422 protein-coding genes, 3 tRNA genes and 1 other RNA gene (2 of these 426 only partly in view) are annotated in these 461,373 nt (G+C 57.2%); 195 read left to right on the top strand and 231 right to left on the bottom strand.

Features of this window, described 5'->3' with window-relative positions:
* The 7 genes from alaS to smpB all read right to left on the bottom strand — a co-directional run.
* Window positions 1-1,472, bottom strand: partial view of an alanine--tRNA ligase gene (gene alaS / locus FGU71_RS11235; RefSeq protein WP_142788649.1) — the 5' portion only. Its footprint begins 1,186 nt before the window's first position; only the first 1,472 of its 2,658 coding nucleotides appear in the window; its start codon is at window positions 1,470-1,472; its stop codon lies beyond the left edge, outside the window.
* 200 nt (window positions 1,473-1,672) lie between these two features.
* Window positions 1,673-2,737 (bottom strand): recombinase RecA, encoded by a 1,065-nt coding sequence (gene recA, locus FGU71_RS11230; RefSeq protein WP_142788648.1) that lies wholly within the window; start codon window positions 2,735-2,737, stop codon window positions 1,673-1,675.
* 134 nt (window positions 2,738-2,871) lie between these two features.
* Window positions 2,872-4,530, bottom strand: a complete 1,659-nt coding sequence (locus FGU71_RS11225; protein ID WP_185960279.1) for a DUF4139 domain-containing protein — start codon at window positions 4,528-4,530, stop codon at window positions 2,872-2,874.
* Window positions 4,531-4,540: 10 nt separating this feature from the next.
* Window positions 4,541-6,046, bottom strand: coding sequence for a DUF4139 domain-containing protein (locus FGU71_RS14130; RefSeq protein ID WP_234035729.1), 1,506 nt, complete (start codon window positions 6,044-6,046; stop codon window positions 4,541-4,543).
* A gap of 104 nt (window positions 6,047-6,150) precedes the next feature.
* Entirely contained in the window at window positions 6,151-8,568 is a 2,418-nt protein-coding gene (locus FGU71_RS11215; protein ID WP_142788646.1) for a response regulator, read from the bottom strand.
* Between the two features lie 127 nt (window positions 8,569-8,695).
* Window positions 8,696-9,211, bottom strand: coding sequence for a DUF2062 domain-containing protein (locus tag FGU71_RS11210; RefSeq protein WP_234035728.1), 516 nt, complete (start codon window positions 9,209-9,211; stop codon window positions 8,696-8,698).
* 227 nt (window positions 9,212-9,438) lie between these two features.
* A complete protein-coding gene (smpB, locus tag FGU71_RS11205; protein ID WP_142788644.1) occupies window positions 9,439-9,921 on the bottom strand; it encodes an SsrA-binding protein SmpB in 483 nt (160 codons plus the stop codon).
* 133 nt (window positions 9,922-10,054) lie between these two features.
* Between smpB and FGU71_RS11200 the strand changes: the two genes are divergently transcribed.
* A complete protein-coding gene (locus FGU71_RS11200; RefSeq protein WP_142788643.1) occupies window positions 10,055-11,125 on the top strand; it encodes a succinylglutamate desuccinylase/aspartoacylase family protein in 1,071 nt (356 codons plus the stop codon).
* Here the strand turns inward: FGU71_RS11200 and dapA are convergent.
* Window positions 11,122-12,003, bottom strand: coding sequence for a 4-hydroxy-tetrahydrodipicolinate synthase (dapA, locus tag FGU71_RS11195; RefSeq protein ID WP_142788642.1), 882 nt, complete (start codon window positions 12,001-12,003; stop codon window positions 11,122-11,124). The genes FGU71_RS11200 and dapA overlap by 4 nt on opposite strands.
* Before the next feature lie 98 nt (window positions 12,004-12,101).
* Between dapA and FGU71_RS11190 the strand changes: the two genes are divergently transcribed.
* The 10 genes from FGU71_RS11190 to FGU71_RS11145 all read left to right on the top strand — a co-directional run bounded on the left by FGU71_RS11190 (window position 12,102) and on the right by FGU71_RS11145 (window position 20,440).
* Window positions 12,102-14,066: a lytic transglycosylase domain-containing protein gene (locus tag FGU71_RS11190; RefSeq protein ID WP_325053179.1), complete on the top strand. Its 1,965-nt coding sequence runs from the start codon at window positions 12,102-12,104 to the stop codon at window positions 14,064-14,066.
* Window positions 14,067-14,075: 9 nt separating this feature from the next.
* Window positions 14,076-14,558 carry a transcription elongation factor GreB gene (gene greB, locus FGU71_RS11185; protein ID WP_142788641.1) on the top strand — a complete coding sequence of 161 codons (483 nt, stop codon included), beginning with the start codon at window positions 14,076-14,078 and terminating at the stop codon, window positions 14,556-14,558.
* Window positions 14,551-15,021: a hypothetical protein gene (locus FGU71_RS11180; protein ID WP_234035726.1), complete on the top strand. Its 471-nt coding sequence runs from the start codon at window positions 14,551-14,553 to the stop codon at window positions 15,019-15,021. The genes greB and FGU71_RS11180 overlap by 8 nt, the downstream gene beginning before the upstream one ends.
* Window positions 15,022-15,066: 45 nt before the next feature.
* A complete protein-coding gene (gene rlmN, locus FGU71_RS11175) occupies window positions 15,067-16,311 on the top strand; it encodes a 23S rRNA (adenine(2503)-C(2))-methyltransferase RlmN (RefSeq protein WP_142788640.1) in 1,245 nt (414 codons plus the stop codon).
* The gene (locus FGU71_RS11170) at window positions 16,308-16,901 is read left to right on the top strand and encodes a class I SAM-dependent methyltransferase (RefSeq protein WP_142788639.1); all 594 of its coding nucleotides are present in this window, start codon (window positions 16,308-16,310) and stop codon (window positions 16,899-16,901) included. Before rlmN ends, FGU71_RS11170 begins: the two co-directional genes overlap by 4 nt.
* On the top strand, window positions 16,898-17,548 hold the full coding sequence (locus FGU71_RS11165; RefSeq protein WP_142788638.1) for an MOSC domain-containing protein: 651 nt from the start codon (window positions 16,898-16,900) through the stop codon (window positions 17,546-17,548). Before FGU71_RS11170 ends, FGU71_RS11165 begins: the two co-directional genes overlap by 4 nt.
* 241 nt (window positions 17,549-17,789) lie before the next feature.
* Window positions 17,790-18,131, top strand: coding sequence for a glycine zipper 2TM domain-containing protein (locus FGU71_RS11160; protein WP_407644412.1), 342 nt, complete (start codon window positions 17,790-17,792; stop codon window positions 18,129-18,131).
* A 110-nt stretch (window positions 18,132-18,241) separates the two neighbouring features.
* The gene (locus tag FGU71_RS11155; RefSeq protein WP_142788637.1) at window positions 18,242-19,021 is read left to right on the top strand and encodes an SDR family oxidoreductase; all 780 of its coding nucleotides are present in this window, start codon (window positions 18,242-18,244) and stop codon (window positions 19,019-19,021) included.
* Window positions 19,018-19,698: a cytochrome b/b6 domain-containing protein gene (locus FGU71_RS11150; protein ID WP_142788636.1), complete on the top strand. Its 681-nt coding sequence runs from the start codon at window positions 19,018-19,020 to the stop codon at window positions 19,696-19,698. The genes FGU71_RS11155 and FGU71_RS11150 overlap by 4 nt, the downstream gene beginning before the upstream one ends.
* On the top strand, window positions 19,691-20,440 hold the full coding sequence (locus FGU71_RS11145; protein WP_142788635.1) for a molybdopterin-dependent oxidoreductase: 750 nt from the start codon (window positions 19,691-19,693) through the stop codon (window positions 20,438-20,440). Before FGU71_RS11150 ends, FGU71_RS11145 begins: the two co-directional genes overlap by 8 nt.
* On the opposite strand, the gene FGU71_RS11140 is transcribed toward FGU71_RS11145, so the two are convergent.
* Window positions 20,441-20,881, bottom strand: a complete 441-nt coding sequence (locus FGU71_RS11140; RefSeq protein WP_142788634.1) for a DUF1801 domain-containing protein — start codon at window positions 20,879-20,881, stop codon at window positions 20,441-20,443.
* 85 nt (window positions 20,882-20,966) lie between these two features.
* On the opposite strand from FGU71_RS11140, the gene FGU71_RS11135 reads away from it, so the two are divergent.
* From FGU71_RS11135 to FGU71_RS11125, 3 genes are all read left to right on the top strand, one after another.
* Window positions 20,967-22,214 (top strand): SAM-dependent methyltransferase, encoded by a 1,248-nt coding sequence (locus FGU71_RS11135; protein WP_142788633.1) that lies wholly within the window; start codon window positions 20,967-20,969, stop codon window positions 22,212-22,214.
* A 42-nt stretch (window positions 22,215-22,256) separates the two neighbouring features.
* The gene (locus FGU71_RS11130; protein WP_142788632.1) at window positions 22,257-23,471 is read left to right on the top strand and encodes an argininosuccinate synthase; all 1,215 of its coding nucleotides are present in this window, start codon (window positions 22,257-22,259) and stop codon (window positions 23,469-23,471) included.
* Between the two features lie 864 nt (window positions 23,472-24,335).
* Window positions 24,336-24,896 (top strand): septal ring lytic transglycosylase RlpA family protein, encoded by a 561-nt coding sequence (locus FGU71_RS11125; RefSeq protein ID WP_142788631.1) that lies wholly within the window; start codon window positions 24,336-24,338, stop codon window positions 24,894-24,896.
* A gap of 651 nt (window positions 24,897-25,547) precedes the next feature.
* Here FGU71_RS11125 and FGU71_RS11120 read toward each other — a convergent pair.
* The 4 genes from FGU71_RS11120 to uvrA form a co-directional block, all read right to left on the bottom strand.
* Window positions 25,548-25,733 (bottom strand): hypothetical protein, encoded by a 186-nt coding sequence (locus FGU71_RS11120; RefSeq protein WP_142788630.1) that lies wholly within the window; start codon window positions 25,731-25,733, stop codon window positions 25,548-25,550.
* Between the two features lie 183 nt (window positions 25,734-25,916).
* Entirely contained in the window at window positions 25,917-27,278 is a 1,362-nt protein-coding gene (locus tag FGU71_RS11115; protein ID WP_142788629.1) for an ATP-binding protein, read from the bottom strand.
* A 325-nt stretch (window positions 27,279-27,603) separates the two neighbouring features.
* On the bottom strand, window positions 27,604-27,801 hold the full coding sequence (locus tag FGU71_RS11110) for a CpXC domain-containing protein (protein ID WP_142788628.1): 198 nt from the start codon (window positions 27,799-27,801) through the stop codon (window positions 27,604-27,606).
* Between the two features lie 35 nt (window positions 27,802-27,836).
* On the bottom strand, window positions 27,837-30,731 hold the full coding sequence (gene uvrA / locus FGU71_RS11105) for an excinuclease ABC subunit UvrA (protein WP_142788627.1): 2,895 nt from the start codon (window positions 30,729-30,731) through the stop codon (window positions 27,837-27,839).
* A 515-nt stretch (window positions 30,732-31,246) separates the two neighbouring features.
* On the opposite strand from uvrA, the gene FGU71_RS11100 reads away from it, so the two are divergent.
* Window positions 31,247-32,995: a hypothetical protein gene (locus tag FGU71_RS11100; RefSeq protein ID WP_142788626.1), complete on the top strand. Its 1,749-nt coding sequence runs from the start codon at window positions 31,247-31,249 to the stop codon at window positions 32,993-32,995.
* 92 nt (window positions 32,996-33,087) lie between these two features.
* On the opposite strand, the gene FGU71_RS11095 is transcribed toward FGU71_RS11100, so the two are convergent.
* Genes FGU71_RS11095 through FGU71_RS11085 form a run of 3 tightly spaced genes read right to left on the bottom strand, consistent with a single transcriptional unit; the run spans window position 33,088 to window position 35,662 of the window.
* Entirely contained in the window at window positions 33,088-33,825 is a 738-nt protein-coding gene (locus FGU71_RS11095; RefSeq protein WP_142789107.1) for an ABC transporter ATP-binding protein, read from the bottom strand.
* Complete coding sequence (locus FGU71_RS11090; RefSeq protein ID WP_142788625.1) at window positions 33,822-34,802, bottom strand: FecCD family ABC transporter permease; 981 nt, start codon at window positions 34,800-34,802, stop codon at window positions 33,822-33,824. Before FGU71_RS11090 ends, FGU71_RS11095 begins: the two co-directional genes overlap by 4 nt.
* Window positions 34,799-35,662 carry an ABC transporter substrate-binding protein gene (locus FGU71_RS11085; protein ID WP_234035724.1) on the bottom strand — a complete coding sequence of 288 codons (864 nt, stop codon included), beginning with the start codon at window positions 35,660-35,662 and terminating at the stop codon, window positions 34,799-34,801. The genes FGU71_RS11090 and FGU71_RS11085 overlap by 4 nt, the downstream gene beginning before the upstream one ends.
* 298 nt (window positions 35,663-35,960) lie before the next feature.
* Here FGU71_RS11085 and FGU71_RS11080 point away from each other — a divergent pair, with 298 nt between their 5' ends.
* The 14 genes from FGU71_RS11080 (at window position 35,961) to FGU71_RS11015 (ending at window position 52,955) form a co-directional block, all read left to right on the top strand.
* Window positions 35,961-37,010 (top strand): cell wall hydrolase, encoded by a 1,050-nt coding sequence (locus FGU71_RS11080; protein WP_234035723.1) that lies wholly within the window; start codon window positions 35,961-35,963, stop codon window positions 37,008-37,010.
* A gap of 190 nt (window positions 37,011-37,200) precedes the next feature.
* Window positions 37,201-37,545, top strand: a complete 345-nt coding sequence (locus FGU71_RS11075; RefSeq protein ID WP_142788624.1) for a hypothetical protein — start codon at window positions 37,201-37,203, stop codon at window positions 37,543-37,545.
* A gap of 94 nt (window positions 37,546-37,639) precedes the next feature.
* Window positions 37,640-39,601 (top strand): putative bifunctional diguanylate cyclase/phosphodiesterase, encoded by a 1,962-nt coding sequence (locus FGU71_RS11070; RefSeq protein ID WP_185960278.1) that lies wholly within the window; start codon window positions 37,640-37,642, stop codon window positions 39,599-39,601.
* A 290-nt stretch (window positions 39,602-39,891) separates the two neighbouring features.
* Complete coding sequence (gene mdh, locus FGU71_RS11065; RefSeq protein ID WP_142788623.1) at window positions 39,892-40,854, top strand: malate dehydrogenase; 963 nt, start codon at window positions 39,892-39,894, stop codon at window positions 40,852-40,854.
* On the top strand, window positions 40,854-41,519 hold the full coding sequence (locus FGU71_RS11060; RefSeq protein ID WP_142788622.1) for a hypothetical protein: 666 nt from the start codon (window positions 40,854-40,856) through the stop codon (window positions 41,517-41,519). The genes mdh and FGU71_RS11060 overlap by 1 nt, the downstream gene beginning before the upstream one ends.
* Before the next feature lie 33 nt (window positions 41,520-41,552).
* On the top strand, window positions 41,553-42,011 hold the full coding sequence (locus FGU71_RS11055; protein WP_142788621.1) for a hypothetical protein: 459 nt from the start codon (window positions 41,553-41,555) through the stop codon (window positions 42,009-42,011).
* A gap of 35 nt (window positions 42,012-42,046) precedes the next feature.
* Window positions 42,047-42,937 (top strand): succinate--CoA ligase subunit alpha, encoded by an 891-nt coding sequence (gene sucD, locus FGU71_RS11050; RefSeq protein WP_142788620.1) that lies wholly within the window; start codon window positions 42,047-42,049, stop codon window positions 42,935-42,937.
* 62 nt (window positions 42,938-42,999) lie between these two features.
* On the top strand, window positions 43,000-45,813 hold the full coding sequence (locus FGU71_RS11045; protein ID WP_142788619.1) for a 2-oxoglutarate dehydrogenase E1 component: 2,814 nt from the start codon (window positions 43,000-43,002) through the stop codon (window positions 45,811-45,813).
* Between the two features lie 45 nt (window positions 45,814-45,858).
* On the top strand, window positions 45,859-47,097 hold the full coding sequence (gene odhB, locus FGU71_RS11040) for a 2-oxoglutarate dehydrogenase complex dihydrolipoyllysine-residue succinyltransferase (protein ID WP_142788618.1): 1,239 nt from the start codon (window positions 45,859-45,861) through the stop codon (window positions 47,095-47,097).
* Between the two features lie 65 nt (window positions 47,098-47,162).
* Complete coding sequence (gene lpdA, locus FGU71_RS11035) at window positions 47,163-48,575, top strand: dihydrolipoyl dehydrogenase (RefSeq protein WP_142788617.1); 1,413 nt, start codon at window positions 47,163-47,165, stop codon at window positions 48,573-48,575.
* Between the two features lie 94 nt (window positions 48,576-48,669).
* Window positions 48,670-50,169, top strand: coding sequence for a DUF4403 family protein (locus tag FGU71_RS11030; RefSeq protein ID WP_142788616.1), 1,500 nt, complete (start codon window positions 48,670-48,672; stop codon window positions 50,167-50,169).
* Window positions 50,138-51,577, top strand: a complete 1,440-nt coding sequence (locus tag FGU71_RS11025; protein WP_234035722.1) for an amidase family protein — start codon at window positions 50,138-50,140, stop codon at window positions 51,575-51,577. The genes FGU71_RS11030 and FGU71_RS11025 overlap by 32 nt, the downstream gene beginning before the upstream one ends.
* Before the next feature lie 5 nt (window positions 51,578-51,582).
* Window positions 51,583-52,272, top strand: coding sequence for a PepSY domain-containing protein (locus FGU71_RS11020; protein ID WP_142788615.1), 690 nt, complete (start codon window positions 51,583-51,585; stop codon window positions 52,270-52,272).
* Window positions 52,269-52,955, top strand: coding sequence for a trimeric intracellular cation channel family protein (locus FGU71_RS11015; RefSeq protein WP_142788614.1), 687 nt, complete (start codon window positions 52,269-52,271; stop codon window positions 52,953-52,955). Before FGU71_RS11020 ends, FGU71_RS11015 begins: the two co-directional genes overlap by 4 nt.
* Here FGU71_RS11015 and FGU71_RS11010 read toward each other — a convergent pair.
* From FGU71_RS11010 to rpsL, 34 genes are all read right to left on the bottom strand, one after another.
* Window positions 52,952-53,743, bottom strand: coding sequence for a hypothetical protein (locus tag FGU71_RS11010; RefSeq protein ID WP_234035721.1), 792 nt, complete (start codon window positions 53,741-53,743; stop codon window positions 52,952-52,954). The two genes, FGU71_RS11015 and FGU71_RS11010, sit on opposite strands and share 4 nt — an antisense overlap.
* A gap of 160 nt (window positions 53,744-53,903) precedes the next feature.
* Window positions 53,904-54,440 (bottom strand): hypothetical protein, encoded by a 537-nt coding sequence (locus FGU71_RS11005; RefSeq protein ID WP_142788613.1) that lies wholly within the window; start codon window positions 54,438-54,440, stop codon window positions 53,904-53,906.
* 365 nt (window positions 54,441-54,805) lie between these two features.
* The gene (rplQ, locus tag FGU71_RS11000; RefSeq protein WP_142788612.1) at window positions 54,806-55,258 is read right to left on the bottom strand and encodes a 50S ribosomal protein L17; all 453 of its coding nucleotides are present in this window, start codon (window positions 55,256-55,258) and stop codon (window positions 54,806-54,808) included.
* A 95-nt stretch (window positions 55,259-55,353) separates the two neighbouring features.
* Entirely contained in the window at window positions 55,354-56,409 is a 1,056-nt protein-coding gene (locus tag FGU71_RS10995; protein ID WP_142788611.1) for a DNA-directed RNA polymerase subunit alpha, read from the bottom strand.
* A 120-nt stretch (window positions 56,410-56,529) separates the two neighbouring features.
* Window positions 56,530-56,919 (bottom strand): 30S ribosomal protein S11, encoded by a 390-nt coding sequence (gene rpsK / locus FGU71_RS10990; RefSeq protein ID WP_142788610.1) that lies wholly within the window; start codon window positions 56,917-56,919, stop codon window positions 56,530-56,532.
* Window positions 56,920-56,974: 55 nt separating this feature from the next.
* Window positions 56,975-57,343, bottom strand: a complete 369-nt coding sequence (rpsM, locus tag FGU71_RS10985; RefSeq protein WP_142788609.1) for a 30S ribosomal protein S13 — start codon at window positions 57,341-57,343, stop codon at window positions 56,975-56,977.
* 354 nt (window positions 57,344-57,697) lie between these two features.
* Window positions 57,698-58,441 (bottom strand): SRPBCC family protein, encoded by a 744-nt coding sequence (locus tag FGU71_RS10980; RefSeq protein WP_142788608.1) that lies wholly within the window; start codon window positions 58,439-58,441, stop codon window positions 57,698-57,700.
* Between the two features lie 89 nt (window positions 58,442-58,530).
* Complete coding sequence (locus tag FGU71_RS10975) at window positions 58,531-59,175, bottom strand: adenylate kinase (protein WP_142788607.1); 645 nt, start codon at window positions 59,173-59,175, stop codon at window positions 58,531-58,533.
* Window positions 59,176-59,243: 68 nt separating this feature from the next.
* On the bottom strand, window positions 59,244-60,608 hold the full coding sequence (gene secY, locus FGU71_RS10970; protein WP_142788606.1) for a preprotein translocase subunit SecY: 1,365 nt from the start codon (window positions 60,606-60,608) through the stop codon (window positions 59,244-59,246).
* Between the two features lie 194 nt (window positions 60,609-60,802).
* On the bottom strand, window positions 60,803-61,327 hold the full coding sequence (rplO, locus tag FGU71_RS10965) for a 50S ribosomal protein L15 (RefSeq protein ID WP_142788605.1): 525 nt from the start codon (window positions 61,325-61,327) through the stop codon (window positions 60,803-60,805).
* A gap of 642 nt (window positions 61,328-61,969) precedes the next feature.
* Entirely contained in the window at window positions 61,970-62,155 is a 186-nt protein-coding gene (gene rpmD, locus FGU71_RS10960) for a 50S ribosomal protein L30 (RefSeq protein WP_142788604.1), read from the bottom strand.
* Window positions 62,156-62,160: 5 nt separating this feature from the next.
* Entirely contained in the window at window positions 62,161-62,961 is an 801-nt protein-coding gene (rpsE, locus tag FGU71_RS10955; RefSeq protein WP_142788603.1) for a 30S ribosomal protein S5, read from the bottom strand.
* Window positions 62,961-63,305: a 50S ribosomal protein L18 gene (rplR, locus tag FGU71_RS10950; protein ID WP_142788602.1), complete on the bottom strand. Its 345-nt coding sequence runs from the start codon at window positions 63,303-63,305 to the stop codon at window positions 62,961-62,963. Before rplR ends, rpsE begins: the two co-directional genes overlap by 1 nt.
* A gap of 1 nt (window position 63,306) precedes the next feature.
* The gene (gene rplF / locus FGU71_RS10945) at window positions 63,307-63,840 is read right to left on the bottom strand and encodes a 50S ribosomal protein L6 (protein ID WP_142788601.1); all 534 of its coding nucleotides are present in this window, start codon (window positions 63,838-63,840) and stop codon (window positions 63,307-63,309) included.
* On the bottom strand, window positions 63,840-64,235 hold the full coding sequence (rpsH, locus tag FGU71_RS10940) for a 30S ribosomal protein S8 (protein ID WP_142788600.1): 396 nt from the start codon (window positions 64,233-64,235) through the stop codon (window positions 63,840-63,842). The genes rplF and rpsH overlap by 1 nt, the downstream gene beginning before the upstream one ends.
* Before the next feature lie 11 nt (window positions 64,236-64,246).
* Window positions 64,247-64,552, bottom strand: coding sequence for a 30S ribosomal protein S14 (rpsN, locus tag FGU71_RS10935; protein WP_142788599.1), 306 nt, complete (start codon window positions 64,550-64,552; stop codon window positions 64,247-64,249).
* Window positions 64,553-64,595: 43 nt separating this feature from the next.
* Window positions 64,596-65,177: a 50S ribosomal protein L5 gene (gene rplE, locus FGU71_RS10930; protein WP_142788598.1), complete on the bottom strand. Its 582-nt coding sequence runs from the start codon at window positions 65,175-65,177 to the stop codon at window positions 64,596-64,598.
* On the bottom strand, window positions 65,170-65,490 hold the full coding sequence (rplX, locus tag FGU71_RS10925) for a 50S ribosomal protein L24 (RefSeq protein ID WP_142788597.1): 321 nt from the start codon (window positions 65,488-65,490) through the stop codon (window positions 65,170-65,172). Before rplX ends, rplE begins: the two co-directional genes overlap by 8 nt.
* A 2-nt stretch (window positions 65,491-65,492) precedes the next feature.
* Window positions 65,493-65,861, bottom strand: coding sequence for a 50S ribosomal protein L14 (gene rplN, locus FGU71_RS10920; RefSeq protein WP_142788596.1), 369 nt, complete (start codon window positions 65,859-65,861; stop codon window positions 65,493-65,495).
* A gap of 54 nt (window positions 65,862-65,915) precedes the next feature.
* Entirely contained in the window at window positions 65,916-66,206 is a 291-nt protein-coding gene (gene rpsQ / locus FGU71_RS10915) for a 30S ribosomal protein S17 (RefSeq protein WP_142788595.1), read from the bottom strand.
* Window positions 66,207-66,216: 10 nt separating this feature from the next.
* Complete coding sequence (gene rpmC, locus FGU71_RS10910; protein ID WP_142788594.1) at window positions 66,217-66,429, bottom strand: 50S ribosomal protein L29; 213 nt, start codon at window positions 66,427-66,429, stop codon at window positions 66,217-66,219.
* Window positions 66,429-66,863 (bottom strand): 50S ribosomal protein L16, encoded by a 435-nt coding sequence (gene rplP / locus FGU71_RS10905; protein WP_142788593.1) that lies wholly within the window; start codon window positions 66,861-66,863, stop codon window positions 66,429-66,431. Before rplP ends, rpmC begins: the two co-directional genes overlap by 1 nt.
* A 21-nt stretch (window positions 66,864-66,884) precedes the next feature.
* Window positions 66,885-67,580, bottom strand: a complete 696-nt coding sequence (rpsC, locus tag FGU71_RS10900) for a 30S ribosomal protein S3 (protein ID WP_142788592.1) — start codon at window positions 67,578-67,580, stop codon at window positions 66,885-66,887.
* A 1-nt stretch (window position 67,581) separates the two neighbouring features.
* Complete coding sequence (gene rplV / locus FGU71_RS10895) at window positions 67,582-67,965, bottom strand: 50S ribosomal protein L22 (RefSeq protein WP_142788591.1); 384 nt, start codon at window positions 67,963-67,965, stop codon at window positions 67,582-67,584.
* On the bottom strand, window positions 67,965-68,240 hold the full coding sequence (rpsS, locus tag FGU71_RS10890; protein WP_142788590.1) for a 30S ribosomal protein S19: 276 nt from the start codon (window positions 68,238-68,240) through the stop codon (window positions 67,965-67,967). The genes rplV and rpsS overlap by 1 nt, the downstream gene beginning before the upstream one ends.
* Before the next feature lie 6 nt (window positions 68,241-68,246).
* Window positions 68,247-69,083: a 50S ribosomal protein L2 gene (gene rplB / locus FGU71_RS10885; protein ID WP_142788589.1), complete on the bottom strand. Its 837-nt coding sequence runs from the start codon at window positions 69,081-69,083 to the stop codon at window positions 68,247-68,249.
* Window positions 69,084-69,097: 14 nt separating this feature from the next.
* Window positions 69,098-69,406 carry a 50S ribosomal protein L23 gene (locus tag FGU71_RS10880; protein ID WP_142788588.1) on the bottom strand — a complete coding sequence of 103 codons (309 nt, stop codon included), beginning with the start codon at window positions 69,404-69,406 and terminating at the stop codon, window positions 69,098-69,100.
* Window positions 69,399-70,022, bottom strand: coding sequence for a 50S ribosomal protein L4 (gene rplD / locus FGU71_RS10875; RefSeq protein WP_142788587.1), 624 nt, complete (start codon window positions 70,020-70,022; stop codon window positions 69,399-69,401). Before rplD ends, FGU71_RS10880 begins: the two co-directional genes overlap by 8 nt.
* Before the next feature lie 3 nt (window positions 70,023-70,025).
* On the bottom strand, window positions 70,026-70,811 hold the full coding sequence (gene rplC, locus FGU71_RS10870) for a 50S ribosomal protein L3 (RefSeq protein ID WP_142789101.1): 786 nt from the start codon (window positions 70,809-70,811) through the stop codon (window positions 70,026-70,028).
* Window positions 70,812-71,093: 282 nt separating this feature from the next.
* A complete protein-coding gene (gene rpsJ / locus FGU71_RS10865) occupies window positions 71,094-71,405 on the bottom strand; it encodes a 30S ribosomal protein S10 (protein ID WP_061924928.1) in 312 nt (103 codons plus the stop codon).
* Window positions 71,406-71,717: 312 nt separating this feature from the next.
* Window positions 71,718-72,893, bottom strand: a complete 1,176-nt coding sequence (gene tuf, locus FGU71_RS10860) for an elongation factor Tu (RefSeq protein WP_142788586.1) — start codon at window positions 72,891-72,893, stop codon at window positions 71,718-71,720.
* Window positions 72,894-72,985: 92 nt separating this feature from the next.
* Window positions 72,986-75,079 (bottom strand): elongation factor G, encoded by a 2,094-nt coding sequence (fusA, locus tag FGU71_RS10855; RefSeq protein ID WP_142788585.1) that lies wholly within the window; start codon window positions 75,077-75,079, stop codon window positions 72,986-72,988.
* A gap of 116 nt (window positions 75,080-75,195) precedes the next feature.
* A complete protein-coding gene (rpsG, locus tag FGU71_RS10850; protein ID WP_142788584.1) occupies window positions 75,196-75,666 on the bottom strand; it encodes a 30S ribosomal protein S7 in 471 nt (156 codons plus the stop codon).
* A 151-nt stretch (window positions 75,667-75,817) separates the two neighbouring features.
* Entirely contained in the window at window positions 75,818-76,189 is a 372-nt protein-coding gene (gene rpsL / locus FGU71_RS10845) for a 30S ribosomal protein S12 (RefSeq protein WP_067108793.1), read from the bottom strand.
* Between the two features lie 419 nt (window positions 76,190-76,608).
* Here rpsL and FGU71_RS10840 point away from each other — a divergent pair, with 419 nt between their 5' ends.
* From FGU71_RS10840 to FGU71_RS10820, 5 genes are all read left to right on the top strand, one after another.
* A complete protein-coding gene (locus FGU71_RS10840) occupies window positions 76,609-77,025 on the top strand; it encodes a hypothetical protein (RefSeq protein WP_142788583.1) in 417 nt (138 codons plus the stop codon).
* Window positions 77,022-77,696, top strand: coding sequence for a hypothetical protein (locus tag FGU71_RS10835; protein ID WP_142788582.1), 675 nt, complete (start codon window positions 77,022-77,024; stop codon window positions 77,694-77,696). Before FGU71_RS10840 ends, FGU71_RS10835 begins: the two co-directional genes overlap by 4 nt.
* Entirely contained in the window at window positions 77,632-78,162 is a 531-nt protein-coding gene (locus FGU71_RS10830; RefSeq protein WP_142788581.1) for a hypothetical protein, read from the top strand. Before FGU71_RS10835 ends, FGU71_RS10830 begins: the two co-directional genes overlap by 65 nt.
* Before the next feature lie 623 nt (window positions 78,163-78,785).
* A complete protein-coding gene (locus FGU71_RS10825) occupies window positions 78,786-79,001 on the top strand; it encodes a hypothetical protein (protein ID WP_142788580.1) in 216 nt (71 codons plus the stop codon).
* A gap of 346 nt (window positions 79,002-79,347) precedes the next feature.
* Complete coding sequence (locus FGU71_RS10820) at window positions 79,348-80,043, top strand: hypothetical protein (protein ID WP_142788579.1); 696 nt, start codon at window positions 79,348-79,350, stop codon at window positions 80,041-80,043.
* On the opposite strand, the gene FGU71_RS10815 is transcribed toward FGU71_RS10820, so the two are convergent.
* The 5 genes from FGU71_RS10815 to FGU71_RS10795 all read right to left on the bottom strand — a co-directional run bounded on the left by FGU71_RS10815 (window position 80,008) and on the right by FGU71_RS10795 (window position 84,582).
* Entirely contained in the window at window positions 80,008-80,514 is a 507-nt protein-coding gene (locus FGU71_RS10815) for a GNAT family N-acetyltransferase (RefSeq protein ID WP_142788578.1), read from the bottom strand. The two genes, FGU71_RS10820 and FGU71_RS10815, sit on opposite strands and share 36 nt — an antisense overlap.
* Complete coding sequence (locus FGU71_RS10810; RefSeq protein WP_185960277.1) at window positions 80,507-81,310, bottom strand: LysR family transcriptional regulator; 804 nt, start codon at window positions 81,308-81,310, stop codon at window positions 80,507-80,509. Before FGU71_RS10810 ends, FGU71_RS10815 begins: the two co-directional genes overlap by 8 nt.
* Window positions 81,311-81,394: 84 nt before the next feature.
* Window positions 81,395-81,802 (bottom strand): Co2+/Mg2+ efflux protein ApaG, encoded by a 408-nt coding sequence (apaG, locus tag FGU71_RS10805; RefSeq protein ID WP_142788576.1) that lies wholly within the window; start codon window positions 81,800-81,802, stop codon window positions 81,395-81,397.
* A gap of 393 nt (window positions 81,803-82,195) precedes the next feature.
* Window positions 82,196-82,825, bottom strand: coding sequence for a 2-hydroxychromene-2-carboxylate isomerase (locus FGU71_RS10800; RefSeq protein ID WP_142788575.1), 630 nt, complete (start codon window positions 82,823-82,825; stop codon window positions 82,196-82,198).
* Between the two features lie 242 nt (window positions 82,826-83,067).
* On the bottom strand, window positions 83,068-84,582 hold the full coding sequence (locus tag FGU71_RS10795) for a SulP family inorganic anion transporter (protein ID WP_142788574.1): 1,515 nt from the start codon (window positions 84,580-84,582) through the stop codon (window positions 83,068-83,070).
* A gap of 121 nt (window positions 84,583-84,703) precedes the next feature.
* Between FGU71_RS10795 and FGU71_RS10790 the strand changes: the two genes are divergently transcribed.
* Window positions 84,704-84,925, top strand: a complete 222-nt coding sequence (locus FGU71_RS10790) for a hypothetical protein (protein ID WP_142788573.1) — start codon at window positions 84,704-84,706, stop codon at window positions 84,923-84,925.
* Window positions 84,926-84,947: 22 nt separating this feature from the next.
* Here FGU71_RS10790 and FGU71_RS10785 read toward each other — a convergent pair whose 3' ends face one another.
* Window positions 84,948-86,165, bottom strand: coding sequence for a trans-sulfuration enzyme family protein (locus tag FGU71_RS10785; RefSeq protein WP_142788572.1), 1,218 nt, complete (start codon window positions 86,163-86,165; stop codon window positions 84,948-84,950).
* 193 nt (window positions 86,166-86,358) lie between these two features.
* Here FGU71_RS10785 and FGU71_RS10780 point away from each other — a divergent pair, with 193 nt between their 5' ends.
* The gene (locus FGU71_RS10780; RefSeq protein ID WP_142788571.1) at window positions 86,359-87,702 is read left to right on the top strand and encodes a phospholipid carrier-dependent glycosyltransferase; all 1,344 of its coding nucleotides are present in this window, start codon (window positions 86,359-86,361) and stop codon (window positions 87,700-87,702) included.
* On the opposite strand, the gene FGU71_RS10775 is transcribed toward FGU71_RS10780, so the two are convergent.
* The 6 genes from FGU71_RS10775 to FGU71_RS10750 all read right to left on the bottom strand — a co-directional run bounded on the left by FGU71_RS10775 (window position 87,699) and on the right by FGU71_RS10750 (window position 93,492).
* The gene (locus FGU71_RS10775) at window positions 87,699-88,814 is read right to left on the bottom strand and encodes a glycosyltransferase (RefSeq protein ID WP_142789100.1); all 1,116 of its coding nucleotides are present in this window, start codon (window positions 88,812-88,814) and stop codon (window positions 87,699-87,701) included. The two genes, FGU71_RS10780 and FGU71_RS10775, sit on opposite strands and share 4 nt — an antisense overlap.
* A 13-nt stretch (window positions 88,815-88,827) precedes the next feature.
* Window positions 88,828-89,886, bottom strand: a complete 1,059-nt coding sequence (gene leuB / locus FGU71_RS10770) for a 3-isopropylmalate dehydrogenase (protein ID WP_142788570.1) — start codon at window positions 89,884-89,886, stop codon at window positions 88,828-88,830.
* 7 nt (window positions 89,887-89,893) lie between these two features.
* Entirely contained in the window at window positions 89,894-90,496 is a 603-nt protein-coding gene (gene recO / locus FGU71_RS10765) for a DNA repair protein RecO (protein ID WP_142788569.1), read from the bottom strand.
* Between the two features lie 10 nt (window positions 90,497-90,506).
* Window positions 90,507-92,495, bottom strand: a complete 1,989-nt coding sequence (locus FGU71_RS10760; protein ID WP_142788568.1) for a S9 family peptidase — start codon at window positions 92,493-92,495, stop codon at window positions 90,507-90,509.
* Between the two features lie 91 nt (window positions 92,496-92,586).
* Window positions 92,587-92,835, bottom strand: coding sequence for an accessory factor UbiK family protein (locus FGU71_RS10755; protein WP_142788567.1), 249 nt, complete (start codon window positions 92,833-92,835; stop codon window positions 92,587-92,589).
* A gap of 108 nt (window positions 92,836-92,943) precedes the next feature.
* Window positions 92,944-93,492 carry a TspO/MBR family protein gene (locus tag FGU71_RS10750; protein WP_142788566.1) on the bottom strand — a complete coding sequence of 183 codons (549 nt, stop codon included), beginning with the start codon at window positions 93,490-93,492 and terminating at the stop codon, window positions 92,944-92,946.
* On the opposite strand from FGU71_RS10750, the gene FGU71_RS14285 reads away from it, so the two are divergent.
* The 3 genes from FGU71_RS14285 (at window position 93,491) to FGU71_RS10740 (ending at window position 94,816) form a co-directional block, all read left to right on the top strand.
* Window positions 93,491-93,616 (top strand): hypothetical protein, encoded by a 126-nt coding sequence (locus FGU71_RS14285; protein ID WP_267901818.1) that lies wholly within the window; start codon window positions 93,491-93,493, stop codon window positions 93,614-93,616. The genes FGU71_RS10750 and FGU71_RS14285 overlap by 2 nt on opposite strands.
* A 231-nt stretch (window positions 93,617-93,847) precedes the next feature.
* Window positions 93,848-94,099: a hypothetical protein gene (locus FGU71_RS10745; protein WP_142788565.1), complete on the top strand. Its 252-nt coding sequence runs from the start codon at window positions 93,848-93,850 to the stop codon at window positions 94,097-94,099.
* A 60-nt stretch (window positions 94,100-94,159) separates the two neighbouring features.
* Window positions 94,160-94,816, top strand: coding sequence for a DUF6969 family protein (locus tag FGU71_RS10740; protein WP_142788564.1), 657 nt, complete (start codon window positions 94,160-94,162; stop codon window positions 94,814-94,816).
* A gap of 57 nt (window positions 94,817-94,873) precedes the next feature.
* Here FGU71_RS10740 and FGU71_RS10735 read toward each other — a convergent pair whose 3' ends face one another.
* Window positions 94,874-95,662, bottom strand: coding sequence for a TlyA family RNA methyltransferase (locus tag FGU71_RS10735; protein WP_142788563.1), 789 nt, complete (start codon window positions 95,660-95,662; stop codon window positions 94,874-94,876).
* A 34-nt stretch (window positions 95,663-95,696) separates the two neighbouring features.
* On the opposite strand from FGU71_RS10735, the gene FGU71_RS10730 reads away from it, so the two are divergent.
* Entirely contained in the window at window positions 95,697-96,263 is a 567-nt protein-coding gene (locus tag FGU71_RS10730; protein ID WP_142788562.1) for a hypothetical protein, read from the top strand.
* Between the two features lie 488 nt (window positions 96,264-96,751).
* Window positions 96,752-97,831, top strand: a complete 1,080-nt coding sequence (locus tag FGU71_RS10725) for a branched-chain amino acid aminotransferase (protein WP_142788561.1) — start codon at window positions 96,752-96,754, stop codon at window positions 97,829-97,831.
* Between the two features lie 58 nt (window positions 97,832-97,889).
* Here FGU71_RS10725 and FGU71_RS10720 read toward each other — a convergent pair whose 3' ends face one another.
* A complete protein-coding gene (locus FGU71_RS10720; RefSeq protein ID WP_142788560.1) occupies window positions 97,890-98,558 on the bottom strand; it encodes a DUF6946 family protein in 669 nt (222 codons plus the stop codon).
* Window positions 98,559-98,714: 156 nt separating this feature from the next.
* Between FGU71_RS10720 and trhO the strand changes: the two genes are divergently transcribed.
* The 3 genes from trhO (at window position 98,715) to FGU71_RS10705 (ending at window position 100,849) form a co-directional block, all read left to right on the top strand.
* Window positions 98,715-99,749: an oxygen-dependent tRNA uridine(34) hydroxylase TrhO gene (trhO, locus tag FGU71_RS10715; protein WP_142788559.1), complete on the top strand. Its 1,035-nt coding sequence runs from the start codon at window positions 98,715-98,717 to the stop codon at window positions 99,747-99,749.
* Window positions 99,746-100,399 (top strand): glutathione S-transferase, encoded by a 654-nt coding sequence (locus FGU71_RS10710; RefSeq protein ID WP_142788558.1) that lies wholly within the window; start codon window positions 99,746-99,748, stop codon window positions 100,397-100,399. Before trhO ends, FGU71_RS10710 begins: the two co-directional genes overlap by 4 nt.
* A gap of 63 nt (window positions 100,400-100,462) precedes the next feature.
* Window positions 100,463-100,849 (top strand): hypothetical protein, encoded by a 387-nt coding sequence (locus FGU71_RS10705; protein WP_142788557.1) that lies wholly within the window; start codon window positions 100,463-100,465, stop codon window positions 100,847-100,849.
* 121 nt (window positions 100,850-100,970) lie between these two features.
* Here FGU71_RS10705 and FGU71_RS10700 read toward each other — a convergent pair whose 3' ends face one another.
* The gene (locus tag FGU71_RS10700) at window positions 100,971-101,873 is read right to left on the bottom strand and encodes a LysR family transcriptional regulator (RefSeq protein ID WP_142788556.1); all 903 of its coding nucleotides are present in this window, start codon (window positions 101,871-101,873) and stop codon (window positions 100,971-100,973) included.
* A gap of 129 nt (window positions 101,874-102,002) precedes the next feature.
* Here FGU71_RS10700 and FGU71_RS10695 point away from each other — a divergent pair, with 129 nt between their 5' ends.
* Together FGU71_RS10695 and FGU71_RS10690 are read left to right on the top strand one after the other, a co-directional pair.
* Complete coding sequence (locus tag FGU71_RS10695) at window positions 102,003-102,704, top strand: pirin family protein (RefSeq protein WP_142788555.1); 702 nt, start codon at window positions 102,003-102,005, stop codon at window positions 102,702-102,704.
* Window positions 102,705-102,775: 71 nt separating this feature from the next.
* A complete protein-coding gene (locus FGU71_RS10690; RefSeq protein WP_142788554.1) occupies window positions 102,776-103,369 on the top strand; it encodes an FMN-dependent NADH-azoreductase in 594 nt (197 codons plus the stop codon).
* Window positions 103,370-103,534: 165 nt separating this feature from the next.
* Here the strand turns inward: FGU71_RS10690 and FGU71_RS10685 are convergent, their stop codons facing one another.
* Together FGU71_RS10685 and FGU71_RS10680 are read right to left on the bottom strand one after the other, a co-directional pair.
* Window positions 103,535-104,878, bottom strand: coding sequence for an MFS transporter (locus tag FGU71_RS10685; protein WP_142788553.1), 1,344 nt, complete (start codon window positions 104,876-104,878; stop codon window positions 103,535-103,537).
* 130 nt (window positions 104,879-105,008) lie between these two features.
* Entirely contained in the window at window positions 105,009-107,078 is a 2,070-nt protein-coding gene (locus FGU71_RS10680) for an NAD(+) synthase (RefSeq protein WP_142789099.1), read from the bottom strand.
* Window positions 107,079-107,497: 419 nt separating this feature from the next.
* Here FGU71_RS10680 and yghU point away from each other — a divergent pair, with 419 nt between their 5' ends.
* The 3 genes from yghU to FGU71_RS10665 all read left to right on the top strand — a co-directional run bounded on the left by yghU (window position 107,498) and on the right by FGU71_RS10665 (window position 109,990).
* The gene (gene yghU / locus FGU71_RS10675; protein ID WP_142788552.1) at window positions 107,498-108,364 is read left to right on the top strand and encodes a glutathione-dependent disulfide-bond oxidoreductase; all 867 of its coding nucleotides are present in this window, start codon (window positions 107,498-107,500) and stop codon (window positions 108,362-108,364) included.
* 100 nt (window positions 108,365-108,464) lie between these two features.
* The gene (locus tag FGU71_RS10670) at window positions 108,465-109,847 is read left to right on the top strand and encodes an MFS transporter (RefSeq protein WP_185960276.1); all 1,383 of its coding nucleotides are present in this window, start codon (window positions 108,465-108,467) and stop codon (window positions 109,845-109,847) included.
* Between the two features lie 68 nt (window positions 109,848-109,915).
* Window positions 109,916-109,990: transfer RNA gene (locus FGU71_RS10665), tRNA-Gln, on the top strand.
* Between the two features lie 75 nt (window positions 109,991-110,065).
* On the opposite strand, the gene FGU71_RS10660 is transcribed toward FGU71_RS10665, so the two are convergent.
* The 6 genes from FGU71_RS10660 to FGU71_RS10635 form a co-directional block, all read right to left on the bottom strand.
* Entirely contained in the window at window positions 110,066-111,022 is a 957-nt protein-coding gene (locus FGU71_RS10660) for an NAD(P)/FAD-dependent oxidoreductase (protein WP_142788550.1), read from the bottom strand.
* 32 nt (window positions 111,023-111,054) lie between these two features.
* Window positions 111,055-112,041: an L-histidine N(alpha)-methyltransferase gene (gene egtD, locus FGU71_RS10655; RefSeq protein ID WP_142788549.1), complete on the bottom strand. Its 987-nt coding sequence runs from the start codon at window positions 112,039-112,041 to the stop codon at window positions 111,055-111,057.
* A 4-nt stretch (window positions 112,042-112,045) separates the two neighbouring features.
* The gene (egtB, locus tag FGU71_RS10650; protein ID WP_142788548.1) at window positions 112,046-113,281 is read right to left on the bottom strand and encodes an ergothioneine biosynthesis protein EgtB; all 1,236 of its coding nucleotides are present in this window, start codon (window positions 113,279-113,281) and stop codon (window positions 112,046-112,048) included.
* 142 nt (window positions 113,282-113,423) lie between these two features.
* Window positions 113,424-114,599, bottom strand: coding sequence for a GGDEF domain-containing protein (locus tag FGU71_RS10645; RefSeq protein WP_142788547.1), 1,176 nt, complete (start codon window positions 114,597-114,599; stop codon window positions 113,424-113,426).
* A 108-nt stretch (window positions 114,600-114,707) separates the two neighbouring features.
* On the bottom strand, window positions 114,708-116,081 hold the full coding sequence (locus FGU71_RS10640; protein ID WP_142788546.1) for a class II 3-deoxy-7-phosphoheptulonate synthase: 1,374 nt from the start codon (window positions 116,079-116,081) through the stop codon (window positions 114,708-114,710).
* Window positions 116,082-116,209: 128 nt separating this feature from the next.
* A complete protein-coding gene (locus FGU71_RS10635; RefSeq protein WP_142788545.1) occupies window positions 116,210-119,233 on the bottom strand; it encodes a M16 family metallopeptidase in 3,024 nt (1,007 codons plus the stop codon).
* A gap of 107 nt (window positions 119,234-119,340) precedes the next feature.
* Between FGU71_RS10635 and FGU71_RS10630 the strand changes: the two genes are divergently transcribed.
* The 7 genes from FGU71_RS10630 (at window position 119,341) to FGU71_RS10600 (ending at window position 123,764) form a co-directional block, all read left to right on the top strand.
* Window positions 119,341-119,922 carry a NifU family protein gene (locus tag FGU71_RS10630; protein ID WP_142788544.1) on the top strand — a complete coding sequence of 194 codons (582 nt, stop codon included), beginning with the start codon at window positions 119,341-119,343 and terminating at the stop codon, window positions 119,920-119,922.
* Window positions 119,923-119,948: 26 nt separating this feature from the next.
* A complete protein-coding gene (locus tag FGU71_RS10625) occupies window positions 119,949-120,557 on the top strand; it encodes a malonic semialdehyde reductase (RefSeq protein WP_142788543.1) in 609 nt (202 codons plus the stop codon).
* A 37-nt stretch (window positions 120,558-120,594) separates the two neighbouring features.
* Complete coding sequence (gene tsaB / locus FGU71_RS10620) at window positions 120,595-121,218, top strand: tRNA (adenosine(37)-N6)-threonylcarbamoyltransferase complex dimerization subunit type 1 TsaB (RefSeq protein ID WP_142788542.1); 624 nt, start codon at window positions 120,595-120,597, stop codon at window positions 121,216-121,218.
* A gap of 41 nt (window positions 121,219-121,259) precedes the next feature.
* A complete protein-coding gene (locus FGU71_RS10615; protein WP_142789098.1) occupies window positions 121,260-121,697 on the top strand; it encodes a GNAT family N-acetyltransferase in 438 nt (145 codons plus the stop codon).
* Between the two features lie 122 nt (window positions 121,698-121,819).
* Window positions 121,820-122,254, top strand: a complete 435-nt coding sequence (locus FGU71_RS10610) for a MucR family transcriptional regulator (RefSeq protein WP_142788541.1) — start codon at window positions 121,820-121,822, stop codon at window positions 122,252-122,254.
* A 150-nt stretch (window positions 122,255-122,404) separates the two neighbouring features.
* On the top strand, window positions 122,405-122,827 hold the full coding sequence (locus tag FGU71_RS10605) for a Fur family transcriptional regulator (protein WP_142788540.1): 423 nt from the start codon (window positions 122,405-122,407) through the stop codon (window positions 122,825-122,827).
* Window positions 122,820-123,764 carry a lysophospholipid acyltransferase family protein gene (locus FGU71_RS10600; RefSeq protein ID WP_142788539.1) on the top strand — a complete coding sequence of 315 codons (945 nt, stop codon included), beginning with the start codon at window positions 122,820-122,822 and terminating at the stop codon, window positions 123,762-123,764. The genes FGU71_RS10605 and FGU71_RS10600 overlap by 8 nt, the downstream gene beginning before the upstream one ends.
* Before the next feature lie 41 nt (window positions 123,765-123,805).
* Here the strand turns inward: FGU71_RS10600 and FGU71_RS10595 are convergent, their stop codons facing one another.
* From FGU71_RS10595 to FGU71_RS10565, 7 genes are all read right to left on the bottom strand, one after another.
* Entirely contained in the window at window positions 123,806-124,690 is an 885-nt protein-coding gene (locus FGU71_RS10595; RefSeq protein WP_142788538.1) for a LysR substrate-binding domain-containing protein, read from the bottom strand.
* Window positions 124,691-124,783: 93 nt separating this feature from the next.
* On the bottom strand, window positions 124,784-125,716 hold the full coding sequence (locus FGU71_RS10590; RefSeq protein WP_142788537.1) for a hemolysin family protein: 933 nt from the start codon (window positions 125,714-125,716) through the stop codon (window positions 124,784-124,786).
* A 34-nt stretch (window positions 125,717-125,750) separates the two neighbouring features.
* Window positions 125,751-126,236, bottom strand: a complete 486-nt coding sequence (gene ybeY / locus FGU71_RS10585) for an rRNA maturation RNase YbeY (RefSeq protein WP_142788536.1) — start codon at window positions 126,234-126,236, stop codon at window positions 125,751-125,753.
* Entirely contained in the window at window positions 126,237-127,181 is a 945-nt protein-coding gene (locus FGU71_RS10580) for a PhoH family protein (RefSeq protein WP_407644404.1), read from the bottom strand. It abuts the gene before it with no gap.
* Window positions 127,182-127,423: 242 nt separating this feature from the next.
* The gene (gene miaB / locus FGU71_RS10575; RefSeq protein ID WP_142788534.1) at window positions 127,424-128,758 is read right to left on the bottom strand and encodes a tRNA (N6-isopentenyl adenosine(37)-C2)-methylthiotransferase MiaB; all 1,335 of its coding nucleotides are present in this window, start codon (window positions 128,756-128,758) and stop codon (window positions 127,424-127,426) included.
* Window positions 128,759-128,792: 34 nt separating this feature from the next.
* The gene (locus FGU71_RS10570) at window positions 128,793-129,725 is read right to left on the bottom strand and encodes an alpha/beta hydrolase family protein (RefSeq protein WP_142788533.1); all 933 of its coding nucleotides are present in this window, start codon (window positions 129,723-129,725) and stop codon (window positions 128,793-128,795) included.
* 19 nt (window positions 129,726-129,744) lie between these two features.
* On the bottom strand, window positions 129,745-130,206 hold the full coding sequence (locus tag FGU71_RS10565) for a peptidylprolyl isomerase (protein ID WP_142788532.1): 462 nt from the start codon (window positions 130,204-130,206) through the stop codon (window positions 129,745-129,747).
* 122 nt (window positions 130,207-130,328) lie between these two features.
* Between FGU71_RS10565 and mgtE the strand changes: the two genes are divergently transcribed.
* Together mgtE and FGU71_RS10555 are read left to right on the top strand one after the other, a co-directional pair.
* Window positions 130,329-131,780 carry a magnesium transporter gene (mgtE, locus tag FGU71_RS10560; RefSeq protein ID WP_142788531.1) on the top strand — a complete coding sequence of 484 codons (1,452 nt, stop codon included), beginning with the start codon at window positions 130,329-130,331 and terminating at the stop codon, window positions 131,778-131,780.
* A gap of 30 nt (window positions 131,781-131,810) precedes the next feature.
* The gene (locus FGU71_RS10555) at window positions 131,811-132,203 is read left to right on the top strand and encodes a DUF1489 family protein (RefSeq protein WP_142788530.1); all 393 of its coding nucleotides are present in this window, start codon (window positions 131,811-131,813) and stop codon (window positions 132,201-132,203) included.
* A gap of 28 nt (window positions 132,204-132,231) precedes the next feature.
* On the opposite strand, the gene FGU71_RS10550 is transcribed toward FGU71_RS10555, so the two are convergent.
* The 7 genes from FGU71_RS10550 to FGU71_RS10520 all read right to left on the bottom strand — a co-directional run bounded on the left by FGU71_RS10550 (window position 132,232) and on the right by FGU71_RS10520 (window position 137,645).
* The gene (locus tag FGU71_RS10550) at window positions 132,232-132,423 is read right to left on the bottom strand and encodes a Flp family type IVb pilin (RefSeq protein WP_325053178.1); all 192 of its coding nucleotides are present in this window, start codon (window positions 132,421-132,423) and stop codon (window positions 132,232-132,234) included.
* A gap of 111 nt (window positions 132,424-132,534) precedes the next feature.
* On the bottom strand, window positions 132,535-133,206 hold the full coding sequence (locus tag FGU71_RS10545; RefSeq protein ID WP_142788528.1) for a cytochrome b/b6 domain-containing protein: 672 nt from the start codon (window positions 133,204-133,206) through the stop codon (window positions 132,535-132,537).
* 9 nt (window positions 133,207-133,215) lie between these two features.
* On the bottom strand, window positions 133,216-133,722 hold the full coding sequence (locus tag FGU71_RS10540) for a c-type cytochrome (protein WP_142788527.1): 507 nt from the start codon (window positions 133,720-133,722) through the stop codon (window positions 133,216-133,218).
* A 98-nt stretch (window positions 133,723-133,820) separates the two neighbouring features.
* Window positions 133,821-134,732: a DUF1295 domain-containing protein gene (locus FGU71_RS10535; protein WP_234035720.1), complete on the bottom strand. Its 912-nt coding sequence runs from the start codon at window positions 134,730-134,732 to the stop codon at window positions 133,821-133,823.
* Window positions 134,729-135,421 (bottom strand): DsbA family oxidoreductase, encoded by a 693-nt coding sequence (locus tag FGU71_RS10530; RefSeq protein ID WP_142788526.1) that lies wholly within the window; start codon window positions 135,419-135,421, stop codon window positions 134,729-134,731. Before FGU71_RS10530 ends, FGU71_RS10535 begins: the two co-directional genes overlap by 4 nt.
* A complete protein-coding gene (gene nudC, locus FGU71_RS10525) occupies window positions 135,418-136,329 on the bottom strand; it encodes an NAD(+) diphosphatase (protein WP_142788525.1) in 912 nt (303 codons plus the stop codon). Before nudC ends, FGU71_RS10530 begins: the two co-directional genes overlap by 4 nt.
* Entirely contained in the window at window positions 136,329-137,645 is a 1,317-nt protein-coding gene (locus tag FGU71_RS10520) for a serine hydrolase domain-containing protein (RefSeq protein ID WP_142788524.1), read from the bottom strand. The genes nudC and FGU71_RS10520 overlap by 1 nt, the downstream gene beginning before the upstream one ends.
* 101 nt (window positions 137,646-137,746) lie before the next feature.
* Between FGU71_RS10520 and FGU71_RS10515 the strand changes: the two genes are divergently transcribed.
* Window positions 137,747-137,968: a hypothetical protein gene (locus FGU71_RS10515; protein WP_142788523.1), complete on the top strand. Its 222-nt coding sequence runs from the start codon at window positions 137,747-137,749 to the stop codon at window positions 137,966-137,968.
* On the opposite strand, the gene FGU71_RS10510 is transcribed toward FGU71_RS10515, so the two are convergent.
* Entirely contained in the window at window positions 137,965-138,996 is a 1,032-nt protein-coding gene (locus tag FGU71_RS10510; RefSeq protein ID WP_142788522.1) for an A/G-specific adenine glycosylase, read from the bottom strand. The genes FGU71_RS10515 and FGU71_RS10510 overlap by 4 nt on opposite strands.
* A 38-nt stretch (window positions 138,997-139,034) precedes the next feature.
* Here FGU71_RS10510 and FGU71_RS10505 point away from each other — a divergent pair, with 38 nt between their 5' ends.
* The 4 genes from FGU71_RS10505 (at window position 139,035) to FGU71_RS10490 (ending at window position 144,773) form a co-directional block, all read left to right on the top strand.
* Window positions 139,035-139,628 carry a DUF721 domain-containing protein gene (locus FGU71_RS10505; RefSeq protein ID WP_234035775.1) on the top strand — a complete coding sequence of 198 codons (594 nt, stop codon included), beginning with the start codon at window positions 139,035-139,037 and terminating at the stop codon, window positions 139,626-139,628.
* Window positions 139,625-140,404, top strand: a complete 780-nt coding sequence (locus FGU71_RS10500) for a DsbA family protein (RefSeq protein WP_142788521.1) — start codon at window positions 139,625-139,627, stop codon at window positions 140,402-140,404. Before FGU71_RS10505 ends, FGU71_RS10500 begins: the two co-directional genes overlap by 4 nt.
* Window positions 140,405-140,547: 143 nt before the next feature.
* Complete coding sequence (locus FGU71_RS10495) at window positions 140,548-141,330, top strand: thioredoxin domain-containing protein (protein ID WP_185960275.1); 783 nt, start codon at window positions 140,548-140,550, stop codon at window positions 141,328-141,330.
* A gap of 20 nt (window positions 141,331-141,350) precedes the next feature.
* On the top strand, window positions 141,351-144,773 hold the full coding sequence (locus FGU71_RS10490; RefSeq protein WP_142788520.1) for an AAA family ATPase: 3,423 nt from the start codon (window positions 141,351-141,353) through the stop codon (window positions 144,771-144,773).
* A 42-nt stretch (window positions 144,774-144,815) separates the two neighbouring features.
* Here FGU71_RS10490 and FGU71_RS10485 read toward each other — a convergent pair whose 3' ends face one another.
* From FGU71_RS10485 to rpmF, 5 genes are all read right to left on the bottom strand, one after another.
* A complete protein-coding gene (locus tag FGU71_RS10485) occupies window positions 144,816-145,241 on the bottom strand; it encodes a MerR family transcriptional regulator (RefSeq protein ID WP_142788519.1) in 426 nt (141 codons plus the stop codon).
* 23 nt (window positions 145,242-145,264) lie between these two features.
* The gene (locus FGU71_RS10480; protein WP_185960274.1) at window positions 145,265-145,567 is read right to left on the bottom strand and encodes an integration host factor subunit alpha; all 303 of its coding nucleotides are present in this window, start codon (window positions 145,565-145,567) and stop codon (window positions 145,265-145,267) included.
* Window positions 145,568-145,692: 125 nt separating this feature from the next.
* Window positions 145,693-146,670, bottom strand: a complete 978-nt coding sequence (locus FGU71_RS10475; RefSeq protein WP_142788518.1) for a beta-ketoacyl-ACP synthase III — start codon at window positions 146,668-146,670, stop codon at window positions 145,693-145,695.
* On the bottom strand, window positions 146,667-147,758 hold the full coding sequence (gene plsX, locus FGU71_RS10470; protein ID WP_142788517.1) for a phosphate acyltransferase PlsX: 1,092 nt from the start codon (window positions 147,756-147,758) through the stop codon (window positions 146,667-146,669). Before plsX ends, FGU71_RS10475 begins: the two co-directional genes overlap by 4 nt.
* A gap of 36 nt (window positions 147,759-147,794) precedes the next feature.
* Window positions 147,795-147,974 carry a 50S ribosomal protein L32 gene (gene rpmF / locus FGU71_RS10465; protein ID WP_142788516.1) on the bottom strand — a complete coding sequence of 60 codons (180 nt, stop codon included), beginning with the start codon at window positions 147,972-147,974 and terminating at the stop codon, window positions 147,795-147,797.
* A 227-nt stretch (window positions 147,975-148,201) separates the two neighbouring features.
* Here rpmF and FGU71_RS10460 point away from each other — a divergent pair, with 227 nt between their 5' ends.
* Window positions 148,202-148,597 carry an MAPEG family protein gene (locus tag FGU71_RS10460; RefSeq protein ID WP_142788515.1) on the top strand — a complete coding sequence of 132 codons (396 nt, stop codon included), beginning with the start codon at window positions 148,202-148,204 and terminating at the stop codon, window positions 148,595-148,597.
* Here FGU71_RS10460 and FGU71_RS10455 read toward each other — a convergent pair.
* Window positions 148,530-149,495 carry an acyl-CoA desaturase gene (locus FGU71_RS10455; RefSeq protein WP_142788514.1) on the bottom strand — a complete coding sequence of 322 codons (966 nt, stop codon included), beginning with the start codon at window positions 149,493-149,495 and terminating at the stop codon, window positions 148,530-148,532. The two genes, FGU71_RS10460 and FGU71_RS10455, sit on opposite strands and share 68 nt — an antisense overlap.
* 87 nt (window positions 149,496-149,582) lie before the next feature.
* Here FGU71_RS10455 and FGU71_RS10450 point away from each other — a divergent pair, with 87 nt between their 5' ends.
* Window positions 149,583-149,912, top strand: coding sequence for a metalloregulator ArsR/SmtB family transcription factor (locus FGU71_RS10450; RefSeq protein WP_142788513.1), 330 nt, complete (start codon window positions 149,583-149,585; stop codon window positions 149,910-149,912).
* Window positions 149,913-149,926: 14 nt separating this feature from the next.
* Here the strand turns inward: FGU71_RS10450 and FGU71_RS10445 are convergent, their stop codons facing one another.
* Window positions 149,927-150,595 (bottom strand): MBL fold metallo-hydrolase, encoded by a 669-nt coding sequence (locus FGU71_RS10445; RefSeq protein ID WP_325053177.1) that lies wholly within the window; start codon window positions 150,593-150,595, stop codon window positions 149,927-149,929.
* 178 nt (window positions 150,596-150,773) lie between these two features.
* Entirely contained in the window at window positions 150,774-151,439 is a 666-nt protein-coding gene (locus tag FGU71_RS10440; RefSeq protein ID WP_142788512.1) for a S24 family peptidase, read from the bottom strand.
* 149 nt (window positions 151,440-151,588) lie between these two features.
* Here FGU71_RS10440 and FGU71_RS10435 point away from each other — a divergent pair, with 149 nt between their 5' ends.
* Both FGU71_RS10435 and FGU71_RS10430 read left to right on the top strand, forming a co-directional pair.
* Window positions 151,589-151,822, top strand: a complete 234-nt coding sequence (locus FGU71_RS10435; protein WP_142788511.1) for a hypothetical protein — start codon at window positions 151,589-151,591, stop codon at window positions 151,820-151,822.
* Window positions 151,812-152,231 (top strand): hypothetical protein, encoded by a 420-nt coding sequence (locus FGU71_RS10430; RefSeq protein ID WP_142788510.1) that lies wholly within the window; start codon window positions 151,812-151,814, stop codon window positions 152,229-152,231. The genes FGU71_RS10435 and FGU71_RS10430 overlap by 11 nt, the downstream gene beginning before the upstream one ends.
* Here FGU71_RS10430 and FGU71_RS10425 read toward each other — a convergent pair.
* From FGU71_RS10425 to fsa, 11 genes are all read right to left on the bottom strand, one after another.
* Window positions 152,228-153,664, bottom strand: coding sequence for an aldehyde dehydrogenase family protein (locus tag FGU71_RS10425; protein WP_142788509.1), 1,437 nt, complete (start codon window positions 153,662-153,664; stop codon window positions 152,228-152,230). The genes FGU71_RS10430 and FGU71_RS10425 overlap by 4 nt on opposite strands.
* A gap of 28 nt (window positions 153,665-153,692) precedes the next feature.
* Window positions 153,693-155,351 (bottom strand): acetolactate synthase large subunit, encoded by a 1,659-nt coding sequence (locus FGU71_RS10420; RefSeq protein WP_142788508.1) that lies wholly within the window; start codon window positions 155,349-155,351, stop codon window positions 153,693-153,695.
* 180 nt (window positions 155,352-155,531) lie between these two features.
* On the bottom strand, window positions 155,532-156,470 hold the full coding sequence (locus tag FGU71_RS10415; protein WP_142788507.1) for a D-2-hydroxyacid dehydrogenase: 939 nt from the start codon (window positions 156,468-156,470) through the stop codon (window positions 155,532-155,534).
* On the bottom strand, window positions 156,467-157,918 hold the full coding sequence (gene cysS / locus FGU71_RS10410; RefSeq protein WP_142788506.1) for a cysteine--tRNA ligase: 1,452 nt from the start codon (window positions 157,916-157,918) through the stop codon (window positions 156,467-156,469). Before cysS ends, FGU71_RS10415 begins: the two co-directional genes overlap by 4 nt.
* A gap of 49 nt (window positions 157,919-157,967) precedes the next feature.
* Window positions 157,968-171,443 (bottom strand): hypothetical protein, encoded by a 13,476-nt coding sequence (locus FGU71_RS10405; RefSeq protein ID WP_142788505.1) that lies wholly within the window; start codon window positions 171,441-171,443, stop codon window positions 157,968-157,970.
* Between the two features lie 79 nt (window positions 171,444-171,522).
* On the bottom strand, window positions 171,523-173,271 hold the full coding sequence (locus tag FGU71_RS10400; RefSeq protein WP_185960273.1) for a ShlB/FhaC/HecB family hemolysin secretion/activation protein: 1,749 nt from the start codon (window positions 173,269-173,271) through the stop codon (window positions 171,523-171,525).
* A 41-nt stretch (window positions 173,272-173,312) separates the two neighbouring features.
* Window positions 173,313-176,453 (bottom strand): CHAT domain-containing protein, encoded by a 3,141-nt coding sequence (locus tag FGU71_RS10395; protein WP_142788503.1) that lies wholly within the window; start codon window positions 176,451-176,453, stop codon window positions 173,313-173,315.
* Between the two features lie 202 nt (window positions 176,454-176,655).
* Window positions 176,656-177,318, bottom strand: a complete 663-nt coding sequence (locus tag FGU71_RS10390; protein WP_142788502.1) for a nitroreductase — start codon at window positions 177,316-177,318, stop codon at window positions 176,656-176,658.
* Window position 177,319: 1 nt separating this feature from the next.
* Window positions 177,320-177,544, bottom strand: a complete 225-nt coding sequence (locus FGU71_RS10385; RefSeq protein ID WP_142788501.1) for a hypothetical protein — start codon at window positions 177,542-177,544, stop codon at window positions 177,320-177,322.
* Complete coding sequence (cobT, locus tag FGU71_RS10380; protein WP_142788500.1) at window positions 177,541-179,382, bottom strand: cobaltochelatase subunit CobT; 1,842 nt, start codon at window positions 179,380-179,382, stop codon at window positions 177,541-177,543. The genes FGU71_RS10385 and cobT overlap by 4 nt, the downstream gene beginning before the upstream one ends.
* A gap of 17 nt (window positions 179,383-179,399) precedes the next feature.
* A complete protein-coding gene (gene fsa, locus FGU71_RS10375) occupies window positions 179,400-180,053 on the bottom strand; it encodes a fructose-6-phosphate aldolase (protein WP_142788499.1) in 654 nt (217 codons plus the stop codon).
* 186 nt (window positions 180,054-180,239) lie between these two features.
* Here fsa and FGU71_RS10370 point away from each other — a divergent pair, with 186 nt between their 5' ends.
* The gene (locus tag FGU71_RS10370; RefSeq protein WP_142788498.1) at window positions 180,240-180,914 is read left to right on the top strand and encodes a DUF2490 domain-containing protein; all 675 of its coding nucleotides are present in this window, start codon (window positions 180,240-180,242) and stop codon (window positions 180,912-180,914) included.
* Between the two features lie 4 nt (window positions 180,915-180,918).
* Here the strand turns inward: FGU71_RS10370 and FGU71_RS10365 are convergent, their stop codons facing one another.
* Window positions 180,919-181,623 carry a DUF4197 domain-containing protein gene (locus tag FGU71_RS10365; protein ID WP_325053176.1) on the bottom strand — a complete coding sequence of 235 codons (705 nt, stop codon included), beginning with the start codon at window positions 181,621-181,623 and terminating at the stop codon, window positions 180,919-180,921.
* Between the two features lie 51 nt (window positions 181,624-181,674).
* On the opposite strand from FGU71_RS10365, the gene FGU71_RS10360 reads away from it, so the two are divergent.
* From FGU71_RS10360 to FGU71_RS10335, 6 genes are all read left to right on the top strand, one after another.
* The gene (locus tag FGU71_RS10360) at window positions 181,675-183,840 is read left to right on the top strand and encodes a primosomal protein N' (protein ID WP_142788497.1); all 2,166 of its coding nucleotides are present in this window, start codon (window positions 181,675-181,677) and stop codon (window positions 183,838-183,840) included.
* A 125-nt stretch (window positions 183,841-183,965) separates the two neighbouring features.
* Complete coding sequence (locus tag FGU71_RS10355; protein WP_142788496.1) at window positions 183,966-185,528, top strand: cryptochrome/photolyase family protein; 1,563 nt, start codon at window positions 183,966-183,968, stop codon at window positions 185,526-185,528.
* Window positions 185,529-185,581: 53 nt separating this feature from the next.
* On the top strand, window positions 185,582-187,003 hold the full coding sequence (locus FGU71_RS10350) for a S41 family peptidase (RefSeq protein ID WP_142788495.1): 1,422 nt from the start codon (window positions 185,582-185,584) through the stop codon (window positions 187,001-187,003).
* 79 nt (window positions 187,004-187,082) lie between these two features.
* Window positions 187,083-187,715 (top strand): glutathione S-transferase family protein, encoded by a 633-nt coding sequence (locus FGU71_RS10345; protein ID WP_142788494.1) that lies wholly within the window; start codon window positions 187,083-187,085, stop codon window positions 187,713-187,715.
* Window positions 187,716-188,273: 558 nt separating this feature from the next.
* On the top strand, window positions 188,274-190,106 hold the full coding sequence (locus tag FGU71_RS10340) for a DUF1800 domain-containing protein (protein WP_142788493.1): 1,833 nt from the start codon (window positions 188,274-188,276) through the stop codon (window positions 190,104-190,106).
* A gap of 12 nt (window positions 190,107-190,118) precedes the next feature.
* A complete protein-coding gene (locus FGU71_RS10335; RefSeq protein ID WP_142788492.1) occupies window positions 190,119-191,558 on the top strand; it encodes a DUF1501 domain-containing protein in 1,440 nt (479 codons plus the stop codon).
* A gap of 13 nt (window positions 191,559-191,571) precedes the next feature.
* Here the strand turns inward: FGU71_RS10335 and ada are convergent, their stop codons facing one another.
* The gene (gene ada, locus FGU71_RS10330; protein WP_142788491.1) at window positions 191,572-192,642 is read right to left on the bottom strand and encodes a bifunctional DNA-binding transcriptional regulator/O6-methylguanine-DNA methyltransferase Ada; all 1,071 of its coding nucleotides are present in this window, start codon (window positions 192,640-192,642) and stop codon (window positions 191,572-191,574) included.
* A 93-nt stretch (window positions 192,643-192,735) separates the two neighbouring features.
* Window positions 192,736-193,383, bottom strand: a complete 648-nt coding sequence (locus tag FGU71_RS10325) for a hypothetical protein (RefSeq protein ID WP_142788490.1) — start codon at window positions 193,381-193,383, stop codon at window positions 192,736-192,738.
* A gap of 103 nt (window positions 193,384-193,486) precedes the next feature.
* Between FGU71_RS10325 and FGU71_RS10320 the strand changes: the two genes are divergently transcribed.
* Entirely contained in the window at window positions 193,487-195,133 is a 1,647-nt protein-coding gene (locus FGU71_RS10320; protein ID WP_142788489.1) for a trypsin-like peptidase domain-containing protein, read from the top strand.
* 42 nt (window positions 195,134-195,175) lie between these two features.
* Here the strand turns inward: FGU71_RS10320 and FGU71_RS10315 are convergent, their stop codons facing one another.
* A complete protein-coding gene (locus FGU71_RS10315; protein ID WP_185960272.1) occupies window positions 195,176-196,003 on the bottom strand; it encodes a TauD/TfdA dioxygenase family protein in 828 nt (275 codons plus the stop codon).
* A gap of 228 nt (window positions 196,004-196,231) precedes the next feature.
* Here FGU71_RS10315 and FGU71_RS10310 point away from each other — a divergent pair, with 228 nt between their 5' ends.
* From FGU71_RS10310 to FGU71_RS10290, 5 genes are read left to right on the top strand one after another with little or no spacing between them, the layout of a single operon-like run.
* A complete protein-coding gene (locus tag FGU71_RS10310) occupies window positions 196,232-196,786 on the top strand; it encodes a F0F1 ATP synthase subunit delta (protein WP_142788488.1) in 555 nt (184 codons plus the stop codon).
* Window positions 196,787-196,819: 33 nt separating this feature from the next.
* Window positions 196,820-198,349 carry a F0F1 ATP synthase subunit alpha gene (atpA, locus tag FGU71_RS10305; protein ID WP_142788487.1) on the top strand — a complete coding sequence of 510 codons (1,530 nt, stop codon included), beginning with the start codon at window positions 196,820-196,822 and terminating at the stop codon, window positions 198,347-198,349.
* Window positions 198,350-198,361: 12 nt separating this feature from the next.
* Complete coding sequence (locus tag FGU71_RS10300) at window positions 198,362-199,231, top strand: F0F1 ATP synthase subunit gamma (RefSeq protein WP_142788486.1); 870 nt, start codon at window positions 198,362-198,364, stop codon at window positions 199,229-199,231.
* Window positions 199,232-199,288: 57 nt separating this feature from the next.
* Window positions 199,289-200,746 (top strand): F0F1 ATP synthase subunit beta, encoded by a 1,458-nt coding sequence (gene atpD, locus FGU71_RS10295; protein ID WP_142788485.1) that lies wholly within the window; start codon window positions 199,289-199,291, stop codon window positions 200,744-200,746.
* A gap of 5 nt (window positions 200,747-200,751) precedes the next feature.
* Entirely contained in the window at window positions 200,752-201,009 is a 258-nt protein-coding gene (locus FGU71_RS10290; RefSeq protein WP_142788484.1) for an ATP synthase F1 subunit epsilon, read from the top strand.
* 83 nt (window positions 201,010-201,092) lie between these two features.
* On the opposite strand, the gene FGU71_RS10285 is transcribed toward FGU71_RS10290, so the two are convergent.
* Window positions 201,093-201,569, bottom strand: a complete 477-nt coding sequence (locus tag FGU71_RS10285) for a hypothetical protein (protein ID WP_142788483.1) — start codon at window positions 201,567-201,569, stop codon at window positions 201,093-201,095.
* A 278-nt stretch (window positions 201,570-201,847) separates the two neighbouring features.
* Between FGU71_RS10285 and FGU71_RS10280 the strand changes: the two genes are divergently transcribed.
* Together FGU71_RS10280 and FGU71_RS10275 are read left to right on the top strand one after the other, a co-directional pair.
* The gene (locus tag FGU71_RS10280; protein ID WP_407644411.1) at window positions 201,848-203,980 is read left to right on the top strand and encodes a prolyl oligopeptidase family serine peptidase; all 2,133 of its coding nucleotides are present in this window, start codon (window positions 201,848-201,850) and stop codon (window positions 203,978-203,980) included.
* 271 nt (window positions 203,981-204,251) lie between these two features.
* Entirely contained in the window at window positions 204,252-204,491 is a 240-nt protein-coding gene (locus FGU71_RS10275; protein WP_142788481.1) for a DUF1153 domain-containing protein, read from the top strand.
* Between the two features lie 32 nt (window positions 204,492-204,523).
* Here the strand turns inward: FGU71_RS10275 and FGU71_RS10270 are convergent, their stop codons facing one another.
* The 3 genes from FGU71_RS10270 to glmU all read right to left on the bottom strand — a co-directional run bounded on the left by FGU71_RS10270 (window position 204,524) and on the right by glmU (window position 206,881).
* A complete protein-coding gene (locus FGU71_RS10270) occupies window positions 204,524-205,171 on the bottom strand; it encodes an SOUL family heme-binding protein (RefSeq protein WP_142788480.1) in 648 nt (215 codons plus the stop codon).
* A gap of 70 nt (window positions 205,172-205,241) precedes the next feature.
* Window positions 205,242-205,514 carry an HNH endonuclease gene (locus FGU71_RS10265; protein ID WP_142788479.1) on the bottom strand — a complete coding sequence of 91 codons (273 nt, stop codon included), beginning with the start codon at window positions 205,512-205,514 and terminating at the stop codon, window positions 205,242-205,244.
* The gene (gene glmU / locus FGU71_RS10260) at window positions 205,511-206,881 is read right to left on the bottom strand and encodes a bifunctional UDP-N-acetylglucosamine diphosphorylase/glucosamine-1-phosphate N-acetyltransferase GlmU (protein WP_142788478.1); all 1,371 of its coding nucleotides are present in this window, start codon (window positions 206,879-206,881) and stop codon (window positions 205,511-205,513) included. Before glmU ends, FGU71_RS10265 begins: the two co-directional genes overlap by 4 nt.
* A gap of 85 nt (window positions 206,882-206,966) precedes the next feature.
* Here glmU and FGU71_RS10255 point away from each other — a divergent pair, with 85 nt between their 5' ends.
* The 3 genes from FGU71_RS10255 to FGU71_RS10245 all read left to right on the top strand — a co-directional run bounded on the left by FGU71_RS10255 (window position 206,967) and on the right by FGU71_RS10245 (window position 210,075).
* A complete protein-coding gene (locus FGU71_RS10255; protein WP_142788477.1) occupies window positions 206,967-207,650 on the top strand; it encodes an HAD-IA family hydrolase in 684 nt (227 codons plus the stop codon).
* 165 nt (window positions 207,651-207,815) lie between these two features.
* Window positions 207,816-208,745: an SDR family NAD(P)-dependent oxidoreductase gene (locus FGU71_RS10250; protein ID WP_142788476.1), complete on the top strand. Its 930-nt coding sequence runs from the start codon at window positions 207,816-207,818 to the stop codon at window positions 208,743-208,745.
* A 151-nt stretch (window positions 208,746-208,896) separates the two neighbouring features.
* The gene (locus tag FGU71_RS10245) at window positions 208,897-210,075 is read left to right on the top strand and encodes a hypothetical protein (RefSeq protein WP_142788475.1); all 1,179 of its coding nucleotides are present in this window, start codon (window positions 208,897-208,899) and stop codon (window positions 210,073-210,075) included.
* 4 nt (window positions 210,076-210,079) lie between these two features.
* Here the strand turns inward: FGU71_RS10245 and FGU71_RS10240 are convergent, their stop codons facing one another.
* Genes FGU71_RS10240 through FGU71_RS10225 form a run of 4 tightly spaced genes read right to left on the bottom strand, consistent with a single transcriptional unit; the run spans window position 210,080 to window position 213,180 of the window.
* Window positions 210,080-210,448, bottom strand: coding sequence for a DUF2794 domain-containing protein (locus FGU71_RS10240; RefSeq protein ID WP_142788474.1), 369 nt, complete (start codon window positions 210,446-210,448; stop codon window positions 210,080-210,082).
* Entirely contained in the window at window positions 210,448-211,173 is a 726-nt protein-coding gene (gene epsC, locus FGU71_RS10235) for a serine O-acetyltransferase EpsC (protein ID WP_142788473.1), read from the bottom strand. Before epsC ends, FGU71_RS10240 begins: the two co-directional genes overlap by 1 nt.
* A gap of 41 nt (window positions 211,174-211,214) precedes the next feature.
* Complete coding sequence (locus FGU71_RS10230; RefSeq protein ID WP_142788472.1) at window positions 211,215-211,856, bottom strand: P-loop NTPase family protein; 642 nt, start codon at window positions 211,854-211,856, stop codon at window positions 211,215-211,217.
* Window positions 211,857-211,869: 13 nt separating this feature from the next.
* Window positions 211,870-213,180 carry a heavy-metal-associated domain-containing protein gene (locus FGU71_RS10225; RefSeq protein ID WP_142788471.1) on the bottom strand — a complete coding sequence of 437 codons (1,311 nt, stop codon included), beginning with the start codon at window positions 213,178-213,180 and terminating at the stop codon, window positions 211,870-211,872.
* 86 nt (window positions 213,181-213,266) lie between these two features.
* On the opposite strand from FGU71_RS10225, the gene purM reads away from it, so the two are divergent.
* From purM to FGU71_RS10210, 3 genes are read left to right on the top strand one after another with little or no spacing between them, the layout of a single operon-like run.
* The gene (gene purM / locus FGU71_RS10220) at window positions 213,267-214,388 is read left to right on the top strand and encodes a phosphoribosylformylglycinamidine cyclo-ligase (RefSeq protein WP_142788470.1); all 1,122 of its coding nucleotides are present in this window, start codon (window positions 213,267-213,269) and stop codon (window positions 214,386-214,388) included.
* Window positions 214,381-215,358 (top strand): phosphoribosylglycinamide formyltransferase, encoded by a 978-nt coding sequence (gene purN, locus FGU71_RS10215; protein ID WP_142788469.1) that lies wholly within the window; start codon window positions 214,381-214,383, stop codon window positions 215,356-215,358. The genes purM and purN overlap by 8 nt, the downstream gene beginning before the upstream one ends.
* Window positions 215,359-215,363: 5 nt before the next feature.
* Window positions 215,364-216,566, top strand: coding sequence for a sulfotransferase family protein (locus tag FGU71_RS10210; protein WP_234035719.1), 1,203 nt, complete (start codon window positions 215,364-215,366; stop codon window positions 216,564-216,566).
* Here FGU71_RS10210 and FGU71_RS10205 read toward each other — a convergent pair.
* From FGU71_RS10205 to FGU71_RS10180, 6 genes are all read right to left on the bottom strand, one after another.
* Complete coding sequence (locus FGU71_RS10205) at window positions 216,558-217,055, bottom strand: hypothetical protein (protein WP_142788468.1); 498 nt, start codon at window positions 217,053-217,055, stop codon at window positions 216,558-216,560. The genes FGU71_RS10210 and FGU71_RS10205 overlap by 9 nt on opposite strands.
* Window positions 217,056-217,063: 8 nt before the next feature.
* The gene (ndk, locus tag FGU71_RS10200; RefSeq protein WP_142788467.1) at window positions 217,064-217,486 is read right to left on the bottom strand and encodes a nucleoside-diphosphate kinase; all 423 of its coding nucleotides are present in this window, start codon (window positions 217,484-217,486) and stop codon (window positions 217,064-217,066) included.
* 101 nt (window positions 217,487-217,587) lie between these two features.
* On the bottom strand, window positions 217,588-218,094 hold the full coding sequence (locus FGU71_RS10195; RefSeq protein ID WP_142788466.1) for a hypothetical protein: 507 nt from the start codon (window positions 218,092-218,094) through the stop codon (window positions 217,588-217,590).
* Between the two features lie 16 nt (window positions 218,095-218,110).
* The gene (locus FGU71_RS10190; RefSeq protein ID WP_142788465.1) at window positions 218,111-218,545 is read right to left on the bottom strand and encodes a DNA polymerase III subunit chi; all 435 of its coding nucleotides are present in this window, start codon (window positions 218,543-218,545) and stop codon (window positions 218,111-218,113) included.
* Window positions 218,542-218,685, bottom strand: coding sequence for a DUF2256 domain-containing protein (locus FGU71_RS10185; protein WP_199799173.1), 144 nt, complete (start codon window positions 218,683-218,685; stop codon window positions 218,542-218,544). The genes FGU71_RS10190 and FGU71_RS10185 overlap by 4 nt, the downstream gene beginning before the upstream one ends.
* 13 nt (window positions 218,686-218,698) lie before the next feature.
* A complete protein-coding gene (locus tag FGU71_RS10180; protein WP_142788463.1) occupies window positions 218,699-220,153 on the bottom strand; it encodes a leucyl aminopeptidase in 1,455 nt (484 codons plus the stop codon).
* A 284-nt stretch (window positions 220,154-220,437) separates the two neighbouring features.
* Between FGU71_RS10180 and FGU71_RS10175 the strand changes: the two genes are divergently transcribed.
* The 4 genes from FGU71_RS10175 to rsmA all read left to right on the top strand — a co-directional run bounded on the left by FGU71_RS10175 (window position 220,438) and on the right by rsmA (window position 226,072).
* Window positions 220,438-222,648 (top strand): LPS-assembly protein LptD, encoded by a 2,211-nt coding sequence (locus FGU71_RS10175; protein WP_142788462.1) that lies wholly within the window; start codon window positions 220,438-220,440, stop codon window positions 222,646-222,648.
* A 252-nt stretch (window positions 222,649-222,900) separates the two neighbouring features.
* A complete protein-coding gene (locus tag FGU71_RS10170) occupies window positions 222,901-224,214 on the top strand; it encodes a peptidylprolyl isomerase (RefSeq protein ID WP_234035718.1) in 1,314 nt (437 codons plus the stop codon).
* 9 nt (window positions 224,215-224,223) lie between these two features.
* Window positions 224,224-225,249 (top strand): 4-hydroxythreonine-4-phosphate dehydrogenase PdxA, encoded by a 1,026-nt coding sequence (pdxA, locus tag FGU71_RS10165; protein ID WP_142788461.1) that lies wholly within the window; start codon window positions 224,224-224,226, stop codon window positions 225,247-225,249.
* Window positions 225,242-226,072, top strand: coding sequence for a 16S rRNA (adenine(1518)-N(6)/adenine(1519)-N(6))-dimethyltransferase RsmA (rsmA, locus tag FGU71_RS10160; RefSeq protein ID WP_142788460.1), 831 nt, complete (start codon window positions 225,242-225,244; stop codon window positions 226,070-226,072). The genes pdxA and rsmA overlap by 8 nt, the downstream gene beginning before the upstream one ends.
* 133 nt (window positions 226,073-226,205) lie before the next feature.
* Here rsmA and FGU71_RS10155 read toward each other — a convergent pair whose 3' ends face one another.
* Window positions 226,206-228,302, bottom strand: coding sequence for a malate synthase G (locus tag FGU71_RS10155; protein ID WP_142788459.1), 2,097 nt, complete (start codon window positions 228,300-228,302; stop codon window positions 226,206-226,208).
* A gap of 157 nt (window positions 228,303-228,459) precedes the next feature.
* Here FGU71_RS10155 and FGU71_RS10150 point away from each other — a divergent pair, with 157 nt between their 5' ends.
* The 4 genes from FGU71_RS10150 to FGU71_RS10135 all read left to right on the top strand — a co-directional run bounded on the left by FGU71_RS10150 (window position 228,460) and on the right by FGU71_RS10135 (window position 232,305).
* Window positions 228,460-229,665: a hydrolase gene (locus FGU71_RS10150; protein ID WP_142788458.1), complete on the top strand. Its 1,206-nt coding sequence runs from the start codon at window positions 228,460-228,462 to the stop codon at window positions 229,663-229,665.
* Window positions 229,662-230,678, top strand: a complete 1,017-nt coding sequence (locus tag FGU71_RS10145) for an arginine N-succinyltransferase (RefSeq protein ID WP_142788457.1) — start codon at window positions 229,662-229,664, stop codon at window positions 230,676-230,678. The genes FGU71_RS10150 and FGU71_RS10145 overlap by 4 nt, the downstream gene beginning before the upstream one ends.
* Window positions 230,675-231,928: an N-succinylarginine dihydrolase gene (locus FGU71_RS10140; protein WP_142788456.1), complete on the top strand. Its 1,254-nt coding sequence runs from the start codon at window positions 230,675-230,677 to the stop codon at window positions 231,926-231,928. The genes FGU71_RS10145 and FGU71_RS10140 overlap by 4 nt, the downstream gene beginning before the upstream one ends.
* Window positions 231,929-232,047: 119 nt before the next feature.
* The gene (locus tag FGU71_RS10135; RefSeq protein ID WP_142788455.1) at window positions 232,048-232,305 is read left to right on the top strand and encodes a hypothetical protein; all 258 of its coding nucleotides are present in this window, start codon (window positions 232,048-232,050) and stop codon (window positions 232,303-232,305) included.
* 20 nt (window positions 232,306-232,325) lie between these two features.
* On the opposite strand, the gene FGU71_RS10130 is transcribed toward FGU71_RS10135, so the two are convergent.
* The 3 genes from FGU71_RS10130 to mscL form a co-directional block, all read right to left on the bottom strand.
* A complete protein-coding gene (locus FGU71_RS10130; RefSeq protein WP_199799172.1) occupies window positions 232,326-232,724 on the bottom strand; it encodes a BLUF domain-containing protein in 399 nt (132 codons plus the stop codon).
* A gap of 255 nt (window positions 232,725-232,979) precedes the next feature.
* Window positions 232,980-233,321: a transfer-messenger RNA gene (gene ssrA / locus FGU71_RS10125) on the bottom strand.
* 166 nt (window positions 233,322-233,487) lie between these two features.
* Window positions 233,488-233,916, bottom strand: coding sequence for a large conductance mechanosensitive channel protein MscL (gene mscL, locus FGU71_RS10120; protein ID WP_142788453.1), 429 nt, complete (start codon window positions 233,914-233,916; stop codon window positions 233,488-233,490).
* 176 nt (window positions 233,917-234,092) lie between these two features.
* On the opposite strand from mscL, the gene FGU71_RS10115 reads away from it, so the two are divergent.
* Genes FGU71_RS10115 through FGU71_RS10095 form a run of 5 tightly spaced genes read left to right on the top strand, consistent with a single transcriptional unit; the run spans window position 234,093 to window position 237,641 of the window.
* On the top strand, window positions 234,093-234,698 hold the full coding sequence (locus FGU71_RS10115) for a LemA family protein (RefSeq protein WP_142788452.1): 606 nt from the start codon (window positions 234,093-234,095) through the stop codon (window positions 234,696-234,698).
* Window positions 234,699-234,703: 5 nt separating this feature from the next.
* Window positions 234,704-235,579, top strand: coding sequence for a TPM domain-containing protein (locus FGU71_RS10110; protein WP_407644410.1), 876 nt, complete (start codon window positions 234,704-234,706; stop codon window positions 235,577-235,579).
* Between the two features lie 3 nt (window positions 235,580-235,582).
* Complete coding sequence (locus tag FGU71_RS10105) at window positions 235,583-236,257, top strand: TPM domain-containing protein (protein WP_142788450.1); 675 nt, start codon at window positions 235,583-235,585, stop codon at window positions 236,255-236,257.
* A gap of 11 nt (window positions 236,258-236,268) precedes the next feature.
* Entirely contained in the window at window positions 236,269-236,850 is a 582-nt protein-coding gene (locus tag FGU71_RS10100) for an NUDIX hydrolase (RefSeq protein ID WP_185960271.1), read from the top strand.
* Window positions 236,847-237,641: an SDR family oxidoreductase gene (locus tag FGU71_RS10095; protein WP_142788449.1), complete on the top strand. Its 795-nt coding sequence runs from the start codon at window positions 236,847-236,849 to the stop codon at window positions 237,639-237,641. The genes FGU71_RS10100 and FGU71_RS10095 overlap by 4 nt, the downstream gene beginning before the upstream one ends.
* Before the next feature lie 116 nt (window positions 237,642-237,757).
* Here FGU71_RS10095 and FGU71_RS10090 read toward each other — a convergent pair whose 3' ends face one another.
* Genes FGU71_RS10090 through FGU71_RS14180 form a run of 4 tightly spaced genes read right to left on the bottom strand, consistent with a single transcriptional unit; the run spans window position 237,758 to window position 238,405 of the window.
* On the bottom strand, window positions 237,758-237,970 hold the full coding sequence (locus FGU71_RS10090) for a PspC domain-containing protein (protein ID WP_142788448.1): 213 nt from the start codon (window positions 237,968-237,970) through the stop codon (window positions 237,758-237,760).
* Window positions 237,967-238,113 (bottom strand): hypothetical protein, encoded by a 147-nt coding sequence (locus tag FGU71_RS14125; protein ID WP_185960270.1) that lies wholly within the window; start codon window positions 238,111-238,113, stop codon window positions 237,967-237,969. The genes FGU71_RS10090 and FGU71_RS14125 overlap by 4 nt, the downstream gene beginning before the upstream one ends.
* A gap of 32 nt (window positions 238,114-238,145) precedes the next feature.
* Complete coding sequence (locus tag FGU71_RS14185) at window positions 238,146-238,256, bottom strand: enoyl-CoA hydratase (protein WP_199799171.1); 111 nt, start codon at window positions 238,254-238,256, stop codon at window positions 238,146-238,148.
* Window positions 238,257-238,291: 35 nt separating this feature from the next.
* Window positions 238,292-238,405 (bottom strand): enoyl-CoA hydratase, encoded by a 114-nt coding sequence (locus FGU71_RS14180; protein ID WP_199799170.1) that lies wholly within the window; start codon window positions 238,403-238,405, stop codon window positions 238,292-238,294.
* Window positions 238,406-238,647: 242 nt separating this feature from the next.
* Between FGU71_RS14180 and recF the strand changes: the two genes are divergently transcribed.
* Window positions 238,648-239,736: a DNA replication/repair protein RecF gene (recF, locus tag FGU71_RS10085; protein WP_142788447.1), complete on the top strand. Its 1,089-nt coding sequence runs from the start codon at window positions 238,648-238,650 to the stop codon at window positions 239,734-239,736.
* Here recF and FGU71_RS10080 read toward each other — a convergent pair.
* Window positions 239,733-240,470, bottom strand: a complete 738-nt coding sequence (locus FGU71_RS10080) for an arylesterase (RefSeq protein WP_142788446.1) — start codon at window positions 240,468-240,470, stop codon at window positions 239,733-239,735. The genes recF and FGU71_RS10080 overlap by 4 nt on opposite strands.
* A gap of 83 nt (window positions 240,471-240,553) precedes the next feature.
* Between FGU71_RS10080 and FGU71_RS10075 the strand changes: the two genes are divergently transcribed.
* Window positions 240,554-241,264, top strand: coding sequence for an ABC transporter ATP-binding protein (locus tag FGU71_RS10075; protein WP_407644403.1), 711 nt, complete (start codon window positions 240,554-240,556; stop codon window positions 241,262-241,264).
* Entirely contained in the window at window positions 241,261-243,807 is a 2,547-nt protein-coding gene (locus FGU71_RS10070) for an ABC transporter permease (RefSeq protein WP_142788445.1), read from the top strand. Before FGU71_RS10075 ends, FGU71_RS10070 begins: the two co-directional genes overlap by 4 nt.
* Window positions 243,808-243,914: 107 nt before the next feature.
* Here FGU71_RS10070 and FGU71_RS10065 read toward each other — a convergent pair whose 3' ends face one another.
* Together FGU71_RS10065 and FGU71_RS10060 are read right to left on the bottom strand one after the other, a co-directional pair.
* The gene (locus FGU71_RS10065) at window positions 243,915-244,379 is read right to left on the bottom strand and encodes a DUF805 domain-containing protein (RefSeq protein WP_142788444.1); all 465 of its coding nucleotides are present in this window, start codon (window positions 244,377-244,379) and stop codon (window positions 243,915-243,917) included.
* A gap of 125 nt (window positions 244,380-244,504) precedes the next feature.
* Window positions 244,505-247,195 (bottom strand): TonB-dependent receptor, encoded by a 2,691-nt coding sequence (locus FGU71_RS10060; RefSeq protein ID WP_142788443.1) that lies wholly within the window; start codon window positions 247,193-247,195, stop codon window positions 244,505-244,507.
* A gap of 407 nt (window positions 247,196-247,602) precedes the next feature.
* Here FGU71_RS10060 and typA point away from each other — a divergent pair, with 407 nt between their 5' ends.
* Window positions 247,603-249,429 carry a translational GTPase TypA gene (typA, locus tag FGU71_RS10055; protein ID WP_142788442.1) on the top strand — a complete coding sequence of 609 codons (1,827 nt, stop codon included), beginning with the start codon at window positions 247,603-247,605 and terminating at the stop codon, window positions 249,427-249,429.
* Window positions 249,430-249,469: 40 nt separating this feature from the next.
* On the opposite strand, the gene FGU71_RS10050 is transcribed toward typA, so the two are convergent.
* The 4 genes from FGU71_RS10050 to FGU71_RS10035 form a co-directional block, all read right to left on the bottom strand.
* Complete coding sequence (locus tag FGU71_RS10050; RefSeq protein WP_142788441.1) at window positions 249,470-250,441, bottom strand: alpha/beta hydrolase; 972 nt, start codon at window positions 250,439-250,441, stop codon at window positions 249,470-249,472.
* The gene (locus FGU71_RS10045; protein WP_142788440.1) at window positions 250,438-251,112 is read right to left on the bottom strand and encodes an SdpI family protein; all 675 of its coding nucleotides are present in this window, start codon (window positions 251,110-251,112) and stop codon (window positions 250,438-250,440) included. Before FGU71_RS10045 ends, FGU71_RS10050 begins: the two co-directional genes overlap by 4 nt.
* Window position 251,113: 1 nt before the next feature.
* The gene (locus FGU71_RS10040; RefSeq protein ID WP_142788439.1) at window positions 251,114-251,425 is read right to left on the bottom strand and encodes a metalloregulator ArsR/SmtB family transcription factor; all 312 of its coding nucleotides are present in this window, start codon (window positions 251,423-251,425) and stop codon (window positions 251,114-251,116) included.
* 165 nt (window positions 251,426-251,590) lie between these two features.
* Window positions 251,591-252,367, bottom strand: a complete 777-nt coding sequence (locus tag FGU71_RS10035) for an SDR family NAD(P)-dependent oxidoreductase (protein ID WP_142788438.1) — start codon at window positions 252,365-252,367, stop codon at window positions 251,591-251,593.
* Between the two features lie 210 nt (window positions 252,368-252,577).
* Here FGU71_RS10035 and putP point away from each other — a divergent pair, with 210 nt between their 5' ends.
* The 5 genes from putP (at window position 252,578) to FGU71_RS10010 (ending at window position 256,643) form a co-directional block, all read left to right on the top strand.
* The gene (putP, locus tag FGU71_RS10030; RefSeq protein ID WP_142788437.1) at window positions 252,578-254,077 is read left to right on the top strand and encodes a sodium/proline symporter PutP; all 1,500 of its coding nucleotides are present in this window, start codon (window positions 252,578-252,580) and stop codon (window positions 254,075-254,077) included.
* Window positions 254,078-254,169: 92 nt separating this feature from the next.
* Window positions 254,170-254,571: a thioredoxin family protein gene (locus tag FGU71_RS10025; protein WP_142788436.1), complete on the top strand. Its 402-nt coding sequence runs from the start codon at window positions 254,170-254,172 to the stop codon at window positions 254,569-254,571.
* A 27-nt stretch (window positions 254,572-254,598) separates the two neighbouring features.
* The gene (locus tag FGU71_RS10020; protein WP_142788435.1) at window positions 254,599-255,318 is read left to right on the top strand and encodes a cytochrome c biogenesis CcdA family protein; all 720 of its coding nucleotides are present in this window, start codon (window positions 254,599-254,601) and stop codon (window positions 255,316-255,318) included.
* An 80-nt stretch (window positions 255,319-255,398) separates the two neighbouring features.
* A complete protein-coding gene (locus FGU71_RS10015; RefSeq protein WP_142788434.1) occupies window positions 255,399-255,782 on the top strand; it encodes a VOC family protein in 384 nt (127 codons plus the stop codon).
* A 114-nt stretch (window positions 255,783-255,896) separates the two neighbouring features.
* A complete protein-coding gene (locus FGU71_RS10010) occupies window positions 255,897-256,643 on the top strand; it encodes an extensin-like domain-containing protein (RefSeq protein WP_142788433.1) in 747 nt (248 codons plus the stop codon).
* Between the two features lie 66 nt (window positions 256,644-256,709).
* Here the strand turns inward: FGU71_RS10010 and FGU71_RS10005 are convergent, their stop codons facing one another.
* From FGU71_RS10005 to FGU71_RS09975, 7 genes are all read right to left on the bottom strand, one after another.
* Window positions 256,710-257,327, bottom strand: a complete 618-nt coding sequence (locus FGU71_RS10005) for a response regulator transcription factor (RefSeq protein ID WP_142788432.1) — start codon at window positions 257,325-257,327, stop codon at window positions 256,710-256,712.
* Window positions 257,328-257,510: 183 nt separating this feature from the next.
* Window positions 257,511-258,251, bottom strand: coding sequence for a proteasome-type protease (locus tag FGU71_RS10000; RefSeq protein ID WP_142788431.1), 741 nt, complete (start codon window positions 258,249-258,251; stop codon window positions 257,511-257,513).
* A 59-nt stretch (window positions 258,252-258,310) separates the two neighbouring features.
* Window positions 258,311-259,159 (bottom strand): transglutaminase family protein, encoded by an 849-nt coding sequence (locus FGU71_RS09995; protein ID WP_142788430.1) that lies wholly within the window; start codon window positions 259,157-259,159, stop codon window positions 258,311-258,313.
* 10 nt (window positions 259,160-259,169) lie between these two features.
* Entirely contained in the window at window positions 259,170-260,114 is a 945-nt protein-coding gene (locus tag FGU71_RS09990) for an alpha-E domain-containing protein (protein ID WP_142788429.1), read from the bottom strand.
* Between the two features lie 13 nt (window positions 260,115-260,127).
* Entirely contained in the window at window positions 260,128-261,567 is a 1,440-nt protein-coding gene (locus tag FGU71_RS09985; protein ID WP_142788428.1) for a circularly permuted type 2 ATP-grasp protein, read from the bottom strand.
* Between the two features lie 79 nt (window positions 261,568-261,646).
* Window positions 261,647-262,393 carry an alpha/beta fold hydrolase gene (locus FGU71_RS09980; RefSeq protein WP_142788427.1) on the bottom strand — a complete coding sequence of 249 codons (747 nt, stop codon included), beginning with the start codon at window positions 262,391-262,393 and terminating at the stop codon, window positions 261,647-261,649.
* A 43-nt stretch (window positions 262,394-262,436) separates the two neighbouring features.
* The gene (locus tag FGU71_RS09975) at window positions 262,437-262,982 is read right to left on the bottom strand and encodes a DUF3617 domain-containing protein (protein ID WP_142788426.1); all 546 of its coding nucleotides are present in this window, start codon (window positions 262,980-262,982) and stop codon (window positions 262,437-262,439) included.
* 84 nt (window positions 262,983-263,066) lie between these two features.
* Between FGU71_RS09975 and uvrB the strand changes: the two genes are divergently transcribed.
* Window positions 263,067-265,262 (top strand): excinuclease ABC subunit UvrB, encoded by a 2,196-nt coding sequence (gene uvrB / locus FGU71_RS09970; protein ID WP_142788425.1) that lies wholly within the window; start codon window positions 263,067-263,069, stop codon window positions 265,260-265,262.
* The gene (locus tag FGU71_RS09965) at window positions 265,259-265,789 is read left to right on the top strand and encodes a hypothetical protein (protein WP_142788424.1); all 531 of its coding nucleotides are present in this window, start codon (window positions 265,259-265,261) and stop codon (window positions 265,787-265,789) included. Before uvrB ends, FGU71_RS09965 begins: the two co-directional genes overlap by 4 nt.
* Here the strand turns inward: FGU71_RS09965 and FGU71_RS09960 are convergent.
* Window positions 265,786-267,846, bottom strand: coding sequence for a protein-disulfide reductase DsbD family protein (locus FGU71_RS09960; protein ID WP_142789086.1), 2,061 nt, complete (start codon window positions 267,844-267,846; stop codon window positions 265,786-265,788). The genes FGU71_RS09965 and FGU71_RS09960 overlap by 4 nt on opposite strands.
* Window positions 267,847-267,951: 105 nt before the next feature.
* On the opposite strand from FGU71_RS09960, the gene FGU71_RS09955 reads away from it, so the two are divergent.
* Complete coding sequence (locus FGU71_RS09955) at window positions 267,952-269,178, top strand: FAD-dependent monooxygenase (protein WP_142788423.1); 1,227 nt, start codon at window positions 267,952-267,954, stop codon at window positions 269,176-269,178.
* On the opposite strand, the gene FGU71_RS09950 is transcribed toward FGU71_RS09955, so the two are convergent.
* From FGU71_RS09950 to hemC, 3 genes are read right to left on the bottom strand one after another with little or no spacing between them, the layout of a single operon-like run.
* Complete coding sequence (locus FGU71_RS09950; RefSeq protein WP_142788422.1) at window positions 269,175-270,107, bottom strand: hypothetical protein; 933 nt, start codon at window positions 270,105-270,107, stop codon at window positions 269,175-269,177. The two genes, FGU71_RS09955 and FGU71_RS09950, sit on opposite strands and share 4 nt — an antisense overlap.
* A gap of 55 nt (window positions 270,108-270,162) precedes the next feature.
* On the bottom strand, window positions 270,163-270,837 hold the full coding sequence (locus tag FGU71_RS09945) for a uroporphyrinogen-III synthase (protein WP_142788421.1): 675 nt from the start codon (window positions 270,835-270,837) through the stop codon (window positions 270,163-270,165).
* Window positions 270,834-271,790, bottom strand: a complete 957-nt coding sequence (gene hemC / locus FGU71_RS09940) for a hydroxymethylbilane synthase (RefSeq protein ID WP_267901814.1) — start codon at window positions 271,788-271,790, stop codon at window positions 270,834-270,836. The genes FGU71_RS09945 and hemC overlap by 4 nt, the downstream gene beginning before the upstream one ends.
* Before the next feature lie 44 nt (window positions 271,791-271,834).
* Between hemC and tsaD the strand changes: the two genes are divergently transcribed.
* The 9 genes from tsaD (at window position 271,835) to FGU71_RS09895 (ending at window position 281,680) form a co-directional block, all read left to right on the top strand.
* Complete coding sequence (gene tsaD, locus FGU71_RS09935; RefSeq protein WP_142788420.1) at window positions 271,835-272,899, top strand: tRNA (adenosine(37)-N6)-threonylcarbamoyltransferase complex transferase subunit TsaD; 1,065 nt, start codon at window positions 271,835-271,837, stop codon at window positions 272,897-272,899.
* Window positions 272,896-273,897 carry an NAD(P)H-dependent glycerol-3-phosphate dehydrogenase gene (locus FGU71_RS09930; protein ID WP_142788419.1) on the top strand — a complete coding sequence of 334 codons (1,002 nt, stop codon included), beginning with the start codon at window positions 272,896-272,898 and terminating at the stop codon, window positions 273,895-273,897. The genes tsaD and FGU71_RS09930 overlap by 4 nt, the downstream gene beginning before the upstream one ends.
* Before the next feature lie 47 nt (window positions 273,898-273,944).
* Window positions 273,945-275,453: a lipopolysaccharide biosynthesis protein gene (locus tag FGU71_RS09925; protein WP_142789084.1), complete on the top strand. Its 1,509-nt coding sequence runs from the start codon at window positions 273,945-273,947 to the stop codon at window positions 275,451-275,453.
* A gap of 180 nt (window positions 275,454-275,633) precedes the next feature.
* Complete coding sequence (locus tag FGU71_RS09920) at window positions 275,634-276,278, top strand: hypothetical protein (protein ID WP_142788418.1); 645 nt, start codon at window positions 275,634-275,636, stop codon at window positions 276,276-276,278.
* Between the two features lie 78 nt (window positions 276,279-276,356).
* Entirely contained in the window at window positions 276,357-276,713 is a 357-nt protein-coding gene (locus tag FGU71_RS09915) for a response regulator (protein ID WP_142788417.1), read from the top strand.
* An 89-nt stretch (window positions 276,714-276,802) separates the two neighbouring features.
* The gene (gene acs / locus FGU71_RS09910; RefSeq protein WP_142788416.1) at window positions 276,803-278,743 is read left to right on the top strand and encodes an acetate--CoA ligase; all 1,941 of its coding nucleotides are present in this window, start codon (window positions 276,803-276,805) and stop codon (window positions 278,741-278,743) included.
* Window positions 278,744-278,817: 74 nt separating this feature from the next.
* On the top strand, window positions 278,818-280,005 hold the full coding sequence (locus tag FGU71_RS09905; RefSeq protein ID WP_185960267.1) for an acyl-CoA dehydrogenase: 1,188 nt from the start codon (window positions 278,818-278,820) through the stop codon (window positions 280,003-280,005).
* Window positions 280,006-280,021: 16 nt separating this feature from the next.
* Window positions 280,022-280,663, top strand: coding sequence for a maleylacetoacetate isomerase (gene maiA / locus FGU71_RS09900; protein WP_142788415.1), 642 nt, complete (start codon window positions 280,022-280,024; stop codon window positions 280,661-280,663).
* 6 nt (window positions 280,664-280,669) lie between these two features.
* A complete protein-coding gene (locus tag FGU71_RS09895) occupies window positions 280,670-281,680 on the top strand; it encodes a fumarylacetoacetate hydrolase family protein (RefSeq protein WP_142788414.1) in 1,011 nt (336 codons plus the stop codon).
* A 22-nt stretch (window positions 281,681-281,702) separates the two neighbouring features.
* Here the strand turns inward: FGU71_RS09895 and FGU71_RS09890 are convergent, their stop codons facing one another.
* Both FGU71_RS09890 and ald read right to left on the bottom strand, forming a co-directional pair.
* Complete coding sequence (locus tag FGU71_RS09890) at window positions 281,703-282,401, bottom strand: alternative oxidase (protein ID WP_142788413.1); 699 nt, start codon at window positions 282,399-282,401, stop codon at window positions 281,703-281,705.
* Window positions 282,402-282,548: 147 nt separating this feature from the next.
* Window positions 282,549-283,631, bottom strand: a complete 1,083-nt coding sequence (ald, locus tag FGU71_RS09885) for an alanine dehydrogenase (protein WP_142788412.1) — start codon at window positions 283,629-283,631, stop codon at window positions 282,549-282,551.
* 332 nt (window positions 283,632-283,963) lie between these two features.
* Between ald and FGU71_RS09880 the strand changes: the two genes are divergently transcribed.
* A complete protein-coding gene (locus FGU71_RS09880) occupies window positions 283,964-285,415 on the top strand; it encodes an NAD-dependent succinate-semialdehyde dehydrogenase (RefSeq protein ID WP_142788411.1) in 1,452 nt (483 codons plus the stop codon).
* A gap of 337 nt (window positions 285,416-285,752) precedes the next feature.
* On the opposite strand, the gene FGU71_RS09875 is transcribed toward FGU71_RS09880, so the two are convergent.
* Together FGU71_RS09875 and FGU71_RS09870 are read right to left on the bottom strand one after the other, a co-directional pair.
* Window positions 285,753-286,928 (bottom strand): alpha-hydroxy-acid oxidizing protein, encoded by a 1,176-nt coding sequence (locus FGU71_RS09875; protein WP_142788410.1) that lies wholly within the window; start codon window positions 286,926-286,928, stop codon window positions 285,753-285,755.
* A gap of 79 nt (window positions 286,929-287,007) precedes the next feature.
* Window positions 287,008-287,391 (bottom strand): thiol-disulfide oxidoreductase DCC family protein, encoded by a 384-nt coding sequence (locus tag FGU71_RS09870; protein ID WP_142788409.1) that lies wholly within the window; start codon window positions 287,389-287,391, stop codon window positions 287,008-287,010.
* Between the two features lie 135 nt (window positions 287,392-287,526).
* On the opposite strand from FGU71_RS09870, the gene FGU71_RS14230 reads away from it, so the two are divergent.
* The 6 genes from FGU71_RS14230 to FGU71_RS09840 are packed head-to-tail and all read left to right on the top strand — an operon-like array spanning window position 287,527 to window position 291,748.
* On the top strand, window positions 287,527-288,051 hold the full coding sequence (locus FGU71_RS14230; protein WP_142788408.1) for a hypothetical protein: 525 nt from the start codon (window positions 287,527-287,529) through the stop codon (window positions 288,049-288,051).
* Window positions 287,937-288,767 (top strand): virB8 family protein, encoded by an 831-nt coding sequence (locus FGU71_RS09860; protein WP_267901827.1) that lies wholly within the window; start codon window positions 287,937-287,939, stop codon window positions 288,765-288,767. Before FGU71_RS14230 ends, FGU71_RS09860 begins: the two co-directional genes overlap by 115 nt.
* Window positions 288,764-289,474 carry a TrbG/VirB9 family P-type conjugative transfer protein gene (locus tag FGU71_RS09855; protein ID WP_142788406.1) on the top strand — a complete coding sequence of 237 codons (711 nt, stop codon included), beginning with the start codon at window positions 288,764-288,766 and terminating at the stop codon, window positions 289,472-289,474. The genes FGU71_RS09860 and FGU71_RS09855 overlap by 4 nt, the downstream gene beginning before the upstream one ends.
* Window positions 289,474-290,532: a TrbI/VirB10 family protein gene (locus tag FGU71_RS09850; protein WP_142788405.1), complete on the top strand. Its 1,059-nt coding sequence runs from the start codon at window positions 289,474-289,476 to the stop codon at window positions 290,530-290,532. Before FGU71_RS09855 ends, FGU71_RS09850 begins: the two co-directional genes overlap by 1 nt.
* A gap of 2 nt (window positions 290,533-290,534) precedes the next feature.
* The gene (virB11, locus tag FGU71_RS09845) at window positions 290,535-291,506 is read left to right on the top strand and encodes a P-type DNA transfer ATPase VirB11 (RefSeq protein ID WP_142788404.1); all 972 of its coding nucleotides are present in this window, start codon (window positions 290,535-290,537) and stop codon (window positions 291,504-291,506) included.
* Between the two features lie 26 nt (window positions 291,507-291,532).
* On the top strand, window positions 291,533-291,748 hold the full coding sequence (locus tag FGU71_RS09840; RefSeq protein WP_234035717.1) for a TrbC/VirB2 family protein: 216 nt from the start codon (window positions 291,533-291,535) through the stop codon (window positions 291,746-291,748).
* A gap of 23 nt (window positions 291,749-291,771) precedes the next feature.
* Here FGU71_RS09840 and FGU71_RS09835 read toward each other — a convergent pair whose 3' ends face one another.
* The gene (locus tag FGU71_RS09835; protein WP_142788402.1) at window positions 291,772-292,488 is read right to left on the bottom strand and encodes a hypothetical protein; all 717 of its coding nucleotides are present in this window, start codon (window positions 292,486-292,488) and stop codon (window positions 291,772-291,774) included.
* Window positions 292,489-292,647: 159 nt separating this feature from the next.
* Window positions 292,648-293,238, bottom strand: coding sequence for a Crp/Fnr family transcriptional regulator (locus FGU71_RS09830; protein ID WP_185960265.1), 591 nt, complete (start codon window positions 293,236-293,238; stop codon window positions 292,648-292,650).
* 791 nt (window positions 293,239-294,029) lie between these two features.
* On the opposite strand from FGU71_RS09830, the gene FGU71_RS09825 reads away from it, so the two are divergent.
* Both FGU71_RS09825 and FGU71_RS09820 read left to right on the top strand, forming a co-directional pair.
* Window positions 294,030-295,358: an erythromycin esterase family protein gene (locus FGU71_RS09825; RefSeq protein WP_142788400.1), complete on the top strand. Its 1,329-nt coding sequence runs from the start codon at window positions 294,030-294,032 to the stop codon at window positions 295,356-295,358.
* A gap of 21 nt (window positions 295,359-295,379) precedes the next feature.
* Window positions 295,380-296,072: a dienelactone hydrolase family protein gene (locus tag FGU71_RS09820; protein ID WP_142788399.1), complete on the top strand. Its 693-nt coding sequence runs from the start codon at window positions 295,380-295,382 to the stop codon at window positions 296,070-296,072.
* Between the two features lie 20 nt (window positions 296,073-296,092).
* On the opposite strand, the gene FGU71_RS09815 is transcribed toward FGU71_RS09820, so the two are convergent.
* Window positions 296,093-297,181, bottom strand: coding sequence for a S1C family serine protease (locus tag FGU71_RS09815; RefSeq protein WP_234035716.1), 1,089 nt, complete (start codon window positions 297,179-297,181; stop codon window positions 296,093-296,095).
* A gap of 265 nt (window positions 297,182-297,446) precedes the next feature.
* Between FGU71_RS09815 and FGU71_RS09810 the strand changes: the two genes are divergently transcribed.
* The 5 genes from FGU71_RS09810 (at window position 297,447) to FGU71_RS09790 (ending at window position 305,793) form a co-directional block, all read left to right on the top strand.
* Complete coding sequence (locus FGU71_RS09810; RefSeq protein ID WP_142788397.1) at window positions 297,447-298,325, top strand: LysR family transcriptional regulator; 879 nt, start codon at window positions 297,447-297,449, stop codon at window positions 298,323-298,325.
* A 187-nt stretch (window positions 298,326-298,512) separates the two neighbouring features.
* Window positions 298,513-301,647: a TonB-dependent receptor domain-containing protein gene (locus FGU71_RS09805; RefSeq protein ID WP_142788396.1), complete on the top strand. Its 3,135-nt coding sequence runs from the start codon at window positions 298,513-298,515 to the stop codon at window positions 301,645-301,647.
* Between the two features lie 65 nt (window positions 301,648-301,712).
* Window positions 301,713-302,954, top strand: a complete 1,242-nt coding sequence (locus FGU71_RS09800) for a M14 family metallopeptidase (protein WP_142788395.1) — start codon at window positions 301,713-301,715, stop codon at window positions 302,952-302,954.
* A 98-nt stretch (window positions 302,955-303,052) separates the two neighbouring features.
* Window positions 303,053-304,561, top strand: a complete 1,509-nt coding sequence (locus FGU71_RS09795; RefSeq protein WP_185960264.1) for an N-acyl-D-amino-acid deacylase family protein — start codon at window positions 303,053-303,055, stop codon at window positions 304,559-304,561.
* A complete protein-coding gene (locus tag FGU71_RS09790; protein ID WP_142788393.1) occupies window positions 304,555-305,793 on the top strand; it encodes a dicarboxylate/amino acid:cation symporter in 1,239 nt (412 codons plus the stop codon). Before FGU71_RS09795 ends, FGU71_RS09790 begins: the two co-directional genes overlap by 7 nt.
* 3 nt (window positions 305,794-305,796) lie before the next feature.
* On the opposite strand, the gene FGU71_RS09785 is transcribed toward FGU71_RS09790, so the two are convergent.
* On the bottom strand, window positions 305,797-307,002 hold the full coding sequence (locus FGU71_RS09785) for an FAD-dependent oxidoreductase (protein WP_142788392.1): 1,206 nt from the start codon (window positions 307,000-307,002) through the stop codon (window positions 305,797-305,799).
* Window positions 307,003-307,120: 118 nt separating this feature from the next.
* On the opposite strand from FGU71_RS09785, the gene FGU71_RS09780 reads away from it, so the two are divergent.
* Both FGU71_RS09780 and FGU71_RS09775 read left to right on the top strand, forming a co-directional pair.
* Window positions 307,121-308,527, top strand: coding sequence for a lyase family protein (locus tag FGU71_RS09780; protein ID WP_185960263.1), 1,407 nt, complete (start codon window positions 307,121-307,123; stop codon window positions 308,525-308,527).
* Window positions 308,524-310,047 carry an SLC13 family permease gene (locus FGU71_RS09775; RefSeq protein WP_267901826.1) on the top strand — a complete coding sequence of 508 codons (1,524 nt, stop codon included), beginning with the start codon at window positions 308,524-308,526 and terminating at the stop codon, window positions 310,045-310,047. Before FGU71_RS09780 ends, FGU71_RS09775 begins: the two co-directional genes overlap by 4 nt.
* Before the next feature lie 3 nt (window positions 310,048-310,050).
* Here the strand turns inward: FGU71_RS09775 and FGU71_RS09770 are convergent, their stop codons facing one another.
* Entirely contained in the window at window positions 310,051-310,977 is a 927-nt protein-coding gene (locus FGU71_RS09770; protein ID WP_142788389.1) for an alpha/beta hydrolase, read from the bottom strand.
* A gap of 632 nt (window positions 310,978-311,609) precedes the next feature.
* Here FGU71_RS09770 and FGU71_RS09765 point away from each other — a divergent pair.
* Both FGU71_RS09765 and FGU71_RS09760 read left to right on the top strand, forming a co-directional pair.
* Complete coding sequence (locus tag FGU71_RS09765) at window positions 311,610-312,959, top strand: DUF1800 domain-containing protein (protein ID WP_142788388.1); 1,350 nt, start codon at window positions 311,610-311,612, stop codon at window positions 312,957-312,959.
* Window positions 312,956-314,080, top strand: coding sequence for a DUF1501 domain-containing protein (locus FGU71_RS09760; RefSeq protein WP_142789082.1), 1,125 nt, complete (start codon window positions 312,956-312,958; stop codon window positions 314,078-314,080). The genes FGU71_RS09765 and FGU71_RS09760 overlap by 4 nt, the downstream gene beginning before the upstream one ends.
* A gap of 18 nt (window positions 314,081-314,098) precedes the next feature.
* Here the strand turns inward: FGU71_RS09760 and FGU71_RS09755 are convergent, their stop codons facing one another.
* From FGU71_RS09755 to FGU71_RS09745, 3 genes are read right to left on the bottom strand one after another with little or no spacing between them, the layout of a single operon-like run.
* Entirely contained in the window at window positions 314,099-315,193 is a 1,095-nt protein-coding gene (locus FGU71_RS09755) for a formylglycine-generating enzyme family protein (protein ID WP_142788387.1), read from the bottom strand.
* Window positions 315,194-315,202: 9 nt separating this feature from the next.
* Window positions 315,203-316,609: a BNR-4 repeat-containing protein gene (locus FGU71_RS09750; RefSeq protein WP_142788386.1), complete on the bottom strand. Its 1,407-nt coding sequence runs from the start codon at window positions 316,607-316,609 to the stop codon at window positions 315,203-315,205.
* 22 nt (window positions 316,610-316,631) lie between these two features.
* Entirely contained in the window at window positions 316,632-317,843 is a 1,212-nt protein-coding gene (locus tag FGU71_RS09745) for a glycoside hydrolase family 88/105 protein (protein ID WP_142788385.1), read from the bottom strand.
* A 162-nt stretch (window positions 317,844-318,005) separates the two neighbouring features.
* On the opposite strand from FGU71_RS09745, the gene FGU71_RS09740 reads away from it, so the two are divergent.
* The gene (locus FGU71_RS09740) at window positions 318,006-319,436 is read left to right on the top strand and encodes a sulfatase (RefSeq protein WP_185960262.1); all 1,431 of its coding nucleotides are present in this window, start codon (window positions 318,006-318,008) and stop codon (window positions 319,434-319,436) included.
* A gap of 35 nt (window positions 319,437-319,471) precedes the next feature.
* On the opposite strand, the gene FGU71_RS09735 is transcribed toward FGU71_RS09740, so the two are convergent.
* The 5 genes from FGU71_RS09735 to FGU71_RS09715 form a co-directional block, all read right to left on the bottom strand.
* On the bottom strand, window positions 319,472-320,008 hold the full coding sequence (locus FGU71_RS09735; RefSeq protein ID WP_142788383.1) for a hypothetical protein: 537 nt from the start codon (window positions 320,006-320,008) through the stop codon (window positions 319,472-319,474).
* Window positions 320,009-320,065: 57 nt separating this feature from the next.
* Complete coding sequence (locus FGU71_RS09730; RefSeq protein WP_142788382.1) at window positions 320,066-321,520, bottom strand: cellulase family glycosylhydrolase; 1,455 nt, start codon at window positions 321,518-321,520, stop codon at window positions 320,066-320,068.
* Entirely contained in the window at window positions 321,520-322,935 is a 1,416-nt protein-coding gene (locus FGU71_RS09725; protein WP_199799169.1) for a BNR-4 repeat-containing protein, read from the bottom strand. Before FGU71_RS09725 ends, FGU71_RS09730 begins: the two co-directional genes overlap by 1 nt.
* A 25-nt stretch (window positions 322,936-322,960) precedes the next feature.
* Window positions 322,961-324,898: a heparinase II/III family protein gene (locus tag FGU71_RS09720; protein WP_142788381.1), complete on the bottom strand. Its 1,938-nt coding sequence runs from the start codon at window positions 324,896-324,898 to the stop codon at window positions 322,961-322,963.
* A gap of 164 nt (window positions 324,899-325,062) precedes the next feature.
* Complete coding sequence (locus FGU71_RS09715) at window positions 325,063-326,112, bottom strand: LacI family DNA-binding transcriptional regulator (protein ID WP_142788380.1); 1,050 nt, start codon at window positions 326,110-326,112, stop codon at window positions 325,063-325,065.
* Between the two features lie 210 nt (window positions 326,113-326,322).
* On the opposite strand from FGU71_RS09715, the gene FGU71_RS09710 reads away from it, so the two are divergent.
* The 6 genes from FGU71_RS09710 (at window position 326,323) to FGU71_RS09685 (ending at window position 333,310) form a co-directional block, all read left to right on the top strand.
* Entirely contained in the window at window positions 326,323-327,291 is a 969-nt protein-coding gene (locus tag FGU71_RS09710) for a TRAP transporter substrate-binding protein (RefSeq protein WP_142788379.1), read from the top strand.
* A complete protein-coding gene (locus tag FGU71_RS09705) occupies window positions 327,288-327,782 on the top strand; it encodes a TRAP transporter small permease (protein ID WP_142788378.1) in 495 nt (164 codons plus the stop codon). The genes FGU71_RS09710 and FGU71_RS09705 overlap by 4 nt, the downstream gene beginning before the upstream one ends.
* Window positions 327,779-329,074: a TRAP transporter large permease gene (locus FGU71_RS09700; protein WP_142788377.1), complete on the top strand. Its 1,296-nt coding sequence runs from the start codon at window positions 327,779-327,781 to the stop codon at window positions 329,072-329,074. The genes FGU71_RS09705 and FGU71_RS09700 overlap by 4 nt, the downstream gene beginning before the upstream one ends.
* 113 nt (window positions 329,075-329,187) lie before the next feature.
* Window positions 329,188-330,834, top strand: coding sequence for a purine-cytosine permease family protein (locus FGU71_RS09695; protein ID WP_142788376.1), 1,647 nt, complete (start codon window positions 329,188-329,190; stop codon window positions 330,832-330,834).
* A 47-nt stretch (window positions 330,835-330,881) separates the two neighbouring features.
* Entirely contained in the window at window positions 330,882-331,829 is a 948-nt protein-coding gene (locus tag FGU71_RS09690; protein WP_142788375.1) for a DUF4861 family protein, read from the top strand.
* Window positions 331,826-333,310 carry a sulfatase-like hydrolase/transferase gene (locus FGU71_RS09685; protein WP_142788374.1) on the top strand — a complete coding sequence of 495 codons (1,485 nt, stop codon included), beginning with the start codon at window positions 331,826-331,828 and terminating at the stop codon, window positions 333,308-333,310. Before FGU71_RS09690 ends, FGU71_RS09685 begins: the two co-directional genes overlap by 4 nt.
* Before the next feature lie 43 nt (window positions 333,311-333,353).
* On the opposite strand, the gene kduI is transcribed toward FGU71_RS09685, so the two are convergent.
* Window positions 333,354-334,190: a 5-dehydro-4-deoxy-D-glucuronate isomerase gene (gene kduI, locus FGU71_RS09680; protein WP_199799168.1), complete on the bottom strand. Its 837-nt coding sequence runs from the start codon at window positions 334,188-334,190 to the stop codon at window positions 333,354-333,356.
* A gap of 103 nt (window positions 334,191-334,293) precedes the next feature.
* On the opposite strand from kduI, the gene FGU71_RS09675 reads away from it, so the two are divergent.
* The gene (locus FGU71_RS09675) at window positions 334,294-334,608 is read left to right on the top strand and encodes an L-rhamnose mutarotase (protein WP_142788372.1); all 315 of its coding nucleotides are present in this window, start codon (window positions 334,294-334,296) and stop codon (window positions 334,606-334,608) included.
* 16 nt (window positions 334,609-334,624) lie between these two features.
* Here FGU71_RS09675 and FGU71_RS09670 read toward each other — a convergent pair whose 3' ends face one another.
* The 9 genes from FGU71_RS09670 to FGU71_RS09630 all read right to left on the bottom strand — a co-directional run bounded on the left by FGU71_RS09670 (window position 334,625) and on the right by FGU71_RS09630 (window position 352,835).
* Window positions 334,625-336,010, bottom strand: coding sequence for a family 43 glycosylhydrolase (locus tag FGU71_RS09670; RefSeq protein WP_142788371.1), 1,386 nt, complete (start codon window positions 336,008-336,010; stop codon window positions 334,625-334,627).
* 11 nt (window positions 336,011-336,021) lie between these two features.
* Complete coding sequence (locus tag FGU71_RS09665; RefSeq protein WP_185960261.1) at window positions 336,022-337,428, bottom strand: BNR-4 repeat-containing protein; 1,407 nt, start codon at window positions 337,426-337,428, stop codon at window positions 336,022-336,024.
* Window positions 337,429-337,475: 47 nt separating this feature from the next.
* A complete protein-coding gene (locus tag FGU71_RS09660; protein WP_142788369.1) occupies window positions 337,476-339,935 on the bottom strand; it encodes a DUF5060 domain-containing protein in 2,460 nt (819 codons plus the stop codon).
* A gap of 1 nt (window position 339,936) precedes the next feature.
* On the bottom strand, window positions 339,937-343,122 hold the full coding sequence (locus tag FGU71_RS09655; protein ID WP_142788368.1) for a glycosyl hydrolase: 3,186 nt from the start codon (window positions 343,120-343,122) through the stop codon (window positions 339,937-339,939).
* A 10-nt stretch (window positions 343,123-343,132) separates the two neighbouring features.
* Window positions 343,133-344,500, bottom strand: coding sequence for a BNR repeat-containing protein (locus tag FGU71_RS09650; RefSeq protein WP_185960260.1), 1,368 nt, complete (start codon window positions 344,498-344,500; stop codon window positions 343,133-343,135).
* A 107-nt stretch (window positions 344,501-344,607) separates the two neighbouring features.
* Complete coding sequence (locus FGU71_RS09645) at window positions 344,608-348,021, bottom strand: TonB-dependent receptor (RefSeq protein ID WP_142788366.1); 3,414 nt, start codon at window positions 348,019-348,021, stop codon at window positions 344,608-344,610.
* A gap of 179 nt (window positions 348,022-348,200) precedes the next feature.
* Window positions 348,201-349,310, bottom strand: coding sequence for a glycoside hydrolase family 88/105 protein (locus FGU71_RS09640; protein WP_185960259.1), 1,110 nt, complete (start codon window positions 349,308-349,310; stop codon window positions 348,201-348,203).
* 99 nt (window positions 349,311-349,409) lie between these two features.
* Window positions 349,410-350,702: a TIM barrel protein gene (locus tag FGU71_RS09635; protein ID WP_142788364.1), complete on the bottom strand. Its 1,293-nt coding sequence runs from the start codon at window positions 350,700-350,702 to the stop codon at window positions 349,410-349,412.
* A 21-nt stretch (window positions 350,703-350,723) separates the two neighbouring features.
* On the bottom strand, window positions 350,724-352,835 hold the full coding sequence (locus FGU71_RS09630; RefSeq protein ID WP_142788363.1) for a bifunctional rhamnulose-1-phosphate aldolase/short-chain dehydrogenase: 2,112 nt from the start codon (window positions 352,833-352,835) through the stop codon (window positions 350,724-350,726).
* A gap of 90 nt (window positions 352,836-352,925) precedes the next feature.
* Between FGU71_RS09630 and FGU71_RS09625 the strand changes: the two genes are divergently transcribed.
* Both FGU71_RS09625 and lldD read left to right on the top strand, forming a co-directional pair.
* Window positions 352,926-354,326, top strand: coding sequence for an FGGY-family carbohydrate kinase (locus FGU71_RS09625; protein WP_234035715.1), 1,401 nt, complete (start codon window positions 352,926-352,928; stop codon window positions 354,324-354,326).
* Complete coding sequence (gene lldD, locus FGU71_RS09620) at window positions 354,323-355,477, top strand: FMN-dependent L-lactate dehydrogenase LldD (protein ID WP_142788362.1); 1,155 nt, start codon at window positions 354,323-354,325, stop codon at window positions 355,475-355,477. Before FGU71_RS09625 ends, lldD begins: the two co-directional genes overlap by 4 nt.
* Here lldD and FGU71_RS09615 read toward each other — a convergent pair.
* Together FGU71_RS09615 and FGU71_RS09610 are read right to left on the bottom strand one after the other, a co-directional pair.
* Window positions 355,474-356,304, bottom strand: a complete 831-nt coding sequence (locus tag FGU71_RS09615; RefSeq protein ID WP_234035714.1) for a DeoR/GlpR family DNA-binding transcription regulator — start codon at window positions 356,302-356,304, stop codon at window positions 355,474-355,476. The genes lldD and FGU71_RS09615 overlap by 4 nt on opposite strands.
* Before the next feature lie 154 nt (window positions 356,305-356,458).
* A complete protein-coding gene (locus FGU71_RS09610; protein ID WP_185960258.1) occupies window positions 356,459-358,075 on the bottom strand; it encodes a glycosyl hydrolase family 28-related protein in 1,617 nt (538 codons plus the stop codon).
* 325 nt (window positions 358,076-358,400) lie between these two features.
* On the opposite strand from FGU71_RS09610, the gene FGU71_RS09605 reads away from it, so the two are divergent.
* Together FGU71_RS09605 and FGU71_RS09600 are read left to right on the top strand one after the other, a co-directional pair.
* Window positions 358,401-359,141: a 2-keto-4-pentenoate hydratase gene (locus FGU71_RS09605; RefSeq protein ID WP_142788360.1), complete on the top strand. Its 741-nt coding sequence runs from the start codon at window positions 358,401-358,403 to the stop codon at window positions 359,139-359,141.
* A 216-nt stretch (window positions 359,142-359,357) separates the two neighbouring features.
* Window positions 359,358-362,429, top strand: coding sequence for a TonB-dependent receptor (locus FGU71_RS09600; RefSeq protein ID WP_142788359.1), 3,072 nt, complete (start codon window positions 359,358-359,360; stop codon window positions 362,427-362,429).
* A 124-nt stretch (window positions 362,430-362,553) separates the two neighbouring features.
* On the opposite strand, the gene FGU71_RS09595 is transcribed toward FGU71_RS09600, so the two are convergent.
* Genes FGU71_RS09595 through FGU71_RS09580 form a run of 4 tightly spaced genes read right to left on the bottom strand, consistent with a single transcriptional unit; the run spans window position 362,554 to window position 370,604 of the window.
* Window positions 362,554-364,017 (bottom strand): right-handed parallel beta-helix repeat-containing protein, encoded by a 1,464-nt coding sequence (locus FGU71_RS09595; RefSeq protein ID WP_185960257.1) that lies wholly within the window; start codon window positions 364,015-364,017, stop codon window positions 362,554-362,556.
* A gap of 19 nt (window positions 364,018-364,036) precedes the next feature.
* On the bottom strand, window positions 364,037-366,391 hold the full coding sequence (locus FGU71_RS09590) for a glycoside hydrolase family 3 N-terminal domain-containing protein (protein WP_142788357.1): 2,355 nt from the start codon (window positions 366,389-366,391) through the stop codon (window positions 364,037-364,039).
* 48 nt (window positions 366,392-366,439) lie between these two features.
* The gene (locus FGU71_RS09585; RefSeq protein WP_185960256.1) at window positions 366,440-367,762 is read right to left on the bottom strand and encodes a sulfatase family protein; all 1,323 of its coding nucleotides are present in this window, start codon (window positions 367,760-367,762) and stop codon (window positions 366,440-366,442) included.
* Between the two features lies 1 nt (window position 367,763).
* The gene (locus FGU71_RS09580; RefSeq protein ID WP_185960255.1) at window positions 367,764-370,604 is read right to left on the bottom strand and encodes an alpha-L-rhamnosidase; all 2,841 of its coding nucleotides are present in this window, start codon (window positions 370,602-370,604) and stop codon (window positions 367,764-367,766) included.
* Window positions 370,605-370,924: 320 nt separating this feature from the next.
* On the opposite strand from FGU71_RS09580, the gene FGU71_RS09575 reads away from it, so the two are divergent.
* Window positions 370,925-371,779 carry an aldose 1-epimerase gene (locus FGU71_RS09575; RefSeq protein WP_142788354.1) on the top strand — a complete coding sequence of 285 codons (855 nt, stop codon included), beginning with the start codon at window positions 370,925-370,927 and terminating at the stop codon, window positions 371,777-371,779.
* Window positions 371,780-371,786: 7 nt separating this feature from the next.
* On the opposite strand, the gene FGU71_RS09570 is transcribed toward FGU71_RS09575, so the two are convergent.
* Window positions 371,787-373,379 carry a sulfatase family protein gene (locus FGU71_RS09570; RefSeq protein WP_185960254.1) on the bottom strand — a complete coding sequence of 531 codons (1,593 nt, stop codon included), beginning with the start codon at window positions 373,377-373,379 and terminating at the stop codon, window positions 371,787-371,789.
* A 460-nt stretch (window positions 373,380-373,839) separates the two neighbouring features.
* On the opposite strand from FGU71_RS09570, the gene FGU71_RS09565 reads away from it, so the two are divergent.
* Entirely contained in the window at window positions 373,840-377,004 is a 3,165-nt protein-coding gene (locus tag FGU71_RS09565; protein WP_142788352.1) for a glycosyl hydrolase, read from the top strand.
* Window positions 377,005-377,089: 85 nt separating this feature from the next.
* Here FGU71_RS09565 and FGU71_RS09560 read toward each other — a convergent pair.
* Window positions 377,090-377,179: transfer RNA gene (locus FGU71_RS09560), tRNA-Ser, on the bottom strand.
* A 219-nt stretch (window positions 377,180-377,398) separates the two neighbouring features.
* Here FGU71_RS09560 and hspQ point away from each other — a divergent pair.
* Window positions 377,399-377,779 (top strand): heat shock protein HspQ, encoded by a 381-nt coding sequence (hspQ, locus tag FGU71_RS09555; RefSeq protein WP_142789078.1) that lies wholly within the window; start codon window positions 377,399-377,401, stop codon window positions 377,777-377,779.
* 4 nt (window positions 377,780-377,783) lie between these two features.
* Here hspQ and FGU71_RS09550 read toward each other — a convergent pair whose 3' ends face one another.
* Window positions 377,784-378,683: an ABC transporter permease gene (locus tag FGU71_RS09550; protein WP_142788351.1), complete on the bottom strand. Its 900-nt coding sequence runs from the start codon at window positions 378,681-378,683 to the stop codon at window positions 377,784-377,786.
* 91 nt (window positions 378,684-378,774) lie between these two features.
* On the opposite strand from FGU71_RS09550, the gene FGU71_RS09545 reads away from it, so the two are divergent.
* From FGU71_RS09545 to FGU71_RS09535, 3 genes are all read left to right on the top strand, one after another.
* Entirely contained in the window at window positions 378,775-379,467 is a 693-nt protein-coding gene (locus FGU71_RS09545) for a GcrA family cell cycle regulator (protein ID WP_142788350.1), read from the top strand.
* Between the two features lie 98 nt (window positions 379,468-379,565).
* Window positions 379,566-380,090 carry a DUF1993 domain-containing protein gene (locus FGU71_RS09540; RefSeq protein ID WP_142788349.1) on the top strand — a complete coding sequence of 175 codons (525 nt, stop codon included), beginning with the start codon at window positions 379,566-379,568 and terminating at the stop codon, window positions 380,088-380,090.
* Window positions 380,091-380,190: 100 nt separating this feature from the next.
* Window positions 380,191-381,021 (top strand): DUF481 domain-containing protein, encoded by an 831-nt coding sequence (locus FGU71_RS09535; protein ID WP_234035772.1) that lies wholly within the window; start codon window positions 380,191-380,193, stop codon window positions 381,019-381,021.
* Between the two features lie 15 nt (window positions 381,022-381,036).
* Here the strand turns inward: FGU71_RS09535 and FGU71_RS09530 are convergent, their stop codons facing one another.
* The 6 genes from FGU71_RS09530 to FGU71_RS09505 form a co-directional block, all read right to left on the bottom strand.
* Complete coding sequence (locus FGU71_RS09530) at window positions 381,037-381,720, bottom strand: polyamine aminopropyltransferase (RefSeq protein WP_142788347.1); 684 nt, start codon at window positions 381,718-381,720, stop codon at window positions 381,037-381,039.
* 146 nt (window positions 381,721-381,866) lie between these two features.
* Window positions 381,867-382,928, bottom strand: a complete 1,062-nt coding sequence (locus FGU71_RS09525; protein WP_142788346.1) for a class I SAM-dependent methyltransferase — start codon at window positions 382,926-382,928, stop codon at window positions 381,867-381,869.
* A 167-nt stretch (window positions 382,929-383,095) separates the two neighbouring features.
* Window positions 383,096-385,399: a polyribonucleotide nucleotidyltransferase gene (pnp, locus tag FGU71_RS09520; RefSeq protein WP_142788345.1), complete on the bottom strand. Its 2,304-nt coding sequence runs from the start codon at window positions 385,397-385,399 to the stop codon at window positions 383,096-383,098.
* Window positions 385,400-385,631: 232 nt separating this feature from the next.
* Window positions 385,632-385,901, bottom strand: coding sequence for a 30S ribosomal protein S15 (gene rpsO, locus FGU71_RS09515; RefSeq protein ID WP_142788344.1), 270 nt, complete (start codon window positions 385,899-385,901; stop codon window positions 385,632-385,634).
* Window positions 385,902-385,912: 11 nt separating this feature from the next.
* Window positions 385,913-386,953, bottom strand: coding sequence for a tRNA pseudouridine(55) synthase TruB (gene truB, locus FGU71_RS09510; RefSeq protein WP_142788343.1), 1,041 nt, complete (start codon window positions 386,951-386,953; stop codon window positions 385,913-385,915).
* A 31-nt stretch (window positions 386,954-386,984) separates the two neighbouring features.
* The gene (locus FGU71_RS09505; RefSeq protein WP_142788342.1) at window positions 386,985-388,436 is read right to left on the bottom strand and encodes an SLC5 family protein; all 1,452 of its coding nucleotides are present in this window, start codon (window positions 388,434-388,436) and stop codon (window positions 386,985-386,987) included.
* 78 nt (window positions 388,437-388,514) lie between these two features.
* Between FGU71_RS09505 and FGU71_RS09500 the strand changes: the two genes are divergently transcribed.
* From FGU71_RS09500 to galK, 4 genes are read left to right on the top strand one after another with little or no spacing between them, the layout of a single operon-like run.
* Window positions 388,515-390,671: an alpha-galactosidase gene (locus FGU71_RS09500; RefSeq protein ID WP_142788341.1), complete on the top strand. Its 2,157-nt coding sequence runs from the start codon at window positions 388,515-388,517 to the stop codon at window positions 390,669-390,671.
* Between the two features lie 8 nt (window positions 390,672-390,679).
* Window positions 390,680-392,176, top strand: coding sequence for a glycerol-3-phosphate dehydrogenase (gene glpD / locus FGU71_RS09495; RefSeq protein ID WP_142788340.1), 1,497 nt, complete (start codon window positions 390,680-390,682; stop codon window positions 392,174-392,176).
* Window positions 392,173-393,252, top strand: a complete 1,080-nt coding sequence (locus FGU71_RS09490) for a galactose-1-phosphate uridylyltransferase (protein WP_142788339.1) — start codon at window positions 392,173-392,175, stop codon at window positions 393,250-393,252. Before glpD ends, FGU71_RS09490 begins: the two co-directional genes overlap by 4 nt.
* A 2-nt stretch (window positions 393,253-393,254) precedes the next feature.
* Window positions 393,255-394,322: a galactokinase gene (galK, locus tag FGU71_RS09485; RefSeq protein ID WP_142788338.1), complete on the top strand. Its 1,068-nt coding sequence runs from the start codon at window positions 393,255-393,257 to the stop codon at window positions 394,320-394,322.
* On the opposite strand, the gene FGU71_RS09480 is transcribed toward galK, so the two are convergent.
* Both FGU71_RS09480 and FGU71_RS09475 read right to left on the bottom strand, forming a co-directional pair.
* A complete protein-coding gene (locus FGU71_RS09480) occupies window positions 394,319-395,035 on the bottom strand; it encodes a site-2 protease family protein (protein ID WP_142788337.1) in 717 nt (238 codons plus the stop codon). The genes galK and FGU71_RS09480 overlap by 4 nt on opposite strands.
* Before the next feature lie 33 nt (window positions 395,036-395,068).
* Window positions 395,069-395,644: a thymidine kinase gene (locus FGU71_RS09475; protein ID WP_142788336.1), complete on the bottom strand. Its 576-nt coding sequence runs from the start codon at window positions 395,642-395,644 to the stop codon at window positions 395,069-395,071.
* 152 nt (window positions 395,645-395,796) lie between these two features.
* Here FGU71_RS09475 and FGU71_RS09470 point away from each other — a divergent pair, with 152 nt between their 5' ends.
* The gene (locus tag FGU71_RS09470) at window positions 395,797-397,425 is read left to right on the top strand and encodes an AbgT family transporter (protein WP_199799167.1); all 1,629 of its coding nucleotides are present in this window, start codon (window positions 395,797-395,799) and stop codon (window positions 397,423-397,425) included.
* 128 nt (window positions 397,426-397,553) lie between these two features.
* Entirely contained in the window at window positions 397,554-398,123 is a 570-nt protein-coding gene (locus FGU71_RS09465; RefSeq protein WP_142788335.1) for a YceI family protein, read from the top strand.
* Here FGU71_RS09465 and rbfA read toward each other — a convergent pair.
* The 11 genes from rbfA to pspF form a co-directional block, all read right to left on the bottom strand.
* Window positions 398,120-398,533 carry a 30S ribosome-binding factor RbfA gene (gene rbfA, locus FGU71_RS09460; RefSeq protein WP_142788334.1) on the bottom strand — a complete coding sequence of 138 codons (414 nt, stop codon included), beginning with the start codon at window positions 398,531-398,533 and terminating at the stop codon, window positions 398,120-398,122. The two genes, FGU71_RS09465 and rbfA, sit on opposite strands and share 4 nt — an antisense overlap.
* Before the next feature lie 4 nt (window positions 398,534-398,537).
* Complete coding sequence (locus FGU71_RS09455) at window positions 398,538-399,083, bottom strand: DUF1697 domain-containing protein (RefSeq protein ID WP_142788333.1); 546 nt, start codon at window positions 399,081-399,083, stop codon at window positions 398,538-398,540.
* On the bottom strand, window positions 399,083-399,535 hold the full coding sequence (locus FGU71_RS09450; protein ID WP_234035713.1) for a PaaI family thioesterase: 453 nt from the start codon (window positions 399,533-399,535) through the stop codon (window positions 399,083-399,085). The genes FGU71_RS09455 and FGU71_RS09450 overlap by 1 nt, the downstream gene beginning before the upstream one ends.
* Window positions 399,532-399,957 carry a PaaI family thioesterase gene (locus tag FGU71_RS09445; RefSeq protein WP_142788332.1) on the bottom strand — a complete coding sequence of 142 codons (426 nt, stop codon included), beginning with the start codon at window positions 399,955-399,957 and terminating at the stop codon, window positions 399,532-399,534. The genes FGU71_RS09450 and FGU71_RS09445 overlap by 4 nt, the downstream gene beginning before the upstream one ends.
* Before the next feature lie 13 nt (window positions 399,958-399,970).
* Window positions 399,971-402,505, bottom strand: a complete 2,535-nt coding sequence (infB, locus tag FGU71_RS09440; protein WP_142788331.1) for a translation initiation factor IF-2 — start codon at window positions 402,503-402,505, stop codon at window positions 399,971-399,973.
* Window positions 402,506-402,522: 17 nt separating this feature from the next.
* A complete protein-coding gene (locus FGU71_RS09435; RefSeq protein ID WP_142788330.1) occupies window positions 402,523-403,344 on the bottom strand; it encodes a DUF448 domain-containing protein in 822 nt (273 codons plus the stop codon).
* The gene (gene nusA / locus FGU71_RS09430) at window positions 403,325-404,968 is read right to left on the bottom strand and encodes a transcription termination factor NusA (RefSeq protein WP_142788329.1); all 1,644 of its coding nucleotides are present in this window, start codon (window positions 404,966-404,968) and stop codon (window positions 403,325-403,327) included. The genes FGU71_RS09435 and nusA overlap by 20 nt, the downstream gene beginning before the upstream one ends.
* Window positions 404,968-405,540 carry a ribosome maturation protein RimP gene (gene rimP, locus FGU71_RS09425; protein ID WP_142788328.1) on the bottom strand — a complete coding sequence of 191 codons (573 nt, stop codon included), beginning with the start codon at window positions 405,538-405,540 and terminating at the stop codon, window positions 404,968-404,970. The genes nusA and rimP overlap by 1 nt, the downstream gene beginning before the upstream one ends.
* Before the next feature lie 219 nt (window positions 405,541-405,759).
* Window positions 405,760-406,905, bottom strand: a complete 1,146-nt coding sequence (locus tag FGU71_RS09420) for a S8 family serine peptidase (RefSeq protein ID WP_234035712.1) — start codon at window positions 406,903-406,905, stop codon at window positions 405,760-405,762.
* A gap of 183 nt (window positions 406,906-407,088) precedes the next feature.
* Window positions 407,089-407,400, bottom strand: coding sequence for a hypothetical protein (locus FGU71_RS09415; RefSeq protein WP_142788327.1), 312 nt, complete (start codon window positions 407,398-407,400; stop codon window positions 407,089-407,091).
* 86 nt (window positions 407,401-407,486) lie between these two features.
* On the bottom strand, window positions 407,487-408,539 hold the full coding sequence (gene pspF / locus FGU71_RS09410; protein WP_142788326.1) for a phage shock protein operon transcriptional activator: 1,053 nt from the start codon (window positions 408,537-408,539) through the stop codon (window positions 407,487-407,489).
* A 122-nt stretch (window positions 408,540-408,661) separates the two neighbouring features.
* On the opposite strand from pspF, the gene FGU71_RS09405 reads away from it, so the two are divergent.
* The 10 genes from FGU71_RS09405 to FGU71_RS09360 all read left to right on the top strand — a co-directional run bounded on the left by FGU71_RS09405 (window position 408,662) and on the right by FGU71_RS09360 (window position 412,596).
* The gene (locus tag FGU71_RS09405) at window positions 408,662-408,886 is read left to right on the top strand and encodes a hypothetical protein (RefSeq protein WP_142788325.1); all 225 of its coding nucleotides are present in this window, start codon (window positions 408,662-408,664) and stop codon (window positions 408,884-408,886) included.
* Between the two features lie 152 nt (window positions 408,887-409,038).
* Entirely contained in the window at window positions 409,039-409,857 is an 819-nt protein-coding gene (gene pspA, locus FGU71_RS09400) for a phage shock protein PspA (RefSeq protein ID WP_407644409.1), read from the top strand.
* A gap of 3 nt (window positions 409,858-409,860) precedes the next feature.
* On the top strand, window positions 409,861-410,169 hold the full coding sequence (gene pspB, locus FGU71_RS09395; RefSeq protein WP_142788324.1) for an envelope stress response membrane protein PspB: 309 nt from the start codon (window positions 409,861-409,863) through the stop codon (window positions 410,167-410,169).
* Window positions 410,166-410,543, top strand: coding sequence for an envelope stress response membrane protein PspC (pspC, locus tag FGU71_RS09390; protein WP_142788323.1), 378 nt, complete (start codon window positions 410,166-410,168; stop codon window positions 410,541-410,543). Before pspB ends, pspC begins: the two co-directional genes overlap by 4 nt.
* Window positions 410,544-410,566: 23 nt before the next feature.
* A complete protein-coding gene (locus tag FGU71_RS09385) occupies window positions 410,567-410,872 on the top strand; it encodes a hypothetical protein (RefSeq protein ID WP_142788322.1) in 306 nt (101 codons plus the stop codon).
* Complete coding sequence (locus FGU71_RS09380; RefSeq protein ID WP_142788321.1) at window positions 410,869-411,234, top strand: hypothetical protein; 366 nt, start codon at window positions 410,869-410,871, stop codon at window positions 411,232-411,234. Before FGU71_RS09385 ends, FGU71_RS09380 begins: the two co-directional genes overlap by 4 nt.
* Window positions 411,235-411,525: a hypothetical protein gene (locus FGU71_RS09375; protein ID WP_142788320.1), complete on the top strand. Its 291-nt coding sequence runs from the start codon at window positions 411,235-411,237 to the stop codon at window positions 411,523-411,525.
* Complete coding sequence (locus FGU71_RS09370; protein WP_142788319.1) at window positions 411,522-411,863, top strand: hypothetical protein; 342 nt, start codon at window positions 411,522-411,524, stop codon at window positions 411,861-411,863. Before FGU71_RS09375 ends, FGU71_RS09370 begins: the two co-directional genes overlap by 4 nt.
* Complete coding sequence (locus FGU71_RS09365) at window positions 411,860-412,117, top strand: hypothetical protein (RefSeq protein WP_142788318.1); 258 nt, start codon at window positions 411,860-411,862, stop codon at window positions 412,115-412,117. Before FGU71_RS09370 ends, FGU71_RS09365 begins: the two co-directional genes overlap by 4 nt.
* A 71-nt stretch (window positions 412,118-412,188) precedes the next feature.
* Entirely contained in the window at window positions 412,189-412,596 is a 408-nt protein-coding gene (locus tag FGU71_RS09360) for a SufE family protein (RefSeq protein ID WP_142788317.1), read from the top strand.
* A 211-nt stretch (window positions 412,597-412,807) separates the two neighbouring features.
* Here FGU71_RS09360 and FGU71_RS09355 read toward each other — a convergent pair whose 3' ends face one another.
* The 3 genes from FGU71_RS09355 to FGU71_RS09345 all read right to left on the bottom strand — a co-directional run bounded on the left by FGU71_RS09355 (window position 412,808) and on the right by FGU71_RS09345 (window position 414,614).
* A complete protein-coding gene (locus tag FGU71_RS09355; RefSeq protein ID WP_142788316.1) occupies window positions 412,808-413,305 on the bottom strand; it encodes a sterol desaturase family protein in 498 nt (165 codons plus the stop codon).
* Window positions 413,302-414,087 carry a fatty acid desaturase gene (locus FGU71_RS09350; RefSeq protein WP_142788315.1) on the bottom strand — a complete coding sequence of 262 codons (786 nt, stop codon included), beginning with the start codon at window positions 414,085-414,087 and terminating at the stop codon, window positions 413,302-413,304. Before FGU71_RS09350 ends, FGU71_RS09355 begins: the two co-directional genes overlap by 4 nt.
* A 125-nt stretch (window positions 414,088-414,212) precedes the next feature.
* Window positions 414,213-414,614, bottom strand: a complete 402-nt coding sequence (locus FGU71_RS09345) for an acyl-CoA thioesterase (RefSeq protein ID WP_142788314.1) — start codon at window positions 414,612-414,614, stop codon at window positions 414,213-414,215.
* 123 nt (window positions 414,615-414,737) lie between these two features.
* Between FGU71_RS09345 and leuC the strand changes: the two genes are divergently transcribed.
* The 8 genes from leuC to FGU71_RS09305 all read left to right on the top strand — a co-directional run bounded on the left by leuC (window position 414,738) and on the right by FGU71_RS09305 (window position 420,162).
* Window positions 414,738-416,165: a 3-isopropylmalate dehydratase large subunit gene (gene leuC, locus FGU71_RS09340; protein ID WP_142788313.1), complete on the top strand. Its 1,428-nt coding sequence runs from the start codon at window positions 414,738-414,740 to the stop codon at window positions 416,163-416,165.
* Window positions 416,166-416,211: 46 nt separating this feature from the next.
* The gene (locus tag FGU71_RS09335; RefSeq protein WP_142788312.1) at window positions 416,212-416,418 is read left to right on the top strand and encodes an isopropylmalate isomerase; all 207 of its coding nucleotides are present in this window, start codon (window positions 416,212-416,214) and stop codon (window positions 416,416-416,418) included.
* A 12-nt stretch (window positions 416,419-416,430) separates the two neighbouring features.
* Entirely contained in the window at window positions 416,431-417,030 is a 600-nt protein-coding gene (leuD, locus tag FGU71_RS09330; protein WP_142789073.1) for a 3-isopropylmalate dehydratase small subunit, read from the top strand.
* Window positions 417,031-417,043: 13 nt separating this feature from the next.
* On the top strand, window positions 417,044-418,042 hold the full coding sequence (locus FGU71_RS09325; RefSeq protein ID WP_142788311.1) for an NADPH:quinone oxidoreductase family protein: 999 nt from the start codon (window positions 417,044-417,046) through the stop codon (window positions 418,040-418,042).
* A 75-nt stretch (window positions 418,043-418,117) separates the two neighbouring features.
* Window positions 418,118-418,441, top strand: a complete 324-nt coding sequence (locus FGU71_RS09320; protein WP_142788310.1) for a DUF1476 domain-containing protein — start codon at window positions 418,118-418,120, stop codon at window positions 418,439-418,441.
* Window positions 418,442-418,445: 4 nt separating this feature from the next.
* Window positions 418,446-418,679: a BolA/IbaG family iron-sulfur metabolism protein gene (locus tag FGU71_RS09315; RefSeq protein ID WP_142788309.1), complete on the top strand. Its 234-nt coding sequence runs from the start codon at window positions 418,446-418,448 to the stop codon at window positions 418,677-418,679.
* Between the two features lie 39 nt (window positions 418,680-418,718).
* Window positions 418,719-419,051 carry a Grx4 family monothiol glutaredoxin gene (grxD, locus tag FGU71_RS09310; RefSeq protein ID WP_142788308.1) on the top strand — a complete coding sequence of 111 codons (333 nt, stop codon included), beginning with the start codon at window positions 418,719-418,721 and terminating at the stop codon, window positions 419,049-419,051.
* 331 nt (window positions 419,052-419,382) lie between these two features.
* Window positions 419,383-420,162 carry an NUDIX hydrolase gene (locus FGU71_RS09305; protein ID WP_142788307.1) on the top strand — a complete coding sequence of 260 codons (780 nt, stop codon included), beginning with the start codon at window positions 419,383-419,385 and terminating at the stop codon, window positions 420,160-420,162.
* On the opposite strand, the gene FGU71_RS09300 is transcribed toward FGU71_RS09305, so the two are convergent.
* Window positions 420,163-420,504, bottom strand: a complete 342-nt coding sequence (locus tag FGU71_RS09300) for a hypothetical protein (protein ID WP_234035711.1) — start codon at window positions 420,502-420,504, stop codon at window positions 420,163-420,165.
* 125 nt (window positions 420,505-420,629) lie between these two features.
* Window positions 420,630-420,706, bottom strand: a tRNA-Arg gene (locus FGU71_RS09295).
* Window positions 420,707-420,767: 61 nt separating this feature from the next.
* Between FGU71_RS09295 and FGU71_RS09290 the strand changes: the two genes are divergently transcribed.
* Window positions 420,768-421,631, top strand: a complete 864-nt coding sequence (locus tag FGU71_RS09290) for a queuosine precursor transporter (protein WP_142788306.1) — start codon at window positions 420,768-420,770, stop codon at window positions 421,629-421,631.
* A 24-nt stretch (window positions 421,632-421,655) separates the two neighbouring features.
* Here the strand turns inward: FGU71_RS09290 and FGU71_RS09285 are convergent, their stop codons facing one another.
* From FGU71_RS09285 to FGU71_RS09235, 11 genes are all read right to left on the bottom strand, one after another.
* Window positions 421,656-423,206 carry a Ppx/GppA family phosphatase gene (locus tag FGU71_RS09285; protein ID WP_142788305.1) on the bottom strand — a complete coding sequence of 517 codons (1,551 nt, stop codon included), beginning with the start codon at window positions 423,204-423,206 and terminating at the stop codon, window positions 421,656-421,658.
* Window positions 423,203-425,395, bottom strand: coding sequence for an RNA degradosome polyphosphate kinase (locus tag FGU71_RS09280; protein ID WP_142788304.1), 2,193 nt, complete (start codon window positions 425,393-425,395; stop codon window positions 423,203-423,205). Before FGU71_RS09280 ends, FGU71_RS09285 begins: the two co-directional genes overlap by 4 nt.
* A gap of 44 nt (window positions 425,396-425,439) precedes the next feature.
* Window positions 425,440-426,489 (bottom strand): P-type DNA transfer ATPase VirB11, encoded by a 1,050-nt coding sequence (virB11, locus tag FGU71_RS09275; protein WP_142788303.1) that lies wholly within the window; start codon window positions 426,487-426,489, stop codon window positions 425,440-425,442.
* A 14-nt stretch (window positions 426,490-426,503) separates the two neighbouring features.
* A complete protein-coding gene (locus tag FGU71_RS09270; RefSeq protein WP_142788302.1) occupies window positions 426,504-427,625 on the bottom strand; it encodes a TrbI/VirB10 family protein in 1,122 nt (373 codons plus the stop codon).
* Window positions 427,626-427,674: 49 nt separating this feature from the next.
* Window positions 427,675-428,484, bottom strand: coding sequence for a TrbG/VirB9 family P-type conjugative transfer protein (locus tag FGU71_RS09265; protein ID WP_142788301.1), 810 nt, complete (start codon window positions 428,482-428,484; stop codon window positions 427,675-427,677).
* Window positions 428,481-429,665 carry a type IV secretion system protein gene (locus tag FGU71_RS09260; protein WP_142788300.1) on the bottom strand — a complete coding sequence of 395 codons (1,185 nt, stop codon included), beginning with the start codon at window positions 429,663-429,665 and terminating at the stop codon, window positions 428,481-428,483. Before FGU71_RS09260 ends, FGU71_RS09265 begins: the two co-directional genes overlap by 4 nt.
* Window positions 429,662-432,103, bottom strand: a complete 2,442-nt coding sequence (locus tag FGU71_RS09255; protein ID WP_142788299.1) for a VirB4 family type IV secretion/conjugal transfer ATPase — start codon at window positions 432,101-432,103, stop codon at window positions 429,662-429,664. The genes FGU71_RS09260 and FGU71_RS09255 overlap by 4 nt, the downstream gene beginning before the upstream one ends.
* Before the next feature lie 42 nt (window positions 432,104-432,145).
* Entirely contained in the window at window positions 432,146-432,430 is a 285-nt protein-coding gene (locus tag FGU71_RS09250; RefSeq protein WP_142788298.1) for a type IV secretion system protein VirB3, read from the bottom strand.
* Window positions 432,431-432,440: 10 nt separating this feature from the next.
* Entirely contained in the window at window positions 432,441-432,749 is a 309-nt protein-coding gene (locus FGU71_RS09245; protein WP_142788297.1) for a TrbC/VirB2 family protein, read from the bottom strand.
* 49 nt (window positions 432,750-432,798) lie between these two features.
* Window positions 432,799-433,413 carry a lytic transglycosylase domain-containing protein gene (locus FGU71_RS09240; protein WP_325053171.1) on the bottom strand — a complete coding sequence of 205 codons (615 nt, stop codon included), beginning with the start codon at window positions 433,411-433,413 and terminating at the stop codon, window positions 432,799-432,801.
* Window positions 433,414-433,621: 208 nt separating this feature from the next.
* Window positions 433,622-434,014, bottom strand: coding sequence for a tetratricopeptide repeat protein (locus tag FGU71_RS09235; protein ID WP_142788296.1), 393 nt, complete (start codon window positions 434,012-434,014; stop codon window positions 433,622-433,624).
* 328 nt (window positions 434,015-434,342) lie between these two features.
* On the opposite strand from FGU71_RS09235, the gene FGU71_RS09230 reads away from it, so the two are divergent.
* Both FGU71_RS09230 and FGU71_RS09225 read left to right on the top strand, forming a co-directional pair.
* Window positions 434,343-435,887, top strand: a complete 1,545-nt coding sequence (locus FGU71_RS09230; protein ID WP_142788295.1) for a hypothetical protein — start codon at window positions 434,343-434,345, stop codon at window positions 435,885-435,887.
* 122 nt (window positions 435,888-436,009) lie between these two features.
* Window positions 436,010-438,712 carry a TonB-dependent receptor domain-containing protein gene (locus FGU71_RS09225; protein ID WP_142788294.1) on the top strand — a complete coding sequence of 901 codons (2,703 nt, stop codon included), beginning with the start codon at window positions 436,010-436,012 and terminating at the stop codon, window positions 438,710-438,712.
* Between the two features lie 57 nt (window positions 438,713-438,769).
* On the opposite strand, the gene FGU71_RS09220 is transcribed toward FGU71_RS09225, so the two are convergent.
* Window positions 438,770-439,795 carry an aldo/keto reductase gene (locus FGU71_RS09220; protein WP_142788293.1) on the bottom strand — a complete coding sequence of 342 codons (1,026 nt, stop codon included), beginning with the start codon at window positions 439,793-439,795 and terminating at the stop codon, window positions 438,770-438,772.
* 495 nt (window positions 439,796-440,290) lie between these two features.
* Between FGU71_RS09220 and FGU71_RS09215 the strand changes: the two genes are divergently transcribed.
* A complete protein-coding gene (locus FGU71_RS09215; RefSeq protein ID WP_142788292.1) occupies window positions 440,291-442,684 on the top strand; it encodes an alpha-L-rhamnosidase-related protein in 2,394 nt (797 codons plus the stop codon).
* Window positions 442,685-442,842: 158 nt separating this feature from the next.
* Here FGU71_RS09215 and FGU71_RS09210 read toward each other — a convergent pair whose 3' ends face one another.
* From FGU71_RS09210 to FGU71_RS09185, 6 genes are all read right to left on the bottom strand, one after another.
* The gene (locus tag FGU71_RS09210) at window positions 442,843-443,583 is read right to left on the bottom strand and encodes an SDR family NAD(P)-dependent oxidoreductase (RefSeq protein ID WP_142788291.1); all 741 of its coding nucleotides are present in this window, start codon (window positions 443,581-443,583) and stop codon (window positions 442,843-442,845) included.
* Window positions 443,584-443,610: 27 nt separating this feature from the next.
* On the bottom strand, window positions 443,611-444,753 hold the full coding sequence (locus FGU71_RS09205; protein WP_142788290.1) for an acyl-CoA dehydrogenase family protein: 1,143 nt from the start codon (window positions 444,751-444,753) through the stop codon (window positions 443,611-443,613).
* Window positions 444,754-444,852: 99 nt separating this feature from the next.
* On the bottom strand, window positions 444,853-445,668 hold the full coding sequence (locus tag FGU71_RS09200; protein ID WP_185960253.1) for a ferredoxin--NADP reductase: 816 nt from the start codon (window positions 445,666-445,668) through the stop codon (window positions 444,853-444,855).
* A 131-nt stretch (window positions 445,669-445,799) separates the two neighbouring features.
* A complete protein-coding gene (locus tag FGU71_RS09195) occupies window positions 445,800-446,504 on the bottom strand; it encodes a hypothetical protein (RefSeq protein WP_142788288.1) in 705 nt (234 codons plus the stop codon).
* 2 nt (window positions 446,505-446,506) lie between these two features.
* Entirely contained in the window at window positions 446,507-447,532 is a 1,026-nt protein-coding gene (locus FGU71_RS09190) for a Fe(3+) ABC transporter substrate-binding protein (RefSeq protein WP_142788287.1), read from the bottom strand.
* 110 nt (window positions 447,533-447,642) lie between these two features.
* Window positions 447,643-448,674 carry an ABC transporter ATP-binding protein gene (locus FGU71_RS09185; protein WP_142788286.1) on the bottom strand — a complete coding sequence of 344 codons (1,032 nt, stop codon included), beginning with the start codon at window positions 448,672-448,674 and terminating at the stop codon, window positions 447,643-447,645.
* Between the two features lie 32 nt (window positions 448,675-448,706).
* On the opposite strand from FGU71_RS09185, the gene FGU71_RS09180 reads away from it, so the two are divergent.
* The 5 genes from FGU71_RS09180 to FGU71_RS14120 all read left to right on the top strand — a co-directional run bounded on the left by FGU71_RS09180 (window position 448,707) and on the right by FGU71_RS14120 (window position 454,295).
* Window positions 448,707-450,389, top strand: a complete 1,683-nt coding sequence (locus tag FGU71_RS09180; RefSeq protein WP_234035710.1) for an ABC transporter permease — start codon at window positions 448,707-448,709, stop codon at window positions 450,387-450,389.
* A 93-nt stretch (window positions 450,390-450,482) separates the two neighbouring features.
* Complete coding sequence (gene bchI, locus FGU71_RS09175; RefSeq protein ID WP_142788284.1) at window positions 450,483-451,484, top strand: magnesium chelatase ATPase subunit I; 1,002 nt, start codon at window positions 450,483-450,485, stop codon at window positions 451,482-451,484.
* Window positions 451,484-453,211 carry a magnesium chelatase subunit D gene (locus tag FGU71_RS09170; RefSeq protein WP_142788283.1) on the top strand — a complete coding sequence of 576 codons (1,728 nt, stop codon included), beginning with the start codon at window positions 451,484-451,486 and terminating at the stop codon, window positions 453,209-453,211. The genes bchI and FGU71_RS09170 overlap by 1 nt, the downstream gene beginning before the upstream one ends.
* Window positions 453,208-454,104: an alpha/beta fold hydrolase BchO gene (gene bchO, locus FGU71_RS09165; RefSeq protein WP_142788282.1), complete on the top strand. Its 897-nt coding sequence runs from the start codon at window positions 453,208-453,210 to the stop codon at window positions 454,102-454,104. Before FGU71_RS09170 ends, bchO begins: the two co-directional genes overlap by 4 nt.
* 29 nt (window positions 454,105-454,133) lie before the next feature.
* Window positions 454,134-454,295, top strand: coding sequence for a hypothetical protein (locus FGU71_RS14120; RefSeq protein ID WP_185960252.1), 162 nt, complete (start codon window positions 454,134-454,136; stop codon window positions 454,293-454,295).
* A gap of 6 nt (window positions 454,296-454,301) precedes the next feature.
* On the opposite strand, the gene FGU71_RS09160 is transcribed toward FGU71_RS14120, so the two are convergent.
* Both FGU71_RS09160 and crtD read right to left on the bottom strand, forming a co-directional pair.
* Window positions 454,302-455,021 carry a hydroxyneurosporene dehydrogenase gene (locus FGU71_RS09160; protein WP_142788281.1) on the bottom strand — a complete coding sequence of 240 codons (720 nt, stop codon included), beginning with the start codon at window positions 455,019-455,021 and terminating at the stop codon, window positions 454,302-454,304.
* A gap of 119 nt (window positions 455,022-455,140) precedes the next feature.
* Window positions 455,141-456,712 (bottom strand): 1-hydroxycarotenoid 3,4-desaturase CrtD, encoded by a 1,572-nt coding sequence (crtD, locus tag FGU71_RS09155; protein WP_142788280.1) that lies wholly within the window; start codon window positions 456,710-456,712, stop codon window positions 455,141-455,143.
* Between the two features lie 120 nt (window positions 456,713-456,832).
* Here crtD and FGU71_RS09150 point away from each other — a divergent pair, with 120 nt between their 5' ends.
* The 4 genes from FGU71_RS09150 to bchY form a co-directional block, all read left to right on the top strand.
* A complete protein-coding gene (locus FGU71_RS09150) occupies window positions 456,833-457,957 on the top strand; it encodes a methyltransferase (RefSeq protein ID WP_142788279.1) in 1,125 nt (374 codons plus the stop codon).
* 132 nt (window positions 457,958-458,089) lie between these two features.
* Window positions 458,090-459,025, top strand: a complete 936-nt coding sequence (gene bchC, locus FGU71_RS09145) for a chlorophyll synthesis pathway protein BchC (RefSeq protein WP_142788278.1) — start codon at window positions 458,090-458,092, stop codon at window positions 459,023-459,025.
* Window positions 459,022-460,011, top strand: a complete 990-nt coding sequence (locus FGU71_RS09140) for a chlorophyllide a reductase iron protein subunit X (RefSeq protein ID WP_142788277.1) — start codon at window positions 459,022-459,024, stop codon at window positions 460,009-460,011. The genes bchC and FGU71_RS09140 overlap by 4 nt, the downstream gene beginning before the upstream one ends.
* A gap of 102 nt (window positions 460,012-460,113) precedes the next feature.
* Window positions 460,114-461,373, top strand: the 5' portion of a protein-coding gene (bchY, locus tag FGU71_RS09135) for a chlorophyllide a reductase subunit Y (RefSeq protein ID WP_142789070.1). Its footprint extends 177 nt past the window's final position; 1,260 of the gene's 1,437 nt are visible here — the first part of the coding sequence; the start codon lies at window positions 460,114-460,116; the stop codon falls past the right edge of the window.

Raw genomic sequence — 461,373 nt, 5'->3', positions numbered from 1 at the left:
AGAATGACAACCTCGTCACCGACGGTAGCTTCGGATACTTCGGCACCATCTTTGAGGATGGAAACGATGGTCCCCTCACCCGATGTCGAAGAATAACCAGTGAATTCGGTGGCCCCCGCACGCTCGGCAATGTCGAACCAGACCTCGCCAGAGGCAGCTTCTCCGGAACCCTTCCAGGCAGCACGCGCGGCCTCTTTCTGACGCGTCATTGCAGCGTCAAACCCGCTGCGATCCACGCCAATTCCGCGAGCCCGCAGAGCGTCTTCGGTCAAGTCATAAGGGAAACCAAACGTGTCATAGAGTTTGAATGCAGTCTCACCATCGAGCTCTGCGCCCTCGCTCATTTCGCCGGTGGCCTCGTCTAAGAGTTTGAGTCCCTTATCGAGTGTTTTGCGGAACTGCGTTTCCTCGCGTTCCAAAACCTCTTCGATCAGGGCTTGCCCGCGCACCAGCTCTGGATACGCTTGACCCATTTCAGTCACCAACCCTGGTACAAGGCGGTGCATCAAAGGTTCGCTCGATCCGAGCAGGTGAGCATGGCGCATGGCCCGGCGCATGATCCGGCGCAGGACATATCCGCGGCCCTCATTCGACGGCAAAACACCGTCCGCCATAAGGAAGCTAGTCGATCTCAAGTGATCCGCAATTACCCGGTGGCTGGCAGCATGATCGCCTTGGGCCGAAACACCAGTAAGCCGCTCCGATGCGGCGATCAAAGCTTTGAATGTATCGGTGTCATAATTGTTATGGACACCCTGCATAACGGCAGCAATACGCTCAAGGCCCATGCCTGTATCGATCGAAGGGCTTGGCAGTTCGCGGCGCGAACCATCGGCCTGCTGATCGAATTGCATGAATACGAGATTCCAAATCTCGACAAACCGATCGCCATCTTCGTCCGGACTTCCCGGAGGTCCGCCGAATATATGATCTCCGTGATCATAGAAAATTTCTGAACATGGCCCGCACGGCCCGGTTTCACCCATCGACCAGAAATTATCACTGGTTGTAATACGGACGATTCGATCTTCTGGTAGACCCGAAATCTTGCGCCACAGATCAAATGCCTGATCATCGGTATGATAGACCGTTGCCGTTAGTTTGTCCGGAGAAAGCCCCCATTCACGGGTCAGCAGAGTCCATGCGTTTTCAATCGCCTGTTCTTTGAAATAATCGCCGAACGAAAAATTGCCGAGCATCTCGAAAAAGGTGTGGTGCCGAGCCGTGTAACCAACATTGTCGAGATCATTGTGTTTGCCCCCTGCCCGCACACATTTCTGCGACGATGTTGCTCTGGGCGCTGGCGGCGTTTCGAGACCGGTGAATACGTTCTTAAACGGCACCATGCCCGCATTCACGAACATCAGTGTGGGGTCATTATAGGGGACCAGCGGCGCACTCGGCACCTGAACGTGATCGGCCTTGCCAAAGAAGTCTAAGAACGACCGGCGAATATCATTGGTTGACGTCATAGGTTTGCAGTTAGGCAATGGACCGCGCGTCGACAAGCCACAGAGTGCATTGTCAGTGATAAGCTGCACATTTGATCAGCCGCACGGAAGCCATAAATACAGAAAAACCGGCGTTGCCAACGCCCTTGGGATGGGCAGGCAGACGCCGGTTTTCCGGTTTTCCGGGCGCTGCAGCGATCGCAGCCCAGCCCGCTTGAGGATCAGTCGTCGGGGTTCGCGTCCGGCCCCGCCATCATTTCCTCGGCGACCTCGTCGGTTCGGCCGCGAATAGCAGCTTCCAACCGGTCGCAAACTTCAGGGTTTTCTTTCAGATACGTCTTCGAGTTTTCGCGTCCTTGCCCGATGCGAACACTGTCATATGAGTACCAGCTACCGGATTTCTCAACGAGGCCCGCCTTTACGCCAAGATCAAGAATTTCCCCGCGCTTCGAGACGCCTTCGCCATACATGATGTCGAATTCGACCTGTTTGAAAGGAGGGGCAACCTTGTTCTTCACGACTTTAACTCGGGTGGAGTTGCCGATCACTTCATCACGGTCCTTGATCTGGCCGATACGGCGGATGTCGAGGCGAACCGATGCATAGAATTTGAGTGCGTTGCCGCCGGTCGTTGTTTCAGGGTTACCGTACATCACACCGATTTTCATGCGCAGCTGGTTGATGAAAATCACCATGCATTTGGAGCGATTGATCGATCCTGTAAGTTTGCGCAGCGATTGAGACATAAGCCGCGCCTGAAGACCAACATGAGAATCGCCCATCTCGCCTTCGATTTCGGCACGGGGAACAAGTGCGGCGACAGAGTCGACCACTAACACGTCGATAGCGTTCGAGCGCACGAGTGTATCTGTGATTTCCAGTGCTTGTTCGCCAGTATCAGGCTGAGAAACGATCAATTCGTCAATGTCCACGCCAAGCTTTTTGGCATAGACTGGATCAAGCGCATGTTCGGCATCGACAAATGCCGCTGTTCCGCCAGCCTTCTGTGCTTCTGCAATAACGTGCAGAGCCAAAGTCGTCTTACCCGAGCTTTCCGGGCCATACACCTCAACAACGCGGCCCTTTGGAAGACCGCCTATACCAAGTGCAATATCAAGGCCGAGCGAACCGGTGGAAATCGCTTCGATCTCCATCGCTTCTTTAGAGCCCAGCTTCATCGCCGAACCTTTGCCGAATGCACGATCAATCTGAGCGAGCGCGGCGTCGAGCGCCTTTGAACGATCCACGGATTTTTCCTTATCTACCAACTTAAGATTAGTAGCCATCGCACGGCCTCCTTAACTTGCCTAGAGGTGATCAGGAATTATCGACCGCCCCCTTGTTGAGACAGTATGTATTCCATTTGTTCCACAAGAACAAGTGCGGAACAAAATTTTTGTTGGATTAGCAGTTTTGGGGTTCAATCCCGCATGTAACTGCGAATTTTCCAGCGGAATTCACGGGTCGAGTTGGCGGCAATTGTCAATTCCACCGTATCAAAGCCGTTCTTCACCTGCTGCTTTGCACCGCTTGCACGAATGTCCCATTGACCCGATTCGCCTAACAACAGACGGATTTTGATGTCGTGAGGATTGGCGTTGCGAATGTCAGCGCTCATTTTGACCCATTTCGTCCCGATATTATTTGGATCGAGCTCTTCTTCGATCCTGCCGCAACTGAGGTTGACCTGGTTGCTCTGCGGCAGGTCCAATTCAATGTCTTGGCCGCTGGCATAATCGCGTAGATCCGTACGTGCCACAACCTGCAGACCAAATGCGCCGGCCTCATACAGGGTCATTTTACCTTGTGGCAGAGCGATGCCTAATCCCTTTTCCTCGTTATTCTTGGTCACCAATTGCATTTCTGCATTCACAAAATCGCTATCGGGAGCGCGCCACGAATAAGGGCTGCATGCATAGATATAGAGCAACCGGGCACGCACATTTTCACGATTGAGAAAGGCGACCTGTTTCAAACCCTGCGCTGAAACGGTGACGCGTTCGGGAACGCGGTACAGCTTAAGATCGCCCAGCTGCTCTTCAGATGCAGACATCACAGAAGGCGTGCCCGCCGCCATCATACTGGCTTTCGCACTGCGATTGCCTGTTACCATGATCGGCGCGGCATCTTGAAAAGCCATGGGTGGAGGCGCAGGAAGCGGACGCGGAGATCCATAATCTTGGACGGGAGAGCCTATGCTCGTACTGCCTAGGGGGTAACAGGTAAGGCGCAGCGGGCTCGCCACGGGCGGATCAGCCAAACCTTCAAAATCGCTTTCGATATTGAGGGTACCCGCAACAACCAAAAGCTGGGCATCTTCGAATGACTGCCCATTGTCATTCACCAGACTAAGCCAGCTAAGCAAGCTCATCTGGAACTCTTGGGAATTGTTATCGCCAGGCCCCGGCTTCTCGTTGAGGATGGCGATATAGTCCGCCTGCCAATCAAAGCCCCACGCGAGATAGGTCAAGGTGACATCAAAGGTGCCGCCGCTATCATCTTGCGTATCGATGGAGAAAACGGGCTTCGCAGATAAGCCCGATGGCACGGCGTCAAATGTAAGGGTTTCGGGAATACCGGCACAGCGTACCGCTTCAAAACCAGCGCCTGATTGCAGAACCAAACCACCATCCGCTCTCGTTCGCACAATCGCTTGCTGCGAAACCGGTTCGCCGGTGGCTGGATTGGTACGGGTTACCGTGATCCTGTTACCGAGCGCCCCGTTCACCAGCGCCGCCGGCGACAAAAGCTCAGCATTGCGATTCTTTTCAATCGTGCCGCCCGGCAGACCGGTTACGATTGCGCTGACCGCAACCATGCCTTCGGCGACATTATCGAAACGAATGGTGGAATGGCCGACCGGAAGCGTGACGGTGCGGGTTTCGCTGATCATAGCGAAGCCTTCGGGCCAATCGGCATCCATTTCATCACCCACACCGCGCGTGGGATCGCGATAGATTGTGACCGAAATATCCGTCGGCGCAGACGCATCGACGACTTGCCGCTCCTGCGCCGATGCCTTCACGCAGGACAAAGCAGCAAACAAGAAGAGTCCAGCAAAGCGCATAGCGTTCGGCATCTCGGCGAACTCAATAACGCGTTTCGAAAGTGACCCGAATGACCCGTTCACCTTCAGCAGGAACCGGGACAATCCATTTGCGCCGATCGTAATTGATCTGCTCGCCTATGATATCCTCGCTCACGACACGGTAATCATTGGCCCACCAAGACCGGTTTAACCCGCTTTGAGTCAAATCAACCTCAATCGGTTCATTCTTCGCGTTGGTAAGGGTGTACCGCATGGTCGTGCGGTAAAATTGTCTGGGCCGCTCGACATCTACTTGTTGAACCACCTCGCCCTCTTCGATGACGCGGTAACGGGCTGACCGCTCCCACTCCGAAGACGTTATCGTTTCACGTTTTTCAACCTCGGCCTGAACCGTAATATCGAAAGCATCGCCGGTCGCGAGCGAAAGCTCGCTGCCCATTGGCGTATGGCCAATCGAATTTTCGCCAATGAACTGCGGCGTTCCCTGACTATCCCGCTGGTAGAAGCGGACTGTACCAGCAGGCAGTGCATCGCCGAGGCCCTGATCCCGTGACGAGGAAAACGCAATTGCGCTGGTAACGTTGACAGGGTTTCGGTCATTACTGCGCCACCCGATATCGCGTGTGTAGACTTTTCGCGCAGGAACGCCCTGGACGTCCAGAAAGCTGACCTGTTTCGTTTGCGCGTTTGCTATCGTTGTGCGCCCTGTAATCGGATAAAGGTAGAAATCCCCAAGCCGCTCCCGGTTCGCGCTTTGAGTTCCCGGATTGATAGTTCCGCGAGTGCTACCAAAGGGCCGCCTTCCCGATCCATTGGGATTGCCTGCGACCAGAAGCGTGTTGGCGTTATGAAACGTCGTGCCCGTCTGATTGGTAAGCGTGACCCAGCCTTGCATGTCGATCGTATCGCTATCCTCATTGTAAAGCGCGACATAATCCGACGACCAGCCCAGACCGCCTGACAGGTACCGCAGCGAAACCGGACGTGAGCCAGCACGCTGGCTATCGATATTCACAGAAAGAGTCGGTCGAGCGCGCAGGTTGGCCGGCACACGGTCGAAAATAACGCGCACTGGAAGGCCATCGTCACGCAGCACTTCAATCCGGTTGCCAATCCGCACGACCACACCGCCTGCGGTCGAAAGCACTTTGGCACGCTCACGCGTTTCTATTCCGGTTGCAGGATTGGTTCGCAGCAGCGTGACCGTTTGACCAATCGCTTTTTCCATCAGCTTCGTCGGCGTCAGAAGGTCAAAGTCAAAGTTCTGCTCTATGATGGTTGTGCCGGGCGCATAGAAGCTGAGTGTTTCGGGCTGAATACGCGCCGAAACATCGGGAAACTCTACTTTGCTGCGATTTCGCGCAATCTCGATTTCACGCACATCTTGAATCAGGGCGAGATTGTTGTTGTAGATTGTTACCGAGACGTCACCTTGAGCGGTCTGGTCTGGATCAGGCACGCCTTGCGATAAAGCGCCCGTCGCACCCAGCGCACTTGCGGCCAAAGCGGCGACTTTTACGACATGCAGATATGACTTGGTATTCATGTTGGACCCTCCCCAGCGATCATTTGCCGGACACGATAGCGCGTGAAACAATATGCGCAATGAACAGCGGTTGGATCGACGGTTCATAATCCGGAAGGCTGATTTCAATCCTTCGCAGCGCCTGATCGAGACGATTGCATCACCGCCGATACCTTGTCGCTTATTTCCGCGACGCTGAACGGCTTGGCGATAAAGTGCATGTCTGGAATATCGATATCCTTACGAAGCTGCTCTTCGGCATAACCGGACATAAACAGCACAGGCAAATGCGGATTGCTGGCCCGAATTTCGCGGACCATCGCGGGTCCATCCATACCGGGCATCACTACGTCGCTGACGATAAGATCGAATTCACCGCCTTCGGTGATTGCCTCCAATCCTTCTTCGCCGCCGGGACATGCTGTGATTTCATATCCCGCCCGCGCCAGAGCCCGTTCCGCAACCGCGCGTACCATGTCTTCGTCTTCGACAAGCAAGATCTTGCCACCGCCAGACCATTGCGAGGATACAGGCTCCGGCGCTGGCCGGCGTTTGGGCGCTTCACCGCGGTGAACCGGGAAATAGACGGTAAAGCGTGCGCCCGTTTGCAGACCATTTGAATCGCTAATGTTATCTGCGAACAAGAAGCCGCCTGATTGTTTCACGATACCGTATGCCGTCGACAGCCCGAGGCCAGTGCCCTTCCCCTTTTCTTTGGTGGTAAAGAAGGGTTCGAACAATTTCGGGAGCACATGCACCGGAATACCGCCGCCGGTGTCCTGAACGATTAAGACCGTATAATCGGCAGGCGGCAAAATTTCAGAGCCCAGTTTCAAGACCTCTTTGGCCTGAATGCTGCGTGTAAGCAGCGAAATACGGCCTTCACCCCTGCCGTTGGACTGGATGGCGTCGCGCGCATTCACGGCGAGGTTCATAATGACTTGTTCAAGCTGCTGCGGGTCGGCCCGCACCGCACCAAGATCGCGGTCATGCTGGACAAAATAGTTGATCTTTTCGCCCAAGAGCCGTTTTATGAGCGGACCTACTTCGCTCACGACGTCAGGCAGCTGCAATATCTCTGGCCGCAAGGTTTGCTGGCGCGAAAACGCGAGCAGCTGACGCGTTAGCGAGGCAGCGCGGTTAGAGTTAGCCCGGATCTGCTGGATATCATCATAATCACTGTCACCCGGCGTATGGCGCAGCAACATGAGATCACAAGTACCGATTATCGCAGTGAGGACATTGTTGAAATCATGGGCAACGCCGCCGGCCAACTGCCCGACAGCCTGCATCTTTGTCGCCTGCGCCACTTGCCTTTTCAGCTGCGCTTCTTCGCTGGAATCGGTCAGGCTAAGCAGCACCGCCGCATCACCCAATCCACGCACCCCAGCAAGGCCGAGAGATACGGTTTCTTCGGGCTGAGACGTAAGCCGCACAGGAATGTCGCCGCTGGTCGCAGGGCCTCGGCCGTGACGGCGCACCGCATCGGACAGCGCGGCCTTGTCTTCGCGCACCACCAGATCGGTCGGGAATGCCGGAAGCCCTTTTCCTTCGCGCTCTACAGACCGCAAGAATGCTTCATTCCCGAACAGAAACCGTCCATCACGGTCCGTCATCGCGAGGCCCAATGGCAGCTGTGCAAGCAAAGCCTCCAGCTGAGCAACTCCGGCCTGCGCCGAGCCATCCCAGCCGCTGCCAATGCCGACCCCGCTGTCGATCAAAAGCATCAATGTCGCACTGGCGTCTGGCTCCGCCGACCGTGCAACAACCGGGTCCAGCAAAGGCACATCCACCAGCGTCTGAGGCGTACCGCCCCGCCCTTCGCGCGAAAAGAATATCCGGTCGCGGTCGTCAGATCTAAGGAACGACACGAAATCCTGACCGGCGAGCGTCGCGGTTGCGTCTCCCGCAGCGCGTTCGGCGAACCCGGCACTGACAGATCGAACAACCCCGCCTGCCGTAATGATCGACGTTTCAATTCCCGCTCGGCTCAGCATCCGGCCAAACGGCCCAGACAGATCAATATCTTCGATCGCGTCGGCGGCGTCTCCTTGAAGTTTTACAAACCTCCAGATCAAATGATCCTCGCCGCGTCCGGCGCGCGTCACATTTACGCGCCAGTCCTCCAAAGTGGATGCGGTAGACATTTCCTCCAACTGGCCTGATCCATCGCGCCACGCCTTTCTCGCGAGACGAGTCATCGCCTCGAGCGCGGCGCGTTCCAATGGCAATGAGGGCGGTGCGCTGCCGACACCGAACGTTTCGACAAAAACGGTATTGGCACAAACCAGCCGGTTTGCCCGATCTGTAATCGCAATTGCCGTGCCATCATCGCCGGCATCAATGGCCGCAAAGGTAACAGCCCAATCAGGCGCGGTATCGGTCGCAGCCTCTGGCTCTGATCTTGCTTTATCGAATACAAATAATCCGCCAAGCAATACGCAAAGCCCAAGCGCGAATGTAAGGGAAATCACGCCATCGCCCGTCACTGCGAAAAGCAAACCTGCGCTTACGAGCAATGCCGCGAGAATGGCTCCAAACATAAGCGAACGGCCAGAGAGACCTGCAATCGCCGGTCCTCCTCCATCCAAATGCAATTTATCCCACCCGGCCAAGTGCGCTCAATCCCAAATCATTACAATCGCGGCGACTGCGCGAAGCTTGCTAACTCTAGTTCGCGTTTAGGCGCTGGTCGAGGCGGGCTTCCATCTGTTTCAAACGTTTTGCCCGCCTACGTGCAACTAGGATGCGCCATATCGCGCTGGATAGAAGATATCCCGCAGTGGAGGAGACAATCGCCAAGACCAGAAATCCGACCACTGTCACGCCTGCGACCTGGAACGCATCGATCACCCATTGCCAGGCGCCGCTCTCTAACTGTTCCGATGCAACGCCCGTGGTTGCTGCATCCAGTTGCAACATGAACTGACCCACTTTGTTTGCGAGGACCGCCCAAAACGCGATTGTGAACGGGTTAGTTACAAACGTCACAAGCGCAGCCAGAGGCACATTTGCACGCGACGGCAAGGCCAGAAAGGCAGCCAGAAATATCTGCCCCACCGGAATAATAAACGCCGAGAAAAGGCCCAGAGCGACACCGCGCGGTACAGAACGCCGCGTAAACCGCCACAATTCAGGGGTAAGAAAACGATGCGCGATTGGCCGCAGATATTTGTTGCGTGCCATCTCTTCTCGTTTGGGCATGAATTTGCGGATCAAGTCCGCAGCCCAAGTTTTTGACTTCGAAGGTTTGCGCGCAGGTCTCATAGCCGGAACGGCTCTCTGCTCTTACAAAAGAACGGACGCAAGGTGGCGTCATCAAGAATCGGAGCAGCAGCCATAAAGTTCCATATGGGTAGCCTTGGGCATCTGACCAGTGGCTTAATTCGCTCTCGGCAAACTGCTGTAATTTTTTAGCTCCGGTCGCGCATCAAACGCGCCTTGTCCCGTTTCCAATCGCGCTCTTTTACAGATGCGCGTTTGTCATGGGCCTGCTTGCCTTTGGCAAGCGCAAGTTCGACCTTGGCCCTGCCCGTTCCATTGAAATATATCGATAGCGGGACCAGCGTCATGCCTTTCCGCTCAACTGCTCCGAATACTTTGCCAATTTCACGGGCGTTGAGCAGCAATTTGCGCGGCCGGCGTGGTTCATGATTAAGCCGGTTGCCGTGGCTGTATTCCGGGATGTTGGAATTGATCAGCCAAACCTCGCCGTCTTTCACTTCGGCATAGCTTTCGGCGATTGTCGCCTGTCCCGCCCTTAACGCTTTCACCTCGGTACCGTGCAAAGCCAGACCGGCTTCAAACTTGTCTTCGATGTGATAATCAAACCGCGCGCGACGATTTTCCGCGACGGTTTTCTGTTTGTCAAAAACGGGTGGTTTCGGGCGTGCCATGATTGCCGCGACATAGGCATTGTTTCCGGTTTCGCAAAGCCCCTGCGGCGACTTGCGCTATTCACTCGACCGCTCTCATCAAAACGGGGTAAGGGTTTCGCCTGCGCATCGAGCGCGACCGTGGAGATAAGAAATGCATCAGCCGCAACCGGCCCCATTCACAATAGCCGGCCAATCTGTTGCGCCCGGCACCGCAGAGAATGTGTCGATCCCGATCACGACAATGGTCACAGGCTACAACTCCCATCTCGCCGTGCGCGTCTTCCACGGATCGAAACCCGGCCCGATAGTTTTCGTTAGCGGAGCGATTCATGGCGATGAAATCATTGGCACCGCTATTGTTCAGCGCCTGATCCAGGAACTGGATCCGCAATCACTTAGCGGAACGGTCATGTTGATCCCGGTGAGTAACATTTTCGGATTTATCAGCCACAGTCGATATCTGCCCGACCGGCGTGACCTTAACCGGTCATTTCCCGGCTTCGCCAATGGTTCGCTGGCTGGGCAGCTCGCGCATGTCTTTTTCAGCGAGATTGTCAGTCGTGCATCTCTGGGGATCGATATCCACTCTGCGGCCGTCCATCGATACAATTTGCCGCAAATTCGAATTGATGCCGGCAGCGAGCGATTAACAGAGCTCGCCATGGTGTTTGGCGCGCCCGTTGTCATCGAAAGCCCCGTGCGGGAGGGTTCCCTGCGCGCTCTGGCAAAGGCGGAAGGCGTTGAGATGCTTCTTCTCGAAGCTGGAGAGGCCTTGAGGTTCGATGACTTTTCCATGGAGACGGGAACATCAGGTGTTCTGCGGGTTCTGGGCCATCTCGGCATGATTGATGCCGTTGAAAACACCGCACCAAAAGGCTCACCTGCGCGTTCAAAGAAAACCCAATGGGTCCGGTCTGCCAGAGGCGGGGTCGTTCATAATTCGAAAACGTCGGGTGACCCTGTTCAGGAGGGAGACCTTCTCGCCACAGTCGTCGGATTATTCGGCGAAGAACCGGAAGGAATTTATGCACCTATCGACGGGATCGTAATCGGTCATGCCACGCTGCCCGTTGTGCATCAGGGTGACGCCTTGTTTCATATCGCAAGCGTTGCGAATCCTGAGCGTGTGGGCGCCCGAATTGAAGGCATGAACGAAGCAATCCTGTCGAGCGACCCGGAAGGTTTTGCAGAGACGCTGCTGGATGAAGATGAAGTTATCTAAATCAGCCCGGCATGCTCAAGCGCCTCGTCCACGGCTCTTCGTGAAGCTTCACTTGCATTGACCAATGGCAGGCGAACATCAGGCTGAAACCAGTCATGCACCCGGCTCAGGGCGTATTTCACCGGAGCGGGCGAGGCATCTGAGAACATCGCATAATGAAGCGGGAACAGGCGATCATTGAGCTCACGCGCTTTTGACAGTTCGTTCGCGGAAATCGCGGCCTGAAACTCGGCGCACAGTGCAGGAGCGACATTTGCGGTAACCGAAATCGCGCCTCGCCCACCCGCGGCATTGTGCGGCAGCCATAATTCGTCATTGCCTGACAGCTGGCAAAAATCTTTACTGAGGCCCATGCGGTGATCGGCAACACGCGAAAGATCGCCACTCGCGTCTTTTATCGCAACAATGCGATCAGGATACTTTTTGACCAATGCGACGACTGTTTCGTCTTCGATGTCGGTCACAGTCCTGCTCGGCACGTTGTACAATACGATCGGCAACGTCGTGTTTTCCGCCAAATAACTGAAATGGGCGATCAACCCTGCCTGGCTGGGGCGATTGTAATAGGGAGCCACGCACAGTCCGGCGGCCGCGCCCGCTTTCTTTGCAAATGTCATGTGAAGAACAGCATTGATTGTATCGTTACTGCCGCAGCCTGCGATCACTGGAACGCGCCCGGCGGCCTGCTCAATACAGACTTCTACCACCCGGTGATGTTCCGCGTTTGACAAAGTAGAGGCTTCGCCGGTCGTGCCGCATGGGACCAAAGCAGCGCTGCCTTGCTCTATCTGCCATTCAACCAATTGCCGAAAAGCCGCTTCGTCAAACGATCCATCGCGAAAAGGAGTCGCCAGAGCGGGAATTGATCCGCTAAACATTGCTTTATTCCTAGTTACGTCAATTATGTTTCAAAACAGGGGGCAATGATGTCCCGCTGCATACACGTTCAGCGCCTGATAAGGAGCCCATCGGCATTATGTCCAGCATGGCCTTTAAAATACGTACAAATCCGATCGCCCTCGCCGCTCTTGCAACAGCAAGTTTTGCGGCACTTTCAACCCCGTCTTCAGCGCAGATTAGCGGAGACGACAGGCGCGGAAATATGGTTGCGCAGCAACCAAGCGCGATGAATTCGGCGTTGGCGCGGTGGGAATTGCTGCATGCCAACGCGGAATTGGGATTTACCGATTACGCCGGCTTTGCATTGCGCTATCCCGATTTCCCGCGCACTTCCGTACTGCGTTTGCGCGCAGAAAGCGCGCTCGACAATGAGGCACCAAGACAGGCCGACTTGCTCAGCTTCTTTGATGCGCATCCGCCGCTCACCAATTCGGCACGCGCCCGATATGCTCTTGCGTTGGCAGGCGCGCAGCGTTCTGAGGCCTTGACTGTCGCACGCGGCGCATGGCGCGATGGCACGATGAGCGGCCCTTCCGAGGCGTACCTGCTCGGTCTATTCGGATCGCAATTTACGGCGGACGATCACACCGCACGCATGGACGCACTGCTATGGCAGAGCAACGTCGAAGCGGCCGCGCGTCAGATCATCAACATCCCTGAAAGCCAGCGCGCAATGGCGATGGCGCGATTGGCGTTGATCCGCGGAGCAACGCCGCAGGAAGCCGGCTTGGCTGTGCCCGCTGATGCTTTGAGCGATGCTGGATATGTCTTCAATCTGGTGAATTTCTACCGCGCGAAGAATCGCAATTTTGACGCGATTCAGCTTCTTTCCAGTCGACCGAACGCCAATGCCCCTGCGTTCAATGCAGAAGACATGGTCGGTGATATGCTGGCCGTCGCCAAAGGAGCGAGCGCTGCGGATACGGTGCGCATCGCGAGCAGGATTGATGATCTGTTCGTGCCGGGCGAGGACATTTCAAAGGGTTCATTCCGTTTACGCGATCGTTACACCGATCTCATGTGGATGGGCGGCACAAACGCCTTGTGGCGGCTTGGCGATGGCGCCCGGGCTGCTCCTATATTCGCTCGCTATGGCTCGGCTGCGCGCACGCCGCTTACTCGGGCAAAAGGCTTTTACTGGGCAGGCCGCGCCGCGCGGCAGGCCGGAATGCAAGCAGAAGCGAACCGTTATTTTGAAATGGCCGCGGTTTACCCGCACTATTATTACGGTCAGCTCTCTATTGCGGCGCTGGGTAAGACCATGCCCGATTTCGGTCAGCTTCCTGCGCTACAGATTGACGCTGCCACCCGCGCAGAATTCGAAGCCAAGCCTATCGTCAAGGCCATCCGTCATATGGCGCAGAACCGCCGAGACTGGCGTACAGAGAGACGGTTCTTCGAGGCTATCGGTGAAGCGGCTGAAACGCCTCAGGAATTGATGCTTGTCCATACTCTCGCCTCCGAAACGGGGCTGGAGGAAATGGCAGTTGTTGTCGGCATGGAAGCAGGCGCAAACGGTCTCGCCGGATTTGAACGTATCGGTTTCCCGACCGTAGACGTCCCGCAAGTTAATGACTGGACCATGGTTCACGCTATCAGCCGTCAGGAAAGCGAATTCGACCGCTTCCGGGTCAGCCATGCCGGTGCGCGCGGGGTTATGCAGCTCATGCCCGGCACAGCGCGCGAACAGGCAGGCAAGCTGGGCGTGCAATATATGTCGGCCAACCTCATCAATTCGCCAAGTTACAACATCCGCCTGGGCGACTCCTACTTTGCCCGGATGATGAATTATTACGGCGGCGCTTATCCTTTGGCGGTCGGTGCATACAATGCCGGTCCCGGACGCGTGAACCAATGGCTACGGCTAAACGGCGACCCGCGTAAAGGCGAAATCGATTGGGTAACTTGGGTTGAGAAAATTCCGGCCAATTTCGAAACTCGGTATTACATCATGCGGGTCATCGGAAACGCTGTCAGCTATTCCCACATGTATCCCGAACAGGCGGGTATGCCGCGCACGGTCGATACGTTTCTTCCGTAACCGACCGTAATGGCATCCAAACCGGGCCCTCCCATCACACCGCATGGCATGGCGGAGCTGAAATCGCGGTATGACCATTTGCTCGGTAAAGAACGCCCGGAGATCGTTGAAATTGTCAGCTGGGCAGCAGGCAATGGCGACCGCAGCGAGAATGGCGATTATCTATACGGTCGAAAGCGGATGCGGGAAATCGACCGTGAATTGGGCCATCTTGCGCGCCGGATGAAAACTTTGCGCGTGGTCAATCCGGTTGATCAGCCCGACAAAAACAAGGTTTTCTTCGGCGCGACTGTGAAACTGGCAGACGAGGACGACACAAGAAGAACGGTCACTCTGGTCGGCGATGACGAACAAGACGCGGACAAGGGCAGGATCGGTTGGAACTCTCCGATGGCCAAAGCTCTGAAAGGCGCATCGGTCGGCGATTTGCGAATCGTCAAGCTCCCCGGCGGGGCAAAGGAGTGGGAAGTGATGGCCATTGATTATGCGTAACGTGCTGTGCCTTATGGGTCTTGGCGCTGCTGCAGCAATTGCGGGTCCTGTCGCGGCAAAGGACAGCCTCGGCGTTTATTCGAATTGGGCCGCGTTTCGCGATGCAGAAACACCGCGTTGCTATGCCATCGCAAAACCTCGCGGGACTGCGAAAAACGGTTCCTTTGCCAGTATCGGAACATGGCCAGATCAGAACATCCGCAATCAAGTGTATTTTCGGCTTTCACGCGCGGCGCAGGCAAACGCTTCGCTGCGGGTCCGGATCGGCACGACCAATTTTGAACTTGTCGCCCAAGGCCGCAATGCATGGGCAGCCGATCGACAGACCGATGCAGCGATTGTGGCCGCTCTCCGATCGGCAAGCGCGATGCGCGTGTCCGGCGGCGGAATATCGGATAGATATGACCTGAGCGGCGTAGCAACCGCGATGGACGCCGCGATTGTCGGCTGCGCTGAACTATAGCCGTCTGGTCAAATCAGGCAGGCGCTATTATATGCGCGGATAATCATGGCAACCAATGAACTCATGTCGATCCCCGGTCAGGTGGATCCAGTACCTGTCGCTCGGGATATCACGCCGCGTGCGGATGGCCGCGTTGATCTGATGGGTTTACCCAAATCCCGCATTCTCGAGCTATTCGCGGAAGCCGGATTGGATGCCAAACAAGCCAAACTTCGGTCAAAACAGGTTTATCACTGGCTTTACCATCGCGGAGTGACCGATTTCGAGGCGATGACCGATATCGGCAAGACCATGCGTCCTTGGTTGGACGAGCGTTTTGTAGTCGGTCGGCCCAACATTGTTGAGGCCCAACATTCGACCGATGGAACCCGCAAGTGGTTGCTCCAAACCGATGACGGCCACGATTTTGAGATGGTCTTTATTCCTGACGCCGATCGCGGGACGTTGTGCATTTCCAGCCAGGTCGGCTGCACACTTAACTGCACATTCTGCCACACTGGCACAATGCGATTGGTGCGAAATTTGACGCCGGGCGAAATCGTTGGCCAGGTTATGCTGGCGCGCGATGCATTGGGTGAATGGCCCAAAGGCCGGATGGATGGGCTCGAAGACGAAGAGGATACGGGGCATTATTCGGCTGATGGCCGTTTGCTGACCAATATTGTCCTAATGGGCATGGGCGAGCCACTGTATAATTTTGATAATGTGCGCGATGCCATGAAGCTGGTGATGGATGGCGAAGGGCTAGCCCTTTCCAAACGCCGTATCACGCTTTCAACAAGCGGCGTTGTCCCGATGATGGGGCGCTGCGCGGCCGAAATCGGCGTCAATCTGGCGATCAGCCTTCATGCCGTCACAAAATCGGTGCGCGACGAGATTGTACCGCTCAATCGCAAATACGGGATTGAAGAGCTGCTCCAAGCCTGCGCCGATTATCCGAAAGCATCGAACGCACGCAGGATTACGTTTGAATATGTCATGTTGAAGGACAAAAATGACAGTGACGAGGACGCGCATGAGCTTGTCCGGCTGCTCAAGCAATTTAATCTGCCTGCAAAGGTCAACCTGATCCCATTCAACCCTTGGCCGGGCGCTGAATATGAATGCTCCACGCCCGAGCGGATCAAGAGCTTTTCCAACATCGTCTTCGAAAATGGCATCAGCGCCCCTGTAAGAACGCCGCGTGGCCGCGATATTGATGCCGCGTGCGGACAACTGAAAACGACGGCGCAAAAGAAAAGCCGCGCAGAGCGTGACAGGGAAGCGGCGGTGGCACCCGAAGGCGTGTGAGCATCGATAAAGCCACTTACGATTTCTATCAGGGCCAGGCCCCGCATTATTCGCTCAACCCGGCCCTTGGCCCAAGCCGCCACCTCGATGCGTTTCTAGACCGGCTTTCACCTGCTGCAGAAATCCTTGAGCTTGGCTGCGGCGGCGGAAGAGATGCCGCTCATATGATTGAGCGCGGGTTCAAAATCGATGCGACCGACGGGATACCGGCAATGGTCAGAAAGGCGAATGAACGCCACGATTTGAACGCACGGCTTATGCAATTCAGCGAATTATCGGCCTATGCTGCGTATGACGCTATTTGGGCTCATGCCTGCCTGCTCCATTGCCCCCGGGCAGAATTGCCCAGCGTCTTGACCCGTATCCACACCGCCATTCGGCCAGGCGGATTTCATTATGCGAGTTTTAAACTGGGCGACGGCGAAGGCCGCGATTTGCTGGGCCGGCTGCATAATTTTCCAACACCCGAATGGCTGCGCGAAACATTTTTCGCCGCGCAATTCGCTGTCGTTGCAGAGGATATTTTTGCCGGCAAGGCATCAGATGGTACGCAGCGCGATTGGATGGCGTTGACGGTAACGAAATCATGAAGCGGACCGTAGAGGCGATTTGTACGGGCACAGCCCGCCCATTCAACGGCGCAGAAACGAGCGCCATCGCCAAGCGCCCGCGCGATGGTACGATTCAAATTTTTCAAGATGGATTTGCGCCCGATGAGCAGGCCGATCGGCGGGTGCATGGCGGCCCTCAAATGGCAATTCACCTCTATCCGCTTGATCATCACGAGTTTTGGCGGGACATGCTCGGTCCGATCAATCTGCTCGATGAACCCGGTGCATTCGGGTCCAATCTTGCAGTTCGCAATCTGACTGAAAGGGACGTCCATATCGGTGATCGGTTCCGCTTGGGCAGCGCTCTGATCGAGATCAGCCAGCCGAGGCAGCCTTGCTGGAAAATCGAGCGTCGCTTTGAGGCGGTTAGCGCGTCAGTAGGCATGGTGGCCAAAATCGTTTCTAGCGCCCGGTGTGGCTGGTATTTTCGAGTGTTGGAAAACGGCGAGGCAAAGGCTGGTGATCCTTTGGAACGGATCGAAACGGGCGATCTGGAATGGTCAGTTGAGCGAGCTTTCAAAGCGTTGATCGCCGGTAAAGGGACAGCGGACGAATTGCGCGAACTTTCGCAATTGCCCACCTTGGCCCCCAAATTACGAGCAAAGGCTTTAGCCAAAAGTCTCTGATATTATCATCTCGCCGCACCTCCTAAACGGCCTGACTGGTCGATGGACGATATTGCCATCCGTTCATCTTGCGTTACCTTTGGATGAATAAATAGCGTCTCGAGTTTTGTAAAAATACATGGAAAAATACATGGAGACGCATATGAAATCGCTCGCTTTGATCGCTGCCGCCGGATCGCTAACCGCGCTCAGTGTGCCTTCGCAGGCTGCTGAATTCATAGATATTCCAATAACTTCCGCTATGTCGATAAATGCTTCGGCGGGCCTGACGATGGACCCGCCGCCACATGCAAAGGCTTATGGCAAACGAGCCAAGGACCGCAATCGGCGCATTTACGATGACCGCGGTTACTACGTAGAACCGCGCCGGATATCCCGCGCTGATCGCGTGTGGCGTGGCCGTGACGGCAGATATTATTGCCAGCGTGACAATGGAACGACAGGTCTGATTATCGGCGCCGGTGTCGGAGCATTGGCCGGATCCGAGCTTGCCCGGGACAAGACGCTGGGCGCGGTGCTTGGCGGTGCGGTCGGTGCATTGCTTGGTCGCGAGATAGATCGCGGGTCCATTCGTTGCCGCTAATCTGTCTTTGGAATTACGCACGGCACCGTTGATCGACATGATCGGCGGTGCCGTTTTCCGCTTAGCCATGATTGAATGCCCGCACAGGCGCTGGTAGGCCTTTGGGCGCAATGACCTTACCAGCAGTCCTCATAACCGGCGGCGCGACCCGAATTGGTGCCGAACTGGCCCAAGGTTTTGCTGCGGCTGGTTGGCATGTCATAATCCATTACAATTCATCTGCTGCGCCAGCATTGGCTTTGGCCGAGGAGCTAAAAACTGCCGAGACCGTCCAATGCGATCTCAGCGATGATGAAGCGGCGGTTGCAATGGTCAGGGAACTGGCTGATCGACTGCCTAACTGGCGGTGCCTAATCAATTCCGCTTCGGTTTTTAATTATGATGGTGCAACCAATCTTGATCCGGCAACGAACCGGGAAGCGATGCAAGTCAATGCCCTCGCCCCTGCCCGCATGACACAAGCCTTTCTCGCTCATGCGAAAAGCTCTACGGGTCGCTGCGTCATTCAGATTACTGATATGAAGCTTGCCAATCCCAATCCTGATTTCTTCAGTTACACAATGTCAAAACACGCGCTTGCATCGACTATTGAAATGCTCGCGAAGGCGCCCACTGGCGATCAAGACAGAGTTTACGGCATCGCACCTGGCGCGATCCTCGCCAGCCACGACCAAAGCGAGGACGAAACCGAGCTTTCGCACCGGTTAAACCTGCTCAAGCGAAAGACCAATGCCAGCGAGATCGTCGATGCCGCCCTGTTTCTTAACAGCGGAGCATTGCAGAGCGGGGAGACGGTATTCATCGACAGCGGACAGCATTTGCTGGACCAGAACCGCGATGTGATCTGGCTCGCAAGAGAACACGCGAAGTTGCAGAAAGACCTCGCATGAAACGCCACGGCATACTTACGCGTATTTGGCACTGGCTGAATGCTGTTGCTCTCATTGTGTTGTTTATGTCCGGGCTGAATATCTCGAATGCACATCGATATCTGTATTGGGGCAATTACGGCTTCGACCCAGCAGACGCATGGACCAGTGTGATGCGGTTTCCGGCTTGGGCAACCCTACCCCAACGCTATGATCTGGCTGCGGCTCGCGATTGGCACAGTTTGGCGGCGTGGGTGTTTGCAATGGCGCTTTTGGCGATGTGGGCGGGGAGTCTTGCAAACGGGCATTTCTGGCGCGATTTGCGGACATCGCGGCGCGAGTGGTCCCCCAAATCCATTATTGCAGAGATCAATACCCATCTACGCGGCAAGTTTACCAATCATGATGGCAAATATAACGCCCTCCAACGGATATCTTATGGAATTGTTTTGGGCATATTTTTGCCCATGATGATCTTTACCGGTCTCGCGATCAGCCCCGGATTCGAGCCGGCCGCACCGTGGTTGATCGAAGCATTGGGAGGGCGGCAATCCGCACGCAGCCTTCATTTCATCTTCTCATGGGCGATCTTCGCGTTCTTCCTTGTGCATATTGTAATGGTCCTCGTGTCCGGGCCAGTCTCGCAAATTTCCCAAATGATCACGGGCGGACGACGCAAAGGAGACCAGCATGACTGATATCAAACGTCGCAGTCTGCTGGCCGGGATCGCCGCGCTTGGCACCGGTGCTTGCGCCAAGATTGCCGGCAGCGAGACCGGACAAGACCTTTTCGATACAGCAGAGGATTGGCACCGCGCCGCGCAAAGGACCCTTGCCGGGCGCCAGCGTCTTGCACCGGAATATGCGCCAGAGGATCGCTCACCCACCTTCAAAGGCAATGGCTCTTTAACGGTGGATACGCCGCAATATCGATCGGAATTGGCCAACGGGTTTGCGAACTGGCGCCTGTCGGTAAGCGGGCTTGTTGAGGTACCGCTTAGCCTGTCGATGGAACAATTGCGCGCCCTGCCCCAGCGCACCCAGATCACGCGCCACGACTGCGTCGAAGGCTGGAGCGCGATTGGGGAATGGACAGGTCCGCAGCTATCAACGCTGCTTGATCAGGCGAAAGTACAGCCTCAGGCAAACTTCATCGTTTTTCGCTGCGCCGATACGCTGTACGGGCGCGATTATTACGAAAGCGTGGATATGATCGACGCCTATCATCCCCAGACCATTGTCGCCCATCTGATGAATGGCAAAGCCATACCTGAGAAAAACGGCGCCCCCCTTCGAATGAGAATAGAGCGGCAGCTTGGCTATAAACACGCCAAATATCTGACCGGTGTCGAAGCAGTGGCCAGCCTGGACGATATCGGAGACGGCAAAGGCGGGTTCTGGGAAGATATCGGCAATTACCAATGGTATGCCGGGATCTGATCACGTTTCAGGATACATCCTGTTCATCGCATCCCAGCATTTGCCGATAATCTTTTCGAGCACATGCAGATCAATATCGCCGAGCTTGTTTATATAGACGCAGCTTGCGCCGGTCTTGTGCTTGCCCATCTTTTCGAGCAGCGCATCAACCTTTTTGCCGGTTTGCTCGTCGCAATACCTGCCCATCAAATATAGCGAATGTTTGGCTTTACGCGGGCTAAACCCGGTACGCATTGAAACGCCTTCGCGCCCGCTGTCATACTTATAGTGATAACTGCCATATCCGATCATAGTCGGGCCCCACATTTGCGGCTGCTCGCCTGTCACCTCCCGAAACAACGCATCGAGAATCATTGCGTCCTCCCGTTTGGCCGGGGGCTCGACACTCTCGATGAACTGTTCAACCGATATCTCGGTTGGTCGTGTTTTTGCGTCCGTCATACCGCATTATTGCTCCGAATATTGACAGCGTCAAAGCGATGGCATTTGATGCATCAGAAAGTCTTCGTAAAACGGAGAGATTATAATGAGCATCGCATTGCTTAACACATTTCTTTCGGGCGCAATCACGCACGGGAGGCTTGGCGTGGTTTTCGCGGATGGTTCATCGCGGACATACGGGACCGCTAAAGACGGCTTTCCAGAAATCGTAATCCGGTTCGCAGATGACAGAGTACCGCGCGATATCGTGATGGACCCTCGCTTGGGCGCAGCCGAAGCTTTCATGGATGGCCGTCTGATTATCGAAGATGGCGATGTAATGGGCCTCGTCACGCTTCTGCGGGCCAACGACAGATGGGAACGGGGCGATGATAATCTGCGCCCCAATCTGGTCCGGCGTTTGCTCAATCAAGCCAGTTTTGCCGCAGATAGGCTAAACAACGCGGTTCGTTCTAAAAACAACGTCGCGCATCATTACGACATTGGCAACGATCTGTACGCGTTGATGCTGGATGAAAAGCATTGGCAGTATAGCTGCGCCTATTGGCCAAATGACGATATGACTTTGGACGAGGCGCAGACAGCAAAGCTTGCGCATATCGCAGCTAAGCTGGCCATTAAGCCGAAACAGACAGTGCTCGATATCGGCTGCGGTTGGGGTGGCATGGCGATATTCCTCGCGGAGCAATACGATGTCCATGTTACCGGCATTACCCTCTCCGAAGAACAAATTGCCCTCGCCCGTAAACGCGCGGCGGATGCCGGTGTGGCGGACAAGGTCAGCTTTGAACTCGTCGATTACCGTGACTTTGCCAAAGCCGGTCAAAAGTTTGACCGGATCGTTTCCGTTGGCATGTTCGAACATGTTGGACAGCCGCAATTTGAATCTTTTTTCGAAGCATGCGGGAATCTGCTCAGCGAAGACGGCGTAATGCTTCTTCATACGATCGGCCGCCTCGGGTCGCCGGGCTCGACCGACGCGTTCACGCGCAAATATATCTTTCCCGGCGGCTATATTCCCGCATTGTCCGAGACTGTCGAAACGTCGGAAAAATTCCGAATCATGGCCGCCGATGTCGAAACCCTTCGGCTGCATTACGGCAAGACTTTGCGGTGCTGGTACGCCAACTGCGTGGCCAACAAAGACGCCATCATTGCGATGTATGATGAACGCTTTTTCCGGATGTGGACGTTCTACCTTGCCGGCGCGGCAACCGTTTTCGAACATGGCGGTATGTGCAATTATCAAATCCAGTATGTCCGCAGCCGTCACGCTCTTCCCATCACCCGCGATTATATCGAGGCCGAGGAACGCCGCTTGCTTGACAAGTAGAGTGCCGGCTGCAAACGCGCGGCCTCCATAAGAAAGCACATTATGTCCGATATCAAACGCGTCGTTCTCGCCTATTCCGGCGGCCTTGATACCAGCGTCATCGCCAAATGGCTGACCGTTGAGCGCGGGCTGGAAGTGGTCACGTTCACCGCTGACCTTGGTCAGGGTGAGGAAATTGAACCGGCCCGCGAAAAAGCCCGCGCCATGGGCATCCCTGACGAACATATTTTCATCGAGGATGTTCGCGAGGAATTTGTCCGCGATTATGTATTCCCCATGATGCGCGCGAACGCCCGGTACGAAGGCGATTATCTGCTCGGCACGTCGATCGCGCGCCCGCTTATCTCCAAACGACTGGTCGAAATTGCCCATGAAACAGGCGCTGATGCAATTGCCCACGGAGCGACAGGCAAAGGCAACGATCAGGTTCGTTTTGAACTGTCCGCCTATGCGCTTGATCCCAATATCCATGTCATAGCCCCGTGGCGCGAATGGGATTTGACTAGTCGCACCGCGCTCATTGAATGGGCAGAAGCGCATCAGATAGCCGTGCCAAAGGATAAGCGCGGCGAAGCCCCCTTCTCCACCGATGCAAACCTGCTGCACACTTCTTCCGAAGGCAAAGTTCTGGAAGACCCGTGGCAGGAAACGCCCGACTATGTTTATTCGCGCACCGATCATCCGGAAGACGCGCCCGACACACCCGAGTACATCGAGATCGGCTTTGAACGGGGAGACGGCATTTCTTTGAATGGCGAGGCAATGTCGCCTGCTACGCTTTTGACTGCGCTGAATGGATTGGGTCGTACGCACGGCATCGGGCGGCTTGATCTGGTCGAAAACCGGTTTGTCGGTATGAAATCGCGCGGAATGTATGAAACGCCTGGCGGCGAGATCTACGCCCGCGCCCACCGCGGCATTGAACAGATCACGCTCGATGGCGGCGCGGCGCACCTCAAAGACGAACTGATGCCGCGTTATGCTGAGCTGATCTATAACGGTTTCTGGTTCAGCCCGGAGCGCGAAATGCTTCAGGCTGCGATCGATCTGAGCCAGCAAAAAGTAACCGGTACGGTGCGTCTTAAACTCTACAAAGGCGTTGCCAGTGTGGTCGGGCGCAAGTCCGCTCATTCGCTGTATTCCGAAGCGCACGTTACGTTTGAGGATGATGCTGGCGCTTATGACCAACATGATGCGGAAGGCTTCATCAAACTCAATGCGCTGCGGTTGAAACTGCTCGCAAAGCGAGATCGTTAAGACTCGCGATCCAAATGCGGGTGTGAAGCCCCTATTATGTCTGATCACCAGTTTCAATGGCGCTTAGGTCGCGCAATTGCGACGGCCTGTTGAGTTTTCCACCGCCGTCCACAAGTGATATTGCAAAAAGTGGATAACTCGTTCCTCCGACCCTTGCCGAAACACGGAATCGAGCGCACTTTCTATTTGTCTTCGGGACAAAAGAAATTGAAAAGCACCCCGCAAGGGATTGTTTAACAAGGACTTTAACGTAACGAAGATGCGATGACATCTGTCCACGCGCTTTCTTAGGGATGGCCTGCAAAAGACTTCGGTTCAATGCAAGCTGACTTGTTTGACGAAGGTGCGAAGCGATGAAATCGGAAAGACCAATGGTCTGGTCCGCATTCGAGGAAGTGGAAGGGTGAAACCGGAAACTGCCGTTTGAGAAAGCAGGCAATAACAGGCAATCGGTCTCGGCTTAGCCCTAGGGGAAGCTGTGCAGGCGGAAGGCTTCGGCACAAAGCGAGCACGGTAGACCGCAAGCGAAAGTCGTATGCCAGAGCGAGCGCTGGTTATTGAAATTCCAGATCCTTCGGGAAATGCGAAGACAAGACCAGATGCCAAGCTCATTGAAGAACGCGAGAAAACCGGCTTGCCGGAGGACGCGCGAGAAACGATGACCACGCCTGGTAAGAGTGGGGTCGGCAGCAATGCCGGCCCCATTTGCTTATGGGCTATTGATCATTCGGCGGTCCTCCCCCCTTTTCGACGTTCAATTTATCGCAATTCGAATCCTTTCGGCGCAATTCAGTGCGCCATTTGCGCTGGTCCACACCGGCCGTATTTGATCTGAAGCACTTTTTCTCGCTATACCCCCAGGCCATGGGAGTAGGAAAACGATCCGTGCGGGTGAAACATCTCGCACCCTTCGCCGCGCTGCTTTGCGCATCAACGGGTTTGTCCGCGCAGGACGATGCTGACGCGTCGGGTTCTGACCGAACGCCGATGTCCGCCAGCTATCCGCAGCCCGAACCACCGTTTTCAGACGTGTTCGAGCCGTTCTCAACATCCCGGCCCGATCTCAATGTTCCTTCCAGCGCGGTCGATCTCGACGCGTTTGAACCGCCTTTGGAACCCGAAGAATCCACACGGAATCTGGGGACCGGTGTTGCTTCGTATTATGGCCGCCGGTTTCATGGACGGCTGACCGCGAATGGTGAGCGGTTTAATATGAACGCGATGACCGCGGCCCATAAAACGCTTCCCTTTGGAACGAAGGTCCGCGTGATCAATGCCCGCAACGGCCGCAGCGTGGTTGTGCGGATCAACGATCGCGGGCCGTTTATCCGGGGCCGCACCATTGATTTGTCGCGCGGCGCGGCCCGAAAACTCGGCATGATTTCGCGCGGCCACGCCAGCGTGAAGATGGAAATTATCGAATAATTCAGCGGCCTACCCCCTGTAGGGAACAGATGACAGATCGGCGATGTGTCATCCGGTTCCTACAGAGCTTTATCGTGCATTTTTAGAGACTTGCCCGTGTAGGAGACGGGTGACGTTTTTTGTTTTTCGCAGCGCATCCGCGCTGCAATGTCCTCGCGCCTGCGGCGCTGCGGGCGGCCGGTCGGCCTTGCGGCGCTTTGCGCCGTGCTGCGCGTTTTTTGTTTCCGCAGCGCATCCGCGCTGCGATATCCTCGCACCTTCGGTGCTCCGGGCGCGCGGTCGCGCTTGCGGCTGCTGCGCGTTTTTTTCCGCAAGCGCATCCGCGCTGCGATGTCCTCGGCCCTTGCGGGCCTGCGGGCGGCCGGTCGGCCTTGCGGCTGCTGCGCAGCCGAGCTCCGCCGCTCCATTTCGGCGGTGTGCCAAGCGTCTGGGCGCGAGTTTGCGGGGTCGCGCCTTGCCGCAGGGCGCGAGGCCTATGGCTTGGAATGGCCGCGAGCCGCAGGCGAGTGCAAGGGCGACTGCCCGCCCGAGCTTATGCGAGGAAGCTAGGGGCACGGATGTGCCCCGCCCGCAGGGTCCAAACAAAAAACTCCTCACCTCTTGGTCAAACCTCTGAGGCACTCAACCCCAACCAAGCACAACCCCCGCGCATTATCGCCCAAGCAGCACGCGCTCATTATGGGCGATCTGCGCAAGATGCTCCGGCGTCATCGAAGCACCCCGCCCAATGCGCCCCGCATCAATATGAGCCTGCCACTCACGCTGATGCGCGTAGGCGTCACGGTCGCGCGGATGCGAGGACGGGGAAATGGGCGGAAGGTGTGAGGTTTTGGGCATAGTGGAGAGTCCTTGTTGTTGCGCACGCCATCCGGCGTGCGATGTCCTCGCTCACACGGCCTAAAGGCCGCATCGCTGCGGACGCGCGGTCGCGCTTGCGACCCTGCGGGCCGTTTGGACTCTTTCAGTTAGGGTAATTTGGGCGAGTAGGAAAATCGACTTCGATCAAACAGACAGCCTACACTAGACCTTCTTTCCAGTATATTTTGTATCAAACACGGTTTTTCCGGTCACTACGTCAATCATTCCCGCATCGACCATCTTTCGCAGAATGTGCTTCATTGAGTTTTCTGATCCGATATTGGTGATTTCGCGAGCTTGTTTGTTCACGATGAATTCGTTGCATTCTAAAAATTGCATGATCAGCGTCTCTGGAGACGCGAGTGACTCATGCTTCAAAGTCACGACAACATTCATTCCTTGCTGCCTAATGACTGGATCGACTAGACGCATAGTGGCCATCGCTTCAAAAGCCGTGTTAAGTCCTTCGCCTACATCTTTATTCGGTGGATTAGGAAATTTGTTTATCAGGCGCACTATCGTTCCGTTCCTAGAGTAGCGTTCTTGGAGAATGTTTTGTGGCGTAATGTGCGCAGGTAGAAGACCAGGGCTTTGAACTTCCACCCTGTTGTCAAAAATCCGAATATGCACATCGTCCGGCACACTGTAATCGCGATGTAATATGGCATTCGTCACAATTTCATGAAGTGCTTCTTTGGGATACTTAGCTCTCACAAGCCCTTCGGAGGTCATAATCTCAATACCCTCGATCTGCCTCACCGTCTCTGAAACGGCCTCCTTGATCAGGTCGTAAGCACAGCCTTCGATCGTAATTGGATCGTACACCAGAAAGGAACGTTCGCTCTCATCCCGCGTCTGATAGCGATAGATTTTAACCCCAGAGCGTTTTGGCAAAAGCGCTTGTGGCTCTTCAGCAAAGAGCATGACCCCGGCGACCGATGGCTTACCCTCGCGTATAAGCTGTTGTTTCTTTAGCCAGCGAGTAGGATTTGCCGACGGAATGACATTTGCAACAAACCGCTCTGTAACTTCAGAATCTACTATCACGTCTGGATCAGTATTTAAGACCTCACTTTCGAATGAGGCGAGACCCTTATTTCTTTTTAAGCGTTCCAAAGATGGTTGGTCAGTTTGTGGAAGATTTTGCGCACCGCGGCGAAGGTAGGCTTTGTTATCGCTTGCAACACAAATATCGTGCGACTTCTGAGTTTCCACTTTTAGAACGTATCCAACGTAGCTTTCAGACTCCAGAAAGGTGTAGTCGAAGCCGTTACCCAGTGGAAACAATCCCTCCAGCGCTTGAATTAGTCCATTGGCATCTTCGAAAGTAGCGAAGCCCTGCCATTCTCTGGGACTATCCTCTATACCAATGTAAACCTCGCCACCATCTGCATTTGCAAAGGAACTTATAGTACGTGTAATCTTCGCGGGGCTGATATCTTTGGATTTTAAGTCTGCGAAATGACCTTCTTCGAGGTTTAAAATTACTTCCACCTCAGACTGTAATATTTTTCGTGGTATCATCTTAACTCCAAGGCGGCAGAAAGCCTAAACTTATAATAATACTCTGCCACCAATATCAAATTAAAAAAATCGCCTGAGTGAATGACGTCTGAAATAATGACTGAGACATCTGATAAAATCTTAAACGTCAAGACAAGCCAATTGATTCTCCACATGTCTAGCGTACTCTTATTCGCACCCTTAACGGCACCCATTCCGCCCGCCTATTCTCATTATTTCAAATGGCAGGCAAAGTAACCTAACCTATGGCCCATTTCTTTCTTAAGCGGTGAACCCACCAGTAAAGCTGTGCGGTTCCTTCGCCGGAACCCAGCCCCCCCGCACTCTAACCGCCAGCGCCGCCCTTCAGCTGGTCCAGCTTATCCATCGCGGCTTTCACTGTATCCTTGCTCTGATCGCCAAGGCTGATGCTCGCGTTGCAGCTTGGGCAGGAGAAGCTTTCTCCGTTGATCAAAGCTTGCGGAGTAAAGGGGATTGCTGTCCCGCAATCGGGACACGGGACGGACATTTCGTTGGTCAGCATACAATCTCCTTGGCGCAATAACTCGGCGTAACAGTTTACTTCCCCAACATCCCGCTCAAATACCCGCCAGTAAAGCTGCGCGGCTCCTTCGCCACTTGCTCCGGTGTGCCCTCGGCGACGATCTCACCGCCGCGCACGCCGCCTTCGGGGCCGAGGTCCACGATCCAGTCGGCGGTTTTGATCACATCTAGGTTATGCTCGATCACCACCACCGAATTGCCCTGCTCCACCAGCCGGTGCAGCACTTCGAGCAGTTTGCGCACGTCTTCGAAATGCAGGCCCGTGGTTGGCTCGTCCAGAATATAAAGCGTCTGCCCGGTGGAGCGTTTGGCCAGTTCCTTGGCCAGTTTCACGCGCTGCGCCTCGCCTCCTGACAATGTCGTCGCCTGCTGGCCGACTTTGACATAGCCAAGGCCCACCTCGTTCAGCATCCGCATCTTGTCACGGATCGGCGGCACAGCTTTGAAGAAACCCTCCGCATCCTCGATCGTCATATCCAGCACGTCGGCGATGGAGAGGCCTTTGAATTTCACCTCTAGCGTTTCGCGGTTGTAGCGTTTGCCGCCGCATTCCTCGCAGGTGACATAGACATCGGGGAGGAAGTGCATCTCAATCTTGATCAGGCCATCGCCCTTGCATTGCTCACACCGGCCCCCCTTCACATTGAAGGAGAAGCGGCCCGGTTTGTACCCGCGCGCCTGGCTTTCGGGGAGGCCCGCGAACCAGTCCCGGATATTGGTGAACGCGCCGGTATAGGTCGCAGGGTTGGACCGGGGGGTGCGGCCAATGGGCGACTGGTCGATCTCGATCACCTTGTCGCAATATTCGAGGCCTTTGATGCTCTCATGCTTGCCCGCGATAACACGCGCCCCGTTCAGCACGCGGGCGGCGGAGGCGTAGAGCGTGTCGATGGTGAAGGACGATTTGCCCGACCCCGATACGCCGGTGATGCAGGTGAACGTGCCAAGCGGGATGGAGGCGGTGACATCTTTGAGGTTGTTGGCGCTCGCACCCTTCACCGTCAGCATGTGCCCGTTGCCCTTGCGGCGTTCCTGCGGAACTTCGATTTTGCGCCTGCCGGTCAGGTAATCGGCGGTGAGCGACCGCTTTGCCTTCATGATCTGTTTAAGCGTCCCCTGCGCGACCACTTCGCCGCCGCGCACGCCTGCGCCCGGACCAAGATCAACGATATAGTCGGCCTGACGGATGGCGTCCTCGTCATGCTCGACCACGATGACCGTGTTGCCAAGATCGCGGAGGCGTTTCAGCGTTTCGAGCAGCCGGTCATTGTCGCGCTGGTGCAGGCCGATGCTGGGTTCGTCGAGGACATAGAGCACGCCGGACAGGCCGCTGCCGATTTGCGAAGCGAGCCGGATGCGCTGGCTTTCGCCGCCGGACAATGTTCCACTGGTGCGGTCGAGGTTGAGGTAATCGAGCCCGACATTGTCGAGGAAGCCCAGCCGCTCGTTGATCTCTTTCAGGATAGCTTTCGCGATTTGGGACTGTTGATCGGTCAGCTTGTCATCCAGCGCGAGGAACCAGTCCTTGGCATCCGACACGCTCATCGTGGTTGGCGCAGCGATGTCTGTCCCTGCGACCTTCACGGCCAGCGATTTCTCATTCAGCCGTTTACCGCCGCAGGTTTCGCATGGCTGTGCAGTCTGGAACTTCGACAGCTCCTCCTGCATCCAATTGCTTTCAGTCTGCATCATCCGGCGGTTAAGATTGCCGATGACACCTTCGAACGCTTTGTTGACGGTGTAGGTTTTGCGCCCGTCCTTGAATGTCAGAGCAACGGGCATTCCGCCGGTCCCGTGCAGGATGATGAGCCTTTGATCAGGCTCCAGATCTTTCCACGGGGTCGTGATGTCGAAATCATACGCTTTGGCAAGGCTGGTCAGCACCTGCATGTAATACGGTGATGGCGGGTTCGATTTGGCCCATGGTGCAATCGCGCCCTGTTTGAGGGTCAGCCCCTCGTTCGGGACCACAAGCTGCTCGTCAAACAGTTGCTTTTCACCGATCCCGTCGCATGTCGGGCATGCGCCCTGGGGCGAGTTGAACGAGAACAGGCGTGGTTCAATCTCTTCGATCGTGAAACCGCTGACCGGACAGGCGAACTTTTCGGAAAATACGATGCGGTTCGCAGGGATCCCTGCGCCTTTCATTGCACCGCCACTGCCAGCCTCATCCTCGCGTCCCGGCACCACACCATCGGCGAGATCGACGTAAGCCAGCCCCTCGGCCAGCTTCAGCGCGGTTTCAAATGAATCCGCAAGACGCGTCTCGAGGCCATTCTTTACCGCCAGCCGGTCAACGACGACTTCGATGTCGTGTTTGAACTTTTTGTCGAGCGTGGGGGCTTCCTCGATTGGGTACAGTTCCCCATCGATGCGGACGCGGGTAAAGCCCGCCTTCTGCCATTCGGCCAGTTCTTTGCGGTATTCGCCCTTGCGTCCGCGTACCACCGGCGCGAGCAGATAAAGCCGCGTGCCCTCGGGCAGTTCCATCACGCGGTCGACCATATTGGACACGGTCTGCGCTTCGATAGGCTTACCGGTCGCAGGCGAATACGGCACCCCCACCCTCGCCCATAACAGCCGCATGTAATCGTAAATCTCGGTGACAGTCGCCACGGTCGAGCGCGGATTGCGGCTCGTGGTCTTTTGCTCGATCGAAATGGCAGGCGAAAGCCCGTCAATATGCTCGACATCGGGCTTTTGCATCATTTCCAGAAATTGGCGCGCATAGGCGGAGAGGCTTTCGACATAGCGCCGCTGGCCCTCGGCGTAGATGGTATCGAAAGCGAGGCTGGATTTGCCAGAGCCCGAAAGCCCGGTGACAACGATCAACGCATCACGCGGCAGATCGATATCAACGCCTTTTAGATTGTGCTCGCGAGCGCCGCGGACGGAAATTTTGGTCAGCATACGAAAAACCTATGCTTTTGAATTTTGGTAAAGGACATATACGCTCACTTGGGGGCTGCAAAAGATAGAGTCCAGAGCGCAACGCACGACACCGCGCAAAGCTCCTATGTTCGCAATATGTTCGCCTATTAATTTTCCCCGCCCTTCGTAACAGCAGCCGCTTTTCATCGAAGATACGCGGCGGCGGGCACCAACGTTATCCCCCAATCCAATCGGCGCAAAAAAGCGACCAAAACGCTATTTTCTGATTATTCCGAAAAATTCATCAATGTTTTCAGGTGGGGCTACAGGAAAACTAAAGTTCCAAGCAGCAGCGCAATCCGTATCCCTATAGTCCTCTTTGCAAGTCTTCCACGAAGCCCTTCGGGTCGCACCTAGGGTCGCAAAGAATTTTGGGGCGGTCACTCGCGGACAGCTTGGAAGCTTTTGCAGGATCCCACGGGCGCACGCCCAAAGTTCCTGCACGCTCTTCGAAGCAACGACGAGAGATCGCCCCGATTTCGTGGGGATCATCAATGAAGAAATTTGTTTTGACGCTTGCAACAGGCAGCTTGGCGCTTGGTGGATGTCAGACGCACTTGTCGGTGAAACACGATGTTGGTCTAGCCGACGCGCCGCTCAAGACAAAAGGCATCCCTTACCGCCTGCCAGAGACCGATTTGAACGTAGGGGCGCAATGGACATTAGAACGGTGTCCCAAGGTGATCCTCAAGCAAGAAACCGAGGTTGATGAGGGGACCTATTACGACGAGAAGAATCAAGAGCTGAGGTGGCTTGCCGGTCAATTTATTGTCAGCAATGACAACATTGGTATCAAACTACCAGAGACCCCCACACTTCCGTTGGAAGTGGCCCTAGCCGCTTCATATACAACGAATGCGATCGAAGGCCCGAGCTACATTCTCGACTACGAAGATCTGGCCAAGGCTTTCAAGACGACCGATATCACGTTTGAATATCACGCCGGAACGGCTTTGGTAAAATCCATCAATGCGACGGTAGAGGGTCAAGAGCCAGCTGCCTTTACCAGCGGCCTGAAGATCGCGGGATCAATCGCAAGACTAGCATTGGGTATTCCGTCAGTCGCAGCAGCCGGAGATGGGGCTAAAATAGACAAGGCGGGAGGCCCCAAATTCCATAAGGTAGAAACCGTTTTTGAACCTTGCACTCCGCTTGCAACCGAGCTTGTCACACAACGGAACACGCTAGTCTCACAAGCAAAGTCGATCGGAGCAGAGGCAACCTCCACTACGAACGAATTGGCTATTCTGGAAGGGCAATTGGCTATTCCGGAAGGGGAAGCCGCAGGCCGCAGACCCACCAAAGCTGAAAAGAAAAAGCTGGACAAACTGAGCGCATCTTCAAAAAGCTACTCTTCTGCTTTGAAGAAAATAACAGCAGCTTTAACCGTGTTGGACAAAAAACTTACCGTGAAAGGCCGCTTTAACCTGCATGATGATGCGCTGAGCAAGGATGGTAAGGCTCTTTCTGCAAAGATAAAGCCGGACATGGATCAATTTAGCGCCTTCAAGAAAGAGATGCTGAAACCAAATGCGGTCAACGCAGCTGAAATTGAAAGTCTGTTCGCTGCAGACTTGAAATTCGTTTCTAGTGCCGGTGCGGACTTGTGTCACAAGGATGCAGCGGCCTCGCAATGCAAATCAGCGATTGCCGAACCTGCAAAGCGCACAAATGGAAAACCCAAAAAAGACGAGGCGGGTTTCGTATTCAGGCCCCCTGCCCAGCTCCGCATGACTCTGCGCGGAGAGAAAGAGCCAAAGCCGACAATCGATGAGAATGTTCGCATCGCCCAATTCGGTCGGTTCCGTGTGCTGCCATTGACCAACGGATTTGGCGAAAACAATTCAATCATCGCCAGCTTCGCGATCGATGGCACACCGACCAAAATTCAATACAAGAAACCTAAGTCGAGCGGGGCCGAAATTCTGAAATCAGGTGAGCTGGCTCTGCAAGATATTCTGGCATTGCGCGATGCCTCCAAAACCGCCGATGACGCCAAGAAAACCGATCTGGAACTGGAAAACGAACGGTTGACGACAGAGCTCGATAACCTGACTAAGCTGCGCGATATTCGCAAGGTTCAAGATGAACTGTCCGGCTTTTCGGCCGAGACCCCGTCAGAGATCGAATTGATCAATGAAAAGATCACAGTCCTGACATTGGAAGCGCAAATCGCCGAATTGGAAAGGCGAATTCGCGACGCTGCGAGTGTTAATGAAACCGAAGGGGAGGATGGCGCCTAGGATCGATCCAGGTGACTTTCGGCTGAGTGCAAACAGGATGGGCCTGACAATCCTTCTTTAAACAGCGCCATGGGCGTCGGGGCTACAGCGAACTAAATCACCAAAGCCCGCGCGCCTTGCTCCCCGATCCACGATCCATTGACGCCCCATGCCTGTTTGATGACGCTTTCACTCAGCGCATCGGCAGGCGGGCCGTCAGCGATCAAGCCGCCCTTGCTCAAGACAACAACCCGATCTGCATGGTTCATCGCAAGAGCGAGGTCATGCAGCACTATGACCACGCCCTGCCCTTGAGCAGCGCAGGCTTTGAGATGCGTGATCAGGTTCAGTTGATGCGCGAGGTCCAAAGCGGCGAGCGGCTCGTCGGCCAAAATCCATTGCGGCTCACCGGCCAGAACACGCGCGAGCAAAACCCGGGCGCGTTCCCCGCCGGATAGCCGGCTTGCGGGGCGTTTGCGAAACTCCTGCAATTCCAGCGCCGCAATTGCACGCTCGATTGCGGCTGTTCCGCGATCGCGGTGCGGCAAACGGCCTAGCGCGATTAGGGTCTCTACCGCTACGTCCCACGCGATTTCGGCGCTTTGCGGCAAATAACCGAGCGCGCGCGCTTTTTTCCGAGCAGGGCTATCCTGCAAGCCTCGCCCGTCCAGGTTCACTCGGCCAGTCGCCGGCTCCAACAAACCTGCAAGCGCCAACAGCAGTGAGGATTTGCCAGCGCCATTGGGCCCAACAATGGCGGTGATTGTGCCGGGATTAAGGCGCACCGAAACATCACAAAGCACGCGTTTCCCGCCGCGATCCAGTGACAAGTCTTGCGCGCCGAGCGTCATACCGTCCCCCGCCGCATCCGCATCAGCAGCCACAGAAAAAACGGCGCACCGATCAGTGATAAAGCAATGCCCAGCCGCAGCTCTGTGACGAGCGGGAGCACGCGCACCGCGCTATCCGCGATCAGAACAAGGCACGCCCCTGCAAGCGCGCTTGGCACGATCAGACTGGACGGCAGCCGGTCGGTGAACGGACGCACCAGATGCGGCACGATCAGACCGACAAACCCTATAATACCAGCGACCGCAACGCCGGCGCCAACAGTCAATCCCACACCGATGACCAGCAAAATGAGTAGCCGCTTAGGGTCCACTCCCAAGGAACGGGCGGCGTCCTCTCCCAGCGTCAAAGCGTCGAGAGATCGCGCGGAAAAAGCCAGTGCGATTATTCCCAACCCGACAAGCGGCGCGGCAATCCACACCTCTTGCCAAGACCGGTCGGTCAATGCGCCATTCAGCCACATAACGATCTGGCTCATCGCAAATGCATTGGGCGCAGTTGTAATGGCCAGCGCGGTCAAGGCGCCGGCGAGGCTGGCAATCATCAGGCCTGCGAGCGTGAACAGCGCGATGCCTCCGCCTGCCCCGGAGGATGTGCGCCCTGCGATCAAGGCAAGCATCGCCATGCCCAGCGCCCCTCCGGCCAGAGCAAAGGCGGGAAGGCTCCATGCCGCGATGGCAGGCGGTAGCAACGCTCCGAACCAGAAGCTGGCGACCGCACCAAGGGCTGCCATCGGAGCAATGCCGAACAGTCCGGGATCAGCAAGCGGATTGCGCAGATATCCCTGCATCGCCGCCCCTGCCGCTCCCAATCCGGCACCCACAACAATTGCCAAAACTGCGCGTGGCAGGCGCAGCTCCATCAAAATGATGGCGGCATTCGGCGTGTTGGCAAAATCAATCCAGACCCGGCCTGCTAGCAAAGACAGCGGAACCGCGACCGCGAGCAGAGCAGCAAAGATCATCGCGGCGCGGTTCAAAGAACATTCTTTCTGATTGCAGCAATGCGCGCATCCGCCGCGATCACGCTTGGTCCGCCGCAATATAGCAAGCGCGGATCGAATGTTTCCACGCGCGTTCGCTTCAATCCATCCAGCAGCGGATGCGTTTGCCCAGCGCTATCCCCTGCTACCAACAACACTTCGGGCGGGTTGGCCAAAATCGTCTCAAGAGAGGCAAAATCAGCCTGAGCCAGACCCATCTTGGCGCTATGGCTGGAAAACCCGTTACGGCGCAGCAATTCCGAAATCAGCGTGCCCTCGCCCGGCACGATCTGTCCCGATTGCCACAGCATCGCGGTAATCTCGCGCTTTGGCCGCTGTTTGGATGCGATGGCATTGATCCGTACCGCGAGACGTTCTGCCGCCGCCGTGTTACCGGTCAGGGTGCCCAGCCGTTTTATCTGATCGATGCTCTCGGCAATGCTGCGCGGGCTATCAAAGGTTTCCACGCGTAAACCGAGGCCGGTCAAAGCGTTCCGCAAGCTCGGCGCGATAAAGCTCGAAGCGAGGACCATGTCTGGCTTTTCAGCCAGAACCTCTTCTGCGGTCCCGCCAGTGTACGCAAAACGCGCCGCCACGCCCGGATCAAGCGAACTTGAAGCAGGATCCTGACTGTAATGCGACAGAGCAAGAATTTGGTCTGGATCGGCTATCTCGACCAGGATCGCATCAACACAGGGATTGAGGCTGACGAATGTCAGCTGCCGCGTCACTGGCGCATCACCGGCAATATTCGCCTGAGCACCGCACGAAGTAAGCACGAGGCCCGCACAAAGCGCGGCGGCACCGCCCCATCCAATGCGAGCAATCTCATTTCGAAAATGCGCGAAAAAAACCACGATACCCGATCCCTGCCTAACTTCTGCGTTAGGGGCGCATCGCAGCTATCGCAAGGCATTGGCTCTTCGAACATCAGCTGCACAAATTGGTCTGTTAAGGCGTTTGCTCCGGGATGTCCGCTTTCGGGACGCCTTGGCCGCGGCGCTCGCTTTACCCGGACCACCCCGATACGCGCGTTAGCGCGCCATGAAACCAACCAGCACACTCTTTAAGCGAAGCCCAAATCGCACCTCGGACGGCATCATCAGACTGCCTGATGCTGCGCAATCCGCGCGGCCTGAAATCAAACGGGCCAGTATGACAAAGCGTATTGCTGTTCTTTTCGCAGTGCTCGCGGTTCCGGCAATTGCAGCCCCCGGCGATTTCGGGGCGATGGCAGGCGGTGCCGCGATAGAATCGGAAAGCGTATCACGCGAACTCGCGGCCATTCCTGCCATGCCGTTTGAACGGCCCGGAATGAGTTTTCCGGGTTCCGCGTTCTTTTACCTTGCCGATCCGCCAAATGCGGCTCTTGTTGCCCTTCCCACCGCCGACCCGATGGATGCCGGCGCAGAGGAAGGCCGCGAGCTTGGCCAGATGATTGATGCCGGTCCAGCCGCCAGTCCATTTTTCGCCTCAAGCACGGGTACGTCAATGCTGCGCGCGCAGCAGTGTCTGGCGCAGGCCGTCTGGTACGAAGCAGCCAGCGAAAGCGAAGCTGGCCAGCGCGCTGTTGCGCAGGTCGTTTTGAACCGTGTCGCCCACCCAAGCTGGCCGGGCAGTGTTTGCGGTGTGGTGTATCAGGGATCGCAGCGTTCAACCGGCTGCCAGTTTTCTTTCACCTGCGATGGCAGCCTGTCTCGCCGCGCCAGTGGCGCAAGCTGGCGACGGGCGCAGGATATCGCCTCGGATGCGCTCGCAGGAAGCGTGTATTCGCCAATCGGCCATGCCACGCATTACCATACGCTTTGGGTCAATCCTGTCTGGGCGAGTTCTCTCGATCATATCGGGACAATTGGTGCGCACCGGTTTTATCGCAATCGCGGTGCGAACGGGGAAAAAGGCGCGTTCAATTCCGGCTACAGAGGTGCTGAACCGAGCGTGGCAGCCAATCTCTCTGCGGATGACACAAGTGTAACGGCCCCGTCGCGCGCTGCTCCTTTGATCGAATATTCTATTCCAAGCTCATCAGCGGCACCGGCCACGCCCGCTGCAAACACGCCGGCGCCTGTGCCATTGCCGCAGACCACGTCAACCTATGGGGGCGCTGGTCAGGTCAAGGATGAATATTCAAGGGCAGGCCAATGGAAAAAAAGGCCGAAAGACGCGGCCAACGGACCTGTCGATACCGTTATCGAAACGCCTTGACGCAATTGGGCGGCCTCACCGCATATATCGCGGTTAATGAGCTAGAAACCTTGATATAAAACCAAGATTTAGCTTGCTGAGCGCTATACATTGCGTCCCGCTGAAATGCGTTGGCGATCTTGCACAGCAGACCCATCAAAGGCTCTGCGCCAGGTCCAAAGGACGCTCTTTTTCTGGAACTCGATACGCTATGTCTATCCGTTTTGCAGCGCCCTACACACCGGGTCAGTCATCAGCCAATCTGTATGTTTCAAAAAGTCTATTCCAACCGGTTCCCCGGCATGCCGTGAATGACAATGGTGCCGATCATGGCACCGATAGCGACCACCGACTGCAAGCGGCGCTGCGCCATTTCGCAGAGCATGGATTGGGAGCAGCACGATCAGCACGTGAACAGGCGCAAAAGGCGTTCTTCGCAAACGATCATCAGGCGTATGATTGGTGGATCGGAATTACGCGCGCGCTCGATCGCCGTCTCGCAGCCGAAGCAGAACGGGAATTCACGCTGAAGGTGCTTGATTCACCGATGCTGTAATATTTCGTGGACGCTACGTAAGACTACCAGATCAGCCGAACATCGGTGGATCGTTAACCTGCCCTTGACTACTTTTCATTATGGCAGGTTTTCCATGAGAGCGATTAAACCTCTTTCAAAACTGCGCGCCAAGCAGCAAACCGGACATCGTTCGGATCGCGTGTCTGCGCGCGTCCGCCGTTTGCTTGTAAAGACGCTTTACACACAACCGGGAAGCCTCGCCATTGGCGCGCTTAACGGCGTGGTTGCTACAGGCATCGCTGCGTATGTGTCCGGTCTGCCGGAATTATGGATCGGCAGCGTGGTGCTGACCATCATTGCAGTCGCCCGTGTGACCGCAGCGCTCGGCCTGTCACCGGATTCCAGCGACACCAGCACACAAAAACTTGAAATAGTCTACGAAGTGGGCGCGTTGAGTTACGCGCTGGTCATCGGCAGCGTTGCCGGTTTGGCCGTCTGGCGCGGGGCAAGCGCCGAGGTCGAAGTTTTGCTGGTTGCCAATGCAGTTTGTTACGGGGTCGCGGTAGCCGCTCGTAATGCTGGCCGCCCCACAATCGCGATTGGTCAGTTGGCATTATCTTGCCTGCCGATCATGGCGGCATCGCTGGCCATCGGTTCGCTGGTCCATCTCACCTTGTTCGTGACGATGCTCCTGCTGTTTCCGGCAATGTTTTCAATCACTTTAAATATCTTCGGCGTCTTGCGCGATTCCATCGCTGCGGCGGAAACCAGCGCGAAACTGGCCGAGAAAATGAAAGTGCTGGCGCGAACCGATGTCGTCACTGGGCTGGCTAACCGGGCAGGCCTGAACCACGCGATGGTTGAAACCATGATGAGCCTGGAACAGGATAGCAATCTTGCCCTCATCTGGATCGATCTAGACCGGTTCAAAGAGGTGAACGATCTGCTTGGCCACCCGATCGGTGACCGGGTTTTGAGCGAAGTTGCACGCCGGCTGAACGAAGTCAGCCCTAACGGATCAACCGTCTCTCGCTTTGGCGGAGATGAGTTTGTGATTTTCTGCCCGATTGAAGATCGCAAACATGCCCAGCTTATCACGAGCGAAATCCATGCCGAGATCATGGGGCCGATGCGGATTGACGGAGAGCGTCTGGAAGTCCGAGCTTCGGTTGGTGTCGCCTTGCTACCAGAAGACGGCAAAGACACCGATACTTTGATGCAAAGCGCCGATCTTGCGCTGTATCACGCCAAAATTCGCGGCCGTGGACAAACGCAGTTCTTCGACAGCTCGATGACCCGCGATCTTGTCCGGCGGCGCGAGATTGAAGACGAACTGCGAGCAGCGCTTCAACGTGATGAACTCTCGATCTTTTTCCAACCCATAGTGGATCTGGAAACAGGTAGAATTCGCACTTTCGAAGCTCTCGTGCGCTGGTTCCATCCGGTCAAAGGCGAACTTCGCCCAGATGAATTCATCCCGGTCGCCGAGGAAACCGGTGTTATCGTGACCTTGGGCAACTGGATCACTGCTCAAGCAGCGCGGGTCGCGGCAACGTGGCCAGAGGACGTCACGCTTGCGGTGAACCTTTCACCGCTGCAAATCCGCGCTCCGGGCGCTGCATTGGGCATCCGCAACGCATTGAAAGAAGCGGGCCTCGACCCCCACCGGCTCGAGCTGGAAGTGACCGAAAGCCTGTTTATCGAGGATAACCACGCGACAGCCAATTTCATTCAGGAACTGACCGATATCGGCGTGAAGTTCGCACTTGATGATTTCGGCACCGGTTATTCATCGCTGGGCTACATCAACAAATATCCATTCACCAAAATCAAGGTGGATCGCAGCTTTGTCTCTGGCGCGAATGTTGGGCGCAAAAGCGACGCGATTATCCGTGCCGTGGCCGAAATGGGTTCGACGCTGGAGATGGAGATCGTGGCCGAGGGCCTTGAGACCATCGACCAGGTTCAAACCGTGCGCCAAGCCGGGTGTACCCTTGGACAAGGGTTCTATTTCAGCCGCGCTGTGCCGGATTATCTGGCTGCCATGCTTCTTGCTCAGGAAAGCGATGGCGAACCGATGAAGATTACAGGCTGATTGCGGCTGCCGGACCGGTTCCGACCCTCTACATTCAAATTTGCGTTGGCCGGCGCCTTGACCCGCCCAATCACCATTCCGATCAACGAGATCAGCATCCCTTACTGCAACTGCGAACTATGTGCAAAGATAGTTGTCACTTAAGGTGTTTTGCTGGTTGCAATAGACTATCCATCCGCCTAACCCGTCCCTCAACACGTTCATATGCCATCGCCACACGGGACGGGGCTCGCGCATTTGAATAGAGGATCATTTTTCGTCCCGCACAATTTGGGAAGGAAATCTCTCACATGGCTCGCAAAAAGATCGCGCTTATCGGCTCCGGCATGATTGGCGGCACTCTCGCCCACCTCGCAGCGAAAAAAGAAATGGGCGACATCGTCCTGTTCGATATTGCCGAAGGCATGCCTCAGGGCAAAGCGCTCGATCTGTCGCAATGCGGCCCGATCGAAGGCTTTGACGCAAAGATCACCGGCACCAATGATTACGCCGATATCGCAGGTTCTGACGTGATCATCGTAACCGCCGGTGTCCCGCGCAAGCCGGGTATGAGCCGTGACGATCTGCTCGGCATCAACCTGAAAGTGATGAAGGCCGTCGGCGAAGGCATTAAGAACAACGCGCCCGACGCTTTCGTGATCTGCATCACCAACCCGCTGGATGCGATGGTTTGGGCGCTGCGCGAATTTTCCGGCCTGCCTCATAACAAGGTTGTCGGCATGGCAGGCGTTCTCGACAGCGCGCGCTTTGCGACCTTCCTCGCATGGGAGTTTGATTGCTCGGTCAAGGATGTGAACGCATTTGTTCTGGGCGGCCACGGCGACACCATGGTTCCGGTCCTGTCCTACTCCACGATCAACGGCATCCCTGTGAAGGACATGGCGAAGATCAAAGGCGTCGCGACAAGCCGTCTCGACGAAATCGTCGCCCGCACGCGTGCCGGCGGCGGCGAGATTGTGAAACTGCTTGGCAATGGTTCGGCCTATTATGCGCCTGCCACCAGCGCGATCAGCATGGCCGAGGCCTATCTGGGCGACCAAAAACGCATCCTGCCAAGCGCGTCTTATGTTGAAGGCAAGTATGGCCTCGACGGGCTGTATGTCGGCGTCCCGACTGTGATCGGCGCAGGCGGCACCGAAGACGTGATCGAAATCGAACTGTCGGACGAAGAGCGCGCGAACCTGACGGTCAGCGTCGATGCGGTTAAGGAACTGCTTGAGGCGTGCAAAGGTCTGGATAGCTCGCTCGCTTGATGCGGTTTTTTCCACTCTTTTGCCTGACAGTTTTCGCAGCACCAGCGGCGGCACATGATGCCACGCTGGTGTATGTAGAAGCAATGGAAGCGCACATTCTGGACTGTCCGGCTGTTAATGGCTTTGCTCCCGAAGGCGATATGCTGAGCGTCGATTGGGTAAAGCGCGACGTCAACGACCCTGTTTTGGCCAATCATGCGGCAAAGTTTAAAGCCGAAGAACAAGGGCTCCAAGCCAACGTCAACGTCTTTACCAAGACGGTCGAAGGCATGGAGCTTATCCAGTTTATGGCGATCCGGAGCATGGAGGCTGTGGATGGCCAGCCTTCGGTGTATGTTGAAGGACAAGGTAATATCGGCGCGACCGAATACCTGTGCGTGACAATGGTGCCCGATCTCCCTTTTATGCCCTCTGGCAAGCTGTTGGGCGCGGTGTTCGGCAAAGACGTCGATGCCGGGATTGGCAATTCTCCGGGCGACCTGCGCAATGGCACATGGGTGTGGGACAAGATCTCACCCACCCATATTCGCACCATCGCGCGCTATACCAATTCATTTACGGGTCAGACTGACCTGCCCGACGACGTATTCTATCCCGGATTCTATATTTTAAGTTTCCGCAAATTCACGCCTGAACAATCAAATCAGGACAGCGAACAACCATGAGCATCCTCATAATCAAAGATACGAAGGTCTGTTTTGCATAAGGCACTTGCCTCAATTTTGTTGATCAGCGTGCTTTGCGCGCCGGTTTCCGCGCGTGAGATTGATCGTGCGGAGATCGCAGAGGATTTTGCGCCTGACGTCCCGCAGGAACAACGCGTCTATTGCATGGACACCCGGATGTTCACGCTTGCCGATGGCACCGAATACCGCGCCTGCACCAACTGGCGCGCGCAGGTCCGTACCCGGCTGATCCGCACCTATGCTGCGCTCGATGGGCCTGAAATCGATAGCGATGCCAACATCGACCTCGCCCGCACGTGTTTCGATCTGGCTATTGCGAGCCAGAACGATCCATACCGGACGACTTTTAACGACGATACTTTTCTAGCTGGCGCAAGATCGCATTTCACTTTGTGTGCCACGAACCGCGCAATGCAGCGCACCGACGAATACAGCCTCAAGGTTTATGACCGCGGCGTATGGCTCGGTTGAAGCTGATCCACAAATACCCACTACGGAGCTTTTGAATGTCCATCCTCATAAATAAAGACACCAAAGTCATCACCCAAGGGATGACCGGCAACACCGGCACATTCCATACCGAGCAGGCTATCGCCTATGGCTCGCAAATGGTTGCTGGCGTTACTCCTGGTAAAGGCGGCACCACGCATGTTGGCGTGCCGCAGTTCAACACCGTAAAAGAAGCGAAGGAAGCGACCGGCGCAACTGCCAGCTGCATTTACGTGCCGCCGCCCTTTGCCGCCGATGCCATCTGCGAAGCTATCGATGCCGAGATCGAGCTTATCATCTGTATCACCGAAGGTATTCCCGTACTCGATATGGTTCGCGCAAAGGCTGCGCTCACCGGAAGCAAATCGCGCCTGATCGGCCCGAATTGCCCCGGCGTTCTGACCCCTGATGAATGCAAAATCGGCATCATGCCCGGCTCGATCTTCAAAAAGGGCTCCGTTGGCGTTGTCAGCCGCTCCGGCACGCTGACTTATGAAGCCGTGCATCAGACCACGATGGTCGGCCTTGGTCAGACCACGGCTGTCGGCATTGGCGGCGATCCCGTGAACGGAACCAACTTTATCGACGTGCTCGACCTGTTCCTTGATGATCCCGAAACCAAATCGATCATCATGATTGGCGAAATCGGCGGATCGGCTGAAGAAGAAGCGGCCGCATTCCTGAAAGCCGAAGCTGCCAAAGGCCGCAGCAAGCCGACCGTCGGCTTTATTGCGGGCCGCACGGCGCCTCCGGGTCGCCGCATGGGTCACGCAGGCGCGATTGTGTCCGGCGGCAAAGGCGGCGCGGATGACAAGATCGCGGCGATGGAAGATGCGGGCATCCGCGTTTCCCCCTCGCCCAGCGAGCTTGGAACCACGCTCGACGCGATGTTGAAAGAGCTCGCATAACCGCGATCAGGCAAAAACAATTGGCGTAACCTCGCCTTCCTCTCCTCCCCACGGAGCACCCTATGGGTAACGAAACACACGAATTTCTGCCGCAAATGTCCGATCAGGAAGGGCCGCAACCCGGCCCGTCCTGGGGCAATCCCAAATGGCTTGATCAGGTCAGCGATACCAGCGCCGATCTGACCACCGCGATGGATCCGACGCAGATGCGCCTTTCCGATGTGAAAGACGCAGTCGGCAAAGCGGCACACAAAGCAGGCAAAGCGCTTGATCCCAAGGCAATCGAGGAGGCTTCGGCCAATTCGATTGCGGCGATGACGTTGATCCGCCTGTACCGTGTGCGCGGCCACCTTGCGGCGGATCTTGATCCGTTGGACCTGTCAAAGAAACGGGAAGTCCCGCAGGATTTGACGCTCGAATTTCATGGCCTAGCTGGCAAAGAAAATCTGGAAGTTTATGTCGGCGGCGTGCTCGGCATGAACTGGACCACCGTTGGTGAGCTCTTCAAACGGCTGAAAGAAGTGTATTGCGGCAAAGTCGGCCTCGAATACATGCATATCGCCGACACGGAAGAGCGGCGTTTCCTTCAGGATAAATTTGAAAGCCCCGGCGATACGATCCAGTTTACGCCGGAGGGTAAGAAAGCCATCCTCGCAGCGGTGCTGCGCGGTGAGCAGTATGAGGAATTCCTCGGCCGCAAGTATGTCGGGACCAAGCGTTTCGGCCTTGATGGCGGGGAGTCGATGATCCCTGCGCTTGAGGCGGTGATCAAACATGGCGGCAGCGATGGCGTGCGCGAGATCATTTACGGCATGGCCCACCGTGGGCGGCTTAATGTCCTCGCGAATGTTATGGCCAAGCCATACAAGGTGATCTTCCACGAATTTTCGGGCGGCTCTGCCAATCCCGAAGATGTCGGCGGATCGGGCGATGTGAAATACCACCTCGGCACAAGCACCGACCGCACATTCGATGACATCGAAGTCCACATGTCACTGGTTCCAAACCCGTCGCACCTTGAGACGGTGAACCCGGTTGTGCTCGGCAAAACCCGTGCACAGCAAATGGTTCGTGATGGCAAAACCACCGAACAAGTGCTGCCTGTCTTGATCCACGGCGATGCAGCGTTTGCCGGGCAAGGTGTTGTTTGGGAGAGCCTTTCGTTATCTGGCGTGCCCGGATACGACACAGGCGGTTGTTTGCACTTTATCATTAACAACCAGATCGGCTTCACCACCTCGCCTAAATTTGCGCGATCTTCGCCCTACCCGTCTGATGTTGCGAAAGGCATCATGGCGCCGATCCTGCACGTGAATGGCGATGATCCCGAAGCGGTGACATTCGCTTGTAAACTGGCGATTGAATACCGTCAGAAATTTGGCCGCGATGTTGTGATCGATATGTGGTGCTACCGCCGGTTTGGTCACAACGAAGGTGACGAACCGAAATTCACCCAGCCTTTGATGTATGACGTTATTCGCAAGCACCCCAAAGTGAGCGTGCTTTACGAAAATCGGCTGATCGAAGAAGGTGTAATCAATAAAGGTCACCGCGAAGAGGTGGCCGGCGAATTCGTCGCGCAACTCGAAGAGGAGTTTGAAGCGGCAAAAAGCTATAATCCCAACGAAGCCGACTGGTTCGGTGGCCGCTGGGCAGGCCTTAATAAACCTGCTGATCCCGAAACCGCGCGCCGAAACATCGAAACCGCGATTGAACCAAAAATGTTCGATAGCCTTGGCCGCGTTTTGACCGAGGTTCCCGATGATGTGAACATCCACAAAACTCTGGGCCGCGTGCTCAAGGCCAAGGGTGAAATGTTTACCAGCGGCGAAGGCTTTGACTGGGCCACCGCAGAAGCGCTGGCATTCGGCAGCCTGGTGATGGAGGGCTACAATGTCCGCCTTTCAGGCCAGGATAGCGGCCGCGGCACATTTTCTCAGCGCCACGCCGTTTGGGTCGATCAGGGAAGCGAACACAAGTATATCCCTTTGAACACCCTGCCCCACGGAAAATTCGAAGTGCACGATTCCACCCTGTCCGAATACGGCGTGCTTGGCTTTGAATACGGGTTTGCCATGGCGGATCCGAAAACATTGGTCCTGTGGGAAGCGCAATTTGGCGATTTCGCTAACGGCGCTCAGATCATGATTGATCAGTACATTGCCGCAGGCGAAGCAAAATGGCTGCGTGCCAACGGCCTCGTGATGCTGCTCCCGCATGGTTATGAAGGTCAGGGGCCGGAGCACTCCTCCGCTCGTCTCGAACGGTTCCTGCAATTGTGCGCGAACGACAATATCCAGGTCTGCAACATCACCACCCCGGCGAATTACTTTCACGTTCTGCGCCGCCAGATGCTGCGATCTTTCCGTAAACCGCTGATTATCATGACGCCGAAATCGTTGCTCCGGCACCCTCTGGCGAAAAGCACGCGCGAGGAATTTCAGGCCGACGGGCAGTTCAAGCGGATCAAATCCGACCTGACCGAGATCGCAGACAAGGATGTAAAACGTCTGGTTCTGTGTTCAGGCAAGGTCTATTACGATCTGTATGAAAAGCGCGAGGAAGAGGGGCTGAAAGATGTCTCGATCGTTCGGATCGAGCAGCTTTATCCGTTCCCCGGTGATCCATTGGCGGTTCGTCTTAAACGGATGACCAACCTGAAAGATGTGATCTGGTGTCAGGAAGAACCCAAGAATAACGGATCGTGGTTCTTTGTTCAAAACCAGATCGAGGATTCGCTCACACAGGCCGGGCACACCGGAATGCGCCCCATTTATGCGGGCCGCGATGCGGCGGCGTCTCCGGCAACTGGTCTGGCGAAACGTCATATCGAACAGCAAGAGGCGCTTGTCGCTGATGCTCTCGGCATCGCTTAACAATCAATCCAATTCACCCCAGTAACACGCTGAGGAATATGCAAAATGGCTACTGAAATCACTGTCCCGGCTCTTGGCGAGTCGGTAACCGAAGGCTCCATCGGCGAATGGCTTAAACAACCGGGCGACGCGGTCGCTGCCGATGAACCTATCGTCAGCCTTGAAACCGATAAGGTCGCGGTTGACGTCCCCTCACCTGTCGCAGGTGTGCTTTCAGCACATCAGGCCGAAGTCGGCGACACAGTCGAGGTTGGTGCGGTTATCGCATTGATCGAAGAAGGCGCGACAGGCGCGGCGACCAAAGGCGAAGAGCCTGCCCGCGCTCAGGAAAAACGCGCTGAAGGCGAAGCGAAACGCGAAACCGCGAGCGAAGAGCTTAGCGCTGCTGCACAGACACTGTCGCCTGCTGTGCGCCGGGCGGTCCTGGAACACGGCGTCGATCCAAGCACAATCAAAGGCACCGGCAAGGATGGCCGTCTTACCAAAGAAGACGTCATCGCCGCCGCCAAAGCAAAAAGCGATCCAGCGCCGGCACCATCATCCGCGCCCGCCGCCTCTGCACCGGCGCCAGCTGCTACTGGCGAACGCCGCGAAGAGCGCGTGAAGATGACCCGCATGCGTCAGACAATCGCCAAGCGATTGAAAGGCGCGCAGGAACAGGCTGCGCTGCTGACCACATTTAACGATGTCGATATGTCGGCCGTGATCGAAGCGCGGACGAAATACAAAGACATGTTCGCCAAGAAACACGACATTCGCCTAGGCTTTATGGGCTTTTTCGCAAAGGCCGCGTGCCTTGCGCTAAAAGACGTGCCGAGCGTGAATGCGTATATCGAAGGTGATGAGATCGTTTATCACGATTATGTCGATATCTCGGTCGCGGTGTCTGCGCCCAATGGCCTTGTCGTTCCGGTAATCCGGGATTGTCAGGACAAAGGCTTTGCACGGATCGAGAAAGATATCGCCGATTTCGGCAGCCGCGCCAAAGAAGGCACGCTGACCATGGCCGATATGAGCGGCGGAACGTTCACCATTTCAAATGGCGGCGTGTTCGGATCGCTGATGTCCACCCCGATCATCAACCCGCCGCAAAGCGCCGTGCTCGGTCTCCACCGGATCGAAGACCGCGCTGTGGTCGTCGATGGGGAAATCGTTATCCGTCCGATGATGTATATCGCGCTCAGTTATGACCACCGTCTGATCGACGGCCGCGAGGCTGTGACCGCGCTCAAGATTATCAAGGAAGCAATCGAAGATCCGACCCGGATGCTGATCGATCTTTGATCGAACGCACCATGTTGATCCAAACAATTCCGATCCCACCTATTACGGGATCATGGAGCTAGAAAATGGCTGAATACGACTACGACGTCCTTATTATCGGTGCCGGTCCCGGCGGCTATGTCGCGGCGATACGCGCGGCGCAGTTGGGCCTCAAAACCGCCTGTGCCGAAGGGCGCGATACTCTTGGCGGAACATGCCTCAATGTGGGCTGCATCCCGTCAAAGGCGATGCTCCACGCATCCGAATATTTCGACGCCGCTGCCAATGGCACGATGGCTGAAATGGGTGTGGACGTGACCCCAAAACTCAACCTCGACAAGATGCACGCGCAGCGCATCGATGCGGTTGATGGCCTGACCAAAGGCATCGAATTCCTGTTCAAGAAGAACAAGGTCGACTGGAAGAAAGGCTACGCCACGTTTCAGGATGCACATACCGTGAAAGTGGGCGACGAGACTGTCACAGCCAAAGATATCGTCATTGCCACCGGCTCTTCGGTCACGCCGCTTCCCGGTGTCGAGGTCGATAATGACAAGCAAATCGTGGTCGATTCCACCGGCGCGCTCGAACTGTCAAAAGTGCCGAACAAGATGGTCGTCATTGGCGGCGGTGTGATCGGGCTTGAGCTTGGTTCGGTCTGGCGGCGGCTCGGAGCCGAGGTGACCTGCATCGAATATCTGGATGAGATCCTTCCCGGTCTGGACGGTGATATCCGCAAGGAATCGCGCAAGATCTTCAAAAAGCAGGGCATCGAATTCAAGCTTGGTACCAAAGTCACCGGCGTCACCGTCAAAGGCAAGACCGCGACCCTGACGATGGAACCGGCAGCGGGCGGAGATGCAGAGACGATGGACGTCGATTGCGTGCTTGTTTCTATCGGTCGCCGTCCGAATACCGACGGCCTTGGTCTCGATGCGATTGGCCTTGAAACCAACCAGCGCGGACAGATCGAAATCCATCATGATTTCCGCACTTCAGTCGATAATGTCTGGGCAATTGGTGATTGTGTTCCCGGCCCTATGCTCGCTCATAAAGCGGAAGATGAAGGCATTGCCGTGGCAGAAAATATCGCGGGTGAGACTGGCATCGTGAACCACGATGTAATCCCCAATGTCGTTTACACCCTCCCGGAAATCGCCGGCGTCGGTCTGACCACGGAACAAGCCATTGAACAAGCTGGCGGCGACAAGAAAGCGATCAAAATCGGCAAATTCCCGATGATGGCCAACAGCCGGGCCAAAACCAATCATGAACCTGACGGTTTCGTGAAAGTGATCGCCGATGCCGAAACCGACCGGGTTTTGGGGGTATGGTGCATTGCGAGTGTCGCAGGCACGATGATCGCAGAGGCCGGTATCGCTATGGAATTCGGCGCTACGTCGGAAGACATTGCCTATACCTGTCACGCTCACCCAACCCATGCAGAGGCTCTTAAAGAAGCCGCTATGGGCGTACGGGGTAAGCCTATTCATATGTAACCGCCCTGCGGTGGTTTGCCCGCTGCGGTACATCGCAAATTGATTACGCGCCCCCTCTCGCCTAGACTTGGCAGCGAAAGGGGGCGCGTTCATTTTGGCGGCACAAAGCACTATTGTTGCACGGCTTTTTGCCATTGCAATCCCCGTGGCGATGCACCTCACCCTATCGGGTTGCTCTTTGTTTGAGCAGAAGGTCGAACCCCCTCCCCGTGTCGATACACCTATCGAAGTGCCAGAGGGCCACTCCAAGCTTTCAACACGGATTAATATCGACCTCGCGCCGATGCGCGCCGCGTTGGAACGCGAAGTTCCAAAACAGCTTTGGTCGATCAATCGACCCGGTGCGGAATGTGTCCCGTCGCAGCGAACCGAAGTGATTGGCATCACTCTTAAATCGCCGGTGATCCGCTGCGATTTGAACGGCGCTGTTTCGCGCGGATCGATCAATCTGACCGGACGCGGGCAAGATTTGATCGTAACCATGCCGATCCGCGCCAAAATCACGGCAAGCGATATTGGCGGAGTTATCAAACAGCAAACCGCCAATGCGAGCGCTTCAGTCTCCGCCCGTGTCCGTCTGATCATCCGCAAAGACTGGTCGGTGCGCGGCAAGGTCGCGATCAGTTACGACTGGAAGCAGCCGCCGACGGTTTCTGTGCTGGGGCAAGATGTGACCTTTGCCGACCGCGCGGACAAACGGTTGAGCGCCGTCATTGCGAAGCTTGAACGCACGCTGGAGAATGAAATCGCAAAGCTCGATTTGCGCAGCCGGATCGAACCAATGTGGCAGCGCGGGTTTACCGTCCTGTCTCTAAATACCGAAAATCCACCGGTTTGGATGCGTCTTACGCCGCGCAGTCTCGCGTTTGATGGCTACTCCGCATCGCGAAATTCAATCGCCGTGAATATGCAGCTGGATGCTGGCACCGAGGTCTTTGTTGGCGATAAACCACAAAAGCCCGATGCAGCGCCCCTACCGGATATGATCGCCGGAAATGCGCGCGATCAAAAACTCGCGCTGACCCTGCCAGTTATTGCGCAATATTCGCAGTTGGAGCCTGTGATTGCCCGCGCTCTGAACCGGCGGGCAAAGCGCCCCTTCCCGGTGCCCGCAATCGGCGATCGAATGGTCGAACTGCGCTCTGTCTCCGCCTATGGGACAAGCCAGAACAGAGTCGCTGTCGGGGTTGAATTCGAAGCCTGGGCGCCCGGTAAAAGGGATGATCCCGCGATTGGAACGATTTGGCTCACGGCCCTTCCCGTGAACGCACCGGATTCCCGCAAGGTTGAATTTGTCGATCCGGAATACAGCGTTGAAACAAGCCGGTTCACAACGAATGTTTTGCTCGAAATTGCTAAAACACGGGACTTCTCATCGACGATTGAAGACGCTCTGACGCAAAATTTCGAAGATGATTTTGATCAATTGCTTGGCAAGGTAGACCGCGCCGTCGCATCCAAACAGTTTGGTGATTTTACGATCACAACCGACATCGAAAAAGTTTCCACCGGCCAAATCACCGCCTATGGCGAAGGTCTGTTCCTTCCGGTATCCGCCGCCGGTGAAACGCAAATCCGATACGTCCCGCGATAGAGCAGATGCAGGGTGTACATTGGGGGATTATGAATTGGCTTATCCGCAATTGACCGACAAACCCGGCGCGCTGGCGACGGCGGCAGCCATCCGATCTGGCGAACTCACCCCGCACGAGGCCGTGGATGCAGCAATTGTTCGCATCGGAAAGCTGGATTCTGAAATAAACGCGCTGGCTGTACCCGATTTTGAACGTGCCTATGCATCGGCGCGCGCGATGGAAGAACAGTCAAAACGCTCCGAAGGTTCTGCCCAATTCCAACCTCTTTTCGGTGTACCCATGACCGTCAAAGAGAGTTTTGATGTCGAAGGCCTGCAATCGTGCTGGGGACACGAACGGCTGACCGATTATATCGCGCCGCGCGATTCAGAACTGGTCAGCAGATTGAAGGCGGCAGGCGCGATCATCATCGGCAAGACGAATGTACCGGTCGACCTGACAGATTGGCAGAGTTTTAACCCGGTCTATGGTCGCACGACCAATCCGCACAATGCCGAAAGATCACCCGGCGGATCATCCGGTGGCAGCGCCGCAGCGGTCGCCAGCGGTATGGTGCCTTGCGATTTTGGAACGGATATTGGCGGCTCTGTCCGCGTCCCTGCGCATTTCTGCGGTATCTGGGGTCACAAAACGTCTTGGGGATTGGTCAGCAAGCGCGGCCATGATCATCCGCAAATGGCGCGGCGCAAAGGATTTATCGCCGTCCATGATGAAGCCCTCTCAATCGCCGGGCCCCTCGCCCGCAATGCCCAGGATCTTGCACTTTTGACAGAAGTCGGCGCGAGTGTTCCGCTGCGTCGCAGCGCCAAACGGCTGCGCGATTGCCGCATTCTTGCCCTGACTGAATTTCCCGGAAGCGCGCTGGATACGAGCGTCCTTGAACCAACCGAAATCGCGTTGCAGCGCCTTGCGCGAGGCGGTGTGAAAATTGATCGTACCAGTGATCTGGTGCCCGATCTGGCACAGCAACATGCCGACTACCTTCGGATGATGAATGTCACGATGGCTCGCGGCGCGCCTTCCCCGAACGGCAAACAGGCAAGCGCTGCGGATTGGTTTGCGCTGATGGATGCGCAGGCAGCCAACGAGTACCAATGGGCGCAATTGTTCCAAACCTATGATTTTGTGCTTGCCCCTCCCGCACCGGTGTTGGCGATCCCGCATCTTGGGGGTTCGGTTTTTAACGCCACAATTCGCGTAAATGGTTCAGATATGCCAGCAGGTGCCGGATTAGCCTGGGCAGGTCTTGCGACCTTCCCCAATCTCCCCGCAACAGTGATGCCCATTGGACATGGCACCTACGAAGGGGCAAAGCTGCCGTGCGGAATGCAGGTGATGGGACCACGCTGGAGCGATCTCGATTGCATCGCCGCGGCTGAAACCATGTTTCAGATATTGCACGGTTAATACCGATGGCCACGATAATGCAGCGGCTTGCCAAATGGCACATATGGCTGGGATGGTTGGTCGGCGTGCCGATCGTGATGTGGGTCGCGACAGGCCTATTCATGGTAAGCCGTCCGATTGATGAGGTTCGCGGTAGCCATCTGCAAATCGCGCAGGAACAACAGCCACTCATTATCGAAGGTAGTGAGATTGCCACAGCTGACATGCAGCTCGGGGAAATGCAGCTTGTCATGCAAGATGGCCGCGCGGTCGCAATTTTGACAACGCTGGACGGCCAGACAAGACGCGTGGACTTTGCCAGCGGACAGCCAATTCCCGCACTGGATGCAGAGGCCGCCCGTGCATTGGTGGAGCGGCGCATTGTTGGCGGCGATGCGGTCCAATCCGTTACATTCTTCAATGCTGACAAAGTCCCATTTGACTTTCGCCGTCCGATCCCTGTTTGGCAGGTCGGGCTATCCGACGGCACTCATGTCTATGTTGGGCGTGACTCTGGCCAGATCGAAGCCGTGCGCACACGGTGGTGGCGATGGTTCGATTTTATGTGGGGTCTCCATATTATGGATATTTCGGAACGTGAGGATACGAGCCATCCAATACTTATCCTGTTTGCAACGCTCGCGCTGATCGGATCATTGTTCGGCCTCGTATTGATGTTCCGCCGCCGCAAATCCAGAGTAAAGCCCTCGTCATGAACGAGACAATCCTGACACCAATCCTCGATCTGCTTGATGTTATCGGGATTGCCATTTTTGCCTTGTCCGGGGCCGTGATCGCCGCGCGTGAACGGCAAACCTTTGTCACTATGGGATTCTTTGCGTTGGTTACCGGAGTGGGTGGAGGCACAATCCGCGACCTGTTGATCGGCGCACCCGTTTTCTGGATCACTGATCCATGGGTCGCCGCGATCTGTTTGGCCTGCGCACTTATCGCCTGGTTCACGCCTGTCACGCTATGGCAGGGCAAACTATTCGATCTGGCCGATGGCGGAGGATTGGCGGCCTACGCGGTGCTCGGCAGTGCCAAGGCAATCGCCTATGGGGTTCCCCCCGTGCCAGCCATCCTGATGGGGATCATCACAGGGTGCGTGGGCGGCATTATCCGTGATGTCGTAGCGGGACGACCTTCGATCATCATGCAACCCGAACTATACGTCACAGCCGCTGCATTAAGTGCAGCGATCACCGTATCGGGAATGACCCTTACGCAGTGGCTCGCTTTGCCGCTGCCGGACGCATGGATATGGGGCGCGGCTTTTCTGTCTGGCTTTATTCTCCGCGCCGTCGCCATTCAGTGGCGTTTGGGCTTGCCAAGTTACAGCAAATCATCGCCGCCGGTTCCCGGTACCGAAACGCACCGAGAACCGGACAGCGATTAACCGTTCAGATCAGCGTCTACATCATCGGGAAATTGTTCGCCCGGAAGTGGGCCACCCGGATAGGCCGGCTGCGGCTCCGATGGTGAACCTGCGCTTTGCTGTGAGGTGTTCATCCGGTCACGCGCTGCGCCATATCGGGCATCGGTCCATTGCAGATCCGCACCGCGAGCGCGATTGACATTACCCGTATCGAAATTGCTGCCCTGAAAGCCGCTATAATTGATATCGGCAATCTGGCCATTGGCATCTATTTGACACGTGAAACCGCCGCCATTGAACAGCGCACCGGTAACGGTCCAGCCTTGGGCGGTCCGATCCACACTATCTACCGTTTCCACCCGGATATCGCGTTCGATCCGGCTAACGCATTGATCCACTGCGCTGTCGAGGCCCGAGCCGCTATCACTGCGGCGGGGATCGCGGCGTTCATTGCGGCGATAATCATCACGATCATTGGTCCGCTCACGCCGATAATCAATGTCTCTGTCCCGGCGATTGTTGCTATTCGCAGCACTGGCGATCGCAGCAATCCCGCCCAAAATCAGCACGCCGGTCAGGACATCACCGCCCCGCACACGGTTGCGCCGCCATCCACGTCGGCCCCAGCGGCCCCATTCGCTCACTTCGGCGTCACCATCATAGATGCTGTGATCAAAATCGGTAAAGACCGCGCCCGCCGACAGCGAAGCCGATGGGGCAGAAATTTCGGCAGCGTGAGCCGGTGCAGCGGTCATAGAAGCGGCGGCAATAAAGCCTGCTAGCGCTCCGGTACGGTTCAATGAAAGCATGAATGCTCCCTCCTGTTTGAAGCAAGCGGCCACCAATCGCTCAAGTGCGCAAACGAATAAGCGGTTCAGGCTTTCGCGAGCCTGAACCGTAAACCCATTCTGAAATCATAGAAAATGGCGGAGCGACCAATAGTCGCCCCGCCCATATCTGTTTGCGGGATCAACGCAGTCCCCGGATGCCGTCAAAGTCGATCTGCGGACGACCACGACCATCGAAGAAACAGGTGAACCGGCCCCGATCAAAATCGCGTCCCCGATACCCACGAGCGCCTTCTACCTCGATGCGGCCTTTGACACGGAACCCGAACCGGGTGCGATCTACGTCACGGATTTGGGTCACGTTGGCAAAACGATAGCCTCCAAACCGGCTTGCCTGGCGCTCTGCTGCGCGGACGCACCGGTCCACCGCATTACGCCCATTGTTAAAGCCGCGATTGTTGTAGCGAACATTGTGGTTGTAGCCGCGATCGCGGTAGCCGCGGTTGCGATAATCACGCTTGCGATCGCCATCGAATGCACCGGCAAGCGCAGCGATACCGCCAATGATCACGGCACCTGCGATAACATCGCCTGCATCTACACCGCGATCACGGTGCCGGTCCTGAGCTGCTGCTGGTGTGGCAGTCGCAAGGGCCATCGCGCCAGCGGCGACAGTCCCGAGCGTGCCTTTGGCGAGTGTCTTGGTAAGCTTCGTCATAGGTCTCATCCTCGGGTTGTGCCGATGCGGGTTTGCTCCGGCTACAAGCCCCTTATGGATGATTCGCTATTGGCATAATCTGACTGACCTTTGCAGGTTTTGTTCATATATAGTGGTCTTTTTATGAACACTCAGCCGAGCAGCTGCTCAGACTACGTTGATTTACTCAACGGCAATGAGCCTGAGCTTAATCGAATACGGTGCGCGTAAACTGGCGTTGCGCGCCGAGCCAACCCATGAGCACCGCCGCTGTGGCAGTGAATGTGAGCGCTTTCATAAACTCAGACTTCCACAGGCCGAACAAAAGAAAAGGGCTGGCGGATCGCTCCGCCAGCCCGTTCTAAATCATTTCGCCAAATAGCCGCTTATGCTTCGGCGTACTCGTCGGCTTCGTTCATGACAGGGCCGCTGTCTTGACCGCGGGCATCAACATCGCGTTCGACGAATTCGATGATCGCCATTGCAGCAGCATCAGAACCGCGGAAACCGCCGCCTGCTTTGCCTTTACCGATGATCGAGCCTTTGATGATGCGGGTATATCCGCCTTCACGGTCGCTGTAACGCTCAGCCAGGACATCAAACAGCTTTTTAAGCTGCGTCTCATCACCAAGACGGCTCATGGCGAGACGACGGTTCGAAAGCCCGCCGCGCTTTGCCAGAGTTACCAGTTTCTCTACGTAAGGACGCAATTCTTTGGCTTTGGCTTGTGTGGTGCTGATCTGCTCATGCTTGATCAAAGCAGTGGCCATGTTGCGGAAAAGAGCCTTACGGTGGCCCGATTTCCGGCTCAGCTTACGCTGTGAAATTCCGTGACGCATTTGTATTTCCTTTGTGTTCGTTATGGGCCCGTATCAGGTAGCCCAAAGCTGGCGGCGCTTTCCCTTTGTTGGGAGGCGCGCCGCCGGAGCCTTGATTAACCCAGTAGCTCTTGTTCGAGCTTCTTGGCCATTTCTTCGATGTTCTCTGGTGGCCAGCCTGGAATGTCCATGCCGAGACGCAGACCCATGCTGGAGAGAACCTCTTTAATCTCATTCAAAGACTTGCGGCCAAAGTTTGGCGTACGAAGCATTTCGGCTTCGGTCTTTTGAACCAGATCACCGATATAGATGATGTTGTCGTTCTTGAGACAGTTTGCCGAACGCACAGAAAGCTCGAGCTCGTCGACCTTCTTGAGAAGGTAACGGTTGAGCTGATTGGCGTCGTCTTCCTGCGGTGTTGCAGCCTGACCAATCATGGCCGACTGCGGCTGAGGAATGCCGTCTTCGAAGTGTACGAACAGCGTCAGTTGATCCTGCAGAATACGCGCAGCGAAAGCCACAGCGTCTTCAGGAGTGACAGTGCCATCGGTCTCGACGGTCAGGGAAAGCTTGTCATAGTCAAGCTCCTGACCAACGCGGGCGTTCTCGACCTTGTAGCTCACCTGACGGACAGGCGAATAAAGCGAGTCGACCGGGATCAGACCGATCGGCGCATCGATTGGACGGTTCTGAACTGCTGGCGAATAGCCTTTCCCAACGTCAGCGGTCAGCTCCATATTGAGCGTTGCGCCTTCATCCAGGTGACACAGAACCAGATCCTTGTTCATCACTTCGATATCGCCGGTAACCGCAATGTCGCCAGCTTTTACGGTGGCAGGACCAGTTACGGAAAGCTGCAGACGCTTGGGCCCTTCACCTTCCATCTTGAGAGCGATCTGTTTCACGTTCAGGACCATATCGGTCACATCTTCGCGCACACCAGCGAGCGAAGAGAATTCGTGAAGCACATTTTCGATCTTGATCGAGGTGATAGCAGCGCCTTGAAGCGAGCTAAGCAGAACGCGGCGCAAAGCATTGCCGAGTGTCAGGCCAAAGCCACGCTCAAGCGGCTCAGCCACAAATGTGACCTTGCGCTGCTTGTCGTCGCTATCCTTGATCTCGAGAGTGTTGGGTTTCTTAAGTTCCTGCCAGTTCTTAGTATTGACGGACATGGATTTCCCCTAATTCGCCTAATGGCGGTTCAAATGACGGTCGGCCCCTTTGCGCTTTATAGCTGCAACGGATCCGGCCGGTGTCAGGATGGCTAAGCCGAGCCACCCGACGGGACTTGATCAGACGCGGCGACGCTTGGAAGGACGGACCCCGTTGTGCGGGATCGGCGTCACATCGCGGATCGACGTGATGTTAAAGCCGACAGCGGCGAGACCGCGCAGGGCGCTCTCACGGCCCGAACCCGGGCCTTTCACTTCGACTTCGAGAGTACGGACACCGTGCTCCACCGCTTTTTTACCGGCGTCATCCGCTGCAACCTGTGCGGCGTATGGAGTCGATTTACGGCTGCCTTTGAAGCCCATGCTGCCGGCGCTGGACCAACTGATAGCGTTGCCCTGTGCATCCGTGATGGTGATCATGGTGTTGTTAAAACTGGCGTTGATGTGGGCAACTCCGCTAGAAATGTTCTTTCTATCGCGGCGCCTTACTTTGCCGGGTTCGCGTGCCATTGTGCGTATTCCTTATTGAATGGGTGAAGGGAAAAGCGTCGGGAAAAACCCGAGCTTACTTCTTCTTCCCAGCGATCGGCTTGGCCTTACCCTTGCGGGTGCGGGCATTGGTGTGAGTGCGCTGTCCGCGAACGGGCAATCCGTTACGGTGACGCAGTCCGCGATATGTACGAAGGTCCATCAGACGCTTGATATTCATCGCGGTCTGGCGACGAAGGTCGCCTTCGACGGTGATATCGGCATCAATAGCCTCGCGAATACGCAGCACTTCCTCATCAGTGAGGTCCTGCACGCGTGCCGCATGCGAGATGCCAAGGTTATCAGCGATACGGACAGCCGTTGTGCGGCCAATCCCGTGAATATATGTCAACGCGATAATAACGCGCTTATTTGTGGGGATGTTTACCCCGGCAATACGAGCCACTTAATTCTCCATGCTCCACAGGGTTTCCGGATTGTACCGTAGCCCCTATCTCAACGCTCAAACACTGACACACCCTTGCCAACAGAATGCCGGATGAAAACCAAAGGCTCTCAAACAGCAAAAGCCCGGATGGCACGCGCGCAATTGGCGTTGCCTGCCGGACCTGATTCGCCGAAGGATAATAGGCGTGTCAAATGAACCGCGCGCTTAAGGCGATTCTCGGTTGTAGTCAACCGTCACAACGCCCGTCACTTGCTTGATCGAGGATATGGGGTTTACTGACCCAGCTTCAAGAGCTTGTGGCGCCAACCCGTGCGAACTCGCCATATGGCGAAGCCACGCTTCCGAATTGCTTCAATTGTCGCTGGTAAGATCACCGAAAGCATCATCGACGGCGCTCGTCGCTGTGCTGTTGGGCGCGTCTTCCGAACCGGCATCAGGATCGCCGGCATCAAGCTTGGTTGATCCTGCGCCGCCATCGGCTTCCGCGCTTTTTTCATCAGCCGCATCATCAGGTGCAGGCTCTTCAGTCGGGCGTGCGCCATCCAAACGGCCCAGCCCCTGCGCAAGCCCATCCAATTGCTGGCTTATCACACCGTCCACCGCTTTCGCGATTGCGGGAATATCAAATCGCATACGGCCACCAACGTGGTACTCCCAGACGATACGAGTGCCCTCTTTCGCTTCACTGATCGCTATCGTCAGAACACCGCTCACCGGCTCGCTTTGCAGCGGCCCGAGCGCGCCAGCCATACGCAGGGCCGATTCCGGATAGGCTTGAATCACGCGCATATGCTCAACGCTTCCCTCGAGTGTGATGCGATCGGCATCTTCGACCTCGGGTATCCGCTCACAAAAACAACCGCCTGCCTGAGGGCGCAGTGTCAGATTGCCGGAATCTCCGGACCACGTATGCGCCTTGTTCCACCATGTCGCGGGCGTGATCAGCGCGAGCCAGACTTGTTTGGGACTTGCCTCAACCAGCGCTTCGTCCCGCGTGACAAAGCCTGCTTCGTCCTGTTCGGTAATCTCCGCCGCAAGTGGCGACGCAATTACAGCCCCGGCAAACGCAGCAGCAGCAAAGATGGAAGAACGCATGACCCAAATCTCCTTTGAGCCACCGCTTAATGCAATGCGCAGGTGAGTTAAAGAGCGCCTTTTACAGGAACGGCGCAGCTAAAGCCCGCTTATGCCAAAACCGCGTCGATTGAGGCGGCAACTTCGCCAATATCGGCCATCCCGTCGATGCGCGTGACAATGCCGCGCGCCTCATATCCAGGAAGGATCGGAGCTGTTTTTGCCCGGTATTCATCCATACGGGTGCGAACGGTCTCTTCATTGTCATCCGGGCGGCGTTTGAAATCAGTGGAACCGCAGGAATCGCACACACCCTCTTTCGAAGGTGGATTGGCAGCATCATGGTACAGCGCGCCGCAATTGCCGCAGGAAAAACGCCCTGTGATCCGCTCTACCAGCGCATCGACATCCACACCCAGCTCGATCACGTGGTCGAGGCTGCGGCCATGCTTGGCTAAAATCTCGTCGAGCTGATCGGCCTGCGCTTCGGTGCGAGGGTAGCCGTCAAAAATGGCCCCCGTCTCCGCATCCATTTGCGCTAGATTGGCATCGATAAGTTCTGAAACAATCTCGTCCGAAACAAGCTCGCCCCGGTCCATTACGGCTTTCGCCTTTTGCCCTACGGGGGTTTGCGCCTTTACTGCGGCGCGCAGCATGTCACCGGTGGAAAGCTGTAGCATTCCGTGGCGTTCGACAAGACCAGCACTTTGCGTGCCTTTGCCAGCGCCCGGTGGGCCGAGAAGAATAATATTCACCGATGAACCCCTATTACAGCGCCGGATGTGTGCCCCCGCGCGTTCCAACAGTCAGCCGTAGCGATCAATTAACGCATGCGACCTTTGAGCTTCGCCTTTTTAATCAGATCGCCATACTGGTGGGCCAGCAAATGCGATTGGATCTGGCTCAGCGTATCGACCGTCACATTGACAACGATCAGCAAGCTGGTTCCGCCCAAGAACAACGGAATCCCTGTCTGCGCGATCATATATTCCGGGACGACACAAACCAGCGTGAGGTAAATCGCGCCAACAACCGTAATCCGGGTCAGAACATATTCAAGATAATCAGCAGTGCGTTTACCCGGACGGATACCGGGAATAAAGCCGCCGCCCTTCTTCAAATCCTCGGCGCGCTCTTCCGGATTGAAGACCACCGCAGTGTAGAAGAAGGTGAAGAAGATGATGCCGAGCGCATACAGCGTCATGTAGATCGGCTGACCATGCTGAAGATACTGGTTGAGAGTGACAACGAAGCCACCAAAGCCGCTTTCTGTATCCACAGAATTGCCCGCAAATTGCGAGATCGTCAGCGGCAGCAAAAGCAGTGAGCTGGCAAAGATCGGAGGAATAACGCCCGCCGTGTTGAGTTTAAGCGGCAGATAAGAATTGTCCTGCTGAGCCATGCCATTTTGCGTTGCGCGCTTGGGGTATTTCACCAACAAGCGCCGCTGAGCACGCTCAACGAACGAAATCAGCAGGATCAAAACAACAACCATAATCACAAAAAAGATGATGATGCCCGGTGCAATCGACCCGGTCCGGCCGCCTTCAAACAGGTTGCTGGCAAAGGTAGGGAACTGAGCAACAATACCGGCCATGATGATAAGAGACACACCATTACCGATCCCGCGCGAGGTAATTTGCTCCCCCAGCCACAGAAGGAACATGGTCCCACCGACAAGACTGATGACCGCGCCGACCCGGAACACATACCCGGGCTCGACAACTGCCGAAATACCGTTTTGGGCAGAGAAACTCTCAAGGCCGGCGGCCAGGAAATACCCCTGGATCGCGCACAGGAAAACAGTGCCGTAACGGGTGTACTGGTTCAATTTCTGACGACCGGTTGCGCCCTCCTTCTTGAGAGCGGCGAGCGTCGGGTGCAGAGCCGAAGCCATCTGCACAACAATCGACGCCGTAATATAAGGCATAACGCCGAGCGCGATGAGACTCATCCGCTCAAGGCTGCCGCCAGAGAACGTGTTGAACAATTCCAGCACCCCGCCCCGACCCAGATCAGCAAGGTTCTGCAACGCCGCAGGGTTAACCCCGGGAAGCGGCACGTAGCTCAGGAAACGAAAAACTATCAGCGCACCGATGGTGAACCAGATGCGCTGGCGTAGCTCTGTAGCTTGGGCAAAATTGCCCAGGTTCATATTGCTGGCGATGTTATCGGCGCGTGAAGCCATGGTGTATTATCGATCCTAGCGTTTTGGCCGCGTCATTTCGGCCCTGCTCGCATAGATAGGGTGAGCAATTCGGAATGTCGAACCCCTGCCCCGCAAAAACATTGTCCCGGACCTGATATCGGGGCCTCTTTCCACAAGCGATTGCGCCTGAGTGCAGAGTACCCCGAACCAAATCCGGGACAACAATTTAAAGCTTACTTCTTTTTCTTCGCTTTGGCTTCCTTGGCCTCGGCCTTAGCGGCTTTGACTTCAAGGTTGGTCGGCGCGGTCACTTCGACACTGCCGCCGGCATTTTCAACGGCGGCAACAGCGCCCTTGGTGGCACCGGTCACGATGAACTTGGCTTTGGCCTTGATCTCACCTTTGCCGAGCAAACGGACGCCGTCTTTGCCGCCGCGGACAAGACCACACGCACGAAGCGCATCTTCGGTGATGTCGTTCTTTCCATCGAGCTTTTTCTCGTCGATGAACTTCTGGATCATACCGATGTTCACTTCGGCGTAGTCTTTGCCAAACGGGTTGTTAAAGCCGCGCTTTGGCAGGCGCATGTGAAGCGGCATCTGACCGCCTTCAAAGCCCTTGATCGCCACGCCGGAGCGAGCCTTTTGACCCTTTTGGCCGCGGCCCGATGTCTTGCCTTTGCCTGAACCGATACCACGGCCCACGCGCATGCGACCGGAACGGGCGCCTTCATTGTCACGGATGTCATTAAGTTTCATAGTGCACTCGCTTTCGCTTTTGTTCGCGCTGATGATTGAAGCGTTACTGCTTCGAGCAAGGCGCGCGCATAGCTGGCACCGACGGCCAATGCAACCCAAATGCGCTCATCTTGCAGGGCGTGCCGTTCAGACAGAAGCGAAATTGGGCGAATTGCGATGAGAATGAAAACACTTCTGGCGGGAGCCACTGCGCGCTCTCGTCAGTTCGTGCCAATGTCCCGTCCACAACACCAGTCCGGTAATCAACGCTGATCAATCAAATATCTCGACATCAATCATTGATGGATAATTTGAACAAGCATCTTTCAAGGCTGTAATTTCGCGGCGGCACTGCGCTGCAACCAGCGGGCGCGCGGAACATATGATGCGCGATGCCTTAACCACACGCTGTACTAGTTGATGATGCGCTAAATGCGTGATGACTAGGCCGAAAGCGACGGCTTAATCGATGCGTGCAGGGAATTCCGCGAAACTGGCCTTTCTTATAGCGGACTGCAAGCGCCTCACATCCGTCAGACTATGATAGCCAAGCATACGCCGCGTCCAATCTTCTGATATTGGCCCTGCACGTCCAACAAAGCAAAAACCCCGGCCTTTCGACCGGGGCTTTTTATTATTCAAATCCGTGAAACGGCCTGAAACTTAGTCAACCACCACAACAAGATGCGGGATCTTTGCGATCGCTCCGCGAACTTCAGGGGTATCCTGACGCTCGACGACTTTATGCATCTTATTAAGCCCAAGACCGATGAGGATCTTGCGCTGGCTCTCTGGACGACGGATCGGCGAACCGATCTGCTTGATCTTTACTGTTTTCTTGGCAGCCATTGATCTTACTCCGCGATTGCTGCGGCGTCGGCTTCTGCCTCGGCCTTATCAGCGCCGCCGCGACCCAAAAGGTCAGCGACTTTCTTACCACGACGCTGTGCAACCGACTTCGGCGAAGTCTGGTTGACGAGCGCGTCGAAAGTGGCGCGGATCATATTGTAAGGGTTGGACGTGCCGACCGACTTGGTCACAACGTCGGCAACACCGAGGCTTTCGAATACTGCACGCATCGGACCACCGGCAATGATACCAGTGCCCGGAGGTGCCGTACGAACGGTCACCTTGCCCGCACCGAAACGACCATTTGCGTCGTGATGAAGCGTACGACCTTCCTTAAGTGCAACGCGGATCATCTTTTTGCGCGCCGCAGCAGTTGCCTTGGTAATCGCTTCCGGAACTTCGCGCGCCTTACCCTTGCCAAAACCAACGCGGCCTTGACCGTCACCGACAACGACGAGCGCAGCAAAGCCGAAACGCTTACCACCCTTCACCGTTTTGGAAACGCGGTTGATGTGTACGAGCTTCTCGATGATGCCATCATCTTCTTCCTCGCGGCGGCCACGGCCACCATCACGTCCGCCGCGACCACGGCCTTTGCCGCCGCGATCATTGTTGTTGCCACCGCGGCCACGGTTACCGCCACGGCCCTGCCTGGGCTGCTCGGTAGGTTGCGCAGTCGGCTCGGCAGCAGCTGACTGGTTATCAGCCGCCTCCGATGGAGTTTCCGCAACAGCTGGTGCTTCGGTAACTTCCGGCGTCACAGCTTCGGTCGCTGCTTCTTCGGTTTTCTTTTCATCAGCCATCATCAGAACTCCAGCCCGCCTTCGCGAGCGGCATCGGCCAGCGCTTTAACGCGGCCATGAAACAAGAACCCGCCGCGATCAAACACGACAGTGGTCACGCCAGCCTTTTTGGCAGCTGCAGCGATGTCTTTGCCAACCTGAACGGCAGCATCGATATTTGCACCCGATGCCTTCGCACCAAGAGTTGACGCAGCAGCCACAGTCTGGCCCTGGATATCATCGATAACCTGAGCGTAAATGTGACGACCGGTGCGGTGAACCGACAGACGCGGCTTGCCACCAGACCGAGCGCGAAGCGCAGAGCGCACGCGGCGCCGGCGACGTTCAAAGAGAGAGAGCTTTGCCATCTTACTTCTTCTTCCCTTCCTTGCGGAAGACATACTCGCCGCGATACTTGATACCCTTGCCCTTGTAAGGCTCAGGCTTACGGAATTCGCGAATTTCGGCGGCAAACTGACCAACGGCCTGTTTGTCGATACCGGAAATCTCGACCGTTGTTTGATCGGGCGTTTTAACTTCGAGGCCCTCGGGCACAGTGAGATCAACATCATGGCTGAAACCAAGCTCAAGCTTCAGGGTCTTGCCCTGCGCTTTTGCACGGTAACCAACGCCGGAAATCTCAAGCGTCTTGGTGAAACCTTCGGTCACCCCTTCAACCAGGTTCGACACAAGCGTACGCTGCATACCCCAAAAGGACCGCGCCTGTTTGCCGTCATTCGCCGGATTGACTTGGATCTCGTCACCTTCGACCTTGTAGTCGATCAGATCGGAAAGGCCGAGCGTCAGAGTACCCTTAGGGCCCTTCACGCTCAGTGTGCCGTTTTCGATGCTGGCAGTAACCCCGGCAGGGATTGCCACAGCTTTTTTACCAATGCGGCTCATCAGAAGACCTCCGCAAGCACTTCGCCGCCGACATTGTTTTCGCGCGCTTCGTTGTCCGAGAGGACGCCACGCGGTGTCGAGACGATGGTGATGCCAAGGCCGTTGCGTACAGTCGGAAGTTCCTTCGAACCCGAATAGACGCGCCGGCCCGGCTTGGAAACGCGGCTCACATGCTTGATAGCAGGCTCACCCTCGAAATATTTCAGTTCAATCCGCAGAGCCGGGTGCTTGCCGCTCTCATCTTCGCTGTAGCCACGGATGTAGCCTTCGCGAGTAAGAACTTCGAGAACGTTCGCACGCAGTTTGGACGCTGGCGAAAGGACAGAGTCCTTCTTCGCCTGTTGTCCGTTACGGATACGGGTGAGCATATCACCCAGTGGATCGGTCATAGCCATTCGTCAGATCCTCACCAGCTCGACTTGGTCAGACCAGGGATCATGCCCCGGGTGCCGAGTTGACGCAGTTCGATACGGTTGATGCCGAACTTGCGGTAATAGCCGCGTGGGCGGCCGGTGGTGGCGCAGCGATTGCGCACGCGAGTTGGATTCCCGTTGCGTGGAATCTCAGCCATTTTGAGACGCGCGATCAAACGCTCGCTCTCGTCAAGGCTCACGTCATCCGCGATTGCCTTCAGCTTCTCGTACTTCGCTGCGTACTTTTTGACGAGCTTCTTGCGACGCTCGTTTTTATTGATGGAACTCAGTTTCGCCATTGGACTTAAGCTCTCTTGCTTGTCGTTACGATCGAGAAACAGCTCACGCCGCTTCTTTCTGTTCGGAATTGGCTTCGCCCTGGAATGGGAAGCCGAACAGACGCAGCAATTCGCGCGCCTCTTCATCGGTTTTCGCGGTGGTGGTCACGATGATATCCATGCCCCGCACCTTGTCGATTTTGTCATAGCTGATCTCTGGGAACACGATCTGTTCTTTGAGACCCATTGCGTAGTTGCCGCGGCCGTCGAAAGACTTGGCGTTCAAACCACGAAAGTCACGAATGCGTGGCATTGCGATTGTAACCAGACGATCGACAAATTCGTACATGCGCTCACGGCGAAGGGTGACCTTACAACCGATTGGCATGCCTTCGCGCAGCTTAAACTGAGCGATCGATTTCTTTGCCTTGGTGATAACCGGCTTTTGACCAGCGATCAGAGCCATCTCTTCAGCAGCCGTCTGGACTTTTTTCTTATCCTGACTTGCTTCACCCACACCCATATTGAGTGTGATCTTTTCGAGTTTTGGCACTTCCAAGCGATTTTTATAACCGAACTTTTCGGTCATCGCCTTGACGATCTGCTCGTCAAACTTCGCCTTCATGCGCGGAGTGTAATCAACCATCGATTGTCTCCCCACTCTTTACAGCAATGCGAACCTTCTTGCCGTCTTTCTCTTCAAAACGAACACGGGTTGCCTTGCCGTCTTTTGGATCAGCCACCGCTACCTTCGAGATGTTCATCGGAGCCGGGAACCGGTCGATGCCACCCTGAGGGTTTTGCTGAGTAGGCTTACGATGACGTGCAACAACGTTCACACCTTCGACCACGACCTTGCCCTCTTTCGGCATGACCTGTTGGACAGTGCCGGAACGGCCCTTATCCTTGCCCGAAAGCACGACGACATTGTCGCCCTTTTTAATCTTTGCAGCACCCATGATCAGAGCACCTCCGGAGCAAGCGAAATGATCTTCATGAACCCGCGGCCGCGAAGTTCGCGAACCACTGGGCCAAAGATACGAGTGCCGATTGGCTCTTCGCTTTTGTTCACTAGGACCGCAGCGTTGCTGTCAAAACGGATCACGCTACCATCAGAACGGCGAACGTCCTTTTTGGTGCGGACGATCACTGCACGGTGAACGTCACCCTTTTTCACTTTTGCACGCGGTTGAGCTTCCTTAACGGAAACCACGATCACGTCGCCAACGGAAGCAAACCGGCGCTTTGACCCGCCCAGCACCTTAATGCACTGGACGCGCTTTGCGCCGCTGTTATCCGCAACGTCGAGATTGGATTGCATCTGGATCATTGATCCGTTCCTTCTCTTGGCTTGCCAGAACCAGTCTGGCAGTTCCTACGTCAATTAATTACCTGCTGCCTCGACATCGAGATCAGCTTCGATCGCTTGTGTGCCGCCCGAAACAACCCGGTCTTTTACAACCCAAGTCTTCGTCTTGGAGATCGGTTTGGTCTCCTCGATACGGACAACATCACCAACGGTGAATGCGTTATCTTCATCGTGAGCGTGATACTTTTTCGAACGGCGAATGATTTTCCCATAAAGTGGGTGCTTCACTTTGCGTTCGACCAGCACGGTCACGGTCTTGTCGGTTTTGTCAGAAGTGACAGTTCCGATCAGAATACGTTTCGGCATTGTCTACTCCTTACGCCTTTTCAGCGGCGGCCTTCGCCGCGCGCTCGCTTTGCAGAGTTTTAATCTGCGCGATGTTGCGACGAACTTCACGGATCCGCGAAGGCTTTTCCAACTGGTTCGTAGCAGCCTGAAAACGCAGATTGAACTGTTCGCGTTTAAGATCAGTCAGCTCAACAGAGAGCTGATCGTCGGTCTTCGTGCGAAGATCTTCGATATCGGCCATTATGAGCCTCCCAGGTGCGAGGTGTCACCCAGACGGGCAACAACTTTGGTCTTAATCGGCAACTTCATTGCAGCACGCTCAAATGCGAGCGCGGCAACGGGGCCGGATACGCCATCAAGTTCAAACAGAATACGGCCCGGCTTAACACGAGCGGCCCAATATTCGACCGAACCCTTACCTTTACCCTGACGGACTTCGGCAGGCTTCTTGGAAACCGGAACGTCTGGGAAGACGCGGATCCAAAGGCGACCTTGACGCTTCATCGCGCGCGTGATTGCACGACGAGCGGCTTCGATCTGGCGCGCGGTAAGGCGATCCGGCTCAAGAGCCTTGAGGCCGTACGAGCCAAAGTTCAGCGAAGTGCCGCCCTTTGCATCGCCCTTAATCCGGCCTTTGAAGGCCTTACGGAACTTAGTTTTCTTCGGTTGCAGCATGGCTTTTTCCTAATCCTGCAATCAGCGAGCCGGCCGAACGCCGGAAGTCTGCGATTCCATCATCAAACGATCTTGAGCGGTTGGATCATGAGCGAGAATTTCACCCTTGAAGACCCAAACCTTGATCCCGATGATGCCATAGGCAGTCAGCGCTTCGGTTTCAGCATAGTCGATGTTTGCGCGCAGTGTGTGAAGCGGCACGCGGCCCTCACGATACTGCTCAACACGTGCGATTTCAGCACCGCCGAGACGGCCGCCGCAGACAATCTTAATGCCTTCCGCGCCGAGACGCATGGCCGATTGCATAGCCCGCTTCATGGCGCGGCGGAAAGCCACACGACGAACGAGCTGATCTGCGATACCCTGAGCGACGAGCTTGGCATCGATTTCCGGCTTGCGGATCTCGACAATATTCAGCTTCACTTCGCTGTCAGTCATCGATGCAAGTTTCAGACGCAGTTTTTCAATGTCTGCCCCCTTCTTGCCGATGATGACACCAGGACGAGCCGCGTAGATCGAAATACGGCACAGCTTTGCCGGACGCTCGATCACAACCTTTGAAATCGCCGCCTGTGGCAGTGTTTCAAAGATGTACTTACGGATCTTGATATCCTCGGCGAGAAGACCAGCATAGTTGCGCCCTTCAGCGTACCAGCGGCTATCCCAGGTGCGGTTGATCTGCAGACGCAGACCGATCGGATTACTCTTCTGACCCATCTTACGCCTCTTCTTCTTCCTGTTCGCGCACTACGATACGCAGCTTGCTGAACGGCTTGAGAATTCGGGTCGACTTACCGCGACCGCGTGTGTGGAACCGCTTCATGGTAATCGATTTACCAACCGATGCTTCCGCAACGACCAGAGCATCGACATCCAGATTGTGGTTGTTCTCAGCATTGGCGATAGCCGATGCGAGCACTTTGCTTGCATCACGCGCCATCGACTTTTTCGAGAACGAAAGAATGTTGAGAGCCTCTTCGGCTTTCTTGCCACGGATCAGCTGGGCAACAAGGTTCAACTTTTGTGCAGAACCACGGATGGTTGTGCCCACAGCCAAAGCCTCATTGTCCGCTACGCGGCGTGGAGATTTTGCCTTGCCCATTAGCGCTTGCCCTTCTTGTCAGCAGCGTGACCTGGGAAACTGCGCGTAGGCGCGAATTCACCAAGTTTGTGGCCGACCATTTCTTCCGAAACCGAGACGGGGATGAATTTATGTCCATTATAGACATTGAACGTGAGCCCCACGAACTGCGGGAGAATAGTAGAGCGACGCGACCAGGTTTTGATCGGCTTTGAATTGCCGGCTTCCTGTGCGTCCTCTGCCTTCTTCAGCAGGCTGAGCTCGACAAACGGACCTTTCCAGACGGAACGTGCCATGTCGGATTACCTCTTCTTCTTCGCGTGGCGCGAACGGATGATCATCTTGTCCGTCTGCTTATTCTTACGAGTACGGGCACCCTTGGTAGGCTTGCCCCATGGAGTCACCGGATGACGGCCACCGCTGGTCCGGCCTTCACCACCACCGTGCGGGTGATCGACCGGGTTCTTTGCAACACCGCGTGTCAGAGGGCGACGGCCCTTCCAACGGGTGCGGCCAGCTTTGCCGAAATTCTGGTTCTGGTTGTCAGGGTTAGAAACCGCACCAACCGTACCCATGCAATCAGAACGCAGGTACCGCTGTTCGCCAGAGTTAAGGCGCACAATGACCATGCCGCGGTCACGACCGACAAGCTGGACATAAGTGCCCGCGCTGCGTGCGATTTGACCACCTTTGCCAGGCTTCATCTCCACGTTGTGACAAATTGTACCGACGGGCATCTGACCCAGAAGCATGGCGTTGCCGGGCTTCGTGTCAGTTTTCTCGCCAGCAACAACCGTGTCACCAACAGCCAGACGCTGCGGGCAAATGATATATGTCTGCTCGCCATCTTCGTACTTCAAAAGCGCGATGAAAGCCGTGCGGTTAGGATCATATTCGATCCGCTCTACGGTTGCAGGCACATCCCATTTACGACGTTTGAAGTCGATAAAGCGATACTTCTGCTTGTGACCGCCCGCGATACCGCGCGAGGTCACGTGACCTTTGTTGTTCCGACCACCGGTCTTGCGCTTGCCTTCAGTGAGCGATTTGACCGGGCCACCTTTGTGGAGGCCGGTTTTGTCGATCAGGATAAGACCGCGACGTGCGGGGCTTGTCGGTTTGTAACTCTTGAGTGCCATTGTTCTATACGCCCTCAGATACCGCTGGTGAAGTCGATCATATCGCCATCAGCGAGGCGAACGACTGCCTTTTTGAAATCGGAACGCTTGTAAGGTTTACCCTTCCAGCGCTTCGTTTTCCCTTTGGTAAGAATGGTGTTCACCGCGACGACCTTCTTTTCGTAGATCGCCTCAACCGCTTCTTTGATCTGCGGCTTGGTTGCATCATTCGCTACCTTGAAAACAACCGCATTGCTCTCCGAAGCCATAGTCGACTTTTCGGTGATGTGCGGAGCGAGAATCACGTCGTAGTGACGCGCATCGATGTCTTGCTTTTTAGCCATTGAAGCGCGCCTCCAGCTTTTCAACCGCTTCCTTCGTAAGGATCAGCGTATCGTGATTGAGAATGTCATAGACGTTCGCGCCAGCTGCCGGGATGACATTGATACCCGGAAGGTTGCCAGCAGCCTTCTTGAAACCAGCATCAACACTTGCGCCATCAATCACCAAGACCTTGCCAGCAAAACCGTGCTTGTCGAAGTGAGCTTTAAGCGCCTGTGTCTTGGCTTCTTTCAGCGCAAGGCTATCGACGACAACAAGACCGTCCTTCGCCTTGGTAGAAAGCGCCATCTTCAGGCCGAGCGCGCGAATTTTCTTGTTCAGCGACTGGTTGAAGTCACGCTTACGAGCACCGTGCGCTTTACCACCACCGATAAAGATCGGAGCAGAGCGAGCACCGTGACGAGCGCCGCCAGAACCCTTCTGTGCACCGAACTTTTTACCGGTACGGGCAACGTCGGAACGCTCACGCGTAGGACGCGCAGTGGCACGCCGGTTTTCAAGCTGCCAGGTTACAACACGGTGCAGAATGTCCGCGCGTGGCTCTACGCCAAACACAGCGTCATTCAGTTCGATGTCGCCCGACGCTTTACCGTCGATTTTTTGGACCTTCACCTTCATGGATCAGCCCTCCCCATTTTCATTAGAGGTATTTTCATCGCTCACCGGCGCTTCAGCTACAGGAGCTTCAGCTTCGGGAACAGGCGTTGCAGCTTCAACTTGCGGTGCTGCGGTATCGATAATCGCTGCCGGAAACGGCAGGTCATCAGCAGCAGCAAGCTTGATTGCATCACGAACGAGCAGCCAGCCATTCTTCGAACCAGGGACAGAACCCTTTACAAAGATAAGACCGCGATCCGCATCTGTGCGAACGACTTCGAGGTTCATTTGGGTACGCTGACGGTCACCCATGTGACCAGCCATCTTTTTACCCTTGAACACGCGACCAGGATCCTGACGGTTACCCGTAGAACCGTGTGAACGGTGAGAGAGTGACACACCGTGTGTTGCACGCAGACCGCCGAAACCCCAACGCTTCATGGCGCCGGCAAAGCCTTTACCCTGAGTGTGGCCAGTGATGTCGACTTTTTGGCCAGCAACGAAGTGAGCTGCACTAATCAGCGCACCTACAGGAGGAAGACCCTCTTCGCTTTCGACACGGAATTCAGCAACGCGCTTCTTTAGCCCGACACCGGCTTTGCCGAAATGTTCGCGCTGCGGCTTTGCCACGTTCTTTTGTTTTGCTTCGCCTGCACCGAGTTGAACAGCGAAGTAGCCGTCCGTTTCTGCGGTGCGGTGCGAGACAACCTGACAATCTTCCAATGCAAGAACGGTTACCGGCACGTGCCGGCCGTCCTCTTGGAAGAGGCGGGTCATCCCTACCTTCTTTGCGATCACGCCTGTGCGCATCGTCGTGTACTCCTTACAGAGGCACCCAAGGGACCATCCCCAAGGTGCGTGAAACCAAATCTGGCAACCGAATGCTGCCATGGCCCAATTTTTTATGCTGCGCCCCGTCCGGGCTTATGCCGCCACAGCGGAAAGCTGTTTTAGCGAGACGGAGGACGCAGCCCGGTTAAAACCGGCGGTATCCAGATGTCCTGCCAATCCGTTGAGATCAGCGGGGCCATTGGAGCCCCAAAATCTTCGGCAGTTTTAACGTCTCTTCCGAAAGACGAACCAATCTCTGACTTAAGCCAGTTTGATCTCAACATTAACGCCAGCAGCCAGATCGAGCTTCATCAGCGCGTCGACTGTTTGGGCGTTCGGCTGCACGATGTCGAGCAGACGCTTGTATGTGCGCACCTCAAACTGCTCGCGCGACTTCTTGTCGATGTGCGGGCCGCGGTTCACGGTGAACTTCTCGATACGCGTCGGCATAGGAATGGGGCCACGAATAAGAGCACCCGTACGACGTGCTGTCTCAGCAATCTCACCAGTTGCCTGATCAAGAACGCGATGGTCGAACGCCTTAAGGCGAATACGGATATTCTGTGCTTCCATTACCTACTACCGATGCGAAAGAGCCAAGGAACGTTTTACCGCTCCCAAAAATAAAAGGCCCGCCCTGTTTCCCCGGTTTCCCGGACGGGAGGCCCCATGAATTTCGTTGCAACGGAAACGAATCCCCGTTGGCTTGGACCGGCCTATACGAACAGACGGGGATTCTTGCAACCCCGAATGGCCATGATTTTTAGGCAATTCCAAAAGCGCCCTTCCCTGCCAAAGCACAAAAGGGAGCTTACATAAATTGAGGCCCGGCTCTCATATGAGAACCGGGCCCCGAATTTCGTGTATTCCCGAAGGAATTATCGATTAGGCAGTGATCTTCGAAACCACGCCCGATCCAACGGTACGACCGCCTTCACGGATCGCGAAACGCAGGCCTTCGTCCATAGCGATCGGTGCGATCAGCTTGACGTTGATGGTTACGTTGTCGCCTGGCATGACCATTTCGGTGCCCTCTGGGAGGATCACTTCACCGGTCACGTCGGTGGTGCGGAAGTAGAACTGCGGACGGTAGTTCGCGAAGAACGGCGTGTGACGGCCACCCTCGTCTTTCGACAGAACATAGACTTCTGCGCTAAACTCGGTGTGCGGGTTAACCGAACCTGGTTTCGCCAGAACCTGACCACGCTCAACGTCTTCACGTCCAACGCCGCGGATCAGCGCGCCGATGTTGTCGCCAGCCTGACCGGAGTCCAGCAGCTTACGGAACATTTCAACGCCGGTAACAGTCGTCTTGGTGGTGTCTTTGATACCAACGATTTCGCATTCGTCGCCAACATTGACAATGCCGGTTTCAACACGGCCGGTTACAACAGTACCACGACCCGAAATCGAGAACACGTCTTCAATCGGCATCAGGAAGTCTTTGTCGACCGGACGATCAGGCTGCGGGATGTAGCTGTCGACAGCGTCCATCAGTTCCTTGATCGAGTTTTCACCGATTTCAGGATCACGACCTTCGAGAGCGGCCAGAGCCGAACCCTTAACGATTGGAATGTTGTCGCCGTCAAAGTCATAAGCGCTGAGAAGTTCGCGAACTTCGAGTTCAACGAGTTCGAGTAGCTCTTCGTCGTCAACCTGATCAACCTTGTTCATGTAAACGACCAGCTGTGGAACGCCGACCTGACGGGCAAGCAGGATGTGCTCGCGAGTCTGTGGCATTGGTCCGTCAGCAGCGTTCACAACCAAGATAGCGCCGTCCATCTGGGCAGCACCAGTGATCATGTTTTTCACGTAGTCGGCGTGACCCGGGCAATCGACGTGCGCATAGTGACGTGCGTCGGTTTCGTATTCAACGTGAGCGGTAGAAATGGTGATACCACGCTCGCGCTCTTCTGGAGCTTTGTCGATGTTCGCAAAGTCAACGGCCGAGCCCATGACTTTGGTGATCGCCGCAGTCAACGTGGTCTTACCATGGTCAACGTGACCGATGGTGCCAATGTTGCAGTGCGGCTTGTTCCGCTCAAATTTTTCCTTCGCCATTTTTCAAATAACCTCGTTCTGAAATTGAAATCCCTGCGGGAGAAAGGCGGCGCCCGCTGAATCAGGCGCCGCCCCTAGACTGACTTGCCTTGTTAGGCAAGTTTCTCCTTAACCTCTTGCGCCACAGCCGAAGGCACTTCGTCGTAGTGGCTGAACTGCATGGTGTACTGAGCGCGCCCTTGAGAGAAGGAACGCAGCTCGTTTACGTAACCAAACATGTTTGCGAGCGGGACCATTGCCTCAACCGCCATGGCATTGCCACGCGAGTCTTGACCCTGGACCTGACCACGGCGTTTGTTCAGATCGCCAATCACGTCACCCAAATAATCCTCAGGCGTCACGACTTCAACCTTCATCACCGGCTCAAGCAGCTTGATCCCGGCCTTCTGTGCCGCTTCGCGCATTGCACCGCGACCGGTGATCTCAAACGCAACCGTGCTTGAGTCAACATCGTGATACTTTCCGTCAATCAGGCGGATTGTGAAATCGATGATCGGGAAGCCGACCAAATATCCACTCTCGGCCTGTTCACGCATGCCTTTTTCAACCGACGGGATGTATTCACGCGGAATGTTACCGCCTTTGATCTCGTCTTCGAAAATGACGCCTTGGCCGCGCTCGCCTGGCGAAACAACGACCTTGGCTTCACCGAATTGACCTGAACCACCAGACTGTTTCTTGTGGGTGTATGTCACTTCAACTTCGCGGCCCAGCGATTCACGATACGCAACCTGCGGCGCACCGACATTCGCTTCGACTTTGAATTCGCGCTTCATACGGTCAACCAGAATGTCGAGGTGAAGCTCGCCCATTCCCTTGATGATCGTTTGGCCCGATTCGTGATCGGTGGTAACGCGGAACGAAGGGTCTTCTGCAGCCAGACGATTGAGCGCGACGCCCATCTTTTCTTGGTCAGCTTTGGTCTTCGGCTCAACCGACAGCTCGATAACCGGCTCAGGGAATTCCATCCGCTCAAGAATGATCGGATTCGAAGGATCACACAAAGTATCACCCGTCGTTGTTTCTTTAAGCCCGGCAATAGCGACGATGTCGCCAGCGAAGGCTTCTTCAATGTCCTCGCGATTGTTCGAGTGCATCAACAACATGCGCCCAATCTTTTCCTTTTTGTCTTTCACCGAGTTCAGAACCGAACCCTTTGACAGTTGACCAGAATAGATACGGGTAAAAGTAAGCGAGCCCACGAACGGATCGTTCATGATCTTAAACGCCAACGCCGAGAACGGGGCGCCATCATCCGATGGACGATCGTCTTCCTCGTCACTGTCCGGTTTCACACCCTTAATAGCAGGAACGTCAAGCGGTGACGGCATGTAATCGACCACGGCATCAAGAAGAGGCTGAACACCTTTATTCTTAAAGGCCGAACCACACAGAACCGGAACGAAATCGCGGTTCATTGTACCCTTACGGATAAGCTTCTTAAGGGTCGCGGCATCAGGAATTTCACCTTCGAGGTAAGATTCCATGATATCGTCGTCTTGCTCGACAACAGTCTCAATCAACTGCTCGCGATACTCAGCCGCCTTGTCGGCAAGGTCGGCCGGAATATCGACATAATTGAATTCCGCACCCAAACCGTCATTTTCCCAGACGATCCCGCGATTGTTTACGAGATCGACAACGCCTTGGAGGTCGCTTTCCGCACCAATCGGGAGATAAAGTACAAGTGGGTTTGCACCAAGGCGATCAATGATCGACTGTACGCAGTAATAAAAGTCTGCGCCGGTGCGGTCCAGTTTGTTGATGAAACACATGCGTGGGACGCCGTACTTGTCGGCTTGGCGCCATACGGTTTCGGACTGCGGCTCAACGCCGGCAACGCCGTCAAACACGGCGACCGCGCCATCGAGTACGCGCAGCGAACGTTCGACTTCGATGGTGAAGTCCACGTGGCCGGGCGTGTCGATGATGTTGATGCGGTGCTTTTCGCCCTTGCCATCTTCGTTTTGCCAGAAAGTGGTCGTTGCAGCAGACGTGATCGTGATCCCGCGCTCCTGCTCCTGTTCCATCCAGTCCATCGTCGCGGCACCATCGTGCACTTCGCCGATTTTGTAGGATTTACCGGTGTAATAGAGAATACGTTCGGTAGTTGTAGTTTTCCCGGCATCAATGTGAGCCATGATGCCGATATTGCGATAACGCTCCAGCGGATACTCGCGGGCCATATTCGTTTCCTTAGCGTCTGGTAGGGGCCGCCCTTAGCGGATGGCCCCCATATAGTGACGATTGTGACGTCCAAAAGACTTGGCGAGAGACGTATCCCCCGCCAAAATCACAAATCTTACCAGCGGTAGTGCGAGAACGCGCGGTTCGCATCCGCCATGCGGTGCGTGTCTTCGCGTTTCTTCACAGCATTGCCGCGATTGTTCGAAGCATCCATCAGCTCGCCCGAAAGGCGCGCGCTCATGGTGGTTTCCGGACGACCACGAGCCGCCGAAATCAACCAACGGATCGCCAGCGCCTGGGCACGCTCTGGGCGAACCTCGACCGGCACCTGATACGTGGCACCACCAACACGGCGGCTGCGCACTTCGACCTGCGGAGCAACATTGCTGAGCGCATCATGGAACAGCTGAACCGGATCGGTCTTCGCTTTGGTTTCCACGGTTTCCAGCGCGCTGTACACGATGCCTTCTGCAACGGCTTTCTTACCGTCAAGCATCAGGTTGTTCATGAACTTCGAAAGAACCTGATCACCAAACTTGGGATCAGGAAGGATTACCCGCTTTTCGGGTCTACGACGACGTGACATATTTCTTAACTCCTTCGGAGTGGTCGTTCACATCCGTGAACGCCCTGCTGCTCCGGCCCGCTCCGTATTCCCGACATTTTGGCCGGCCACCCAAACTCCACCTTCGCAGGGGTAGCCGGGTGGGGGAACGGTCCAGATCAGCGCCTAAACCTTATTTCGGACGCTTGGCGCCGTACTTCGAGCGGGACTGCTTGCGATCCTTGACCCCTTGCGTATCGAGCACGCCGCGAAGGACATGGTAACGAACGCCGGGAAGGTCGCGAACACGGCCGCCGCGGATAAGCACAACGGAGTGCTCCTGCAGGTTGTGGCCTTCGCCCGGAATGTAGGAGATGACTTCGCGCTGGTTCGTCAGGCGCACTTTGGCAACCTTACGCAGAGCGGAGTTCGGCTTTTTCGGTGTCGTGGTGTAGACACGGGTGCAAACGCCGCGTTTCTGCGGGTTGGCTTCCATCGCAGGGACCTTGGACTTGGCCTTCTGCGGGGTGCGGCCCTTGCGGACCAGCTGGTTAATAGTCGGCATAAGTTACTCTTCACCGTTATGAATGGCGACACCAAGGTTGCAAACTGTGTGAAGGGAAGCTTGTGCATCCGCGCCGCACCGGACATTTCCGGTCCCGCGAGACTTCGCACAAGCTGAAACGCTCCACCCATTTCGCAGCCCTTCGGCCACCGGGTTACTTTGACGGATGCCACGCAAAGTGATGCTTGTTTGACAAGATCACCCCAATAGAAAAGGCCCTGCTTTTCCGACGGATCGGAAGTCACAAGACCTGCGGGACAAGGCCGGCAATGTTCAGCTCTATTGTCAGACAGCGGGTTTGAGCCTGCTGTCTGATGAGGAGCGCTTAGGGGAGTCGGTGGTGGGGGTCAAGGTATCTAGTGACATTCACTGTAACTACATTATGTTGTCATTCATATTTGAAAGGGTACTTGTAGATCATGCCAGATCAAACCGATGAAAAAGTTTTAGCGGAGCGGAGTACGAAAGAGACCGAGGCTCTACCCGTCCCGATCTCAAGGGAGGCCACATTTGCACGTATGGCAGCAGATAGCGTTCTGGTAATTGATCGCGGGCCGGACGTCGAATTAAGCCTACTTATTCACGAGCGCTCCCCCACTGAAATGCTACCGGAGCCTGACTCAGCATTCGTAAATCTCGACGGTGAGTTCACCATGAAGTTGAACCTTGTTGAGATTGGGAAAGTTCGTATCTCTGCAGCGACCTCCATCAATCTAGCAATGAATATTTTACATTCGAATATTCAAGCTGAACGCCTAAATATCGACGGATTCAAGAAGTCGATTGACGACATGATCGAAAATGCAAGCGGAGCTGGAAAGGCTACTGCCGAATGACCGAGAATTCATTAGTAATGATTGGAAATTCTTCCGAAATTCGGCCCCATACTAACCCTAAGGCTGAAGAAAGATTTCGAGACTGGTCAAATATTACATCCCTTGACCCAAAGGGAAGAAAAAATGTTGATTTATTTTGGACCCAAACTGAAACGAGTTCACGGTATTATGAAGGTATCGTGATCGATGCCAGAACTGATATCCACCGTACAGCGCGAACACTAACAAGCGCAATCAACATGCAAGATATTTTTCGACCAGAAAAGGTCGACTCAGAAATCACTGCACTTATGCGTGCAATTTCAAACCGCCTTTCGAGTTTGAGAGAATACGCTAATGTTGAAAGAGCTGATTTTTCAGAAGCTTCTGCTCACGACTGCGAGTCATTCATCGTTTCTCGTCGGCTCAAACGACCAGGCCTTTTTCTACTAAAGAATGGAAATGTGCGAGCGCTTTGGAAGCTAGCCTCCAAGCAAATTGGTTTGCAATTCTTAGGAAACGAACAGGCGCAGTTCGTGATTCTCGATGGAGAAGGCCTCCGTCCTAATCAGGTTGTTGGAAAACACGACTTAACAACGATAGAAGGGCTAATAGAGGGCGGCAGATTTGACGAAACTTGGCGAAGCAGAACCCACTGGCACAACCAATATCGAAGCATCGTTGTCGATTAACGGCGAGATTCTCCGCTACGTCAGGCCATCTGATACTGACGCAGGGATAGTAAACGGCTCAGCATTCGAACGAAAACCAAAGGATGTGGATGGTGTCTCGGTCACTAGAGCAAATTATTATTCAGTTGACGATGACACCGATATCGAATGCGTCCGCACGGTAATCGGCTCCAATCTGAACTTGGCCAAAACAGGCCTCTTTGCTCGGCTTCCATGCGATGGCGTTCGAGAAATCGGCACTATAGTCGAAGCGGTCTTAGATGTTTTGGCAGCGCCAACTCAAGGAACCGATTTTGATCCTTTGTGCGATTTGGGTAAGAAACCTGATCCCGGTTTCGCTAATGATGCTCACGCCATAATCTCTGGCCTCCCATTTGCGGGTTCCGATGAAGGAACTCTGGCCTCTGAGCTAGCAGGTGATTTGCTTTGCCGCACAATCACCAAAACGTACGGTATTTCAGCGTAAAAGCCCAGCAGTTACAAATATGACTTAGGGGCTGAAATGATCCGGGCTCAAATTCTGTTTATCATTGGTTTCTGACTCTCCACCAATGTCAGTGCACTTACGCTTTGCCGAAACAACATGTAGCTTGGCTGCGACAATTCTTTCAGCGTGTCGGGTGGTTCCTCGCATCATTCCAAGCCATCATCCTCGCACCAAGACTTTTGGTGCTAGCAAGCCCGTTAGCGCTGGTCCGGCGGCGCAGCCGCCGCAAGGGCGACCGCCCGCTCGCAGGGGCCCTGTAGCGAAGCGGAAGGAATAGCCCCGAGGACGCTCGCCCGGATGGGCGAGCGCAACGCAAAAACTCAAAACCTCTCCTCTTGGTCATGCCCTCAAGGCCAGCACCTGCCGCAGTCATGTACCGACCAAGCCAAACTCTCCGCGCGAAACCGAGAAGAGTCTTTTGTTACGCCCTCAAGCGCCGGGCGCAGCGCATCCGCGCTGCTTGGCTTCGCCGCATAAGCGGCGGCGGGCGGTCGCCCGCTGGCTCGCTGGTCGCTCGCGCCACTCCAATCCAAATGCATTTTCCTACTCTCCTAAAACCTGCTTAATCATCCGGTCCTTGCTCCCCACAAAAGGACCGCCCCATGACCACTCCTCCAAAAGCCCGCCGCGCTGTGCCGCCGCCCATGGCTTGGGCACCGCCTGCGCCGTTTGATTTCTTCGCCCTTACCCACGCCGACCAATGGCTCGCCCATGTGCAGGCGGGCCGCATAGGCAATCGCATTCCCGCTACGCCCGAACAGCTTGAGCAACACGCGCATAATGAGCGGGTTTTGCTGGGGGTGCGGGGCGCGGATTGAGAGGGGTAGAGCTTGGTTGAGAGGAGGATTTTTTGTTTTCGCCCTCAAACGCCGGGCGGCGGGCATCCGCCCGCCTTGGCTTCGCCGCATAAGCGGCGGCGCGCGGTCGCGCGCTGGCTCGCCTGCGGCTCGCACCATTCCAAGCCATCGGCCTAGCGCCCCGGCACTTGGCGCTACGCAGATGGCTTGGTCGCGGAGCACGGGCCGCAGGCCCGCAAGGGCGACCGCCCGCCCGCAGGCCCGATAGGGCCGAGGAAATCGCGCGCCGGACGGCGTGCGGAAACAAAAACACAAAACCTCACCGCATTTTCCTACCTCGCGAAAATGTGCATATTCCCGTCAGGTTATGCCCAACCTCACCCCCACCCGCGCCACTCCCCGCCAGGCCACCTCCGCCGCCGCCTACACCGCCGATCCGCCTGCGCCTGACGATCCGCTGCTCTCCTTCGCGCCGGTCCCGCACACCGCGCCGCGTCGCAACTCCATCACGCCTGATCTTCAGCGCGCATTTATCGCCCACCTTGCCACCACAGGCATCGTCACCGCCGCGGCCCGACACATCGGCAAAAGCGTGGAGGCGCTTTACAAACTGCGCCAGCGCGGCGGCAGCGATGGCTTTCGCGCGGCGTGGGATGCGGCGATTGATCGCGGGGTTTCGCGGTTGGAGGCAGGCGCCCTTGCCCGCGCTATCGAAGGCGAGCAGCGCATGGTCGTCTCCGCCGGCAAGATACTCGGCACCGAAGTGCGGCATAATGATGCGCTGGTGATGTTTTTCCTGCGCGGCCGTATGCGTGACCGGTACGGCAACGGCGGCCTTGTCCCCGGCCATCCCGATTACGAGGCTCTCAAAGCCCGCCTGCGCGCCGAATGGCAGGCCGAGGAAGCGGACAGGCGCGCGTCTCCCGAAAGCCACGAGGCGAACCTCAAATTCTTCCACGAGCTGAAAGAGCGCTGGCGCCGTGAATGGGAGCGGGAGCAGGCCCTGAACGAAGCCAAGGCGCGGGTGTTAGGCGATCCGCCCGTAGACCCAGACATCGCGTAGGCCTTCGTGTGTGGTCTCATGCTCGCGGAAATGCGCTTCTCGGGTAAAGCCGAGTGTGTCCATGACCCGCGCAGAGGCGATGTTTTCGCAATCGACCACCGCAGTCAGCTTGCGCGCGTCGTTTTCGAACAGGTGCGCGATGAGCGCCGCCATACATTCGCTGGCCACGCCCTGCCTCTGCCGGTCCGCGCAGGTGATATAGCCGATTTCGAGCACGCGCTCTTCATGCGCGGGCATCGCGACAAACCGGCCAGCGACCGCGCCGCGCTCATCCACCGCGATCCATGTGCTGCCCGGCCATTCAGGATCGGCGAGCCACGCCCACAGCTCTTCCTCGCTCGCAAAAGCCTCACGGGAAAGATAGGTGCACTGCGACGGGTCCGACAGCGTCGGGTACAGCGCGGCGGCATCGGCACGCTCAAGCGGGCGCAAGGTGAAACGCCGGGTGGTCAGCGCAGCGGCCTCAACCACGGGTCAGGAACTCCACCAGCGCTTTTACTTTTTTGCTGCGCCATTGCGGGGTCGGCGCGAGGAGCCAATAGGCCCGCAGGCTCTCTTGCGGTTCGCCAGACGCCTCCAGCGCGCCCGATTTCAGCGCGCCTGCGACCAGCGGCATTGGCAGAACGGTGCGCCCCATGCCCGCCAGCGCGCTCGACAAAGCCTGACCCGCGCTGCCCGCCTTTATGCACGGCTTTACCCCATCCGGCAGAGCTGCACCGGGCCAGTCAATCCACGCATCACGGTGTGTCGGCGCGGCGACGGTAACGCGTTCTGCCGGTGCGAGCTGCACGCCCTCCAGATCCCCCGGCCCATCCACCAGACGGATCGCAAGGTCGAGGTTGGCTTCGGTAAAATCGGCGTTTTCATCGGCGACGAAGCTGTAAAGCACACCTGCGCTATCCTTGGGCGTATCTGCCTGAAACACGGCGAGACGCGGGGCCAGCCATTCCGCATAAAAATCGCGCGGGGCGGCAATTGTGTACCGGTCGGAAGCCTGCCCCGCCTGCATCGCGGCGACGCTTTCCTCAAACCGCAAGAATCCTTCGCGTAAGGCATCGAGCCCCGCTTCGCCTTCAGGCGTCAGCTCCAACCCTTTGCTAGTGCGGCGAAACAGCACGGTGCCCAGATGATCTTCGAGCGCGCGGATTTGCTGACCTACGGCGGCCGGCGTCACGGCAAGCTCGTCTGCGGCGCGGGTAAAGGACAAATGCCGGGCCGCTGCGTCATAGACGCGCAGGGCGTTCAAAGGGAGATGAGTGCGTTTCACGGAAAATCGCTTAAGCCTGCAACCTTCCAATCGCAAGATGATCCGGCGGCGATAAAGCGCCGCCATAACGCATGGCTATGCCGGTTACGAACGGCCTTCTGCGGTTTCTGGCGCAGCCAGCGGAAAAAACGGAATACGGATTTCCAGCGGAGAGCCATCGGTCCGCACAAAGGTATAGAACCCTTCCATCGAACCGTGCTGCGTTGTCAGCGGACAGCCCGAGACATAATCGTGGCTCTCGCCCGGCTGAAGCATAGGCTGTTTACCCACGATACCTTCGCCATCGACATGGTTCACCATACCGCGGCCATCGGTAATGCGCCAATGGCGCGTGCGCAGCTGCAACGGCTCATGCGAGCCATTTTCGATACGGATGTGATACACCCAGAACCACTTGCCAGCCTCCGGATGGGATTGCTCTGGCAGGAAGTTCACAGCAACCCGGACGGTGACACCGTCGGTTACAGCAGCGTGTTGGAACAGCTCTTTCATAGGATTTCCAAGTTAGCGATTCGTTTCGTGCTCGCAAGAGGACAATGCCCGTAATCAACTGTGCGTTCCGGATTCCGGCCAAGATTATGCAAATGAGCATCACTTCGCAGGTGCGAACAGATCGATCGGATGCCAATTCGGACCAACCCCGTCCCGATTGAGGAGCCCGGCACCGGATGGTGTGGTTCCGATACGGGCTACATCTGAACAGGAATTTTAATCGGGATTTTGGCCGCACGGGTCACAGGAGAAAGCGACGCGGCCAATCCGGAACGCTGTATCATTGGCCCAGCAGGCATGATCCACAGCGGCGCCTTTCCTCACAGACGAAGTGATCGCTCCCTTATCGCCAGAGAATATGCACGCGGATGGGGGCGTGCCAGCTGACCTGCCTTATCCCTTGCGAAGTTCGTCTTCGATCTGATCCAGCCGTTCCTTGCCGAAAAACATCTGGAACGTATCGGGCGCTGATCCGGCATTGCCGACAAACATCGTCGGGATTCCGAATGCGCCGCGGGCGACCACGGCATCGGTGTTGGCGGCGAGCGCGGCTTTTACTTCATCGGTTTGCGACCGGGCAAACAGATCGGCGGCATCAAACCCGCCTGCGTTGACCGCCTCGGCCAATGCATCAGGATCGGTGATATCGACGCCCTCTTCCCAAATGGCAGGCAGCATTGTTTCAACGAATTGAACGCCGCGTCCATCCTGATCCGCTGCGGTCAACATGCGTTGCAGCGTTATTGAGTTGAAGGGAAACTTTGGGTGCATCCTGAACTTGTCGAGATTGTGCCTGTCGATGAAGCGTTGCAACTCCAGCATCGCATAATCGTTTTTGCCCTTAACTTCGGCATCGCGCACAAATGGCGGAGCGTTGCCGGTCAGCTTGTGCATACCAGCCAGAAAGACCGGCACAACGTCCAGTTCTGCACCTGTGCGGCGCAGCAAATCGCGCAGCGGCGTCCAGATCAAATATGCATTGGGACTGACGAAATCGAAAACGAGCTCCACGCGGTTGGCCATGAGATATTCTCCCTCTTTCAAGATCGAATCGCACACTCAATCCGCACTGACAAGTGCCTCCGGCGGGGCGCATCGCACGCGGGATCGCTCGCCCGCAAGTGATCAGGGTTTAGGAAATCCGACGCTGGATCGCGCGCTTAATCCCGCGCTGAATCGCGCGCGGGATCACGACCTAGATCGCAATTTGGCCGGCATACGCCAAAATTCCCGGAATACGCTAAAATCCCCAGAATACGACAAAATCAATGCGGCGCGAGGCCCGTTTCCAGACCGGTGCGATCTTCCAAAGCGAACTTGTCAAACAGATCGGCGCTGGCCTGATTAAGGCCAACGATCCGCGTATGGCGGCCATTGCGGCGCATCCGATCAACCACTTTTTCAAGCGCGCCGATTGCCGAGATATCCCAGAAATGCGCTTTGGACACGTCAATCACAACATTGTGCGCAGCGTCTTCATATTTGCTTTCCGGGCCAAGCATTTTCATGAACTTGTCGCCGCTGGCAAAGAATATCTCTCCGGTCACCACATACACCGCGCTATGCGGGCGGCGGATGCGTTCGACAGTGAACATGTTGCGGACTTTACCGGCGAAGAAAATGCCGGACAGCAGCACACCGACCAATACGCCGAGCGCAAGGTCATGCGTCCACACAACAACCACGACCGTGGCAACCATCACAACCGAGCTGCTCGGCGGGTGACGGCGCAGATTGGGTATAGAATTCCAGCTGAATGTGCCGATCGAAACCATGATCATCACCGCCACCAATGCAGGCATCGGAACCTGACCAACATACGGGCCGAGCACGGTCAGCAGGAACAGCAAAAATGCGCCCGCAGTGAAGGTGGATAGCCGCCCTCGCCCGCCTGATGCGACATTGATCACAGACTGACCGATCATCGCACAGCCGCCCATACCGCCAAAGAATGCCGCCGCGATATTGGCCACACCCTGACCGCCGCTTTCGCGTTGTTTGTTGCTGTCGGTGTGGGTCATATCGTCCACGATTTGCGCGGTAAGCAGGCTTTCCAGCAAACCAACGGCGGCCATCGTCAATGAATATGGCGCGATAATCTTTAGCGTTTCGAGCGTGAACGGAACATCGGGAATGGCAAAGAATGGCAGGCCATCGGGCAGTTCGCCCTCGCCCGCGACATTGTTTACCGGAAGCCCCCAGAACACGGCCGCCGCTGTTAACAAGACGATGGCGACAAGCGGGCTTGGCACGGCTTTGGTCAGGCGCGGCAGCAGATAAATGATGCCGAGCCCAATCGCCACCATGGCATACGTGTACCACGTAACGCCGTCTTCCCAGGGGTTAAGCTGCGGAATTTGGGCCATGAAAATGAGGATGGCGAGCGCATTAACAAAGCCGGTGATGACGCTGCGGCTGACGAATTGCATCAACAGGTCGAGCCGCAGGACCGCGGCGATCCCCTGAAAAATACCCATCAAAATGGTCGCGGCGAACAGGTATTCGACGCCGTGGTCGCGAACCAGCGGGATCACGACGACCGCAACGGCGGCAGTCGCGGCAGAAATCATGCCGGGCCGTCCGCCGGTCAGCGCGATGACCATTGCAATCACGACCGACGCATACAGCCCGACGCTGGGATCGACGCCCGCGATCAGGGCGAAACCGATGGCTTCAGGGATCAGCGCAAGCGCAACCACGATGCCTGCGAGAATGTCTGCGCGCGGCTGCGCAGTCCAATCACGCTTAAAGGTTTCCGCGAAAGTGGCGGCTTGGGTCATAATGCGTTTCCAGATTGTGCGCCGGTGCGGCGCTGAGCGGTGAGGCCGCCGGAATGGGTTCGCAGCGCCCTAGGCAATTATGCTGCAATGCACAACATCCGACCGCATTTGGCTGAGTATCATGACCGTGATAATCCCCATCCCGCAAGCCAACGGCCTCGGAGTAAGTGCAATTCTAAAGCGCGTGATCGCATTGTCTGCATTGCCCATGCTCGTGTCGGCATGTGTAGGCGCGGCGAATGCGACGATCGAATGGTCACGAAGTTTTCACAGTCTCGGATCGGGCTGGACGCTGGGATCGTATGACTCCATTCATTCCAGCCTGATCTGTAAAAGACTCTGATCGGGCCAAAAACGTTCACACTTTAAATCCCCGCCGCCTTCATCGCCCGGTCCATATCTTCGGTGATATCGGCAATATCTTCCAGCCCGACATTGATCCGCAGCAGCCCTTCGGTCACGCCCATTTCAGCGCGCGCAGCTTCGTCTAGGCCGGCGTGTGTGGTGCTGGCCGGGTGGCACATCAGGCTGCGGGTATCCCCGATATTGTTCGAAATATCGACCAACTCCAGAGCATCAAGCATGGCGAATGCGCGCGCGCGCGAGCCGACATCGAGCGCGAAGATCGGACCGGTCGCGTCCATCTGCGCGTTTGCAAGCGCATGGCGCGGGTGGCTTGGCAGGCCGGGATGGCGCATTTCGCCGCCCGCTGCGACAATGCGCGGCTCCAGAAATTCGCCCAAAGCAACCGCGCTGAGGCTTTGATGGTGAGCCCGCATCGAAAGCGTTTCGAGTCCCTTGTGAACAACCCATGCGTTGAACGCGCTGAGGGTGGGGCCGGTGTTGCGTTGGAACGGCATCAATGTTTCGGTGATCCATTCCTCGCTGCTGCAAATCGCTCCGGCAAGCACGCGGCCCTGACCATCCATCAGCTTGGTCGCGCTGTAGGCGATGACATCCGCGCCGAATTCCATCGGGCGCTGCAACGCGGGTGAAGCAAACGCATTATCGACGACGGTCGTGATCCCGTGCGCCCTCGCCAGATCGCAAACATGTTTGAGATCGACGATATCGAGCGTCGGGTTCGCAGGCGTTTCAAAGAAGAAAACTTTGGTGTTCGGCTGAATTGCAGCTTCCCAGGCGGCATTATCGGCGCTGTCGATCACCGTTGTCTGGATCCCGAAACGCGGCAGCAGATTGTCCACCAACCAGCGACACGATCCGAACGCGGCGCGCGCGGCAACGCAGTGATCGCCCGCAGAAAGCTGGCACAAAAGCGCCGCTGTCATCGCCGCCATGCCGGTGGCCTGAGCGCGGCAGGCCTCTGCCCCTTCGAGCAGCGCGATGCGTTCTTCGAGCATCGCCACGGTCGGGTTTTGCAAGCGCGAATAGGTCATGCCTTGCGCTTCGCCGGCGAACCTGTCCGCCACGGTCTGCGCGTCATCATAGGAATAACCAGAGGTGAGGAACATCGCCTCGCTGGTTTCGCCATGTTCGCTGCGCCAAGTACCGCCGCGTACCGCCTGTGTCGCAGCGCGCCAGTTGCGCGTGATCGCGCGGTCCATTCCGGTCGTCTTTTTCATGGCCGCAGGCTTAGTTTGGCAAGAGGTCGCTCGCAAGTAATCCCTCACGTGCTGCGTATATTATCGCTGGCGGTTTGTGCCTGCCCATTTCAAGATCGCCCGCTCCTAGCCCGCCTGTTCAGACTATCGGCCACCCTGCCAATCCATAAACACACTTGCCGCCTGCATGGCGTCTGCCTAAGCGTCATCGGCGATGAGCGAGGCGGTTTTTTCCAGCGAACAGGGTTCTGAAACACCGGCCGGATCGGGCGATGATCTGCGCGTCATGGCGAGCGATCCGTGGGCGTGGTGCATTGCCCTGCCCGTGTTGTTTGGTGCGCTGGCAGCGATCCGGCTGACGATCCCTTCCGCTCCATATTTTGACGAAGTGCACTATTTGCCCGCCGCGCGCGAGCTGTTGTCCGGCGGTGAGTATCTCAACCGCGAACATCCCTTGCTGGGTAAAGAGCTGATCGCGCTGGGTATTTATCTGCTGGGCGATAATCCGCTGGGCTGGCGCATCATGCCTTTGATTGCGGGAATAATCACCGTGGGCGCGGGGATGAGAGCGATCTGGCACGCCAGCCATGAACGGTTCGCCGTGATTGCGTATGGCGTGCTGCTGGCGACGGGTTTTCATATCTTTGTCCATGCCCGCATCGCCATTCTCGACATCTTCATGTTGTGTTTTCTGGCTTTGGCAGCTTGGCAGTTTACCGCTGCGATCCGCGAGCCGGAAACAGGCCGCTGGCGGCTCGCCCTGACAGGGATCGCGATAGGCTGCGCGCTGGCGTCCAAATGGAATGCGGTGCCGCTCGCGATGGCGCCGGGGCTGACATTTTTTGCCGCGCGCCTTTCCGCCGGTCGCCGCCGCTTGGTTTTTAGCAAGCGGGGCGTGCCTGTACCGGGCATTTCGCTGGCAGAGGCATTTGTCTGGCTCGGCGTTTTGCCCATGGCCATTTACAGCGCGACTTTCATTCCAGGGTACTGGCTAACGGCAGGCACGGCCCCCTCGCCTCTCTCACAGCTTGGCCTGATCGGTCTGCATCAGGAAATCATCGCTCTGCAACAGCAAGTGATCACGCCGCATTCCTATCAGAGCACTTGGGCGCAATGGGTAACCAATACGCGCGGCATCTGGTATCTGTATGAATTCACCGACGGTGCGCAGCGCGGCGTGCTGCTGATCGGAAACCCGCTGACAATGCTGCTCGGCCTGCCGGCGCTGCTATGGTGTCTGGTTACAGGGTTTGGCCGGAATGACTGGGCAAAGGTCGGTATTGTGATCGGATACGGCGTCAGCCTTGGCCTATGGCTGATCGCGCCCAAGCCGGTGCAGTTCTATTATCATTATGCCGTACCGAGCTGTTTCCTGCTCGCGGCGCTGGCCCTGTTTTTGAGCGACCTGCATGGCAGCGCCAGACACCGCTGGATCAGCTACGCGGCGCTTGGGGCAAGCACAGCGGTGTTTGCGATCTTCTTTCCAATCCTGACAGCCGCGCCGCTGGATGGACCAATGAGCTTTGCCAATTGGACATGGATCGCGGGCTGGCGTTAAAACCGGCCCCAGACAAACCGGCTGCTCAACGCATAATTCCAAACTGCCCCGATCATGATCCCGGCCAGCGCGGAAAGCGCCCAATAGATCCCTTGGCTCTCCAAAACAGTAGCAACCGCCACATTGGCGAACGCGCCCACGGCGCAGGTTGCGCAGAACCCGGCCCAACCGCGCAGAACCTTGCCCCAGCCCTTCAACCGTTTGTCGCGGTACGTAAGCCAGTTGTTGAGCCAGAAATTGAAACTCATCGCGGCGAACACGGCAATGGCCTGAGCAAATACAAACCCCTCACCCAATCCCAATAACAGCGCGCTAAGAACCGCCATGTGGACGATCACACCCAGCGCGCCGACTGTGCCAAACAAGGCAAATCGGGTCGGGATCACGCGGCCCAGAGTTTTCTCATACAATCCGGCCAGAAAATCGAGTGCGATCGCTCGGTCCAGCTTGCTTTCCCCTTCGCGTCTTGGCGCGAAATTGAGCGGGAATTCTTTCACCTGCATCGGCGCGCCCAGTGTTTTCGGGGAAGTCGCGAGCAAATCGAGCAGGATTTTGAACCCGATACCGGACAGGCGCGGGACCAGCGCCCGTGCCTTTTCGGTCGGCAGCATGAAATATCCGCTCATCGGATCGCTCAGATCAACTCCGGTAATCCGGCGCGCGATCGCATTGGCCATGCCGGACAATCTCTCACGTTCAGGATCGGCCCAATCTTTGGTGCTTGCGCCTTCGGCAAAGCGGCTGGCGACGCAGATATTCGCCTCGCCCGCTTTCAGGCTCGCTAGCATCTTGGGAAGCAAGGCGGGATCATGCTGGTGGTCCGCATCCATCACCGCCACATAACGCGCAGCTGTGGCGCAAAACCCTTCAATCGCGGCGCTGGACAATCCGCGCCGTCCGATCCGCTGAATTACCCTTACCCGCGTGTCAGCCCGCGCCAGTGCGCGCGCTTCATCGGCGGTGCCATCCCTGCTGTTGTCATCCACAATCAGGACTTCCCAGCCCGTCTGTCCGATAACAGGATCCAGCGCGGCCCCGATCCGGTCAATCAACGGCGCCAGATTGCCGCTCTCATTCAGAGTGGGGAGGATGATCGCAAGATCAAGCGCCATGGCGTGGCCGGGATCAGAGACGCTCGCGCACCGCCGCGCCGATCGCCTCGCAGCCATGCGTTCCGCCCAGATCGCCGCCGCGAATACCGTCTGCCAATGCGGTTTCAACCGCGTGCTCGATCCGCGCTGCCTCTGCCTCTTTGCCAAAGGAATTGCGCAGCATCATCGCAACCGAAAGGATAGTGGCCATCGGATTGGCTTTGCCTTGTCCCGCAATATCGGGCGCGCTGCCATGGATCGGCTCATACAGGCCAAACAGGCCGTGCTCGGTCTTGCGATCGCCCACGGATGCGCTGGGCAACAGGCCGATCGAACCGACCGCTGCGCTTGCCAGATCGGACAAAATATCGCCAAACAGATTGCCTGTCAGGATCACACCGAATTGGGCCGGATTGGTGATGATCTGCATCGCGGCATTATCGACATACATATGGGTCAAATCGATATCGGGATGCGCGCTGGCCGCGTCGATCACTGTGTCACGCCATACCTGGCTGGTTTCCAGCACATTCGCCTTGTCCGCGCTGCACACCCGGCAATCCCCGAGCCGCGCCGAACGGAATGCGACGCGGGCGATACGGCGCACTTCGCTTTCGGAATAGGACATCATGTCCCAGCCTTCGCGTTCATCGGATTCGTTCTGGCGGATGCCTTTCTTGCCAAAATACACATCCCCCGTCAGCTCGCGCACGATCAACAGATCAAGATCGCGGGCAATTTCCGGTTTCAAAGGGGACAGGTGTTCAAGCCCGGCAAACACTTTGGCCGGACGCAGATTGGCAAACAGGCCCAGCTCTTTGCGCAGACCCAGCACCGCTTGTTCAGGGCGCAAATGCCGATCCAGCTTGTCGCAATCAGGATCACCCACAGCGCCAAACAGGACCGCATCACATGCTTTGGCAATGGTGAGCGTTTCTTCGGGCAATGGATGGCCGTGGCGCTTATACGCGATACCGCCCACGTCGCCGTCAAACAGGGTAAGGCCCGGCAGACCGAGCGCCTCAAGCACCAGCACCGCTTCGCGTGTGACTTCTGGACCGATACCGTCGCCGGGCAAAACCGCGATTCTCATAACTTTCTCACTCTACCATCCGCACCAGCCGCTCTCCTAAAGCGACGCGGGCGGCCATAACATCGCTTTTCGTGTCGGCAAGCAAGTAGCGCCCGATTGGAGCGTGCAGTTTGCGAAAAGCATCAATCTGACCCTCCAGATCGGCCTGCATATCGGGGCGCGCGCCGCCATAGCCCAATTCGCGCAGCACCATCGCCTCGTACATCACCATCGCCGCCACCCAGCCGCGCGCCGAAGCAGCATTGCCAATCGCGTTCAGCAGCGCATCAAGCGCCTGATACAGGGAGGGATAAGGATAATCCTCTGGCAAAGTTGTGGCCGTAAGCGCGCAGGCCCAGGTGATCGCTGCGGCCGCCAGCGGTTCCGTCATCAACGGACCCCGGCTTTCCTCCAATTCCACCTTGGCAAAGGGCAACTGCGTGGCGGACTTTGACCGCAGTTCCAACGCGACACGGTTGCCGGGGATCATCACAGGCCGCATGTGCCGCCCGCGCCCGCCCGCGACAAAACCGGCTACCAAACCGTGATCCTCGGTTAGAAGCCGCGCAATAACCGCCGTTTCTCCATGAGCCCGGCTCGCGATCAGCAAAGCGGGCGCGGTTATGTGCATCGGCAGACCATCATTCGCCTTGCGAAGCGGCCAATTGCTGTTCGATGAATTCCGCTTCCTTGCGGTAATAGAACAATTGGTTGGACAGCTTGCGCCAGCCGTGGCCTTCATCCGGGATGCGGATAAAGGGCGCGGGCACATCATTGCCGCGCAGCGTTTTGACCATGGTTTCGGTTTCCATGATGTCGATCCGCGGGTCCATTACGCCGTGAGAGAACAGCACCGGCACCGTGATCTGATCGGCTTTGCGGATCGGGGAATTGACGGTGTAATATTCGCGCCATTTGGCTTCGGAAATGTCGCCATATTCGATCCTGTCCGCCGCTTTTAGCGAAGGCGATGCAATTTCGAGCGCGGTGACCCAATCGGCCACACCGAACAGGGAAATACCCGCTGCAAAACTGTCTGGAAATTCCGCGAGCACCGCGTTCACGGCATAGCCGCCATATGATCCGCCTTTTACAGCCGCGCGGTCGCCGTCGATCAAGCCATCAGCAGCCAGCGCCTCTTTCAAATCAACCAGATCGCGCACCGAATCCAGCCGGTTTTCGCGATCATCCAGCGTGGAATATGTCCGCCCCAGCCCGGTGCTTCCGCGAACATTAGGGCGGAACACCGCAACGCCGCGCGCCACGTGATATTGGGTGACAGGCTCAAAATATGCCTGCGACTGACCCGACGGGCCGCCATGCACATCGAAAATTACCGGCGGCGCATCTTCGCCTGTTCCGGCTCCCGCTGGTAAATAAAGCAAGCCTTGCAGCTCGACCCCGTCACGCGCTTTATAACGCACAACTTTCGGCGCGATCAGACGGTTGGGATCAAGGCCGGCAAGATTACCGGCAAAAACCCGCTCGCCTGCGCCCGTTAGCGCATCGATCATCCAGATTTCACCGGGCGTTTTCCAGCCATTGACCCGCACGAGCAATTTCGGAACCTCATCGCCTTCGCAATCGAGGCTGAATTTGCCTTCGGGTAAAGCGACCACGGGGATTTCCTCGCCGTTTTCGTTGTTGCGCAGAAACAGCCGGTCAAACCCGTTATGGTTTTCGGTATAGGCGATGATCGCGCTGTCGATGCCGCAAAGTTCGATATTCTCGACGTCGGCTTCGGGTTCGAACGCAGTCGCCACGACGCCTTCTGCCAATTCATAACGCGACAACGCGCCGAATTCGCGATCTTTGTTGGTCGAGAAATAGAATGCAGCCGAATCGTCCGACCATTCAAACCCGCCCAGCGTATGGCTGGCCCGGTCTTCCACCGGCGGTTTTGAAATGGTTTTCATCTCTTTGGTCGCCAGATCGAGCAGATAGAGATTGTCGGCATCCTCGCCCACCGTCTCTGTCACGATTGCATATTTGCCGTCGGGCGAAATTGAACGCGCAGCCAGGCCCAGCTCGCTTTCAACAATCAGCTCGCTGGTGCCGTCCATCGTGCCGCGATAGATATCAAATACGCCCGCCCCGCGAGCGGTAGAGGCGTAGATAAAGCTGCCATCGGCGGCAAAATCGCCAAAGATACGAAAATCGCCGCGCGCTGCGGGCAAGACTTCTGTTTCGGATTGTCCATCCGGCGTTAGCGCGAAATAGCCCGGCTGTTCATTCCCATCGCGATCCGCGGAATAAAACAGGCTGGTGCCATCGGGTGTCCAGATCGGCGCGCGCACGCCGGTTTTGAATGTGACTTGCTGCGGCTGACCGCCGCTGGCTGGCATGACCCAGATTTCGCTTTCGCCTGTGACATTCCAGGAAAACGCGATGGTTTCCCCGTCTGGTGAAAGGTTGGCTGCGCCTGCTCCGCTGGCAAGCAGATAGCGCGCGATATCCGCCGGGTACTGCCCTGCCCGTCCGATTGTTACCTCGCTGCCATCGGGCTCCATCGCTTCGATGGAAAGGTCTGCGCCTTTGGCGCCGCCAAAAGTTTCCTCGTCATCCTGAGCCTGCGCGGTAGCGGGCAGCAGGGCGAGAGCGGTGGCAGCAAGCAAAGATGTGCGGATCATGAATACCTCAAGGTTCTGGCGTGGTTGCGACACGGCCAGCCTAAAGGATCAGGTTGTGAGTGCAATCCCGCGTGTGCGGGCTTTTAAGCGTTTATTTGCCCAGCTTGGCTTCGAGTTCGGCGACCTTCGCTTCAAGCGCATCGGCTTGTTCGCGGGCTTTTTGTGCCATGGCTTTCACCGTGTCGAATTCTTCGCGGCTGACAAAATCCACGCCGCCCATTGCTTCGCGCATGCGTTCACGCGCGCTTTCACGGGCTTCGCGCGTCATGCCGGCCATGGTGCCAGCGGCGCTGTTTGCGAGTTTGACGAAGTCGGCGATGATCGGGTTTTCACTTTGCATACAGGCTATTTGGTGAAGGCCGTGCGACTTGTCCAGAGTATCGCTGGTCCGAAGCGCGTTTTTTCTATCGCCCAATTTGCCTGTAATGTTTTGCCTACAGTGTCTTGCCTACAATGTGACGCGTTCAACCACGCCGGTTTCGGTCGGATCCCCGCCATCGGGATTTTCCGCGATGAACTGGTAATTCAGGACAGCCGCAAAAATCCCCCATGCAAGGTAGGGAACCAGCAAGACCGCCGCGAGCTTTCGGACCCGCCAAAACAGGACCATCACGCCGAGCAAGGTCACCACCAGATATCCCATGACATACAGAGCCGCAGTCATATTCTGCATTCCGAAGAACACCGGCGTCCACGCCAGATTGCCAATAAAATGCAGTGCGAACACGATGATCGCAAACCTGCGACCATAGGCGCCCCACGCGCTGACCACCAAAGCCAGCGAAAACCCGATCAACACATAAATGATCGACCAGACGATTCCAAAAGTGGCAGGCGGCGGGAAAATCGCAGGTTTGTTCAGGCTTTGAAACCAGGCGGTATCAGGTCCGCCCGCCTGCCCCGCCACAAAACCAAGCAGCACGATCAAAGGCACCAGAAACAGCGCCCAACGCAAGAAACTTGCGCGCAACTGCGCTTTGGAAGCCAGAATATTCATGCGTTCTCCTGTTGTGCAGACTGCACCGGAAATGCCGTATCTGTGGGTGACGATTCGCCATCACCGATATGACAATGATCGATACACACTGGCAGGTGCAACGCCAGTTTTCCCACAGGGGTGATCGCAGTTTTTGGCTGAAAACCGTTATTTGCGGACTTTCTCGACCGATCCAGAGATAATGCATGTGCGTTTTGCAGACGTTGTGATAGCTTCGCCACATTCTTGCCGTGATTCGGGGCGCACTGCGGCAAGACGTATTTCCTTTGCGCGTCCCTAATGTTTCTGGATCTTCTATGGTCCAATATGGGGAACGATATTATGAAAAAGACCAACTTTGCTTCTATGCTGGCTGTTGCTGGCGGCCTTGCTGTTGCAACTGCTGCATGTTCGGCTCCTGCTGAAGACGCTGCGACCGAAGCTGACACCACTGCGGTTGCCGATTGTGCAGCTGGTTGCTGTGCCGCTGAAGGTTGCTGTGCAGCTGAAGGCTGTGAAGCTGCTGGTTGTGAAGCTGAAGGCTGCTACGCCGAAGGCTGCTGTGCAGCTGAAGGTTGCTGTGCCGCTGCTGAATAAGCAGACGCATACTCTTCACGCATTAGCGTAACGAATTCGGTCGATAGCACGAAGTTGCTGTCGACCGTTTTTGTTTTTAAGGCAGCGAGTTATGGATCAGATCAAAGCCGCACATACTGTTATCGAAACCATCACGCAGATGGCGCAGGAACAGCGCCCCCTGATGCTGCGCGTCGTGCCCGAAGACGAAGTGCATTTCTGGACGCACTATCCAAAGAAAGATGCGCGCGACAAACACTGCAAATCGCGCTGGTATTATCATGTCCATGCCCCCGGCACGCGGGACGTAAAGGAACACGGTCATTTCCACCTGTTCCTGCACCGCACCCAGCTTCCCGAAGGGTTGGAGCCCAAAGTCTGGCCGCCTCAAGGTGAAGATGCCAAGGCGCATGTCACGCACCTTATCTGCCTATCGATCGATACAAATGGTATTCCGGCATCGTGGTTCACAGTGAACCGCTTTGTCACCAATGAATTTCTGTATCCTGCCGATGTGATGATCAACCACCTGTCCGACTTCAACGTCGATCACACGCAGGAAGACGACTGCGTGAACCGTTTTGTCACCGCCATGGTTGCGCTATACCGAGATGAGATTGCCGAGCTTTTGAAACAGCGCGATGCGCGGCAGGCAGAATTGTTTGCCGAACATGGCGATACGGCTTTCGAAAAAGAGAGCGGCGTAGAGGTTCTGTCACAAATCCCGATCGATCTGGACGCAAAGATCAATGGACTTGATCTGGCTTAGGCTTTTTGCTTTTTGATTTTTGATTTTTGGCTTTTGGACGCCATCTGGCGCGCGATTTCAGCCCCTGACCGCGCTTATCAGGAACTCCACATTTCCCTGAGGGCCGGTGATCGGGCTTGTGACGATGCCTTCGATATCCCACCCAAGCCCCTCTAACCATTCGCGAACCTCTTCACAAACACGTGTGTGCAGCACGGGGTCGCGCACCACGCCGCCCTTGCCCACTTCTGCGCGGGCGACTTCGAATTGCGGTTTGATCAGCGCGACCAGCCGGCATTGGGGCGCTGCGAGTTCCAGCGGGCGCTCAAGCACTTTTGCCAGGCTGATAAAGCTCGCGTCGCACACGACCCAGCTGACCGGTTTATCAATCTGTTCGGGCGTCAGAATCCGCGCGCTGGTTTGCTCGTAAACTGTCACCCGGCGATCCTGACGCAGCTTCCAGGCGAGCTGGTTGGTGCCGCTATCAACGGCAAAGACATGGCTTGCGCCGTGTGTGAGCAAGACATCGGTGAAGCCGCCGGTGGAACTGCCTACATCCATCGCCACTGCGCCCGCAGGGTCGAGGCCAAAGTGCTCGATTGCATGGGCTAATTTGATCCCGCCGCGGCTGACCCATGGGTGATCGCGCCCGCGCACTTCGAGCGGGGCGTCCGCCGCGATCTGTTGTCCGGGCTTTTCAACCTTGTTCTCACCCGCAAATACGACGCCCGCCATGATCAAAGCCTGCGCCCGGGTGCGGCTTTCCACCAGTTCGCGTTCGACAAGCAAATGATCAACGCGCATCTTTTTGTGCGGTTTTTCAGGCGATTTGCCCGATTTTTTCGAGGATTGGTCGTGTTTGGTCATGGACGCTTCAGCCAATAGCGACCATTTAGGGCGCATGAAAGCAATCTACCTAAAAACCGCTGGCGCCATTGCGCTTACCGCCGCAATCGCCGCCTGTGTCCCGTCGATTAATGTGCCGCTGCTGCCGCCGGAACCCACCGTGCCTGTGGCTGCTCCGGCCCCTGCTCCATCGCGCGATCCGGTGCCTGCCATTCAGGAACCGAGATACGAAAACTATCTCGACGCGCCGCAAACGCCGGGGACATGGCGATATCAACAAAGCGCCGCAGGACCGATTGCAGTCTTCGTTGCTCCGGATGGCAACGGCGAATTCCTGCTTTCCTGCAACCGCAGGGACGCAGCAATCGGCTTTTGGCGCTCTGGCACCAGCGCCTCTCCCCGCGCCATGCGCATCCGCACAGAAACAACAGCGCGGACTTTTCAAGTGCTCCAGGCCGAAGACACCAATCCTTATTTGACGGTGGATGTGCCCGCAAACGACACCCTGCTTGATGCGATGGCCATCACCAAAGGGCGTTTTGCCGTCGAGGTCGAAGGCCAGCGCACACTCTACCTGCCCGCATGGGTCGAGGTCACCCGAGTGATCGAGGATTGCCGGTAAAGGCAGCGATTCTTTTGCCGCTATCCACAGATAGCAGTCTTTGCGCACCCATAATCACTGCCGCCCAAGGGCATCCTCAGGGGCGGCGCGGTCCGTGATGTGGTGGAAGCGCGCTAGTATGACGTGGGAAAAGATTTCTTCAAGTCTTGCGTTCACACCCGATAGGACTCAAATATGTGCTTGAGGTTAGCGGCGAACGCAAACTTCGGCCCCCGGTGAAACGGCGAGGTCTTGGCTTTCAAGCGCGAAAGGAGGTGATCCGATGTCTCATGGTTCAGTAGCGAGGTCGGTGAAGATCCCTACGGAGCATACTCGGTAACTTTATCCTTACTGAGTGAGGTTTCGTGAGCGGCACTTCCGGCCGCTGACCATGAAGGGCGGTTTCCCCATTTGGCGAAACCGCCCTTTTTGTTTTTGCCGTACGCATGGCCTCCTGGCGCAAACACAATCCTTGCCCCCGTCCGCGCACCCTATTATCTGCCTCCGCTATGAAATTCACGAAACTTCCCCACCCCTCGCCAACGCCCGATGATGTGCGTGCGGCCGCGATTGCAGATCCCGGTTTCGGCAAAGTCTTCACCGATCACATGGTCACTATCGACTATGACGAGGCAAAAGGCGGCTGGCAGACACCGGTAATCGGCCCGCGCCAGGCAATACCGCTCGATCCTGCGGCCAGCGTTTTGCATTATGCGCAGGAAATTTTCGAAGGCATGAAAGCCTTTCCGCATGCCGATGGCGGCCTTGCGCTGTTCCGGCCAGAGGCCAATGCCCGGCGTTTCAACGCCAGCGCGCGCCGCATGGCGATGCCGGAAATTCCCGAAGACCTGTTTTTGGCTGCGGTTCGCGAAGCGGTAAACGCGGATGCGGATTGGATGCCGCAGGTCGAAGGCGGATCGTTGTATATCCGCCCGTTCATGTTCGCGTCCGAGGCTTTCCTCGGTGTGCGTCCGGCAAAGCAGTACAAATTTGTCGTGATCCTCGTGTCATCGGGCAATTATTTCAAAAACGGCGTCAATCCGGTCAAAATCTGGGTGTCGCAGGATTATGTCCGCGCAGCCCCCGGCGGCACGGGCGCGGCCAAAACCGGCGGCAATTACGCGGCCTCTCTGGTCCCGCAAGCCGAGGCAATCACCCATGGCTGTGATCAGGTCGTGTTCCTCGATGCGGTCGAGCATAAATGGGTCGAGGAACTGGGCGGCATGAACCTGTTCTTCATCCGCGCCGACGGCAGCGTGATCACGCCGCAGCTGACCGGTACAATTCTGCCCGGCATCACCCGCGACAGCCTGATCGCGATGCTGCGCGAAGAAGGGCTCGACGTGCGCGAGGAGCCGTATTCGATCAGCCAATGGCGCGAGGAAGCCGAAAACGGCACGCTGCTCGAAACGCTGGCCTGCGGCACCGCCGCGGTCGTCACACCAGTCGGCACAGTCGCATCCCCCGCAGGCGAGTTCACCATCGGCACCGGAGGCATCGGCCAAATGGCAACGAAGATGCGCGAGCGCCTGGTTGATCTGCAACATGGCCGTTTAGAGGACAAACACGGCTGGGTGATGCGGGTTTGATCACATAGGCCTGAATGCGGACAGTCCGCTAACGACCCAATTGCGGACTGTCATTTTGTCACTTCTCACGGAAGCGTTGATCTCCACTGGCCCAAGCAACCATCAAAGGCTTGCCCGAAGGCGTTTCAAGAACTGCCGCCTCCCCAACTTTAATATCGCAACCTAGCAATTCGGCAAACCGGATGAATTCGTGAGACCATCTAAGTTCTGGTGAGAAGGAATGGACGATCATTCCGGCCATGCTGGCTGCAAAACGGTCCGCTTCAACGAGCGCTGAAACTGTGCGGTGTAAAAGCTGGTAGCGAATATCGGGAGGACATGTCGAAATACCCAGAGTAGCACAGAGGAAATCAAGCCTCTCAATCTTTCCGACCGACGCGTTCTTGCTCCACTCTCCTACAGTAGGTCCGAAAGGTTCATCGACCTTCCCCTCAATAGTGTAAGTAGCCAGCCCTTCTTCATGGCGCATCAAAGCGAACAAATCTGATTGGCTTTCTCTGGAACCGCCGGGCAATGCAGTCTTGTGCTCCGGCACCCCGAATAAGAATTTTGCTGGCCCGAACGCCTCTTCCATGAGAGCAAGAACTTCGCTTGGCGGGGTATCAGCATCCTCCCAAGAATACGCCATGGTTCGGGCTGAGTAGCCTTTGGCCCAATGGAGGTCTGGCTTTGCGAGGAACTGTTTCCAGTCCGAAGGGCCGCTTGAAGGGACAAGTATTTTGCTCATGAACTACGATAACAATGTGAGGCATCATTTGCAGCATATCTCTTGCCCGCTTTCCACCCCAAAATCGGACATTAGAAGCCCCAAGTACGCTTCCTGAAGACTGCCGCGTCAGTGGCTATTGCAGGCAAGTGCCACACCACGCTAAACGCAGGCCCCATGCCGGTCCACCAATCACCCATCCAAGTCGCCGCGCTCTATCGCTTTACGCGCTTTGACGATCCCGCTGCGATCCAGGCCCCGCTTCAGGCGGCGTGCGACGGCGCGGGTGTCAAAGGCACAATCCTGCTTGCGAAGGAAGGCATCAACGGCACAATCGCAGGCACGCATAATGCGCTGTCCAGCGTTCTTGAACATATCCGCGCCCTGCCCGGCTGCGCGGAAACCGAAGTGAAATTCAGCCACGCCGATGAAATGCCCTTCAACCGCATGAAGGTCCGGCTGAAGCGTGAGATCGTGACCATGGGCCAGCCGGATATCGATCCGCGCGCAAGCGTGGGCCGCTATGTCGCGCCGGAGGATTGGAACGATCTGATCAGCGATCCTGAAACCATCGTAATCGACACGCGGAATGATTATGAAGTCGCCGTTGGCACATTCAAAGGCGCGGTTGATCCCAAAACAAAAAGCTTTGGCGAATTTCCCACGTGGTTTCGCGAACACCGCGACGAATTGCTCGAGGGTAAAAAGAAAGTCGCGATGTTCTGCACCGGCGGCATTCGCTGCGAAAAATCGACCAGTTTCCTGCGTTCCGAGGGCATTGAGGATGTGTTCCACCTGAAAGGCGGTATTCTCAAATACCTCGAAACGGTTCCTGAAGAGGACAGCAAATGGGAAGGCGAATGTTTCGTTTTTGATCAGCGCGTGGCGGTCAAACACGGGCTTGAGCTGGGATCATACGGCCAATGCTTTGCCTGCCGGATGCCTTTGACAAAGGCAGAAATGGCCTCGGATGATTATGCCGCCGGGGTCAGCTGCCCGCATTGCATCAATGAACGCGGCGAACAACAACGCGCCCGCTATGCCGAGCGCCAACGCCAGCAGCAGCTCGCAAAACAGCGCGGCGAAATACATGTAGGCGCCGCGCCCAGGGCCAGCGATGACGACACACCGAAATTGTCCGATGGCGGGTGGGAGGCGAATTTCCCGTCCGGCCTGTCGCCAGATTCCGGTTCGGACGCAAACACCGAATGAGCGCGCTGCCCGCCCTCTATTCCTTCCGCCGCTGCCCCTATGCAATGCGGGCGCGCATGGCGCTATGGATGGCAGGGATCACGGTTGAACTGCGCGAGGTCAAACTGGCCGACAAGCCGCCTCAGCTTGCCGAGGCATCTGCCAAAGCGACCGTTCCGGTGCTGGTCCTCCAAGATGGAACCGTGATCGACGAAAGCATCGCCATTATGCGCTGGGCGCTTTCGCAGAACGATCCCGAGGGATGGCTGGCGGGCGATGATTCCGGTCTGATCGCCCGCAACGATGGCCCGTTCAAACATCACCTTGACCGCTACAAATACCCCACCCGTTACCCCGATGAAGCAGGCGGTGATGATGACACCTTCCGGTTCGATCACCGTTCCGGCGGATTGGCGATCCTGAACGATCTCGACGCGCGACTGGGCTCAAGCAAGCATCTGTGCGGCGGCACCCGCACTCTGGCCGATATCGCGCTGTTTCCCTTCATCCGTCAATTCGCCAACACCGATCGTGACTGGTTCGACGAACAGGGCCTGCCGCATGTGCAGGAATGGCTCGAGGGACACCTTGCCTCTGATCTGTTCAAAGCGATCATGCCCAAGTTCACGCCGTGGAAAGCGGGCGATGAACCGGTCGCATTCGGGCCATAGGTCCACAAAGATACTTACCGGCGATATACGCAAATTTTACGTTCTGCGGTGTATCTTCGTCCTATGATCGTCATCGCTCCATCTCATTCTGTCGTTTTGTACGAAGAACTTGCCGAAGTGCACTTTTCGATCTCGGGCTTCTGGGATCTTGAAGGAATGACAGCCTTTCTCGGGAAATTGGATGCGACCTCACTGCCGCTGGTGAAGGCGCGGCGGCCAATTGTGGTGTTTGGCGATTTTACCGACTTTGTGCCTCAAGACCGCGCCACTGGCGACGCGATCCGCGCACAGCTCCTGAATGCGCAGAAATTCGGCCTGCGCCGTGTTTCGATCATTGGGGCATCGGCTCTTGTCAAAATGCAATATCGCCGGCTGAGTGATGGTATCGAAGTTCAATTCTTCGATGACAAGATCACGGCGCTTTCATGGCTGCGCGAAGTCCGCCTTTAGGGCTCAAACAGCTTGCGCTTGTCGCGCCGTCACCTTTGGTCATGGTGCAATACCGGCGGCTGGCAGATCGGCTGGAACTTGAATTTTTCGAGACCAAAACCACAGCCAAACATTGGATGCGTCACCCGCGTTCGGTTCTTAATTCGCCGCGAAAGGCGTCAATCAACCAACTGGCCGCCGGACCCAAACGATCGTCTCGCCGCCAAAGCGCACTGAGCGGGTATTGAACTCCCGGCTTTTCCGGCAGATCCAGCGCCACCAATCGCCCCGCCGCCAGATCATCGGCCACCATGGCGCGCGGCATATTGCCCCATCCCAGCCCCTCTTTCAGCAGCGAATGTTTCGCGCTCAAATCACCGAGCCGCCATGTCAGCGGGCTCAATACGGAAAACTCGCGGCCCTTGGTCAGCGCGGATCGATCCGCCAGCACCAGTTGCAGATGCTTTCGACTTTCACCCGGTGCAATCCCGCTTTCCGCCAGAGGATGATCGGGCGCTGCGACCGGCACCAGCTCGACTTCTCCGATAACCTGTCTTTCAAGTTCGGAATGATCGCCGAACACCGGACCGCCCAGCGCCAGCTGAGCGCGGTTATCAAGCAGACATTCCGCCACCGCGCCCAACCCCTCGATATTGAGTTTTAGCCCGACCGTGGGAAACAAACGCCGAAATTCGCGCAGGACACGGGCCGTCAATTCGCCGGGCACCATCACATCGAGCACCAATCCGATCTCGCTTTCCAACCCGGCATGAAGCGAACGCGTTTTGGCGAGCAGCGCATCGACCCGGTCGGTTACAGAACGCGCTTCAACCAGCAATCCTTCGCCCGCCTTGGTCAGCACGGGACGGCGCGACCCCTCCCGCTCGAACAGGGACACCGCGAGCTGTGTTTCCAATTGCGCGATCCCATAACTGATCGCGGAAACCGCGCGGTTTGTGGCGCGCGCTGCGCCGCCAAAGCTGCCATGTTTCACGACGGCGAGGAAAATGCGCAATTGATCGAGAGTGGGATCGCCTAACTTCATGAGCATATGTTCAGATAATCAGAACATTTTGGCAAGTTTTATCGCAGTTATCAGATCACACTGCCGCGCCTATCTCCAGGTTCAAGAACGCGGAACCAGGCATTCCGTGACCGCAACAGGAGACAGACCATGATCGAACTTCGCCCTTTCAACACCCTTGGCGCCGCCAATCACGGCTGGCTGGATGCGCATCATCATTTTTCGTTCGCGAGCTATCAAGATCCTGCCCGCGTCAATTGGGGCTCCTTGCGCGTTTGGAATGATGATGCGATCGCACCGGGCACAGGCTTTCCCACACACCCGCACGAAGACATGGAGATCATCACCTATGTCCGTACCGGCGCGATCACGCACCGTGACAGCATGGGCAATGAAGGCCGCACCGAAGCAGGCGATGTTCAGGTGATGAGCGCGGGCAGCGGCGTGCGCCATTCGGAATACAATCTGGAGGACACAGAGACGACCCTGTTCCAAATCTGGATCATTCCCGATGAACGCGGCGGCGAACCAAGCTGGGGCGCAAAGCAGTTTCCGAAAGGCGACCGCAGCGGCACCTTTGTTCCGCTCGCCTCGGGATCTGACAATGACAACGACACGCTGCGTATCCGCACCGATGCACGTGTGCTGGGCGCAACGATCAAAGCCGGCGAAAGCGTAACCTACGAGATCGGCGATGCCTCGCGTCACCTGTATCTCGTGCCCGCCACCGGTAAAATCAAAGTTGACGATGTAGAGGCCAATGCGCGCGACGGCGTGGCCATCACGCAGCTTGATCAAATAACGATCACGGCTCTCGAAGACACTGAAATTGTGTTGGTTGACGCTGCCTGATCCCCCTGAGCCAGCCGGGAACCCCTCGCCCGGCTGGCTCATTATCCTTTCAAATTCTCAGGAGAAAATTCATGTCCAACATCCTTCACCTATCCGCCTCAATTCGCGGTGATGAAAGCGTCTCAGACGGTCTTGGCAAGAAACTGGCCGAAGGTCTCGCCGCAAAATCAGGCGCCAGCATCACAGCGCGCAATCTTGCCGCCAATGACCTGCCCTTTATCAGTGAAGACCGGTTCGGCGCCAATCTTACCCCGGCGGCTGATCGCACCCCTGAGCAGGCCGAACTCGCCGCGATCGCCGACACCTTGATCGAAGAGCTGATGGCCGCTGACACGGTCGTATTCGCAACGCCGATCTACAATTTCAGTGTGCCTGCCACGGTCAAGGCATGGGCCGATCTGGTCGCACGGGCGGGCACCACGTTTGAATACACGCCGACCGGACCTGCGGGTCTGCTCGAAGGCAAGAAGGCCTATATCACGGTAGCATCGGGCGGCACCCCGGTTGGCAGCGACATGGATTTTGCCACCAGCTGGCTTAAATTCTTCCTTGGCTTCCTTGGCATTAAAGACGTCCAAGTGATCGCGGCCGACGGGATTATGGGCGAAGACGCTGCGGACAAGATTGCCGCAGCTCATAGCAAGGTCGATGCGATTATCGCGTGAATGAAACCCGTTTGCGAGTGATCGCAATCGCGCACCCTGCGCGGTGCAGCACCGGGCACAGCAACCAATGGCCGGAGCGCTCGATCATCGGCGCTCCGGCCTTTGTTTTGCCCGCTTTCGCCAAGCCCGCTTTCGCTGTGCCCGCTTTCGCTGTGCCCGCTTTCGCTATGCGGGCTTTTGAACCGCCCGCAACTCACGCCGTTTCAGAATCTGGTAATATTCGGGACGACGCGGGAATTTCACCGTCAGCAACAGGACAAGGCCGATCACATGGCCCAACGCTACAATCGCGAAGATCGATTGCAGACCGCCCATCTTGTCGCTTTGACCCAGCATGAAAGCGCCAAATGAAATGCCAAAATTGCTCACCGCCATATAGATCGTGAACTGCGTCGCTGCGACTTTCGGATCGCACAGGCGCATGGCAATCGGCAGGATCGCAACAGTGCGCAGATTGTTCAGCGACAGCCAGCCATAAAGGAATATGAGGAACAGGAATGAACTGCCCCAATGCTCCGAAAGACCAAACATCGAAAGCATGAGCAAGATAGTGATGGCAATCCAGATCATTCCGATCATTTTGGCCCCGAATTTGTCACCCAGCCAACCGCCCAGCGTCATCACCAATACACCCGAAACAAGGCCGGCGATCGCGGTATGCGCGGATATGGCTGAAACATCCCAGCCGACATAATTCGCCCCGATGATCGGCCCGGCGCCCGCCATGCCGCCATACAGAATACCCAGTGAAAAAAGGACCGCGATCCAAAGCAGGCTTTGAACGGTAAAAAGAGACGCACAGGTCGATTTGAGCAGCGGCCACCACGCGTCCAGCTGTATCTCAAGGTTGCGCTCATTTGCTTCACCCGCGCTCCAAGGCAGGCTGCGCTCTCCCTGACGTTCGCGAAAACAGGCGATGTAGATGCACAGCATCGCAATAAGCGCCGCGACGCAAAGATAGGAAACCGGTGCGCCGAAATCCTCGATCAAAAAGCCGGTAATCGCAGTCGCCGCCGATATGCCGATGGCTTGACCACCAAACATCATGCCAGAACCGCGGGCGCGCTCGTCTTCGGTCATGATATCGACGGCCAGACCATCCACTGCGACATCTTGAAATGTGGTCGCCAAATTAACGGCAAAAGCGATCGCGCCAAGGATCGCTACGTCCGATGCAGACGGGTTCAGGAGCGCCGCGATGATCAAGCAAAAGATCATCACCATTTGCGCGCCCAATATCCAGACCCGCCGGCGTCCCATGGCAAGGTACGTGTAACGATCCATGATAAAGCCGTTCACCAGCTTCAATGACCAAGGCAAAGCGGTTAGAGCGGCAACCGATCCGATATCTGCGGCGCTGGCGCCATTCACTGCCATCCATGCAGGGATCGCGAACCAGAACAGCCCGATCGGCATCCCTTGTCCGACATACAGAATAAAGAGCGTAAAAAGCCTGAGTGGCCTGCTGCGTTCAAGCACCAGCCCGTTTGCCGCTGACATTTCAGTCATCAATTTCCCCGCCAAAACCGCGCGTACTGCACGCTCAGGCGACCCCGCCGATGATGCTACAGCGCAGTGTGAGGGACTCAAGCTATCTTGCTGGTTTGGCCGGATATTGACGTGTTTCTACAAATCCATTTTAGTCCGGCAGCGCCGATTTCAATTCATCAAGCCACACATCGGCCACAGCGTCCGATGGCGCGCGCCAATCCCCGCGCGGCGACAGGGCACCACCGGATGACACTTTCGGACCATTGGGCAAAGCGCTGCGTTTGAATTGGCTGAACCCGAAAAACCGGCGGAGGAATTTTTCAAGCCATCCCGCTATTGCTTCCAGTTCGTATTCGTTCTTGCGCTCTTCCGGGAACCCGGCCGGCCACAATCCTGCCTGCGTATCCTTCCACGCGTGATAGGCAAGAAAGGCAATTTTGCCGGGCCGCTGACCCCACCGGATCGTGTGGTGCAGGAAAAAGTCGTTGAGCTCATACGGCCCGATCTTTTGCTCGGTGCTTTGCATCGCGCCGTCTGCGCCTGCTGGCACCAGCTCGGGCGATATCTCTGTATCGAGCACCGCGCCCAGTACATCGCTGCACACCGCGCTGAATTGTTCGGTCTGAATGGTCCAACGGATAAGATACTGGATCAGCGTTTTGGGCACGCCCGAATTCACGCCGTAATGGCTCATATGATCGCCAACACCGTAAGTACACCAACCCAGTGCAAGCTCGCTAAGATCACCTGTCCCGACGACAAATCCGCCATGCTGCCCTGCAAGCCGGAACAGATAATCCGTCCGCAGCCCGGCCTGCACATTTTCAAATGTCACATCATAGACCGGCTCTCCATCGGCATAGGCGTGACCGATATCCTCCAGCATCCGGTTCGCCGCCGGTTTGATATCGATCTCCTCGGCGGTGATCTCCATTGCCTCCATCAGTTTCCACGCATTGCTTTTGGTGGTGTCCGACGTGCCAAATCCGGGCATTGTGTATCCGCGAATGGTCGTGCGCGGCAGACCCAGCCGGTCACAAGCCTTTGCAGCGACAATCAAAGCATGGGTGCTGTCCAGCCCGCCCGAAATGCCGATGATGAGAGATTTCGTTTTGGTCGCCTGTATCCGGCGCATCAGGGCATCGACCTGAATGTTGAACGCCTCAAAGCAATCCTCGTCCAGGGCATGTTGCCGGTTCGGCACAAACGGAAAGCGGCGGATCGGGCGGCTAAGGCCGATATCACCGTCGGCATAATTGTGTTCGAACACGATCCGGCGGAATTGATCTTCGGGCCGGTCATGCGCTTCGGCCGCATCGCTGAATGTCTGGTTACGCATCCGTTCCGCTGCGATCCGGTCTGTGTCGATATCGACCACGCACAATTCCGGCTCCAGATCGAAACGCGCGCTTTCGGCCATTAAATCGCCCATCTCATAGACAACACCTTGTCCGTCCCACGCGAGATCGGTGGTGCTTTCCCCATGACCGCTGGCGGAATAGACATAGGCGCAGATGGAGCGGGTCGATGAACTGCGGCAATGCAGATGGCGGTCATCCGCCCGTCCGATGGTGATCGGTGATGCAGACAGGTTGCAAAGGATATGCGCACCGGCCAGCGCAGCCAAAGTGCCCGGCGGATTGGGCGCCCAGAAATCCTCGCAGATCTCTACGCCAAAAGTAAATCCCGGCAGGTTTTGAGCGGCAAACACCAGATCGGTCCCGAACGGAACCTCTTCCCCTGCGACCGTAATCCACAGATCCACACAATTGCGGCCATGCGCGAAATACCGTTTTTCATAGAATTCGCGGTAATTGGGCAGATAGCTTTTCGGAACCACGCCGAGCAATTCGCCGCCTGCAATGACCAGCGCGCAATTGTATATCTTGGAATTGCGGCGCAGCGGTGCGCCAACAATCAGGACCGGTGAAAGGCTGGCTGACGCCTCGATCACTTCGGCCACCGCCTGCTCTGCGCGGTCCAGCAGCGCGTTTTGCAGCAGCAAATCATCTATCGCATAGGAAGACAGGCACAGTTCGGGATAGACCACCAGATCGGCGCGCTGCTCATGCGCATGCTCGGCCTCGCGGATCACGCCTGCGGTGTTGTATGCGACATCGCCCGTTCGCGATGCGGGTGTGGATGTCGCCACCCGAACAAATCCGTGGGCGTGCATATCATAGAACGGGTGACCGGTTGTGCGCTTGGCCGTGTTCATTGGCTGTGCTTTCTTAGGGGTAGAAGTGTTGCCGGGGGCCAGTTCGAGCCAGTCGGCGGGTTCACAAATGCCAAGTTCGGCAAGGCGTTTCTGGACTTTGGGCCGGGCCACCTTACCCTTTGCCTCCCAGCCGTAAACGGTACGGCTGGGCCATGGCTTCCCTTGAGGATCGCCAAAAAGCGCGCCAAACTCCTCCGCAGATAGCGGCGGATCGTGCGCCTCGCGCCAAAGACGGATTTTGTGACCGGCCAGATGCATGGGCAATCAAGTATCCCTTTAGGATACAGCGCGCAAGCCCCGCTTTCAGGCAAGCAAGCAATTCCGCATCCCCTGCCCTTGCGCTCGTAACCGCAATAGCGCACTTCGCGAACAACAAACGAATACCATATCAGCGCAACGCACATCAGGAGGCACCCATCATGGCCGACCCTACTTACACACCCCCCGCAGTCTGGAGCGCCGACACCGTCAGCGGTGGCCGTTTCGCCAGCATCAACCGGCCAACTGCCGGTTCGCGCGAGGAAAAGGCTCTGCCGCGCGGCGACAATCCATTTCAGCTTCATTCGCTGGCCACACCCAACGGCGTAAAAGTCACCATCATGCTCGAAGAATTGCTGGAGCTGGGACATACCGGCGCCGAATACGATGCCTACACCGTCAATATCGGCGATGGTCAGCAATTCACCAGCGGGTTTGTAAGCATTAACCCGAACTCGAAAATCCCCGCTCTGATCGACGCCAGCGGTGACAGCGAATTTCGCGTGTTCGAATCAGGCGCCATTCTGGTGCACCTTGCTGAGAAATTCGGTGAATTCCTGCCAACTGATCCGGCCGCGCGCGCCGAAGTGCTAAGCTGGGTGTTCTGGCAGGTTGGCACCGGGCCATTTATTGGCGGCGGCTTCGGGCATTTCTATGCCTATGCACCGGAAAAATACGAATACCCGATCAATCGCTATGCGATGGAAACAAAGCGGATTTTCGATGTCGCGGATCAGCGCCTCTCCGAAAACCGCTTTCTTGGCGGCGAAGAATACACCATTGCCGACATGGCCAATTTCCCGTGGCTCGCCCCGTTTGTGGCAGGCACAATCTACAACGAAGCCAAGACGTTCCTGTCGATTGACGCATACGCCAATGTCGCGCGCTGGGCCCGCGAGATTGCAAAGCGTCCCGGCGTCCAGCGCGGGCGTCTTGTCAACAAAGTCTGGGGCGATGAGGATCAGCAGATGCTGGAACGTCATTCACCCAAGGATTTCGAAGGCAAGAACCTCGATTTCACATTCTGAGCGCCCCACCGGGATAAGCCCGCGCGCGGCCAAAGATATAATGGGCTGGAAGTTATGACGCTTCCGGCCCATTGTCGTTTGCGCATTAAAGGAGCGAGTTTTGGCCGAGACGCCATCTGACAGGATCGGCCTCGGTGAAAAGCTGGGTTATGGCGTGGGCGATCTTGCCGCGGGCCTGATCCTCAATTTCTTCGGCTTTTTCCTGCTGTATTATTTCGTCGATCTGGGCGGTCTGGCACCTGCGGCGATTGGCCTGATGCTGCTGCTGACGAAATTGATCGATGCGATTACCGATCCGATGATGGGCGCCATTGCGGATCGCACCCGCACGCGATGGGGACGATACCGGCCGTACCTGCTTTTCGGCCCGCTGCCGCTGGGATTTGCGATTGTCCTGATCTTCAGCGCGCCAGATGATCTGGGCAATACAGCGCTGCTGATCTGGGCCTATGTTACATACACGCTGGCGATGCTCGCATTCACTGCGGTGAATGTGCCCTATGGCGGATTGCTCGGGGTGATCTCCCCTTCTTCCAGCCAGCGATCCAATGTGACCGCGTTTCGGATGCTCTTTTCCGCGCTCGGCGGGATTCTGGTCGGCGCGCTGGGCACCACTCTTGTCCGCGAACTGGGCGGCGGCGATGAAAAGCTGGGCATCTTGCTGACCATGTCATGCATTGCGGCGGTTTCGGTCTTTGCGCTGCTGACGACGTTTGCGACCACAAAAGAGCGCATCCCGCCGACCGAGACGAATGGATCGCTGCGGGGTGATGTGGGCGTTTTGATCCGGACCGGCCCGTGGATTGCAGTTGCGATTGCGGCCATCCTGGGAGTTACGGCGATTGCCGCGCGGGCGGGCACGGCGCCATTTTTCTTCAAATATGTGGCGGGCGATGACGGGTCGCCGGTGTTTCTGTTTTTCGACCGCGCCGCCTTGTTTCTGACCGCGCTGGCCTTTGGACAGGTTGCCGGTGTTCTGATCGGATACGCTGCACAGCGGAGATTTGAAAAATCCCACCTGCTGATGGCGGCCGGAATGCTGAAAATGGCGATGATCGCCGTGTTCTATTTCCTCCCGCTGGATGCGGTCTGGCCTCAGACCGGGGTACAGTTCTTTGTCGGCATCGGGTTCGGGATGCTGATGGTGCTGTCTTTTTCAATGTTCACCGACATCGCCGAATTTATTGACTGGAAATCGGGCCGCCAGATGACTGCTCTGGTCGTTGCGGCCTCTGTTTTCGGGGTGAAAGCAGGGGTTGGCCTGGGCTCGGCCATTCCGGGCTTTGCGCTTTCGCTGACTGGCTTCGATGCGAATGCCGAACAAAGCGAAGCTGCGGTGTTGGGCATCCAGCTCGCCTTTGCCATTATCCCGGCGGCTGTGATGATCCCCGCCGCCTTTACGCTTATCTTCTACGGCATAAACCGGCGCGTTTTGGCCACAGTTGAAAGCGAGCTGGCCGCGCGCCGCAGCCGCATTGCATGAGAATTGATCGAATGAAGGGAATTGTCCCTTCACATTCGCGCCAAGCGCGTTATATGCGCGTCATCTGATGGGGTGTAGCCAAGTGGTAAGGCACTGGTTTTTGGTACCGGCATGCGCAGGTTCGAATCCTGCCACCCCAGCCAGATATTTTTCTCAACGATGATCGGGATACGAACCTGCTCGCAAAGCGCGGCGCGGGTTTATCTGCTGTGGCCGGTTCAATCGGGTGCCAAAACCTTTTCAGCGAGCGCCACACCAGATAGCCACGCACCCTCGACCCGCGGTGAATGAAGATAATCGCCGGCGATACCGATTCTCTGATCGGCGGCATAGCGCGCGGGATCGCCCGGCACGGCCTCTGCCATGGCATAAAGCCAGCGGTGGGCCGCAATATGCACCGGTTTTGCGCCGGTGATCCCTGTCTGATCATAGAAATCCTGCAACAGGATCTCTCCGGCTTCTTCCTTTGCCACATCCAGCAATTCGCGGCTGCGCGCCGGGCTTGCGTGCAGCACCCAACATTCCGAGCCGGAGCGACCCGGCTTGGCCGAATTGCGCGCCGCCCACGAAATGGCAGCGTCTGGATCGCGCAGCGCGTCCGCTGCGATATCGAGCGGGCGATCAAAAGCCGCCATGACAGCCCAGCACGGAGCCGATTGCGCTTTGGAAGCGATCGCGGAAAATTCGCTGGCAACACCGCCGAGCAAGACGTGCGTCTGTTCCGCAGGCACCGCAACCAACACGGTTTTCACGATCAGGGTGACATCGCCCGCCTCGACTTTCCATGCGCCGTTCTCCCGCGTGATTGTCTCTGCGCGGGTGTTCCAATGCACATCGAGGTTTTGCGCCATGGCGCGGACCGGTCCGTTCATGCCCGGCGTGCCGACAAAGGCTTCCTCGCCCGCCGCAGACCAGCGCGCGACGACGCCCATATTTTTCCAATTTTTAACGGCGCTGCGAAATTCGCTATCGCGGGCCGTAAAATATTGCGCGCCGTGATCAAAAGAGACGGTTTCGCCGCCGATTTCCGCGCGCCGCGCGGCCATCCGTCCGCCCGGACCGCGGCCTTTATCGATGACGGTGATGATCAACCCGGCCTCTGCCAGGCGCGTGGCGCAGGCCAGCCCCGCCATACCGGCACCGATAACGCATATGTCGCAATGAATGTATCCCATGGGCGCCTAACGCACGAATGGGATGGAAGTTTCTAAGGCGCGCTGCGCGGCGGATTTGCCTGAGCCAGCATCACCGAAAAACGCTCTTGGCTATCCAGCCAGCGCGCCTGTGGTTCCCATCCCGCTGCGAGCAGCAGCATGTTCGATGTCCGGCGATTGAATTTGTGGCTGTTCTCTGTGTGGATCGTTTCGCCCGCTCGCATCGAAAACTGCTGTCCGCTCACTTCGAAAGTAATGTCGCGCTGCGCGCGCAGGTGCATTTCCACCCGCGCATATTCATCATTCCAGCGCGCTTCGTGCATCAGCGCATCAAGCGCAATATCCCCATCAAGTTCGCGGTTGATACGGCGCACGAGATTGTAATTGAACTGCGCAGTGACGCCGGCTTTGTCATCATAGGCCGACACCAGAACATCCTTGTCCTTGATCAGATCCATTCCGATCAACAGCTGTGCCCCGACGCCCAAAGTTTCGCGCATATTGCGCAGCAGATCGACAGCAGTCCGAGCGACCATATTGCCGATAGTGGAGCCGGGGAAGAAACCCAGTTTGGGCAGGTCTGTGACTTCACCGGGTAAAGCCACTTTGCGCATAAAATCCGCCTCTACCGGATAGACCGGCAGGCCGGGAAACTTACCCGATAGCTCCGCCGCTGCAGCGCGCAGAAAATCGCCTGATATATCGAGCGGAACATAGGCCGCAGGCGCAATCGCCGATAGCAACAGGGGTGTTTTGACCGAACTGCCCGATCCGAATTCAACAACCGCGCGCCCTTCCCCAATCATGGCGGCAAATTCAGCGCCGCGATTGCTCAGGATCTCGGTTTCTGCGCGGGTCGGATAATATTCGGGGAGCTGCGTGATATCCTCGAACAATTGCGATCCGGCATCGTCATAAAGCCAGCGCGCCGGGATCGCCATTTGCGACTGGGACAGCCCTTCGATTACATCCGCGCGAAAGGCGGTGTCGACGCCCTCGTCATCGCGCTCAACCAGCTTCAGACCCTTTTGCTTCGTCATTATTCTAAACGTCCCTTGCCAGCCGAAGGCCGGTGAATTGCCAGCGTTGATGCGGGTAGAAGAAATTGCGGTAGGACGCGCGGGAATGGCCGCGCACTGTCGCACAGCTTGCGCCTTTCAGCACAAACTGACCGCTCATGAATTTGCCGTTATATTCGCCTACCGCTCCTGCTGCGGGGGTAAAGCGGGGATAGGGTAGATAGGCAGACCGGGTGAACTGCCAGCAATCACCGAACAGAGCCTCTCCGCCGCAAGGCGCAGGCGCAGCTGCCCCGTCCAGCTGGTTTCCTGCGGCCGCGCTGTGGGATTGGCCAATCGCCTCCCATTCAAATTCCGTCGGAAGCCGCGCACCGGCCCATGTGGCAAATGCATCGGCTTCGTAATAGGAAATGTGCGTGACGGGCGCATCGGGATCGCGCGGATGCCATCCCTGATGGGTAAACGCCTGATCATCGCGCCAATAAAGCGGCGCTGATATGCCGTGCTCTTTCACCCACGCCCAGCCATCGGACAGCCACAATGAAGCCGTGCTATACCCGCCATCGGCGATAAATTCGCTCCATTGCCGATTGCTGACCAATCGCCGCGCCAAGGCAAATGGTTCTATCAATGCGCGGTGCTGCGGGCCTTCATTATCAAACGCAAATCCATCAGCCTGTGCGCCGATCATGATGACCCCGCCGGGATGTTGATGCCAGCCAAGCGGCTGTGCACCCGGCGACATCGCAGGCTCTGGCGATCCGCCGAACATTGCCGGGCCCAGCGGATTTTGAAACAGCGCATGTTTGATATCGGTCAGCAGCAATTCGGTATGCTGTTGTTCATGCGCGATCCCCAGCGCAATCAAATCGGCATGGGCAGGTTCATCCAGCAGAGCGCTCATCGCGTCTGTGACATGGGCACGCCATTCCAGCACTTCTGTCAGGGTGGGCCGTGATAAAAGCCCGCGTGAAAACCGCCCGATCCGGTCCCCTTCTGCCTCGTAATAGGAATTGAACAGATACGGCCAGCGTTCGTTATATAGCCGGTATCCCGGCGCATAATCGCGCAGCAGGAATGTCTCCCAGAACCACGTCGTATGCGCCAAATGCCATTTTGCCGGAGACGCATCCTCCATCGACTGGATCGTGGCGTCGGCATCGCTCAGCGAAGCGGTCAATGCCTCGGTCAGCGTGCGCGTTTCGAGGAATTGCCGGGAAAGCGAAGCGCCTTCGTCAATTACCGGTTTGCTTTGGGGCAATCACCCTCTCCTGCCGCGCCTCACAGGATTGTCAGGCAACAACAATACCATGGCGCAATGACGGGCCAATGAAAACCCGCTGTCCGGTTTGTATGCGCGGCAAATAGTCAGACCCGTGCGCCCGCATCACGCAGCGGTAAGATCACGCCGCCATGCGCACTCTGTTTCGTCCCGCGTTCTTTGCCTCGTATAAAGCGCTGTCGGCCCGCGCGAACAGCGAGAGCGCGCTATCGCCTGCGCGCAAATCGGCATAGCCTGCGCTTATTGTGACTGCAGGAACCGTTTCTGTGGCGCTGCCCGTTGCGATTGCGAGACGCAGGCGTTCGCACATGACACGCGCGATGCCCCGGCTTGCATTGGGGACAATCCAGACAAACTCTTCGCCGCCAACCCGGCCCACGATATCTCCGGTACGGCTTTGCTGCTGCGCGATATTGGCGACATTCTGCAACACCTTGTCACCTTGGATATGGCCGTAGGTGTCGTTGACATGTTTGAAGTGATCGATATCGAACATGATCAATACCAGCGGACACGAGGACTGGCGCGCGTCAACCACCATCCGATCAAGCCGCTCCATTACCCGGCGGCGATTGGCGAGGCCGGTCAGCTGGTCGGTAGAGGCAAGCTCGATTGCGCGGCTGGCTTCCTGCATGGCCTCGGCGCGAGAGACTTCCAGCTCTCGCTCGCGTTCCAGCTGCTCTGTAATGTCACGCACTACCGCCACGACGCGGTACAGGGTTCCGTTTCGCCGCCTGAGATTGCAGGCTTGGATGCATAAAGATCGTGACACACCATCAAACCCGAAAATGTCAAAATGCAGATTGTAGCTTTCATCGCGGTCAAGCCGTTCGGTAACTGATCCGATCAGATCAACATTATTCGCAAACAACAGGGTTTCGGCGTCGCCTTCTACAAACGGTTCGTTGTGGTTGATCCCGAACAGGCGGCGCAGTCCTCTGGACCATTGCTGTGCGCCCGATGCGGGATCGTATTGCCAGACACCGATGCCCGCGATGTTTTCTGCCATGCTGACAGTGCGCAAGATATCCTGCAGCTGATCGGCCCGATCGCGCGCCAGATTGGCTGCAAAGCGGACCTCTTGCTTTACCGTGAAAAAGATGGCGACCATCACAGCCACGGCGAGGACAAGCATAACAACAAGCAGCAATAAGGCATCGCTGCCGATAAATTTGCCAATATACAGCGCGTCATGGTCAGGCAGCGCCCTGCTCGGTTCAAGACGAGCAAACGCGGTGCGGAGCAATGCAGCAATCGGTAAAACAACATCAGGCATGGCGCGTTTAATACGCGCCACCCCCTAATACCGCTGCAGGTTGGGACTAAGCACAATACCCTAGCCAGACTTTGCGCCTGCCCTGTTTAAGCGGGCCCTTTTTAAGCGGGCCTGTTTAAGCAGGCCGTTTTAAGCGGCGTCCGCCTGGCGCTGGTTCATTTCGCTGTTCAGCATTTCAGCGATGAGAAATGCCAGTTCAAGCGACTGTTCCGCGTTCAGGCGCGGATCGCAATGGGTGTGATACCGATCGCCCAACCGTTCTTCGGTGATGGCAACAGCACCGCCGACACATTCGGTCACGTCCTGACCTGTCATCTCGATATGGATGCCGCCCGGATGCGTGCCTTCGGCGCGGTGAACCGCGAAAAAGCCCTTCACCTCGGTCAGGATGCGATCAAACGGACGGGTTTTGAACCCGGTATCCGATTTTACGACATTGCCATGCATCGGATCACAGCTCCAAACCACCGGATGCCCTTCGCGTTGCACGGCGCGGACCAGTCTCGGCAGGCCGTCTTCGACTTTGTCATGGCCAAACCGGCTGATCAAAGTCATGCGCCCGGCTTCGCGTTTCGGGTTAAGTTCATCGAGCAAACGCAGCAGATCATCCGGCTCAAGCGATGGGCCGCATTTCATGCCCAATGGATTGCCGATGCCCCGCGCCCATTCGATATGCGCGCTGCCGGGAAAGCGGGTGCGATCCCCGATCCACAGCATATGCGCGCTGGTCGCGTACCAATCTCCGGTGAGCGAATCCTGACGCGTCAGCGATTGCTCATACGGCAGCAGCAGCCCTTCGTGGCTGGTGTAAAAGCTGGTGCCTTGCAACTGGGGAACAGTGGATGGATCAATCCCGCAGGCTTCCATAAAGTCTAGCGCTTCACCGATGCGGTCGGCAGTCTCGGAAAATTTTTCAGTCCACGGCGTGCGGCCCATGAAATCGAGCGTCCACTGATGGACTTGCTGCAAATTGGCATAGCCGCCGCCTGCAAAAGCGCGCAGCAGATTGAGCGTCGCCGCTGCCTGAGAATAGGCACGGACCATCCGGCCCGGATCATTGCGGCGCTGATCGGGGTCAAAATCGATCCCGTTGATGTTATCACCCAAATAGCTGGGCAGCGTGACATCGCCGATTGTCTCGGTTGGCGATGAGCGCGGTTTTGCGAACTGGCCGGCCATGCGGCCAACTTTGACCACCGGGTGTTTGCTGGCGAATGTCAGCACAATCGCCATTTGCAGCAACACGCGAAACGTATCGCGGATATTGTTGGGGTGAAATTCGGCGAAACTTTCCGCGCAGTCGCCGCCTTGCAGCAAGAATGCTTTGCCATTCGCAACATCGGCCAGATCCGATTTGAGCGCGCGCGCCTCCCCGGCAAACACAAGCGGCGGATAAGCAGAAAGCGTGGTTTCTGCCTCTGCGAGTTCGGCTGCGTCCTCGTAATGCGGCAAATGCCGCGCTTCGTGGGCTTTCCAGCTGTCCGGTTTCCAAGTTTGGGCCATAATCGTATTCTTCTAATCTGTAAGGTCGGGCGGGCGCGCCGCTATATTCGGTGTGCACTATGTGTAAAGCCGCAATGGCTTTCGCAACAACTTTATTTCGCGGATACAGTGATCGGATGGATGCAAACCTAGCGTCCGATCACCTCGGCAGCGGGCGCAGCCGGCACGGCGGGAGCAGGTTCGGGCAAAGCGCTTGGCACATAATCGGCGGGCAATGCGGCAAGTTCCTGCCCCTCAGGGATCACCGCCAGTTTCAGCGGGGCACCCTGTCCGAAATAACGATCCGCGAGGAACCGCATATTCTGGGTGCTCGTCTGCGAGAAATCAATCAACAGCGACCGCAACATTGAACTGCGCCGAGGATCGGAGGTCGCGCCTTCGATATTGTAAAGCCAGAATTGGTTGCCGGTCGATGCCCGCCTGATCTGCTGCGAAAGCGGCTCTGTCACCCGATCAAGCTCATCGGGCGTAGGCGGATTGGTTGCCAGTCCTTTGGCGATCCGCTCGGCCTCGGCAAAGAAGATCGGCACGAAATCGGGTTCAAACTGGGCAAAGGCGGTGATCGTGCCGCCACCGGGAAGATCGGCGGGCCAATCGGAAAACACCTGAGGTGAATAGCTCGCACCGGCTTTTTCGCGCAAGGCTTCGAGCAGGCGGTTGTTGAACACCTGCACCAGAATTTCCAGCTGCCGCGATTCCCGAATACGGGCCATGCCGCCGCCGCTGCGCCAGGACAGCACCGCTGCGGCCTGATTGGCATCGCCGCGGTGTTTCAGAACAGTCGGTTCTTCGGTGTCCTGCGGGAATGCCGGAATACGCGCGGCAATCTCTGGCGCGATCGGCTGTGCCGGTTCTAACGCGCCAAAGGTGGTGCGCAGTTTCTCGACAATCGCATCGCGGTCAAACTCGCCAAAAACCAGCACTTCAACCGGACCCTGACGCAGCAATGGCTCCCACACCTTGCGGAAACCTTCGGGCGTCACACCTTTCAATGCTTCGGGATCGGGCGTGGCAAAACGCGGGTCTTTATCGGTCGCCAGATATTCCAGATCGCGGTTGATAACCCCGCCCGGACTGGTGGAGAATGTTGAATAGCTAAGCTCGGCCGCCGCCTTTGCGCGGATTACCGGATCGGCATCCCAGCGTGGCATCCCCAGCTTTGCCGCGAACAGATACAATTGATCCTCGACATCGCTCGACCGGGTTTGCGCCGTAAAAGTGAAGACCGCATCGTTGATCGCAAAATCAAATCCGAGCTTGCGCCCTGTGGCCAATCGATCAATTTCGTTTTGGCCCAGCTCGCCCAGACCGGAGCCCACCAGCGCCATCTCACCCAAAGGCGCATAGACCGCAGATTGCGCGTCGAACGCCCGGTATCCGGCCCCAAACCGCACCCGCACGGTAACGCGGCCCGGCTCGGCAGAGTTGGCCCAGATCAACGCTTTCACCCCGTTGGCAAAATCGATCTGCTCGATGTCGAGCACCTCCAATGTCGTCTCGCTGACGATGGTTCCTGCCTCACCTACAGGTGGCAATTCATCAAACGAAATGCTGCTCGCGGCCAAGCGCGCCGAGCTGTCAGATGCAATCTCGCTTGCCAGTGCCAGCTTCAATGCACCTGAATCAGCCTCTCCGATGGCTGGCGTGACATAGACGGAACGCACCACGTCGCCTTCGAACAATGACTTTGTGCGTGCGAGCACTTCTTGCGGATTGAAACGGTCCTGCATCCCCTGAAACACATCAAGCACCGTTTGCGACGAGGCGATGGTTTCGCGAATATCAACCGCGTTGACCAGATTATCGGCCTGACGAGAGCCCGCCTCAACGCTGGCTGTTTCCACCGCGTTGACAAAGGCGACTTCGAATTCGGCGACTTCGCGGTCAATTTCTTCCTGCGTCGGTTCGGAATTGATCGCATCCTGAATCACGCTGCGAACATCGACCAGCGCGGCTTTCCAATCGTTTGTCAAAGGCGCGAATGTGACAAAGGTCATGTCGGCAGAGCGCGAGACATCATCCTGCTGCGCCTGAGCATACAGATACGATCCGCCTGCACGGGCGCGCTCTTCCAGTCGCCGGTTGATAATGGCCTGTGCCACCGCATCCAGCAACAACCCTTCATTGTAGACGATAGTGTCCTGCACTTTGCGCCACGGACGCATGACCGCATAGGTCAGATTGCGGGGCAGATCGGGTTCAACCGCAACAGCAATCTCGCCAATCGGCCAGCCGCTGCCTGCCGCGCGCTGTGTGCCTTCGGGCGCGACGGGATCACCGAATGCGGGCGCAACGCCCGCCTCGCCTGTGCCCTGCCAATCGCCAAACCATTGTTCGACCAACCCGGCCAGAACCAATGGATCGGCATCACCGGCAACCACGATCACGGTGTTTTCGGGGCGATACCAGCGCTCGTAGAAGTCCCGAACTTTCGGCCCGGTCGCGCCTTCCAGTGTTTCAATCGTGCCGATCGGGCTGCGGGTGGAAAGCCTTTGACCTGCGAAAAATGTCTGGCGCGTCAGTTCGGCAATCCTTTGCGCTGCCCCGCCCCGCTCGCGTTTTTCGGCGAGCACAATCGGACGTTCGGCATCGACATTGGCACCGTTGATCACTGGTTCGCGGATCATGCCCGACAGCAGTTTGAAACTCTCGCTAAGTTTGGCGCGGTCGATATCGGGAATATCGAGCTTGTAAGCGGTGTGGGTCGGGCTGGTTTCCGCGTTGGCATCGCTGCCGAATGTCGCGCCCAGCCGCTGCCACGCGGCGATGGCTTCGGCCTGGCCAAGATATTTGCTTTCGCGAAACAACATGTGTTCCAGCAAATGGGCATAGCCTTGTTCATGATCGCGCTCATGCAGGGAGCCTGCATCTACCCTTACGCGAATGGAGACCTGATTGGGCGGAACCCCGTTGCGGCGCACGGCATAGCGCAGCCCATTGTCCATTTTGCCGAACAGCCATTCCCGGTCGACCGGAACATCGCTGCCTTCATAAAGCCACGGAACCTCGCCCTCGCTTTGCACGGCTTTGGGCGCGGGGACTTGCGGAATGGCCGTTTGGGCAGCGGGTTCCTGCGCCAACGCTGGAGAGACAAGCGCAAATGGCGCAGCGACAAGGAGCAGGCCGCGAACGGCGCGAGACATAACTTTCATAGGCTGCACTATAGAGCGCGATGGTCTGAAGGGATAGTGAACGATTGCTGGCGATTTTCCCGAACAGCTTGCTTGTCGGCGGGCCGAAGCGCGCCTATCTACAGCGCATGTTTATAGAAACCGAAACCACACCAAACCCCTCCAGCCTCAAATTCCTGCCCGGCCAAACCGTAATGCCATCGGGCACCCGCGAGTTTGCATCGCCCGAAGCGGCCGAGGCCAGCCCGCTTGCTCAGGCAATTTTTGACACAGGCGAGGTTGTGAACGTCTTTTTCGGATGGGATTTTGTGACTGTCACGGCGGCGCCCGGCGGCAACTGGTCGGCGCTTAAACCGCAAGTGGTTTCCATCCTGCTGGATCATTTCGTCTCAGAGGCGCCCTTGTTCACAGGCGGCAGCGCGGACGGGATCAATGTCCCTGCCGAAACCGATATTATGGTCGTCGAAGATAAAGCCGAAGACGCCGAAACCATCGCCATGATCAAAGAATTGCTCGAAACGCGGATCCGCCCGGCGGTGGCCAGTGATGGCGGCGACATCGCCTATCGCGGATTTGCCGACGGTGTCGTTCACCTGACCCTGCAAGGTGCGTGTTCCGGCTGCCCGTCCAGCACGGCAACCCTAAAGCACGGTATCGAAGGTCTTTTGAAACATTACGTCCCTGAAGTCGTTGAAGTAAGAGCAGCGTAAACTCTTTACCGATTTCAAGGATTAATATGACCACCCAGTACCACGATCAGACCCTTTCCGAAGCCGCTCTCGGACAGCTTTTTAATGATGCGCGCACGTATAATGACTGGCTTGATAAGCCTGTTTCCGATGCGCAACTGCACGCGATCTGGGATCTGCTCAAAATGGCGCCGACCTCCGCCAATATGCAACCGGCGCGGATCGTGTGGGTCAAATCGGACGAACAAAAGGCAAAGCTTGCCGAATGCGCGATGGAAGGCAATCAGGACAAGATCAAAGCCGCGCCCGTCACCGCAGTGATCGGCTATGACATCGACTTCCATGAAGAACTGCCATGGCTGTTCCCGCACACCGATGCGAAAAGCTGGTTCGAAGGCGACGAAGAAGGCCGCAAAGAAGGCGCTTTCCGCAATTCCTCGCTTCAGGGTGCCTATCTGATGCTTGCCGCGCGCGCGATCGGGCTGGATTGCGGCGCAATGTCGGGTTTTGATGCGGATAAAGTGAACGAAGCATTCTTTGGCGATACACCGCGTCACCGCGTCAATTTCATTTGCTCGGTCGGCTATGGCGATCCCGAAAGCGTGTTTGAACGCAGCCCCCGCCCCGATTTTGAAAAGTTCAATTCCATCGTCTGACTTGCGAAGCGGCGTTTGCTGAGGCATCGGCCCTGACATGCGCACGCTTGCAATCGAAACCGCCACAGAGGCTTGTTCTATCGCTCTGTTCGAGGGCGATGATATGATCGCGCATGATCACCGCGTATTGGGGCGCGGACATGCCGAACGGCTGGTCCCGATGATTGCCGAATTGCCGGATAAAGGCCGCGCGGAACGAATTCTGGTCTCGCTGGGTCCGGGCAGTTTTACCGGTGTGCGGATTGGCATCGCCACCGCGCGGGCGCTTGGTTTTGCATGGAACGCGAAAGTGCGGGGATATCCCACGCTGTCCCTAATCGCCGCGCGCGCATGCCAGCTATCGGCGCGCGGGGTGACCGTGTGCATGAATGGCGGGCATGGTGAATGGTTCATTCAAAACTTTGCAGCCGATTTATCGAGCGATACGGTCCGGTCACTGTCACCGGATGCCGCATCTGAGGCAGCTTTGTACGGCGTGTTGGCCGGTAATAGAGCCAATGAGCTCGCCCAAAAGTTTGGCGATGATCGCGCCGTGCTCGACCTGTTGCCAGATTCGCAGTGGACACCTGGGCTGCCCGAAACGCACCTGACCGCCGATCTATCGCCAATCTACGGGCGCGCGCCCGATGCGACGCCGCAAAAGGCCAGGCCCGCACCGTGACACCCTCACCCCCGCCTTGCCCCCGCCTTGTCGATGCCATCATGGAAGTGATGGAGGCCGCGTTCGATCCCGCCTATGGCGAGGCATGGAATCGCAGGCAGGTGATCGACGCGCTGACCATGCCAAGCACACATGCCTTAATCGTGGATAGCGATGGGGGTATCATCGAACCGGCAGGATCGGTTCAGGCGGCCGGATTTGTGCTGACGCGGCATGCCGCCGATGAAGAAGAATTGCTGTTGATTGCGGTTCATCCTGATCGGCGCAGGCGCGGTGTTGGTGCCCGGCTGATGGAGAATTTCTTTCTGGCAGCCGGCTCGCGCGGTGTGCGCCGAATTTTCCTTGAAATGCGGCGCGACAATCCCGCCGAGCATTTGTACCGCCAACAGGGCTTTGATCCGATTGGGAAGCGGCCCAACTATTACCGGATGTCCGATGGCAGTCGTGTTGACGCCATTACTTTCGGTCGCTCGATCTAATCGTAAAAACATCCATTTTCATTCTAGAAGACCGGCTCACTATCTTGCAAAGATTGCGGCGGTGGTTCATGGCGAAAAAATCGGAAAAATCCGAATAACAAAAAAAGATCGACGAGGAACTCATGGAAGACTTGCAATATGAAATGAAGGAAACGCTAATTACACTGACCAGCGACATTGTTGCTGCGCATGTTAGCAACAATGATGTCAGAGTTGATGATGTACCGGAACTGATAACCAATGTGTTTTCAGCTTTGGCTGGTCTCGGCAATGATGAAAACGCCGAAGAACCACGACCAGAGCCGGCTGTATCGGTGCGTTCTTCGATCAAAAAAGATCACATCGTCTGCCTCGATTGCGGTAAGAAGATGAAAATGTTGAAGCGTCACCTTTCGACCGAACACGGCATGTCGCCTGAAGAATACAAGGCGCGCTGGGAACTGTCGGCGGATTATCCTCTGGTGGCTCCGAATTACGCTGAAACACGCCGCGATCTTGCCAAGAAAATTGGCCTTGGACGCAAGCCTGGCACTGGCCGGGGACGTAAGCGGAAATAAGCATTACGGTCATGCGCACTGCCCGTATTTGGGGGTGAACCTGCATGCCCGCTTGAGCAAAGCACCTCGTCTCGTCTAAGAGACGGGGTGCTTCCCTTTTGGGCTGCTGCGCAATCACGCAATGCAGCCCGTAGGGCGACGGAGCTGTACGTGAACCAGAAGATCGATCTTGAACAATTGTGCGCCGAAAAAGGGCTGAGGATCACCGAGCAACGCCGCGTGATCGCCAAAGTCCTGTCGGACAGCGATGACCACCCCGATGTGGAATTGCTTCACGAGCGCGCATCGGCAGTTGATCCCAAAATTTCGATTGCGACCGTATACCGCACAGTGCGCCTGTTTGAAGAAGCGGGCATATTGGACCGTCACGATTTCGGCGATGGCCGTTCGCGCTATGAACCCGTGCCCGAGGCGCATCACGATCATCTGATTGATGTCGAAACCGGCAAGGTCGTTGAATTTGTCGATCCCGAAGTGGAATCGCTGCAACGGCAAATTGCCGAAAAACTCGGCTATCGGTTGGTCGATCACCGGATGGAATTGTACGGTGTACGGCTTTCGCGTGATGACTGATAACGCTCAGGATCACGGGATCGGCGCTCCCGGTAGCGAGATCTGGAATTTGCGGGTTAAAGCGGCTCGCGGAGATACGACTCCATTGTCGTTTGGCGGATGGTTTCGCGTGGTGGTGCGCTCGCTCGCGCTGTTGGCTTTGATAATCATCTTTGTCCCGCTCCACTATCTGTACCGCACATTCCGTTATGGTTCGCCCTTCCCGATGCTGTTCCTGCGCTATGCCGCGCGGGTTTCCGGTGCGCGGGTCAAAGTTCACGGCACCCATCTCAAACGCGATGTCTTTTACGTCGCCAACCATGTCTCATGGCTTGATATCCTGTCGATGGCAGGGGCATGCGGCACCGCTTTTGTGGCCAAAGCTGAACTTGCCACTGCGCCACTGGTCGGTTGGCTTGCCTCTTTGAACCGCACCGTTTTTGTAAAGCGTGAACACCGCCTTGGCGTGGCCGAACAAATCAACGCCCTGCGAGAGGCGCTGGAAGATAACTGGTCCGTCACCGTTTTTCCCGAAGGCACAACGACCGACGGCCATTCGCTTTTGCCGTTCAAAACCAGCATGTTGAGCGTGCTTGAACCCCCTCCGCCCGGTGTGATGGTTCAGCCGGTCTTGCTTGATTACGGCGAGGTGTCTGAATGGATTGGCTGGGTCGGGAATGAAACCGGTATCAACAATGCCAAACGCGTCCTGGCGCGGCGCGGCACTTTTGAGCTGCACATGCACTTTCTCGAGCCGTTCAGCCCAGAGGATTTCCGAGGTCGCAAGGCGATTGGCGCTGAATCGCGCCGCCGGATCGAAGAAGCGCTATGCGAAGCGCTGGGTAAGCCGGTGCGCCAGTTTGCCCATGACGTTCCGCCTGTCCGCTACAACGCGCCAACCGGTGCAGTGGGCGTTGGCAAGATCAACGTCGAAGTTCCCAACGACGCCGATCTTTAACCCTGCGGTCTTTAATTCCGCGATTTCTCAAGCGCTGCGAATTATAGCCCTGCGCGTACCAACCAATCGTGGAACAACCGCACAGGCCGCGCCTCTAGCGCATTAGGCTTGCACACGAACCAATAGCTGTACGGACTTTCGACCGTCTTGTTCGAAAGATCCGTCAGGCGATTGTCTGCCGCGCGGCGCATATGGTCATCGTGCATAATCGCAATGCCCAATCCTTGCGCCGCCGCCTCCAGCATCAACTGGCCCGAATCGTAATGGTCTATGGCAGCCGGTTCGAGATCATCCAGCCCGTGCGCCTTTTTCCATGCGGCAAAACTCTCCGGCAGCTCGGTATGGGTAAGGAAGGTCTGCTTTTCTAGAACTTCGCGGTCCATATTCTCGCCGATGGCCCGCCCGATTTCCTTGCTACAGATCGCATGGACAAGATTGTGATCCAGCCGAACGGCGTGAAGGCCCGTTGCCGGTCCCCGCGAAAGAATAATCGCAGCGTCCAAAGTGTCGCCGACACGGTCTTCGAGATGCGGGCCTGTATCGATATCGATGTGAAGCAGCGGATGGCGTTTGCGCAGCTCACCCAAACGCGGAAACAGGCGCTGGCTGCCAAACAAGGGCAAAACGCCCAGCCGCAAACGCAGCAGGGAAATGTTGTCGGATTGACTTTCCACCGCGCGGGTCAGCGATTCCAGATGCGGGTTCACCGCTTCATAAAATGCTTGCCCTTCATCGGTAAGCTGCATCGATTGACGCGCGCGCGTGAACAATTTTTTGCCCACAAACTCTTCAAGATTGGTGATCCTGCGCGAAAGCGCGGACGGGCTCAGCCCGATCTCTTCTGCAGCAGCGCGGGCCGATCCAAGGCGGACCGTGCGCATAAACGCCTCAAGGGCGCGCAGTGGGGGCAAACGGCGTGAAGGCATTATCATCTCCTCTTCTATGAAGAGATACGCAGCGCCAAGACCTGGGATGCAAAAAATCGAAGAAAATTTGCAAATTTGGCGGATTACATGCGATTACTGCAAGCCATTCTCATCTGTGAACTCCGCCGGAGCGTGCAATCGGAGGCGTTTGACATGCGTTTCATCGCCGCCTGTTATTTCAATCCGCCAGCCGCTCGGATGTTCCACAATCGCTCCGACCGGAGGAACCTGTTCCGCCAGAACAAAGGTCAGCCCGCCAAGCGTGTCGACCGATTCTTCCACTTCACCCAGACGCGGATCGATGGTTTCGGCGACATCTTCCAATTCCGCGCGCGCATCGCAATCCCACATGCCATCACCGATCGGCACGATCAGCGCCTCCGGCGTTTCATCATGTTCATCCTCGATCTCGCCCACGATTTCCTCAACGAGGTCTTCAATGGTGATAATCCCGTCTGTCCCGGAAAATTCATCAAGCACAATGGCAAGGTGGACGCGGCGTGTCCGCATATCGGCCAGCACATCCAGCGCCCCGCGCGATTGCGGCACATAAAGCGGCTGGCGCATCAACACTGTCCAATCACGAGGCGGCTTTTTGCCGTTTGCCAGAAATGGAAAAACATCCTTGATATGGATCATACCGATCACATCATCGAGCTTTTCACGATAAACCGGCAAGCGCGAATGGCCGTTTTCGCTGAAAGCCTGAACCAGGTCTTCCCAGCTTATCGAAGCCTCTACGCCCACGATTTCACCGCGCGGCACAGCGACATCATCGGCGTCGTGCTCGCTGAAATGCAGCAGGTTGCGCATCATCTGACGCTCTACCGGCGATAGATCACCATTGCCGCTGCCATTTTGGCCAGCGTCGTGATCCTCGTTTTCGTCTTCGTGCTCGTCGATCGCTTCCTCAAGCTGCTCGCGCAAGGAACGTCCGTCGTCACCGACTTTCAGGATTTTACGGATAGCGGACCACAGTCCGCTGCTACTCTCCGCGTCTCCGGCGGGGGATTGGGGATCGGGCATTGTTGTTTTCGGGCCCTTTAATTCTCAGCGCCTGTCATGTTCGATCCCCATATGGGTCCGGGATCCCCATTTTTGCAAGTATCTGTATCTCTAAACCCTCCATTTCCTCAGCCTGTGCATCAGATTTGACATGATCGTGTCCGGCAAGGTGCAGCAATCCGTGCACAATCAGATGCGCCGCATGATCGGCCAGCGGAATGCGCTTTTCCTCGGCCTCTTGTGCGCAGGTTCCATATGCCAATGCCAGATCGCCCAGCATGGCCGGCGGGCCGTCTTGTGTCAGAGCCAGCAGCTCATCCCGCTCCATCATCGGAAAGCTCAGAACATTGGTCGGTTTATCCCGATCACGCCATTCACGGTTGAGCGTGTGCACCTCGGCATCGCTGGTGAACAGCGCGCTGACCGATAGCCGCGGATTGGCAAGCGCAGGCTCTTTGCCCGCAACAGCGTCTGCCGCGCGCAATGCCAAGGCTTCCCACTCACCTTGGGGCCAATCTTCAATATCAATGTCGAGTTCCACCTACTCGGTTGGTCCCTCATACGCTTCGACAATGCGGCCCACGATCGGGTGGCGTACCACATCGGCAGCGGTAAAGCGGATCGTGCCGAACCCATCGACACCCTCAAGCCGGCCGACCGCATCGGCAAGCCCGCTCATCCGGTCACCGCCGGGAATATCGACCTGACGCGGATCGCCGCACACCACCATCCGGCTATTCTGGCCAAAGCGGGTAAGGAACATCTTCATCTGCTCGCGCGTGGTGTTTTGCGCCTCATCCAGGATCACAAACGCATCGGCGAGCGTTCGGCCGCGCATAAAGGCAATCGGGGCGATTTCGATCTCTCCGCTGTCGATCCGGCGCTGCACCTGCTCGGGCGGCATACAATCGTTGAGCGCATCGTAAAGCGGGCGCAGATACGGATCGACTTTCTCTTTCTCTGTGCCGGGCAAAAAGCCGAGTTTCTCGCCCGCTTCGACCGCCGGACGCGACAGGATCAGGCGCTGAACGCTGCCGCTGATCAGCTGGCTAACGGCCTGAGCGACTGCGATATAGGTTTTGCCAGTACCCGCAGGTCCAAGCGCAAAGATGATGTCATCGCGCGCAAGGCTGCGCATATATTCGATCTGCGCGGCAGAGCGCGGCACGATGGTTTTCTTGCGCGTGCGGATCATAATCGGCGGCGATTGTTTCTCGCCGCTGATGATGCCTTCCAAAGTTGGCTCGTTTGACATGGCGATCAAAGATTCAACCGCGCCCGCATCCAGATCCTGCCCCTTGGCCAGCCGATCATACATCGTCTGAAGCGTCTCTCGCGCACGGGCGACGTTATCCTCAAGTCCCTCGATCACCACTTTATCGCCGCGCGCGTGGATCATCACGCTTAACCGGTTTTCCACCTGCACCAGATTGGCATCAAATTCGCCAAATAGCAGGCCCAGCAGGGATTGGTTGTCAAAGGTCACTTCCGCTTTGGCGCGCCGGGACGCACGCAGCGGAATTGCGATGTTGCGAGGATCGGGAGAAAGCTTGGGCTCTCCCTGAGAGTCAGCTGCGCGAGTTGGTCTACGGCCCATAGTTTCCTTTTCAGTTGGCCTGTTGCCTGAGTCGGAAAGGTAAGCAGCGCGAAGCCGAAAGCAAGTTTCACCCCGTCGCTTATCGGTGGAAAGTCATGGACGCGCCGCGCACAAGGCGCCGCAATGCGCCCTCAAACGCGATCCAACAATCGTCCTTGCATAGAGCTGCCTCGGCCTTCGATCAGCGCGGTCCGAACCATTTCGCCAATTTCGGCCTCGCCTTCGAACCAGACCGATTGCAGCCAAGGCGACTTGCCCAGCCATTGGCCGGGCAATTTGCCTTTGCGTTCGACCAAGACCTCGCACGTTTTGCCGACGCTTGCCTCGTTAAAGGCGATCTGATCGCGGTTCAGCCGGGCTTGCAGGCGTTGCAGGCGATCATCCATCACCTCTGTGGCGATAGCATTGTCCATTGTCGCCGCAGGCGTGCCGGGGCGCGGGGAATATTTGAAACTGTAAGCCTGAGCATAGCGGACCTCATCAACAAGGCTCAGCGTGTCTTCGAATTCCGCCTCGCTCTCGCCGGGAAAGCCGACGATGAAATCACCCGAGAGCGCGATGTCAGGGCGCACTTCGCGGAACCGTTCGAGCAATCTCAAATAGCTTTCGGCGGTGTGCGAACGGTTCATCGCTTTCAGGACGCGGTCATTGCCCGATTGCACCGGCAGATGGAGATACGGCATCAGCTGTTCAACCTCGCCATGCGCCGCGATCAGCGCGTCGTCCATGTCATTGGGATGGCTGGTCGTATACCGGATACGCTCAATCCCATCGAGCTTCGCCAGAGCATGGATCAGGCCGGCAAGCCCCACCTTGTGTCCTTTTGTGTCTTCACCCGACCATGCATTCACATTCTGGCCCAGCAGCGTGATTTCGCGCGCGCCAACCTCGATCAGTTTGCGCGCTTCATCGACCAAATCATTGAACGGACGTGAAATTTCTGCGCCGCGAGTATAGGGCACCACGCAATAGGTGCAGAATTTATCGCACCCTTCCTGTACAGTCAGAAACGCTGTGGGGGAGCGGCGTTTACGCTGCGGGAGCGAATCGAACTTCGCAATCGCAGGCATATCTGTATCGGTGGCGCGTTCGCCCTTCACCGCTTTGTCGAGCATCTCGGGCAGGCGGTGATAGGCCTGCGGCCCGACGACCATGGACACAGCCGGAGCGCGGGTCATGATCTCTTCGCCCTCTGCCTGGGCGACGCAGCCCGCCACCGCAATCATCGGCGCTTTTTTCTGCGTCTTGCCTTTGGTCAGGCGGCCAATATCGGAATAGATCTTTTCGGCGGCTTTCTCGCGGATATGGCAGGTGTTCAGAACCACCAGATCGGCGTCTTCACCCTCGGGTGCCGGGCTCAGCCCCTTTTCGGTAAGAAGCTCCCCCATACGCTCGCCATCATAGACGTTCATTTGGCAGCCGAAGCTTTTGACCCTGTAGGTCTTTGGGGGATTGGTAGGTTTCATGATGGCGCGCGTTTAGCGGTAAGCGCCGACCGGATCAATCGGAGTCGCCATCCGCTGGCTTGTCACGCCGCCCCTGATGGACGCATGGCTCGATGTAAGGCGGCCTGGTGCCGGGATGCAGTTTGTCATCCGGCCCGCATTCAACCATCGGTTTTTTCAGCGAATTGGCATCGACCACCGCTTTTGCATCTGCATCTTCATAGGCTGCGATCCATGTGAGACAATCGGCCAGCGGCCTTACCTTATGCTTGGTAAAACTGCCCTTTTGCGGCGCGCAATTAAGAGTGAATACGTCCGCCGCCGGAGATGCGCTGAATTTTGCAAAGCGCCGCAGAACCTCGCCGCGCTCGTTGAAAACGGTGCGGTACATATCGTTTTGCTTCGCTTTGCTGCGGTAAAATGGTGACGTGTTGAACAGATACGCACGCACAGACGGATATTGGGCCGAGATTTCGGTTGCGAGCGCTCCGCCCAATGAGTGTCCGGTCGCCACCCACTGCACTCCGCTGCCCCAGCGATCGCGCTCTGCCCGATAATATTTCAGAGCAATATCGATCTGATCATCGCGCAGCGTCCCGTAGAATATATCGGACAGGCTGCCTGTATCAGTGCCGCGAAAGGCGAGAATACGGGCAATGGGCTGACGCTCGGGATCTGCTTTGCTGCCAGCGGCAAATTGTTCGAAAATGCGGTAATCAAACCCTTTTTCCGCATCTTCCTCGGCGATTTCCAGCCGCTCCACCAAAACAAGGTTCGGGCCTATATCCTCGAACAGATCATCATCGCCAACATAGGTGTTGGTCGCCGCGATGGCATAGGGATAGGCATCAACCGCAGCCTCCCGCACGAATGCGCACCACCCACCGGGTTCCAGCCGACATGGACTGCGCGATTGGGATATATTGGGATAGGTGACGCAACCTGACAGCAGCAGCAAGAATGCAACCGCAGACCAGCGAAGCGTCACCTCAATTTCCCTCGGTCGCTTAGGCGACAGTGGCTTTTACGATTTTGCCCGGCTGCGCGGGCGGCTCGCCTTTTGGCAGGGCGTGGACGTGCTCCATGCCGCTCTGGACCTGGCCCCACACGGTGTATTGACCGTCAAGGAATTCGGCGTCTTCAAAACAGATGAAAAACTGGCTGTTGGCGCTGTCGGGCATTTGCGAGCGCGCCATTGAACATGTGCCTTCGCTGTGCGGTTCGGCGTTGAATTCGGCTTTCAGATCAGGCTTGTCGCTGCCGCCCATGCCGGTCCCGGTCGGATCGCCGCCCTGCGCCATGAAGCCGGGAATAACGCGGTGAAACACCACGCCATCGTAAAAACCTTCGCTGGCGAGTTCGGTGATGCGCGCAACGTGGCCCGGCGCAAGGTCCGGGCGCAGCTTGATTACTACGTCTTTTCCGGTGCCATCGCCGGTGTCGAGAGTGAATGTAAGTGTGTCTGCCATGGGTGAATCTCCTTTGATTTGAACGCGCACCTAACGGCTTTTGACGCCCGAGTCACCATCAAGTGGCCTTCAAGTCATCCGTCTCGCTTGCTTTTCGGATAAGCGGTTCTAAACCCGCGAATATGGTCGATCCAAGCGCCCTCGACGAAGAAACCCTGACGGCCGATACCGCCGATGAGGAAGTGCGCCCTGACGACCGGATCGATGATGAACGTCACGATGAGGAAAACCGCCTGAAACCCCAATATGTGCGCGGCGTAAGAGACGCGCTCGAAGCGGGTGACAAAGGCGCAGTGTATGACCTGGTCGAACCGCTGCACCCGGCGGATATTGCCGATTTGATCGAGCTGTTCGACAGCGATGAACGCGCCCAGTTGGCCGCATCGATCACCGATTTGATGACCAGCGATGTGGTCGCAGAACTGAATGATCACGTCCGCGAAGTGATGATGGAGGCGCTCGACCCGGGAGCGGTAGCCACCATCGCGGAACAGCTGGAAACCGATGATGCGGTCCAGCTGCTCGAAGATCTGGACGAAGACGACCAGAAAGCGATCATCGCCGAGCTGGAACCGGAAACGCAGGCGGCCGTCAATTCCGCGCTGGCCTATCCAGAGGAAACCGCGGGCCGTTTGATGAACCGTCACGTGATGGCGGTGCCTGAACATCTGACGGTCGGCGATCTGATTGATTATCTGCGCGAAGAAGGCGATCTGGAACACGATTTCTTTGAAGTTTTTGTGATCGACGCCTCGCACCATCCCGTTGGCACGTGTTCGCTCAACTGGATTTTGACCACGCCGCGCACGGTCGCGCTGACCGATGTGATGAAACGTGACCAGACCCTGATCCCTGTCAGCATGGATCAGGAAGAGGTCGCGCTGATGTTTCAAAAATACGCTCTGATTTCGGCTGCTGTCGTCGATGATAGCGGGCGTCTGGTGGGCCAGATGACCGTGGATGATATCGTCCACATCATCTCCGAAGAGGCGGGCGAAGACGCTTTGCTGCTTTCGGGTGCGGGTGATGGCGACATTAACGAGCCAATCCGCGAGGCTTATTCCAGCCGTGTTCGCTGGCTAATTGCCAATCTGGGCACCGCTGTGGTTGCCTCGGCCATTATCGCGTTTTTTGGCGCAGCGATTGAACAATTGGTGGCGCTTGCGGTGCTGATGCCAATCGTGGCGAGCATTGGCGGCAATGCAGGCACGCAGACGATGGCGGTTTCGGTACGCGCGATTGCGACCAATCAGTTGACCCGTACAAACACCCGCAAAATTCTCTGGAAGGAATTGCGCGTCGCGGTTTTAAACGGAGCGACCGTGGCGATCCTGATCGGGATAGCCGCCGGATTGCTTTACAGCCCGATGATGGGCGCTGTGATTGCCGCCGCGATGATCATCAACATCGCAGTCGCAGGGCTGGCGGGTGTTCTGGTCCCTGTGATCTTTGAACGTTTGAATCAGGATCCGGCGGTCGCATCCTCGGTGTTCGTGACAATGATCACCGATTCCATGGGCTTTTTCGCCTTCCTCGGCCTCGCAGTTGTGAGCGGATTGGTGGGCATGGGTTGAGCCTTTTGCGCTTCGCTCTATCTTGCACCCATGCCCCTTCACATGACCAAAATCGCCTTTGGCGCGAAAAGCTGGGCCGATCTGGCCAGTTGGTATGAAAACCGCAGCGAAATTGCGCTGACCACCCGCAACCGCCCTACCCGCCACGCGGAAATGGTTGGCGGATCGCTCTATTGGATTTTGAACCACTCGCTGGTCGCGCGTTCCGAAATTCTGAGCTTTACGGAAACAGCCGATGGCCGCTGGAACATCAACCTGAAACCGGAACTTGTCCGCGTCCATCAGAAACGCAAGCGCGCGCATCAGGGCTGGCGCTATCTGAAAGAAGATGACGCGCCCCGCGATCTGGCCGATGGCGAAGAGGTGGGCGATGTGTTGCCGGGCAAGATGGCGGCGAAGCTGGAACGGTTAGGGTTGATCTGATCCGTCTGGCATGACCGCGTGACCGAATTTAACCGCTATTTGCAAGTATTTCATTGGTGCTGCTGAACGTATCGCTCAGCTGGCTGCCGAGGCTCGCCATAGCTGTAATCGCTGCGATGGATACCAGACCCGCAATCAGAGAATATTCGATCGCCGTCGCACCGCTCTGGTCAGACGCAAGCTTAGTCAAATAGTGCCGTGCCAAGTTTGCGTAACGCATAGTCATAATCTCCAAGATGGATGCCCCCTATGGACCAGCGACATTACCTAAGCCGGACATTACAGCCTTTATTCGGCGTTAACGCTAAATAGCCATCTCTGGAGGATATGATCAGCCTAGCGGAGGTGCGCCCAGCCACACCCATGCCGCAAGCCCGACCGCAATAGCGAAAGAAACCGCCGCCCTGCCCCGCGGCACGGCTTCGATCCCATCGACCGACGCAGGCTCCTCGCGGTTTCCGGTAATCATCGGACCGATCAGATCATCGAGCCGGATAAACGAATAGATGCTGACTGCAATAATGTGCAGTCCCGCCATGCCGAGCACGACCCACAGGAAATCCTCGTGCCAATCTGTGATTGTATCCGCCGTCATGACGCCAACAAGCGAATTGAGCGGTCCGGTCGCGCCATCATAGGGATCACCTGCAAACAGCCCCATCGTGACCTGCGCCAGCATCACCCCGATCAAAGCCAGAACGGCAAACCCGCCCAGCGGATTGTGACCGATGGTGAAACCGGTCTCTTTCCCGCGAAGATAGGCCCAGACCGTCGCAGGGCTGCGCACAAACGCGGCAAAACGCGCTGTGCGAGTGCCCGTAAAGCCCCAGATTATGCGGAAAACCAGCAGCGCAAACAGCACCATACCCAGCCGCGTATGCCACCACCAAAGCGAATTTTCCGCCGTGTACCACATCGCCGCGACCAGCCCGACGAAACTCCATTTCGTCAGCCGCAAGGGCAGATCCCAGACTTTGATCGGGCGGGTCGGGGTTAACGCCATTGTCGCGGTTTAGTCGTCGTCGAGACGGAATTTATCGTGACAGCCTTTGCACGTCCCGCCGACTTCTTTTGCCTGAGCCGCCACCGCAGCCGCATCGCCGCTGGCCGCCACAGTCATCATTTCGGCGCTGGCATCGACAAGATTTTGCGCCGCAGTTTCAAATCCGGTGGGGTCTTCCCAGATTGTCGCCAAGGCTTCGGTATCATAGCCATCATCGACGCTGGTTCCTTCGGGGAAATAGCCGGTGATCTTCTGAGCGCGCCCATTAATGTCGGTGGCTGCGTTGCCGATAGCGGCGAAATCGGGGTTGTCGATCTCCAGCTCGCTGCGGATCAGTTTGAACGCATCGCCGATCGCTTCGAAGTTTTCTTGCCGCTCACCGATGACCGCCGGTTGATCAGCCGCAGCCTCGCCATCTGCGCCGTCGCCATCCGGCGCGCCGCCGCATGCCGCGAGAAACGCCATCGACGCCGTGATAGCGATCAGGCGTAATTTCGGAAAAGATGTCATGGTCATGTTGAGGTTCCTTCAATTGATAGGGACACGCAGGCGGGCTCTTGCGGCGGCGAGCATACAACAATTCCATGTTTCAAGGAACATTACGCTGCCTTTCCCTAGCCCGGCGGCATCGGGATCAAAGCGGGCGTGTTCTTGCGATATTCTTGATAGGCGGGATCATCGCCCCAGCGTTCTTCGGCCTGCTTGTTTTGCAAATTGATCCCGCTCACTTTGGTCAGCAGCAAGGTCACGAACAAGGGCGAGATTACGGCCAACCATGCAGTGCCGGATAGCAGTGGCAGCGTCATCACGAGGATGCCGGTCCACAATGTGATCTCTCCGAAATAGTTCGGATGACGGGACCAGCGCCACAGGCCAACATTGATAAAGTCGCCTTTGTTTGACGGGTCTTGCTTAAACTCTTTTTTCTGGCGATCCGCGATCACTTCCCAGGCAAAACCGACCACCCAGATTGCTGCGCCCAGCCAAAAGAAGATACCGATCTCCACCCGCTCGCTCGCGGTGATCGCGACAAGGGCAGCGGCGGCGGTGAAAGTTACCCAGACCGCCTGCAATGTCCATGCGACAAGGAAGCGCGCAGGATTGACTTTGATCTTTTCAAAACGGGAATCCGACCCGCCTTCGCGCCGGATGCGCATGAACAAAAAGGATCCCAGCCTGAGCGCCCAGATCGCCACCATCGCGGCGATCACGATTGCCCGAATATCCAGCTGTTCTGACAAGAGGCAGGCGATCCCCGTCACAGAAAGATACGTGACCGCGCCCATCGTGTCGTAAAACTTGTCACTTTGCGCAGCGGCGGATGGAATGAAGGCGAGCCAGTTCACACCAAAGGCGATGACGCCGCAGATAAAGACCAGCGAATAACCGCCCAGATTTTGGCTTTGGCTGCCAAGGAACCATGAAAAGGCCAAACCGATCGCGGCGACAACAACCGCAACCATAATGCTTTTGCCGGCACCGCCAGATGATTTGGCGATTTTTGTGGTTGCGTCGTCTTCGCTCATTGTTCTGCCTGTTTCCTGCTTTTTTCTGCCACCCGGCGCAGCGCGTTTGCGTAGGTTTCCGGAGCCTGCGCACCGGGGATCATGAATTTGCCATTCACGATCATCGCGGGGACACCTGAAATATTGAGGTCCCACGCCTGCCGTTCTTCTGCTTCAACGCGCGCATTCAGCTCTGGATCCTCAAGCGCGGCTTTCGCAGCTTCACGGTGCAGTCCGGTTTCAGCGGCAATGTCGAGTAGGACATCGCGCTGCCCGATGCGTTTGCGCTCGTTAAAATGCGCTTTGAACAGAGCCAGTTTCAATTGCGTTTGAACCGCAGGCCCGGCCTGCTCCAGCGCAAAACCGAGCAATATATGGGCATCGCGGGTGTTCCACATCATCGCTGGCGGCGCGGGGTCTTCACCGCCTTCATAGACCAGCGAAACGCCCGCTTCCTCGGCGATGGCTCTCATTTGCCCGCGCACAGCCGCGCCTTCTTCGGCAGAGCGGCGATATTTGCGCTGCAAATGCGCTTCCTGCTCTTCGCCTTCGGTCGGCATATCGGGGTTTAGCTCAAACGGGCGCCAGCGGATTTCCGCTTCGATCTCGCCCTCAAGAGTGCCCAGCGCTTTTTGCAATTGACCATATCCAATCGCACACCACGGGCACATCACGTCGGAATAGATATCAATGGTGAGCGTATCGGTCATCGATCCAGCCACCATGCGATCAGGTGATGCGCGATTGCGAACTTTTGCGGGAATATCATCTGTTCATTGCCATCCGGCCCCGCGCGCCGTGCATCTTCAAGCTCTGCGCGCGTGAACCAGCGCGCATCATCCAGCTCGGTCTCGTCAATCGTTAGTTCGGGATCATCGGTCACCGATGTACACCCGATCATCATCTGGCTGGGGAATGGCCATGGCTGGCTGGCGATATACTTTACATCGCGCGCCCTTACGCCTGCCTCTTCCCAGATTTCGCGCGCAACCGCCTCTTCGATGGTTTCACCCGGTTCAACAAATCCGGCCAAAGCCGAATACATGCGCGGAGGAAAGCGCGGTTGCCGCCCCAGTAGCAATTTATCCTCATGCTCCACCAGCATGATCGTGACCGGATCGGTGCGCGGAAAATGCTGCGCTGCGCAGCCGCCCTGATCTTCGGGCCTGCAATCGCGCTGCCAGCCGCCTTTGGTTAAAAGCGTGCGTGACCCGCAGCGGGCGCAAAACTGATGCCGGGCATGCCAATCAACCAGGCTGCGCGCGCCGCCATAGATCGCCAGATCTTCGGCGCGCAATTGCTGCATCAGCTGCCAGGCGCGCGGCATTGCATAGGCTGGCCCGGTCGCGCCAATATCAGGGACAGGCGCAAAGCACGCCTTGTCATCCCGCAGCCCGAGAAAAACGAGCTCCGTTTCCGGGTCGACATCGGCCAAAGTGCCCCATGCAAGCCCGCCCGTCTCATCAATATCAGGCAATAAGCCGTCCAGCTTAAGCACTCTGGCGCGCCAGTTCATATGCCCGGCCAAAGCATCAGGATCGACGCGGATATTATCCGCGCGGTCTATCGGTGATCCTGCAAAAGCAATCGGGGCGCTCGGAAATGCCTCCCCGCCCATTACGCTGCCTTGGCAGCGCGCATTGCGGTTAGATCTTTTTCCAACGCTGCCATGAATTCATCGCGGATCGGATATGCCTCTGTTGGCATATACTGCGTCCAAAGCGCCGAACGCAGGCCGAGGTTGAAATCAACCGCGCTCAGCGTACCTGCTGCCCCGCCCCAACCGAAGGTACCATTGACCGAACGACCGCCCGCACCGTGGCCCTGTCCTGCCATCCACGAACCAGAGGTATCGACCGTTGCCGGTAACAGATCGGATACGCCGACACGGACCGCATTTTCGCCCATCACCCGCTCTTTGCCCAGCTTGCCATAGCCAAGCAGCATTCGCAGGAAGCGGTCGTAATCCTTGGGTGTAGAGACCAATCCACCGCCGCCCGAAGGGATCTTGGGCGCATCGGTGTAAATCGATACCGCAGCCGGATCGACCGGCAACGGCATACCGGCAAGAATGCCGTAATTGTCAGTCAGGCGCGGGACTTCGCTTTCAGGGACAGTCATCCATGTGCTGGCCATGCCGCAAGGTTCAAAAATGCGCTCTTTCAAGAATGTTTCAAAATCCTTGCCCGAGGCGACTTCGATGACACGGCCAAGCAAATCGATTGAGCAGGAATAGCTCCATTTGGTTGCCGGCTGATACATCAACGGCAATGTCGCAAGGCGATCAGCCCATACTTCGAGATTGGGCGCAGGCGTTACCGAGGGAATACCCGGAATTGGAATACGGCTGACCCGGCCACCCACAAGACCGTTGGAACGATACGCATCCAGCAGCGGACCCTTGCTGGTGATCAGGTAACCGAGACCCGCAGTGTGGGTGAGAAGCTGGCGAATTGTGATCGGCGTATTGGTCGGCACGGTATCATCCAGCGAACCTTCCGGATCGACCAGAACCTGCATATCGCGAAATTGCGGCATGAGATCATGCAGCGGCTGATCAAGGCTGAGCAAACCGTCATCAACCAGCATCATGATCGCCATTCCAGTCACCGGCTTGGTCATCGAATAAATCCGGTAAAGCGAACTTTCATCGACCGGCGTAGACCCGCTGAGCGACAATGTTCCGCCGCCTACGGTGTGGGCGTGATCATTCTGGCCCCAGCCAAATGTCAGAAAAAGGTTCGCGAGCTTGCGGCTCGATACATATTTGTCCGCCAGCGCGGCGACATTGGGCCACGCCTGGCTTACATCGTGGGCAAATGCGGCGCGTCCAAATGGCAGAGTGCTGATCGCGGCCCCTGCGGCAAGCAAAGAGCCCCCGCGGAAAAGCGTGCGACGCGAAAGTTCAGTGGTTTCAAAATTGCGATATGCCATTCGGGTTCTCTCCGGGAATTGTAGGCGGCCTGTTTGGGGAAGTTAGAGTGAGTGGTCAATTACCACTTGAATCTCGGCGGTGTCCTATTCATATAACACACATGCTTAATCTACTCGCTTGGCTGTTTGGCCTCATTTCACTTGTCATCGTAATCCCATCGACCATTCCATTCCTGGGCTGGGGCAATTGGCTTGCCCTGCCCGTGATTGTGATCGGTGTTATCCTTGGCGCGTTATCCTCTAGCGATAGTGGCCGCAATTTCTGCCTTATCGTGCTTTTGATTGCTGCCATCCGTCTATCGATTGGCGGCGGAATTATTTAGGCAAGCACCAGCCGGGCGGCTTTGGCAAACAGGGTCGGCAACCCCGCCTCGCCAATGTCACTAAACGGCCACCACTCGCCTACGCCCTGTGGATCGGATGTGGTTTCTGCGCGCTGAACGCATAGCGAGAGATGCGCATGCGTGAAGGTGTGGGTGACCGCGCCGATTTCTTGCCAATCTGCCTCTATCGGAGGCGCACCTGTGCCATCGCTGCGCGCGGTCCAGCCGTCATCTGGCAAAGCCTTCATTCCGCCAAGCATTCCCGTGCCTTGCCGGGTGACAAGCCAGACATGGCTATCCCGTTCGATCCAGAACGCGGTTCCTGATCGCTGCGGCTTCGCTTTCTTCGGTGGCTTTACCGGCAGCCGCTCCGGCTCCCCCGCTTTGCGGCCTTCACATGGGTTGATCAAAGGACAGGCCAAACATTTGGGCGCTTTGCTGGTGCAGATGCTTGATCCCAGATCCATCATTGCCTGAGCAAAGTCGCCGGATCTGGCGCTCGGTGTGATTTCATCCGCCCGCGCACGGATCACCTTTCTCGAACCGGGGAGAGGTTCTTCAATGTTGAACAGGCGCGATACCACCCGCTCGACATTGGCATCGACCACCACAGCCCGTGCGCCAAACGCAATCGCTGCAATTGCAGCCGCCGTGTACGCGCCCAGCCCCGGTAATTCGCGCAGCTCTGGTTCGGTTTGAGGGAATCCGCCACGCTCCGAAACCGCTTTTGCGCATTTCGCCAGATTGCGGGCCCGCGAATAATAGCCAAGGCCCGCCCAAGCCGCCATGATGTCTTCATCCGGCGCGGCGGCCAACGCATCCACATTCGGCCAACGCACGGTGAACTTTTCAAAATATGGTTTTACCGCAGCAACAGTTGTCTGTTGAAGCATCACTTCGGATAGCCATACGCGATACGGCCACGCCGGGTCATTGGGCACCGGCGCGCCGGGCGGATTGCGCCACGGCAAAACGCGCGCATGGCCATCATACCAATCGAGCAGCGTGGATGAGAGTGAAGCAGGCATGGAAGTCACGCGCGCCCTATGGCATGGCTTTTTACGAGATGGAAAGCGACGACACACAAAACCCGAAAAAAACCGGGGCCAGCGGCAAAGGGGCCGGCAAAGGGGCAGGTGAAGGGGCGAAAAAAGCCCCTAAACCGTATCAGCGTCCGCGTGGCCGCGGGCCAAAGGCGATTGGCGATCTGATGCCTGAAATTGGTCGCACCGCTTTCCGTCGGTTTGGCTTCGTGCAAAGCTCGGTCGTTACCCGCTGGCCGGAAATCGTTGGCCCGCGTCACGCCCGCGTTTGCAGCCCCGAGGCGATCCGTTTTCCGCCGGGAGAAAAATCCGACGGAATCCTGCAACTGGTTGTCAGCCCGGCTCACGCCCCGCTGATCCAGCAGGTTACGCCTGAGATTATGGACCGCGTAAACCGCTTTTTCGGCTATCGCGCCGTGGCACGGGTAAAAATCCGGCAAGGTGCGGTTAAGCCGCCCCATGCTCAAGAACGTGCAAAGCCGCCGCCTTCGCTCAAACCGATTCCGATGGAACTCGGCGATTCTTTGCGCGATATCGGCGATCCCGAGCTGCGCAAAGTGTTGGAATCGCTCGCGCGCAGCTTTGAAAACAACGACAAGGAAAAGGGGCAGGAATGAAAGCTGTATTCAGCGCACTGGCGCTCGCTGCGCTCAGCGTGTCTGCCCTATCGGTTTCTGCCACTGCGCAAAATCTTTCCAAGCCCGACAGCGAATTCAAAGGCACCGCCAATAACAAGGCCTGGCATGCCACTGTCAAACGGACGGATCGCGGTCACATCATTGGCAATCCCGATGCCAAATCGCATTTGATCGTCTTCACCAGCTATGCCTGCGAAGGGTGCCACACATTTGCCTTTCGCGGCGATCCTGAACTGGATTACGCCCTGATCGCGCCCGGCCTGCTGAGTGTTGAGATCCGTCAGCGCATCAACCATCCCGTCGACATGCCCATGAGCCTGCTAAGCCGGTGCGGTGCGCCAGAGAAGTTCAAAGTGAACCACGCGATGTTTATGCGGTATCAACCGAAATGGCAGGAACGGTGGGAAAATGCCGGCGCTTTTGCTCGTCAGGCCTGGTCACGCGATACGCATGCGGCGCGATCCGGATTGTCCAACACACTGCGCCTCAACGAAATGATGGATCGCAGACGAGGCTATTCGCAAATGGATTTACAACGCTGTTTGACCGACCGGACGGCAATCGCAACCCTGCGCGCAAACAGCGCCGCTGATACCACCGAATTCGGCCTTCCGGGCGGCAAACTGGGCTTTGCTGTCCCGCATTTCGTATTGGATGGCGAATTGCTGGAAGGGGTGAATTCATGGGCCGAATTGTATCCGATCCTTGCCAATCGGTTCAAACCCGAACCCGAAGCCGATTTTCAGTTTCAATAAACAGCGATCCAACGACCAAAACCGTGCCAAATCGAACCACCCCCAACTTATGCAGGTTTTTTGCACAAGCCCGTGCATTCGCGCTATTGGCGCAATCCGAAACACCCGTTTACTCTTTTTCTTTCGACCGAAGGTGAATTCGCATGATTTCGATCCGTTCTAAATTCAAAAGCAACCTAGGCCGCCGCTCAATCGCGTTCGGCATGGCGGCGCCAATCGCGCTCACTCTGGCTGCGTGCGCCAGCGACCCTGCCGAAGCGGGCAGCGAAGCAGGCGAAGCAATCGCCGCGATCGACGCGCCCGAGGGCACAGCCTGGACCGAAACCGTCACCGTCAGCGACGAAGGCGGCTATGTTCTGGGTAACCCGGATGCTCCGATCAAACTGGTCGAATATGCATCACACACATGCGGCGCCTGCGCGCAATTTTCCGCCACGGCCAAACCTTCACTGAAAGCCGATTATGTATCGACCGGCGTTGTCAGCTTTGAACAGCGCAATCTGGTGCGTGATCCGATTGACCTTGCCATCGCAACGCTGGTTCGCTGCGGTCAGAAAGAAAACATGCAGCCGCTTTCGGATCAGGCATGGGCCTCGCTCGAGGGTATTTTCCAGACAGTTCAGCAAAACGCCGCTGCGTACGAAGCCTCTGGCAATCTGCCGGTTTCGGAACGCTTTGTCGCGATTGGTCAGGCGGCCGGCCTGATCGAATTCTTCTCGGCCCGCGGTCTTTCGGCAGATCAGGCGCGGACCTGTCTTGCCGATACCGAAACGATTGAAGGCATCGCGGAAACATCAAACACTCAGGCTCAAGAGCTTGGCGTTCAAGCAACCCCGACCTTCTTCCTCAACGGTCGCAAGCTCGAAGAACGCAGCTGGGCCCAGCTTGAACCGATCCTGCAGCGCGCTGGCGCTCGCAGCGAGTAAGAGCGGGACACCGCCCTGTTATGCAGATCAGCCGGCTAAAGCTCAGTGGATTTAAGAGCTTTGTAGAGCCGGCTGAACTGCGCATTGAACCCGGATTAACCGGTGTTGTCGGCCCGAATGGGTGCGGCAAATCCAATCTGCTCGAGGCGATCCGCTGGGTCATGGGGGAAACCTCTGCCAAGTCGATGCGCTCGGGCGGAATGGAGGATGTGATCTTTGCAGGCACATCCTCAAGGCCCGAACGCGCCTTTGCCGAAGTCGTCTTGCATGCAGCAGATGACGATGGCGAAGAACTAGTCGTGACCCGCCGGATAGAGCGCGGGGCGGGCAGCGCCTACCGTGTGAACGGGCGTGATGTCCGGGCCAAAGATGTCTCGCTAACATTTGCAGATGCGGCAACCGGTGCACATTCCCCGGCGCTCGTTAGTCAGGGCAAAATCGCTCAGGTGATCGCTGCAAAGCCCGCTGACCGCCGAAAAATGCTGGAAGAAGCGGCGGGTATTTCCGGCCTGCATGTCCGGCGCAAGGATGCCGAAAGCAAGCTGCGCTCGACCGAGGCAAACCTCGCGCGGCTCGAAGACCTGATGGCGGGTCTGGATTCGCAGATCGCGTCGCTCAGACGTCAATCAAAACAGGCTGAACGCTACAAAGCTTTAACCGAGCAGATCACTGTGGCCGAAGCCCGGCTGTTATTCGCCCGCTGGCGCGATGCGGCCTATGCAGCAAAGGAAGCCCGCGCCGCCGCCGAAGGCGCAGAACACCGCGTGGCGCAGGCGCAAGCGGCAACCGATACCGCGCAAAAAGAACAGGCAGAAGCCGCCGCAAAGCTTTCCGAGGCCCGCGATGAACTGACGGATCGCCGCGATGATGCCAGCGCGCATGGCCACCGCATGGCATCGCTTTCGGAAAAATTGGAAGCCGCCGAATCGCGCCTTGCGAGCCTCGATCGGCAGCGCACCCGACTCGAAGAAGACCGCAAAGATGCCGACCGTCTCACTGCAGACGCCGTTGACGCGCTTAAACGTTTGTCCCGCGAACTCGAGACAGGCCACCAAAGCGTCACCGAAGCAGAGGCCGCCCGCCCCGCAATCGTCGACCGGAGCGAAAACGCCGAACGTGCCAGCCGTACAGCGGAGCTGGCTCTGGCCAAAGCCACTGCCGATCATGCCGGTGTTGAGGCGGAATGGCGCGTCGCAGCAGCCGCCATTGAACAGGCCGAAAATCGAGTGTCCCGGCTGGCCAATGACGCAAAGCGGATTGCCGCCACCCGTGAAGAGCTTTCCGACGGCAGCGATCCTGATCTTGCGGTGATCGCCGCACGCGAAGCTGCCGAGGACGCCGGCGATGAAGTCGCCCGGTTGCGGGCCAAGCTGGAAAGCGACCAGGCCCGCAAAGCCGATCTGCAAACAGCGCGCGATGAAGCAGGCTCTGCGCTGTCCGCAGCAAAGGCCGAACTTGCCGGGATCGAACGCGAATACACCGCGCTCACCCGCGACCGCGATGCACGGGCAAAAAACGCCAAAAACCGCGAAGGCCTGCCCGCGGCACTCGACAAAGTCCGCGTTGCCAAAGGGTATGAACGCGCCCTCGCCGCTGTTTTGGGCCGAGATGCCAAATCGCCGCTTGGCGCCCCGCCTTCACCTACAGATGGGCGGTTCTGGACCGGTAGCGACGCGCGCCCGAGGGTAAGCCAGAGTTTGCTCGATCACATCACCGATTGTCCGGGCGAATTGAGCGCCCGCCTCGCGCTTGTCCATGTCACCAAAGAGGATGATGGCCGCACCCTTAATGCCGGCGAATGGCTGGTCACAACCGCTGGCCATTTGCGCCGCTGGGATGGGTTTGTGGCGCGCGGTGAAGGCTCTGCCGAAGCGGCGCGGCTTGAGGCTGCAAACCGTTTGTCCGAGCTCGAGGCGATCCTTCCCGATCTACAAACGACTGCGCAGCAAGCGGAGGCGCAGGAACGCACAGCGCGCGAGGAATTATCCGCGCTGCAATCGGCGCTCGTCGCCCAGGAACGCGATGTTTCCGGCGCGATTGAAACAGAACGACATGCATTGCGGGCGCTGGATCAGGCAGAGGCTGCGAAAGAACGCATCGCTACTCGGCTAGAGGAGCTATCCGCTGCGTCTGATGAGCTGACAGAACAGATCAATCTGGCTGAAAATGAATTGAATGCGGCACAGGAGAAACGCGAAAACCTGCCCCCACCCGACTTGGGCAGAGCCTCTTTAGAAGCGGCGCGCGCCAAGCATGAGGCTGCCAAGACCAGCGTTCAGGCAGCCCTCGCGGAGTTGGCCTCGCATGATCAGGCGCTCGCTGTGGCGCGCGAACGATTGGCTGCCCAGCAAAGCGATCATGCCAATTGGAAAGCGCGCTCATCCGAGGCCACACAGCGCACAGCCGAAGCAGGTAGGCGGCTGGAAGAAATCGAAGAAGAGCGCGCCGTTATTGCGGCAAAACCGGCCTCCCTGATCGCAGAGATCGAGCAAGGCGACGTGATGCGGGAAAAGCTGAGCCGCGAGCTTGCCGCTGCTGAAAAGGCCAAAGACGCAGCGCAAGACGCCGTCACGCTGGCGGACCGTAAACTTGCCGAATGCACGGAGAACCTTGCCCAGGCCCGCGAAGGCCGCGCCACTCTTGCCGCGCGTGCCGAAAGCGAAGAAGCCCGCCGCGGCGAAATGGCCCGCGTGTCTGGTGAACGCTTTCAATGCCCGCCCCCGCTGCTGTGTGATCGGTTTGAATTTGCCGAAGAGGACGTTCAGCATTCCTCCGCCGAATCCGAACAGATGGACAAATTGACCGCCAGCCGCGAGCGGATTGGCCCGGTAAACCTTGTCGCTGCCGATGAACTTGCGCGGATTGAAGAGGAACACGGCACCAATGCCAATGAACAGGCCGAACTGACCGAGGCTGTTGCCCGCCTGCGCGGTTCGATTGGCAATCTCAACCGTGAAGGCCGCGAAAGGTTACGCGCCGCTTTTGAAGAGGTGGATGGCCATTTCCGCGTTTTGTTCACCCGCCTGTTTGAAGGCGGTCAGGCGCATCTTGCCTTGATCGACAGCGATGATCCGCTGGAAGCGGGGCTGGAAATTTTCGCCCAGCCGCCGGGTAAACGCTTACAGTCGCTATCACTGCTTTCCGGCGGCGAGCAGGCCTTGACCGCGACGGCTTTGATTTTTGCTCTGTTCCTTACCAATCCCGCACCGATCTGTGTGCTGGACGAAGTGGATGCTCCGCTGGATGACGCCAATGTCGAACGGTTCTGTGATTTGCTGGAATCGATGGTCGCCACCACCAACACGCGGTATCTGATTGTGACGCACAATGCCGTCACGATGAGCAGGATGCACAGATTGTTCGGTGTCACGATGGCGGAAAAAGGCGTCTCGCGCCTCGTCAGTGTTGATCTTGGCGAAGCAGCCCTGTTGGCCGCCGAATAAAGCATTCCCAGACAGCATAATTGCCTGCGAAAAACCCGATTCCTACGCCTCGATTGCTCCGGCAAGGCGCGCACGGATCGTTTTTAATTTTGCAACCGCTGCGGTGACTTTCGGTTTGAGATCGGTCGCGGCACCGCCACCGCTTTCGCCGTCTGCACCCGCCCGGCGATCACCCGAGCGCCGATCATCCTGGCGGCGATCAAGATCGGGTTTGCCCGAGGACCGCAGCACGGCTTCCGCTCCTTTAAGAGTGTAGCCTTCCTGATTGACGAGACGGTCGATCGCTTCGACCAATTCAACATCGGCAGGACGATAATACCGTCGGCCGCCGCTGCGCTTAAGCGGTTTTAAAAGGGAAAATTGCTGTTCCCAATACCGCAAAACATGGGGCTTGATATCCAGAGCATCGCTGACCTCGCCGATCGTGCGCAAAGCGCCGCTCTCTTTACCATCGTCAAACTCAGCCATGCCTAGAGGTCTTTCCCGACTGTTTAACCGCCTTTGGCGATCTGTTCCTTGAGCAGTTGGCTGGCGCGGAACGTCATCACCCGGCGCGGGGTAATCGGAACCTCAATCCCGGTTTTCGGGTTGCGGCCAATCCGCTCGTTCTTGTCACGCAGCACAAAGCTGCCGAATCCGGAAATTTTCACGTTCTCGCCATCGACCAACGCGCTGCTCATTTTTTCCAAAATGGCCTCTACGAGGTCGAGCGATTCCGCCCGACTGAATCCCAGTTTACGATTGATTGTCTCAGCCAGATCGGCGCGAGTAAGCGTACCTATTGAACGCATCATGCGCGAACCTCCTTCGTTGGTGCGACCCTTTCTAAGGATGCATCCAGCGTACGCAATTCTGGTTTCAATCGCAACTTTTGTGCAGAAAAATCGGGTCGTTAGATGTTTGGAATCAGGCCCAAAGGTCAGATCCGCATCAAACTCGCGCCCCAGGTAAAGCCGCCACCCATCGCTTCGAACATGACAAGATCACCGGATTTGATCCGGCCATCGCGGCGCGCCACATCAAATGCCAGCGGCACAGATGCGGCCGATGTGTTGGCATGCTGATCCACCGTGATAATCACTTTTTCGCGCGGGATTCCAAGCTTTCTGGCAGTCGCATCAAGGATCCGGGCATTGGCCTGATGCGGCACCACCCAATCAATATCCTCGACCGAAATACCAGCCTCTTCAATCACTTCGCCAAGAACACTGGCAAGGTTGACGACCGCATGACGGAAAACTTCGCGGCCCTTCATACGCAAATGGCCGACTGTTTGGGTCGTAGATGGGCCGCCATCGACATAAAGCAGATCATGCTGCCCGCCATCGGCATGAAGACGGCTCGCCAGTATGCCGGGGCCATCATTATCGCCCGCTGCGCCGGTATCGGATGCCTCAAGCACAATCGCCCCTGCACCATCGCCAAACAGCACGCAGGTTGTACGGTCTTCCCAATCCAGAATGCGGGAAAAAGTTTCCGCGCCAATCACCAAAGCGCGCGTTCCCATACCGGTTTTCAGCAGCGAATCGGCAGTTGCAAGCGCATAAAGAAAGCCTGAGCAAACGGCCGCGACATCAAAGGCAACGCCGCCATTGCATCCCAGAGCGTGCTGAACCTTCGTTGCGGTCGCCGGAAAAGTGTTGTCCGGAGTGGCTGTGGCAAGGATGATCAGATCAATCGAAGACGCATCGATTCCGGCGTCGTCTATGGCGGCGCGCGCAGCGGCAATGGCCAGCGTCGATGTGGTTTCATCGTCACCAGCGATGTACCGTTGACGAATACCCGTCCGTTCAACAATCCATTCGTCGCTGGTGTCAATCTGCGCCGCGAGATCGGCATTGGTCAGAACACGTTTCGGCAACGCGGATCCTGATCCCAAAAGCCGGGCGCCTGTCACGCCGCAGCCTCGCCCGCCGAATCAGGCGAGCCGCTGCCATTTTTCTTAAAAGCCGCTTCGCCCAGCTCGCTTAAATCGTACGCGATGCGCTGCGTCAGCTTGTCTTCAAGCAAGCGCGCGGCAACCGTAACTGCGTTCGCCACGCCTTTTGCGGTCGCGCTGCCATGGCTTTTCACAACCACACCGTTCAGGCCCAGAAAAACCGCGCCGTTGTGATTGTTGGGGTCAAGGTGATGCCGGAGCAATTCGGTCGCCGGGCGCGACACCAGAAAACCAACTTTTGAACGGATCGAACTGGCAAATGCGTGTTTCAGCAGATCAGTCACAAACCGCGCCGACCCCTCAATCGCCTTGAGTGCGATATTTCCGGAGAACCCGTCCGTCACAACCACATGGGTTTCACCGCGATTGATCTTGTCGGATTCGACAAAACCATCAAAATCGAGCGCCAGACCGCCTTCGTCCCGTGCGCAAGCCTGAGTCAAAAGCGCCGCTGCATCGCGCAGGGCACCTGTGCCTTTGATTTCTTCTGTGCCGATATTGAGGAGCCGCACCTTGGGTTTTTCAAACCCGGTTACGATCCGGGAATAGGCCGCCCCCATCACAGCATATTGCACGAGGTTGCGAGCATCGGCCTCGGTGTTGGCACCCAGATCGAGCATCACAACATCATGGGGTTCAAGTGTGGGCAAGATCGCAGCGAGTGCAGGCCGATCAATGCCCGGCATGGTCCGCAAGGCAATCTTGCTCATCGCCATCAACGCGCCGGTGTTTCCGGCACTGACCGCAGCGCCAGCCGCGCCTGCCTTTACGGCATTCACCGCAAGACCCATGCTGGTTGTCTTGGCCCGGCGGATGGCTTTGCTGGGTTGTTCGTCACCTGAGATCACATCATCGCAATGAAGTATCTCGGATGCGTCACGCATACCGGGATGCGCTTCAAGCGCAGCTTCGATCTGCGCTTGGTCTCCGACAAGGAGGAATTTGAAATTATCGTGAGAACGACGGGCCAGCGCAGCGCCTTCGACCATAACGCGCACGCCTTCATCGCCGCCCATCGCATCAATAGCGATACGCGGCAGGCTCATGTCACTCTCTCCGTTCAATGTAGCTTCGCAGTGGCCTTAAAGGCCGACTGCGACGACCTCGCGACCGTTATAAAAGCCGCAATGCGGGCAAAGGTTGTGGGGGCGTTTAAGCTCACCACAATTGTTGCATTCGTGATGCGCTTCTACTTTGAGCGAATCGTGCGCGCGGCGATTACCACGGCGATGCGGGGATACTTTTCTCTTTGGAACAGCCATGGCGGCACCATTTCCTCAAATAAATACGTGTGTTCGTGTCAGGTGACATTAAAGTCTTGAAGCCGCCCTTAAGGCAAGGTGGCGTTTCACACAAGCATATAGCTTGGTGAGCGTCCTGGCCGTAAGCTGGCGGGTAGGCGGCGCGCTATACCGGAAAAATCTCGCGTTGCAAGCATCGCGCGCGCCGACTAGCACGCGAAACAGAATTTTTTCAGGGAAACTCTTCAATGGCATTGCTTCCAGTTACTCTCGCCGCTGCCGCTGCGGCGGCGATACTCAACATCTGGCTGATGATGCGCGTTGGCCGTGTGCGCGTGGCCGAAAAAGTGTTCATCGGCGACGAAGACAACGAGAACGTAATCCGCCGAATGCGCGCACACGCCAATTTTGCTGAAAATGCGCCCTTCGTGCTTATCCTGATCGGTGCCATCGAATTGACCGGCAAGGGCGACCCATGGCTCGCCTATGTGGCGGCGCTCTTTATCCTCGGACGCATCGCGCACGGTTTCGGAATGGATGGCGGCGCACTGGGCAAAGGGCGCATGATTGGCACCATCATTTCGATGCTGACGCTGATCGGGCTTGCGGTGGTCGCGGTGCTGATTGCTGCTCGGGTGATGTGACGGCTTCCAATTTGCTCTTCCGTTCGGGAATGTCGCTCGGCAGGCAGATGTTCCACGCTAGACCCATCCGCTCCAAGAGCTGAATAAACCTATAGCCCCAGTCGCTTTGACCGGGGTAAAGGCCAATGCGCGCGCTGCCCGGATAGGCGTGGTGATTGTTGTGCCACGCCTCCCCCATCGTGATAAGGCCCGCCCACGGGACATCGTGCGCCTGAACGCCTGCATCAATAACCCGCCAGCGTTGCGGCCCGCGACGATGGGCAAGATGTCCGACAAGCCAGTGGCCGTGCACGGTCAAAGCGACACGTACAAACACACCCCAAACAACGAATGGCCAGCCGCCTAGCCAAAAGAACACCGCTGCGAGCGGCAATTGTTGCAGCATCCATGACCGCTCCAGCCACGTGATAAACGCGCTGTGCTCAAGTTTGCTGAGGTCAAATTGTGGCGGATTTGCCAGCTTTAAGCTGCAGTGCAACTGCCACCACGCATCATGCAACATGGGACGGCGATGGGCGAGGTAATCATGACAGCCGCTTTGCCGCTGCGCCCAGTCCCGCAGATCATGCGTTCGTACAATCCAGATCGGTCCGCTCATTCCCGCAACAGTGCCGCACCAGATCAGGAATCGCCGCAACCACGGCTTTGTCTCAAAACTGCTATGGATCAGCAAACGGTGAAATCCGACCGAGTGACCAAGCAGCAGCAGCAGGCCAGTCATGCCGAGCCCGAAGGCGACAGCAGCAGGCGTTGTGAAAAAAGGGACCATCACGACAGAGGCAATCAACATCCCGCCATTCCAAATGCTGTGAATCGGATCCCATCGGACCTTACCCTCCACAGCATTGGCCGCAGGGGTTTCGACAATCCAGTTCACCTCACACCGATCACGCTCCATAATGCAACTCCATAGGTAATTAATGTATTGCTTAATTATTAATGACGTCTGGAAAGTAATTAAGCAACCACTTATATACACCCGGTCATGCAAAAAGTTTTCGAAGCCCTTGCCTCCACTGTGCGCCGCAAAATCCTAGCGTATCTTTCGGAATCCGAACTGACTGCGGGGCAAATTGCCGAGCGGTTCGACATATCCAAGCCGGCGGTGTCGCAGCATCTGAGCGTCCTGGAGAATGCTGAGCTTGTGAAAAGCGAGAAGCGCGGTCAGTATGTTCACTACCGCATTGTGCGCGAAAACCTAGCGAACACTCTGAATGGTTACGTGCAGGAAGTGTGCCCCGTATCCCGCCCGCTAAAGCGTGAAAGCAAGGCGTTGAAGGAGGCGGACAATACCACTTCTGATAGCCTGGAGTAAGCCGGAGGCATGGCTCAACCCAGAGCGTGATCGCTTACAAACGCATTCGTTTTGCGTTCCTGACCAAATGTGCTGGTCGGGCCGTGGCCTGGAATAAACAGCACATCATCGCCGAGCGGCCATAGGCGCTGCGTTATGGCGTTGAGCAAATCCTGATGATTGCCGCGCGGGAAGTCTGTCCGGCCGATGGATCCCTGAAAGATCACATCGCCGACAATCGCGAACTTGCTGGGTTCATGAAAGAACACGACATGGCCGGGCGTGTGGCCCGGGCAATGGATTACGTCCAACGTAAGCTGACCGACCGTCACCGTATCGCCGTGTTCCAGCCAGCGATCGGGCGTAAAGCTTTTCGCCTCCATCCCGTAACGCGCGCCATCATTGTCGAGCTGCTCGATCCAGAACAGGTCATCCTTGTGCGGCCCCTCGATCGGCAGGCCAAGCTCCTCGGCCAGCATTCCGGCCTGCCCGCAATGGTCGAGATGCCCGTGGGTGATCAGGATTTTCTCAAGCTCGACGCCTGCCTTTGCGACGCCGTCTTTCAATTTGTCGAGATCGCCGCCGGGATCGACCAGCGCCGCCTTGTTTGTCTTGGTGCACCAGATCAGCGAGCAATTCTGCTGCAAAGGCGTAACCGGAATGATGGCGGCTTTGATGGGCGGTGTTTTGGCTTGGTCGGTCATACACGCGATGTGGCCGCGAGCGCGCATCAATGCAAGACAGAGATTACGTCCGTGGTAACGCGATTTCCCGTGCAACAGCCGCCCGCGCGGCGATCCTGACCGTGCTCGTCATGCTTTTCGTAGCGATCAAAGCCATAACAAACGCCCCAAAGAAAATCCGCATAACGTTCAAAAGGCGTCATATCCGCCCGCCTTTCCAAACCACGCGGCCAATTATCTCCACATCTTCCGCGGCGACATTAACGGGCGGATAGGCAAGGTTCTGGCTCAGCAGGGCCAGCCGCCCTCCCCCGGCGCTCGCCACGCGCTTAACCATCAAAGTGTCGCCCAAACGCACAACATGCACCCCGTCGCGAAATGGCCGGGGTGAACGATCCACGAGGATTTCATCGCCATCATTAAGCAACGGCTCCATCGAGTCGCCTTCCACTGTGATCGCTGACAACTGCGCTCCGGCAAGGCCTTGCTCCGCCAGCCAGCGATGCGAAAAGCTAAAGGCGTCAAACATCGTCTCGCCCGTCTGGACCGCACCGGGACCGGCCGATGCACCAATGTCGAGGCGCGGGACCTCCACATATCCGGCCTCACGCGGGGTTTTGGACGCAATATAGGATTTATCCTTAACGTCCATGTCAGACAGTTCGGATTGATCCACGCCGAAAAATGCAGCCAGTTTTCCGCGGTCCCCCTCTTCCAGCTTCTTCGGCGTTCCGCGCTTGATAAACTGTTGGAGATAGGCCGGGTTTCTCCCCAGCATAACCGACAGGCTGCTGAGGCTGACGTCTCGATTGCGTGCCAGTTCGAGCAATCGCGCGCGCTCCGGTGACATGTCAGACTGCGGCATAATCATTCCCTTCCTCGGTGGAGCACTTCCTGACCCCTTCATTTTTCCTATAGCATAGGATTTTTCCTAGACAAGTAGGATTTCAGTTGGAACATTATAGGAACATTGACTGATTCGTTCCTATTACAACACCGCAAAGGGGGACCATTATGCTGATCCGGAAAGTCGAAAAATTCCTGCGCACCCACGATATGCCCGCAACCAAATTCGGACGTCTCGCGGCGCATGATCCGCGGTTCGTGCTCGATTTGCGCATGGGCAGGATACCGCGTGCCGCCACCGAAGCGCGCACCCTGCGCTGGATGGCAGAATTCGAAGCCAGCGCCGCAACCGCCAATTCACACGCTCCTATTCAGACGAAAGGTTTCGCCCATGCTCACTGAAACTATGATGTTCGCCCCCGTCTCCACCGCCCAGTTCGAAACCAAATCAGCCGACGCTGCGCCAACGCATCGCGCGCGCCGGTATCGCCCGCGTCGCAGCACCGCGGACAGAGTGCGAGAAGCCGTTCTGAAGCTTACCAATGGTCGCTCCAGCCTGCTTTCCCACGAAGAAAAAGCATGGGCATCGATCACTTTTTCAGGGACGCGGCACGAATTGATGCTGGATTTCGATGGAAAAGAATCGGCCGCAGCGGGCGAGAATTTTATCGCCAACCTACCGGAACACGAATTCCATATTCCCGGACAGCTCGTGGCCGAAGCCACCATCCGAGAAGTCGATCACAGCTTTAGCGGCGATGACGAGCGAATGGTGGTGACGGCGGTGTTGCTGCTGCTTGAGGAAAGCTAGAGCCTGCGGATGACAAGATTCCGGATCTCGGTCATATCTTCCATGGCAAAACGAATGCCTTCGCGGCCCAGACCGGAATCTTTCACCCCGCCATATGGCATGTTGTCGACGCGGTAAGATGACACATCGTTTACCACCACACCGCCGACATCCAGAGTATCCCAAGCATCCAGAACCTGATGCAAATCGCGAGTGAAAACACCCGCTTGCAGGCCGAACTTGGAATGGTTCACCTGTTCCAATGCCTGATTGAAATCGGAAAACTTGCTGAGATTGGCAAGCGGTCCGAACGCCTCTTCCCAATTCGCATCCGCTTTCGCAGGCACATTTTCGAGCAGCGTCGCCTCAAGCATATTGCCATTCGACAGGCCGCCCCCGCACAGCAGGCTTGCACCTTGTGAGACGGCATCATCGATCCAGCCTTTTAGTCGGCCCGCTTCCTTGTCCGAAATCATCGGGCCGATAAAGGTATCGCGGTCTTTCGGATCGCCGGAAACCAGCGTTTTGGTTTTTGCAATGAGCATATCTTTGAACGTGTCGTAGATATCTTCGTGGATGATGATCCGCTGGACCCCGATGCACGACTGACCCGATTGATAGAATGCCCCGAAAATGATCCGTTCCAGCGCGTGATCGAGATCCGCGTCTTTATCCACGATCACGGCTGCATTGCCGCCCAGCTCCAGGATCACGGGCTTTTTGCCTGCTTTGGCTTTCAAAGCCCAACCAACGCCCGGTGATCCGGTAAAGCTAAGCAGTTTCAGCCGCTCGTCCACGGTAAACAGATCGGCCCCGTCGCGGCTGGCCGGAAGGATCGAGAAAGCGCCCTCGGGCAGGTCGGTTTCGGCCAGAACTTCGCCCATGATGAGCGCGCCGAGCGGTGTCTTGGACGCGGGCTTCATCACGAAAGGACAGCCCACGGCGATTGCGGGCGCGATCTTGTGCGCAGCCAGATTAAGCGGGAAGTTGAATGGAGAGATAAAACTGCACGGCCCGATCGGAACGCGTTTCCACATGCCCATATAACCCTTGGCCCGGGCGCTGATGTCCAATGGTTGGACCTCTCCATAATTGCGAGTCGATTCCTCGGCCGCGATCTGGAATGTGTCGATCAACCGATCGACTTCGCCTTCGGCATCCTTGATCGGTTTACCGGCCTCCACGCACAGCGAATAGGCAAGCTCGTCATACCTTTCGCGGAACCGTTTAACGCAGTGTTCCAGAACCGCTTTACGTTCAAAGCTGGCCATTTTCGCCATAGGCTCTGCCGCGCGGACCGCGCCTGCAATCGCTTCTTCAATCACATCCGGCGTCGCCAGAGCGGTGCGGAAAGCGACCTCTCCTGTGAACTTGTCTGTGACCTCTAGATCAGTGTTCGGCTGCGCGGCCTTGTTGTTTAGATAGAGCGGATAGGTGTCTTTTAACTGGGGCATTGTCTGTCCTTCTGTCCCTATCTGGCGATCAAAGCTTCTTGCTCAGTTCCTGGATATCATGGTTCAGGATCTGATCGTTCTCTGTGTAATCCACCGGGCAATCGATTAGATGGACCCCCGGCGTATCGCGGCAATGGGCGAGCAGTTTGGTAAGATGCTCGCTCGATTCGACGCGGTGGCCGCTGGCACCATAACTCTCGGCATATTTGACGAAGTCCGGATTGCCATAGGTCAGGCCGAAATCGTCAAAGCCCATATTCGCCTGTTTCCAGCGGATCATACCATACGCATCATCGCGCAGGATCAGGACGGTCAGGTTAAGGCCAAGACGGACGGCAGTTTCCATCTCCTGACTGTTCATCATAAACCCGCCATCACCGCAGATCGCCATGACATTGCGGTCAGGATACAGCATCGCGCTCATCATTGCAGAGGGCAGGCCCGCCCCCATGGTCGCCAGCGCATTGTCGAGCAGCACCGTGTTGGGCAAATAGGCCGTGTATCCGCGCGCGAACCAGATTTTGTAAACGCCATTGTCGAGGCAGATAATGCCGTCATGTGGCTGACAATCGCGCACTTGCTGCACCAGATGCGGCGGAAAAATCGGAAAACGCGTATCGGCAGCGAGCGCATGGGTGTGATCCAGCTCGGCCTGATGATAGGCCAGCATGTGATCGAAATCCCAGCTGCGGTTCGGGGTGATATCTTCCTTCATTTGCCAGATGCCGTTGGCGATATCGCCGATCACTTCGATCTGAGGAAAGTACACCGGATCAACCTCTGCTGTGCGGGTCGAGATATGAATAACCGTCACACCGTTATCGTGCATGAAGAAAGGCGGTTTTTCGATTACATCGTGGCCGACATTGATAATACAGTCGGACGCTTCGACAGCGCGGTGGACGAAATCGCCAGCGGAAAGCGCCGCGCAGCCAAGGAACTTGGGATGGCGTTCGTCAATCACGCCTTTGCCCATCTGTGTGGTCAGAAACGGGATGCCGGTCTTTTCAACGAATTGCTCAAGCATCCGCCCGCACATTTTACGGTTCGCGCCGGCCCCAATGACAAGCACCGGATTTTTCGCAGCTTCAATCGCTTTTACAGCCATGCGAACAGCCTTCGCCTCAGCCGAAGGGCGGCGAGCGACGCTTTTCGGGAGCGGTTTGAAATCGCTGGTCGGCTCCTCCGCGATGTCTTCGGGCAGCTCGATCAAAGTCGCACCCGGCTTTTCTTCCTCGGCCAGACGATACGCCTCGCGCACCCGGCTCGGCAGGTTGTCTCCGGCGGCGATTTGCACCGCGTATTTGGTAATCGGCTCCATCATGGAGACTACGTCAAGGATCTGAAAGCGGCCCTGTTTTGATTTCTTGATCGGCTTTTGGCCGGTAATCATCAGGACCGGCATACCGCCCAGCTGCGCATAGGCGGCAGAAGTGACGAAATTGGTCGCCCCCGGACCAAGCGTCGCAAGACAGACGCCCGTTTTGCCGGTGTGCCGCCCATAGGTTGCGGCCATAAAGCCGGCGCCTTGTTCATGCCGGGTCAGGATCAGTTTGATCTTGTCCGATTTGCCAAGAGAGTCGAGGAAATCCAGGTTTTCTTCACCCGGCACGCCAAAGATATATTCGCAGCCCTCTGCCTCCAGACAATCGACAAATACGTCTGACGCTTTTTTGGTCTCAGTCATATGATTATTCCCCCCTATGTTCGAGAACCTGCTGCCCCAATTGCAACGCAGGCGTTACGCCTGTCTGTTCTCTAGATCGTCCCGAACGCTTGCATCCGCGATGCCACCGTCATGCACCCATGCAGTAATGCCCGCAATCACAATGCATGAATTGCACGAATGCGCCAAATTCCGAGGGGTTTAATATCCAGCTTGCGGATCAAAAACCGGCGCAACAGGCTCGCCGCGCAGATATTTGTCGAGATTGCCGAGAAACCGCTCTGCACTGCGGATGAACATTTTATCCTGTGCACGGCCGGAAAGATGCATGGAGATATGGACGTTATCCATCGCCCACAGCGGATGATCTTGTGGAAGCGGCTCCGGCGTGGTCACATCAAGAAACGCGCCGCCGATCTTCTTTGCCTCTATCGCGGAGACAAGCGCCGGCTGGTCAATCACAGCGCCGCGCGCAATGTTGACGATTACAGCGTCCGATTTCATCGCGGCAAGCTCATCTGCCCCGATCATCCCGTCCGTCTCTGCCGTCGCGGGCACGGCCAGAATAATCCAATCGAATTCGCCCAATTTGGCGCGCCACTCGTCCGGCGTGAGAATACCCTCGCCGCCCGATCGGCGCACAACGGTTACATCCACATCAAACGCGTCAAGGCGCGGTTTGATCAGTTTGCCAATCGCACCATAGCCCAGCAGCAAGGCTTTCGAACCGGCAAGCTCGCGCTTGCCCGGACTATCGAGCAGCCATTCATGCCGTTCCTGCGCGCGCACCACTTCGCGGTAACCCTTGGCCATATTGAGCATGCCCATGACGACATATTCGGCAATGGTGATCGCGTTGATGCCCGCGCCATTCGTTACGGTGATGCCGCGATCGATCAACACATCCATGGGCAGGAAATCGAGCCCCGCATAGATGGAATTGAGCCATTTCAGATTGGTCGCTGCACGCAGCGTGTCCGCCATCGCATCTTTCTCATACATGTCGAACCAGCCGATTTCAGCTTCCGGTACAACCTCAAGAGCCTCTTCCTTCGTCACGAACCAGCGCACATCGAGACCATCGGGCAATTGCGGTTCAAGCAGCGGCCGGATCAGCCCGGAAAGTGCGAGGATCGTCATGTCAGTTTCCATTCCCAGCCAAGTGGATCACCGTCCATGACCTCAACGCCTTTGGCTGTGAGTTCATCCCGAATGGCATCCGAGGTTGCAAAGTCTTTCTCCGCGCGGGCGGCCTTGCGGCGGGCCAGCGCGTCTTCGATTTCTTCGTCAGCCACGGTCGCTGTTTTTGGGCGGATGCGCAACTGGGCGCGGGTCAGATCAAACAGACCAAGGCCAAGCACCCCGTCCATATATTCGATCACGGCCCGTTTGATCGCAGCATCGACCTTTTTCACCGCCAGCGCATCTTCGATCGCGGTAAGAGCAATCGGCGTGCCCAGATCATCGGAGATCGCGTCTTCAAACTTTGCAAGCGAGGGTGCGAATTTCGGATGTTCAGCCATTGGCTGCGATGCAGCATCAGCCAGACGTTCAACCGCCATGACCATCCGCTTCAACCGCGTCAAAGCGGCATCCAGCCCTTCCCAGCTAAACTCCAGCTCGCTGCGGTAATGCGCCTGCAGGCACATCATGCGGTATGCGAGCGGATGATAGCCTTTGTCGATGAGCAATTGCAGGCGCAAAAACTCGCCCGAGGATTTGGACATTTTGCCCGAACGCTCGACCAGGAAATTGTTGTGCATCCAGATATTCGCACCTGAATTGGATGCTTTTGAAAGGCCGCCGCAATCGCAAAATGCCTGATTTTGCGCGATCTCGTTCGGGTGGTGAATTTCGCGGTGGTCGATCCCGCCGGTGTGGATATCGAATGGGAAACCGAGCAGCTTTTCACCCATAACAGAGCATTCAAGATGCCAGCCCGGCGCTCCTTTACCCCACGGGCTATCCCATTCCATCTGGCGCTTTTCACCAGCCGGTGTCTTACGCCAGATCGCAAAATCGGCCGCGTTACGCTTACCCTCGACCGCGTCGATCCGGCCTTCGCCTTCCTCGGTAATGGCGCGCGCCAAGCGTCCGTAATCCTCAACCGTGGTCGTATCGAAATACAGGCCGGTTTCACATTCGTAGCAATGTTTGTCCGCAATACTTTTCGCAAACTCGATCATTTCTGGAATGTAATCGGTTGCGACCGACCATTTGGCCGGCTGACGAATGTTCAGCGCTTTGATATCGGCCCAATACGCTTCGGTATAATGTTTGGCGATATCCCAGATCGACTGCGCTTTTTCCGCAGCCATCTTTTCCATCTTGTCCTCGCCGCTATCGGCATCGTCAGTCAGGTGGCCGACATCGGTGATGTTGATGACATGGGTAAGCTTTAACCCCTTATGCGTCAGCGTGCGCCCGAGGATATCGGCAAAGACATAGGCGCGCATATTGCCGATATGCGGATAATTGTAGACCGTCGGCCCGCAGGTGTAGACGCGCGCTTCGCCGGCATGGACTGGGCGGAATTCTTCGATTTGGCGGGTCAGGCTGTTGAACAGCTTTAACGGGGTGTCGGTCATGGCGCGAAGCCATGCACACGCACCATGCCGCTGGTCAAGAGATCACACCTCACTCGGCTGGCTCAAGCTCTTCCTCATCCTCTGTCTGCTGCTCTTCTTCGCCAAACCAGAAATCCTCGTTACCTGCGCCTGTGACCGGTTCATCAAGCAGCGGATCTTGCTGTTGTTCGGGGTCTTCGCGCATTTCGACAAGGATGGTGGACACCGTTTCCACGACAGGGCTTTCTTTCTCGACTTGATCGTCGATCAGATCGCGGATCGGACCGCCTTCTGGCCCGATTGAATCGATCGGCGGCGAGATCACGGCAACACAGCTCGCCGGGTCGATCAGCAAACAACCATTGATCGTCGAAAGCTGATCAAAGGTGCCGGGTACGCCGACAAGTCCGACCGCATCTATGCCCGTTGCCGTATCAATCACACCATTGATTACGATGCCGACATCCGGGTTCATCGAGCTGACAGTCAGCGTATTGGCGACAATGCCGCGGCGGTCATCAAAGCCCGTGCCCGCGCCGCTATTTGCGATAAAGACACCGCTGTCGACATTGAAGGTTATGTCTGACCCGATGATGTATCCATCCGGACGCGCGATTGCAGGGGCAAGCGCCAGCAAAGCTTCTGCATCGGCAAAGCTGAGGCCAGGAATATCGGCAATATCCGCAGAACCCGCTGCGATGATCGCATTCGCGCTAAGGCCAATGCTGCCCGCAGGAGCGCCATTGCCGTCGGCCACCTGGAGCGTGGCCGTTTCAGCATCGATCGTGATCAGATTTAACGCATCGATGGCGAGGAAATTGTCTGGCGTTGCGCCGGTGACAATCAAACCGCCGGTGAGGTTCACATCATTGTCAGCCTCAAGCAAGAGCCCGCCAAAATTGGCGATATTGCCATCGTTTAACGTGCCGGTGCCTTGCGCGACCTGAACATCGAGATCGCCGATATTGATATTGCCATCACCCGTGGTCACGCCAATCGCAGCGATGATCAGATCGCCGCCGCTGTGGACACGCGAAAATTCATCATTATCGAGCTCAAATCCCATCGAAGTACCGGCGGCTCCGCCAAGCTGAATATCGCCTAGTGTCGCAATCGAGATTTCCGTCGTCCGATCACTCTGGCCCAGCGCCCCGCCTGTACCGATGGCAATGTCTGCCGACAGTGTCTCAATGACATTGCCCACTGCGACCGCGTCGATCTGGATCAGATTATCCGCCGTCATGGAAAGGGTGCCCGCCGCATCAACCAACGAATTGATCAGGATATCGGCCGCCGCTGTGATCGTGATATCACCGCCGTTGATCGTGGTGATCTGCTGAACACCCTGAACCCCGGACGGTAGGCCAGCGCCGGGAGTTCCGGAACTCGCGGAGGCATTCAATGTGGTTGATCCCCCGCTTTGCAGGAATATGTCGCCGTCAGCGAAAATGCCCTCGGTCGTCAAATCACCGCTGACCTCGATCGTGATATCGCCAGCTGTCGCATTGGCAGCAGCAGCAAGATCGCCGTTCGAACGCAGCAGAACGCTCTGCCCATCCGCACTGACAAGTCCGGTGAGTGCCGCATCGTCGGTGACCGCAACATCGCCGCCGCTTGCTTCGAGAGTTGCGGTGACACCTGTGAGCGTCTGAATGGTGATCCCGCTATCAGCCTGAACCAGAATGTCTCCGCCTGCCCCGCCCTGAGCCGCGTTAAGCGCCGCAACAGTGGCGGAGCCGCCGGTGAATATCCGGACATCGGCGCCTCCTGCGATTGTACTGGCCGTGATATCGCCGCCCTCAATCGACTGGAGCAGAATATCACTCGCCGCTGTCAGCGTGCCCGCGTCAATCTGATCTGTTGCGGTGATCGTCATTGCGGTTCCGGCGCTTGCATCCCCGATGGAAACGCCGCCTGCTCCGGCATCAATCGTAATGACCGAACCGGCATCTATTGTCTGACCAAGGGTGGCTTGTTGCGAATCCAGAATTACGCTGAAAGCCGATTGCAGATCATTAAAGATCAACGTCCCGCCGCTGGTGATGTTGATCTCGTTCGCGGCGAGAATATCATTCAGCGTCACATTGCTGCCCGCGACGATGGTCACCTGTGACGCATCAACCGAAATATCGCTGAACGTGGCCGTAGTGGCCGCGCGGATATCAACATCGCCGCCGCTGACAATATTGGCGCCAGTGACAGAACCATCGCTGGATTCAAGCGAGACACCTGATGCGCCAGCAATATCGCCCGTCGCAGTCAAAGCGAGGCCTGCGAAGAAATCGATATTTCCGCCAGCATCCGCCGAAACCAGATCGATCGCTCCTCCGGCGGTGGCGGTAAAGTCGCCGCCCTGAACATCCGCTGTGCCAAAGGCGATATCGCCAGACGCATCCATGGACAGACTACCAAGGATGTCGGTTGCGCCCGACACGCTGATCGAACCAGCCGCCTCTAGGCTGCTCGGCCCTGTTCCAGCGGTAATGTTGGTGCCGGTAATGTTCAGATTGCCAGTCCCGGGAATGCCGACTGGCGAACTCAAAGTGGTAAGCAAGGTGACTGTCGAACCCGCAATCAGATTGACGAAATCAATCTGGCTGCCAATCACATCGATGAAGCCGCCTGCGGTTGAATTACCAAGATCAACCACGTCGCCTACGATGAAGATATTCCCGCCGGTGATGATGGAATTGAGGCCAGTGGTCACATTGCCGCCAGCAATTGCCGTGAAATCGGCATCGGTTTCGGCGTGATCGATAAAGATTGAACCCGCCGCACCAAGATTAATAGCGGTCACCGCGTCAATCCGGTCGCCATTGATACGGCCGCCCGCCTGAAGAGCGACGGATTGCGAACTATCGATCGCATCGAAAATGATATCACCGCCAGAGCTCGCCGTGAAATCGCCGTTCTGCGAAACCAGTGTGCCGAATCCGATACCGCCGCTCGCATCAAGAGCGATACCGCCAGCGACACTGACCATGCCCGAACCATCGATATCACCAGCATTTGCGGTCAGCGTAAGATCGCCGCCCACACTGCCATTGTTAAAGTTGATGGAGCTGCCGGAAACCGATGTGTCACCTGCGCTAATCGCATTGCCGATAACCGGGGTGCCTGCCGCAGACACAGTGATCGCGTTTGCGGCATTTAGCGTGCCTGTTGCGACCACATCGGCTCCGCTGGCAAGATTGATGTTCGAACCCGTAAGCGTTTCAGCGGCAAAAGCGATGCTGCCGGGCTGACCGGCATTTGCGTCGTTAAATGACAGGGCAAACAGATCAATTCCCGCACCAGAAGTCGCCGCCTCGACCAGCGCGATATCGCCGCCAGCATCAACTGCGATATCATCACCGGCAAAAACCGCCGCGAGGCTGGTGCTGCCAATGCTGCGGATGGCGACATCTTCACCGGCATTCAATGTTCCGGCCACGGTCACATCACCGCCAGCCAGAATGGCAATACTGCCCGCCGTTGGAATTCCCGTTGAATTGGCCGCTGAAACCAGCGCAACATCGCGTCCGCCATTCAACAGGATATCGCCCCTATTCGTGGTCAATATGCCAGCCGATAGATCGCCCGCAGCGCCGCCTGCGACAAGGCTGATCTGGCTGCCGATGGCAGTGTTGGTGATGTCACCGACGCTTAATGCACCGGCGCTCGTGATGGCATTCACGCCCCCGCTTGCATCGATGTTGCCAATCGAAATGGTCTGCGCGCTCAATGATACTGCGCCGCCGCTATCGATATCGCCCGGTCCTGTATTCGCACCAATGGTACCGCCGGTCGCAGCCAATGTAATTCCACTTGGCGAAAGCAGGCTATCGAACAGGATATCGCCTGCGCTGCTCAAATCGATGGTGTCTGCGTCCACTGCGCCCAGCGCGATCAGCTGCGCATCTACTTGCACCGCGCCAAAGGCGGTCAAATCGCCTCCATTGGCAGAAGCCGCCGCAAGGATATCAATATCGTTGCCCGCATTGACGCTGGTAAAATCAGCCGTGGAGGAGGAAACGACCGAAACATTGTTCGCTGCGGTAATATCGCCGAGCACGACCGCTCCGCCATCAAGCGCCACGTTGTTTGCGGAATCGGTCAGATCAAGCTGCGCCAGTATGCCTGCGGAGATCGACACATCGCTCGCCGGAACAATCAGGCTGCCGATACGCGCGATGTTGCCGGCTGTGATGTTTACATCGCCCGATCCGACTGAGAGTAGACCGACGTCGATTGATCCGGGCACATCGAAGAAAGATTCCAGGTCGCCGCCGATCGTGTCGACCTCGGTCAATTGTCCGCCTGTGAAAATCTGAGCCGCATTCAGGTCCTGCCCGACAGTGATACCTACATCTGCGGTGCTGCTGAGGATCGCGGAACCGAGCAGGCTGCCTGCCGCATCGATCGCAATTTCATTACTGGTAATCGCAGCATCGCGCAGATCGATATCGCCGATCAGGCTGCGCACTCTAAACGAATTCGAGGCGTTCAACGTGGTCGCGATGCCATCGGTTCCCATCACAATATCGTTGCGCGTGGTAATACGAATATCGTTCGCGTTCACTGCCCCTTGCTGAATAATCAGCTGGATCACGTTATTGTTGCTGTTCTGGCCAATCTCGATGACGTTATCGGCCATGATATTTCCAAGGCAGATATTGCCTTCCAAACAGCTTGCCGAGAGCAGTCCTGCATCATTGTCCTGAAATCCGCCTGCACCCGGCGCATCGTTGATATCAAGCGCGATCGAGCTTGCCATGATCATGCCATCGAGGCCGTCAATCGCATTGGCGCTGGCAATGACCGCGCCTGTATTGGCGTTCAGTGTGCCGTCGATCACCAGCGACGCAATCGGTGTTGCCGGAACGCTGAGCAGGTCGATCACACCGCCTGCATTAAGCTCAATCGCGCCGGCTCCGTTGAATGGCAGGCTTGGATCAGGCGCGAACAAAGGATTGATCGCGCTTGTCAATGTGGCGCCTGTTTCCACGATGATATCATCGCCGGTCTCGACAAAGATCCGGTCATTCGCGCGGGTCGCCGATCCGGTCGCAAAAATCGCCGCTCCGCCTGCACGCACGGCCACGTCACCATAGGAATCGACCGTCCCCGTAATTGTCGCATCGGCGAAATTATCGAAGCTCAAGACCGAAGCCGCAAACGGATCCCGTCCGGCGCTTATCGAAATACCGCGAATGTTGGAGACGCCCTGCGGGCCGGTTGCCGATGCGTTGTTCACTGTAACGCTGCCGCCGCCTTCGATTATGATGCCGGGGATCGCCCGCACATCATCGACGCCGATTGAACCAGATGCCAGCAGGAACACTTCGAAACCGGACAGGATCGACCCTGCGGATGCATCAATCGATCCATTGGCCAAGGCGTTGATATTGCCGATCACATCAAGCGAGAGAGTGCCAGCTGCATTGTTGGTATGCGTGACGACAATGTCGCCTGCCGCATCCAAAATCGTTTGCCCGCCCACCGTAATGCTTTCTGCGCCGTCCAGCAGCAGTGTGACATCGGCATTCAAAGACGTGAGGGTCAGATTACCAACAATGTTTCCAGCGCCAAGCGTGACCGACGATCCGGTCAGGGAAATGTCATCTCCCGCTGTAAACGAACCAAGCGTCGGTGTGCCGTTATTTGCCGTTACGGAGATGTCGAAATTCGCCTGCGCGTTGCCGATTGTTGCATCGCCTGTGGTCGCTGCGGCGATGACAGATTGCGTACGCGAAATTGCTCCAGCGACATCTATCGAAGCCGCATTCAGCGTGAGCACGCCATCAGACGCGAGGGTTCCGCCGCTTAGCGCGCCGCCAATCGTGAACGTCGCTGGACCCAAAAGCGCATCGAAAGATGCAATCGCCGCGTCGCCGCCTACGGTCACAACAGTGCCGGGGCTGATCACGTTTGAAACAAGGTTTCCAGCAACAAGATTGCCCGTAACATCGAGCGACAATTGATTGCCCGCCGTTGCATCTCCGATGGTGGCATTGCCCAGCGATGTCACCGTGATATCCGATGAATTGGCCGTGCCATTTACCGTCAGATCACCCGCAGTGAGCGCCGCAGCCGATGTGAGCGAGATCCCAAACGTGTTGCTTTCAACATTGCCGATACTCAAATCGCCCGCTGTCGATTCAATTGTGACCGGCCCGAGTTCGGTTACCGAGACATTCCCCAGATCAAGAACTTCTGCCGCAATGGTAACACCATTGTCAGACACAATATCTCCGCCCGAGATCGTGGCGCTGCCGATGTCGATGCCGCGACCAGAGGTAAGCGATGCAAAATCGACATTCCCGGCCGCCGTCAGGTCAATCGCAATCCCGCGAATGTCCCGGCCCAGCGCGTCAACCGCGCCCAGGGTGATATCGGTCCCTGCGTTCACGGTAAGGATGCGCGTGGTGACATCGCCCAGGGTAACCGATGTGCCCGCTGTAAAGCTTGAACTGGAGGTAAGCTGATCGGTGGTGACATCACCGCCAACAATCGCGCCCGCTGCGTCCAGGCTCACCGTGTTATCACCCGAAAGCGCGGAAAAAATGATATCTGCGCCCGCAACAAAAGTCAGGGTTGAAACTGCCGATGCCGAATTGAAAGCAATGTCACCGCCAGCATTGGCTGTGAATGCTGCACCCGCATCGAGCGATCCAAAACCGATATTGCCGGCTGCGTCCAAATCAATCAGGCCGCCAACAGCAATCGCTCCGGTACCAGCGATGTCCCCGCTTGCGGCGTTCAGCGTAAGCGTGTTGGTCACATCACCGGTATCGAGGATCACAGACGCGCCGCCGATGGTCGCAGAACCGGTCGTGATGACATCGCCGATATCCGAGATAGCGGCCGCAGTGATGGTCAGATTGCTGCTAATGTCGAGCGCTTCGATCGTTACGTTTCCGATCGTCGAGGCAATGCTGGTAATGTTGCCATTGGTCAGCGAATTCAACGTTACGCTCGCGCCGCTGATATCGGTAAGAGCCGCACCGGTGAAATCCGTGCCGATAAGGTCGCCCGCCACATCAACCAGCAGCAGGCCATTGGAAACGATCGATCCGACCGTCGCATTGCCTCCAACCGTCATGTCAAAACCGGGGCTGGTCGCGCGTGCGATCAGATTGCCAGCAATCAGATTGCCGCCAATGTCGAAATTGGCGCTGGCGTTAGCATCAAGATCACCCATCTGCGCATCGCCCGGTGTCGTCAGCGAGAAACTGGCGCCCGCCAAAACATTGCCAAGGGTGGCAGTTGTCGCCGAATTAACCGCTGTCGTCAGTCCCGACGTAAGATCGCCGGTCGTAATTTCGCCAACGCTTGAAGTGAGAGTGATCTGCGCGTTCACAGATTCTACCGCGCCGACATTGATGCTGGTCGCATCAAGAGTGGTCACACCGCCGCCGGTAAAGTCCCCGCCGCTCAGCGCGCCGCCGACATTAATATCGAGCAATGCAAGGCTGGATACATTCGAAGTCGCCGATCCGATATCGGCATCGCCCGATACCGTCACAGAAAGACCCGGACTGACCGAGTTTGACGAAAGCGCGCCGGTGGTCAGATTACCTGTGATGTTGAGGTTCAGGTTACCCGCAGACGATACGTCGTTTACCACGGTGTTGCCGCCTGTGGCCGTGATCGTAAGAGAGCCGGACGTCACAGAAATATCGCCGGAATCAACCCCGCTGCCAGCGGTAATATTGGTCAAACCGTTGGCGGTCAGCGAATTCAGGCTCACGACACCCGTTGCATCAACACTCGTCTGATTGCCCGAACTGATCACACCGATGCTATCGACGTTGCCAGCGGTCGCATCCAGAACGAGGAAGCCAGCCAATTGGCCATTATCCAACGCCACCGATGTGCCCCGGAAAGTCGATACGGACCCGCTATTGGCAGTCGTCGCAGTGCCGACCTGCACAGCGCCGGTCGCAATCGCGCTCAGCGTGTCAGCTGCGTCAATCGCTGCAACAGTCAGATTGCCGCCTGCGTTAAGAGTGACACTGTCATCGACTGATTGCGCGATACCGGTAAGGGTGATGTTGCCGCCCGCTGTCAGGACGGTGCTGTCCGATCCGCCGCTGCCTGCCGGAGCGCTGTTGATCGCATTTACACCGGAAATGTCACCAGCCGCGATCAATTCAAGCAGCCCGTTCGTGATATCGAGAGTGGCAAATGTGATGTCGGTCGCTGAATTGGCCGAAAGGCCGTTATCCGGGCTGACTGTGCCGTTGAATGCGATGGCACCGATTGTGCTGGTCGCTGCAAAGCTGCCATTCACGGTCGCATCTGTCACGATTACGCTGCCACCGGTCAGGATTACATTGCCCGTATTGGTGGTGACCATATCGGCGATATCGATCAGCCCGGTTGTCGTGACGGTGATGTTGTCAAACGCCTGAAGCAGGTTTGCATCGACCGTCCCGCCCGCATCGATCACGATGTTATCGTGCGTATCAATTGTCCCGCTTAACGTGATGTCACCGCCGGAAATGAAGGTCATGCTTTCATTGCCGAGGGAATCTGTGCCGGTCTTAAGGGCGGACCCACCGAGGATTCCAGACCCACCATTGGCGTTGATGCTGCCACCGGTGGTGATCACGCCAAAGCTCACAATCCCGGTTGCATCCAGATCAATCGCACCGGTTGTGGTGACATCGCCAATCGTCAGATTACCCCCAGCCGCATTGGCTGTCAGCGTTCCGTCAATCGTGCTGTTACCCAGCGAAATGGTTGGACCAGTCAGGCTCACATCACCTGTATCGGTGGTGGTAATAGCCGCAATATCGATGGACGTTCCGGCTGTCGCAGTCACATTGTCAAACGCGATCAGCTGCGCTGCATCGATCAACCCACCTGCATTGAGCACAATGTTATCGTGACCATCAATCGATCCGGAAACCACAATATCGGTCACTGCGGACACATTGAATGTCTCGTTACCAATAGTATCCGTGCCCCGCTTTGCCAGCGAACCGATATTGGCCGCTGCTGCAGAACTGATCAGGATATCCTGATCGGTGGTTAGGTCCGTAATCCCGATATCGCCGACAGTGCTGACAAGATCAGTCGTCCCAGCGACCCCGATGGTCCCGAGCAAAATCTCTGCCGCGGTCACGATCAGATCACCCTGAATGTCCGCCTGCCCAATGTCGGTAAGGCCGGCCACATCAATGATCACGTCGCTTGCAACGCCATTGATGTTAAAGCCGGTCGTGATCGCGTCAGTCGCAAAAGATGCTGCTGTGATCTCGACATCATTCACCGTGCTGAATGACGATACAGAGACATCGCCGGTCGCCGTGATTTGGACATCGCGCGGGCTGCCGGAATTGATCGCACGATCACTGCTCGCAAATGTGCCGGTTACATTCGCACCAGAGGTGATGAATACGCCCAAAGCGGCCAGATCACCAAAGTTCACATTGCCCGGCGCATCAACGGTCAAAGAGCCATTGGCATCAACGGTGCCAATCGTAATGTCACCCGATGTCGCGGTTAGCGTAACCGCATTGCCCGCCGATGTGTTCGCTACCGCGCTGTCGATGGCGATCGAGGCACCGCTGATAACGATATTCTGCCCGTTGGCGACACCGCTAAAGTTGGAAACATCGCCAACATCAACCGCGCCTGTCGCGGTGGCGACAACCCCCACCCCCGTGAGCGAGCCGGTCGTCAAAGAGCCGCCGCTGGTGATGGTCAAATTATCCTGAGCGCGCGTATCGCCCAGCACCATGTCACCGCCTGAATTGATCACAACCGATTCAACGCTGACACCGCCGCCCTGGGTCACCCGGACGGTGCCAGCATTCAAAGTTGTGCCAGCATCGATCAGGATCTGGCCATCATTGACCAGAATATCGCCAACATTAATGGCCTGCGTCGCATCCAGATCAACGCCGGAGAGCGAGGTAAGCGATCCGATTGATCCGCTGGTAATGCTTCCATTCGTCGCATTGAGCGTCAGCGCGAATTCGCCAGCGTCGAAAATATTGTCATTTCCGGCCACGATCCGATCAAATGCAATATTTTGCGCAGTGATCGACACTTCGCGCGTTGCATCGATGATCGTCGCGTCGCCAGCAGCGAAATCGCCCCCGGCGCTTGCGGTAAAGTCATTGCCCACGCTGATCGAGATGACGCCGGATGCGTTGTTCAGATGCGCCGCCGTGATATCGCCGCCAGCGATAAGATCGGCGTTGTTGCCGACTACAAATTGTCCATCGCCATCAAAATTAAACGCGATATCGCCGGTGACGTCCGCTGAAACATTGCCGGTAACGGTGATGGGGCCGCTGTCGCTTTCGATGATAAGTGACGGTCCGCTCGCAGGCGCAGCTACGCCGCTTGTTGTCACGAAAAGCGACGCCATCGTAATCAGGCCCGCCGGATCAGCCGAACCGTCGATAATCGAAATCTGACCGCCAGTGGTCGTGCCCGTCACGGTTCCGGCACCGCCAAATGCGCTCGCATCAATCGACACATCGCCAAGAGAGATTATGCCGGGACTGCCATCGAAGGTCAGGATCGAAGGAGTGCCGCCAACGCCAGAGCCGCCATTCCCCTGCGCGCCAATTACCGTCAGACCGTCATCGCCGCCGATGCCTCCGGTACCGCCGCTGCCGCCTGCTGAAAGGTTTATCAGATCGGGGCTGGAAATCGTTCCGCCCGCCGCGATCAATAAAGGCGAACCGCCGACACCCGACCCGCCAGCTCCGCCATTTCCGGCGATCCCGCCGCTGCCCATATCGATGCCGCCGCCGACGCCGCCGGTTCCTCCGTTACCCGAGGCAAACAGGCTGAAAAACCCGCTGAACCCGGTCAGATCGAGCGTCGCGCCGGTTTGCGCTTCGACCGAAACGGTGCCGCCGGTCCCGTCGCCACCTGCGCCGCCAGTGCCCGCGCTTAAACCGCTGAAATTGAATGCACCAGCACCGCCCGCGCCGCCAATTGCATCTGAACGCAAGGCAAACTCGTCGGAATTGTAGGTGAAGGTCGCACCCGTACCGGCGATGATGAAAGCAGACGTACCGCCAGTTGCCGTCCCGCCCGCGCCGCCATCGCCGCTATCGGTCAAGGATGCTTCTGTGCCGCCAACACCGCCAGCACCGCCCGCCGCGCCGGTATCGATAAACACATCCGCAGCATTACCAAGCAGCGCGCCCGCGCCGCCGATTGTGAAGGTGATATCGCCGCCCTGCCCGGCGCCGCCTGCGCCGCCAGCGCCGCTAAAGCCGCCTTCGCCGCCATCGCCGCCTGTACCGCGAGCGGTAAGGAAGAGATCGATCACATTGGGAATATCGACGGTGCTGTTGAGGATGATCGTGCCGCCGGTACCGGTCCCGCCAACAGACCCGTCTTCAAAGAAATTGCCCCTGCCACCAGCTGCGCCAGCGGCGTCGGTCGAAACACCAAGGAATTGAAGGTCCAAATTGGCCGCATTGTTGATTGTAACTGTGCCGCCCGTTGCATCGTTTGGCGGAGTAGCAGCGCCCTGCGAACCCGCTGTGGCGACAGCATCGACAACAATCCCCAAGGACGGCGCGGAAATCAGGCCGCCATTAAGATTTAAGTTGGCCGTACCACCCAGGGAATCGCTGCCGATTTGCGGCGGTACAGGTGAAAAACTGCCGAACGGGTCCTCTGCGGCATCCGCCGTCGCAGTAAGCGAGATGAAAGTTGCCGCTTCGATGCTGCTGTTCTGGCCATCGAGTGTGAGATTGATCGTCCCGGCGGTGGCAGACCCTGCCTGGAAACCTCCATAGCCAGCCTGCGCGCCTGCAAAGAGTTCCAATTCGGCGCCAGAGATCAATTCGCCGCCTTGAGAGACATTGATATTGATCGTCCCGCCCACCGCATCGCCGCCCACTCCGGTCGGAGCAGTATCATTGATACCGTTGGCATCGACCCTCAGCCGCAAGTCCCCCTCGACAATAAGGCCGCTTATGCTGACCGCATCATCGCGGCCCGCATCGTCAACCGTCAGGTTGATTATGCCGCCATTCGGTCCGTCGCCCGCTGTCGCGCTGAAATTGCCGTTGGCCGCTATGTTCGCGCCGGACGTGGCGGCAATTGAGATCTGTTGTTCGGCAAAGGCGCTGACATTGACGTTCTGATCAATGGACCCGAAATTGATGTCCGAGCCCTGCCCATCAGCGGCAATCGAAATTGCACCTGTGGCACCTACAAACAGGTCCGAGTTATAATTACCCGCACCCAGAGTGATGTTGCCCGAATTCGCGACCGACCCGTCGCCCGCTTCCAGAAAGATCACGCCATTGCTGGCAGTGGCGACAGAGGCATCGTCATACCCGATGTTTCCGCCAACCAGCATGTTCACGGCGGCATCCTGCCCCTGAACGAAAAAGCTTATTCCGCGGTTTTGATCGTCAACCAGAGTCGGCCCGCCGCTCGATCCGGTGTGAACGATCCCGTTTTCATCCGACGTCCCGACTGTCACCAGGACTTCGAACAAGCCTTCGGCAAAGGTTACACGCGCTTCTTCTGCGCCCACATAACCAATCTTGTCGCCTGCTCGAACGGTCCCGCCTTGTTCGATGCGCGGTGCAAGAATAAGCACATCATTGAGCGCATCTATCGACGCACCGCCCTCGATGATTACCGCCGTATTTGGCTCTGCGACGCCGGCAAAATCGACAATTCCAGTTATCGCGCTGAGCTCGCTGCTGGTCAGGATCAGACTGCCGATATCAAATGTCGCAGTCGAACCGACGATGATCCCGCCCGGGCTGTAAAACCAGATGTTACCGCCCCGTGATCCCGACAATGCATTGCTGGTGATATTGCCGTCGATGCGTATCGCGCTGTCAAGACCGGGCGTGAAAATCCGGTTCAGGACGGTGTAATTGCTCAAATCGCTCGTAAACAGCAGGTTGCCGCCTGCCGGAAGAAAATCGACCGTGTTGCCTACCGATCCAGCCGCATTGGTCGTCCAATTGATGATCGCCTCGTTGACGAAGATGTTAACGATATCCACCGCCGCGCCGGGGATGAAATCAACCTCGCCGGCGAAGTAATTGGCTTCGGCAAGAACGTTGATGCCGGTCGTGTTTGTGTCACCCGGCAGCGTTGCCGGCGTGCTCGATGCAGCTGTAACCGGCCCTGAAGCAGAAGCGATACCTGTCGGCTGGATGTTCAGCTCTGCAGGCTGCGAAGGCGGTGCACTCTCAGCTTGAGGCAGCGCCGGCGCGCTTAGCGTTACGCCCCGTTCTATCATCATCCGCTCGGTCGCGATCGGGGTCGGCAATGTGCGCGTCTGCACAGGAGGCTGGCCCGCATTTGGCCGATTGGCGAGCGCATTCAATTGTTGCACAGTCGCAGGCGCGCTGCGCGCCATGGGTTGATCCATGGTGACGCGTGATGACATCACGGGGCCGGATTGCGCCGCTGCCGGATCGGAAAGCGTCGCTGTCATCGCAATTGCTGCGGCGAGGATCGAACCGGAACCGAGCCAGCGTTTTCGCCGGGTCGCATGGGTTCCTTCCGTAACCTTACGGACATTCTGTGCGGCGCTGTTCTTCGCGTTCATCATTTTGTTCCCCAAACGTCATGCACTGACGCTGTCCGCTCTTCGCGGTGAATTCTGGTGTGGCTGATCGCAGCGAGGGCGATCAAAGCTGCACCGAAAGAGTGGCGAGCAAACGGAAGTCTCCGCGCTCAACCTGAAAAGGCGCGCGTTCCAGCGGAACTGCACCAAAAACATCCAGATAGATGGACCGCCCGAGCGATGCGCGCAGTCCGCCGCCAAGCGAGGATATGTCCTGCTGGCCCGGCAGATTGTTTATGCTGACCGACATCAAATCAAAGAAGACGTATGGCTGAAACGCCCTGCCGCCGGGTACCTGAGGGACCAGCGATCCATAGGCCAATTCAATTTGACCCCCAAAACCGCTGTCGCCAATGACTGCGCCCGGATCAAAGCCGCGACCGGAGGTGTAATTGCCGCCGGACACTTGTTCATAACCGAGCAGCGCGTCGGGTGAATATTGGAACCGGGGCCGCATCCGGATCAGGAATTCGGGCGAAGGCCGGTAATCGATCTGCGCTTCGCCTCTGACGACAAATCCCGTGGGGTCACCATCCAGCCGCGATGGCGGAACCACGTTTGGCGCGATGCAATTGACGAAACCAACGCCGCACGCTTCGCTTGCCCCGAGCACGCCGAGGCCCTGTCGCATTTCAACCGCGCCGGCGAGCCCGAACTTGGGTTCGATCGAGGAATAGCCCCCAGCCCCGCCGAGGCTTGCCGCATCGATCGAGTTGAACTCGATCCGGGCAAATCCGATCCGCAATTGATCCTCGGTCAAAGCAAGCCCGCTAAACTCGACTTCTTGATCGATCAGCTCGAACCCGATCCGGCCATAAATGTTCGAAGTCTGCGTGCGTTTAAATGGATAAGCCGCATAGATTGTACCGATAAATGTCTCGGACTCGAACAAATCATCGCCGACGATATCCGGCTGGGACCACGCAAAAGTCAGATTGCCGCCCAGCGTAAAACCGTCCCCGCCAAGCTTCATGTCATGGCCGATCTGGACCACATTTTGTTCTTGAATATCGGCGGTCGAATACAGACTGATCGTGGTCTGATCGGCAAGCCCGGTAAGACCGTTGAACCGCACTCTTCCAAATGCTCCGACCCGCCCGACCGATTGCGAACCGAAATTTTGCACCGTTGCATCAAATTGCACCGGATCACGGATCACGTTGAAGATACCGATCACATCGCCGGGCCGCGCTCCGCTTTCTGGCGGAGCAGGCTGCATCAACAGACGCACATCGAGACCGGGAATATCGCGTGCAAGAAGCAAATACCGTTCGGCCTGATTGACGTTGAAAACGGGTTGCTCGGTCAGCTTGTTCACATATTGCTGCAGCGCCTTGGCCGAATTGCCCGCATCACCGCGGATTTGCACCCCGGTCATTCGGGCCAGAACGATATTGAAATCCACGCGCCCATCGTCAATTTCCTGAACCGGCACTCGCACAACCGCCAGATAACCGGCATCGCGCAGGATATCCGATGCCTGATCGCGGATATCGCAGATCGCCGCCACCGACAGCTCATTACCGATCAGATCAAGATATGCGGGCGCGACAAAATCGCTGCCAATCGCTTCCAAACCGGTGAAATTGGCGCCAGTGAAAGTGAATTTGAGATCTGCAAACTCTTCACCGGCCAGCGGGCAGGCAGGACGGGTCACTTCACTGTCTACGGCGACAGATTGACCTTGCGCCTGAAGACTAGGGTCAAGCAGGTCACGTTGAATTTCCTCGCGGGTCTGGGCCTGCGCCGCAACCGAGGACAAGGCCCAAATTGAAGCAAGCACGGAAAGGGACGAACGCAAAATTGATTTCATTTTTGGATCCTGTTGGCGGGCACCTGCTTTCATCACCGCAATCATTGTCCGATCACCGGTTGAAATGGCGCCGCGCCGCTTTCGGCGAAGGACGCATCATCGGAAAGCAGCGGTCGAGCCGCATCGCCAATCACGGCAAATCCCGCCCAATAATAGGGGTGCGATGTATCGGCTTCGTTCATCAGGATCGTCTGCGATTGCCGCAGCGCATCCCCGATATTTTCAGTCTTACCGCGCCTGAACATTTCCGCCATCAGGCGTTCGGTCGCATCATAATCATCAGGCGCAGGCCAATGGCTGGCCAGCACGGCCCGGCCGCCAGCCCCGATGAAAGCGCGCACCAAACCATCCAGCGCGGTGCCGCCGCCGCTTGCAATGCCCGCCGCACGGGTAGCCTCGATGCTAGCCTCTCCTGCCGTGTCACAGGCGGAAAGGATCACGATATCGGCGTTCAGATTGAGGTCGAAAATCTCTTCGAAAGACAGCAGGCCATCGGAATCCCCGCTGCCGAACGACGTCAACAAAGCGGGCTTTGCCGGGCAGTTCGGATTGGGCGGCGTCACCAGACCGTGCGTCGCAAAATGCAGCACGCGAAATTCGTCAAGGTCTTCCTTGGCAATGATCTGATCGTCAGTGAAGCTGGCGCCCGTAATCAGCTGGGATTGCGATTGTCCGATCAGGTTTGATGCGATCACCAGTTCGGTATCGTCAATCGGACTGTTCCACAGCGCGCTGCCCCATCCGCAATCAAGGCCATCGGGCAAACCGCTTGATCCGCGCTGGCTCGCTGCCTGACGCGGGAGTGCATCTCCAACCGGGACGTTTTGCCCCATGCCCAGATATTGACGCGCCGCATTTGACCGTTCGACTTTGCGGGAATCCACAAACGCCTGCGCCGATACGGCCGTGCTGACATTCATGTTTTTCGCCATCCAGTTGACCCCGGTAAAATCGAACGGATCGGCGTCTGGATCATCGCTTCTGGTTTCGTACAATTCGACCGACACATCATCGGATACAAGGATATCGACCGGCAAACGCAGCAGCGCTCCATCCGGTTCAAAAATCAGATGATCGACATTGGCAAGGTCACCCGCGATCGGAGCGAACAGCGATTTGTACAAATTGCGCGCCTCGCGCACTTCAAAGGGGTAGGTCACATATTGCCCCCCTTCAAAGCTGGAAATCGAAGCCCGGATCAGATCGACCTGATATTCCATGTCCTCAATTGACAGATCGACCTGGTACGCCTTGGCCGTGCCGCGATCGGCATAGAACATGAAAATATCGCCGCCGACCATCGCGAGCCGCGCATAGGCCTCTCCCGGTTTAAGAGCAGCGCGGAAATCCGCCAATTCCAACGATGGCGGCGCAACCACGCGGTATTGCGGATAATCGTTAAGCTGCACCTGCGTGTTCAATTGCGCGCGTTCCAGATTTTCGATCTGGACCGAAAGTTCATTCAATTGTTGCTGTACCAATTCCGATTGCGCGCCCTTGATCAGCGTTTGAAACCGCATCCGCAAACGCTCGATATCGCGGCCAAGATCAATCGATTGCCGAAACAGGCGGGCGGCCTCATCGGAATTTGCGCTGAGTTCACGGGCAAGGATCGCTTGCGTTTCGGCAACGCCGGGCCGCACCAGCACCTGCGCGGCCTTAAAGAACGCTTCGGCGGCGTCCGGGTCGTTTGAAACGCGCGGCGCAAGCGCCCGGTAATACGGGTTTAGCTGGTTCGCAAAACCGGTCACCGCGTTGCGCTTTCCAACTGCCCGATCAATCACTTTACGATACAGGTCCATCGCTTCATCGTCGCGGCTTTGGCGCAGCAGAAACGCTGCGAGGCGCGCCTCAACGGCGCTGACTGCGCGCCGCTCGGGATATTGGGCCTCGACCAGAGACAAACTGTTGCGAAGATAGGTTTCGGCATCGCCTTCGCGCCCTTCACGTTCCGCGATCAGGGCAAGATCGGCCAGCACTTGTGAACGCAATCTCGTGATCGATGTCACCCGGCCATCGCGCACTTCGACCGCCTGCCTGAAGGCGGCAACCAGATCCCGCGTCGCGCCTTCGTAATCACCATTTATCCTAAGCGCTGTCCCGCGAATTTGCAGCGCCTGCGCATCAATGATCTGCGCCCGCTCTGGATCGGTCAATTTCAGCTCATCAACAATGCCAAGCAGCGAACTGCCGGCTTGGGATTGATTGATGCTCTCCGACAAAGGCAGGGTGATCGCGAGCTTGCCGTTTTCCTCGGCGGCGCCCAGCGCCCGGCCCTCTACCTGCTGACCCAAACGATCGACCGCTTGAGAGACAAGTCCCTGATTAAGCAGATGGATTGCTTCGAAATTGCGCTGAAGGCGCCCGGCAATCGGATCATCGGCGGTCAGGTCGCTTGCTTGCTCGAACAGGCGCGTCGCAACACTGAATTCGCCCAGATTGCTTTTTTGCAGCGCGCGATTGACGAAGAATTCGCCCGGATTGATATCGGATTCGCCGCTATCCTCAAGCCGCTGTTGAAGCGTCTCGAAATAGGCCGCTGCCTCAGCATATTCGCCGCCCAGATTGCGGCGATAGCCCTCGGCCAAAGCCTGTTCGGGTTTAAGCGATTCTGCCTGTACCCGCGCAAAGGATAGCGGATCGGAAACCGATGTGGATGCAGCGTCAATCGTGCCTTGGGCGATGCGGTTATCAAGCACCGATTTAAGCGCCAGGATCGTCGCGTCGTCAAACGCGGAAAAACCTTCTGCGACATAGGTCATTCCAGCTGCATTGACGGTGATAGAACTCCATCCAAGCCCCGTATCATCCACCGCACAGGTGCTTTTGCGCGATCCGGCAATTCCGGCTACGTCACCGGTCAAAGCATCGGGACACGTTACCGGGAACCGGCGCATATCACCCAGCTTGGCCGCGGCCGCCGGCGTGTAATTCTTGAACGCGAAAACTTCGGCAATCGGCTGCGGGTTGTCTCTGCAAACCACCGCCCAGCGGCGATCGAAGATGCTGCCTTTGGCGGGGTTTTCGACGCTGCGATCCTGCACCTGGCACAAAATACCGCTGCCATCGCCAATCGGGAAACTGTCGCGGGTTAGAACGGATGACGTTTGTGCCGAAAGCGCCGCCCCCACAATTGCAGATGCACCGAGCGTAGTGATAATTCCGAACGCAATTCGTCTCACAGATAAGTCCCCCCCAAGGACTACAGCGCCGCGACCGTCCGCCAGCGCATCAGAGTGCGACGCCTAATGCTTCCTGTTCTTAAAGGCCTTCATACGGGCCGAGTCGAGTCGTGGATTGTAAAAAACCGCATGATTGATCACTTTGGGCAAAATGATCGGCGATATATGCCATTTGCTTGCGATTTTCGGCGTTTACCGCCCGTTATTCCCAGCCGATGAATTTCACTTGTTCATCTAGCGCGACCCGTTCTCGATCATAATTGTTGAGCGGTGCTTGCGCGTCGCGGTATCCAATCGCCATGCCGCAAAACAGCATATAGCGTTCATGGTCGAGGCCAAGATGATCGCGGATCACATTGGCATAAAGCGCCATATATTCCTGAAAACAGCTATCCAGCCCTTCCTCGCGCAGCAGCAACGCCACCGTTTGCAGCCACATGCCGGTGTCAGACCACTGCGCCTCTTTCATCAGGCGCGGAAAGTATGTGAGCATGACAACCGGCGCATCAAAGCTGGTGGCGTTGCGCATCATTGCCTTCATCCGCCCCTCGCCATCATCGCGGGCGATATTCATCGAACCAAACATGCCTTTCGACACGGCATTGAGGCGCTGTTTATATTCGTCCTCTTGGCCGGGCGCGGTCCAGTCATATTCGGCGGCCTGCGGCGGCGTGGTGGTGATCTTGGCCTGAAGGTCTTTGAGCGGCTGGCCGGTGAGTATGGCGGCCTCCCACGGCTGGTAATTGCAGCCCGAAGGCGCCCAGCGCGCAGTGTCCATAACGCGGCGGATTTTTTCCAGCTCAACCGGCTGATCGGTGAACATGCGGACAGAGCGGCGGGATTTGACGGCTTCGGTTACGTTCATTTCATTCAAAACCCTTCTGCCCCATTTCATCTTCAAACCACTTTTCAACGTCATACCTGACGCCTGTCGAAGTGCGGAATTTGAAATAGGATGAGTAATTTGACTGGGCCCATTGCCAAAACTCAACAAAGCTCGCTGTGGAGTAGTCTTTTCGATCAAGACCCATCTCTTTCGCCCACTCAATGCACATTTGGCGAATCGCTTTTTCAGCCTGAGCTTTTATCACCGCCGCCCCTTGCCCTTCTCGTCCTCGAACAATTCCGCGAGCTGTTCCATGATCGTGCCGCCCAGTTGTTCGACATCCATGATCGTCACCGCGCGCCGATAATATCGCGTCACATCGTGGCCGATACCGATGGCGACGAGTTGGATGGGGGATACGTTTTCGATCCATTCGATCACCCCGCGCAGATGCGCTTCGAGATATCCTGCGCTGTTCACGCTTAGAGTGCTGTCATCGACCGGCGCGCCGTCGGAAATCACCATCAGGATGCGGCGTTCTTCGGGGCGGTAAATCAGGCGGCTGTGCGCCCACATCAATGCCTCTCCGTCGATGTTTTCTTTTAGCAAGCCTTCGCGCATCATCAGGCCGAGATTGCGGCGCGCACGGCGCCATGGCTCATCAGCCTGTTTGTAAATGATGTGCCGCAAATCATTGAGACGACCGGGATTTTGCGGCTTGCCATCGGCCAACCACGCCTCGCGCGATTGGCCGCCTTTCCATGCGCGGGTGGTAAAACCGAGGATCTCCGTCTTGACCCCGCACCGTTCCAGAGTGCGCGCCAGAATGTCCGCGCTGATCGCGGCCATGCTGATCGGGCGGCCACGCATCGAACCGGAATTGTCGATCAGCAGCGTGACGACTGTATCCTTGAAATCGACATCGCGCTCAACCTTGTAAGACAGCGCGGTGCCGGGAGATACGACGACGCGGGAAAGACGAGCCGCGTCGAGCACACCTTCTTCCTGATCGAAATCCCAGCTGCGGTTTTGTTGCGCCATCAATCGGCGCTGCAAACGGTTGGCGAGGCGCGTCACGACGCCCTGAAGCCCCGTTAGCTGGCTATCGAGATAGGCGCGCAGCCGATCAAGTTCTTCTGCATCGCACAGCTCGGGCGCTGCGATTTCCTCGTCAAACTGGTTGGTGAAGTATTTATAATCCAGCCCGTCTGGAATGTCGGCTTGCGGACGGTTCGGGCGGATCGGAGCATTGGAGGCATCGCCGTCTTCACCCGGCTCACCTTCCTGCATTTCTTCGTCGGCGGACATGTCGCTGTCAGCGTCGCCCTCGCCTTCGCCTTCGGCCATTTCGCCAGCCATTTCGGCGCTTTGCGGATCAGCATCTCCGTCCTGCTGCTCGTCGCTGGGCTGATCTTCGTTGGACCCGTCATCCTCGTCGCCGTCTTCGTTGCTCTCGTTTTCGTCAGGAGTGTCGGTCGGGCGGGTTAGATCGAGATCGCGCAGCATATCCAGCGCGAGTTTTTGAAAGCCCTCCTGATCGCCAAGCTGGTCGAACAGATCGGCGAAATTTTTGCCAACCTTGTCCTCGATTGCGCCACGCACCAGACCGATCCCGGCTTCAGCGCGCTCTGGAATGGGCTCTCCGGTCAAACGCTCGCGCAGGATCAATGACAAAGCGGTCTCCAGCGGAACCTCGCTGGAATCTTGCGCCCGCAAGATATCATCGCTTGCGATGCGGTTTTTCAAGGCCGCATCGAGATTGGATTTGATCCCGCCAAACCGGTTTGCGCCCAACGCCTCGTACCGGACCTGCTCGATCGCATCATAACATGCGCGTGCGACCGGTTCCGGGGGTGCATTGACCGCGTGCAGTCCGGCGTTGTGATGCCGCAGCTTGAGCGCGAAACTATCGGCAAATCCGCGCGCCTCGGTGACCTGATCCTCAGGCAAATCGCGCGCCGGCAATGGCACGCGGAAACGATTGCCTGCCGCACCCGGCACATCCGCGCTCCAGGCGACTTCAACCTCGGCATCTTTCGCGATTGCTCGCGAAGCTCCGGTCAAAGCCTGTTTGAATATATCGAGAGGGGATTCTTCAGCCATCGTGGATCAGGTAGGGATCAACCGATTGTTTGTCCCGTTTTTTCCCAATCTTTCAGGAAACCTTCAATGCCCTTGTCGGTGAGAACATGTTTGAACAACGCATGGATCACCTTTGGCGGCGCGGTCATTACATCCGCTCCGATTTTGGCCGCTTCGAGCACGTGGGTGACATGGCGGACACTGGCGACGAGGATTTCGGTTTCAAAACCGTAATTGTCGTAAATCAGACGAATGTCTTCGATCAGGTCCATCCCGTCAAAGCCGTTATCGTCGTGACGGCCCACGAATGGCGAAATGAATGTCGCCCCGGCCTTTGCCGCGAGCAGCGCCTGATTTGCGGAAAAGCACAGCGTGACGTTGACCATAGTGCCATCATTGCTCAGCGCTTTGCACGTCTTAAGACCATCAACCGTCAGCGGGACCTTGATGCAAACATTGTCTGCGATCTTGCGCAGGACTTCGGCCTCTTTCATCATGGTTGCATGATCGAGCGCGACGACCTCGGCGCTAACCGGTCCATCCGTCAGACCGCAGATTTCCTTGGTCACTTCCATGAAATCCCGCCCGGATTTAGCAATCAATGACGGGTTTGTCGTGACACCATCAAGCAGGCCGGTTGCGGCCAGATCCTTGATCTCGTCAATCTCGGCGGTGTCAGCAAAGAATTTCATGGCAAAGTGCCTCCCGTAATGTGTCGCGATTCGTTGAGACACGGGATGGCACAGCGCCGGGTGCGAGGCCACCCACGCTTAGCCATTAGCGCACTGTATTTTTGATCGGGAACCTGCTTAACACGCTTAAGTTATGTTATTACATTGCTTCAATGGCAATATCGGGATCAAACGGGATTTTATGAAATGCAACGAATTCTCCTCTTCGCCGCCGCGATTGCAGCGGTATTCGCCTCTCCTGCCGCTGCGACAGAAGACGATTTTAATGTCTGGGGCGGACAGTTCATTTTTGTCGATCTGGACAAGGACGGGGATTGGTTTGTGCGTGCCGAGGCGCAGGAGCGTTTTACCCAAGATGCCGACCGACTGGGCCAATTGCTGCTGCGGTCCTTCGTTGGATATCGGTTGAACGAAACGGCGACGGTTGGCGGTGGTTACGCCTATATCCTGACCGATCCGGTCGGCCCGGCTCAAATCAACGAACACCGCATTTATCAGGAGGTCACGTTGACACTGATCAACACCGAAGACGGTGTGAAGCTTACGTCGCGTAACCGTTTTGAACAGCGCTTCTTTGAAGAAGATGGCGAAACCGGCCTGCGGTATCGCAACCAGGTGCAACTGACCGCGCCGATCAGCGAGAAGACCAACCTTGTCCTCTATACAGAGCCGTTTATCGGCGTGAACGAAACCCGCTTTAACCGCGGAGGGGTGGCATTATGGCGTAACTTTGCAGGCGTATCCTTTCCGGTCGCCAAAGGCGTTTCGTTTACGCCGGGATATCTCAACCAATATGTCGTACGCAGCGGCGAAGATCGAATGGATCATGTCGCAAATTTCGGAGTTACAGCGCGGTTCTGAAACTTTACCGGTTTACCGCGCCTGCGCCAAACACGCCAATCAACACCGGATCACGCGTGGCCTGCGGGTTTGCGCGGATGACCGCCTCTTCATTGCCGATTTCCGTCCAGATCGCATCGTCGATATTTCCTGCAAGCCGCCTGGCAATCCCGCTGATATCGGTTCCGGTCGCAGCGTCGATCAATTGACCGACCAAGGGATCGGATGCGATTTCAATTGCTTCTCCCAATTCGGGGACCATCGCCTCGATCAACCGTCCGCCCAGCTCCCCGCGCAGCGCAGCGGTCGCAGCTTTTGGTCCGCCTCTCACCAACGCGATCGCATTGCCGATCCCAATCACGCGAACGGCCTCGGTCACAACGGGCGCGGCTCGATAAGACCCTTCGATAGCGATATCGGCGAACGCATCTTCCAGCCTGTTTTTGAATAATGTTGAGGTTAGGATCCGCGACAGGACATCGCCGCGCGTACCGAGCAAGTTATTCAAGCCGAGCCGCGCAACCTGTTCATCCCAATATCCGTCTGGCGCCGTCAACCGGGCAAACGCCCGTTCGCTTGAAAGCAGCAACAACCGGCGCACGGCCTCGGTCAGGCTGAAGCCCGGAATTGTCGAACATGCGGGCAATACAAGCACAGCCGCACCGCCCATCGCGCCCCTGATAATCGCGCGCCGCCCAAGATTTGTTCGATTAAGCCCGTTCATATCCATCACCTGCTCCTTGTCGTATGCACCCTGCCGCGCCCATATTGCGGATGAATCATGAACCGCGTCAGACTTCTTGTTCTTAATGCAGCGCTCGGCCCACTGGATTACACCGTGCCCGAGCGTATGCCAATCGAGCCCGGCTCCGTGGTGATTGCGCCTTTGGGTCCGCGAAAAGTGACCGGGATCGTCTGGGATAATGGCCGTTTGCCCGGTGCACAGGTCGATGCGAGCAAACTTCGCCCCATCCTCGAGGTGGTCGATGTGCCGCCACTCTCACAGCCACTGCGCCGGTTAATCGAATGGACCGCCGAATATTATTGCGCGGCTCTGGCCAGTGTCGCACGGATGGTTTTGTCCAGCGGCGGCGCGCTGGGCGGACCAATGACCACCACCGAATACCGGCTTAGCGGCGGCACACCCGAACGCATGACTCCGCAACGCGCCGCAGCGATTGATGCTCTCGAGGGGGAACAGGGCATTATCCGCGAACTGGCGGCCATCGCCGGTGTATCCGAAGGGGTCTTGCGCGGACTGGTCAATCAGGGCGTGATTGAACCGGTCACCGTCGCCATCGACCGCCCCTACCCCGCAGCGGACCCAGATTTTCATCAGCCTGCATTGTCCGATGATCAACTGGAGGTGGCAAACCGGCTGGTAAAGAAAGTGCAAGCGCAAGATTATGCGCCCGTTCTGCTGGATGGCGTCACAGGATCGGGCAAGACCGAAACCTATTTTGAACCCGTTGCCGAAGCGATCCGTCTGGGCCGGCAGGTTCTCGTCCTGCTGCCCGAAATCGCGCTGACCGAGAATTTTCTGGTCCGATTTGAAAAGCGCTTCGGCACGCCGCCGGTTTTGTGGCATTCCTCGCTGAAATCGACCGAGCGCCGCAGAGCGTGGCGCGCCATCAGCAATGGGACCGCGCAGGTGATTGTCGGCGCGCGCTCCGCGCTGTTTCTGCCTTATGCCAATCTTGGCCTGATCGTGGTGGATGAAGCGCACGAGGTCAGCTTCAAACAGGATGATGGCGTGCGCTATAATGCCCGCGATGTCTCGGTTATGCGGGCCCGGTTTGAAAGTATTCCGGTGATCCTCGCCAGCGCGACCCCGGCGCTTGAAAGTCTGCATATGGCTTCAACCGGCACATATGAATTGATGGAGCTGCCGAGCCGATTTGGCGGGGCGCAATTGCCGGAAATCAAATTGGTCAATCTGACTGATGAAAAACCCGCATCGGGCCGCTGGTTATCCGCGCCAATCATCCGCGCGCTCGAACTGAGGCTGGAAAAGGGGGAGCAATCACTCTTGTTCCTCAACCGGCGCGGCTATGCCCCGCTCACTCTGTGCCGCAATTGCGGACACCGTTTCCAATGCCCCAATTGCAGCGCTTGGCTGGTCGAACACCGATTGTCCGCCCGCCTTGCATGCCACCATTGCGGGCTTGAAACGCAGGTTCCCGACGCCTGCCCAGACTGCGGTGAAAGCGATTGCCTGGTCGCTTGCGGCCCCGGGGTTGAACGGATCGCCGATGAAGTTGGTGAGCTGTTTCCCGAAGCCCGCGTTGCCGTGGCCACTTCCGATACACTTGGTAATCCGGAACGCGCCGCGGCCTTTATCGCGCAGGCAGAGGCCAAGGCGATAGATGTGATTGTCGGTACACAGCTGGTCACGAAAGGGTTTCACTTTCCCGACCTGACATTGGTGGGTGTGGTGGATGCCGATCTTGGCCTTGAAGGGGGCGATCTGCGCGCGGCAGAGCGCACCTATCAACAGGTCGCGCAGGTCGCGGGGCGCGCGGGACGCGGATCGAAACCCGGCGAAGTCTTGATCCAGACGCGCCACCCGGATGCTCCTGTCATCGCAGCCTTGGCCAACGGTGATCGTGATGCGTTCTACGCCGCTGAAACAGAGGCGCGCCGCGATGCCGGTGCCCCGCCATTTGGCCGGTGGGCGGCGATCATCTTGTCCAGCGAGGATGAAAAAGAAGCGCGCGCGGCAGCCGCGAGGCTAGGCGATACCCGCCCCGACCGCGATGATCTGTACATACTTGGGCCCGCGCCCGCGCCTCTCGCGTTGCTGCGCGGACGATACCGATACCGCTTTCTCGTCAATGCGCGCCGAAGCGCAAATTTGCAGGCGACCTTGCGAGAATGGCTCGATGCTCACAATTTTCCGCCGGGTGTCCGCGTGGGTGTGGATATTGATCCCTACAGTTTTGTCTGACCGCAAGGTTGCATCATCGAAAATGCAAGGGTTTAAAAAGCATCGCAGGACTGCTGGCGGATCACGCAACAAGCGAATAACTCGCTAACGAAGGCACTTATTGCCCTTTCGATCATTCATTGGGCATGTCCAATCAACCGATCCTCGTCCCCGTCCTCGGCGACCAATTGACCCGCACCCTTGCCGCAATCAAAGGCCGCACCAAAGATGATACCGTCATCCTGATGATGGAGGTCTGGGACGAGGCGACTTATGTCAAACACCACAAGCAAAAGATTGTGCTGATTTTTTCTGCAATGCGCCACTTCGCTGCCGAATTGCGCGAAGCGGGGTGGACGGTCGATTATGTGGAACTGACCGATAAAGACAATTCCGGCAGCTTCACGGGCGAAGTCGCGCGAGCGATTGAGCGGCATGAACCGCGCGCGGTTCACATTACCGAAGCCAGCGAATGGCGCGTTCAACAAGCGATTGAGGAATGGCCGGACAAATTCGCCTGCGAAGTCGAAATTCTGCCCGATGATCGTTTCCTTTGTTCGCATCAGGAGTTTCGCGATTGGGCCGAGGGCCGCAAACATCTGACGATGGAGCATTTCTATCGCGAGATGCGCAAGAAAACCGGTATTTTGATGACCGGCGATGGCAAGCCCAAAGGCGGCGATTGGAATTACGACAAGGACAATCGCGAACCGCCCAAGGATAACCTTGATCCGCCGCCGGTGCCAAAGTTTGAACCTGACGAAATAACCCGCGAAGTGATCGCTCTGGTCAGTGAGAAATTCGGCGATCACTTTGGCGATCTTGAACCGTTCCAATGGCCGGTGAACCGCTCAGAGGCCGAACAGGCCGCCGACGCATTCTTTGCCGAGCGCATCGAGAAATTCGGCCCGTATCAGGACGCGATGGTTCACGGGTCGGACGATATGTTCCACTCTATGCTTTCAACCAGCATCAATTGCGGATTGCTCGATCCGTTGGAGCTGTGCCAGCGCGCCGAGCAGGCTTACGAAGATGGCACAGCACCGCTCAATTCGGTCGAGGGTTTTATCCGCCAGATCATCGGCTGGCGCGAATATATTCGCGGGTTCTACTGGCTCCATATGCCGGGTCTGGAAAGCGACAACAAACTGAACGCCCAGCGCGCTTTGCCGGAGTTTTTCTGGACCGGTGAAACCGATATGCGGTGCCTTGCCGATTGCATTCGGTCCACCAAAAGCAATGCCCACGCGCACCATATCCAGCGTCTGATGGTGCTTGGTAATTTTTGCCTGCTCGCCGGGATCAATCCGCGCGATGTACAAGATTGGTATCTGGCCGTTTACGCTGACGCTTATGATTGGGTGGAATTGCCCAATGTTTCCAGCATGATCCTATATGCAGACGGCGGAAACCTCGCGACGAAACCCTATGCCGCCAGCGGGAATTACATCAACAAGATGTCCGATTACTGCAAAGAGTGCACATACTCCGTCAGCAAGAAAACCGGCGAAGGCGCGTGTCCGTTCAACCCGCTTTATTGGCATTTTATGGACCGCCACCGGGACCGGCTCCAAAGCAATCACCGGATTGGCCGGATCTATTCGAATTGGGACCGGATGGATGAACAAAAGCGCGCCGATTATCTGGAAAGCGCGGATGCCTTTCTAGACAGCCTGACCCCTGCCCGCAAAGGGTGGGCCCGCGATTAAACGCATTGCTTTGCCCCGCTGGCACGATAGTCTGATGGCCGGGGGATAAAGTTATGAAGCGATTTTTGAAGTGGTTCGGGGCAGTCTGGCTAATCGCTTCTGTCGCTTTTGGTGTCTATTTCTGGCCGCGTATCGATCAATGGCTGCGGTTTAGCCCCTCGGTCCAAGCCGCCAATTTCGCTGCGCCGGCAACACCGCAAGAAGCCCGCCAGCAAGACCTGCAATATCTGGCGTCAATCCTCGATTACGACCGCAGCTTTTCCCCGGAACAACGTGCAGAATTTCTTAGCCTGCTTAGCGACGCAAAAGCCCGCGCAGCGGGGATGAACGAGGCCCAATTCCTGATGGAAACGCATGCCTTGATGGCGCTTGCCGACAACGCCCACACCGGCAGCGATAGCGTCGCCGCGTTCCGCCAGTTCAATCGCTCTGGCCTTGAATTTTTCCCCTTTGCTGATGGGTATTACGCCGTTCGTGCGCATCAATCGAATAAAAGCCTGCTCGGCCAGGAACTCGTCTCGATTGATGGCCATGACATCACCGCTGTGATGAACGGACTGGCCCGATATTCCGGCGGACCAGAGGCACAGCGCACCTATTCCGCGCTCAATTTCCTGCGTTCGCCCGACCTGCTTCATGCCGCAGGCCTCGCCGACAATCCCGATACCATCACCGTTATCCTTCGCGATCGCGCAGGGGCCCAAACCGAGCATGAACTGGCTGCGCTGCCGCCGGTCGCGGAAACCGAATTTTACTACCGTCACCCGTATCACGCACTGCGCGCAGAACCGCTGCCCGATGAAGGCGAAGAATGGGTCCGCGTTGTCGATGGAAAGGCCATCAAAGCGCCGCTGACCCTTAGGGATGATGGCGATCTGGTGAAGGCCGTACCGATGGGCGGCGGGATGTATGTCCGGTCCAATTACCTGGTTGAATATCCAGAGCACGAGGTAAAAAGCCAATTGGTTGCAGCTCTGTCTGGCGCACCGGATGGCGGATTTCCGTTCGTGATCGTCGATCTGCGGTGGAACCCCGGCGGCGATCTGGGCAATGCGATGCCCTTCGCTCGGCGACTTGGCGAAGCGCTTTCTACCGATGGCAAAGCCTATGTTCTGGTCGGCCCGCAAACCTTCTCCGCTGCGATTGTGGCGGCCGCTTTGATCAAACAGAATACGGGCGACCGAATGGTTCTGGTCGGCCAGCCGATGGGCGACCGGATGCAATTCTGGGCCGAGCGGGGTGAGAGTTTTGTACTGCCCAATTCTGGCTATTTCATATCGTATTCAACCGGTTATCATGACTGGGAAAACGGTTGCTCAAGTGCCGAGACGGAGCATTGTTTCTCCGCTGCCGAACGCAATGCAAAGCCGATTGGCAAATTAAATCTCGATCACCCTATTCAACCCACCTTTGCCCAATATGCCTCCGGTCAGGACCCGGTGCTTGACTGGGTGCTGGGGCAAGAAGCCCGATAGCCAGCGGCCGAACAGACCGGCCTTGATCACCTGCCATCAGGCTCTAGGACGGATGACCATCAATCAAGGAGCCCCACATATGCTGACCATCCACCACTTACGCATCTCGCAATCCGAACGCATCGTCTGGCTGTGCGAGGAGCTGGGGCTCGATTACGATCTGAAACTTTACAATCGCGATCCCGAAACCCGGCTTGCGCCGCCCGAGCTAAAGGCGATCCATCCGATGCAAATCGCGCCGGTGATCGAGGATGGCGATACAAAGCTCGGTGAAAGCGGCGCCATCGTTGAATATATCGTCGGCAAATATGCGCCCGATACCGCTTTGGTGCCGGGGCCCGACCACGCTGATTTCGCTGACCATCTGTATTGGTTCCATTTTGCCAATGCGACTTTCATGACCAACGGCATGATGCAGATTGCCGTTGGTGCAGTGGGCGCTGAAATGCCGCCGCCGCTGACAAAGCGCGTCACCAATGCATGGGAGCAGATTGAGCGGCGCCTTGGCGAAGCGGATTATTTCGGCGGATCGCAGCTTACGACTGCCGACATTATGATGGTGTTTCAACTCACCACCAGCCGCGCATTCAATGGCATGACGATTGATCATTTACCCAATCTCAAAGCGTATCTGCAGCGGATCGGCAGCCGCGATGCCTATCAAACCGCAATGGCCAAAGCCGAGCCCGGATTGCCGCCAAAACTCGATTAACAACGAAGTAGGACCTGCATGACACATCCGGCAAAGTGTCATGCAGGTCATACAGAGCAAGCCCATGATAAGTATAGATTTTGCGTTGTTGGAAACGGGTGACACATTGCCAACACGAAACATACGCATTGCGATTTCAAAACGCATCATCATCCGCAAACCCACACTGTCAAAGAGCCACTTTCGTCTAGCTAACGCGGCGTGAGTAGGAAAACGCGCACATCATACCACAGGCCTCGCGCTCCTCACTCTCGGACTGATGCCTGACTGCCCGCCGACTGCCCGCCGACTGCCCCCGCTCCGTTTAAGCCATCGAAGACTCGTCTCAGCCGCAAAATGATTCAGCCCGCCGCTGTAATGATGCAGCGCGTCTTTCTGTTGATAGGGTGCGTCTGATGGCGTGCGTCTGATAGCATGCGTCTGCCAAATGTCGGGACGGCTTAAACCGGATTAACCTTAATCCGACACGTCACATCAACCGGCATCGGCGAGGGAAAAGGCCGCGAAAAAAGGGTCTGAGAACAGGGTGGGGGAAAGCCCGGGAGAGGTTGAGGTCGAATGACGACACATTTGGATGCGGTTTCGACCGAAATCGATGATACCGCTGATGAGATCGAATTCAGCGGTGATGACACCGGTTCAATCTCGGGCGCGAAAGCCGCTGGCATCGCCGCAGCTGCGCTGGCTACGGCGGCGTGCGGCGGCGGAGGGACATCCGGCGGAGGCACAGCAACAGGCGGCGGCACCGTCCCCAACGCACCGCCCGAAGCCCGCAAACCCGAAGATGATGCGCAGGCCTCCCGCTTTCTTCAGCAGGCTTCACTCGGCGCAGGCGAAGGCGCTATCCGGCAATTGCGCGACGAAGGCTTTGAACCCTGGCTCAATCGTCAGATGAACGCCCCCAATTCGCAATCCGCCCGGCAATTCTTCTCCAGCCGCGGTTATGACCAGGTTGACGCCGACCGGAATTACGACAGCCGCCGGACCGGCGATCAGATGATCTGGTCACAATTGCTCTCTGGCGGCAGCAGTGTTCGCAAACGCGCGGCGCTGGCTCTGTCCGAGTTTTTCGTGGTGTCTTTCAACAGTGTCAGCATCAATTGGCGCAGCCCGGCGATTGGCGAATATTGGGATATTCTCAACACCAACGCATTCGGCAATTTTCGCAACCTGATAGAGGATATCACCCTCAATCCGGCGATGGGCGTGTTCCTGAACACGCGCGGCAACCGTAAAGCGGACCCGCGCAGCGGACGTGTGCCGGATGAAAACTATGGCCGCGAAATCATGCAGCTGTTTTCCATCGGACTGTTCGAACTTAATCCAGACGGAACCCGGAAATTATCCGGCGGCGCCCCGATCGAAACGTATGACAATGATGACGTGACCGGCATTTCCAAGGTCTTCACCGGTTATGATTATGACTATACCGGTATCGGGTTCACCCCGGCCTTCGATAGTCCAAACCGCCAGATACCCGATGCCGATTACGCCCGTCAGCCCATGACCGCCGATCCATCGCGGTGGGTCCGGCCGCGCAGCGAAGGGTATCATTCCGACGACGAAAAAAGCTTTCTGGGTCTGACGATCCCGGCCGGAACCAATGCAGCGGACAGTTTGAAACTGGCTCTCGACCATTTGTTTCAGCATCCCAATGTCGGCCCGTTCTTTGGCAAGCAGATGATCCAGCGTCTTGTGACGAGCAACCCCTCGCCCGCCTACGTTCAGCGCGTGGCCGAAACATTCGCCAACAATGGCAACGGCGTTCGCGGCGATTTAAGAGCGGTCTTCAAAGCGATCCTGCTGGACGACGAAGCTCTTGATCCGGCGAATGTTACCAATCCCGGCTTTGGGAAACTGCGCGAACCGATGCTGCGATTTATCCAGTTGACCCGAACATTCGGCGCAAGCTCGGTCAGCGGAAATTGGGAATTGCGCGATTTTTCCGACCCGGCGAACAGGCTGGGCCAATCGCCCTTGCGCCCGCCATCGGTGTTTAACTTTTTCCGGCCAACCTATTTCCCCAACGGGTCACAGGCGGCTGCGAACAATCTGCTCGCGCCCGAATTTCAACTGGTCAACGAAACCTCCGTGGCCGGTTACGTGAACTTTATGGAACGTGCGGTGGATACGTCCAGCTTCCTGTTTACCGACCTTGAGCTGAACTATTCAGCGGAAGTGGCCATTGCCGATGACAGTCAGGCATTGCTCGACCGGCTCGATCTGTTGCTTACCGGAAATCAATTGAGCACGGGCCTGCGCGATACGATCAAGACAGCGATGGACGATGTCACGATCGACGCATCCAGCAGCGATGCCGACAAGCTACGCCGGGTGCATATCGGCGTGCTGCTGATCATGGCCTCCACCGATTATCTGATCCAGAAATAAGGAGGCGCAGCGATGTATATTGGCAAAACCGCCGAACTTTCCCGCCGCGCTTTTATCCGCCGGTCCAGCCAATTGGCGGCCATGGGGGCAGCGTCATCGTACGCCATGGGTCTTGCGGGCCTTGGCGAAGCAGCCGCATTCTCAAACACCGGCGGGTACAAGGCCCTCGTTTGCGTGTTTCTGTATGGCGGCAATGATCACAGCAACACTCTGATCCCGTTCGATGCCGCGAATTATGCGCGCTATTCAAGCATTCGCGGCGGCGGCGGATCGGAACAGGGCGGCGGGATCGCTCTGGCCCGTGCCGCGCTGGCGAACACGGTTTTGACCACGCCCGATGATCAGACCCTGACCGATGACATAACCTATGCCCTCGCGCCGACGATGCCCCGTTTGAAAGCGCGGTTTGACGGAGGTGTGATGGCGCCTTTGTTGAATGTCGGCCCGCTGGTCGCCCCGCTGACCCGCGCACAGTACGATAACAATTCCGTCCCGCGTCCGCCAAAACTGTTTTCGCACAATGATCAGCAATCGACCTGGCAAAGCTCGCAGCCCGAAGGGTCGCAAACAGGATGGGGCGGACGGATGGGCGATCTGGCCTTGTCGGCCAACACCAATGCAATGTTCACCGCCATCAATGCCAGCGGCAACGCCGTCTTCCTGAGCGGGGATCAGGCTGTTCCCTATCAAGTATCATCCAGCGGGGCGACATTGTTCCGGCCCCTGCGCCGCAACCGCCTTTACAATTCAAGCGCAGCAGCGGGCGCTCTGGATCAGATCCTGCGCAGCGGCTCTGGCAATATCTTCGCCGCCGATCATGCCCATATCAATGATCGTTCGATCCAATACGGCCAATTTGTGAATGACGCCCTGAGCAATGCGAATGTCGCGACCGATTTTGGGACCGGCAACGGGCTCGCGGATCAACTGCGCACGGTCGCTCAACTCATCGCCTCGCGCCGTTCGCTGGGCGTGACGCGTCAGGTGTTTATGGTTGCGGCTGGCGGTTTCGACAATCACGATGGGTTGATCGGTCAACATGAAGGCCTGCTGGCCGGGGTCGATGCGGCGATGGACGCTTTTTACCGCGCCACTGCCGAATTGGGCGTGGCCGATCAGGTGACGACCTTTACCGCTTCGGATTTTGGCCGCACGCTTGCATCGAATGGCGACGGGTCTGACCATGGCTGGGGCAGCTTCCATTTTGTGATGGGCGGCGGAGTGAATGGCGGACGGTTTTACGGACGCGCGCCGTCGGTGTCGGTTGAAACCGCCGATCAGGTGGGACGGGGCCGGTTGCTGCCGACCACGTCGGTCGATGAATATTCGGCGACGCTGGCAAAATGGTTCGGTGTTTCAAACAGCGAACTGCCCAGTATATCGCCCAATATCGGGCGTTTCGCATCGCCTGATCTGGGCTTCATGACACGGCCGGAAGAACCCGCCGGATAAGCGCGATATGCTTTTATCGCTGTTCGCGTTTGAGCAATTCCGCTTTGATCTCGGTTCCATAGGCATAGCCGCCAATTGCCCCGCCAGCGCGCACAACGCGGTGGCATGGGATCAGCACCGCGATGTTGTTTGCGCCGTTTGCGCCGCCTACCGCGCGGCTCGCATTGGGATTGCCCAGAGCGGCGGCAAGTTCGCCGTAACTGCGTGTTTCGCCGGGGGGGATTTCGCGCAAAGCCTGCCAGACGCGCTGCTGGAACGCAGTGCCTTTTACATCAAGCGGAATGGCAGAGGCATCGTTTGCGGGGTCTTCCACCGCCGCGATAACGGTTTTGAATAGCGCCTGAAAGTCTTCGCCGCCCGCAATCAGCTCTGCATTGGGAAAACGTGCGCGCAGCTGCGCCTCGCCCTCGTTAAAAGAGACGCAGCACACTCCTTTTCCGGTGGCCGCGACCAGCACCTGACCCAATGATGTGGCCATGACACTCCAATGGATGGTGCGGCCTTTCCCGCCATCGCGCCAGTCACGTGCCTGCATGCCCAATCGGCCTTTCGTATCCGCATAAAAGCGCGATGGTGCGCCGTAGCCTGCATCATACAGCGCATCGGTTACGTTGGCACCCCGCTGAAGCGCGGCGCGCACTTTCTCTTCGCGCAAAGCACGCGCAAATGCAGCAGGCGAAATCCCGACAGTGCGTTTGAACAGACGTTGAAAATGCGTCGGTGAATAGCCGGTTAGATCGGCCAGCTGGCCCAATGTCAGAGGGCCATCGGCCCTGATCGCGGCAATCGCGGCGAGCACGCAGGCTTCTTCTGCGCTTTGCGTATCGGGTGCGCATCTTTTGCAGGCCCGAAGCCCCGCCGCCTCTGCGCCCGCCGCATCTGCGTAAAACTTCACATTTTTACGCAGCGGCGGCCGCGCCGGGCAGCTTGGGCGGCAATAAATACCGGTCGAATGGACCCCCGTTACGAATGCGCCATCATACCGCCGGTCTTTTGCGAGCGCGATTTGCCAGCGGTCATCATCGGATAGAACGCCGGACGGGTTGGCTGAAAGAATGCCGGAATGCGTGCGAATGTTTGTCATGCGCCGACATTGAAGGCTTTTGGCCAAGATCGCATCCCGAACCTTGCGCTCAATCCTAAACCGGCTGGCATTAACAGGAGGGCATAGGCCGGGCTATTTCGCCAAAATCGTTTCGGATATTGCCCGGCTGCGCGCTTTCATCTGTTCGACGGTGGCCCCGCTGGTCATGCGTGCATAGGAATGGACGAACATGTGCCGATTGCCGATCACGGTGCCGCATGATCCGACATGAACCATTTCTTCTTTCCCATCGGAAAACGTCACCAGCAATTGCCCGCCCAGATAGGCGCACTGATCGTCGGCCCCGCGATACCCGAAATCAATCAGATCGATATCCCGGTCGCCTTCGGTCGAATCGCGCATATCGGTGTATCCGCGTTTCTCGCCTTTCCGGCGTAGATCCTGCTTTTCCAGTTCAGCAGCCAGACCTGCGATGAATTCTTCTTTGGATTGAGTGATCGCAGCCAGACCGCGCGGGCTTTTGATCAATATATAATCATTCTCAAACGTGCCGCAGCGCTGAACATCGACCGGCGTGATATTGCGGGTATCGCCGCTGGCATATTCCTCTGCCAGTTCGGCAAATTCATCTTCGGGCAGGCAAAAGCCATCGGGCATTGGCAAAGCAAAACGTCCGCTTTCAATCGCAAATTCGATCAGGTTATCGTCCGCCGCCGCAGGTGCACTGGCCAGCGCGAGCGCGCCAGACGAAATTAAAATATTGAAAAGCCGAGACATCATCTCAATCCCAATCAGCAAAGAGCGCAAAAAACCATCGATTATTCCGGCACCTTCGCTGCTTTGCTTTGCAAGGGCAATGATGAAGTCGTAACACGCTGTCACAATGACCCACACTTCGCACGTTTCACCCCGTCTATCTCATTTGATTGCCACGGCAGTCGGCGCAATTGTGGCACTCCTGCTCGGTATTGTCGCTGCTCCGGCCTTTGCTGATGCCGGAGATGTCGATGCGGCTTCTCGCGGAGTGGTCCGCGTGGTGTTGGTCAATCAAGCGGGCGAGGAATTGGTGCCGGTCACCCACGGCAGCGGTTTTGCCGTTACTTCCAACCAGATTGTGACCAACGCGCACGTTATCCGCGAAGCCTTGCAAGATGACACTTTGCGCATCGGGATCGTGCCAAGCGAAGGCACAGGCAGCGCGTTTGTCCGCCCGATCGCGGTAAGCCCGCGTAATGATTTGGCGCTGCTGGAGATTGTCGGGAGCGATCTGCGTCTGCCCCCGCTGACGATGGCTGGCGGGGCGACAGCCGGATTGGGCGAGGTTTCCGCCGTTGGCTACCCGATGAATGTCGATCTGGCTCAAGGGCTGGAGATGAGCGATATCTTTACCGCTCAGCCGCCGGTGAAAAGCCGCGGTTTTCTGTCTGGGGAACGCCCCAGCCGCCAGTTTGATACAATCCTGCACACCGCACCGATTGCGCGCGGCAATTCCGGCGGACCGTTGCTGGATGGCTGCGGGCGCGTTCTTGGTGTGAACTCATTCGGCGCGGACTCGAACGGATCGGATGCCGAATTCTATTTTGCGGTATCCTTGCGCGAATTGCTCCCGTTCCTGCGCGACAACGGCATTGAGCCGCGCACCAATGCCCTGCCCTGCCGCTCTATCGAAGAGCTGAACGCAGCCGAGCGCGCACGCTTTGATGCCCAACGCGCAGAGGCACAGGCGTTGATCGACACGCGTGAAGAGGCTCGGCGGGAAGCCCGTTCAGAAGCCCGTTTGAAAGCGCAGATCGAAGTGATGGAAGAGCGCGATGACGCCATGGCGATCGCACTCATATTGCTGTTGATCGGGATCGGAGCGGGCTACGCCGCGACACAGCTTCGCGCTCAAGGACGCAGCGATCAGGCCGCAAATTCAGCGGCGCAAAGCCGGGCGATGATCGCCGCCGGGGCCGCTGGAGCCGCATTTATAGCGACCATTTTGATCTGGGTGTCGCGGCCCGGATATGCTGAAATCGAAGACCGCGTAGCAGCGGCTCTGGATCAGGCCGAAGGCGGCACGGCGGACAGCGACGGGCAGCCGATATCCTTTGCCGGTGACGGTTCGATGATTTGCACCCTCGCCCCCGAACGCAGCCGCATCACCGGCGCGCGCACCGATGATGTCGAATTTTCATGGGCTGCCGATGGCTGCGTCAATGGTCGCACACAATATGGAATGACCGGCGGAGAATGGGCGCGCGTCTTTGTCCCGAACAATGAAGCCGCCGTTTCGGTCAACACCTACGATCCGCAGACCCGGATTTTCCGCACCGACCGCTTCCTGCTCAGCCGCGCCGATATGGACGCCGCCCGCGATGCGCGCCGCGCCTACACCCCGCCCGCCTGCGGTGTAACCGACGGCGCGCGCGTTCTTGGGGAACAACAATCCGGCGTAATCGCGCAATTGCCGGATCGCCCGAACGAAAGGCTGGTCTACACCTGCGAGGCTTCGATCAATGCTGGAACGCAAAAGGGCGAAGAACCCTAGTTCTCCGCCCTCCAGCGCATGTTAGCGAATTGATTTTGACGCTTAAGCCGCCAGCGCCTCGCCCGACAGGGTGATGCGGTGCATTTCGCGGCGGTGACCTGCGTAATCGTTGATCGCATTGTGCCAGCTGGTCCGGTTGTCCCAGATCGCCACGGTACCCGGCTTCCATTGAAGCCGGCAGCGATTGTCATCCATCACCGCCGCATCGAGCAATTTTTGCAGCAGCGGCATACTTTCTTCGCGCGTCTGACCGACAAAATGGATTGTAAAGCCGCCGTTGACATAAAGCAGCTTGCGGCCTGTTTGCGGATGACGGATCACCACAGGATGGATCGCCCCCGTTTTCAGATCCTGACCACGCAGGTTTTTACCCATGTCGGTCTGCGCATACAGGCCATCGGCCTTATAAACATGGTCGGCGGTGTGGAATGCTTCGAGGTTTTCGATCTCGGCTTTGATCTCGTCACTCAGCGCGTCGTAGGCGGCGCCCATATGCGCCCATTCGGTATCACCGCCGCTGGGCGGTAAATCGCGGGCCACCAACACCGATCCCATCGCCGGGATTTGATCGTAGGAATGGTCGGTATGCCATGCCCCGCCGATATTGGTGGATTCGTGCGCTTCTTTTTTCACCAGGGCGATTTCCGGAAACGCTTCGTTCAGCGGGAAATAATTGTTCACATCAATCCCGCCCCACCGGCGGCCAAAATTTATGTGATCCTCAGGCGAGAAATCCTGATCGCGGAAAACCGCGACCCCGTGCTCGTAAATCGTCTGCTTGATCTGCTCCATCTCTGCATCGCTGCATGATGCGAGTGATACGCCAGATACTTCGACGCCGCATTTCGGTGCCATTGGTGTCAGTTGCATGATTCTCTCCCAAATCTCTCTTACCGTTCGGTAAGTAGATGCCATATTACGGAATATAACACAAGCCTTTCTGGCAAAGCATCAATAATCCCGCCCCGCTCCGCTTGCGGAATCAGATAGACATTGCTAGGCGCGCGCCAGCTTTGCAGGAGAGCCCTTGATCGGGCCTCCACCATGTAGAGCGATGCATCGTTATTTTTCACAGCTCCTATAAGGACGTCAAAGCGCGTGGATATTTCCGCCGGTATTCAGTCTAGCCTAGCAGGCCGTTACGCCTCAGCTTTATTCGAACTCGCAAGCGAGGCCGGAACGGTCACCGCTGTCGAGACTGATCTTGCCAAATTGAGCGAGGCCTTGAACGAATCAGCTGATCTTCGCGATGCGACCACCAACCCTCAGCTTTCCCGCTCCGCCCAAGGCCAAGCGATCGCTGCGGTTGCAAAACATCTCGGCCTGGCTGAGCTGACCACCAGTTTTCTCGGTGTGCTTGCTTCCAACCGCCGCCTTTCGGCGCTTGGCAACATTATCGCCGCTTTTCGAACCATTGCCGCTGCCCAGCGCGGCGAGGTTACCGCCACTGTTTCCAGCGCGCATCCTCTTTCGGACAGCCAGATCGCCGCTCTCAAGGCGAAACTGACTGCACGTGAAGGTCGCACTGTAATGCTTTCTGCCGATGTAGATCCCGATCTGCTCGGCGGTCTCGTCGTCACAATCGGTTCGCAGCGCATTGATGCCTCGATCCGCACCCGTCTCAACTCGCTTGCTCAGGCAATGAAAGCCTAAATAGAAGCCACAAAGGCTTAAAGGACTACACACATGGAAATTCGCGCAGCAGAAATCTCCAAGGTCATTAAAGACCAAATCGCCAATTTCGGCACCGAAGCGCAGGTTAGCGAAGTCGGCACCGTGCTTAGCGTTGGTGACGGTATCGCCCGTATCCACGGCCTCGACAAAGTTCAGGCCGGTGAGATGGTGGAATTCGCCAATGGTGTTCAGGGCATGGCCTTGAACCTCGAAGCGGACAATGTCGGCGTCGTGATTTTCGGCTCTGATGCCGAGATTAAAGAAGGCGACACTGTCAAGCGGACCGAGACCATCGTGGACGTTCCCGTTGGAAAGGCTTTGCTGGGCCGCGTTGTTGACGCTTTGGGAAATCCGATTGACGGCAAAGGCCCGATCGAAACGACCGAGCGTAGCCGCGTTGAAGTAAAAGCGCCGGGCATCATCCCGCGCGAGTCCGTTTCCGAGCCTGTGCAAACCGGTCTTAAAGCCGTTGACGCGCTGGTCCCTGTGGGCCGCGGTCAGCGCGAGCTGATCATTGGTGACCGCCAGACCGGCAAAACCGCTGTCGCGATTGACACCTTCATCAACCAGAAGGGCGTCAACGCAGGCGACGACGAAGGCAAGAAGCTCTACTGCGTCTATGTCGCTGTGGGTCAAAAACGTTCGACCGTTGCCCAGATCGTTAAGCAGCTCGAAGAAAACGGCGCGATGGAATATTCTATCGTTGTTGCCGCAACCGCTTCCGAGCCTGCTCCGCTGCAATATCTCGCGCCATATACCGGCTGCGCGATGGGTGAATATTTCCGCGACAACGGCATGCACGCCGTGATCGTGTATGATGACCTTTCGAAACAAGCTGTGGCTTACCGTCAAATGTCGCTCCTGCTGCGTCGTCCTCCGGGCCGTGAAGCGTATCCGGGTGACGTTTTTTATCTCCACAGCCGTCTGCTTGAACGCGCTGCGAAGATGAGCAAATCCGAAGGCCACGGTTCGCTTACGGCGCTGCCGATCATTGAAACACAGGCCGGTGACGTTTCGGCGTATATTCCGACCAACGTGATTTCGATCACCGACGGCCAGATCTTCCTCGAAACCGATCTCTTCTTCCAGGGCATCCGTCCTGCGATTAACGTGGGTCTTTCGGTTAGCCGTGTTGGCGGTGCCGCTCAGACCAAAGCGATGAAGAAGGTTTCGGGCTCGATGAAGCTCGACCTGGCGCAGTACCGCGAAATGGCTGCCTTTGCGCAGTTCGGTTCGGATCTGGATGCCTCGACGCAAAAACTGCTTAACCGCGGCGCGCGTCTGACAGAGCTTCTCAAGCAAGCCCAGTTCTCGCCGATGCCATTTGAAGAACAGACCGTTTCGATCTTCGCCGGCACCAACGGCTATCTCGACAACGTCCCGACCGAGCGCGTGACCGAGTATGAAGAGCAAATGCTCGCTTTCATGCGCGGTGAGCACGCCGACGTCCTCAAGGACATCCGCGAAACCACCAAGTTCGAAGACGATGTGAAGAAACGCACCGTCGCCGCGCTCGACGCTTTCGCCAAACAGTTCGCTTAAAGGAGCGCCTCAGTGCCCTCATTGAAGGAACTTAAAGATCGGATCGGGTCGGTTAAATCGACCCAGAAGATCACCAAGGCCAAACAGATGGTCGCAGCGGCGAAATTGCGCCGTGCGCAGGCTGCTGCAGAAGCTGGTCGGCCCTATGCCGAACGTTTGAGCGCCGTAATGGCCTCTCTTGCTGGCAAGGTTTCGGGCGACAGCGCACCGATCCTGCTGCGCGGGACCGGATCGGACAAACGCAACCTTCTGGTCGTGGTCAACACGGACAAAGGCCTGTGCGGCGGCTTGAACTCGAACATCGTCAAAGCTGCGAAAGCCAAAGCCAGCGCGCTTCTGGCCGAAGGCAAAGACGTTGAATTCTACCTTGTCGGCAAAAAAGGCCGCGCCCCGCTCAAACGGGATTATGCGAGCCATATCGGCAAGCATTTCGACACCAGCACGGTAAAGACGCCCGGTTTCGAAGAAGCCGATGCGATCGCTGCCGAGTTGATCGGCATGTTCGAAGACGGCAAGTTTGACATCGCGCATCTGATCTATCCGACATTCCAGTCGGCCCTGGTTCAGGACCCGACCGTTAATCAGCTGATCCCTGTCCCCTCACCCGAAGCATCGGACGATGGCGGCGCGGTGGTTGAATATGAACCGGGCGAAGAGGAAATCCTCGAAGAATTGCTGCCGCGTTATGTAAAAACGCAGCTGTTCGGGGCATTGCTTGAACGCGAAGCATCAGAACAAGGCGCTTCGATGACTGCGATGGATAACGCGACGCGCAACGCAGGCGACCTCATCAAGGATCTCAACATCGAATATAACCGCCGCCGTCAGGCCGCGATTACAACCGAACTGATCGAAATTATTGCTGGCGCGGAAGCGCTGTAGCACCAACCTAAAACGCAGGCGCGCAAGCGCTTTAATTTGAAGGCTAAGGAAACACACATGGCCACCGCACCAGTCCTCAACAAAGTCACCAATGGCACTATCAGCCAGGTCATCGGCGCTGTCGTCGACGTTCAGTTCCCCGGCGAACTGCCCGCGATTCTCTCGGCGCTCGAAACCAAGAACGGCGACAAAACGCTTGTTCTCGAAGTTGCCCAGCACCTTGGTGAAAACACCGTTCGCACCATCGCGATGGACGCGACCGAGGGTCTTACCCGCGGCAGCGAAGTGATCTCTACCGGCAAGCAAATTTCTGTGCCTGTCGGCCCGAAAACACTCGGACGCATCATGAACGTAGTTGGCGAAGCCATCGACGAACGTGGCCCGATCGGTGCCGAAATGACTGCACCGATCCATGCCGAGGCACCGGCCTTTGTCGACCAGTCGACCGAAGCCGCCATCCTCGTCACCGGCATCAAAGTGATCGACCTTCTCGCACCTTACGCAAAAGGCGGCAAAATCGGCCTGTTCGGCGGCGCGGGCGTTGGTAAAACCGTTCTGATTCAGGAACTCATCAACAACATCGCAAAAGGCCACGGCGGTGTGTCCGTGTTTGCCGGTGTGGGTGAGCGTACCCGTGAAGGTAACGATCTCTATCACGAATTCCTCGACGCGGGCGTTATCGCCAAGGACGCCGATGGCAACGCCACCAGCGAAGGTTCAAAAGTGGCCCTCGTGTTCGGTCAGATGAACGAGCCTCCCGGCGCGCGTGCCCGTGTTGCTCTTTCGGGTCTGACCATGGCGGAATATTTCCGTGATCAGGAAGGCCAGGACGTCCTGTTCTTCGTCGATAACATCTTCCGCTTTACGCAGGCCGGTTCGGAAGTGTCCGCACTGCTTGGCCGTATTCCTTCGGCTGTGGGTTATCAGCCAACCCTGTCGACCGACATGGGTAACCTGCAAGAGCGCATCACCTCGACCAACAAGGGTTCGATTACATCGGTTCAGGCCATCTACGTTCCTGCCGATGACCTTACCGACCCTGCGCCAGCAACCTCGTTTGCCCACCTTGATGCAACGACCACGCTGAACCGCGCAATCTCCGAGCTCGGCATCTACCCGGCGGTTGACCCGCTCGATTCCACATCGCGCGTTCTCGAACCGCGCGTTGTCGGCCAAGAGCATTACGACACCGCTCGCCGCGTTCAGGAAACACTGCAAAAATACAAATCGCTGCAGGACATTATCGCAATTCTCGGCATGGACGAGCTTTCTGAAGAAGATAAGCTGACTGTGGCCCGTGCGCGTAAGATCCAGAAATTCCTGTCGCAGCCATTCCACGTTGCAGAGGTCTTTACCGGCATCAACGGCATCTTCGTACAACTCGAAGACACCGTGAAATCGTTCAAAGCGGTTGTCGATGGCGAATACGATCACCTGCCAGAGCAAGCGTTCTACATGGTTGGCGGTATCGAAGACGTGGTCAAAAAAGCCGCTGAAATGGCAGAGGACGCTTAAGTCTGATGGCTCTTCACTTCGAACTCGTAACCCCTGCGCGGCAGGTCCGTAGCGAAGACGTCCACATGGTCGTCGTTCCCGGCTCCGAAGGCGAATTTGGCGTTTTGGAAGGCCACGCGCCTTTCATGTCCACAATCCGTGATGGCGCGGTTCAGGTCTTTAAGACTGATGGCGGCGCACCTGAGCTTATCGAAGTGCGCGGCGGATTTGCCGAAGTCGGTGAAAACGGTCTGACTGTTTTGGCTGAGCACGTCGAAGCGTAAGCGCCTCACGATCTTGCATACGAAAAGGGCGGCTTTTGTGGGCCGCCCTTTTTTGTGTCGCCTTGCCGCACTGTTATCCCTGATCAGGCGAAAGCGGCGCTTAATGGCTCTGATACGCGGTATGCGCGAAGCGAGTTCACCCTTTCGCGAAATTGGATATGCGCCGCGCTATCGTCCCGGTCGGCCCGTGCCTGCCACGATTCAAGATCGGCATGAGCGTTGTCGGGCACTGCGCGCTCCTCCAGCATATCTCTCAACCGGCCGATGCCCGCTTTGATAAGATCACGATCAATCAATTCGAGCACGGATGGATGCGGTCTTTGGACAAAATGGAGCACCGCATTCTGATCAGTCTGCGCGACAACGCGCATCGGCATACTCAAAAAATCGCGCATGATCAGCGCGGTGAGCTGGTTGCTTGCCAGATCAAGGCCGCCGGGCGTTACGATCTCTGCATGGCTTTCCGTCACCCATAAAACGGTCACAGGGACGCTGACACCCGCGATCCACAATTTTGTTGCCACACCTGTTTCGGCATTCGCGGTGTTTGAAGTGTTCATTTTTACCCTCGTTGTCCTTCGCCTCTGCGGGCGCTGACCAACAGGTAAGCGTGAAACTGTTAACGGGCATTTACCTTGACGTGTAAAGCTTCGTAACGCGTCTGAAAAACGGACTTTGGCCCGCGCAAATGCGTTCATCGAAACTCATGGGCCAAAACGCGCTTTTCCGCTTCACATTCACCGGCGCGGGCCCCACACTAAGCGTAGATTTTTCCCAAAGGAGAGGACTTTTGAAGCTTGTCTCGACCAAAGCAATTGCATGGGGCTTGGCTGCTGCCATGACCGTAACAGCCGCAACCGGCGCCCACGCCGATGACCATAAGACCGAAACACCCGCCGATGGCGTGCCCGGCCCCGAACAGGATCCGTATATCTGGCTCGAAGAAGCGCGCAGCGACGAAGCGCTTGGCTGGGTCGAGAATGAAAACAAACTGACACTGGCCGCGTTGGAAACCGACCCGCGCTTTGAACAATTGAAAGCCGAAGCGCTGGCAATTTACGACAGCGAAGACCGCATTCCTTTTGTCAGCTTTCGCCCGGATGGATTGTACAATTTCTGGCAAGACAAGGAAAACCCGAAAGGCCTGCTGCGCCGTACCACGTTGGACAGCTATCAAAGCGATGAGCCGGAGTGGGAAACCGTTCTAGATGTGGATGCTCTGGCCGCAGCCGAAGGCAAGGAATGGGTCTATAAAGGGTCAACCTGCCTGCCCCCTGCCCGCACCAAATGCATGATCGCGCTGTCCGATGGCGGTGAAGACGCGACCATCATGCGCGAATTTGACACGACGACCAAAACCTTCGTCGAAGGCGGCTTTGCCATCGAAGAAAAAAGCCAGGGCGGCATTCAATGGATCGACGAAGACACGCTGCTGGTTGGCCGCGATTTTGGCGAAGGCACTCTCACAGATAGCGAATACGCCTTTACCAGCCGGGTGTGGAAACGCGGAACCGCGCTGTCCGATGCCCCGGAAATTTTTCGCGGAGAATCGAGCGACGTGTGGGCCGGAGCCAGCCTGCTGCGCGACAATGAAGGCACCATTCACGCGCGCACCGCGTTTCGCGGTATCAGCTTCCACGAAAGCGAATATTTCGTCGAAAAAGACGGCGAGTGGGTGAAGCTGGATATCCCAAAGAAGGCATCGCCTTACGGGATCGTCGATGGCCACTTGTTGTATTCAACGGATGTGGATTGGGAAGCGGACGGCCAGACATTCCCCGCAGACAGCCTCGTTGCGGTTGATCTGGAAGAATGGAAAGCAAACCCCAATGGTGCCGCCAAAACGCTCGTCTGGGCGCCTGGTGAACGCCAGACCAAACGCGGCGGCGCCATCACGGGCAATTCACTGTTCGTTGGCTTGCTCGACAATGTCGTCGGCAAGGTTTTGAAATTCAATTATCAGAGCAACGCGGCGGGCGGTTCCTGGGTTAGCGAGCAAGTTGATCTGCCCGATAACGCCACCGTTGCCATTGCGGCGTCTTCTGATGAAACCGACCAGATCATGTTTACGGTCACCGATTTCCTCAACCCGACGACGCTGTATTATTCGGACGGCACGGCCGCGCCGACTGTGCTCAAAACCAGCCCCAGCTATTTCGACAAGGCCGGCATGGATGTTGAACAGCATGAAGCGACCAGCGCCGACGGGACGAAAATCCCGTATTTCGTGGTGAAACCTAAAGGCATGGAAATGGATGGCAGCACCGCCATCCTGATGAGCGGGTATGGAGGGTTCCAGATCCCGCGCTTGCCCGGATATCTTGGATCGACCGGCAAACTGTGGCTTGAGAAAGGCGGCGCCTATGTGCTCGCCAACCTGCGCGGCGGCGGAGAATTCGGGCCGAACTGGCACCAGACTGCGATCCGCGAAAACAAACAGCGGACCTGGGATGATTTCATCGCCGTGGGTCAGGATCTTGTCGATCGCGGGTTCACCGCGCCCGAGCATCTCGGCATTCAGGGCGGCTCGCAAGGCGGCTTGCTGGTCGGTACTGCTATCACGCAGCGGCCCGATCTGTTCAACGCGGCAATAGTCGCGATCCCGCTGTTCGATATGCTGCGCTATCACCTGATCGGCAGGGGCGCATCGTGGATTGGCGAATATGGCGATCCGCGCATCGAAGAACAGCGCAAATGGATCGAAGAATATTCGCCGTATCAAAAGATCACCGAAGGCGTGGATTACCCCACCCCGTTCCTGTGGGCCTCCACAGCCGATGATCGCACCCACCCCGCCCACGCGCGTAAAGGCGCAGCCAAACTGAAAGCTCTGGGTCAGCCCTATTATTACTTTGAAGATATGACCGGGGGACATTCGGGCGGCGTTGATAATGAACAGCGCGCCAAACTTCAGGCGCTGCAATACGTTTATCTGATGCAGCAGCTGATGGATGAAAAATCCGGCGGCTGATCGGCCGAATCGAGGCGAAATCAATGGGGCGGTCCGGTGATCCGGGCCGCCCTTTTTCATGCCTTTTTCATACTGACCAAACGGTAGCTGTAAGCCAGTCCGACACTCTGCCATCGCTTCGTCGCGCGCCAGCAACGTAGAGTGTCATCAACGCAATCTTAACCATGTTTGATAGGGCCAGATTAAGTTTGAGAGCGCGATCCTTCCTTCAGCAACAGAGGGCGTTGTAAATTTGGGGCTTGAATTAGACCTTGATGAAGGAGTGAATACAGTGGCTTACCCCCGTGATATTTCCATCGCCGATGCGATCAAGCAGTATGGACTGCCAAAATCGCACCGCGTTTACTGGTCGAAATCAAAAAAGGCCGATGTGGTCCAAGCGGTCCATGATCGGGTCATCAGTTTCCATGAAGCACGCAACCGCTATCTGCTCAGCAGAAGCGAGTTTGAACAATGGGAGCGCGAGCTTGGTCACATTCCCAATTCCAAGAAGTCGCTCGAAGAGGCGTAGAATTTTGCCCGGAAACAGCGGCCGATAATGGTCTAATCGGCCGCTACTTCGACCAAAACCTCGTTACGGCGGAATTGTCCGGGCACCATGGGCGCATCATAAAATGCATATTCAACGCCTCCGATAACATTCAGGTTTTGGCGTTGAATCCATTCCATCAACTTGGCCTGCATAACCGCAAGGTCACCGTCGCCGCCATTGCCATTAAACTGCACAGCGGCCATTCGCCGTCCGGCCACCTCTGTCAAAGTGATATCGTCCGGCGCAGCGGGAAGCGTATCGAGCGTGTATTTGTCCGGCATGACAAATCGCATCCGCCACGTGCCTTCACCGGTTTCCTCCTGAATTACGGGAGACGTCATGGCGATGGATTCGTTCTGATCGACGCGGTTGGTGATGACGGGAGATGTCATGGCGATATCCTCGCCGCCCTCGGGCCGGTCTTCGCCAAAGATATACGCGGCCAACCGGCGGAAACTCTCACCGCTTGCGCGGCGGCGATTGCCGGTATGGGTAACCTCGGCAACGACCATCGGTTTGTATTGGCGCAGTTCAAATTCATTGTCGGCGATGACGATTTCGTAAGCCGGCTTTTCAATATCGCGGTACTGCGCAAACACAGCAATCGCGCCAACGGCGGCAATGCCTGTCCCTGCTGCAATCCATTTCGCCAAACCCATGATCGTTATCCCTTTGCCTGATTACTCTATCAGCAGTTACGCGGCGCAATGGTTCCCGGATGATGCGCGTCTACCGGCGCGTCGGAGCATGGAAATCAGGCGGTTTGGATGCGATCCACCGAACAAATTTGCCGATCACAGGGTGGTCCCGGATCGCGGCGACATCATCACCGATCCGTGCAAGCTCGGCGTTGGTGAAATTCGCATGGATCGTTTTGTGGCAAATCGGATGGACCGGAACAGTGCCGCGCCCTTTCTTCGATTTTGGCACCGGATGATGCCACTGAAGCAGCGTTTCAAACGGACGGCCGCAGAGCCAGCAGGTTGGCGGTGGGTCGATCACGGGTCCTTTGAGGGTCCGTCTTTCTTCGCCGCCGCTTTCTTCTTTTTCATGGTGTCATGGAAACGGTCGGCCCACCCCTGTTTGACCAGCTGCTCTGCGCGGACCATGCGCAGTTCGCCCGCACCGACATCGCGGCTGACCGTGCTGCCAGCCGCCACAATCGCATCGGCGCCGATTGTGACCGGCGCGACCAACGCGCTGTTCGAACCGATAAAGGCGCGCTCGCCAATGGTGGTGTGATATTTGAAATAGCCATCGTAATTGCAGGTGATCGTACCCGCTCCGATATTCGCATTTGCGCCAACGGTGGCATCGCCGATATAGGACAGATGGCTGGCTTTGGCGCCTTTGCCCAAGGTCGCTTTTTTCATCTCGACAAAATTGCCGACAAAGCTGTTTTCTTCGAGCACAGCCCCAGGGCGCAGCCGCGCAAATGGTCCGACCTGAACGCCGGTGGCGAGATCCGCTCCCTCTAGGTGCGTATAGGCTTTGATATGGACACCGTTTGCGACTTTAACGCCGGGTCCGAAGACAACATGCGGTTCAACCGTTACATCGCGGCCCAGCTGCGTATCGTGGCTGAAAAACACGGTATCGGGCGCTTTCAGCGTCGCACCATCCGCCATGGCCTGTTCACGCCGCGCCGCTTGCCAGCGCTGTTCTGCTCCTGCGAGTTCGGACCGTGAATTGATCCCCGCGACTTCATCCGCTCCGGTTTCCACGACCACGACCTTGTCGCCGCGCGCAATCGCGTTTGTGGCGACATCGGGCAGATAATATTCGCCCTGTGCATTGTTGTTGTCCACCGCATCCAGCAGCGGCCACATATCGTCCGAATGCGCCACGATCAGACCGGAATTGCACAGGTTGACCGCGCGTTCCGTTTCGCTCGCGTCTTTGAACTCAACCATTTTGACTACGGTGCCATCACCTTGCGCGATGATCCGGCCATAGGCGAGCGGGTCTTCGGGACGAAAGCCCAGCACAGCGACTTTGGCTCCGCCGTCCAGAGCAGCGGTCAATTTGCGGACTGTTTCGGCCTCAACCATTGGGCAATCGCCGAAACAAATCAGAATGTTGCCAGAAAAACCCGAGAGCGCATCTTTAGCCTGAAGCGCAGCATGGGCGGTGCCCAGCTGCGGATCTTGCATGGCGGTTGTGATACCGCGCCCCTCAAGTGCTGCATCGATCTGTTCACGCCGATCGCCCACGACCACAACCGTGCGCTGCGGCGAAAGTCCGGCAAAACTGTCGAGCAGGTGCATCAACATCGGTTTGCCCGCAATCGGGTGGAGCACCTTGTGAAGGTCGCTTTTCATACGAGTGCCCTTGCCCGCAGCAAGGATGATGGCGGCAAAATCTGTCATGCGAATATCCATAGCATTTTTATCGTTTGTGCGCGCTTGCCATCAAATGCTTGCAGAATGAAGAACGTTCGCGCACCTCGTCCCCATGACTGATTTTCCGTTTAGCGCAATTGGCTTCGATCTCGATGGCACTTTGTTGGATACGTTCCGCGATTTGGGCGCGGCGGTGAACCATGCTTTGGAATTGGGCGGCTTTGACCCTGCGCCTTTGGAAAGCAGCAAGGATTTGATCGGCGGCGGCGCAAAAATCATGCTGGCGCGGGCCGTGGATCAGCAAGGCGGAATGCCCAAAGACGATTTCCACGCGCTCTACAAAAAGATGCTGGTCTATTATGCCGATCACAACGCGGTGCATTCGGCACCGTACCCGCACGCCCGCGAAATCGTGGCGGAACTGAAAGCGCGCGGCGTAAAAGTCGCCGTTGTGACGAACAAATTCGAAGATTTTGCCCGCTCGATCCTGACTCAAATCGACTTTATCGAGCCATTTGAAACGGTGATCGGCGGGGACAGCATGGGAAAGGGCGCGGATGGCCAATATCTGTCCAAACCGCATCCCGACCCCGTCATCGAAGCCCGGAAACGATGCGGCGGAGGCAGCTTCGCTTTTGTCGGGGATTCCACATACGACGTAAGAGCGGCCAAGGCTGCCGGTGTGCCCGTGATCGGGGCATCGTATGGTTATTGCGACAAACCGCCGCATGAATTGGGCGCGGACGCGGTGATTGATTCGCTCGATGGCCTCATTTCCGCCCTTGAAGCGCTCTAGTCCGGCGATGTACCTTGCGACGTGACCCTACGGCGCGCACGCATCGCCAATCGGCCTGTTGCAACGCAGCACATTTCCTGCCACGCAGCGCCTCATAGAAGTTTACGCGAGCGTAAAGCCCGCGCATCACAAAACGATAGATAAAACGGACGGAAGGATTCCATCATGAGCATCGATTTCAAAGATAAGGTTGCCATCGTCACTGGTGCAGGCGGCGGTCTGGGCCGCGCCTACGCGCTTGAGCTGGCCAAGCGCGGCGCGAAAGTCGTCGTCAATGACCTTGGCGGATCGCGCGACGGCACCGGCCATTCCGACATGGCGCTGCAGGTTGTCGAAGAAATCGAAAAAGCCGGCGGCGAAGCTGTTTCGAACGGTGGCTCCGTCACTGAATATGACCAGATGGAAAAAATGGTCGCCGACGCCAAGCAAAAATGGGGCGGCGTGCACGTTCTCATCAACAATGCCGGCGTTCTGCGCGACAAGACTTTCGCGAAAATGACCCCGGACGATTTTGAGTTTGTTCTCAAAGTGCACCTGACCGGTTCTGCATTCGTGACCAAGGCATGCTGGGAAACCTTCCGCGAGCAAGGCTATGGCCGCGTGCTGATGACAGCTTCGTCGACCGGCCTGTTCGGCAACTTTGGCCAGGCAAATTATGGCGCGGCCAAACTCGGCCTTGCCGGTTTGACCAAAACGCTTCAGCTTGAAGGCGCAAAATACAACATCCGTTGCAACTCGCTTTCGCCGGTTGCTGGCACGCGCATGACCGAAGACCTCTTCCCCGAAGAAGCCTTTAAACTGTTCGCGCCGGAAAATGTGGTTCCTGCCGCGCTTTACCTCGTCAGCGAAGATGCACCGACCAACGCCATCGTCGGCGCTGGTGCCGGCGGCTACCATTCGTCATGGGTCGTCATGAACGACGCCGTATGGCTGCCGGATGGCCAGCGCACTGTCGAAGGCTTTGCCGATCGCTGGGACGATATCAGCTCGTTCACCAACCTCGTCGCCCCGCAATCGGGCAGCGAGCAATCTGGCGCGATCCTGAAAGCGATGCAGAAAGTCACCGGCACCGGCCCTGCAAGCGCACGCGGATAAGCTTTCAAAGCTCAACCCATTCAAAGCCCCCCGCACAGCGATGTGCGGGGGGCTTTTCTTTTGGTCCCTTACGGCGCAAATGGCCTCGCCTCAGCTGTATTGACTCAGTAATACAGTGGGCCTAGTTTGCAGCCAATGGGAGAACAATGCCGTGTATAGCGAAGACGATATCAATTCTGCGGTGGACGCAGGCGTATTGACCCCGCAAGCGGCACAGGATTTCCGCAATCATATGAGCAGGCAACGCGAATTGCCGCGCTCTTCGGAAGAGAATTTCCGCCTCATCAACAGCTTCAACGATATCTTCGTGGCGATCGGGATCGTGATCCTGCTGCTTGCTGTGGGTGCGATTGGCCAGGCGCTGGCAGGCATCATTGCCCCGGCGCAGGATTATTGGGATTTGTACCGCGCGACACCCGATCCCACGACAGAGCAGATGCAGGCATGGCGCGATGCCAGCGATCTTAATCAGGCGACTGCCATATCATTTGCGGGATTGCTGGTCGCGATAACCGCCTGGCCGCTCGCAGAATTCTTTACCAACAAACGCCGCATGGCACTGCCTTCGATCCTGTTGTTGCTTGCCTTTGTCGGCGGCGTGTTCGCCGCCGTTCTGGGCGTGGGTTTCCTGATGGTTGAGAGCGGCAATGAACGTCTTGGCGCGGTTGTAATCTCGTTTGCGGCTTTGGTTGCCGCAGGCGGCGCGTATCTGCATTGGCGCCGGTTTATGGTGCCGATCACCGTTGCAGCGGGCGCTGCGGCGGTTGCGGGCACTATCGTCGGGCTGATCGTGGCGGGTATTGGGCCCGATAACGTCTCTGAGACTGTCGTGCTTTCGCTCGTATTTCTGGCTGGTCTTGGGGTATTCGCATTGGCCATGCGGTGGGACATTTCAGACCGGGAACGCACCAGCCGCCGCAGCGATGTGGCCTTCTGGCTGCATCTGCTGGCCGCGCCTATGATCGCGCATCCGATCTTTGCCCTGATCGGCGTCACCGATGGAGACAATATCGCCTTTGGTGCCGCAGTCAGCGTGCTGGCAGTGTATATCGGGTTCGGATTGATTGCGGTGGCGATTGATCGCCGCGCGCTGCTTGTTTCCGCCCTCGCCTATGTCTTGTTCGCGCTGACATTTCTGTTCCGGCAATTTGGCGCGGTTGAGCTGAACTTTGCGCTGACAGCGTTGGTGATTGGCTCCGGGTTGCTCAGCCTTTCAGCGTTCTGGCAACCGATCCGCCATGCGATTGTGTCGGTGATCCCGGAAAGCGTTCAGGACAAACTGCCCGCTACCACTTCTCCGGCGAACAGCAGCGCCGCTGCCCCGGCATAACCATTTAATTCCCGTCCACCGCTTTCAGCAGGCGGCGTTCCATCGGGGCAAGGACATTGTTGAGCTCGTGCCCGCGTTTGAGCACCTGACCGTGTTCCCCGAAAAGGGTCCACATGCCTTGTTTATTGCGCAGGGAGGGGCGTTTTTCTACCCGTGCCTGAGGCCGCTCTGCCGTGCGACGAAACGCGGAGAAACTGGCGCAATGCCGATCAAAATCCATCGCGTAATCGCGCCATTGGCCCGATGCGACCATGCGGCCATACAGGTCCATAATGCGTTGCAGTTCGATCCGTTCAAACCCGATCTGACCGCCCGACTTGCCCGGAAACGCTACGATCTGCCCGCTTGCCCCCGGCCTGATGCCTGCGCCCATCAGTTGCCGGTCCCGCTTTTCTTCGGATCAAGATCAAACGCAGTCTGTTCAGGCGTTTGTGAAGCGCCAGATTTCAGCTCGGCAATTTCTGCACGCATTACGGCCAATTCACCTTCGAGCTTTTCGATGCAATCAACCCGGTTCCCGTCCGCATCCTCGCAATCGGGCGTCGTGCCGTAGGGGATGAATTCCTTGATCCATTCTTCGGCCGGAACAAGTGTAGAGCGCGCCTTGAAACCGACCATGGTTGCGCCGGCTGGCACATCTTCCATGACAACCGCGCTGGCGCCGACGCGCGAACGCTCTCCCAAGGTGATCGGACCAATAATCTGCGCGCCCGAACCGATGATGACATGGTCCTCCAACGTCGGATGGCGTTTGCCGCCCTGGCCATTGGTGGGATTGGTCCCGCCCAATGTAACGCACTGATAGATCGTGACATTATCACCGATCTCGGCGGTCTCCCCGATGACAGTAAAGCCATGGTCGATGAAGAAATTTTTGCCGATGGTTGCGCCGGGGTGAATATCGATCGCGGTCAAAATGCGTGAAAAATGGTTCACAAACCGGGCGAGGAAATACAGTTTTGCCTCAAACAGCCAATGCGCGATGCGATGAAGACCAACCGCAAGCACACCGGGATACAGCAAGATTTCCCAGCGCGAACGGGGTGCCGGATCGCGGGCGCGGATCGAGTCCAGATAGGATTTCAGACCGTTAAACATAGGTTTTTCTCCCACCAATCCCGGTGTGATGCAAGCAGGGGTTAAAACAACTTTTGTTGTTCGGGGCCTTGCACAGCTTCTAATGCGGCGCGCCAGATAGACATGGTGGCAGGGGCCTGACGTTCAAGGCTGATGCGGTCAATCGCCGCAACGAGTTTCTCGAGCGCAGCAAAACTGCGCTCTGTGCGCGGGCCCAGGTAATCCGCAGCGCCATCAGCCAAGGATAGCGCGCGTTGCTCCGCCATGGCCTCGATCAATTGAGCCGCCATGGCATCATCAGGTTCGCCTATTTCCAGCTGCAATGACCCGCCAAGCCGCGAGGCAAGATCGGGCAAGGCGATCTTCCACGGCTGCGCATTGGCGATCAACAATAAGGGCTCTCCCGCCTTCGATCCACCTTTCTGGCTGGCGTTCCAACGGTGAAACAGATCGGTCTCGTCCATGGAATCTGCCTGATCGATAACCGCAATCCCGTTTGCCCCGGCCCAGCGGCCAAGCACACTTTTGCCCGAACGCTCTGGCCCCGTCAGCACGGCGGTATGAAACGGCCAGCGGGATGGATCCCGCAATGCCTCGATCACATGTGCATTGGCATTACCGACCACAATCCGCTGCGGCTCGGCCGCGCCCGCAGAAGCAAGCGGCAGCGCAATCTGCGAAGTGGGATGGGAAGCCTTGGCCATGCGCTGCGCCGCCTCAGCGACTTATGGCGAGCGCGTTTGCACCTTGAGTGACAGCAAAGCCGCGCGCTCGCAGCGCGGCTGCAAGCTGATCAAGGGAGCCTGCATAGGTCACGCTCATGACCGAAGTGCCGCCAATCGCGGTGCTGCTCACGGACAGTCCGCGAACACCGGCGGCGCCGCGCACGCCTGATAGAGACGCATCGAATGTGACCGCATTGGGGGTTGTGAACTGAACCACAAATGTGTTCACCGCAGCGGCAGGCGGCGCGGCAACTCCCGGTTGCTGAGCATCTGTCTGCGGCGCAGCGGCGGCTTCTTTAGCCTGCCGTACCGCTGCCTCGCGCGAACGGATCGCGCGGCCAAGCTCGATCAGCCGGGCGATCGCGGGGTCAACTTCCCCCGCCCCGCCGAGCCGCAGCGTGGGATCCGGTTGCAGTTTGCCGGTGGCAAGCGCCGCTTCGTATGCTGCATCCATACGCTCAACCGCCTCGCCCAGCATAGCCGAGAGGCCCGATGGACCCTCAGCGTTCAGCTCAAATGTTTCGAGCACCCGCGAATCGGGGCCATAACGCGCCGTAAATGTCCCTTTGATTGGACCGCCCGGAAATTGATAATCCAGCCGCGCAATCGGCACCAACGCATCCGCTGCACCAAATTGATCCAGCGTTGATCGCCACCATGCCCGGCTGCGGCGTCCTGTTTGTCCGTAATTCAAAAGCAGCGAATCTCCGCCCGCGCCCGATGGCCGGACATAGTCGATGCGGCTGGAGCCGGGATTGAAATCGGCCCAGGCCCGCTGCCATGGATTGCGCATTTCAAATGCGGTGTATGCGCCCGCGCTCGCGGTGACCGGGATTAACAGCATGGGCGCGGATGATCGCGCAGTGGCGGACCCGCCCAGATACCGCGCCGCGCGCTGGCGATCAAAGATCACGCCGAGCGTGGCAATATAGCGTTTCGGGCCGATGCGTTCCCGCTGGATAACGATGGAGGACACCATACTGGCAAGCTGGCCATCGGATAGCGGCGGGCCATCAACCTTTTGCCATGCCTGACGCTGAGCAGAGCGCCATGCTTTCTCGCGTGCTTCGACGGCGGTATCGGCGCGTTCGTCCACTTCGATGCCGCGAACTTCGATGTCGGATGATGATGCCGTCGGGGCGATTCCCCGGTCGCCGGAAACCTGCGCCAGGACGAACGCGTATCCGCCGCTCAACAGCGCAAACGCGATCACGGCCGCCAGAATGCGCTGCAACCACGGTGCACCGCTTGAACGTTTGAGGGCCTCTTTAGAAGGGCCAGGATGAGTGCTAATCACTGTCATCGGGGAAATCAGCGGCCTTTTGCCTAAAGGCGAGTGGAATTCCAAGCGGGAAACGCTAAACGCATGGGCATGATTTTGGGGATTGTATGACTTCTGACACACCTTCCGAGGGCAAAACAGGCTCAAGCGGGTACACTTATGCTGATGCCGGCGTTTCGATTGACGCGGGAAATGCCCTGGTAAAAGCCATCGCGCCGCTTGCAAAAGCGACCGCCCGGCCCGGTGCGACGAGCGATCTGGGCGGGTTTGGTGGATTCTTCGATCCCAAGGCTGCAGGTTACAAAGATCCGCTTCTGGTCGCGGCCAATGACGGCGTCGGGACAAAATTGAAACTGGCGATTGATCATGACCGGCACGACTCAGTCGGCATTGATCTGGTTGCGATGTGCGTCAACGATCTGATTGTTCAGGGCGCAGAGCCGCTGTTCTTCCTCGATTATTTCGCGACCGGTCATCTTGAAAACGGCGTTGCAGAGCGGGTCGTGGCCGGTATCGCAGAAGGCTGCAAACAGGCAGGCTGCGCGCTGATCGGCGGCGAGACTGCCGAAATGCCGGGAATGTATGCGGCGGGCGATTACGATTTGGCCGGTTTCTGCGTGGGCGCGGTTGAACGCGGAGAGCAATTGACCGGTGAAAAGGTTGCGCCGGGCAATGTCCTGCTCGGCCTTGCGTCTTCAGGTGTCCATTCCAACGGATATTCGCTGGTCCGCCGACTTGCCGCCGATTTCGGCTGGAAGCTTGATCGACCTGCGATTTTTGATCAGGAACGGTTGCTGATCGATGCTCTGATTGAACCAACCCGTATCTATGCGAAAAGCCTGCTGCCGGTCATCCGCGACGGCTCCATCAACGGGCTTGCGCATATCACCGGTGGCGGTCTGTTGGAAAACATCCCGCGGATCTTGCCCGATGGCGCACATGCGATGATTGATGCCAATAGCTGGGGTCAACCGCGTTTGATGGCGTTTCTACAGGCGCAGGGTCATATCGAACCGGCAGAGATGGCGCGTACATTCAATTGCGGCGTCGGGATGGTGATCGCGGTTGAAGCCCAGCAGGCCGAATCTGTAGCTGCGCGCCTGAGCGACGCCGGTGAAACCGTGGTTCGCGTCGGCACAATCGAGGCCGGCGCAAAAGGCTGCACTGTGCGCGGATCACAGGGCACGTGGTCTGCGACAGAAAGCTGGGAAGCCACCCATCTTGGCTGAGGCGAGCCTCCACAAAGCCAAGGTCGCGATCTTTATATCAGGCAGCGGCACGAATATGGCCGCCTTGCTCTATGCCAGCCTGATTGATGGCAGCCCGTATGATGTGGTGCTTGTCGCCAGCAACAATCCGGATGCGAGCGGATTGGAAATCGCGGCGGCGGAGGGGATCGAAACCTTCGTTCATTCGCACAAAGGCCATTCTCGCGATGTGCATGACGCCGCAATGGAGAAAGCCCTTCTTGCATCAGGTGCTCAGTACCTGATCCTCGCAGGGTATATGCGAATCCTTTCGGATGAATTTGTCCGGCGCTGGGAAAGTCGCATTCTCAACATCCATCCCTCCCTACTGCCGAAATACAAAGGGCTGGACACCTATGCCCGCGCCATCGCGGCTGGAGACAGCCACGCCGGTGCCAGCGTCCATGTCGTGACGCCCGAACTCGACGCAGGCGAGGTGCTGGCGCAGGTACGCGTGGCCATACGCGCGGATGAGACACCTGATAGTCTGGCCGATCGGGTCAAATTTGCCGAACATCAACTCTATCCGCGCGCCATCGCTGACTATGTCTCTCGCGGATACAACCCCGATTACCTTTATGACAGAATTCGCGCGCTCGCCCTCACCCTTCCCGAAGCGCATTGCCGCGACAGTCATGGCTCGCCCGGGTTCCGTGTCGGTAGCGAGAAATCAGGCAAGTTCTTTGCCCATTTCAACGATCAACATCACGGCAGCGAGCATATCGCCGTCCTTGTGAAGACCAGCGGAATGGATGAATTGCTGGGCCTGATCGAAGCGCAGCCGGAGGTGTATTTCAAACCGGCCTATTACGGGGCAAGCGGCTGGATCGGGCTGATCCTCAATCGTCCCGGCGTTGACTGGGCACATGTCGAGCAATGGTTGCAGCGCAGCTGGCGCAGCGTCGCCCCTGCAAAGCTAACGAAACTTCAAGATATCGCGGATATGTTCTGAACATCGTGCTTCCAGAACGCTCCCACCCCCTTGCCCGTGCCCCTCTTGTCGACAGGTCGAATGGCTGGCTCGCGCAGGCATGGACCAAAGGCTGGCTGCCGCCCCCTTCCCTCGATCCGCATGATTTATGGCAGGTCGCAGCCAAAAGCCTTGGCGAGCGGGCCGGAGACGCGGAAATCGCAGCGCGTTCCCCCGAGGATGTCGTGGATTTCCGGCTGCGGCTGGAAAAACTGGTTGCTGCTCTTGAAGCGGAGGCGGGCCTCAACCCCATGGGCCGGGCGATGGCATGGGGACAATTGACCCGCGCCATCAAAAATCGCCTGCGCTTTGGCGCTGTATGGGCGGAGAAACCTGATCTGCTGACGACAAAGCTCGCCCCGCCGATCATCGTGATTGGCCATATGCGCAGCGGCACCACGCGCATCCACAAATTGCTTGCCGCTGACCCGGCGCATTCCGCGACCCGTTACTGCGATGCGGCGCATCCTGTACCCAGCTTTCCCGATATCCGGCGGATCAAGGGCGCATTCGATCTGATGATGATGCGCCGGATCAATCCGTGGATCGACGTGATCCATCCGATGGCGAGCGGCGAGGTTGAAGAAGAGCTTGGCTGGATCGCAGCGGCGCTGAACCATTCCATTTACGAATCCCAATGGCGAATCCCGTCCTATTCAGCATTCAGCGAAGCGCGCGACCCGACGCCGATTTACCGCGAATTTGGCAGGATGCTGCGCAGCGATGCAGCCCACAGAGGATTGGCGGACCGTCCGCGCGTTCTGAAAGTCCCCGCCTTCAGCGAAGACCTATCGACCTTGCTGGCGCAATTCCCGGATGCAAAACTTGTCCTGGCCGAGCGTGATAGCAGCGCAGTTCTTCGCAGTGCGGTATCACTGGTGGCGAACCAGATGGCGATCCAGTGCGACGCCTGCGATCTCGACTGGATCGAAACCGAATGGCGCCGCAAACTTGCGCTGCGCGAGGCACGGATGGCCGCTGCGCTCAAAACCTGGGCCGGACCTGTTGCCCGCCTGCAATTTGACGCGCTGAACGCCGATTGGGAAGGCGAGATCACGCGCACTTACGCCGATCTGGACATCGAGCTGACACCGCAAGCGCTCAAAGCAATGCGCCGCGAAATGGCCGCAAGCGAGAGCGGACATCACCGCGCGCATTCGGCACAATTGGCGCAGTTTGCCTCAATCTAGTCGAAATTGCCCTTCGGATGACGGCGCATTCGAAGACTGTTTTGCGATCTGCTTCACAAGTTCGGAATTTGTTCGAAATACATTCCCGCAAGCGGTTTTAGCGTAAACCGATTTTATCATTTTCGGCGAACGACCTTTGATCTTGCCCACCATTCGGAAGTCAGCTTGCTCACGAGGCTCAATCTTTTTCGGCAGTGAAGCGCCAAACTGATCATCCGGTAGAAGAACAAGTCGTTCAATTTCCGAGGACCACCGGGGTGTTAGTGAGAAACCGACTTCGTTTATGGTAAGAGGAAATGAACTTAGATTAGTCACTTCTATCGAATATCCGAGGTGCTCCATCTCGTTTACAAAGCGCACATTGAGAAAGCGTACGCGGGCATTAGGTTTACGATCTGCGACCGCGTTCCAAGTATTTATAATCCCGAGGACTGCACCGACCAGTGCGATAGCAAATGTTGCCATCTGAAGAATGGTCGGTACTTCCATGTCCTGGTTTAGCCGACGATTTCATCTTCATTGAAGAAGAAGTCGATTTCGATCTTCGCGTTCTCTTCGCTGTCGCTGCCGTGGACGGTGTTTTCACCGATCGACAAAGCGTGCACTTTGCGGATGGTGCCTTCGGCTGCGTCCGCAGGGTTCGTCGCGCCCATGATGTCGCGGTTGCGCGTGACGGCGTCTTCGCCTTCGAGAACCTGAACAACCACTGGCTCGCTCATCATGAAATCGACGAGTTCACCGAAAAACGGACGTTCTGCATGAACGGCGTAAAAGCCTTCGGCCTGTTCGCGGCTCATGTGGATACGCTTTGACGCGACAACACGAAGGCCAGCTTCTTCAAGCATCGCGGTAACCGCACCGGTCAGGTTGCGGCGGGTCGCGTCAGGCTTGATGATCGAAAAAGTGCGGGTAACCGCCATGATATGTTTCCTTGGATAGATATGCGCAGATTTGCGCCGGGGGTGATTTCCGGCGCGCGCTTAGCCCCGCAGGCCCGCCAGTTCAAGCTTTTGCTGTCGGCTCAAGGGGCAACCTCGCCCAGTCCGGTGGTCAATTGCGCCGAAGTTTTGCCATCCTGGGTGGACGTGCTGAGCGTGAACACACCGCCCGACTTGCCTTTGCCAGTGATCAAAACACCGCCATTCATTGTCGCATCGACCAGAATCTCGAACCCTGCTTTATTCGCACTTTCCCGATAGAAATCAGCGATAGCCTCGGGGCTGTCGTCACTTTCGAATGACAGCAAAACGACTTTGGTCCCGGTTTCCTGATCAAACCGGCTATTGGAGGTGACGGTGGCACCGGGGTAAAGCGCAAAGCCGCTTGGCAGATCAACCGGCACATCTGCGCCCGAACGGAAAGTCGCGGTGCCTTCGGGCGTATCTATCGTAGCCGTCGCTTCGCCCGAATCGCTGTCGATCGAATATTCGCCTTCCTGCCCGTCTTCGGAGGTGACGGTGTCCGAAGTCTCTGCCCCGCAGGCGCAGAGCGCGGCCATCGCCATCAGCGGCATTATGTGTCTGCGCATCGTGAAATCCTTGTTCTCAGGCAACTTTGATCCATTTGCCGCCATCCTGCCGAAAGAATGACCGTTCCAGACCGTCTTTCCCATCAAGCGCGCGCCACGTGGCGCGCGCGGCTTCGACAGTGGTATCATTAAACAACAGGAAAGTGCGCGCAAAACCATCGGCTTCGCGGTACTCTCCATCGGCATAAATGACGTGGCTGGCGCTGTTGGCGGCCTGTGTGGTTTCGGAAAGCAGAATGGGCTGGCGGTCATCGCTGATGCCGCCAGCTTCGGCATTGGCGAGAAAACTGGCCGGTTCTGCCTTCCACATTGCTTTGGCAATAGCCTGACGCTGATCTGCATCCTTGCTGACGATCAACAAGCGTTCACCGGAACCAAGCACGCGTTGCGCAATCAACGCGCACACTTTGTCCGCCGGATCACGGGAGAGCTGCCAGAAATCGATAATCATGCCGATTTGCTTTTTGAACGTCTGCACCGCTCCGAGCAATAGCGCACGCTATCCCAATCCCGTTCCCACTTCTTGCGCCACGTAAATGGCAGCCCGCAAGTCTCGCAGATTTTCGAGGGCAGATCAGATTTCTTGCGCATCCGCCCCACGAATTTACTCCGCTACGTCTTTGATCAGCCGGTCGAGCAAGCGTGCGCCGTATCCGGTCGCGCCCTTATCCCAAGTGTGACCCGGCTTGTCGGAGAATACCATGCCCGCAATGTCGAGGTGCGCCCAAGGCGTACCTTTTTTGATGAAGCGATGCAGGAACTGCGCGGCGGTGATCGAACCGGCCGGACGCGGGCCAACATTCTTGATGTCCGCGATCGGGCTGTCGATCAGTTTGTCATAGGCCGGGCCGATTGGCAGACGCCACAGCTTATCACCGGTGGCAAAGCCCGCTTCGCTAAGCTGCTCTGCCAGAGTATCATCGTTCGAAAACAAGCCGCCATGCTCATGCCCCAGTGCGATGATCATCGCGCCGGTCAAAGTCGCAAGATCAATGATCCGCGCGGGCTTGTATTCTTCCTGAGCCCAATGCAGCGCATCGCAAAGCACCAGACGCCCCTCGGCATCGGTGTTGAGCACTTCGACTGTCTGCCCGCTCATGGTGGTCACAACATCGCCGGGCCGCTGCGCATTGCCATCGGGCATGTTTTCTACAAGGCCCATGACAGCGACGACATTGGCCTTCGCCTTGCGCGAGACGATCGACAACATCCCGCCGGCAACCGCGCCAGCGCCGCCCATATCCCATTTCATGTCTTCCATGCCGGGAGGCGGTTTCAACGAAATGCCGCCAGTGTCGAAGGTAACGCCTTTACCCACCAGCACGGTCGGCTTTTCATCGCCTCCGCCATTCCAGCGGATCGCCAGCATACGGGATTCGCGCACCGAACCCTGACCCACGCCCAGCAATGCGCCCATGCCGAGCTTTTCCATGTCATCTTCGTCGAGCACGGTGATCTCTGCACCGGTCCCCGCAAACGCCTCGCGGCAGCGCTCAACGAAACTTTCTGGATACAAAACGTTCGCGGGTTCCGTGATCAGGCGTTTGGTAAACTCCACACCCTTGGCGATGGCGGATTGTTCCTGCCACGCGTCCTCGGTTCCTTCGGGCGCGTTTACAACATGCACACTGGTCAGCGTTGCCTGTTTTTCCTTGGCAAGTGTCGTGCGGTATTGATCATAATGCCAAGCCCGCAGGCGCATTGCCAGCAGCGCGGCAGCAGCCTCGTCGCTCGAAAGATCGGCATGACCAAGGTCAACGACCATATCCGTTTCGCCTGACCGCAGATATTTCGCGATCAGCGCAGCGCCCGCTTTTTCAACGTTCAAACGGCGCGTTTTACCGTCAGTGTCGCCGGCCCCGGCAAGCGCGATCCGGCGCACATTGCCATCGACCATGGTGAACCCTTCAAACACCTGACCGGTCCGGCCTGCAAAGCGCGAAGCCTTGGCTCCATCAACGATTGCAGCATCAAGATCGGACAGCGTGCCCTTGTGGTTCACGATCCGAGCGGAAAGGCGCACACCGGATGGATGTTTATCGATGAATTGGATTTGCATGGAGGCTCCCGCGAAATGGATCAGACGTTAATAGCATAGGGCCAGAGATCGCCTGCTTATCGCAACCCTGCCGACATACTACCGAACGCCCGGCTCGGTTGATCGGTCCCGGCGCTCCGGTCCTTGAATGGCGATTGCGATTAAGCGCGAGCGGTGCAATAGGCAAGACATGACGCCCGGTTGGAAAATACCGAGCAAAAATTTTGCACGGTTGGAAGGTCGCAGGGTTGGTCACGCTCGGCACAAATTGGCACTGTAAAGCAAGCCCGGTCGCTATCGCGATCATGGGCGCTTCAACGTGCCTGAACGCGGCATCTGCCCTGGCTCAGACGCAAACCCCGTCTGCCGCTGCAACACAGCAGGAAACAGACAACCCGGCCCAATTGCTTGAAGGGGAGCAATTGGAGTTTGAAGCGCAGCAGCTCGCCTATGATAATGAGAGCGACACCGTAACCGCGCGCGGCGATGTGATCCTGCGCGGCGAAGACGGTTCGGTTCGCGCCGATCAGATTGTGTGGGATCGAGGGTCCGGGCAAATCCTTGCGACCGGCAATATCCGGTTTGTCGATGATCGCGGCAATCAGCTTTACACCGAAAGTCTTGAGCTCAACGACAAGTTCGAAGCCGGCGCGATGGACGACCTTTTGCTTGCCCTTCGCGCCGGGGGGCGGCTTGCCGCGCGCTCTGGCGGGCGCGGGGAAGATGGCACAGTGGTTTTGACCGACGCGGCGTACACCGCCTGCGCGGTAACTGCCGAAGATGGCTGCGCGAAAAACCCCAGCTGGCGCGTGACAGCCGACCGCGTAACATTCGATCCGGATGAAAACCGCGTGATGTTCAAAGGCGCGATGCTTGAATTGTTCGGCGCGCGCATTTTGCCGCTGCCCGGCCTTTCCTTGCGCACCGATGGCGGCGCGGAATCCGGTTTTCTCGTACCCGATTTGCGGATCACCGAAGTCAACGGGCTTGAACTGTCGGGTGATTATTATTGGCGTATTTCCGATAATCAGGATTTAAGTCTGGGCGCATCGGTTTTCACTTCCGTGGCCCCTATGGCGCGCGGTCAATGGCGGCACCTTACCGAAAAGGGTGCTTATCAAGTCACCGGATTTGCAACCGTATCCAGCCGCGTCGCCGATTTCACCGGCGTCCCCACAACCGAAAGCGATCCGCGCGGCTATCTGTTTGCCAACGGCAGATTTCAATTCTCTCCGGAATGGAGCCTTACCGGATCGCTCCGCGTTGCGAGTGATCGCACATTCCTGCGCCGTTACGATCTCAGCCGTGATGACCGGCTGCGTTCGACCATCAATCTGGAGCGGATTGACGATGATTCGTATTTTTCGCTGGCTGGATGGGCGACGCAGACTTTGCGGATCAATGCCGAGCAAGGCCAAATTCCGGTGGCGATCCCCGCGCTCGATTATCGCAAGCGCATCGACGAACCGGTTCTCGGCGGAAAATTCGAGCTTCAGGCCAACACGCTCGGTTTGATCCGAAATGATGGTCAGGATACCCAGCGTGCCTTTGCAGGTGCGCGCTGGGATCTGCGAAAGCTGACCGGTCTTGGGCAGGTGGTGACATTCACCGGCTTGCTGCGAGGCGATGTCTATCACACGCAAAATTCGCTTTCCACGCAGACAGAAATCTACCGCGGTAATGAAGGCTGGACCGGGCGCGGTATCGCCACGGCTGCGATGGATGTCGAATGGCCGTTTGTTGGCGAAGCGTTTGGCGGCACACAGGTGCTTACGCCGCGTGTCCAAATTGTCGCCAGCCCCAAAATCCGCAATCTGGCGGTTCCCAATGAAGATGCGCGGGCAATTGATCTGGAAGATTCCAACCTGTTCGCACTCAACCGTTTCCCCGGATATGACCGGGTAGAGGACGGCGCGCGGGTCACGTGGGGCATCGACTGGTCGCTGACCAAGCCGGGTTGGCGGGTCAAAACCACCGTCGGTCAATCCTACCGCCTTGATGATCAGCGTGAGGTTTTCCCTGACGGCACAGGTCTGTCAGAGAAAGTGTCCGATTTTGTCGGGCGGACAGAGGTGAGATATCGGGATTACCTGCAATTCACACACCGTTTCCGCCTCGACAAAGATAACCTCGCGATCCGCCGCAATGAAATCGATGCGACCATCGGATCGCAGCGCACCTATTTCGAAGTCGGTTATTTGCGGCTGAACCGTGATATTCAAACAGTCGAAGATTTGCAGGACCGAGAGGAATTTCGCGTCGCGGCGCGCGTGGCCTTCAATCGCAATTGGTCCGCCTTCGGCTCGGGCGTGTTCAACCTTACCGGTGCGGATGAAGACCCGACCTTTGCGCCTGACGGTTTCGAACCGATCCGTACGCGGCTCGGCGTTGCCTATCAGGATGACTGCATCGAAATGGGTCTGACATGGCGGCGCGATTTCATTACCGCAGGCGATGCCGAACGCGGCAACACCTTCCAACTGTTCTTCGCCCTGCGAAACCTCGGTTTCCAGTAACAGGCAAGGCCCCGTGACAGATCAGGGCACAGCTGCGCTTCACGAATTGGCAGCACCGCAAAAACGCGTTAAAGGCCCATACAAACGGTCGTGACGGGTGCACTCAGCCTTCGTTCAGCCAGCGCAAGGCAGACCAGATGATCACGCGCGATAGGGGCCGCGCAAACACACCAAATCGCTAAAAACGCGACAAATTGAATCGGGATTTATTACGTGACGATGAAGGTTTTTTCGAGAAACTGTACCGCTGTAATGGCTGCTGGATTGATGAGCTTTACCGCTTTTCCAACAGGTGCGCAGACACAGGCTCAAACCGGCGCTGGCAATTCGATCGGGTTGCCAGATAACGTCGCAGTGATCGGCACAGAGCAGCCGCGTGAGCGTTCTGCGACGGCAGTGGTGAATGGCTATGTCATTACCCGGACGGATATCAATCAACGCGTTGCGCTGGTCACATCCGCATCGCAGAATCAGTTCAGACCTGAAGACCTTGAGCGGCTGCGCGAACAGATTTTGCGCAATCTGATTGATGAAACTCTGAAAGTTCAGGCTGCTCAGGCCCAGGAAATGCCGGTCAGCCGCGCTCAGATTGAACAGACATACAATCGCCTGGCTGCGCAGAATTTCAGCCAGGACCCCGAACAGATGGGCGTGTACCTGGAATCGATCGGATCGTCTGCCGCTGCGTTGAAACGTCAGATCGAAGGCGAGCTCGCGTGGGAAAACCTGCTGCGCCGTAACATCACGCCGTTCGTGAACGTGTCCGCCGAAGAGGTGAACGAAGTTCTGAAAAGGTTGGAAGAATCGCGCGGAACCGATGAATATCAGCTCAGCGAAATCTATCTTTCGGCCACGCCGGAAAATCGCGCTGCAGTCGAACGTAACGCAGCAGCGATCATGGAACAGCTTGGCCAAGGCGGCAGCTTTGTCGCCTATGCACGCCAATATTCCGAAGCCACAACCGCAGTGGTCGGCGGCGATCTTGGCTGGATCCGTCTGGGGCAATTGCCGCCCCAGCTCGCCGCTTCGGTACGCCAGATGCAACCGGGTCAGTTAAGTGGCCCGATCGAGATTCCAGGCGGCTTTTCAATCCTGTACCTGACCAATAAACGTCAGGTTTTGATGGCCGATCCCAACAATGCGATTTTGAACCTGAAACAGATCGCCATCACATTTGAACCGGATGTGACGCAAGAAGAAGCGGATGCAAAGGTCGCTCAATTTGCAGGGTTTGTCGATACACTGCGCGGCTGCGCCGATGCCGAGCGGGCTCAGACAGAGCTTGGTGCGTCGGTGGTCGAAAACAATCAAATCCAGGCGAGCCGCCTGCCCGAGCAACTGCGCAATATGGTAATGCAGCTGCAACTGGGCCAAACCACGCGGCCGTTCGGTAGCCCGCAGGATGGTGTGCGCGTGCTCATGCTTTGTGGCCGCGATGACCCTCAGGATTCCGGCGCGCCGACATTTGAGCAGATCATGAATCAGATCGAAGAAGAGCGTATCGACAAACGCGCTCAGCGTTATCTGCGCGATCTTCGTAACGATGCCTATATCGAGTATAACTGAGCCCTCCGAATGACTGTGACCCCGTTCCCGCTGGCGGTATCGCTAGGCGATCCGGCGGGAATCGGGCCGGAGATCATCGTGCGCAGCTATCTAAAGCTGCGCAGCGAGGCCTCCGCCTATCCGTTTTTTGTGGTCGGCGGTGTCGAAGTCCTTCGCGGTGCGGCGCAAAGATACGGGTTTGATTGTCCAATAATTCCGATTGCCCAGCCACACGAAGCGCCGATGGCGTTTCATGCCGGCCTGCCGGTGATGGCGGGACTGGATGTTCCCTACACGCCCGGGAAGCCCACTCGGTTGGGCGCGAAATTGGCCCTCACCTCTTTGGAATGGGCCACCCGTTTCGCTGGACGCGGCGAAGCAGCCGGTCTGGTTACCGCTCCTGTCGCCAAGGCGGCTTTGATGGAGGTGGGCTTTGATTTTCCGGGGCAAACCGAATTCCTTGCCAGGGCGTGCAACCTTTCAGAGAAAGACGCTGTGATGATGCTCGCCGGGCCATCTTTGCGGACAGTCCCGCTGACAGTTCATATCGCACTTTCAGAAGTCCCCAAGCAGCTGACCAGTGATCTGATCACGCATCGGGCCCGCATTGTTGCAAGCGGCCTCAGCCGGGATTTCGGGATCAAAGCCCCGCGCCTCGCAATCGCCGGGCTTAATCCGCATTCCGGCGAAGATGGGCAGTTCGGTAATGAGGAAGCGCGCATTATCGAGCCTGCCATTGCCACCCTGCGCAGCGAGGGATTGGACGTAATCGGTCCCGTGCCAGGTGATGCGCTGTTCACACCGCGCATCCGCAAAACATACGACGCGGCGCTTTGCATGTACCATGATCAGGCGTTGATCCCGCTTAAGGCGTTGGAGTTTGATGAAGGCGTGAATGTGACGCTGGGCCTGCCGATAATCCGCACCTCTCCCGACCACGGAACCGCTTTCGATATTGCGGACCGGGGCATCGCGGATGCCGGGGCGATGTGCGCGGCACTGCGCATGGCCGGGGCATGCGCATCGGCACGGCAGGCAAGCACTGCGCATGGATGACCTGCCCCCGATCCGAGAGACAATCGCGCGCCACGGACTATCTGCGTCAAAAGCGCTGGGCCAAAACTTCCTGCTCGATGAACAATTGCTCAACCGCATCGCCGCCCTGCCCGGTGATCTGGCGGGAGCAAACGTGCTGGAGGTTGGCCCTGGCCCCGGAGGGCTGACGCGCGCCTTGCTCCGCGCTGGTGCAAAAGTCACCGCGATCGAGATGGACGCGCGCTGCCTGCCCGCTCTCGAAGAGCTTTCCGAGGCATTTCCCGGTCAGCTTACCGTGATTCACGGCGATGCGATGAAGCTGGACCATGGAGCGATCATGGGCGGTGCGCCGTTCCATGTCCTTTCCAATCTGCCCTATAATGTTGGTACAGCCTTGTTCGTGAAATGGCTATCGGGAGAGAATTGGCCGCCGCAATGGCTGTCTCTTACACTGATGTTCCAGCGCGAGGTCGCCGAACGGATCGTGTCGAAAGAAAACACCAGCGCCTATGGCCGCCTTGCCGTGCTGGCCCAGTGGCGCAGCTCTGCGAAATTGGCGATGAAAGTCCACCGCAGCGCCTTTACACCGCCGCCCAAGGTGATGAGCGCGATTGTGCATGTTACTCCGGCAGATGCACCCGAAGGTGTACCGGCAAGGACGCTTGAGCGCCTGACCGAAGCAGCCTTTGGCCAGCGCCGCAAAATGCTGCGCCAGAGCCTGAAGGGTGTGCCCGGCGCGTGCGAAGCGCTGAGCAGCCTTGGCATTGATGAAACCCGCCGAGCCGAGACGCTGAGTGTCGCCGAGTTTGTCGCTTTGGCCCGTACTCTGAACACTTTGCGTTAGGGATTTGGATCACCCTCTGTCTGGCAAAGATTGGCGGCGACACGCGGCCGTGTTCAGGCTCACCAGGACGGGCCCCCTGGTAAAAGGGGCCGATCGGATTTGATCCTTTACCTGAGCGAGCTTGAATAGTGCCCTATCCCGCCTTCTTCACCTTGCGCCAGTGGTGAAGCAGCGGCTCGGTATAACCGCTGGGCTGCTCGACACCTTTGAAAATCAGGTCTTTGGCCGCGCTGAATGCGGGTGCGTCTTCGTTTCCGATCAGAGGAATATAGGTTGAATCTCCGGCATTTTGCGCATCAACCTTTGCTGCCATGCGGTTCAGGCTATCCATTACCTGATCCTCGCTGACGATGCCGTGGAGCAGCCAGTTCGCGATATGCTGCGATGAAATGCGCAAGGTGGCGCGATCTTCCATGAGGCCGACATCGTTGATGTCAGGAACCTTGGAGCATCCGACCCCGGCATCGACCCAGCGCACCACATAGCCAAGCAAGCCCTGGCAATTGTTGTCGAGTTCCTCGCGCAGTTCGTCTTCGGGCCAATTGGTGTTCTCTGCGAGCGGGATATTGAGCAGCGCATCCAGACCGGCGGGCTGCGGCAATGATTTCTGGATTTCGAACACGTTTTCCTGATGATAATGCAGTGCATGCAGCGTCGCGGCTGTCGGCGATGGCACCCATGCCGTATTCGCACCGGCGCGCAGATGGCCGATTTTGTCGGTCATCATCTGACCCATCAGATCGGGCGCAGCCCACATGCCTTTACCGATCTGGGCAACACCGGAAAGCCCGTGTTTCAAACCGATTGCAACGTTGCGCGCCTCGTATGCCAGCAGCCAATCGGAGCCCTTCATTGCGCCTTTGCGCATCATCGGCCCAGCCTGCATCGAAGTGTGAATTTCATCGCCCGTACGATCGAGGAAACCGGTGTTGATGAACACAATCCGGTCCTTCACGGCGTGGATACATGCGCCGAGGTTAGCCGACGTCCGGCGTTCCTCGTCCATTACGCCGACCTTGATCGTGTGGCGCGGCAAGCCCAGCAAATCTTCGACCGCATCGAACAGATCATTGGTAAAGGCGCATTCTTCTGGGCCGTGCATCTTCGGCTTCACGATGTAGATGCTGCCTGCTTTTGAATTGCCGTATTTGGCGTGCCCCTCAACGTCGATTGTGCTGATCGCGCTGGTGAATACCGCGTCCATTATGCCTTCAGGGATTTCATCGCCATCAGCGTGCCGGATTGCCGGATTGGTCATCAAATGCCCAACATTGCGGACAAACATAAGGCTGCGCCCTGAAAGGCTGCATGCTTCGCCTGCGCTGGTTTTATAGGCTTTGTCGCCATTCAACTGACGGGTGAGCGTTTTTCCGCCCTTTTCAAAACTCTCTTCCAGATCGCCCCGAATAATGCCGAGCCAATTGGTATAGGCCAGCAATTTGTCTTCGGCATCGACAGCTGCAACCGAATCCTCGCAATCGGCAATCGTCGTCAGCGCGGATTCAAGCATGATGTCCGCAATACCAGCCTTGTCATCAGCGCCGACGGGGGTGTTTCGATCAAACACCACTTCGATATGCAAGCCATTGTTCTGGAACAGCAGCCCTTTATCGGTAAACCCGACCCACTGGCTTTCATCCTGCAATGTGCCGTCATCTTTATCGGCGAGGTCGGCCCAGCTTTGATCAACCAAGGGCAGCGCCGCATCGAGAAATTCGCGGCCGCGAGCGATCACTGCGTCTCCGCGCGCTTTGTCATAGCCGCCAGCCTTGGCCGGGGGCGCATCCAGAGCATCGGTGCCGTAGAACGCATCATACAGACTGCCCCAGCGAGCATTCGCCGCATTCAGCAGGAACCGCGCGTTCAGAATAGGCACAACCAGTTGAGGCCCCGCCATAGTCGCAATTTCGGGATCGACGTTTTTCGTCCCGATTTGAAAATCGCCGGGCTCCGGCACCAGATACCCGATGTTTTCCAGGAACGTCCGATAGGCTGCGGCGTCATGCGGTTTCCCGCTATGATCAATATGCCAATCATCAATCTGCGATTGCAGTTCGATCCGCTTTGCCAAAAGCGCACGGTTTCGCGGGACAAAATCGGCCAGCAACGCGGCAAACCCGTCCCAAAACGCATCAGCATCCCGTCCGAGCGGGGTCAAAACCTGGGTTTCAAGAAATGTCGCCAGCCGTTCATCAATCGAAAGGCCGGCGCGATTTATCATACTGGTCATTGTGGTCCTCGAAATGCCATAAAATGGAACCTGGGGAGGAGGACAGCCGAGATATGGCCAAACGCGGCATGAATTGCAACGGGGCAAAGCGGGCTATGCGCATTGCCTTATACGACGGGTTGGACAGCGCCCGTTCGCCCGCTAGAGGTGATTGCATATGAAACCAGAAATTCTTTCGAAAATCGATGCGTCTGCGATGTTGAATGATGTGCAGGCGTGGTGCGCCATCAATACCGGAACCGGCAATCTGCAAGGCTTGAAAAAACAGGCAGGCGCGCTGGCCGATGCATTTTCGGCATTGCCGGGCGAGGTTGAATTGATCGACCCTGCCCCGGTCACAGGGATCGCTGCGGATGGCAATGAATTCGAGATCGCCAACGGTCAGCATCTGATCGTCCGGGTGCGCCCAACCGCCAATCGCCGATTGCTGTTTACAGGTCACATGGACACGGTCTTTCCCAAGGATCACCCGTTCCAGAACCAGACCTGGCTTGAAGACGATGTGCTGAACGGACCCGGCGTGGCGGATATGAAAGGGGGCATTGCGATCATCCTGCACGCTCTCAAAGTGTTCGAAGCGTCCGGCAAGGCTTCTTCGCTTGGCTATGACATTCTGATCAATTCCGATGAAGAAACCGGATCTCTGGCAAGCTCGGCTCTGATCGCGGAAATGGCGCGCGGCAAGCTGGCTGCGCTGACATATGAACCTGCTGCATTGCCCGATGGCACCTTGGCCCATGCGCGCGGCGGAACTGGCAATTATTCGATCACGATCAAAGGCAAATCTGCCCATGCCGGTCGCAACCCACATGAAGGCCGCAACGCCTTAGTCGCGGCAGCCGATTTGATCCTGCGTCTCAAGGCGATGGAGCGCGATGATATCACTATCAATCCCGCCAAGATCGAAGGCGGAGGACCCAACAATGTTGTGCCTGATCACATCCTCCTGCGGTTCAACATTCGCCCCAAATCGACCGAGGCAATGGAAGGTTTTGACAGCGCGCTCAATGATTTGCTGAGCAGTGTTGAGGCCGATCATGAGGTGAATACGCACCGTCATGGCGGTGTTACCCGTCCGCCCAAACCTGTCGATGAAAATGCCCAGCGCCTGTTTGATCTAGTCAAGCAATGCGGGGACGAGCTGGGTCAGCATATTGCATGGAAATCGACCGGCGGCGTGTGCGATGGCAATAATATCGCAGCCTGCGGAGTTCCGGTGGTGGACACGATGGGCGTGCGCGGCGGATCGATCCATTCCGCGGATGAATTCCTGATAGTACCCAGCCTGAAAGAGCGCGCCGCATTGTCCGCTCTTGTCCTTTCTCGCATCGCTGATGGTGCGCTTGCCGGAGACGTGCATTGACCTATCGCCTACGCGCTGCGCGCCTGACCGATCTTGAACATCTTTATGAGATGGCCAAGCTTACCGGAGGCGGGTTTACCAACCTGCCACCTGATCGGGCCGCGCTATCTTCAAAGCTGGAACGCGCGACAGAAGCCTTTGCCAACGTCACAGATGAGTTGATCGACGAACAATTCGTACTGGTGCTTGAAAACCTGCAGACGAAAAAGGTCGTAGGGACCTGTCAATTGATGACAAAGGTGGGCCAGCAATGGCCATTTTATTCCTACCGCCTCAACACTCTGACGCAGTATAGCAAAGAGCTCGACCGGACAGTTCGCGCCGAGCTGCTCAGTCTGGTGACCGATCTTGAGGGATCGAGTGAGGTTGGCGGATTGTTCCTGCATCCCAATGAACGCGCGGGCGGGCTTGGGCTATTGCTTGCCCGCAGCCGCTATTTGTTTGTCGCGATGCACCGCAATCGCTTTGCCGATCGGATTCTGGCCGAACTTCGCGGTATTATTGACGAGCGCGGCGGATCGCCTTTTTGGGATGGGGTCGCGGGCCGGTTTTTCGGGATGAGCTTTCAGGATGCCGATTATTTCAACGCGATCAACGGAAACCAGTTTATCGCGGATCTGATGCCCAAACATCCCGTCTACGTATCCATGCTGTCCGATGACGCGAAAAGCGTGATCGGAGTGCCGCACCCGACAGGCCGCGCCGCCATGCGGATGCTCGAAAACGAAGGCTTCCATTACGATGGCTATGTCGACATTTTCGATGCCGGGCCCAGCATGGTTGCGCGAACAGATGATGTCACCAGCGTGAAGAACAGCAAGCAGGCCATCGTCGCCGACATTAATCTTTCCGAAGGCGAACGGGCAATTCTGGCGACCGGGCAATTGCAGACATTTCGCGCCTGTTACGGCGCGTGCAAATTCAATGACGATGGCACCATTGCAATTGATGCTGTCGCCGCAGACGCGCTTGATGTGAGCGAAGGCGATACCGTGTGGAGTGTGGCGCGATGAGCGATCTGAAAGAGATTAATTTCGACGGGATCGTCGGCCCTAGCCACAATTATGCGGGCCTGAGCCTCGGCAATATTGCCAGCGCATCGCATAAAGGTGATCCGTCCTATCCCAAGGCCGCCGCACTTCAGGGGGTGGCCAAGATGCGCGGAAATCTGGCGCGGCTTGGGGTTCAAGGTTTTCTCCTGCCTCTGCCGCGACCGAACACAGCGCTGGCCCGATCGCTTGCCTATGACGGGAGCGAACCAGCCGCATTGCGCGCCGCGCCGTGGTCTGCATCGTCCATGTGGACCGCGAATGCCGCCACGGTCAGCCCCGCACCTGATACGAAAGACGGCAAGTGCCATCTCACCCCCGCTAACCTCGTCACCATGCTGCACCGCGCTCAGGAATGGCCCGATACCAAACGTATGCTGGAGGTCGCCTTTGGCAACCGGGATCACTTTACCGTTCATGATATCGCACCGATGACATTCGGTGATGAGGGTGCGGCAAACCATATGCGCTTTTGCGAAGGGCATGGCAGCGCCGGTGTTGAAGTGTTTGTCTATGGCCGTCCGGGAGGCCGTTTCCCCGCTCGCCAACACGAACAATCCAGCCGGCTGGTCGCGCGCCGTCACGGGCTCGACCATACGAAATGCGTGTTTATCGAACAAAATCCAGCCGCAATCGAAGCGGGGGCGTTTCACAATGACGTCGTATCTGTCGCCAATGAGCGGGTGCTGTTTGCCCACGCAGAAGCCTTCGCCGATCAGGCAGGCGCATATGATGCGATCCGCGCCGCTTTTCCCGCGCTCGATGTTGTCGAAGTGCCATCCGAGGCAGTTTCGATCGAAGAGGCGATCCGCACCTATTTGTTCAACGCGCAATTGGTGACGCAGCCTGATGGCAGCATGGCCTTGATCGTGCCGGAGGAATGCCGCGAATCTCAGAGCGTCTGGGCCTATTGCGAAGCTATGATGGCGTCGAATGGCCCGATCCGCGAAGTTATTCCGGTTGATGTGCGCCAATCGATGGCCAATGGCGGCGGCCCTGCGTGTCTGCGCCTGCGTGTGGTGTGCGATCCTGCAAATGTGGATCCGCGCTTTATGCTGGATGATGCAAAGGCCGATCTGCTCGAAGCCACGATTTCCGCGCATTACCCGGACCAGATCGATCCCGCCGACATTGGCAATGAAACTTTAGCCAGCAGCGTGATCGCTGCGCGCAAAGCACTTCTTGATGCGCTGGTTATCCCGGAACTAAGTTAACGCGTTTGCACTTTCTTGTCGGGGCTGTTTACAGTCTGTTACAGGTTAACCAGCGCCCCCCGCACCAACGTGTAGTTGGCATAGGTGTTGCAGTCTAAAAGGTTAACGCAGGAGAGCGCATGTTAAAGAAAATCGGAAGGCTGTTTGTAATCAAGAACAGGTTCGAAGCCTTCGTGATTATCTATGCGCTGGCACTGGGCGCAATGTCGCGCGGGGTCGATTATCTTGAGCAATATCCCGGCGGATGGGGCTGGGCTCTGTTTGCGGCAACCAGCGGCGCGGTTTTCCTTGCGGGCGCGAAAATCCTTGATGGATTGAAAGCCGAAAAGGAATTGGCGGAACTGCGCGAAGGCGCAACCGGACCAAAGACCGTTTGATTTCGCAGTAGAAACATCGCTTATCCGGCGTTTGAATTGCTCAATCGTGCAAACGGGGCGAGCAGTTCGCTGCGGTCTGCTGCATCCAAATCGCCCTGCTCTACCGCTTCAATCGACCAGAATAGCGACGGTGCCTGATCATCGAGCATTGCCCATTCCGGGAACATGCGATCCTCACACGGCTCTTCCAACAGCAATTTAACATTGGTGTGGCGATCATCGGCCAGAATGCGGCCGAACACCCCATCGATTGCGTCATCGGGCCCTTCGATCAATTGCAGGTAGACATCATGGCGGCAAATCAAAGCGCCCGTGATGTCACCGCGCTGATTATTGCGCCGCGCCTGTAACAATATGCCCGAAAGCATTGCATTGTCGAAGCCGAAAGGCTGCGAGCGGTAGATCAATCGTTTTGCCAAACCGCGTCTCCTTATGTGGCCCGGACACCGGTCTAGGCGATGTTTAAGCCACCGCATAGCGTGTTGAAGGCGGCGGCCGCGTATTTCATCGCAGGGCAGTGAGGATTGAAATGATCGGCAGGGAACCGCCGCAGGGGACCGCCGCTCAAAGCGTCAGGTCTGCATTTTTCCCTGAGAAATGCCCGTGAGAAATGCCCGTGAGAAATGCCAGTGAGAAATGGTGAGGGTTTCTGTTGCTAGCTACCCCCGGAGCCCCGGAATCCGTTCTGTTGCCCGGTCGGTCCAACCGCGCTTTAGCTTTGTAAGATCAGGCCGTTAGGCCGTCAGATTACGCAGCGATTGCGAGTGCTTCGTTATCGTTTGCACTTATGAGTTGTGAACAGTTTTACGGGGTTTTCAGCCCGGGCAAAAACTACGCTTTTCAGTCCACGTCGATCCTAGTTCGTCCCCGTCAAAATCCTCTTTTAACAGAGGGTTATGGTGGAGACGCCGGGTACTGCCCCCGGGTCCGTTGTACCTATTGCACGCAGCAATTTATCGCCATAGTCGGTTGCCCGACACCTCTTACATAGGACTTGTGGCATGAATTGGAAGTGACTGGGTGTGATTCTCCGGCCGTTTCGCCGCGCCAATCAGGCGAAGTTTGTGTTTGCGCGGCCCGTCGGGACGCAAAGATGCAGAGGGCATCGCAATCCGGATGGCATGCGGACAAAAAAACGCCCGCACCCTTTCGGGCACGGGCGTTTTTTACGATAGCGCCAGTTTACTTCTTAAGCGCGTCACGAATTTCTGTGAGCAACTCGATTTCGCTCGGGCCTTCAGGCTCCGCAGGCGCTTCTTCGGCTGGCTTTTCAAAGCTTGCCTGCGCCTTGTTGGCATAACGCACCAGCATGAAGATGATGAAGGCAAGGATGACGAAGTTGATAACCGTCGTCACGAACGCACCCCATGCCAGCACATTCGCGCCCGCTTCACGCGCCGCGTCAAGCGACATGCCTGCTTCAACTTCACCCGATAGAACGATGTATTTGTTGCTGAAATCAACATCGCCGAAAATCGCGCCGACCAGCGGCATGATAAGATCGGCCGTCAATGACGAAACGATCACGGCAAAAGCGCCAGCGATAATTACCGCCACGGCGAGTTCCATTACATTGCCCTTGGCGATAAATTCCTTGAATTCGGTAAGCATTACGATCCCCTAGATTACGGTTCCAAGCCCCTCTTTTGCAGGTCTTTTCCCGCCTGCCAAGACGTCAGGATACAAGTTTACACTTCTTGAAAGGTCGCTAGGGTGTGCTATATGTACAATACAGGACTTAGCGCGGTTTTTGATTGAACGTGGCCGCGCTTTTTGGAGGGATATCAATGAATTTGAAGACTATGACCCGCGCTGCTTTGGTGGCAGCCGCATCGCTTTCGCTCGCAGCATGCGGCATCAACTCGGTGCCAGCCGCCGAAGAAGAAGCCAAAGCGAAATGGGCCGATGTCGAAGCGCAATTCCAACGCCGCGCGAATCTGATCCCAAACCTTGCCGAAGTAGCCAAAGGCGCCGCGGAAAATGAGCGCGGCATCCTGACAGAAGTTACCGAAGCGCGCGCACGTGCGACCTCCGTCACTGTGAGCGCGGATGATCTGGGCGACGAGGCGAAAATGGCCGAACTCGCGCAGGCACAGGGTCAATTGAGCCAAGGCCTTGGCCGTTTGCTGGCAAGCTTCGAAGCTTATCCCACGATCCAGTCGAACCAGAATTTCCTTGCGCTGCAAAGCCAGCTCGAAGGCACGGAGAACCGCATTTCTGTCGCGATCCGTGACTACAACGAAGCCGTGCGCAAATATAACACCACAATCCGCACCTTCCCCGACACAATCGGCGCAAACATCATCCACGGCGCAGAGCCGCTGGTCCCGTATTCGTCTGTTACAGAAGGCGCAGAGGAAGCGCCCGAGCTTGACCTGACGGCAAACTCGTAAGCGTGCTGCGCCCATTGCTCATCTTGCTCGCTGCGGCGGGGGCCTTAATTGCGTCCCCCCTCGCAGCGCAGCCGGAATTTCCAGAGCTGTCGGGCCGTGTGATCGACAATGCAGACATCATTCCTGCCGATGTCGAAGCGCAGCTTAACGCAAAACTGGAAGCCCTCGAAACGCAGTCACAGCGGCAATTGGTGATCGCGACCGTTCCCGATTTGCAGGGCTATGACATAGCAGATTATGGCTATCAGCTGGGCCGGGCATGGGGTCTTGGCGATGCGGAGCGCAATGATGGCGCATTGCTGCTTGTCGCGCCCAATGAACGCAAAGTGCGCATCGAAGTCGGCTACGGCCTTGAAGGGACGCTGACGGATGCATTGTCTGCATTGATCATTCAAAACATCGTCTTGCCTGAATTTCGCGGAGGCGATTATCCGGCGGGTATTGTCGCTGGCGCCGACGCCATAATCACACAGCTGCAATTGCCACCTGACGAGGCGCAACGCGTGGCGCAGGCCGCCGGGCAAGAGCGCGCAAGCTCCTCTCGCGAAGGCGGCTTTCCCGTCGGCACGCTTATCTGGATGGGCTTCCTCTTCTTTTTCTTCGTTCTTCCAATCCTGCGCGGACGCAGGCGCAAGCGCAAATACCGGTCTAAAGGCGAAGGCCCCTGGGGTAAGCGCGGCGGCGAGCGTGGCCGCGGCTGGGGCGATACCGCGAGCGACATCATTCTTTGGGAAGTCGGCAGCGCTATTGTGCGCGGCGCGCTTTCCGATGGCGATGATTGGGGCGGCGGCGGCGGCTTTGGAGGCGGCGGCGGCTTTGGCGGCGGCTTCTCTGGCGGCGGCGGATCATTCGGTGGCGGCGGCGCCTCGGGAGGCTGGTAGATCATGGGCTATCTGAACAAAGAGCAGCACAAGACCGTATCCGACGCTGTCGGCGAAGCAGAACTGAACACGTCTGGCGAGATCCTAACCGTGCTGGCAGATCGCAGCGATGACTATACGGATGTCGCGCTGTGGTGGGCGCTTGCAGGCAGTTTCACCATCATGAGCGTTTTCGCCGCCCTGCCCCAGCCATTCCTTGATTTTTGGGATAGTCTAATCGGCGGCTGGGGTCACGAATGGTCGATTGGCGAATTGGCCAGCATGACCATTGCGCTTGGCCTGATTACATTTGTGACACTGGTGCTGATCCAGATGTGGCAGCCGCTGAAATTTTTGTTTGTGCCAGGACCGGTCAAGACATCCCGCGTCCATGAACAGGCAATCAAGCATTTCAAAGTCGGCGCAGAACGCCGGACCCATGGGCGCACAGGAGTGCTGATCTATCTGTCCATGAGCGAACACCGCGCAGAAATCGTCGCGGATGAACCGATCGCCGCGATTGTCCCTGCCGAGGTTTGGGGCGAGGCAATGGGAGATATGCTGATCGAGATCAAAGCGGGTAATATTGCCGAAGGCCTTGCCGTGGGCGTACGCGATGTCGGCTTTGTCCTGTCACAACATTTCCCGCGCACTGATGATGATCAGAATGAGCTTCCAGACAGGCTGATCGAAGTCTAGGGCTATCGCCCATGAGTGACATTTCGATGATCCGCGATTCCGACGCTGACAAGCCCGAAGATATCCGTTGGGAAGGCAAATTTATCACGGCCAAGACCCGTGGCCGATGGGAATATGTAGGCCGCGCGCGGGGCATTCGTGCCGCTGCGATCATCGCGATTGATAAAGACGCAGACGGCACGCGTCATGTCATTCTGGTCAGCCAGTACCGCGTCCCGCTGTCACGTTTTTGTCTGGAAATACCCGCCGGCCTGATTGGCGATGATGATGGCAAAGAAGGCGAACTGGCCAGCGAGGCGGCAGCGCGGGAGCTTGAGGAAGAAACCGGATACCGTGCTGGCAGCCTCGATGTGCTGGGCGAATTCTATTCCTCCCCCGGCATGGTGTCCGAATGCTTTACCCTTCTACGCGCGACCGCCCTTACCAAAGTGAGCGATGGCGGCGGGCTCGCGGATGAGAACATAATCGTGCACCGCGTCGCGCTTTCGAACCTGTCACGCTTTGTTGCGGAATGGCGCAAAGCTGGTCACGCGGTTGATGTGCGGATAGCGATGCTCATGACACCGGAATATCTTGGAGAGGAAATCACATGACATCGACCCGACCGCAGCGCTGTGAAGGCAAATTGGCATTGGTAACCGGAGGTGCGCAGGGACTTGGCCGTGCGCATTGCATCCGGCTTGCGCAGGAAGGCGCGCGCGTCCTGGCCAGTGACATCAACGGGGCAGGCGCAGCCGAAACGGCCGAGATCATCAATGCGGAAATGGGCGCTGGAACGGCATTTTCGGTCGAGCATAACGTGACCGATCCGATGAGCTGGGAAGCCGCCGTCACTGCGGCTCGCGAGAACATGGGCGGTCTTAATGTGCTGGTGAACAATGCCGGTATCGGCGTGCCGGGAAATATCGAGGAATGTGATTTTGCTGATTGGCAGCGGTGTTTTTCGATCAATGTCGATTCCATTTTTCACGGCTGTCAGAAAGCCTTGCCTTTGATGCGCGACCATGCGCCCGGATCAATCATCAACATCTCCAGCATCGCCGGTCTGATCGCGAGCGACACCATGCCGGCCTATAACGCTTCAAAAGCGGCGGTCTGGATGCTGTCCAAATCGATTGCGCTCCACTGCGCGAAAAAGAACATGCAGATCCGGTGTAATTCGGTGCACCCGACCTTTGTCGATACGCCGATCCTGGATGGAACCGCACGCGCAGCTCAGCTGGACAAAGACGTGCTGCTGGAAAAACTGGCGCGGCAAATTCCGCTGAGATTTGTGGGTGAACCCAATGATATCGCCAATGCGGTGGTTTACCTCGCCAGCGATGAAAGCCGGTTCATGACAGGTGCCGAAATCAAACTGGATGGCGGTATTTCAGCAATGTAAAAGCCGATCGGCGCCGGGCCGGAATCAAGAGAGGGGCCAATCGGCCCCTCCCGGTTTGTTCAGATCGGTGCGCAGCGGTCCGAAAAACCAGGGCCGCTCTTTTGTTTGCTGCGCGATCAATCCGCGATCAGCGCAACTGCGAGATAGATCGGGATGGTCAAACCAAATCCGAGCAGTGTCGCGACAACCAATCCGATCCGCCAGATCGTTGCATCGATATCGGTAGCATTGGCCAGACCGGCGCACACTCCGAACAATTTGCCGTTGGCTTTATCAAGGCGATAGCCGGTCTGCGGCGGGCCACTGTTTTTGTTGGTCAGATTGTTCATGCGATGGCTCCTGTAGCGAAAGGAATGGCAGGGCTTGCCGGGATGATGGCTGTTGCCATCAGAATAACGGTGACGATCATCGCACCTGCACCAGCCACAAAGCGGGCGCTTGTCTGATTGCCGAGGTCGAAGAACGAGTACATGTGATTTTTCCTTTCGTTGAAATTTGCTGTGATCAGACCAGGCCGGGTGTGCCGGGAACAATTGCGTAGGCGAAAATGCCGGTCGAGAGGATCACTGAGAACGCTGCTGCGAAGAGGCGGTTGCCGGTGTCACTGTTAAACATGGGTTGGTTTCCTTTATTTGAGAGAGGCTTGACGATCAGACCATCAGCGAAGGGCTGGCAGGGATGATTGCGTAAGCGAAGAAAGCGGCGGAAAGAGCGACCGAGAAGGCGGCTGCGGCGAGGCGGTTTGAAAGGTCTAGAGCGAACATTTGGTATCTCCTGATTGAGTTATTTGTGTCTTTCGGGCCAATCCTTTGGGACACCCGATACATTGCAGGAGGTGTGCCAAACTTGAAAAATGGCGGAATTCTGCGGTTTACACGATTTGACAAGCTGAATGACAAGTTAACAAATCCAAACATTTGGGAATTTACACCATGTGTTGGGATTGGTGATTTCGCACTTTCTCAAGCTGGCCTTTACCGCAAGGAATGCTACCTGCTGTTCTTCCATGGCGCTGACCAAGATCACTCTTCAGAACTTTCGCAACCACGCCGCTTCGGAGCTGGCGGAAACTGCGCATTTCAATCTGCTCGTCGGAGAAAACGGGGCGGGCAAAACCAATGTGCTTGAGGCGCTTTCTCTATTAAGCCCCGGCCGAGGACTGCGCCGCGCCGCTTTAGGCGATTTGGCCCGCAAGCCCGACCCTGATGCAGAAGCGGGCGCCTTTGCGATTGGCGCGAGCTTGATCGAACAGGGCCAGACATCGGCGCGCATCGGCACTTATACAGAGGCAGACCGCCCTACCCGCCGCCTTGTCCGCATCAATGGTGCCGATGCCAGCGCAAGCGCCTTGTCCGAATGGCATGCGGTTTCATGGCTTACCCCGGCAATGGACGGCCTGTTCACCGATAGCGCTGGCGCGAGGCGGCGATTTGTGGATCGGATGGCGCTGGCGGTGGAGCCCGGCCATGCCAAGCACACCTCCTCGCTCGAAAATGCGCTGCGAGAGCGCAACAAGCTGCTGGAAACAGGCGGCGATGCGCGGTGGCTTGATGCTATTGAAGCGCAAGTCGCGCAGCACGGCGCGGTTGTGGCACAGAATAGAGCGCGGCTGATCACACTGCTTGCCGATGAGCTGTCCGCGCTCCCGCCTGAACCGTTTGCGCGTCCGATCCTGACTTATCGTCCGGGAGGCCCGATCGATGTGGCTGAATTGCTGGCAGAGCTGGCCCGCGCGCGGCCGCGCGACCGCGCTGCCGGGCGCGCGCTCACCGGGCCGCACCGCGATGAATTGGAGGTGGTGATGGCATCAAGCGGAGCTGCGGCGGCATCGTGTTCGACAGGCGAGCAGAAAGCGATGCTGATCGCGATCACGCTGGCGCATGGCGTCTTGGCGTCATCGGGGCGGCCCAGTGTCCTGTTGCTGGATGAGGTTGCCGCCCATCTTGATCCGGTGCGCCGCACGGAATTGTTCCGCAGGCTTCGCCAAGGCAAGGCTCAGGTTTGGATGACAGGCACCGAGCTTGCTCCATTTGCCGATATCGAAAGCGAAGCGGCGATCTGGCGCGTAAGCGGCGGAGAGCTGAAACGGCTTTAGGACGCGCCCTCCAGATCGCCTACGGGTTCGGGCAGAGCCGCCTCGACCTTTTCCAGGGTTGAGGAAACGAGCGTTTCAATCCCTTCGGCAGTGGGATGAATTCGGTCCGATTGGAACAGGGTCGGTTCCTGATAGATATCCTCCAGCCAGAACGGGATCAGGTCTGCATCATATTCCTGTGCCAAATCACCATACAACGCATCGAAGTCGGCCTGATATTCGGGGCCGTAATTGGGCGGCGCGCGCATTCCCATCAACAGCACAGGAATATCGCGGTCTTTCAATTCATCCATCATCGCCGACAGATTGGCGCGCGTTTCAGCGGGCGAAAGCCCACGCAGCAGATCATTTCCGCCAAGCTCAAGAATAAACAGATCAGGCTTTTGCTTCTGCGCATCCAGCGTGAAGGTCAGCCGTTGCAGGCCAGCAGCAGAGGTGTCTCCGGAAACGCCCGCGTTTGATATGACCGCATTGATGCCTTTGGAACGCAAAGCGCGCTCCAATTTCGCGGGATAGCTTTCGCCTTCGGACAGGCCGTATCCGGCAAACAGGCTGTTACCAAAGGCGAGTATTGTGACCTCTGGCCCCATCACGGGGATGGCTGGCAGATTTATCTCTTCGCTTGAAGCGCGCGTATCGGGAACCGCAGCGCCATCAGCGGCGTTTTCACTGCACGCTGCCAAAGCCAATGGCAGCATCGCGACCGCCACGCCGCAGCGCAGAGTACGTTTCATTTTCGACCAAGTGCTTTCCTGCATCTATCAGTCCCTCGGTTGGGTATCTTGTTGAGTGCCCTCCCCTATGCCATCTGGTGTCTGTGACCAATACTTCTTCTGGCGCTTCCCCCGCCATCTCCGCCCGCAATCTCACCCTGACCCTCGGCAGCGCCTCTGCTCCGGTGGACATTTTGCGTGGTATCGACCTCGATATCGCTAAAGGCGAGGTTGTCGCCCTGCTTGGTCCTTCGGGATCGGGCAAAAGCTCGCTCATGGCGGTGCTGTCCGGACTTGAGCGGGCCAGCGGCGGCACTTTGAACGTCGCGGGCGCAGACTTCGCAGGGATGGACGAAGATGGTCTGGCACAGGCGCGCCGCGGGCGCATCGGTATCGTGCTTCAGGCATTTCATTTGCTGCCCACGATGACCGCGGCAGAAAACGTCGCGACACCGATGGAGCTTGCCGGCGCACAGGACGCACAGCCGCGCGCCGAAGCCGAACTCGAAGCAGTCGGACTTGGCCACCGGATCGGCCATTATCCAACCCAGCTTTCCGGCGGCGAGCAGCAGCGCGTTGCCATTGCCCGCGCTATCGCGCCGCGTCCCGAACTGATCTTTGCCGATGAACCGACCGGCAATCTTGATGTGACAACCGGCGAAGAAATCGTGAAATTGCTGTTTGAGCGCCGCACGGCCTCTGGCGCGACACTGCTTATCATCACCCATGATGCGGCACTGGCCGAAAAGTGCGAGCGCGTTCTTACGATGGCAGACGGTGTGATTGTCTCTGACACTAAGAATGTGGCCGCATGATCGATGCTGGCGGCCTTGGCTGGAGCGGCGCGTGGCAGATTGCCCGCCGTGATCTCAATGCGCGGTTCAAAGGCCTGCGACTGCTACTGGTGTGCATATTCCTTGGCACTGGCGCTCTTGCCGCGATTGGTACGCTGACAGCCGCCATCGAAAGCGAGCTTGCCGCAAGCGGTCAGGAACTGCTTGGCGGGGATCTCGAAGTCGAAGTGTGGCAGCGCGACCTTTCCGAGGACGAGAAGACGACACTGGCGCAATACGGCACGCTTTCAGGCGGCACGCGTCTGCAAGCCATGGCATCCACCCTTGGCGAGGATGGCCGCGCCGCTCCGATTGAATTGAAAGCCGTAGACACGAAATGGCCGCTGTTCGGCACATTGACGCTGGCAGATGGTTCGCAGACCGGTGCCCCAACCGGAACCGACGCCTATCTGGCGCGCGGCGCGCTCGACCGGCTCGATATCGCCATTGGCGACACATTCCGCGTTGGCACGGTCGAATTGACCGCAGCAGGTGTGATCGAGAACGAGCCTGATCGCCTGTCAGAGGGTTTCCAATTGGGGCCAACCGTAATCGTGGCAGAACAAGTGCCCCTTGATGGCGGATTGCTGGCGCCCGGATCGCTTTACCAAAGCAAATACCGGATCGCCTTTGATGATACCTCCCGCGATCCCGGCGACGTCGAAGATGCGATCACGGAAATCTATCCCAATGCTGGCTTCGATTTCCGCACGCGGGACCGCGCTTCGCCCGGCGCGGACCGGTTTGTACGCCAGATGAGCGATTTTCTGACCCTTGTCGGTCTTGCCGCATTGGTCATTGCCGGGATCGGCATTGCGGGCGGTGTTTCATCCTATCTCGATCAACGCCGGGCCAGCATTGCGACGTTCAAAGTGCTCGGCGCATCATCGCGTGACATCATGCGCATTTACGCGCTGCAGATTGCGGTTGCTGCGATCATTGGCAGCATCGCCGGGCTTGTCGTGGGTGTTTTGATCACGCCGCTGCTCGGAGCCGCGCTTGAAGGTCTGCTCCCGGTCGAAAGCGGCTTTATCATCGAGCCTGCCCCGCTGATCCTCGCAGCGTCTTATGGTCTGCTGGTTGCGTTCGCCTTCGCCGCCGCCCCGCTTTTACGGGCACGCTCCTATCCCGCGATGGCTTTGATGCGCTCGCGCATTGTTCCGCTGTCACAAGACAAGCGCGCTTTGGCGGCAACTGCGCTGGGTATTATCGCGATCTGTGCGCTCGCGATGATCACCACCGATCAGCCGCTGCTTTCGGGTGGTTTCCTGATCGGAGCAGGCGGCGCTCTCATCATGCTCGCAGGGCTTGGGTTTTTGATCCAGTATGTCGCGCGCAAATTACCGCGCCCTTCCAATCCGCTGCTGCGCTCGGCTTTGTCCAACATTCACCGACCGGGTGCGCCGACAGGGGCACTGGTCACCGCGCTAGGATTTGGCCTTGCCGCCTTTGTCCTGCTTGCAGCAGTGCAATCCGCGATTGACGGAAATATTCAGACAAATGTTCCGCAGGAAGCGCCCGATTACTTCGTACTGGATGTTCCTGTCGAGGAAGAGAGCGCTTTCCGCGAATTGGTGACATCCCGGTTCAGCGATGCAACCATTCGCGCGGTTCCGACCCTTCGCGGCGCGGTTTTGGCTTATGGACCTAAGGATGACATGATCCGGGTCGCCGATCTTGAAGAACTGCCCGAAGGCGCCTGGATGCTGAACGGGGAACGCGGCATCACCTATGCTGACAGCCTGCCTCCGGGCAGCCGTGTGGTCGAAGGCGAATGGTGGGACGCAGATAACAGCAGCGAACCGGCAGTTTCCATCGACACGCAATTCGCAAGGGCTGTCGATCTCGAAGTTGGCGATTACCTGACGATCGGTATTCTGGGCACCGAGCGCGATGTCCGCATTGCCAATTTCCGTGAAATTGATTGGGAGAACATGGGGTTCAATTTCACCATGGTTTTCTCCCGCGATGCGATATCTGATGCGCCGCACAAACTATCCGCAACGATCGACCTGCCCGATGGCGCTGATCCGGTAGAACAGGGCGCGATGCTGCGCGATATGGTGCAGCAATTCCCTTCGACGTCCGTGGTCGAAGTGGGCCAAGTCTTGAACGATGCTCGCACTATCCTGCAACAGGTGAGCCTGGCGACGCTCGCCGCTGCGGCCGTGGCCGTTCTGGCGGGCCTTGCGGTGCTTATGGGCGCGATCGCCGCCGCCCGTGCTGCGCGGACCTATGACACTGTGGTTTTGCGCGTACTGGGCGCCAGCCGCCGCCAAATCCTGATGATGCAGCTTGCCGAATACGGTCTGATTGCGCTCGCGCTCGCTCTGGTCGCTCTCGGCCTTGGATCTGGTCTGGCGTGGGTGATCATCACGCAGTTGTTCGAATTCGATTGGCTGCCCAATTGGGGCGAAGTGCTTGCTGTGCTGGGGCTTGGGTTATTTATGGTGCTCGCCTTTGCGCTGGGCGGATCTTTACCGTTGCTACGCGCAAAACCGGCGCAGGCGCTAAGAGAGCTGTAAACACAAACACAAAAGAGCGGAGCTGCACGCCCCGCTCTTTTGCTATTCCTGTTTGATTGAACTTTGTTTCGGGCTTGGTTTCGGGCTTGGTTTCGGGCTTGCCGCCGCTACTCAAACACGCCTGCATTGCTCGGATCTTTGGGATCTGGACCAAACCGGTTCGGCCCCGGCGTTCCCGGCAGCAGCATGACCACAATAAACGCGATGCTGGCGACAAGCCCGATGAGCGGGATGAATGATGCGACGATAAAGCCCAGATACCACCACCCAGACATATCCCGATCATGCAAACGCCGCACAACGACTGCAATGCCCGGAATCAGGATGGCGAGCGCATACAAACCATACACGGACAGGCCGATCCAACTGAGAGTTCCCATCCCTGTCAGTATCGCCTCGGCTGCGGCGTCATCTGACCCCATCACAGATGCCGCCAAGATTGAGGACAGCGCCGGTCCGGCCAGAACAGATATGATGATCAGATTCATCAGCGCAAACATCCAATATTCCATCCGGCGCGAGCGCCCTTGAAAATCGGCATACCGCTTTAGCGGCAAAATCATCCAGTGCATTTTGATCCCCTTGCTCCCCTGCGCAATCGGCCCCGTGCTTTCGCGCAAAGTCAAAACATAACAAAAAAGGCCCCGCCGTAAACCGGCGAGGCCTTTTCTTGATGTTTGGGTGTGATCCTGTTCGTTTAGAACTTGAACCGAACAACACCGCCATATGTGCGCGGCGCATTTGGATAAGCCGCAACCGTGCCTGCCTGGGCAACACCCGGGAAGATGGTCAGAATGTCACGCTCATCAAGCAGGTTCCGGGCAAATGCACCGATCTCCAACCCGTTGTCGAGCGCCAGCGTCATCGAAGCGTTTACGAGGTTCGTATCCCGCTTGAACTGAGTTGCGAAATCGCCAAACGCCGCAAAACCGTTCGAAATCTGCTCGTTGCTTTCGTGGTTGTAATCCACACGAGAGATCAGGCGTGTCCCGCTGTCCCACTCATGCGTGTACGTCGCGCTTGTCGCGATCGAGAAGGACGGAATATTGCCCGGACGGACACCCGAAAGATCACCAATCGGGCTGTTCGTAAAGCTGTCGAACACCGGATCGAGGTGGGTCATCGCGAATGTCAGGACCAGACCGTCTGCCGGATTGATCGTCGCATCAAGTTCAAAACCACGAACCGACTGTTCACCCGCATTGGCGAGCGCAAAGCCCAGTCCGGTGAACAGGAAGCTCTGGAAACCTTCAATCGTCTGGTCGAACAAGGCGATGTTGATGCCGAAGCCATCCCATTGGCCTTTGAAACCGATCTCATAGACTTCGGCTTCTTCCGGACCTGCGAAGCGTGAACCGGTTGAAAGGTTCGGCGTTGCAAGACCAGCATCCGTAATCGGCGATGAAGGTGCAAGGAACGTCGAGTTAAAGTAACCGCGCGGAGCCGGTACGTTAGCGAAAGCCCCCGATGGAGCCGGGACAAAATCACCCAGCAACGGACGGCTGTCACGCGACAGGTTGACCGAGCTCGCTTTGAAACCGGTTGCGTAGCTTGCATACAGATTGACTTCATTCGTTACCTGAAACGCAGCGCGGAACAGATAGGTGAATTTGTCGTCGTTCGTCTGACCTGGCTCGATTGCGTTTGGCACATCGAGGAACCCTGTCTGGAATTGCAGGGCTGCAAGATCCAGGAACGGGTTGGTCGCCGGATTAAGTGCGGCGGCCGCAAGACCTTGCTGCTGAGCTGCCGGCAGCGCCAGGAACTGGTCACGTGACGTCACTGTACCAGCGGTAGCTACTCCGATGAACGCATCGACAAGGTTGATGGTTGCCAGTGGATCGCCAGCGATCGTGTTGATCGCGAAATCCTTGCTGTCATCAGTGTAGTTGAACCCTGCGGTGAACACGAGGCCATCGACCGGTTCAAAATCTACCGTACCAAAGACAGAGTAGGATTCGTTGTTGAGCCCGAAGAATTCCCGGCTGAGGAAGTCGCCGCCCAAAATGCTACCGATCCCAAAGTTTGCACCGGCTTCGGCGGCCTGCAGCGCAGCCTCGCCTGCACCGATCTGCTGGGCAGGTGTAAGGAACGGGATCTGCGAACCGATAAGCTCGGGCGTAGCTCCGAAAAATCCTGCGCTTGCCGCGTTAAAGGCGGCAAAGCTGCGGAAATCCTCACCGATTGGCAGTTCGCTGTTCTGCGAGATCGACTCATCAAAATAGTAACCACCGAGCAAGAAGTTGATCGGACCGTCGAAATCGCTCGCGATGCGCAATTCTTGCGTGAACGTATCAACAGCCTGATCGCGCGTCTCGGTGACGAGATCGGCGCTGGTGAAATCAACATCCTGATTGAAGAAGTTGCGCAGCTCGCGATAGGCGGTGATCGACGTCACCGAAATCGGGCCGGAGCTCCAGTCGATTTGTGCCGAAACACCGTAGTTTTCGTTCTCGTTGACCGGTTCAACAGACAAGAAGTTTTCGTTGGTGAACAGACCGATAGGAGATTGGCCGCCGACCGCAGTAATTGCATCGCGGGTCGTTGGACCAATCGCGAGCGTGCCAGTCTGACAGCAATTCTCGTCGATTTTGCCATAATCACCGATGATGCGGACGCTAAGATCGGCTGTTGGCTCGATCAGCAACTGACCGCGAACCGAATAACGGTTACGGTTATTGATGTCTTCGTTGAGATTGACAATCGTGCCAAAACCATCGCGGCGCTGGTAACTACCATCGACCGAGAATGCGACGTTTTCGGTGATCGGGCCGGTTATGTCACCTTTGAGGAATACGGTGTTGAAATTGCCATAAACGGCTTCAACCGCGCCGCCGAATTCGAATTGCGGCGGACGGGTTACGACCGAAATAACACCAGCCGACGCGTTTTTGCCGAACAAGGTGGATTGCGGGCCGTTGAGAACTTCGATGCGCTGGACATTCGGAAGGTCGTTCAGAGCGGAAGCCGAACGTGAGCGGAAAACACCGTCGATGAACACACCAACCGATGGCTCGATGCCGAAGTTGTTATCGCCGTTACCAAAACCGCGAATAATGAAAGTCGACGCCGAGGAGGTTTGAAGCTGGCTGACGCGAAGCGAAGGGGTGACCGTCTGCAGGTCGAGCACGTCGCGGATCTGTGCCTGCTCAAGCGTTTCACCGCTGGTTACGGAAACAGAGATCGGGGTCTCTTGCAGCGTTTGCTCACGCTTGGACGCCGTAACGATAATTTGATTGCCATTATCCGGCGCCCGAAGCGCGGCGTCGTCATCATCGTCTGCGTCTTGTGCAAAAGCGATGCTAGGCGTGGCGACAGCAAATGCGGCTGCACCTGCGAGTAGGGTTAAGCGGTATGATCCGGCGATGCCGGTTGAATTCGAACGCATGAAAGCTCCTCTCCAAAATCCCATCGAGCTTTGGCTGCCGTAAGGGCACGCGTCCCCAGACGCGCAAGACCTTCCGCTCGATTGGCGCTCGCAATAGGCTATGCTTACGTATGCGACAAGCGTGAAACCCCCAGAACTCTTAGTGAAATGGGGTATTGTTGCAACACCGACACACTGTTGCGTGCCTTTCTTGCGCCGGTCAGAATCGCCAGAGCTTGCCGAACCAATTCAGCTGCGCTAGGCGCGCGGCAAATGTTGCAATGCAACAGCATGTCGACCCTTCGGACTATTCCGTAGCGTCAACCTGACTGTCGCAAACCGGCCATAAACCCGCCTTAACTGCTTATCGTGCTTTTTCGCCGTTCCGCATTCTGCGATCCGGCATTCGAATTTGGAAATTAACGCTCATGTCTTCTAATCTGCGTAATATCGCAATCATCGCCCACGTTGACCACGGCAAGACCACTTTGGTGGACCAATTGTTCCGTCAATCGGGCACATACCGCGAAAACCAGCGCATCGAAGAACGCGCCATGGATTCCGGCGATCTGGAAAAAGAGCGCGGGATCACGATCCTTGCCAAATGCACCAGTGTCGAGTGGGAGCATGATGGCGAGACCACGCGCATCAACATCGTAGATACGCCGGGCCACGCCGATTTCGGCGCCGAGGTGGAACGTATCCTGAGCATGGTCGACGGGGTCATCCTGCTCGTTGACAGCGCCGAAGGTGCAATGCCGCAAACCAAATTCGTGACCGGCAAGGCGCTGGCACTTGGCCTGCGCCCGATTGTTGTCGTCAACAAAATCGACCGTCCCGATGGCCGCCCGCAAGAAGTGCTGGACGAAGTGTTCGACCTTTTCGCCAGCCTTGACGCGACCGACGAACAGCTCGAATTTCCATCGCTTTGGGCATCAGGCCGTGATGGTTACGCCAGCGATGATGAAAGTGCCCGCGAAGGAACGCTTGATCCGCTGTTCAAACTGATCACCGAACACGTCCCTTCCCCTGGCCTTGATACCGAAGGCAAGTTCAGCTTCCTTGCGACCTTGCTTGACCGCGACAATTTCATGGGCCGCGTGCTTACGGGCCGCGTCCAGTCGGGCACGATCAATGTCAACGATCCGATCCATGCCATTGATATGGATGGCAAGGTCGTCGAAGTGGGCCGCGCGACCAAACTGATGAGTTTTGACGGACTTGAGCGTGTCCCCGTTGATAGCGCGAAGGCGGGTGATATCATCGCGCTCGCCGGACTTGAAAAAGCAACGGTGTCTAACACCATTTGCGATCCATCAGTCACCGAGCCGATCGCTGCACAGCCGATTGATCCGCCTACCCTTGCGATGCGTTTCTCGGTCAATGATAGCCCGCTTGCAGGCCGTGAAGGCACCAAAGTCACCAGCCGGATGATCCGTGACCGGCTCCTGCGCGAAGCCGAAACCAACGTTGCCATTCGCGTTACCGAAGCAGACGACAAAGACGCATTCGAAGTGGCCGGACGCGGTGAATTGCAGCTCGGCGTGCTGATCGAGACAATGCGCCGCGAAGGCTTTGAATTGGGCATTTCGCGCCCGAAAGTGCTGTTCCGCGAAGAAGACGGACAGCGCATGGAGCCTTACGAAACCGTCGTCATCGATGTGGATGATGAACATTCCGGCACGGTCGTTGAGAAAATGCAAAAGCGCAAAGCCGACCTCAATGAAATGCGCCCTTCCGGTGTCGGCAAAACCCGCATCACCTTTTCCGCCCCGTCACGCGGGCTGATCGGGTATCACGGTGAATTCCTGTCCGACACACGCGGCACCGGCATCATGAACCGGCTGTTCGAAAAATACGGCCCTTATAAAGGTGCCGTAGGCGGCCGGAATAACGGCGTGCTGATCTCAAACGGTGATGGCGAATCCAACGCGTACGCACTCAACATGCTTGAAGAGCGCGGCGAGATGTTCGTTGGCCCGGCGATGAAAGTCTATGAAGGCATGGTCATCGGCGAGAACGCCAAACCGGACGATCTTGAAGTGAACCCGATGAAGGCGAAGCAGCTTTCCAATGTGCGCTCGACCGGTAAGGATGATGCGATCCGCCTCACCCCGCCGCGCCGGATGACACTGGAACAGTCCATCGCCTATATCGATGATGATGAGATGGTTGAGGTCACTCCGCAGTCTATCCGCCTGCGCAAGACCCTGCTTTGCCCGCACGAGCGCAAAAAAGCCAAGCGCAAAAAATAAACTCAAGCGATCACTCGCCCGCGCCTGATCAGGGCATCCCTCAACGGGCGCGGGTGACGAATTCGGTGATAGCCTCGGTAACGGCGGGCGCGATTGGCAGCGATGCATCGCTGTAGGATCGCAGATTGACCGCACGGTCGCCCGGCGGAACCTGTTTCAGGACATGATTGACCTGTTCAAGGATGACCAATTCGGCATCAACCTGCGCAGACTGCAAGGCCTGCGCGTCGGATAACGCCACTTGAATATCCTCCTGAGGATGCAGGATCAAAACCGGCCCTGTGTAATCGGCAATCATCGCCGCCGGGTCTTGCGCCAGCATACTTTTCATAAAGCGTTGAATTTGCGGCCCGAAAATGGGCAGCAAAACCGGCGGCAGTTCGTTCGCTGCGATGTCCTCGCCAGCTTCTAGCTGCGAAATAGCCTTCTCTGCATCGTCAAGGATGGAGGCATTGGCCGGATTGGCCTTGAATTGTTCGCGCAGAATAGCGCCCAGAGGCCGCCCGGGAGACGCGGCCAGAATAACTCCGCAGATACCGTCGGATCTATCCGCAACGCTGGCTAATGCGATCAACGCGCCTTCGCTGTGGCCCAGCAGCCAAACGCAATCATTGCCCGTTTCGCTGCGCAAAACCGCAGACCAGGCATGTGTATCGGCGACATAGGTTTCGATGGTCACATCGTTCGCGTTCTCCGTCGCTCCCGCGCTTGCAAACATGCCGCGTTTGTCGATCCTTAATGTCGTGATCCCGCGCTCAGCGAGGCGCTCTGCCAGAAGGCGATAACTCGCCGCCCTAACGCCGAGAGGATTGTTACCGTCTCTGTCCGTGGGACCCGATCCGGGAATGATCAGCACAGCCGGACCATTTTGAATATCGCCAGGAACCAACGTTCCGTAGAGCGATCCCATCAGCCCGTCATGAGTAGCCGCGACATCGGTCGAACTTTGTGCGGCCACACTGACCGAGCATCCTGCAAGCAAGGCTGTCCAGCCCAGAAAATGCCGCTTCATTCTTGATCTCCTGTCTTTGCGCCGCCGCCGCTCTGCCAAAGCCACCAGCTGTAGATCGTCGGTATCAAAGCGGCGCAGAGGACGGATCCGATGACGACGATTGCCGAAAGCTCCGGCCCGAGAGGCAGGACTGCGGACAGGATGACGCACGCACCTGCCAGCATCATCAACTTACCGCCCAGCCGATGCGTTGCGATCCAGTTATCCGTATCGGTGATCGCCCACGGGGTGCGGATACCGACGAAGAAACCCGGGCGGCTTTTGGGCAGGAAGTTTCCGATCACCACCAACAAGACGCCAACTCCCATCACGACGGCATCGACCGGTAAACCAAGGCCAAATGCGGGCAGGCCAATCGTCGCCTGAACCACAATCATCAAAAACAGCATGGCAATCCAGACCGCCCGCAGCAAAGGCGCCGATCCGTCCAGCTTTTCCTGAAGCGGTTCAAGCGCTGGAATAATCGAAAACAAAATGGCTATCGCCGCAACCACAATCGGCGGAAGCAACAAGGCTTGAAGGGCTGGCGCGAAATTGTCTGGCGTACCGGTTGCGTCCCAATGCACCGGCAATTCAGCGCCAGCGGGCAGCCGCGCTTCTGCCAGAAACGCAAAGACCACCATGGCAGCCGCAATCACGGCAGAGACGATCAGGAGGGTCCTCGATCTCATTTTAAACCTCGTTCGGTTGGCGTCGATTCTGGGATTCTGGCGCATCGGATTTTGCGCCGGAGCGGCGAACGCGCCCCATAAAGCCCATTACCGCTTCTTCGAGCGTCGACATATTGAGCGTGTAAATGATTGTGCCTGCGCGGTTCTCTCCAACGATCAGGTCGGCCGATTTCAATTTTGCAAAATGGCCCGACATGGTCGGCTTTGACACATCAAACGCATCGGCGATTTCGCCTGCGCTCATGCCCCCGCCTTTCAGCATCTCGAGCACTTGCCGGCGGATTGGATGAGAGAGAGCTTCAAACACAGACATACGCTATTTAGCTAATTCGCTAAATAGCGTATGTCAAGCGCGCTCGTGCACGCAAGGATGCCTCGCTCGTGCGTGCGTGCGTGCGTGCGTGCGTGCGTAGGAGAGTAGCTGCGTGGAAAGTGAAAGATCCCTCGCCCTTATCCTCGCCGCGCCCGGATCACGTAATTAGCCCATGAAATTTGGCTGACCGTTTGACGCGCTCACCCCGCCATCAACGGGCAGGTTCACGCCTGTGATAAAGCTCGCATCTTCGCTGGCGAGGAAAGCGGCAGCGGCGGCGATATCTTCGGGTTCGCCAACGCGTTTTATCGCCATGCGGTTCATCACCATCTTCATAGCGCCCTCATTTTCGAGGATTCCTTCGACCATGTCCGACCGGGTAACCGATGGGTTGATCGTATTCACCCGAACGCCCATCTGGCCAAGCTGCAGCGCAAGACCGCGGGTCAGGTTTGTCACCGCCCCCTTCGATGCGTTGTAAAGCGGCAGCATGGAATCGCCGCCAATGCCCGAGACACTGGAAATGTTGATGATCGAACCTTGGGTTTTGATCAATTCAGGGATCGCCTCGCGCGAGAGATAGATCACACCTTTGACATTGATATCAATCACCCGGTCGATCGCTTCATCGCTGGTTTTGTGGAGCAGCCCCTGATCCGCAACACCGGCATTGTTGACCAACGTATCAAGCCCGCCGAATCTTTCGACTGCCGCGGCCACGATCTTTTTCGCAAAATCCGATTTGCTGACGTCACCTGCCACCACCAGCGTGCGCTCCGGATCAAGCGTACCGGCCACTTCGGCGCATTTCTCGGCATTGCGGGCGTTGATGATCACATTGGCGCCTTCGGCATGGAAACGCCGGGCAATGCCCTCTCCAATGCCGCTTGACGATCCGGTTACGATTACGGTCTTGCCTGCAAAACGGTCTGATTGGGTCATGAACAATCCTTTGGTGTTTCTGGTTCTGTGGTGCTGGATCAATCCCGGAAGGGCCGATTTGTGCCCGATTGGCCGCGCCGCAGGATTCTTGCACTATGCCTCTTGCGGAAGAAATACCCTTAGCACCAAGCCGCCTATACCATGTGATCCTTGCAAACTTTCCCCCTACGGTGGCGTTGCAAGGTCCGATTTGTTACCCGCCTGACCACCATGCAAACAGCAACCCTTTTAAGCCTCGCCCTGTATTTCATCCTCATGATTGGCATCGGGCTTTACGCCTGGCGCAAATCAACCGCCGATAGCGAAGGCTATCTGCTTGCCGGTCGCAATTTGCCTCCTTCGGTTGCTGCGCTGTCTGCGGGTGCTTCCGACATGTCCGGCTGGTTGCTCTTGGGATTGCCAGGCGCGTTATACGCAACCGGATTGGTTGAGGCGTGGATCGGCATCGGCCTGTTCGCAGGCGCTGTCGCCAATTGGTTTATTGTCGCGCCGCGCCTGCGCGAACAGACAGAGACGCGCGGCAACGCGCTCACCATTCCGCAATTTCTGGCCAATCGGTTTCCTGAACGAGCCGTCACTTTGCGGGTAATCTCTGCCATTGTCATCGTCACGTTCTTTACGGTCTACACCGCCGCCGGGCTGGTTGGCGGCGGCAAGCTGTTCGAAACCGCATTTGCGGGGATGCTTCCGGGAATGGGCATGAGCGATTACATGCTTGGCATCGTCATAACGGCCGGCATTGTTCTGGCCTATACGATGGTTGGCGGGTTCCTCGCTGTGAGCCTGACCGATTTTGTTCAGGGCATCATCATGATGATCGCGCTGGTCATGATGCCGTTGGTCGTGATGTTCGGCAGCGGCGGAGATGCTGGTGGCTCAATTTCCGATGTCGACGTACCGGGCTTTCTAAGCCTGACAGAAGGGCTCACCGGGCTCGGATTTATCAGCGCGGTAACATGGGGCCTCGGCTATTTCGGCCAGCCGCATATCATCGTACGCTTTATGGCGATTGATACCGTCGCAAAAGTCGCGCGGGCTCGCACATACGGCCTGTCATGGATGGCCGTATCACTGCTTGGCGCGATTGGGATGGGTCTTGCCGGGCGCGCCTATGCCGATCGCAACGGTTTGGTCGTCGAAGACCCAGAAACGATCTTCATCGTGCTGTCAGAACTGCTGTTTCATCCGCTGATCACGGGCTTCCTGTTTGCTGCATTGCTTGCCGCGATCATGAGCACGATCAGCTCGCAATTGCTGGTCAGCTCCAGCTCTTTGACAGAAGATTTCTACCGCCTGTTTCTGCGCAAACAGGCAAGCGAACGTGAAGCTGTCAATGTCGGACGGATCTGCGTCGCACTCGTCGCAATCGCGGCCATGTTCATTGCCAGCAATCCGGATAGCGAAGTTCTGGGTCTGGTTTCAAATGCGTGGGCCGGTTTTGGCGCGGCATTCGGGCCGCTGATCATCCTCGCACTGACGTGGCAGGACAAAGAAGGCGCGGGCATGACAGGGGCAGGCGCTGTGGCGGGCCTTGTCACCGGGGCCGGTGTCGTCGGATTGTGGATCGCCTTTGGTCTCAACGCCGATTTCATCAATGGGCAAGGCCTCTATGAGATCGTGCCCGGCTTCATCGCATCCTGGATAGCGATTGTAGTGGTTAGCAAAGCCACATTCAAAACCGGTGTCACAGCGGCGTCTGTTCAATCCTGATCGGATTGTAACCACACGGCGAGTTCTCTCGAACACACTCCAGATGCATTCGGCATTTTGCCGGCTGTCTTGCCATTTTTGGAGTCCAATCAATGAACCGTTTTTTCCTTTTGTTCGCGGTAATCGGCGCCGCCATCTTCGGGACCATGCAGCTTTCCGCGCAAGGCAGCGCGAATGGCTGGCAGACCTATGACGCCGGCGAATTCATCATGGCGCAAAAGAAAGGCAAGACAATCGTTGTCGATATCTACGCCGACTGGTGCCCGACCTGCCGCGCGCAAGCCCCTATTCTAGAGGAGTTGCGCAAAGAAAAACAAAGCAAAGACACGCTTTTCGTGAAGGTCAATTTTGACGACGAGAAAGCGTTTCTGCGTCAGCACCGTATCCCGCGCCAATCGACCATTCTGGTATTCGATGGAGAAACCGAGGTCGTGCGTTCGATTGCAGAAACCAATCGCGCGCGGCTTCGCGGCAAAATCCTCGGCGCGCTTTGAACGCTTTGCGGGCGTCAGGCTGAAACAATGATTGGTAGCGTTCTCCTGTCCTTTGTCGCTGGGTTGGTGACAATCCTGAATCCGTGCGTCTTGCCGCTGGTGCCGATCCTGATCGCGTCGGCACTCGGCAAGAGCCGGTTCGGGCCGCTTGCTCTTGCAGCAGGTCTGGTGACGAGTTTCACGCTGTTCGGGTTTACCGTGATCGCGTTTGGATACTCGCTGGGCATCAATGAACAAGCGGTCCGGATATTTGCGGGCGCCATGCTCGCGGCGGCGGGCTTTGTCCTGATGGTTCCCCAAGCGCAATCCGCCTTGACCGCGGCGGCTGCACCGGTCGCCAATTTCGGCAATCGGCGGCTTGAAAGGTTGAACGGGAATGGCGCGGGCGGACAATATGCGATCGGATTACTGCTCGGTATTGTTTGGGCCCCGTGTGTCGGCCCCACCCTTGGCGTGGCAATCGCTGCCGCCAGCCAGGGCGAGGATTTGGTCGGCAGCTTCGTCATTTTCCTGATTTTCGGAAGCGGCGTGGCCACCAGTGTGCTGGCCTTCGCCTATGGCTCGCGAAAGGCATTGGGCGAGCGCCGAAAGACCATGCAGAGCCTTGCAAGATACGGTAAACCACTGTTCGGGGCGGCGCTGTTTATTGTCGGGGCAATGGTCCTGACCGGGTTTGACAAGGTGATCGAAATCGCGCTGCTCGATGCGTTGCCGCAAAGCGTGATCGAATTCACCACGCGGTTCTGACGTCACCGGCATTGCTGATCACCCTTCCCTCACCGTGCCAATTGCGACATGCTGTACGCAACAGACGGGAGGATGTTTCAATGACCGATACACCACGCATTACCGGATTGGGCGGCGTATTCTATGTGGTAAAAGACCCCGCAGCGACCCGTGAATGGTACCGCGACAAGCTGGGTGTTGATGGTGAATATGGCCCGCAATTGGCATGGGCCGATGAACCAAAAGCCAACCCCTATTCCTTAATTAGCCATTTTCCGGATGACCAATATATCAAACCGGGCAGGTCAGGATTTATGATTAACCTTCGCGTCAATGACCTTGATGGATTTTGCGAGGAGCTCGGGAGAAAAGGCGTTAAAGTTCTCGACACTGCGGATGAAGGGTATGGAAAATTCGCCTGGATCCTTGATCCAAACGGGATAAAAATTGAGCTTTGGGAACAGGTTGCGGAAGAATTGCCCTGATAATCGTTTCAGAAAAACGGGCTGCCGCACCGTTCATCGAATGATCATGGTAAACGCGCGTTAAGGTTACTGATTGAAAGTCCGGTAACCAAAAGTGGGTAATTCCTCTTAGCCATGAAACGCTCAAAAACTTTGCGGATCGCCCTAGCAGCGGCAGGTTCTATCGTTGTCGCCGGCTGTGGCAGTTTGATCCCTACCGCAAGCGCGCCTGCACCAAGCGGCGAACGCTATGCCAAGGCTGGCGCCTACACACCGCCCCGGACTGCGGCACCTGCACCGCGCCGCTTTGCATCGACCCCGCAAAGTGTTGCTGCGAACTCGTCTGATGCCAGCTGTCTTGCTGAATTGAATCAGGCCGGAGCGCGGTTCAATCCCGTCCCGGATACATATTCTGCGCCGGGCTGCAACAAACTGGGCACGGTCCAGCTATCGGCGCTTTCCGGTGATGCGCGCCAGGTCAATGTCAGCAATATCGGACCTGTGAAATGCCGCACGGCCAAGGCTTTCAACGCGTGGGCGCAATACGGCGTAGACCGCGCCGCCCGGCAGATACTGGGCAGCCGGCTTGAACGGATCGAAACAATGGGCAGTTATTCCTGCCGCAATGTCGCAGGATCAAACCGGAAATCGGCGCATGCTACTGCGGGTGCGATTGATGTATCGGGCTTTTTACTCGCCGATGGACGCCGGATCAGTCTGAAAAACGATTGGGATGCCGGAACCCCGGCAGAGCGCGAATTCCTGCGTGTGGTTCACAGAAGCGCCTGCAAGCGGTTTGGGACGGTTCTCGGCCCTGAATACAACCGCGCGCATGAAGACCATTTTCACCTTGAAGGAACCGGCGCAAAATTCTGCCGCTGAACCGCACAAAAACGCCTCCGCAGAATTATTCCGCAGAGGCGTTTCGGCGGGAAACCCCATTCAATTCTAAGTTTGTCGCGGTTCCAGTTTTGCTTCGAGTTTGAGACGCACCGCGTCGGCGGCGTGATTCGCACCCAGTTTGTTCATCATGTTGGCCCGGTGAATCTCCACCGTGCGCGGGCTGATTTCGAGTTCGCGCGCAATGATTTTGTTGCTGCTTCCCCGTGCCAACCAATCCAGCACTTCCCGTTCGCGGGTCGAAAGGCTTGAAATGCGGTCGCGCGCTTCGATCATACGGCGGCGTGTTGCCCCGAAAACCTCAGCCTCTTTCTCGATCCGCGCAAGGCATCTTGCGAACCTGTCCGGATCCAGCGGAAGCGACAGATAATCCAGCGCGCCTGCCTTGATCGCTTCAACGATCCGTCCCGGGCGCGGCTGCCCTTCGATTGCGATCAACGGTAACCAGATACCCAATCGGCTCAGCCGTTCTAGGATCACCGCAACACCGCCCTCTTCGGGGGTGTCCCGGGCAACAATAATGCCCTCACGCGGAGGATGGACGGACAGTTCCGACAAATCGCCATAGACTTCGGAATGGTGACCCAGGGCGAAACCGATGCTTGCCAACTCGGCGCGGTTACGGCTCGATGAATCGATGAAATGGAGAGAGGCTTTGCGTGTCATTCACAAAGCAAGACCCCGTTTTCGCGGTAATTACACTTAGTACTTGGTCCAATTCGGACCGATAATCTCGCAGACTTTCAAATCTCCCGCGAAATCGACTGAAATATCGGTCCAGTTTGAAGCAATTGCTTTTGAGAAGATCGCCGATACTTAAAAAATAGCCAATTTCGCGCGGACGATTATTCAGGTGTCGAATGTGTAACCGGGCAAGGAATGGAACGCAGACTTCAACGCATCACCCCAGCCTGACGAGATTGTATCGAAATACGGATCGCCCTGTGTAATGCGATGTTGATGGGTTGGCGCAAAATCATCTTTGCCGATAACCAGCAAATCGAGCGGCAACCCAACCGAGAGATTGGCTTTCAAAGTGGAATCGAACGAAACCATCAACAATTTGGCCGCGTCTTCAAAGCTCATATCACGGTCATAGCCGCGCAAGATGATCGGGCGGCCATATTTGGTTTCACCAATCTGGAAAAACGGAGTGTCCCAGCTGGCTTCGATAAAGTTGCCTTCGGGATAGATCATGAACAGACGCGGTTCCATGCCAGCGATTTGTCCGGCGACGATGATCGACGCTGTGAATCTGCCCTTCCCGCGATCGCCATTCGCTTTCTGGCGTTCCTCGATCGTGGTGCGCAGCAAGCTGCCGATTTCGCCAACAACGGAGAACATTGTCTTGCCATTTATCAGCGTATTCTCGCGGTCTTCGGGCTCTTTGGTGCGCTCTTCAAGCTGGCTGACAACCGCCTGTGTGGTCGCCAGATTGCCTGCGGTCATGACTGCGATCATGCGTTCACCGGGAACCTGCCAGTGAAACATTTTGCGGAATACAGAAATATTATCGACACCCGAATTGGTCCGGGTGTCGCTCATCAGCACCAAACCTTTATCAAGCACCATGCCAACGCAATAAGTCATGTGGAATTCTCCGAGGGACGGAAGCGCGCAGTTAGAGTATATCCCGGTGCGCGCAAGCGTTATTGCTGCTGTTGCGCTTGTTCCTGCTGTTCGTGATCATCATGCTGTTGCTCCACCGCGATATCCACGGTGAGGATTTGCTCCGATCCACCAAAGCTGATCCCGGTGATAGGAGCCGCATCGCGGTAATCGCGTCCGGTGGCCACACGGACATAACGCGGATCGGGACTGATCCCGTTGGAAATGTCAAAACCGACCCAGCCCAGACCATCGACATGCGCCTCTGCCCACGCATGGGTCGCCTCCTGATCGATCCGGTCGTTCATCATCAGGTACCCGCTGACATAGCGCGCGGGAATACCGCCTGCGCGTGCCGCCCCGATAAAGATATGCGCGTGATCCTGACACACGCCTCGTGCGTCGTTCAACGCTTCCTCTGCGGTTGTGCCCACGCCGGTCTGGCCGGTTTCATAACGCACCTGTTCAGAAATAGCGCGGGAGAGCGTGTGCAGGTAATCGAGCTTCTCGCCCTCGGGTGGGGGGCCCAGTTCGCGGATCATGCCGCGCATTTTCACACCCGGTTTGGTCAATGTGGTTTGCCCGAGAAAGCTCCACAGCGGCAGATGGCCCGAATGATGGCCAATCACGCCGCCTTCATCCTCGGTCTCGACTGTTCCGGCACACGTGACGGTGACTTCGCTGGTCCCGCCATCGACAGAAATTAGGGTCACCGTGTTGTGGTGCTGGTCTTCATATTCCAGTTCGGTATGGGCGTTGCTGTAGCTCATATCCCATTTCAGAATTTTCTGACCTTGCGTCTCTTTCGGTGTCAGCCGCAGCCGTTGGAGGCCATGAACCACAGGCTCTTTAAAAGCATAACGGGTCGTATGACGGATCGCCAATCTCATGTCGCAAACCTCATGCTAGAAACCTGTAATCATCGCCGATGGCAGAGCCGATCGCCGCGTTGCGCGCCATGAAATCGACGAGGAATTCATGCAGCCCCCGTTCGAATATCTGGTCTACGGTGATATCCGCGATGTGCATATCGGCATCACGCATCAGCTCATTGCATGTGCCTTCTGCGCCATGCAGCCGAGCGAGCGCCGCCAGATTATCACGCTGCGCGCTGCGACAAAAAGCAAGGCTGCGCGGGAAGCGATCATCCAGCACCAGGAATTCGACGATTCCGCGGGCATCGATCTGACCGGCATTAAGCCACGTATAGGCGCGCGCGCCCGCGACGGATCTGAGAACCTGATCCCACTGCCCGCTATCAAGGCTCGACCCGACATAGGATAGCGAGGGAAGCAGCAGGAAATATTTCAAATCAAGGATACGCGCAGTGCTTTCGGCGCGCTCAATAAAGGTGCCAGCGCGGGCGAAATGAAAGGCTTCATTGCGCAGCATCGAACCGTCAAATGCACCGTGAACCTGTGTTCCGGCACGGCGGATAGTGCTGACAACATCGCCGACCGCGCTTTGGCTTACGGGACGCGACAGCAATTTATCGAGCGCCATCCAGCTTTCATTGACCGCTTCCCAGACATCGCTTGAAATATTGGTCCGCGCCAGCCGCGCATTGGTGCGCACTGCGCCAAACATTTCGCGGACATTGGCCGGATTGGTCTTGTCGCGAAGGATGAAATTCCACGCCGATTGGCCATCATAGCTATCGTGACTGGCCTCGTAGATCGCTTTCTGACCGCTGGTAAGGATGACTGACCGCCATTCTTCCTCAGCCGTCTGCAGATCACGAGTGACAGCCATGCGCAGCCCCGCATCAAGCAGGCGCGCAGTGTTCTCTGCTCGCTCAAGATAACGGAACATCCAGAATAGCCCGTTGGCGGTGCGTCCTAACATTTTGTGGCCACCATCAGTCTTTCAAAACCCATGTATCTTTTGTCCCGCCGCCTTGGCTCGAATTGACGACCAGCGACCCTTCCTTCAACGCGACGCGCGTTAGACCGCCCGGCGTAATCTCGATCCCATTCGGCGAAACCAAAACAAATGGGCGCAGATCAAGGTGGCGCGGTGCCAGACCCTTTTTGGTGAAAATCGGACAGGTCGAAAGCGACAATGTCGGCTGTGCAATATAGTTTTCCGGGGCCGCGATCAGTTTGGCGCGGAACGCTTTGATCTCTCGCTTGGAAGCGGTCGGACCGATCAACATGCCGTATCCGCCAGAACCATGAACCTCTTTGACCACCAGATCTTCGAGATTATCGAGCACATAGGCCAAGCTATCATCATCGGCGCAGCGCCATGTCTCGACATTCGGCAAAAGCGGTTTTTCGCCGGTGTAGAACTCGACGATCTCCGGCATGAAAGAATAGATTGCCTTATCATCGCAAATGCCGGTGCCCGGCGCATTCGCGATCGTGATGCCGCCTGCGCGGTACACGTCCATGATGCCCGGCACGCCCAGCACGCTCGACGGTTCGAAACTCAGCGGATCGAGATAATCATCATCCACGCGGCGATACAGGACATCGAGCGGTTTATACCCGCTGGTCGTGCGCATCTGGACCACGCCGTTTACAACGCGAAGATCGCTGCCTTCGACCAGTTCAGCCCCCATCTGATCGGCCAGAAAAGCGTGCTCGAAATATGCCGAATTAAAGATGCCCGGTGTTAACACCGCAACATTCGGCTTTGCCCGCCCGCTTTCCGCAAAGGCCGGCGGCGCGCAGGCCGCGAGCGAACGCGCGAGGCGGCGCGGATAATCAGAAACGGTCTCTACAGGCACGCGGCTGAACAGGTCAGGGAACATGCCCATCATTGTTTCGCGGTTTTCCAGCATGTACGAAACACCCGAAGGGGTGCGCGCATTGTCTTCCAGAACAAACCATTCATCGGGGCCGGTGCGGACCAGATCAATTCCGACAATATGCGTGTAAATGCCCCCGGGCGGGGTGAAACCGACCATATTGGGAAGCCACGCTTCGTTTTGTTTGAAAAGCCTTTCGGGCAGCCTTCCCGACCGGATGATTTCCTGCCGGTGGTACAGATCATACAGAAAACTGTTGAGCGCCCTCACCCGCTGTTCGATCCCGCGCGTCAGCTTACGCCATTCCGGCGCAGTGATAATGCGCGGCACCATGTCAAACGGGATTAGACGCTCTTCGGCTTCATCTTCGCCGTATACGTTGAACGTGATGCCGGTTTTGCGAAAACTGTCATCCGCCTCGGCATTTTTGCGTTGCAGCCATCTGTTATCTTGCTCGTCATACCACGAACAATAGTCGGTATAGGCCGGACGGGTATTGCCGTCGGCATCATACATTTCGTCAAACTTGTCGGAAGTGCCGACCATTGATCCCCCTGGTCACAAAAACGTGCAATGATGCTTGTACGCATCGGCGCGCGAAATGAAAGCTTAACAAACCAAAGGATCAAACCCGTTCAAGTTCCGAAATAACTGCGCGAACGGCGGCCGGAGCGTATGAAAAACCCATATGCGTGCAATCAACTTCGATTGTGCGGTCACGCTCATGTGTGAGACCGCGTGCGCAATCCGGCGCGATCACACCGTCGCGCGGGCTCCACATTGCAACAGTTTCAACCGGTGGCTTGGTGCCGACGCGATTTTCAACCGGCGGCGCATCAACCCGATGGCCGGTCACAAATTGATACAGCCGCCACGCATTGTTGGCACGCGGATCGCCGGAAAATGGCGAACCCATGGTGATAACCTTCGCGACCTTATCCGGGTGCCGGTGGGCCAGCTCGCGTCCAAACATTCCGCCAAGGCTCCAGCCGAGCAGAACCGGCTTCGTTTCGTAACGCTCGTAAACCGCGATCAGTCTGTCTTCTAGTGCCGCGATCCGCTCTGGCGACGGGCCACTGTTAAAACCAAGCTTCCACAATTTTGCCTTGTGGCCCGCGCGCTCGATCTGGAGCGACAGATACCGCATCGTGACAGGCGTGGCGAGAAAGCCCGGCAGCATCAGCACGATACTGGGATTGGCGGCCGGCTGGATCGCAGGCGGACTGCGAAGCCTGCTGGTCAAAGGCGAGAAGACGTAACCTGCCTCATTCGCAAGCAAACGCAGCGCAGGGCGAACAGGCGCTGGCCCTTCAATCTTTTGCGAGGCGAGACGCAATCTCTCGCCCAGAGTGATGGATTTCTGCGTTGCCATGGGCCAAGAATATTACTTTCGACCCATGAACGCCAAGTGAAATCTACCCCGGACAATCGCCGACGCGCGTCGTCGTGCTTTTCAAAGTCATCTGCATGCCCTGACCAGATGTCGCATCGTTCATATCCATTTTCACCGTCATATCCTGCTGGGTTTCGCCGATCGTTCCGTTGAAAGAGATTGTCCCCGTCCCGCCGGAGGGGTCTTTGCAATTCATCACCGCATCCAGACGTCCGCCGGATGCATCGAAGGATTCGTATTCGCAATCATCGCTAAACCCCTGAAGTTGCTTAACGTAATCCTGATATCCGTCATCGATCATATCCTTGGTGATGCACATGCTTTGTTCCTGGGTCGCGCCCATTTCCATCAGGCCGCGCATCATTTGGGCGTCTTTGTCCGGTACTCCGGGCATGGCGAATTCGATCAATTCGGATGTCGTTGTGTATTGACCGGGCTCAGGTTTCGCCAATTCTTCAAAGGCCGCTTCAAGCTGCGCGGGATCGTTTGGGTCATCCACCGCCCCGCTGCCCCCGCACGCCGCCAAAGCCAACGCAGATGCCGCCGATAAAACCATCTGAATACGCATAAAATTTCCCTCCGAAGTGCGTATCGCATGCTGAAGCGTTCTGAACGCTTGAGCAAGTCTTCATCTGCCCCCATATGACCGTGCATGGCGGAATTGATTATCAGACGCGGGCTGGAAGAACCGGATACCAGCGAAGACTTTACCCCGCACCGGCCTGAACGCCCTGAAAAGAGTATGCCGGGCAAACGGTTTGAGCTGGTCTCCGAATACACACCTGCCGGGGATCAGCCGACTGCAATTGCAGAACTGGTCGCCGGGACAAAGGCCGACGAAAAAACGCAAACGCTGCTTGGTGTGACAGGATCGGGCAAGACTTTCACCATGGCCAAGGTGATCGAGGAATTGCAGCGCCCCGCTTTGATCCTTGCCCCGAACAAGATTCTCGCAGCGCAGCTTTATGGGGAGTTCAAGAGCTTCTTCCCCAACAATGCTGTCGAATATTTCGTATCATATTACGATTATTACCAACCCGAAGCCTACGTCCCGCGTTCCGACACGTACATCGAAAAAGAATCGAGCGTGAACGAAGCGATCGACCGGATGCGTCATTCGGCCACGCGCGCGCTGCTTGAACGCGATGATGTGATCATCGTCGCTTCGGTCTCATGCCTCTACGGTATCGGATCGGTCGAGACATACTCGGCGATGATTTTCGACATCAAGAAAGACGATACCGTCGATCAACGCGAGCTCATCCGCAAACTTGTCGCCTTGCAATACAAGCGTAACGATGCCGCCTTTCAACGCGGCACTTTCCGCGTGCGGGGGGACAATCTGGAAATCTTCCCAAGCCATTATGAAGACACCGCCTGGCGCATCAGCTTTTTCGGGGACGACATTGAGGAAATCAGCGAATTTGATCCGCTTACCGGCACCAAAGGGAGATCGCTGGACACGGTACGGGTGTATGCCAACAGCCACTATGTAACCCCCGGCCCGACCATGAAACAGGCGGCAGAGGCGATCAAATTCGAGCTTGCAGAGCGGCTGAAAGAGCTGGAAGCCGAAGGCAAGCTGTTGGAACATCAACGCCTTGAACAGCGCACCCATTTCGATCTCGAGATGATTGCCGCAACCGGAAGCTGCGCGGGGATCGAGAATTACTCCCGTTTTCTGACAGGTCGCCTGCCGGGCGAGCCACCGCCCACCTTGTTTGAATACCTGCCCGAAAACGCGCTGTTGTTCGTGGATGAAAGCCACCAGACCGTGCCGCAGATCGGCGCAATGTCAAAGGGCGATCACCGCCGCAAAATCACGCTTGCCGAATACGGTTTTCGCCTGCCATCCTGTATCGACAACCGCCCCTTGCGTTTCAACGAATGGGACGCGATGCGCCCGCAAACATTCGCAGTCAGCGCAACCCCCGGCAATTGGGAAATGGAGCAGACCGGCGGCGTTTTTGCCGAACAGGTCATTCGCCCCACCGGCCTGATCGATCCGCCGGTAGAAATCCGTCCAGTCGAAGATCAGGTGCAAGATTGCATTCAGGAATGCCTGGCGACCGCAAAGAAAGGGTACCGGACACTAGTCACCACGCTGACCAAGCGGATGGCCGAAGACCTGACCGAGTTCATGCACGAAGCGGGCGTGCGCGTCCGTTATATGCATTCGGACGTCGAAACGCTGGAGCGTATCGAGTTGATCCGCGATCTGCGGATGGGTGTGTATGACGTGCTCATCGGGATTAACTTGCTGCGCGAGGGGCTCGACATTCCGGAATGCGGGCTGGTCGCGATCCTTGATGCGGACAAGGAGGGTTTCCTGCGGTCCGAAACATCGCTCGTCCAGACCATTGGCCGCGCCGCGCGCAACGTCGATGGCAAGGTCATCCTGTATGCCGACCGCATCACCGGCAGCATGGAACGCGCGATGGCCGAAACCGACCGCCGCCGCGAGAAGCAGGAAGCATACAATAAAGAACACGGCATCACGCCGACCACAATCAAGCGTAACATCGCCGATATTGTCGGTGACACAGCCAGCAAGGACGGCGTCACGGTCGATCTGGAAGATGACGGGGTGAACAACCTCGTCGGGCACAATCTGCGCAGCTATATCGAAGACCTCGAGAAACGCATGCGAGACGCCGCAGCCGACCTCGAATTCGAAGAAGCAGGACGCCTGCGCGATGAAATCCGCCGGCTTGAAAATGACGAGCTGGGCCTGCCCGATGCCGAGAAAAAGGCGCCAAAAGTCGGCCGCTCGGACGCCGGACGTCCCGGCACGCGTAAAACGCGATACGGCAAGAAACGCACGAAATTTATGGGCGGCAAACCGTGAAGCAATCTTTCATCCTGACACTGCTTGCGCCTGTGGCTCTTGTATCTGCCTGCAAGCCGCCGCCAACAGACGCCGGGCTAGACCGCGAAATACCTGTGGCTGCGCCGACCTTTGCATCGGACCCGCTACCCTCACCGGATACCGAGCAAGCAGTATGGGCCCCTTCCACAGAAGCGCGGCGCATCATTTACGGCGTGCCGGGTGAGCCTGCGATGCTGGCGCTCGCCTGTGTTGAACGCGATGGCCAATCCGAGGCTTTGCGCATCACCCGGATCAGCCCCGCCGACGAAGGCGCGACCGCATTGCTTGCTTTGATCGGCAATGGTGCGATCGGGCGAATCGAAGTCGATGCGACGAAACAGGGCAATCGTTTTGTCTGGCAGGGTGAACTCTCCGCTGCCGATACCAAGTGGGAGCCATTGAACGGCCCTCGGCAAGCCACTGTGACTGTGCCCGGTGCGGGCATGGTCACGCTCAATGCCAGCAGGCTTCCTGAAGACTTGCTGCAGGAATGCCGCTCGCTTTAACGATCCGCTTTTTCGGCCAAGAGATCGGCCAAGAGATCGGGCGTGAGGACCTGCGGCAATTGCTCGGCTTCTGCACCGGCTTCGTACCATAGATAAAGCGGCACACCGGCCGCGCCCTGATCGGTCAGGAACATCGTGATTTCCTCATCGCGCACTGTCCAGTCGCCAACCATGGTGATCACGCCTGCGTCCTTAAATGCATCGCGCACACTCTCGCGTTCAATGGCGATGCTTTCATTGACTTTGCAAGTGACGCACCAATCAGCGGTGAACCACAAGAACACAGGCTGACCCGAAGCGCGCGCCTTGGCCAGCGCCTCGCGGCTGAAGGCGATGGGTTCATGAATCGATTCAGAAGGCTGCGCGCTTGGCGCAGCGTAGCTGTATGGCAAAGCGAACGCGCCGAAAATGACAAAGGGTGCGGCGATCAGGCCAAAGGCGGGCCAAGCCATTTTTCCTGCGGCTTGCAAACGTCCCACCACCGCAAGCGCCAGCACGATGCCGAACAGCATAACCAGCGCAAACATCGCAAAACCGCGCCCGCCCAATTGCACCGTCAGCCAGATCAGAGCGAGCGCCGTCAGCCCCATCGGGATCGCCATCGCTTTGCGGAATGTCTGCATCCAAGCGCCCGGCTTTGGCAAGCGATTGCGCAGGGCCGGGACAAAGCCGATCAGCAAGAATGGTAGCGCAAGGCCAAGACCCAGCATCGCGAACAGCAACAAAGCCTGCACCGTCGGCAGCAGCAAAGCCGCGCCCAGTGCCGCCGCCATAAACGGGCCGGTGCACGGCGTCGCTGCAAAGGCCGCAAGCAGACCCGTGGCAAACGCTCCGCCCGGTTTTCCGGCTTGCGTAAAGGACAGCGAAGGCAGTTCAAAAAGCCCTGCAAAATTGACCGTAATCATCGTGGCCAACACCAGCAAAACGATGACGACAGCGGGGCTTTGCAATTGAAACGCCCAGCCCACCTGTTCGCCCGCCGCGCGCAGGGCCAGCATCAGCGCGCCGAGCCCGACACAGGCCAGCACCACGCCTGCTGTGTAAGCAATGCCTTCGGAACGGGCTTTCGCCTCGCTCTCGCCAGCGCGCGCCAGCGACAGGGCTTTTAATGACAGGATCGGGAATACGCACGGCATGATGTTGAGGATCAATCCGCCGACAAGCGCGCCGAGGATCAGCGTCCAGAGCGGCGGCGTATCGGCTCCTATCGGGCCCGCGATCATCGTAGAAAGCCGGGGGACATTGCCTCCGCCCGCTTCGAATCGCACGCCTGCTCCGTCTCCGAATGCGAGAATGCCGGACAGCGCCTCTGCTTCGCCCGTGCCATATTCATCAAGCGGAATTTCTGCGACCAACATGTCGCCTTCTCGCATAAATGTCTGCACGGCCGCATAATCGACCAGACGCTCATTCCCGATAAAAACGTGCGGGGCGGGAAGGTTCACAGCGCCGGGAAGCGGAATCGCAATTCGCACCGTTTTGCCAACGATTTCGAATGTGCCCCGCGCATCCAGCAACGGCGCGGTCTCTGCCTGCCAGCGCGCAAAATCGCCGCCTTGCCCCGCCACAAGGACCGCATCCTGCGGCACGCAAATACGGTCTGTACAAGCGAGATATTCGACATGACCGGCGATATCGGGAATTCCGCCGATTTGCGCATTGGCGGGAACCGAGATCGGCACCAACACCGCATATTCGCCTTCGTAAATATGGTTCATCAATCCGCTGATCAACAGCGTCTCGGGCACTGGATAGAGCGCTTCGCCCATTTCCCAGCCCGCGGGCAAATCCAGACGCAGCATCATACCCTGACCTGCATCACCCGGATTGGACCAATATCCGTGCCATTCACGTGCGCTGGGCGTAAATTTCAGCGCCAGCATCCATTTTTCGCCTGCGGTTGGCACCCCGTCCGCAAACAGCTCGACCGCGATATTCCCATCGCCATAGCGAGCTTCGACCGGAAGATCCTGAGCCGAAACGGGCGCAAACGCCGCCACCATTGCAGCGCACGCAATCAGCCATGCAACGATTTGACGGGTCGCAGTGTGGATCATTCTTGCCTCGGACACACTCGACCCTCTAGGCATTGAATCCGGTATTCGCAATTGGCGCGAGCACCCATGACATTTTGGCATGCGATTTCAGTGGGCAAACAGACTATGAGCGATTCACGCGATCTTCTAATCCTTGGCGGCGGACTTGTGGGGATGACTTTGGCCCTCGCAGCTGCGCGTCAGGGGCTTTCCAGCCACATCATTGACCGCGCCGACCCGGCGGAATTGACCGCCGAAGGGTTTGATGACCGCGCAACCGCAATCTCAACCGCCAGCTGGCACCTGTTCACCAATATCGGCATCGCAGAGGGCCTTGAACAATTCGCCTGCGACATCGCCAGCATCGCGGTAACCGATCAAAACCTGCCCGGACGGCTGGATTTCACGCCAGAGGCGCATGAAGGCACATTGGGCCGAATGTTCCCGAACCGCCGATTGCGCCTCGCCATGTTCGAAGCCGCCGCCGCAGAGCCATTGATAAACTGGGTATCCAAAGCCGAAGTGATCGAGCGCCAGCGCAGCGAATTTGGCGCAGCTGCGATCATCTCTCGCGAAGGCGGCGAGCCGGAAAAACTGATGGGCCGCCTGATGGTCGGTGCCGAGGGCCGCGGATCGCCAACCCGCGATGCGGCGGGCATCACGATCGCCAAATGGGATTACAAACACCGCGCAATTATCGCCGGCCTCACCCATTCAAAACCGCACGGCAATGTCGCGTGGGAAATATTCTATCCGGCCGGACCATTCGCGCTGCTGCCGATGAATGATGATGCCGATGGCACGCACCGCTCTTCGCTGGTGTGGACTGTATCCGAAGACGACGGAAAAGCCGTCACCAAGCTGGGGGACCGTGCGTTTCTGGCCGAAGTGCAAAAGCGGATGGGTGATGTGCTGGGCGAAGTGACCAGTGTTGGCGCGCGTTCGTCTTGGCCGCTTGGTTTCCACCACACTGCCAAGATCACCGGAGAACGGCTCGCGCTGATCGGTGATGCGGCGCACGGTATTCACCCGATTGCAGGACAAGGCCTCAATCTGGGTCTGCGCGATGCGGCGGCTTTGGTTGAAGTGTTGACAGACGGGGCGCGGATCGGACTTGATCCCGGCGATGCGCAATTGCTGACCCGGTATGAAAATTGGCGCGGGCTCGACAGCTTTATGGTTGCGCTGGCAACCGACGGGCTCACGCGTTTGTTTGGTGTACCGGGCAAGACCGCATCAGCGGCGCGTAGATTGGGCATGAGCGCGGTGCAGCGCACCGATCTGCTCAAGACTTTCTTTATGGACGAAGCGCGCGGCGTATCGGGCGATCTTCCTGAATTGTTAAAGGCTTAATCGCCGCCGGAACTGCCGACCGGGCTAGGCTGATTGATAAGATTGCCCGTGCCATCACGCAGGCCGCCCTGATCCAGAACAGCGGCCGTTTCGATATTCTCAAGCGCAGCCATCGCGTCGCGGAATTTTTCGGCATCCGCGATCCAGCTTTCGGCTTTTTCCGCGCCGGGCATATTCTTGATTTCGTCAATCGCGTTTTGGTACCGGCCTTGCTCCAGCGCATATCGCGCCCGTTCCAGCCGTCTTTCCGGCTGCGGTGATGGTGTGTCCTCGCGGCGAATTATAAACAGTTCGCCAATTTCGCGCTGAAATTTCGCCCACGAAGGCCCCTCTTCGGTAGCGGCCAATTGCGGCCCTAACCCTTCGAGCCGCGCCAGCAATGTATCCAGCCGGATGGGCGGATCACTGCGCGCAAAATTGATGATGGTGCCGACCGCGTTGGGACGCTCATCGCCAAAGCGCAAGCGCAGCTGATCGGCGAGATAGCCCAGCTCTGCCCCGCGTTCGACAGCGCGCCGCGTTGCAAACGCGATCAGCAGCCCTTCGGCGCGCGCGGCATTGCCCGCAGCAGCCTGAGCCTGAAGATCGAGCCGAGCAAGCCTCTGTTCGGCAGCGGCGAGACGTTGATCCAGCCCGCCTTGCTGCTCGGCCAAGCCGGATACAGCCTCCACCGCTTCCTCGGCGCTTTCAGGCTCGATCGGTTCGGACAGCGGTGTGGGCGTCGGTGATATTTCGGCGATTGGTGCCGCACTGGGGCTGGCAGCGGCAATCGCTGGCGTTTGATCGGCTTCGGTCGCGGGGTCGGATCCGATGTTGTACCAAACAACATAACCGACCAGTGCGCCGCCGATGGCGAAAGATGAAACAGCCGCAAGCAGGATCCCCTTCGCAGAGGATGGCTTTCGGCGGCTACCGTATTTCGATTCCATTTTTATCCGTTCTACAATCCTGAGCGACCCACCACCCGACTGGAATGCTACCGCATTATTGGCACAAGCGGTCCACCATGGCCAGAAGCGCCGCATCGTCCGGCCGCTCTGAAACGTGGATAGCACGCCAATCCTTGCCCGCGGCTGAAGCAATGCGCGGGCCCAGGACCGCCAATTCGATTCGGCCCTTATCAAAACCCAAGCGATTGCATTCGTTCGCAAAATGCTCCGCTGCCGCAGCAGAATGAAGCAAGACTATCGAACGGTTTCCGTCATGATCCATAACCGCAGGCTCAAGCGGCAAAGCTACGCTTTTGTACGCAATCACTTTGTGGATATTAACGCCCTTGGGCGGATCAAGAGGAACGTGATCGGCCCCGGCAATCCGCAAAAGCCGGAGCGGCGCATGGAGCGCATCGAGCACATTTTGAAGGCCCCCGCTGCCCACAGAGCCAATCTGGAAACCGGCCTGGCGCGCCGTTTTTTCCGTAGATTTCCCAACCGCATGGACTGGCTTATCAAGGAAATGCGCCAGATTGACGCCGCCGTGCCGTATGGCATTCGCGCTGCCAATCAGGAGCGCATCAATCTGCGCCGGATCGGGCGCTTCCCAATCCAATGGCCGGACCTCGAACAGCGGCGTTCCTGTGACCGCCAGGCCCAAGGCACGCGCGCTTATGATCGTAGATGTCAGCCCCGGCTCGGGCCGGATGGCAAGGATATGCGTCATTTGCCGCCGGTGAAATGCTCTGTCACTGCAATGCTTGCGCGCGATAGCAAATCACGCGCCAGCTCGGCGACAGCGCCATGATCGTTCGCGGCAAAGGTCACGTTTCCTGCAACCCGTTCTGAACCATCAGGGCTGAAAACCGCTGCTTGCATGGTCAGCGTATCCAGATCGCCTTGGCACAGAACAGCAACAGGGCTGTGACATGTTCCGCCCAGCGCCGCGAGCAAAGCGCGCTCTGCGGTCAATTCCGCTGCGGTTTGCGCATCACCGATAGCCGCGAGGTTTGCGCTCGCTTCGGCATCATCAGCGCGGCATTCCAGCGCAATGACACCTTGTGCAGCGGCGGGCAGCCAGTCTTCGCTGGGCAAGGGATTGCCGACATCGGACTGGCCCAGCCGCTCAAGTCCGGCTGCGGCCAGAAAAGTCACATCAGCCTCGCCCGCTTTCAATTTGCCGAGCCGTGTCGCGACATTCCCGCGAAACGTCACCACTTTGCAATCAGGACGCAGGTTCAAAAGCTGCGCGGCGCGGCGCGGTGCGCTGGTGCCCACAGTAGCCCCTTGCGGGATGGCGGCAATATTCGCGGCACCGACCAGCGCATCGCGGCGATCAGCGCGCGGCAGAAATGCCGCAAAATGGAACACGTCAGGCCGGATTGTTTCAACATCCTTGGCCGAATGGACCGAGGCATCAATCAGCCCTTCGGCGAGCCACGCGTCGAGCTCTTTGGTCCACAGCGCCTTTCCGCCGATTTCTGACAGCGGGCGGTCCAGCACCTTGTCCCCGCTGGCCATGACGGGAACGAGCTCAACCTCGTCCTCACTCCAGCCATGCGCTGCGCAAAGCCGCGCCTTGGTTTCGACCGCTTGCGCCATCGCCAAAGGCGAATTGCGCGTGCCTAATCGCATTTTGGGCCGCACCATCTCATTACCTATTTGTGTATTGTTACTCATCGGTGCGCTTGCTCTAGCCTCGCAAGGCATTAAGTGAAAGGACGATGACGGTTCAATCCACCACGCCTGAAGCCCAAAAGCTCGTGCTCGGTATAGAATCGAGCTGCGACGAGACTGCGGTTGCGCTGGTGACCGACGATCGCCGCATTATCGCCCAACGAATTGCCAGTCAGGATAAAGAGCACGCGCCCTATGGCGGGGTCGTCCCCGAAATTGCCGCCCGCGCTCATGCAGAGCGGCTGGCACCGATGATCGAAGCCGTGCTGGACGATGCCAAGCTGACGCTTGATGATGTGGACGCAATTGCCGCGACTGCCGGCCCGGGCCTGATCGGCGGCGTGATGGTTGGCCTGGTGAGCGCAAAGGCGCTGGCGATGGCCAGTGATAAGCCGTTGCTGGCGATCAACCATCTGGAAGGGCACGCGCTGTCGCCGCGTCTGGCCGATGCTGAGCTCGCGTTTCCTTATCTCCTGCTGCTCGTATCGGGCGGGCATTGCCAGATTTTGAGCGTGGAAGGTGTTGGCCAGTATCGCCGGCTTGCCACGACAATTGACGATGCGCTGGGTGAGGCCTTCGATAAAACCGCCAAGATCCTTGGCCTCGGCTATCCCGGCGGCCCGGCGGTTGAAAAACTGGCACGTGAAGGCGATGCCGCCGCCGTACCCCTGCCCCGCCCGTTAAAAGGCTCCGGCGAACCGCACTTTTCCTTTGCCGGTTTGAAAAGCGCGGTGCTGCGCGCGGTCGAAAGCGGCGATCACAAGCCAGCCGATATCGCGGCGAGTTTTCAGCAGGCGGCCGTCGATTGCCTGATTGATCGGCTAGAAAAAGCGATTGCCGGGTCACCAGCGATGCCTTCGCTGGTGGTCGCAGGCGGGGTTGCTGCGAACATGACCATCCGCAGCGCGCTTGAGGCATTGGCGCAAAAGCACACGATGCGATTTGTCGCGCCGCCTTTGGCGCTGTGTACAGACAATGCCGCGATGATCGCCTGGGCTGGCTGTGAACGGCTGCCGCTGAATGAAAGCGCACCGCTCGATTTCAAGGCGCGGCCGCGCTGGCCGCTGGACCCTGATGCAGAGGCCGCGCGCGGCGCCGGAGTAAAGGCATGAGCGAACGCAAAACCATCGGCGTAATTGGCGCTGGCGCATGGGGCACCGCCTTGGCGCAAATGCTCAGCACGGACGGGCGCGGCGTGATGCTGTGGGCCTATGAGGATGAAGTGGTCAACGCGGTGAATTCGGCCCATCGCAATCCGCTTTTTCTCCCTTCTGCCGAACTTTCCCCCCAAATCCGCGCGACCGGCGATCTGGCCGATCTTGCGCGTCTGGACATGGTTCTGGTTGTTACACCCGCACAGGTGCTGGGGCGGGTTCTGGCAGATCTGCCCGAATGCCCGCGCGATCTGGTACTGTGTTCCAAAGGTATCGAGGCCGGAACCAAACGACTGATGAACGATGTCGCCCGGGCCGCCTGCCCCGACAGCGCAATCGCAGTGCTTTCCGGTCCCACGTTCGCGCATGAAGTAGCCCAAGGGCTGCCAACGGCGGTGACACTGGCCTGCGACGGCGGACGCGAGCATTGGGACCGGATTTCTCCGGAAATCGCCCGGCCAGCCTTTCGGCCATATTATTCAGACGATGTCACCGGCGCAGAGATCGGCGGAGCGATCAAGAATGTGCTCGCGATTGCCTGCGGCGTGGTCGAGGGTTTGGGACTGGGTCAAAATGCCCGTGCCGCCCTGATCGCGCGCGGTTACGCAGAAATGCTGCGCTTTGGCGAAACGCTTGGCGCCCGCACGGAAACGCTCGCGGGCCTGTGCGGCCTCGGCGATCTGGTGCTGACCTGTTCGTCCACTTCCAGCCGGAATTTCGCGCTGGGTAAAGCGCTGGGCGAAGGGCAAAATGCAGCCGATCTGATGGCCGACCGCCGCACCGTCGCCGAAGGCGCGCATACCGCGCCGGTGCTGGCTGAATTGGCGCAGGAGCGCGGCATTGCCATGCCCATTACAACCGCCATGAATACAATCCTGCAAGGCGAGAACCCGCGCGATATCGTTGCTGCGCTGCTCGCCCGTCCATTGCGATCCGAACAGGAAGAGAGCGAGTGAACACGCCCGCTTCCCCTGCTTCAGGGCCCAATGACGGTCAGGAAGATATGGCCGCGCTTGCAAAAGGGGGCCGCACAAACACGCTGGGTTTTGTGATCCGTGCACTGGGCGGCATTCCGTTCCTCTTTATCGGTTACAGGCTGTACGGGGTCGAGGACATGGGCCGGTTTGCCGCCGCCTTTGTCATTATCGAGATTTTCGCGCTGATTTGTGCGCTTGGTGAAAAACGCGGTCTGGCGCAGCGCCTGACCGAAGGCGCGGACGAAGACGGACAACGCCGGGTCAATCTGGTGTTTGACGGGATGCTCGCCTGTTTGCTGGTGTCGATGCTGGTCGCGGCGGCTTTGATATTGTTTCCTACGATCATGTTTCCGAATGGCACGAATAGCGATCTTGATATGTGGATGATCGCCGCCATTCCGGCATTTGCACTGACGGAGATTTTGCTGGCGGCGCAGGCCTATAAATATGACATCGCAACCACTGTGCGCGCCAGAGCGATTGTGGAACCTTGGACCCGGTCGATCGCGGCCGGAGTATTTTTCTTTATCCCTGCAATCAGCGAGGCGGGACTTGCGCTGGCGTTTCTGGCGTCGATCTATGCCGCATTGCTGACTGCGCTATGGTCGTTCCTGCGTACCTATGGCCTGCCCAAAGGCTGGAGACCGAGGCCGCGTTACTTGTTAAAGATGACAAGCCGCGCGCTGCCTTTGGTCGGGGCCGATGTAATTGAACGCGGTACCCGGCTGCTTGATGTTTTCCTGCTGGGTCAGGCGACATCATCGGCGGCGGTCGGCATCTATTTCTTTGCCAAGGAAATCGCGAGCCTGCCGCAAAAGCTGAAAACCAGTTTTGAACCAATCCTGTCGCCGGTCATCACCAAGAATTTGAAGATCGGCAATATGGAGGCCATCGCGGCGCAAGTGCGCCAGGTGGGTTTCTGGATCATTGCCCTGCAACTGGGTGTGGCGCTTGCCTTGTCCATTCCGGGCGAGGCAATCATGGGGCTTGGCGGCCCCGCCATCGTCGGCGGCACCGGCGCGCTGGCGATCCTGCTCGCGGCAGAGGTCGTCGCGTCGATGGCGGTCGTCTCGGAAAGTGTGCTGGTTTACATTGCCCGCAAACGAAACTTGTTGATGTCGGTGGGTATCATCACTTTGCAGGCAGCGCTCACGATTGGATTTATTTTCCTCGCCGATCATCTTGGCCTGGATGAAGGGTTCAAAGCCGCAGGGGCCGCGCTTGCGCTGTTCCTTGCGCTGGGCGTGTCGAGCATCATCAAATCAAAAGTGCTCAAGACGCTATTGAAAGCCCCGGTTACGAACTGGCGCTGGGGCCTTGTCTGGGCGACGGGTCCGGCGGTTCTGGTCGGGTTCGTGTTCACAGAGTTTTTGCCGGAATGGACCGAGCTTGTCTTCGGCATACCGGCCATTTTCGGGACGTATCTGTTCGTCATCTGGAAGCGTTCTTTTGGTCCAGAGGACAAAGTGCTGTTTCGCAAAAAGGTGGTTGAACCAGAAATGGCGCTTGGCACCGGCGAGCCTCCGGCCAAGTAACGCGCGATTTGGGCTGAACAATGTGGCCGCCCAAGTCAGCCAAGCCAGCAATACCAGCAAAGCCAGCAAACCGCAGGTGAAATCGTGTGGCATTGCCATCACGCTTTCACCCTCTTTTGCGTCCGGGCTTGCGCTGCTAAAGGTCGCGGGAGATTCATTCCGTCCCAAGAGGCCTGCTTCATGACTTTTGATCAAATGCTCCCGTATATTCTCATCGGCCTTGCCGTGTTGCTGATGATAATCGCGTTCGTTTTTTTCGGTACGCGCACAACCAAGGTTTCAGGCTCGATCAAAAATGATGTGCTGGACGATGGCGCATCGCGGGCCGCACGCAACCAGGCGTTGATTGATGCCCCGACCGCCGTGAAACGCGATGTTGGCGTTACCTCTGCCAATGCCAATTCGGATGCAATCGCAGCGGCAGGGGCCAGCGCAGATGCCGAAGCCGGCGTAAGCGTGGCGCCGTCTACTGCGCCTGCCACGCCGGCACCAAAGCCAGCTGCTGCACCTGCACCCGCCGCAACGCCAGCCCCCACCCCTGCTCCGGCACCAGCACCAGCACCAGCACCAGCAGCCAAAGGCGAAGCGGACGATCTGCGGCAAATCAAAGGCGTCGGACCAAAGCTCGTCACGCTGCTGGCAGAGCAAGGTTACACGCGGTTCGAACAGATCGCCGCGTGGTCGGATGCCGATGTCGTCCGCGTCGATGCGACGCTTGGCCGGTTCGCCGGACGGATCACCCGCGATCAATGGGTCGAGCAGGCGAAACTGCTCGCATCTGGCGAATCCACCGCCTTTTCTGAAAAGTTCGGTCAGAATAAGTAGGATTATGTGGAACTAAATGTCTTGCCATATGGTAAGTAACCCGTGGGATCAGAAAACGACTCAGGGGAGAGGCATTTAATGACACAACGGATTCTGGTGGCCGAAGACGAGATGATCGTCGCATTCGACCTGTGTGACACCGTCGAAGAAGCAGGCTTTCAGGTTGAGGGCCCCCATGCTGGAATCTCCTCGGCCATGCTCGCTTTTCAGAAACAAAAGCCGGACGTCGCGATTCTTGATATTCAACTGGATGATGGGATCGTTTTCCCGCTGGCGCAGAAACTTGCCGAGGAAAATGTGCCGATCATCTTCCATTCCGGTCGGCATACCCGTGAAGAGGTGGAGGCGCGTTTTCCGCAAGCCACCACTCTCGCAAAACCATGCCCGCCCGCCGCGATGATCGAAGCTGTCAACCAAGTGATCGAGGCGGCCTGACCCGCTTTGGCCCATAGGGCTTCGATCGGTCCTTTTCTCGAACTGAACTCTCGCCTAGGCTCTTATGCAAAGAGACAGGAGAGGCCAGTTTGAGCGAAGAACTATTTCCGGTGCCCGGTGAATGGGCAGCGTCGGCGAAGATCAACGCGTCTGCTTACGATGAACGCTATGCCCGATCGATCAGCGATCCCGAAGGGTTCTGGCGCGAGGAATCGCAGAGGATCGACTGGATCAAACCTTGGGAAACGCTCAAGGATGTAAGCTACAACGAGGCTGATTTCCGCATTGGCTGGTTCATGGGCGGAAAGCTCAATATCTGTGCCAACGCGCTCGACCGGCATCTGGAAACGCGCGGCGATACACCAGCGATCATCTGGGAACCGGACCACCCCGATACGCCCGGTCGCACGCTGACTTACCGCGATCTTCACACCGAAGTCTGCACCTTCGCCAACGTGCTGAAAGCCAACGGGGTCAACAAAGGCGACCGAGTAACAATCTACTTGCCGATGGTACCAGAGGCCGCCATCGCCATGCTCGCCTGCGCGCGGATCGGCGCCGTGCATTCAGTCGTATTTGCCGGCTTCTCTCCCGATGCGCTGGCGGGGCGCATTGAAGATTGCCAGTCAAACATCGTGATCACCGCCGATGAAGGCCTTCGCGGTGGAAAGAAAGTACCATTAAAAGCCAATGTCGATGCTGCGCTGGAAAAGACGCCCGCCGACACCGTAATCGTTTATCGGCACACCGGCGGCAGTGTCGGCTTTGTTGAAGGCCGCGATGTGTGGTGGCATGACGCCGCTGCCAATGCCTCGCCCGAATGCGCAGCGGAGGCGATGGACGCCGAAGACCCGCTGTTTATCCTTTACACATCGGGTTCAACCGGAAAGCCCAAAGGCGTGATGCACACCACCGGCGGATATGCTGTGTGGACCAGCATGACGCATGAATACGTGTTCGATTACCGCCCCGGTCAAGTGTATTGGTGCGCCGCCGATGTCGGCTGGGTCACCGGCCACAGCTATGTCGTCTATGCCCCGCTCATCAATGGCGCGACGCAGGTGATGTTCGAAGGTGTGCCGAATTACCCGGATGTCAGCCGGTTCTGGAATGTCGTTGACAAACATAAAGTGGAAATTTTCTACGCTGCGCCGACCGCGCTGCGCGCGCTGATGCGCGAAGGCGATGACTGGGTGACTAAAACCGACCGGTCCTCGCTCAGGCTGCTGGGCAGTGTGGGCGAGCCTATTAATCCCGAGGCATGGGATTGGTATCACCGCGTTGTTGGTGAACGCCGCTGCCCGATCGTTGATACGTGGTGGCAGACCGAAACAGGCGGCGCGATGATCACCCCCCTGCCCGGCGCGACCGATCTGAAACCCGGCAGCGCATCAAAACCGATGTTCGGTGTGCAGCCCGCTCTGGTCGATCCAGAGAAAGGCACATTGCTGAAAGGGGCGGCATCGGGCGCGCTGGTTATCACAGATAGCTGGCCGGGCCAGATGCGCACGGTTTACGGCGATCATGACCGGTTTTTCCAAACCTATTTCAGCCAGTATCCCGGATATTATTTCACCGGTGATGGCTGCCGCCGTGATGAAGATGGCTATTACTGGATCACAGGCCGCATCGACGATGTGATCAACGTGTCGGGCCACCGCATGGGCACAGCAGAGGTGGAAAGCGCGCTGGTCGAACATCCGCTGGTGTCAGAGGCCGCCGTGGTCGGCATGCCGCATGATGTGAAGGGACAAGGCATTTACGCCTATGTCACCACCAATGCGGGCACCGAAGATAGCGAAGAGCTGCGCAAGGAATTGGTGCAATGGGTCCGCAAGGAAATCGGCCCGATTGCAACGCCCGATGTCGTCCAATTTGCCCCCGGCCTCCCCAAAACACGGTCGGGTAAAATCATGCGCCGGATCCTCCGCAAGATCGCAGAAAACGATACCGGCAATCTCGGCGATACATCAACTCTTGCCGATCCCGGCGTGGTCGATGATCTTTTGGCCAACAGACCGCGTACCTAACCAGACAACACAAGAGGTTGAAACACACGGCTATGCCTGCAACAGACACCTCAAAATAGTTTCAGGAGTAACCAATGGCCGGAATGGCGCCTTTCAACTGGGAAGACCCCTTTGATCTCGAAACCCAGCTGACCGAAGACGAGCGGATGATCCGCGATACCGCAAATGCGTTTGCCCAAAGCGAACTGCAACCGCGCGTGATCGAGGCTTTTCGTAATGAAGTTTCCGCGCCGGAACTGTTCCCGCTCATGGGTCAGGCTGGCTTGCTCGGTGCGACCATTCCCGAAGAATATGGCGGCGTTGGCGCCTCCTATGTCGCCTACGGTTTGATCGCGCGCGAAATTGAGCGTGTGGACAGCGGCTATCGCTCTATGGCGTCGGTTCAATCCAGCCTCGTGATGCACCCGATCTATGCCTATGGATCGGAAGAACAGCGCCGCAAATATCTGCCCGGACTTTCATCGGGCGAATTGATCGGTTGCTTTGGCTTGACCGAACCTGATGCCGGCAGCGATCCAGCCGGTATGAAAACCGTCGCCCGCAAAGACGGTGACGGATACGTTTTGAACGGCGCGAAAACCTGGATTTCAAATTCGCCATTTGCCGACATATTTGTCGTCTGGGCCAAATCAGAGGAACATGGCGGCGGGATCCGCGGCTTTGTCCTTGAAAAAGGCATGAAAGGGCTATCCGCCCCCAAGATCGACGGCAAAATCTCGCTGCGCGCCTCCACCACCGGCGGCATCGTGATGGAAGATGTAAAAGTCGGCGCAGATGCGTTGCTGCCCGATGTTCAGGGTCTGAAAGGTCCATTCGGATGCCTGAACCGGGCGCGCTATGGCATCAGCTGGGGCGCGATAGGGGCTGCAGAATTCTGTATGCACGCCGCCCGCCAATACGGCCTTGACCGCAAACAGTTTGAACGCCCGCTCGCCGCGACGCAGCTTTATCAGAAAAAGCTCGCCGATATGATGACCGACATTGCACTGGGCCTTCAGGCGTCGCTGCGGGTTGGCCGATTGATGGACGAAGGCCGCTTTGCGCCGGACATGATTTCAATCGTGAAACGCAACAATGTCGGCAAGGCTTTGGATATTGCCCGCCAATCGCGCGACATGCACGGCGGCAACGGCATATCCGAGGAATATCAGGTAATCCGCCACGCGGTGAACCTTGAAACGGTAAACACCTACGAAGGCACGCATGATGTCCATGCATTGATCCTTGGCCGCGCAATCACAGGGATTGCAGCGTTCGGGTGATGAGAGGAACACATTCATGAAACTGCACGGATATTACCGCAGTTCAACATCGTACCGGCTTCGCATTGCGCTTGAGCTGAAACAGCTCGAGTACGAGCAAGACCCTGTGAACCTGCTTGAGAGTGCGCAGAAGGACGATGGCTTTACCAGCCGCAATCCGTTTGCATCTGTTCCCATGCTGGAGGCTGGCGGGCGCGACCGCGCACAGTCGATGGCGATGCTGGAATGGCTGGACGAGGCGTATCCCGATCATCCGCTGCTGCCGCCCGATATTGAAGATCGCTACACCGTGCGCGAATTAGCCTATGCCATCGCGACAGAACTGCACGCGCCGCTTAATCTGCCGGTGCTCAAATATCTGAAAGATCCGCTGGGCCATTCGCAGCGGATCGTTGATCACTGGTATCGCCATTGGTTGAAACGCACGCTCGACCCGGTCGAGCAGCGGCTGAAACAATTGGATACAGGCGACTTCCTGATGGACAAGCCCGGCCTGTTTGAAGTCGTTTTGATCCCGCAGATATATAACGCGCGGCGGTTTCATTATGACCTGTCCGAAAGCCCGCATATCTGCCGGATCGAAACCGCGTGCCTAGCATTGCCCGCTTTCCAGCGCGCACATCCCAACAATCAACCCGATAATCCTGAGAGGGGCTAAGGCCTTATGAAACTCGCAACGCTCAACGATGGAACGCGTGACGGCAAACTGGTCGTCGTGTCCACAGATCTCACCCGCTGCTGCGCCGCTGGCTACATTGCGCCGACACTGCAATATGCGCTCGACAATTGGGCGCGGGTTGCGCCCGAGCTGGAAGTGCTGGCCCGCGATGTCGAACACGAAGCGGTGCCGTGTGAGCGGTTTCATGAGCGTCAGGCCCACTCGCCTCTGCCCCGCGCCTATCAATGGGCTGACGGATCGGCGTATATCAATCATGTCGAGCTGGTGCGTAAAGCGCGCAATGCCGAGGTACCAGACAGCTTTTACCACGATCCGTTGATGTATCAGGGCGGCAGTGACAACTTCCTCCCGCCGCGCGCGGACATTCCGCTCGGCGATCCGGCATGGGGCTGCGATATGGAAGGCGAAGTCGCCGTGGTGACTGACGACGTGCCGATGGGCGTTTCAGTCGAAGATGCGGCCGGGCACATCAAATTGATCATGCTGGTCAACGATGTCTCTCTGCGCGGCCTGATCCCTGGCGAACTCGCCAAAGGCTTTGGCTTTTTCCAGTCCAAACCCGCCAGCGCGTTCTCACCAGTTGCGGTTACTCCGGACGAGCTCGGCGAGGCATGGGCAGACAGTCTGATCCATCTGCCGCTTATGGTTGATTACAACGGCGAGCCGTTTGGCCGGGCGCAGGCAGGCAAGGATGCCACCTTCAACATGGCGCAGCTTGTCGCTCATGCGGCCAAGACCCGTTCGCTTGGCGCGGGCACGATCATCGGATCGGGTACCGTTTCGAACAAAGGCCCCGAGGGCGACCCCGGCAAGCCGGTGGCCGATGGCGGACTTGGATATTCCTGCATCGCGGAAATCCGCATGATCGAAACGATCCGCGACGGAGAAGCCAAGACCCGTTTCATGCGCGCAGGCGACACCGTGAAAATCGAAATGCGCGACGCCGCAAATCATTCGATCTTCGGCGCCATCGAACAAGAGGTGGTGGAGGCATAAGCCCCCACCGTACGCACCTGATCTAATCGCTGGCTAAAGAGCGTCGCCGCGCAATATCGCCTTCGCGCCGCGCATCGATCTTGTCCACGAAACAGTGGTTCACATCGCGGTGCTCGGCCTCATCCGCCCGCACCGCGATAATCACGTCGCGAAGCCGCGCATCCTGCGGCAATTGCCAATAATCAATCGCGATTTGAGGCGCAGGCACATTTTCATGCCGCCCCGCATCCACTTCGATCAGATATTGGGTGTAGCTGAACACCGCCTCTTCTTCGAAATATCCCACCACGCGGTGCGCAGTGCGCGGTGCGATCAGGTACAGGAAGAAATAGAAGTTGTAGAAGATCATCTGGACCGCGACGATCAGGGCGCGCTCTAACCGGTTGGGCTGCGCAATCTCGATAAAGGTCATCAGATGCATCCGTTCGTTCTCCGCTTCATCAAGCAGGGTTCGGATCCAGCCTTCATCATCGCGCATGTTGCGCAGCGCAGTCAGGTGCTGCCACAGGCCGCCAACCATGCCCGGCACAGCGGCCACGGTTTCCAGCACCACTGCCCGGTGGCCATAGCGTTTGGCAAAAAATGTATCGGCAAAAAACCGCAGCAGCTTCACAAAGCTGAACGCGATTTTATCGCTCAAGGTCTCCGGCGCGACATGCGCCTCCAATTCGGCGTCATAATTGACCTGCCGGACAAGCGTACGGGTATCAAACTGTTGCATGGGTCACTCTAAAGTGGCCCGGCCCCTTCTGCTTGACCTCATATCAAGCGCCCTGACCGGGTCTCTATCGGCCCGTCCCAAATAGCGATTCAGGCGCGCACAATCTCGCGATTTCGCCGCAGCAAGTGTTCGATTTAATGCAACAGACTAAAAGCCGAGGCTTGCTGCAACCGCTTCATTCACAATCTTGCCCTGATGCACGTTCAGGCCCGGTGTGAGATGCGGATCGTCGGCGCAGGCTTTCACACCCTTCTCAGCCAGCGCAAGCCCGAAAGGCAGCGTCGCATTGTTCAAAGCATAGCTGGAGGTAAGCGGAACCGCGCCGGGCATATTGGCAACGCAGTAATGGATCACATTATCGACTTCATAGGTCGGATTTTCATGGGTCGTCGCTTTGGATGTCTCGAAACAGCCGCCCTGATCAATTGCCACATCGACCAGAACCGCGCGGTTCTTCATCAGTTTCAGATCTTCACGCGGCACCAGATGCGGCGCGCTGGCACCGGGGATCAGGACAGCGCCGATCACCACATCCGCCGCTGTCAAAGCCTGTTCGATAGTGCCCGCGGTGGAATACCGGGTGCTGACGCGGCCCTGAAACATCTCGTCCAATTGCCGAAGGCGCGGGAGAGAGCGGTCAAAAATCTCGACATCCGCGCCAAGACCCACAGCCATCCGTGCCGCCTGAGTGCCAACAACACCGCCGCCGAGCACCACAACGCGCGCTGGCAAAACGCCGGGCACGCCGCCCATCAACGTGCCGCGTCCGCCATTATTTGCACGCAGCGCCTGTGCGCCCGCTTCAATTGAAAGCCGCCCGGCGACTTCGCTCATCGGGGCGAGCAGTGGCAGGCCGCCGCCCGGCCCGGTTACTGTTTCATAAGCCACCGCAGAGACGCCCGCCTCCATCAGCCCGCGCGCCTGATCGGGATCAGGGGCAAGATGCAGATAGGTGAACAGGATTTGCCCTTCTCGCAGCTGGGTCCATTCACCGGGCTGAGGCTCTTTGACTTTCACAATCATGTCTGCGCGCGCGAAAACTTCTTCGGCTGTGCTGACTATTTCCGCGCCGATCCTGGCATATTCAGCATCGGATTTATCGATGCCCGCGCCCGCACCCGTCTCGACAATGACAGCATGACCGCGCGAAATATATTCACGAGCAGCCTCTGGTGTAAGCCCCACGCGATATTCGTGGTTCTTGATCTCTTTGGGGACGCCGACCAGCATAGTTTACTCCTGAGACTCGAATAATTCATCGCAACAAACGCGCAATAATGTTACAACCAAGCGCAAAATTACTCAATCGGGAAAAGCGCCCTTTAGCCCAAAACGCTTTCCTACTAATGTATAACAATGCCATCCCGCGATGACTGGAACACGCCCGAAGGGTAGAAAATTTGGATAAGTGTCACCCGTGTTCTACACGGGCATATCCTCTATATTTCAGTTACTTAAACGAAAAGACCACGCATGACAGATTGTCCTACATGTCATGCAAGTCATACAAAAATCGCGGCGTAACAAAGACAACAGCTTGATAAGGACGAAGGAAGCCTCGCATGACGAATTATCCAGGATTGAAGATGCTGATCGCCGGCGAATGGATTGCCGAAGGCGGGGCAGGAACAATGCCCGTCAACAATCCCGCGACAGAAGCGAAAATCGGCGATTGCCCGATGGTCTCAAGCGAGCAATTGGATGCCGCCGTTGCAGCCGCAGATGAAGCCTTTCCCAAATGGGCCGCAACACCGGGCGCAGAACGACACAAGATCCTGCGCCGCGCGGCAGAGCTTCTGCGAGAGCGCAAGACCGATATAGCGCGCATCGTGATGCTGGAAGTCGGCAAACCCAACGCTCAGGCCTTGGGCGAAATCGGCAGCGCGGCTGACCTCATCGATTTCCTCGGCGAAGAAGCAAAGCGGCAAGGCGGACGGCTGGTTCCAGTGCGGAGCCCCAACCTGCTTCAGCAGCGCGTGACGCAGGAACCGATCGGCCCCGCTGCCCTGTTTACCCCGTGGAATTTCCCGATCAACCTGCCTGCCAAAAAGATCGCAGGTGCCTTGGCCGCTGGATGTTCCTGCATCCTGAAACCTGCGGAAACCACGCCTGCATCCGCACAAATGCTGGTTCAATGCTTTACAGATGCGGGCGTCCCCGCAGGCGTAATCAACCTTGTCTTCGGCGATCCGGCCAAGATTTCCGAACATCTGATCACCGCGCCGGCGATGCGCAAGATCAGTTTCACCGGATCAACCGCCGTAGGCAAACAATTGGGCGCGCTGGCGGCGCAAGGGCTGAAACGCTTCACCGCCGAGCTCGGCGGTCACGCTCCGGTTGTCATCGGCAAAAGCGCCGACTTTGACCGGACGGTGGCGGCCTGTGCCGCGACCAAATACCGCAATGCCGGGCAAGTGTGTGTCTCCCCCACCCGTTTTCTGGCGGCCCGCGATATTTACGACCGTTTCGTCAGCGAATTTGTGGCGCGCGTAAACGATCTGAAAGTCGGCGATCCCAGCGCCGATGACAGCGTGACTATGGGGCCGCTGGCGCATGCAGGCCGGGTCAATGCGATGCAGGAATTGATGGGCGCGCTGGGCGGTTCCAAGGGTGAGATTGTGACCGGTGGATCGGCTATCGAAGGGCCCGGACACTTCTTTCAGCCAACAGTGATTGCAAATCCATCGGCCAACAGCCGCCTGATGACCGAAGAACCCTTTGGTCCGGTGGCTGGCATTGTGCCGTATGACGATATCGAGGATGCGGTGAGGATCGCGAATTCGCTGCGCTATGGCTTGGCAGCATACGCCTTCACAGCCGATCTTGATGAAAGCCATTATCTCGGCGGCGCATTGCGAGCCGGGATGGTCGCGATCAACCATTTTGCGGTGGGCTCACCCGAGACCCCGTTTGGCGGAACCGGCGATAGCGGTTTTGGCTCGGAAAGCGGTGTCGAAGGGTATCTGGGCTATACCGAGACGAAACTGGTCACGGTCGCCAAGTCGGGCGGATAACCGCCGCCTGCCAGGCAATGCGTTTAATCAGCGGCGCGAAAGGAGGCGATTAAACGCTCTTGCGATGAAAGATTTGCGTGTCGGCATCGGCCGGATCCGGCCATAGCGTGCCCGGCGTGATTGCTCATCTCCAAAGCATACCGTCCGGCCCATAGGGTCTGGTCCGCTCGAAATAATTGTTGGTCGTTCCATATGCTGCGTCCCCGATTCGCGATGTTTTATGAAAATTAACTAACATCGAATCTGTGGAAAACTGAGTCCAAAATGAAACCGGGGTTTACAATTTACAACTCACCAAATCGGAAAGGCCCTTGGTTACTGCGCTGGTGACGTTTTTCTAGTCAACCGCCAGATCGGTCCGCTGGACCCCCGCGATGCGCACATCTTCAAGGGTCGGATACCCGTTCACCGCCATCAGCAAATCGGCCTCGGCCAGCATTGAACGCAGCACCCAAGCGGCGCCTTCAGCTCCGCCAAGCGCAAGACCATAGGTGTAAGGCCGCCCGACCCCCACAGACCTTGCTCCCATCGCAAGTGCCTTGACGGCGTCGGAACCGGAACGAATGCCGCTGTCAAACATGACCGGTACATCGCCTGCGGCTTTCACCACATCTTCGAGCAGATCGATCGTCGCAATGCCGCCATTGGCCTGACGCCCGCCATGATTGGAACAATAGACTGCATCCGCACCGCTATCGACCGCCCGGCGCGCATCATCAGGATGACAGATCCCTTTGAGCACAATCGGCATATCCGTAACCGATTTGAACCATTTCACATCGTCCCAAGTCAAAACCTGACCAAAAACCCCGGCAAACATCATGATCGCCGCTTCCATGTCTTCTTCAGGCGGCTTGTCCAACAGCGAACGGAACACAGGATCTTGGAAATAATTCTGGAGCACTTTACCCCGCAATTGCGGAAAATTGGACGCATTAAGATCGCGCGGACGCCACCCTGTCACCCAAGTATCGAGCGTCACAACGAGCGCAGAATATCCCGCATTCTCGGCTCGCTTGATCAGGCTTTCGGCAAATTCTCGATTACGCGGAGTGTAAAGCTGGAAAAAGGCCGGCGTATCGCCGCACGCTTTTTTTACGTCTTCGAGCGGGTCATTCCCGAGCGTCGAAGCGCAGAACGGAACACCTGTGAGCGCGGATGCACGCGCCGCCGCCATATCGCCATGACGGTCCTGCGTCGCTTCGCCATTCAAACCAATCGGCGCCATGAAAAGCGGGTTATCAAATTGCTGCCCGAACAATTCAATCGACAAATCCCGCTCGGTACAATCGACCATCATCCGCGGGATCATGCCCCAGTGGTGAAACGCCGAAGCGTTCATATCCTGAGTATGCTCATCGCCGCATCCGCCGGCGACATAATTCGTGAGCATCGGGCCGAGCGCTTCATGAGCCCGTGCTTCAAGGGTGGCAAAATCAACCGGAAAATGCGGCAAATGCCCTTTCAGGCCCGCATTATAAATCTCATTTTGCATCCCGCCGAAATTTTTCATCAATCGCCCTCTCCTGCGTTTTTCTTTGGAAAGAGAGTGAACCAGTTGGTGTGGGCGGATCAAGCGGTTTTGTGCAGGCTTAGTCCAGCTTTCGGAAAAGACGCTGCAATTGCGGGCGGATTTTGAGATGCTGCACGTAAAGCCATTCAAGAATGCGCAGCATAGCCTGGTTGCGTGCGATCAGGCCAAGCCAGCGCAGTCTCGGAATTGCGCGCCACATTGCAGCAAACGCCGCTGCGCCGCTTACGATTTGGCCGTCTTCTTCGGCGTGGAACCGTTCCAGCAAACGGCTTTGATCGATCGGGCAGGCAGGATCACCTTTATCGGCAACATCCACAAATGCGATTGCAGAATTCGTATCGAGGCGGCGCATCAGCGCAATTTCGCGCTGGCACATGGGGCACGCCCCATCATACCAGACTTTGATGCGCTGTTGCCCGGGGCTTATTTGCGATGTGCTCATGGCAATTAAGTGCCCCCGATACCTGGCTTTTCAAGCCTTCGGTGGGTGACAAGCCTAATGCAATCGTCCAAACAAAGCGCAGATGACGAGAGGGATAGAATGAAAAAATCACGTTTGGGCAGGACAGCTTTATTGATGGCTTTCGTTGCACTGGCTGTTCCGGCGGCGGCTCAACCCTTGCCGCTCGACACAATCGACCAGACCGATTTGATCGGCAAAGTTAACGAAAAAAGCGTCTTACCGGCTTTGTCAGTGGTGACGGCCAATCAATTGAACACACTGGACGCTCAGGGTAACAATGCGCTGGTTGCAACAGCGGCCAACGGTCTGAAATTCGAAGTGAACTTCAGAGCATGTGACGACGCAGAGGCAGAAATCCCCGAAGGCACAGATCGTCATTGCAAGGCCATGTACATGATCTCTGTGTGGGAAGCCCTCTCCCCCGATCAAGAGGCCGACATCCAGACTGCGCTATCCGCGTTCCTGAAAGACAATCCGGCGATCAACGCGGGACGATTGAGCGACGGCGCACCCTACATCGTGCGATATGTGATTGCAGACTACGGCACCAAACAAGGCAATTTGGTGTCCGAATTTGCAAACTTTATTCGCAGCGCAACAGATTTCCAGAACACCGTTTCGCCATTTTATCCGCAATAACAAGCAGGCGGCAGTGTATCGAGCCGCTATGTCAAGCAAGAGCGCAGATTTACAGCCTGGAGCGTTCAAACAAGCGCGCATGGATGGTGGCAATTATCGCCGCACTGATCGCGCTGCTCGAAGCGGTTGCCCTCGTATTTCTTTTGCCGCTGAAAACGGTTGAACCTTACACTTTGCTGGTTGATCGTCAGACGGGCAATGTCGAAACGCTTGCACCTCTGGATGAAAGTATCATTGCGCCTGATGCCGCACTAACGCGCTCTATGCTGGTGCAATATATCACTGCCCGCGAAAGCTTTATGCAAGACGCATTGCAGCAGGATTACCGCAAGGTCACCCTGATGTCTGATCGAACCGTAAGCCAGCAATATCAGCGAGCTATGGATGCCGGCAATCCCGAAAGCCCGCTGGCGTATCTGCCCAGTCGGGCGATGATCACTACGAATATCAAGAGCGTTTCGACCTTGGACCGAAACCGCGCTCTGGTGCGGTTTACAACGCAGCGCACCGATCCTGGAGCGGTCCCGCAAACAACCCAGCATTGGGCGGCGGTGATCGGGTATCAGTTTGTCGGTGCCGAAATGAGCGAGGCCGATCGGTATGTAAACCCGCTTGGCTTTCAGGTGACAAGTTACCGCAGGGACGCCGAAACTTTGCCTGAAGAAGGCATCGTCAACGGCACACAGACACCCGAAATCGGCAACGACACCCCATGATCACGCGGTTTGCTCTAATCATTTGCGCTGCCTGCGCGCTGGGTCCGTCTTTGGCTGCGCAGACATATCCCATGCCCGGCGCAGAAACGCCGCGCATCCAGTCCGTCGAATGGAACAACGGCGACGTCATAGTCCTGACCGCGCTGCCCGACACATTCCTGACAGTGATGCTGGAGCCGGGTGAAACCATCCGTCAGGCCACAATTTCCGGCGATACAAGCTGGACCGTTAGCGTGTCTGCCGAGGCCGACAGTTTTCAGATCAAAGGCGCGTCGGATGCAGTTGCAACGCAGCTGAAAATTGAAACCGACATGCGCAGTTATGATTTCAAACTGGAAACAGATTACGGATTGCAATCCGCCTATCTGGTGCGGCTGGCCTATGGGCCGCAGGACCGGCCCGCAGCAGTAGCCGAAGCAAACTCGACGACGATTGACAACCTTGTCTGGTCTTACCGGATCCGCGGCGACAAGTCTGTCCGGCCCGCCAGCATTCGCGACAATGGCGAAAAAACTGTGATCGAATATTTGCCGGATCAGCCCTTGCCAGCAGTGTTCGCAATCGGGGCCACCGGCGATGAAGAGGTCGTTGATGGATATATGCGCGGTGATCGCTTTGTAATCGACAGGGTTCACCAACGATTGGTTTTCCGGATCGACAAAGAAAAAGCCACCGCCAGGCGCAACGTAACGCGGGAGGACAGCTGATGGCATCCGCCGAGCAAGCAGACCAACCGAGCGCGCCCAATGACATCCGGCCTGTTGTACCAACAGGACCGAGTGGCCGCTGGGAATTGTGGCTGTTCATCCCGCTTCTGTTGATCGGTGGATACTGGCTGTTCACCGCACTGGGATCAGGCCGTGAGGATGCCGCGCACTCCGGTATTGCCGCCGCTACACAGCAGCCAGGCAATACTCGCATCTCCTCGTCCGCACCGCTTCAAGTACCAGACCGGTTTAGCGGGCTGGAACGCGAGGCTCCAAGAACCCCGGCCGAGCCGGAGCAAGCATCGCAAACGGCGGCTCCGAATTACCCGCCGCCGCCGATTGGGCCTTCGCAGCAAAGACAATTTCCGTCTCAGCCGTTTGTTCAGCCACTGCCGCCTCCCCCAACGCGCGCTGCGCCGCCACCGGTTGCCCGCGTGGTTTATGATGGCGGCACAAACGCAAGCCAAACAGGCACGATAAATGTCGGCGGCAACCGGGTTCAGGCAGGGCGGCTGGAAAAGCCATCCTACACCATCCCCCAAGGCACAGTTATACCCGCGGTGCTTGAAACGGCGCTCGATTCCACCCGGCCCGGCGGCGCAAGGGCGCTCGTTCAACGCGACATTTCCGGCTTTGACGGAACCCGAGTGTTGATCCCGCGCGGCAGCCGCCTTTACGGAGAATACAAAGCAGGCCTTAGGCCGGGTCAAAAACGGACCCTGGTCGAATGGGGCCGGCTTATTCGCCCCGATGGCGTCACAATCCAGCTCGATTCGCCTTCCTCTGACCCGCTCGGGCGCGCGGGTGTACGCGGTAAAGTGGACTCAAAATTCTTCCAACGATTTGGCAACGCTTTGCTGCAATCGGTATTCGATATTGGAACCGGCATCGCTGTAAGCGAAGCCTCAAACGGCGTCGTCGTGGCGCTTCCCGGCAGCACGCAAAATGTGCAGATATCCGAAGAGCAGCAGCCCCTGCCGACGCTCAAAGTGAAGCAAGGGACCAGCGTTTCGGTATTCGTTTCGCGTGACCTCGATTTTTCGACTGTCGAACCGTAAATATGACTGAGACGGGGTATTATCTCGACAGTTTTCTGGCACCCTTGGCGCCGTTCTTCGACCGATCGGATCTGACCGATATCTGGATTAATCGGCCCGGAGAAATTTGGATCGAAACGCTGGGTGGCGGGATCCAACGCATTGAAGAACCCAGTCTCGATAGCGCGCTGCTGGAACGGTTGGCCCGGCAAATCGCAGCGTATTCTTCACAAGGGATCAGCCGCTCCGCGCCGTTGCTGGCTTCGGTTTTGCCGGATGGTTCGCGGGTCCAGATCGCTGGCCCGCCATCAACGCGCATAGGCCACGCCTTTGCCTTTCGCCGCCATGTTTCAGCCAACCTTTCGCTGAATGACTGGGAGGAAACACAGGCATTTGATGATCTGGAGACAGGCCCATCAACGAATTTGGCTGAGCGTAAGCTGGTCCCCTTAACAGGCCGCTATGCCGCCGAGCAGATGAGAAAAGCTGTTCGTGATCGAAAAAACATTCTGGTTTCAGGCAGCACATCCTCTGGCAAAACCACATTCCTTAATTCCCTGCTGTCTGAAATTCCGGATCACGAGCGTCTGATCCTGATCGAAGACACGCCAGAATTGCATGTAAAGCATGATAACTGCGTCGGGTTGATCGCTGCTCGCGGAGAAGAGGCCGAAGCGCAGATATCTGCAGAGGATTTGCTCATCGCGGCGCTTCGGATGCGTCCAGACAGGATCATCCTCGGAGAATTGCGAGGTGTGGAGGCCTTCACTTTTCTACGCGCTGTGAACACCGGTCACCCCGGCTCAATGACGACGGTCCACGCCGATACCCCTGCCCGTGCAATCGAGCAACTTGCCTTATTGATCCTGCAATCAGGATCGCGTTTGAGCAGGGATGATGTGCGGCATTATGTTCGGGAAAGCGTGGATGTTTTTGTCCAGTTGGAACGCAGAGGCGGAAAACGCCGTGTCAGCCAGATTTTGATGGCGCAATGACGGTGCAGGCTCTTTATGCATCTTTGATGACGCCTGACGGAACCGCCCCTATTTCGCGCGCGATGGATTGGATTGGCGGGCTCATTTTCGGGAGCTTTGCTATTACGCTATGCGTGCTGGCCGTCGCTTTTGTAGGCTTTCTGATGTTAAGCGGGCGGCTTGCGTTGCGCGATGCGTTGCGCGTGATTCTGGGCTGTTTCGTGCTTCTGGGGGCGCCGGCCATCGCATCGGCTTTCATCTGAACCGCCGCGACAGGCCGGAGCGATCAGGCCTTTATTGCTGCCCGCTTTGATTTCGATTTGGTTTGAAGCGTGAAATAGATGATCAGCCCAACTCCGATAATGCTCGGCCCTGCCCAGATCAGCGGATTGAAAACCTGATCGGGGACCAACCGGATCAACCCGACCGATAAAAACGCAGTGTAGGCAGAAATGCCCATGCCAATAAGCGCGCGGAAATGTTCGCCTTTGTAATCAACCGGCGAAACAGTCGCGCGCCATACGAAAACCTGCTGCATAAACATCGCGATCAATCCAACGCCTGCAACCAGCTGCATTAAGGGATGCCCTACCCGCACCCCGAAATACCCACACCAAAGGGCCGATATGACTACGGAGGCCATCACGACTTGATAACGCGGACGGCGAAGCTCTGCGCGGGATTGCGAATGCTTCACAACGGACAACCCGTAATCAGCAAATCCGAGCGTCAAAAGGCCAAGATACAGCATCATCCAGCCGAACAACCCAGCAAACAATTCACGGTCGGTGATGGACGGAATGCGTTCTTCAGGTCCGTAGAGGGACAGCAAAGCCATGGCGATCGCCAGAACTCCGGCAACCATAAAGCCGTAACAGGCGATGCGCCCCCATTTGCGGTGCGTCTTTGACCCTTTGCCGGTTGCAACAGGCACCCAGAACGCGGCCAAGCCCGTTGCCCCCGCCGCGACATGCAATATGATCAGAAGTTCAAACAGATGCATGTGCAGAACGTGTACATTTTTCTGGACCCGCGCAAGTGAAGTTGCGCTTCGCACAGGCAGAGCTCGGGAAAAATGGTAGTTCTGTTGTTCGTTCGCAAACTGCTCTCGGGTCAGCGCGGCTTGCAAACATGCGGCCTGCGGCGTCTGTGCGCTATGGTCTCAAATGTGTGTGCCTTGGGCTATCATAGCCAACTGATCCGCTCTTTGCATGATGAGACGGTTCTTACGCGGCATCGCGATCACCCGATGTTCGCGCAGCTGCTTTAGCGTTCGGCAAACCGTCTCCGGCGACAAGGCGAGATAGGAAGCTATGTCTGCCTGGGGGAGCGAGAATTCGATGATTTGTCCGTCTCTGGGCAAACGCGGCATAACATAGTCCAAAAAGGCACTCACACGGGCCAGCGCGCCCACTCGCCCGAGAATGAGCCCGCGCATCATAAACGCCTTTTCTTCCCGCCAGATCGCTTCGCTTGCCCAGTTTGCGTTGGCCTGACTGGGACTGGCCAATTCGGCTTGCCATTTGGCGCTGGAATGGCGCGCAAACATCAAGGGGCCAACCGCTTCGGCTGAGAATCGGTGGCCTATTGTCAGAGGTAGGCCGAGAAAGTCCCCCGGAAAGAAAAACGCCATAACCTGGCGTTCTCCATCGCGTGACAGATCGATAGCGCGAGCAATACCGCAGCGAATTTCGCAGAGGCTTTCGCAAGCTTCGCTCTGCACGAAAAGCGTCTCGCCGGCGTCAGCGGGCATCGCAATCGCTCGGTCCATGGGTCCCCGGCTTTGCGAGTGGTACATCTCTTTAGTCTCGCTGCTGATGGTTTAGAGCTGCACAGACTATGGTTGAACGAGGGCCGGAGGGATCGGTTAATCTACCTAGCTCGATTGAGGCAGCGCGTTCGAAACACCTTTGCCCCAGATTGCTAACAAGATGCATGATGAAGAAAATGGAGCCTTACAATTGCGCGAGGCTACCGGACTGAACGAGGCAGCAGCATCGTCCGAGCTTTACGGCTAAGTGATGAAAGCTGTTTCCGCACAGCACACTTGATAACCGTCAAGTCGCCCTTTGCGAATCGTGCCATAACAACATTGCTGATTGGCGAGTAATCGAGAGAAAACGATGACCCAATCAGACAGGTCCGCGGTAGCCGGAATATGAAATTGATCGAAAGATCAAAATCATATGCAAAGCTACCGCGGGCCGACTCTTTCCAAAATAGAAATGAAACCGAGTTTCTGTGCTGGTTTCGGTGCTGGTTTCTGTGCTGGCATCATTGCTGACAGTGTTGTGGCCAGCCACGCTTTAGCGACAACTCGTTCAACCAGGTGGCTTGCAACTGGGATAACAGGCCCAAGAGATGTGCCAGTAGCTCGATGCCCATGCTTGCGCTGACGTCCAAACCGAAGTTTGCACGGGTTAATACGTATAGTTGGAACCGGACGCGCCAAGCAGTCTGCGTGGCCAGGTGCTTTGCTCGCGGCGCCCCAAGGGGATTGGGCCAACAGAAGCAGGCCAATGGAAGTGAGAAGGCGCAATCGGGATGATGGTTTCAAACGCTCTTTCAGTTGAGAAAAGCGCAGTTGCCGCTCGGCTGCGTCCGTACGCCGAATTGCTGCCTTCACCTGATACCCCGGACTTCGGCAATATCTTCGACAGGTACGGTGATGCGCGTTTGGTCTTACTGGGCGAAGCGACCCACGGCACGCATGAATTCTATACTGCCCGCGCGGCGATCTCACGCCGGTTAATCCAGCATCACGGTTTCACGATCATTGCTGTTGAAGGTGACTGGCCGGATATTGCAAGGCTCGACGATTATGTCCGCTTGCGTGGCCCTCGCCCGCATCGTGGTGAGCCGTTTGTGCGATTTCCGACATGGATGTGGCGCAATGAGGAAATGCTTGGCTTCATCGATTGGCTGCGTGGCCACAATGCACAATTGCCCGAGGAATCGCGCGTCAGCCTTAGAGGGCTCGACGTCTACAGTCTTGGCGAGTCCATCGAGGCCGTGATCGAATATCTCGACCGGCACGATCCACCTGCGGCCGAACGGGCACGCCAGCGATACGGATGCCTTGCGCCTTGGCAGGATGATCCGCAATTGTACGGCCATGCAGTCGAGCAAAACCGCTTCGCCGCATGCGAGGATGCAGTCGTCGAACAGCTGCGCGATCTGCTCTCTCACCGGATGAAGTGGATTGCCGATTACGACGGCGAAGACTTTTTCGATGCCGAACAAAATGCTCGTATCGTTCGGGCAGCGGAGCAATATTATCGCTCGATCTACCGGCGCGCATCCGAAAGCTGGAACCTGCGTGATCGGCATATGTTCGAGACACTTCAGGCCGTGATGGCCCATCATGAGAATGCGCGGGCTCTTGTGTGGGCACACAATTCGCATGTCGGCAATGCCGCCGCGACCGCGATGGGGTGGCATGGCGAGTTCAACATCGGCGAGCTGGTTCGTGCAGCCTACCATGACGATGCAGTGCTTATCGGCTTCGGCACCGACCGAGGAACTGTGGCCGCTGCTTCTGATTGGGGGGCGGACATGCAGATACAGGAATTGCGTTCAGCCCGAGATGACAGCTGGGAAGCTGCATTTCGAAGTATCGGGCTAATGCGTTGCCTTGTCGATTGGCGCAGATGCAAGGATGGCGACCCGAAGGACACGCTCAGCCAGAGCATGCTGGAGCGCGCTGTAGGGGTGGTCTACCGGCCGCAAAGCGAATTGATGAGCCACTATTTCGAAGCAGTGCTCAGCGAGCAATTTGACGCCTATGTCTGGTTCGAAGAAAGCCGTGCGGTCACACCGCTTGGCCCCGTACGCCCGCACGGAGCCCCCGAAGTATGGCCATTCGGCCTGTAGGCGGAACAAGGTGGAGATCTGATGGTGGAAAGCATCCTCGAAGACACTCAGGAAGTATTGCTGCAAGGAGACCCGCCGCTTGCCGCGTTTCTTGGCGTTCCAGCCGACCCGCTCGGCTTGGTTATTTTCGCCCATGGCAGCGGCAGCGGACGGTTCAGTCCGCGCAACAATTACGTGGCCAAAACACTGCGCGATGCAGGTCTTGCCACCCTGCTGCTCGACCTGCTTTCCCCAAGCGAGGAGCGCGACAGGGACAATGTGTTCGATATCGTCTTGCTTGCTTCGCGACTGAAAAGGGCGACCGACTGGGCAGCCCAATTTCAGGCTACGCGAGATCTTCGACCCGCCTATTTCGGTTCAAGCACAGGCGCTGGTGCGGCGCTTCGGGCGGCGGCCGGTGACCGACGCATCGCGTCTGTCGTCTCTCGCGGCGGACGTCCGGATCTGGCGGGCAGCGCATCTCTTGGGGCGGTGACTGCGCCGACCCTGCTGATTGTCGGCTCGCTCGATGGACAGGTCATCGAATTGAACAAAGCCGCTGCCGATACTTTGACTTGCCCGCACAAGCTTACGATCGTGCAAGGTGCCAGCCATCTGTTTGAAGAGCCGGGCACACTTGACCAAGTGGTCGATTTGGCGGGCGGATGGTTTCGTTCAAATTTCGCAGCGTCTATTGAACCGAAATCACGAGCCGGTTCGCAATCCGGCAAGTAATGAAGCCGGGCCACAATCGATCAACTGCCTGGCTCCAGCTCGATCGAAACCTCACGCTCTTTACCATCCCGAGAAAGCGTGAGTTTCACCTTCTGCCCGACCTCGAAATCGTCAAGCCTGGCCAGAAGATCGCCAAGACGGGAAACCGGCTCTCCATTCAGCCCCACGATCACGTCTCCAGGCGCGATGCCCCGCCGGGTGCGCTGTGCAGGGATGAGAGCGGCACGCTCTGCCGCTGATCTTGGATCAACACGCAAGATGAATACCCCGTCGGTGCCCGATGCACGCTTGAGCAGATCGTTTATATCCTCATCACTCTCAATCCCCAGCGTGGGACGAATATAGCGCCCGTTCGTGATCAGTTGCGGCACGACACGCATCACGGTGTCCACCGGCACGGCAAAACCAATCCCGGCCGATGCGCCAGATGGGCTGTAAATCGCGGTATTAATGCCAATCAGCCGCCCGTTGGAATCCAGCAAAGGGCCGCCAGAATTACCCGGATTAATGGCCGCATCGGTCTGGATCAGGTGGCGGATATCCGGTCCGTTCTCATTTGGAAGTGACCGGTCGAGCGCGGACACGATCCCTTTGGTCAGCGTCCAATCGAGGCCGAATGGATTGCCAATGGCAAAGACATTTTGTCCCACTTGCAGACCGCTGCTGGTACCGATCGGTATCTGCGCCGGAGCCGAAAAGCCAATTCCGCCGATCCTCAGCACCGCCAGATCGTGTTCGGGGCTTGCGCCGACGAGGCTCGCGTTAAACTGCCGCCCGTCGGCCAGCTGGACTTGTGCCGCTGATGCGCCTTCGATTACATGGTAATTGGTGACGATATTACCGACCTGATCCCACACAAGCCCCGAACCCGAGCCGCGCGGAATGCTGTAGATATTGCGGTTCCACAAATCGGACACGCGCTGGCGGGTCGAGATAAAGACCACCGAGGCGCGGGCATTACCAAACAAGTCGATAGTCGCGCGTTCATCAGCGCCAAGATCGCCGCGAGGAGTCACGATACGCAGCTCTCCCTTGGGAGGGGATTGCAAGAATAACAGCCAACCGACGGCAAGGACGAGCACGAGGTTGATCACAATAAGGATGATCACGGGCGAGCGCATAATGTGAGCGGGTGTTGGCTTGGCAAATTGCATGTTGAATATTTAACCCGCCGCGCTTTGGGATCAAACTGGAAATCAGATTTGGGGAGGCGCAGCTACTTTTTTGAAGTCTGGATTAAGCTGGCTCGCGCTTCCATGCTGCACGTGCCTATCCGTTGGAGCCTTAGGCCAGAGGGCGTCTTTCTCAGCATGGCTTGCCCCACCTATGCGATAACTTGGTTTATGATTGCATCCAGCCGTGTAAGCTAAACCTATGCGCATTCGGCATATTGAGGTGTTTTATCACGTTTACCGCGAAGGCTCGATCAGCGCCGCCGCGCGCAACCTTTACGTCTCGCAACCGTCGGTCAGCAAGGTGCTCCGTCATGCTGAAGACCAGCTGGGCTTTGCCCTATTCGACCGCCGCAAGGGCAGGCTGTTTCCGACCGACGCCGCGACCGAGCTGTTCCGCGACGTCAGCGAAATCTACGAGCGTATGTCTGTGCTGGACCGGACGGCGGGCAATATCCGCAACCGCAAAGGCGGGCATTTGCGGATCGGGGTCTTGCCGTCTCTCGGCTTTGCTATCGTTCCGCCCATGGTCGCGGCGATGCGCGCTGCCGATCCCGATGCAAGTTTCGATCTGAGCACACTCCACAGCGACGAAATCACCCCTGGTTTGCTAGAGAAACGTTTCGACTTGTGCATCGGGTTTGACGACGAGTTCGACGACCGTATCCGCTGTCAAACGGTGAACTCGGTGGAAATCGCGCTGATTTGCCGACGCGGTGTTTTTCCTGAAGCAGCCGAAACGCTTTCGCCGGATGCGCTGGAGGGGAAAGAAATGATCGGCCTGCGCGACAGCGGGCCAGTCGCCGATCGGATAGAGGCCTATCTTGAACGCGAAGGCATTAATCCCGTAGTCGCGATTTCCGCGCAGACATATTTCGTGGCCGCCGAACTGGTCAAACTAGGCGCGGGCTTTGCAATCGTTGATGGCTTTACGGCCAAACGTTTTGCGAATGAGGAATTGCAAAGTTTCGCATTGAAAGGCTCTCCCACCCTTCCTTTTGTCGCGATGACCCTCGCCGAGGAAACGGGAAATGCCCTTGTCGAAGACGCGATCGCCACGTTGAGAAGCATGTTTGGTTAGCCTCCCGAAAAGGTTTGTTCGTTCCGGTCGAAAACGAAAAGCCATAACGTAAGGCTATAACCCGTATGGGATAAGATTTTGGAATGCGGTTGCGCACAGACGCGCTTTCAAGTCTAAGTGCATCATAAGAGGGGTGGAGTTTGATTGAAAAATCAGGCTGCACAAATCAATCCGGGGGGAAACAAACATGAAAACTACGCCGCGCTTAATCTCATTCGCAGGTGCATCGGTCCTGGCTCTCGCCAGTGCCAGCGCTCACGCTCAGGCGAGCGACACTTCGACTGGCGACGATCCAGTTGATGTCACCACGCAGGGTTCGGCCAAAAAACAGCCGGAAATTGTTGTTACGGGCTCGCAAATCCGCGGTGCTCAGGTCGATGATGTTCTTCCCGTTACGGTGGTTGGTGAAGATCTGATCGACTCCATCGATCCGGCTTCGGGTGACGAGCTTTTCCGCGCTATCCCGCAAGCTGGTTCTGTCGAGTTTAACGAACAAAGCACCGCTGGCGGTGTGAATGGCGCACGCGGCGACATCGCCTCGATAAATCTGCGCGGGCTTGGCACGGGTAATACACTGCTGCTGATCAATGGCCGGCGAATGTTGCTTAACCCCGGCTTCCAGACAGAGCTGTTTGTTCCGGTGGTTTCCCCTGACACGAACACGATTGCGCCTGGCAGTGTGCGCCGCGTCGAGGTGCTGCGCGACGGTGCATCGGCCGTCTACGGCGCTGATGCGGTCGCCGGCGTCGTCAACACCATCCTTCGGGGCAACCGTGATGGCGGATATCTGCGCGCGAATTACCGCGCATCAGATGGAACCGGCCTGTTCAGCTATCAAATCGACGGCGGGCTCGGTTTTGACTTTGCCGATGATCGCGGCAATCTGACGGTCTATGGCGGCTATTTCTACGAAAATGGCCTGCGCGCCGAGGACCGGCCCTATTCCGCATCCAGTGATTTACGGCCCTTCCTTGTCGGTACCGATTTCGAAGGCGACACCCAATTCGACAACCGCTCGATCAATAGCCCATGGGGTGCTTTCGACATTCAGGGATCGCGGGCAACATCGTCTGCCACCACCGATCTGCGCGATGACGATTTCCACCTTCAACCATGTGTCTTGTTTGGCCCCGGCGGTGCAGCGGATAGCGATGGGCGCGTAATCGATCTGGGTAACGGGATCTGCGCCGACAATGGCGGCACGATTGACCGTGCGCTGCGCCATGATATTGGCGCCAACCGTTTTCTCTTCTCGGAAAAGAAGCGTTATAATGCGCAGGCTCTGTTGAGCTACGAGCTGAGCGACACGGCGGAATTCTACTTTGAAGGTTCCTATTACCGCAGCGAGAATTTCCGTGAACGTGAACAGAGCACAATGTTGAGCGCGGTCCCGCTTGGCATTGAAGCAACAGCATTCTGGAATCCGCTCGGTGCGACAACTCTTCCCGATGGATCGCCCAATCCGAACCGGGTCGATAACGGCATCGGTTCCGGAGTGACCGATGATGGCCGCGCGCTTCTCATGGAAGATTATCGCTGGATCGATGCCGGGCCTCGGCTTGGCTCTGTGACCAAGGATGAATTCCGTCTCGTCGCCGGTTTACGCGGCGAGTTCGGCGGATGGGACTACGATACTGGTTTCCTTTACGCTCAGGCCAATACCACCGACCTTACACGTAATCGTATTTCTGGCACGCTGGCACAGGACGCGATCAACCGCACCGATGCGACTGCGTATAACCCCTTCAATGGCGGCTGTTTCACGGATCAATTGGGCATCAACGTCATCGATTGCACGCCTAACCCGCAAAGCGTGATTGACGCGATCACTATCGATGTGTTCCGCAAAGGCGAAACCACATTGGCGCTTGGCGATTTCAAGGTTTCGCGCCCTGATCTGTTCGAATTGCCCGGCGGCGGTGTTGGCTTTGCCGCCGGTGTGGAATTCCGCCGCGAGACGTTCAAGGATGATCGCGATCCGCGCCTCGACGGCACGATCACTTTCACCAACGCTGTGAATGGCGATACCTTTGGCAGTGACGTCGTCGGTTCAAGCCCCTCACCCGATACAAGCGGCAACCGCGAAGTCTATTCGGCTTTTGCAGAAGCCCTCGTTCCGCTGGTTTCGCCAGACATGAACGTGCCTTTGTTCGATACTCTGGAATTGCAGCTCGCCGCGCGCTTTGAAGAGTTTTCAGACTCATCGAGCGCCTTCGTTCCGCGGGCTGCAGTGGCTTGGCGTCCGATTGGTGATATTCTGTTGCGCGGTGCATGGTCGCAGGGCTTTCGCGCACCGAACCTGATCCAGATCAACGATGCAGGCACAACCCGTTCGAACTCGGTAATTCAGGCTGTCGAGTGCGTTGCCGAGATCATTAAAGGTGACGAAGCCGATGTGCCCGATTGCGGAACGCAGGGCACAATCGATTTCCGCTCGGGCGCGCGCGATCTGGAACCGGAAAACACAGAAAGCATCAATTTCGGAGTGGTCTTAACCCCAAGCTTTATTCCGGGCCTGACGCTCACCGCCGATTACTGGCAGGTTGAACAGGAAGGCATCATCGGCATTTTCGGCAACAGCAATGCGCTCTTGCTTGATCTTGTCCTGCGGCTCCAGAACAGTTTCAACCCGAACGTTCTCCGCGATGCGCCGGATCAGGACCAGCTTGATCTTTATGCCGGCACCGGGATCAACCCAGCGGGCGATATCCAACAAATCCTGAACCCGTACCGCAACCTTGATCGCCGGACCTCTGAAGGCCTCGATTTCAGCGTCTTGTATGAATTCGGCACCGGTTTCGGTGATTTCGATTTTCAGCTGAATGCAGCGCGTCTGCTCGGTTTCAACCAAGAGGCCGGCCCCGATGCGGAATTGCTCTTTACCGATCTGACACCGGCATTGCAGCAAATCTCTGAACTTTCAGTCGGCGATGTGGCGGCACTTCAGCCCTTCGGGTTTGGCGAACTGCTTGAAATTGACGGGCGCCCTCGCTGGCGTTTGAGCGGTTCGGCTGCTTGGGAAAGCGGCCCTGTACGCATCAACCTGTTCGGCCGCTATGTCGACCGTGTGTTTGATCCGAGCGCGCAGCAAGACGATACGGCTGAACTGTTCGAAGTTGGCGACTGGTTTACCCTGAACTTTGGGATCAGCTATTCGATTGATGATACCGGCACCGCGATTGACGGTACCCGGCTGCGGTTTGGCGTGAACAATATCCTGGATGAAGATCCTCCCATCGCCGATGAAAGCTTTGGCTTTTACGGTAGCCTTCACAGCGCACGCGGTCGCCAGTTTTCGTTCGATATTCGCAAGAACTTTTAGGCCAGTATCGGGCCGCAGCAACGCTGCGGCCCGCTCACTTTGATAACCGCAAGGGAGCATGGCCAATGCGCATGGCAGCGATGATGATCGGGATTTTTCTGTCTCTGGCTTTCTTGTCCGCGCCGGCAGCGGCGTTAAGCGAGCCTATCCCGGCGCTGGCACTGGCTTCGCCCGATTGCGAAACGCAGGCCGCCCGCATCGACAAAGACTTTGTGACAGGGGCATATGCGTCGTGCGAGGCTACCAGTAAAAAACGGTTCAAGCTGACGATCGCACCGGAAGACGAAGGCGATATCAATTGCAGTGCGTGGTATGCATTTCGGGTCAATGCAAATCGCAGGACCCGCATAAAAGTGCACCTCGATTACACCAAATGCGGCCACCGTTATTGGCCAAAAATCAGCACTGACGGCGTGAACTGGGAATTCATGAAGTCCAAATATGTCCTCGTCGAAGGCGAGCGTGGTGAGCGCACGGCACAGATAACTTTGAAAGTTGGCAAAGACCCGGTCTTTGTCGCCGCGCAGGAAATTTTACCTCCGTCTATTTACGACGCATGGCTGCAAGAGCGCGAGAAAGCCTTATTCGCGACCGTCGATCTGCTTGGCCGTTCGGCGCAAGGGCGCGAGATTAAGCTGCTGCGCATCGCTGAACCGGATGCGAAGCAACGCGAAACTGTAGTTCTTGTCGGTCGCCAGCACCCGCCCGAAGTGACGGGCGCACTTGCCATGCTGCCCTTTGTCGAAACGGTCATGGGGGACACCGAACTGGCCAAGGCATACCGCGCGCGGTTCGAAACGCTTACGGTCCCGCTGCTCAACCCCGACGGCGTAGTGCTCGGCCATTGGCGCCATAATTCAGGCGGTGTCGATCTTAATCGTGACTGGGGCCCGTTCACCCAGCCCGAAACGTTGGTAATGAGCGGCTTGCTAAAACAGATAGACGAAGACCCTGCGCGCGATTTGCGTGTCCTGATCGACTTTCATTCGACAGGCCGCGATGTGTTTTACACCATACCGGACGAGCTGCCGACCGATCCCGAACTCTTCACCAAGAAATGGCTCGCGCTGTATCAGGAGCGGATGCCTGATTACGAAGTGAGCCGTGATGCCCGTCACGAGGAAGGGCGGCCCATATCCAAAGCGCATGCTTTCGATGTCTATGGAGCTCCCGGTATCACGTTCGAAATTGGCGATGAAACCGATCGCGAATTGATCAAACGCATCGGACGCGAGTCTGCGATTGCCATGATGGTCACGATGCTCGAAACCCCGCAGCCAGAACCCGGCATCTCTACAGCGCAATGATGCAACGGATCGGCAGCGCCGCCTCGTTCGCTCTGATCGTCAGCCTGACGGGATGCCAGACTGCGCCATCCTTTCCTCCAGCCCCAATACCAACCCCAATGCCAGCCGATACAATCATCTCTGGCGGGATGGTTTTCGATGGCTCCGGCGCTGCTGGAACGATCACCGATCTTGCTCTGCGTGATGGCATGATTGTTTATATCGGCCCGGATGCCGACTCGCGCTTCGCGGCAACGAGAACCATCGACGCCACCGACCTGATCGTCGCGCCCGGCTTTATTGATCCGCACACCCACGCTGGATCCGATCTTGCCTCAAGCGACACCAGCCGCCGTGCCAATCTGCCTTTTACATTTCAGGGGGTAACGACTGTGGTGGTTGGCAACGACGGCGGCGGCAAGCCTGACATTGCCGATCTCGCCAGAGCCGCAACCGCAAATGGCATTGGCACCAATGTTGCCTATCTGGTCGGTTTCGGCCCTGTGCGCGAAGCGGTATTAGAGACATCGAACCGCGCACCCAGCCGCAAAGAACTTGCGCAGATGGAAAGCATCACCCGCGCGGCCATGTGCGAGGGCGCGTGGGGGTTCTCGACGGGACTGTATTACGTTCCGCAAAGCTATTCAGAAACCGAAGAAGTGATCGCGCTGGCGAAAGTCGCTCGTGAAACCGGCGGTTATTACGACACCCATATGCGCGATGAGAGCACCTATAACGTGACCGTTACGGGCGCCCTCGCCGAAACTCTCGAAATCGGTCGCCGAGCAGAAATACCCGTCCACATCGCACATATCAAAGCGCTCGGCCCAGCTGTCTGGGGGCACAGCGCAAAGATGATCGCGATGATAGAGACTGCACAGGCCGGGGGTCAGAAGGTTACTGCCGATCAATATCCGTGGGAGGCTTCGGGTACCCGCATCTCAAGCGCGCTCGTGCCGCGAGAGGCGCTCGAAGGCGGGTTGCTCGCATTGCGTGAGCGGCTCGATGATCCGGCACAGCTCGCCGCTATCCGCGCAGGTGTTGTCGCGGCAATAGAGCGGCGCGGCGGGGCCGATCGCCTGCTTATCACTGGATCGCTCTCGGGCTCGGACGTTCCGGTTGGTAAAACTCTGCAAGAGCTCGGCGCGATGCGGAACATGCAGCCAGCCGACGCAGCTATTGAGGTGTTGCGATCTGGAGATGCCCGCCTTGCCTCTTTCAATATGAACCCTGCTGACATTGCCGCGTTTGCCGGGCAGGATTGGGTCGTCACCGGATCGGACGGAACCAGCGGCCATCCGCGCAAGTATGGCAGTTTCCCCAAAGCATTTCGCAATTTGGTAACCGGCGCACCAAAAATGGAACTTGCCCGCTTTATCCGGCGATCGAGCGGCAAGACGGCGGATATAATCGGCCTAAAGCGGCGCGGTTATCTGAGGTCCGGTTATCACGCCGACATAGTGGTATTTGACCCTTCTACGTTTGCGCCCAACGCCGATTACTCCGCTCCGCGTGAGCTTTCTAGCGGGGTCGAGCACCTTTACGTCAATGGCGTGCCTGTCATTACAGGCGGTACCTACACCGGCGCGCTGCCCGGCGCACCTTTGCTCAAGGATACGCAATGCTGAAAACCTGGTTCGGGATCAAACTATGGCAGCGCGTTCTGGGCGCGCTTGTGCTGGGGATTGTCGCAGGCCTGTATCTGGGCGAAGCGGCCGAAAGCATCCGCTGGATCGGCGATCTGTTTATCCGCGCAATCCGCATGCTCATTGTACCGCTCATCTTTTTCTCGCTTGTGTCAGGCATCGCCGCCCTCGGAGATCTTAAAAAGCTTGGGAGCGTAGGCGGTAAGGCTCTTGGCTTGTTCTTGTTCACCGCGCTCGCCTCGATCACGCTCGGGCTGACGATGGGAACGGTTTTCGAACCTGGCGTCGGGCTTAATGGTACGCTGGCAGCAGGCGCCGACATCATTGAACCGCCGATCCTAAGCTGGACCGAGCGATTGCTCGAGCTGATCCCTGAAAATCCGGTGATGACCATGGCAGAAGGGCAGATCCTGCCGCTCATCATCTTCGCAATGCTGTTCGGCATTTCGCTCTTGATGGCGGGCGAAGAGGCCGCGCCGATTATCAAAGCTGTCGATGCAGGCGCTGCCGTTATGCAGCAGATGACGATGATCGTGATGGAATTGACCCCGTTCGGCGTATTTGCGTTAATGGCGTGGGTCACGGGCACGTTCGGGTTTGAGGCACTCGCTCCGCTCGCGACTATGGTCGCGCTCAATTATGCGGGCTGTTTCATCATTATCCTGCTGGTTTACCCGCTGATCCTTCGCACGATCGCAAAATTGCCTGTGATGGATTTCTATCGCGGGATTTTTGATGCGCAGGCCGTCGCATTCTCGACCGCATCTTCCAACGCTGCGCTTCCTGTCACCCTGCGCTGTGTTCAGCGCAATCTGGGTGTTTCCCGCTCTGTATCCAGCTTTGTCGTCGCGCTGGGGGCAACCATCAACATGAACGGCACAGCGATGTATCTCGGGCTGGTCGCGGTCTTTGGCGCGCAGCTTTACGGGATTGAATTGACCTTTGCATCGTATCTTATGATCGCGCTCACTGCGACGCTCGGATCGGTCGGCGCCGCGGGCATTCCTGGCTCCGGCCTGATCATGATGGGACTTGTGCTAAGCGCGATTGGCGTACCGCTGGAAACCATCGCATTTGTCGCTGGTATCAATCACATCATGGATATGATGCGCACGATGACCAATGTGACGGGTGATGCAACTATCGCTGTCGCTGTTGGCCGGATGGCAGGCGAGATTGACGTTGAGGAATACGAATCCGCCGACGATATCTGACATTCAGACGCTGACCAGTTCAGCAAGGCGCTCCCCCGATCCCATCGCTAAAGTCCATCCGAGCGCGCCGTGTCCGGTGTTGATCGCAAGCGTTTTGCTGGCCCGCCTAATCACCGGCTGGGAATTGGGCGTAACTGGCCTCAAACCAGTCCAGAACTTTCCTGCTTTGGCATAGTCACCGCCATTGGCCAGACATTCACGGGCCGCATTTACCAACCAATGAGCGCGTTCAGGATCGATCTCTCGCGAGGCATTGCCGAGCTCGGCAATGCCGGCAACGCGCATACGGTCGCCCAGATTTGTGAAGACCAGACGGCGTTTCCCATCGGTCACGGAGATACGCGGCGATCCGCCGGTCAGCGGCATCTCGAACGAATACCCCTTCATCGGCTGCAGCGGAACGCTGTGTTGCAAAGGGGCAAGCAAATGATTGCTGTCGGCCGCCGAAGCGACAACCGCCAGGTCAGCTGTCTCCGCATCGCCATTTGCCAAAGTAACCACGGTGCCGTTTTTCAAAGCAGTAATCGCTGTGACGGGGCATTCGAAACGCGCCGTTACATCATATTTCTCGATCAGGATTTGCAGCAAGCCCCGGCTGAACATCAGGGGATCGCCTACTTCCTCAGACGGTGTCGATATGGCGCCGGTAACGGCGGTATCCAGACCCGGCAGCGCGCGATCAAGCCGCGATAGATCAGCCCGCGCCAATATCTGCTGCTGGCAGCCCGCCGCACCTTTCAACGCCCGCATAACCTCGGCTTGCCTGCGGTCTTTGCTCGAATACAGCAGGTGAATTTTGCCGGCGATGCGATGCGCGAATTTGATTGTGTGCTGTTCCCGCAGGCGGTCCATCGCCAGCCGGGATTCTGCTGCCAAATTCAGAACAGCAATTGTATTCTGTCGGAATTTTCCTGCCGTGCAATTCAGCGCAAATCTGACAAGCCACGATGCGTAATCTGCGTCCATGGGCAATCGGAAAGACACCCCGCCTTTGCCAGCCATCAACGAAGGCAGAGAAGCCAGCAACGCCGGACTCCCAAGTGCGTCGGTGTAGCAATAGCTCAGCTGCGCACCGTTGGCATAACTGGTCTCCATCGCGGGGCCACTGGCACGATCGACGATCGTCACCCTCCACCCGCGCCGCGCCAAGGCGTACGCAGAAGCGATGCCAATTACCCCAGCGCCAATTATGATTGCACTTTGCCCCACACATCATCCCCGTTGGTTCCGACACAGTAAGATTTTGCAGCGCGCATCACTGGCGGGCCATGATCGATTGACGCGGCTGCCATAAATGCGGTCTATGGGCCCAAGGGGGAGCCACGCTTTGACGTTCAAAAATGGGAAATTCGCGCTAACGGCCAGCGCAGTCGCAATTTGCGCAATCGCATCGCCCGTCAGCGCCTCCGAATGCCGCGTTGCTCCGGTGCGCGCGCTGTTCGAGTACGATGCGCAAACCCAGATCATTCTCGATGTTGAGGCAGCCATGGCCCGCGCACAGGCCGCTCACGGCGTGATCCCCGCCGAGGCGGCTGCGGAAATCAGCGAGAAAGCGCAAGTCGCTTTGATCCCGCAATCAATGTTTGACGCGACCTATGATGTGGTTCGGCACCGCATGGTCGCACTGCTCGCTGTCTGGCGCGAAAGTCTAAATGATGCAGGCGATCAATATGTGCATTACGGCGCAACCACGGTTGATATCTACGGCACGGCGACGGTGCTCCAGATGGACCGCGTTTTGACAGAGCTCGATACCTGTCTTGCTGGGACGATTGACGTGATGTCCACGCTGGCCAGAGAGCACAAGCACACTCCGATGATTGGACGGACGCTTGGCCAGCATGCCCAGCCGATCACTTTCGGTAAAAAAGTCAGCGCATGGATCGGTGAATATTCGCGCCACCGCGCACGTCTTTCCGAATTGCGTGCCCGCGTCAGGCGATCGGCTACTTTAAAAGGGCCGGTCGGCAATTATTCGGGGCTTGGCGACAAGGCGATTGAAGTCGAGCAAAGTTTTGCCAGCGAGCTCGGCCTTGATCGGGCGGACCTCGCCGACTGGAGCGGAACTCGTGATGTCATTGCCGAATACGGGCTTATGCTCGGCCTGATCGCACGCTCGCATCAACGGATTGGACAGGAGGTGTTCCTTCTTCAGGGCACCGACATCGCCGAAGTCAGCGAGGCGCAGCGCGCCGGTGTCGTCGGCTCAAGCTCGATGCCGCATAAACGCAACCCGCGCGATCCAGAACGGTTGGTCCATGCTGGTCGCACTATTCCGCGTCTCGCCGAAGTGCTCGGGGATGATGTCGTCAATTTGTTCGAGCGGGATAATACGTCTCGCCTTACGCCCGTGATAGAAGAAATCTCGATAACCTCTGTCGATGCTGTTCGCAGGCTCAACGCTTTGCTTGCCGGGCTGGAAGTGGACACGGACAGAATGCGCGCCAATATTGATCGGACCCGCGGCTTTGCCATGTCGCAAAGGATCGCGTTCGCGCTGTCCGAATATATGCCGCGCGTCGAAGCCGAAACGTTGACCAAAAAAGTCGTCGCAAATGCGCTGGCAGCCGATACCGATTTTATCACCGCGCTACTGGCCGAGCCGAAGGTCACAGCCCATTTTGACCTGCCGGCCTTATCCGAACTGCTCGATCCAACCCGCATCGATGCGCCTGCAATTCTACAGGTCGAACGAGTTGTAAGTGACGCCAATGATCCGGGAGCAGAACGATAGACAACAACACAAACCTGCGCCCTGCATGGGCGATCTGGGCGTTTCGTCTGAGCGGTCTTGCGGCTGCCATGCTGGTCTACACCTTGCTTGCGCCGGCGGACATGTCGGGAGACGCACGGATTGTCGCCGCGATTGCGACGCTGATGGCGGTGTGGTGGATGACAGAGGCAGTGCCCCTGGCTGCCACTTCCTTGCTTCCCATCATCCTCATCCCTGCACTCACCGAGCGCGGCGTGGGCGAGACGACTGCCTCCTATGCCAGCCCAATTGTATTTCTGTTCCTCGGCGGGTTTCTGATCGCAATCGCGATGGAAAAATGGGGCCTCCATCGCAGGATCGCGCTGTGGACGCTGGGAAAAGTAGGTATTTCGCCGCGCCGGATTGTGCTCGGTATGATGCTGGCGACAGGGTTCCTGTCCATGTGGGTGTCGAACACTGCGACGACGCTGATGATGCTGCCCATCGGGTTTTCGGTTTTGGCCTTGGTGTCCGGGCGAAGCATGGCAGATGGCGCGCCCGCGGCCGGTGACGACATCGACCCACAAGTCACAAACTTTGGCGTGTGTCTTGTTCTTGCGATTGCTTGGTCGGCCAGCATGGGCGGGCTTGGCACTTTGTTGGGCAGTCCGCCCAACGCCATCATTGCAGGCTATGCGAGTGACGAGCTTGGTATCGACATTGGGTTTGTCGAATGGATGATGCTCGGCGTGCCGCTCGCATTGACGTTTATCGGGATCGGATGGGTGCTGATGACGCGGGTGCTATACCGCTTTGAGTTGGACGAGATACCGGGCGGCAAAAATTTGATTGCGGGCGAGATCGCCAAACTTGGCTCCATGTCGCAGGGCGAGAAAATGGTCGCGCTTGTATTTGGCGGGGCAGCGTTCCTCTGGATCGTTCCAGGGTTGATTTCTGAACTGCCCTCGGTTGCTGCTGCTGCGCCTTGGCTAGGCGGATTGAGCGATGCAGCTATCGCAATCGCCGCAGGCCTCGCGCTGTTCATGCTGCCGGGCAAAGGCAACAACCGTATGGTGCTCGATTGGCAAGATGCAGAGCGCGGGCTGCCGTGGGGCGTACTTCTGCTATTTGGCGGCGGCTTAAGCCTTGCCGGAGCCGTTGCCGGTACGGGTCTGGATGACTGGTTTGGTCAACAGGTTTCAGGCCTTGCCACGCTGCCCACAATCCTGATCATCGGATGCGTCGTTGGCATCGTGCTGTTCCTTACGGAGGTTACAAGCAACACGGCGACCGCTGCCACATTCATTCCAGTTCTGGGCGGTGTTGCGCTGGGTGTTGGGATGGACCCGATGGGTCTGCTGGTTCCAGCCGCTTTCGCTGCGACCTGCGCCTTTATGCTGCCGGTCGGCACGCCGCCCAATGCGATCGCATTCAGTACGGGTGTGGTCACGATCCCGCAAATGGCGCGAGGCGGATTTGTGCTCAATCTGATCGGGATCGCGCTGGTGACGGGATTTGTATATTGGCTCGGCGGGTGGGCTATGGGCCTCGATTTCAGCTAGGCCTCACTCAACCAAATCATAGGCGCCGGCTGCCATTCCGTCATTCGAATGCGCGACGTCCGAAATGATGCGCAGTGACCAGCCAAACTCCCAACCCTGTTGCTCTGCAAGAGCCTTTGCGGCGGTGAAGAATGACTGCCCGCGTGCAAAGCGGTGCGGCCCTTGTCGCATCGCTCCGTGACTGCGATTGAGCGAGCGGTGATCGGGATCGGTATCCTGATCGCCGAGCAGAATGACGACATCTTTCGCAAGTGCGATCCGCAGGTGCTCCTCGCTCGCAGGCGTGCCTTTCAGGCCAAACGGGAAATCAACATCCAAATCGGCAAAGCTGTACCAACCGGCATTGGCCGCAAGGTATCTTTTGGCGCGGACCTCTGGTTTCAAAAGCAGGAAACGGTGCACGAATTGCGAGCCTGCCGAATGGCCGAAAATGGTGTAGCGTGTCTGCTCGCCGCCGATCTGGCGGACAATATCATCGAACATCGGCTCGATAGCCGAAAAGCTCCATAAAGCTTCGTCACGCGGCGTATCGTCGCCCTGCGCAAACAGCGAACCCAGATTATAATTGCGCGATCTGGGGAAATTGTCCTGTGAAAACTCGGGAGCGATTACGATAAAGCCGCCCTTGTCTGCTTCATCGATCCATTCATCGCGGTATCGGTCAGCATCACGGCGAACGCCATGCATGACGAACAGGATCGGAGCAGTCTTCTGATTGATGCCGGGTGGTACATAGGTCCAGACTTGCAAACTTGGACCAACCCAATCGCTAAACAGAAATTTGTCGGTGCCGTAAGCAAGGCCAGATTTCACCGCCTGCGCCTTTTCACGATGCGATGCGGCTTTAGCATTGTCGGTTGGGTGAAGGCCGGCCATGACGATGAGCATGAATGCCAGAAGCCTGCCAAAAAGATGCACTGAATTCTTCATTCTTGACCTCTGAAATTCGCCTCAGCCCTTCTTAAGCGGCGAGAAAATCCGGTCAACGTGCAGCATGTCATCCAATGGTTCTGTGAAAGCAGGTGCACGCCTTCTTGGCATTTTGGCTTAACTGCAATTCGAAAATCGGTGCCCCGTGACGTTCGCATTGGCGGGGTCAACTGCTCCAAGAAAGGTGGGAGCGATACTGGTCGAAAGATGATGCCAGCAGCGGTTTGAGGAGGTGCCGCAGCTTACCGCTGCTTTGCTGCCTTTTCCGCCAAAAAAAACGCGGCAATGTGTTCGCAGTGAACGTTGGCGGATAAATGCCCGGGTCACAGTCAGACAGCGAAGCGATGCCGGACTCGGGATTGATCGCAACCCCCTTGGTTCACAGCCCGCCAGACAAAAGCGGCTTCGTCTCTACATCTGGAGAACACCTCAACGACGTGCCACCGCTTATTTCAAAGACTGCGTATTCGGCTAATCGCGGGAATTTGATACTTGCAGCGACCACTGGCCCCACCTCAGGTTTGGCTGATCCTGGCAGCTTCCGACAGGGCTTGGTGTGACAATTTGCGACAAGTCGTTGCTTGCACTTATTGGCTACCCATGATCTTCTAGAGTTAAGTACAGGAGGTCCCATGACTAACCATTCGTGGAGTATTGTTACGACGCGGTTTGGCTATGGACAAAGGCCTTCTGCTCGCCCGAATGGTTCACCAAAAGCGTGGTTGAGCAGGCAGGTCCAGAACTATGACCCCAGACCAGCCAGGATTATGGGGCTTCCAGATTCAGAGGCCATAACTCGGCAGTTTTCGGACTTTCGGCTTCGTCGTGATCAAGACGCAGAGGCCAAACGTGCGGCAAGGCGTGCCTTGCGCAGCCACGTCCAAGACGCAATCGCTGCGCGGATCGAATTGGCGGTGCACACTACGGCCCCCTTTACAGAGCGGTTGGTGCAATTCTGGGCCAATCATTTCGCAGTCTCAACTGAAAAGCCGGGCGCTGGACCGCTCGCCGGAAGCTTTGAGGCAGAAGCGATACGGCCTTACATCCTGGGCCGTTTTGCCGACATGCTACGCGCGGCCGAAACCCATCCATCAATGCTGATCTATCTTGATCAAGCCGGTTCCATCGGACCGAACAGCCGGCGCGGCCAAGCCGCCGCTCGGCGCGGCAGAAGGCGGGTCGGCCTGAACGAGAATCTCGCGCGCGAAATTTTAGAACTGCATACGCTTGGGGTGCGTTCGGGATACACACAGGCCGACGTGACCGCTTTCGCCAAAGCGTTGACCGGCCACACGGTCCCGGTCTTACGACGTTTCGAACAAGATAAAATCTATGGGTTCGATCCCTCGCTGCATGAACCCGGTCCCAAAACCGTGCTTGGTAAAACCTATCGGGACGAAGGGTCCCGCGAGGCCATGCGCATCCTGAATGATCTTGCGGATCACCCTGCGACGGCTCGGCATCTGGCGACCAAACTGGCGCGGCATTTCTCGGCCGATATTCCGCCGCCTGCCTTGGTCAGCAGGCTTGAGGAAAGCTTCCTTGCGACAGGAGGCGATTTGGGCGCGATGACGCTAACCCTGATCGAAGCACCAGAGGTCTGGGCCGAGACGCGTCAGAAATTTCTTACGCCATGGGAGTGGGCGATCGCATCCCTGCGCGCCATAGATACCGATGAATTCGACCCTTTGCGGGCGCGGCGTATGATCGTCAATCTGGGGCAGGATTTATGGCAGCCCGGCTCACCGGCAGGATTTGAAGACAAGGCCTCGAAATGGGCCGCGCCAGAAACCCTGCACCGGCGCGTGGAAGCGGCTCAAACTATAGGCAGGCTTGGCGCGCGGCACGATGCGCGGACCCTTGGCCCGATGCTTTATTCTGGGATCTGGAGCGAGAACAGCGCGACTGCGGTCGCTCGTGCAGAAAGCCCGGCGCAGGCGATGGCGTTGATGTTGGCAAGCCCGGAGGCAATGTGGCGATGATAATAAACCGGCGGAACATGCTCGGCGGTTCAGCCGCCATAGTCGGTGCAACGATGTTACCCAAACTTGCCTTTGCCGCTGGCGGCGGCGGGTCAAAACGGCTCGTTTTTGTGCTACAGCGCGGCGCGGCGGATGGCCTGGGCATCATCGCGCCTGTGGGCGACCCGAGCTATGCGGGCCTGCGCGGCGCGCTGGCAGAGGATTACGCGGATGCTCCGCTCATCGGGGGGCTTTTCGCGCTTCACCCCGCCCTTGAACGTTCTGCTGCGATGTTTGCAGCCGGAGAGATGATGGCGGTCCATGCGGTCGCCTCCACTTACCGCGACCGGTCGCATTTTGACGGGCAGAACGTGCTCGAAAGCGGCGGAACCCGACCTTACGAACGCAAGGATGGCTGGCTCAACCGTCTCGTCGGGTTGCTGCCCGAGGCGGAGGCTTCGGGCATTGCCATCGCCCAGAACATTCCGTTGGCGCTGCAAGGGACGCATAAGGCTGGCTCCTACGCGCCTTCGCGGCTGCCCGATGCGGCGGACGATTACATGCGCCGGGTTGCCCAGCTTTATATGGGTGATGAGCGGCTGCATATGCTGTGGGAAGAAAGCCTTGCGACCCGCGCCATGGCCGAAGGCATGAATGGCAGCGGCAATATGCGCCAGGCCGCGGATGTGGGGGCGTTGGCTGCGCGCATGTTATCGGGCGAAGATAGTGCGCGCATCGCCATGATCGAGACCACGGGCTGGGACACGCACAATGGCCAGAGCCGGCGGCTGGACCGCGAATTGAGCAAGCTCGACACGCTGATTGAAGCGCTAAAAGTGGGTTTGGGTGAGTTGTGGGCTGATACAATGGTGATCGTCGCGACTGAATTCGGGCGCACGGCCTCCATCAACGGGACCAGTGGGACCGATCACGGCACCGGCTCTACCACCCTGCTCTACGGCGGGTCGCTGGGCGGCGGCAAAGTGCTCGGCGATTGGCCCGGCCTGAGGCAGAGCGACCTTTATCAGGCGCGCGATCTTAGACCGACCAGCGCATTAGAAGATGTAATCGCCTCGACTTGTTCCAGCCATTTTACACTCGATCCGGAACTAACCAAACGTACGCTTTTTCCCGGACGTTAGCGCGCCCGGTTACGCCGCCTATTTTTGCGGAGCGCTATCGTAAGCAAGCCTGAATCCGACATTTGAAGCGCCGAGGCCCACATCGCGGCCTTGCCGGCTTTCAGGCCGATAGCGCTGGCAATAATTCGGCGCACATAGATAACTGCCCCCCTTCATCACGCGGCTGGCAAATCCGGGATTGAGCGGGTCATAGGCGGCATTTTCGCTGGGCCCGCGGGGATTGTCTTGATCTGCCGGATCATGGCCTGGACGGAAATGATCGGCGGTCACTTCCCAAACATTACCGACCATATCGTAAAGGCCGTTTGCGTTGGGTTCAAAGCAGCCAACCGGCGCAATTCCCTTAAACCCGTCACTGCCTTCATTGACGACCGGGAACACACCCTGCCAGCTATTCGCAAGACGCGGATCGGGCTGTTCTGTGTATTTTTCTGCGCCTGCACTGGCCGCATATTCCCACTCGGCTTCGGTCGGAATACGCCCGCCCTTCCAATCGGCATAAGCGCGCATATCGTCCCATGCCAGATGCACCACCGGCTGATCTGGCTCTGCATCGGGGCCTTGCGGGCCATAGGGTTTGCGCCAATTCGCGCCAGGGACATATGCCCACCAATCGCCATAATTGCGCGACGGGCGATCTGGCGGGGTGAAAACGGCGGAGCCAGCCTGCAGCATGAAGGGCGGAATTTGCTCGACCGGAACACCGAATTGCGCCGGATCGACCGGTTTTTCAGCCACAGTTTTGAAATCCGTCGCCGCCGCAAATTCGGCGAACTGGCGGTTGGTCACTTCATGAGGATCGATCCAGAAACCATCAACTGTTGTTTCCCGTTCAAGGCCTTCCTCTGCATAGACAGCGTTGCTGCCCATGATGAACGTTCCACCGTCAATCCGTACACGCACGCTAGCGGGGGTTTTGCAGGTGATTGCCGAGGCAAAGTCGCTCGCTGCGGTCGGCAACGGTTCACCGTTTTCCTCACCTTCCGAGGCGCTGCACGCCGCTAAGCTAAGCGCGGCACCAGCCGCGATTGCACCGCGCGTTACCAACGTGAGCGCCAGATTGGCTGCCGGATTGAATGCCGGATTGAAATTGCTGATCGGGAATCGTGTCATGGGGCCGGTTTAGCGCTGGCTGGCCGACCGTGTCACGGGTCCATTATCACCCAGCAGATACATCCGCCGGTCATCCGTACCGCGCGCTCTTTCGGCAACCACCACGCGCGCATCGGGGTGCGCGTTGCGAATGAAGCTGCTGATCGCGAAACTTGCCCTGTCACGGACCAGAAGCTCGCGTGTCTGCGTAAAGCTGGCACCGGCATCATCGCTTTCCCACCACGCGATCATACCGTCGCCATTGCGGTTCTGCGATGCGAGCAGAAAACGTACATTGTCGCTGTTATCGACCACCAGATCGCCATTCCCGATCGGCAGTTTGGTCGATTTTCCGCCAATCCACTCGCTGCCGGTCCAGCGATAATGGCGCATCTGTTTGGGGCCGCCCACTTTGGACACGCCCAGATCCTCACCCATGGTGATACCGATATGGGGATGCCCTTGATCATCAAGCGCCACAGATGCGTTGAAAGACCACAGATCGCCCGATTTCGCGACAAGCGCCTTGTCCTCGGCAACCTCGCGCGTCAATGGCATCGGCAGCTGTTCGCCCTCGATATTGCGCCAGCTGCCATCGCCTGTATCAAAGACCATATAGAACAGATCCTGACGGTTGGCCGTGTGACCGCGCGCATCAGGCGCGCCTGCTCCGTCCCAGCACAGATGATAATCAAAGCTGACGATGATCTCATCGCCCTGTCCCTTGGTCACATAGGGATACCAGCTGTCGACGGCCTGCATATCGGTGCGGCGTTTATGCTTAAGGAAAGACACAGGCTCGCTAAAGGTGCGGCCATTGTCGGTTGATTTGTGATACACCCAATCGCTGCGATGGGCACCATGACGATAGAACAGATAGATATCGCCATTATCCATCTTCACCACTTGATTATAGGTGCCGAAAGGCGGGATCGTATCCAGCTCCTCCCATTCGGTGATATCGTAAGGGCGTTTGGAAACCACATGCTTATTCTCACCATAGTGGTGATTGCCGAGCGGATTCTCCCCCAATTCGGGCGTGCCGCCATGGCCGCCGAAAAAGATATGGATATAGCCCGCATCATCGATGATCAGGGTCGGCTTGCCGTGATTGTCGATCTTGCGGGTGGGGTCTTTACCCATCGCGCTGATGCCGGCTTTGAACGGTCCGCTCCATTCGCCGGTTTCGTGATCGTATGACGCGACATAGGGATCTTCGAGCGGGCCTTGATAGCTCACATAGGTGATGCCGTCCTTATATTCCCCGGCTGGGTGCTGAACCACGGCAACCGCATTTCCCAAACCGTTATCCGCGAAATAGTCGGTCTGCGCGGCGGTCTGTGCCGAGGCGCTTTGCGGGCCATAAGCGGCGCTGCATCCCGAAAGCCCGGCGATGCCAACCGTCAATGCAGCCGCAAGGAAAAGAGAGTGTTTCATGTGATCGTCCGTGAGTGAGGGTTTAAAGCATTTCCGAAGCGAACAGCAACATGCCGCCTGTTGCGTAAAGCTGGCTGGTGTCGGCATCAGTCGTCTGCGGGTCTTTGCCGATTTGCTGCACCCAGCCGACCTTACCGCTGTCAGTGGTGGCTTTGCGCATCGCGTCCCACGCCTTGTCGCGAGCGGTTTCGAATTGTGCGCCCTTGATCAGGCCGTTGTTCAGACCCCACGCCAGCCCAAAGCCGAAAAAGGCCGTGCCGCTGGTTTCCGGATTGGTCAGGTACTCTGCATCCATCAGCGAAGTCGGCCAATAGCCATCTTCGCGCTGAATCTCGACGAGCTTTGCGGCGAGCGTCTGATACGTCTTTACCATGAGCGCGCGTTCAGGATGATCGGCTGGCATATCCTCGATAAAACGGGCGAGCCCAGCAAACACCCAGCCATTGCCCCGGCTCCAGAACACGGGCTTACCATTTGGCGTTTTCGCCTCGAAATAGCGGCTGTCGCGGAACAGGAGGCCTGTTTTCGGATCTTGCAGATATTCGATTACCGCGCGTGTCTCTTTCGCGGCGTAATCCAGATACCGTGGATCGCCCGTTACCTTGGTTGCAAGCGCCCATGATGGCGGGGCCATGAAGATCGCATCAGCCCAGCACCAACGCCGCTGGCACGTGCCCTCGGTATGGCCATCCTCCGGCTCGATAAATTCAAGGCTCATCGTGTAATTTTGATCGATGATGTGATCGAACACTTCAACCGACTTCTTTATCAATGCCGGATTCTCATCACGCAGCGCAATCGCGCCGTAGACTGCGGCCACCGCCTGATCATCGCCGTGCCAGACGCGGTCTCCCAGCTCCAAACCGTTTTCATAAGCGTATTGCCGCACACGGTTCAAAAGCTTTTCGTCGCCCAGCTTCGCAGCGTAGCGATCGAGCCCGATGTAGAAAGCCGCCTTGACCCAGCCGCGCCCGTACGAACTTTCAGGGATCTTCAGATCGAGATAGCTCATGTCCTCTTTTGCCTGGAGCTGCCACGCGGCGACAGCGCAGCCGACCTCTTCAGCCGAGGCCTGCGAAGGAGCCACCAGGACCGGCGCCTTCCAATGTGGCACGATAGCATCGCAGGAACGGACCGGGCGTTCATCGGCTGCGTGATCATCGGCACTCGCTGCGCCTGCCCCGGCACTCGCCAGAGCCAATGATCCAAGCGCGATCAAAAAACGGATTTTCATGGGGCAGCTCTCCAATTATTCTGTCTGGCGCATTGTGCCGCGCCTTGATTGAGCCACTATCTTGCCCTTCAAAATGGCGTTTGCAAACCAGAAATGTTCATTTACGATCAAAACCAAGCACAGGCAGGCAGGGTCGCACTCATTGTGTGCGGGAGGAAGCATATGGTTCAAGTTTCTCGCAGAGAATTTTCGATGGGCGCTTTGCTCGGCGCGACCATGCTGTCCGGCTGCTTGCAACCGGGCCAAGCCGCTGGTGCTGGCAAAGCCAAAAACCTGCTTTTAATCGTCATCGATGATCTCAATGACTGGGTTACGGCATTGGGCGATCATCCTCAGGTAAATACGCCGCATATCGATGCGCTCGCCGCCTCGGGCACGGTGTTCACCAACGCCCATGCGCAGGCCCCGATTTGCGGCCCATCGCGCGCCAGCCTGTTTTCCGGCCTTTATCCCGCGCAAACAGGCATTTACGGCCAGATCAAGGATGCCGATCTTGGTCCAGCGGTGGCCGCCGTGTCCCCTACCTTGCTATTGCCACAATATCTGCGCTCGCACGGGTTCTTTACCGCCGGGCGCGGCAAAGTGTCGCATCAAGGCGGGCAGGAAGGGATGTTTGACGAATACCACGCTCGCTCCGCGAAGAATGGCGACTACGGACCGAAACCGGAAAAGCGGATCAAGTGGGACAGCGATAAGACCCACACCGATTGGGGCGCCCACCCTGATACGGATGCGGAGATGATCGATCACATCACCGCGACATGGGGCGCGCAGTTTCTTCAGCGCGAACATACACAGCCTTTCATGCTGGCGCTGGGTTTCGTGCGCCCGCATGTGCCGTGGTACGTTCCCCAGCACTGGCTCGACAAGTTTCCTTTAGATGAAATCGAGATGCCCAAGGTGCTCGCCAACGACCTTGGCGATGTGCCTCAGGCGGCCCGCGACCTTGCCGCAGTGCCACAAATGCCGACGCTGGAATGGGCGATGGAAAACAACGAGTGGCGCCCGATCATGCAGGCCTACCTCGCCTCCATCGCGTTCGTCGATCATTGCGTGGGTATGGTGATGGAAAGCCTGCGCGCATCGGGCCGTTCCGAAGATACGCTGGTCTGTCTTGCCTCTGACAATGGATACCACTTAGGCGAGAAACAGCGGTTTGCCAAAATGTCTTTGTGGGAGCGGTCCACCCGCGTGCCCTTGATGTTCGCAGGGCCGGGGATTCGCCCTCAGGTCATCACTGACCCGGTCGGACTGATCGATATCTATCCCACCACGATCGATATTCTGGGCCTTCCTGCGAATACGGAAAACGCCGGACGCAGCCTCGCCCCCTTGCTGACACTGGGGCAGGCGTTGCCGGTTGAACCGCAGCTGTCCGTCTATGGCGAAGGCAATTACGCCGTGATTGACCAGCGCTATCGTTACATCCGCTATGCAGACGGATCAGAGGAGCTGTATGATCACGAAAACGATCCGATGGAGTGGACCAATCTGGCAGAACGGCCTGAAGTGGCTGAGGTCAAGCAACGGCTCGGTCGTTATATTCCTGCAAACGCGCTTCCGGAATTCCCCTCACCCACTGCGGCGTCGTGACCATCGCGGCGGACAAGCAATCGCCGGATTTGCAGCTAGGGCTTCTGCTCGAATGGCAGGAACATAACCAGATCGGCGCGTGAAGCATCGCACTCTCCGGGTTCTCCGTCCGGCCCGATCGGCCTCGCCTCATAAATGCAGGGGTCATCGTAGCCGAACAATACCGTGCCTAACCGGCTGTGGCGAACCGAGAAAAACGGGACGGGAGAATGCGTGGCAAAGCGCCCGCAAACAGGTTCATTAGGCCAATCGGCTTCGTTCGGCATTTCGCCACAATAGGGATCGCCTTCACCGGCATGCAGCGCAACCGAGATCCTGTCACCGGGGAGCAATTGCAGCGTCAAAGGGGAAATGCTGCGACCGTTCGCGAAGCTAACCACCACTCGCGCACGCTCTGCACGATCCAATCGCACGATCGATACGCGGTCTGTTGCCCCGTCTCTATCGACATCCAGATAGAGTTCCTCGGTATCTCCCGGCGCAAACTGTGCAACTGCATTCTGCGAGAGAAAACAGCCGGCAGGCAGCAACAGGGCTCCGATAAATCGCAATAACGTTTCACGACCAGTCATAGTTGATCATCCCTCCCAATCCGCGCGCTGACGTGATGACAGGGCGTTAGCGCGGCTTTACAAACCATCGCGCCGCCGCGGAATTTGTGCCGGTGGCAAATCTTTCCAGATGCCCGCCGTTACGCGGATATCTATCGAGCCAGCCGTATCGGGCCAGCGCAAGACGAGTATTTGCTGCGCACTTTCATCCCAGATGAAATCCGACAGCTGGCTGCCCTCGCCGGCGCGCGCCACCTGAAGCCCCTCGTCGCTGCCCGGTGCATAAGTCAGCACGAAGCCATTGCTCAAATGTAGCGAGAAACCATCGGGATAATGCCGGTTAGCCCCGACAAACAATGAGGAGACACCTTTACTGTTATCAGGCGTAATGGTGGCTGAAAGCTCGCGCTGGGCAAAGTCATAGCGAAACCGCTCCAGATTCCCGGCAATGATCTTGGGATAGGGGCGCGCGATAATATCGGTGATGTATTTGCGCTCCACCGTGCCGCGTGACTGGTTGTCCTGAAAGATCGCCCATGTGGACGGACCGCCGGGCAGAAAGTTCTGATAACGCGGATTGCCAAGGAACCACGCCTTGATCGTTCCCATGCCGGTTTCATCGAAAATCTCTGCGGTGCGGATGTAAAAACGCTGATAATGCAGTTGATCTTCCACCGACGTGTCTGTCGACATCAGCGTTGGAAAGCCCCACTCGCCAACCAGAATTGGCGCATCGAGCAACGCAGCCTCCCGCTCAAACCGGCTCAGGATCGGTTCAATATAGTCGATCCGGTCCTGATAGATGTGCGGTGCAAAGACGACATTTTCGCCTTTGATCGGGTTTTTGATTTCGGCATATTGATTGAATTCAATCGCTTCGCCCTTGTTCATGAAAATTGTCTGACACAGGAATAGCTTGTCAGGGTTATAGGGGCGCCCTTCGGCAATCAGGCGCTCATAAAACGGGATCAGGAATTGCCGCGTCAGATCATCATATGAAATATCCATTGAAAGCTTGCGCGGCTCATTGACCAGATCATAGCCGACGACATCAGGGTTGTCGGCAAACCGCTCCCACATGATATGCCACGCCTTGGCATAATTATCCTGAATCCCGTTGGTGTTGTTCCAGAATCCTTCCCACGAAAAATCCGGCACCCCATACAGCGTCATTTTAAAACTGGTCGTCATGCCGGCATCGCTGCCGAGCTGAGTCAGCCTTTCCAGTTTTTCAAGGTAGGAGGGGTCAAACGTAGTTCCCGGCATCGTGCCGAACCGGCTAAGTTCCAGACGGATGACCTGCGTGTTCGCGCCCATCCGCGCCATGCGCCAATAATCTCCTTCATCGAACATCACCGATTGGTTGCCGTCATTCGTATTTACGACGAAACCGCGCGGAATATAGTGGCGCCCTTCTGCGTCTCGCAGACCATGCTTGATTTGGGCCTGCGCTGGAACGGCAAACATCGCCAGAAGCGCGATGGCTAACGGCCAAATTTGGAGCGGCAGGAACCCCGCCTTTTCTCCAGCCATTATCCACCCATCACTTCTGGAACGCCGCCAATCGGTCCGTTATCGCCGACCAGATACATCGGTCGCATCTTCGATCCGCGCGGCGCGCTTTCGGCGACGATCACGCGCGCATCCGGATGGGCGTTGCGGATGAAGGCACTGGTGGCAAATGCCTTGCCGCGCCGTTCCAGCAAAGTCTTGCCCAGCGCGAATGTGGCACCGCCATCTTCGCTTTCCCACCACGAAATCTTGCCAACACGCACATCCCCATCGGGATCGTTCCACGCCAGCAAAAAGCGAACCTTGTTCTGATCCCGAGCATACAAATCACCGCGCGCAACCGGAAGCCCGCGATTGACACCGCCAGTCCATTGCTTGCCCGTCCAGCGGAAATGCCGCATCGCCTTGGGCCCGCCATGCCGCACACCGGTGTCGAAACCCATCGCAATTCCGATATGCGGGAGGCCATTCTTATCGAGCGTCGCCGACTGGTTGAAAGTCCAGACCTCATCATTTTGAAATACGAGCGCTTTGGCATCGGCCGTTTCGCGATCCAGCGGCATGGGCAATTCTTCGCCCTTAACGTTGCGCCAGCTTCCATCCGTAGTGTTGAAGGTCAGATAATAAAGGTTGTGGCGCTCACCCTGATGGCCGCGTCCCGGCCATGCATCGCGGCAAACGTGATAATCAAAGCTGCAGATGATCTCGTCACCGCGCCCCTTTGCCAGAAAGGGATACCAGCTGTCGGTCGCTTCAATATCCGTGCGGCGCTTGCGTTTGAGAAATGAAACCGGAGCTGCAAAGGTGCGGCCATTGTCGGTTGATTTCTGATAGACCCAATTGCTGCGATGTGCGCCATGGCGATAGAATAGATAGATATCGCCATTATCCATCTTGATTGCCTGATTATAAGTCCCGAATGGCGAGATATTGTCCAGATCTTCCCACTCGCTGATATCGAGTGGCCGTTTCGAGACCGCATGGCGATTATCGCCAGCATGAGCGCCGCCAAGTGTATTTTTCAGACCATTGGTTTTTGATCCGCCATGTCCGCCGTAGAAGATATGAATATAGCCCGCATCGTCGATGAGCATGGTGGGCTTTCCATGGCTGTCGATTTTGTCTGCGAATTCCGGCCCCTTTCCCAATTGACTGACACCGGCCTGATAGGGACCATCCCATTTGCCTGACTTATGATCATAGACCGCAACATAGGGGTCCTCGAGCGGCCCCTGATAAGAGACATAGGTTTTGCCCAGATGAAACTCGCCAGCGGGGTGCTGCACGACTGCGACCCCCTCGCCAAAGCCGTTTGCGGTAAAATGCTTGGTCGGCTCATTCCCCTTGGCAAAAGCGCGGACTGGCAGGGGTGCTGAGCCGATGAGTAGCGTTGCCGTTACACGCTTAATCCAGTTTCTGCGGTCCGTTGTTAGCACGTGAACCCTTTCCCATTCTGACTGCCTAACGCAGCATGATATTGTCTTCACCGACCCACAAAGTGTCGCTGTTTCCGTCTGCAAATGTGACTTTCACTTCAAAGCTATAGCGCGCTGACCCGGCGCGCACTTCGACCGAAGGCGGTACCTCGCCTTCGAACGGCACGACCAGACTGATCAGTTCGGGACTTTCGGCCTCAAAACGGGCTGCGATACGCCTGAGGTATTCGTCATAGCGGAATTCGGTGCGCCGCCGGATCAGCGTAACCTCGCTCAGGTCGTCCTCGCTTACGCGGAGCTGCTCGGTTCCCGAATAAACGGCTAGCATTGCCTTGCTGCCAGTGCGCTCACCATGGATGATCACCGCATCACCGGACTGCTCCACGCGGTTACCCGGATAGGTGGCGTAGCGGCTTTCAAACGGTTTCGTCCCGCTGTTTTCGGTCCGCGCATCATCGCGGAACAGGATATACGGGCGCGGGGTCCGCACAAAATAGAGTTTACGGTCCGCCTGCCCTACAAACGCCGCGTCAAAATCGTAGGCCTCTTCCGCTTGCCCGCGAACAAACGCGCCGCGTTCATCCTCGCGATATTCGACGATCCGCCCGTCACCGCCCTTGATTTGCTCAGCCCCGTCAATCTTGAGCGTTGTGTGCGCGTCGCTCCGCTCGAGCCAATATTGCGGATCAATCAGAAAGCCTTCGCCTTTGGCGTAGAAGGTGACCGAGTTTTCATCCTGATGGTCGTGCCCGCGGTGCTTGTCATAACCGGATTTAAACGAGACATGGGCCGCATCTTCTCCGGTCCATGTGTCACGCAGAAAGACACGCCCCGATTCAAACCGGTGACCCAGCCCAAGTCCGGCCGCAACCGGGTCCACTGGCCGCACAGGCTTATCGCCCCACACGAACAGAAACGGCGCGGTGTAAGATATGCCGAAATAAGACCCCAGCTCATCGGTCGATCCCGACTTCTCCAAACTTTCAAGCGTCGCCCAAAGTTGGTCGCCGCGATTGTGGCGCAATGTCCCGACAAGAGCCGCGATCTCTGCCGGGCGGTCAAAATTGTCGTTGAGCGGCAACATCAAGCCATCAAAAGGCAGCAGTTTCCAAACCATCTGATCGCCCGCGAGCGCCAATACTTCGTCCGCTTCAGCGAGCAGATCAGGGCCGCCGTGACGCTTCAATGCCATCGAAAAAGGCACAGCGCCGCCCAGCCCGTATCCGACATAATGGACGCCTTCGGTAGCGTAGCCGGTAGGGTCAGCAAAAGTTTGGAAAAAAGCCCGCGTGCGCCGGGTCGCCATCTCAACCCATTCCAGTTTGTCACCCAGCGCAAGGGCAACAAGGCCGAGCCCGCCAAAATGCACTGAATTGTGGTTCGACGAAGAAACGCCGGGCGCGTCCTTACCCCAGGCCGTGTTCACCTCGAACAGGATTGTACCGATCTCTTCCATCTCGGCGCGAACTTCTGCGCGCTCGGCATCACTCAGGGTGCCGTAAAGCCAGTCATAGCCAATGGCGAAAGCCTGTGCGGCGTCCCCCTGTTGCAGATGGCTTTGCCAATGCTCCTTGTTACGCGGCTGCGTCTGGCGGACCACCGAAAGCAGGATTTCTCGCCCCTTCGCCGCATAGCGCGGATCGCCTGTCAGATATGTCGCGAACCCCAATGTGCCGAGGCGGTTTTGCAACGCGCGCCCTGCCGTGCCCAAGGCGTTTTGGTTCGATACAAGAGGATAAGGATCGGTCGGAGTCACAAGAAACGCATCGGCTTTGCGTAAGATTTCCGCTCTCGCCTTCCGAAGCCAAGGCAGGCTTTGTGAGCGCGCTTCGATCTGTGCATGATCAGCCGGGCCAAAGAACAGGTCCGGCCGATTCTGCGCTGAAAGCGGCGCAACGGACGGACCAAGCGACACCAGCGCCGCAGCAGCCCACAGGATCGAAGTTTGATAAGATTTTGCCACTGTCACTCCAAGGTCCGATTCCAACGACCGCACCGGAGACCGGGCCACAATCGAGCCCAAGCGGCCAGCGCCACGCCGTTTAAGATCACTCTTGAGCGATATTGTCGGATTTTGATTGCTGGTACAATAGCCCCGCCATGAAGATACAGGGCCAGCGCAGCCTATCAGCTGAGCCGGGCCGAAGCCCTTTCAACAATGTGCGACGGCACGATCACTTGTTCCAGATCAAGCTTGGCAACGCCTTCGCCCAAAAATTCCGGCACCAGTTTCATCGCCGCCAGTCGGCCCATCTCCTCAATCGGCCAATGCACAGTCGTGAGAGGCGGCCAGACGTGGGATGCCGTGGCGGTGTCATCGAATCCGACAATCGCCAACTCATCAGGAACAGCAATTCCCAGTGCATGGGCAGCGTGGAGAATACCGGAGGCCATTTCGTCGTTGCTGGCGAATATCGCACTGGGACGATCCGTACGCTTGAGCAATTCAAAGCCCGCGGTCAGACCGGACTGGAAACGGTAATTGCCCTTCACCATCAAACCCGGATCCGGCTGAAGGCCGGCCTCGCCCAATGCATCAAGGAAGCCGTTTTCGCGTTCGAGCGGCGACCTGAAACCATCAGGCCCTCTGACAAAACCGATCCTTGAGTGCCCTTGTTTAATGAGGGCCGCGACCATTTCCTGGACGATTGCACGATCATTGGAGGCGACACAGCGGGAATGCTCATCAAGCACGGTCGAACCAACCCGTATATATGCAACGTCGAGGCGCTTACACAGATCGACTATCTCGTCGCGTTCAGAAATCGGCGGCAGGATCAGCACGCCCAGCGGTCGCTGCTTGGTCAGGAACGTCTCGATATCATCAAGCAGATCGTCGGACGTGCGATCAACCGGCCGAACAGCAAGCGCAAGGTCGGTATCCCTGATCGCGGATAGAACGCCTTTCTGAAAGTTAAGCACAGTCTGCCCGTTTGGGTTGTCATGCAGCAGCGCAATCATGAAGTTGCGGCGCAAGGCAAGCGCGCGCGCCTGCGGGTTGGGCACATAGCCCAACTTATCAATCGCATCCGAGACTTTTTCGCGAGTGGCAGCGCTCATCAATGGCGAATTGTTGATAAACCGGCTGACTGTCTTTTTGGAAACGCCCGCCATTGCCGCCACATCGTTAATTGTGGGCGTGCTCTGATTTTGCGAATTTTCGCCGGCATCTGTCATTGCTTGCCCCTTATGTCAGGCTTCGGACGAACAGTGAATTACGTCTGCCCTGCACTGTCACCTTCAATTAATCATGGCAATCTCACAAATCATACTTGCAGAAAATATGACACCGGTTACCACTGATGATCTGACCTGTGATGGCAGGCAAGATCAAAGATGGCAGGGAGAGGGAATTTGCTGGTCCAATCAAGGCGTCGGCATCTGCAGATGCTGTCCGTTGCAGGCCTCGCAGGGTTGTTGCCGGGCTGCGCGAGCCTGGGCGCGTCCAATCGCATCACGCTGGCGCATACGCTGGATGAACAGCATCCGGTCCACTTGGCAATGGCCCGATTTCGTGATGAATTGATTCGTCTTTCGGGATCGACACTCGCCGTAGAAATTTTCCCAAACGCCCAGCTTGGAACCGAACGCGAACTGGTCGAACTTGTCCAACTTGGCGCCATCTCGATGACCAAGGTTTCGTCGCTATCGCTCGAAAATTTCGCGCCGGACATGGGCGTATATTCGCTGCCCTATCTTTTTGACGATAGCGAACACCAAAGGCGCGTCGTCCAAAGCGAAATCGGTCAAGAAATGCTCGGCGGGTTAGGCAAGATCCTTCTGAAGGGGATGGGGCATTACGACGCTGGTGCCCGAAGTTTTTATATGACGGATGGCCCAGTAAACACGCCGGATGATATCCGTGGCAAGACGCTGCGCGTGTTGCCTAGCGAAGCCCTGATCAAGACTGTTGAGACCTTTGGCGGAGCGGCCACTCCGATTGCCTTTGGCGAGCTTTACGCCGCATTGCAGCAAGGCGTGGTCAACGGGGCGGAAAACAACCCGCCCAGTGTGCTCAGCGCCCGGCACCATGAGGTGTGCAAATTCTACTCACTTGATGAGCATGTCAGCGCCCCTGATATCGTGGTGATGAGTCAGAGCGTATGGGATGGCCTGAACGAAGAGCAGCAAGGGTGGGCTAACGAGGCGATGGCCGCTTCGGAAAGTTACCAGCGGGAATTGTGGCGCAAGGCATCGGATGACGCTCTCGCCGAAATCGAGGCAAGCGGAGTTGCCATCAATCGGCCTGACAAGGCGCCATTCCGCGCTGCCGTTGCCGAATTCAAAGCGAGCTTCAATGGAACACGGATTGGTGACCTTGCGGCCCGGATCGAAGCCATGTCGGAGACTGCATGATGCGAACATTCATAGAAAAGGCACTCGGCGGTTTTCTGGTCTTTTTGTTCAGCGCCACCGTGCTCACTGTGATTTGGCAGGTGATCGGTCGATATGTGCTGGAAGCACCCAGCTCGGCAACCGAGGAAATCGCCCGCTTCCTCTTGATCTGGTTAGGCATGGTCTCGATGGCGTATGCATTTGCCAAACGCATGCATGTGGGCGTGGATCTCATTTCAGCCAGACTGTCCCCGTCCGGGCGAAAGGTGTCGGCGCGCGCGATCTGGGTTGCATGCGCAGCATTCGCTTTGACGGTCATGGTCTATGGCGGAGGATTGCTGGTCAATGTGACCGCGACGCTGGGCCAGACCTCGGCCGCACTTGGCCTGCCCATGTGGACCATTTACAGCATCATGCCCGTATGCGGTCTGGTAATCGCCTATTTCGCGATTTCATTCATGCTTGAAGGCGCTGCAACCGAAACAGAGACCATAGAAGGAGACGTCCAATGACGACCGGACTTATCCTCGTCCTTGTATTCTTCGTCTTGGTCGCGCTTAACGTGCCGATCGGATTTGCGATCGGACTTTCCACGATGGCCGCGCTGGTTTCGATCATGCCGTTCGATCCCGCTACGACCACCATGGCGCAGCGTATGGTTGCCGGCCTCGACAGCTTTACCCTCCTGGCCATCCCCTTCTTTATTCTAAGCGGTTACTTGATGGGAGCAGGCGGCGTTGCAAGGCGGCTGATCGATGCCGCCAAAGGATTGATCGGCGCCCTTCCCGGAGGTCTTGCCGTCGTCAGCATTATTTCCAGCATGCTGTTCGGTTCAGTTTCCGGATCGGCCGTTGCTGCAACATCGGCAATCGGTTCGTTCATGGTGCCTGCGATGAAAAAAGAAGGCTATGATGCGCCTTTCGCCGCTTCGGTTACGACCTCTGCATCGATCCTAGGCCTGCTGATTCCGCCCTCCAATGTGATGATCGTCTATGCCGTCGCCGCAGGGGGCGTTTCCATCGGAGCGTTGTTCTTGGCTGGATATGGCCCCGGCTTGCTCGCTGGTCTTTGTTTGGTCATCGCGGCAGTGATTATTGCCAAGAAAGAGAATTATCCAGTTTCCGAACGGCTGCCGTTCAAGGAGTCCATTCGCACTGTTATCCCGGCCATCCCCAGCATCGCAATGCTCGTCATCGTGGTTGGTGGGATCGTATCGGGTATCTTTACCGCAACGGAAGCCAGCGCCTTCGCGGTCGTCTATTCGCTGATCCTTGGTATATTCCTGCACCGCGAAATGGCCTGGAAAGATTTACCGGGTGTGATCATCAAATCGGCGGAGACAACCGGGATTGTGCTGTTCCTGATAGCAGCGTCGACCGGCATGGCATGGATGCTGGCTTATTCCGGTATGCCTGGCGCCATTGCCGATGGACTGCTGACTATTTCAGACAATCCGCTCCTGCTGCTGCTTTTGATCAATGTCGTCTTGCTAATTGTTGGAGCGTTCCTCGACATCACTCCGGCAATTTTGATCTTCACTCCCATCCTGCTGCCTGTCGCGGTGGCTCTGGGCATTTCGCCGGTGCACTTTGGGATGATTCTAATTTTCAACCTCTCGATCGGATTGTGCACTCCTCCTGTGGGAACGGTTTTGTTTGTCGGGGCCGCAGTCGGCCAGACGAAAGTCGCCGCGATGATCAAACCGATGATCCCGCTTTATCTCGCGATGCTTGCGGCGCTGGCAGTGACCACCGCTGTTCCCGCATTGTCAGAGGCATTGCCGCGCTTCTTTGGCATGATGTAAGGCGAAACAGCGCATTCGCGATCAATAATCTTTTTTGATCACTTTCGATCATTTTCTTGCATCGAGAGGAAAGCGAGCTAATCTCTCGCTTAAAGAATACGAGGGGAGAGCACATGGAAGAATTCGAACGCGAGCCGGTTGCACCGGCGGCGCTTAAGCCGGGCCGATATTTTGCGGCATCCTACGCGGGTGAGCATGTCGCCGGGACAGAGTTCGTTATTGGCGCCATGTTCGTTTCTTGGGGTGTTGGCGCAGGAGACGTCATTGCCGGCCTACTTGTGGGCAACCTGCTCGCAGTGCTGAGCTGGGTGCTGATTTGCGCTCCTATCGCGACAGAAACGCGGTTAACTCTCTATGCCTATCTTGAAAAAATCGCCGGTCCCGGCTTCATCAAGATCTACAGCGTCATCAACGGGATCCTGTTCTGCATTCTGGCCGGGGCGATGATTACCGTTTCGGCAAGTGCGGTCCGCATTCTCTTCGGTATTCCTCCGCAGGTCGAATGGTATCCCACCAGCATGACCTTTGTGCTTATCGCCCTTGGTGTAGGCGCAGTCGTTTCCTTCGCTGCCATGCGCGGGTTCAGCTTCGTCGCGCGTTTTTCTGAAGTCGCCGCGCCGTGGATGATCGCCATGTTCTTTGTCGGCGGAGCGGCGCTGTTGCCGGTAATCCTCGCCGGAACACCTTCGGTTTCAAGCATCGGCAGCTATGGCGACTTCTTGAATCTGGCAGAGACCAGCATCTGGATCGACCAGGGCACCGACATGGGTTTCTGGCATGTCGTCGCCATCGCATGGGGAGCGAACCTCGCGTTCCATGGCGGGTTGGGTGACATGTCGATCCTGCGCTTTGCACGCCGCTCTTCTTATGCTTGGTATTCGTCACTCGGCATGTTCATTGGCCATTTCGCGGCATGGCTTGCGGCGGGCATCATGGGCGCTGGCGCGGCGATGATCCTTCAGCAGCCCCTAACCTCTATGGATGCAGGCGAAGTCGCGTTTCAGGCGCTAGGCCCCATCGGCATTCTTGCTGTTATCGTTGCAGGCTGGACGACTTCCAACCCGACTATTTACCGGTCGGGTCTGGCGTTCCAGTCGCTCCACCCGGCATGGTCGCGCGAGAGGGTTACGCTGGTTGTTGGCGTGATCACGACGATCATCGCGTGCTTCCCGTTTGTGTTCACGCGGCTGCTCGATTTCCTCGGCATCATGGCGCTGGTCATGGCGCCGATTGGCGGCCTGATTTTCGCAGAACATTTCCTGTTCAAGAAGCTTGGTCTGACGCGCTACTGGCGCATCGCAACCGGAGCAGCGCTCAACACGCCCGCCCTTTTGACCTGGATCGCAAGCGTAGGCGTTGCCGCGCTGCTCGGATACCAATTTGGCGTACACGTGCTGTTCCTGTTCGTGCCAGCATGGCTTACCGCCCTGCTTCTGTATCCGTTGTTGGCATCGGCAATGGGGGCCAAGGCGGTCGATGCATCGCAGCTCGCAGCCTCTGAACAGGCCGAAAACAACCGCCGTAAAGCGGAGGAAGCGTTTCTGGACAGTCACGCAAAGCCCCAACTTGCATCATCGAACACCAACCGGTTGTTTCTGATCGGGGCAAGCCTTTCGCTTCTGGTCGCGATTGCTCTGGGAATTTCCGCTTTGACATCGGGCGATCTGGCGCGGTTCCAGTCCCTGATCATTTGGCCAACGGTGACCTATTTCGTGTTTGCGATATTGCTCGTGAGACGAGAAGCAGCCGCGGAAGGATAATGCGGCCGGCGATGCGCCAACGCTTTGACCGTTTAGGAGACCTGTGAGTGAAAACTTCAAGAATAGCAGCCACGCTGATCTTCGCTGCCAATATAGCAGCATGCAATGCAGGATCTGGCGGGACCGAGGAAGCCGGGATTAACGCTGCTCCAGTCATGGTGGACCTGCGCGTGCGCGATAATGCGGATGCACCCTATGTTTCGGTGAATGAATTCACAGTGCCGGCCTCGCACGAAATCGGCGACGGCATGATGCCCTACGAAGGGATCGGGTGGGAAAACGGTCTGGTTGGTTATCGCCTGTATCTCGATGGTCGGCTGGTCAGCGACATATTCGGCAAGCAAGCGCCGGGCCCTGCCCTTGGCACGATTGCCGAATATGGCAGCTATCACACCCTCGCCCCGTGGGGGATGGACGTGCTCAAGGTCGGGCCAAGCCTCGGTCTTGGCGGCATCGGCATCATGCGCGGCGATCAACCGGAACAGTTCGGCGCGGTGCCAGAACTTTCCGCCAGCATTACGCAAAGCGGCGAGACTGATGGCGCCTTCACAATCTCAGCCGGTGGGATAGCAGGACCATCTGGCGGCACTGGCGGCTTTGTCGCCGATTATTCGATCGGGTCGGACAGCCCGCTAACCCGTGTCAAAGTAACGGCCACTGGCGCGCTGCCATTGGCAACCGGCGTGGTCATGCATGATGGGGCGCAGTTTCTGCAATCCGGCGGCGCAGACGGCGCGTGGCGTTACGTTGCGACATGGGGTGACACGCAAAGCGAGAACAAGGACGCCCTTGGCATGGCGCTTTTCTACCGCACCGATGAGGCGACCTATGGCGGCCTCGCCAATTCGACCCATTACATCGCCTTTGGTCAGCCGGAATTTGAATACGCCTTCCTCGCCGCATGGGAACTCGATCCCTCGGGCGTAAAATCGCGCGAGGCATTTGAAGCATTGTTGACCAAAGAACTCGCCGCGCTTGAAGGGGCAACCGAATGACTCGCAAATTCATGACCCTGGTCGCCGCGACAAGCGTTCTTGCGCTGACAGGATGCGCCGCTACGTCCAGCTTTGCAAGCACCACGAGCGAGCCCGTAGAGACGGCATCGGAGACGGTTGAGGCGCTTCGCCCCAATGTCCTGCTGATCCTGTTTGACGATATGGGTTACGGACAGCTGGGGATCACCGGCCACAGCATCATCAAAACCCCCAATATCGACACGCTGGCGCGCGAAGGTATGATCTTTGCCAATGGCTATGCGGGCAGCACGGTGTGCTCTCCCTCGCGCATTTCGCTGATGACCGGACGCGACGCCTCCCGCCTCAGCAGCACGGCCAACACGGTATCCCTGAATAAGGGCGACCGAACCATGGCGCACATGCTCAGCGATGCGGGCTACACCACTGCGCTGTTTGGCAAATTTGGTATCGGCACGACCTTTGGCGAAACGGATCCGATGGCGATGGGTTTCCAGCAGTGGAAAGGCCTGTTGCATAACATTCAGGCGCACCGCCAGTTTCCAATGTTCCTGTTCGAAAACAACCAAATGGTCCCGGTCCCTGAGAATCGCGCTGGCGCACGCGAAGGCTACGCCCAGCGGATATTCACGGATGACGCGCTGGAATTTCTGGGCACGCAGGACGGCGACAAGCCGTTCTTCGCCTTTGTAAGCTACACTTCGCCGCACTCGGAAATGGCCGCGCCAGAGGAATTCGTTGCCCCCTATCGCGGCAAGTTCCCCGAAACGCCGTATAACGGATTGGCCGGGCCGACTCCGGCGGGCCAGTTCCCGGACTACTATCCGCTGGCGATTGACGAACCCAATGCAGTGCAAGCGGGCATGATCGCCGCACTTGATTCCTATGTCGGTGAACTGGTCGCCAAGCTGGAGGCGCAGGGGCTGAAAGACAACACGCTGATCATCATAACCTCAGACAATGGCCCCCATTCCGAAGGCGGCGGCGACCCGATCGGGATTGCTGCGGGCGGGCCCTATCGCGGCGGCAAACGTGACCTGACAGAAGGGGGCATTCATATGCCGTTCCTCGCCACTTGGCCTTCTGTCATCAAAGCCGGGCGGATTGAGGATGAGCCCGTCATGTTCGCGGATCTGCTCCCCACTTTGGGCGCGCTGGCGGGCAAACCTGACGCGGCCGAGGCAATGGGAGCCAACGGCGTATCGCTGGCCAAATTGCTCATGCGCGAAGATGCGACTCTGCCGGAAAGGATGCTCTATTGGGCATTCTCGCGCCAGCTCGGCGATCCCAATTCCGGCGTGATTGGCGTCACTCAGCAAGCTGGCCGGATCGGCAAATGGAAAGCCCTTCGCGTGAAAAAAGACGCGCCTGTCGAGCTGTACGATCTCTCCAAAGATCCAGGTGAAGCGAATGATGTTTCCGCGCAAAACCCGGGAATCGCGGCCGATTTTGCAGCGCGCTTCGATGCAGAGATTGTGGAACAGGCGCGCTACGCGAAGTAGCGCGCCCTAATACCGAAGATCGCCGGATTAAACCAATGCGGCCTCAGGCCAAAGCGGCTTGGGGCACATGGTCCATATCGTCGAATTCCTGGTTCTCGCCGCCCATCGACCAGATAAAGCTGTAGGCCCCGCTGCCGACACCGCAATGCATCGACCATGACGGGGAAAGCGCGGCTTCCTCGTTCGACAGGGGCAACGCCTTAAGCTCATCAGGCCGCCCCATGAAATGGAACACGCGGGCATCGTCTGCGAGATCGAAATAGAAATAGAATTCCGACCGGCGATCGTGCGTGTGCGGGGGGAAAGTGTTCCATACACTGCCTTCGGCAATGCAGGTAAAACCCATCACAAGCTGGCAGCTTTCCACGATACCGGGACGCAGCGGCTGGAAAATCGTGCGCTCGTTACAGGTCGCCTTTTCACCCAGATCAATGCGGTTCGCCTGATCCTGTTTCACCAGCTTGTGTGGATAGGCGGTATGCGCCGGATAGCTGACCAGATAGAAGCGCGCAGGACTGGCGGGATCATCGCTTTCAAACTTCACCGGATGCTCGCCGCGGCCAATATAAAGGCTGTCGAGCCGCTCCATTGCAAAGCGTTCATTGCCCACGGTCACGCTGCCGTGTGAACCGATATTGATCACACCGACTTCGCGCCGAGCGGTAAAGGCCCCGCCGCCCAGCTCTGCGAAAGAGCTGAATTCCAATGCTTCTTTTAGCGGAACCGCGCTGCCAACAATGCCGCGATCAATATCGGACAAGGTCAGCACCAATTCGCCTTCGGCCATCAGGTCGGCAACAACGAAACTTTCGCGCAGCTCCTCGTTGCGCATTGTGCGATAGCGCTGTTGGTCGGCGGCAAACTTTCGGTCTAGATTCACGGTGAACTCCGGCTTTTGAATGTATGATTGTTTCTGAATGAAATTGGATTTTCTTGAGTGCTTATGCATGCTAGGTGCGAAAATTGAAAGAGGGAGACTGCGCATGGCGTCATATGCATGGGTGTTGGCTATCCGCCCCGGATACGAAGCGGAATACAAAAAGCGCCATGATGAAATCTGGCCTGAAATGACCGAGGCTTTGCAGCAATCGGGTATCCGCAATTACCATATCTTTGCGCATGGCCTGACGCTGTTCGGCTATTTCGAAACCGATGATTTCGAAGCAACTGCTGCGTTTCTGGCGGACAATGAAGTCAACGCGCGCTGGTCAGAATACATGGCGCCGATCATGCAGGTCGATATCGACCCGGCAACCAGTTTCCCTTACTTACTGGCCAAGCAATTCTCGCACGATTGAGAATTGTATCGGGCGGCTATTCGAACCAGATCCGGTCCAGCGCAAGATCCCCTGCCCCAGCCCGTTCGAATTTAATGACAAGGCTTTCGCTTTCTCCAAGCGAGCCCAGCGGGATGCGCCACAGTTTTGCGCCTCGTAGAGAGTGAGCAGCGATTGGCTCTGACGCGCCAGTTCGGCTGATCGATACGACAAATGGCAGCGCTGCGTCCCCCGTCATGTCCAGAACAATCGTATCCTTGCCGCCAAGACCACGAATGTTCGGAAAGCTGAGCTCTCCAGCAGCTCCATCGAGCATCACCTCGAAACTGTTGGAAGCTCCTGCGCGTTCGCGCTTTTTGAACCTGTTCCGCGCATAAAATTCTTCAGCTTCGATTGGGTCGGATGTGGCGAGATACTCCCCCACACCGGTCAAATCGACACGTATCGGGGCGATGCTGCCATCACGGCGATAATGAACGTAGCTGATAAAAGTATCACGGAAGTAGCGATTGCCGCTTTGCGAGATATCGCAGTAGGCAAAGTAAGTCTGGCCGTGCCAAGTGAAGAATGATCCATGCCGCCCCTGCTGCGGACCTGTCGGCCAGGTTGGTTGTGAAAGCCCGGTCGGAAAGCTCGCTTCGGTAATCACCGCGCCGCGATATTCGTACGGACCATAAAGGTCAGGCGAAGTGGCGTAAAATGCGCCCCAGGATAAATAGTAAAGATCGCCATGTTTGTGCAGGAAAGGCTTGTCGTCGGTAAGCTTGCCATCGAACGGCGTTCCTTTGGTGAAGGTATATGGCCCCTTCGCGCCCGCGATATCGATCTTGCGCGGCTCTTGCGCCAATGAGATCATATCATCTCCGAGGCGCGCGATATAATAGTCCCACACACCAAAGATGATGAAGCGGTCATCCCCTTCCGAAAACAACCCCGGATCATACTCATGTGTCGGTGTGAGTGTTTCCGCCAGCAGCGGCTTGCCAAGCGGATCACGCCAAGGCCCGACCGGACTATCTCCCACCACAACGCCCGTCTGGCGGTTGGCCTCGGAGAAATACCAGTAATATTTCCCGTTTTTCTCCGCGACATCCGTGGCCCAGGCCGATGCGAAATTGGGCTGTGATTTGAGATATGTCTGATCCGGATAAAGCGTTGACCGAAGCGTCCAGTTGACGAGATCATCGGATGACCAGACTTGCCAGTCTTCCATGACAAAAGCCGCATTTCGTGCAGACTTGTCATGCGAGGCGTAGAGATACGCCTTGTCATCAAAAATATGGATATGCGGATCGTTAACGCCCTGATTCGCGATGATCGGATTGCGCGCAGTGGCCGGAGCAAGGCTTGCTGTGGCCAACAGGAACGCCGCGCCAATACCCAGCCCGCTCAATTGGACCAGTGTCACATTTCGATCTTTCATGTACGCCGCCATCACTCGAACGCGATTTCAAAGACCTGCAACGGTGAAGAAACGCCGCGTTTTTCTGGCGTGCGGTGCCACAGCATAGTTGCTTGCCCCTCTTCGATCAGCGAGAGGTCCCAGGTGATGTAGCCGCCTTGCGGATCGAACTTGCGTTTCTTGTCTATTTCGATCGGAAGCCTTTTCCATTTGCGGAAATCGGCCTTGCGCTCGGCGTAGTAGATCTGCCCCTTATCGCGTCCTACAAAGGCGTAAAGCCGGTCACCGACCACGGCGAGCGTTGCATCATTGCCGTCGAAATTGGTCTGCTGCTGGCTCCAGCTGCCATCCGGTTTTCCGAGATAATGAAAATAGTACGATTGTTTGGCTCCGGGCTGCGGAAGGTGGCGCAGCAACACGTGCATATCGCCCGAGGCTGGATCGACTGTCGATGTGATCGACGGATTGCTGGGACCAAGCCCCTTGGGGATTTCGATCACAGGGCCTCCGACATTGTCGATGGAGATTGCTTCTCCCTTTTCAGTGTCGGCGATTACCGATCCGTCCGCACGTAACCAAGTACGCCCCTCGTCAAGCGATTTGGCGTAGAACAACCCGTGATTACAGAATATTTCGCTACGCGAGGCGGTGGTGTAATCGCATGGCTTCTCACGAAACACCCATGCTGCGTGGAGCGAGCCATCGCCGCCCACTTGCATGCCGTTGGCGAGATAAGGCCCCCGCGAGGTTTCAAGCCCTTTGAAAGTGCCGCGTCGGTCTGACACCTGATGGACCTTACCCCATTGGCCGGCCTCGGCATCATATTTGCCCAGCCGCATATCACCGCCATAGGAACCGCCGGTGCGGAAATAGACTACCAGATTGCCCCCGGGGAACGCCTTGAACGAAGGATAGGTCACGTTGAGGCGCGTCTTGGGATCACCGCCGAGGTTTTCGGCATATTTGAACACGCTGTTATCCCACGTTACGGACGCGGGATTGTCGGCAACGCCGGTGGCCGTGGCCGCGTAATTCATCTTTGGCCGATTGTGATGATCGAAGGAAATATGGATTACGCCATCACCGCCCGAGATCCCGATGGTCTGGCGGTTGTGGGCATCATCCGAGGTAACCTTGTAACCGTCCAGAACCGAGTAATTCCAGTCAAACGCGCCCAGCTTTCGCCGCGCAACAACGACATAGGTTTCGGCTTCCTCGCGCGGCTTGCTGCGATCACGACTGGAATAGAACACAACGTATTGATAGCCATTATAGCTCACCGCCTGCGCGCCCAATGGTCCGGCAAACCGGGGCTTGCCATCGCGCGAACGCTCCATCCCATCTGACGTGTGAGATTTAGCGGTCAGCTGATCCCAGCCGGTGATGTGAGCGCGCTTGGCATCCTGCGCGCCCTCGGCCAGCACGCTCGTACCGCTCATAAGCAAACATGTCGCCGCGAGGGCCGGCGTAAAGTTGCGCATTGAGATCATCGCTTTGTTCCTTTTGCTGTAAGCGTCGCTGCGGCCTGCAAATTGGCCTGTTCGAGCTGGCCTGGCATGTACGGACTGAGCGTGAGGTAGAAGGCGTCGAACACGAAGCCGTCTTCGCGCATGGAGAATTCCACGCGGTGCGTACCTGCTGTCGGTACATCCAGCCAAAGCCCGCCTTTTACACCGCAGTGGTCTTCGCGTGTGCGTTGGCGGCTATCCCAATGCCAACGCTGCCGTCCTTCGCAATATTGGATACGCGCGCCGCTTTCCGGCCATTCACCATTGATGCCCGCATGCAGGCCATTGTCTTCGGAACCGAGCGAATGCGCGCGGACCCATAGATACCAGCGACCCGCAGCCGGGAAATCCACATCATAGGAAAGGATCGCCATCTTGCCGGGTGATCCGCTGAAATTTTCACCTCTGACCAATTCATCATCGTGGGTGACGCGGGTGTCGGGGAGCAGCGCGACATAGTCCGCCGCGCCATTGCGCTCCCACCCGTCCGGACATTCAGCTCTCCTGCACCAGCTGCGCACTTCATTGGCGCGCTGAGCCACGAAGTCTTCCGCCTCGACCAGAATGCCCTGATCGATCCGTTCGACTACGATGATCCATTTGCCGCTGCCGCCTTTGGGTGGGTCGCCGATCTTGGTGTTGCGGCGGTGGTTGTCGATCTCGGCAAGTGATCCTGTTTGCAAATCACCGCCGTTCACCGGGTCGAACCAACGCACGGAAAAGCGCCCTTCGATGCCGCCGGTTGCCATGATGGTTTCTTCTTCACCCGGAACGATCACGGCGAACTCGCCCGGTTCGGCAAAGACAAAATCATCACGAGGCCGTGTCAGGTGATCAGCGGCGATCATGCGCACCGCCCGGTCCCCTACGTGCTTTCGGAAGAAATCGAGCGCCGTCCTGCCTTCGCGCCAAAGCCGCGCGCGGGTTCGGTGATCCTGACAATCAAGGTCGCTACATCCGGTTTTATAGCCGTAATAGGCCTCAACCCCGTTTGCACCGGCCGTCAGCGCATTCCAAAGACCATCGCGCAGAAACAGTTCGGGATCGAGCTGCAGTTCGCGCTTTGCAGGCAAGCGGTCATCGGGATAACCGGGATCAACCCCCGCGCCGCCATCTGCGCGGCCCGGCTCGTCATAGGCCATGACCAACGGTTTTCCGGCCAATTGAGCCTCGCGTATCCACGCAGTTACATCGGGCCGCAAATCGGAAATATCATCCTCTCGCCCCTGCAGGCTGAGGCCATTAAGCGCCGAGTCCGGGCCAAGAAACGCGCGGTATCGCTGTTTCTGATCGGGATAGGAATGCAGCACCAACGGGTGATCGTAAGGATCAAGCGCTGCGAGATAGGACGCCATATGGCGAACATCGCCGGGATGCTGCACGTTCTCTTCGCCTAAATTCCATGTCAGCGCGAGAAGATGGCCGAACCGCGCCGCCATTTCGCGCAGATACAGTTTGCGCGTCCGGCCCAATGCGCCGCCATCCATAAAGCTGTCATTTTCGGTTTCCTGCAATTTGAGATGCAGGTGCAATCCACGCTTGTCAGCATAGCTTAACGCGCGCTGCCATTGATCCAGCTTGGAAAGGTCGAACCGGTCCTGAACCAGCCCATCGTCCCACTGCGCGCGCGGCTCCATCTGCGCGAATTTCTCTGCTGGAACTGCCATAAGATGGGGGAAGACGTTGCGATCATCACCGCCAGCATTCCAAAGCAGCATGGACACCGAATTGGCACCAGCATCGGCAAGGTAATCAAACATACCCAGCAGACCTGCGCCTGACTTGTTCTTACCCCAAAGCAGGCGGCTGCCCTCCCCGCGCAAGTCACCGTCATGGGCCTGCCAGCTTTTACGAAAGCCCTTGAAATTCGGCGTTGCGTCAAAGCCTTCATAGGCGAGCACATTCTCAGGCGCATCAGGCCCAAATTTGAAGAAGATGCTGTTATCGCCAGCGAAGCGGTAATAGTTTTCGCCGGTATATTGCAGCAGCCCGCGCGCCCGGATCGGATCGGCAGAATCCCCGGAAACAGAGAAGCTTCCAGTCACGCCATGCCCATTCAGGCGTTTCCCCGGAGACGGCGCCACGGCCATGTCCGTCCCACTGCGGAAATCGACCTTCCAGTCGTAATCCCCTACATGCGGAGGCACGAAATGCGCGCGCCAGATGTTTCCGCCGGTGCATCCGCTGTCTGCTGCATCACCGCAGCCTGCGAAGTAACCCGGAATGACCCACGTCTTGCCATCATGTGTCAGTGTCCAATCAAGACGCACATCTGCAAAGGGATTTTTGCCGTTCCGTTCATCGAGCTCCGGCCCGTCTATATTCAGCGTCACCAGCTCAAAGCGCGCGCCCGCTTCGGAGACATCTTGCGCCGCCGCATTGCTGGCGAGGGACAAAGCGACAAGGCTGGCAATCAGCGAAAATAGGCGGTGGAGCATATCAGTTTTCCTGAGCTGTGACGGTAACCGGTCCGATAAGGCCGGAAGGGATCAATGGATCGCCCGGTTTTTGAAAGGAATGCGTGGCGAAGGTGCGCCGCGGACCTAGCGGCGGTGGCCGATTGGAACTGTACCATTCAACCATATCGCGTTTGGGCAGATTTTCCTCTGGCCGATAACCGATATTGTATTCCGGCTCATATCCGCTGGTGTCCGGCAGCGCGGCGTCGCCAATCAAGCGGTTTACCCACAGATTGGCGACTTCGATTTCCACGACGTTGCGACCCTCGCGAACCGCCGTAGAAATATCGATTGCATAGGGCGCAGTCCAAACTGCGCCGAGTTCCTGACCGTTCACGCGCACATTTGCGACCGTTTCAACCTGACCAAGATTTAGCGCCATGAGAGACGCGCTATTCATCTCGTCAGCCGTCAATTCAAACGAAGTGCGATAGGTGGCTTTGCCAGAGAAGTGGTGGATTTCGGGATTGTCGCTTTTGCTCCAATCAAACAGGGCTTTGCCGGTAAGATCATCTGCATCGCCGTAAGCCGGATCGAAATTGATCGACCATCCCTGATCAAGAGTGGCCAGAGTTTTCGAAGCCAAATATGGCGCGCCCCCGCCCGGCGCGAATTCGAACGTATTGTCGAACACAACAAAGCGCGATTCATAGGGCGCCAGATCCAATACGATATTCGTGCAGCCGCCAGCATCGACAGATCCGGCCAATTTCCGGTTGCCTCCACTGACCGGATGCCATTCCTCGCCCCGCTTACCGTTCACCCGGAAACACAGATCAAAGCGCCTGCTTTCGTCAGAATCGTTGAAAACAAAGAAGATGTCGCTTTCGCCGACTTTTCGGTGCGTAAACGAAGGCAATTCACGAACAGAAGATACGCGCGGTTTCAGACCGGCGGCTTCAAACACATCGGCCGCCACATCGCCGCGATGAACAAACGCAACAGCCACGCCCGCTCGCTTCGCCTCATCCAAACGGGCCGCCTCAGCAGCGGATGGCGCATCGCTGTGCGGCCACCAGATCATCGAATATCGCGCGCCGCTTTCAAGCACCAGCGCGCCTCCTTCAAACCGGCTGCGGTGCAGCAATGTCGGTGTGTCCACGCAGTCAAACTCGGTGCCGACGGGCAAGGACTTGGTCGCCTCTGACTTTTGCGGGCAGATAACCGGGCTGTTTGAACCGATTGCCATTGCCACATCGGACACCGCACGGCCTTGTCGCAACATGTGCTGTCCCCGCGCCATATACCCGAACCACGCCGCTCCGCCTTTATCCCACCACGGCTGAGTGCGATCAAAGTGAGAGCCCCAGCGGTTCATCGTCATGCCAGGCATCACATGCGTGTTTGCCTGATGCGCGAACCTGTGAAAGAAAAACTGGTTCACCCCGGCAACCCATGCGCGGTCGCCCCATTTTTTGCCAAAGGCAGGATCGAAAAACCAGTTATCATCCCATACCGCTGTGAAAGCCTCCGCAGCGATCACCGGCTTGCCATATATTCGTCCGGCCGAAACAGCTCCGTTGAGGTTGGACAGATCATCGCGGCGAACCCAGAATTCACCAGCGGGGATCGAGGCGACCGATGCCACGTTCAGCTCGTCAAAAGGCCCCAGTCCATAGGGCTGGATCAGGCTTTCCAGCCCCTCTTGCTCCATCAAGCGCGCGAATTCGCCGTAATAATTGTCGTTGATCAACTGCGCGTTGAAGCTGCGGATTTTGGCGAACATATCGGTTGTCGCCGCCGCACTGGATACAAACCGGCCCGCATAAATAGGCAACCAGCCTTTTAGATCGATGCCGTGCGATTGCTGAAACTGGGTATCGTAACCCTGCGTCCAATTTTGCCCGCCAACTTCATAGCTGTCGATCATCACACCGGCCGTGGCCGCCGGTGCAACCGCCCTCGCCCGTCTGATCACCGGCGCGATAAAGGCGTCATAATGTACACCGAACGCGGACGCATCAAACTTATCAACTTCAAGCCCGTTGCCCTCTGGAGAGGGGTTTACATTGCGCGCGCCGGTGGACGTGTATCCAAACCGCATGACGGTCCATTGGCCCTCAGGCAATGTGGTTTGCAAACGCCCGTCTGCGCCGACAAATTGCGTAAGATCGCGGATCGCATCGCGGCGTATCACATCGCCATTCAGCGGCGCGGACTGAACCGGCAACTGGTTGCCCGGAACATAGCCCATACCGCTATGGCCAGAAGCGTTGGCGACCTGTGCAAGCTGGGATAATTCGATCTCCCCGATCAGGGCTTTATTGTCGAAAGTGACGCGGAAATGGCGCGCTTCGATCGGAGCGAACGCCGCATCGACTTCCCATTCGACGCGCAGCAAACGGGTTTTCTTGAACTCACGGACGGTCTTGAAATTTATCCCATCATCAGAGACTTGCAACGCAATCTTGATATCGCGTTCAGCAACATTGCCAACTGAAACTTTGCGAATAGGCACGGGGCGATCATAGCTGAATTGCACCCAGCCTGGCTCGTCTTTCGATGCGGTGACAAGGCTCTGGGTAAACACCTCACCATCTGTCACCCGATCCAGGTCGAAATCCGGATCTGAAGAGGAGAGAACTGGCTTGTTTATGTGATCAGCGATTTCTCCTGACAAGGAAGGGTACGCTACAACCGCGATGTCGCGATAGAAACCCTCGACGGTCCCGGGCTTCCTGAGCCCGGCCGAAACCGTTCCGCCAGCCACAATGGCTTCGCTCCAGACCAGCCGCTTCATTGATTGTTCGGGCGAAATCCATGGTCCAGCGGTGGAAGACCACCCATCTGCATTGTGGAACGTGAATTTGAGCCCGAGCCGCTCGCATTCGGCGGCTACGTGTTCAATCAGATCGAGATGGTCTGGTGAATTGAATTTGACCGGACCATAGGAAATTCCCTGCGTGACATGGAATAATACGATCCCGCCGATACCGACCCGCTCAATCGCCTCGAGATCTTTGGTGATCCCTTCGCGGGTCATATTACCGCTCATCACGTGAAACCACGTCCATGGCCGGGCTTCGGCAGGTGGCGCGGCAAACTCCGCCCGCAGCTTCTCTAAATCCGATTGCGCTGTAGCCGGTGCAATCCCAGGAAGCAGCGTCGAAGCGGCACCGATGGTTACGAGGGCGAGCCTTGCAAAACCACGAAACGCGTCAAACACACCAACCAACCTAGCGCGGGATCTTGTGAAGCCGCAGCGTAGCTGGCGCAGGGATCTCTCCGCGCGCCTGATCTTGAGCCGGCGGGTTTGCCTCCCAACTCAGGTAAAAGTCATACGCACTTTCTTTGGGCGTGCCTTCCGCTTTTCTAACGAATTGGACAAGCTCGGGATTGTCCTGAAAGGTCCCGATAACGTCAGGCGTTGATTTGGAGCTGCCCGCCCTAACGGTGCGATTGCTTGCCGGATCAACGGCAAATTCGATCTCCTCGCCATCGCGCTGCACCCTCACCCTGATCGTACCGTCATCGGCCACATAGGGATCTTGAGGCACAAGGATGGAAACATTCAGACTGCCACCGCGATCGAGAAATTGTTTGCTGCCGGTCCAGTCGCTAATCTGATGCGTAGTCCAACCCTTGCCCGATTTTCGCGCGAGCATGATCTGCGTATCGCCGTTCGCATCATTTTTGTAATATGAAATCATCGGACGCTCATCGGCGTCAAACCCGATTTTCTTCTGACCATTGAGCATCCCGCCAAAAGTCGGAACAGGGTCCACAATCTCACCAGTGGAACGGATCAGTGGCAGCGCAACAGGTTTGCCATTGGAATCTTCCCAATTCACCAAATCGGGGCTGCGCACATATGAAAGATTGTTATTCGTCGCGGCAGAGGGCGTTTCGCGCCAGACCCAGATCATATGAAAATTACCGTCCGGCCCCAGAACGGGTCCGGTGTAATATGCGCCCCGCTCGTCTTCCCCATCGAAAAACTGGCCATCATGCATCAATGACCATGTCTTTGTTGCGGTGTCGTAGCGGTGATAATAATAGCGCCCGTTCCCGCTGCCACCCAAACGGTAGATCGCAATCAAACGCCCGTCCCGATCATGCATGAAGCGGGGGTAGGTCACGTTTGTATCACGCTCTGGATCAATGATGTAATCGACCTGCTTTAGCGATCGGACATTCCACGGCTCGGTGGAGCGGAAATAAACCAGCGGATCGTTGTGCATGTTGCCCATCACATGGATGTAGCCTTCCTCATCCACATCGACAGTGACGTAATTATGGCTGTCCCAGCCGACAAAACTCGGGACTTTCTGATACCGCCACGGCGTACGCTGATGCGCGCGGTGGGCGATGCTCATCTGACGGTTCGCATCGTAATACGCAATGATCTGGTGATCGCCGCGTTGTATCATCTGAGCGAAAACACGGTGGCCGGACCACGTGAAATCGATTGCCTCTACTTCACTGGCGAGATTGAGCTGTTCATCCGCAAGTTTGTCGCTGGGCTGGGACGGGACCGGCTCGGCCAGGACCGGCTGGCTTACCCCAGCAACCGTTAGCGCAAAAAGCAGTGTAAACTTCGTCAAAATCTTCGATCCGCGCATTCTTTATCTTGTCCCTATCGATCAAGTAGTATGGGCCGACAGCTAGCTTTGCGGCTGACTGTCGGCCCACGGGGAGGATCGTGGATTCACTAGAAGCGGTATGTTGCCGAAAGCGAATATGTCCGGCCATCATATTCATACAAGCGGAACAATTCTTCGACACCGAGATATTCAAGACGCGAACTTTGGGTGATGTTGAAGACTTCAAAGCGAACTTCGAGCCCTTTGGACGGCCTGATTGCGCCACTAAAGTCCAGCTGACCTCGCGGAGCGATAATGGTCGAACCACCAATGAAGGAGCTTCCGCCTTCACGCTGGATTTCAGACTGGTGATTGTAGGCAAGTCGCGCCTGCAGGAAATCGTCCTCGTAATAACCGATGATGTTGTAAGTATCCTCAGCCACGTTGAAGAGCTGAACATTGTTGTCACCGCCAGAACGAACCCGCGTAAAGTTCAAGACCGTGCCAGTGTTCTTCAAAAAGCCGGGCAGGAAGTCGAATTGTTGCTGAATCTGCGCTTCGAAACCGGTCACGTTGATTGTGTCCGGATTGTTGACGGTGCGCGACACTCGAATGCGCTGCGGGTCACCAAGATCATTGGTGAACACACAACTGCCTGCGAATGAGGCTTCGATATCATTTGGTGAATTCACGTCAGCAAAACGGATGGAGTTGAAAGTGCGACCGTCTACCGACAGGTTTTCGCCTTCTGGACAGAAATTCCGTTGACGCGAGATATCGCCAATCAGCGATTTGCGGAACAGTCCGACCGACATGACATTGCCGGACCCGTTGTACCAGCTCAATCCAACATCGAATGCCTTTGACCGGCGCGGCTCTACATCAAGTGTAGAAATGTTGACCGATGTGCGCGGAATTGGATTGCCATCTGAACCGACAATGCGATCTTCAGGATCAAAATCATTGTCGTCTGGGTCGAATTCATTTTCAACAATCAACGTTGGCGTTGGAGTGAACTCAGCAAGATCGAGAGCTTCGAATGTTTCATAATACGCTGCACGGAACACCACGTCAGGGGTGATCTCATAAATCAAGTTCACAGACGGAAGGAGGCGCTCAAAATTGCTGCGCCCTTCACCAAAGACCAAGGCATCGTTATCGCTCGTATCTTTGAATTCCAGAGCCGGGCCGCCATTGGCAGCACGCAGTGCGTTAAGGTTATCGTAGAATTGCAAGAAAGTCGGGTTCGTCTGACCGATAAGATCAGTCTTGACGTAACGCAGACCAATATTACCCCGCAGTTGGGTGTCGGAAACCGAGCCCAGATCAAACTTTACCATCCCGTAAAGTTCGAGCGTCTCACGTGAAGATGTGAAGTTGTTATCGACTACTGACGAGCGGGAGAGCTGCGGCCTGGTAAGATATGTGTTTCCGCCAGGCGCCCTTACGAGAGGAAGAGCCGCAAGAATTTCTTCTGCGGTGATGGTTGCCGCACTCTCGGACGTCAGCTGGGGGAAGTATCCGCGAATGTTGCCTGCGCTAGGGGTGAATCGCAGATCATCCCTCGGCGTTTGGCTGGCCGAACCCAAGAGACCTTCGAGAACCGGAATGTCGAGCGAGAGAAAGTTGTCCAGCTCCACGCCGGGCACCTGACCACCCAGATACGCTCCGCCCTCAGCGACGCCATCGTTAGGCACCAGAATGCTCGGGTTGAACGCAGCAGCATAATTGAGGCCAAGCCCGCCAAACTCGGAGCGGAAACGATCAGATGTTTCGTCGCTGTAATAGCCACCGACCTGCACTTCGGTAATGAAGTTGTTTTCAAACTTGCGCGCAATGTCGACATCGATCGACTTAAGGTCGCGTTTCACACCTTCGTTAAAGCCGAGCGCGAGGATTGATGTTGGCTGGTTGAACCCATTCTGGTTTGGCCCAGGAGGAACAAACCCTGCAAAATCGTCACGCGCGCCGATACCGGAGCCCGCCTCAATCCGGTGATTTCCACGCGTCTGGTCGAGTTCGAGCAGGCGAGGATCAACGATGTTATCAACGAAAACACTGCCCAGATCGCCCAGACCCTGATCAATGATCAGGATCGAATTGTTACCGCGATCATCAATGCCGTCGAGATTGGAGTCCAGGTTACGCGTCGCAGCACTACCACCGCGGTTGCGCACACGCAGGCTGTATTGGTTCAGCGACGAAGTCCCCAATGCTTCGGAATATGTGCCGATGACATCGACACGCCAGTCATCGTTCTCGAAGTTAAACTGCGGGTAAAGCGCCCACGCTTCGTCAACAGCTGGAAAGCTGCGATTTTCGATAGCCGATTGAGAATCGCTGATCAGGACACGCGGGACGAGAAAGACATTCTCCTCTGTCCCATCTTCATCAAAGTCCACGACACCGACATTGACTGGATCAGAAAGCGGTGAAATCAGCGAGTTGAAGTTATTCGTAGCCTCAAAGATCGAGATGTCCTGATTTGATTCACTCAGATCACGGCGGGTGTAGAGGCCATCGAACCGGAAAACGAGATTATCCGAAATTTCATAGGCAAGTCCGGCGCTGGTGGAATAGCGTTCGCCCCGGTTGTTCTGGACAAACTGGCGAATAACGCGCGGGAAGATCACGGCATTATCAAGACCATTGGCCCCGACAGCGGCAATATCGAATGCGGCATTTGGCGTCGCCGATAGCGCGTCGAGCCCGTCACCCACTCCGCTGACAGCGGTGCCATTCGCAAAGGCAGAAACCTGATCGGCGGTAAATTCGCGATAGTTATTCAACCGGAGCGAATCGCGCCGGAAGCTTTGCTCTGAATACGCGAAGTTCGCGTAGACACCGAGCCGGCCAAAGCGCTGCGCACCGGAGAAAAAGAACTTCGGCAGATAATCGCCAGTTGTTTCCTCATAATCGAATTCGCCGCGAACAACGAAGCCTTCACGGCGCGAGAGAGCGCTATTCAAACGCAGATCGACCTGCGCAGCAAGTCCGCCAGCCGGCGTATCGGCGGTGAAAGATTTGATGACATTCGCACCATTAAAAATCGAAGTCTCGAAAATGCCGAACGGATTGCCCGTGTTTGCCCCCCGCGTTGTCGAAGCGATTGTCTGGTTCATCACTGTCGTTTTGGTGAACCGGCCAGGCAGACCGCGTACCGAAATCGTGGCGTCCCGGCGCGCACCCTCACGGTTGATCTGAACACCGGGAATACGCGCGAGCGCCTCACCCAGGTTGAGGTCCGGTGTCGAACCAATGTCATCCGACGAAATACCGTCCAGAATGACATCTGCTTTGCGGCGGATATTCAGCGCATCTTCGAGACTGGCACGAATTCCGCTGACGATAATGCCGGGTTCAGGGTTGGGAGTATTCGCATCGACAGCGACCTGTTCTTCGGCTGCCTCTTCCTGCGCGTCGTCATCGGTAGCATCTTGAGCAGCAGCAAGCGATGGAATGCAAAGCGCCGCGGCTGCCACACCCAACTTCAAGTTTAAATCGAACGCGCTGCGCGCTCCGCCGGTACGGTTAAAAGTCATGTATTATCCCCTCTGTCCAAATGTCTTTTTTTTGACTTATGACCGATTGATTTCGACCGTGTCAATGCGCGTTCATGACGGTTGATGATTTTTTATGATTGTTTTTTCATCATGGCATGCAAAAATGCATCACCACACCGTGATCAGCGCAACATTATTTCTCCAAACAGTAATTTATGTTATTTTTGTTCGAGGCGCAGAATCTGGCCTGTCGCCAGCAAGAATGCCCCGGTACCATAAAGCTGGCGGTCATCGGGCTGCACACCCTCAGGCTGATCGCCGACCTGCTGGACATATCCAAGCCGTCCCTCGCTATCGACATTGGCCATCAATGCGGCCCAGCCAGCATCCACTGCAGATGAATATTGATCACCCTTAAGAAGCCCCTCGTTCAAACCCCATGCGAGCCCATAGACAAAAAAGCCGGTGCCGCTCGTCTCTGGAGGTGTTGCGCTTGAGGCGAGGAGTGATGCGCGCCACATTCCGTTTGGCGCTTGAATGGCAACCAACCGATCGGACATTTTGCGGAACAGCGAGACGTAATATTCCCGGCGCGGATCGTCTTGCGCCATGGTGCGCATGATATTCACTAACCCGCCATAGACCCAGCCATTGCCGCGGCTCCAGAAAAGCTTTTCGCCGTCTGCCCCGCGTCGGTCGAAAAAGCGGCTGTCGCGATAATAGAGTCCGATTTCCTTATCGAACAACAAATCGGTCGCTACTTTGAATTCGGCATGTGCATAATCGGCGTAAGCCTCATCGCCAAACGTCTCATGCGCGTCCCACCAGGTAGCAGGAGCCATGAACAGCGCATCGGACCAGCACCACCGTTTTGCGCAGCCCGGATCGTTATGATTGTCCGGGTGAAGCATTTGCGTTTTCGGTTTGTCGGCCAAAATCGCATCAAGCGTTTTGCGGGTCGGGCCAAGATCAGCACCCGGTACACCAGCCCGGGCAAGGCTCATATAGACCTGCCCGACAAGATGATCATCGGCGTGATAGAGCCGGTCGCCCAGACGCCACTTTTCACGCTCAGCGATAGCCGCCAAGGCGTTCGTATAGCGTTCCTGCCCGGTCTGCTCGGCATAATCTGCCAGACCAAGAAAGAATGTCCCTTTGACCCAGCCACGTGGATTGGGAGTCTCGCGAGAAATAAATCGGATGTAGCTTTCAAGATTATCGAGATTGGCGAGTTGCCAATCTGCGACTTTGTTGGCCATTGCCTTGATCTCTGCCTGCTCGCTTGTGTCGACAGGCGCAGCTTCGAGAGTTGACTGGGTCGAAGGCATGCTCACACAGCCTGCTGTCAAGGCAGCAAGCGGCAACAAGCCCACTGCGAACGAACGCATTAAAGTCATCGGAATACTCCCGGATCAGATTGAAGGACGTCAGACGATGCCGGCTCCAAGACCGACAGCTTTACGCTCCTGGGCCTTGCGGTCGCGGTATTGGCTGGTCCGATAAACGCCGAGCCAGTCAATGGCTCCACCCAGTTCATCGCGGGCCTGCGCAAGGATCGGTGTAACATCCGTTTCATAAGCGCTTCGCAAGGTGCGAAACGCGAGCATCACATCGTTGTCATTCTGCGCAGCATGCAACGCTTCACGATCAACCAAGACCGCGCGAGCATAGCATCCAGCGATTGTCTCTGCGGATGACAACATGCTTTCAATCGGATCGGTCACATTATGCGACTGGTCGATCATGTAGGACGGATCAAAACCGTCGCGCGGATTGGCTTGGGCCTCGATCAGTTCGTTAAAAACGAGGAACAGCTGGTGCGGGTTGATGCTCCCACTATCGAGATCGTCATCGCCATATTTGCTGTCGTTGAAATGGAACCCACCCAGCTTGCCGGCATGATGCAGGCGCGCCACGATCTGCTCGATGTTCACGTTGGGGGCATGATGCCCCAGATCAACCAAACACTTGCACTTTTCGCCCAGCTCTTGTGCCGCCATCAGCGAGCTTCCCCAATCGGAGATTACACTGGAATAGAAAGCAGGTTCGAACATCTTGTGCTCAAGCATCATCTGCCAGTCGTCGGGAAGCGCGCCATAAACTTGCGAAGCCGCTTCGATGTAGCGATCAAAGCTGCGTCCGAGATCCTGCTGGCCAGGGAAATTCGTCCCATCCCCTACCCACACTGTCAGCCGTTTCGAACCGATCTTCCGACCGATCTCGATACATTCAATGTTGTGATCGATTGCCTGCTGACGGGTCTCTGGAACCGTAGAGGACAAAGAACCGGTGGCGTAGGTTTGTGCCTGCCCGGGTTGATCCTGAAAAGTGTTAGAGTTCACTGCGTCAAAGACAAGATTGTACGCCTCAGCTTCGTCTTTCAGAGCCGCGTAATCCTCAACACAGTCCCATGGAAAATGCGGGCTGACCGCTGGGGTCGATTGGCCCAGCTGATGAATTACGGCGCAATCTTCCAACTTTTCGTGGATATTGGTTGGCTCTCCTGCAATCGGAAACTTCGCAAACCGCGTTCCGCCGCGCCCTGCTCCCCAGCTTGGCACAGCCACTCCGAATGCCTTGACCTTATCCTTTAACGCATCGATCGCGATACCGCGCCGCTCGAGCTTGCGCCCAAGCGCCGCGTAATCCTCTGCCAATGCATCACGCGAATTCGCATTGTGTTCGGCGATTAAATCAGCCGAAATAGGCAATTGTGTCATTTGTCCCCTCCGACTTTGACGCTAACGCGTGAATGCTTGAGCGTTGCCAGCATCCACATTGATCATATTGCCGGTCGACTTTGCCGACGCCTCGCTGGCAAGCCAATAGGCAGCTTCAGCAATGTCTTGTGGCAATACAGACCGCTTCAGCATTGATCGCTGGCGATAGTGCTCTTCAAGCTCGTCACCGGAATCGATGCCGTGGGCACCAGCACGCTCTTGCCGCCAGTCACCATCCCAGATCCGGCTACCTTTGATAACGGCATCGGGATTGACAATGTTGACGCGGATGCCGTTGTCGGCCCCTTCGAGCGCAAGGCACCGTGCAAGATGATTGGCCGCAGCCTTGGCACTTGCATAGGCGCTGGCATTCTTTGCCGCTGCCACAGCGTTCTTCGACCCAACAAAAACAACGCTGGAACCGCCTTGATCAGCCATCCCCTGAAGGAGTGGCCACGCGTACTTCGCGGTCAAGAAATAACCTTGCGCCAAAACATCGAAGTTCTTGTTCCACAGCTCAATAGTCGTCTCGCTGATGGGCGCAGATGACGCTATCCCGGCATTAGCCACGAGAATGTCGAGCCCGCCAAATTCGAGCGCACAGGCACTCAAAGCCGACGCCACTTGCGCCTCGTCTGTGACGTCACAGGTTACTGAGCGCACTACATCCTTGCTGAACGCTTCAGATAGACCGGCCTCGATTTCCTTGACCGCCTTCTCGTCCCGATCAGCCAGCATTACGCAGGCACCTTCGCGGAGCATTCTTTCCGCCACCGCGGCACCGATGCCGCCTGCGCCACCTGTGACAAGCGCAATCTTGCCCACCATTTCCTTGGGAGCCGGCATGCGTTGCAATTTAGCTTCCTCAAGCAGCCAGTATTCGATATCGAACGCCTCCTGCTCGTCGAGCGCGATGTAGTCCCCGATCGCCTCGGCGCCGCGCATCACGTTAATTGCGTTGAGATAGAATTCGCCAGCAATGCGAGCCGTCGCCTTGTCCTTGGCAAAGGTCATGCGACCGACGCCCGGAACCAACACAACCACCGGATTGGCATCGCGCATAGCAGGCGAATTGTGCCGCTTGCAGCGCTCGTAATACGCCGCATACATCGCGCGATAGTCGGTGATGGACTGCTCCAGATAAGCGTCATCATCAAGCTTTGCCGGATCAAGCGCTAGCGGCGCAATTTTAGTCCGCAGAAAGTGATCAGGGCACGATGTTCCCAGCGCCGCCAGACGCTCAAACTCTGCACCGCCAACAAATTCGAGTGTTGCGTCGTCATCCGAATAATGCCCGACCTTACGACGATCACCAACCATCAATGCCCGCAGTCGCGGCATCAAATCGGCGGCCAGTTGATGCCGATCTTCGTGAGGACCCACTTTCGGACCACCAAAGGCAGGCCCACTCGCCAATCTTGAGTTCAAATAATCAGCCGCCTCGGTGATCAGTTTTACGGTCTGATCATAGCATTCCTTCGCGGTGTCAGCCCAGCAAATGATCCCGTGCCCGGCCAGCATCGCGCCTTTAGCCTGCGGGTTCGCCAGCGCAAAATCGCGAATCTGGACACCCAGCGTAAAGCCAGGGCGCTTCCATGGCAGCCAACCGATTTCATCGCCCCACAATTCTTTCGTTGCCGCTTCACCGCCACTCGACGCCGCAAGCGCGATGATCGCATCAGGGTGAACATGATCGATGTGCTTATACGGCAAAAGCGAGTGCAACGGGGTATCAATGCTGGCTGCGCGGCCGTTTAGATTGAATGTACAATGCGGCAGGAAGCCGACCATCTTGTCATCATCGCCCTCACCTTCGTAATGCGATTCAAGCGCGAGCAGTTTTTCCTGATAGAGCGTGGCAAAGCCATCCATACCCATTGAACCGATGTCACCGCCCGAGCCTTTGACCCAGAGCACTTCGACCTGATCGCCCGTCAACGGATCCCGCTCATCCACTTTCGCAGACGTATTACCGCCGCCGAAATTAGTGACGGTCAGATCCGCACCAAGCAGATTGGATCTGTAGAGGAGTAATTCCGCTTCAGATTTGTTGGCTGCAACTTGCTCATCCCAACGATTTACGGGGATGGCAAACGGAATGGCGACTTCGGCCAAGGATGCGTGCATATTCATGACGGAGTCGATACCATTGACCCTTTTCAAAATCAATCATTTTCGCTAATCGTCAATCATTAAAGTGCATCATACTTTTGGGAGAGAGTTTTGAAAGACGGTTTTGCAATTGTTGTCGATATCGGCAAAACGCTCGCTAAGGTCAGCCTCTGGTCTCGCGACGGCGAAATGGTCGCACGGGAGACTCGCCCGAATGAAACTGTTATGGTCGACGGCATACGCCGCCTCGATGGGCACGGCATCGGGGATTGGTTGACTTCGGCTTTGGCAAGCTTTGCCGGTCATCCCGTAGAATATATTGTGCCAGTGGCGCATGGCGCCGGAGTTGCGGCCATCTGCCAAGGCAAATTGGCCATCGCACCGATCGATTACGAGCAGGACCTTCCCGTGGATTTGCGTGCGCGGTATAATGCCGCCAGATCGCCCTTCGCTGAGACAGGGTCTCCGAACCTTCCCGCCGGCCTTAATTTCGGAGCGCAGCTGTTCTGGCTGGAACAGCTTCACCCTGATCTGATTGCGCAATCCACTCTGGTTCCATGGGCTCAATATTGGGGCTGGTTCCTTTCGGGCGAGGCGTGCACCGAGGCGACCAGTATGGGTTGCCATTCTGATCTATGGGCACCGGCAAAAGGGACATTTTCGACACTTGCGATCGACCGCGGCTGGGCTGATCGGTTTGCGCCAATTGCTGCGGCCGGAGATGTGATCGGAACCTTGCGGTCCAGTCTGGCGGAAAAGACCGGCTTGCCGGCAAACGCCAAGGTTTTGGCGGGATTGCACGATTCGAACGCCGCGTTGAACGCGGCACGCGGATTTGAAGACATCGAGAACCGCGAAGTGACGATTCTCTCGACTGGAACTTGGTTCATTGCCATGCGCCTCGCGGCGAGCGCGGTAGACATGCGGGCGCTGCCCGAAGCGCGCGACTGCCTCGTCAATGTCGATGCCTTTGGTAATCCGGTGCCATCCGCACGCTTTATGGGTGGTCGCGAGATTGAAACCCTGATCCAGATCGATACGCGGCAGGTTGACATCAAGCCGGATCAGCCGCGCCTGCTCGAAGCGGTGCCGGATATTCTTGCGCAATCCGCCATGGTCCTGCCCACTCTCGCACCAGGAAACGGCCCATATCCACAGGGCCAAGGCGGATGGATTAACCGGCCCGATGACTGGTTTGCGCGAAGAGCGGGGGCATGTCTTTACGCCGCATTGGTCGCCGACACTTCACTGGACCTCATCGGCTCTGAAAACTGTATTCTGGTAGAAGGACGCTTTGCAGAAGCAGAAGTGTTTGTGAGAGCTCTTGCAAGCCTCAGGCCCGATACAAAAGTCTATGTTGCCAACGCCCATAATGATGTGAGCTTTGGTGCGCTGAGGCTCATCGACCCTGAAATCCGCCCGAAAGGAGGACTCACGCAGGTCGAGGCTCTGGACGCAGACCTTTCCGGATATCGCGAAGCCTGGCATCAGGCACAGATGGTGAACGCATGAACGCTGCAAGCGCAATCGACTACCGCGAACTCGCACGCCGCAGGCTTCCGCACTTCCTGTTCGAGTATATCGATGGTGGCTCCTATGCCGAGGTCACGCTGGAGCGAAACGTGTCCGATCTTAAAGATGTTGCTCTGCGCCAAAGGGTGCTGCGCGATGTCTCTCAAATCGACCTTTCGACGCGATTGTTCGATCAGGAACTGGCACTGCCAGTGGCCCTTGCCCCAATCGGGCTTGCCGGAATGAATGCGAGGCGCGGCGAATGCCAGGCCGTGCGTGCTGCGAACAAGGCTGGTATCCCCTTCACCCTTTCCACTGTCTCTGCATGCAATCTTGAAGAGGTGGCAGCCGCAAGCAGTAAGCCGTTCTGGTTCCAGCTCTATATGATCCGCGATCGCGGCTTTATGCGTGAGCTGATGGCCCGCGCCGTTGCGGCCGGTTGCACCGCGTTGGTCTTCACTGTCGATATGCCAGTGCCCGGCAGCCGTTATCGCGATTATCACTCCGGTCTGGCCGGAGCGCCAGGAATTACAGGAGCGATACGGCGGACATTGCAAGGGGCAATGCGCCCTCAATGGGCATGGGACGTGGGTATCAACGGGCGCCCGCACAGTCTTGGTAATGTTGCGCCTGTTCTTGGCGACAAGTCGGGAATCGAAGACTTCTTTGCGTGGATGAGGGACAATTTCGATCCGTCAGTGACTTGGGACGATCTTGATTTCATTCGCAGCGAATGGAACGGCCCGCTGATCATAAAAGGCGTTTTAGATCCGGAAGATGCGATACGAGCTGCAGAACTTGGCGCTGACGGTCTGATTGTGTCCAATCACGGCGGACGTCAGCTGGACGGCGTGCCTTCGACCGCCAAGGCCTTGCCGCGAATTGCCGAAGTTGCGGGCGACCGGCTGACCGTGATGGCTGATGGCGGGATACGGTCGGGGCTGGACGTTGTGCGTATGCTGGCGCTGGGTGCCAAGGGCGTATTGATCGGGCGGGCCTGGGCCTATGCTTTGGGTGCCCGCGGTGAGGCTGGCATCGCCCACGTATTGCGATTGATCGAAGCAGAGATGAAAGTGGCGATGTCGTTGACGGGTGCGACTTCTATAGACGAGATCACACAAGACATTCTGGTCGAGAGCAAGCGCGGCTAGCTGACTGGCTTCACCACGTCTATCTGCTGCAGACCGGCGCTGCGCAGCTGATCGATCAACTTTGGATCTGCGGCGTCATCTGTGATCATTCGGTCAATGCGGTTCAGTTCGCAAACAATGGCGCCCGAGGACGCTTGCAGCTTACCGCTATCGACGACCAGGATCACTTCATCGGTCCGGTCAAGGAATCGGCGCTGGCTTGCCACAAGCAGAGCATCCGCCTGAAAAATCCCACGTGGGCTGACGGCCGCTGCGCCAAGGAACAGCTTGCTTGCATGAAAGTTGGGCATCGTGGTTTCGCCAGCAGGCGCAAGAATGATATTCTGTTCTCGGAAGATTGGCCCTGATGGAACCAGCAGCTGCGTTGTTTCCTGGCCAAGCAATGCATTCACGATATGAAGCGAGTTGGTAAGGACCTGAAGATTAAGGTCGGCCAGATGTTCGCACATCTGGTAGGTCGTGGTGCCGCCATCAATTATGATGCCCTCGCCCGGTGCGCACAATTCCGCAGCGGCCCGGCCAATGGCTCGCTTCTCGGCGATGTTCTGCTTGAGCGATTTTTCAAACGGCGTGCCTGCGAGGCTGGCCGGCGTACCGGCGGCACCGAATTCCGTGTCAACGGCCTTCGCCCCTCCGTGCAAGCGGATAATCTTGCCCTGCTTCTCGAGCCGGGCCAGATCGCGCCGAATGGTTGCAGGAGAAGCTTCGACGTTCGCTTCGAGATGTCGATACGTGGTGAAGCCCTTCTTCGTCAGCGCATCAAGAATTATTTCTTCGCGTTCGGCCGCATGCATTCGCATATCCTCTATCGCTGTCCGGCGTGACATGCAGCGCCGAACTTATTTCTTCAATCTCCCTGCATTCTGTTCATTTAAGTAGCAAGTCGGAACTAATCGATTTTGTCCCGACTTGTAACAGCCCCAAAATTCAGACCGCGCTGAAATCATTTTATTTCAGGTGCTTATTCGAAATTTTCTAACTCTACCTACGCTGGTGTAGCTGGTACGCATAGAGTGACGGAATGCCTTCAACCGGGCGGTTAAGCCACTCCAGATAAGGCTCTGGCGTATGGTCCAGGCGGATTTTGCGGTTTCCATGCATACCCACAATTCGTGCATCGGGGCCTTCGGAAGCCCCAAGGATCACGATTTCGCCGCCCGGCTCCACGCCGTTGGCGACCAGCACGTTTACGTTCCACGCGGTATTGTAACGACCGTGTCCTGGCAGCCAATATCCCGCGCCGCCCGCTTTGTAGAGATCGTACATAGGCGTTCCATCGTCAGCTTTCCGGTCAGGCGTCACATGGACAGTCACGTTGTCGTACAAATTCTGGTGGTTCGCTCCTGCATGCTGATCCAGCGTTGGAGTGGTCCAGACCACAGCGTCCTTGTAAACCGACTTGGTTGACTGCGTGTTGAAACTGAGCGCGTGGACGGTCGGATTGTACACCGTAAGCCCTTCGACCAACACATTGTGCACGTTGCCGATATGGACACTGTAATGCGCAGTGTGATCGCCTTCGGTCACGATATTGCGGATCGTCACATTAGCCAGATCGTCGGTCAGAATTCCGCTGTCGCTGTTGGCGATCCTGACATTTCGGATCCATCCATTATGCACACCGGTGAAATAGACCCCGTTGAAGCCGCTTTCATTGTGATGCCCGAAGTCAGGATTTTCGGGAAAGGCAAGCGACAGGTCTTGTATGCCCACATCCGACAGATGCTCCCACGACGAAAAATACGCTGGCAATTCGTTATTTATGGAGTGAAGCAACGGGTCTGCAATGGTGACATTATTGCCCTCGATCGCTTCGATACGGGTGGCCTGACGCACCAGCGGACGATCAGGCAATTCCCAATGCCTGCTGCCGATCTTTTCCTTGGTATTGCCGTAAAGAGATTTGACGAGCGGACCGTCTGGCCCCGCCCGATTATGCCAGTTGATCTGCAAGACATCACCGACCTCCAGGCTGCTTGTATCGGTCACGGTAAGCTCACGCGAGAACTGCGCACCCGAGGCGATCGGCGCAACGGCCTGTATGGGGCGGTCATAACGCTCAAGATAGGTCGCGTGGCGACCATTTGGCACACGGGTCCAGATAAATCCAGCGCTCCAACTGTATGGCGAGAACAGGACCTCTAAATTTGCATCAGGAATGCGTTCGTATTTATCGTTTTCTTCCAGATATGTCCGAATTTCGTCGAGCGCGCCGCCATCGTCGATCTGGTTCAGAGGGCGCGGCATGAAAAGTTCTGTTCCACCCTCACCCATGCCCATACCAGACAACACGATACCACTGCGTTCAATCCACAGGATCTCGCTGAGAACATACCGTCCAGCGTGAAACTGGACGCGCACCGGCTCGGCACTTTCGTGCGCAGCCTTTAATGCTGCGAGAAGTGCCTTGCTGTCATCCTTACCATCATCGGGAACAGCCCCGAATTCAGCCACATCAATGGTCTTCGCGATGTGTGGAATGTCTGCGGTTCCAAATCCGTAGCCGGCATAGGAATAATCCGGAAGCGGGTGATCGTCTTTCACCGTTTGATCCGAAAGAATGGCAGGCAAATTTTCCGCCGCTGCCGGCGCAGCCATTACCGCGGCACATGCAGCCATAGCTCGTAAGCCGTTCGAATAGAAAGGAAACGCGCGAGCGAGGCTAGTCATCATTTTCTCCCGAAATGGTACTGACAAAACCAGTATTGACCCGTGATGATACCGGTGTCAATAATGTTGGCGAGAGGTCTAGTGCCGTCGACCGTCGCTTTGGTCACCGGCTGATCATTTGGCTCAATAGGGGGAACCAACGCGTGGATCTGGCGATGAATTACAAACAAGACAGTGCGCTGTGAGCTCGCCACATGAATTGGTCGCACCCGGAGCAAATGCTGCGACGGTGATAAGCGAGGCGGATAGAAAAATGTCCGCGCACCTTCTTAATGCGCGTCGCGAAGCGAAAGCTCTTTCCGAATTCCCAGGCACGCTCCCTGCCGATCTTGTGTCAGCATACGAAATCCAATCGTATTCGATCGAACGATGGCCGGATAAAGTTGCGGGATGGAAGGTCGGCGGCATTCCTCCACAATGGCGCGAACGCCTTGGTGCGGATTGGTTGGTTGGACCAATTTTCAGCCGGTCCGTCAAAACCGGCGAATCTGCGTCCATGCCAGTCTTTGAGAATGGATTTGCCGCGATAGAGCCAGAACTGATCATCCAGCTCGGAGCAAGCCGCGCACAGGATCGTATTTTTACCGGCGCCGAAATTGCGAGCAGCCCTGTTCCAGCCATCAATGACTATGGCCCGATCGCTGTCGTGTGCGACTTCGGGAACAATAATGGTGTGCTTATTGGGCAAGAGATCGTCGGGTGGAGCGACTTTGACAGGCCTCTTGAAGTTTCGATCTGGATCGATGGCGCGCTCATCGGCAGGAAGGTTCTCGAAGATGTATTCGCAGCAGCGTTCACGGCCCGGGATTTTTGTATTGAAAACGCGAAACAACGCGGGATCGAGTTGCAACCGGGAACTTTGATTTCATCGGGGGCGATTACGGGGGTTCATGAAGCAAAAGTGGGCGCACACAGCATCATTTCATTTGGCCCATTGGGCAAAATCGAACTGGATCTCGGGTGCGCAGCGCCTCTGGATCAAACGAAAGAGTAACGCCGAAAAAGGGGATTGGTAGATTGCGATCAAAAGCAATGGCAACCAAAGGCGGGCCATACGCCGTTACCAAAGGGAAAGGAGAGATCGCCTTTTGAAAATGAAGTATCTAAATTGCTTATTTTCAATCATCTTTGAGCATGTAACTGCATGCAAAACGACTTTTGACTAAGAAATGACAAAAAAGAGCCTTTCGGCCATCCTTGGGAGAGAAAAATGAAGAAGTTAGCTAAATCAAGTCTGCGCACGGCTGTGTCGCGGGCAGTTATTACAGCCATGTTGGCAACCCCATCAATCGCCCTAGCGCAGTCTAATGAAGACGACGCACAGGTTAACTCGGCAGAAAATGACACCGGTGCCAATCCCGGAATTATCGTCAGCGGCATCAGACAATCGCTCGCCAGCGCGCTCGATGAAAAGCGTAACAAAGATAATATTATCGAGGTGATCCAGTCAGAGGACATTGGTAAGCTGCCGGATCAGAACCTTGCTGAAGTTCTAGAGAACGTCACTGGTGTTCAGATCACGCGCGATGCAGGTGTGGGCACGGGCGTGCAAATTCGCGGCACCGGTGCAAACCGGGTCGAGATCAATGGCGTTTCAACCGTCGGATCTGGCACCGGACGGTCAGGCATCAGCTTTGAAGACCTTCCCGCAGCCCTGATTGCCGCAGTCGAAGTGATCAAGGTGCCAGAAGCCCGCACCATCGAAGGATCGGTCGGCGGCACCGTGAATTTGCGCACGATCCGGCCACTCGATCTGAACGAGCCGCTGCTCTCATTCAGAGCGCAGGGCGAGCACAGCGATCTATCCGACACGATCACACCACGCTTTTCCGCAACGCTCGGCAATAGCTGGGACACCGGCATCGGTGAAATCGGTTTCGTGATGAGCGCCAGCTACGCGGAGCTTGATGTTACCGAGTTCGCGCCCCGCGTCGACCGCGACCGGACCGTACTTCCAAACTCTGGCTTTGCCAGCGCCGAAGCGTTCCCGTTCCTGCGCATACAATTCCTTGATCAGCAACTGCGCAATCAGGAATATACAACCATCAACTGGACCGGTTCGCTTGAATGGAAGCCGGCAGACAATCTGCGGCTCTATGTCGACGCCACGATCAACGATCAGGAACGCATCCAGCAAAGCTCGCGAGCTTTCTTCTCGGGCACGACCTCTTCTGCGGTGATCAACAACACCAACAATACGAGCTTCGAGACCGTCAATCTGGGCTCGGTGGAAGGACCAAACGGAACGTTGGTTCTTGGTGAAATTCAAGCGGTCACATCAGGTATTCTCGGTGTTGGCGTGACCAGCAACGGAGCGATCGATTCCAACCTTCGTACCGCCTCGCAAACCGGCTCCCGCCTGACGGACAGCTCGGTTCTTGCCTCTGGGCTCGAATGGGAAGTTGGCCGCCTTACGGTCAACGCCGAAGTCTCAAGTTCGACATCGGACACGGTGTTCCCCAACCTGACCTTCGAGACCGACTTTATCAACCCAAATGGTCCGCAACCCTCTATTGGCCAAAGCAGCGACAATGGTGTCCCTGCCATTTTCGACACCACCGGCGGGACCCTCCAGTTCGGGATCGCCCAAGGGCTGGCTGAGACGCCAACGGCGGCCCAACTTCTTGATCCGGCAAATTATCGTATCCGTACAATTACCCAAGGCGCCAACCAGAATGAAAACAGCGAGACAGCCTTCCGGCTTGACCTGAACTTCGATTCTGAAGGCATCTTGCCGTTCTTCTCATCCATTGATCTGGGCTGGCGGTACAATTCTTCAAAGGCGGAGAATGTCGACAGCACTTTGCGGAACATCTTCACCTCCGCAAATTCGCCCGCCTTTTTCAGACCGTCGCTCGATCAATTCAGCCAGTTTGTGACCGCTGGCCCAAGCAACTTCAACGCTGCTGACGGGCGGGCATTGTTCATCCCAGACTATTTGACGGTCGACCCGGTCGCATCCGTCAACAACACTGACGAAGTGATCGCCGCTGTGAACGCGGCAATCACGGCGCAAAACGAAGCAAACGGGGTCAATCTGCCTTTGGTTGGGGCGCCGGTGGAAACATCGACCGCGTTCTTCGACATCGAGGAGCAAACCAACGCGCTCTATATTCAGGGCAATTACGACAGTGAAGTCGCGGGCGTTCCGATCCGCGGCAACCTTGGCGTGCGCTGGGTCAGCACTCAGATCGACTCGATTGGCAACAATGTCATCAACGGGGTTGTTGATGGCCAATTGAGTCAATCGTCAAACTACGAGTTCTTCCTGCCGCGCTGGAGCCTTGTGGCCGAACCGGCTGATAACCTCCTGTTGCGCGCCGGTATCTCGCGCGATCTGCGTCGTCCAAACTTTGATGACCTGTCGATTTCTGTCGCCTTTGGCGGCAGTGCAACAGCGGCCGTCAATATTGGCAACCCCAACCTTCAGCCGGAAACGGTTTGGTCATTCGATCTGGCGGGTGAATACTACTTCTCAGATACCGGATTTGTGAGCCTGGGTTTCTTCCATAAAGACCGGACAAATCTGTTCGCTCAAGAAACCGAGTTTCCGCTGGAAACGACGGGACCTGGCGGTGCCATCGATCGCGATATCACCGCACCGTGTGAAGGTGGCGGCATCTTCAACCCGTTCGCGGACCGCAACGTCTTCTCGTCGATCCAAGGCCAGGGTCTGTGCGTTCCCGTTGGTACAATCGTGAACTCTTCGGGATTGACCACCCAAACCGGTGTCGAAGTAGCGCTGCAATACTCGCTTGCAGATGTTCTCGACGACGCAAACTGGCTCTCGGGCTTCGGGTTTATTGGGAACTTCACCTATCAGGAGGATGGCGGCGACGTTACGAACTTCTTCAACGGAAACGGTGGTGCCAATGCCCTGAACCTGTTGCTTGGTCGTACCGATACCGATCAATCGACCGCAGGGCTTGAAGATGATGTTGTGCAGCAGCTCGTCACACTGCCCAATTTGTCGAACTTTTCCTACAACACCACGCTGTTCTACGACAAATACGGGATCAATTTCCGAGCCCGTTACAGCTGGCGTTCGGATTTCCGCGGCACCCAGACCCAGCGCTTTGGCCTGCCACGCATTGTCGATGATCGCGGGCAGCTCAACGCCAGCATCAGCTATGCCGTCACCGATCGCGTGACAGTGGGTCTGGATGGCATCAATCTGCTGCGCGAGCAGAATGATGAGTACTGCATCAATGACGATACGTTGCTCTGTCAGCAGGACTTCACTGACCGGCGCATTGTCGCGGGCGTCAGCTTCAAGTTCTAACTGACACTTCGAACATCAAAAAATGAGGGGGCGTCCACGCGGCGCCCCCTTTTCTTTTTACGATAATAACAACAATCATCGCGTGCGAGATGGTGATGTCATACGCGCCGGATGATTTGGCTCATCATTCAATATCGCTGTCCAGGTTCGACAGCAGATTATCAGAACCGACCACAACATTTGACGAAGCGATAGGTCCCGCCACCCCCGCGTGGGATGCGATCGTTATTCCCACCGTTGTCGACGCGCTCCCCCGCGTTCCATCGATACCCAGAATGTCGTTATCGGTGATCGATGCATTGGTAACACCTTCCAGAACGATACCTTCATACCTGCTGTATCTGACAGGATCATTCCGCTGCGCGACCCGCGCGCCCAGATTGCGTATGACGTTGCCCGACACCGTTACATTGTTCGCCGATTCCACCTGAATGGCACGCTGGACGCCGTTAAAGGTGTTGTTCGCCATGACAACAGGATCGACGATCCGTTCCGCAGTTTGGCTGTTCGTGTCACGCAAGGGTTGGCTCAGCGATTCCAGGGACATTGCTCGAACAATATTAACGAAAACATTGTTTTCCATGGTGATATTTTGCGCACCACGCTTTGACGAAATACCGTCGAACCCGCCGTAAAAACGGTTGCCCCGCATCACATAATTACCGCCGAGCGATGCGTCGTATGGAGCGGCTGACATATAGATGCTCGCATCCCGGATGCCGAAGAAGGTCGAGTCCTCAATCAACGCCGATTGCGCGCCCATCACAAAGACTCCGCTGTCTCCGCCCGCATTGCGCCAGGTGTCGCTTTCGCTATCTATCGGCGGCGCAGTATCCGGGTCTGAAAAATAGGCCGTCCGGTTGGCCTGGGTGATCGGCGCGCCAATCACAGTCAGCCCTCGAATGGTGACCATATCAACCTTTGCACGGGGACTGGTTCCACCGGTCGCACCGCGTACCGATAATCCATCAGTCGTCGCCGCGACCGGGCTTCCAACCATGGTCGCGCCAACTGAGCCTCCTTGCGGGACAGTGCCCGACAGGTGAGCGCGCGAAATATCAAGCTCGCCGCCCGTCCAGCTCAGATCGACAAGCGCGCTACCACCGCAATTACTGCTGAAGCTGGCGCTGGTCGCATCGAAATCGATCAGGTCGGAATTGACGTTGGGGCCGGCGACAAAAGCCGCGCCGGTTGCGATAATCACGAAATCCTTGTTCTGGATAATGACAGACACGCCTTCGGGATCATCAATATTGTACGTGCCTGCCGGGATGGTAAGTGTGTCGCCCTTGTTTGCGGCCTCCTGCAAAGAGGTTTGTATCGCCTGCGTATCATCAAGGCCATCATCAGCGATTGCCTGCCATCCTGCCGTCCCGTCGCATTCTCCGCCTGTGGCAGCGAAAGTGCCTGTAGGTGTCGGTGCGGGTGTCGGTGTGGGTGTCGGTGTCGCCGTTGATGTGGGAGATGGTGTCGGCGCACCCACGACAGGTGGCGCAGGCGAACTGTCGTCACCACCACACGCCGCCAAGGCGATGGATGAAGATAGGAGCAACGCCAAACGCGCTGTATCAATTCCACAAACTTTCATGATGTCTTCCCGATTTAGATCAAGTCAGTTCAACCGAACCCGATTTCAAATTTTCGCTGTCGGCGCCGGCCATGATGGTGAAGCTACCCGGTTCAAGCAGGAGCTTCCCACTCGCGTCGCGAAAACCGAAATCTTCAGCACCAAGCGTGAACTGGACAGTGCGCTGTTCGCCGGGCGCCAGTCTGACTTTTTCAAATCCGCGCAGCAGTTTGACCGGCCTTGTCAAACTGGCGATATCGTCGCGGACGTAGAGTTGGACGACCTCTTGTCCCGCCCGCTCACCGGTATTCTGCACCGTTACCGAGACTTTCAACATATCGCCCGTTTTGATTGAGGTCGCCTCAGGTACCGGAGCGCCGCAAATGAATTGCGTGTAGCTCAATCCATGGCCGAACGGATAAAGAGGGGTGGACTCGGAGAACACATAGTTCCTGAATTTACCGGTCGGCTTTTGATAGTAGAAACCGGGCAATTGCCCGACATTGCGGACCAGCGTGACGGGCAACTTTCCGCTCGGGTTTACATCGCCGAACAGGATGTTGGCGAGGGCATGTCCGCCCTCTTCGCCCGGATAAAAGGCATCGAGAATTGCGGGGCATTTCTGCACCAGCTTTTGCGGCGACAGCGGACGTCCGTGGATCAACACGGCCACCGTTTTCTTACCCATAGCCAACAAGGCTTCGGCAAGCTCATTCTGTTCACCAATAAGCTCCAGATCATCGCGATCTCCGCGAGAGTCTCCGGCAAAATAGGCTTCGCGAGCTGTCGCTTCATTGCCGCCCAGGCACATCACAATCGTATCGACATCGCCTGCGGCGGCGACCGCTTCGGCAATGAGTTTGCGATTGAGCGCCGGATCGGCGCGTACGGTCTCATCTGCGGCATCGGTCTCGATCTCGTTCTGGCCTTCATCGCCAGCCGTGATCCGGCATCCCGGCGCGTAGACGGTTTCAAAACCCGCCCGCTTGCCATAGGCCTTGATCCCTTCGAGCATACTGACCCCGATAAAGGGTTTGGGCGAGTATCCGCCCAAATGCACCGAAGCGGCATTGGGCCCGACGACCAACACCTTCTTTGTCGCAGTCTTGTCTAGCGGCAGCGCTGCATTCTCGTTCTTGAGCAGAACTACCGATTCCTCAGCCGCTTTACGCGCCAGAGCGCGGTGTTCCTTGCTACGCGCGAGACTTGCCGCTTTGGCAGGGTCTGCCCATGGCAGATCGAACAGGCCGCATTTGAACTTCGCCGCCAGAACGCGCTCAGCTGCGCGGCGAACATAGCTTTCCTCAAGCTGGCCATCGCGGACAAGCTGGGGCAGCATCAGGTAGACGCCGTTATTGGCGAGCTCCAGATCAACGCCCGCTTTCAGCCCCATGATCGCGGCTTCTGCTTCGTCTTTGGCAACACCGTGCAGGCTGTGGATGCGGCGGATATCATCCCAGTCGGATACGACATAACCGTCAAAGCCCCACTCATCGCGAAGCAAATCTGATAAGAGCGCCGTGTCAGCATGAGCGGGCACGCCATCAATTTCGCCGTGGGATGCCATCAGGCCGACAGATCCAGATTCGGTGATCGCAGCGCGAAACGGCGGCAACACCACATTCTGCATTTCGACCGGCCCGATATGCGACGGCGCAAAATTGCGACCGCCGATCCCCTGCCCGTACCCTGCAAAGTGCTTCACACTGGTGGCCATGCGGTCCGCAGGAAGATATTCGGCCGGTGCCCCCTGCAATCCGGTTACAATGGCGCGCGCCGAAACCGTCACCAGATAGGGATCCTCGCCCCATGTCTCCTCCGCCCGGCCCCAGCGCGGATCGGTGCAGATATCGATATTGGGCGAGAAACACGCCTGCGCACCGCGCGAACGCGCCTCTTTGGCGGTCGCGGCGAAAACCTGCTCGACAAGTTCAGGATTGAACGCACAGGCCATGGCCATGGCTTGCGGATATTGCGTTGCCCCATCGGCAAGCAATCCAGCAAGACATTCTTCAAAAATGAACGCGGGGATACCGAAACGGCTACGGCTGATCACTTCGCGCTGGAGCGCGATTACGGCGCGGGCATTGTCGGCAGGACCGGCTTCAAGGCTGGCGGAATACACACCGCCAATGCCGTATCGGAAGTACGGAAAGTCGGCTTCAAACGCCTTTGCGTCGGCCATCACATCGGCTGCGCGCGGGCAATTGAGCTGGGCGCCGATCTCATCCAGCGTCATCAGCGCAACAAGCGCTTTTGCGCGGCGGGCTGGCGATAGAGATTTGTCGCGGTAGTCATCATTGGAGCGGGCATGCAGCACATTGCCAAAGCCGCCTACTGCGGCAAAGCCTAGTCCTCCAATACCCGCCAGAGTGGTTCGCCGGTCGATTTTCATATCGTTTACTTTCTCTGTTGCAGGTCGTTCGGAACCGCGCGGTTCGGCTTAATCAGGCCACCATTCCTCGATCTCGGCACGCAGCGAAGATATCTGGTCTGCATGCTGGGAAGCACGCGCAAGATTCGTCTTCTCATCAGGGTCTGACGCCAGATTATAGAGTTCCGGTTGCCCGCTATCGAAGTCATTGAGGATCAGTTTCCAGTCGCCTTTTCTGGCCCAGCGATGCGTCACGTTGACTTTGGGATCATCGAGATCGACCGAGGTATGGTAGTAAATCTCGCCAAAGACGGTTCGCGGGGTAAGGCTGCTGCGCTCTTCCAGGAACGGTTGCAGATTGCGCCCCGGAAGCGCTTCGTGTTGTGGCAAACCTGCCAGCGCCAGCGTGGTCGGAAAGAAATCGATCGAGCTGACCAGATCATCATGGCGGCCCGGTTTGATCCGGTCGGGCCAGCGCACAAAGACGGGTGTGCGCACGCCGCCTTCATAGGGTGAGCTCTTGCTACGCGGATCGAAACGAATAACTCTGTCTTGAAGATCGCGAAAACTCTCACCATCGCGATTGGGCAACCAGCCATTATCGACGATGAACATGATGACGGTATTGTCGGTCTTGCCGTTCTTTTCGAGCAGCTTCATGAGCTGACCCACGGTATCGTCGAGCCAAGAAATATTGGCGTAGTAGCCAATCGTCCGCTCCCCCAGACCCTTGCCACGAAATGGCTCTTTATATGCTTCGACGGCGTCGAATGGCGCGTGGGGCAAATATGGGGCGAACCAGAGGAAGAACGGATCTTCACCGACATCACCCAAAAATTCGTCAATCGGTTGCATCGTCTTTCGGCCAATACGAAGCCCCGCGTCACCGTGACGTGTCCCTTGCGTCATGCCATCGGTAAATCCGCCATTGGCGTAATTGCCTTCCCAAAACTTGCCCGTCTGCATACTGCGATAGCCAGCCGCCTTTAGCGCCATGGGCATGGGTTTCTGCATCTGGAGAAAGCGAAATGTCTCTGAGTGCGGGATGCCATCAGGTGGATCGTTGAAGCAGATACCGTGATCAAAAGCATATTTGCCGGTGATCAATGTAGCGAGCGATGCACGGCACAGACTGGTCGGCACATAGCCATTGGGAAAAACAGCGGACTCAGAGGCGAGCTTGTCCAGATGGGGCGTGCGAACAAGGTTATGCCCCATAAAACCGAAATCCGAATAGGCCTGATCATCGGCGATAATCCAGATGATATTGGGCTGATCGTCATCCTGAGCACGGCTGGCCGCAGTGGTCTTTTCGGTTTGCAAAGCGCAGCCGGTCAAAAGCGCGAAAGCGCCCAGCGCGGCCATTAACTTAGTTTTGAGTGCTACAAACATCCTACTCGCCCCATTGCCCAATGTTTTTTTGAGCATCACCGGCATTAAGCCGGAAGCGGTGCTTTCCCGGCCCGATCAGGCGCGAGCTGCCGTTGCGGATGTCCAAAGCCGAAGTGTTGTGCGGGATCTCGACATCCCAGATGATCGCATCACCCTCACGCTTCCAGGCGCTGCGAATGGTTCCGTATCCCGTTTCGAGAGAAACCTTGGCCTCACCCAGATCGGCCGGGAATTGCGGGTTCAAGAAGAACCGTTTGTAGCCCGGAGCCTTTGGGTCCGGCATAATCCCGCCAAGGCCGCTATAGAACCATGCATCGTAGCCACCTTTGAATGGGTGATTGAGTGAGCGTCTGGGTTCGGCGCCACCGGCAGGATCGTATCCCGTGATATTCTCCCACAAGGTTGTGCCATCGAGCGTATCGAACAGATAGGCATATCCAGGCGGCCCCTTGGCCTTGAAAATCCCGAATGCGGTGTCGTTATAACCGGCCTCCGAAAGCGCGGGGTACACCCACGTCTGTCCCAGCGCCCCGACCGACGCATGGCCACCCCACTTTTCACGAACATCTCGATCAATTGCTGCGCCGATTGACGCTCTTTTGTCAGCGGGTGCGATGCCAAATTGCAGCGCCATCGCATTGGCAGTCTGGCTGCCGTAACCAGACGCTTCGCCCTGATAATAGGCGCGGTTAAACGCTGCGCTCACATCATCATAACGCTGCCCGAATGCCTTCGCGTCTTCGTCCCGGCCAAGCCGATCGGCCATATCCGACATTTGCTGGAACACCCGCGCCATCAGAGCTGTCGCGGTCAGATCGCCCGGCGTGCTAAACGATGCGCAGCGGCCAAGCGGGCGCTCCATTCCCAGTTCCGGCAATGCGTCGCACCAATCGCCGTAATAATGAAACGGATCGGTAACGCGGTCATCATCCATCGCCTTCTCGACATAGGCGACATAATCGAGCAGGCTTTCATATTGCCGCTCGATCACCGACACATCGCCGGTGTGGATGTAATGCTCCCAAGTCAGGAAAACCTCTGCCGCCGCCCAGTCAACCTTGCCGGAATGCGTCCGCCGCCCCGGCACGATAGCGGGCGAGATAAAATCAGTGGTTCTGAAATCCCCCAGATATTTGTCGAGAAATGGCCCCATGGCAAAGTTGTAGCTCGCCATCTGGATGATCGCATGCGCGTCTCCGGTCCAGCCATTGCGCTCACGGATCGGGCAGTCGGATAGAACCGAAACCATATTGGTCTCAAACGACCACAGGGCGGTTTCATGGATGCGATTAAGCAGCGGATCGGACGAAGAGAAGTGTCCAATCCGGTCGATGTCAGTCCGGGTCAGATGCGCAGTGATAGCGTCCAAAGGGGGCGGTCCGTTTATCCCGCTGATTTCGATGTAGCGAAAGCCATGCCAGGTGAATGATGGCGACCACGCGGCTGTGTCCTTACCGTCGGAGACATAGGCATCAACCTGTTTCGTCCGCGGCGCACCGCCGCCAGATTGCATCCCGACCCTGCCATCGCTGTCAGCCCATTCGCCATAGCGCAGCAACACCACCTGCCCTTCGGCAAGGCCAAGGCGCGACATGTCAATTGTCGGCAATCCAGTGAAATTCTGTCCAAGATCAATCGTGTAGATACCGGGTTCGGGATTGAGGACCCTTTTCGGCTTCACTTCGGTGACGCGGCGAACAGGCGGCATTTCCGCTGCGACCAGCGCCTGTGTCGGGCTTGCATCGAGGACCGACGCATTGCGCCAGCCAGTGCTGCCATCATCACCCACGTCATTCCACGCAGAAACATTCTTACGCGCATCAAAAAATTCGCCCGAATAGACCCCGTTCTTAAGGATCGGGGACGGATGAGCGAACCAGCTGCCGTCACTCACAATCGTCTGAATCGCCCCATCCTCATAGGTGATTTCGAGCTGAGCAATCGCGGCGGGCTCACCATAGAACAGCTTGTCCATTCCAAATGCTGTACGCTCGCCATAAAACCCATTGCCCAAATGGACGCCCAGCACCTGCTCGCCCTGATCCAGCCGGTCTGTGACATCATCGATATCGTAATAAATCCGCTTGTCGAAATCGGTCTGAGCCGGGTTCAGGATCCGGTCGCCGATCTTTTCGCCATTCAGGAAAAACTCCGAATATCCCGCCGACGTGGAATAAAGCAGCGCCGATTTAATCGGCTTTGTAATCATGAAGCTTTTGCGGAAATAGGTCGCGGGGCGCACATCCCGCAGGCGGCTTTTGGTATCCGCAATCGTTTCTTCATTCTTGAATTGTTTGTCAGCCGCGGTCGCTTCCAGCCACCGCGTCATACCCGCCGTCTCTTCAGCCGCCGGAAAGATCGGACTAGTCACCCAATCCGCGCTCCAGTCCGATGGCTCAAGCAACGCCATTTGCCATTTGCTGACATCGCTCCATTCGCCCGGCTGATCTTCACCCTCGGCCCAAATTCGAACCCGCCAGAAGGCCTCTTGCCGCGACCGCAAAGCTTCACCTTCGTATTGTATGGCGATCGAGCGGCCATCTGTGACCCGGCCACTTGCCCACAGATCCGCCGCACCGGACCCAAGCAGATTGGGGGTGGATGCGACTTCAATCTGAAAGGCAGCCTGACTGTCAACAGCGCTGCGCCAGGAAAGGCGCGGTGTCTCACGCCCCACCCCAACCGGATTGGCCTGCCCTTCAACTTTCAGAGCAAACGGAACGGGCGCTGTAATGGCAGCATCCGACCGCGAAACGCTGCTTTGCTGCCCGGACTGGACAGAGCACGCCGCGACCGAGAAGCATACAATAGCCGACAATACACCGCGCAAGTTTCGACCCATCACCCCACACCCTTTAATCTTTAATGATCTTTTTTGATCATATATACGCATTATAGATCATTTCCAAGTGAGGACTTGAAGTTCGACTAACGCGCAAACAAAGATCATCTCAGGCGAAAAAGGGTGTGCGGGCTTAACCCTGCATATCCTCCAATTCGACGGCCCTCGTCTCGCGCACCGCTGCGCGCAGAAAGAAAAGTATGAGACTGCGGCAAAGAAGGCATATCCGGGACACGCCATTGAAAGTCTTGGCCGTTCAACGAGCGAGGGAAAGCTCCGATAGATAGGGAACCCGAACGTACATTGGGCAATAGTGCTTTATGCTTGAACTGAATTCCGGCGACTATCATGTCGTCATAGATCCTGAGCGGGGCGGCTCACTTGCGGCATTTGAATGGGCGGGACATGCGATACTTCGCGCGTCGATGCCCGGCGCAATGTCCAATACAGCGTGCTTCCCGATTGTGCCGTTTTCCAACCGGATCGGCGCTGGCGAATTCGAATTGGCCGGCAGCACATTCAAGCTTGCCCCTAACGCGCCATCTATTGATGATAACAATCCAATCCATGGCTATGGCTGGCTAAGCGCATGGGATGTCATCAGCGCGGATGCGGCGCGGGTTGTCATCGAGCACACTCATGATGGCAGCGCATGGCCATGGCGGTATCGGGCGCGGCAATATATCTCGCTCGCAGAGAATGGCCTGTTTCTGCAACTCGAAGTCACCAATGTCGATAAGACGGTGATGCCAGCGGGCCTGGGTTTCCATCCTTATTTTCACCGAGGGGACAAGACTTCCTATCATGGTCTGCACAAGGGTGAGTGGTCTGTTGATGAGGGCTGTTTACCGACCCGGCTGATTGAATTGTCAGAGCCTGCGGATTGGTGGAAGGGCGCACCGGTTGGCTCACGCACGGTCGATACGGTCTACACTGGCCGCAAAGGTCCGCTCACGCTGATCTGGCCCGATCTTTGCGCCAAGGCGACCATTAAACCGTCAGAAAATTTGCCATTCACGGTCGTGTACACACCGCGCGGACTGGATTTTTTCTGCATTGAGCCGGTAAGTCATGAGACCGATGCGATTAACACGAAGCCTTGCGGCATGACCATGTTGGCACCGGGCGAAACAATGCAGGCGTGGATTCATATCGAGATCGAGGCCGCAGACTGATCCAACGCTAACAGGTCGAAAGCCTTGCTGGATCGAAATCCGCTACCGGCGATGGCTTGTATCCATAGCGGACCGCTTTAGCTTGGAACGGCGATGCTGCATCGATGGGCCGCGCATAGAGCAGCGCCTCGCCATCCGCTCCGCCATAGCCGATCGATGCGCCATGGGTCATAGAAGCGAGCATCACCTTGCCATCAGAGGTCAAGCAGGCCTCCACCATCGCTGTCTGCGGCTGCTGCCCGCCCGGCCAGATACGAGCGACCAGGTCGCGCTCCGCGATGCGGCCCATATCGCCGCTATCCTCGATCCATTTTTCTAGCCGGCCTGACATTCGGCGTTTGATCGTTGCAAAGCGCGGATCATCGGCGAGATTGCGCACTTCATCGGGATCGGCCTCAGTATCGAACAGGAATTCGCGAGGGGCAGTGTCCGCGAGGTAGGAGGCCTGCAAGGGCGATAGACCGCCTTCCGTCTGAAGACGCCGCATTTCCCGCATGATCGGATTGACGTTCTGATAGCCGAGCGAGGGGATCACCGGCTTATCGCTGAAATAACGGATATAGTGCCACTTTTTCTCGCGTACGCCGCGAAAACGCTGTGGCACTTCGTCGAACCGGTCGCCCGCCATGAAGATCGCTTCCGGCGCCGGGTCATCGAAAATGCGTCGGCCTTGGATCCATTCAGGAACGCGGAGCCCTGCCCAATTCAGGATCGTGGGTGCGAGGTCGATAAAACTGACGAGATCATCGCGCTGAGTGCCAGCCTCAAACCCATCGGGAAAGCGCACGATCAGAGGCACATGCGTACCGCTGTCGAAAATCGTTCGTTTGTGGCGCGGCAAACCATCCCCGTGGTCGGTCGTAAAAATGATGATGCTGTCAGCAAACCTGCCCTCTACCTCAAGCCGGTCGAGCAGCGCGCCGACTTGGCCGTCCATGACTCTGATATTGTCATAGAACCGTGCAAGGTTGGCACGGACCTCATAGGTATCTGGCCAATAGGGCGGAACCCGAACGCGTGCAGGATCGGTCAAAGGAAAGTCCTTTGCGGCATCGATTTCAGCATTGAGCGGGTTGCGACGGGAGACGACTGGATGCAGCGCTGTATCCGTGTCGGGCGGCCACGTGCGCCCCTCATGCGTTACTTCATGATTTATCATCGCAAAGAACGGCTGGCCCGGCGCGCGGTCATTCCAGTCAGCCCCCAACGCGTTGCGATCCCAAACGGTGAAGGCATTGCCGAATTGATAATCGGTTTTGAAGTCATTGACGGCGAAGTAGCCTCCAGCACGCAAAAGCTCAGGAAACGCCTTAACATGAGGCGGCGGAACCGCGCGGTATGGCGCGCCTTCGTCCATGTTCTCGCCATAGCTCGACGTGCGCATATTGTGCGCGCCGATCGTCGTCTGGTGCGCGCCAGTGATCAGCGCCGCGCGCGAAGGGGAGCACACCCCAGCGGTGGTGAACGCGCGATTGAACTGCACGCTCTGCGACGCGAGCCGATCGAGATTGGGAGTGACCGCGACCGGATCACCCATAAAACCGACGCGTGGCCCCAAATCCTCTGCCGTGATCAGAATGATGTTGGGCCGATCAGACATGGCCGCGGGATCAGAAACAGATATCGGACCAGCAGGCGCGCACGCGTGGGCCAGGACAATGACAGACAAGAGGATGAAGAGTCGCATAAGGTCAGCCTAGCGGGGACTTGCCAATTTACCAAAATTTGTGATCAATATTACGCATACTCAATCAAACTTTAGGGCGAACATATGACGGTGAGCGGCAATGGCCCCCTCTAACGTGACCAGCACGCCAGAGTAGCAACCGCGCTCAGCCTCAAATGAGTGAATGTGCGCATCGAACAGATATGACTCTATCCCATCGCGTTTGACGCAAACTTCGGCACACAGGCCTTGGCTTGCAATTCTTGCCCGCGATCAGAGCGCGGCCCGGCGGCTGGCTGCGCCCTATTTAGCGAATGATTGCTTCTGATTGTTTTTGCGCTACCCTTTCACTTACAAGCCGGCGCGTTGGGGCGTCTGAAGAGGGAGATAGGCCGTGAAACTTGGATTTGCCGCATCGAGAGTGCGTTTAACGGCAGGCGTTGCCGGGCTCATGTTGGCAGCTTCCGGAGCAGTGGCCGCTACACCCGACACTGATGCCCCTACCATCGAGCAGATGAGAGCGCAGTTCAAATCGCCGCCTGCCGAAGCCCGCCCGATGACGTGGTTCCACGTCATGAGCGGCAACATGAGCCGCGAGGGGATCACAAAAGACCTCGAAGCAATGGCCGAAGCCGGGATCGGCGGCATCGTGCTGTTTCACGTTACGCAGGGTATTCCGCACGGTACAGTGCGTTTCAACTCGCCCGAGCATCTGGACCTGATCGCGCACGTCGCCGCAGAATGCGAGCGTCTTGGTCTGCTGTTCAATTTCCACAATGCCGATGGCTGGTCATCCAGCGGCGGGCCGTGGATCACGCCCGAACAGTCGATGAAACGGATCGTCTGGAGCCAGGCCATTATCGCAGGCGGGCGAGTGAATGCGAAACTGGCCAGGCCGGTATCGCGCGCCAATCTGTATGAAGACATCGCCGTCATTGCGTATCCGGCTCTGCCGACGGAAAAAATTGATGCGACATTGAGCCCGTCTGTCACCGCGTCTGATCCGGGCTTTGCCGTCGATCTGGCAACCGACGGCAATCGCGAAACCAGAGCAATTCTGCCCGCCAGCAAGGAGCAGCCGGGCTGGGTTCAATTCACCTACGATGATCCTGTAACAATCCGAAGCCTGCTGCTGGAGAACTCGCCGACCAGAGGACTTGTGGCGAGCCTTGAGAAATCGGATGACGGGATGACCTGGGAAAGCGTTAAAACTTTCAAGACACGCCGTATCGGCAAGTTTGAATGGATGGTCGATGATGCTTTTGCCGGCGTAACGGCGCGCTATTTCCGGGTCAGCACAGCGGCGGAAATTGAGTTTGGCGAGTTGATATTATCGGCAGTCCCCCGAATTCCCGATGTGACTTTGCATACCAGCATGGCGCAGGGCGCAGGCACACAATTGCCCGAGCAGCTTGATAGCGCCGCCGGTACACTCATCGACCCGGCGCAAATTATCGATCTTTCGGGTTCGCTTGACGATGCAGGCAATCTTACCGCCATTCTCCCTTCTGGCGACTGGACGGTTCTGCGGTTTGGATACACCTCAACCGGCGCGACCAATGTCATCGCGTCCCCCGAAGGCACCGGTTTCGAGGTCGACAAATTCGCGCCTGCCGCATTCAAAGCGCATTATGACGGTTTTATCGGGCCCGTTCTTAACCGCGCGAGAGCCGTTGCGCCTAGCGCCACAAACGGTGTGATGATCGACAGCTACGAGGTCGGCGGTCAGAATTGGACCAGCGGATACGAAGACCTGTTCGCGGAAAAGTTTGGCCAATCCATTATCCCGTGGCTGCCGATCTACACCGGACGGCTCGTTTCCAGTGCGAAAGAGACCCGCGACATGTTGGCCGGGATACGGTCCTTTAACGCCGATCTGATCCGCGACAATTATTACGGCGTGTTTGCCGAAATGATGGAAAGCCAAGGGCTGGAAAGTTACGTGCAGCCTTATGGAATGGGGCCATCTGACGACGTTGATATCGGATCCACCGCATCGGTCCCCACCGGTGAATTCTGGATGGGGCGCGAGGTTGCGCAGCTGAACGATGCCGTCTCTGCAGGGCGGCTTTACGCCAAAAAGATGATCGCAGCCGAAGCCTTCACAGCCTTCGCATCGATCAATTGGCATTTCTCACCGGCGCTTGGAAAAAAATGGGGCGACAGGGCATGGGTGAACGGTATCAACCAGTTCATGTTTCATCGTTTTGCCCATCAGGCGAACACCCATGTAATGCCCGGTATGACGATGAACCGTTACGGTTCGCATTTTGACCGGACCCAGCCGTGGTGGGATAAAGGCGGCAAAGCGTGGTTCGAATATATGGCGCGCGGGCATTACATGCTCAGACAGGGTTTACCGGTCGTCGATATTGCCATGTATGTCGGCGAAGATAGCCCGGTCTCCTGCCCTGAGAAAAAGAACCTCGCCGACAGTTTGCCGGCGGGCACAGAGTTTGATTGCCTTAATGAAGAGAGCCTTCTGTCTCGCTCACGCTTTGTCGACGGGAAAATGGTACTGCCTAACGGGCAGAGTTACAGTATGATCTGGTGGCCGCAGAACCGCGCGCCCGGCAAGGCTGCGCTGGCTCGGATGCAGGCCGCGCGCGAGGCCGGTGTTCCCGTGGCTATGCGCCATGAAGGCGACGACGCGAAAGCGGTTTTTGCGATGGAAGGCCTGACTGCGCGGGTCAGCTCTGCCGGTCCCCTCCCCTTATTCACCCAGCGCAAAGTGGGAGACATAGATGTCTTTTTCCTGCTCAATCTCGGGGAAGAAACTGCCGAATATGATCTGTCTTTCGATGTAAGCGGCAGAGCGCCTGCGCTGTGGGATCCGGTAACAGGCGCGGTGCGCCCGATGCCTGCAAAGCTGGAGGCTGGTGGCAGAACAGGAGTGCAAATTGATCTGTTAGCAGGTCAATCAGCGTTCCTGGTCTTTGATCCGGGCAATGCTTTTGCTGCACCTCAGGCCGTTGCGAATACGCTTGAAAAAGAACTGACAGGGCCGTGGTCGATCGCCTTCGATCCGCTCTACAGCGACACCATTCCGTTCGAGGCACCCGCGCTGTTCGACCTGAGATCATCCAAGAATACTGAAATCAGGCACTTTTCGGGCAAGGCCAGATACCAGCATACTTTCAACTGGTCAGGCGGTGGAGCCGCGAAAACGGGTCGCTTGCTGCTCGATCTTGGGCAGGTCGAAGTTGTCGCCAGCGTTACCTTGAACGGGGTTGATCTGGGCACGCTGTGGACGCCGCCTTATACGCTCGACGCCACCAAAGCGGTGCGGTCGGGAGAGAATGTCCTCGAAATTGAAATCGCCAACCTGTGGGTGAACCGCCTGATCGGTGATGCCGGTCTGGAGGATACCAGCGGTTTTGTCGTGGCGGAACACTGGCCGAACAACAATATGGTCAAATGGTACAGTGACAATGAGCCACTTCCGCCAGGGCCAAGGCGCACTTTCTCGACGCAGAGTTTCTTCAAGAACGATGATCCGCTCGTGCCATCTGGTTTGATTGGTCCGGTCCAATTGCTCCGTGAAAGTGCAATCGAGTAACCGGATCCAGCGACACGCTGCGATCAGACGCACAGCACAGTTTGGCGCGGACGTCCTGAAGCCAGAGACTGGTGCTGGGGGCAAATGGCGGAGAGACAGGGATTCGAACCCTGGGTACCCGTAAGGGCACAGTAGTTTTCGAGACTACCCCGTTCGACCACTCCGGCATCTCTCCGCATACCTGCTCACGCCCATGCCATTAGGGGAGGCGTACAGAATTCTTGCTGCATTTGTCCGGTCGATGGACGATCACATTGTGCAACCAAGAGCGCGCCCGTTAGCGCAGCTTCCCATCATTGCCAAGGCCTGTTCGGCCACAAAAAACGGGTATATCTTGGCGGATACAGTTCCGAATGGTTGTTTTGCCAATGCGAAAGACCATATCTTCGTTTGTATGGAACGTTCTGAGTTCTTCTCGACACAGGCTGGGCGCACGATCAATGCGCCGCGACAAACTTGCTCCCGTTTCGGGATTGGCGAGGTTGTGCGCCATCGGATATTCGATTTCCGCGGGGTCGTGTTCGATGTCGACCCGGTTTTCGCCAACAGCGAGGAATGGTATCAATCGATACCCGAGGACATGCGCCCTCCCCGTGACCAGCCATATTATCATCTGCTCGCCGAAAACGAGGATGAAAGCTATGTCGCCTATGTCAGTCAGGGCAATCTGATCGCTGATATGGAAGGTGGGCCAGTCGATCACCCCACCGTTCCGCAATTGTTTGAACAGTTCAAAGATGGTCGGTACCGGATGCGCCGGTCCCTCACTCATTGATTGATCAGCTTTTCAGCTTCCAACCGGAACGCAGCACCAGATAAACGATCAACGCGAGCAGTATATTGAACGCGGCAATGCCGATCGCGGCGGTCATTACCGCGCTGCTGCTGCCGATATCGCTCTCTCCCAGAAAACCGTAACGGAAGCCCGAAATCACGTAGAAAAACGGGTTTGCCCGGCTGACCGATTGAAACGCGGGCGCCAGATTATCGATCACGTAGAATGTGCCCGAAAGCAGCGAAAGCGGGGCGATCACGAAATTCGTAATCGCAGCATTGTGATCAAATTTCTCAGCCCAGATCGACGTGCCAAGCCCAAGCAGAGCCAGCATGACCGATCCCATCAAGCCAAACCAAACGACAGCCCATAAATGCTCCACACTCAAGCTGACGCCGGGCCAAAGGCTCATTGCCAGCGCAACCGCGCAGCCGACGGCAACAGCGCGCGTAACCGCAGCGAGAACAATCCCACCCATCAATTCCCCCGGCGAAAGCGGCGGCATAAGCAAATCTATGATCGTGCCCTGGATCTTGCCCGAGAGCAGCGAGAACGAAGAGTTCGCGAAAGCATTTTGCATCATACCCATGACAATCAGGCCGGGCGCGACAAAACTCGCAAATGGAACGCCTAAAACCTCGCGGCCTTCACGGCCCAATGCGACGGTAAAAATGACCAGAAACAGCAACGTTGTGACCGCCGGAGCCCATATCGTTTGCGTCTGCACCTTGAGAAACCGGCGCACCTCCTTCATATAGAGAGCGAACAGGCCTACGCGATTGATCCCGGTAATCACCGGTTCGCCGCGAGCCGGAAACCGTATACTGCCTGAGGTTGCATACGATCCGGAATTGATGTCCCGATCAGGGCTTGCCGAAGGGTTAGGAGATGCTTGCTTTTGCATAGCATCGCCGAGTAGGGCTTTGACAGACAACTGACAAGGCGTGAGCGGGTTGAAACCGCGCCTTACACAGACGAGAACGGAATAGAGATTTATGAGCTGGACTGATGAGCGTATCGCAACGCTCCAGAAAATGTGGGAAGGCGGCAGCACTGCCAGTCAGATCGCAGAAGAATTGGGCGGCGTCAGCCGTAATGCTGTCATCGGCAAAGCGCACCGCCTCGGGCTGAAATCACGCCCCTCCCCGGTAAAAGCCAACGACAAAAAGAAAGCCGCCAAAAAACCGGCGGCCAAGGCAGCTGCGCCCAAACCGGCGGCAAAGGCTGCGCCGAAACCTGCGGCAAAGCCAGCTCCGCCAAAGGCCGCGCCTGCGCCCGTCAACGCCGATGCACCAGCAACTGGCAACGATAGCGCGCCGTCGCAGCCGGTGCCCAACCCAGCGCCCAACCTGCCAAAGATTGTGTCCGTTGGACCAGGCGGGTTTCTGCGTCAGGGTCCAGGTGACCAGCAGCCGCCAATCCCGCCTGCGCCGCCGCGCCGTCTGGTTCCGGCCAAGCCCAGCCCGGACATCGCTGATAAGACAAGCCTGCTTGATCTTTCCGATAAAGTTTGCCGCTGGCCGATGGGCCATCCCGGCGAACCGGATTTTCACTTCTGCGGCCAGTCGGTAAATCCGGGCTTTCCTTATTGCGTCGAACATTGCGGGCGGGCCTATCAGGCACAGCTACCAAGAGGCGTTCGCCGGCCTCCGCCGCCTTTGCCATTTGGCGGTCCGCGCGTCCGCTAAGCCAGACGGTCAATACAATTTTACAAGGCCCGCCGGTTTCCATCGGCGGGCCTTTTTGTAATAGACACCCAAATTCCGAGAGATCTTAGGAGATATCGATGCCGCTATCACTTCACGCCGCGTTTGTGCCAAGCGCCCTGCAAATGCTGGGAACAGCCGATCACCTGCTCAACAAAACAGAGGCGTGGTGCGGCGATCAGGATTGCGATCATGACAAGATCATCAATGCGCGCCTGATCGAGGATATGCTGCCATTCTCGTATCAAATCAAAAGCGTCGCGGAACATACCGCAGGGTCTCTGCAAGCCGTGCAAGACGGCGTTTACAGTCCCGATTTGAACCCGCCGCCCTCAACATTCGAAGGGTTGCGAACCAAACTTTCCGATGCGCGGGCAATCGTGAAAGCGCATGACGAAGAACAGATGGAAAGCTGGATCGGCCGCGACATGCGCTTTGAATTCAAGGATCGCGGGATGGATTTCACAGTCGAGGATTTCCTGCTCAGTTTTAGCCAGCCGAACTTTTATTTCCATGCGAGCGCAGCATTTTCAATCGCACGGATGCTTGGCGTGTCGATTGGCAAAACCGATTTCCTGGGCGCAGTGCGCATTAAACGAGGGTAAAATGTTAAAATCTGGATCATCTATCGCCGCGCTCACCGCCGCGGCCCTGCTAACATTGCCTAGCGCTGCCCTGGCAGACATTCCTGCTCCTGTGAGCGCCATGATCGATGCCGCGCTTGAAAGCGGCGATGAAGGCAAGGTTCGCACCGTGATTGAACTCGCGCGTGAGACAAACCCTGATGCTGGCGAAGAGCTGGATAAAATCCTCGCGCAGTACGAGCGCGATCTTGCGAAAGATCAGCTGTACGCCGCCCAGCAGAAAGAGGCGGAAATCCGCAATGCCGGCCTGTTCGATAATTGGTCAGGCGAAGGGCAGCTGGGGGCGTTTCGCAGCACAGGCAATTCATCCAATACAGGTATTACAGCCGGTCTGAAGCTGGAACGGGTGGGTATCGACTGGCGCCATAAACTGACCGGTCTCGTCGATTATCAGGAGACGAACGGCGTCACCACGCGCGAGCAGTTTCTGGCCGCTTACGAGGCCAATTATAACATCTCCGATCGCCTATTCGCTTACGGGTTGGGCCAATATGAGCGTGATACGTTTCAAGGCTTTTCAGCGCGTTATTCCGCATCGGGAGGCCTCGGGTATCGGGTAATCGATACCGATGCGATGCAATTGGCTGTCAAAGCCGGCCCGGCATTCCGTCAGACGGAATTTACCGGGGGCGCCTCCGATAGCTCGCTGGCAGGTCTTGCTGCGCTTGATTTTGACTGGCGAATTGCGGAAAATCTGAAATTGACCGAAGATGCCAGTGCTTTCGTTCAATCGGGCAACAGCACCTATGTCAGCACAACCGGCCTTTCAGCCGGTCTGGGCGGCGGCTTTTCAGCGAGCATTTCCTACACGGTGGAGCATGACACGAATCCGCCATTAGGCGCCGTTCAGACAGACACGCTCAGCCGTGTAACGATCATCTATGATTTTTAGGCGCTCGAAAGCCGTTTAGCGTTTTTTGGCGAACCAGATCGTGTGGCGCGGCCCTTTATTATTGGGCCGCGCCCGCACTTCGCGCATTTCGGTGTCGAACCCGGAATCCATCAGACGCCGGGTGAATTTGTGATCGATTGCGGCCGACCATACGGACAGAACACCGCCCGGGCGCAGCGCATCATGCGCCTTGGCAAGTCCGGTGCGCGAATACAGGCGGTTGTTGTGGTCCCGAACAATCCCGTCCGGCCCGTTATCAACATCCAGCATGATCGCGTCATATTTCGCGCACGTGCCATCATTGGCATCATCGATTAAGGCCGAAACGTCGCAAATGCGGATGTCTCCGCGCGGATCATCCAGAGTATCGCCTGTTAGATGCGCAAGCGGCCCCGCCGCCCAGTCAAGGATTTCCGGCACGATCTCGGCCACGCGGACCTGCGCGCCTTCAGGCAAATTTGCCAAAGCAGCCCGATAGGTAAAGCCCATCCCGTACCCGCCAATAAGCACGCGCGGTTTCGCCACAGCAAGCTCGGCCAGAGTCAGCTCGGCGAGCTGTTCCTCGGAAAACTGCATCCGTGTGCCCATCAACTCATCACGGCCAAGCATGATGATGAAATCGCGGCCATGGCTGACGAGGGTGAGCTCTTCTTCCCCGCCGGGGATTTGAGCGCGGGCAATCTGTTTGCGTTCTAGCATGAAATCGGCCTTAGATCATGTCGCTCGGGGCGAATAGCCCGCCAGTGAGTTTCCTGTGCCTGCATCCGACAAACGATCTGTCGGGGCGGCAACCTTTGCCGCCCCGACATTATCTGAACACAGAATTCCGGCTTCGAACCGAGGAGTTAGCCGGTCGCCTCAAGAACCATGTTCGTAGGCGTTTCAGCCGTTCGCCGGACATTTGCGAAGCCGCCCTGGTTGAGCACGTCGGTGAGGCGTTTCTGCCCCGCTTGTGCGCCGAGACCAAGGCCTACGTCCTGCGCCAGCGAGCATGGCGTGCAAACCGTGGTCGAGAACGCATAATAGATCTGCCCAAGAGGGTGCATATTATCCGCCATCGCGTCCCCAGCCATCGGCTCAACCAGCATGAAAGTGCCGTCACCGCTCAATGCGCCATGGATATGGGCTGAGGCCCCAACAGGGTCGCCCATGTCATGCAAGGCGTCAAAAATGCAGACCAGATCGTAATCCTCGCCCGGAAAATCCTGCGCACTGGCAACAGCGAACTCGACATTGTCGACCCCTGCCGCCTTTGCCTTGGCCTTGGCTTCATCAATCGAGGGAGCGTGGAAATCGAACCCGTAGACTTTCGAATTGGGAAAAGCCTTGGCCATAAGGACGCTGGAGGAACCATGCCCGCAGCCGATATCTGCGATCTTGGCACCGGATTTAAGCTTGTCCTCGACGCCGCCCAGCGATGGTATCCATTCGCTAACCAGCATGGCCTCGTATCCCGGACGGAAAAACCTGTCCGTCCCGCAAAAACAGCATTGCGATTGGTCGCTCCAAGGGCGCCCTGCCCCTGTCCGAAACGTCTCTACGGCTTTTACATTGGCATCGTATTGCGAAACGACAGCCTGAAAGAACCCCTGCATACAGGCAGGCTGTCCTTCTCTTCCAAAGATCAGGGCTTGTTCGGGTGAGATCGAGAATGTGTCATCCTCCGGGTGGAAGTTGACATAGCCCGCAGCAGCGACAGAGCCGAGCCATTGGTGCAGGTATTTGGGGTTAAGATCGGTCGCCTTGGACAGCTCACTCAATGTGACGCGCCCCATACCATCCAGAGTGTCAAAAACTCCGGCCTGATCGCCAAGATAGGCCATGAATATGCTCAAGGCGCTGGCGACATCGCCAACCGCTTTGCCTGCGACTTTTTCCAAGCGTGCTTCGTTGATTGCTTCCGACATAAGGCGTCCTCCATTGAGTTGAAACGAAGCGCCCGGCGGGACAGTATCGGTGCCCAAAATGCGCACCTTCGATCCTCATGCGGTGATTTACCACATCGCAGCCAGAAAGAACAAAAAAGGCCGCCTGGAATTACCCAGACGGCCTTTTTGATAAATTCACGAAGGAGTTAGTCCTTCAGAAAGTCCGGCATTGCAGCGGGACCATCATTGTCGCCGCCTTTGTCACCGCCGCCGCGTGGGCCGCGATCACCGCCGCGGCCACCGCCGCCGCCACGTGGACGACGATCGCCACCACGGCCGCCGCGATCACCGCGATCACCGCGATCACCGCGCGGTTTGCTTTCGCGCGGCGGGCGGGTGTCTTCCAGCTCTTCACCGGTTTCCTGATCAACGACACGCATCGACAGACGGACTTTGCCGCGCTGGTCGATTTCGAGAACCTTGACCTTTACTTCCTGGCCTTCGGAAACAACGTCCGTTGGTTTTTCAACGCGCTCGTTTTTCATTTCCGACACGTGGACGAGACCGTCCTTGCCGCCCATGAAGTTCACGAATGCGCCAAAATCAACGATGTTGACGACTTTGCCGTTGTAGATCTTGCCGACTTCGGCTTCTTCAACGATGCCTTCGATCCAAGCCTTAGCCGCTGCGATTTCATCAGCGTTGGAAGACGAGATCTTGATCGTGCCTTCATCGTCGATATCGACTTTAGCGCCGGTTTCCGCAACGATTTCACGAATGACCTTGCCGCCTGTACCAATGATGTCGCGGATCTTCGACTTGTCGATCTGCATCGTCTCGATACGTGGAGCGTGCTTGCTGACTTCGCCGCGTGATCCGCTGAGGGCCTCGGTCATCTTGCCCAGAATGTGCGCGCGGCCAGCTTTCGCCTGCTCAAGCGCCTGAGTCATGATTTCCTGCGTGATGCCGGCAACCTTGATATCCATCTGAAGGCTGGTGATGCCCTCTTCGGAACCGGCCACTTTGAAGTCCATATCGCCAAGATGATCTTCATCACCCAGAATGTCGGACAGGACGGTGAAATCTTCGCCTTCAAGGATCAGGCCCATCGCAATACCCGAAACCGGACGCTTAAGCGGAACGCCTGCATCCATCATCGAGAGGCTGCCACCGCAAACCGTTGCCATCGAAGACGAGCCATTGGACTCGGTGATGTCTGATAAAACGCGGATGGTGTAAGGGAAATCCTCAACCGATGGCAGAACCGGATGGAGCGCGCGATAGGCGAGCTTACCATGGCCGGTCTCGCGGCGGCTGGTGAAACCAAAACGGCCCACTTCACCGACCGAATATGGCGGGAAGTTATAGTGCAGCATGAAGTTGTTGTACGAAAGGCCTTCCAGCCCGTCGATCATCTGCTCTGCATCCTTGGTGCCCAGCGTGGTGGTGCAGATCGCCTGCGTTTCACCGCGGGTGAACAGCGCCGAACCGTGGGTACGCGGCAACAAACCAACCATCGCCTCGATCGGGCGAACTTCGTCGGTCTTACGGCCATCGATACGCTGACCATCCTTAAGGATAGCGCCGCGAACGATTTCCGCTTCCAGTTTCTTGACAACTTTGCCAGCCGTCATCTGTGTCTGGCCGTCTTCCTCGGCGAATGCTTCCTTCGCCTTGGCGCGGGCAGCATTCAGCGCATCGGAACGCTCGGACTTGTCGGTCATCTTGTAAGCGGCGGCGATATCATCACCGATCAAAGCTTTCAGTTTGTCCTTCATGTCCGAATTGTCAGAAACTGCTGGCAGTTCCCATGGCTCTTTTGCAGCCTGTTCAGCCAGATCGATGATCGCGCCGATGACTTTCCGGCTTTCCTCGTGGGCGAACATGACCGCACCGAGCATTTGCTCTTCGGTGAGTTCTTTCGCTTCGGATTCGACCATCATCACGGCGTCTTGTGTTGCCGCAACAACGAGGTCGAGATTGCCGTCTTCACCCAGCGCGTCTGCGACTGTCGGGTTCAGGACGTATTCGCCTTCATTGTTGTAACCAACGCGTGCCGCGCCGATTGGGCCCATGAATGGCAGACCCGAAATGGTCAGCGCAGCCGATGCCGCGATCATGGCGACGATATCTGGTTCGGTCTCGCCGTCATACGACAGCACCTGACAGATGACGTTGATTTCGTTGTAGAACCCTTCAGGGAACAACGGGCGGCAAGGACGGTCGATCAGACGCGATGTAAGCGTCTCTTTTTCGGTCGCGCGGCCTTCACGCTTGAAGAAGCCACCCGGAATACGGCCAGCTGCAGAGAATTTTTCTTGATAGTGAACGGTGAGCGGGAAGAAATCCTGCCCTTCTTTCACAGATTTGGCAGCGGTGACTGCGCACAGCACCACGGTTTCGCCATAGGTGGCCAGAACGGCGCCGTCTGCTTGACGGGCGATCTGTCCTGTTTCGAGGGTGAGGGTCTTTCCGCCCCACTCCAGCGATACGGTTTTCTTATCGAACATGTATTTTCCTTCTGAACCCGCCTGCCACATTGCATTGCGGGGCCTACTTGTTTCCGGGTGTGCCGGCCCGGACCGGTGCGGGGCTTTAAAACTGTGCCCCAAAGGCTTGCATCGCCGAATTGCGGTGCGGGCCTTTATTTACGAGAAGTTCGGGATACCGTGAACCGGTTCCCGATTGTTCCTCCCCAGATGCGAAAAGGGCGACCCCGCGGAGCCGCCCTTCACGAAACTCTTATTTACGCAGACCCAGTTTCTGGATCAGGGCGTTGTAACGCTCGACGTCTTTCTTTTTCAGATAGGCGAGCAGATTACGGCGCTTATTGACCATCATCAGAAGGCCGCGGCGCGAATGGTTGTCTTTATGGTTGCTTTTGAAGTGACCAGTCAGGTTTTTGATGCGCTCGGTAAGGATCGCAACCTGGACTTCGGGGCTGCCCGTGTCGCCGTTGGCCTGGGCATTCTCTTTGATAACTTCTTGCTTACGCTCGGGTGAAACCGACATATTATTCTCTCTTACTCAGCGACATCGGGAAGGTTAAAACCCCGTACGACTTTCGCCGTGCCATCTGCAATTTCAACGAGCGCTACCGGAACATTATCCAGCATCGCACAATAAAGCCCAGATGGTTGGGGCAGTTCAGACAAGACCCGGCCCTGACGGACCGCCTGCGCGCTTGTCTGATCGAGAATTAGGGCCGGGATGTCGTCCAGCCCCGCCCCGAGCGGCAGGAGGAGGTCTTCAAGGCCCGCGCCCTTACCGATTCCGTTGAGTTTGTCCAGCGAAATCGCCTGATCCTGGTGGAACGGACCGGCCTTGATCCGCCTGAGATAGGTAACGTGACCAACAGTTCCAAGAGCGCGCGCGATATCCCGTGCAAGAGACCGGATATATGTGCCTTTAGAGACATGCGCGGTCAACGTGACGCTAGTGGCGATGACTAGCGGTGCAGTTGGATCATACGGGTCGGGCCGTCCGGCGGTATCGGCAAAGGCTGAACCGACCTCTTGAGACGCGCTGAAACCCGATGCCATTTCCAGCGAATGGATCGTGACTTTGCGGGTCTTCAGCTCCACTTCCTCGCCGCCCCGGGCCAGATCATAGGCGCGTTTGCCATCGACCTTGATCGCGGAATAAGCCGGCGGGATCTGTTCAATCTCTCCGGTAAAATGCTCCAGCATGGCTGCGACCGCCGCCATGGGCGGGAACCGGTCAGAACGGGCCGTCACTGCGCCTTCGGTATCGAGCGTGGAGGTTTCCTCCCCGAACTGGACCGTGAATTCATAGATCTTGCTGGCATCGAGCATCCGCCCGGCCAGTTTGGTCGCCTCACCCAGCGCAATCGGCAGAACACCCTCGGCCAGCGGATCAAGCGTGCCGCCATGCCCGACCTTGGGCATGTCCTTTTTGGTGGGGGCATAGCCGCCTTCGCGCAGGTTCCGCTTCACCGCAGCAACCGCCTGTGTCGAGCCAAGCCCGCGCGGTTTGTCAAGGATGATCCAGCCCGAAAGCGGCTGACGCCCGGGCGGGTGTTTTGGGGCAGAATTAGAATTCATCTCGCCGCGCTAGGACCTTAAACCGAGCATCTCAAGCCGCTTCAGGAGCGGTATCCGCACCGCCAAGCGAAAATTGCGGGGTCAGCCCATAGGCCAGTTTATTCATCACCAATGCGATCGCGATGGACAATACCAGCGTCACTGCCATGCCGTGAATGTAGTGGGCGGGCTGCCAGATCATGCTCCAGAACCCGTAAAACGCTACACCGGTCACCACGCCAATCATGGCCGCTCCCGCTTTTACGTTTTTGAACAGCAGGCACACGATGAACGCGCTCAGGATCGGCATGGAAAGCAGCCCGTACAGTTCCTGAACGGTGTTGATCAGGCTTTCCTGACTGGCGAAGAATGGCACGAGCGCCAGCGCCAGAACCGACATCGCAATGGAAACAATCGCGCTGAGTTTGGCGACGGATTTTGGGCGGTCCACATACGCTTCGTGAATGTCGCAAACATACAGCGCGGCCGATGCGTTCAGGATCGAATTGAACGTTGTCAGCACGGCCGCGGCCAAAGCGGCTGCAAATGCGCCGGAAAGCCACACTGGCAGAACATCACCGACGATCTGGCCATAGGCAGCATCGCCGACATCGCCATACAGTTTGTACGAAACGATACCGGGGATCACGACGATGGCGGGCACGATCAGCAAGCGGATGCCCGCTGCGGCAAGCACGCCTTTTTGCGCTTCCTTGATATCAGGCGCGGCCATGGCACGCTGCGTTATGGTCTGGTTGGTTGACCAGTAAAATGTCTGGATAAAGATCATCCCAGTCAGCAATGTGTGCCACGGGATCGGGCTATCATTGCTGCCGATGAGCGTCAGGCGCTCTGCAGGAATACCGGTGAGGTCAAAATCAATCGCCTGAAGCGCGAGATAAACAACCAGCAACGCAAGGCTGAGGATCAGAATGCCCGAATAGGTGTCCGACACGGCAACAGCGCGCAGTCCGCCGAAAATCGCGTAAGCGGCGCCGACAGCGGCGAGGATGACCGACACGACAAGAATGTTTTCCAGACCCGTGTCCAGCTGAACCATTGAAAGCAGAAACAACGATCCGCCATACAGGATCGCGGGCAGGAAAATGAACAGATTACCGAACAAAAACAGCACGCTGATAAGCGCGCGTATATGTTTGTCATTGTATTTTTTCTGAAGCAGTTCTGTCGTCGTCGTGCAGTTGTTTTTGTAATACACCGGCAGGAACACGAAGGTCAGGATCAGCAGGCCGGCGACCGCCGCAAATTCCCACCATGCGAGCAAGGCCATCTGGTTACCGTTCATCCCGATCAGCTGATCGGTCGAAAGATTCGTGAGCGTGATCGAGCCTGCTATAAAATACCATTTCAAACCGCCACTCGCGAGGAAGTAATCCTTCTCGCCGGAATGGCCATCGCTCAATTTGCCACGGCAATGCAGATAGGTCGCAAAGGCGATCAACGCGGTTATACCTACAAAAACCGCGATCTGGACTAAGTTCATCGAATTGGTACTCCCAGCACCGCTCTGCTGGCGGTTATGGCTTGTCCTAGCCAATTGAGTGCCGCATGGCGATGGGTAATGAATGCGACCACGACAGCCTCTCCCCGATATTATGAACTGCGCGCAGGCGGCGCTCTGATAGCGCTTGAAGCCAGCCACGGTGATCGGCCGATTGTGCTGTATGCGGGGCGCGATCTGCCCAACGTCTCGTCGCAGGAACTGGCGCTGCTTTCAACACAGCAGCACGCACCGGGAAGCGCCGCAGTGCCGCTGCGCGGATCATTTCTTAATGAGGTCGGCACGGGCATATCCGGGCCATCAGGCCTCACCGCGCACCGATCGGGCAAAGACTGGGCAATTGATCTTCGCGTTGCGCGCGTGGATCAGGCATCCGCATCCCAAATCGCGGTCCACTGTATCGACCGGCACGCTGGCATCGCCGCACGCCATATCCTCAAGCTCGACGCCGCCACCGGCATGTTGGTGTGTAGCACCAGTATTGAGAACACGCGCGCCGGCGATGTCGCAATGGATTGGTGCGCCGCGCTGTGCCTGCCGATTGACCCACGCCTGACGCGGTTTTTAAGCTTCACCGGCAAATGGGCACATGAATTTGCGATCGAGGAAGTCCCCGAATTCAAAGGCAGCATTGTGCGCGAAAACGCATCGGGCAGGACCAGCCATCATGTCTTTCCCGGCGGTATCATGGCGACACCGCAAACCGGTGAGAATGCCGGAATGGCAATTGGTTTTCATCTGGCGTGGAGCGGCAATCACCGCCTGCGCATAGACCGGCACAATGACGGGCGCTCAATCGTTCAAATGGGCGAAATGCTCCTGCCCGGCGAAATCTGTCTTTCCGAGGGCGAAAGCTATCAAACGCCCGACTTTCTCGCGTGTTGGTCCGATGCTGGCCTCAATCCGGTGAGCCATGCATTTCACGATTATCTGACCACAGCGGTGATGGACAAACGCACCCAGCCAAAACCTCGTCCCGTCCATTACAACACGTGGGAAGCGGTATATTTCAATCATGATGAAGCCGCCCTGCTCGATTTGGCGCAGGCCGCTGCCGATGTTGGCGCAGAACGGTTTGTGCTGGACGATGGCTGGTTCGGATCGCGCCGCCATGATGGCGCTGGACTGGGCGATTGGTGGGTAACGCCAGAGCTGTATCCCGATGGGCTGCATCCGCTGGCCAATAAAGTCCGCGAATTGGGGATGGAGTTCGGCCTTTGGTTCGAACCGGAAATGGTCAATCCCGACAGCGATCTGTATCGTGCGCATCCCGATTGGGTGCTTGGGTTGGAAGGCGTTGATACGGTGCCGTTTCGCGGACAATTGACGCTGGACCTTACAAAGGCGGAAGTCTGCGCATATCTGTTCGACCGCATCAGCGAATTGGTGAGCACATACCGGATCGCCTATATAAAATGGGACATGAACCGCGACACGCCCCATCCGGGCAGCGAAGGGCGCGCGGTGATGCACCGGCAAACCGGCGCGGTTTACAACCTCATGAAAAAGCTGCGCGCCGCGCATCCTCAGCTGGAAATCGAAAGCTGTTCATCGGGCGGTGCGCGCGCCGATTTCGGCATTTTGCGTCATACTGACCGGATCTGGACATCGGACAACAACGATGCGCGTCAGCGTCAGCATATCATGCGCGGCGCAAGCCATTTCTTCCCGCTCAGCGTGCTCGGCAATCATGTCGGTCCGCGCACCTGCCATATCACCGGGCGCAAATTCGGCATGGCGTTTCGCGTGGGCAGCGCGATGCTTGGCCATATGGGAATGGAGCTGAACCTCAGAGCCGAACGAGAAAGCGATCTGGCGATCCTGAAATCGGGCATCGCGCTGCACAAGAAACACCGCGATCTGATCCACAAGGGCCGCTTTAACCGTCTCGAAAGCGCCGAAGCAACCAATCTGGTCGGGTGCATTGCCGCCGATCAACGCGAAGGTCTGTTCAGCTATACGATGCTGGACACGTCGCTTGATACCTTGCCGCGGCGCATCCAGTTTCGCGGGCTATTGCCTGACATGGATTATCGTGTGCGGTTGATCTGGCCGCTTCACAACCCCTCCATCAGCACCCCTTCAATCATCGACGAGACCGATTTGATGGGTGACGGGCACATCTTTTCAGGTGCGGCGTTGATGGGACATGGTATGCAGCCGCCGCTAACATTCCCCGATACGTGTCTGATCTATCACCTTGAAGCCTGCGAGTGAGTGTAACCATGAGCAAACCCTATGATCTGCTGATAATCGGCGGCGGGATCAACGGCGCAGGCATCGCCCGCGATGCAGCCGGTCGCGGTTTGTCGGTGTTGCTGGTCGAGAAAGACGATCTGGCCAGCCACACTTCGAGTTCGTCGACGAAGTTGGTTCATGGCGGTTTACGCTACCTGGAGCATATGGAATTCCGGCTGGTTCGAGAAAGCCTAATCGAGCGGGAGCGCCTGCTAAAAATTGCCCCGCACATTATCTGGCCTCTGCGATTTGTGTTGCCGCATGACAAGGGTCTGCGCCCCAAATGGATGCTGCGGCTCGGATTGTTCATGTATGACAATCTGGGCGGGCGCAAAATCCTGCCGCCCACGCGCACACTCGATTTGCACGCTGCGCCGCATGGCGGCATTCTGGAAGCACGGCTTGAGACCGGATTTGAATATTCGGATTGCTGGGTCGAGGATTCGCGTCTGGTCGTGCTCAACTGCGTCGATGCGAAAGAGCGCGGCGCCGATATCCGCACGCAGACCGAATGCACGGGACTAGACCGCCGCAAAGACGTGTGGATTGCCGATTTGTGCGATAAGGCCGGTCAGGAAGAACGTGTCATTGCGCGCCGTGTGATCAACGCCGCAGGACCGTGGGTGGATAAAGTGCTGGGCCGCGCAATGCCCGATAATGCTCACGAAAACCTGCGTTTGGTCAAAGGCAGCCACCTGATTTTTCCGCGCCTGTTCGAAGGCGATCATTGCTACATCTTCCAAAACAAGGATGACCGCATCATCTTTGCCATCCCTTATGAACGGGATTTTACGTTGATCGGGACAACCGATCAGGGTTTCGAAGGCGATCCGACCGGCATCGACATTTCCCCCGAAGAAGCCGCTTATCTTTGCGATGCGGCCAATGAATATCTGCGCAGCGATATTTCGCCGGAACAGGCCGTGGCAAGCTATGCCGGAGTGCGCCCGCTTTATGATGACAAATCGGCCAGCAATTCGACTGTAACGCGCGATTACGTGTTTGAGCTTGACCGCGGCGATGACGGCAATGCGCCGCCGCTGCTTTCGATTTTTGGCGGGAAGATCACTACCTATCGCAAGCTCGCCGAACACGCGATTGCGAAACTGGCGCTCCATGGTGAAGCCTGGACTGCCGACGAGTGTCTGCCCGGAGGCGATATTCCGGTCGAGGACTTCGACAGCCGGCTTGCGCAGATGCAGATGCATTACGGCTGGTTTCCCGCAGATGGGATGCGCCGGTTGTTTCGCGCATACGGCACGCGGGTCAGGACGCTGATGGGTGATGCGCGCGGCCTGAATGACATGGGCGAGCATCTGGGCGGCGATTTGTATGCGCGCGAGCTTGAATATATGGTCGAGCATGAATTTGTGACCTGCGCAGAGGATGTCCTGTGGCGGCGGAGCAAGCTGCGCCTGCATCTTGATGAAGCAGCGCAGAAACGGGTCGAAAGCTGGTTTGCCAAAGGCATCGCTGCTGCATGAGCGCGCCAATCGAACTTCCCCGCTCTGTCGGCGGCGTACCAACCTATCGCCGCGACCACCGCAAGGCCGATGGCCGGATGCTGCACCTATATGGCCGCACGCCGCACCTTCTGGCGGTGCAATCCGAAAGCGCAGACGATATCGCGCAAGGCGGCGAGATCCGGCACCACCCGCTGCGCGGCGAATGGAATGTCTATGCCGCGCATCGTCAGAACCGCACATTCAAACCTTCGGCTGCCGATGATCCGCTGGCCCCGACACAGGCGGGCGGGCCAGCAACCGAAATCCCTTTTCAGGATTTTGAGCTGGCGATTTTTGAAAACAAATTTGCCGCGTTTCATTCCGATGCCAATAGCGCCGCGACATTGCCCGGCATCGCCAGCCAACCCGCAAGGGGGGCCTGCGAAGTTGTGGTCTACGCGCCCGAGGCAAAGGGCAGTCTCCTTTCCATCGGCACAGACCGGCGGCAGGTGTTGATCGCGGCATTGATAGATCGTTACCAATCACTGTTCAAAGCGGGCTGTAACTATGTGTTACCATTCGAAAATCGCGGAGACGAAGTCGGCGTGACGCTGCACCATCCGCACGGACAGATCTATGGATTTGATCGTGTCCCGCTTGTTCAAGAGCGGGCGATTTCGGCATTTGTCGATGGATATGATCTGGCTGGCGAAATCGCCACTGCCCTGCCCGATTACGGCATTGGCGAAGCGGGAGGCGTGGCTGCCTTCGTGCCGCGATTTGCGCGGTTTCCCTATGAAATCTGGCTCGCCCCGCGCATTCGCCGCGAAGGGCCCTGGGATTGCTCAGACGAAGAGCTCGAAGGCTTGGCCTATTGGCTGGGTGAGGTGACGCGCCGTTACGATGCGTTGTTCCAACAACCCGCTGCGACGATGATGGCGTTTCACTCTGCCCCTGCTGGCGGGTCGGCCAATTATCATTTCACGGTGCAGTTTTACCCGTTGCTGCGCGCGCCGGGGCGGATGAAATACCTTGCTTCGGTGGAACAGCATACTGGCACTTTCACGGTTGATGTCATGCCGGAAAGCGCCGCAGCGGCGCTGAGGGAGGTCTAAAAGTGACAGATCACTTCACCGCGTGTGCACCGGGACGGGTGAACCTGATTGGAGAGCACACGGACTATAATGGCGGCATGGTTCTGCCCGCAGCCTTGTCTGTGGGTTTAGAGGTAACTCTTGCCCCGCGCAGCGATAGCGCCGTTGCGGTCACTTCGAACAATTACGATGCACCTGCAATCCGCGATCTGGCCGATGATGCGGTCGGCGATTGGGCCGATACCTGTGTGGGCGCGCTGCGCGAGGCAAACGCGCTGGGTTTGCTGGATGGGGGTGCCACGCTTGATGTGGTTTCCACCATTCCCGAAGGGTCGGGCCTATCATCATCCGCCGCGCTGATTGTTGCCATTCTCAAAGCTGCGCGTTTCGCCAATGCCGGCGCAAATGCTGCGCCATTGACGGATATTGAAATCGCCATCGCGGCGCGCAGAGTTGAAAACCAATATATGGGCGTGCCCTGCGGAATTATGGATCAGATGGCAGTCGCGCTGGCCACGCCAGGCACAGCTATGGCGCTCGACACGCGCGCTCTCCAATATGATCTGGTCGCACTGCCTGATACGCATGAACTGATCGTTGTGCATTCCGGATTGACGCGAAAGCTGACTGATGGGCGATACGGCGCACGCAAGGCGGAATGTGACGCGGCAAAGCGTTATTTCGGGACCGAGGATCTTTGCCTAATTGATTGGGAAGAGGCCCAGAACGCCGATCTTTCCGAAGCCCCGAAAAAGCGCACGCTGCATTGCATTAGCGAAAACCTCCGCGTGCATACCGCGATTTCCGCGCTTCAAAACCGCGATATCCCGGCCTTGGGACAGGCGATGAATGAAAGCCATGTGTCGATGCGGGATCTGTTTGAAATGTCACTGCCCCCGATCGATGCGCTCGTTGCATCGGCGACTGATCTGGGCGCTGTTGGTGCGCGGCTTACCGGAGGCGGTTTTGGCGGCTGTATCGTGGCGTGTATCGCCAAATCAGAGCGGGATACGTGGCTTGCAAAGCTGCTTGATCGTCATCCGGAAGCCCGCTTGATCGATGCAGTCAGCGCAGCGGCCAGCGGCACCTAAATCCCGCTGATCATTTGGGCGATGGTCAGATATTGATCTACAGTCCATGCGACAGGCGGCATCACAATCTGCGCGATCCACCCGGTTCCAAATGCCCAGCTGGCAGCGATCAGTCCTATAAACAGGAACATGCCAACCTGTTGCAGCTTTTCCCACTGCGCGCGCATACTTGCAGGCAGCAATCCGCCGACGATGTGTGAGCCATCAAATGGGGGGATCGGCAGCAGATTGAACAGGCCCAGAAACACATTCATCAGGATCGAATAATACAACATCGATGTCAGCGGGCGAATGTCGCCGCCTTCATCAACGATCAGCATTGAATAACCTTCTTCAACGCCAAACCGCGCGGCTTCGGGTGCAAACAATCCGAACAGGATTGCCGCGACCAGCGCGATGACGAAATTGCTCGCCGGGCCAGCCGCTGCGACCGCCATCATTCCGTATCGCGGATTGTTCAAAAGGTGTTTGTTGACAGGAACCGGTTTCGCCCAGCCGAACACCGGCCCGCCAAACAGCGCCAGAAAGCCGGGCACGAGCAACGTGCCGACGGGATCAACATGCGGAATGGGATTAAGGGTCAACCTGCCCAGTCTGCTGGCCGTGGTATCGCCCAGCAATTTCGCGGCATAGCCGTGTGCGACCTCATGAAAGACAATCGCAACGACAAGGCACGGGATCAGGACCAGCGCAAGAATAATGGTTTCGGACATGTTGGGGTAAGTAGGGCGTCAAAGAGCTGCGCGCTAGCCACCAAGGGCTTCGCTGAAATGTTTTCGGCACAGCGCAAGATAACGGTCATTCCCGCCGATCTCTGTTTGCGCGCCCTCCTCAACCGGTTTGCCAGACGCATCCACCCGCAAATTCATCGAAGATTTGCGGCCGCAATGACACACAGCTTTCAGCTCAACGAGCGCATCGGCAATGCCAAGCAACGCAGCAGAACCGGGAAACAATTCCCCCTGGAAATCGGTACGGATGCCGTAACACAGGACCGGTATGCCCACTGTGTCGGCAATTTTGGCCAGTTGCCAGACCTGATCTTTGGTCAGGAATTGCGCCTCGTCGATTAGCACGCAATCCAGCGCTGCGTTTTCATGCGCCACACTGATCGCGGAATACAGATCTGTGTCTCGCGCATACAGATGCGCATCTGCTTCCAAACCGATCCGGCTGCTGACCATGCCGCGAGACCGGGTATCCAGCGCCGCCGTCCACAGCATCGTGTTCATGCCGCGCTCGCGATAGTTGAAATCCGCCTGAAGCAGCGTGGTGGATTTCCCCGCATTCATGCTCGAATAATAGAAATACAGCTTTGCCATGGCCGCAGAGTTGCACCCTCCCCCGTGCCAGCACAAGCGCAGCGCACCGCTATGTCCACCGCCTTCAACAGATCACCCCATTCACGGGGCAGACAGGCACGTCTCGCAATGTTAGGCGGTGCAAATTGCAGAGCAAATAACGGGGATTTTTCATGGTAGGTGAAGCTGCGGCTCAAACCGATAATCAAGGCATGACCGGCATTCTTGGCTGGATCGAACGCAGCGGCAACAAGCTGCCCGATCCGGTGTTTTTGTTTTTCTATCTAATCATCGCCCTGATCGCCGTTTCGATAATCTGCGCGGCACTGGGCGTTTCGGCCTTTCACCCGACCACTCTTGACGAAGCGACAGGCGCCCCGCTCCAGATTGAAGCGGTCAGCCTGCTTTCTGCCGAGAATATCCAGCGTCTTTGGGTCGAAATGCCAAAAACATTCACCCACTTTCATCCGCTTGGATATGTGCTGGTTGTGATGCTGGGCGCTGGCGTGGCCGAACGGTCCGGCTTTTTCGCCGCAGGCATGGCGAGCGCAGTCAAAAGCGCGCCGAAATCGTTGCTGACCCCGGTGGTCGCGCTTGTCGCGATGCTTGGCAACCATGCCGCAGACGCAGGCTATGTGGTGCTGATCCCGCTTGCCGGGATCCTGTTCGCAGCCGCAGGGCGGCATCCGCTGGCAGGGATCGCAGCAGCATTCGCCGGGGTTTCGGGCGGTTTTTCTGCCAATGTCTCACCGGGCCAGCTGGACGCGTTGCTATTCGGCATTACCGAGGAAGCTGTCGCAGCGAGTGCGCTCGATCCGGCGTGGACCGCCAATATCGCTGGCAACTGGTACTTTATCAGCGTGATGACTTTCCTGTTCCTGCCGATCATCTGGTATGTGACAGACAAGGTCATCGAACCGCGCCTTGGCCCGTGGACCGGCGGCGCTATGGCCGGATCTGAGAACAACGACACCCCCGATCCAACCGAACAAGATCCCGCCATCGCTGCCAAAGGATTGCGCCATGCCGGTGTGGCGGCGTTGTTTGTGGTGGGATTGTGGTTTGTGATGGTGTTCGCACCCGGCACGCCTTTGATTGACGAGGCCGTATGCGAAGGGATCAACGATTGTTCGATCCATGCCCAGCTTGCGCCGCTCTATCGCTCGCTTGTCGGCGCATTCTTCCTCCTCTTCCTGTTGACCGGTTGGGCGTATGGCCGGGCGACAGGCGCGATCAAGAACCACCGCGATCTCGTCAATATGATGGCGGAATCAATGAAGGACATGGGGTATTACCTCGTCCTCGCTTTTGCTGCGGCGCATTTTGTCGCGATGTTTGGTTGGTCCAATCTCGGCCTGATTTCGGCGGTGCACGGCGCAGACGCGATCCAATCGACCGGCCTTCCTTTGCCACTGGTGCTGGGCCTGATGGTGCTGTTTACCGGACTGCTCAATCTGTTCGTTGGATCAGCCAGCGCGAAATGGGCGCTGCTTGCCCCGATCCTTGTCCCGATGCTCATGCTGCTCGGGATTAGTCCGGAAGGCGCGACCGCCGCGTACCGTGTGGGTGACAGCGCAACCAATATCATCACCCCGCTGATGGTGTATTTCCCGCTTATCCTGGTCTTTGCCCAGCGTTGGCAAAAAGACTTTGGCCTCGGCAGCCTAACCGCGATGATGGTGCCATATTCGATCTGGCTCTTAATCTCCGGTACATTGCTGATCGTGCTATGGTTTTATCTCGGGATCCCGCTGGGTCCCGATGCGCCTGTAGGATACGCGCTTCCCGCTTCAGGCGGATAATCCGGCAATTCAAGCGGGGCAGGCAAAGGTCTGTCCCGCCGCATGGAAATCAAGCACCTGAAACTTTTTGGGCAAGTGGGGCGTATTACAGGGAACCAAGGAGCAAGATTTTGCGACCAAAACACCTGATGCCCAAGACGATCCTGTTCGCACCGCTTTTTGCGCTGTTGCTGAGCGCCAACACCAGCGCCCCGCGCGAATTTGCGCTGGATTCCGCAGCCAGTCAGGTAACGGCGAAAGTCGCTTTCTTCGGCCTGTCCAGCAAAACGATGACTTTTCCCAAGATGAAAGGTGATGTCACCATTGTCCCCGGCGCGCCTGAGCGTGCGGCGATCGATGTGACTTTCGATGCCACCGCCTTGCAAGCGCCGGATGAAACCACGCTAGAGCGTTTGCGCGGAGATAAATTCTTCTGGGTTGAGAAATACCCGACTGTGCGTTTCGTCGGCAAATCGTTGAAGCTGTCATCTGCCACACGCGGGACTGTATCGGGCAATCTCACCGCGCGCGGAGTTACCAAGCCGCAGACACTCGACGTTAAATTTGACAGTGACCCCAGCAAATCGGGCGCAGGAAAGCCGGTCAGCTTTACTGCGACGACCACAATTGATCGCCGCCAGTACGGTATGAAAAGCTATCAATTGATCGTGGGCAACAATGTCAAAATCGAGCTGCGCGCACGCATGACACCGAATTAGGTGTCGTCCCCGTCATCCGGTTCAAGATCACGGGCGACCTTTGGATCACGCAGCAATTCTTCAATCCGATCCGCTTCGGCAAAGCTTTCATCCTTGCGGAATTTAAGCTTGGGTGCGAATTTCAGGCCTAGCCGTTTGGCGACTTCGCGTTGCAGAAACGCCGTGTTCTGACGCAGCGCATTCACAACATCATCCTCGCCCGCCCCCAAGAGCGGTTTCACATAAGCGGTCGCATTGCGCAGGTCCGGCGTTAAACGGACTTCGGTGACGGAGATATTGGCGGCGCTGACAATATCATCATGCACCTCCTGACGCGCGAGCAGTTCGGACAGGATATGCCGCACCCGCTCGCCAACTTTCAGGACGCGGACCGATTGCTGTTCAGCGGTAAATGGATCTTTGTGGGCCATAGGCTTACACCATCTTTGAGAGAATGTTTTTGAGTGAATTCATATTGCGCGCCGTGCCTTTGCAGCCCAATCGGCGTTCGAGAAATTTGCTCGACAGATCAGAGATGCCCACCCCGTGGACATAATCGAGATAAAGGACGCGGCGACCCAAAGCGAGCCGTTCGCTGCCCTTAGATTTGTGCTCCGCGATCAATTTATCAACCGCCTCTTGCTCGGGTTGCTGGCTGAGGAAAATTGAGTGCACCATTTTGTCCGATCCATGCTCTGGACCAGTGCCATGGAACGGGTTTTCGTCAATCGCGGCGCGCACTTGCGCATCGGTGCGCACCATGGCGCACGACCGAAAGCCAAATTCGCGCTGCACTACCTCTTCCAGCTGCGCCTCCAGCGTGGCGGGATCGCGGGTATCGGTCAGGATGACGTTACCGCTCGCCGCGACCGTAGAGATGTCCTTGAAACCGGCGTTTTCCAGACCTGCCTTCAGATCGACCATCTTGATCCGATTGCCGCCAATATTGATGCTTCCCAGCAGCGCAAGATAACGCGCCATTACTCGCCTGCCTCTGGCGGCGGGACAGGGCGCGCGGTGGGGATGGCGGTCGATGTAGCGCGGGCCAGAACCTGGCCCTCTTCACTCAACAGCTCCGCTTCTAGGAATATGACCCGCCGGCCCCCGCGCACAACGCGGCCTTTGCCGATGATGGTCGCGCCGACCGGGATCAGGCCGAGCAGCTGCATTGAAATTTCGAGATTGAGCGGTGCCTGTTCGCCATCAGTCGCCGCGACATAGGCGTATCCCATCACATCATCGAGGTAACCCGCAACCAGTCCGCCCTGCACGCCGCCGCGCCAGGTGGTCATGGCGGTGTTGACGGTAAAGCGCATGGTTGCGGTCGCAGTTTCTGCATCAAAACCGACAAATTCTGAGCCGAGAAGCGCGCTGTGCGGCGATCCCATCACCGAATCCACTGCCAGATCAGGAAATTCCTCGCCGCGTTTCATGGCATTCCTTCAGGCATGGGCGTCGGCAGTGCGGTCGATGTTGCCCGCGCGAGCATGTTACCATCTGCATCAAACAATTCGCCTTCCAGAAAGGCGACGCGGTTGCCGTGCTTAACAACGCGGCCCTTTGCGGTGATCGCCGAAAGCGGGACCATGCGCATGAAAGTCAGGTTCATATCGAGATTGAGCGGCAGCCGTATCTCGCCGTCACCGTGATCGGTCACAGCCAAAAGCGCGCCGCCCATCACCTCATCCAGAAAGCCCGCGATCAGCCCGCCCTGCACCACCCCGCGCGGGCTCGCAAAACTGGCCGGAGGCGTAAAGCGTGTCGTCAATTCACCCTTTTCAGGGTCGAACGAAACAAATTCGCTTCCCATAAGCTCGGCGGAGGGAGAGCGCTGGCCTTCATATATCTTCGCCACCGCTCTCTACTCCTTAGCCAACCTCGATAGTCCGCTCACGCTCCTCGACTTCGAAGACTTCGAGCTGATCGCCAGCCTGAACGTCGTTTGTGTCTTCCAGCACAACGCCGCATTCGAGACCCGAGCGGACTTCGTCCACGTCGTCCTTGAACCGCCGCAGCGAGGCAATGGTGGTCGCCGAAACGATAACATCGTCGCGGGTAAGACGCGCAAAGAGGCCTTTGCGAATGACACCCTCTTCGACCAGCAGACCGGCTGCCTTGTCTTTTTTGCCAGATTTGAAGACCTGTTTGACCTGAGCGCGGCCGACAACGGTTTCGATCCGTTCCGGGCCCAGCTCGCCCGCCATCTCTTTCGCAACAGCTTCGGTCAGGTGATAGATGACATCGTAATACATCATCCGCACGCCATCGCGTTTTACCAGATCGCGGGCCTTTGCATTGGGCCGCACGTTAAAGCCGATGATCGGCGCGTTGGAAGCCGCCGCCAGCGTCACATCACTCTCTGTAATGGCGCCAACGCCTGCGTGCAGCACGCGGACTTTGATATCATCGGTCGAGATATTGTGGAGCGCCGTGACGATCGCTTCGACAGAACCCTGCACGTCACCTTTGACCAGAACCGGCCATTCGATAACGTCCGATGCGAGGTTGTTGAACATCGTATCAAAGCTGGTTGGAGCCAGTGCGGTGCGTTTCTCTGTCGCTTTTTCCTGACGGTACTGCGCAACTTCGCGGGCGCGCTGCTCGTTCTCGACCACGGTCAACCGGTCACCAGCCGACGGCACACCGCCAAGGCCAAGAACCTCGACCGGCATTGAGGGGCCAGCTTCCTTGATCTGTTTGCCCTGATCATTGACGATTGCCCGCACACGGCCGCTTTGAGTGCCGACAACAAAAGTATCGCCCCGTTTCAAAGTGCCGCGAGTGATGATGACAGTGGCGACAGGGCCGCGGCCCTTATCCAGCTGCGCTTCGATCACAGTCGCATCAGCATCGCGATCCGGACGCGCTTTCAATTCGAGCAGTTCAGCCTGAAGCTCGATTTTTTCGACCAGTTCATCGAGGCCAGTTTTCTTGATTGCCGAAATCTCGACATCCTGAACCTCGCCCGACATCGCTTCGACGATCACTTCGTGTTCAAGCAAACGGCTACGGATGTTGTTCGGATCGGCTTCGGGTTTGTCCATCTTGTTGATCGCAACGATCATCGGAACGCCCGCAGCCTGCGTGTGTTTGATGGCTTCGATCGTCTGCGGCATGATGCCGTCATCCGCCGCGACCACCAGAACCACGATATCGGTAACATTCGCGCCGCGCTGTCGCATTTCGGTAAATGCCGCGTGACCCGGAGTGTCGAGGAAGGTGATCTTCTTCTTGCCCTTGGTCGTGATCTGATAGCTGCCGATATGCTGCGTAATCCCGCCAGCTTCTGACTTTGTTACGTCGGTGCCGCGAAGGGCATCGAGCAAAGAGGTTTTGCCGTGATCGACGTGGCCCATGATGGTGACGACCGGAGGACGCGGTTCAAGCGTTTCTTCCGGATCAACATCCTGCTCCGTCGGAATATCGACGTCGGCTTCGGATACTTTTTCAATGTTATGGCCGAATTGTTCGACCAGCAATTCTGCGGTTTCCTGATCGATGGTCTGGTTTACGGTGACCATCATATCGAGATTGAACAGCTCTTTGACGAGATCCGCGCCCTTTTCGCCCATCCGTTTGGCGAGCTCGCCCACGGTGATGGCTTCGGGAACGATGACATCGCGAACTTGCTTCTCACGCGGTTTCGAAGACCCGCCGCCTTGCATCCGACGCTCTTTTTCGCGCGCACGCTTGAGCGCGGCGAGGCTGCGCGCACGGCGGCCTTCGTCCTCGTTGAGCGCTTTGGTCACAGTCAGCTTGCCAGAACGGCGCTTGTCTTTGGCGCTGCCGGTATCTTTGACCGGGCGCTTTTCTTCTTTCTTTTTCTTGTCCGGACGCTTTGGTTCAGGCCGGGCAACCGGAGTGAACTTGCGCGCAACCGGCTGTGCGTCGGCCTCTGGCGGCGCTTCGCTTACCTCCGGCTCAGCGACCGGCTCCTCAGCCGGGGCGGTTGCTTCTTCATCAGAGCCTTTTTCCGCTTCTGCTTCGGCTTTTTTGTTCTGTTCGCGTTGACGGGCTTCTTCTTCGTCCCGCTTGCGCGCAGCTTCCTCTTCGCGTTTGCGATCATCAGCGAGCTGCCCAAGGCGCTGCTCTTCCGCTTCGCGTTGCAGGCGCTTCACGCGCTCTTGCGGAGTTTCGCCTGCAGGTGCTCTTTTAGCAGGCTTTTTCGCCGCAGGCTTCTGAGCCACGGGCTCTGGCGCAGGTTCAGGTGCGGGCGCAGGGGCGGGTGCCGGCGCTGGCTCGGGCGGAGTTTCGCCGGGCTTAAGAAGTTTGCGGCGGCGCTTCACCTCAACCGCAACCTTATTGGTGCGGCCGTGGCTAAAGGTCTGCTTGACCTCGCCAGCATCGACCGCCCTTTTCAGGCCCAGCGGTTTACGGGTGCGTTTTTCTGGTTCGTCGCTCATTCTAGCTCGTTAATCCTTCACGTATCAATCTTGTCGTCGCCGCCAGCGCCGGATGGCACGGCATGCGCTTCGTCTGAAACAGGCCGATCATGCGCGGCATCGGTGCCGCTCATGAACCTCGATAGGCGGGTTGCCGCCTGCGCCACGCGCACTGCTGCGCGCGCCTGATTGGAGCCTTCCAAATCTTCAGGCCGGCCCGAAACGCCCAAATGGACGACATTCTCGCGGCCCAATGCCACAGAGAGCGTGTCGCGGTCCAGTGGTAAGACCCGGCCACGTTGACCGGACCCTTCGATTTCGGCGCCCACACGCCAGGCCTGATCCAATTTCTTGCGCCCGTCAGCGCTGCTATCGCTCGCATGAAGCAAAAGTCCCAGACGTGCCTGACGCGCTTGCTCTTCGATCCGACTGGATCCCATCACAATGTTTCCAGCGCGCAGTTCCAGCCCAAGCCGGTCGGTAAAATGCCGCGTAAGCGCCATTTCGATCTGCTGCGGCAATTCATCAGAGTAGGAAAGGCTAATGCGCCCACCGTCATCCTTTGCCGGGCCGCCTTTGAACGACCGCATCAATGCACGCTTTAAATGGCCATCAGCCATCGCTGCTTCAAGAGCGGCGCGATCAGGGGCGATCCACGCCCCGCGCCCCGGCGCTTTTGCACCGGGATCAGGCAGAACCTGCCCTTCTGGTGAAATTGCCAAGCGCACCAGATCGGTCCGTGGCAATGTCTCTCCGCACAGAATGCAGCGCCTCTCACTCCCGGAAGCCTTATCAGCTTGCCGGGAATGGGGCATTTCAGCGATGTCTGAACTTACGCGCTCATTGGGTGGAGTCCGCATCGGCGGCCTCCTGAGTGTCAGGCCCGGACGAATCTTCGTCATCGAACCAGTGCGCGCGGGCAGCCATGATAATCTCGTTGCCCTGTTCTTCGGAAAGACCGTACTCGCCCAGAACGCCGCCTTTATCCTGCTCGCGTTGCGGACGACGCATTGGCGGACCGTCTGCATTGTTGCGGCGGCGCGGTGCTTCGCGTTTCTTCGCGATCAGCTCGTCAGTGGCCAGATCGGCCAGATCATCAAGCGTCTTGATGCCTGCCTTGCCAAGCGTGACCAGCATCGATTCGTTGAGATGCGGCATGGTCGCCAGATCATCTTCAACGCCAAGCTCGCGGCGGGTTGCGCGGTGGCCTTCTTCCTGACGCTCAATCGCCTCGAGGGCACGGCTCTGCAGTTCTTCGGCCAGCTCTTCATCGAAACCTTCGATTGCGGCCAGTTCAGCCTTATCGACATAGGCGACTTCCTCGAGCATCGCGAAACCCTCGGCCACAAGCAGCTGTGACAGCGTTTCGTCGACATCGAGTTCTTCTTCGAAGACTTTGGAGCGCTCGGCAAATTCCTTGGAGCGCTTCTCGGATGCCTCTTCCTCGGTCATGATGTCGATCTGGTGGCCGGTCAGCTGACTGGCGAGGCGCACGTTTTGGCCGCGACGACCGATTGCCAGCGAAAGCTGGTCATCAGGAACCACGACTTCGATACGACCATCTTCTTCATCAAGAACAACGCGCGCAACAGTCGCCGGTTGAAGCGCATTGACGACAAACGTCGCAATGTCTTCAGACCATGGAATGATGTCGATCTTTTCGCCCTGCAATTCCTGCACGACGGCTTGAACGCGGCTACCCTTCATACCAACGCAGGCACCGACCGGATCGATCGAGCTATCGTGGCTGATGACACCGATTTTTGCGCGGCTGCCCGGATCGCGGGCTGCGGCTTTGATTTCGATGATACCGTCGTAGATTTCCGGCACTTCCTGCGCGAACAGTTTGCGCATAAAATCAGGCGCGGCGCGGCTAAGGAAGATTTGCGGACCGCGATTGTTGCGCTCCACCTTTGTAATCAATGCGCGGACACGCTCGCCAACGCGGGCGGCTTCGCGCGGGATCTGTTGATCGCGGCGGATCACACCCTCGGCGCGGCCAAGATTGACGATCACGTGGCCGAATTCGACCGACTTGATCACGCCAGTGATAACTTCGCCGGCACGATCTTTGAACTCTTCAAACTGACGCTCACGCTCGGCATCGCGGACCTTTTGAAAGATCACCTGCTTGGCGCTTTGTGCATCGATACGGCCCAGATCCACCGGAGGCAGCGGATCGACGATGAAATCACCGATCGCCGCGCCCTCTTGCAGTTTCTGGCCCTGCTTCAGATCGACCTGCTTGAAGTAGTCTTCGACCTCCTCAACCACCTCGACAACCCGCCACAGCGTAAGATCACCGGTAAGCGGGTCCAGCTTTGCACGAATGTCGTTTTCAGCGCCGTAACGATTACGGGCCGATTTCTGGATCGCTTCTTCCATTGCTTCGATAACAATCGACTTGTCGATCATCTTTTCCGAAGCAACTGCGGTTGCAATCGCGAGGAGTTCTGCCTTGTTGGCGGAAATGGCACTGGCCATCAATCGTCTGCCTTTTCTTCTGCTTCGATTTCATCGGCACCGCTCACATCGAGCGGCTTGGTTGCAGCGATCAGCGCGTCTGTCAGAACGAGCTTGGCTGCGTGAATTTGTGTCCGGGGAAGTTCGACATCCCCGATATTTGCGGCGTTCAACTTTACCATATCATTTTCGATGCCGGTAAGCTCGCCTTTAAATACGCGCTGTCCCTTTTCATCGCCCGACCAGCCTTTGATCATGACGATCCGCGCTTCGTGCCCCGCCCAATTCGTGAAGTCTTTTTCACGGGTCAGCGGGCGATCAATACCCGGCGATGACACTTCGAGGTGATACGCACCCTCGATCAACACTTCGCCTGCTTCTTCGCGCGCGTCAATCACACCGGATACACGGCGCGACAATTCGGCGCATTGTTCAATCACCAGCTGGCCTGTTGCCGGGTCTTCAGCCATGATCTGCAATGCTTCGCCGCCGTCGCCGGCCTCCGATGGCATCATCTTCACGCGCACCAATTCAAAACCCAAAGCCGCAGCTTCCGGTTCGATCAGATCAGTCAGGCGCGCAATATCAGTCATCAAATTCCGTTTATCAGGTCCGCACAATCAAAGCCGATCTGTACCGGCACCGTGTGGCGCCAGCATCCAAACTTGTATCGACAATGTCGGAATGGGCTTCAACTAGGCTCATGGACCGGGAATGGCAAGAGGTCTTGTGATTGCTCCCCGGCTTAAAAGCTGAAATGAAAAAGGGCCCGCATCTCTGCGAGCCCCCTGTTCTACTGGTTTCAGGACTGTTTACTGAACGACACGGATAACGTCTGCCGTATTGTCACGGTCGCCCGAAACAACGCCATCATTGGTCGATCCGCTTTGCAGCAGGATTCCTGCAAAGTGCGGCGCGGCCATCGAAGTGCCCGAAATCGTGTTGTAACCACCGCTTTTCCAGGTCGATGATACAGCCACACCCGGCGAAGCGTAGTCCACCGGCGGATTGCCGAAATTGGAGAAGCTGGCAAATACATCGCCCTGAGCAAACGCCGAGATTGTGTAAATGCCGTTGCCGTTCACGCGTGCAGGTGAACTGAGGTTTGCGTCCCGGCTTTCGTTACCCGCAGCGATGACAAAGCGGACGCCGCTGGCCTGGGCCGCAGCTGCAACCGCATCATCGAGCGCCGTGCTGATACCGCCGCCAAGGCTCATATTCGCGACATCGCCTCCGCTGCCATTGGCGGCAACAAAATCGACACCGGCGATCACACCGGAGGTCGAACCTGACCCGCGGCGATCAAGCACACGCACCGCGACCACCGGGGCGCCCGGAGCGACACCGATCACACCAATCGCGTTATCGATCGCAGCGATCGTGCCAGCAACATGGGTGCCGTGGCCATTTTGATCATCAGCATTACGACCGACAGAATTAAAGGACCGCGATGTATCGACGTTCAGATCGGGATGATCGAGATCAATGCCGCTATCAATGACCCAAGCGGTGGCGAAATTGCCAGCGCCGCCGCCATTCACGCGGGCAATGCCCCAAGGCGTTGACTGTGATGGGGATGTGTCACCGCCGCCGCCCTTAGGTGGCTTACCGCGTTGCTGTGTGGTGACGACCTGGTCTTGTTCGCAGAAAGAGATATTCGGAGAAAGGCGCGCCATCCGCTCAACTGCGGTCGCGCTCATATTCGTCGAAAATCCGCGAATCGAGTTGCGGTAAACACGCTTTAACTGTCCGCCATTGGCATTGTTCAAACGTGCAGCTTCGGCGCGGGCATTGCCGCGCGATACGTCTTGTTTGTTAAAGACGCAGATATACGAATTTGCGATTTTATCGCCAGCGCGAGGGCTCTTCCCTTGAGCTGCTGCTGGTGATGCGAGCGCCAATCCCATGCCCCCGAGTGCGACCCCAAGTGCAACCATATTTGTCTTATTTAGTCCCAAGACTTCCCTCCTTCACTACAAAAACCGGCACCCGATCCCGCAGGTGGCAGCTCTCGATCAAAATGACCGAAGGGAAAGTTGTAGCTTGCGACAATTAAAGCGCAAGACGACCTAGTTAAAATACAGAGGGAATTTTGTAAATTTGCTGATTTACTAGTAAAAGACGGTCACCGAACGACCATTCTAGTCGTCGTCACCCCAACCACCAACAGCCTCGCCATCTTGATAGGTAGCGCCAGAACCAGTGCGCGGCTCGGAATATCCCCAGCCCTCCTGACCCATTTGGTAGTTTTTGCGCGCTTCGAGTTCGGCGTCGATTGCTTTTTCACCGAGCCGCTCCGCGCGCTCTGCGGCTGCGTTTACGGCTTGCGGTGCGATTACCGTTGCGCCCACCGTCATAAACAGTCCGAACAGGACAATCGCGGCAAAGCCCAACAGGAAAATCAACCGGATGCTGCCAAACACATTCTCGATTAAATCGCCGATAACACGCATAATTCACCCCTTGCTTCTGGCGAAAGGTTACAACGCATTGGTAAACAAGCGGTTATCTGCCGCAATGTCGCAATGTCGCAAAAGTTCTATTCTTCCGCTTCTTGCAGCAACCCATGCTTTTTAATCGCGTGGCGCAATTGATCGTAACTCAGCCCCAAGGCTTTCGCCGTTTGGCGCTGATTCCAGCGATGTTTTCCCAAAGCATGTTCAACGATCGATCGCTCATGTGCATCCACCGCGGCGCGCAGATCATCGACGTGTTCAAACTCGGCCGCAGCCGGAGCCAAGCCCGCTGGCAGCGCCGCCGCAGGGGCCGCTGACGTTGCGCCTGTGTCTTTCTTCCGGTGGGAAGGCGCAGCGGGTTTCCAAGGGCTATCAAACGGATCGAATTGCACATGAGAAATCGGTGCGGAGGGATCATCCCAGCGATACACGGCGCGCTCCACCACATTGCGCAGTTCGCGGACATTGCCGGGCCAGGCATAATTTTCGAGCTGCTCCATCACATGGGGCGCAAATCCCGGCCATTGATGCCAATCCAGCTCTGCCGCCATCCGGCGCGCAAAATGCTGCGCCAATACGCCGACATCCCCTTCGCGCACGCGCAAGGGAGGCAAAGTGATGACTTCAAAGCTCAATCGGTCAAGCAAGTCGGCGCGAAACTCCCCGCTTTCGGCCAATGCCGGCAAATCATCGTTGGTTGCCGCCACTATTCGCACGTCGACGCGGATCGGGCGCGAGGCACCAATGGGGGTGACCTCGCCATATTCGACCGCTCTTAACAGGCGTTCTTGGGCGCCCATCGACAAAGTGCCCAGTTCGTCGAGAAACAACGTGCCCTTGTCGGCTTCTTCGAACCTTCCCGCGCGCGCTTTGGTAGCCCCGGTAAAGGCTCCGGCCTCGTGTCCGAACAATTCGGCCTCGATCAGGGTTTCGGGAAGCGCCGCACAGTTCATGGTAACAAGCGGCTCACCCCAACGGGAAGAAAGACGGTGAAGACGCTCGGCGATCAATTCCTTGCCCGTACCGCGCTCTCCGATCACGAGCACGGGCCGGCTCATCGGTGCCGCGCGAGACGCCCGCTCGACCGCATCGAGAAAGGCCCCCGACTGGCCGATAAATTGATTCTCGCGCTCCATGGCCAATCTATAGTGAAAATTCCCAATGCTTGGCAATAGAAACCAACACGCAGCAGGCGATCAGCCTGAAAAAGCGCAGTTTTACGGGATTTTTCAAGTTTGGCACGGCGGTTGCAAAGTGAATGGCAAGATCAGTTATTCATTCGGGAGGGACCGAAATTATGTATCGCAACCTGTTTTTCGCCAAGAGCTTCTGGACCAGCAAACTGGGTCAGGCCGCATTTGCCAGCATCGCTGCAATGAGCGCGATGGTGGTACTCACATCGCAGTTTGGCGCTGCCAACCCGGACGCAGCGCAGTTCGCTCAGCCACATGGCGACACCGTTGTTGTCGCAGAGATCGCTTGAGCAAACCTGTGACTAAGCGCGAAACCAACCCTTTTGAGCCGGAGCGGGGTCAGTCCCCCGCAAAAGCTGCCTCTGGCGCCGCTGCCCCCGCGCGCGCCGGCAGCCGCCCCGCTTCGGTTCAAACTTCTGGCGGCGTTGTCCGCCAGAGCGGTCTGTCGCGTCTTGATGCCGAAATAGAAGCCTTGCGCAGGAGCCCCACTCCGACGCAAACTGGCAACAGCACGAACGCGAGAGACTCGCGCGAAAGCGCCAAAAACCCGTTTTTAGATGGAGTAGCCTTTATGGGCATTTTCAGCCGCACCCGCGATATTATCGCTGCGAACTTTAACGACATGCTGGATCAGGCGGATGATCCGTCAAAAATGATCCGCATGATCATCCTCGAAATGGAGGAGACACTCGTTGAAGTCCGGGCGAGCGCGGCGCGCACCATTGCCGATCAGAAAGAAATGCACCGCCATGTCGTAAAACTCGACCGGCTCCAGAATGATTGGGGCGAAAAAGCCCAGCTCGCTTTGAGCAAGGATCGCGAAGATCTTGCCCGCGCCGCTTTGGTCGAGAAAAAGAAAGCGGTCGGCATGGGCGATCAGTTGAAAACGGAAATTGCCGTTCTCGACGATGCCCTGCGCGCATACGAAGAAGACATTGCCAAACTGCAACATCGCCTGCGCGAAGCCCGCAGCCGCCAGACGCAGATCGCCGCCCGCCTCGAAAGCGCGGAGAACCGCTTTAAGCTGCGCACATTGATGAGCAACGAGCGCACTGACGAGGCTTTGTCGCGGTTCGACCAGCTCGAACGCCGCGTCGATTATGCCGAAGGCCGCGCTGATGCGCTTTCCATAGCGGAAGAGAGCAACACGCCGTCACTTTCGGACGAGATTGCCGCGCTCGAAGGCGCCGATGCAATCGACGATGAACTGGAACAGATGAAGAAAGCGCTTGGAAAAGATAGCGCGGACAAAGGGGAATAAGCGATGGAAGAAGTACTTGCCATTATGGTGGTTGGCATGTTGTTCATCGGACTGCCGTGGATGATCCTGCACTATGTGACGAAGTGGAAAACCTCTGCAACGATCACGAGCGACGATGAAGTGCTGCTGGAGGAACTCTATAACCTCGCCAAGCGCCTCGATGAACGGATGGACACGGTAGAGCGGCTGGTGGCCTCCGACGACCCTTCATTCACCCCGGTAAAGCGCCTCTTGGCAAACCAGGAAACCGACAATCAACAACTGCGTGAGCTGGAACAGATGCTCGCCGAGAAAAAGGGAGCCAAATCATGAATTCGCCTCGCACAACACTTTACCGTGACAAACACAATGCGAAGCTCATGGGCGTATGCTCGGGTATCGCCGATTACACCGGCGTCAGTGTCGCCTGGGTACGCATCGCGGCTATTGTCTCGATATTTGTCACCCAAGGGCTCGCGGTGCCGGGCTATTTTATCGCAGGCCTTATGCTCAACAAAAAGCCACCGCACCTTTACCGCGATGATCGCGAACAGAAATATTGGCAGGGTGTCCGGCAAAGTCCGAAACGCACCGCCCGTGAAATCCGCGCCAATTTCCGCGACATTGATCGCCGGCTCGCATCGGTAGAAACACATTACGTCAGCAGCAATCCGCGCCTGACCGCCGAAATCGAGCGGCTTCGTTAAAATCAACACCTGAGGAATTGAAAATGGATTTGGGCATTCTGATACCATTGGCACCTTTTATTATGGTTCTCGGTATCATCTGGTTGGTCAACAATCGGAAACTTGAAGAAAAACGCATTGCAGCAACTGCCGAAGCAAGCAGCGAAAAAGCGGCGCAATATGCGAGCCAGGTTTCCAAACTCGAAGACCGGGTCCAGGTGCTTGAGCGCATCGTGACCGATCGCGGTTATGATGTGGCAACCCAGATCGAAGCGCTGCGCGATGTCAAAGAAGTGGAAACTTCAGGCAGCGGCATCCCCCTTAACCTGAACCGGAAAGAAGAAGCATGAGCATCGACGCCGCAGCCATTATTGTTCCGCATCTGCCATGGATTATTGGCGGCGGCCTCGCCATCGGTGCAGCCGGTGTTGCAGGGTGGATCCACACCACACGGTTAAAGATCAAACATGGTTATCCGCTCGAAGGGATGTGGGGCCAATCATTGAAGCCCAGCAATGATGGCGAAGCCAGACAGCGCGTAACCTTGCTGACGCAAGAAAACGCGGAACTGCGCGCCGAACTGTCATCGATAAAGGACCGTATGGCCAATGTTGAACGCATTGTAACCGATAGCGGCTATCAACTCGGTAGCGAGATTGACAAGCTGCGCGATCGTTCACTGGCCCAGCGTTCGGACGAAGGAAACGCATAAATGTTCGGGCCGGATACTGCCTTGATGATGGATGCGATTCAGATTGCGGCTTTGGCCGCAGCTGTCGGAGCTGGCGGGATCTACCTCGCGCTGCGCCTTTCAAAGTCGGGCAAACGGGCCGAACATTCATATTCATCAAAAGCCGAGGGCTCAGATCCAATGGATCTGGCGCAACGGGTCGAAAATCTTGAACGGATTGCGACCGATCAGTCGCTCGGCCTTGCCGACGAGATCGAGGCTTTGCGAAGCGCGCCATCGCGCCATGAGGAACCGGAGAAAGGCCCACAATGAATTGGATGGTGATCGCCTTGATCGTATTCGTTGCGATGTGGGCCTACGAACGGAACCGCAATTTGCGGCTGCGCCACGAAAACACCCGGCTGATTGAGCAGATTACCCGGTTATCGGGATCGCCTGCGGACAGCGGCCTTGCGGATGACGATCAGGACACGATCGATGCGCGCGAGCTCGAAGAATTGCGAAACCGCGTTCAGGTGCTCGAACGGATCGCGACCGATGATAACAGCTGCGAAGCGCGCAAAGCGCAGCGGATCGCCCGAGAAATCGAAAGCCTGCGCGGTGATATTGCGCGGCGTTCCTCAAAGAATATGGAGGATTTGAGCGAATGACGGACCCGATTTTCATGATCGCTGCCACATGTGTGGTCGGTATCAGCGTGGTTGCTTTTGCATTGCTGCGCGCCTGGCAAGGCTGGCTCGATCTCAAACGTGAGGAAATGAGCCGCCCCGATTCCGCGCAGCAAAACCCAAACGCTCCTGAAATTGAAGGTGGTGCGGGCGTCGGCGCTGCGCGGATAGAGGTCGCCGATCTTAAAGAGCGGATCAAAAAGCTGGAAGCGATTGCCAGCGGAGTTGAGCTTTAACGCTCTGATCCGGGCATTTTAACTGGGCTTCATGGGTGGACATGGGCGCACGCAGCCCTAAATACCCCGGCATGCGAACGCTCCCCGATATCCTCGAAGAATACGAATTTCTCGAAGGCGATGAACGATATCGTCTGTTGATCGAGCTTGGCCGTGATCTGGAGGATATGCCTGATGCATTGAAGACAGACGCGACACTGGTGCGCGGGTGTTCGGCAGCGGTCTGGGTTTACCCGACCGAGCAGACCAAGGCGCTCCATTTCCTGGCCGACAGCAACGCCGCGATCACGAAAGGGATCGTCGCGCTGGTTATCGCCGCAGTTCAGGACAGACCCGCAAACGAAGTAGCGTCAATGGATGTGATGGGCGCGCTTGAGCCGTTTGATCTCAAAAACCAATTGTCGAGCAATCGCACGCAAGGCGTACCGAATATGATTGCGCTGGTTAAAGAGCATGCGGGCCGGATCGCCGCAAGCTAGTTTCCTACACGGTGTCACACGCGATAGGGCAACAACCGCTCTTTCAAATTGTTGATTCATTCGAACAGATCGCGCCAATCGCAAAGTCACACTTGCGCGCGCCATTGTGGCCTTAGATCACTGTAAAATTGCGTTTTTCTGAAAATTTGCCTGCGGCCTCGACGGCGGGTTCGTGTCACCCACCATGCTTTAAGGACCTAATTTCCAGACCTTAAACGCGCGCGTCTCTTACTTTGGCAACGCCCGCGTTTGCTTGCTGTTTCAGCTCGGCCTTTAATTTCTGCGGATCACGGGCGAAGACAAAGCCGAAGCTTACCCCGCCCTCTTTACCGATAGTCGCGTGATGCAGCTTGTGCGCTTGGACCAGCCGTTTGGCATATCCCTTTTTCGGGACCCAGCGGAAGAACCGCTGATGCACCAATCCATCGTGGATGAAGGCGTAAATCACGCCGTAAATGTTCACGCCCAGCGCGGCCCACCACAGCCATTCCCAGTAAAGCGAGCCGAAAATGTACATTGCCGCGTTGATCGTTCCAAAAACGACAGCAAAAAGGTCATTCTTCTCAAGCTTGTTATCGTGTGGTTCGTGATGATCGCGGTGCCATCCCCAGCCCCAGCCATGCATGATGTATTTGTGCGCGTACCACGCGAACAATTCCATGCCGATGACAGCGGCAAAGGTAATTGAAATGGCTTCTAACCAGCTCATGCGGTTGCCTCTTGTGTTTTTCCGACATTCCCGACACCGGCTTTTCGCGCTTTCGGTAAAGCCCACCACGGCAAATCAGGACGCCGGTGATGCTCCAGATGATAGCCGAAATGAAAGCAGGTTGCGAGACTTGCGAGGGTTCCAAAACTCTCGCTGCGCGTGTTGTGTTGATCGGCGAATGCCTGATCGTTATCGGTTTCACTGTGGCGGTGCGGGCGGAAGGTGCCGAAATAGAACAATTGCAGCGATGAAAGCAGCGCCGGCGCGCCGTAAAGCACGAATATCTGAGCCATCGGGATACCGATCACCAACCAATAAATGCCGACGACAGTGTGAACATAAAGCAGCGACCGCCACCCGAAATACCGTTTGAAAAATGTGGCATACCAACGCGCAAAACTGCGCGGATTGTGTTCGTCAAAGTCGGGATCGCCTGCATGACCGGCCAATTTGTGATGCTGGAAATGCGCATCGCGCAATGTCTTCCACCCGAACCCGGCATACAGAACAAGCAAAACCGCCCCTATTGCGGAATTGGCGCGCGGATTTCCGGGGATGAGACTGCCGTGCATCGCATCATGGCTTACGATGAAAACCCCGACCGAAAGCCAACATTGCACAACCGCCAATGCCAAAGCAAAGGGCAGCGTCGCCCATGTCAGTTCGAAAACAAACATGCCATACGCGTGAATTCCAAGCCAAGTGCCCGCAATCAATGCGGCCAGAACGCTGCCGGTCACGGCCTGAGCTGTGCGACTGGGAAGGGAGAAACGAGAAGTCATCTGGTGTAGATACGCATAATCAGGTCAACCGGGTGCGTATACCCCAAGATTCCTAGAATTGGATCGCGCGATCATTCTACCGGGCAATCAACTGGGGCATCAACTGGGCCGTCATTTGGGCGGTTTCAATCGCTCTCCGAGAAAAAGAACTCACGCATATGCTCGCCGATTTTGGCCGGTCTAAGGGTATCGACATCAATACAGCACCAGCTGGATTGCACTTCGGCCAGCACGTCTTCCCCGCGTTTGATCACCGTGCGATAAAACGCGCGCGGCCCCTTAAAATGCTCCAGCACGGTGTTCGCAATTACATCGTCTTCCAGAAACGCCGGTTTGCGATAGGTGATCTCATGTTTGAGAGCGACCCAGGCTTTGCTCGCGACCTCTTCAGCGGGGGCGAGTTTGTTCCAATGGGCAAGGACTGCATCCTGAACCCAATTCAGATAGCGCGCATTGTTGACGTGCCCCATGAAATCGATGTCTTCGGGAAGAACTTTGATCGGAAAGGCATACGGAGTTGCTGACATGATTGTAAGTTAGCAACGAACAGGTTGCATTTCCATGACCAATACAACTCTTTTCATCAGTAACTTGCCAGTGTTGCCCAAGGGCCGCTAATCGCTGAGTCTGAAACAGCACAAGAGACCATGATGGCTAGCAAACCACGCACGCTTTACGAGAAAATCTGGGATGACCACGTTGTTGAGACACGCGACGATGGCACGGCGCTGATTTATATTGATCGGCACCTGGTTCACGAAGTGACCAGCCCTCAGGCTTTTGAGTCCCTGCGAACCGCCGGTCGGCCAGTGCGGCGCCCGGAACTTACATTGGCGGTGCCCGACCACAACTTGCCCACCACCCCGCGGCGCGATGCGCACGGTGTGAAGATACCGATTGCCGATCCGCAAAGCGCGGCGCAGCTCGAAGCGTTGGAGAAGAATGCGCCTGATTTCGGAATCCGTTACATCGGGGACGCCGACGAAGAACAGGGCATTGTCCATGTTGTCGGTCCAGAGCAGGGATTCTCGCTTCCCGGAACAACAATCGTTTGCGGCGATTCCCACACGGCGAGCCACGGCGGGTTGGGCGCGCTTGCTTTCGGTATCGGCACCAGCGAAGTCGAGCATGTTCTGGCAACGCAGACACTTTTGCTTCAGCGGTCCAAATCAATGGAAGTTCGCGTCGAAGGCGAACTGTCCCACGGCGTTACCGCCAAAGACCTGATCCTGCACATTATCGGCGTGATCGGCGCGGCTGGCGGTTCCGGCTATGTGATCGAGTATCGCGGCCCGGTGTTCGAAAAAATGAGCGTCGAGCAACGCTTAACGGTCTGCAATATGAGTATCGAAGCGGGCGCGCGGGCCGGATTGATTGCTCCTGATGAAACCGTTTTTCGGTATCTGAAAGGCCGCCCAATGGCTCCCAAAGGCGCAGATTGGGACAAAGCGCTTGCCTATTGGAGGACATTGCAAACCGATCCGGGGGCAAGTTTTGAAAAATCGGTGGTGATCGCTGCCGCCGAAATCGAACCGACTGTGACATGGGGCACAAGCCCCGAAGATGTCGTGCCAATCGGCGGGACGGTCCCTGCCCCGGACAGCTTTGCTGATGAAAGCAAGCGCACCGCTGCACAGAAAAGCCTCGATTATATGGGCCTTGTTCCCGGCACCAAGATGACAGATGTGCCGGTAGAGAACATCTTTATCGGGAGCTGCACCAACAGCCGGATCGAGGATATGCGCGCCGCCGCAGAAGTGCTGAAGGGCCGCAAGATCGCCGATAATGTTCGCTGGGCCATCGTTGTGCCCGGATCCGGGCTGGTCAAACGGCAGGCCGAGGAAGAGGGCCTCGATCGAATTTTCACCGATGCAGGATTTGAATGGCGCGAACCCGGCTGCTCCGCGTGCCTTGGGATGAACCCCGACAAAGTGCCCCCTGGCGAGCGATGCGCCTCAACCTCCAACCGCAATTTTGTGGGACGACAGGGACCGGGTGCGCGCACCCACCTCGTCTCTCCCGCCATGGCTGCTGCCGCTGCGGTGACCGGGCGTCTAACAGATGTCCGCGACCTTTGATCGTTCATAACTTGCAAAGCCCGCAATCGCGCCGCATGAGAATTACATGACGAAAAAGCCTTCAGAAGATTCATCGAAGAGCAGCGCCGGACGCAACGCCGCAATCGGGGCTGCGGCGACGATCGGTTCAGCTGCTATTGCCGCTGCACTGCTTTACGCCGGAAAACGGTTCCGCAAGGGACCAGAGGAAAATGCGAACGGGTCGAACCCGTCAGGGACCATTCCCTCGGGCGAGCCGCCGCAAACCGATTGAGGAGCATTAATGATGGATGCGCTTTCGCAGGTAGAAGGCCGCGCCATTCCGTTTGGCGCGAAGAATGTCGATACCGACATCATCATCCCGGCCGTTTGGCTGAAGACGATCACTCGCGAAGGTTTGGGCAAAGGGGCTTTTGAATCGATCCGCGCAATCGAAGGCAATGTCTTTGATGATCCCGCTTATGCCGGTTCACCGATCCTGATTGCAGGCGATAATTTTGGCTGCGGCTCCAGCCGTGAACACGCCGCATGGGCTATTCTCGATCTTGGAATTCGCGCTGTTATTGCCCCGTCATATTCCGATATTTTCTCTGGCAATGCGGTCAAGAATGGAATCTTGCCAGTTGTCTTGCCGCAGGATGCAATCGACCGCCTGATGGAAGTCGCCAGAGAGGGCCAGCCAATCACGGTTGATCTTGAAAATCAAACAGTCACCACTCCATTCCAGGACCGGTTCACTTTCGACATTGATCCGTTCCGCAAACACTGCCTGCTTCACGGTCTGGATGAGGTAGCTTTGACGTTGGAACGACAAGCACAGATCGGACACTTTGAAAGCCAGCGCGCCGGCGCGCAGGATTGGCTTATCAAAGGCACACACGTTTAAGGGAGAGACCCACATGAAAGCCATGTTAAGCCACCAAACCGGTGGGCCAGAGACTCTGACGCTCGATGAAATCGAAACACCAACCCCTGGTAAAGGCGAAGTGCTCGTCGCGGTAAAAGCCTGCGCGATCAATTATCCCGACACACTGATCATTAGGGATCTGTATCAGTTTAAGCCCGAGCGTCCGTTTGCCCCGGGCGGCGAATTGGCCGGGGTGGTCGAAGCCGTCGGCGAAGGCGTCGATAATTATCGGCCCGGTGACCGCGTGATGGCCGGTATCGGCAATGGCGGACTGGCGGAAAAGGTGGTTGTTCCGGCAGGTCGAATGTTCCCCATTCCCGATGGTGTCCCGTTCGAGAAAGCGGCTTCGCTGCTGATGACATACGGCACCACCATTCACGGCCTGAAAGATCGCGGGCACATCAAAGAAGGCGACGTGGTGCTGGTGCTGGGCGCGGCTGGCGGCGTTGGCCTGTCGGCGGTGGAACTCGCCAAAGCGTTCGGCGCGCGCGTTGTCGCAGCCGTATCGAGCGAAGCGAAAGGCGAAGTCGCTCGCAAAGCAGGGGCGGATGAAGTGGTTATCTATCCCCGCGGAGAAATGGACAAGGCCGCTTCCAAAGAGCTGGCCAATGCTTTCAAAACAGCCTGCGGGCCGACCGGCGCCAACATCGTCTACGACATTGTCGGCGGACAATATTCTGAACCGGCCTTGCGCTCCATTGCATGGGAAGGCCGTTTCCTGGTCGTGGGTTTCCCGGCCGGCATTGCGAAGATGCCGCTCAACCTGACGCTTTTGAAAAGCTGCGATATTTGCGGCGTGTTCTGGGGCGCATTCACGGCTCGGGAGCCGGCCAAATTCGTTGCTCAGGTCAACGAACTGTTTGAATTGATGAAAACAGGCAAGATCGATCCGCTTGTTTCTGAGACATTCCCGCTGGAGCGCGCTGGCGATGCCATCGCAAAGCTGGAAAACCGCGAAGCTGTCGGCAAACTTGTTGTCACGATAGACTAAAATTTCGGGCGTCCGCGCCTTGTCGAGGGCGCTGCTCGCCCCTATTTTCAAACCGACACTTTCGGAGGGATTGCAATGACCGATTTTAAAGATCGCGAACGCGCTGAAGAAGCCAAGTTCGCCATGGACGAAGAAACCGCTTTCAAAGCCGCCGCGCGGCGTAACCGGTTGCTGGGTGAATGGGCCGCTGGCCTTATGAACCTGACCGAAGAAGAAACGGACGCTTATAAAAAAGCCGTCGTTCAGGCCGATTTCGAGGAAGCGGGCGACGAAGACGTGATCCGCAAGCTGCTCGGCGATCTCACAGCCGCAGGCGCCGACGTCAGCGAAGCCGTTATCCGCGAAAAACTCGAAGAGATGGCTATCGAAGCCAAACGTCAATTGATGGGCGGCAGCTAAACAGATGCCAATGTCAGGGCCTGATATCGAAGCGGCGATTGTCGCCGCATTGCCGGGTGCAGTGGTCGAATTGACTGATCTGGCCGGTGATGACGATCACTGGGCAGCGAAAGTCACGGCACCGCAATTTGCGGGCAAGCCGCGCGTTGCGCAGCACAAGATGGTGTATGCAGCCCTCGGCGGAAAGATGGGCGGCGAACTCCACGCCTTGCAAGTCACCACAGTGGTCCCCACGTAATCTCTTAACAAACACACAGCATTAAAGGCCGCACCAATCATGGCTGATACCAATACCCGCATCTCCACCATCGTCGGCGAAAACGACGTCGTTCTTTTCATGAAGGGCACACCGCTGTTCCCGCAGTGCGGCTTTTCAAGCCGTGCAATCGCGATCCTTGACCATTGCGGTGTCGCTTATGAAAGCGTCGATGTGCTGCAGGACATGGAAGTGCGTCAGGGAATTAAAACCTATTCCGATTGGCCAACCATCCCGCAGCTTTACGTTAAGGGCGAATTCCTTGGCGGAAGCGACATTATGATGGAAATGTTCGAAGCTGGCGAATTGCAGCAATTGCTCGACGAAAAAGGCGTTGCCAAAGCGGAAAGCTAAAATCTGGCAATAGATTTGGGGCTGAATGATTGGCCCAAAATGAAACCGCCCTGCTGACCAAAGCAGGGCGGTTTCTTTTTTTGAAACGGGGAGGTTGGACCTAGAGACCAGGAAAGGTCGAACCTCTGATTGAAGACCACTGGGGCTCGTCAACAACAATGCATTGACCGTGCCAAAAATGAGTTTTTCATGTTTTTCAAGCCCTTAAATGGTTATCGCATTTTAAACCTGTATCGCAGTGTAAAGTGGTCCGACAGGTCCTGACCAATCGCAAGCCGCGAATAATTGCAAAGACTTGGCAAGAGCGGCCGCGCACGTCATCAATGCAACCATGACCAGCGAAACAGGCCCAGAGGGCATCCCCGCAGCAACGATCGTGATTTTTCGAACCGCTTCGGATGGCGGCCCTCCCGAGGTGCTGATGACGGTACGCTCGCGGAACATGGCGTTTGCAGGCGGCATGGCGGTTTTCCCCGGTGGCCGCGTGGATCCTGCAGATTTTAAACTGGCTGAAACCCTGAAAAACAGCACGTTAAGCGTCGATGAGATCGCGCATCAGATCGCTGCGATCAGAGAGACACTGGAAGAGACGGGCCTCGCCCTTGGCCTATCGGGGGACATAACCGCCGATAGCGCCAGAAGAGCGCGCACTATGATCGAGGCAGAAGGAGCACTTGCTCCGGTTCTCGACGCATTCGGATGGGATCTGGACCTTGACCAGATAGTTCCGTTCGCCCGCTGGTTTCCGCAAAATGAAAAGCTATCGCGCGTGTACGACACCCGTTTCTACCTTGCCGATCTGGGAACCGGGGAGGTCGATGTGTCGATCGACAATTCAGAGAATACGCGACTGTTCTGGACCAGTGCCCAAGGCGCGATTGACGCGGCGGGGCGCGGCGAAATCAAGCTGATCTTTCCGACCCGCCGCAACCTTGAACGGCTCGCATTGTTCGCGAATTTCGATGAGGCGCGCGCCCATGCAGAGGCAATCCCTGTCAAAACGATCATCCCGCAAATCGACGACAGCAATGATCAGCCAATGCTGACGATCATGGAAGATGCCGGTTATCCGATCACCGCCGAGCTGCTTTCGACAGTCAAGCGCGGCTGATTACCGAAGCGAGAACCGGCGATCCTCTCGGAAATTCGCGACCCGGTATCCACGCTCGCGCATTTCCTTGCGGTAATCATGTTTGGCATCAGCGATTTCGCTACGATATTCTTCGCGCGCGTCACGGCGATCTTCATCGTCGGTTGCCCGGCGCAGGTCGCTTTTCAACTCGCGTTTTGCCTCGCTGATATCGGTCTTGAAATCCAGCCAGTACGAATTGCTGTCATTGTTGGGAGCGATCGGCAATCCCCTGTCGCGTTCAACAATAATAGGGTGCGCTAACGCCGCGCCCGGGGTGGCCAGCGCAGCGGCCGCCAGCATAATCGAAGCAATAGGTTTCATCGTCCGTCTCCATTCGCGTTTAGGAATACGCAAATTGTGACCGCGATTATGAACCTCGCCCAACCCTGAACGCCCAACACAGGCGAACTCATGCCGGGCGTGCTTTGATCAGGATGAAGTGAGAATGGCGCGCCCGGCAGGACTCGAACCTGCTGCCTCAAGATTAGAAGTCTCGCGCTCTATCCAGATGAGCTACGGGCGCGCGCCGATTGGTCCAATAGCGTGCTTTTCGGCACATGGGAATCACGCTAGGGCACCTAAATATGGAAAAGAGCGATCCAGCAGCAGCTTTCGATACAGATCCCGACGACGGGATCGTCGCGACCAGCAACGCGCCGGTCGCGTTTCGCTATTATGATTTCGTCATGGCGGCGTTTGTCGCGATACTATTGCTGTCAAACATTATCGGCGCGGCCAAGCTGACTTTTGTCGAAGTCAGCTGGTGGCCCGCCGGATGGTGGCCCGCCGCAGATGGTGTATTCATCTATGGCGCGGGCATCCTCTTTTTCCCGTTGGGCTATGTCATCGGTGACATCCTGACCGAGATATACGGCTTTGCACGGGCCCGGCGGGTTATCTGGACCGGGTTTGCCGCAATGCTGTTCCTCGCGTTCATGAGCTATATTGTGGTCAGCCTGCCTGCATTCGACGGGTGGACATGCTCTGCTTCGGATGCGTTTATATTGAAGGGAGCGAGTGACAGCGTGCCCGGCTCGATCTGCCAGCAAACATACGAATCGGTGTTCGGAAGCACATGGCGCATCGTCCTTGCATCCATCACTGCGTTCTGGGCAGGCGAGTTTGTGAATTCCTACGTCATGGCCAAGATGAAGGTTTGGACCAAAGGCAAAGCCTTGTGGACGCGCACCATTGGATCAACCGTAGTAGGCCAAGGCGTCGACAGCCTGATTTTTTATCCGATCGCCTTTTACGGTATCTGGACGACCGAGGCCGTGATCACAGTCATGATAACCAATTGGCTGTTGAAAGTCGTTTGGGAGGCTGCCCTTACCCCGGTCACCTATCTAGTCGTCGGAAAATTGAAGAAAGCCGAGGGCGTCGATCTGTTCGATACAGAAACCGATTTCTCGCCTTTCTCATCGAAGGAACGCCGCGCCGAAGGTTGATCTTAAAACTCGGACAGGTGCAGATCAATCATGCCTGTCCAGGTGCAATTCGCCATCACCAACGATTTCCACATCCCACTCGATACCAAGCCGGCCCGCAAGAAGTTTGATATCTTTTTCGGTGGGCACACCAAACAATGCCTCATGGCTTTTCTCTAACCGCAAGACCAAGCTCCCATTGCGCACGATCAATCGGCTTACCTGAAGCGAGCGCTGGGAATTTGCTCCTATTCGCCGGGCTAGGCGTACCGCCAGCCCCCAACAGATTGCTTCGTTCAACGCTTCGGCACTGGCGAGTTCGGTGATTTCGTCCGGCAGTTGAATATGGTTGCCATTTGCCGCAACCGCCGCCGCCATCATCGCGCGCTCTTGCGAAGAGATTGCGATCCAGCGTTTATGCAGCGCCCAATCGATAGCCTGAGGCAGGCGTATGTTCGGCTCGATTTGCATAGATGCCAGCGCGAGCATCGTCGACGCCAGCCGAAGCCGCTCGGTCCCGTGATCGCCAGATGGTGCCGCATCAACAGTCCATGCTGCAATGCGGGCAGCCAAAGTTTGCGGAGCGCCGCGCTGGGTCGCGAAAACACCGATCCCGGCAAGCAAGGGGTCTTTTGATTTGCCGTGATCAGGCAGCCGGTCATACAGCAATCCCTCACGCAGTCCCCATGAAGAAAACACCAATTCGCTCGGCTGAATGCGCGCCAATAGCGCCTGTAACAACACCGCCGCATCGGGCAATTTTTCCGCGCGCATTGACGAAATCCGATCGCGCGCCTTCAACTCATCAGGCGATTGATCTGCAAGTGTTTTAGCCAGCTCTTTCGCTTGCTTTGCCGATAGCTCAAAACCGTGCGGATCGGATAGCGGATGCCCCTGCTCCTGCATCGCGAAAACGGCCATTGTCCGCCACGTTCCCCCGACCAGATAAAGCGGCTTTTCAATTCCGGATTTGCTTCCGAAATCGCTCGCGCCTTTCTTGAGCGCTTTTTCCAGCGATTTGCGCATATCGGAATCGCTGCCATCTTTATCGCGATAATCCGGCAGACGCAGAGTGCCCAAGGGAACTGATGTCGCGCTCCCCGGTTCGCCGCCGTTTATTTCAACAAGCTCGAGGCTTCCGCCGCCCAAATCGGCAACTGTGCCGCTGGCGCCGGGGAATGCACCGGCCACGCCGTTTGCGCTCAGACAGGCCTCTTCTTCGCCGGAAATCACGCGCGGATCAAAACCAAGCTCGCGCAGTGCATTCACGAATTCATCGCCGTTGCTCGCATCACGCACGGCGGCAGTTGCAACCGCCTCTACATCGTCAATGCCCAAATCATCGAGCATCACGGCAAAGCGTTTGAGACCGCGCATCGCAAGCTCAATCGCTTCTTTTGCAAGCTCACCAGTCTCTGCAATGTCACGGCCAAGTTTTGCCGCAACCTTCTCGTTCAAAAGGACCGTTGGCGCGCGCATCGTACCGCCATAGATCACCAAACGAACCGTGTTCGATCCGATGTCGATGATCGCGCGCTGCGCCGTAGCACCAGAGAATGCACCATCGCGTTCAGCGCGTTTTTTTCTGAGATTCATCCGGCGCGCCCTTTGCGTAACGAAAGTTTGGGCACACCGCCCGTTTCAAGCGCCCCGCCTCGTCCTGAAAGCGAAGGGTTTGTCATAAAATAACGGTGGCAGTTAAAAGGCGTTCCATCTGTCTCGACGCGGCTATAACTGCCATCGCCGTGCAGCCACCAACTTTGATCCGTATCGAGCATATTTGCGAGCAGGACCTGCTGCAAAACCTGATCATGGACTGTGCGGTTCAGAATGGGGATCAGACTTTCAACCCGCCGGTCCAGATTGCGCCCCATCAAATCTGCGGATGATATAAACACAGCCGCATTGGGTCCCGGCATCGGTTCGCCATTGGCAAAAGCATAAATCCGGCTGTGCTCAAGAAAGCGTCCGATGATTGATTTAACGCGGATGTTTTCGCTCAATTCCGGAACGCCCGGGCGCAGACAGCATATGCCGCGCACCACCAGTTCAACCCGAACCCCCGCATCGCTCGCGGCGTAGAGCCGGTCAATAATGCCCTGATCAGTTATCTGATTGCACTTCATCCAGATAACAGCAGGTTTACCCTTGCCCGCATTCGCAATTTCGGTGTCGATCCGCCTGTAAAGCTCCTCACGCAGATCGAGCGGCGCGATTGAGATCAGATCAAGCGAGCGCGGTTCGACATAACCGGTCACAAAATTCATCATCTTGGCCGCATCGCGCCCCAGTTTGGGATCAGCCGTGAAGAAAGAGAGGTCGGTATAAACTTTTGCAGTGACGGGATGGTAATTGCCCGTTCCAAAGTGACAATAGGTTCGGAAACCATCATCTTCGCGGCGCACCACCATCGCGATCTTGGCGTGGGTTTTCCAATCCGTGAAACCATAGATGACCTGCACGCCGGCGCGCTCCAGCTTGGTTGCCCAAGTCAGGTTTTGCTCTTCATCGAAACGGGCTTTCAGCTCGACCACGGCGGTGACGGATTTGCCCCGTTCGGCCGCATCAATCAGCGCGTTGATGACCGCGGATTGCGAACCTGCGCGGTAGAGCGTTTGCTTGATCGCGACCACATCGGGGTCTTCCGCTGCCTGCTTGATAAAATCGACCACCACTTCGAAACTTTCATACGGGTGGTGGATGATTATGTCTTTTTTGCGGATTGCAGAGAACGCGTCGCCATCATGCTCTCGAATACGTTCGGGGTAGCGCGGCGAATAGGCATCAAATTTGAGATCCGGCCGATCCTCATTCACAATCTCGGCAAGCCCATCGAGGCCGATAATCCCATCTGTTTTGATCACCGCGGCCTCGTGAACGCCGATCTGTTCAAGCAAGACGGCCTCTGCTTTGGGATCAAAGTCATCTTCCAGTTCAAGCTGGATAACCTGACCACGCCGCCTGCGTTGAATGGCGCTGCGGAAAATACGGACCAAATCCTCGGCTTCTTCCTCGATTTCGATATCGCTATCGCGCAAGACGCGAAAAAGCCCGTCCCCTTCAATTGTGAAACCGGGAAACAGCATGTGGGCGTACCGCTGGATCAGACTGGCGATGGAGATGTAGATTGCCTCTCCCGGCCCGCCATGATCGCCCGGCACACGGACAAACCGTGGCAAAGCGCCAGGGATCAGGATCATCTCGATGATTTGTTCCTGATCCGCATCCCGCGTCAAAGTGAACAACAGGCCCATGCCTTCATTCTGCACAAACGGGAAAGGGTGAGCCGGATCAAGAGCTTGCGGCGTAATCACTGGCAAGATTTCTTCGAGAAAGAACGATTCCAGCCATTCGTGCGCTGCCGGCTGGACGCGGTGTTCATCAGCGACATGGATATCTGCATCCGCAAGCCGATCTCGTAGATTGCGCCAGATATCCTGCTGCCAAGTGGACAGCATGGCCAATTTGTCGCGAATGGCCGCCAATTGCTGTGTCGGTGACCGCCCGTCGATTGCCGGTTTGCCAATTCCGCGTTGAGCCTGGCCGACAAGCCCAGCCACCCGGATCATCATGAATTCATCAAGATTACTGCCAGAAATAGACAGGAACCGAAGCCGCTCCAACAGAGGATAACGCTCGTTGCTGGCCTCTGCCAAAACGCGTTCGTTAAAGGACAGCCATGACAATTCCCGGTTGAAATATGCACCCTCTGGTGCAGGATTCACGGCAGAAGGAGACGCAACTGGAGGCTGGTTTGCGGTATCAATGATCGGCGTGCTGCCCATACGAGTGTCTGCTACCCCTTGTTGATCATCAGATATTAAACCGGTCAAACAAGCGACTTGCTATCTGCGATCTGCGTAATTCCGCGCTTGCCGTTGGCATCGCGGCCCAATTGCACGATCACATCAATGACGCTTGCCGAATACGCGATCGTGTCAGACCGCGTAAGACCAATTCCGGTCTGCATCACCATCAACGAAAGCTGTTCGAGAGCGCCGCGTAGCGAGTTGGCATGAATGGTCGAAAAGCTGCCCGGATGGCCCGTGTTGATTGCGCGCAGGAATGATACGCTTTCTTCTCCGCGCAATTCGCCTAGCACGATCCGATCAGGCCGCAGCCGAAGCGCCGCTTGCAGCAATTCATTGGCTGTGACTTTCGCTTCGCCAAGCTCGCCTTTAACCGCGACAAGGCCGACAGAATTCTCGCCGGGAAATTTCAATTCAGGCGTGTCTTCGACCATCACTACGCGTTCTTGCACCGGTATTTCGCCAAGCATGGCATTCAAAAACGTCGTCTTACCTGTGCTGGTGCCGCCGGAAATCAGGATTGTTTTGCGGTTGCGGATCGCTTTGCGAAGATATGCGATCGGTTCCATTTGCGGGTCTGGCATCGCAACCACGGTTTCACCGGACAGCGGCCCGTTATCATACGCATCCAGCGGCAAATCCAGCCGCCGGTGACGGCGAATAGCCATGATCCAGTGTTTACGACTGGCAGGCGGTCCGCAAAATTGAATACGCGCACCGTCGGGTAATGTCGCCCCCAACAGCGGGTGTTCCCGATTGATCCCCTGATGCGATACCCGCGCGACCTGTTCTGCCAAACGCTGGACCAAACGATCATCAATTTCGGGCGTGACGATCTTCTTGATGCCGGGATCGGACGCGTCCTCAATCCAGACTTCGCCCGGTCCGTTGACCATGATCTCGGTCACAGTGTCCTTATCCAGCCAGCGTTTGAACGGCTGTAGATAGGCATCGAGATAGACGCTGCGCTCTCCCATTGCGATCAAGCTGTCTGTCGCAGCCGCCTCGGCGCTGCTTGCCTGTTCAGCGGCTTCGCCTTTTGAGGATAAGGGATGGATGTCCGCGCTCATGGTTCAGCCTGCAATCATTGAACCGTGCTGAAATCCAGATCGCGCGCGGCAAACACGCGGATCGGTTCACCCGGACTAACGCGGATTGTGGGGCTGATCTGACCGTCCTGTTGCAAGGCCGTGCTGGCCGCGCTTTGTCCGCCGCCAAGGACAACCGAGGCGCCGCCAGAGGCGATTGCACCCAACCCATCCACCAGCGAAAGCAGCAAAGCCGAGCCAAACCGTTTGAAAAACTTGCTGTCGACCTCGCCCTCCAACCCGGTGGTGCCATCAAAAGCGACAGCAGGTGAGGCGATGTTCACAGATGCGCCATCTGGCCGGATCAAACGGGTCCAGATCACATAGGCACGTTTTTGCCCCTGCTGAACGCCCGACTGATATTGACCGATCAAACGTGACGATCGCGGGACGAGCACTTTCTTGCCGTCAAAACTCAACACGTCCTGGCTTACGACAGCGCGGACATAGCCGGGCACATCGGTGTTGATCGCCGTCTCCAGGATCGCAGGGATCAAAGTGCCTTCGGTAACGGTGGTTGAAGGGTTCACCATCGAGCGCGCCTGCGCAGGTGCGCCCCCTACCCCGCCGACACGGCTCGCAAAGGCTGCCGCAGAGCCAAGCGCGCCGGTATCACCCGTACTTGCCCCGCCCGCCGGTGTTGCAGCCGTGGGCGCTTCCACTAACCGGTTCCCTTGCGAGCCTGTGCTTGCATCGTAAACCATTGTCGGGCTGGCATAGGGATTGGTGGCCGGCGAATTGCCGGTGTTGGGATTGTTCGACAGGATCGGCGCCGGTACGGCGATAGGAGTGGGTGACACTTCCTGAGGGGCATCAACCGGCGTGGGCGAAACCGGAACCGCTGCGACTTGCGCAGGCGGTGCCACGTTCGGATTGCCAACCGGTGCCGGTTGATCGCTGGTTTGCGCAGCTTGCATCGCCCAAAAGGTTACCGCACCCAAAAGACCCACAATCGCCACACCGGCTGCAGGGCCCAGCCCTTCGGTTTTCGCCTTGCGATCAATGACCGCTGGAAAACCATTGCGGCTCGCAAGGTCGATAATCTCGGCGGATTCGCTCTCACGCGGGTCACCGGACGGCGAACCATCAGCTGCACCCTTTTTAGGTGGAAGACGCATAGCCAAACGCATTACTTCTGCTCCCCGGTCTGAATGTCATTCGCCCGGCTCATGATCCAGTGTCCCCGGTTGCCGATATTCCTGCACTGCGCGGATCGGTTGGCACAGGGCCATTATTGATGAGGGTTGCGGTGTCCGCACCCGAACGCAAAATGATTTTTGCAGGAACGGTGTCCAGAACAACGGTATCACCGCGAACCGTGAAATTTACCGGCCCTTCCTCGCCGTCATAATTCGTAACGAGAATGGCCGGGATCGGCGTTCCGATCGGCCATGTCAGAAACACCGCATCACCATTGTCATACGTGCGCGAGGGCACAAGCGCCGTGACCCCGGAACTTACCCATGCGAAATTCAAACTTTCGGGATCCGCGACAGCATAAGGATCATTGGCCGCCGCCAATTCTACAGGCGTCGCTGCCTCGCGCGCTTGTTCCTGAGCCGCTGCAAGACGGGCCTCTTCCTCTGCCTTCTCGGCCTCGGGATAGGTGAACTTCATCACATAAAGCGGCGTGTTGCGCGGGCTTGCAACCAGATCGAAAAGATAGGTCCGCTTGCTCGTGACGACAGTCATGTTGGTCTTTGCATTGGGATCAAGCGGCTTCACAAACAACAAAGATTGCGCCTTGTTGGGCTGCACCTGCCATGCCTGACTATCGCCTATCGCGACATTTTCGATCGCTTCGTCTTCTCGGAACTTGATCGTGGTTTGAACTTTGACCCTGCCCGAAATGGTGAACACGCTGCCTTCGTCATAAGTACGGGTCTGTAGGCGAACGTCGTCTTGCGCTTGAACAGGCAGCGCAAAAGCGAGTGCGAACGCACAAATCGACAGCCGAAAGGTGCCGGCACGGATCATGAAGTTTTCTCCGGTCTGGATGCTATTCTTGCGGTGCCGGCTGAACGGAACCGGTTGCCGATGCCGCGCGTGCGCGACGTGGATGGATTGAGCGGCGCGGCCTGACCGCCCCCCGAAGATGTCGCAAAAACCTTTGTCTCGCGAATGGTTGCTCTGCCGCTGCCGCTATCATTGGCGGCGGATATGACCGTAGCCTGAGGGGCAACATCCATGCGCCGCCGATTGGCGGTGCCGGCCGGCGCGATTTGCGCTGCCCGAGCCGGCGCCGAGCTGGCAGACGCTGCGGCAGCTGGCGCTGCAACGGCTCCGCCTCGAACGGGCTCATCCTTGTGCGGCACCAGACCAAAAACCTGCCAACCTGAAACCATGGTGGTGGCGACCTTCAAGACGATGAACATCAAAGCGATATGGACCGACCCGACAAGAAAGAATGCCATCGCCGCCTGTTGGTCGATCTGTCCCGGCACAGCGACCAAAGCCGCAAGGATGGGAACCGCCATTTCGAGCATGATCGAACCGCCCAGCACCGCGAACAGCGGCGCAAGCGCCAGCATGGTCACACCTTTCAGCCAGCCTGTGAACAGGCCGCGCGTACCATTGAACAGCGCAAGCACGACAAAGATCGGACCTACCGCCAAAAGCAGCGCAAGACCGATACGCGCGGTCACCAACAGGCCAACTGTACCCAGCAGCAAAAGCATCGCGCCGATCCACATCATTCCCTGTGGCGAGAACGCGCTGATATCGGTCGTGTCACCGCTGGCCTGTTGAACCGCCAGGAACACGACATCGAGCTTTTGCGCAAATGTAGCGGTGGCCGATCCATCTGCACCGGTAATTGCGCTCGCGATTTGATCCGGCCCGTCGACGAACAAATTGTAGAAAATGGCAGAAAAAGCAGCGAAGCTGGTCGCAAAAGTCAGAACAAGACCCAGCGTCATCATTTTCGGCACCAATGCCCGAATGGACACGTTGGTGCGGCCCAGCATCAAACTGATCCCGAAAAATGCGACGTAAAACACCAGCAGTAATGTAAGCGCCAGGGCCAGCTCGCCATCGGCTCCGAATATGCGCGAAAATGCCTGCTCGCTCACTTGCGAGGCGATGCAATCCACCGCAGTCAGCGCAGCGGAAACACCCGTGCCCATTTCCTGAGCGGCGAGATCGCACGTGGTTGTCATTCGGCCGCCTGCCAGACAGGTTCGCCGTGTTCGTCCACCTCCGCTGTGGCCTCGGGCCATGCATGACCTGTAAGCGCCGGATACCATTGCGACGGATCATCACCGACAGCTTCACGAAGCAGATCGAGCCGCCGGACAGAAGCTTCGCGGCCAGACAGCACGGTCAAAACCTCTGGAGCGCCCGACAGATCAAGCCGCACGACGACGCTGGCATCGGGCTGGCGCACAAGGAAACAGCGGCTGTGCGCGGGCAATGTGCGGATCAGGGCAAATTCGTGATCGGTCAGGCCAAAACCGTCGCAATAATCCTCTGGCCGTGCCCGGCTGTTGGGCATGAAGATCATCGTCGCGGTTTGTTCGACCAATGCGGTCGAGATACGGCTTTCCAAAGCATCACGCGCGGATTGCGTGGCAAACCCGACCAAAGCATTGCGTTTGCGCAAAGTCTTGAGCCAGTCACGGATGCGCGCCGCAAACACCTCATCATCAAGCGCCTTCCAGCCCTCGTCGATCAGGATCATGGTCGGCTCCCCATCAAGCCGTTCTTCAATGCGGTGGAACAGATACATCATCACCGGCGTGCGCAAACGTGGGTTTTCAAGCAGCTGCGTCATGTCAAAACCAAGCACACGCTGATCAAGATCAAGCAGGTCTGCTTCGTTATCGAACAGCCATGCATATTCACCGCCATCGCCGGTGATATCGCCGATCCACGCGCCGAGCCTGTCTGCGAGATCGCCCGGTTGCGGCCGGCGTGCACCGGCGAGCAATTCTTTGAAGTGGCGCAGGCGGCGAAGGCTTGGATCGTTCTGATACGCAGCATCGACAGCCGCGCTGATCGTAGCGAATTCTTCGGGTCCGTCCGCTTTTAAAAGCACCGCGAGCCAATCGCGCAGGAATGCTTTGTTGGAAGGCGTATCGGGCAAAGACAGCGGGTTAAAACCGGTCGGCTCGCCCGGATTGATCCGGTCGTAACGCCCGCCAATGCCGCGGATAAACAACTCGGCACCGCGATCTTTATCGAACAAGATCGTGCGCGGTTTGAACTTTTGCGCTTGCGCCGCAAGGAAGTTCATCACGACAGTTTTGCCCGAACCAGATGGCCCGATGACCGAAAAATTGCCCAAATCTCCGTGATGGAAATTGAAAAAGAACGGTGTGGCGCTGGTCGTTTCCAGCAGAGTCACGGCGCTGCCCCAATGGTTCCCCTCTGCCTGCCCCAGTGCAAAGCCATGGAAGCTGCCGAAACCTGCCATATTGGCCGATGAAATGAGCGCGCGGCGTACGATATATTCCTCGTTACCGGGGAATTGCGCCCAAAAAGACGGCTCTAGATTGGTGTCTTCACGAACGGCGATGGCGCCCGTGTCTGCCAATGCAGATCCGCAGGCTGCGGTTGCAACATCCAACCGGTCGAGGGTGCTTTCACGCACCAACACAGTGAGGTGGTGATCCCCAAAACCGACGGCTCCGTTGCTCAAGGCATCACGCGCAGACATCATATCCGCACGTTCGGCGGCGGCATCTTCATCCACCGAGCGGGAGCGGCGCAAGGCCAGATCGATCCGTTCACGGGCTGTAGTGCGCTCATTCGGCGCGTAGCTTTCCGTCACGACCATCTCGTACGGAAGGCGCAGCAATCCATCGAGCAAGCCGGGCGATGTTGCCTCAGGATAGTCTTTCAGCCCAAGGATCGCCGAAAATTCTGGATCAGAGCTGCCGCGCAGCTCCATCGCATCCAGACCAAAGCTCGCACGGCGATACGGCAGCATCTGGCCAATGTCGGTGTCTTCATGCGGCCGGCGAACAGGACGCATTTCACCGTTGTATATCGCCGAAAGCAATTCGAGCATTTCCGAATTGGTCCCGCCGCCCGGTGCCGAATAATCGCCCAATATGGTCGCGCCGTAAGCGGAAAGCGAGGCGACAAGCCCTGTGGCCGCCGCCTTCAGACTGCGCAGATCCTTGTAATCCGCTTCGAGCTCTTCCTGACCGCGCCGGTTCCAGAATTTCGAAATACGCTCTGGCAGGCCGGTTTTGCCGCGCGCGGGCCGGCGGATCAGTGTGACAAACTGATCATTGATAAACAGTGATCCGCCCGCCAATCGCTCTTTCCATCGCGCATCAATATGACGCGATAGCGGGTCTGCAAATTCCGCATCCAGCTCAACCTCGACCCGGCGGCGGATCACGTGATGATACAGCACAAACCGCGCATCCAGCGTGGATCGCAGCATCACCTCACGCGTCGCAGCGTGGGCGTTTAGCGCGTCGGAATCCTCGGTTTCAAACAACAGGCCAGGCACCTGGATCGCAGTCATGACCGATCCATCGCGCAGCAGCACAGTGTTTTCGTCAATCAACCGTTCGTACGGCAAACGGTCGCCAGCGCGCGCTTCTTTCGCGCTCCATGCGGCCGCTCCGATCCATTTAACCATTATTCCCGGCCCTCCTTTGGGTGGCCCAGTGTCGTTCTTGCGTCAGGGTGTGTAGCTGTTGCAGCCCCAGCGCTTGTAATTCGGGATGCGCGGGCATTTCGACACTTTGGTGATCCAGAGATCGAAAATACGCGGTTCGCGCAGTGAAGCAAAATAGCCAACCACATGCATCACCAGCGGCACCGGCAATATCCACCAGCTCTTCAAAATCAGGAATGCGATCGTCGTCACCATCAAATTGATGATAAAGAAATTCATCGTGACGCCTGCAAACATTTGCGGACGAGTGAGTGCACGGTGCACCGGATTTCTGACGAGATCATTCATGTTTTGTTGTTTACACCGCCGACTGAATGCCCGCGACGATAGTCGTCGCCCCGAACAGAATGAACACGCCGATGATTACCGTGGCGCCAAAACGCCAATTCATCCGGCCAGTAAGCATCATGAAACCGATTGCCGCCACAGCCATCACTGCAACAGTCGTCGCGACTGTACCCAGCAGTGTCCCTTGCAACCACAAAAGCGCGTTGTTGATGGGACCTGCGCCTTGCGGATCGGTGCCCTGTGCGCTGGCCGCAGCAGGCATCAGTATCATAGTCAAAAAGGCCGCAATCCGGGCCGGCATCTGAAACAGCGATGTCATTACTTTTTCCATTGTCCTCAAAAATTACGTGTTGGCCATGAATGCGAGATTATTGCCCCGCAGGCCGTGCATGGTTGGCAAGACGCCCCATGATGGCAGCAACATATTGCTGTGTCTCGCGAATGTTTGGAATTCCGTTGGCCCGGGCCACTCTGCCGGGCCCCGCATTGTATGCCGCCAATGCCTTTTCCAGATCGCCGTCAAACCGGTTTAGCTGTTCACGAAGGTAACGCGCCCCGCCCTCCAGATTGGCCTCTGGATCGTCCGGATCTACGCCTAGATAGCGCGCTGTACCCGGCATTAGTTGAGCCAGACCGCGCGCACCGGCGGGTGATAAGGCGGTCTCGCGCCAGCGGCTTTCCTGCCACACAAGAGCTTCGAGCAATCTTGGGCTCAGATCATAGCGCAAGGATAATTCTGTGATTTTCGCGATATAGCGATTGGGAACGCCAATCGTGCCAAGCTGCGGGGTAATCGCAGCGACCAGCTCTGTGCCGTTTGCAGAAACTGTGTCGGTGATAATTGCAGGACCGGGTGAAGGCGCACCGCCAGCAACCCAGCGCGCACCCGTGCCATCCACTTCCATAACATCAGCCTGCGCAGAAACTGCGCTGACAGCTATCAAAGCAGCAACAAAGACTTTGCTCGCTTGCGCTAGAATCACAGTGATCCCTCCATGTCCCGACTGATGACTAACCTAAATGACAATCAGGTGACAGAGGCAAATAGGCAGGAGGTTAACCGATCACGCTGAGCCATTAATCCATTAAACGCGAAACGAGCCTGACCAAGAACAGTCAGACTCGTTTCAAATCCATCATCATTTCGTCTGTCCTGGACCGCGAAAGGATACGCGCCCGGGAAAAAGCAGCCTATTCCGCCAGAACAAGCCGGCTGTTTGCCGGACGGAATTCTCCGCGATCAAGCATGGCGATTGCTCTGCGCGCAAGACGGCGGGAATCGATTGTGCTGCCGCTGGCTGTTTCCAGCTCGAAATGTTCAGGGCTCGACATGGCCGCTTTAAACAGGCTGCGCGCTTTGGCATCGTCACCAGTCTGCGCGAAAGCGATGCCCATATTAATCAAAAGCGCCGGATCATGAGGCGTTTCATCCAATTGCGGCTCGATCGTTTGGATTGCGGACGCGCTTTTACCCTGGACAAGCGACGCCGCGCCAAGCTCGGCCGTCGCAGGCGCATCATTGGTTGGTGCATCGACAGCCGGATTGGCCGCCGCAAGCGCAATGACAAGTGTTGTGAATGTCATAAAAGTTTCCCTCGCGAATATGACAGTGATGTTACACGGCCTTCATAAATGTGCAACATAAACGTAACATTTGTCATACAGAGGTTATTTCCGGACTTAACCTACTGATTTTATGAACTTATTTTGACGCACCCCTCCCCATTGATATTTTCCTGCGCGCGATTGTTCAGCCTGCGATTGACGCAAAACAGTCATATTCAAGAAAGTCTGTGGAAACAGTATTCTAACTGTAATGCTGAAATAATTCTGTCACCGGCGAGACCTAGTCGGCCCCCAGCGCATCGCATTGCGCATTCCGATTCTCGGTTGTTTTAGGGGACCGTTCGCTGTGAAAAATATTCAACGTTCTTTCGTTCTTGGCGCAAGCCTTATTGCTCTTGCCGGTTGCGGCGCGGATGAAATCGTTTCGCCAGGCACTAGCGGCGACATCATCATCAACAACCCCGCACCTGCTCCTGCGCCAGCTCCAGCCCCTGCAGGCCCCGCCACTGTCACTCCGGCAGCCGGCTGCCCCACGATCAGCACGCCCAGCGGCCTGACAGATGCCGGCACGATCAGCGGCCCAACCGGCGAATATCGCGTATGTCAGCTGCCAGCGACATTTACAGTGGATGACACCCTGCCGTTCATTGATGGCCTGCTGTATCAAATTAACGGCCGCGTTAATGTCGGCACGGACCAGGGTTTCAGCAGCACAAACACCGATGTCACCCTTGTGGTTGAACCCGGCGTAATCTTTTTCGCACAGGCGGAATCATTTTTCGTCGTCAATCGCGGCAACACCATCGAAGCAAACGGAACAGCTGATCGCCCGATCGTCTGGACCAGCCGCGATAACGTATTGGGTCTCGCCAACGATAACAGCCAAGCCCAATGGGGCGGGGTAGTTTTGCTGGGCCGCGCACCTGTTTCGGATTGTTCCGACCAAACATTCAATACCGCAGCCAACCCGAACGCTAACCCGCAGTGCGAACAACAGCTCGAAGGCACCGTGGTCGCCACACCTTTTGGCGGAACCAACAGCGCGGACAGCTCCGGTTCGATGACTTTCAACCAGATCCGTTTTTCCGGATTTGAACTGCAGCAATCCAACGAGCTGCAATCGCTCACAACCGGCGGAACTGGATCGGGCACTGTCATCGCCAATCTGATGTCCTTCAACAGCTCTGACGATGGCCTCGAATTCTTCGGCGGTTCGGTCAATGCCAGCAACATCGCAGTGATCGGCGCATCGGATGATTCGCTTGACGTGGATTCGGGCGCGCAGGCAAACCTTGAAAATGTTCTCGTTGTTCAGCGCACCGGCACCGGAGACAGCCTGATCGAGTTTGACTCGCCCGATGACCTTTCCGACGGAACACCCGGCAATGCACTTCCGCAGAGCCGCCTCGCGGTGAACGGCTTTACCTTCGTGCAGCGCTCATCGTCTTCCTCGCAAGCTATTCGCGCTCGCGGTGGTCCGGCACTCAGCCTCACCAATGGTGTGATCGACGTTGATACAGCAGACGACGTCTGCATCCGCATCGACGAACAGATCACGCTGAATGCAATCATCGGCTTTGACTCGTTGCTGTGCGACGGAGCCAACCGCCCCGTTCGCGGTTCGTCGGGTGTCAGCGACGCTGATGTTCAAGCGATCGTTGACGCCGGTACCAACAACAATCTGGTCGGCACGCTCACGCTGACTGGTACCTTCATCAACGGCGCGACTGAAAGCGCGGTACCCGTATTCAATGCGACTGCCCGTTCCAGCTTCTTCACCGCGCGGGCAGCGATCGGTGTCAACAACGCGTTCGGCAACTGGGTCTGCGATTCCACAATAATGGATTTCGGCAGCTCCACCGGCAATTGCACATCGCTGCCAGTTTACTGATCCAGCGACTTCGACTTTTTGGGGGAGGCGCTGCGGCTTTGCGGTGCCTCCCCCAAGCAACATCTAAGCGAGCCGACCTCGGCTCTGTTCATTCAAGACCAAATTTTAAGGGGGTCAGCGTTATGTCGACCGGTACGCGTCTGGCAGGTTTGCTGTTTCTTTCATCGTCATTGTCTTTCCCGACTGCGCTTTATGCGCAATCAACCGATGCACCTGCGCCGCAGGAAGCCGAGGGGGACGCTGTCGAGGATATCGGCGACCTGCAAGATGAAAGCGAAGCTGATCAACCGGAAATCTCCGTCCCTGGCGGCGGGATCATCGTTACCGGTCGCCGCAACCGCGATCCCGAGCGCAATTCGACGCAGGTCCTCAACGTGCTTTCCGAAGCCGACATTGCGCGCACCGGTGAAAGCGACATCGCTGGCGCGCTTGGCCGGGTTTCCGGTCTTGCGGTGGTTGGTGATGGCCGGGTGTTCGTTCGCGGTCTTGGCGATCGGTATTCGCTCGCGCTGCTCAACGGCCTGCCTCTGCCCAGTCCGGAGCCGCTGAGCCGCGTTGTTCCGCTTGATATCTTCCCGACGAACGTCATCGCATCGTCGCTGGTGCAGAAAACCTATTCTGCGAATTATCCTGGCGAATTTGGCGGCGGCGTAATCAACCTCACCACCAAAGCGGTGCCGGTCGAAGACTTCCTCAGCGTCAGTTTTTCGATGAGCGGCGATAGCGAGACCACTTTTGAAAATGGCCTGACCTATATCGGTTCGAACCTCGATTCATTCGGTTTCGACACGGGTTTGCGCGATATTCCCGGCAACCTTCAGTCATTCCTCGACAGCGGAGAGCGGGTCGGCACTATCGATCTCGCCACGTCAGAAGGCATCGCCGCAGAGCTCTTTCCGGAAAATCTCGTCACGCTGCGCAAGGTCAACAATCAACGGCCAAACTTCTCCGGTTCCATCACAGGCGGCACGTCGATCGAACTTGGCGATGATACGTATTTCGGAATTATCGCGACAGCCTCGATCAAAAACAGCCTGCGCAACCGCACCGTAATCAGTCAGGGCGGTAGCTCCGACCTGTCGGAACTGTTCCAGGATTTCAGCACCTTTATCACCGATGAAAACGTGTTGGTGAACGGCCTTCTCAGCTTTGGCCTCGACTTTGGTGAGCACACGATCCGCTGGACCAATCTTTACATCCGCGACACTCTGAAGACATCGCGGCTTGAGCAAGGCACCGACATTCTGCCCGGTTTCGACGGGTTCGATTTCCAAAATCAGCAGACTGCATTTTTCGAGCGGCAGTTGATCGATACCCAGCTCGTTGCCGAGTTCGATTTTGACCGTTTGGACGTGGATCTGCGTGGGGGGTACGCCCGCACTGATCGCGAAGCACCTTTCAACACATCCTTCAGCTATACGCGGACCAACATTCCGGGCGACCCGTTCGGCGAGCAATTTGTCGCCTATTTCAACCAGCTGTCCGATGCCGGTATCTCGACTGTCGCGTTTGACGATCTTCAGGAAGAGCTGTGGTTTGGCGGTATTGATGTCTCTTACGAGCTGTTTGACAGCTTCGAACTTACCGTAGGCGGCGCGTATTCCGACACCACGCGCCGATCTTCGAGCCGCGAGTTCCGTCCGTTTATCGCGGGCGATTTGCTGGACGATTCGCTTGTCCCTGCGCTTGGCCTGCGCCTTCCGGGCTCTATCATCAATGCGGCCACGCTGACCGGTTTCAACGTCACCCTGACCGAGGCTTCGCCGTTCCCTGTGTTCGACGCGGGCATCGAAACCCAGGCAGGCTATGGTCTGGTTCGCTGGCTTCCGGCGGACAACCTGACCATCGAAGCCGGTGTCCGGTACGAGGACGCCGCGCAGTTTGTCGCGCTTGACCAGACAATCTTCAACGCGCCGATTGCAGGTGCAACACCAACCAACAACAACAACGATTACTTCCTCCCGAGCGGCACAGTCACGTGGGAGCCGATCGACGATCTGCAGCTGCGCTTTTCCGCGTCGCAAACCATCGCCCGTCCGCAATTCCGCGAACTGGTCGAACAAACCTATTTCGACCCGGAATCGAACCGCCGTTTCCGGGGTAACCCGCTGCTTACCGATAGCGAGCTGGTCAATATCGAAGCGCGCATCGAACATTACCTTGGCGGGCCCAATCGCGTCAGCCTTGCAGGTTTTTACAAGGAGATCGACAACCCGATCGAGAACACTTTGATCTCGGCATCGGGCCAGGTTCTCACCAGCTTTGCCAATGCGCCAAGCGCCGAGCTTTACGGGGCCGAGCTGGATTTTGTATACGGCATCGACCTCTATAATCTGGGCGGCACGTTCTTCGAAACGAAACAACTGCTGCTGCTGGCGAACTACACCTATTCGCAGTCGCAAATTAAAGTTGGCGCGACCGATATTTCGCCAACCACATCCAACCCGAACCAGCTTTCCGCTCTTATCTTTGACGATGGCGCGCCGCTGGTGGGTCAATCCGATCATGTCGCCAACCTGTCCATCGGGATCGAAGATACCGAGAAAACCCAGCAGGCGACGCTTATGTTCAACTATGCCAGCGAGCGTGTGACCCTGCGCGGCGGAGCGTTGCCAGATGTGGTCGAAGATCCCGGCCTGACCGTCGATTTTGTCGCCCGTTCCGAAGTCGGCGTAGGCGGTCTTCCGCTCGAGTTGTCGTTCGAAATTCGCAACATATTTGGCCGCGACAATTTCGAATTCCAACAGCTTGGCGCGAACCGGATTGAAATCAACACCTATCAGGTGGGCACTTCATTCTCATTCGGTGTCAAAGCCGAATTCTAATCGGGTCCTCTCCGATCCTCTCAAAGGTCGCTCCGAAAGGGGCGGCCTTCTTTTTTGCTAACCGTCCAGCACAGAAACCTTGTCCATCGGCGGCAGCGGCATACCCATGCCTGTCGGCGCTTTGGGCCTGTATGGCGCTTCGAGCGCGCTGATTTCATCATCGGTGAGCGCAATGTCGAGCGCCGCCACAGCGGCTTTGATATGATGCGGCTTGCTTGCGCCAATGATCGGCGCCGCCACCGCAGGCCGGGTGAAATGCCACGCCAGCCCCGCACTCGCCATCGCAACGCCGCGTTTCTCGGCAATATCGGCAAGCGCGGTGATGATCGCCTGATCAGCGGCTTCATCATCTTTATACAGCATCTTGCCCACGCCATCTGTTTCGCTGCGCACCGTGCCTTCACCCACAGGCCGCGCCAAACGTCCACGCGCCAGCGGGCTCCACGGAATAACGCCAACACCCTGATCCTCGCACAGCGGCAGCATTTCGCGTTCTTCCTCGCGGTACAGCAGGTTGAGCTGGTTCTGCATCGAAATGAAACGGGTCCACCCGTTCGCCCGCGCGGTCTCCTGAGCTTTGGCGAATTGCCATGCATACATTGACGATGCGCCGATATGCAGCGCCTTACCGGCCTTCACGATATCGTGCAGCGCCTCCATCGTTTCCTCGATCGGTGTGCGCTCGTCCCAGCGGTGGATCTGAAACAGATCGACATAGTCCATGTTCAGCCGCGTCAGGCTGTCATCCACCGACTGCATTAACGCCTTGCGCGAATTGCCCCCGGCATTGGGCGATTGCCGCCACGGGAAATACGCCTTTGTGGCGACCACAATCTCATCGCGCCGCGCCATTTCATTAAGCAGTTTGCCGGTAATTTCCTCGGATGTACCGCCAGCATAAACATTGGCAGTGTCGAAAAAATTGATCCCCCCCTCAAGCGCGGCGCGGTAAAACGGGCGGCTATCCTCTTCGCCCAGCAACCAATCGCCGTGCCACCCCTTGGTCGTATCACCATAGGTCATACACCCCAGACAAAGCCGCGAAACCATCAGACCGGACGGGCCGAGAGGTGTGAATTTCATGTCATTCTCCTTCGCAACAATGGGCCGATTCTATGGACCGATACCTAGCGATAATTTCCAACACTGCTTGACACTTTGGGCGATGTGTCATGCGATGCCTACAGGGTTAAACCAATGATTTAATTGGCAAAGGCGCATGTAGGACACAGATGACAACTTCCCAACTCGGATCGGCTCATCCTTCAGACAACATAAGCATCCGCACTGGCATAAATTGGCGGGTGTAGGAAAGCCATACACTGTTGGAAAGCGGACCGTCTGCTTGCGCCGCGTTTGGGGTGTCATCCAAGACAGCACCCTTCATTTCGAATCCAACACGATCGGCAGACTGATCACTATATATCACAATAAGATTGATAGTGATTGATATTGCCTGATATTGATCCTTCAGTCAGTATATTCAGAGACAGTTAGTTCGTCGGGGAGTCGAGAATTGCCACAACCGGGCTTTACGAATGCCGGCATCCCCTCGCCGTCAGCAATCGGAGAACGACCATGAAAATCACGAATGTGTTAGCACCGATTATAGCTGTGATTTCCATTCTGAGCGCGCCCGCCGCGAACGCTGTCACGTGGCAAGCCGAATGGATCTGGGCGAACGAGAGAGCTGTCATCCCCAATAGCTGGGCTGCTTTGCGCAAAGACTTCACCGTTTCCGAAATCGATGGCGCAACGATTGCCTATGTCAGCGCCGACACGAAATACTGGTTGTGGATCAATGGTGAGCTGGTCGTATTCGAGGGAAGCTATACCGGTGGGCCAAGCCCGGTAAAGCCCGCTCCGCGGGTCGATAACTTCCCAATCGCATCGCATAAATATTACGACGCAATCGATATCTCCCCTTACCTCAAACAGGGTGAAAACACGATTGCCGTCCTCGCTTGGTACTACGGCGATAATGGGACCAAGGGCACCCATATTTCCACGGGCCAGCCCGGTTTTCTGTTTCAGGCCCAAGTCGGCGACCAACTGATCGTGTCCGATGCGTCTTGGAAGGCCAAAACGCACACAGCCTATCAACCCGTTGAGAAAAAACCCCCATTCAGGGTCGCTGCGTGGAACGTGAACTATGACGCCCGTAAATCGATCGGTGATTGGAGTGACGCCGCTTGGTATCGTGCCGATTATGACGATTCTTCCTGGGACGCGGCAAAGGGTGGCCGCAAACCACCACGGGCGCCCTTCTTTAATCTGTTCAAGAGCGACGTGCCACCATTAAACAATTTCGGACTGGCAAATTGCGAGAATTATCCTGAGGCCCGATTCCCGTTCGTGAGTGACGGCAATACCATCAAGTGCAATCTGGATTTCAACAAAAACGTCACTCCTTATTTCGACATAGAGTCGGATGAAGGGCTGGAAATCTCGATCGGTTCCAACATGACGCGGAACACGATTGACAGTTTTTACACCACTACAAACGGCCGCCAGCAATTTGAGTCCTACTCTTGGATGAACGCCAGAATTCTGGAGTTCAATATCCCGGCAGGGGTGACCGTCCATGGTCTGAAATATCGTTGGACTGGCGTGGGCGAACCGCGGGGGCATTTTGAAAGTGATGATCCGTGGTTCACTCGTATCTGGCAAATGTCAGAGAACACCTTGTACATTTGCGCGCGTGACAGCTTTATGGACACCCCGGACCGAGAGCGCGGTCTGTGGATCGGTGATGTCGCAGACCAAGCGAGCTACCTATTCTACGTCATGGACCAACCGGGCCGGGATTTGCTGAAGAAAGCAATCACAGTCACCATGGCGTTTAGCGATTCCGAATCCGGTATATTTGCCGGACTTGGGCCGGGGCGCTTCCGCGAGCTTCCCGCACAAAGCCTGCAATTTATCGAGCAGGGTGTTTGGCATTATTACTATAACACCGGCGATTTAGAGACGCTGCGCTACGCCTACCCCTATGTGCATCGATATCTCACACTTTGGGAGACCCAAGAGAATGGTTTGATCGTTTTTAGAAATGGTGCGTGGAGCTGGACCGATTGGGGGCCGCAAGAGACAATCGATTACGATGCCATCCAGAACGCGCTATATTACAGCGCCTTGGTCTCGGCGCGCAAGATGGCCCTGGAGCTTAACGATGATACGCATCTGGAATTCTACGACAGGCGGATCAAAGAGCTGAAGCGATCTTATCAAGAACAATTCTGGCAGGACGGCTTTTTCAGCAGTGATCCAGAGACGCTTAAGGATGATAGGGCCAACGCAATTGCAATTCTGTTCGGCCTGGCTGAGCCTGAGCAATATCAAGCCATCGTCGATAATGTCTTGGTTCCCAATCAATTCGCCAGCCCCCATTTTGAATGGATGGTCTATCAAGCGATGGCGAAAGCGGGGCGGTATGACGATGCCTTGGAAAGAATGAAGCAGCGTTATGCAGAGCAAGTCAACAATCCGGCGCTTTCCACTTTAGCCGAATATCTGCCGAGCGGTGGCACGGAAAATCATGCCTGGAACGCCCCTGCGACCGTTCTAAGCCAGCATATTGCCGGCATCGAGCCCACTTCAATCGCTTGGAGAACGTATCAGATCATGCCCAATCTGGCGCATTTGAAGTATGTGAAACAACTGGTTCCTAGCGTTCAGGGTGACATTGCATTCGAGATGCGTCGTGACGACGCTGAGATTTCGATGGCACTGGATGCGCCTGACAATACGACGGCGATGGTCGGAATTCCCAAAGAACATTTCGAGATAGGAGAAATCACGGCAAACGGCAGCGCCATTTGGGCCAACGGATCACCTTCAGATTCAGCGGGACGCGCCAACGAGCATATCAAATTTGTCGGTGCCGATGAAAAGTACATCAAGTTTGAAGTCGGATCAGGAGATTGGACATTGAGTGCCAAGCAAGTTGTCAGACCAAATGCACCTGATTGAGGGCTGAGCTTTGTAAATTAGGGCATCTTCCGTGCCTGGACCTTGCCGATCGCAGCTTCCGCTTTCCACCCCGCATCCGGTCAATTCATCGTGGCGTGCAGCCGCCTGAGACCGGACAGACAAGCCAATCTGGCCCGAACGCGCCCACAAACCACCTATCAACTCAGCGTTAGCCCGCCATCCACCACCAGTGTTTGCCCCGTCATGTAGGACGAAAGCGGGGATGCAAGGAACATCGCAGCGCCCGCCATTTCCTCTGGCGTGCCGAACCGCCGCATCGGGATCATGGAAATCGCACCGGCGCTGCGCTCGGGATGCTCGGTCGTCACAGTCGTCATCTTGGTGGGCACGAAACCCGGCGCGATCCCGTTCACGCGGATGCCATCACGCGCCCACGCTTCGCCAAGGGACGTCACTAGGCTCGCCGCGCCCGCTTTCGAAGCGCCATAGGCCGGATTGCCCTTGGCCGCGTTGAACGCCGCGACAGAAGAGACGACGATCATCGTGCCGCCGCGCTCGGCCAATCCGGCATGAAATGCGCGCGCGGCATCCATAACGGAATTGAGATTGACGTCGATGACATCATCCCAGCCCTCACGCTCAAATTCCTGACGTCCGTACTTTACGATCCCCTGACTTTGAACCAGCACATCAATCGGCCCAAGCGCGCCTGACAGCGCGGCTGCGGCGTCTCGGTCGGTCACGTTCAATTGCGCGTAATCAATGCCGGTAAAATCGCTATCTTCAGCTTCCAGATAGTCGCCTGCATCAGGCCGCGTTCCCGTGACGGTGACGCTGGCGCCGCGCGCGCGAAAGGCCTGAGCGATGGCATTGCCGATCCCGCTGGACCCGCCGATCACGAGGACGCGTTTGCCGGAAAAATCGAGTGGGTCAGTCATCGTTGCTCGTCCTTAGGTTGCTCGTCCTTAGATAGAGCGGCTCACGACTTCTTTCATGATCTCGCTGGTGCCGCCATAGATGCGCTGAACACGGGCATCGCGCCACAGGCGGGCGATGGGATATTCGTTCATGTATCCCGCGCCGCCATGCAGTTGCAGACAGGCATCGACCATTTCCCACTGCATTTCGGTGTGCCACAGTTTCGCCGCGCTGGCTTCATCCGTGGTCAATTCGCCGCGCAGGTGGCGGGCGATGGCCCAGTCAAGATGCGCCCAGCCGACTTGCAGCTTGGCCTTGAGGTCTGCCAGCGTGAATTTGGTGTTTTGAAATTCAAACACTGTGCTGCCGAATGCTTTGCGGTCTTTGGTGAACTTTACCGCTTCATCAAACGCGCGCTGCGCCCCGCCTTGCGCAGATACGGCAATGCTCAGGCGTTCCTGAGGCAGTTCTTCCATCAGGTGGACAAAGCCGCGCCCTTCCCCGCCCAGAATGTTGGTTTTGGGCACGCGGACGTCCTGAAAAAACAGCTCTGACGTGTCGGCGGAATGCTGGCCGATCTTGTCGAGGTTGCGGCCCTTTTCAAATCCCGGCGTGCCTGCATCGACCAGCACCAGCGAGGTGCCCTTTGCACCCGCTGCCGGATCGGTCTTGGCGACAACGATCACAACATCGGCGTTCTGCCCGTTGGTGATGTAGGTTTTGGACCCGTTGATGATGAGGTGATTGCCATCTTCGATCGCGGTGGTGCGGATCCCCTGAAGATCGCTGCCGGTGCCCGGTTCGGTCATCGCAATGGCAGTGATGATATCGCCGGACACCATGCCGGGCAGATATTTCGCCTTCTGCTCTTCGCTGCCCAGCCGTTCAAAATAATTGACGGTAATGTCGTTTTGCAGCGTGAAACCGGCGGATGATCCAAGATAGGCGAGCTCTTCGGCAAGCACGCAGTTGAACCCGAAATCGAGGCCCAAGCCGCCATTTTCCTCAGCGACTGTGGGGCACAGCATCCCTGCCTCGCCTAATGCCTTCCAGGCCTTTTTCGGGACAATACCCTCTTCCTCGTGCTGATCGAGAAAGGGCTCCATATGTTCGCCCAAAACTTTGCGGACAGTGTCGCGGAACGCCTCGTGGTCTTCGTTATAAGCGGTGCGATAAGCGGTATCGAGCATTGCTGGCATCTCTCCATAGTCAGCAGTCAGGTTGCAGGCTGCAACTGACCGGATCGGAGAGGATTTGTAAAGCGCGAAACGTCCGAATCCCGCCAGACTTTAGCCTACAAATGCGCGCTCGATCACGAACTGGCCCGGTTTGTTGTTCGCGCCTTCCTCAAAGCCGCGCGCTTCCAGATCGGCGGCGTGATCTTTGATCATCGCCATGCTGCCGCACAGCATGACGCGGTCTTCATCCGGCACGAAATGCTGCGGACCTTTGCTGTCTTTGAACAGTTCGCCATTGTCGATCAGCGTCTGAATCCGGCCCGTGGTGCGGAAATCTTCGCGGGTCACAGTCGGCACGTAGATCATTTTCGCCCGGTCTTCGTCTTCAAGCAACGGATCGCCTTCGAGCTTGCTTTCCAACAGATCGCGGTAAGCCAGCTCTTCCTTGTGGCGCACAGAGTGCACGACGATCACTTCGTCATACATGCCGTACACTTCGGGATCACGCACGAGGCTCATAAACGGCGCAAGGCCGGTGCCGGTCGACAGCATGAACAGCCGTTTGCCAGGCAAAAGCGCATCCGTCACCAGTGTGCCGGTTGGTTTCTTGCCCAGATATACGGGATCGCCGACTTTGATGTGCTGAAGCCGCGAAGTGAGCGGGCCGTCCTGAACCTTGATCGAAAGAAACTCGATCTCTTCCTCATAGCTGGGGCTCGCCATGGAATAAGCGCGCAGCAGCGGCTTTCCATTGTCACCCGGCAGACCGATCATCACAAATTCGCCGGAGCGGAAACGGAAGCTCGCCGGACGGCTCATCTTCAGAGTGAACAGGCTATCGGTCCAATGGTGGACATAGGTGATAGTCTCAACAGAAAGCGCGCCGCTTTCCTGAAATTGTTCGCGGTCGTTGATCGGCTGGGTCAAAACTTGGGCCTCGAATAACAGTGAAACGCCGCACGTTCGCGGCCAGATTGAGGGCGCAAATGGACTTTTCGCGCGCCTGCATCAAGGTAGTTTAGCGATAAAGGGTGAAAGTGGCGCTTTGCAGCCCGCTCTTACGCGCCCGCTTTGGCCAGTGCCGCTGTCACCTTTGCGGATTGATTTGTGACCGCTGAAACGCTGGCTGGATCGCTTGGCGGGACAGGTGCAGCATCGGGCCACAGCGCAAGTAACGCATCCAGTTCGGCCCGGACTGCATCACCGTCTGGCGCTGCGATCTCTTCGGAAAGCTGGCGCGCAACTCGGGCAAAGCCCCATGCGTCCTGATATTCACCGGCATCACTTACTGCGCCATCTGTCACGCCGATCGCATATTCTTTGGCAATCAAACCCATCAGATAGGGGATGAGCTGGGCCGGATCACCGCCCGCTTCGCTGCGCATTTTGGCCAGATTGGCTTCAACTTCGGCCAGTTGCGGCTCGATCTCGCTGGCCGGCTTTCCCGCTTCAAGCGCGGCAGAAACCGCTTCGAATGGCGCCGGATCAAACCCGATAGCATCCAGTCCTTCACGTTCTTCGGCGTAACTTTCGGAAACCGGATGCAGCAGATGCGGTCCGCCAGCCGGCCCCTCACCCGCCCGATAGAGCGCAATGCCCGCCTCGACATGGCCCGCCATAAAGGCGAGCCGCTCGGCCAATTCTGCTGTGCCTGCAGGAGCAGAGGTTTCGCTGTCTTCGCAGCAATCCGGCTCCGCCGTGCAGCCCGCCATCAACAAACCCAGCGCGCCCAAAGCTCCGGCGAAGATGCGTGGAGATTTCATTTTTAATTCCATCCTGCGCGGTCAAAAATCTGCACGGCTTGCGCTTGATTGCGGCCAATTTCCGCAGCGTTGAGCGTGTCCGGTTTAAACTTGCCCAGCGATTCGACGGCCGAGTTTGCTTGCAGCCCGACCACCGCTGGATATTCATGGTTTCCGTCTGCGAAATAACGCTGCGCGCTGTCCGAAGTCAGGTATTCAAGAAACGCGATTGCATTCGCTTTGTTGGGCGAAGTTTTCACCAGTCCTGCACCGCTCACATTGATATGCGTGCCGGCTGCGTCCTGATCGGGGAAAATCACGCCGAGCTTGTCAAACAGCGCCTTTTCGTCATCATCGCCGCCTGCAAAACGCGCCAGATAATACGTGTTCACAACAGCGATGCGGCATTCGCCCGCAGCGACGCTTTCGATCTGAGCGGTGTCATTGCCCTGCGGATCACGCGCAAAATTGGCCACGACGCCTTCAGCCCAATCTTCGGCTGCCTCTGCACCGCGATTGGCGATAATGCTCGAAAGCAGCGATATGTTGTAAATGTTGGAGGATGACCGGATGCAGATATCGCCTCGATACGCTGGATCAGCGAGATCGGCATAGCTCGTGAGGCCCGCAGGCTCGCCCGCTTCCTTGTTATAAATAATCACGCGGGCGCGGGTCGATAGACCAAACCACAGGCCCTCGGGGTGGCGCAGATAATCGGGCAGACGTTCGGCCAGAATTTCGCTTTCCACAGGGGCCAGAACGCCGGCTTCTTCCGCGCGCCACAGGCGGCCCGCATCGACAGTGATAAGCAAATCCGCCTGCGAAAACTCGCCTTCGCTCTGAATTCGTTCGATCAAGGCATCTGCATCGGCTTCGATCAGGTTCACTTTGATCCCGGTCTGCTCGGTAAAGTCCTCATACAGCGCCAGATCGGTGTCATAATGGCGCGATGAATACAGGTTTACCTCGCCGCCTTCACCCGTATCGGCCGATGGTGCGCATGCAGTGACAGCCAGCGCCAACAGGCCGCCGAGAAGTGCCTTTTTCATATCGAATCCTTCAAATCATTTCTTGCGAGTGATTATCATTAGTAGGGCTAAGTGCAAGGCTTATCTGGAGGCCTTGCCATCACCGTACGGTCGCAATGGACGGCCCGTCGCTATGCCGATGCGAAAGCGCGGATACTGCCCGGTTGCGGGACCGGTTTGTATCGCTGGTCCGGCGACACCGGCAGCACGGTTTCCACCGTCAATTCATCACCTGCGCCGGTTTTGAGCAAGACGCGGTACCCCTCGCCCAGCGTTTGAACATCGCGGACCGCAAGCCCTTGATCATCGGCCACACAATCAATGTGATCGGCAAACAACAGCAGATCAAACCGCGAGCCCGGCGGCAAATCGCCTGCCAGACAGGTGAGCGGCCATGCGCCGAATACCGTTTGCAAGGCGTCACCTGCGCGCTCGGCAGAAATCACCTGCGCGCCGCCGAAAATCGCGCCGACCGATGCGGTGGCCGGTGCATCATGCAGCTGCGCGGGCGTACCGAACTGAACGATTCGGCCTGCTTCCATAACCGCGATCCGGTCTGCCACATCCAAGGCTTCGGCCGGGTCATGCGTAACCAGGATCGTGGTGGTCCCGCGTTCACGCAGCAGGATGCGGCAATCCCTGCGCAGCCGCCGCCGCAAGACGATATCCACGCTGGCAAACGGTTCATCCATCAACAACACTTTCGGATCGGGAGCCATCGCGCGGGCCAATGCGGCGCGTTGTTGCTGACCACCGGAAAGTTCGTGCGGATAGCGCGCCTCAAGTCCGCTTAGCCCCACCTGATCGAGCCATTCTGTCACGGCACCGCGCTCAGATGGCGGCATCCCAAATGCGATATTCTGCGCAATTGTCATATGCGGGAATAACGCGCCGTCCTGAAACACCAGCCCGATGGGGCGTTTTTCAGGCGGGGGATTGTGCGATGGGTCCGCCAGAACCTCTGATCCCAGAGTAATGCAGCCATCTTGCACTTCCAGCAATCCGGCGGTGAGGTTGAGCAAGGTTGACTTTCCGCAGCCAGACGATCCAAGCAGGCACGTGATCTCACCAGCAGGCGCAGTGAAGCTTATATCTGCAAGCGCGCGCAACCGATTGGCCCCTTGGCCGTAAACATGGGCAATATGTCGAAATTCAAGGCTCAACGATGGCATCCGCGCGCGAAAGGATTGCAGGGGTGGTAAGCCGCCTTAGTCAGATTGACGCGCCTGAGGCAAGCGCCGCCGCGATATCGGCCCGGCGCTTTTCGCTGGACGGCTGGCTTGTGTCGGCGGTGATCATTGCGGCGCTGGCGGGTCTGCCGATTGCCGCGATCCTGATCTCTGCCCCCAGCGGCGGGATGGAGGCAATCGCGCACCTCGCAAGCACGGTTTTGGCCCGGTACACCGTCAACACAGCGCTGTTGATGGTGCTGGCTGGCGGATTGGCCGCAGTGGTGGGCACCGGTTGTGCATGGTTGATCACGGCCACGGATTTTCCCGGTCGGCGGCTGCTCGCGTGGGCGCTGGTTCTGCCTTTGGCGGTGCCCGCTTACATTGCCGCCTATATCTACGCCGATCTGTTCGATTTTGTTGGCCCGGTGCAATCGGGGTATCGCGCGCTGTTCGGCTGGAATGCGGGCGAATACTGGTTTCCGCAAATCCGATCTCTTGGCGGCGGTGCATTTGTGTTGGGCATTGTGCTGTACCCGTATGTGTACCTGCTCGCCCGCGCCGCTTTTGCCGCGCAAAGCCACACCCAGTTCAAAGCCGCGCGCAGTTTGGGCGCATCCCCCCGCAGCGCCTTTACCCGCGTCGCTTTGCCGGCGGCGCGTCCCGCGATTGCAGGGGGACTGGCGCTGGTCTTGATGGAGACGCTGGCTGATTTTGGTGTGGCGCAATATTTTGCGATCCCGACCTTTAGCACCGGCATATTCCGCAGCTGGCTGGCGATGGGTGATAAACAGGCCGCGTTGAAACTCGCGGCGATGATGCTGGTGTTTGTGATCGTCCTGATCACTCTGGAGGCATCCACCCGCAAAGGCCGCAGCGATAGCCGCGATGGCCTTTCGGCTGCCACGCGTGAGCCGCTCATTGCGCTTTCACCGCGCGGCAAAGCGCTTGCGGCGATGGCTTGTGCGCTGCCCGTGCTGCTCGGTTTCGTTGTCCCGGCAGCGCATCTTGCATGGCTCGCGATGAGCGATGCGGCGATCGGTGCTGCCGGCAATTTATGGACCTATGTGAGCGGCAGTTTGCAGCTTGGTCTGGCCGCTTCGGTCACATGTCTGATCGCGGCATTGCTGCTCGCCTTTGCCAAATCGCGGTCTGACAGCCGCTGGGTCCGGGGTTCGATCCGCGTTGCGACTCTGGGATATGCCTTGCCCGGCGCGCTGCTTGCGGTCGGATTGCTTGCGCCGATCGGTTTGGTTGATGGCGGCCTGACCCGGTTCGCCCGCGACACATTCGGTTACAGCGGCGGTTTGATCCTGACCAGCACCAGCGTTGTTTTGATCTATGCTCTTTCGGTCAGGTTCATGACGGTCGCCTACAATTCGGTCGACGGCGGATTGTCCAAAATTCCGGCGCAACTGGATTGGGCGGCGCGGTCGCTGGGGGCGAGCCCTGCCCGCGTCCTGATGCAGATTTACGCCCCGCTGCTGCGCCCGAGCCTGCTCGCAGCAGCGGCACTGGTTTTCATTGATACGGTACGGGAGCTTCCGGCGACCTTGATCTTGCGTCCCTTCAACCTCGAAACGCTGGCAACGCGGACTTACCGGCTTGCCAGTGATGAACGATTGACCGAAGCCTCCATCCCGGCGCTGATCCTGCTCGCCGCCGGTCTGCTGCCTGTGCTGCTGCTCAACCGCTTGAATACGCGCTAACAAACGCCTTTGCACCAAGTGTAAGGGTTAATTGTCACACCAATTGTCAATGGCGCTTGTCCAATCACGAATTGGCGTTCAAAAGAGGCGTCTATGGCACGTTTTCCTTTTTCCGCTATCGTTGGCCAAGACGAGATGAAGCAAGCGCTTTTGATCGCAGCTGTTGATCCCAGTGTTGGCGGGGTCATGGTGTTTGGCGATCGCGGCACGGGCAAATCCACCGCCGCGCGCGCGCTTGCCGGGCTTTTGCCGCAAATCAGCGCTGTCGAAGACTGCCGTTATGGCTGCACGGGCGAAGATAAGGGCACTTGCCCTGATCCGTGCAGTTCGGGCCGCGTGCGCAAACGCGATGTGCCGTTTGTCGATCTGCCGCTGGGCGCGACCGAAGACCGCGTGATCGGATCGTTGGATCTGGAACGCGCATTGCGCGCCGGTGAGAAAGCGTTTGAGCCCGGATTGCTGGCAAAGGCGCATCGCGGATTTCTGTATATTGATGAGATCAACCTGCTCGAAGATCATCTGGTGGATCTCCTGCTCGACGTTGCAGCTTCTGGAGAAAACGTGGTCGAGCGTGAGGGATTGTCGGTCCGCCACCGCGCCAAATTTGTGCTGATCGGCAGCGGAAACCCGGAAGAAGGCGAACTGCGCCCGCAATTGCTCGACCGGTTCGGCCTATCGGTTGAAGTGCGCACGCCCACGGACATCGAAACACGCGTGGAGATCATGCGTCTGGTCGCCGCGAATGAGCGCGATCCTGAAGGTTTTGCCGCCAAATGGGCGGGCGAAGATGCAAAGATCCTGAAACAGATCGCGCGCGGCAAGGCCAAGCTGGCCAAACTGGAATCGGGCGAAGATGTGTTGAGAGACGCAGCCGAGCTGTGCATGGCCGTGGGCGCGGATGGTCTGCGCGGCGAGCTGACGCTGATGCGCGCCGCCCGCGCTTTTGCCGCTTTGACCGGCGCACGTTCGGTCACCCGCGAACATTTGATCGAAATCGCACCGTCGGCGCTGCGCCACCGGCTGCGCCGCGATGTTCTGGATGAAACAGGGTCAACCGTACGGATTACGCGGGCGATTGATGAACTGTTCGGTTAATGGCAGGCCAGCCGCCTGAAACCTCCTCCTTTGATCCGGTCTGGGATGGATTGCTGGCCGCCCGGCTGTTTGCATTTGCACCGAAATCTTTTGGCGGGATGGTCCTGCGCGGTGCCAGCCCGGCCCGCGATGCGCTTGTCTCGGCTCTGTGTGCAGAGATGGAAACCCGCCGGCTGCCCGGTCATGTTGATGACGAACGCTTGCTGGGCGGGATAGATCTTGCTGCGAGCCTCGCGGCGGGCAAACCCATCATTCAAACCGGCCTGCTGACCGAAGCCAAAGACGGCGCATTGATCGTGCCCATGGCAGAGCGGCTGGATGAAACAATCGCCGGAAGGCTGGCGCAAGCCTGCGACGAAGGCGGCACCGCGCTGATCATGCTTGATGACAGTGTGGAGGCAGAAGATGCCCCGCCCGCCAGCCTGATGGAACGCTGCGCCTTTCACTGCGACGTCACGGCGTCACGCGAATGGGAACCGCTCGATCTGGACAATCGCGCAGCCATTGCCTTGGCCAAGGTCGCACCTTTGAATGACGAAGCGCTAATGGCCCTTGCCGCCACTGCCGCCGCGTTTGGGGTCCATTCGCTGCGGCCGCTCCTGTTCGCAGGCGAAACGGCGCGCGCCCATGCCGCCTTGTCAGGCCGCACCGATGCGATAGAGGCGGACCTTTCCGCCGCCGCACGGCTGGTGCTGGGCCCGCGCGCGACGCAGCTGCCTGCACCGCAAGAGGACACGGCGCCGGAGCAGCCACCAGAGCAGCCGCCCGAACCGCCTGAGAGCAATTCGGACGAACCATCCGACACGCAAAACAACCGCTCCGATCAACCGCTGGAAGAGATGCTGGTCGAAGCCGCCGCCGCTGCGATTCCGGCGGACCTGTTGGCGCAGCTTGCCAAGGGGCTGGCTCCGCGCAAATCGGGCGGCTCCGGGTCGGGGCAGAAACGCAAATCGGGCATGCGGGGGAAACCTCTTGGCGCGCGTCCGGGCATGCCGCGCGGCGGTGCCCGTCTCGCCTTGATCGACACTTTGCGCGCCGCTGTGCCGTGGCAGCAAGTCCGCCGTAAAGAACGCCAAGAAGCCGGCAACCCTGCCGATCCAAACGCGATCCTGACCCGCAAGGATGATCTGCGCGTGCGCCGATTTGATGAAAAAGCCGCGCGCGTCACAATCTTTGCGGTTGATGCATCCGGCTCTGCCGCCGCTGCCCGCCTTGCCGAGGCAAAGGGCGCGGTCGAGCTGATGCTGGCGCAGGCCTATGTCACCCGCAGCGAAGTCGCGCTGGTATCCTTTCGCGGAGACAGCGCCGAATTGCTTCTGCCACCAACCCGCTCGCTTACCCGCGCCCGCCGCGCTTTGGCGGAATTGCCGGGCGGCGGCGGAACGCCGCTGGCCATGGGATTGAATGCAGCGCGCGAAGCCGCCGAAAGCGTGATTGCGCGCGGTCGCACGGCGAGCCTTGTCATCCTGACCGATGGCCGCGCCAATATCGGCGGCGATGGCTCGCCCGGACGCAAACAGGCAGGCGAAGATGCCGAGGCAGCAGCCAAAGCCATCGCGCGCTCAGGAATTGATAGTCTGGTGGTCGATATCTCTTCGCGGCCCGGCCCCGATGCACCCGCTTTGGCAGACACATTGCAAGGCCGTTTTCTCGCTCTGCCGCGTGCCGATGCGAAAACTCTGCATAAAGCCATTTCGGCTGTGAACCCTGCGAAAGCATCGGCATGAGCCGCGCCCTGGATTGGTCACGCGAGGGCAAGATCTGGCCTCACCGCGAGACAAGCGAATTTGTGCGGGTCGGCAATGTCTGCTGGCATGTTCAACGCATGGGCGCAGCGGATCAACCTGTCCTGCTGCTGCTCCACGGGACCGGAGCCTCTGTCCATTCATGGCGCGGCCTGATGCCTTTGCTTGCCAAGACGCACCATGTTGTCGCGATGGATCTGCCGCGTCACGGTTTTACCACCGGCCATCCGCCCGAGGATATGAGCTTGCCGCGCATGGCCTCCACCGTCATGCGGCTGGTGAGCGCATTGGGCATCACACCTGCAACCATTATCGGCCATTCGGCGGGCGCTGCGCTGGCGCTGCAGATGGCGCTGGATCATGGATATGATGGACCGGTTATCGGGCTAAATTCGGCTTTGCGCCCGTTCCCCGGCCTCGCCGCACAGCTTTTCCCGGCGGTTGCGAAACTGCTTTTCGTCAATCCGCTTGTCCCGCGCCTATTTTCGGGCGCAGCTTCGCTTTCGGGCGATACTGATCGTTTCATCTACAAAGCCACAAATTCGCATATCGATGCCGAGGGTATGGCCTGTTACGAGGCGCTCATGCAGAATTCGCGTCACACCAAAGGCGCGCTGGCGATGATGGCGAACTGGGATTTGCCGACCTTGCGGACCCGCATGGGCAAAATTTCAAATCCGGTCCTGATGGTTCATTCGGATAATGACGCTGCGATTCCGCTTGATTGGGCAAAGGAAGCGCATGGATGGCTGTCGAACGCGCATCTTGATGTCATGGAGGGGCTTGGCCACCTCGCCCATGAAGAAGCGCCAGAGCGCGTGATGCAGCGCATCTCCCCCTTTCTGGTGGACCGTGCTAACACCCCTGCAGATTAGGGCGCACGCGCAGAAGGAAATCCTGAGCAATGTTTGAAAATCTCGGTTGGCTTGAAATCGTGTTTTTCTATGGCTTCGCAATCAGCTTTGCACTGTGGCAATATTTCAAAATGGACCGCGACCTAAAGCAGATCCGCAAGGAAAAAGCCGAAAAAGCAGCACAAGCCGAGAAAGAGAACGCGTCGGAATAACGCGCTTTAGCGTTTTTCCTTCGGCATCCGGTATGGCAGCATGAATTGCACCACAGGTGACGCAAACCGCCGCATATCCAGACTTTCCTGAACCGAAACCACATCTTCGCCATAAAGCTGCGTCGACAGCTCTGAACGGGCGTAAAACGGCGTGTCCTCCCACGTGCGGATGACTTCCGACACGCCGAGATCAGAGCGGGTGCGCCGTTTGATGTGCCAACCGCTGGATGGCAGGCGCGCGGCGGGCGGCAGATCGGCAATTTCGGGAATACCATCCGCGCCAAAACGGATCGCGCTGGCAAAGACAGAGCCGTCGCCGCGTTCGCCTTCGTAACACACCACCGCGCCCTCTTTCATGTGCGCGCGCGACCAGTGCCATGTGCGAAAGCCGTCTTCGAGCGGTTCCGATCCGCGATTGTGATCAAAATATCCCTGCCCGCTCCACGAAACGCCCGGCTCTTCCATATCCACTTCGATGCGGGCGCGCGGGGCCATGCAATGCCAGATGTGGTTTTCGGCGGGATCAAGCGCGAAGGATGCAGGGTTCAGAGACTCGGGGATCACGCGGACTTTGCCTCGCACCTTGCGGCGGAACGGATTGAAAAGCCGCTTGTCGCGCTCTTCAATCGTAATCTCCAGCGCATCGCCTTTCCATTCGACATGGCTCGGGCCGATTTGCAGATTGGTGACGTCGCGCTCTACCGATCCAGCGGGCCGTTCGGTCATGACCCAGCGCGCGCTTGGGCCGTATAATGCGACGTTGAGCGAGCAATGGTTAAGCGGATTTCCGCGCCCGCTGCGCTTGTAATAGGGTGAGAATACGCTTCCCAGAAATGCGATAATGGTCAGCCCGTGCTGCCCGTCTTCGCTGATCGCATCGATATACCACCACGTGTAACCGCCGGCAGGAATCGCCGCATCGAAGCGCGGTCCCGTTCGATCGTTCGCGCTGCCAGCAGTCCTGACAAGGCTGCCATCGGGACTCCGGCCGCTGGGTGTGTGGCCCCGCCCGCGCAATACAGACCCGGTATCCGTGTCTTTGGCCCCTGCCTCAGGAATGAGGCCGCCCAGCCGTGCGATGCTCTGCCATAAAGGGCGCCGCCGGTCGCCGGGAACAGCCCCTCCCACGTTTGCGGCGTTGCCAGCTGATGCGGCATCTCGCTCTCCAGTGTGAGACCGCATCGTTCCATCGTGCTCCTCATGGTGTGAGTGCATTGTGCGATCTCCTGTTCTGAATAGTCATGGGTGTCGCCATCCGCGGGTGCGTTGACGATAATCTGGATGCGTTCCCGCCCGCTTTTGATCGGGTGGGCGGCGGATTTGAAATCGGCGCTGCGATCTTGCGCGCAAAGATAAACGGTCGGATCATCAGGCGCATTGCCCGCGCGAATATCGGCAAATTCGCGAGCATAATCCGGCGAGAAAAAGACGTTATGATGTGTCAAACCAAACCCTTTCGTCTTGGTATGGGCAAACCATACCAAAGCCGAAAGCGAGCGTTTCTGTGGCGGCATCGCTTTGACTGCACTTGCTGATTGAGCGCCAAATTTCCCCTCGGACAGCGCCGCGGGGTCTGCATTCGAAATGACAAAATCGGCGGTCACGGTATCGCCATTGGTCAATCGCACCCCGCTGACACGGCGGTTTTCGGTCAGGATCTGCGCGGCGCTCGTTCCGGTGCGGAACTGCACACCCTTACTTTCTGCCAGTTTGCGCAGCGCTCGGGCCAGCGCGCTAATCCCGCCATTGATCAACCACACGCCTTTCGCCTCTGTATGGGCGATCAGCATCAGCGTGGCGGGGGACTGAAACGGATCAGACCCGCAATAGGTCGAATAGCGGCCAAACAATTGCTGCAAGCGCGGATCGTCAAAATGCTCGCCCAGAGCGTTCCAGAAATTGTCGAATGGCCGCATCGCCATCGCATCGCCAATCCGGTGCAGGCCGATACGCCACATCATCGGCAGCGGCGTATAACTTTTGTCACCGCGCATGAATGGTTTGTCCAAGACTTCATGAATGCGGCGCGCTTCTGCTCTGAATGCGCGGTATCCTGCGGCCGCTTTTGCACCGGCAAAATCACCGATGGCTTCTTCGCTGCGAATGGGATCGGCAAACAGATCGAGACGACCGCTATCGTCCCAGGCGTGGCGCGCGATCACTTCAGCCTGACGCACCTGAATAAAATCGTCGAGTTTCGCGTCGCAGGCCCGGAAAATCTCGTCAAAGACATCGCGCATCGTGAAAACGGTTGGTCCGGCTTCGATTCGTTGACCGTCCACCTCAACCGTGCGGGCTTTCCCCCCGACCCAGCTCTCTTTTTCGATCACAGTCACATTGAACCCGCGCGCGCTCAGCATCGCGGCGCTGGCGAGGCCGCCAATTCCGGCACCGATGATGGCGACTTTTTCGCTCACATTTCCCCCATCTGCGTGGTGACTTCAGCCGATTCTGCCGAGTCTTGCGGACATAAACATTGACCTTACCGTATCATCTGTCCAATCATTTGGACATATGGGATGTCAATTTGATCGGATATGATGGAAAAACCATCACTCAAAACTCGCTGGATCGCGCGTCGCAACGCAGTATTTGCAAGCTCGCGCTTTCAATATTGGGCCGCGCGTATTCCATTCATCAGCTCTGTGGCGCGCAACCGGGCCACCCAGATGTTCGATCACCTGGTCGGCTTTTCCTATTCGCAGGTGCTGCGCGCTTCTGTTGATAGCGGTCTGCTCGATCTGCTGGCCGATGGCCCTGTGGGCGCGGATCATATCGCGGACAGGATCGATATCAGCCATGATGCCGCCATTCGGTTGCTGCGGGCGGCACGCGCGCTCGATTTGGCAGAGGAAGCGTTTGAGGATGGCTGGATGCTGGGGCAGCAAGGCGCTGTTCTGCAAGCAGACCCCGGCACACAGGCGATGATTCGCCACCATCATCTGTTGTACGAAGATCTGGCCGATCCCATGGCGCTGCTGCGCCGCGATCGCAAAGAACCGACCGCCCTTTCGCGCTATTGGTCTTATGCCGGCGCGCTCCACGGCGCGGCAGAACGCGGCGAGGAAACACAGGATTATTCCGAGCTGATGGCCGCGTCTCAACGCTTTGTTGCGGATGAGGTCATCGGCGCTTTTTCTTTCCCGAAGAATGGCAGATTGCTGGATGTTGGCGGGGGACACGGTGAATTTCTTCGCCGTGTCGGCGCTGCCTATCCCGAAATCGAGCTCGGCTTGTTCGATCTGCCCGAAGTCGCAAATGCGGCGCGCGAACCGCTGGGCCGCGATGTGGGTCAGGCGCGGCTGACATGCCATCCCGGCAACTTTTTCGAGGATCAGGTTCCGCAAGGATACGATATCGTTTCGCTGGTGCGGATCCTGCACGATCATGACGATGAACCGGCCATGGCGCTGCTGCGCAATATCAGAGCCAGTCTGGCCCCCGGTGGACGTTTGCTGTTGGCAGAACCCATGGCGGGAATTCCCGGTGTGGAACCCATGGGAGACGCATTTTTTGGTCTCTATCTGTGGGCGATGGGCTCTGGCCGCCCGCGCACACCGCGCGAAATCAGTGAAATGATGCAAGCCGCCGGTTTTACGCGCACTCGGACTGTCGCAACAGCCCAACCGGTCATCGCCAGCTGCATTGTCGCATTTGCCTGACGATATAAGTGTCTGCTTTGGTTGACACCCCCGACTGTAAGGCCTAGCAAACAATCGGAGAATAAGTCGTTTGTCCGAACACGAGTCGCAAAAGCACCCGAGTCGGAAACAAGAATGGGGAAACCGCTGAGCATGAATTCACTGGCAGTCATACTTGAGGGACCCGAGCGCCTTGCGCTGCGGGAGCTTGAGTTGGCGCCGGTTGGCTCTGGCGATGTGGTGATCGATATCGCGTGGAGCGGGATTAGCTCCGGCACGGAAAAACTGCTGTGGACGGGCCAGATGCCTGACTTCCCCGGTATGGGTTACCCGCTTGTCCCCGGTTACGAATCAATCGGACGCATTGTTGATGCCGGCGCGGATGCGCAGGCTCGCATTGGTGAATGGGTCTTTGTACCCGGCGCCAATTGCTACACCGATGCACGCGGATTGTTTGGCGGCACTTCCAGCAAAGTTGTTGTGCCTTCGGCGCGGGCTCTGCCTGTACCCGAACGGCTCGGTCAGTCCGGCGTCCTGTGCGCACTCGCAGCCACCGCGCTTCATGCAATCAATGGCGGAACAGCGCCCGATCTGATTATCGGTCACGGTGTTCTCGGGCGTCTTCTGGCACGGCTTACCACGGCTCTTGGTGCGCCTGCGCCGACCGTCTGGGAAACCAGCGAAGCGCGCCGCGATGGTGCCGCAGGTTACACTGTGCTCGATCCGCAGGCTGACGACCGCCGCGATTACAAATCCATTTACGATGCCAGCGGCGACGCCGCTATCATCGACGCCGCTACGCCGCATCTTGTCAAAGGCGGCGAGATCACTCTGGCAGGCTTTTACGCGGACCGCGTCAATTTCGCCTTTCCCGCCGCTTTCATGAAAGAAGCGCGCATCCGGATCGCTGCGGAATGGCAGCCTGGCGATTTAACGCAAACTCTGTCCCTGATCGAAACCGACAAACTCGATCTGGCAAATCTCATCACCGATGCTCGCCCTGCTTACGCAGCCAGCGATGCATATCCGCAGGCCTTTAATGATCCGGCCTGCCTCAAAATGGTTCTCGATTGGAGCAGCGCCGCATGACTATGCTAGACGCACAAACTGACAGTCTTCGTGAAGAAGCCTCGCAAGAGCCCGATCCGGTCCACACCGGCGAAGTCACCAGCGAAACTCAGGTTATTGCGATTTACGGCAAAGGCGGCTCGGGCAAAAGCTTCGCGCTTTCCAATCTCAGCTATATGATGGCCCAGCAGGGCAAACGCGTTCTTCTGATCGGTTGCGATCCAAAGTCGGACACAACCAGCCTGCTGTTCGGCGGCAAAAGCTGCCCGACGATCATCGAAACTTCCTCTAAAAAGAAACTGGCCGGCGAAGAAGTCACCATCGAAGATGTGTGCTTCCAGCGTGACGGTGTGTTCGCAATGGAGCTTGGCGGACCAGAAGTCGGACGGGGCTGCGGCGGACGCGGCATCATCCACGGTTTCGAACTGCTCGAAAAACTCGGCTTCCACGATTGGGGCTTCGACTATGTCCTGCTCGACTTCCTCGGCGATGTTGTCTGCGGCGGATTCGGTCTGCCGATTGCCCGCGACATGTGCCAGAAAGTGATCGTGGTCGGATCAAACGACCTGCAATCGCTCTATGTTGCCAACAATGTCTGCCACGCGGTTGAATATTTCCGCAAAATGGGCGGCAATGTCGGCGTGGCCGGCATGATCATCAACAAAGATGATGGCACCGGCGAAGCGCATGCTTTCGCAGAGTCTGTCGGCATCCCAGTGCTTACCGCGATCCCGGCGAATGACGACATTCGCCGCAAAAGCGCGAATTACCAGATTGTCGGCGTACCCGGCGGTGAATGGGCCAGCTTGTTCGAAACACTCGCGGTCAATGTCGCCGAAGCGCCTCCGCTCCAGCCAAACCCGCTGGACCAGGACGGCCTGCTCAACCTTTTCAGCGCCGATCAAACCGGCGGCGACATCGAGCTTGTACCGGCCACACAGGCCGACATGCGCGGCGGCGTCTTTGAAGAGAAGCCATCCCTCGAAGTGATTTACGACGAGATCTGATTGACCGATCTGCACACCTCTGACGCGCAACGCACCCCTGACACACTCGATTTGAGTGGCTCAAAAGACGTGGTTGAAGGCGGCTGCTCCAGCACCGCAACCATGAAAGAGGCTGCGCGCGCTGCTGGTAAAAGCGAGATTTTGGATCAGTACGAAGCCGACTATCCCGTTGGCCCGCACGATCAACCGCAAAGCATGTGTCCGGCATTCGGCAGTCTGCGCGTAGGTTTGCGTATGAAGCGCACAGCCACGGTGCTGTCAGGCTCGGCCTGCTGTGTGTACGGCCTCACGTTTACATCGCATTTTTACGGTGCGCGGCGGACAGTCGGCTATGTGCCTTTCTCTTCCGAAACGCTCGTCACCGGCAAGCTGTTCGAAGATATCAAGGAAGCGGTCGAAGATCTCGCCGATCCTGAAAATTACGACACAATCGTTGTCACCAATCTGTGCGTGCCCACCGCCAGCGGGGTTCCGCTGCGGCTGTTGCCGGATCAGATCAACGGCGTGCGTATCATCGGTATCGATGTCCCGGGCTTTGGCATTCCCACCCACGCAGAGGCGAAAGATGTCCTCGCCGGTGCGATGCTTAAATATGCCCGCGAAGAAGTGAAGGCTGGCCCGGTCGCTGCTCCCAAAGAGCGCACGGACAAGCCCAGTGTTGCCTTGCTTGGCGAGATGTTCCCGGCTGATCCGGTGGTTATCGGGCAAATGCTCGAACCGCTCGGCCTTGCTGCTGGACCGGTTGTTCCGACCCGCGAATGGCGCGAGCTGTATTCCGCGCTCGATTGCTCGGTCGCTGCGGCGATCCACCCGTTCTACACCGCCAGTGTCCGCGAATTCAAAGCGGCTGGCCGCCCAGTGATTGGCTCTGCTCCGGTTGGCGCAGACGGCACGGCGGCATGGCTGCAAAGCCTCGGCGATACGCTGGGCCTGCCTCAGGATAAAGTCGACGCGGTGAAAAACACCATGATCGGCGCGATCAAAGGCGCATTGGCGGCAATGCCGATCAAAGGCCGGATCACGGTTTCGGGCTATGAAGGTTCCGAACTGTTGGTAGCCCGCCTGCTGATCGAAAGCGGCGCGGACGTGCCCTATGTCGGCAGCGCCTGCCCGCAAACCGAATGGTCAAACGCGGACCGCGAATGGCTCGAAGCCAAAGGTGTCCGTGTCAATTTCCGTGCAAGCCTCGAAGAGGATATTGCAGCGGTTGAAGAATTCCGCCCTGATCTCGCGGTTGGCACCACTCCGGTGGTCCAGCATGCGAAGGCCAAGGCGATCCCCGCATTGTATTTCACCAATTTGATCTCTGCGCGTCCGCTGATGGGACCTGCTGGCGCAGGCAGCCTCGCGCAGGTTGTGAAT

The sequence above is a fragment of the Erythrobacter insulae genome (assembly GCF_007004095.1).
GTDB lineage: Bacteria > Pseudomonadota > Alphaproteobacteria > Sphingomonadales > Sphingomonadaceae > Erythrobacter > Erythrobacter insulae.
Note: the sequence above shows the minus strand (reverse complement) of the source record. Positions and strands in the feature narration are given on the sequence as shown.

Excerpts from the sequence above, each read along its gene's own strand:
- FGU71_RS09190 (WP_142788287.1), bottom strand. The coding sequence starts at position 447,532 with ATGAAAAAGGCACTTCTCGGCGGCCTGTTGGCGCTGGCTGTCACTGCA.
- rpsN (WP_142788599.1), bottom strand. The coding sequence starts at position 64,552 with ATGGCGAAACTGAGTTCCATCAATAAAAACGAGCGTCGCAAGAAGCTC.
- FGU71_RS10790 (WP_142788573.1), top strand. The coding sequence starts at position 84,704 with ATGACCGTGATAATCCCCATCCCGCAAGCCAACGGCCTCGGAGTAAGT.
- FGU71_RS09730 (WP_142788382.1), bottom strand. The coding sequence starts at position 321,520 with ATGGCTGGAGAAAAGGCGGGGTTCCTGCCGCTCCAAATTTGGCCGTTA.
- FGU71_RS10775 (WP_142789100.1), bottom strand. The coding sequence starts at position 88,814 with ATGGCGCTTGATCTTGCGATCATCCTCCCCACTCTGAATGAGAGCGGC.
- FGU71_RS10445 (WP_325053177.1), bottom strand. The coding sequence starts at position 150,595 with ATGACCGACCAAGCCAAAACACCGCCCATCAAAGCCGCCATCATTCCG.
- leuB (WP_142788570.1), bottom strand. The coding sequence starts at position 89,886 with ATGAGAATCGCGGTTTTGCCCGGCGACGGTATCGGTCCAGAAGTCACA.
- FGU71_RS10740 (WP_142788564.1), top strand. The coding sequence starts at position 94,160 with ATGGATCAGATCAAAGCCGCACATACTGTTATCGAAACCATCACGCAG.
- FGU71_RS10045 (WP_142788440.1), bottom strand. The coding sequence starts at position 251,112 with ATGAGATCGAGGACCCTCCTGATCGTCTCTGCCGTGATTGCGGCTGCC.
- rpmF (WP_142788516.1), bottom strand. The coding sequence starts at position 147,974 with ATGGCTGTTCCAAAGAGAAAAGTATCCCCGCATCGCCGTGGTAATCGC.
- FGU71_RS09325 (WP_142788311.1), top strand. The coding sequence starts at position 417,044 with ATGAAAGCCATGTTAAGCCACCAAACCGGTGGGCCAGAGACTCTGACG.
- FGU71_RS10350 (WP_142788495.1), top strand. The coding sequence starts at position 185,582 with ATGAAGCGATTTTTGAAGTGGTTCGGGGCAGTCTGGCTAATCGCTTCT.
- FGU71_RS09305 (WP_142788307.1), top strand. The coding sequence starts at position 419,383 with ATGACCAGCGAAACAGGCCCAGAGGGCATCCCCGCAGCAACGATCGTG.
- FGU71_RS09975 (WP_142788426.1), bottom strand. The coding sequence starts at position 262,982 with ATGCGTATTCAGATGGTTTTATCGGCGGCATCTGCGTTGGCTTTGGCG.
- FGU71_RS09335 (WP_142788312.1), top strand. The coding sequence starts at position 416,212 with ATGACGAAAAAGCCTTCAGAAGATTCATCGAAGAGCAGCGCCGGACGC.
- miaB (WP_142788534.1), bottom strand. The coding sequence starts at position 128,758 with ATGAAACCTACCAATCCCCCAAAGACCTACAGGGTCAAAAGCTTCGGC.
- FGU71_RS10325 (WP_142788490.1), bottom strand. The coding sequence starts at position 193,383 with ATGATGTCTCGGCTTTTCAATATTTTAATTTCGTCTGGCGCGCTCGCG.
- FGU71_RS09585 (WP_185960256.1), bottom strand. The coding sequence starts at position 367,762 with ATGTTTGTAGCACTCAAAACTAAGTTAATGGCCGCGCTGGGCGCTTTC.
- FGU71_RS09930 (WP_142788419.1), top strand. The coding sequence starts at position 272,896 with ATGAGCGAACGCAAAACCATCGGCGTAATTGGCGCTGGCGCATGGGGC.
- FGU71_RS10450 (WP_142788513.1), top strand. The coding sequence starts at position 149,583 with ATGCAAAAAGTTTTCGAAGCCCTTGCCTCCACTGTGCGCCGCAAAATC.
- FGU71_RS09505 (WP_142788342.1), bottom strand. The coding sequence starts at position 388,436 with ATGAACTTAGTCCAGATCGCGGTTTTTGTAGGTATAACCGCGTTGATC.
- FGU71_RS10170 (WP_234035718.1), top strand. The coding sequence starts at position 222,901 with ATGGCTGCTGGATTGATGAGCTTTACCGCTTTTCCAACAGGTGCGCAG.
- FGU71_RS09380 (WP_142788321.1), top strand. The coding sequence starts at position 410,869 with ATGAGCATCGACGCCGCAGCCATTATTGTTCCGCATCTGCCATGGATT.
- rlmN (WP_142788640.1), top strand. The coding sequence starts at position 15,067 with ATGGCAACCAATGAACTCATGTCGATCCCCGGTCAGGTGGATCCAGTA.
- FGU71_RS10240 (WP_142788474.1), bottom strand. The coding sequence starts at position 210,448 with ATGGGCGCAGGCATCAGGCCGGGGGCAAGCGGGCAGATCGTAGCGTTT.
- greB (WP_142788641.1), top strand. The coding sequence starts at position 14,076 with ATGGCATCCAAACCGGGCCCTCCCATCACACCGCATGGCATGGCGGAG.
- rpsE (WP_142788603.1), bottom strand. The coding sequence starts at position 62,961 with ATGATGGCTGATGAAAAGAAAACCGAAGAAGCAGCGACCGAAGCTGTG.
- rplR (WP_142788602.1), bottom strand. The coding sequence starts at position 63,305 with ATGGCAAAGCTCTCTCTCTTTGAACGTCGCCGGCGCCGCGTGCGCTCT.
- FGU71_RS09220 (WP_142788293.1), bottom strand. The coding sequence starts at position 439,795 with ATGAAATTCACACCTCTCGGCCCGTCCGGTCTGATGGTTTCGCGGCTT.
- FGU71_RS09225 (WP_142788294.1), top strand. The coding sequence starts at position 436,010 with ATGTCGACCGGTACGCGTCTGGCAGGTTTGCTGTTTCTTTCATCGTCA.
- egtD (WP_142788549.1), bottom strand. The coding sequence starts at position 112,041 with ATGACGAAGCAAAAGGGTCTGAAGCTGGTTGAGCGCGATGACGAGGGC.
- rplN (WP_142788596.1), bottom strand. The coding sequence starts at position 65,861 with ATGATCCAGATGCAATCCAATCTCGACGTTGCGGATAACAGCGGCGCA.
- FGU71_RS09760 (WP_142789082.1), top strand. The coding sequence starts at position 312,956 with ATGATAATAAACCGGCGGAACATGCTCGGCGGTTCAGCCGCCATAGTC.
- FGU71_RS10005 (WP_142788432.1), bottom strand. The coding sequence starts at position 257,327 with ATGACACGCAAAGCCTCTCTCCATTTCATCGATTCATCGAGCCGTAAC.
- FGU71_RS10730 (WP_142788562.1), top strand. The coding sequence starts at position 95,697 with ATGAAAGCAATCTACCTAAAAACCGCTGGCGCCATTGCGCTTACCGCC.
- FGU71_RS09320 (WP_142788310.1), top strand. The coding sequence starts at position 418,118 with ATGACCGATTTTAAAGATCGCGAACGCGCTGAAGAAGCCAAGTTCGCC.
- FGU71_RS11165 (WP_142788638.1), top strand. The coding sequence starts at position 16,898 with ATGAAGCGGACCGTAGAGGCGATTTGTACGGGCACAGCCCGCCCATTC.
- lldD (WP_142788362.1), top strand. The coding sequence starts at position 354,323 with ATGAACGCTGCAAGCGCAATCGACTACCGCGAACTCGCACGCCGCAGG.
- FGU71_RS11110 (WP_142788628.1), bottom strand. The coding sequence starts at position 27,801 with ATGCTGACCAACGAAATGTCCGTCCCGTGTCCCGATTGCGGGACAGCA.
- FGU71_RS09850 (WP_142788405.1), top strand. The coding sequence starts at position 289,474 with ATGGCATCCGCCGAGCAAGCAGACCAACCGAGCGCGCCCAATGACATC.
- FGU71_RS09590 (WP_142788357.1), bottom strand. The coding sequence starts at position 366,391 with ATGAAAATCGACCGGCGAACCACTCTGGCGGGTATTGGAGGACTAGGC.
- FGU71_RS10750 (WP_142788566.1), bottom strand. The coding sequence starts at position 93,492 with ATGAATATTCTGGCTTCCAAAGCGCAGTTGCGCGCAAGTTTCTTGCGT.
- FGU71_RS09695 (WP_142788376.1), top strand. The coding sequence starts at position 329,188 with ATGGAAGAATTCGAACGCGAGCCGGTTGCACCGGCGGCGCTTAAGCCG.
- FGU71_RS10040 (WP_142788439.1), bottom strand. The coding sequence starts at position 251,425 with ATGTCTGTGTTTGAAGCTCTCTCTCATCCAATCCGCCGGCAAGTGCTC.
- FGU71_RS10530 (WP_142788526.1), bottom strand. The coding sequence starts at position 135,421 with ATGACCGATACGCTCACCATTGATATCTATTCCGACGTGATGTGCCCG.
- FGU71_RS10430 (WP_142788510.1), top strand. The coding sequence starts at position 151,812 with ATGCTCACTGAAACTATGATGTTCGCCCCCGTCTCCACCGCCCAGTTC.
- recO (WP_142788569.1), bottom strand. The coding sequence starts at position 90,496 with ATGCACATAACCGCGCCCGCTTTGCTGATCGCGAGCCGGGCTCATGGA.
- plsX (WP_142788517.1), bottom strand. The coding sequence starts at position 147,758 with ATGAGCCTGCCGCGTATCGCTATTGATGCGATGGGCGGCGATGAAGGC.
- infB (WP_142788331.1), bottom strand. The coding sequence starts at position 402,505 with ATGAGCGACGAACCAGAAAAACGCACCCGTAAACCGCTGGGCCTGAAA.
- FGU71_RS10230 (WP_142788472.1), bottom strand. The coding sequence starts at position 211,856 with ATGGCCAAGGCTTCCCATCCCACTTCGCAGATTGCGCTGCCGCTTGCT.
- rplD (WP_142788587.1), bottom strand. The coding sequence starts at position 70,022 with ATGAAGGTGAAGGTCCAAAAAATCGACGGTAAAGCGTCGGGCGACATC.
- FGU71_RS10025 (WP_142788436.1), top strand. The coding sequence starts at position 254,170 with ATGAACCGTTTTTTCCTTTTGTTCGCGGTAATCGGCGCCGCCATCTTC.
- FGU71_RS09570 (WP_185960254.1), bottom strand. The coding sequence starts at position 373,379 with ATGTCTGATCGGCCCAACATCATTCTGATCACGGCAGAGGATTTGGGG.
- FGU71_RS10625 (WP_142788543.1), top strand. The coding sequence starts at position 119,949 with ATGACCACCCAGTACCACGATCAGACCCTTTCCGAAGCCGCTCTCGGA.
- FGU71_RS11020 (WP_142788615.1), top strand. The coding sequence starts at position 51,583 with ATGGCCACGATAATGCAGCGGCTTGCCAAATGGCACATATGGCTGGGA.
- FGU71_RS10495 (WP_185960275.1), top strand. The coding sequence starts at position 140,548 with ATGATTTCGATCCGTTCTAAATTCAAAAGCAACCTAGGCCGCCGCTCA.
- FGU71_RS10315 (WP_185960272.1), bottom strand. The coding sequence starts at position 196,003 with ATGCAACTGACACCAATGGCACCGAAATGCGGCGTCGAAGTATCTGGC.
- hspQ (WP_142789078.1), top strand. The coding sequence starts at position 377,399 with ATGGAACGTTCTGAGTTCTTCTCGACACAGGCTGGGCGCACGATCAAT.
- FGU71_RS14230 (WP_142788408.1), top strand. The coding sequence starts at position 287,527 with ATGGCTTTCGTTGCACTGGCTGTTCCGGCGGCGGCTCAACCCTTGCCG.
- FGU71_RS10360 (WP_142788497.1), top strand. The coding sequence starts at position 181,675 with ATGAACCGCGTCAGACTTCTTGTTCTTAATGCAGCGCTCGGCCCACTG.
- FGU71_RS09595 (WP_185960257.1), bottom strand. The coding sequence starts at position 364,017 with ATGAAAGTTTGTGGAATTGATACAGCGCGTTTGGCGTTGCTCCTATCT.
- FGU71_RS09925 (WP_142789084.1), top strand. The coding sequence starts at position 273,945 with ATGGCCGCGCTTGCAAAAGGGGGCCGCACAAACACGCTGGGTTTTGTG.
- bchO (WP_142788282.1), top strand. The coding sequence starts at position 453,208 with ATGAGCCGCGCCCTGGATTGGTCACGCGAGGGCAAGATCTGGCCTCAC.
- rbfA (WP_142788334.1), bottom strand. The coding sequence starts at position 398,533 with ATGGCCCACAAAGATCCATTTACCGCTGAACAGCAATCGGTCCGCGTC.
- FGU71_RS10880 (WP_142788588.1), bottom strand. The coding sequence starts at position 69,406 with ATGGCTAAAAAGCAAGACATCGATGCGCGTCACTACGACGTGATTCTC.
- FGU71_RS09280 (WP_142788304.1), bottom strand. The coding sequence starts at position 425,395 with ATGGGCAGCACGCCGATCATTGATACCGCAAACCAGCCTCCAGTTGCG.
- FGU71_RS11005 (WP_142788613.1), bottom strand. The coding sequence starts at position 54,440 with ATGACGAAGCTTACCAAGACACTCGCCAAAGGCACGCTCGGGACTGTC.
- FGU71_RS10840 (WP_142788583.1), top strand. The coding sequence starts at position 76,609 with ATGCCAGATCAAACCGATGAAAAAGTTTTAGCGGAGCGGAGTACGAAA.
- sucD (WP_142788620.1), top strand. The coding sequence starts at position 42,047 with ATGTCCATCCTCATAAATAAAGACACCAAAGTCATCACCCAAGGGATG.
- FGU71_RS10440 (WP_142788512.1), bottom strand. The coding sequence starts at position 151,439 with ATGCCGCAGTCTGACATGTCACCGGAGCGCGCGCGATTGCTCGAACTG.
- FGU71_RS10290 (WP_142788484.1), top strand. The coding sequence starts at position 200,752 with ATGGCTCTTCACTTCGAACTCGTAACCCCTGCGCGGCAGGTCCGTAGC.
- FGU71_RS10285 (WP_142788483.1), bottom strand. The coding sequence starts at position 201,569 with ATGAACACTTCAAACACCGCGAATGCCGAAACAGGTGTGGCAACAAAA.
- FGU71_RS09355 (WP_142788316.1), bottom strand. The coding sequence starts at position 413,305 with ATGAGCTGGTTAGAAGCCATTTCAATTACCTTTGCCGCTGTCATCGGC.
- truB (WP_142788343.1), bottom strand. The coding sequence starts at position 386,953 with ATGAATTCTAATTCTGCCCCAAAACACCCGCCCGGGCGTCAGCCGCTT.
- FGU71_RS09360 (WP_142788317.1), top strand. The coding sequence starts at position 412,189 with ATGCGAACGCTCCCCGATATCCTCGAAGAATACGAATTTCTCGAAGGC.
- FGU71_RS10725 (WP_142788561.1), top strand. The coding sequence starts at position 96,752 with ATGAAATTCACGAAACTTCCCCACCCCTCGCCAACGCCCGATGATGTG.
- FGU71_RS09385 (WP_142788322.1), top strand. The coding sequence starts at position 410,567 with ATGGATTTGGGCATTCTGATACCATTGGCACCTTTTATTATGGTTCTC.
- FGU71_RS09195 (WP_142788288.1), bottom strand. The coding sequence starts at position 446,504 with ATGAAATCTCCACGCATCTTCGCCGGAGCTTTGGGCGCGCTGGGTTTG.
- rpmC (WP_142788594.1), bottom strand. The coding sequence starts at position 66,429 with ATGGCCGATATCGAAGATCTTCGCACGAAGACCGACGATCAGCTCTCT.
- FGU71_RS10270 (WP_142788480.1), bottom strand. The coding sequence starts at position 205,171 with ATGGGTTTGGCGAAATGGATTGCAGCAGGGACAGGCATTGCCGCCGTT.
- FGU71_RS09990 (WP_142788429.1), bottom strand. The coding sequence starts at position 260,114 with ATGTTAGGACGCACCGCCAACGGGCTATTCTGGATGTTCCGTTATCTT.
- FGU71_RS09805 (WP_142788396.1), top strand. The coding sequence starts at position 298,513 with ATGAAAACTACGCCGCGCTTAATCTCATTCGCAGGTGCATCGGTCCTG.
- FGU71_RS10205 (WP_142788468.1), bottom strand. The coding sequence starts at position 217,055 with ATGGAAGTACCGACCATTCTTCAGATGGCAACATTTGCTATCGCACTG.
- FGU71_RS10420 (WP_142788508.1), bottom strand. The coding sequence starts at position 155,351 with ATGACTGAGACCAAAAAAGCGTCAGACGTATTTGTCGATTGTCTGGAG.
- FGU71_RS09290 (WP_142788306.1), top strand. The coding sequence starts at position 420,768 with ATGGAAAAGAGCGATCCAGCAGCAGCTTTCGATACAGATCCCGACGAC.
- FGU71_RS09890 (WP_142788413.1), bottom strand. The coding sequence starts at position 282,401 with ATGCAACAGTTTGATACCCGTACGCTTGTCCGGCAGGTCAATTATGAC.
- FGU71_RS09250 (WP_142788298.1), bottom strand. The coding sequence starts at position 432,430 with ATGAATGATCTCGTCAGAAATCCGGTGCACCGTGCACTCACTCGTCCG.
- FGU71_RS10115 (WP_142788452.1), top strand. The coding sequence starts at position 234,093 with ATGAATTTGAAGACTATGACCCGCGCTGCTTTGGTGGCAGCCGCATCG.
- FGU71_RS10335 (WP_142788492.1), top strand. The coding sequence starts at position 190,119 with ATGTATATTGGCAAAACCGCCGAACTTTCCCGCCGCGCTTTTATCCGC.
- FGU71_RS10500 (WP_142788521.1), top strand. The coding sequence starts at position 139,625 with ATGAAAGCTGTATTCAGCGCACTGGCGCTCGCTGCGCTCAGCGTGTCT.
- FGU71_RS09710 (WP_142788379.1), top strand. The coding sequence starts at position 326,323 with ATGCTGTCCGTTGCAGGCCTCGCAGGGTTGTTGCCGGGCTGCGCGAGC.
- smpB (WP_142788644.1), bottom strand. The coding sequence starts at position 9,921 with ATGGCACGCCCGAAACCACCCGTTTTTGACAAACAGAAAACCGTCGCG.
- FGU71_RS09210 (WP_142788291.1), bottom strand. The coding sequence starts at position 443,583 with ATGACTGACCCACTCGATTTTTCCGGCAAACGCGTCCTCGTGATCGGC.
- FGU71_RS09790 (WP_142788393.1), top strand. The coding sequence starts at position 304,555 with ATGCTGAAAACCTGGTTCGGGATCAAACTATGGCAGCGCGTTCTGGGC.
- tsaB (WP_142788542.1), top strand. The coding sequence starts at position 120,595 with ATGCGCACGCTTGCAATCGAAACCGCCACAGAGGCTTGTTCTATCGCT.
- FGU71_RS09575 (WP_142788354.1), top strand. The coding sequence starts at position 370,925 with ATGCTTGAACTGAATTCCGGCGACTATCATGTCGTCATAGATCCTGAG.
- FGU71_RS09350 (WP_142788315.1), bottom strand. The coding sequence starts at position 414,087 with ATGACTTCTCGTTTCTCCCTTCCCAGTCGCACAGCTCAGGCCGTGACC.
- FGU71_RS10485 (WP_142788519.1), bottom strand. The coding sequence starts at position 145,241 with ATGGCTGAGTTTGACGATGGTAAAGAGAGCGGCGCTTTGCGCACGATC.
- FGU71_RS09835 (WP_142788402.1), bottom strand. The coding sequence starts at position 292,488 with ATGCATCTGTTTGAACTTCTGATCATATTGCATGTCGCGGCGGGGGCA.
- FGU71_RS14185 (WP_199799171.1), bottom strand. The coding sequence starts at position 238,256 with ATGTTTAACAGTGACACCGGCAACCGCCTCTTCGCAGCAGCGTTCTCA.
- rpsG (WP_142788584.1), bottom strand. The coding sequence starts at position 75,666 with ATGTCACGTCGTCGTAGACCCGAAAAGCGGGTAATCCTTCCTGATCCC.
- odhB (WP_142788618.1), top strand. The coding sequence starts at position 45,859 with ATGGCTACTGAAATCACTGTCCCGGCTCTTGGCGAGTCGGTAACCGAA.
- virB11 (WP_142788303.1), bottom strand. The coding sequence starts at position 426,489 with ATGAGCGCGGACATCCATCCCTTATCCTCAAAAGGCGAAGCCGCTGAA.
- FGU71_RS09955 (WP_142788423.1), top strand. The coding sequence starts at position 267,952 with ATGAGCGATTCACGCGATCTTCTAATCCTTGGCGGCGGACTTGTGGGG.
- rplE (WP_142788598.1), bottom strand. The coding sequence starts at position 65,177 with ATGGTTGATTACACTCCGCGCATGAAGGCGAAGTTTGACGAGCAGATC.
- FGU71_RS09475 (WP_142788336.1), bottom strand. The coding sequence starts at position 395,644 with ATGGCAAAGCTGTATTTCTATTATTCGAGCATGAATGCGGGGAAATCC.
- FGU71_RS09540 (WP_142788349.1), top strand. The coding sequence starts at position 379,566 with ATGCCGCTATCACTTCACGCCGCGTTTGTGCCAAGCGCCCTGCAAATG.
- FGU71_RS10610 (WP_142788541.1), top strand. The coding sequence starts at position 121,820 with ATGGAAGACTTGCAATATGAAATGAAGGAAACGCTAATTACACTGACC.
- FGU71_RS10755 (WP_142788567.1), bottom strand. The coding sequence starts at position 92,835 with ATGCAAAGTGAAAACCCGATCATCGCCGACTTCGTCAAACTCGCAAAC.
- FGU71_RS09245 (WP_142788297.1), bottom strand. The coding sequence starts at position 432,749 with ATGACATCGCTGTTTCAGATGCCGGCCCGGATTGCGGCCTTTTTGACT.
- yghU (WP_142788552.1), top strand. The coding sequence starts at position 107,498 with ATGGCCGACCCTACTTACACACCCCCCGCAGTCTGGAGCGCCGACACC.
- rpmD (WP_142788604.1), bottom strand. The coding sequence starts at position 62,155 with ATGGCTGCCAAGAAAACAGTAAAGATCAAGCAGATCGGTTCGCCGATC.
- FGU71_RS09895 (WP_142788414.1), top strand. The coding sequence starts at position 280,670 with ATGAAACTCGCAACGCTCAACGATGGAACGCGTGACGGCAAACTGGTC.
- FGU71_RS10600 (WP_142788539.1), top strand. The coding sequence starts at position 122,820 with ATGACTGATAACGCTCAGGATCACGGGATCGGCGCTCCCGGTAGCGAG.
- nusA (WP_142788329.1), bottom strand. The coding sequence starts at position 404,968 with ATGGCCAGTGCCATTTCCGCCAACAAGGCAGAACTCCTCGCGATTGCA.
- FGU71_RS10105 (WP_142788450.1), top strand. The coding sequence starts at position 235,583 with ATGGGCTATCTGAACAAAGAGCAGCACAAGACCGTATCCGACGCTGTC.
- FGU71_RS09905 (WP_185960267.1), top strand. The coding sequence starts at position 278,818 with ATGGCCGGAATGGCGCCTTTCAACTGGGAAGACCCCTTTGATCTCGAA.
- FGU71_RS09345 (WP_142788314.1), bottom strand. The coding sequence starts at position 414,614 with ATGTCAGCAACTCCGTATGCCTTTCCGATCAAAGTTCTTCCCGAAGAC.
- FGU71_RS09800 (WP_142788395.1), top strand. The coding sequence starts at position 301,713 with ATGCGCATGGCAGCGATGATGATCGGGATTTTTCTGTCTCTGGCTTTC.
- FGU71_RS11115 (WP_142788629.1), bottom strand. The coding sequence starts at position 27,278 with ATGATACCACGAAAAATATTACAGTCTGAGGTGGAAGTAATTTTAAAC.
- FGU71_RS10705 (WP_142788557.1), top strand. The coding sequence starts at position 100,463 with ATGATCGTCATCGCTCCATCTCATTCTGTCGTTTTGTACGAAGAACTT.
- FGU71_RS10180 (WP_142788463.1), bottom strand. The coding sequence starts at position 220,153 with ATGCAAATCCAATTCATCGATAAACATCCATCCGGTGTGCGCCTTTCC.
- FGU71_RS11155 (WP_142788637.1), top strand. The coding sequence starts at position 18,242 with ATGACCTTACCAGCAGTCCTCATAACCGGCGGCGCGACCCGAATTGGT.
- FGU71_RS09915 (WP_142788417.1), top strand. The coding sequence starts at position 276,357 with ATGACACAACGGATTCTGGTGGCCGAAGACGAGATGATCGTCGCATTC.
- FGU71_RS10615 (WP_142789098.1), top strand. The coding sequence starts at position 121,260 with ATGGAAGTGATGGAGGCCGCGTTCGATCCCGCCTATGGCGAGGCATGG.
- leuD (WP_142789073.1), top strand. The coding sequence starts at position 416,431 with ATGGATGCGCTTTCGCAGGTAGAAGGCCGCGCCATTCCGTTTGGCGCG.
- FGU71_RS09950 (WP_142788422.1), bottom strand. The coding sequence starts at position 270,107 with ATGGAATCGAAATACGGTAGCCGCCGAAAGCCATCCTCTGCGAAGGGG.
- FGU71_RS10015 (WP_142788434.1), top strand. The coding sequence starts at position 255,399 with ATGACCGATACACCACGCATTACCGGATTGGGCGGCGTATTCTATGTG.
- FGU71_RS09610 (WP_185960258.1), bottom strand. The coding sequence starts at position 358,075 with ATGGCTGCGCCGGCAGCGGCGGAAAATTTGCCTGCCATTCTTTCGGAT.
- FGU71_RS11075 (WP_142788624.1), top strand. The coding sequence starts at position 37,201 with ATGTCTATCCGTTTTGCAGCGCCCTACACACCGGGTCAGTCATCAGCC.
- FGU71_RS09740 (WP_185960262.1), top strand. The coding sequence starts at position 318,006 with ATGGTTCAAGTTTCTCGCAGAGAATTTTCGATGGGCGCTTTGCTCGGC.
- FGU71_RS09150 (WP_142788279.1), top strand. The coding sequence starts at position 456,833 with ATGATGGAAAAACCATCACTCAAAACTCGCTGGATCGCGCGTCGCAAC.
- glmU (WP_142788478.1), bottom strand. The coding sequence starts at position 206,881 with ATGACAGATTTTGCCGCCATCATCCTTGCTGCGGGCAAGGGCACTCGT.
- FGU71_RS09615 (WP_234035714.1), bottom strand. The coding sequence starts at position 356,304 with ATGTCACGCCGGACAGCGATAGAGGATATGCGAATGCATGCGGCCGAA.
- FGU71_RS14120 (WP_185960252.1), top strand. The coding sequence starts at position 454,134 with ATGTTTGAAAATCTCGGTTGGCTTGAAATCGTGTTTTTCTATGGCTTC.
- FGU71_RS10700 (WP_142788556.1), bottom strand. The coding sequence starts at position 101,873 with ATGAAGTTAGGCGATCCCACTCTCGATCAATTGCGCATTTTCCTCGCC.
- FGU71_RS10140 (WP_142788456.1), top strand. The coding sequence starts at position 230,675 with ATGAGCGATCTGAAAGAGATTAATTTCGACGGGATCGTCGGCCCTAGC.
- FGU71_RS09375 (WP_142788320.1), top strand. The coding sequence starts at position 411,235 with ATGTTCGGGCCGGATACTGCCTTGATGATGGATGCGATTCAGATTGCG.
- FGU71_RS11140 (WP_142788634.1), bottom strand. The coding sequence starts at position 20,881 with ATGACGGACGCAAAAACACGACCAACCGAGATATCGGTTGAACAGTTC.
- FGU71_RS10175 (WP_142788462.1), top strand. The coding sequence starts at position 220,438 with ATGGGCGCTTCAACGTGCCTGAACGCGGCATCTGCCCTGGCTCAGACG.
- FGU71_RS10390 (WP_142788502.1), bottom strand. The coding sequence starts at position 177,318 with ATGAACGTAACCGAAGCCGTCAAATCCCGCCGCTCTGTCCGCATGTTC.
- rpsK (WP_142788610.1), bottom strand. The coding sequence starts at position 56,919 with ATGGCACGCGAACCCGGCAAAGTAAGGCGCCGCGATAGAAAGAACATT.
- FGU71_RS10640 (WP_142788546.1), bottom strand. The coding sequence starts at position 116,081 with ATGGCCCAAACTTGGAAACCGGACAGCTGGAAAGCCCACGAAGCGCGG.
- FGU71_RS09745 (WP_142788385.1), bottom strand. The coding sequence starts at position 317,843 with ATGAAAATCCGTTTTTTGATCGCGCTTGGATCATTGGCTCTGGCGAGT.
- FGU71_RS11060 (WP_142788622.1), top strand. The coding sequence starts at position 40,854 with ATGCGGTTTTTTCCACTCTTTTGCCTGACAGTTTTCGCAGCACCAGCG.
- FGU71_RS10070 (WP_142788445.1), top strand. The coding sequence starts at position 241,261 with ATGATCGATGCTGGCGGCCTTGGCTGGAGCGGCGCGTGGCAGATTGCC.
- FGU71_RS10555 (WP_142788530.1), top strand. The coding sequence starts at position 131,811 with ATGCCCCTTCACATGACCAAAATCGCCTTTGGCGCGAAAAGCTGGGCC.
- FGU71_RS10345 (WP_142788494.1), top strand. The coding sequence starts at position 187,083 with ATGCTGACCATCCACCACTTACGCATCTCGCAATCCGAACGCATCGTC.
- FGU71_RS10280 (WP_407644411.1), top strand. The coding sequence starts at position 201,848 with ATGACCGTAACAGCCGCAACCGGCGCCCACGCCGATGACCATAAGACC.
- recF (WP_142788447.1), top strand. The coding sequence starts at position 238,648 with ATGGCGCTGACCAAGATCACTCTTCAGAACTTTCGCAACCACGCCGCT.
- FGU71_RS10020 (WP_142788435.1), top strand. The coding sequence starts at position 254,599 with ATGATTGGTAGCGTTCTCCTGTCCTTTGTCGCTGGGTTGGTGACAATC.
- secY (WP_142788606.1), bottom strand. The coding sequence starts at position 60,608 with ATGGCTTCACGCGCCGATAACATCGCCAGCAATATGAACCTGGGCAAT.
- pspF (WP_142788326.1), bottom strand. The coding sequence starts at position 408,539 with ATGGAGCGCGAGAATCAATTTATCGGCCAGTCGGGGGCCTTTCTCGAT.
- virB11 (WP_142788404.1), top strand. The coding sequence starts at position 290,535 with ATGACTGAGACGGGGTATTATCTCGACAGTTTTCTGGCACCCTTGGCG.
- FGU71_RS10060 (WP_142788443.1), bottom strand. The coding sequence starts at position 247,195 with ATGCGTTCGAATTCAACCGGCATCGCCGGATCATACCGCTTAACCCTA.
- FGU71_RS09700 (WP_142788377.1), top strand. The coding sequence starts at position 327,779 with ATGACGACCGGACTTATCCTCGTCCTTGTATTCTTCGTCTTGGTCGCG.
- FGU71_RS09550 (WP_142788351.1), bottom strand. The coding sequence starts at position 378,683 with ATGCAAAAGCAAGCATCTCCTAACCCTTCGGCAAGCCCTGATCGGGAC.
- FGU71_RS10320 (WP_142788489.1), top strand. The coding sequence starts at position 193,487 with ATGACCCACACTTCGCACGTTTCACCCCGTCTATCTCATTTGATTGCC.
- FGU71_RS10785 (WP_142788572.1), bottom strand. The coding sequence starts at position 86,165 with ATGAAAAAGACGACCGGAATGGACCGCGCGATCACGCGCAACTGGCGC.
- FGU71_RS09630 (WP_142788363.1), bottom strand. The coding sequence starts at position 352,835 with ATGAATATGCACGCATCCTTGGCCGAAGTCGCCATTCCGTTTGCCATC.
- FGU71_RS09820 (WP_142788399.1), top strand. The coding sequence starts at position 295,380 with ATGGTGGAAAGCATCCTCGAAGACACTCAGGAAGTATTGCTGCAAGGA.
- FGU71_RS10425 (WP_142788509.1), bottom strand. The coding sequence starts at position 153,664 with ATGCCCCAGTTAAAAGACACCTATCCGCTCTATCTAAACAACAAGGCC.
- FGU71_RS10405 (WP_142788505.1), bottom strand. The coding sequence starts at position 171,443 with ATGATGAACGCGAAGAACAGCGCCGCACAGAATGTCCGTAAGGTTACG.
- FGU71_RS10835 (WP_142788582.1), top strand. The coding sequence starts at position 77,022 with ATGACCGAGAATTCATTAGTAATGATTGGAAATTCTTCCGAAATTCGG.
- FGU71_RS10520 (WP_142788524.1), bottom strand. The coding sequence starts at position 137,645 with ATGGCATATCGCAATTTTGAAACCACTGAACTTTCGCGTCGCACGCTT.
- rplC (WP_142789101.1), bottom strand. The coding sequence starts at position 70,811 with ATGCGCACAGGCGTGATCGCAAAGAAGGTAGGGATGACCCGCCTCTTC.
- FGU71_RS10190 (WP_142788465.1), bottom strand. The coding sequence starts at position 218,545 with ATGATTATCGATTTCTGGCAGCTCTCCCGTGATCCGGCGGACAAAGTG.
- FGU71_RS09945 (WP_142788421.1), bottom strand. The coding sequence starts at position 270,837 with ATGACGCATATCCTTGCCATCCGGCCCGAGCCGGGGCTGACATCTACG.
- tuf (WP_142788586.1), bottom strand. The coding sequence starts at position 72,893 with ATGGCGAAGGAAAAATTTGAGCGGAACAAGCCGCACTGCAACATTGGC.
- FGU71_RS10435 (WP_142788511.1), top strand. The coding sequence starts at position 151,589 with ATGCTGATCCGGAAAGTCGAAAAATTCCTGCGCACCCACGATATGCCC.
- FGU71_RS10690 (WP_142788554.1), top strand. The coding sequence starts at position 102,776 with ATGTCCAACATCCTTCACCTATCCGCCTCAATTCGCGGTGATGAAAGC.
- FGU71_RS10980 (WP_142788608.1), bottom strand. The coding sequence starts at position 58,441 with ATGCGTTCTTCCATCTTTGCTGCTGCTGCGTTTGCCGGGGCTGTAATT.
- FGU71_RS09205 (WP_142788290.1), bottom strand. The coding sequence starts at position 444,753 with ATGCTCGATACCGCTTATCGCACCGCTTATAACGAAGACCACGAGGCG.
- rplV (WP_142788591.1), bottom strand. The coding sequence starts at position 67,965 with ATGGGCAAGGCAAAATCTCCACGCCGCGTAGCGGACAATGAGGCTTTG.
- FGU71_RS11095 (WP_142789107.1), bottom strand. The coding sequence starts at position 33,825 with ATGACGCTCGGCGCGCAAGACTTGTCACTGGATCGCGGCGGGAAACGC.
- FGU71_RS09405 (WP_142788325.1), top strand. The coding sequence starts at position 408,662 with ATGGCAAGATCAGTTATTCATTCGGGAGGGACCGAAATTATGTATCGC.
- FGU71_RS09255 (WP_142788299.1), bottom strand. The coding sequence starts at position 432,103 with ATGGTTAAATGGATCGGAGCGGCCGCATGGAGCGCGAAAGAAGCGCGC.
- FGU71_RS11180 (WP_234035726.1), top strand. The coding sequence starts at position 14,551 with ATGCGTAACGTGCTGTGCCTTATGGGTCTTGGCGCTGCTGCAGCAATT.
- FGU71_RS11150 (WP_142788636.1), top strand. The coding sequence starts at position 19,018 with ATGAAACGCCACGGCATACTTACGCGTATTTGGCACTGGCTGAATGCT.
- FGU71_RS09640 (WP_185960259.1), bottom strand. The coding sequence starts at position 349,310 with ATGCCTTCGACCCAGTCAACTCTCGAAGCTGCGCCTGTCGACACAAGC.
- rpsC (WP_142788592.1), bottom strand. The coding sequence starts at position 67,580 with ATGGGTCAGAAGAGTAATCCGATCGGTCTGCGTCTGCAGATCAACCGC.
- FGU71_RS10370 (WP_142788498.1), top strand. The coding sequence starts at position 180,240 with ATGCAACGAATTCTCCTCTTCGCCGCCGCGATTGCAGCGGTATTCGCC.
- FGU71_RS09535 (WP_234035772.1), top strand. The coding sequence starts at position 380,191 with ATGATCGATGCCGCGCTTGAAAGCGGCGATGAAGGCAAGGTTCGCACC.
- FGU71_RS11015 (WP_142788614.1), top strand. The coding sequence starts at position 52,269 with ATGAACGAGACAATCCTGACACCAATCCTCGATCTGCTTGATGTTATC.
- FGU71_RS09665 (WP_185960261.1), bottom strand. The coding sequence starts at position 337,428 with ATGAGCGGTACGAGCGTGCTGGCCGAGGGCGCGCAGGATGCCAAGCGC.
- FGU71_RS09270 (WP_142788302.1), bottom strand. The coding sequence starts at position 427,625 with ATGCGTCTTCCACCTAAAAAGGGTGCAGCTGATGGTTCGCCGTCCGGT.
- pspB (WP_142788324.1), top strand. The coding sequence starts at position 409,861 with ATGGAAGAAGTACTTGCCATTATGGTGGTTGGCATGTTGTTCATCGGA.
- FGU71_RS09765 (WP_142788388.1), top strand. The coding sequence starts at position 311,610 with ATGACTAACCATTCGTGGAGTATTGTTACGACGCGGTTTGGCTATGGA.
- fsa (WP_142788499.1), bottom strand. The coding sequence starts at position 180,053 with ATGAAATTCTTTGCTGACACCGCCGAGATTGACGAGATCAAGGATCTG.
- FGU71_RS09980 (WP_142788427.1), bottom strand. The coding sequence starts at position 262,393 with ATGGCAACGCAGAAATCCATCACTCTGGGCGAGAGATTGCGTCTCGCC.
- typA (WP_142788442.1), top strand. The coding sequence starts at position 247,603 with ATGTCTTCTAATCTGCGTAATATCGCAATCATCGCCCACGTTGACCAC.
- FGU71_RS10480 (WP_185960274.1), bottom strand. The coding sequence starts at position 145,567 with ATGATGCGTTCAATAGGTACGCTTACTCGCGCCGATCTGGCTGAGACA.
- cysS (WP_142788506.1), bottom strand. The coding sequence starts at position 157,918 with ATGACCGACACCCCGTTAAAGCTGTTCAACAGCCTGACCCGCCAAATC.
- FGU71_RS09830 (WP_185960265.1), bottom strand. The coding sequence starts at position 293,238 with ATGCCCGCTGACGCCGGCGAGACGCTTTTCGTGCAGAGCGAAGCTTGC.
- atpD (WP_142788485.1), top strand. The coding sequence starts at position 199,289 with ATGGCCACCGCACCAGTCCTCAACAAAGTCACCAATGGCACTATCAGC.
- FGU71_RS09840 (WP_234035717.1), top strand. The coding sequence starts at position 291,533 with ATGACGCCTGACGGAACCGCCCCTATTTCGCGCGCGATGGATTGGATT.
- FGU71_RS11130 (WP_142788632.1), top strand. The coding sequence starts at position 22,257 with ATGTCCGATATCAAACGCGTCGTTCTCGCCTATTCCGGCGGCCTTGAT.
- FGU71_RS10135 (WP_142788455.1), top strand. The coding sequence starts at position 232,048 with ATGTTAAAGAAAATCGGAAGGCTGTTTGTAATCAAGAACAGGTTCGAA.
- FGU71_RS10595 (WP_142788538.1), bottom strand. The coding sequence starts at position 124,690 with ATGCCTTCACGCCGTTTGCCCCCACTGCGCGCCCTTGAGGCGTTTATG.
- FGU71_RS09870 (WP_142788409.1), bottom strand. The coding sequence starts at position 287,391 with ATGAGCACATCGCAAATAAGCCCCGGGCAACAGCGCATCAAAGTCTGG.
- FGU71_RS09660 (WP_142788369.1), bottom strand. The coding sequence starts at position 339,935 with ATGCTCCACCGCCTATTTTCGCTGATTGCCAGCCTTGTCGCTTTGTCC.
- leuC (WP_142788313.1), top strand. The coding sequence starts at position 414,738 with ATGGCTAGCAAACCACGCACGCTTTACGAGAAAATCTGGGATGACCAC.
- FGU71_RS11200 (WP_142788643.1), top strand. The coding sequence starts at position 10,055 with ATGCATCAGCCGCAACCGGCCCCATTCACAATAGCCGGCCAATCTGTT.
- rplB (WP_142788589.1), bottom strand. The coding sequence starts at position 69,083 with ATGGCACTCAAGAGTTACAAACCGACAAGCCCCGCACGTCGCGGTCTT.
- uvrB (WP_142788425.1), top strand. The coding sequence starts at position 263,067 with ATGGCGGAATTGATTATCAGACGCGGGCTGGAAGAACCGGATACCAGC.
- FGU71_RS09685 (WP_142788374.1), top strand. The coding sequence starts at position 331,826 with ATGACTCGCAAATTCATGACCCTGGTCGCCGCGACAAGCGTTCTTGCG.
- FGU71_RS09170 (WP_142788283.1), top strand. The coding sequence starts at position 451,484 with ATGGCAGGCCAGCCGCCTGAAACCTCCTCCTTTGATCCGGTCTGGGAT.
- pdxA (WP_142788461.1), top strand. The coding sequence starts at position 224,224 with ATGACTGTGACCCCGTTCCCGCTGGCGGTATCGCTAGGCGATCCGGCG.
- FGU71_RS10995 (WP_142788611.1), bottom strand. The coding sequence starts at position 56,409 with ATGTCCGTCAATACTAAGAACTGGCAGGAACTTAAGAAACCCAACACT.
- FGU71_RS09315 (WP_142788309.1), top strand. The coding sequence starts at position 418,446 with ATGCCAATGTCAGGGCCTGATATCGAAGCGGCGATTGTCGCCGCATTG.
- glpD (WP_142788340.1), top strand. The coding sequence starts at position 390,680 with ATGAGCAAACCCTATGATCTGCTGATAATCGGCGGCGGGATCAACGGC.
- FGU71_RS09770 (WP_142788389.1), bottom strand. The coding sequence starts at position 310,977 with ATGAAGAATTCAGTGCATCTTTTTGGCAGGCTTCTGGCATTCATGCTC.
- rsmA (WP_142788460.1), top strand. The coding sequence starts at position 225,242 with ATGGATGACCTGCCCCCGATCCGAGAGACAATCGCGCGCCACGGACTA.
- FGU71_RS09525 (WP_142788346.1), bottom strand. The coding sequence starts at position 382,928 with ATGTCGGAAGCAATCAACGAAGCACGCTTGGAAAAAGTCGCAGGCAAA.
- FGU71_RS09470 (WP_199799167.1), top strand. The coding sequence starts at position 395,797 with ATGGTAGGTGAAGCTGCGGCTCAAACCGATAATCAAGGCATGACCGGC.
- FGU71_RS09490 (WP_142788339.1), top strand. The coding sequence starts at position 392,173 with ATGAGCGCGCCAATCGAACTTCCCCGCTCTGTCGGCGGCGTACCAACC.
- FGU71_RS09140 (WP_142788277.1), top strand. The coding sequence starts at position 459,022 with ATGACTATGCTAGACGCACAAACTGACAGTCTTCGTGAAGAAGCCTCG.
- FGU71_RS09795 (WP_185960264.1), top strand. The coding sequence starts at position 303,053 with ATGCCAGCCGATACAATCATCTCTGGCGGGATGGTTTTCGATGGCTCC.
- rpsL (WP_067108793.1), bottom strand. The coding sequence starts at position 76,189 with ATGCCGACTATTAACCAGCTGGTCCGCAAGGGCCGCACCCCGCAGAAG.
- FGU71_RS10250 (WP_142788476.1), top strand. The coding sequence starts at position 207,816 with ATGAGCATCGATTTCAAAGATAAGGTTGCCATCGTCACTGGTGCAGGC.
- maiA (WP_142788415.1), top strand. The coding sequence starts at position 280,022 with ATGAAACTGCACGGATATTACCGCAGTTCAACATCGTACCGGCTTCGC.
- rpsJ (WP_061924928.1), bottom strand. The coding sequence starts at position 71,405 with ATGGAAGCACAGAATATCCGTATTCGCCTTAAGGCGTTCGACCATCGC.
- FGU71_RS10510 (WP_142788522.1), bottom strand. The coding sequence starts at position 138,996 with ATGCCTGCTTCACTCTCATCCACGCTGCTCGATTGGTATGATGGCCAT.
- FGU71_RS09370 (WP_142788319.1), top strand. The coding sequence starts at position 411,522 with ATGAATTGGATGGTGATCGCCTTGATCGTATTCGTTGCGATGTGGGCC.
- FGU71_RS11225 (WP_185960279.1), bottom strand. The coding sequence starts at position 4,530 with ATGCCGAACGCTATGCGCTTTGCTGGACTCTTCTTGTTTGCTGCTTTG.
- FGU71_RS09635 (WP_142788364.1), bottom strand. The coding sequence starts at position 350,702 with ATGACACAATTGCCTATTTCGGCTGATTTAATCGCCGAACACAATGCG.
- atpA (WP_142788487.1), top strand. The coding sequence starts at position 196,820 with ATGGAAATTCGCGCAGCAGAAATCTCCAAGGTCATTAAAGACCAAATC.
- FGU71_RS10050 (WP_142788441.1), bottom strand. The coding sequence starts at position 250,441 with ATGAAGCGGCATTTTCTGGGCTGGACAGCCTTGCTTGCAGGATGCTCG.
- rplF (WP_142788601.1), bottom strand. The coding sequence starts at position 63,840 with ATGAGCCGCATTGGTAAAAAAGCTGTGGCAATCCCTGCCGGGGTTACT.
- FGU71_RS09265 (WP_142788301.1), bottom strand. The coding sequence starts at position 428,484 with ATGATCCGTGCCGGCACCTTTCGGCTGTCGATTTGTGCGTTCGCACTC.
- FGU71_RS09435 (WP_142788330.1), bottom strand. The coding sequence starts at position 403,344 with ATGCGGACTCCACCCAATGAGCGCGTAAGTTCAGACATCGCTGAAATG.
- mdh (WP_142788623.1), top strand. The coding sequence starts at position 39,892 with ATGGCTCGCAAAAAGATCGCGCTTATCGGCTCCGGCATGATTGGCGGC.
- FGU71_RS09260 (WP_142788300.1), bottom strand. The coding sequence starts at position 429,665 with ATGACAACCACGTGCGATCTCGCCGCTCAGGAAATGGGCACGGGTGTT.
- ald (WP_142788412.1), bottom strand. The coding sequence starts at position 283,631 with ATGCTGGTCGGCGTCCCCAAAGAGATCAAGAACCACGAATATCGCGTG.
- FGU71_RS14130 (WP_234035729.1), bottom strand. The coding sequence starts at position 6,046 with ATGAATACCAAGTCATATCTGCATGTCGTAAAAGTCGCCGCTTTGGCC.
- FGU71_RS10415 (WP_142788507.1), bottom strand. The coding sequence starts at position 156,470 with ATGACGATCCTCGCACTTTCCGGGCTGATCCGGCCGCTGCTTGAACCG.
- pnp (WP_142788345.1), bottom strand. The coding sequence starts at position 385,399 with ATGTTCGATAAGAAAACCGTATCGCTGGAGTGGGGCGGAAAGACCCTC.
- tsaD (WP_142788420.1), top strand. The coding sequence starts at position 271,835 with ATGACGGTTCAATCCACCACGCCTGAAGCCCAAAAGCTCGTGCTCGGT.
- FGU71_RS09235 (WP_142788296.1), bottom strand. The coding sequence starts at position 434,014 with ATGACATTCACAACACTTGTCATTGCGCTTGCGGCGGCCAATCCGGCT.
- FGU71_RS14285 (WP_267901818.1), top strand. The coding sequence starts at position 93,491 with ATGCGTTCTCCTGTTGTGCAGACTGCACCGGAAATGCCGTATCTGTGG.
- FGU71_RS11120 (WP_142788630.1), bottom strand. The coding sequence starts at position 25,733 with ATGCCCAAAACCTCACACCTTCCGCCCATTTCCCCGTCCTCGCATCCG.
- putP (WP_142788437.1), top strand. The coding sequence starts at position 252,578 with ATGCAAACAGCAACCCTTTTAAGCCTCGCCCTGTATTTCATCCTCATG.
- FGU71_RS10635 (WP_142788545.1), bottom strand. The coding sequence starts at position 119,233 with ATGAAAGTTATGTCTCGCGCCGTTCGCGGCCTGCTCCTTGTCGCTGCG.
- FGU71_RS09670 (WP_142788371.1), bottom strand. The coding sequence starts at position 336,010 with ATGAAAGATCGAAATGTGACACTGGTCCAATTGAGCGGGCTGGGTATT.
- FGU71_RS10185 (WP_199799173.1), bottom strand. The coding sequence starts at position 218,685 with ATGCGCAAGAAATCTGATCTGCCCTCGAAAATCTGCGAGACTTGCGGG.
- FGU71_RS09675 (WP_142788372.1), top strand. The coding sequence starts at position 334,294 with ATGGCGTCATATGCATGGGTGTTGGCTATCCGCCCCGGATACGAAGCG.
- trhO (WP_142788559.1), top strand. The coding sequence starts at position 98,715 with ATGCCGGTCCACCAATCACCCATCCAAGTCGCCGCGCTCTATCGCTTT.
- FGU71_RS14125 (WP_185960270.1), bottom strand. The coding sequence starts at position 238,113 with ATGTACTCGTTCTTCGACCTCGGCAATCAGACAAGCGCCCGCTTTGTG.
- FGU71_RS09880 (WP_142788411.1), top strand. The coding sequence starts at position 283,964 with ATGACGAATTATCCAGGATTGAAGATGCTGATCGCCGGCGAATGGATT.
- FGU71_RS10590 (WP_142788537.1), bottom strand. The coding sequence starts at position 125,716 with ATGCCCGATCCCCAATCCCCCGCCGGAGACGCGGAGAGTAGCAGCGGA.
- FGU71_RS10795 (WP_142788574.1), bottom strand. The coding sequence starts at position 84,582 with ATGACCCAAGCCGCCACTTTCGCGGAAACCTTTAAGCGTGATTGGACT.
- mgtE (WP_142788531.1), top strand. The coding sequence starts at position 130,329 with ATGGTCGATCCAAGCGCCCTCGACGAAGAAACCCTGACGGCCGATACC.
- mscL (WP_142788453.1), bottom strand. The coding sequence starts at position 233,916 with ATGCTTACCGAATTCAAGGAATTTATCGCCAAGGGCAATGTAATGGAA.
- FGU71_RS10680 (WP_142789099.1), bottom strand. The coding sequence starts at position 107,078 with ATGAACACGGCCAAGCGCACAACCGGTCACCCGTTCTATGATATGCAC.
- lpdA (WP_142788617.1), top strand. The coding sequence starts at position 47,163 with ATGGCTGAATACGACTACGACGTCCTTATTATCGGTGCCGGTCCCGGC.
- rplP (WP_142788593.1), bottom strand. The coding sequence starts at position 66,863 with ATGCTGCAACCGAAGAAAACTAAGTTCCGTAAGGCCTTCAAAGGCCGG.
- FGU71_RS09450 (WP_234035713.1), bottom strand. The coding sequence starts at position 399,535 with ATGAAACGCGGCGAGGAATTTCCTGATCTGGCAGTGGATTCGGTGATG.
- recA (WP_142788648.1), bottom strand. The coding sequence starts at position 2,737 with ATGGCTACTAATCTTAAGTTGGTAGATAAGGAAAAATCCGTGGATCGT.
- FGU71_RS10100 (WP_185960271.1), top strand. The coding sequence starts at position 236,269 with ATGAGTGACATTTCGATGATCCGCGATTCCGACGCTGACAAGCCCGAA.
- FGU71_RS11125 (WP_142788631.1), top strand. The coding sequence starts at position 24,336 with ATGGGAGTAGGAAAACGATCCGTGCGGGTGAAACATCTCGCACCCTTC.
- FGU71_RS10000 (WP_142788431.1), bottom strand. The coding sequence starts at position 258,251 with ATGACTTATTGCGTTGGCATGGTGCTTGATAAAGGTTTGGTGCTGATG.
- purM (WP_142788470.1), top strand. The coding sequence starts at position 213,267 with ATGACTTCTGACACACCTTCCGAGGGCAAAACAGGCTCAAGCGGGTAC.
- FGU71_RS09810 (WP_142788397.1), top strand. The coding sequence starts at position 297,447 with ATGCGCATTCGGCATATTGAGGTGTTTTATCACGTTTACCGCGAAGGC.
- FGU71_RS14180 (WP_199799170.1), bottom strand. The coding sequence starts at position 238,405 with ATGTTCGCTCTAGACCTTTCAAACCGCCTCGCCGCAGCCGCCTTCTCG.
- bchI (WP_142788284.1), top strand. The coding sequence starts at position 450,483 with ATGGCACGTTTTCCTTTTTCCGCTATCGTTGGCCAAGACGAGATGAAG.
- FGU71_RS09600 (WP_142788359.1), top strand. The coding sequence starts at position 359,358 with ATGAAGAAGTTAGCTAAATCAAGTCTGCGCACGGCTGTGTCGCGGGCA.
- FGU71_RS09735 (WP_142788383.1), bottom strand. The coding sequence starts at position 320,008 with ATGACTGGTCGTGAAACGTTATTGCGATTTATCGGAGCCCTGTTGCTG.
- FGU71_RS10365 (WP_325053176.1), bottom strand. The coding sequence starts at position 181,623 with ATGGATATGAACGGGCTTAATCGAACAAATCTTGGGCGGCGCGCGATT.
- FGU71_RS10820 (WP_142788579.1), top strand. The coding sequence starts at position 79,348 with ATGCCCAACCTCACCCCCACCCGCGCCACTCCCCGCCAGGCCACCTCC.
- FGU71_RS11210 (WP_234035728.1), bottom strand. The coding sequence starts at position 9,211 with ATGGCACGCAACAAATATCTGCGGCCAATCGCGCATCGTTTTCTTACC.
- fusA (WP_142788585.1), bottom strand. The coding sequence starts at position 75,079 with ATGGCCCGCGAGTATCCGCTGGAGCGTTATCGCAATATCGGCATCATG.
- FGU71_RS09995 (WP_142788430.1), bottom strand. The coding sequence starts at position 259,159 with ATGAGATTGGCGATCCGTCATACGACCCGTTATGCTTTTAAAGAGCCT.
- FGU71_RS10825 (WP_142788580.1), top strand. The coding sequence starts at position 78,786 with ATGACCACTCCTCCAAAAGCCCGCCGCGCTGTGCCGCCGCCCATGGCT.
- FGU71_RS09580 (WP_185960255.1), bottom strand. The coding sequence starts at position 370,604 with ATGGGTCGAAACTTGCGCGGTGTATTGTCGGCTATTGTATGCTTCTCG.
- FGU71_RS10195 (WP_142788466.1), bottom strand. The coding sequence starts at position 218,094 with ATGCGCAGACACATAATGCCGCTGATGGCGATGGCCGCGCTCTGCGCC.
- rpsS (WP_142788590.1), bottom strand. The coding sequence starts at position 68,240 with ATGGCACGTTCCGTCTGGAAAGGTCCGTTTGTCGAGCTCAGCCTGCTG.
- FGU71_RS10490 (WP_142788520.1), top strand. The coding sequence starts at position 141,351 with ATGCAGATCAGCCGGCTAAAGCTCAGTGGATTTAAGAGCTTTGTAGAG.
- FGU71_RS11145 (WP_142788635.1), top strand. The coding sequence starts at position 19,691 with ATGACTGATATCAAACGTCGCAGTCTGCTGGCCGGGATCGCCGCGCTT.
- epsC (WP_142788473.1), bottom strand. The coding sequence starts at position 211,173 with ATGTTTAACGGTCTGAAATCCTATCTGGACTCGATCCGCGCCCGCGAT.
- FGU71_RS10540 (WP_142788527.1), bottom strand. The coding sequence starts at position 133,722 with ATGACCATGACATCTTTTCCGAAATTACGCCTGATCGCTATCACGGCG.
- FGU71_RS09415 (WP_142788327.1), bottom strand. The coding sequence starts at position 407,400 with ATGCGTGTTATCGGCGATTTAATCGAGAATGTGTTTGGCAGCATCCGG.
- FGU71_RS09705 (WP_142788378.1), top strand. The coding sequence starts at position 327,288 with ATGATGCGAACATTCATAGAAAAGGCACTCGGCGGTTTTCTGGTCTTT.
- FGU71_RS11080 (WP_234035723.1), top strand. The coding sequence starts at position 35,961 with ATGACAAAGCGTATTGCTGTTCTTTTCGCAGTGCTCGCGGTTCCGGCA.
- FGU71_RS10720 (WP_142788560.1), bottom strand. The coding sequence starts at position 98,558 with ATGAGCAAAATACTTGTCCCTTCAAGCGGCCCTTCGGACTGGAAACAG.
- FGU71_RS10455 (WP_142788514.1), bottom strand. The coding sequence starts at position 149,495 with ATGGAGCGTGATCGGTGTGAGGTGAACTGGATTGTCGAAACCCCTGCG.
- FGU71_RS09465 (WP_142788335.1), top strand. The coding sequence starts at position 397,554 with ATGCCCAAGACGATCCTGTTCGCACCGCTTTTTGCGCTGTTGCTGAGC.
- FGU71_RS09605 (WP_142788360.1), top strand. The coding sequence starts at position 358,401 with ATGTCCGCGCACCTTCTTAATGCGCGTCGCGAAGCGAAAGCTCTTTCC.
- FGU71_RS10460 (WP_142788515.1), top strand. The coding sequence starts at position 148,202 with ATGGCATTGCTTCCAGTTACTCTCGCCGCTGCCGCTGCGGCGGCGATA.
- FGU71_RS11215 (WP_142788646.1), bottom strand. The coding sequence starts at position 8,568 with ATGTTTGGAGCCATTCTCGCGGCATTGCTCGTAAGCGCAGGTTTGCTT.
- FGU71_RS09545 (WP_142788350.1), top strand. The coding sequence starts at position 378,775 with ATGAGCTGGACTGATGAGCGTATCGCAACGCTCCAGAAAATGTGGGAA.
- FGU71_RS10515 (WP_142788523.1), top strand. The coding sequence starts at position 137,747 with ATGCTTAATCTACTCGCTTGGCTGTTTGGCCTCATTTCACTTGTCATC.
- FGU71_RS11160 (WP_407644412.1), top strand. The coding sequence starts at position 17,790 with ATGTCGATAAATGCTTCGGCGGGCCTGACGATGGACCCGCCGCCACAT.
- rplX (WP_142788597.1), bottom strand. The coding sequence starts at position 65,490 with ATGGGTGCTGCAAAGATTAAAAAGGGCGACAATGTCGTCGTGCTTTCG.
- apaG (WP_142788576.1), bottom strand. The coding sequence starts at position 81,802 with ATGAAAGAGCTGTTCCAACACGCTGCTGTAACCGACGGTGTCACCGTC.
- FGU71_RS09500 (WP_142788341.1), top strand. The coding sequence starts at position 388,515 with ATGAATGCGACCACGACAGCCTCTCCCCGATATTATGAACTGCGCGCA.
- FGU71_RS09365 (WP_142788318.1), top strand. The coding sequence starts at position 411,860 with ATGACGGACCCGATTTTCATGATCGCTGCCACATGTGTGGTCGGTATC.
- FGU71_RS10545 (WP_142788528.1), bottom strand. The coding sequence starts at position 133,206 with ATGGCGTTAACCCCGACCCGCCCGATCAAAGTCTGGGATCTGCCCTTG.
- FGU71_RS09480 (WP_142788337.1), bottom strand. The coding sequence starts at position 395,035 with ATGTCCGAAACCATTATTCTTGCGCTGGTCCTGATCCCGTGCCTTGTC.
- rpsH (WP_142788600.1), bottom strand. The coding sequence starts at position 64,235 with ATGGCTATGACCGATCCACTGGGTGATATGCTCACCCGTATCCGTAAC.
- FGU71_RS10010 (WP_142788433.1), top strand. The coding sequence starts at position 255,897 with ATGAAACGCTCAAAAACTTTGCGGATCGCCCTAGCAGCGGCAGGTTCT.
- FGU71_RS10780 (WP_142788571.1), top strand. The coding sequence starts at position 86,359 with ATGAGCGAGGCGGTTTTTTCCAGCGAACAGGGTTCTGAAACACCGGCC.
- FGU71_RS10800 (WP_142788575.1), bottom strand. The coding sequence starts at position 82,825 with ATGGCCAACCGCGTGGAGCTCGTTTTCGATTTCGTCAGTCCCAATGCA.
- FGU71_RS10550 (WP_325053178.1), bottom strand. The coding sequence starts at position 132,423 with ATGCGTTACGCAAACTTGGCACGGCACTATTTGACTAAGCTTGCGTCT.
- FGU71_RS09215 (WP_142788292.1), top strand. The coding sequence starts at position 440,291 with ATGAAAATCACGAATGTGTTAGCACCGATTATAGCTGTGATTTCCATT.
- FGU71_RS10565 (WP_142788532.1), bottom strand. The coding sequence starts at position 130,206 with ATGGCAGACACACTTACATTCACTCTCGACACCGGCGATGGCACCGGA.
- FGU71_RS11070 (WP_185960278.1), top strand. The coding sequence starts at position 37,640 with ATGAGAGCGATTAAACCTCTTTCAAAACTGCGCGCCAAGCAGCAAACC.
- FGU71_RS09530 (WP_142788347.1), bottom strand. The coding sequence starts at position 381,720 with ATGCTAGAACGCAAACAGATTGCCCGCGCTCAAATCCCCGGCGGGGAA.
- rpsO (WP_142788344.1), bottom strand. The coding sequence starts at position 385,901 with ATGTCGGTTTCACCCGAGCGTAAGCAAGAAGTTATCAAAGAGAATGCC.
- FGU71_RS09160 (WP_142788281.1), bottom strand. The coding sequence starts at position 455,021 with ATGACCGAACGGCCCGCTGGATCGGTAGAGCGCGACGTCACCAATCTG.
- dapA (WP_142788642.1), bottom strand. The coding sequence starts at position 12,003 with ATGTTTAGCGGATCAATTCCCGCTCTGGCGACTCCTTTTCGCGATGGA.
- FGU71_RS11010 (WP_234035721.1), bottom strand. The coding sequence starts at position 53,743 with ATGCTTTCATTGAACCGTACCGGAGCGCTAGCAGGCTTTATTGCCGCC.
- FGU71_RS10035 (WP_142788438.1), bottom strand. The coding sequence starts at position 252,367 with ATGACCCAATCAGACCGTTTTGCAGGCAAGACCGTAATCGTAACCGGA.
- FGU71_RS11100 (WP_142788626.1), top strand. The coding sequence starts at position 31,247 with ATGAAGAAATTTGTTTTGACGCTTGCAACAGGCAGCTTGGCGCTTGGT.
- FGU71_RS10760 (WP_142788568.1), bottom strand. The coding sequence starts at position 92,495 with ATGATCCGCACATCTTTGCTTGCTGCCACCGCTCTCGCCCTGCTGCCC.
- FGU71_RS09645 (WP_142788366.1), bottom strand. The coding sequence starts at position 348,021 with ATGACTTTTAACCGTACCGGCGGAGCGCGCAGCGCGTTCGATTTAAAC.
- FGU71_RS09855 (WP_142788406.1), top strand. The coding sequence starts at position 288,764 with ATGATCACGCGGTTTGCTCTAATCATTTGCGCTGCCTGCGCGCTGGGT.
- FGU71_RS09715 (WP_142788380.1), bottom strand. The coding sequence starts at position 326,112 with ATGACAGATGCCGGCGAAAATTCGCAAAATCAGAGCACGCCCACAATT.
- FGU71_RS10735 (WP_142788563.1), bottom strand. The coding sequence starts at position 95,662 with ATGACCAAACACGACCAATCCTCGAAAAAATCGGGCAAATCGCCTGAA.
- FGU71_RS09285 (WP_142788305.1), bottom strand. The coding sequence starts at position 423,206 with ATGAATCTCAGAAAAAAACGCGCTGAACGCGATGGTGCATTCTCTGGT.
- hemC (WP_267901814.1), bottom strand. The coding sequence starts at position 271,790 with ATGAGTAACAATACACAAATAGGTAATGAGATGGTGCGGCCCAAAATG.
- nudC (WP_142788525.1), bottom strand. The coding sequence starts at position 136,329 with ATGGGCGGGGAGGCATTTCCGAGCGCCCCGATTGCTTTTGCAGGATCA.
- bchC (WP_142788278.1), top strand. The coding sequence starts at position 458,090 with ATGAATTCACTGGCAGTCATACTTGAGGGACCCGAGCGCCTTGCGCTG.
- rplO (WP_142788605.1), bottom strand. The coding sequence starts at position 61,327 with ATGAAACTTAATGACATCCGTGACAATGAAGGCGCCCGTTCCGGTCGC.
- FGU71_RS11190 (WP_325053179.1), top strand. The coding sequence starts at position 12,102 with ATGTCCAGCATGGCCTTTAAAATACGTACAAATCCGATCGCCCTCGCC.
- FGU71_RS09455 (WP_142788333.1), bottom strand. The coding sequence starts at position 399,083 with ATGGCGCGTTATCTTGCGCTGCTGGGAAGCATCAATATTGGCGGCAAT.
- FGU71_RS10400 (WP_185960273.1), bottom strand. The coding sequence starts at position 173,271 with ATGAAATCAATTTTGCGTTCGTCCCTTTCCGTGCTTGCTTCAATTTGG.
- FGU71_RS10355 (WP_142788496.1), top strand. The coding sequence starts at position 183,966 with ATGTCCAATCAACCGATCCTCGTCCCCGTCCTCGGCGACCAATTGACC.
- FGU71_RS09750 (WP_142788386.1), bottom strand. The coding sequence starts at position 316,609 with ATGAAACACTCTCTTTTCCTTGCGGCTGCATTGACGGTTGGCATCGCC.
- FGU71_RS10710 (WP_142788558.1), top strand. The coding sequence starts at position 99,746 with ATGAGCGCGCTGCCCGCCCTCTATTCCTTCCGCCGCTGCCCCTATGCA.
- cobT (WP_142788500.1), bottom strand. The coding sequence starts at position 179,382 with ATGGCTGAAGAATCCCCTCTCGATATATTCAAACAGGCTTTGACCGGA.
- pspC (WP_142788323.1), top strand. The coding sequence starts at position 410,166 with ATGAATTCGCCTCGCACAACACTTTACCGTGACAAACACAATGCGAAG.
- FGU71_RS11045 (WP_142788619.1), top strand. The coding sequence starts at position 43,000 with ATGGGTAACGAAACACACGAATTTCTGCCGCAAATGTCCGATCAGGAA.
- FGU71_RS09920 (WP_142788418.1), top strand. The coding sequence starts at position 275,634 with ATGACTTTTGATCAAATGCTCCCGTATATTCTCATCGGCCTTGCCGTG.
- FGU71_RS09300 (WP_234035711.1), bottom strand. The coding sequence starts at position 420,504 with ATGAAACCTATTGCTTCGATTATGCTGGCGGCCGCTGCGCTGGCCACC.
- FGU71_RS10225 (WP_142788471.1), bottom strand. The coding sequence starts at position 213,180 with ATGACAGTGATTAGCACTCATCCTGGCCCTTCTAAAGAGGCCCTCAAA.
- FGU71_RS10660 (WP_142788550.1), bottom strand. The coding sequence starts at position 111,022 with ATGGGATACATTCATTGCGACATATGCGTTATCGGTGCCGGTATGGCG.
- ada (WP_142788491.1), bottom strand. The coding sequence starts at position 192,642 with ATGACAAACATTCGCACGCATTCCGGCATTCTTTCAGCCAACCCGTCC.
- grxD (WP_142788308.1), top strand. The coding sequence starts at position 418,719 with ATGGCTGATACCAATACCCGCATCTCCACCATCGTCGGCGAAAACGAC.
- FGU71_RS09985 (WP_142788428.1), bottom strand. The coding sequence starts at position 261,567 with ATGGTCGGCACTTCCGACAAGTTTGACGAAATGTATGATGCCGACGGC.
- FGU71_RS10080 (WP_142788446.1), bottom strand. The coding sequence starts at position 240,470 with ATGAAACGTACTCTGCGCTGCGGCGTGGCGGTCGCGATGCTGCCATTG.
- FGU71_RS10505 (WP_234035775.1), top strand. The coding sequence starts at position 139,035 with ATGGAAAGCGACGACACACAAAACCCGAAAAAAACCGGGGCCAGCGGC.
- FGU71_RS10255 (WP_142788477.1), top strand. The coding sequence starts at position 206,967 with ATGACTGATTTTCCGTTTAGCGCAATTGGCTTCGATCTCGATGGCACT.
- FGU71_RS10630 (WP_142788544.1), top strand. The coding sequence starts at position 119,341 with ATGTTTATAGAAACCGAAACCACACCAAACCCCTCCAGCCTCAAATTC.
- FGU71_RS10155 (WP_142788459.1), bottom strand. The coding sequence starts at position 228,302 with ATGACCAGTATGATAAATCGCGCCGGCCTTTCGATTGATGAACGGCTG.
- ndk (WP_142788467.1), bottom strand. The coding sequence starts at position 217,486 with ATGGCGGTTACCCGCACTTTTTCGATCATCAAGCCTGACGCGACCCGC.
- FGU71_RS10340 (WP_142788493.1), top strand. The coding sequence starts at position 188,274 with ATGACGACACATTTGGATGCGGTTTCGACCGAAATCGATGATACCGCT.
- FGU71_RS09960 (WP_142789086.1), bottom strand. The coding sequence starts at position 267,846 with ATGATCCACACTGCGACCCGTCAAATCGTTGCATGGCTGATTGCGTGC.
- FGU71_RS09875 (WP_142788410.1), bottom strand. The coding sequence starts at position 286,928 with ATGAAAAATTTCGGCGGGATGCAAAATGAGATTTATAATGCGGGCCTG.
- uvrA (WP_142788627.1), bottom strand. The coding sequence starts at position 30,731 with ATGCTGACCAAAATTTCCGTCCGCGGCGCTCGCGAGCACAATCTAAAA.
- FGU71_RS10150 (WP_142788458.1), top strand. The coding sequence starts at position 228,460 with ATGAAACCAGAAATTCTTTCGAAAATCGATGCGTCTGCGATGTTGAAT.
- FGU71_RS10535 (WP_234035720.1), bottom strand. The coding sequence starts at position 134,732 with ATGAGCGAAGACGACGCAACCACAAAAATCGCCAAATCATCTGGCGGT.
- FGU71_RS09825 (WP_142788400.1), top strand. The coding sequence starts at position 294,030 with ATGATGGTTTCAAACGCTCTTTCAGTTGAGAAAAGCGCAGTTGCCGCT.
- FGU71_RS10685 (WP_142788553.1), bottom strand. The coding sequence starts at position 104,878 with ATGACTGAAATGTCAGCGGCAAACGGGCTGGTGCTTGAACGCAGCAGG.
- rplQ (WP_142788612.1), bottom strand. The coding sequence starts at position 55,258 with ATGCGTCACGGAATTTCACAGCGTAAGCTGAGCCGGAAATCGGGCCAC.
- rpsQ (WP_142788595.1), bottom strand. The coding sequence starts at position 66,206 with ATGCCGAAACGTATTCTGATCGGAACTGTCACTTCTGACAAAACCGAC.
- FGU71_RS10695 (WP_142788555.1), top strand. The coding sequence starts at position 102,003 with ATGATCGAACTTCGCCCTTTCAACACCCTTGGCGCCGCCAATCACGGC.
- FGU71_RS11135 (WP_142788633.1), top strand. The coding sequence starts at position 20,967 with ATGAGCATCGCATTGCTTAACACATTTCTTTCGGGCGCAATCACGCAC.
- rimP (WP_142788328.1), bottom strand. The coding sequence starts at position 405,540 with ATGACTGATATTGCGCGCCTGACTGATCTGATCGAACCGGAAGCTGCG.
- FGU71_RS10090 (WP_142788448.1), bottom strand. The coding sequence starts at position 237,970 with ATGAACAATCTGACCAACAAAAACAGTGGCCCGCCGCAGACCGGCTAT.
- FGU71_RS10095 (WP_142788449.1), top strand. The coding sequence starts at position 236,847 with ATGACATCGACCCGACCGCAGCGCTGTGAAGGCAAATTGGCATTGGTA.
- FGU71_RS10065 (WP_142788444.1), bottom strand. The coding sequence starts at position 244,379 with ATGCACTGGATGATTTTGCCGCTAAAGCGGTATGCCGATTTTCAAGGG.
- FGU71_RS09755 (WP_142788387.1), bottom strand. The coding sequence starts at position 315,193 with ATGACACGATTCCCGATCAGCAATTTCAATCCGGCATTCAATCCGGCA.